At 39.6% G+C, this 461373-nt stretch carries 432 protein-coding genes, 17 tRNA genes, 2 rRNA genes, 1 other RNA gene, 5 pseudogenes, 2 riboswitches and 3 other annotated features (2 of these 462 cut by a window edge); of the genes and pseudogenes, 239 read left to right on the forward strand and 218 right to left on the reverse strand.

Annotated elements, in window-relative coordinates:
- The 19 genes from OZX68_02350 to OZX68_02440 form a co-directional block, all read left to right on the forward strand.
- Positions 1-2317, forward strand: a 23S ribosomal RNA gene (locus OZX68_02350); it begins 589 nt to the left of the window's first position.
- 101 nt (positions 2318-2418) lie between these two features.
- Positions 2419-2534: ribosomal RNA gene (gene rrf / locus OZX68_02355) — 5S ribosomal RNA — on the forward strand.
- Between the two features lie 96 nt (positions 2535-2630).
- Positions 2631-2703: transfer RNA gene (locus tag OZX68_02360), tRNA-Val, on the forward strand.
- A gap of 13 nt (positions 2704-2716) precedes the next feature.
- A tRNA-Asp gene (locus OZX68_02365) sits at positions 2717-2789 on the forward strand.
- A gap of 24 nt (positions 2790-2813) precedes the next feature.
- Positions 2814-2886 (forward strand) — tRNA-Lys (locus tag OZX68_02370).
- A 3-nt stretch (positions 2887-2889) separates the two neighbouring features.
- Positions 2890-2971, forward strand: a tRNA-Leu gene (locus OZX68_02375).
- A gap of 37 nt (positions 2972-3008) precedes the next feature.
- Positions 3009-3081, forward strand: a tRNA-Thr gene (locus OZX68_02380).
- 11 nt (positions 3082-3092) lie between these two features.
- A tRNA-Gly gene (locus OZX68_02385) sits at positions 3093-3164 on the forward strand.
- A gap of 17 nt (positions 3165-3181) precedes the next feature.
- Positions 3182-3267 (forward strand) — tRNA-Leu (locus OZX68_02390).
- 18 nt (positions 3268-3285) lie between these two features.
- Positions 3286-3359, forward strand: a tRNA-Arg gene (locus OZX68_02395).
- A gap of 27 nt (positions 3360-3386) precedes the next feature.
- Positions 3387-3460, forward strand: a tRNA-Pro gene (locus tag OZX68_02400).
- Between the two features lie 19 nt (positions 3461-3479).
- Positions 3480-3553, forward strand: a tRNA-Met gene (locus tag OZX68_02405).
- Between the two features lie 19 nt (positions 3554-3572).
- Positions 3573-3646, forward strand: a tRNA-Ile gene (locus OZX68_02410).
- An 11-nt stretch (positions 3647-3657) separates the two neighbouring features.
- Positions 3658-3730 (forward strand) — tRNA-Phe (locus OZX68_02415).
- Positions 3731-3741: 11 nt separating this feature from the next.
- A tRNA-Gly gene (locus tag OZX68_02420) sits at positions 3742-3812 on the forward strand.
- Positions 3813-3859: 47 nt separating this feature from the next.
- A tRNA-Ile gene (locus tag OZX68_02425) sits at positions 3860-3933 on the forward strand.
- A 52-nt stretch (positions 3934-3985) separates the two neighbouring features.
- Positions 3986-4073: transfer RNA gene (locus tag OZX68_02430), tRNA-Ser, on the forward strand.
- Positions 4074-4174: 101 nt separating this feature from the next.
- Positions 4175-6166 (forward strand): excinuclease ABC subunit UvrB, encoded by a 1992-nt coding sequence (uvrB, locus tag OZX68_02435; GenBank protein ID WEV61105.1) that lies wholly within the window; start codon positions 4175-4177, stop codon positions 6164-6166.
- Between the two features lie 96 nt (positions 6167-6262).
- Positions 6263-7087, forward strand: a complete 825-nt coding sequence (locus OZX68_02440) for a transporter substrate-binding domain-containing protein (GenBank protein WEV61106.1) — start codon at positions 6263-6265, stop codon at positions 7085-7087.
- 35 nt (positions 7088-7122) lie between these two features.
- On the opposite strand, the gene OZX68_02445 is transcribed toward OZX68_02440, so the two are convergent.
- Positions 7123-8019, reverse strand: coding sequence for a diacylglycerol kinase family lipid kinase (locus OZX68_02445; GenBank protein WEV61107.1), 897 nt, complete (start codon positions 8017-8019; stop codon positions 7123-7125).
- 81 nt (positions 8020-8100) lie between these two features.
- Here OZX68_02445 and OZX68_02450 point away from each other — a divergent pair, with 81 nt between their 5' ends.
- The 32 genes from OZX68_02450 to OZX68_02605 all read left to right on the forward strand — a co-directional run bounded on the left by OZX68_02450 (position 8101) and on the right by OZX68_02605 (position 42626).
- Positions 8101-8574: an ECF transporter S component gene (locus tag OZX68_02450; GenBank protein ID WEV61108.1), complete on the forward strand. Its 474-nt coding sequence runs from the start codon at positions 8101-8103 to the stop codon at positions 8572-8574.
- Positions 8571-8969: a DUF4430 domain-containing protein gene (locus tag OZX68_02455; protein ID WEV61109.1), complete on the forward strand. Its 399-nt coding sequence runs from the start codon at positions 8571-8573 to the stop codon at positions 8967-8969. Before OZX68_02450 ends, OZX68_02455 begins: the two co-directional genes overlap by 4 nt.
- A gap of 105 nt (positions 8970-9074) precedes the next feature.
- Positions 9075-9761 (forward strand): amino acid ABC transporter permease, encoded by a 687-nt coding sequence (locus OZX68_02460; protein WEV61110.1) that lies wholly within the window; start codon positions 9075-9077, stop codon positions 9759-9761.
- On the forward strand, positions 9758-10492 hold the full coding sequence (locus OZX68_02465; GenBank protein ID WEV61111.1) for an amino acid ABC transporter ATP-binding protein: 735 nt from the start codon (positions 9758-9760) through the stop codon (positions 10490-10492). The genes OZX68_02460 and OZX68_02465 overlap by 4 nt, the downstream gene beginning before the upstream one ends.
- A 152-nt stretch (positions 10493-10644) precedes the next feature.
- The gene (ispG, locus tag OZX68_02470) at positions 10645-11745 is read left to right on the forward strand and encodes a flavodoxin-dependent (E)-4-hydroxy-3-methylbut-2-enyl-diphosphate synthase (GenBank protein WEV61112.1); all 1101 of its coding nucleotides are present in this window, start codon (positions 10645-10647) and stop codon (positions 11743-11745) included.
- Positions 11732-12811: a YdcF family protein gene (locus tag OZX68_02475; GenBank protein WEV61113.1), complete on the forward strand. Its 1080-nt coding sequence runs from the start codon at positions 11732-11734 to the stop codon at positions 12809-12811. The genes ispG and OZX68_02475 overlap by 14 nt, the downstream gene beginning before the upstream one ends.
- Before the next feature lie 73 nt (positions 12812-12884).
- Positions 12885-13889, forward strand: a complete 1005-nt coding sequence (locus tag OZX68_02480; protein WEV61114.1) for a competence protein CoiA family protein — start codon at positions 12885-12887, stop codon at positions 13887-13889.
- A 30-nt stretch (positions 13890-13919) separates the two neighbouring features.
- Positions 13920-15722, forward strand: coding sequence for an oligoendopeptidase F (pepF, locus tag OZX68_02485; protein WEV61115.1), 1803 nt, complete (start codon positions 13920-13922; stop codon positions 15720-15722).
- Positions 15722-16432: an O-methyltransferase gene (locus OZX68_02490; protein ID WEV61116.1), complete on the forward strand. Its 711-nt coding sequence runs from the start codon at positions 15722-15724 to the stop codon at positions 16430-16432. The genes pepF and OZX68_02490 overlap by 1 nt, the downstream gene beginning before the upstream one ends.
- A 151-nt stretch (positions 16433-16583) precedes the next feature.
- Entirely contained in the window at positions 16584-17522 is a 939-nt protein-coding gene (locus OZX68_02495) for a peptidyl-prolyl cis-trans isomerase (GenBank protein WEV61117.1), read from the forward strand.
- Positions 17523-17799: 277 nt separating this feature from the next.
- Positions 17800-20418, forward strand: a complete 2619-nt coding sequence (alaS, locus tag OZX68_02500) for an alanine--tRNA ligase (protein WEV61118.1) — start codon at positions 17800-17802, stop codon at positions 20416-20418.
- Positions 20411-20782, forward strand: a complete 372-nt coding sequence (locus tag OZX68_02505; GenBank protein WEV61119.1) for a hypothetical protein — start codon at positions 20411-20413, stop codon at positions 20780-20782. Before alaS ends, OZX68_02505 begins: the two co-directional genes overlap by 8 nt.
- A 424-nt stretch (positions 20783-21206) precedes the next feature.
- Complete coding sequence (gene trpE / locus OZX68_02510; GenBank protein WEV61120.1) at positions 21207-22577, forward strand: anthranilate synthase component I; 1371 nt, start codon at positions 21207-21209, stop codon at positions 22575-22577.
- 1 nt (position 22578) lies between these two features.
- Complete coding sequence (locus OZX68_02515) at positions 22579-23154, forward strand: aminodeoxychorismate/anthranilate synthase component II (protein ID WEV61121.1); 576 nt, start codon at positions 22579-22581, stop codon at positions 23152-23154.
- Entirely contained in the window at positions 23147-24148 is a 1002-nt protein-coding gene (gene trpD, locus OZX68_02520) for an anthranilate phosphoribosyltransferase (protein WEV61122.1), read from the forward strand. The genes OZX68_02515 and trpD overlap by 8 nt, the downstream gene beginning before the upstream one ends.
- 8 nt (positions 24149-24156) lie before the next feature.
- Positions 24157-24918 carry an indole-3-glycerol phosphate synthase TrpC gene (gene trpC, locus OZX68_02525; GenBank protein ID WEV61123.1) on the forward strand — a complete coding sequence of 254 codons (762 nt, stop codon included), beginning with the start codon at positions 24157-24159 and terminating at the stop codon, positions 24916-24918.
- Positions 24915-25514: a phosphoribosylanthranilate isomerase gene (locus tag OZX68_02530; protein ID WEV61124.1), complete on the forward strand. Its 600-nt coding sequence runs from the start codon at positions 24915-24917 to the stop codon at positions 25512-25514. Before trpC ends, OZX68_02530 begins: the two co-directional genes overlap by 4 nt.
- Complete coding sequence (gene trpB / locus OZX68_02535) at positions 25511-26707, forward strand: tryptophan synthase subunit beta (protein WEV61125.1); 1197 nt, start codon at positions 25511-25513, stop codon at positions 26705-26707. The genes OZX68_02530 and trpB overlap by 4 nt, the downstream gene beginning before the upstream one ends.
- Position 26708: 1 nt before the next feature.
- Positions 26709-27485: a tryptophan synthase subunit alpha gene (trpA, locus tag OZX68_02540; protein ID WEV61126.1), complete on the forward strand. Its 777-nt coding sequence runs from the start codon at positions 26709-26711 to the stop codon at positions 27483-27485.
- A 131-nt stretch (positions 27486-27616) separates the two neighbouring features.
- The gene (gene rplS, locus OZX68_02545) at positions 27617-27964 is read left to right on the forward strand and encodes a 50S ribosomal protein L19 (protein WEV61127.1); all 348 of its coding nucleotides are present in this window, start codon (positions 27617-27619) and stop codon (positions 27962-27964) included.
- A gap of 152 nt (positions 27965-28116) precedes the next feature.
- Positions 28117-28737: an FMN-dependent NADH-azoreductase gene (locus OZX68_02550; protein WEV61128.1), complete on the forward strand. Its 621-nt coding sequence runs from the start codon at positions 28117-28119 to the stop codon at positions 28735-28737.
- Positions 28738-28866: 129 nt separating this feature from the next.
- The gene (locus OZX68_02555) at positions 28867-29538 is read left to right on the forward strand and encodes a uracil-DNA glycosylase (protein ID WEV61360.1); all 672 of its coding nucleotides are present in this window, start codon (positions 28867-28869) and stop codon (positions 29536-29538) included.
- Between the two features lie 73 nt (positions 29539-29611).
- On the forward strand, positions 29612-31327 hold the full coding sequence (locus OZX68_02560) for an ABC transporter ATP-binding protein (protein WEV61129.1): 1716 nt from the start codon (positions 29612-29614) through the stop codon (positions 31325-31327).
- Entirely contained in the window at positions 31317-33074 is a 1758-nt protein-coding gene (locus OZX68_02565; protein ID WEV61130.1) for an ABC transporter ATP-binding protein, read from the forward strand. The genes OZX68_02560 and OZX68_02565 overlap by 11 nt, the downstream gene beginning before the upstream one ends.
- Positions 33075-33234: 160 nt before the next feature.
- Positions 33235-34701 carry an alpha-amylase gene (locus OZX68_02570; GenBank protein WEV61131.1) on the forward strand — a complete coding sequence of 489 codons (1467 nt, stop codon included), beginning with the start codon at positions 33235-33237 and terminating at the stop codon, positions 34699-34701.
- 112 nt (positions 34702-34813) lie between these two features.
- Complete coding sequence (locus OZX68_02575; GenBank protein WEV61132.1) at positions 34814-35308, forward strand: GNAT family N-acetyltransferase; 495 nt, start codon at positions 34814-34816, stop codon at positions 35306-35308.
- 108 nt (positions 35309-35416) lie between these two features.
- Positions 35417-37252, forward strand: coding sequence for an endolytic transglycosylase MltG (gene mltG / locus OZX68_02580; GenBank protein WEV61133.1), 1836 nt, complete (start codon positions 35417-35419; stop codon positions 37250-37252).
- Between the two features lie 19 nt (positions 37253-37271).
- Positions 37272-37745, forward strand: a complete 474-nt coding sequence (gene greA / locus OZX68_02585; GenBank protein ID WEV61134.1) for a transcription elongation factor GreA — start codon at positions 37272-37274, stop codon at positions 37743-37745.
- A gap of 363 nt (positions 37746-38108) precedes the next feature.
- Positions 38109-40562 carry a DNA gyrase subunit A gene (gene gyrA, locus OZX68_02590; protein ID WEV61135.1) on the forward strand — a complete coding sequence of 818 codons (2454 nt, stop codon included), beginning with the start codon at positions 38109-38111 and terminating at the stop codon, positions 40560-40562.
- A 103-nt stretch (positions 40563-40665) separates the two neighbouring features.
- Entirely contained in the window at positions 40666-41496 is an 831-nt protein-coding gene (locus OZX68_02595) for a DegV family protein (protein WEV61136.1), read from the forward strand.
- Between the two features lie 65 nt (positions 41497-41561).
- Positions 41562-42233, forward strand: coding sequence for a YpmS family protein (locus tag OZX68_02600; GenBank protein WEV61137.1), 672 nt, complete (start codon positions 41562-41564; stop codon positions 42231-42233).
- A gap of 117 nt (positions 42234-42350) precedes the next feature.
- The gene (locus tag OZX68_02605; protein WEV61138.1) at positions 42351-42626 is read left to right on the forward strand and encodes an HU family DNA-binding protein; all 276 of its coding nucleotides are present in this window, start codon (positions 42351-42353) and stop codon (positions 42624-42626) included.
- Between the two features lie 209 nt (positions 42627-42835).
- Here OZX68_02605 and OZX68_02610 read toward each other — a convergent pair whose 3' ends face one another.
- Entirely contained in the window at positions 42836-42985 is a 150-nt protein-coding gene (locus tag OZX68_02610; protein ID WEV61139.1) for a hypothetical protein, read from the reverse strand.
- Positions 42986-43224: 239 nt separating this feature from the next.
- Here OZX68_02610 and proB point away from each other — a divergent pair.
- From proB to tuf, 5 genes and pseudogenes are all read left to right on the forward strand, one after another.
- Positions 43225-44007, forward strand: a pseudogene (gene proB, locus OZX68_02615) (glutamate 5-kinase).
- 42 nt (positions 44008-44049) lie between these two features.
- Positions 44050-45288, forward strand: a complete 1239-nt coding sequence (locus OZX68_02620; GenBank protein ID WEV61361.1) for a glutamate-5-semialdehyde dehydrogenase — start codon at positions 44050-44052, stop codon at positions 45286-45288.
- A gap of 168 nt (positions 45289-45456) precedes the next feature.
- Positions 45457-45978 carry an Rrf2 family transcriptional regulator gene (locus tag OZX68_02625; protein WEV61140.1) on the forward strand — a complete coding sequence of 174 codons (522 nt, stop codon included), beginning with the start codon at positions 45457-45459 and terminating at the stop codon, positions 45976-45978.
- Between the two features lie 3 nt (positions 45979-45981).
- Entirely contained in the window at positions 45982-48696 is a 2715-nt protein-coding gene (locus OZX68_02630; GenBank protein WEV61141.1) for a YhgE/Pip domain-containing protein, read from the forward strand.
- Between the two features lie 192 nt (positions 48697-48888).
- Positions 48889-50076, forward strand: a complete 1188-nt coding sequence (gene tuf, locus OZX68_02635; GenBank protein WEV61142.1) for an elongation factor Tu — start codon at positions 48889-48891, stop codon at positions 50074-50076.
- Between the two features lie 142 nt (positions 50077-50218).
- On the opposite strand, the gene OZX68_02640 is transcribed toward tuf, so the two are convergent.
- Genes OZX68_02640 through OZX68_02650 form a run of 3 tightly spaced genes read right to left on the reverse strand, consistent with a single transcriptional unit; the run spans position 50219 to position 52714 of the window.
- Complete coding sequence (locus tag OZX68_02640; GenBank protein ID WEV61143.1) at positions 50219-50566, reverse strand: DUF1831 domain-containing protein; 348 nt, start codon at positions 50564-50566, stop codon at positions 50219-50221.
- A gap of 1 nt (position 50567) precedes the next feature.
- Positions 50568-51686, reverse strand: coding sequence for a cysteine desulfurase family protein (locus OZX68_02645; GenBank protein ID WEV61144.1), 1119 nt, complete (start codon positions 51684-51686; stop codon positions 50568-50570).
- Between the two features lie 56 nt (positions 51687-51742).
- Positions 51743-52714 (reverse strand): ribose-phosphate diphosphokinase, encoded by a 972-nt coding sequence (locus OZX68_02650; protein WEV61145.1) that lies wholly within the window; start codon positions 52712-52714, stop codon positions 51743-51745.
- Positions 52715-52934: 220 nt separating this feature from the next.
- On the opposite strand from OZX68_02650, the gene OZX68_02655 reads away from it, so the two are divergent.
- The 14 genes from OZX68_02655 to OZX68_02720 all read left to right on the forward strand — a co-directional run bounded on the left by OZX68_02655 (position 52935) and on the right by OZX68_02720 (position 69615).
- A complete protein-coding gene (locus tag OZX68_02655) occupies positions 52935-54152 on the forward strand; it encodes a pyridoxal phosphate-dependent aminotransferase (protein ID WEV61362.1) in 1218 nt (405 codons plus the stop codon).
- Positions 54153-54387: 235 nt separating this feature from the next.
- The gene (gene codY / locus OZX68_02660) at positions 54388-55191 is read left to right on the forward strand and encodes a GTP-sensing pleiotropic transcriptional regulator CodY (GenBank protein ID WEV61146.1); all 804 of its coding nucleotides are present in this window, start codon (positions 54388-54390) and stop codon (positions 55189-55191) included.
- A gap of 240 nt (positions 55192-55431) precedes the next feature.
- Positions 55432-57171 (forward strand): aspartate--tRNA ligase, encoded by a 1740-nt coding sequence (gene aspS / locus OZX68_02665; protein WEV61147.1) that lies wholly within the window; start codon positions 55432-55434, stop codon positions 57169-57171.
- Between the two features lie 94 nt (positions 57172-57265).
- On the forward strand, positions 57266-57571 hold the full coding sequence (gene gatC / locus OZX68_02670) for an Asp-tRNA(Asn)/Glu-tRNA(Gln) amidotransferase subunit GatC (protein ID WEV61148.1): 306 nt from the start codon (positions 57266-57268) through the stop codon (positions 57569-57571).
- Positions 57571-59016, forward strand: coding sequence for an Asp-tRNA(Asn)/Glu-tRNA(Gln) amidotransferase subunit GatA (gatA, locus tag OZX68_02675; protein WEV61149.1), 1446 nt, complete (start codon positions 57571-57573; stop codon positions 59014-59016). Before gatC ends, gatA begins: the two co-directional genes overlap by 1 nt.
- A gap of 14 nt (positions 59017-59030) precedes the next feature.
- Positions 59031-60464: an Asp-tRNA(Asn)/Glu-tRNA(Gln) amidotransferase subunit GatB gene (gene gatB / locus OZX68_02680; GenBank protein ID WEV61150.1), complete on the forward strand. Its 1434-nt coding sequence runs from the start codon at positions 59031-59033 to the stop codon at positions 60462-60464.
- A 107-nt stretch (positions 60465-60571) separates the two neighbouring features.
- Positions 60572-60850: a helix-turn-helix transcriptional regulator gene (locus tag OZX68_02685; GenBank protein WEV61151.1), complete on the forward strand. Its 279-nt coding sequence runs from the start codon at positions 60572-60574 to the stop codon at positions 60848-60850.
- Between the two features lie 202 nt (positions 60851-61052).
- The gene (locus OZX68_02690) at positions 61053-61958 is read left to right on the forward strand and encodes a LysR family transcriptional regulator (GenBank protein WEV61152.1); all 906 of its coding nucleotides are present in this window, start codon (positions 61053-61055) and stop codon (positions 61956-61958) included.
- 70 nt (positions 61959-62028) lie between these two features.
- Positions 62029-62724 (forward strand): phosphoglycerate mutase, encoded by a 696-nt coding sequence (locus tag OZX68_02695; protein ID WEV61153.1) that lies wholly within the window; start codon positions 62029-62031, stop codon positions 62722-62724.
- A 151-nt stretch (positions 62725-62875) separates the two neighbouring features.
- Positions 62876-64978 carry a penicillin-binding transpeptidase domain-containing protein gene (locus tag OZX68_02700; protein WEV61154.1) on the forward strand — a complete coding sequence of 701 codons (2103 nt, stop codon included), beginning with the start codon at positions 62876-62878 and terminating at the stop codon, positions 64976-64978.
- Between the two features lie 11 nt (positions 64979-64989).
- Positions 64990-65586 (forward strand): recombination mediator RecR, encoded by a 597-nt coding sequence (gene recR, locus OZX68_02705; GenBank protein WEV61155.1) that lies wholly within the window; start codon positions 64990-64992, stop codon positions 65584-65586.
- Positions 65587-65589: 3 nt separating this feature from the next.
- Positions 65590-66633: a D-alanine--D-alanine ligase gene (locus tag OZX68_02710; protein WEV61156.1), complete on the forward strand. Its 1044-nt coding sequence runs from the start codon at positions 65590-65592 to the stop codon at positions 66631-66633.
- On the forward strand, positions 66630-68000 hold the full coding sequence (locus OZX68_02715) for a UDP-N-acetylmuramoyl-tripeptide--D-alanyl-D-alanine ligase (protein ID WEV61157.1): 1371 nt from the start codon (positions 66630-66632) through the stop codon (positions 67998-68000). Before OZX68_02710 ends, OZX68_02715 begins: the two co-directional genes overlap by 4 nt.
- A 46-nt stretch (positions 68001-68046) precedes the next feature.
- Complete coding sequence (locus OZX68_02720) at positions 68047-69615, forward strand: peptide chain release factor 3 (GenBank protein WEV61158.1); 1569 nt, start codon at positions 68047-68049, stop codon at positions 69613-69615.
- Between the two features lie 48 nt (positions 69616-69663).
- Here OZX68_02720 and OZX68_02725 read toward each other — a convergent pair whose 3' ends face one another.
- Positions 69664-70638 carry a class A sortase gene (locus tag OZX68_02725; GenBank protein WEV61159.1) on the reverse strand — a complete coding sequence of 325 codons (975 nt, stop codon included), beginning with the start codon at positions 70636-70638 and terminating at the stop codon, positions 69664-69666.
- A 184-nt stretch (positions 70639-70822) separates the two neighbouring features.
- A pseudogene (locus tag OZX68_02730) lies at positions 70823-71170 on the reverse strand (Cna B-type domain-containing protein).
- 185 nt (positions 71171-71355) lie between these two features.
- Between OZX68_02730 and OZX68_02735 the strand changes: the two are divergent.
- The 34 genes from OZX68_02735 (at position 71356) to OZX68_02900 (ending at position 110023) form a co-directional block, all read left to right on the forward strand.
- Positions 71356-71811, forward strand: a complete 456-nt coding sequence (locus tag OZX68_02735) for a LytTR family DNA-binding domain-containing protein (protein WEV61160.1) — start codon at positions 71356-71358, stop codon at positions 71809-71811.
- Entirely contained in the window at positions 71811-72191 is a 381-nt protein-coding gene (locus OZX68_02740; protein WEV61161.1) for a hypothetical protein, read from the forward strand. The genes OZX68_02735 and OZX68_02740 overlap by 1 nt, the downstream gene beginning before the upstream one ends.
- A 111-nt stretch (positions 72192-72302) precedes the next feature.
- A complete protein-coding gene (locus OZX68_02745) occupies positions 72303-73199 on the forward strand; it encodes an ABC transporter ATP-binding protein (GenBank protein WEV61162.1) in 897 nt (298 codons plus the stop codon).
- Positions 73199-74065, forward strand: a complete 867-nt coding sequence (locus tag OZX68_02750; protein ID WEV61163.1) for an ABC transporter permease — start codon at positions 73199-73201, stop codon at positions 74063-74065. Before OZX68_02745 ends, OZX68_02750 begins: the two co-directional genes overlap by 1 nt.
- A 355-nt stretch (positions 74066-74420) precedes the next feature.
- Entirely contained in the window at positions 74421-75989 is a 1569-nt protein-coding gene (locus tag OZX68_02755) for a DEAD/DEAH box helicase (GenBank protein WEV61164.1), read from the forward strand.
- A gap of 180 nt (positions 75990-76169) precedes the next feature.
- The gene (glmU, locus tag OZX68_02760) at positions 76170-77549 is read left to right on the forward strand and encodes a bifunctional UDP-N-acetylglucosamine diphosphorylase/glucosamine-1-phosphate N-acetyltransferase GlmU (protein ID WEV61165.1); all 1380 of its coding nucleotides are present in this window, start codon (positions 76170-76172) and stop codon (positions 77547-77549) included.
- A gap of 17 nt (positions 77550-77566) precedes the next feature.
- The gene (locus OZX68_02765; GenBank protein WEV61166.1) at positions 77567-78124 is read left to right on the forward strand and encodes an NUDIX hydrolase; all 558 of its coding nucleotides are present in this window, start codon (positions 77567-77569) and stop codon (positions 78122-78124) included.
- Positions 78125-78141: 17 nt separating this feature from the next.
- Positions 78142-78414 carry a cell wall synthase accessory phosphoprotein MacP gene (gene macP, locus OZX68_02770; GenBank protein WEV61167.1) on the forward strand — a complete coding sequence of 91 codons (273 nt, stop codon included), beginning with the start codon at positions 78142-78144 and terminating at the stop codon, positions 78412-78414.
- A 123-nt stretch (positions 78415-78537) separates the two neighbouring features.
- Positions 78538-79221 carry a 5'-methylthioadenosine/adenosylhomocysteine nucleosidase gene (locus tag OZX68_02775; GenBank protein ID WEV61168.1) on the forward strand — a complete coding sequence of 228 codons (684 nt, stop codon included), beginning with the start codon at positions 78538-78540 and terminating at the stop codon, positions 79219-79221.
- Positions 79222-79326: 105 nt separating this feature from the next.
- On the forward strand, positions 79327-80808 hold the full coding sequence (locus tag OZX68_02780; protein ID WEV61169.1) for a nicotinate phosphoribosyltransferase: 1482 nt from the start codon (positions 79327-79329) through the stop codon (positions 80806-80808).
- A 1-nt stretch (position 80809) separates the two neighbouring features.
- Positions 80810-81637 carry an ammonia-dependent NAD(+) synthetase gene (gene nadE, locus OZX68_02785; protein WEV61170.1) on the forward strand — a complete coding sequence of 276 codons (828 nt, stop codon included), beginning with the start codon at positions 80810-80812 and terminating at the stop codon, positions 81635-81637.
- Between the two features lies 1 nt (position 81638).
- Entirely contained in the window at positions 81639-82238 is a 600-nt protein-coding gene (locus OZX68_02790; protein ID WEV61171.1) for a nicotinate-nucleotide adenylyltransferase, read from the forward strand.
- 91 nt (positions 82239-82329) lie between these two features.
- Positions 82330-83652 carry an aminopeptidase C gene (locus OZX68_02795; GenBank protein ID WEV61172.1) on the forward strand — a complete coding sequence of 441 codons (1323 nt, stop codon included), beginning with the start codon at positions 82330-82332 and terminating at the stop codon, positions 83650-83652.
- A 74-nt stretch (positions 83653-83726) separates the two neighbouring features.
- On the forward strand, positions 83727-85043 hold the full coding sequence (locus tag OZX68_02800; protein ID WEV61173.1) for an MATE family efflux transporter: 1317 nt from the start codon (positions 83727-83729) through the stop codon (positions 85041-85043).
- 79 nt (positions 85044-85122) lie between these two features.
- Entirely contained in the window at positions 85123-87099 is a 1977-nt protein-coding gene (ligA, locus tag OZX68_02805) for an NAD-dependent DNA ligase LigA (GenBank protein ID WEV61363.1), read from the forward strand.
- 19 nt (positions 87100-87118) lie between these two features.
- On the forward strand, positions 87119-88120 hold the full coding sequence (locus OZX68_02810; GenBank protein WEV61174.1) for a diacylglycerol kinase: 1002 nt from the start codon (positions 87119-87121) through the stop codon (positions 88118-88120).
- Between the two features lie 156 nt (positions 88121-88276).
- The gene (locus OZX68_02815) at positions 88277-90256 is read left to right on the forward strand and encodes a peptide ABC transporter substrate-binding protein (protein ID WEV61175.1); all 1980 of its coding nucleotides are present in this window, start codon (positions 88277-88279) and stop codon (positions 90254-90256) included.
- 106 nt (positions 90257-90362) lie between these two features.
- Positions 90363-91862 (forward strand): ABC transporter permease, encoded by a 1500-nt coding sequence (locus tag OZX68_02820; GenBank protein ID WEV61176.1) that lies wholly within the window; start codon positions 90363-90365, stop codon positions 91860-91862.
- Positions 91862-92782 carry an ABC transporter permease gene (locus tag OZX68_02825; GenBank protein WEV61177.1) on the forward strand — a complete coding sequence of 307 codons (921 nt, stop codon included), beginning with the start codon at positions 91862-91864 and terminating at the stop codon, positions 92780-92782. Before OZX68_02820 ends, OZX68_02825 begins: the two co-directional genes overlap by 1 nt.
- Before the next feature lie 17 nt (positions 92783-92799).
- Complete coding sequence (locus OZX68_02830) at positions 92800-93852, forward strand: ABC transporter ATP-binding protein (protein WEV61178.1); 1053 nt, start codon at positions 92800-92802, stop codon at positions 93850-93852.
- Positions 93852-94772 carry an ATP-binding cassette domain-containing protein gene (locus OZX68_02835; GenBank protein ID WEV61179.1) on the forward strand — a complete coding sequence of 307 codons (921 nt, stop codon included), beginning with the start codon at positions 93852-93854 and terminating at the stop codon, positions 94770-94772. The genes OZX68_02830 and OZX68_02835 overlap by 1 nt, the downstream gene beginning before the upstream one ends.
- Positions 94773-94915: 143 nt before the next feature.
- Positions 94916-95095: a DUF3272 family protein gene (locus OZX68_02840; GenBank protein WEV61180.1), complete on the forward strand. Its 180-nt coding sequence runs from the start codon at positions 94916-94918 to the stop codon at positions 95093-95095.
- Positions 95096-95249: 154 nt separating this feature from the next.
- Positions 95250-97061 carry a glutamine--fructose-6-phosphate transaminase (isomerizing) gene (glmS, locus tag OZX68_02845; GenBank protein ID WEV61181.1) on the forward strand — a complete coding sequence of 604 codons (1812 nt, stop codon included), beginning with the start codon at positions 95250-95252 and terminating at the stop codon, positions 97059-97061.
- Between the two features lie 253 nt (positions 97062-97314).
- On the forward strand, positions 97315-97836 hold the full coding sequence (gene pyrR / locus OZX68_02850; GenBank protein ID WEV61182.1) for a bifunctional pyr operon transcriptional regulator/uracil phosphoribosyltransferase PyrR: 522 nt from the start codon (positions 97315-97317) through the stop codon (positions 97834-97836).
- A gap of 27 nt (positions 97837-97863) precedes the next feature.
- Entirely contained in the window at positions 97864-99132 is a 1269-nt protein-coding gene (locus OZX68_02855) for an NCS2 family nucleobase:cation symporter (protein WEV61183.1), read from the forward strand.
- Between the two features lie 109 nt (positions 99133-99241).
- Positions 99242-100237: an NAD(P)/FAD-dependent oxidoreductase gene (locus tag OZX68_02860; protein WEV61184.1), complete on the forward strand. Its 996-nt coding sequence runs from the start codon at positions 99242-99244 to the stop codon at positions 100235-100237.
- Positions 100238-100250: 13 nt separating this feature from the next.
- A complete protein-coding gene (locus tag OZX68_02865; GenBank protein WEV61185.1) occupies positions 100251-101189 on the forward strand; it encodes an aspartate carbamoyltransferase catalytic subunit in 939 nt (312 codons plus the stop codon).
- A gap of 14 nt (positions 101190-101203) precedes the next feature.
- The gene (locus tag OZX68_02870; GenBank protein ID WEV61186.1) at positions 101204-102295 is read left to right on the forward strand and encodes a carbamoyl phosphate synthase small subunit; all 1092 of its coding nucleotides are present in this window, start codon (positions 101204-101206) and stop codon (positions 102293-102295) included.
- 45 nt (positions 102296-102340) lie between these two features.
- Positions 102341-105520 (forward strand): carbamoyl-phosphate synthase large subunit, encoded by a 3180-nt coding sequence (gene carB / locus OZX68_02875; GenBank protein ID WEV61187.1) that lies wholly within the window; start codon positions 102341-102343, stop codon positions 105518-105520.
- 143 nt (positions 105521-105663) lie between these two features.
- Entirely contained in the window at positions 105664-106443 is a 780-nt protein-coding gene (locus tag OZX68_02880; protein ID WEV61188.1) for a dihydroorotate dehydrogenase electron transfer subunit, read from the forward strand.
- A complete protein-coding gene (locus OZX68_02885) occupies positions 106440-107387 on the forward strand; it encodes a dihydroorotate dehydrogenase (protein WEV61189.1) in 948 nt (315 codons plus the stop codon). Before OZX68_02880 ends, OZX68_02885 begins: the two co-directional genes overlap by 4 nt.
- Positions 107377-108060, forward strand: a complete 684-nt coding sequence (gene pyrF, locus OZX68_02890; GenBank protein WEV61190.1) for an orotidine-5'-phosphate decarboxylase — start codon at positions 107377-107379, stop codon at positions 108058-108060. Before OZX68_02885 ends, pyrF begins: the two co-directional genes overlap by 11 nt.
- Positions 108061-108109: 49 nt before the next feature.
- Positions 108110-108739 carry an orotate phosphoribosyltransferase gene (gene pyrE, locus OZX68_02895; protein WEV61191.1) on the forward strand — a complete coding sequence of 210 codons (630 nt, stop codon included), beginning with the start codon at positions 108110-108112 and terminating at the stop codon, positions 108737-108739.
- A 6-nt stretch (positions 108740-108745) separates the two neighbouring features.
- Positions 108746-110023: a dihydroorotase gene (locus OZX68_02900; protein ID WEV61192.1), complete on the forward strand. Its 1278-nt coding sequence runs from the start codon at positions 108746-108748 to the stop codon at positions 110021-110023.
- 318 nt (positions 110024-110341) lie between these two features.
- On the opposite strand, the gene OZX68_02905 is transcribed toward OZX68_02900, so the two are convergent.
- Positions 110342-110893, reverse strand: a complete 552-nt coding sequence (locus tag OZX68_02905; GenBank protein ID WEV61193.1) for an NAD(P)H-dependent oxidoreductase — start codon at positions 110891-110893, stop codon at positions 110342-110344.
- 180 nt (positions 110894-111073) lie between these two features.
- Here OZX68_02905 and OZX68_02910 point away from each other — a divergent pair, with 180 nt between their 5' ends.
- From OZX68_02910 to OZX68_02925, 4 genes are read left to right on the forward strand one after another with little or no spacing between them, the layout of a single operon-like run.
- Positions 111074-112372 carry a bifunctional folylpolyglutamate synthase/dihydrofolate synthase gene (locus OZX68_02910; protein ID WEV61194.1) on the forward strand — a complete coding sequence of 433 codons (1299 nt, stop codon included), beginning with the start codon at positions 111074-111076 and terminating at the stop codon, positions 112370-112372.
- A gap of 26 nt (positions 112373-112398) precedes the next feature.
- Positions 112399-113388 carry an alpha/beta hydrolase gene (locus OZX68_02915; protein ID WEV61195.1) on the forward strand — a complete coding sequence of 330 codons (990 nt, stop codon included), beginning with the start codon at positions 112399-112401 and terminating at the stop codon, positions 113386-113388.
- Positions 113389-113760 carry a hypothetical protein gene (locus tag OZX68_02920; GenBank protein WEV61196.1) on the forward strand — a complete coding sequence of 124 codons (372 nt, stop codon included), beginning with the start codon at positions 113389-113391 and terminating at the stop codon, positions 113758-113760.
- Between the two features lie 2 nt (positions 113761-113762).
- Positions 113763-114113, forward strand: coding sequence for an EamA family transporter (locus tag OZX68_02925; protein ID WEV61197.1), 351 nt, complete (start codon positions 113763-113765; stop codon positions 114111-114113).
- Between the two features lie 27 nt (positions 114114-114140).
- Here the strand turns inward: OZX68_02925 and OZX68_02930 are convergent, their stop codons facing one another.
- Positions 114141-115139, reverse strand: coding sequence for a putative sulfate exporter family transporter (locus OZX68_02930; protein ID WEV61198.1), 999 nt, complete (start codon positions 115137-115139; stop codon positions 114141-114143).
- 166 nt (positions 115140-115305) lie between these two features.
- Between OZX68_02930 and OZX68_02935 the strand changes: the two are divergent.
- Positions 115306-115464 (forward strand): annotated as a pseudogene (locus tag OZX68_02935) (CsbD family protein).
- Between the two features lie 520 nt (positions 115465-115984).
- Positions 115985-116152: riboswitch (M-box (ykoK) riboswitch) on the forward strand.
- A 144-nt stretch (positions 116153-116296) separates the two neighbouring features.
- On the forward strand, positions 116297-118900 hold the full coding sequence (mgtA, locus tag OZX68_02940) for a magnesium-translocating P-type ATPase (GenBank protein WEV61199.1): 2604 nt from the start codon (positions 116297-116299) through the stop codon (positions 118898-118900).
- A gap of 85 nt (positions 118901-118985) precedes the next feature.
- Here the strand turns inward: mgtA and OZX68_02945 are convergent, their stop codons facing one another.
- The 4 genes from OZX68_02945 to recU form a co-directional block, all read right to left on the reverse strand.
- Positions 118986-119726 carry an amino acid ABC transporter ATP-binding protein gene (locus tag OZX68_02945; GenBank protein ID WEV61200.1) on the reverse strand — a complete coding sequence of 247 codons (741 nt, stop codon included), beginning with the start codon at positions 119724-119726 and terminating at the stop codon, positions 118986-118988.
- Complete coding sequence (locus OZX68_02950) at positions 119726-121873, reverse strand: ABC transporter substrate-binding protein/permease (GenBank protein ID WEV61201.1); 2148 nt, start codon at positions 121871-121873, stop codon at positions 119726-119728. Before OZX68_02950 ends, OZX68_02945 begins: the two co-directional genes overlap by 1 nt.
- A 92-nt stretch (positions 121874-121965) precedes the next feature.
- Complete coding sequence (locus OZX68_02955) at positions 121966-124008, reverse strand: PBP1A family penicillin-binding protein (protein WEV61202.1); 2043 nt, start codon at positions 124006-124008, stop codon at positions 121966-121968.
- Positions 124009-124608 carry a Holliday junction resolvase RecU gene (gene recU, locus OZX68_02960; protein WEV61203.1) on the reverse strand — a complete coding sequence of 200 codons (600 nt, stop codon included), beginning with the start codon at positions 124606-124608 and terminating at the stop codon, positions 124009-124011. It abuts the gene before it with no gap.
- 101 nt (positions 124609-124709) lie between these two features.
- On the opposite strand from recU, the gene OZX68_02965 reads away from it, so the two are divergent.
- From OZX68_02965 to OZX68_03070, 22 genes are all read left to right on the forward strand, one after another.
- On the forward strand, positions 124710-125243 hold the full coding sequence (locus OZX68_02965) for an SLOG family protein (GenBank protein ID WEV61204.1): 534 nt from the start codon (positions 124710-124712) through the stop codon (positions 125241-125243).
- A gap of 63 nt (positions 125244-125306) precedes the next feature.
- On the forward strand, positions 125307-125693 hold the full coding sequence (locus OZX68_02970) for a DivIVA domain-containing protein (protein ID WEV61205.1): 387 nt from the start codon (positions 125307-125309) through the stop codon (positions 125691-125693).
- A gap of 62 nt (positions 125694-125755) precedes the next feature.
- Positions 125756-126107: RNase P RNA component class B (gene rnpB / locus OZX68_02975), an RNA gene on the forward strand.
- Between the two features lie 73 nt (positions 126108-126180).
- Complete coding sequence (locus tag OZX68_02980; protein ID WEV61206.1) at positions 126181-127326, forward strand: class I SAM-dependent RNA methyltransferase; 1146 nt, start codon at positions 126181-126183, stop codon at positions 127324-127326.
- The gene (locus OZX68_02985) at positions 127323-129050 is read left to right on the forward strand and encodes a cell division site-positioning protein MapZ family protein (protein WEV61207.1); all 1728 of its coding nucleotides are present in this window, start codon (positions 127323-127325) and stop codon (positions 129048-129050) included. Before OZX68_02980 ends, OZX68_02985 begins: the two co-directional genes overlap by 4 nt.
- 136 nt (positions 129051-129186) lie before the next feature.
- Positions 129187-130479: an adenylosuccinate lyase gene (gene purB, locus OZX68_02990; protein ID WEV61208.1), complete on the forward strand. Its 1293-nt coding sequence runs from the start codon at positions 129187-129189 to the stop codon at positions 130477-130479.
- A gap of 46 nt (positions 130480-130525) precedes the next feature.
- Positions 130526-131806, forward strand: coding sequence for a homoserine dehydrogenase (locus OZX68_02995; protein ID WEV61209.1), 1281 nt, complete (start codon positions 130526-130528; stop codon positions 131804-131806).
- 2 nt (positions 131807-131808) lie between these two features.
- On the forward strand, positions 131809-132675 hold the full coding sequence (gene thrB, locus OZX68_03000; GenBank protein WEV61210.1) for a homoserine kinase: 867 nt from the start codon (positions 131809-131811) through the stop codon (positions 132673-132675).
- A complete protein-coding gene (rarD, locus tag OZX68_03005; protein WEV61211.1) occupies positions 132665-133606 on the forward strand; it encodes an EamA family transporter RarD in 942 nt (313 codons plus the stop codon). The genes thrB and rarD overlap by 11 nt, the downstream gene beginning before the upstream one ends.
- Positions 133607-133738: 132 nt before the next feature.
- Positions 133739-134653, forward strand: a complete 915-nt coding sequence (gene murB / locus OZX68_03010) for a UDP-N-acetylmuramate dehydrogenase (GenBank protein WEV61212.1) — start codon at positions 133739-133741, stop codon at positions 134651-134653.
- 23 nt (positions 134654-134676) lie between these two features.
- Positions 134677-135840: an ABC transporter ATP-binding protein gene (locus OZX68_03015; GenBank protein WEV61213.1), complete on the forward strand. Its 1164-nt coding sequence runs from the start codon at positions 134677-134679 to the stop codon at positions 135838-135840.
- On the forward strand, positions 135824-136621 hold the full coding sequence (locus OZX68_03020; GenBank protein WEV61214.1) for an ABC transporter permease: 798 nt from the start codon (positions 135824-135826) through the stop codon (positions 136619-136621). Before OZX68_03015 ends, OZX68_03020 begins: the two co-directional genes overlap by 17 nt.
- A gap of 1 nt (position 136622) precedes the next feature.
- Positions 136623-137393, forward strand: a complete 771-nt coding sequence (locus OZX68_03025; GenBank protein WEV61215.1) for an ABC transporter permease — start codon at positions 136623-136625, stop codon at positions 137391-137393.
- Positions 137386-138249, forward strand: a complete 864-nt coding sequence (locus OZX68_03030; protein WEV61216.1) for a TPM domain-containing protein — start codon at positions 137386-137388, stop codon at positions 138247-138249. Before OZX68_03025 ends, OZX68_03030 begins: the two co-directional genes overlap by 8 nt.
- 35 nt (positions 138250-138284) lie before the next feature.
- Positions 138285-138878, forward strand: a complete 594-nt coding sequence (locus OZX68_03035) for a LemA family protein (protein WEV61217.1) — start codon at positions 138285-138287, stop codon at positions 138876-138878.
- A 2-nt stretch (positions 138879-138880) separates the two neighbouring features.
- A complete protein-coding gene (locus tag OZX68_03040; protein WEV61218.1) occupies positions 138881-139954 on the forward strand; it encodes an ABC transporter substrate-binding protein in 1074 nt (357 codons plus the stop codon).
- A 173-nt stretch (positions 139955-140127) separates the two neighbouring features.
- Entirely contained in the window at positions 140128-140652 is a 525-nt protein-coding gene (locus OZX68_03045) for a DUF308 domain-containing protein (protein WEV61219.1), read from the forward strand.
- A 124-nt stretch (positions 140653-140776) separates the two neighbouring features.
- A complete protein-coding gene (gene truA / locus OZX68_03050) occupies positions 140777-141529 on the forward strand; it encodes a tRNA pseudouridine(38-40) synthase TruA (GenBank protein WEV61220.1) in 753 nt (250 codons plus the stop codon).
- A gap of 13 nt (positions 141530-141542) precedes the next feature.
- Positions 141543-142316 carry a bifunctional hydroxymethylpyrimidine kinase/phosphomethylpyrimidine kinase gene (locus tag OZX68_03055; protein WEV61221.1) on the forward strand — a complete coding sequence of 258 codons (774 nt, stop codon included), beginning with the start codon at positions 141543-141545 and terminating at the stop codon, positions 142314-142316.
- On the forward strand, positions 142306-142773 hold the full coding sequence (locus tag OZX68_03060) for an ECF transporter S component (GenBank protein ID WEV61222.1): 468 nt from the start codon (positions 142306-142308) through the stop codon (positions 142771-142773). The genes OZX68_03055 and OZX68_03060 overlap by 11 nt, the downstream gene beginning before the upstream one ends.
- A complete protein-coding gene (locus OZX68_03065; protein WEV61223.1) occupies positions 142764-143309 on the forward strand; it encodes a TIGR01440 family protein in 546 nt (181 codons plus the stop codon). The genes OZX68_03060 and OZX68_03065 overlap by 10 nt, the downstream gene beginning before the upstream one ends.
- A gap of 161 nt (positions 143310-143470) precedes the next feature.
- Positions 143471-144184 carry a hypothetical protein gene (locus OZX68_03070; protein WEV61224.1) on the forward strand — a complete coding sequence of 238 codons (714 nt, stop codon included), beginning with the start codon at positions 143471-143473 and terminating at the stop codon, positions 144182-144184.
- 60 nt (positions 144185-144244) lie between these two features.
- Here OZX68_03070 and OZX68_03075 read toward each other — a convergent pair whose 3' ends face one another.
- Positions 144245-144484, reverse strand: a complete 240-nt coding sequence (locus OZX68_03075) for a GlsB/YeaQ/YmgE family stress response membrane protein (GenBank protein ID WEV61225.1) — start codon at positions 144482-144484, stop codon at positions 144245-144247.
- A 206-nt stretch (positions 144485-144690) separates the two neighbouring features.
- Here OZX68_03075 and OZX68_03080 point away from each other — a divergent pair, with 206 nt between their 5' ends.
- Complete coding sequence (locus OZX68_03080; GenBank protein ID WEV61226.1) at positions 144691-146301, forward strand: CTP synthase; 1611 nt, start codon at positions 144691-144693, stop codon at positions 146299-146301.
- A 34-nt stretch (positions 146302-146335) separates the two neighbouring features.
- Here OZX68_03080 and OZX68_03085 read toward each other — a convergent pair whose 3' ends face one another.
- Positions 146336-146512, reverse strand: coding sequence for a DUF2929 family protein (locus OZX68_03085; protein ID WEV61227.1), 177 nt, complete (start codon positions 146510-146512; stop codon positions 146336-146338).
- Positions 146513-146641: 129 nt separating this feature from the next.
- On the opposite strand from OZX68_03085, the gene OZX68_03090 reads away from it, so the two are divergent.
- The 4 genes from OZX68_03090 to OZX68_03105 all read left to right on the forward strand — a co-directional run bounded on the left by OZX68_03090 (position 146642) and on the right by OZX68_03105 (position 153754).
- Entirely contained in the window at positions 146642-149752 is a 3111-nt protein-coding gene (locus OZX68_03090) for a DNA polymerase III subunit alpha (protein ID WEV61228.1), read from the forward strand.
- 82 nt (positions 149753-149834) lie between these two features.
- Positions 149835-150797, forward strand: a complete 963-nt coding sequence (gene pfkA / locus OZX68_03095) for a 6-phosphofructokinase (protein ID WEV61229.1) — start codon at positions 149835-149837, stop codon at positions 150795-150797.
- Between the two features lie 66 nt (positions 150798-150863).
- Entirely contained in the window at positions 150864-152366 is a 1503-nt protein-coding gene (gene pyk / locus OZX68_03100; GenBank protein WEV61230.1) for a pyruvate kinase, read from the forward strand.
- A gap of 146 nt (positions 152367-152512) precedes the next feature.
- Positions 152513-153754: a TPM domain-containing protein gene (locus tag OZX68_03105; GenBank protein ID WEV61231.1), complete on the forward strand. Its 1242-nt coding sequence runs from the start codon at positions 152513-152515 to the stop codon at positions 153752-153754.
- A gap of 28 nt (positions 153755-153782) precedes the next feature.
- Here the strand turns inward: OZX68_03105 and OZX68_03110 are convergent, their stop codons facing one another.
- The 3 genes from OZX68_03110 to OZX68_03120 all read right to left on the reverse strand — a co-directional run bounded on the left by OZX68_03110 (position 153783) and on the right by OZX68_03120 (position 156487).
- Positions 153783-154562, reverse strand: coding sequence for a type 1 glutamine amidotransferase (locus OZX68_03110; protein WEV61364.1), 780 nt, complete (start codon positions 154560-154562; stop codon positions 153783-153785).
- A 5-nt stretch (positions 154563-154567) separates the two neighbouring features.
- Entirely contained in the window at positions 154568-155920 is a 1353-nt protein-coding gene (locus tag OZX68_03115) for a Mur ligase family protein (protein WEV61232.1), read from the reverse strand.
- A 108-nt stretch (positions 155921-156028) separates the two neighbouring features.
- Positions 156029-156487, reverse strand: a complete 459-nt coding sequence (locus tag OZX68_03120; protein WEV61233.1) for a hypothetical protein — start codon at positions 156485-156487, stop codon at positions 156029-156031.
- A 278-nt stretch (positions 156488-156765) separates the two neighbouring features.
- Between OZX68_03120 and metK the strand changes: the two genes are divergently transcribed.
- Complete coding sequence (gene metK / locus OZX68_03125) at positions 156766-157959, forward strand: methionine adenosyltransferase (protein ID WEV61234.1); 1194 nt, start codon at positions 156766-156768, stop codon at positions 157957-157959.
- 47 nt (positions 157960-158006) lie between these two features.
- Here the strand turns inward: metK and OZX68_03130 are convergent, their stop codons facing one another.
- The 3 genes from OZX68_03130 to OZX68_03140 form a co-directional block, all read right to left on the reverse strand.
- A complete protein-coding gene (locus tag OZX68_03130) occupies positions 158007-159230 on the reverse strand; it encodes an aminoacyltransferase (GenBank protein WEV61235.1) in 1224 nt (407 codons plus the stop codon).
- 159 nt (positions 159231-159389) lie between these two features.
- Complete coding sequence (gene yidA, locus OZX68_03135) at positions 159390-160205, reverse strand: sugar-phosphatase (GenBank protein ID WEV61236.1); 816 nt, start codon at positions 160203-160205, stop codon at positions 159390-159392.
- The gene (locus OZX68_03140) at positions 160202-161506 is read right to left on the reverse strand and encodes an HD domain-containing protein (protein WEV61237.1); all 1305 of its coding nucleotides are present in this window, start codon (positions 161504-161506) and stop codon (positions 160202-160204) included. The genes yidA and OZX68_03140 overlap by 4 nt, the downstream gene beginning before the upstream one ends.
- A 201-nt stretch (positions 161507-161707) precedes the next feature.
- Between OZX68_03140 and OZX68_03145 the strand changes: the two genes are divergently transcribed.
- The 10 genes from OZX68_03145 to guaC all read left to right on the forward strand — a co-directional run bounded on the left by OZX68_03145 (position 161708) and on the right by guaC (position 169336).
- Positions 161708-162667, forward strand: a complete 960-nt coding sequence (locus OZX68_03145) for a thiamine pyrophosphate-dependent dehydrogenase E1 component subunit alpha (protein WEV61238.1) — start codon at positions 161708-161710, stop codon at positions 162665-162667.
- Positions 162657-163622 (forward strand): alpha-ketoacid dehydrogenase subunit beta, encoded by a 966-nt coding sequence (locus tag OZX68_03150; protein WEV61239.1) that lies wholly within the window; start codon positions 162657-162659, stop codon positions 163620-163622. The genes OZX68_03145 and OZX68_03150 overlap by 11 nt, the downstream gene beginning before the upstream one ends.
- Positions 163612-163980 (forward strand): DUF1934 domain-containing protein, encoded by a 369-nt coding sequence (locus OZX68_03155; protein WEV61240.1) that lies wholly within the window; start codon positions 163612-163614, stop codon positions 163978-163980. Before OZX68_03150 ends, OZX68_03155 begins: the two co-directional genes overlap by 11 nt.
- A 54-nt stretch (positions 163981-164034) precedes the next feature.
- On the forward strand, positions 164035-164670 hold the full coding sequence (locus OZX68_03160; protein WEV61241.1) for a hypothetical protein: 636 nt from the start codon (positions 164035-164037) through the stop codon (positions 164668-164670).
- Between the two features lie 88 nt (positions 164671-164758).
- Positions 164759-164831: a sequence feature (ribosomal protein L21 leader region), on the forward strand.
- Between the two features lie 38 nt (positions 164832-164869).
- Entirely contained in the window at positions 164870-165181 is a 312-nt protein-coding gene (rplU, locus tag OZX68_03165; protein ID WEV61242.1) for a 50S ribosomal protein L21, read from the forward strand.
- Position 165182: 1 nt separating this feature from the next.
- Positions 165183-165509, forward strand: a complete 327-nt coding sequence (locus OZX68_03170; protein WEV61243.1) for a ribosomal-processing cysteine protease Prp — start codon at positions 165183-165185, stop codon at positions 165507-165509.
- 15 nt (positions 165510-165524) lie between these two features.
- Positions 165525-165815 carry a 50S ribosomal protein L27 gene (gene rpmA / locus OZX68_03175; GenBank protein WEV61244.1) on the forward strand — a complete coding sequence of 97 codons (291 nt, stop codon included), beginning with the start codon at positions 165525-165527 and terminating at the stop codon, positions 165813-165815.
- Between the two features lie 372 nt (positions 165816-166187).
- Positions 166188-167270, forward strand: a complete 1083-nt coding sequence (locus OZX68_03180; protein ID WEV61245.1) for an aspartate-semialdehyde dehydrogenase — start codon at positions 166188-166190, stop codon at positions 167268-167270.
- A gap of 8 nt (positions 167271-167278) precedes the next feature.
- Positions 167279-168163: a 4-hydroxy-tetrahydrodipicolinate synthase gene (gene dapA, locus OZX68_03185; protein WEV61246.1), complete on the forward strand. Its 885-nt coding sequence runs from the start codon at positions 167279-167281 to the stop codon at positions 168161-168163.
- A 186-nt stretch (positions 168164-168349) separates the two neighbouring features.
- Positions 168350-169336 carry a GMP reductase gene (guaC, locus tag OZX68_03190; GenBank protein WEV61247.1) on the forward strand — a complete coding sequence of 329 codons (987 nt, stop codon included), beginning with the start codon at positions 168350-168352 and terminating at the stop codon, positions 169334-169336.
- Positions 169337-169410: 74 nt separating this feature from the next.
- On the opposite strand, the gene OZX68_03195 is transcribed toward guaC, so the two are convergent.
- On the reverse strand, positions 169411-169557 hold the full coding sequence (locus tag OZX68_03195) for a hypothetical protein (protein WEV61248.1): 147 nt from the start codon (positions 169555-169557) through the stop codon (positions 169411-169413).
- A 161-nt stretch (positions 169558-169718) separates the two neighbouring features.
- On the opposite strand from OZX68_03195, the gene OZX68_03200 reads away from it, so the two are divergent.
- Both OZX68_03200 and OZX68_03205 read left to right on the forward strand, forming a co-directional pair.
- Positions 169719-170339 carry a DUF1054 family protein gene (locus tag OZX68_03200; protein ID WEV61249.1) on the forward strand — a complete coding sequence of 207 codons (621 nt, stop codon included), beginning with the start codon at positions 169719-169721 and terminating at the stop codon, positions 170337-170339.
- Between the two features lie 12 nt (positions 170340-170351).
- Complete coding sequence (locus OZX68_03205; protein ID WEV61250.1) at positions 170352-171527, forward strand: restriction endonuclease subunit S; 1176 nt, start codon at positions 170352-170354, stop codon at positions 171525-171527.
- 12 nt (positions 171528-171539) lie between these two features.
- On the opposite strand, the gene OZX68_03210 is transcribed toward OZX68_03205, so the two are convergent.
- On the reverse strand, positions 171540-171779 hold the full coding sequence (locus tag OZX68_03210; protein WEV61251.1) for a hypothetical protein: 240 nt from the start codon (positions 171777-171779) through the stop codon (positions 171540-171542).
- A 162-nt stretch (positions 171780-171941) separates the two neighbouring features.
- On the opposite strand from OZX68_03210, the gene OZX68_03215 reads away from it, so the two are divergent.
- Both OZX68_03215 and OZX68_03220 read left to right on the forward strand, forming a co-directional pair.
- Positions 171942-172916 (forward strand): linear amide C-N hydrolase, encoded by a 975-nt coding sequence (locus tag OZX68_03215; GenBank protein WEV61252.1) that lies wholly within the window; start codon positions 171942-171944, stop codon positions 172914-172916.
- Positions 172917-173051: 135 nt separating this feature from the next.
- Positions 173052-174020, forward strand: coding sequence for a ketopantoate reductase family protein (locus OZX68_03220; GenBank protein ID WEV61253.1), 969 nt, complete (start codon positions 173052-173054; stop codon positions 174018-174020).
- A gap of 51 nt (positions 174021-174071) precedes the next feature.
- Here the strand turns inward: OZX68_03220 and OZX68_03225 are convergent, their stop codons facing one another.
- Positions 174072-174338 carry a SemiSWEET family transporter gene (locus OZX68_03225; GenBank protein ID WEV61254.1) on the reverse strand — a complete coding sequence of 89 codons (267 nt, stop codon included), beginning with the start codon at positions 174336-174338 and terminating at the stop codon, positions 174072-174074.
- A gap of 410 nt (positions 174339-174748) precedes the next feature.
- On the opposite strand from OZX68_03225, the gene lspA reads away from it, so the two are divergent.
- From lspA to OZX68_03250, 5 genes are all read left to right on the forward strand, one after another.
- Positions 174749-175219: a signal peptidase II gene (gene lspA / locus OZX68_03230; protein ID WEV61255.1), complete on the forward strand. Its 471-nt coding sequence runs from the start codon at positions 174749-174751 to the stop codon at positions 175217-175219.
- Complete coding sequence (locus OZX68_03235) at positions 175216-176118, forward strand: RluA family pseudouridine synthase (protein ID WEV61256.1); 903 nt, start codon at positions 175216-175218, stop codon at positions 176116-176118. The genes lspA and OZX68_03235 overlap by 4 nt, the downstream gene beginning before the upstream one ends.
- 139 nt (positions 176119-176257) lie before the next feature.
- Positions 176258-177322 (forward strand): DNA-processing protein DprA, encoded by a 1065-nt coding sequence (locus OZX68_03240; protein WEV61257.1) that lies wholly within the window; start codon positions 176258-176260, stop codon positions 177320-177322.
- Between the two features lie 15 nt (positions 177323-177337).
- Entirely contained in the window at positions 177338-179062 is a 1725-nt protein-coding gene (locus OZX68_03245) for a hypothetical protein (protein WEV61258.1), read from the forward strand.
- Positions 179063-179125: 63 nt separating this feature from the next.
- Positions 179126-179557, forward strand: coding sequence for a hypothetical protein (locus tag OZX68_03250; protein ID WEV61259.1), 432 nt, complete (start codon positions 179126-179128; stop codon positions 179555-179557).
- A gap of 58 nt (positions 179558-179615) precedes the next feature.
- Here OZX68_03250 and birA read toward each other — a convergent pair whose 3' ends face one another.
- Entirely contained in the window at positions 179616-180542 is a 927-nt protein-coding gene (gene birA / locus OZX68_03255; GenBank protein WEV61260.1) for a bifunctional biotin--[acetyl-CoA-carboxylase] ligase/biotin operon repressor BirA, read from the reverse strand.
- A gap of 161 nt (positions 180543-180703) precedes the next feature.
- Here birA and lepA point away from each other — a divergent pair, with 161 nt between their 5' ends.
- The 6 genes from lepA to OZX68_03285 all read left to right on the forward strand — a co-directional run bounded on the left by lepA (position 180704) and on the right by OZX68_03285 (position 187142).
- Positions 180704-182527: a translation elongation factor 4 gene (gene lepA, locus OZX68_03260; GenBank protein ID WEV61365.1), complete on the forward strand. Its 1824-nt coding sequence runs from the start codon at positions 180704-180706 to the stop codon at positions 182525-182527.
- 101 nt (positions 182528-182628) lie between these two features.
- A complete protein-coding gene (locus tag OZX68_03265) occupies positions 182629-183291 on the forward strand; it encodes a glutamate racemase (GenBank protein WEV61261.1) in 663 nt (220 codons plus the stop codon).
- A gap of 211 nt (positions 183292-183502) precedes the next feature.
- Positions 183503-184453, forward strand: a complete 951-nt coding sequence (locus OZX68_03270) for an iron chelate uptake ABC transporter family permease subunit (GenBank protein WEV61262.1) — start codon at positions 183503-183505, stop codon at positions 184451-184453.
- Positions 184446-185408, forward strand: a complete 963-nt coding sequence (locus OZX68_03275) for an iron chelate uptake ABC transporter family permease subunit (protein ID WEV61263.1) — start codon at positions 184446-184448, stop codon at positions 185406-185408. Before OZX68_03270 ends, OZX68_03275 begins: the two co-directional genes overlap by 8 nt.
- Positions 185401-186159, forward strand: coding sequence for an ATP-binding cassette domain-containing protein (locus OZX68_03280; protein ID WEV61264.1), 759 nt, complete (start codon positions 185401-185403; stop codon positions 186157-186159). Before OZX68_03275 ends, OZX68_03280 begins: the two co-directional genes overlap by 8 nt.
- Before the next feature lie 23 nt (positions 186160-186182).
- Positions 186183-187142, forward strand: coding sequence for a siderophore ABC transporter substrate-binding protein (locus OZX68_03285; GenBank protein WEV61265.1), 960 nt, complete (start codon positions 186183-186185; stop codon positions 187140-187142).
- A 47-nt stretch (positions 187143-187189) separates the two neighbouring features.
- Here OZX68_03285 and OZX68_03290 read toward each other — a convergent pair whose 3' ends face one another.
- Entirely contained in the window at positions 187190-188515 is a 1326-nt protein-coding gene (locus tag OZX68_03290) for a serine hydrolase (protein ID WEV61266.1), read from the reverse strand.
- A gap of 167 nt (positions 188516-188682) precedes the next feature.
- Here OZX68_03290 and OZX68_03295 point away from each other — a divergent pair, with 167 nt between their 5' ends.
- Positions 188683-189402 (forward strand): pseudouridine synthase, encoded by a 720-nt coding sequence (locus tag OZX68_03295; GenBank protein ID WEV61267.1) that lies wholly within the window; start codon positions 188683-188685, stop codon positions 189400-189402.
- 30 nt (positions 189403-189432) lie between these two features.
- Here OZX68_03295 and OZX68_03300 read toward each other — a convergent pair whose 3' ends face one another.
- Complete coding sequence (locus OZX68_03300; GenBank protein WEV61268.1) at positions 189433-189819, reverse strand: hypothetical protein; 387 nt, start codon at positions 189817-189819, stop codon at positions 189433-189435.
- A 151-nt stretch (positions 189820-189970) separates the two neighbouring features.
- On the opposite strand from OZX68_03300, the gene OZX68_03305 reads away from it, so the two are divergent.
- From OZX68_03305 to OZX68_03320, 4 genes are all read left to right on the forward strand, one after another.
- Positions 189971-190474: a small multi-drug export protein gene (locus tag OZX68_03305; protein ID WEV61269.1), complete on the forward strand. Its 504-nt coding sequence runs from the start codon at positions 189971-189973 to the stop codon at positions 190472-190474.
- 152 nt (positions 190475-190626) lie between these two features.
- Complete coding sequence (locus tag OZX68_03310; protein ID WEV61270.1) at positions 190627-190902, forward strand: hypothetical protein; 276 nt, start codon at positions 190627-190629, stop codon at positions 190900-190902.
- A 170-nt stretch (positions 190903-191072) separates the two neighbouring features.
- Entirely contained in the window at positions 191073-193682 is a 2610-nt protein-coding gene (gene clpB, locus OZX68_03315) for an ATP-dependent chaperone ClpB (protein WEV61271.1), read from the forward strand.
- Positions 193683-193816: 134 nt separating this feature from the next.
- The gene (locus OZX68_03320; protein ID WEV61272.1) at positions 193817-194617 is read left to right on the forward strand and encodes a histidine phosphatase family protein; all 801 of its coding nucleotides are present in this window, start codon (positions 193817-193819) and stop codon (positions 194615-194617) included.
- 21 nt (positions 194618-194638) lie between these two features.
- Here the strand turns inward: OZX68_03320 and OZX68_03325 are convergent, their stop codons facing one another.
- Positions 194639-196057, reverse strand: coding sequence for an MFS transporter (locus OZX68_03325; GenBank protein ID WEV61273.1), 1419 nt, complete (start codon positions 196055-196057; stop codon positions 194639-194641).
- A 267-nt stretch (positions 196058-196324) separates the two neighbouring features.
- Between OZX68_03325 and OZX68_03330 the strand changes: the two genes are divergently transcribed.
- Positions 196325-198541 carry a glucosaminidase domain-containing protein gene (locus OZX68_03330; GenBank protein ID WEV61274.1) on the forward strand — a complete coding sequence of 739 codons (2217 nt, stop codon included), beginning with the start codon at positions 196325-196327 and terminating at the stop codon, positions 198539-198541.
- Between the two features lie 54 nt (positions 198542-198595).
- Here OZX68_03330 and OZX68_03335 read toward each other — a convergent pair whose 3' ends face one another.
- From OZX68_03335 to OZX68_03345, 3 genes are all read right to left on the reverse strand, one after another.
- On the reverse strand, positions 198596-199624 hold the full coding sequence (locus OZX68_03335) for a M42 family metallopeptidase (protein ID WEV61275.1): 1029 nt from the start codon (positions 199622-199624) through the stop codon (positions 198596-198598).
- A 306-nt stretch (positions 199625-199930) separates the two neighbouring features.
- Positions 199931-200317: a hypothetical protein gene (locus tag OZX68_03340; GenBank protein WEV61276.1), complete on the reverse strand. Its 387-nt coding sequence runs from the start codon at positions 200315-200317 to the stop codon at positions 199931-199933.
- 123 nt (positions 200318-200440) lie between these two features.
- Positions 200441-201409 carry an Abi family protein gene (locus OZX68_03345; GenBank protein ID WEV61277.1) on the reverse strand — a complete coding sequence of 323 codons (969 nt, stop codon included), beginning with the start codon at positions 201407-201409 and terminating at the stop codon, positions 200441-200443.
- 291 nt (positions 201410-201700) lie between these two features.
- Between OZX68_03345 and OZX68_03350 the strand changes: the two genes are divergently transcribed.
- From OZX68_03350 to guaA, 4 genes are all read left to right on the forward strand, one after another.
- On the forward strand, positions 201701-201982 hold the full coding sequence (locus tag OZX68_03350) for a hypothetical protein (GenBank protein WEV61278.1): 282 nt from the start codon (positions 201701-201703) through the stop codon (positions 201980-201982).
- 110 nt (positions 201983-202092) lie between these two features.
- Positions 202093-203592 carry a hypothetical protein gene (locus tag OZX68_03355; GenBank protein WEV61279.1) on the forward strand — a complete coding sequence of 500 codons (1500 nt, stop codon included), beginning with the start codon at positions 202093-202095 and terminating at the stop codon, positions 203590-203592.
- 196 nt (positions 203593-203788) lie between these two features.
- Positions 203789-204499 (forward strand): hypothetical protein, encoded by a 711-nt coding sequence (locus OZX68_03360; protein ID WEV61280.1) that lies wholly within the window; start codon positions 203789-203791, stop codon positions 204497-204499.
- Between the two features lie 174 nt (positions 204500-204673).
- The gene (gene guaA, locus OZX68_03365) at positions 204674-206200 is read left to right on the forward strand and encodes a glutamine-hydrolyzing GMP synthase (protein ID WEV61366.1); all 1527 of its coding nucleotides are present in this window, start codon (positions 204674-204676) and stop codon (positions 206198-206200) included.
- A 166-nt stretch (positions 206201-206366) separates the two neighbouring features.
- On the opposite strand, the gene OZX68_03370 is transcribed toward guaA, so the two are convergent.
- The 8 genes from OZX68_03370 to OZX68_03405 form a co-directional block, all read right to left on the reverse strand.
- Positions 206367-207548: a tyrosine-type recombinase/integrase gene (locus OZX68_03370; GenBank protein WEV61281.1), complete on the reverse strand. Its 1182-nt coding sequence runs from the start codon at positions 207546-207548 to the stop codon at positions 206367-206369.
- Entirely contained in the window at positions 207541-207744 is a 204-nt protein-coding gene (locus OZX68_03375) for a DUF3173 family protein (GenBank protein WEV61282.1), read from the reverse strand. Before OZX68_03375 ends, OZX68_03370 begins: the two co-directional genes overlap by 8 nt.
- A 1-nt stretch (position 207745) precedes the next feature.
- Positions 207746-208003, reverse strand: coding sequence for a hypothetical protein (locus tag OZX68_03380; protein WEV61283.1), 258 nt, complete (start codon positions 208001-208003; stop codon positions 207746-207748).
- 1 nt (position 208004) lies between these two features.
- Positions 208005-208493 (reverse strand): hypothetical protein, encoded by a 489-nt coding sequence (locus tag OZX68_03385; GenBank protein WEV61284.1) that lies wholly within the window; start codon positions 208491-208493, stop codon positions 208005-208007.
- Between the two features lie 105 nt (positions 208494-208598).
- Complete coding sequence (locus OZX68_03390; protein ID WEV61285.1) at positions 208599-209357, reverse strand: Rep family protein; 759 nt, start codon at positions 209355-209357, stop codon at positions 208599-208601.
- 375 nt (positions 209358-209732) lie between these two features.
- A complete protein-coding gene (locus OZX68_03395; GenBank protein WEV61286.1) occupies positions 209733-210179 on the reverse strand; it encodes a hypothetical protein in 447 nt (148 codons plus the stop codon).
- Positions 210180-210197: 18 nt separating this feature from the next.
- A complete protein-coding gene (locus OZX68_03400; protein WEV61287.1) occupies positions 210198-210650 on the reverse strand; it encodes a hypothetical protein in 453 nt (150 codons plus the stop codon).
- Positions 210640-210882: a hypothetical protein gene (locus OZX68_03405; protein WEV61288.1), complete on the reverse strand. Its 243-nt coding sequence runs from the start codon at positions 210880-210882 to the stop codon at positions 210640-210642. The genes OZX68_03400 and OZX68_03405 overlap by 11 nt, the downstream gene beginning before the upstream one ends.
- 227 nt (positions 210883-211109) lie before the next feature.
- On the opposite strand from OZX68_03405, the gene OZX68_03410 reads away from it, so the two are divergent.
- From OZX68_03410 to OZX68_03420, 3 genes are all read left to right on the forward strand, one after another.
- Positions 211110-211739: a helix-turn-helix transcriptional regulator gene (locus OZX68_03410; protein WEV61289.1), complete on the forward strand. Its 630-nt coding sequence runs from the start codon at positions 211110-211112 to the stop codon at positions 211737-211739.
- Between the two features lie 409 nt (positions 211740-212148).
- On the forward strand, positions 212149-212934 hold the full coding sequence (locus tag OZX68_03415; GenBank protein WEV61290.1) for an HAD-IIB family hydrolase: 786 nt from the start codon (positions 212149-212151) through the stop codon (positions 212932-212934).
- A 51-nt stretch (positions 212935-212985) separates the two neighbouring features.
- Entirely contained in the window at positions 212986-213447 is a 462-nt protein-coding gene (locus OZX68_03420) for a nucleoside deaminase (GenBank protein ID WEV61291.1), read from the forward strand.
- A gap of 131 nt (positions 213448-213578) precedes the next feature.
- Here the strand turns inward: OZX68_03420 and OZX68_03425 are convergent, their stop codons facing one another.
- The 4 genes from OZX68_03425 to OZX68_03440 all read right to left on the reverse strand — a co-directional run bounded on the left by OZX68_03425 (position 213579) and on the right by OZX68_03440 (position 215626).
- Positions 213579-214394, reverse strand: a complete 816-nt coding sequence (locus OZX68_03425; GenBank protein ID WEV61292.1) for a hypothetical protein — start codon at positions 214392-214394, stop codon at positions 213579-213581.
- A complete protein-coding gene (locus tag OZX68_03430) occupies positions 214387-214686 on the reverse strand; it encodes a hypothetical protein (GenBank protein WEV61293.1) in 300 nt (99 codons plus the stop codon). Before OZX68_03430 ends, OZX68_03425 begins: the two co-directional genes overlap by 8 nt.
- A gap of 34 nt (positions 214687-214720) precedes the next feature.
- Positions 214721-214921 carry a hypothetical protein gene (locus OZX68_03435; GenBank protein WEV61294.1) on the reverse strand — a complete coding sequence of 67 codons (201 nt, stop codon included), beginning with the start codon at positions 214919-214921 and terminating at the stop codon, positions 214721-214723.
- Between the two features lie 126 nt (positions 214922-215047).
- Positions 215048-215626 carry a hypothetical protein gene (locus OZX68_03440; GenBank protein ID WEV61295.1) on the reverse strand — a complete coding sequence of 193 codons (579 nt, stop codon included), beginning with the start codon at positions 215624-215626 and terminating at the stop codon, positions 215048-215050.
- A 128-nt stretch (positions 215627-215754) separates the two neighbouring features.
- Between OZX68_03440 and OZX68_03445 the strand changes: the two genes are divergently transcribed.
- Both OZX68_03445 and OZX68_03450 read left to right on the forward strand, forming a co-directional pair.
- Positions 215755-216141, forward strand: coding sequence for a type II toxin-antitoxin system HicB family antitoxin (locus OZX68_03445; GenBank protein ID WEV61296.1), 387 nt, complete (start codon positions 215755-215757; stop codon positions 216139-216141).
- A gap of 53 nt (positions 216142-216194) precedes the next feature.
- Entirely contained in the window at positions 216195-217046 is an 852-nt protein-coding gene (locus OZX68_03450) for an alpha/beta hydrolase (protein WEV61297.1), read from the forward strand.
- Positions 217047-217079: 33 nt separating this feature from the next.
- Here the strand turns inward: OZX68_03450 and OZX68_03455 are convergent, their stop codons facing one another.
- From OZX68_03455 to OZX68_03465, 3 genes are all read right to left on the reverse strand, one after another.
- Complete coding sequence (locus tag OZX68_03455; protein ID WEV61298.1) at positions 217080-218963, reverse strand: heavy metal translocating P-type ATPase; 1884 nt, start codon at positions 218961-218963, stop codon at positions 217080-217082.
- A 124-nt stretch (positions 218964-219087) separates the two neighbouring features.
- The gene (locus tag OZX68_03460) at positions 219088-219411 is read right to left on the reverse strand and encodes a CHY zinc finger protein (GenBank protein WEV61299.1); all 324 of its coding nucleotides are present in this window, start codon (positions 219409-219411) and stop codon (positions 219088-219090) included.
- The gene (locus OZX68_03465; GenBank protein WEV61300.1) at positions 219412-219957 is read right to left on the reverse strand and encodes a biotin transporter BioY; all 546 of its coding nucleotides are present in this window, start codon (positions 219955-219957) and stop codon (positions 219412-219414) included.
- 498 nt (positions 219958-220455) lie between these two features.
- Between OZX68_03465 and OZX68_03470 the strand changes: the two genes are divergently transcribed.
- Complete coding sequence (locus OZX68_03470) at positions 220456-221316, forward strand: NAD(P)-dependent oxidoreductase (protein ID WEV61301.1); 861 nt, start codon at positions 220456-220458, stop codon at positions 221314-221316.
- A gap of 23 nt (positions 221317-221339) precedes the next feature.
- Here the strand turns inward: OZX68_03470 and OZX68_03475 are convergent, their stop codons facing one another.
- A complete protein-coding gene (locus OZX68_03475) occupies positions 221340-222479 on the reverse strand; it encodes an FAD-dependent oxidoreductase (GenBank protein ID WEV61302.1) in 1140 nt (379 codons plus the stop codon).
- Positions 222480-222628: 149 nt separating this feature from the next.
- On the opposite strand from OZX68_03475, the gene OZX68_03480 reads away from it, so the two are divergent.
- From OZX68_03480 to OZX68_03540, 13 genes are all read left to right on the forward strand, one after another.
- The gene (locus OZX68_03480; GenBank protein WEV61303.1) at positions 222629-223894 is read left to right on the forward strand and encodes a hypothetical protein; all 1266 of its coding nucleotides are present in this window, start codon (positions 222629-222631) and stop codon (positions 223892-223894) included.
- Positions 223895-224064: 170 nt separating this feature from the next.
- A complete protein-coding gene (gene purE / locus OZX68_03485) occupies positions 224065-224529 on the forward strand; it encodes a 5-(carboxyamino)imidazole ribonucleotide mutase (protein ID WEV61367.1) in 465 nt (154 codons plus the stop codon).
- Entirely contained in the window at positions 224522-225637 is a 1116-nt protein-coding gene (gene purK, locus OZX68_03490; GenBank protein ID WEV61304.1) for a 5-(carboxyamino)imidazole ribonucleotide synthase, read from the forward strand. Before purE ends, purK begins: the two co-directional genes overlap by 8 nt.
- A 289-nt stretch (positions 225638-225926) precedes the next feature.
- On the forward strand, positions 225927-226640 hold the full coding sequence (locus OZX68_03495; protein WEV61305.1) for a phosphoribosylaminoimidazolesuccinocarboxamide synthase: 714 nt from the start codon (positions 225927-225929) through the stop codon (positions 226638-226640).
- A gap of 30 nt (positions 226641-226670) precedes the next feature.
- Positions 226671-226925, forward strand: a complete 255-nt coding sequence (gene purS, locus OZX68_03500) for a phosphoribosylformylglycinamidine synthase subunit PurS (GenBank protein WEV61306.1) — start codon at positions 226671-226673, stop codon at positions 226923-226925.
- Between the two features lie 2 nt (positions 226926-226927).
- The gene (gene purQ / locus OZX68_03505) at positions 226928-227602 is read left to right on the forward strand and encodes a phosphoribosylformylglycinamidine synthase subunit PurQ (protein WEV61307.1); all 675 of its coding nucleotides are present in this window, start codon (positions 226928-226930) and stop codon (positions 227600-227602) included.
- Positions 227603-227606: 4 nt separating this feature from the next.
- On the forward strand, positions 227607-229829 hold the full coding sequence (purL, locus tag OZX68_03510; GenBank protein WEV61308.1) for a phosphoribosylformylglycinamidine synthase subunit PurL: 2223 nt from the start codon (positions 227607-227609) through the stop codon (positions 229827-229829).
- Positions 229814-231253, forward strand: a complete 1440-nt coding sequence (gene purF, locus OZX68_03515) for an amidophosphoribosyltransferase (GenBank protein WEV61309.1) — start codon at positions 229814-229816, stop codon at positions 231251-231253. Before purL ends, purF begins: the two co-directional genes overlap by 16 nt.
- A 9-nt stretch (positions 231254-231262) precedes the next feature.
- Complete coding sequence (gene purM, locus OZX68_03520) at positions 231263-232309, forward strand: phosphoribosylformylglycinamidine cyclo-ligase (GenBank protein WEV61310.1); 1047 nt, start codon at positions 231263-231265, stop codon at positions 232307-232309.
- A complete protein-coding gene (gene purN / locus OZX68_03525; GenBank protein ID WEV61311.1) occupies positions 232306-232875 on the forward strand; it encodes a phosphoribosylglycinamide formyltransferase in 570 nt (189 codons plus the stop codon). The genes purM and purN overlap by 4 nt, the downstream gene beginning before the upstream one ends.
- Before the next feature lie 10 nt (positions 232876-232885).
- Entirely contained in the window at positions 232886-234430 is a 1545-nt protein-coding gene (purH, locus tag OZX68_03530) for a bifunctional phosphoribosylaminoimidazolecarboxamide formyltransferase/IMP cyclohydrolase (GenBank protein ID WEV61312.1), read from the forward strand.
- A gap of 13 nt (positions 234431-234443) precedes the next feature.
- Entirely contained in the window at positions 234444-235709 is a 1266-nt protein-coding gene (gene purD / locus OZX68_03535; GenBank protein WEV61313.1) for a phosphoribosylamine--glycine ligase, read from the forward strand.
- A gap of 153 nt (positions 235710-235862) precedes the next feature.
- Complete coding sequence (locus tag OZX68_03540) at positions 235863-236171, forward strand: metalloregulator ArsR/SmtB family transcription factor (protein WEV61314.1); 309 nt, start codon at positions 235863-235865, stop codon at positions 236169-236171.
- A 45-nt stretch (positions 236172-236216) separates the two neighbouring features.
- Here the strand turns inward: OZX68_03540 and coaA are convergent, their stop codons facing one another.
- Positions 236217-237140 (reverse strand): type I pantothenate kinase, encoded by a 924-nt coding sequence (coaA, locus tag OZX68_03545; protein WEV61315.1) that lies wholly within the window; start codon positions 237138-237140, stop codon positions 236217-236219.
- Between the two features lie 235 nt (positions 237141-237375).
- Between coaA and OZX68_03550 the strand changes: the two genes are divergently transcribed.
- The 11 genes from OZX68_03550 (at position 237376) to OZX68_03600 (ending at position 247791) form a co-directional block, all read left to right on the forward strand.
- Complete coding sequence (locus tag OZX68_03550) at positions 237376-237969, forward strand: class I SAM-dependent methyltransferase (protein ID WEV61316.1); 594 nt, start codon at positions 237376-237378, stop codon at positions 237967-237969.
- Positions 237966-239249, forward strand: a complete 1284-nt coding sequence (locus OZX68_03555; protein WEV61317.1) for a pyrimidine-nucleoside phosphorylase — start codon at positions 237966-237968, stop codon at positions 239247-239249. The genes OZX68_03550 and OZX68_03555 overlap by 4 nt, the downstream gene beginning before the upstream one ends.
- Positions 239249-239914: a deoxyribose-phosphate aldolase gene (gene deoC, locus OZX68_03560; protein ID WEV61318.1), complete on the forward strand. Its 666-nt coding sequence runs from the start codon at positions 239249-239251 to the stop codon at positions 239912-239914. Before OZX68_03555 ends, deoC begins: the two co-directional genes overlap by 1 nt.
- The gene (locus OZX68_03565; protein WEV61319.1) at positions 239904-240302 is read left to right on the forward strand and encodes a cytidine deaminase; all 399 of its coding nucleotides are present in this window, start codon (positions 239904-239906) and stop codon (positions 240300-240302) included. Before deoC ends, OZX68_03565 begins: the two co-directional genes overlap by 11 nt.
- A 103-nt stretch (positions 240303-240405) precedes the next feature.
- Entirely contained in the window at positions 240406-241455 is a 1050-nt protein-coding gene (locus OZX68_03570) for a BMP family protein (protein ID WEV61320.1), read from the forward strand.
- Between the two features lie 238 nt (positions 241456-241693).
- Complete coding sequence (locus tag OZX68_03575) at positions 241694-242752, forward strand: BMP family protein (GenBank protein WEV61321.1); 1059 nt, start codon at positions 241694-241696, stop codon at positions 242750-242752.
- A gap of 152 nt (positions 242753-242904) precedes the next feature.
- Positions 242905-244428: an ABC transporter ATP-binding protein gene (locus OZX68_03580; protein WEV61322.1), complete on the forward strand. Its 1524-nt coding sequence runs from the start codon at positions 242905-242907 to the stop codon at positions 244426-244428.
- Positions 244429-244458: 30 nt separating this feature from the next.
- Positions 244459-245523: an ABC transporter permease gene (locus OZX68_03585; protein ID WEV61323.1), complete on the forward strand. Its 1065-nt coding sequence runs from the start codon at positions 244459-244461 to the stop codon at positions 245521-245523.
- Complete coding sequence (locus tag OZX68_03590; GenBank protein ID WEV61324.1) at positions 245523-246479, forward strand: ABC transporter permease; 957 nt, start codon at positions 245523-245525, stop codon at positions 246477-246479. Before OZX68_03585 ends, OZX68_03590 begins: the two co-directional genes overlap by 1 nt.
- Before the next feature lie 98 nt (positions 246480-246577).
- Positions 246578-247522: a tyrosine-type recombinase/integrase gene (locus OZX68_03595; GenBank protein ID WEV61325.1), complete on the forward strand. Its 945-nt coding sequence runs from the start codon at positions 246578-246580 to the stop codon at positions 247520-247522.
- Positions 247523-247557: 35 nt separating this feature from the next.
- Complete coding sequence (locus OZX68_03600) at positions 247558-247791, forward strand: hypothetical protein (protein ID WEV61326.1); 234 nt, start codon at positions 247558-247560, stop codon at positions 247789-247791.
- A 640-nt stretch (positions 247792-248431) separates the two neighbouring features.
- On the opposite strand, the gene OZX68_03605 is transcribed toward OZX68_03600, so the two are convergent.
- The 3 genes from OZX68_03605 to OZX68_03615 all read right to left on the reverse strand — a co-directional run bounded on the left by OZX68_03605 (position 248432) and on the right by OZX68_03615 (position 251617).
- Positions 248432-249412 (reverse strand): L-lactate dehydrogenase, encoded by a 981-nt coding sequence (locus OZX68_03605; GenBank protein ID WEV61327.1) that lies wholly within the window; start codon positions 249410-249412, stop codon positions 248432-248434.
- Between the two features lie 203 nt (positions 249413-249615).
- Positions 249616-251265 carry an NFACT RNA binding domain-containing protein gene (locus OZX68_03610; protein ID WEV61328.1) on the reverse strand — a complete coding sequence of 550 codons (1650 nt, stop codon included), beginning with the start codon at positions 251263-251265 and terminating at the stop codon, positions 249616-249618.
- Position 251266: 1 nt separating this feature from the next.
- On the reverse strand, positions 251267-251617 hold the full coding sequence (locus OZX68_03615) for an iron-sulfur cluster biosynthesis family protein (protein ID WEV61329.1): 351 nt from the start codon (positions 251615-251617) through the stop codon (positions 251267-251269).
- A 124-nt stretch (positions 251618-251741) separates the two neighbouring features.
- Between OZX68_03615 and OZX68_03620 the strand changes: the two genes are divergently transcribed.
- The 17 genes from OZX68_03620 to xerS all read left to right on the forward strand — a co-directional run bounded on the left by OZX68_03620 (position 251742) and on the right by xerS (position 265874).
- Positions 251742-252227 (forward strand): hypothetical protein, encoded by a 486-nt coding sequence (locus tag OZX68_03620; protein WEV61330.1) that lies wholly within the window; start codon positions 251742-251744, stop codon positions 252225-252227.
- Between the two features lie 20 nt (positions 252228-252247).
- Positions 252248-253231: a tryptophan ABC transporter substrate-binding protein gene (trpX, locus tag OZX68_03625; GenBank protein ID WEV61331.1), complete on the forward strand. Its 984-nt coding sequence runs from the start codon at positions 252248-252250 to the stop codon at positions 253229-253231.
- Positions 253232-253300: 69 nt separating this feature from the next.
- Entirely contained in the window at positions 253301-254179 is an 879-nt protein-coding gene (locus OZX68_03630) for an ABC transporter permease (GenBank protein WEV61332.1), read from the forward strand.
- The gene (locus OZX68_03635) at positions 254163-254921 is read left to right on the forward strand and encodes an ABC transporter ATP-binding protein (protein WEV61333.1); all 759 of its coding nucleotides are present in this window, start codon (positions 254163-254165) and stop codon (positions 254919-254921) included. The genes OZX68_03630 and OZX68_03635 overlap by 17 nt, the downstream gene beginning before the upstream one ends.
- Before the next feature lie 573 nt (positions 254922-255494).
- Positions 255495-255959: a hypothetical protein gene (locus OZX68_03640; GenBank protein WEV61334.1), complete on the forward strand. Its 465-nt coding sequence runs from the start codon at positions 255495-255497 to the stop codon at positions 255957-255959.
- Entirely contained in the window at positions 255952-256203 is a 252-nt protein-coding gene (locus OZX68_03645) for a hypothetical protein (GenBank protein ID WEV61335.1), read from the forward strand. The genes OZX68_03640 and OZX68_03645 overlap by 8 nt, the downstream gene beginning before the upstream one ends.
- A 54-nt stretch (positions 256204-256257) precedes the next feature.
- The gene (locus tag OZX68_03650; GenBank protein ID WEV61336.1) at positions 256258-256413 is read left to right on the forward strand and encodes a DUF6275 family protein; all 156 of its coding nucleotides are present in this window, start codon (positions 256258-256260) and stop codon (positions 256411-256413) included.
- Complete coding sequence (locus OZX68_03655; GenBank protein ID WEV61337.1) at positions 256400-256834, forward strand: hypothetical protein; 435 nt, start codon at positions 256400-256402, stop codon at positions 256832-256834. Before OZX68_03650 ends, OZX68_03655 begins: the two co-directional genes overlap by 14 nt.
- Positions 256835-256867: 33 nt before the next feature.
- A complete protein-coding gene (locus OZX68_03660; protein ID WEV61338.1) occupies positions 256868-257110 on the forward strand; it encodes a CPCC family cysteine-rich protein in 243 nt (80 codons plus the stop codon).
- Positions 257111-257326: 216 nt separating this feature from the next.
- Positions 257327-257530: a hypothetical protein gene (locus OZX68_03665; protein WEV61339.1), complete on the forward strand. Its 204-nt coding sequence runs from the start codon at positions 257327-257329 to the stop codon at positions 257528-257530.
- Positions 257531-257718: 188 nt separating this feature from the next.
- Positions 257719-258804, forward strand: coding sequence for a 3-phosphoserine/phosphohydroxythreonine transaminase (gene serC, locus OZX68_03670; GenBank protein WEV61340.1), 1086 nt, complete (start codon positions 257719-257721; stop codon positions 258802-258804).
- On the forward strand, positions 258805-259983 hold the full coding sequence (locus tag OZX68_03675) for a 3-phosphoglycerate dehydrogenase family protein (GenBank protein ID WEV61341.1): 1179 nt from the start codon (positions 258805-258807) through the stop codon (positions 259981-259983).
- Between the two features lies 1 nt (position 259984).
- Positions 259985-261211, forward strand: coding sequence for a DUF1015 family protein (locus OZX68_03680; protein ID WEV60038.1), 1227 nt, complete (start codon positions 259985-259987; stop codon positions 261209-261211).
- Between the two features lie 97 nt (positions 261212-261308).
- Positions 261309-261443 (forward strand) — a sequence feature (ribosomal protein L10 leader region).
- Positions 261444-261467: 24 nt separating this feature from the next.
- Positions 261468-261968 (forward strand): 50S ribosomal protein L10, encoded by a 501-nt coding sequence (gene rplJ / locus OZX68_03685; GenBank protein ID WEV60039.1) that lies wholly within the window; start codon positions 261468-261470, stop codon positions 261966-261968.
- Positions 261969-262030: 62 nt separating this feature from the next.
- Complete coding sequence (rplL, locus tag OZX68_03690) at positions 262031-262393, forward strand: 50S ribosomal protein L7/L12 (protein WEV60040.1); 363 nt, start codon at positions 262031-262033, stop codon at positions 262391-262393.
- 230 nt (positions 262394-262623) lie between these two features.
- A complete protein-coding gene (locus OZX68_03695; protein WEV60041.1) occupies positions 262624-264429 on the forward strand; it encodes a heavy metal translocating P-type ATPase in 1806 nt (601 codons plus the stop codon).
- Between the two features lie 374 nt (positions 264430-264803).
- A complete protein-coding gene (gene xerS, locus OZX68_03700) occupies positions 264804-265874 on the forward strand; it encodes a tyrosine recombinase XerS (protein WEV60042.1) in 1071 nt (356 codons plus the stop codon).
- 38 nt (positions 265875-265912) lie between these two features.
- Here the strand turns inward: xerS and trmFO are convergent, their stop codons facing one another.
- The 14 genes and pseudogenes from trmFO to OZX68_03770 all read right to left on the reverse strand — a co-directional run bounded on the left by trmFO (position 265913) and on the right by OZX68_03770 (position 278314).
- Complete coding sequence (gene trmFO / locus OZX68_03705) at positions 265913-267241, reverse strand: methylenetetrahydrofolate--tRNA-(uracil(54)-C(5))-methyltransferase (FADH(2)-oxidizing) TrmFO (protein WEV60043.1); 1329 nt, start codon at positions 267239-267241, stop codon at positions 265913-265915.
- A gap of 70 nt (positions 267242-267311) precedes the next feature.
- On the reverse strand, positions 267312-269429 hold the full coding sequence (gene topA, locus OZX68_03710; protein WEV60044.1) for a type I DNA topoisomerase: 2118 nt from the start codon (positions 269427-269429) through the stop codon (positions 267312-267314).
- A gap of 196 nt (positions 269430-269625) precedes the next feature.
- Positions 269626-270465, reverse strand: coding sequence for a DNA-processing protein DprA (gene dprA, locus OZX68_03715; protein WEV60045.1), 840 nt, complete (start codon positions 270463-270465; stop codon positions 269626-269628).
- A gap of 76 nt (positions 270466-270541) precedes the next feature.
- The gene (locus tag OZX68_03720) at positions 270542-271288 is read right to left on the reverse strand and encodes a ribonuclease HII (GenBank protein WEV61368.1); all 747 of its coding nucleotides are present in this window, start codon (positions 271286-271288) and stop codon (positions 270542-270544) included.
- Between the two features lie 29 nt (positions 271289-271317).
- Positions 271318-272184: a ribosome biogenesis GTPase YlqF gene (gene ylqF / locus OZX68_03725; protein WEV60046.1), complete on the reverse strand. Its 867-nt coding sequence runs from the start codon at positions 272182-272184 to the stop codon at positions 271318-271320.
- A 189-nt stretch (positions 272185-272373) separates the two neighbouring features.
- A complete protein-coding gene (locus OZX68_03730) occupies positions 272374-272526 on the reverse strand; it encodes a hypothetical protein (protein ID WEV60047.1) in 153 nt (50 codons plus the stop codon).
- A 13-nt stretch (positions 272527-272539) separates the two neighbouring features.
- The gene (locus OZX68_03735) at positions 272540-272779 is read right to left on the reverse strand and encodes a phage scaffolding protein (protein ID WEV60048.1); all 240 of its coding nucleotides are present in this window, start codon (positions 272777-272779) and stop codon (positions 272540-272542) included.
- Positions 272780-272880: 101 nt separating this feature from the next.
- Positions 272881-273072 (reverse strand): hypothetical protein, encoded by a 192-nt coding sequence (locus tag OZX68_03740; GenBank protein WEV60049.1) that lies wholly within the window; start codon positions 273070-273072, stop codon positions 272881-272883.
- 59 nt (positions 273073-273131) lie between these two features.
- Entirely contained in the window at positions 273132-273332 is a 201-nt protein-coding gene (locus tag OZX68_03745) for a hypothetical protein (protein ID WEV60050.1), read from the reverse strand.
- Entirely contained in the window at positions 273329-273721 is a 393-nt protein-coding gene (locus OZX68_03750; protein WEV61369.1) for a polymorphic toxin type 50 domain-containing protein, read from the reverse strand. Before OZX68_03750 ends, OZX68_03745 begins: the two co-directional genes overlap by 4 nt.
- 183 nt (positions 273722-273904) lie before the next feature.
- Positions 273905-274447 (reverse strand): annotated as a pseudogene (locus tag OZX68_03755) (capsid protein).
- A 77-nt stretch (positions 274448-274524) separates the two neighbouring features.
- Positions 274525-274734, reverse strand: coding sequence for a hypothetical protein (locus tag OZX68_03760; protein ID WEV60051.1), 210 nt, complete (start codon positions 274732-274734; stop codon positions 274525-274527).
- Between the two features lie 442 nt (positions 274735-275176).
- Complete coding sequence (locus OZX68_03765) at positions 275177-276730, reverse strand: bifunctional metallophosphatase/5'-nucleotidase (protein ID WEV60052.1); 1554 nt, start codon at positions 276728-276730, stop codon at positions 275177-275179.
- 120 nt (positions 276731-276850) lie between these two features.
- Complete coding sequence (locus OZX68_03770; protein ID WEV60053.1) at positions 276851-278314, reverse strand: MDR family MFS transporter; 1464 nt, start codon at positions 278312-278314, stop codon at positions 276851-276853.
- Positions 278315-278602: 288 nt separating this feature from the next.
- Between OZX68_03770 and OZX68_03775 the strand changes: the two genes are divergently transcribed.
- Positions 278603-279217 (forward strand): thiamine diphosphokinase, encoded by a 615-nt coding sequence (locus tag OZX68_03775; GenBank protein WEV60054.1) that lies wholly within the window; start codon positions 278603-278605, stop codon positions 279215-279217.
- 19 nt (positions 279218-279236) lie between these two features.
- Here the strand turns inward: OZX68_03775 and ppk1 are convergent, their stop codons facing one another.
- The 11 genes from ppk1 to OZX68_03830 all read right to left on the reverse strand — a co-directional run bounded on the left by ppk1 (position 279237) and on the right by OZX68_03830 (position 293430).
- Entirely contained in the window at positions 279237-281474 is a 2238-nt protein-coding gene (ppk1, locus tag OZX68_03780; protein ID WEV60055.1) for a polyphosphate kinase 1, read from the reverse strand.
- Positions 281471-282835, reverse strand: a complete 1365-nt coding sequence (locus OZX68_03785) for a DUF2252 domain-containing protein (GenBank protein ID WEV60056.1) — start codon at positions 282833-282835, stop codon at positions 281471-281473. The genes ppk1 and OZX68_03785 overlap by 4 nt, the downstream gene beginning before the upstream one ends.
- 149 nt (positions 282836-282984) lie before the next feature.
- Positions 282985-283827, reverse strand: coding sequence for a YitT family protein (locus OZX68_03790; GenBank protein ID WEV60057.1), 843 nt, complete (start codon positions 283825-283827; stop codon positions 282985-282987).
- Positions 283828-284001: 174 nt separating this feature from the next.
- Complete coding sequence (locus OZX68_03795) at positions 284002-285273, reverse strand: hypothetical protein (protein ID WEV60058.1); 1272 nt, start codon at positions 285271-285273, stop codon at positions 284002-284004.
- 18 nt (positions 285274-285291) lie between these two features.
- Entirely contained in the window at positions 285292-286125 is an 834-nt protein-coding gene (locus OZX68_03800) for an ABC transporter ATP-binding protein (GenBank protein WEV60059.1), read from the reverse strand.
- Entirely contained in the window at positions 286109-286465 is a 357-nt protein-coding gene (locus tag OZX68_03805) for a GntR family transcriptional regulator (GenBank protein WEV60060.1), read from the reverse strand. Before OZX68_03805 ends, OZX68_03800 begins: the two co-directional genes overlap by 17 nt.
- Before the next feature lie 108 nt (positions 286466-286573).
- Positions 286574-287863 carry an amino acid permease gene (locus OZX68_03810; GenBank protein ID WEV61370.1) on the reverse strand — a complete coding sequence of 430 codons (1290 nt, stop codon included), beginning with the start codon at positions 287861-287863 and terminating at the stop codon, positions 286574-286576.
- 219 nt (positions 287864-288082) lie between these two features.
- The gene (alsS, locus tag OZX68_03815) at positions 288083-289741 is read right to left on the reverse strand and encodes an acetolactate synthase AlsS (protein WEV60061.1); all 1659 of its coding nucleotides are present in this window, start codon (positions 289739-289741) and stop codon (positions 288083-288085) included.
- 81 nt (positions 289742-289822) lie between these two features.
- The gene (locus OZX68_03820) at positions 289823-290848 is read right to left on the reverse strand and encodes an alpha/beta hydrolase (GenBank protein WEV60062.1); all 1026 of its coding nucleotides are present in this window, start codon (positions 290846-290848) and stop codon (positions 289823-289825) included.
- A gap of 129 nt (positions 290849-290977) precedes the next feature.
- On the reverse strand, positions 290978-292234 hold the full coding sequence (locus tag OZX68_03825) for a tetratricopeptide repeat protein (protein ID WEV60063.1): 1257 nt from the start codon (positions 292232-292234) through the stop codon (positions 290978-290980).
- 2 nt (positions 292235-292236) lie between these two features.
- Complete coding sequence (locus tag OZX68_03830; protein WEV60064.1) at positions 292237-293430, reverse strand: AI-2E family transporter; 1194 nt, start codon at positions 293428-293430, stop codon at positions 292237-292239.
- 574 nt (positions 293431-294004) lie between these two features.
- Between OZX68_03830 and OZX68_03835 the strand changes: the two genes are divergently transcribed.
- Positions 294005-295021, forward strand: coding sequence for a lactonase family protein (locus OZX68_03835; GenBank protein WEV60065.1), 1017 nt, complete (start codon positions 294005-294007; stop codon positions 295019-295021).
- 36 nt (positions 295022-295057) lie between these two features.
- Positions 295058-295366: a hypothetical protein gene (locus OZX68_03840; GenBank protein ID WEV60066.1), complete on the forward strand. Its 309-nt coding sequence runs from the start codon at positions 295058-295060 to the stop codon at positions 295364-295366.
- A 24-nt stretch (positions 295367-295390) separates the two neighbouring features.
- Here the strand turns inward: OZX68_03840 and OZX68_03845 are convergent, their stop codons facing one another.
- From OZX68_03845 to OZX68_04005, 33 genes are all read right to left on the reverse strand, one after another.
- Positions 295391-296800, reverse strand: coding sequence for a DUF2130 domain-containing protein (locus OZX68_03845; protein ID WEV60067.1), 1410 nt, complete (start codon positions 296798-296800; stop codon positions 295391-295393).
- Between the two features lie 22 nt (positions 296801-296822).
- Positions 296823-297572: a tyrosine-protein phosphatase gene (locus OZX68_03850; protein WEV60068.1), complete on the reverse strand. Its 750-nt coding sequence runs from the start codon at positions 297570-297572 to the stop codon at positions 296823-296825.
- Between the two features lie 162 nt (positions 297573-297734).
- Positions 297735-297923 (reverse strand): hypothetical protein, encoded by a 189-nt coding sequence (locus OZX68_03855; protein WEV60069.1) that lies wholly within the window; start codon positions 297921-297923, stop codon positions 297735-297737.
- A gap of 519 nt (positions 297924-298442) precedes the next feature.
- Positions 298443-298646, reverse strand: a complete 204-nt coding sequence (locus tag OZX68_03860) for an XRE family transcriptional regulator (GenBank protein WEV60070.1) — start codon at positions 298644-298646, stop codon at positions 298443-298445.
- Positions 298647-298749: 103 nt separating this feature from the next.
- Positions 298750-298944: a heavy metal-associated domain-containing protein gene (locus OZX68_03865; GenBank protein WEV60071.1), complete on the reverse strand. Its 195-nt coding sequence runs from the start codon at positions 298942-298944 to the stop codon at positions 298750-298752.
- A 49-nt stretch (positions 298945-298993) separates the two neighbouring features.
- Positions 298994-301444, reverse strand: coding sequence for a heavy metal translocating P-type ATPase (locus OZX68_03870; GenBank protein WEV60072.1), 2451 nt, complete (start codon positions 301442-301444; stop codon positions 298994-298996).
- 155 nt (positions 301445-301599) lie between these two features.
- Positions 301600-302892 carry an extracellular solute-binding protein gene (locus OZX68_03875; GenBank protein ID WEV60073.1) on the reverse strand — a complete coding sequence of 431 codons (1293 nt, stop codon included), beginning with the start codon at positions 302890-302892 and terminating at the stop codon, positions 301600-301602.
- 10 nt (positions 302893-302902) lie between these two features.
- Positions 302903-304204 (reverse strand): MBL fold metallo-hydrolase, encoded by a 1302-nt coding sequence (locus OZX68_03880; GenBank protein WEV60074.1) that lies wholly within the window; start codon positions 304202-304204, stop codon positions 302903-302905.
- A complete protein-coding gene (locus tag OZX68_03885) occupies positions 304188-305006 on the reverse strand; it encodes a carbohydrate ABC transporter permease (protein WEV60075.1) in 819 nt (272 codons plus the stop codon). The genes OZX68_03880 and OZX68_03885 overlap by 17 nt, the downstream gene beginning before the upstream one ends.
- A complete protein-coding gene (locus OZX68_03890) occupies positions 305007-305885 on the reverse strand; it encodes a sugar ABC transporter permease (protein WEV60076.1) in 879 nt (292 codons plus the stop codon). It abuts the gene before it with no gap.
- Entirely contained in the window at positions 305885-306955 is a 1071-nt protein-coding gene (locus OZX68_03895; GenBank protein ID WEV60077.1) for an ABC transporter ATP-binding protein, read from the reverse strand. Before OZX68_03895 ends, OZX68_03890 begins: the two co-directional genes overlap by 1 nt.
- Positions 306956-307208: 253 nt before the next feature.
- Entirely contained in the window at positions 307209-307781 is a 573-nt protein-coding gene (locus tag OZX68_03900; GenBank protein ID WEV60078.1) for an ECF transporter S component, read from the reverse strand.
- A 60-nt stretch (positions 307782-307841) separates the two neighbouring features.
- A riboswitch (FMN riboswitch) is annotated at positions 307842-307962 on the reverse strand.
- A 111-nt stretch (positions 307963-308073) separates the two neighbouring features.
- Positions 308074-308433, reverse strand: a complete 360-nt coding sequence (rplT, locus tag OZX68_03905) for a 50S ribosomal protein L20 (protein WEV60079.1) — start codon at positions 308431-308433, stop codon at positions 308074-308076.
- Positions 308434-308488: 55 nt separating this feature from the next.
- Positions 308489-308689, reverse strand: a complete 201-nt coding sequence (gene rpmI, locus OZX68_03910; GenBank protein WEV60080.1) for a 50S ribosomal protein L35 — start codon at positions 308687-308689, stop codon at positions 308489-308491.
- Between the two features lie 18 nt (positions 308690-308707).
- Complete coding sequence (gene infC / locus OZX68_03915) at positions 308708-309208, reverse strand: translation initiation factor IF-3 (protein WEV60081.1); 501 nt, start codon at positions 309206-309208, stop codon at positions 308708-308710.
- Positions 309209-309258: 50 nt separating this feature from the next.
- Positions 309259-309388 (reverse strand) — a sequence feature (ribosomal protein L20 leader region).
- Positions 309389-309443: 55 nt separating this feature from the next.
- Complete coding sequence (locus OZX68_03920; GenBank protein ID WEV60082.1) at positions 309444-310352, reverse strand: hypothetical protein; 909 nt, start codon at positions 310350-310352, stop codon at positions 309444-309446.
- A gap of 161 nt (positions 310353-310513) precedes the next feature.
- The gene (locus OZX68_03925; GenBank protein WEV60083.1) at positions 310514-311698 is read right to left on the reverse strand and encodes an SH3 domain-containing protein; all 1185 of its coding nucleotides are present in this window, start codon (positions 311696-311698) and stop codon (positions 310514-310516) included.
- 128 nt (positions 311699-311826) lie between these two features.
- Positions 311827-312468: a hypothetical protein gene (locus tag OZX68_03930; GenBank protein ID WEV60084.1), complete on the reverse strand. Its 642-nt coding sequence runs from the start codon at positions 312466-312468 to the stop codon at positions 311827-311829.
- A 49-nt stretch (positions 312469-312517) separates the two neighbouring features.
- Positions 312518-313108 (reverse strand): ribosome biogenesis GTP-binding protein YihA/YsxC, encoded by a 591-nt coding sequence (gene yihA, locus OZX68_03935; protein WEV60085.1) that lies wholly within the window; start codon positions 313106-313108, stop codon positions 312518-312520.
- A 58-nt stretch (positions 313109-313166) separates the two neighbouring features.
- Positions 313167-314402, reverse strand: coding sequence for an ATP-dependent Clp protease ATP-binding subunit ClpX (clpX, locus tag OZX68_03940; GenBank protein ID WEV60086.1), 1236 nt, complete (start codon positions 314400-314402; stop codon positions 313167-313169).
- Between the two features lie 33 nt (positions 314403-314435).
- Positions 314436-314939: a dihydrofolate reductase gene (locus tag OZX68_03945; GenBank protein WEV60087.1), complete on the reverse strand. Its 504-nt coding sequence runs from the start codon at positions 314937-314939 to the stop codon at positions 314436-314438.
- Positions 314940-315012: 73 nt separating this feature from the next.
- A complete protein-coding gene (locus tag OZX68_03950; GenBank protein WEV60088.1) occupies positions 315013-315321 on the reverse strand; it encodes a hypothetical protein in 309 nt (102 codons plus the stop codon).
- A gap of 44 nt (positions 315322-315365) precedes the next feature.
- On the reverse strand, positions 315366-316202 hold the full coding sequence (locus tag OZX68_03955; GenBank protein ID WEV60089.1) for a thymidylate synthase: 837 nt from the start codon (positions 316200-316202) through the stop codon (positions 315366-315368).
- A gap of 42 nt (positions 316203-316244) precedes the next feature.
- Entirely contained in the window at positions 316245-318119 is a 1875-nt protein-coding gene (locus tag OZX68_03960) for an ABC-F family ATP-binding cassette domain-containing protein (protein WEV60090.1), read from the reverse strand.
- Positions 318112-319335 carry a CCA tRNA nucleotidyltransferase gene (locus OZX68_03965; protein WEV60091.1) on the reverse strand — a complete coding sequence of 408 codons (1224 nt, stop codon included), beginning with the start codon at positions 319333-319335 and terminating at the stop codon, positions 318112-318114. The genes OZX68_03960 and OZX68_03965 overlap by 8 nt, the downstream gene beginning before the upstream one ends.
- Positions 319332-320096: a 4-hydroxy-tetrahydrodipicolinate reductase gene (gene dapB, locus OZX68_03970; protein ID WEV60092.1), complete on the reverse strand. Its 765-nt coding sequence runs from the start codon at positions 320094-320096 to the stop codon at positions 319332-319334. The genes OZX68_03965 and dapB overlap by 4 nt, the downstream gene beginning before the upstream one ends.
- Before the next feature lie 9 nt (positions 320097-320105).
- On the reverse strand, positions 320106-320954 hold the full coding sequence (locus OZX68_03975; protein WEV60093.1) for a DegV family protein: 849 nt from the start codon (positions 320952-320954) through the stop codon (positions 320106-320108).
- A gap of 33 nt (positions 320955-320987) precedes the next feature.
- Positions 320988-321368 (reverse strand): DUF1149 family protein, encoded by a 381-nt coding sequence (locus tag OZX68_03980; GenBank protein WEV60094.1) that lies wholly within the window; start codon positions 321366-321368, stop codon positions 320988-320990.
- A 93-nt stretch (positions 321369-321461) separates the two neighbouring features.
- A complete protein-coding gene (gene trmD / locus OZX68_03985) occupies positions 321462-322181 on the reverse strand; it encodes a tRNA (guanosine(37)-N1)-methyltransferase TrmD (protein WEV61371.1) in 720 nt (239 codons plus the stop codon).
- A 1-nt stretch (position 322182) separates the two neighbouring features.
- Positions 322183-322695, reverse strand: coding sequence for a ribosome maturation factor RimM (rimM, locus tag OZX68_03990; protein ID WEV60095.1), 513 nt, complete (start codon positions 322693-322695; stop codon positions 322183-322185).
- Between the two features lie 141 nt (positions 322696-322836).
- Positions 322837-323076 (reverse strand): KH domain-containing protein, encoded by a 240-nt coding sequence (locus OZX68_03995; protein WEV60096.1) that lies wholly within the window; start codon positions 323074-323076, stop codon positions 322837-322839.
- Positions 323077-323093: 17 nt separating this feature from the next.
- Entirely contained in the window at positions 323094-323366 is a 273-nt protein-coding gene (rpsP, locus tag OZX68_04000) for a 30S ribosomal protein S16 (GenBank protein ID WEV60097.1), read from the reverse strand.
- 164 nt (positions 323367-323530) lie between these two features.
- Entirely contained in the window at positions 323531-324232 is a 702-nt protein-coding gene (locus OZX68_04005) for a glucosamine-6-phosphate deaminase (GenBank protein ID WEV60098.1), read from the reverse strand.
- A 144-nt stretch (positions 324233-324376) separates the two neighbouring features.
- On the opposite strand from OZX68_04005, the gene queA reads away from it, so the two are divergent.
- A complete protein-coding gene (queA, locus tag OZX68_04010) occupies positions 324377-325405 on the forward strand; it encodes a tRNA preQ1(34) S-adenosylmethionine ribosyltransferase-isomerase QueA (GenBank protein WEV60099.1) in 1029 nt (342 codons plus the stop codon).
- 112 nt (positions 325406-325517) lie between these two features.
- Here queA and OZX68_04015 read toward each other — a convergent pair whose 3' ends face one another.
- The 11 genes from OZX68_04015 to parE all read right to left on the reverse strand — a co-directional run bounded on the left by OZX68_04015 (position 325518) and on the right by parE (position 349298).
- Complete coding sequence (locus tag OZX68_04015; protein WEV60100.1) at positions 325518-333434, reverse strand: DUF1542 domain-containing protein; 7917 nt, start codon at positions 333432-333434, stop codon at positions 325518-325520.
- Between the two features lie 623 nt (positions 333435-334057).
- Positions 334058-335467 (reverse strand): dipeptidase PepV, encoded by a 1410-nt coding sequence (pepV, locus tag OZX68_04020; GenBank protein ID WEV60101.1) that lies wholly within the window; start codon positions 335465-335467, stop codon positions 334058-334060.
- Entirely contained in the window at positions 335451-337268 is a 1818-nt protein-coding gene (gene uvrC, locus OZX68_04025; GenBank protein ID WEV60102.1) for an excinuclease ABC subunit UvrC, read from the reverse strand. The genes pepV and uvrC overlap by 17 nt, the downstream gene beginning before the upstream one ends.
- Positions 337269-337423: 155 nt before the next feature.
- A complete protein-coding gene (locus tag OZX68_04030) occupies positions 337424-338161 on the reverse strand; it encodes a MerR family transcriptional regulator (GenBank protein WEV60103.1) in 738 nt (245 codons plus the stop codon).
- Between the two features lie 194 nt (positions 338162-338355).
- On the reverse strand, positions 338356-339150 hold the full coding sequence (locus OZX68_04035) for a Cof-type HAD-IIB family hydrolase (GenBank protein ID WEV60104.1): 795 nt from the start codon (positions 339148-339150) through the stop codon (positions 338356-338358).
- A 103-nt stretch (positions 339151-339253) separates the two neighbouring features.
- A complete protein-coding gene (locus tag OZX68_04040) occupies positions 339254-341002 on the reverse strand; it encodes an ABC transporter ATP-binding protein (protein WEV60105.1) in 1749 nt (582 codons plus the stop codon).
- Positions 340999-342732: an ABC transporter ATP-binding protein gene (locus OZX68_04045; GenBank protein ID WEV60106.1), complete on the reverse strand. Its 1734-nt coding sequence runs from the start codon at positions 342730-342732 to the stop codon at positions 340999-341001. The genes OZX68_04040 and OZX68_04045 overlap by 4 nt, the downstream gene beginning before the upstream one ends.
- Positions 342733-342865: 133 nt before the next feature.
- Positions 342866-345280, reverse strand: a complete 2415-nt coding sequence (parC, locus tag OZX68_04050) for a DNA topoisomerase IV subunit A (protein WEV60107.1) — start codon at positions 345278-345280, stop codon at positions 342866-342868.
- An 11-nt stretch (positions 345281-345291) separates the two neighbouring features.
- Positions 345292-345945 (reverse strand): TrkA family potassium uptake protein, encoded by a 654-nt coding sequence (locus OZX68_04055; protein WEV60108.1) that lies wholly within the window; start codon positions 345943-345945, stop codon positions 345292-345294.
- An 8-nt stretch (positions 345946-345953) separates the two neighbouring features.
- Entirely contained in the window at positions 345954-347282 is a 1329-nt protein-coding gene (locus OZX68_04060) for a potassium transporter TrkH (GenBank protein ID WEV60109.1), read from the reverse strand.
- Positions 347283-347357: 75 nt separating this feature from the next.
- Positions 347358-349298, reverse strand: a complete 1941-nt coding sequence (gene parE / locus OZX68_04065; protein WEV60110.1) for a DNA topoisomerase IV subunit B — start codon at positions 349296-349298, stop codon at positions 347358-347360.
- A 300-nt stretch (positions 349299-349598) separates the two neighbouring features.
- Between parE and plsY the strand changes: the two genes are divergently transcribed.
- The 5 genes from plsY (at position 349599) to nrdF (ending at position 354152) form a co-directional block, all read left to right on the forward strand.
- Positions 349599-350240 carry a glycerol-3-phosphate 1-O-acyltransferase PlsY gene (gene plsY, locus OZX68_04070; protein WEV60111.1) on the forward strand — a complete coding sequence of 214 codons (642 nt, stop codon included), beginning with the start codon at positions 349599-349601 and terminating at the stop codon, positions 350238-350240.
- Positions 350241-350380: 140 nt separating this feature from the next.
- Positions 350381-350599 (forward strand): glutaredoxin-like protein NrdH, encoded by a 219-nt coding sequence (gene nrdH, locus OZX68_04075; protein ID WEV60112.1) that lies wholly within the window; start codon positions 350381-350383, stop codon positions 350597-350599.
- Complete coding sequence (gene nrdI / locus OZX68_04080) at positions 350600-350956, forward strand: class Ib ribonucleoside-diphosphate reductase assembly flavoprotein NrdI (GenBank protein ID WEV60113.1); 357 nt, start codon at positions 350600-350602, stop codon at positions 350954-350956.
- A gap of 72 nt (positions 350957-351028) precedes the next feature.
- Positions 351029-353185, forward strand: a complete 2157-nt coding sequence (gene nrdE, locus OZX68_04085; GenBank protein ID WEV60114.1) for a class 1b ribonucleoside-diphosphate reductase subunit alpha — start codon at positions 351029-351031, stop codon at positions 353183-353185.
- A 13-nt stretch (positions 353186-353198) separates the two neighbouring features.
- Positions 353199-354152 carry a class 1b ribonucleoside-diphosphate reductase subunit beta gene (gene nrdF / locus OZX68_04090; protein WEV60115.1) on the forward strand — a complete coding sequence of 318 codons (954 nt, stop codon included), beginning with the start codon at positions 353199-353201 and terminating at the stop codon, positions 354150-354152.
- 102 nt (positions 354153-354254) lie between these two features.
- Here the strand turns inward: nrdF and mraY are convergent, their stop codons facing one another.
- The 28 genes and pseudogenes from mraY to OZX68_04230 form a co-directional block, all read right to left on the reverse strand.
- Positions 354255-355247: a phospho-N-acetylmuramoyl-pentapeptide-transferase gene (mraY, locus tag OZX68_04095; GenBank protein WEV60116.1), complete on the reverse strand. Its 993-nt coding sequence runs from the start codon at positions 355245-355247 to the stop codon at positions 354255-354257.
- Between the two features lies 1 nt (position 355248).
- Entirely contained in the window at positions 355249-357486 is a 2238-nt protein-coding gene (locus tag OZX68_04100) for a penicillin-binding transpeptidase domain-containing protein (GenBank protein ID WEV60117.1), read from the reverse strand.
- Positions 357483-357860: a cell division protein FtsL gene (gene ftsL, locus OZX68_04105; GenBank protein ID WEV60118.1), complete on the reverse strand. Its 378-nt coding sequence runs from the start codon at positions 357858-357860 to the stop codon at positions 357483-357485. The genes OZX68_04100 and ftsL overlap by 4 nt, the downstream gene beginning before the upstream one ends.
- A gap of 3 nt (positions 357861-357863) precedes the next feature.
- Positions 357864-358820, reverse strand: a complete 957-nt coding sequence (gene rsmH, locus OZX68_04110) for a 16S rRNA (cytosine(1402)-N(4))-methyltransferase RsmH (protein WEV60119.1) — start codon at positions 358818-358820, stop codon at positions 357864-357866.
- Positions 358821-358854: 34 nt separating this feature from the next.
- A complete protein-coding gene (locus OZX68_04115) occupies positions 358855-360102 on the reverse strand; it encodes a peptidoglycan bridge formation glycyltransferase FemA/FemB family protein (protein ID WEV60120.1) in 1248 nt (415 codons plus the stop codon).
- 104 nt (positions 360103-360206) lie between these two features.
- On the reverse strand, positions 360207-361868 hold the full coding sequence (gene recN, locus OZX68_04120; protein ID WEV61372.1) for a DNA repair protein RecN: 1662 nt from the start codon (positions 361866-361868) through the stop codon (positions 360207-360209).
- Between the two features lies 1 nt (position 361869).
- Positions 361870-362295 carry an ArgR family transcriptional regulator gene (locus tag OZX68_04125; protein WEV60121.1) on the reverse strand — a complete coding sequence of 142 codons (426 nt, stop codon included), beginning with the start codon at positions 362293-362295 and terminating at the stop codon, positions 361870-361872.
- Between the two features lie 12 nt (positions 362296-362307).
- Positions 362308-363120, reverse strand: a complete 813-nt coding sequence (locus tag OZX68_04130; GenBank protein WEV60122.1) for a TlyA family RNA methyltransferase — start codon at positions 363118-363120, stop codon at positions 362308-362310.
- A gap of 23 nt (positions 363121-363143) precedes the next feature.
- Positions 363144-364013: a polyprenyl synthetase family protein gene (locus tag OZX68_04135; protein WEV60123.1), complete on the reverse strand. Its 870-nt coding sequence runs from the start codon at positions 364011-364013 to the stop codon at positions 363144-363146.
- Positions 364003-364224: an exodeoxyribonuclease VII small subunit gene (locus OZX68_04140; GenBank protein ID WEV60124.1), complete on the reverse strand. Its 222-nt coding sequence runs from the start codon at positions 364222-364224 to the stop codon at positions 364003-364005. Before OZX68_04140 ends, OZX68_04135 begins: the two co-directional genes overlap by 11 nt.
- On the reverse strand, positions 364214-365548 hold the full coding sequence (gene xseA, locus OZX68_04145) for an exodeoxyribonuclease VII large subunit (protein WEV60125.1): 1335 nt from the start codon (positions 365546-365548) through the stop codon (positions 364214-364216). Before xseA ends, OZX68_04140 begins: the two co-directional genes overlap by 11 nt.
- A complete protein-coding gene (locus OZX68_04150) occupies positions 365541-366389 on the reverse strand; it encodes a bifunctional methylenetetrahydrofolate dehydrogenase/methenyltetrahydrofolate cyclohydrolase (GenBank protein WEV60126.1) in 849 nt (282 codons plus the stop codon). Before OZX68_04150 ends, xseA begins: the two co-directional genes overlap by 8 nt.
- A gap of 186 nt (positions 366390-366575) precedes the next feature.
- A complete protein-coding gene (alr, locus tag OZX68_04155) occupies positions 366576-367694 on the reverse strand; it encodes an alanine racemase (GenBank protein WEV60127.1) in 1119 nt (372 codons plus the stop codon).
- Position 367695: 1 nt separating this feature from the next.
- Positions 367696-368055: a holo-ACP synthase gene (gene acpS / locus OZX68_04160; protein ID WEV60128.1), complete on the reverse strand. Its 360-nt coding sequence runs from the start codon at positions 368053-368055 to the stop codon at positions 367696-367698.
- Positions 368052-368771, reverse strand: coding sequence for a pseudouridine synthase (locus tag OZX68_04165; protein WEV61373.1), 720 nt, complete (start codon positions 368769-368771; stop codon positions 368052-368054). The genes acpS and OZX68_04165 overlap by 4 nt, the downstream gene beginning before the upstream one ends.
- A gap of 33 nt (positions 368772-368804) precedes the next feature.
- The gene (gene scpB / locus OZX68_04170) at positions 368805-369359 is read right to left on the reverse strand and encodes an SMC-Scp complex subunit ScpB (GenBank protein ID WEV60129.1); all 555 of its coding nucleotides are present in this window, start codon (positions 369357-369359) and stop codon (positions 368805-368807) included.
- 10 nt (positions 369360-369369) lie between these two features.
- The gene (locus OZX68_04175) at positions 369370-370089 is read right to left on the reverse strand and encodes a segregation/condensation protein A (GenBank protein ID WEV60130.1); all 720 of its coding nucleotides are present in this window, start codon (positions 370087-370089) and stop codon (positions 369370-369372) included.
- A gap of 20 nt (positions 370090-370109) precedes the next feature.
- The gene (locus tag OZX68_04180; protein ID WEV60131.1) at positions 370110-370625 is read right to left on the reverse strand and encodes a CBS domain-containing protein; all 516 of its coding nucleotides are present in this window, start codon (positions 370623-370625) and stop codon (positions 370110-370112) included.
- On the reverse strand, positions 370615-371130 hold the full coding sequence (locus tag OZX68_04185; protein WEV60132.1) for a metallophosphoesterase: 516 nt from the start codon (positions 371128-371130) through the stop codon (positions 370615-370617). The genes OZX68_04180 and OZX68_04185 overlap by 11 nt, the downstream gene beginning before the upstream one ends.
- Positions 371127-371720 (reverse strand): annotated as a pseudogene (locus tag OZX68_04190) (nucleoside-triphosphate diphosphatase). The gene OZX68_04185 and the pseudogene OZX68_04190 overlap by 4 nt, the downstream one beginning before the upstream one ends.
- A gap of 413 nt (positions 371721-372133) precedes the next feature.
- The gene (racE, locus tag OZX68_04195; protein ID WEV60133.1) at positions 372134-372925 is read right to left on the reverse strand and encodes a glutamate racemase; all 792 of its coding nucleotides are present in this window, start codon (positions 372923-372925) and stop codon (positions 372134-372136) included.
- A 57-nt stretch (positions 372926-372982) separates the two neighbouring features.
- On the reverse strand, positions 372983-373222 hold the full coding sequence (locus OZX68_04200; GenBank protein ID WEV60134.1) for a YneF family protein: 240 nt from the start codon (positions 373220-373222) through the stop codon (positions 372983-372985).
- Between the two features lie 101 nt (positions 373223-373323).
- Positions 373324-374580: a diaminopimelate decarboxylase gene (locus tag OZX68_04205; protein ID WEV60135.1), complete on the reverse strand. Its 1257-nt coding sequence runs from the start codon at positions 374578-374580 to the stop codon at positions 373324-373326.
- Positions 374581-374664: 84 nt separating this feature from the next.
- Entirely contained in the window at positions 374665-375279 is a 615-nt protein-coding gene (lepB, locus tag OZX68_04210) for a signal peptidase I (GenBank protein WEV60136.1), read from the reverse strand.
- Between the two features lie 69 nt (positions 375280-375348).
- Positions 375349-375420 (reverse strand) — tRNA-Gln (locus tag OZX68_04215).
- Positions 375421-375442: 22 nt separating this feature from the next.
- Positions 375443-375523: transfer RNA gene (locus OZX68_04220), tRNA-Tyr, on the reverse strand.
- 89 nt (positions 375524-375612) lie between these two features.
- Positions 375613-375816, reverse strand: a complete 204-nt coding sequence (locus OZX68_04225; protein WEV60137.1) for a DUF2969 family protein — start codon at positions 375814-375816, stop codon at positions 375613-375615.
- An 80-nt stretch (positions 375817-375896) separates the two neighbouring features.
- A complete protein-coding gene (locus tag OZX68_04230; protein ID WEV60138.1) occupies positions 375897-376919 on the reverse strand; it encodes a branched-chain amino acid aminotransferase in 1023 nt (340 codons plus the stop codon).
- A 114-nt stretch (positions 376920-377033) separates the two neighbouring features.
- On the opposite strand from OZX68_04230, the gene OZX68_04235 reads away from it, so the two are divergent.
- Complete coding sequence (locus tag OZX68_04235; GenBank protein WEV60139.1) at positions 377034-377861, forward strand: mechanosensitive ion channel; 828 nt, start codon at positions 377034-377036, stop codon at positions 377859-377861.
- Between the two features lie 14 nt (positions 377862-377875).
- Here the strand turns inward: OZX68_04235 and budA are convergent, their stop codons facing one another.
- The 15 genes from budA to OZX68_04310 form a co-directional block, all read right to left on the reverse strand.
- Positions 377876-378586: an acetolactate decarboxylase gene (gene budA, locus OZX68_04240; GenBank protein ID WEV60140.1), complete on the reverse strand. Its 711-nt coding sequence runs from the start codon at positions 378584-378586 to the stop codon at positions 377876-377878.
- 97 nt (positions 378587-378683) lie between these two features.
- A complete protein-coding gene (gene rny, locus OZX68_04245) occupies positions 378684-380273 on the reverse strand; it encodes a ribonuclease Y (protein ID WEV60141.1) in 1590 nt (529 codons plus the stop codon).
- A gap of 148 nt (positions 380274-380421) precedes the next feature.
- Positions 380422-380751 (reverse strand): putative quinol monooxygenase, encoded by a 330-nt coding sequence (locus OZX68_04250; GenBank protein ID WEV60142.1) that lies wholly within the window; start codon positions 380749-380751, stop codon positions 380422-380424.
- A gap of 120 nt (positions 380752-380871) precedes the next feature.
- Positions 380872-381630, reverse strand: a complete 759-nt coding sequence (locus OZX68_04255) for an acetyl-CoA carboxylase carboxyl transferase subunit alpha (GenBank protein ID WEV60143.1) — start codon at positions 381628-381630, stop codon at positions 380872-380874.
- 23 nt (positions 381631-381653) lie between these two features.
- Positions 381654-382508, reverse strand: coding sequence for an acetyl-CoA carboxylase, carboxyltransferase subunit beta (gene accD / locus OZX68_04260; protein WEV60144.1), 855 nt, complete (start codon positions 382506-382508; stop codon positions 381654-381656).
- A gap of 6 nt (positions 382509-382514) precedes the next feature.
- Positions 382515-383885, reverse strand: a complete 1371-nt coding sequence (accC, locus tag OZX68_04265; protein WEV60145.1) for an acetyl-CoA carboxylase biotin carboxylase subunit — start codon at positions 383883-383885, stop codon at positions 382515-382517.
- 11 nt (positions 383886-383896) lie between these two features.
- Complete coding sequence (fabZ, locus tag OZX68_04270) at positions 383897-384319, reverse strand: 3-hydroxyacyl-ACP dehydratase FabZ (GenBank protein WEV60146.1); 423 nt, start codon at positions 384317-384319, stop codon at positions 383897-383899.
- Positions 384316-384804, reverse strand: coding sequence for an acetyl-CoA carboxylase biotin carboxyl carrier protein (gene accB / locus OZX68_04275; GenBank protein ID WEV61374.1), 489 nt, complete (start codon positions 384802-384804; stop codon positions 384316-384318). The genes fabZ and accB overlap by 4 nt, the downstream gene beginning before the upstream one ends.
- A gap of 8 nt (positions 384805-384812) precedes the next feature.
- The gene (fabF, locus tag OZX68_04280) at positions 384813-386060 is read right to left on the reverse strand and encodes a beta-ketoacyl-ACP synthase II (protein WEV60147.1); all 1248 of its coding nucleotides are present in this window, start codon (positions 386058-386060) and stop codon (positions 384813-384815) included.
- A 112-nt stretch (positions 386061-386172) separates the two neighbouring features.
- Positions 386173-386907: a 3-oxoacyl-[acyl-carrier-protein] reductase gene (gene fabG / locus OZX68_04285; GenBank protein WEV60148.1), complete on the reverse strand. Its 735-nt coding sequence runs from the start codon at positions 386905-386907 to the stop codon at positions 386173-386175.
- 3 nt (positions 386908-386910) lie between these two features.
- Positions 386911-387831, reverse strand: coding sequence for an ACP S-malonyltransferase (fabD, locus tag OZX68_04290; protein WEV60149.1), 921 nt, complete (start codon positions 387829-387831; stop codon positions 386911-386913).
- 108 nt (positions 387832-387939) lie between these two features.
- Positions 387940-388896, reverse strand: coding sequence for an enoyl-[acyl-carrier-protein] reductase FabK (gene fabK / locus OZX68_04295; protein WEV60150.1), 957 nt, complete (start codon positions 388894-388896; stop codon positions 387940-387942).
- Positions 388897-389003: 107 nt separating this feature from the next.
- Entirely contained in the window at positions 389004-389231 is a 228-nt protein-coding gene (locus tag OZX68_04300; protein WEV60151.1) for an acyl carrier protein, read from the reverse strand.
- A gap of 103 nt (positions 389232-389334) precedes the next feature.
- A complete protein-coding gene (locus tag OZX68_04305) occupies positions 389335-390315 on the reverse strand; it encodes a ketoacyl-ACP synthase III (GenBank protein WEV60152.1) in 981 nt (326 codons plus the stop codon).
- A complete protein-coding gene (locus OZX68_04310) occupies positions 390312-390746 on the reverse strand; it encodes a MarR family transcriptional regulator (protein WEV61375.1) in 435 nt (144 codons plus the stop codon). The genes OZX68_04305 and OZX68_04310 overlap by 4 nt, the downstream gene beginning before the upstream one ends.
- A 238-nt stretch (positions 390747-390984) precedes the next feature.
- On the opposite strand from OZX68_04310, the gene OZX68_04315 reads away from it, so the two are divergent.
- Both OZX68_04315 and OZX68_04320 read left to right on the forward strand, forming a co-directional pair.
- Positions 390985-392082 (forward strand): nitronate monooxygenase, encoded by a 1098-nt coding sequence (locus OZX68_04315; protein WEV60153.1) that lies wholly within the window; start codon positions 390985-390987, stop codon positions 392080-392082.
- 96 nt (positions 392083-392178) lie between these two features.
- Positions 392179-393123: a dihydroorotate oxidase gene (locus OZX68_04320; GenBank protein WEV60154.1), complete on the forward strand. Its 945-nt coding sequence runs from the start codon at positions 392179-392181 to the stop codon at positions 393121-393123.
- Between the two features lie 38 nt (positions 393124-393161).
- On the opposite strand, the gene OZX68_04325 is transcribed toward OZX68_04320, so the two are convergent.
- Positions 393162-393317: a hypothetical protein gene (locus tag OZX68_04325; GenBank protein WEV60155.1), complete on the reverse strand. Its 156-nt coding sequence runs from the start codon at positions 393315-393317 to the stop codon at positions 393162-393164.
- A 207-nt stretch (positions 393318-393524) separates the two neighbouring features.
- Here OZX68_04325 and OZX68_04330 point away from each other — a divergent pair, with 207 nt between their 5' ends.
- Positions 393525-394415 carry a GIY-YIG nuclease family protein gene (locus OZX68_04330; GenBank protein WEV60156.1) on the forward strand — a complete coding sequence of 297 codons (891 nt, stop codon included), beginning with the start codon at positions 393525-393527 and terminating at the stop codon, positions 394413-394415.
- A 96-nt stretch (positions 394416-394511) separates the two neighbouring features.
- Here the strand turns inward: OZX68_04330 and OZX68_04335 are convergent, their stop codons facing one another.
- On the reverse strand, positions 394512-397622 hold the full coding sequence (locus tag OZX68_04335) for a type I restriction endonuclease subunit R (GenBank protein WEV60157.1): 3111 nt from the start codon (positions 397620-397622) through the stop codon (positions 394512-394514).
- A 182-nt stretch (positions 397623-397804) separates the two neighbouring features.
- Between OZX68_04335 and OZX68_04340 the strand changes: the two genes are divergently transcribed.
- Positions 397805-398395, forward strand: a complete 591-nt coding sequence (locus tag OZX68_04340) for a restriction endonuclease subunit S (GenBank protein WEV60158.1) — start codon at positions 397805-397807, stop codon at positions 398393-398395.
- Between the two features lies 1 nt (position 398396).
- On the opposite strand, the gene OZX68_04345 is transcribed toward OZX68_04340, so the two are convergent.
- The 16 genes from OZX68_04345 to OZX68_04420 form a co-directional block, all read right to left on the reverse strand.
- Complete coding sequence (locus OZX68_04345) at positions 398397-398951, reverse strand: restriction endonuclease subunit S (GenBank protein WEV60159.1); 555 nt, start codon at positions 398949-398951, stop codon at positions 398397-398399.
- A gap of 11 nt (positions 398952-398962) precedes the next feature.
- Positions 398963-399949: a site-specific integrase gene (locus OZX68_04350; GenBank protein WEV61376.1), complete on the reverse strand. Its 987-nt coding sequence runs from the start codon at positions 399947-399949 to the stop codon at positions 398963-398965.
- 78 nt (positions 399950-400027) lie between these two features.
- Entirely contained in the window at positions 400028-401191 is a 1164-nt protein-coding gene (locus OZX68_04355) for a restriction endonuclease subunit S (protein WEV60160.1), read from the reverse strand.
- Positions 401181-402689: a class I SAM-dependent DNA methyltransferase gene (locus OZX68_04360; protein ID WEV60161.1), complete on the reverse strand. Its 1509-nt coding sequence runs from the start codon at positions 402687-402689 to the stop codon at positions 401181-401183. The genes OZX68_04355 and OZX68_04360 overlap by 11 nt, the downstream gene beginning before the upstream one ends.
- Positions 402690-402868: 179 nt before the next feature.
- Complete coding sequence (locus OZX68_04365) at positions 402869-403249, reverse strand: DUF488 family protein (GenBank protein ID WEV60162.1); 381 nt, start codon at positions 403247-403249, stop codon at positions 402869-402871.
- Between the two features lie 21 nt (positions 403250-403270).
- Positions 403271-404911: an ABC transporter ATP-binding protein gene (locus OZX68_04370; protein ID WEV60163.1), complete on the reverse strand. Its 1641-nt coding sequence runs from the start codon at positions 404909-404911 to the stop codon at positions 403271-403273.
- Positions 404904-406127 (reverse strand): MFS transporter, encoded by a 1224-nt coding sequence (locus tag OZX68_04375; protein ID WEV60164.1) that lies wholly within the window; start codon positions 406125-406127, stop codon positions 404904-404906. The genes OZX68_04370 and OZX68_04375 overlap by 8 nt, the downstream gene beginning before the upstream one ends.
- Positions 406128-406147: 20 nt before the next feature.
- Positions 406148-409090: an AMP-binding protein gene (locus tag OZX68_04380; protein WEV60165.1), complete on the reverse strand. Its 2943-nt coding sequence runs from the start codon at positions 409088-409090 to the stop codon at positions 406148-406150.
- A 161-nt stretch (positions 409091-409251) separates the two neighbouring features.
- Positions 409252-409581, reverse strand: a complete 330-nt coding sequence (locus OZX68_04385; GenBank protein ID WEV60166.1) for a hypothetical protein — start codon at positions 409579-409581, stop codon at positions 409252-409254.
- 221 nt (positions 409582-409802) lie between these two features.
- Positions 409803-410180 carry a hypothetical protein gene (locus tag OZX68_04390; protein ID WEV60167.1) on the reverse strand — a complete coding sequence of 126 codons (378 nt, stop codon included), beginning with the start codon at positions 410178-410180 and terminating at the stop codon, positions 409803-409805.
- The gene (locus OZX68_04395; GenBank protein WEV60168.1) at positions 410170-410385 is read right to left on the reverse strand and encodes a helix-turn-helix transcriptional regulator; all 216 of its coding nucleotides are present in this window, start codon (positions 410383-410385) and stop codon (positions 410170-410172) included. The genes OZX68_04390 and OZX68_04395 overlap by 11 nt, the downstream gene beginning before the upstream one ends.
- Before the next feature lie 417 nt (positions 410386-410802).
- Positions 410803-411213: an HIT domain-containing protein gene (locus tag OZX68_04400; protein WEV60169.1), complete on the reverse strand. Its 411-nt coding sequence runs from the start codon at positions 411211-411213 to the stop codon at positions 410803-410805.
- A 100-nt stretch (positions 411214-411313) separates the two neighbouring features.
- Positions 411314-412678, reverse strand: a complete 1365-nt coding sequence (rlmD, locus tag OZX68_04405) for a 23S rRNA (uracil(1939)-C(5))-methyltransferase RlmD (GenBank protein ID WEV60170.1) — start codon at positions 412676-412678, stop codon at positions 411314-411316.
- Between the two features lie 99 nt (positions 412679-412777).
- Positions 412778-414091, reverse strand: coding sequence for an LCP family protein (locus OZX68_04410; protein ID WEV60171.1), 1314 nt, complete (start codon positions 414089-414091; stop codon positions 412778-412780).
- 29 nt (positions 414092-414120) lie between these two features.
- The gene (locus OZX68_04415) at positions 414121-414906 is read right to left on the reverse strand and encodes a hypothetical protein (protein ID WEV60172.1); all 786 of its coding nucleotides are present in this window, start codon (positions 414904-414906) and stop codon (positions 414121-414123) included.
- A gap of 122 nt (positions 414907-415028) precedes the next feature.
- Complete coding sequence (locus OZX68_04420; GenBank protein WEV60173.1) at positions 415029-416945, reverse strand: ABC-F family ATP-binding cassette domain-containing protein; 1917 nt, start codon at positions 416943-416945, stop codon at positions 415029-415031.
- Positions 416946-417478: 533 nt separating this feature from the next.
- Between OZX68_04420 and OZX68_04425 the strand changes: the two genes are divergently transcribed.
- Complete coding sequence (locus tag OZX68_04425) at positions 417479-418135, forward strand: redox-sensing transcriptional repressor Rex (protein WEV60174.1); 657 nt, start codon at positions 417479-417481, stop codon at positions 418133-418135.
- Between the two features lie 30 nt (positions 418136-418165).
- On the opposite strand, the gene radC is transcribed toward OZX68_04425, so the two are convergent.
- The 21 genes from radC to ccpA all read right to left on the reverse strand — a co-directional run bounded on the left by radC (position 418166) and on the right by ccpA (position 438705).
- On the reverse strand, positions 418166-418846 hold the full coding sequence (radC, locus tag OZX68_04430) for a DNA repair protein RadC (GenBank protein ID WEV60175.1): 681 nt from the start codon (positions 418844-418846) through the stop codon (positions 418166-418168).
- A gap of 89 nt (positions 418847-418935) precedes the next feature.
- Positions 418936-419562 (reverse strand): TIGR01906 family membrane protein, encoded by a 627-nt coding sequence (locus OZX68_04435; protein ID WEV60176.1) that lies wholly within the window; start codon positions 419560-419562, stop codon positions 418936-418938.
- 132 nt (positions 419563-419694) lie between these two features.
- Positions 419695-420459 carry a TIGR01457 family HAD-type hydrolase gene (locus OZX68_04440; protein ID WEV60177.1) on the reverse strand — a complete coding sequence of 255 codons (765 nt, stop codon included), beginning with the start codon at positions 420457-420459 and terminating at the stop codon, positions 419695-419697.
- Positions 420449-421198, reverse strand: coding sequence for a thioesterase (locus OZX68_04445; GenBank protein ID WEV60178.1), 750 nt, complete (start codon positions 421196-421198; stop codon positions 420449-420451). Before OZX68_04445 ends, OZX68_04440 begins: the two co-directional genes overlap by 11 nt.
- Before the next feature lie 139 nt (positions 421199-421337).
- Positions 421338-422138 (reverse strand): glycoside hydrolase family 25 protein, encoded by an 801-nt coding sequence (locus OZX68_04450; protein WEV60179.1) that lies wholly within the window; start codon positions 422136-422138, stop codon positions 421338-421340.
- Positions 422139-422247: 109 nt separating this feature from the next.
- Positions 422248-423366, reverse strand: coding sequence for a radical SAM family heme chaperone HemW (gene hemW / locus OZX68_04455; protein ID WEV60180.1), 1119 nt, complete (start codon positions 423364-423366; stop codon positions 422248-422250).
- Positions 423354-424301, reverse strand: coding sequence for a bifunctional riboflavin kinase/FAD synthetase (locus OZX68_04460; GenBank protein ID WEV60181.1), 948 nt, complete (start codon positions 424299-424301; stop codon positions 423354-423356). The genes hemW and OZX68_04460 overlap by 13 nt, the downstream gene beginning before the upstream one ends.
- A gap of 11 nt (positions 424302-424312) precedes the next feature.
- Entirely contained in the window at positions 424313-425230 is a 918-nt protein-coding gene (gene truB, locus OZX68_04465) for a tRNA pseudouridine(55) synthase TruB (GenBank protein ID WEV60182.1), read from the reverse strand.
- 69 nt (positions 425231-425299) lie between these two features.
- Positions 425300-427603 (reverse strand): DNA helicase PcrA, encoded by a 2304-nt coding sequence (gene pcrA, locus OZX68_04470; protein ID WEV60183.1) that lies wholly within the window; start codon positions 427601-427603, stop codon positions 425300-425302.
- Positions 427604-427695: 92 nt separating this feature from the next.
- Positions 427696-428607 (reverse strand): thioredoxin-disulfide reductase, encoded by a 912-nt coding sequence (trxB, locus tag OZX68_04475; GenBank protein WEV60184.1) that lies wholly within the window; start codon positions 428605-428607, stop codon positions 427696-427698.
- A 100-nt stretch (positions 428608-428707) separates the two neighbouring features.
- Positions 428708-428938, reverse strand: coding sequence for a DUF4059 family protein (locus OZX68_04480; GenBank protein ID WEV60185.1), 231 nt, complete (start codon positions 428936-428938; stop codon positions 428708-428710).
- 13 nt (positions 428939-428951) lie between these two features.
- Complete coding sequence (locus tag OZX68_04485; protein WEV60186.1) at positions 428952-429713, reverse strand: amino acid ABC transporter ATP-binding protein; 762 nt, start codon at positions 429711-429713, stop codon at positions 428952-428954.
- Positions 429714-430514, reverse strand: coding sequence for an amino acid ABC transporter permease (locus OZX68_04490; GenBank protein WEV60187.1), 801 nt, complete (start codon positions 430512-430514; stop codon positions 429714-429716).
- Between the two features lie 15 nt (positions 430515-430529).
- Entirely contained in the window at positions 430530-431384 is an 855-nt protein-coding gene (locus OZX68_04495) for a transporter substrate-binding domain-containing protein (protein WEV60188.1), read from the reverse strand.
- A gap of 38 nt (positions 431385-431422) precedes the next feature.
- A complete protein-coding gene (locus OZX68_04500; protein ID WEV60189.1) occupies positions 431423-432763 on the reverse strand; it encodes a DEAD/DEAH box helicase in 1341 nt (446 codons plus the stop codon).
- Between the two features lie 148 nt (positions 432764-432911).
- Positions 432912-433523 (reverse strand): superoxide dismutase, encoded by a 612-nt coding sequence (locus OZX68_04505; GenBank protein ID WEV60190.1) that lies wholly within the window; start codon positions 433521-433523, stop codon positions 432912-432914.
- 30 nt (positions 433524-433553) lie between these two features.
- Positions 433554-434396 (reverse strand): transporter substrate-binding domain-containing protein, encoded by an 843-nt coding sequence (locus OZX68_04510; GenBank protein ID WEV60191.1) that lies wholly within the window; start codon positions 434394-434396, stop codon positions 433554-433556.
- 252 nt (positions 434397-434648) lie between these two features.
- The gene (holA, locus tag OZX68_04515; protein ID WEV60192.1) at positions 434649-435665 is read right to left on the reverse strand and encodes a DNA polymerase III subunit delta; all 1017 of its coding nucleotides are present in this window, start codon (positions 435663-435665) and stop codon (positions 434649-434651) included.
- Between the two features lies 1 nt (position 435666).
- Positions 435667-436944 (reverse strand): HAMP domain-containing sensor histidine kinase, encoded by a 1278-nt coding sequence (locus tag OZX68_04520; protein ID WEV60193.1) that lies wholly within the window; start codon positions 436942-436944, stop codon positions 435667-435669.
- Positions 436931-437611: a response regulator transcription factor gene (locus OZX68_04525; protein ID WEV60194.1), complete on the reverse strand. Its 681-nt coding sequence runs from the start codon at positions 437609-437611 to the stop codon at positions 436931-436933. The genes OZX68_04520 and OZX68_04525 overlap by 14 nt, the downstream gene beginning before the upstream one ends.
- A gap of 98 nt (positions 437612-437709) precedes the next feature.
- A complete protein-coding gene (ccpA, locus tag OZX68_04530; GenBank protein WEV60195.1) occupies positions 437710-438705 on the reverse strand; it encodes a catabolite control protein A in 996 nt (331 codons plus the stop codon).
- 233 nt (positions 438706-438938) lie between these two features.
- Here ccpA and OZX68_04535 point away from each other — a divergent pair, with 233 nt between their 5' ends.
- Positions 438939-440027 carry a Xaa-Pro peptidase family protein gene (locus OZX68_04535; GenBank protein ID WEV60196.1) on the forward strand — a complete coding sequence of 363 codons (1089 nt, stop codon included), beginning with the start codon at positions 438939-438941 and terminating at the stop codon, positions 440025-440027.
- A 68-nt stretch (positions 440028-440095) separates the two neighbouring features.
- Here the strand turns inward: OZX68_04535 and glsA are convergent, their stop codons facing one another.
- The 5 genes from glsA to OZX68_04560 form a co-directional block, all read right to left on the reverse strand.
- Entirely contained in the window at positions 440096-441955 is a 1860-nt protein-coding gene (gene glsA, locus OZX68_04540) for a glutaminase A (protein ID WEV60197.1), read from the reverse strand.
- Positions 441956-442006: 51 nt separating this feature from the next.
- Positions 442007-442471 carry an SsrA-binding protein SmpB gene (smpB, locus tag OZX68_04545; protein WEV60198.1) on the reverse strand — a complete coding sequence of 155 codons (465 nt, stop codon included), beginning with the start codon at positions 442469-442471 and terminating at the stop codon, positions 442007-442009.
- On the reverse strand, positions 442434-444824 hold the full coding sequence (gene rnr, locus OZX68_04550; protein ID WEV60199.1) for a ribonuclease R: 2391 nt from the start codon (positions 444822-444824) through the stop codon (positions 442434-442436). Before rnr ends, smpB begins: the two co-directional genes overlap by 38 nt.
- Before the next feature lie 69 nt (positions 444825-444893).
- Entirely contained in the window at positions 444894-445130 is a 237-nt protein-coding gene (gene secG, locus OZX68_04555) for a preprotein translocase subunit SecG (protein ID WEV60200.1), read from the reverse strand.
- A gap of 77 nt (positions 445131-445207) precedes the next feature.
- A complete protein-coding gene (locus OZX68_04560; protein WEV60201.1) occupies positions 445208-446950 on the reverse strand; it encodes a ribonuclease J in 1743 nt (580 codons plus the stop codon).
- 178 nt (positions 446951-447128) lie between these two features.
- Here OZX68_04560 and OZX68_04565 point away from each other — a divergent pair, with 178 nt between their 5' ends.
- Positions 447129-447572 (forward strand): NUDIX domain-containing protein, encoded by a 444-nt coding sequence (locus OZX68_04565; protein ID WEV60202.1) that lies wholly within the window; start codon positions 447129-447131, stop codon positions 447570-447572.
- A 57-nt stretch (positions 447573-447629) separates the two neighbouring features.
- On the opposite strand, the gene OZX68_04570 is transcribed toward OZX68_04565, so the two are convergent.
- The 9 genes from OZX68_04570 to OZX68_04610 form a co-directional block, all read right to left on the reverse strand.
- Positions 447630-447821, reverse strand: coding sequence for a hypothetical protein (locus tag OZX68_04570; protein WEV60203.1), 192 nt, complete (start codon positions 447819-447821; stop codon positions 447630-447632).
- 33 nt (positions 447822-447854) lie between these two features.
- Entirely contained in the window at positions 447855-451280 is a 3426-nt protein-coding gene (locus OZX68_04575; GenBank protein WEV60204.1) for a pyruvate carboxylase, read from the reverse strand.
- Positions 451281-451468: 188 nt separating this feature from the next.
- Positions 451469-452122 carry a phosphate signaling complex protein PhoU gene (gene phoU / locus OZX68_04580; protein ID WEV60205.1) on the reverse strand — a complete coding sequence of 218 codons (654 nt, stop codon included), beginning with the start codon at positions 452120-452122 and terminating at the stop codon, positions 451469-451471.
- A 31-nt stretch (positions 452123-452153) separates the two neighbouring features.
- On the reverse strand, positions 452154-452912 hold the full coding sequence (pstB, locus tag OZX68_04585) for a phosphate ABC transporter ATP-binding protein PstB (protein WEV60206.1): 759 nt from the start codon (positions 452910-452912) through the stop codon (positions 452154-452156).
- Positions 452913-452921: 9 nt separating this feature from the next.
- Positions 452922-453725: a phosphate ABC transporter ATP-binding protein PstB gene (pstB, locus tag OZX68_04590; protein WEV60207.1), complete on the reverse strand. Its 804-nt coding sequence runs from the start codon at positions 453723-453725 to the stop codon at positions 452922-452924.
- A gap of 2 nt (positions 453726-453727) precedes the next feature.
- Entirely contained in the window at positions 453728-454618 is an 891-nt protein-coding gene (gene pstA / locus OZX68_04595; GenBank protein WEV60208.1) for a phosphate ABC transporter permease PstA, read from the reverse strand.
- A gap of 24 nt (positions 454619-454642) precedes the next feature.
- On the reverse strand, positions 454643-455566 hold the full coding sequence (gene pstC / locus OZX68_04600; protein WEV60209.1) for a phosphate ABC transporter permease subunit PstC: 924 nt from the start codon (positions 455564-455566) through the stop codon (positions 454643-454645).
- A gap of 30 nt (positions 455567-455596) precedes the next feature.
- Positions 455597-456457: a phosphate ABC transporter substrate-binding protein PstS family protein gene (locus tag OZX68_04605; protein WEV60210.1), complete on the reverse strand. Its 861-nt coding sequence runs from the start codon at positions 456455-456457 to the stop codon at positions 455597-455599.
- Positions 456458-456595: 138 nt separating this feature from the next.
- Positions 456596-457474: a phosphate ABC transporter substrate-binding protein gene (locus tag OZX68_04610; GenBank protein ID WEV60211.1), complete on the reverse strand. Its 879-nt coding sequence runs from the start codon at positions 457472-457474 to the stop codon at positions 456596-456598.
- 182 nt (positions 457475-457656) lie between these two features.
- On the opposite strand from OZX68_04610, the gene OZX68_04615 reads away from it, so the two are divergent.
- Positions 457657-458352: a response regulator transcription factor gene (locus OZX68_04615; protein WEV60212.1), complete on the forward strand. Its 696-nt coding sequence runs from the start codon at positions 457657-457659 to the stop codon at positions 458350-458352.
- Positions 458353-458355: 3 nt separating this feature from the next.
- Positions 458356-459945 (forward strand): HAMP domain-containing sensor histidine kinase, encoded by a 1590-nt coding sequence (locus OZX68_04620; protein WEV60213.1) that lies wholly within the window; start codon positions 458356-458358, stop codon positions 459943-459945.
- A 13-nt stretch (positions 459946-459958) separates the two neighbouring features.
- Here the strand turns inward: OZX68_04620 and OZX68_04625 are convergent, their stop codons facing one another.
- Both OZX68_04625 and atpD read right to left on the reverse strand, forming a co-directional pair.
- Positions 459959-460381, reverse strand: a complete 423-nt coding sequence (locus OZX68_04625; protein ID WEV60214.1) for a F0F1 ATP synthase subunit epsilon — start codon at positions 460379-460381, stop codon at positions 459959-459961.
- 32 nt (positions 460382-460413) lie between these two features.
- Positions 460414-461373 carry the 3' portion of a F0F1 ATP synthase subunit beta gene (gene atpD / locus OZX68_04630; protein ID WEV60215.1) on the reverse strand. The gene runs 447 nt beyond the window's last position, so the window shows 960 of its 1407 coding nt (coding positions 448-1407); its start codon lies beyond the right edge, outside the window — the gene reads right to left on this strand; its stop codon occupies positions 460414-460416.

The raw sequence follows: 461373 nt of genomic DNA on the forward strand, positions 1-461373 counted from the left end.
GAGCGTGCCTTTGTAGAATGAACCGGCGAGTTACGTTATGTTGCGAGGTTAAGATGAAGAGTCGGAGCCGTAGCGAAAGCGAGTCTTAATAGGGCGCTTTAGTAACATGATGTAGACCCGAAACCATGTGACCTATCCATGAGCAGGTTGAAGGTGAGGTAAAACTCACTGGAGGACCGAACCAGAGTACGTTGAAAAGTGCTTGGATGACTTGTGGATAGCGGAGAAATTCCAAACGAACTTGGAGATAGCTGGTTCTCTCCGAAATAGCTTTAGGGCTAGCGTCGTAATTTAAATGTCTTGGAGGTAGAGCACTGTTTGGGTGAGGGGTCCATCCCGGATTACCAATCTCAGATAAACTCCGAATGCCAATGACATATGTACGGCAGTCAGACTGCGAGTGCTAAGATCCGTAGTCGAAAGGGAAACAGCCCAGACCACCAGCTAAGGTCCCAAAATATATGTTAAGTGGAAAAGGATGTGGGGTTGCACAGACAACTAGGATGTTAGCTCAGAAGCAGCTACCATTCAAAGAGTGCGTAATAGCTCACTAGTCGAGTGACCCTGCGCCGAAAATGTACCGGGGCTAAACATATTACCGAAGCTGTGGAATTACTTTTTAAGTAATTGGTAGGAGAGCGTTCTATACAGCGCCGAAGGTATACCGTGAGGAGTGCTGGAGCGTATAGAAGTGAGAATGCCGGTATGAGTAGCGAAAGACAGGTGAGAATCCTGTCCACCGTAAGACTAAGGTTTCAGGGGGGAAGCTCGTCCGCCCTGGGTTAGTCGGGACCTAAGGAGAGGCCGAAAGGCGTATCCGATGGACAACAGGTTGATATTCCTGTACTAGATATTATAGTGATGGAGGGACGCAGTAGGCTAACATGTGCCAGTTAATGGATTCTGGTCTAAGCAGTGAGGTGTAGTATGAGTCAAATGCTTGTACTTCTAACATTGAGCTGTGATGGGGAAGCGACTAAGGTCGCGAAGTATGTGATGTCACACTGCCGAGAAAAGCTTCTAGCGTTTAAATAATATCTACCCGTACCGCAAACCGACACAGGTAGTCGAGGCGAGTAGCCTCAGGTGAGCGAGAGAACTCTCGTTAAGGAACTCGGCAAAATGGCCCCGTAACTTAGGGAGAAAGGGGCGCTGACTTTAAGTCAGCCGCAGTGAATAGGCCCAAGCGACTGTTTATCAAAAACACAGCTCTCTGCTAAATCGTAAGATGATGTATAGGGGGTGACGCCTGCCCGGTGCTGGAAGCGTTAAGAGGAGTGCTTAGCGTAAGCGAAGCGTATGAATTGAAGCCCCAGTAAACGGCGGCCGTAACTATAACGGTCCTAAGGTAGCGAAATTCCTTGTCGGGTAAGTTCCGACCCGCACGAAAGGCGTAACGATTTGGGCACTGTCTCAACGAGAGACTCGGTGAAATTTTAGTACCTGTGAAGATGCAGGTTACCCGCGACAGGACGGAAAGACCCCATGGAGCTTTACTGCAGTTTGATATTGAGTATCTGTACCACATGTACAGGATAGGTAGGAGCCTAAGATTCATGCACGCCAGTGTATGATGAGGCGTTGTTGGGATACTACCCTTGTGTTATGGCTACTCTAACCCGCACCATTAATCATGGTGGGAGACAGTGTCTGACGGGCAGTTTGACTGGGGCGGTCGCCTCCTAAAAGGTAACGGAGGCGCCCAAAGGTTCCCTCAGAATGGTTGGAAATCATTCATAGAGTGTAAAGGTATAAGGGAGCTTGACTGCGAGATCTACAAATCGAGCAGGGACGAAAGTCGGGCTTAGTGATCCGGTGGTTCCGCATGGAAGGGCCATCGCTCAACGGATAAAAGCTACCCTGGGGATAACAGGCTTATCTCCCCCAAGAGTTCACATCGACGGGGAGGTTTGGCACCTCGATGTCGGCTCGTCGCATCCTGGGGCTGTAGTCGGTCCCAAGGGTTGGGCTGTTCGCCCATTAAAGCGGCACGCGAGCTGGGTTCAGAACGTCGTGAGACAGTTCGGTCCCTATCCGTCGCGGGCGTAGGAAATTTGAGAGGATCTGTCCTTAGTACGAGAGGACCGGGATGGACTTACCGCTGGTGTACCAGTTGTTCTGCCAAGAGCATCGCTGGGTAGCTATGTAGGGAAGGGATAAGCGCTGAAAGCATCTAAGTGCGAAGCCCACCTCAAGATGAGATTTCCCACCAATTATTGGTTAAGAGCCCTGAAAGATGATCAGGTAGATAGGCTAGAAGTGGAAGTGTGGTGACACATGTAGCGGACTAGTACTAATCGCTCGAGGACTTATCCTAAAATAAGAGTCAAGCAACATTTGAAGTTGTTTCTAAGTTATATGAAATTATTCAATTTTGAGTGATCGAAGATGGCGTAAGCCGAAAAGATTACAAACAAGTTTGGTGCTTATTGCACGAGAGATACACCTGTTCCCATGTCGAACACAGAAGTTAAGTCTCGTTACGCCGGAAGTAGTTGGGGGTTGCCCCCTGTGAGATATGGTAGGCGCCAAGCGAATTGGGAGTTTAGCTTAGTTCGAAACGTGTTTCGAATCGAGGGATGAGGGAAAACTAAGTTTTCCACCTTTGGCTGAGTTAAACGACCACCCTTGGGAGTTTAGCTCAGCTGGGAGAGCATCTGCCTTACAAGCAGAGGGTCAGCGGTTCGATCCCGTTAACTCCCATAAACAATTTGTAGGTCCCGTAGTGTAGCGGTTATCACGTCGCCCTGTCACGGCGAAGATCGCGGGTTCGATTCCCGTCGGGACCGTTAAGCGAAAGCTTAAAGTATGAAGACTCGTTAGCTCAGTTGGTAGAGCAATTGACTTTTAATCAATGGGTCGCTGGTTCGAGCCCAGCACGGGTCATACGCGGATGTGGCGGAATTGGCAGACGCACTAGATTTAGGATCTAGCGCTTAACGGCGTGGGGGTTCAAGTCCCTTCATCCGCATAACTTTCAGATTCATGCCAATAAGAATCTGATATCAGCCGGCTTAGCTCAGTTGGTAGAGCATCTGATTTGTAATCAGAGGGTCGCGTGTTCAAGTCATGTAGCCGGCATTTAACAGATTGCGAACGTAGTTCAGTGGTAGAACATCACCTTGCCAAGGTGGGGGTCGCGAGTTCGAACCTCGTCGTTCGCTTTGCATTAGATACCCAAGCCGGGGTGGCGGAACTGGCAGACGCACGGGACTTAAAATCCCGCGGTGAGTGATCACCGTACCGGTTCGATTCCGGTCCTCGGCATAAAAAAATTAATAATAAGCACCCTTAGCTCAACTGGATAGAGTACCTGACTACGAATCAGGCGGTTAGAGGTTCGACTCCTCTAGGGTGCATTGGTAATAATATCTAAAAGATAAATACGGGAAGTAGCTCAGCTTGGTAGAGTACTTGGTTTGGGACCAAGGTGTCGCAGGTTCGAATCCTGTCTTCCCGATTGATATTATTATCATAATGGCGGCGTAGCTCAGCTGGCTAGAGCGTCCGGTTCATACCCGGGAGGTCGGGGGTTCGATCCCCTCTGCCGCTATATTTTTAAAAACTTTGTAGGACCTTTAGCTCAGCTGGTTAGAGCTCTCGGCTCATAACCGAGTGGTCGCAGGTTCGAGTCCTGCAAGGTCCATTAAAGTAATTGGCTCGGTAGCTCAGTTGGTAGAGCAATGGATTGAAGCTCCATGTGTCGGCGGTTCGATTCCGTCTCGCGCCATTAATTAATAAGCGGGTGTAGTTTAGTGGTAAAACTACAGCCTTCCAAGCTGTTGTCGCGAGTTCGATTCTCGTCACCCGCTTTGAACAAATAGTTTGTTCATACCACATTTAACAACTTGTTAAAGATGGGCGCGTAGCTCAGCTGGTTAGAGCGCACGCCTGATAAGCGTGAGGTCGGTGGTTCGAGTCCACTCGTGCCCATACTTCATTTTATTATTGAAGTTATTAGAGAAATTTATTATAATATTCTCATGGGGAAGTACTCAAGAGGCTGAAGAGGACGGTTTGCTAAATCGTTAGACCGAGAAATCGGTGCGGGGGTTCGAATCCCTTCTTCTCCGTATCTGCTATTGGATGATGTATCCAATGGCTTTTTTTGTGTAAAAATAGTAAAATTATCACTGTATGTATGTATCTTTTAGATGGATTTGTGAGGTGATTTATGATTGATAGAGTGGATACTAATAAATTTGTTCTCCATTCAAAATATGAACCAGCAGGCGATCAGCCAAAGGCAATAGAAGAGTTGGTTGAGGGTATTGAAAATGGGGAGAAGGCTCAGATTCTTCTTGGTGCTACTGGTACTGGTAAGACCTATACCATGAGTCAGGTGATTCAGAAGGTAAATAAACCAACCTTAGTTATTGCTCACAATAAGACGCTAGCCGGTCAGCTTTACGGAGAATTTAAGGAATTTTTCCCGGATAATGCGGTTGAATATTTTGTAAGCTACTATGACTATTATCAGCCTGAGGCTTATGTGCCCTCAAGTGATACTTATATTGAGAAGGATAGTTCTGTTAATGATGAGATTGATAAGCTGCGTCACAGTGCGACCTCATCGCTTTTGGAAAGAAATGATGTAATTGTAGTTGCCTCGGTTTCTTGTATTTATGGTTTGGGTAATCCCAAGGAATATCAGGATAGTGTGGTGAGTTTAAGGCCTGGTCAAGAGCTTTCAAGGGATATGCTTTTAAATAGCCTGGTTGACATTCAATTTGAGCGTAATGATATTGATTTTCAAAGGGGGCGTTTTAGGGTACGAGGTGATGTAGTTGAGATTTTCCCAGCCAGCCGTGATGAGCATGCCTTTAGGGTTGAGTTTTTCGGCGATGAAATTGATAGGATACGTGAGATAGATGCTTTGACAGGCCATGTCTTGGGTCAAGTTGATCACTTGGCAATTTTTCCTGCTACCCACTTTGTGACCAATGATGATCACATGGAAGAAGCAATTTCAAGGATTAATAATGAACTTACTGGGCAACTTGAAAACTTTGATAAAGAGGGTAAACTTTTGGAGGCTCAAAGGTTGAAACAAAGAACTGAGTATGACATTGAAATGCTTAGGGAGATGGGTTATACCAATGGGGTAGAAAATTACTCAAGGCACATGGAGGGTCGAGCAGAAGGGGAACCTCCCTATACCTTGCTTGATTTCTTTCCAGATGATTTTTTGATTATGGTTGATGAGTCCCATGTTTCTATGCCGCAAATTAGGGGGATGTATAATGGTGATAGGTCAAGAAAGCAAATGCTTGTTGATTATGGTTTTCGCCTTCCTAGTGCCCTTGATAATAGGCCCTTAAGGCTTGAAGAATTTGAGGAGCATGTGCACCAGGTTGTTTATGTATCAGCAACACCTGGCCCTTATGAGGCTGAGCAGACTGAGACAGTGGTAGAGCAGATTATTCGTCCAACTGGTCTTCTTGATCCAGTCGTTGAGGTTCGTCCAATTATGGGGCAAATTGATGACTTATTGGGGGAAATTAATGAGCGGGTTGAGAAAAATGAGCGGGTTTTCGTCACTACTCTGACTAAAAAAATGGCAGAAGATTTGACTGATTATTTCAAGGAGATGGGAATTAAGGTTAAATACCTCCACAGCGATATTAAGACCTTAGAAAGAACCGAAATTATTCGTGATTTAAGGCTGGGTGTTTTTGATGTTCTTATAGGAATCAACCTTCTAAGAGAAGGAATTGATGTCCCTGAAGTATCTCTAGTAGCAATTCTTGATGCTGACAAGGAAGGATTTTTAAGGGGCGAGCGGAGCTTGATTCAGACCATTGGTCGTGCAGCCCGTAATTCCAATGGTCTTGTTATCATGTATGCTGATAAGATGACTAAGAGCATGGAAATTGCCATTGATGAAACTGCAAGACGGAGGAATACTCAGATTGCTTACAATGAAGAGCATGGAATAATTCCTAAGACCATAATTAAGGAAATTCGTGATAATATTGTAATTACCAGAAAGGGTGAAGAGGGCCAGGAAGAAGAGCTTGTTGACTATTCTGAGATGAACAAAAAGGAACGAACTCTTGCTATAAAGGAACTTGAAGGTCAAATGAATCAGGCAGTTGAGCTTTTAGACTTTGAGCTGGCGGCTCAAATTAGGGATACAATCCTTGAAATTAAGGCTTTGGATTAATTATTGTATAAATATACATTAATGCTTGACTAATCCAAAAATAAATGTATAATTATAAGTATAGTAATGGAATAATATACAAGAAAGAGGATGTTTATGAAAAAAATTTTTGCAGGTCTGTTAGTGGCCTTATCAGTGGTTAGCTTAGCTGCTTGTGGTGGAAAAAGTAGCTCTAGTAAGGATGATTCTTTGCAGAAGGTAAAGGATAAGGGTGAGTTGGTTGTAGCTCTAAGTCCAGACTACGCTCCCTTTGAATTTCAGATGATTAAGGACGGGAAAAATGTTGTTGTTGGTAGCGACATTGACCTCGCCAATAAAATTGCTGAAAAAATTGGGGTTAAGGTTAAAATTTCAACCATGGACTTTAGTAATGTCCTAGCTAGTGTTGCAAATGGAAGTGCAGATCTTGCTATTTCAGGGCTTACTGCAACTGATGAGCGTAAGAAAACCTTTGATTTTTCTGATGAGTATTATCAGACTAAAAATGTTCTTGTTGTTAATAAGGATAAGGCTGGTAAATATAAGAGTATTTCTGATCTAAAGGGTGCAAAAATTGCTGCTCAAAAGGGAAGTATCCAGGAAGGAATTGTAACAGATACCTTTAAGGATTCTACTTTGATCTCTCTTCCAACAGCAACTAACATGATAAATGAGTTAAAAAATAATACAGTTGATGCAGTTGCTTTAGATGGTCTTGTGGCTGAAAGCTATGTTGAGTCAAATGATGACATCGAAATCGACAAGGATGTTACCTTCCCAGCTGACACTGAAGGAAGCAATGCAATTGCCATTAAAAAGGGTAATGAAAGCCTGAAGGCTGAAGTGAATGCTGTCATAGCAGAGCTTAAAAAAGAAGGTTTTATTACTAAGAGTGTTGAAGATAACTACAAGCTAGCTAAAGAAGCGAAGGTAGCTGAATAAGAAAAAATCCTACAAGTATTTCTTGTAGGATTTTTTTAAATGATAATTGTCCTTTTAACGGCTTTTAAATCGATTTCTTCATCTTTTTTTATTTGATAGCATTCACCATCAATTTGGATGATTTCATCTGATTTTAGCTTAATGGAAAAAGTTTTAGCACTTTCATGATAAATATTTTTGTTGGTCAAATGCTTAGCTTGAAGAAGCTGGAAGATAATTTTAATTAATTTATGAAGGCTAATTTTAGGCAGTTCAACCAAGGTTAATTGATCATCAAGGGATGATTCCTGAGGAGCAATCCTATAGCCACCACCAAAAAAGGCATGGCTTGTAATGGTTAAAAGAAAGACATTGCTAAAGCTTTGCCCATTAATTTGAGCTTCAAAGGCTTTTTTGGTGAGAATAACCTTAAGGCCATTTAGAAGATAAGCTAGACCGCCAGCTCCGTATCTTGCAAGGACTGCCTTAAGTTTACTTTCATTGGTAGCGTGAGCAATCTCAGCATCAAGACCAATACCTAAATTATTAAGGGCGTAGCCAGATAAATTTTTGCTTTTATACTTGATTAGGTAGAAATCAAGGGGCTTTCCATTAATAATGTTTTTTAAGGCCTTGATAGGATTTTTGGGTAAATTTAGGCTGTTGGCAAAATCATTGCCACTTCCTGCTCTAATATAGGAAAATTTTTGGTCGGAAGGCAGGTGATTGACCACATTTGAAAGGGTTCCATCTCCTCCAACGACAATTAATAAATCAGAAGCTCCGATAAGCTTTAATATTTCTTGGGTAAGCCTTGCCTCCTCTTTGGGTTTTTGAGTTAGATATTTTTGGTAGGCAATATTGTTTTCTTCAAGATAGTCACATAGGACTTTATCAATCTTTGCTCCCTTGCCACCACCCGATGTGGGATTAACTAGTAGGTAATATTTCATAGTAAAAATTATAGCATATTTATTTGTCTCCTTGTTATAATCTTCTTGCATCTTGGGGTTAAACTTGTGTATAATTACCAGATGAGTACAAAAAAAATAAGCCAGTTAGCCCTTTTGTCAGCCCTTGCTATCATCTCAAGATTTGCCCTGGTCCAGTTTCCCAATTTTAAAATGGTCAGTGCAATCTTTTTTGTTACGGTTGTTTTTTGGGGTCTAGCAGATGGAATTATAGTGATGATTTTAACCATGACTCTTTCAGGAATCTATCTGGGAATGAATGTAGTTGTTTTATTTCAAATTATAGCATTTGCCCTTATTTTGATTTTATGGAAGTTTCTTTATAAATTTTTACCTAATACTTTCCTTAAATTAATGGTGGTGGGGCTTTTAACCTTCCTTTATGGATTTATTATGTCTCTTTTTACAACAAGTATCTTTGCCATTAATTTTTGGGCTTATTATTTGAATGGTTTTTGGTTTGATGTAAATCATGCAATCAGTACGATTATTTTTTATCCCCTTATTTATAACATATTTGAAAGGTTGAAATTATGAAAAAAATATTAACGCTTGTATTACTTGGTCTGTCCTTTTTTAGTCTGGTGGGATGTTCTAGCAAGTCTTCTACCAATCAGGAGGCAAGTATAGCAAGCTCATCACAGGAGCAAATTGGAGATGTGACCTTAATTATTCGTTTTGATGACGGAGAGGAAAAGGAGTTTAAGAATCAACCCATAACAGCTGATACTACAGTCCTCGACCTTCTTAGATCTTGTGTGGAAGTCAAGGATGATAAGGGCTTTATCACCGAAATTGATAATGTCAAGCAGGATACTAGTGCTAAAAAGTACTGGATGTATGAAATTAATGACCAAATGGCGACTAAGGGAGCCGGTGAGCAGAAGCTTAAGGATAGGGACAAGATTATTTTTGAGTTGGGTGGCTTTTAGGCCATTAGGACTATAAATAGAATAAAATGCAAATTATTTGTATATTTATGCAAAACTTGTGGTATAATTAGATAAATCAATCAATTAATTAATGAGGAGTAGTATATGAATTTTTCCTTTCTACCAAAATTTTTACCGTATTTTACGGATGGTACTGTAATTACGATAAGTGTTTCAATCTTAGTGGTCTTCTTTGGAACGATCATCGGAATTTTACTGGCCCTAGCAAAACTTTCAAATTTTGCCCCTTTAAAGTGGCTGGCAAATATCTATATTGGACTTTTCCGTGGAACTCCAATGATTCTTCAAATCATGGTCTTCTTTGTTACTGTTAAGATGACCTTCTTGCCGACTTTTCCACTTGGCATTTTAAATGTTGATTTGGCACGTGTGGTTCCTGGGATTATTATCCTTTCAATGAATAGTGGAGCCTATGTTGCAGAGATTATCAGGGGTGGTATCCTGTCTGTTCCTAAGGGTCAGATTGAGGCAGCTCATTCTTTGGGTATTCGTCCAGGGCAAACCATGAGAAGTGTTGTTTTGCCTCAGGCTATCAGGAACTGTCTTCCGTCTCTTGGAAATGAATTTGTGACCATTATTAAAGACAGCTCACTTTTATCAACCATTGGTGTTATGGAGCTTTATAACGGCGGTCTTACAACTGCAAGTACAACCTACATTACCTTAGAACCTTTGTTATTTGCAGGACTTTTCTACCTGGTAATTACCCTACTTACAAGTCAGCTAATCAATCTACTTGAGAAAAAAATGTCGAAAGGATATGTTAAATGAGTAAAAGCATAATTGAGATTAAAAATCTTCATAAGTCTTTTGGGAAAAATGAAATCCTTAAGGGTTTAAATCTTGAGATTAGTGAGGGTGAGGTTGTTGTTATGATTGGTCCTTCAGGAAGTGGAAAGTCAACCTTCCTTAGAACCATGAACATGCTTGAAAGTCCAAGTGAGGGGCAAGTTATTTTTGAAGGAAGTGACATTTCTGGTAAGGACGTTGATATTTTCAAGCATAGGGAGCAGATGGGAATGGTTTTCCAATCCTTCAACCTCTTTTCTAATCTAAATATCTTAGATAATTTGACCCTTGCACCCATAAAAAATAAGAAGTTGACCAAGGATGAGGCTGAGAAAAAGGCCCTTAAACTTCTTGACCGAGTTGGTCTTGCTGACAAGGCCCAGGCCTTCCCACAAAGTCTATCTGGAGGCCAGCAGCAGAGGGTTGCTATCGCACGTGCCCTTGCCATGGATCCAGATGTTATGCTTTTTGATGAGCCGACCAGTGCCCTTGATCCAGAGATGGTGGGTGAGGTTTTGGCAGTTATTAAGGAGCTTGCTCGTGACGGGATGACCATGGTTATCGTAACGCATGAGATGGGGTTTGCAAAAGAGGTGGCTGACCGAGTTTTATTTATGGATGGAGGTCACATCATTGAAGAGGGAAGTCCAGCTGAAATCTTTGATAATCCCAAGGAAGCTAGAACTCAGGACTTTTTATCCAAGGTTTTATAAGCGACTAGTAAAAAGAGAAGGTGATTCTCTTTTTTTGTTGGTTTGAAAAGTTTTTATAGATGAGTTAGAATAGATGAGGGGTTCTAGGAGCATATTTTTTAGGGAAATTATGATAGAATGAACTTTGATTTAATAAAGAAAGAAGTGACGAAATGTCTTTAACATATAGAAAAAATACACGTCCTGTTTTAGTCGGTGATGTAATTGTCGGTGGACGGGAGAAGGTAATTATCCAATCAATGTGTACCACAAAAACGCAGGATGTTGAGGCCACGGTAGCTCAGATTCATGAACTTGAAGAGGCTGGTTGCCAGATTATCCGTGTGGCGGTACCTGACATGGAGGCTGCTCTTGCCCTAAGAGAAATCAAGGAACAAATTTCCATTCCTTTAGTGGCAGATATTCACTTTGACTATCGTCTAGCCCTTCAGGCCATTGAATCAGGGGTTGATAAGATTAGGATTAATCCTGGTAATATTGGACGAGCTGACCGGGTTCAAAAGGTTGTTGAGGCATGTAAGGCTAAAAATATTCCAATTAGGATTGGGGTTAATGCTGGATCTTTGGAAAAGAAATTCTTACAAAAATACGGCTATCCAACTCCCATGGGGATGCTTGAAAGTGCCCGTGAGCACGTTAAAATCTTAGAAGATTTGGATTTTCATGACATTATCATTTCCATGAAGGCCTCAAATGTTGAACTAGCCCTTGCAGCTTATGAGCTTGCGGCAGAAGAGTTTGACTATCCCTTACACCTTGGAATCACAGAATCTGGACCACTTTTTTCTGGCTCAATAAAATCAGCAGCTGGTATGGGTGCCCTTCTTTCAATGGGAATTGGTGACACCATGAGGATTTCTCTTTCAGCTGACCCAGTAGAGGAAATCAAGGTTGCCCGTGAGGTTTTAAAATCATTTAATCTGATTGACAATGCCGCAACTCTTGTATCTTGCCCAACCTGCGGGCGGATTGAGATTGATTTAATCCCAATTGCCCAAGAACTTGAAAACTATATCGCTTCAATCAAAGCTCCAATAACGGTAGCTATCTTAGGCTGTGGGGTAAACGGGCCAGGTGAAGCTCGTGAGGCTGACATTGGTCTTGCTGGCGGTAGCGGTAAGGGTATGCTCTTTAAAAAAGGAAAGATTATTAAGACTGTTCCAGAAGAAGTCATGCTTGAAGAATTCAAAAAAGAAATAGATGGAATGTATGAATTCTTCCAAAAAACAGGGAGGTTACATGGGGACGATTGATAATACAATAATTGAGCTGGCTATGATTGTGGGGATTCCTACAGTCATTAGCCTATCAATATTTGTTGGGGTTATTAAAAGAGATCCCAGGTCTTTAAGACTTGGACGATGGGGACTTTTATCAGCCTTCTTTGTTTTTCTTTGCGTCAATCTACTTTTGCTATATCTAGGTGGTCAAGGAACAATCCCCCTTGCCATTCCTATTTATGAGTTAGTTATTTTAGTAGTTGGCTTTTTAATCCTATCAGTCATCTTGTTTATCGGAATCATCATTGAGAGTGTAAAGATTTGGCGGCGGGAAAATCATTCACTGGCCAATCTGCTATTACCCATAACCTTTATCTTTTTACTAGTAGCAGGCCAGCTGGTAAGTAGAATCAACTCCTTACCTGAAAAATATGACTTTTTGAAGATTGCCACCTACATGTATCCCTTGTTTTTAATGTATATTGGCTGGCAGTTTATTGTTTTTCTTTCATCAAGCCTTATTTATAGCTGGTTGGTAAAAAGGGCTAGGGCTGATTATTTTGTCGTCTTAGGTGCTGGTCTAATAAACGGTGATAAGGTTGGTAAGCTACTAGCAGCAAGGATTGAAGCAGCAAATACTCAGGCCAAGCTTCAGAAGAATCTCCCCCAAATTATCTATTCAGGTGGTCAGGGACCAAATGAAGTAGTTAGTGAGGCCTCTGCCATGAGGGAGTACGCTGTAAAAGAGCTTGCCTATCCGTTTGACCATACTGTCCTTGAGGATAAAAGCCGAACCACCTATGAAAATTTAGTCTTTTCTTCAGCAATTATTGAAGAAGAAAGTAGAAAGCCAGACGAAAAATTTTTATTCTTTACCAGTGAATATCATGTTTTCAGGGCGGCTCTTCTTGCTAGGAAAATTGGCCTTAAGGCCAATGGACTGGGTGGAAAAACTGCCATGTACTACCGAATACCTGCCTTTATCAGAGAATTTATTGCGGTTTTAAACATGGATAAGAAGAAGCATATAATCAATCTGACTTTGATTTTCACCGTAAATATTCTCTTAATTTTACTTGCACGGATGAATTTTCAGTAAAAATAATCCCTCATGATTTGAGGGTATTTTTTTGCCCTTTTTTCGTATGTAAGATAAAGGGGTGCGTGGGCTTATGATTATTGGACAGGATGCTGGGGGGACAATCATTAATTTGGCTGACCTTAAGGAATTTTCAAGCTTAAAGGATAAGCCTTATTATTGTCCTTACTGCTACTGCAGATTGATTTTTAAAAATGGGCAATTAAAGGCAGCTCATTTTGCCCATGAAAGCTTAAGGGATTGTAGCCTGTATTGGGAAAATGAGAGCTTGGAGCATCTGAGCCTTAAAAAAATGCTTTATAGATGGTTTTGTAGGGATAATCAGGCCCAATTAGAGTTTTACCTGCCGCCAATTAAGCAGGTTGCAGATATTATGGTTGAGGACAAGCTTGCCATTGAAATCCAATGTAGTCCCTTATCTTTAAAGCGTTTGAGGGAGCGGACAAGCTCCTATCAAGAAATAGGAATTACGGTCATTTGGATTTTGGGTAAAAAACTTCATTTGACCAGCAAATTAACAGAACTTAAGGAAAATTTTCTTTATTTCTCCAGTAATATTGGTTTTTATTACTGGGAACTTGATTATGAGGCTCAAATTTTGACAATTAAGTACCTGATTCATGTAGATCTTAAGGGTAGGTTGATTTTTCGCTCACAAAATTTTGCCTTTAATCAGGGTAAGTTATTAGACATCCTACGTTTTCCCTATCAGGCAAGAAGGCTTGAGGTCATTAGGGCTGATGCTCCTTTTAATCAAAAATATCTGAAGTCCTATTTAAGGCGGCAGCTTATGGTAAAAAATTCCCGCTGGCTAAAGCTTCAAGAACTTTACTACCAGGAGGGGAAAAATATTTTGATTACTCCTTTGCCCCCAATTTTTTATTTTCCGCCAGCTTTTTCTTATTACCTTAGACTTTTAGGTAGGAAAGATTCCAATCAATTGATTCAGACCAGTAAATCTACTGCAAGCATTCAAAATTATTATGAAAATTATCTTAGCTATTATTTGAAGATTAAAAAATCAAGTTCCTTTCTACTGTATCCCCCTAAATTTTATGATAAAATGAATCCTAAATAGAAAAGCAAGCTTATTAACAGGAGGAAAGATATGGTAAAAAATAGAAATGAAGTGGCAGAAGCTAGAACTTGGGATTTGACTACAATTTATCCAAGTGATGAGGCCTGGGAGCGTGATTATGAAGAGATATCAAGGGTGCTTGATCAGGTTGTAGAACATCAGGGTCATCTGACTGATTCTGCTAAAAGTCTTCTTGATATTACAAAAGAAGAGCTTGGAATCTCCCAAGTGGTTGAAAGGCTTTATGTTTATGCGTCCATGAAAAATGACCAAGATACCAGGGTTGCAAGATACCAGGAGCTTCAAGCTAAGGCAACAGCTATCTTTGCAAAATTTGGTCAGGCCTTTGCCTTTTATGAGCCAGAATTCATGTCTTTAACTAAGGAAGAACTTGATAAATTCAAAGAGGAAGAACCTGAATTAAATGATTACAATCATTTCTTTGAAAAGATGTTGGTTAAAAAAGATCATATTTTATCGGCTGCAGAAGAAGCACTTTTAGCTGGAGCAAGTGAAATCTTTGGTGCATCAGCAGAAACTTTTGAAATTTTAGATAATGCTGATATATCTTTTCCTGAGGTTAAAGATTCTGACGGGGAGCTGGTAAGGCTTACCCACGGGAATTATATTACTTTAATGGAGTCTAAAGATCGCATAGTTAGGCAAGGGGCTTATAAGGCCATGTATAGTATTTACAAGCAGTTTGAAAATACTTATGCTAAAACCCTAAGTTCAACAGTCAAGGTTCATAATTTTGAGGCTAGGACAAGAAGGTATGAGTCAGCCAGACAGGCAGCTCTTTCACAAAATAATATACCTGAAAGTGTATTTGAGAGTTTGATTGCAAGTGTTAATAAGCACCTGCCCCTTCTTCATCGCTATATTAGCCTACGTAAGAAAATTCTTGGCCTTGAAGATCTTAAAATGTATGACATGTATGCTCCCCTATCAACCCTTGACTACAAGTTTACCTATGATGAGGCAGTTGAGAAAACGCTTGAGACCCTTGAAATATTTGGGACTGAGTACCTGTCTTATGTAAAAAGATCTTTTGATGAACGCTGGATTGATGTTGAAGAAAATGCAGGTAAAAGGAGTGGGGCTTACTCAGGTGGCTCTTACGATACCAATGCCTTTATGCTTTTAAACTGGCATGATACCTTGGATAATCTTTATACCTTAGTCCATGAAATGGGACACAGTATGCATTCAACCTTTACAAGGAAAAATCAACCTTATGTTTACGGGGACTACTCAATCTTTCTTGCTGAGATTGCCTCAACAACCAATGAAAATATCTTAACAGAGCTTCTTTTGGATCAAATAGAGGATGATAAGACTCGTTTTGCCATCTTAAATCATTATTTGGATGGTTTCAGAGGAACCGTCTTCCGTCAAACCCAGTTTGCAGAATTTGAGGATAAAATTCATGCAGCTGATGCTCAGGGGCAGGTTTTGACCAGTGAATTTATGAATGACTTATATGCCGATTTGAATGAAAAATACTATGGACTAGCCAAGGATGAAAACCCTGAAATTCAGTACGAGTGGGGCCGCATTCCTCATTTTTACTACAATTACTATGTCTTCCAATATGCTACAGGCTTTGCTGCCGCAAGCTATTTGGCAGAAAGGATTGTTCATGGGGATGAAAAAGACAAGGAAGCTTACCTTGACTACCTAAAAGCAGGAAACAGTGACTATCCTTTAGAGGTTATTGGTAGAGCTGGCCTTGATATGACAAAATCTGACTATCTGGATGAGGCCTTTAAGGTTTTTGAAAGCCGTCTTGGTGAGTTTGAAGATTTAGTTGAAAGAGGTGCTTACAAGTAATGGTTGAGTCTTATAATGAGCGTAGTAACAGAAATATGCGCCGACCGATTGTCAAGGAAGAGGTTGTTGATTTCATGAGGACTAGGCAAAAGCAGTTGACTGGTCATTTAGGAGAGCTTGCTGACTTTGCCAGGACTGAAAATATTCCCATTATTCCTCACGAAACAGTGGCTTATTTCAGGCTCTTGCTTCAAACCTTACAGCCAAAGAAGATTTTGGAAGTAGGAACAGCAATTGGTTTTTCAGCCCTACTAATGAAGGATTCATCTCCTCGGTCTCAGATAGTTACAATTGACAGAAATCCTGAGATGATTGCCCTAGCCAAAGAAAACTTCTCAAAATATGACCCAGAGGGCAGCATTAAACTTCTTGAAGGCGATGCCCAGGAGATACTACCAACCATTGAGGAAAAATTTGATCTGGTCTTTATGGATTCGGCTAAGTCAAAATACATAGAATTTTTACCCTATGTTTTGGAACGCTTAAATGTAGGCGGTTTGGTGATTATTGATGATATCTTCCAGGCAGGAGACGTTGTTCGTCCGATTGAAGATATTAGAAGGGGTCAAAGAACCATCCATCGGGGTCTTAATAAGCTTTTTGATGCAATCTTAGACCATGAACAGCTGACAGCAAGTCTTTTACCAATCAGTGACGGAATTCTTATGATTCGAAAAAATGATGAAGACATTGATTTAAAGGTTGATTAAGTTTGGTATAAGTTAGGTGGGATAAGATACTCCTAGATTGATTTTCAAATAATCATTTTTAAATGATTCTAGTTAAATGATGATAGCTTTTTTAGCAGTATTTTGGAAATTGTGATATAATATACTGGCTTAATATCAAAGGAGAAAGATAGTGAATTTTAAAAAAATTACCCTAACAACCGCAACAGGACTTGCCTTTTTATCACTTGCAGCCTGTGGTCAAAAGAGTTCTACCCCAGATACTGATATTGTTACCATGAAGGGGAACACCATCCGTGTGACTGATTTTTACAATGCAGCCAAGGATAATACTTCATCAACAAGCAACCAAGTCCTTCAGCAGTTAATCCTCGATGATGTCTTAAATGACAAATATAAGGACAAGGTTACTGACAAGGAAATTAATGAAGAATACAATAAGACCAAAGAGCAGTATGGCGACCAATTTGACGCAGCCCTTGCCCAAGCAGGTCTTACTGAAAAATCTTATAAGGCTTCAATAAAGACTAATTTACTAGTAAAATATGCTGTTGATCAAGCCATTGAAAAAGAATACACAGATGCTAACTTGAAAACTGCTTGGGAAAGCTTCCATCCAGAAGTTACAGCGCGTGTAATCCAAGTTTCTAAGGAAGACGATGCTAAAGCAATCCTTGAAGAGGTTAAAAAAGATGGAGCTGATTTTGCAGCCATCGCCAAGGAAAAATCTGAAAGATCTGCTAAAGACAATGGCGGTGAGATGACTTTTGATTCAAATTCAACTGACCTATCGACAGATGTAAAAAATGCTGCCTTCAAATTGGAAGATGGACAAATTTCTGATGTTATTTCTTATACCAATCCTTCAACTGGAACATCAAGCTACTATATTGTAAAAATGGAAAAAAATAGCAGCAAGGGTGATGACATGGATAAGTATAAGGATGATCTAAAGAAAGCCATCAAGGAAGAAAAAGAGGCTGATACAAGCTTTAGAACAACTGTTATCGGTGGTATTCTTAAGGAGTACAATGTGACAGTCAAGGAAAAAGAATTCAGTAATATTCTTTCTGACTTCATGGGTACAACAAGCTCTAGTAGCAGTAAATAATAATTAATTTTTTAGAGAGTCTTAGCTGGTGGAAATAGACAATTAATTTGGTGCGGCCTAATCAAGGCTATCATAGGTGAGAAAACACTTCTAGCAAACAAGTAAGATAATGAGACTTCATTGTAAAGGAGGGTGGTACCACGGCACTTCGTCCCTCCCTACGGTGGAGTCTTTCTTTTTTCTTTGATAAAAAAATCACTTTTTTACAAGGGGAAAGAAAATAAATACAAATAATGTGGTAAAATGCCATAGTAATAATAAAAATATTGGAGAAATCATGAAAAACATGTCATCAACTGAAGTCCGCAAGATGTATCTGGACTTCTTCGAAAGTAAAGGCCACACAGTTGAGCCATCAGTATCTTTGGTTCCAGTAAATGATCCAACTTTGCTTTGGATCAACTCTGGTGTTGCTACCCTTAAAAAATACTTTGACGGAAGTGTAACTCCTGAAAATCCAAGGATTACCAATGCCCAAAAAGCCATCCGTACAAATGACATTGAAAACGTTGGAAAAACTGCCCGCCACCACACCATGTTTGAAATGCTTGGTAACTTCTCAATTGGAGACTACTTCCGTGATGAGGCCATTGAATGGGCTTTTGAACTTCTTACAAGCCCTGAATGGTTTGCCCTTCCTAAAGATAAACTATATATGACTTACTATCCAGCAGACAAGGATTCATACAACCGCTGGATTGAGCTTGGGGTTGAAGCAGATCACTTAATTCCACTTGAAGACAATTTCTGGGAAATTGGTGCTGGGCCAAGTGGACCAGACACTGAGATTTTCTTTGACCGAGGTGAAAAATACGATCCAGAAAATATTGGTATCCGTCTCCTTGAAGAAGACCTTGAAAATGACCGTTACATCGAAATCTGGAATATCGTATTAAGTCAGTTTAACGCGGACCCTGCTGTGCCAAGAAGTGAGTACAAGGAACTTCCTCAGAAAAATATTGATACGGGGATGGGTCTAGAACGTATGGTTTCAATCGTTCAAGAGACTCCAACCAACTTTGAAACTGACCTCTTCATGCCAATCATCCGCGAGGTTGAAAAGCTTTCTGGCAAGACCTATGACCCATACGGGGATCCAATGAGCTTCAAGGTTATCGCTGACCATATCCGCTCACTATCCTTCGCCATTGGTGATGGTGCTCTTCCAGGAAACGAAGGTCGTGGATATGTATTGCGTCGTCTACTTCGCCGTGCTGTTATGCATGGTCGCAAGCTTGGAATCGATGATGCCTTCCTTTACAAACTTGTCCCAACTGTCGGACGCATCATGGAATCTTACTATCCAGAAGTTTCTGACAAGAAAGATTTCATTGAAAAAATCGTTAAACGTGAGGAAGAAACATTTGCCCGCACAATTGATGCAGGTTCAAGCCTACTTGAAGAGCTTCTAGGAAAACTTAAAGAGGCTGGTAAAGATACCTTATCAGGTGAGGATATCTTCAAACTTTACGATACCTATGGCTTCCCAGTGGAACTTACTGAAGAGCTTGCCTTTGATCAAGGCTTCAAGATTGACCATGAAGGATTTAAGGCAGCCATGAAGGAACAGCAAGACCGTGCTCGTGCAGCAGCCGTTAAGGGAGGCAGCATGGGAGCCCAAAGCGAGGTTCTGGCAAATCTTGTTGACGATTCAATCTTCAACTATGATCTTGATACATTAACAAGTGAGCTTGTTGCTATTGTTCAAGACGATACTCGTGTTGATTCAGCTACAGGAAGAGCTCAAGTAGTATTTGCGGAAACTCCCTTCTATGCTGAAATGGGTGGACAGGTTGCTGACTTCGGTCTTATCCGTGACGAACATGGAGATGTTGTCGCAAAAGTGGTTGACGTTCAACGTGCTCCAAACGGCCAACACCTCCACACTGTTGAGATTGAAGGAAATCTTGAAAGAGGTAAGGCCTATGAGCTTGCCATTGACACTAAACGCCGTAACGGTGTTACCCGCCATCACTCAGCAACTCACCTCCTTCATGCAGCCCTTCATGAAATTCTTGGGGAACACGCCAGCCAAGCAGGATCTCTAAATGAAGAAGAATTCCTTCGTTTTGACTTTACCCACTTCTCAGCGGTAACAGCTGAAGAGCTTGAAGCAATTGAGCGTCGTGTCAACGAAGAAATCTGGCATGCCATTCCAGTTGAAACTGTTGAAACTGACGTTGATACAGCAAAAGAAATGGGAGCTATGGCCCTCTTTGGTGAAAAATATGGTAAAGAAGTCCGCGTGGTTAAAATCGGAGACTTCTCAATTGAGCTTTGTGGGGGAACACATGTTTCAAACACAAGTGAAATCGGCCTCTTCAAGATTGTCAAAGAAGAAGGAATCGGTTCAGGGACTCGTCGTGTTCTAGCTGTTGTTGGTCAACAAGCTTATGAAGCATTCAAGGACCAAGAAAAAGTTCTTAAGGAAATCGCTGAAAAAGTTAAGGCACCACAAATGAACGTCCTAGTTGATAAGGTATCTGCCCTTCAATCTGACCTTCGTGATGCCCAAAAGGAAAATGAAAGCCTATCAGCTAAAATGGCCCAAGCCCAGTCTGAACAAGTCTTCAAAAATGTTAAGACTGCTGGAAGTGTGAGCTATATCGCAGAACAAGTTTCTGTAAAAGACGCTGGAGCCCTACGTAACCTAGCTGACGTTTGGAAACAAGGAGATGCAAGTGACATCCTAGTCCTTGTTGCTGCAATTGGCGACAAGGTAAACCTTCTTGTGGCTTCTAAGGACAAGGCTGTAAAAGCTGGCGACCTTGTAAAAGCTCTTGCTCCCTACATTGATGGCCGCGGTGGTGGAAAACCAGATATGGCTATGGCTGGTGGATCTAAGGCTGCTGGAATTCCTGAACTCCTAGAAAAAGTGGGAGAAAACATTGGATAAGAAAGCTGAAATCATGCTCTATGTTGAGGATGTGGCAGAAAATGCCAAATTCTGGCGGGCTATTGGCTTTTCAGTTGAAGAGGTGATTGATTTTACAGGGGCAAGCTCTGTTTCAATTAGGCCAACAGAAGATAGCTCTGCCATCTTCAACCTTTATGATATTAATCAGGTTCGCATGTATTCACCTGAGGTGGCTGAAAATAAACCAGCCATCCTCTTTCATGCCCCAAACCTTGATGAACTTAATGAAAAAATCCTTGCAGCTGGTGGAAAAACTAGTGATGTTATGACCTTTGAAAATGGGGTACGAGTGACTAATTTTGCTGACAATGAGGGAACCTTCTTCGCAGTAATCGAAGAATAAGTATGTAAAAGACCAATCCTTGGATTGGTCTTTTTATAGCTTCCGTTAAAGGTCTAAAATCAGATAATTTAGAAAATTCATAGATAATTCTTGACAGGCAAAAAAAATAAAGATAAGATATAGAACAATAACAGAGAAGAGTAGCAGGAATGAACCCTTTAGGGAGTTGGCGGTTAGTGCAAGCCAATGGTGGATTGCCTGTGAATGGACTTTGTTCTTTAATTGATTTGAAAAAATAAGAATCACGGTAGTCACCGATATCAGGCAGGTCCTTGTTAGAGGATTGAGATAAAATTTGTCAATCTAGGTTTTTTGGTTTACCCTAGTGGCAGTTTTAATTGTGGTGGTACCGCGGATATTTTCGCCCACAGGTAAATATTTACCTGTGGTTTTTTTGTTGATTTTTTTATTGGAGGGCTAATTGATGAGGATTGAGAAGATAGTTGATGGAGATTACTTGACTCCCATAAGCATTTACTTGCGTCTTAAGGGCGTTAACAAGGTTATTTTAGAAAGTATTCCAAGAAATAATGAGGATTCCAGGTATTCAATCATTGCCTGCAATCCAGTAAGTCATGTTAAATTCATGGATGGAAAATTAATGGTTGACCAAGAAATTATTGAGAGTTCTGACCCCTTGGCCTATCTTTCTCAACTAACCTTAAAAAAAGATTCGCTCGCATCAGCTAATGACTATCCCTTTCAGGCAGGAGCCATCGGCTATGTCGGCTATGACATGTATGCCTTTTATGAAAAAATAAAGCTTGATAATTATGATCAACTGAAAATACCAGATTTTTACTTCATGCTCTATGAATCATTCATAGTATTTGACCATAAAAAGGAAAAGGTCATCCTTGTGGAAGATAATCTTTACAGTAATCGTTCTAAAAAAGATATGGAAAAGTCCCTTGAAGATAGACTTACCAGCCTAAAGAAAATTTGCGAGGAGGAATATCAAGAAGGGGAGCTAAAAAAACTTTCCTTTGAGTCAAATGTTTCTTCAGATAACTTTAAAGACCAGGTGGCAAGGGCAAGGGAGCTGATTAGGCAGGGAGATATGTTTCAGATTGTTTTGAGTCAAAGGTTTGAGGCTGATATAAAAGGACATCCCTTTGACTACTACAGGAGACTGAGACTAGAAAATCCATCAAGCTACCTTTATTATCTTGACTTTACTGACTTTCAAATCTTAGGAAGTTCCCCTGAAAGCTTGGTTGCAACCAAGAATGGTGTGGTTACAACCAATCCCATAGCGGGAACTATTAGGCGGGGCAAGGATAGGTATGAGGATAAAGTCTTGGCTGAGGAGCTTAAAAATAATGAAAAGGAGCAGTCAGAGCACAAGATGTTGGTGGACTTAGGAAGAAATGACCTTGGCCGGATTTCTGAATACGGGACAGTTGAGGTGCCCCTTTTTATGGAAGTCGAATCTTACCGTTATGTCATGCATCTAGTCAGCCTAGTTAAGGGAAAATTAAAAAAAGGGCTTTCCAGTGCAGATGCCTTGATTTCAACCCTTCCAGCGGGAACCCTGTCAGGTGCCCCTAAAAATAGGGCCTTTAAAAGGATTTATGAATTTGAATCAGTCAAGCGAAACTTTTACGGTGGAGCCATTGGCTATATTTCAAGTAGTGACAACTGTGACTTTGCTATAGCCATCCGGACTATGCTAGTTAAAGATCATAAGGCTTATGTTCAGGCAGGAGCTGGAATTGTCTATGATAGTGACCCTCAAAAGGAGTATGAGGAATGTTTGAACAAGGCTCGCTTGTTTACCGACTTAGGAGATTAAGATGATACTACTAATTGATAATTATGACTCTTTTACTTATAATCTGGCCCAATATATTGGGATGAAATCAGACCTAGTTGTTGTAAGAAACGACCACAAGGATCTTGATACTTATCTGGAAAAGGCAAGTGGTTTAGTCTTTTCCCCAGGTCCTGGCTGGCCCAAGGATGCAGGTCGGATGGAAGAGATTATTGAGCAGATGGCAGGGCGTGTTCCCATTTTAGGAATTTGCCTGGGCTTTCAGGCCATTGTTGAAGTCTTTGGAGGGAAGTTACGTCTGGCAAAAAATGTTCGCCATGGTAAGGAAAGTTTAATTGAACAAGCTGGACAGGCAAGGATATTTAAGGGTCTGGATAATAAAATTCCTGTCATGCGTTATCATAGCCTCGCCATGGATCAAAGGCAGGATTTGAGGGGATTTGAGATTACTGCTAAATCGTGTGATGATCAGGAGGTTATGGCCATTGAAAATAATGATTTAAGGATTTATGGCTTGCAGTTTCATCCTGAAAGTATCGGAAGTCCTGATGGCATGAAGATGATTGAAAATTTTTTGGAGGTTGTGAAAAATGGATAAGCTAAGAAAAATAATAAACTTTGAAAATTTATCTGAATCTGAAATGATGGAAGTTGCTAGCAATATGTTTTCAGGAAATTATAATGAAGCCCAACTATCATCCCTATTAACGGCCTTGAAAATGAAGGGAGAAAGCGTTGATGAGCTGACAGGTCTTGCCAGGGTCATGAAAAGTCATGCCTTAAAAATTCCAACCTCCCTGACAGATGCCATGGATAACTGTGGAACTGGAGGTGACTATAGTGATAGCTTTAACATCTCAACAACTTCGGCCTTTGTCCTTGCAGCAGGTGGTATTAATATGGCCAAGCATGGTAATCGGAGTATTTCAAGTAAATCAGGTAGTGCTGATGTTTTAGAAGAGCTGGGTATCAATTTACAGCTGGCTCCCGAAAGACTAGCTCAGGTACTTGAAGAAATCGGTATTGTCTTTCTTTTTGCGACGAGTCTACATCCACACATGAAAAAAATCATGCCAGTAAGGAAGAATTTGGCCCTCCCAACCATTATGAACCTAACAGGCCCGCTAATTAATCCAGTTGATTTAGACTGCCAACTCCTTGGTACCAGTAGGCCTGATTTTATTGAAGAAACAGCCCAGGTTTTAGGTAATTTGGGTCGTAGGAGGGCCCTTGTAATTAGTGGGGCAAATGGCATGGATGAGGCCAATTTGAGTGGAGTTAATAATTACGCCCTCCTGGATCAAGGGAAGGTAAGTCTAGGTACTTTTTCAGCCCAGGATCTGGCCATGGAAGAGATTCCTCTTGCTGCTATAAGAGGGGGGGATGCCCGTGAAAATGCACGGATTTTAATGGATGTCTTAGAGGGCAAGCAGTCAGCTTATTTGGAAATAACAGCCTTAAATGCTGGCCTTGGTTTTTTCACAAATGGTAGGGTAGCAACTATCAAGGAAGGGGTTGACCTTGCTAAGGATTTAATTTTTAAGGGGCGGGCTATGGAAAAGCTTGAATTACTCAAACAATATCAAAGCTAGGAGATAAAATGGAGTTTTTAGAGGAAATTTTAGCCTATAAGAAGGCAGAAGTTGAGGCCATGGATGAGTTAGAAGCTCAAGGAGTTCGAAAGACTTATCGTTTGATTGACCACTTAAAGGAAAATCAAGGAAAGCTTGGGATTATTGCTGAGGTCAAAAAGGCTAGCCCAAGTCTTGGGGCCATCAATATGGACGTTGACATCTTAGAGCAGGCCAAAAGTTATGAAGGTGCAGGAGCCATGGCAATTTCAGTTTTAACGGATGAGCATTATTTTAAAGGAAAGCTTGACTATTTAAGGGAGATATCGGCTGCTGTAAATATTCCAACCCTTAATAAGGATTTTATAATTGACAAGCGTCAGATTAACCGGGCCGTAAATGCTGGAGCAACCATAATTTTATTAATAGTTGCAGCCCTCCCCAAAAATCGCCTAGAGGAGCTATTCACCTATGCTGAATCCTTAGGTCTAGAGGTTCTCCTTGAGGTGCACGATTTAGAAGAGCTTGAGATAGCCCACGACCTGGGAGCCCAGCTGATTGGTATTAACAACCGAAATCTTAAAACTTTTGAAGTCAGTCTAGCTACCAGCCATAATCTTGCCCCCTACTTCAAGGAAGACTGCTTTTACATCTCAGAAAGTGGGATTAGGACGGCAGCAGATAGCCATAGTTTGGCTAAAAATTTTAATGGCCTTCTTGTTGGTGAGACCCTGATGAGGGCGGAAAATCCAGCCATTAAATTGCAAGAGATTGGAGTAAGTCGCCTGTGATTATTAAAATATGTGGCCTTCAAAGGGAGGAAGAAGTCAAGCAGGCAGCCCAATCAGGAGCCAGCCACCTAGGTTTTGTTTTTTCTAGCTCTAAAAGGCAGGTTGACCATAAAAAAGTTGAGGAAATCACGAAAAATCTTCCGCAAGGGATTAAGAAGGTTGGTATTTTTGTTGATGAAGATTATAAGCTTGTGAATGAAATTAGTGATTTAGCGGGACTTGATGTGGTTCAGCTCCATGGCCAGGAGGACTTATCCTATATCGATAAGATAGACTTACCAGTCATTAAGGCTCTTGATGATTACAGGAAGCTTGGGGACTATCGGTCTACCAGTAAAGAAATTACCTTCCTGCTTGATGGCAGAAATCCTGGTAGTGGTCAGAGTTTTGACTGGGAGAATTTCCCTCTTGAGCAGCTAGAAGAGAAATTTATTCTAGCAGGGGGCTTAAATTTAGAAAATATTGACCAGGCCTTGGAACACTTTTCTGGTCATTTGATAGGGGTGGATGTTTCGAGTGGAGTTGAATCTAGCGGACAAAAGGATTTACAAAAAATAGATTTATTTATAAGAAAAGTAATGGAGAGAAAAATATGACTTATTCAATGCCAGATGAAAAAGGATTTTACGGAGATTTTGGAGGACAATTCATTCCAGAGTCTCTTATAACAGCTGTAAAGGAACTTCAAGAGGCCTATGAGGCCAGTCGGGATGACCAAGAATTTCAAGCGGAGTTTGAGGATCTTTTAAGAAATTATGTGGGGCGTGAGAACCCTTTGTATTTCGCTAAAAATTTGACTGAAAAACTTGGTGGGGCTAAGATCTATCTTAAGCGGGAGGACTTAAATCACACGGGCTCACATAAAATTAATAATGCTCTAGGTCAGGTTCTTTTAGCCAAAAAGCTAGGTAAAAATAAGATTATTGCTGAAACGGGAGCGGGCCAGCACGGGGTGGCAACAGCTACAGCAGCAGCACTTTTTGGCATGGAATGTACGATCTATATGGGCGAAGAAGATGTTAAAAGGCAGGCCCTAAATGTATTTAGGATTGAACTCTTGGGTGCTAAGGTCGTTCCTGTTACTGATGGCTCTAAGGTTTTAAAGGATGCGGTAAATGCAGCTTTAAGGGCTTGGGCAACTAATGTTAGTGATACCCATTATATTTTAGGAAGTGTCCTTGGGCCCCATCCTTACCCTCAGATTGTCAGAGACTACCAGTCGGTCATTGGTAGGGAAGCTCGGAGGCAGATTCTTCAAATCGAAGGACGACTGCCTGATGCCCTTGTGGCCTGTGTTGGTGGTGGAAGTAATGCCATGGGACTTTTTTATCCCTTCCTTGAGGATTCAGATGTCGATTTTTACGGGATCGAGGCTGCTGGAGAGGGGCTTGACAGCAAGCGTCATGCAGCAACCATCACCAAGGGTCGTCCAGGTGTCCTCCACGGAGCCTATATGGACCTTCTTCAAGATGAAAATGGTCAAATTGATGAGGCCTATTCTATCTCTGCAGGTCTTGACTATCCAGGTCTTGGGCCAGAACACTGTCATTTTAAACGAATTGGGCGTGCAAAATATGAGGCCGTAACGGATGAGGAAGCTCTTGAGGCCTTTAAGCTTTTAAGCCAAACAGAAGGAATCATTCCAGCCCTTGAGAGTTCCCATGCCATCTCCTATGCCGTAAAACTTGCCAAAAATTTAGACCAGGATCAGGTAATTATTGTTTGCCTGTCAGGTAGAGGAGACAAGGATGTGGAACAAGTTCGTGAAATTTTAGCAGGGAGAAAATAAGATGAAGACAAAGACTTTGACCAAAAAACTTAAGGGTGAGAAAAAAATTTTTATTCCCTATATTATGGCAGGAGATCATGAACGAGGCCTTGCTGGCTTACAGGAAACAATCGACTATCTTAATGATCACGGTGTTTCAGCAATCGAGCTAGGCATTCCCTTCTCTGATCCAGTAGCTGATGGGCCAGTTATTGAGCTTGCAGGACTTAGGAGTCTAAAAAGAGATACGACTTTAAGGAAGGTAATTAAAGAGCTTAGGGCAATTAAAAGTGACGCCCCTCTGATTTTAATGACCTATTTTAATCCAGTCCTTCAATATGGCCTGGAAAATTTACTTGATGATTTGGAGGCAACGGATGTAGCTGGTCTTATCATTCCAGATTTGCCCTATGAACATGAAGATTTGCTGGCTCCTTTAATAGCTCCAAGAGATCTTGCTCTTATTCGAATGGTTTCTATTACAACAGATACAAAAAGGCAAGAGCAGCTAGTTGATGGAGCCCAGGGATTTATTTATGCTGTAGCCTTGAATGGAGTTACAGGGACACAAAATGCCTATCAAGAAGAGCTAGATAATCATCTAGCAACCTTAAGGGACTTGTCTCCCATCCCAGTTGTTACGGGTTTTGGGATATCAAAGCTTGAGGATGTTGCAAGGTTCCATAGGGTTTCAGATGGAGTTGTAGTAGGTTCATACATTGTTGACAAACTTCATAATAATAAAAGTAGAGATTTAGATGCCTTTATTTCCCAGGCCATTGAACTAGGTAATCAATAAATAAAAATAAGCTCTTGACTGGGACTTAATTCATATGTTAGAATAAAAAAGTATGTGAATGGACATATAAAATTACAGGTAATCCGCTGGAGACAAGTACTGCAAGATTATCGAGAAGGAGAATAGAAAACATGAATCCATTAATCCAAAGCCTTACTGAAGGTCAATTACGTAGCGACATCCCATCATTCCGTCCTGGGGACACTGTACGTGTTCACGCGAAAGTTGTCGAAGGAACTCGCGAACGTATCCAGTTATTTGAAGGTGTTGTAATCAAACGCCGTGGTGCTGGAATCAGCGAAACTTACACAGTTCGTAAAATTTCAAACGGTGTTGGTGTTGAACGTACATTCCCACTACACACTCCACGTGTTGAAAAACTTGAAGTTATCCGTCACGGTAAAGTACGTCGTGCTAAACTTTACTACCTACGTGCATTACAAGGTAAAGCAGCCCGTATTAAAGAAATCCGTCGTTAAGATTTTAAAAACTCCCTTTGGGAGTTTTTTTATTTGCTCCATTTAAAAATTATAAGCAACTTGTTTTACATATATAATTTTTTTAAGTAGACTATGTAAATGTTGACAGGCAATTCATCAGAATATTGAAAAAATTATTGAGGAGATAAGATATGACACTAGTACTTGCAATTAAAGGACACCCACTTGACGGAGAAAAATCAAAATCAGTTAAGGTGTTTGAAGAATTTTTAAAGGCTTATAAGGAAGCTAATCCCAAGGACCAAGTTAAAGTAGTAGACTTATACGCGGAGGATTTTCCAGAGATTGATGAAGATATTTTATCAGGTTGGGGCCTTCTTCAAGGCGGAGCGGAATTTACTGACCTAACAGCTGACCAACAAGCTAAGATTGGACGCTTTGGTCAATCAACTGAAGACTTCCTAGCAGCTGATAAGGTTGTTGTCGCTAATGGTTTATGGAACCTCAACATCCCAACTCGTTTAAAGGCTTGGTTTGACACCATCAACGTGGCAGGTAAAACCTTTAGATATACAGCTGAAGGGCCAGAAGGTCTTGCAGGTGGTAAGAATGTACTCCACATTCAAGCAAGCGGTGGAGTTTATGGTGGTGAAGACCCAGCAGCCCAATACGTAAAAAATATCTTTAATTTTATTGGTATTGATGACATTGACACCATCTACATTGAAGGGGCAGACTACGATCCAACACGTACCGAGGAAATTGTTGGTCAAGCTATTAGTAAAGCTACTGATTTAGCACAAGAATTTTAATAATTTAAGCCAGTTGATAGCATCAGCTGGCTTTTACTTTGATATACTAAATAATTTATAAGAATGAATCAATCTGGTAAAATGATGGAAGAGGAAGTTAAGGAATAACTTGAATTAGGGAGATTTATGATGGAATATCCACAGGAAATGTTTGATGAGGTCAAAAGAGCTAGTGAGTCCTTCAAGCTGGAAGGCTTTTTGCCAGGTCAGGGTAACGATCAAGCCAGGCTCATGCTCGTAGGTGAAGCCCCAGGCAAGACTGAGATTGAAAATAAAATTGCCTTTAGTGGTGCTGCGGGCAAGTGGTTTGATTCCTGGTTTGAGCATGCAGGTTTTAAGCGTGCGGACCTTTATATAGCCAGTGCTGTCCGCAAGAGACCCTATAAGGTTAAAGTGAAGGCCAGGGGAGTAGATGAAGAGCCTCAATTTTCCTACCCCAATAGGACACCAAGTCCAAAGGAAGTATTCGCCCAGGCTCCCCTTCTCGACTATGAAATCAATGAAATAAAGCCTCTAATAATTGCTCCCATGGGAAATACTGCCCTTCATAGGCTACTAGGTAATGAATTAAAGGTGTCTGACTGCCACGGTCAAATTAGAAAATCTCCTATTTTAGAGGTTAATGCTCTAGGAGATGGCTACCAGTGGTCTAATCGAAGCTATTTGATTTATCCCCTCTATCATCCAGCTTCTGTTATCTATAACCGCAAGCTTGAGTTGGTCATAGAAGAAGATTGGCTGAGACTAAAGGACATTCTTAATAAGCTAGAAAATTCTTCCAAGGAGAAGACCTCTGAATAAGAGGTTTTTTTTATGGCTTCTAAAGTGATATAATGGCCGGTAAGGACTAATAAATAATAATAGGAGGTAGTAGGTGTCCATATTAAAATATACAAAAAAATATAAGAAACAGCTTATTTTGGGGCCAGTCTTCAAGTTTTTGGAGGCAGTTTTTGAATTGTTCTTACCCCTTTTGATGGCTGCAATGGTCGATCAGGGAATCCAAAAAAATAATTGGAATAAAGTTTTAGAGTTGACCTTGGGCATGTTTGTTTTGTCCCTTTTGGGCCTTATTGCGGCTGTCATCTGCCAGTATTATGCCTCACGGGCCTCGCAGGGCTTTGGGACTGAGGTTAGGAATGCTCTTATGGCAAAGATAAATAAATTGTCTTATAGGGAGCTTGATAAGTTTGGCTCAGATACCCTAATAACCAGGATGACCAATGATGTCAATCAGGTCCAGCTGGCCCTTGCTATGTTTATCAGGCTTCTGATTAGGGCCCCCTTTCTAAGTATCGGCTCAGTAATTATGGCCTTTTATATTGATTTTCAGATGGGCTTAATTTTCCTGGCCCTCTTGCCCATTTTTTGTCTGATTCTCTTTTTAATTACCCTTAAGTCAGTACCCCTTTATTCTAGGGTTCAAAAAAGGCTGGATGGTATTAATCGTTTGGTCAGCCAAAATCTGTCAGGAGTTAGGGTAATTAGAGCCTTTGCTCGAAGAGCAAGTGAGGAGGAAGAATTCGATCAAGCATCAGATAGTCTGGCTGATATATCCCTTAAGGTTTCCAATCTATCTGCCCTTTTAACTCCCATGACCACCCTAATCATGAACCTTGGAATTGTTGGGATTTTTTACCTGGGTGGCTTTAAGGTAAACCTAGGTCACTTGGAGCAGGGGCAAATACTTGCCCTGGTTAACTACATGAATCAGATGCTTTTGGCTCTTATTACGGTGTCCTATTTGGTGGTTATTTTTACCAGGGCCTATGCCTCAGCCAAAAGAATTGATCAAATCCTCTTGACTCCAGTAAGTATTGACCGGGAGCATGAAGGTGGACTTAGTAGGGACGGAGGAAGAATTGACTTTAAAAATGTCGATTTCAAGTTCTCAGATGACTCAGGACTTTCCCTAAGGGATATTAATTTTTCAATTGATTCAGGGAAGACCCTTGGGATTATTGGTCCTACAGGCTCTGGAAAAACAATCCTGTCTCAGCTGATCCCAAGATTTTATGATGCCTCAGCTGGAGTGGTTGAGGTTAATGGCCTTGATGTAAGGGAGTGGAACCTTAAAAAATTAAGAGGAATTATGGCCTTGGTACCACAAAAGTCCGTTCTTTTTTCAGGTACTGTTAAAGACAATCTGCTCTTAGGTAGGGAAGATGCCAGTGAAGCTGACTGCTGGGAGGCCTTAAGATTAGCCCAGGCTGATGACTTTATTAAAAATTTACCCCAAGGTTTGATGACTGAAATTTTTGAGGGCGGTAAGAATTTTTCAGGCGGTCAAAAGCAGAGGCTGACCATTGCACGGGCCTTGGTTAGAAAACCCAAGATTTTAATTCTTGATGACTCCCTAAGTGCCCTAGATTACCAGACAGATTATAATTTGAGGCAGGCACTTAAGGAAATTAACTGTACCATTATTATTATCTCCCAGCGGTTAAAATCAATTGAAGGAGCCCATGAAATTTTGGTTATGGATAGTGGGAAACTTGTTGGTCGTGGAGTCCATAAGGACCTGCTTAAAAACTGTGCCCTATATAAGGAAATTGTAAACTCTCAAGAGGAGGGTCAAGATGATGACTAATAAAAATCAAAAACATTATGGGGCCTTTAAAAAATTTTTCCCCTATATTTTAAAGTACAAGTGGGAAAATTCCCTGGCCGTTCTTTTGGGTCTCCTATCAGGTCTGACTTCTGTCTATCTAACCTATGAAATTGGTCATGTAATTGATCAGATGATTGGGAAAAACGAGGTTAATTTTACTAGCTTAGGCCAAATCATCCTTATTTTTATTGGACTGGTCCTTGTGACAAGTGTTAGCCAGTGGCTTATTCAAATTTTGGGGAACCGGGTGGCCTATCTATCGGTTGGTGATTTGAGACGAGATGCCTTTGGTAAATTAAATGATCTACCTCTTAGCTACTACGATAGCCATCCTCATGGTGATGTAAGCAGCAGATTTACAAATGATATGGATAATATTTCCCTGGCAGTCAGTTCAGTCTATAACCAGGTCTTCTCAGGCCTTGCCGTTATTGTCCTATCCTTAATTACCATGCTTGGAATGAATCTCATCCTAACTTTTGTTGTCCTTACAGCAACGCCTATAATCTTTCTTACCAATTGGCTGGTGGCCAGAGCCTCACAAAATGACTTTATAAACCAGCAAGCCTTGGTGGGTCAGGTTTCAGCCTTTGTCAGTGAGCGGGTGGGTAATCAGAAGCTGATTCAGGCCTTTCAGGCTGAAGACATGGATCAAAAAACATTTGAAAAAATTAATCAAAAGCTTTATGTTAAGGGACAAAAGGCACAATTTTCGTCTTCCTTGACCAACCCCCTATCACGCTTTGTTGACCATTTGGCCTATGTGGCAGTAGGTTTTATTGGAGCCTATCTAATCTTGATTGGCAAAAGTCATGTAAGCGTGGGTCTAATTTCAAGTTTTACCATCTACGCTTCCCAGTTTACCAAACCCTTTATTGAAATTTCTGCCCTCATAACTCCCATCCAAACAGGTCTTGTCGGCATAAACCGAGCCTTTGAAATCCTGGGGGAAAAATCTGAATCCAAGGATTCAAATCTGCTTGATTTACAGGATGTAAAAGGTGAAATTACCTTTGACAAGGTTGATTTTTCTTATCGTAAGGATAGGCCCTTGATTCAAGACTTTAACTTTAGGGCAAATCCAGGGGATAAAATTGCAATTGTCGGAAAAACTGGTGCTGGTAAGTCAACTCTTGTCAATCTCTTGATGCGATTTTATGATGTTGATGCTGGTGCCATAAGGGTTGACGGGCATGATATTAGGACGGTTACAAGAGATAGCCTCAGAAGGAATTTTGGAATGGTTCTCCAGGACACCTGGCTGATTGACGGAAGCATTAGAGATAATCTAGTCTATGGTAATCCTCAAGCAAGTGACCAAGAAATTGATGAGGTCCTAAAGGAAACCTACATGTATGATTTCGTAAAAAGGCTGCCTGAAGGACTAGATACCCTCCTTGGTGAAGAAGGAATGAAGATTTCTGAGGGGCAGGCCCAGTTGTTCACCATTGCACGGGTCATGCTTAGTCATCCCAGAATGCTAATTCTTGATGAGGCAACAAGTTCTGTCGACAGTTTGACGGAGGAAAAAATCTCAGAAGCCTTCCTTAAGATGATGGTTGGAAAAACAAGCTTTATCATTGCCCACAGACTTTCGACCATTAAGTCGGCCCACAAGATAATAGTCATGGACCAGGGGCAGATTGTCGAGCAGGGAAGTCATGCTGAGCTCTTAAAAAATAAGGGACAGTACTATCAAATCTATGAATCTCAGTTTAAAAATTAAAATTTTTAGTAAACTCCCTTGGGAGTTTATTTTTTTGTATTAAAAGGTTTGTGGTCTAGTATGACCCTTAAATGGCCTTGAAAGATAGGCTTTTATTTGCCTCCTTTTACGATTTTTAATAAAATGACAGGAATAGTAGGCTTAGGAAAGTGAGGAGAATATGAATAAAAGAAATATGGTAATTTTTCAGGCCTTTGAATGGTATCTGCCAAGTGATGGTAAGCATTGGACCAATCTAGCTGAAAAAGCTTATGAACTTAAGAAATTGGGCTTTTCGGCCGTTTGGTTTCCACCAGCCTCAAAGGCCTCAGGTGGAAAGGATGATGTCGGCTACGGAGTTTACGACCGCTATGATTTGGGTGAATTTGAGCAAAAGGGGACTGTCCTGACCAAATATGGCTCAAAGGAGGATTATCTAGCTGCCATAAGGGCCATCCATGACTTTGACATGGAAGTTTATGCTGACATTGTTTTCAATCAGATGCTTGGGGCTGATGAGACCGAGGTTGTTCCAGCAGCAATCTATGATTCTAACAATCGAAATCGTGAGCTTTCGCCCGATGAAAATATTGAAGCCTGGACCAAGTTTACCTTCCCAGGCCGTGCTGGAAAATACAATGACTACATTTGGACCTGGAAAAATTTTTCAGGAGTGGATTATGATGCAAGAACCAAGACCCATGCCATCTTTAATATTGACAATAAGGGTTGGAATTCAGAGGTTGATCGGGAGAATGGCAACTATGACTATCTGATGGGCTGTGACCTTGATATGTCCTATGATGAAACCATTGAGCAGCTTGACGAATGGGGCAGGTGGCACTTGGAGCTTACAGGTGTTGATGGCTACAGGCTTGATGCAGTCAAGCATATTGAATTTGACTACTATGTAGACTGGCTTTTAAAGAGAAGAAGCGAGAAGGGCATCCACATGTTTGTCGTGGGTGAGTACTGGTCAGCTGATTTGTCTAGGCTCACAGACTACCTAAATTCATCAGGCAATATTATCCGCCTTTTTGACGTACCCCTCCATTATAATCTCTATAATGCAGCCAATTCTAATGGCAGCTATGACATGAGAAACATCTTAAAGGGCACTTTGATTGAAAACCATGAGGATTTTTCCGTGACCTTTGTTGACAATCATGATACCCAGCCAGGGCAGAGTCTAGCTTCCTGGGTGGGCGGTTGGTTTAAGCTTCACGCCTATGCCCTCATCCTCCTTCGCAAACAAGGGGTACCTGTTGTCTTTTGGGGTGACTTGTATGGTATTCCCAGCCAGGGAATTAATCCTGTAGGTCCAGGTCTTGAGTCCTTATTGAAGCTTAGAAATAAGATTGACTTTGGTAATCAGGTTGATTATTTTGACGATCCTAATTGTATTAGCTGGGTTCTTACAGGAGATTTTAATGAGGATTATTCGGGAATTGTTGTTATTATGACTAATGGAGCTAGCAGTCAAAAAACGGTAACAGTTAGTGCCCTCCACCGAGATAAGGTATTTGTGGATATTCTAAAGAATAATGATAGTAGGGTTACCCTTGACCGGGACGGAAAGGGAACATTTCCTATCAATGGGGGTCAGGTATCCGTCTATGTACAAGAAGACCTAGCTAAAGAGTTATAAGATCTTATAAGATTTTATAACTCTCTAGCTAGATACCTTGTGGTATAATATTGACTATTGTATTAAAATGTATTTATTTTATATTTTAAAAGTTATATAATGAAGGAGTGTTATGATTGATTTTAGGCATGCTAAAAAAGAAGACTTAGAGCGTATTGTTGATATCTACAATCAAGCGGTTCCGACCCGACTTTCGACGGCTGACCTTGAGCCCGTTCATGTAAGTTCTCGCCTGGAGTGGTTCAAGGCCCACAATCCTAAAAGTCGTCCCCTGTGGTTAATTCTTTATCAGGGGGAGATAGCTGGCTGGATAAGCCTATCTGACTTTTACGGGCGACCAGCCTATCTAAGGACGGCTGAAATTTCGATTTACTTGGATGCTTCCTATAGGGGATTGGGGCTTGGTCAAGCTGCTTTAGATCATGTGGAGATGAAGCTTTCGTCACTAGAGATTGACACCCTTTTGGCCTTTGTTTTTGGTCATAATCAGGCCAGCCAAAGATTATTTTTGAAAAATGGCTTTATCCCTTGGGGGCACCTACCTAAGATTGCCCTCATGGATGATGATTTATTTGACCTAGATATTTTGGGAAAATCGTACATTTAAGCCTATTTTTTATTGAAGCTTAAGCTTATTTAGCAAGTCATATTTAAAAAATAGATATTTTAAGGTATAATTAAAAATGATTTGTGAAAAAGACATAAGGAGAAAGTTTTGGAAAAGAAAAAGGATACTAAGGAATTTTCAAATGAAAGTTTTAGGGAAAGAATTTTAGCCCAGCTTGAGGAAAATAGAAAAAAGGCATCACAGTTTGATGATGACCTATTTGAAGGGTCTCCAAAGGAGCCTCAAATTGTAGTGGAAGATTCATCTTTTAAAGGGCCTAAAGAAAATCAACCAGCAAAAGACGCAGATTTATCAGTACCAGTAAAGGAGGAGAAAAATCAGGAGGATTTACCTAATCCTGTCCCTGCTCCTAGTGAAGAGCTTGTCTCTAAGGAAGCTGTTATTCATAATGTAGAGCTGGTTGCGGCAAAGGTTGCAGTTGATAAAAAGCAAGAAGATGCTAAGGGTGATCTCGAGCCAAAGGCAGAAGAAAGCCACTTGGTTGTTGGTGAGATTGAGCCCCAGCTTGAGCTGGCAGTTGAGGAGACCGACCAGTCTTTCAATCAACCAAATCAATCAAATCAAGAGCCAGTGTTTGCTGTTATGGCTAGCCAAATAGAAGATGATGATAATTCAGCTACAAGTAAAGAATCAAGCCAGGTGCAAATAGAAAAGGATAGTCACATGGAAGATAATAATTTTGATTCAAAGGAATCACTCAAAGAAGAGGATTTTAGGCAGAATGAAGCTGATCTTGAACCATCAAATAGGTTTACTAATAGGACCGATAGGACTGAATACACCCGAGTTAACAAGAAGAAGCAAAAAAGTATCGCTAGAAAGATAATTACAGCCGTCTCTTTAATTCTTTTAGTCCTTCTAGCAGTAGCGGGGTTTATGGGTTACAGGTATATTGAAAGTTCTTTGGGAGCAATGGATAAGGCCAATGGAAACTATGTAACGATTGAAGTACCAAATGGATCAAGCAACAAGCAAATCGGAACTATTTTGGAAAAAAATGGAATCATTAAGAGTGCCACAGCCTTTCAATACTATACCAAGTTCAAAAGCCAAAGTAGCTTTAAAAGTGGTTACTATAACTTTAGTCCCAGCATGGATTTAGAGGCCATTACTGAAAAGCTATCTGAAGGCGGGACTGAACAACCACAAGTTCCAAGCCTTGGTAAGGTAACTATTCCAGAAGGTTATACCCTAGAGCAGATTGCTGAAGCTATCACTGTCAATGCAGGTTCAAAGGATAAGGCAGCCAGTCCCTTTACCAAAGAAGATTTCATGAAAGTTGTTTCAGATGATGCTTTTGTTAACCAAATGAAGGCTAAATATCCACAACTTACTGAGACCATGGGGCAAAAGGGAGAGGTTAAGTATCAGTTAGAAGGCTACCTTTTCCCAGCAACCTATGAGTATACTAAGGATTCGACAGTAGAAAGTTTGGCTGAGGAGATGGTTGCTGCCATGAATTCAGCTCTAACACCTTTTTATGAGCAAATAAAGGCTAAGAATTTGACTGTAAATGAGGTCCTAAGTCTTGCTGCCCTTGTTGAAAAAGAAGGTGCAAATGACGAAGACAGAAGAAATATTGCCCAAGTATTTTACAACCGTCTAACTTTAGGTATGCCCCTTCAAAGTAATATTACTATTCTTTATGCTGAAGGTAAGTCTGGTCAAAAAACAACCCTTAAAGAGGATGCAAGTATTGACACATACATTGATTCGCCTTATAATCTATATATTCATACAGGATTTGGGCCGGGACCAGTTGCCAATCCAGGACTTGCAGCTATCAAGGCTACAATTAGTCCTAAGGATAACAACTACCTATACTTCGTTGCCGATGTAACGACTGGTAAGGTTTATTTCTCAGAAACGCTTGAAGAGCATGATGAGTATGTTAAAAAATATGTAAACGACCAAATTCAATAGAAAAGTGAAGGAAGACAACATGGCTGAAAAAACATTTCCAATGACCCATGAGGGCAAGGAAAAACTTGAACAGGAACTAGAAAATCTAAAGTTAGTAAAACGTCCTGAAGTAGTAGAACGAATCAAGATTGCTCGTAGCTACGGGGATCTTTCAGAAAATAGTGAGTATGATGCAGCAAAAGATGAGCAGGCCTTTATTGAGGGACGTATTTCAATTGTTGAAAATCAACTCCGTAATGCAGTAATTATCGATAGCGACTCAGTTGATAAGAATGAAGTTGCCCTTGGAAAGACCGTAACCTTCCAAGAACTTCCGGCAGGAGCTAGTGAAACATACACAATTGTTGGAAGTGCTGAAGCTGATCCCTTCACAGGCATGATTTCAAATGAATCACCAATCGCTCAAGCCCTCGTTGGCCGCAAAATTGGTGACCTAGTAAAAATTTCCCTCCCATTTGGTGAAATTGAAGTTAAGGTAACTGAAGTAAAATAATAAGAGCCCACTTTTAGTGGGTCTTTTTGTTAGTGATAGAAGAATTTAGTAAGGAGTAGATGGAGAACAAAATGAGTACACTAGAAGGATTAACAAGAATAGCAAGTCATCTAATTTTTATATACCTATCTTTTAATATCTTATCCCAACTTGATTTTAATAAAATATTTAAGGGACATACTGACTATAGGATTATTCAACTTTTTGTTATATTTATGAGCATATCCATGGGTTTTTTAACCAGTAATTTTGTCTTAGAAGTCTTAGATTTATCAAGGACTATCTTCATGCACATCTAATGTAATTCTGCATAAAATATGGTATAATATGCTTAATTATATTACGAGAATGAGGCCGATAAATATGCAAGACAAGCACCTAAAAGATGTAAATTTAGCCCATGAGATGAAGACTAGTTTTATTGATTACGCAATGAGTGTAATTGTAGCTCGTGCTTTGCCTGATGTGCGTGATGGACTTAAGCCAGTTCACCGCCGTATTTTGTATGGGATGAATGAGCTAGGCGTAACTCCTGACAAACCGCACAAGAAATCTGCCCGTATTACCGGGGATGTAATGGGTAAATACCACCCACACGGGGACTCTGCCATCTATGAATCAATGGTAAGGATGGCCCAGTGGTGGAGCTACCGCAATATGCTTGTTGACGGCCACGGAAACTTTGGTTCCATGGACGGAGATGGGGCTGCTGCCATGCGTTATACCGAAGCTCGGATGAGTAAAATTGCTCTTGAGATGCTTCGTGATATCAACAAGAAGACAGTCGATTTTGCTGACAACTATGATGGGACTGAGCGTGAGCCAGTCGTTCTTCCAGCCCGCTTCCCTAACCTTCTTGTTAACGGAACAACAGGGATTGCAGTTGGGATGGCAACAAATATTCCACCCCACAATCTGGGTGAAACGATTGATGCTGTTAAGCTCATGCTTAAAAATCGAGATGTTACCACTAAAGATTTAATGGAGGCCCTCCCTGGACCTGACTTCCCAACTGGAGCCCTTGTTATGGGACGCTCTGGTATCCACAAGGCTTACGAAACTGGTAAGGGGTCAATTATTCTAAGGGCTAAAACCCACATTGAAACAACCAAAACTGGCCGTGAACGCATTGTCGTTACAGAAATCCCCTACATGGTCAATAAGGCAAAACTTGTGGAAAGAATTGGTGAATTAAGCCGCGACAAACGCATTGAAGGACTTACTGCCCTTCGTGATGAGTCAAACCGTAATGGTATCCGGATCATCATGGAGGTCAAAAGGGACGCAAGTGCAAGTGTTATTTTAAATAACCTTTTCAAGCTGACCAACCTGCAGACAAGCTTTGGTTTCAACATGCTTGCCATTGTAAACGGGGCACCAAAGATTCTTGGCCTAAAGGAAATCCTTAGCCACTATATTGACCACCAGGTTGAAGTAGTTGAACGCAGGACCCGCTTTGATAAGGCTCGAGCTGAGGCCCGTGCCCATATCCTTGAAGGATTAAGGATTGCCCTTGATAATATCGATGAGGTAATTACAGCTATCCGTGAAAGTGAAACAGACGGTCGTGCCCAGGAAGAGCTTATGAGTCGCTTTGGACTTTCTGAGCGTCAAAGCCAGGCCATCCTAGACATGCGTCTTCGTCGTTTGACCGGTCTTGAACGGGACAAGATTGAGCGTGAATACAATGAACTTCTAGTCTTAATCTCTGATTTATCTGATATCCTAGCTAAACCTGAGCGTGTTAAAACAATCATTGAAGGCGAGCTTGATGAAATTAAAAAACGCTATGCAGATGCTCGTAGGACTGAACTTTTAGTTGGTGAGGTAATTTCAATTGAGGATGAAGATTTAATTGAGAAGGAAGAAGTCCTAATCACCCTTTCAAAGGATGGTTATGTCAAGCGGTTAACCCAAGATGAGTTTCGTGCCCAAAAACGTGGTGGGCGTGGTGTTCAGGGAAGTAGCTTGAATAATGATGACTATATCAAGCATCTGGTTTCAACCAATACTCACGATAACCTCCTCTTTTTTACAAATTTAGGGCGAGTTTACCAGCTTAAGGGCTATGAAATTCCAGAATATGGAAGGACTGCTAAGGGGCTACCTCTTGTTAACCTCTTAAAACTGGATGAAAATGAGAAGGTTCAAACAGTGATTAATGTTGCAAAATCAGAAATCGAGAACTATCTCTTCTTTACCAGTAAAAAAGGAGTTGTTAAAAGGACGGAAGCAAGCCTTTATTCAAATATCAGGCAAAATGGTCTAAAGGCTATTGGTCTTAGGGAAGGTGATGAGCTGACAAGTGTTCTCTTGACTGATGGTAGCCAAGAAATTATCATCGGTACCCATGATGGTTACGCTATACGTTTCAAGGAAGAAGCCGTTAGGAAGATGGGCCGAAGTGCAAGTGGTGTCCGAGGAATCAACTTGCGTGAGGGTGACTACGTGGTTGGAACCAGCCTTATTTCTGATGAGCAGGATGTTCTGGTAATTTCAGAGAATGGCCTTGGTAAACGAACTAATGCCAAAGAATACCCAACCAAGGGTCGCGGCGGTAAGGGAATCCAGGCCATGAAGATTACCTCGAAAACTGGAAAACTTGCAGGACTTGCTACCATCAATGAGGGCGAGGATGTAATTGTTATTACCAATACCGGGGTAATTATTAGGACAAGTACAAGTGATATCTCACAAACTGGTCGCTCAACCCAAGGTGTTAAGATTATGAAATTGGATGCTCAGGCAAGGATTGTTGGTTTTACTTTGATTGAAGCTGAAGCTGAAGCAAATTTTGAAAATCACGATAACCTATAAAAATTGACTAATTAAGAAGGACCTCACAGATTATTCATAGGCGACAGCCTGTGAATTTTTTGCTATAATGGAGGGTGAATTAAAATAGGAATGTGGTGTAAAGATGGCAATAAAAATTGTAACAGACTCAACAATTTCAATTGAACCTAATTTGGTAGAGGAATTAGATATAACAATCGTTCCCCTAACGATTACCATTGATGGGGTTTCCTACCAAGATGGTAGCATGACCCAGAAGGAATTTATGGAAAAAATGGCTGCCAGCAAGAATTTGCCCATGACTAGTCAGCCACCGGTGGGCTTGTTTGCAGAGATTTATGATAATCTTGGAGCAGACGGAAGTGAAATTATCTCCATTCACTTGACCAAGGTTTTAAGTGGAACTATGGAATCAGCTAGACAGGCTTCTAACATCTCTAGTTCAAATGTTACAGTTGTTGATAGCAAATTTATTGACCAGGCCCTAAAATTCCAAGTCGTTGAAGCTGCAAGACTTGCTAAAGAAGGGGCAAGCAAGGAAGAAATCCTTGCTGCTATTGAAAACATCCGCAGTCATTCAGAACTCTTTATTGGTGTGGCTACCCTTGAAAATCTGATTAAAGGTGGAAGGGTCGGCCATGCCGCAGGTCTTGTTGGTAGCCTGTTAAATATCAAACTCATCCTAAGCTTAACCCCTGAAAAGCTTGAACAAGAGGTTAAGGGGCGTGGAAATAAGACCTTCCAAAAATGGGTCGACAGCTTTGCTGCAAGCCTTCAAGGTAAGAAAGTCAAGGAGATTGGGATATCGCATGCTGATAATTTGGCCTTTAGCCAGCACATAAAAGAACTCCTTCAACCTTATGTAGAAAAGCCAATTTCAATTTTGGAGACTAATTCAACCATCGTAACCCATGCAGGTCCTGGTGCCTGGGCTGTCATGGCTGAATATGAATAAAAAGCTATCTGAAGATAGCTTTTTCTATTAGAAATAAAAACAAAATAAGAGGAGTAAGCTGACAGATGAATCGCAAAAATATTTTAAAAAAGTTGCAGGAGGACTACCTTAAATTTAAGGGTAAGTTGGGTGATAAAAAAAAGAATCGTAAGCCTAGTGGCAAAAATATTTACAAGTACCTCTTTTTGACCTTGCTAGCCGTCAATCTTTTTGTGGGTGGATTTTTGGCCATAAAGGTATTTGCTCCTTGGTCTCAACCTACAATTAGTGATGAAAGTGGCGTTGACCATGAGCTTGAGGTGGCAACAAGAGTTGCACAGATTGGGATGACCAGCTCAGAGCTTAATCATGTCATCAACTATTATTTGCAAAAAAATTATAAGCCTTCAAATTACAAGCTGGCTGTGACAGATAAAATTACCCTTAGTGGTAGCTACCAATTTTTCTTTGCTAAATTTCCCTTGACCATGACCTTTGTGCCGCAAGTTTTAGATAATGGTAATATTGAGCTTGATGTAGATAGTCTTACGGCTGGAAGTCTTAATCTACCAAAGGATAAGGCCTTAAGCTATGTTAAGGAAAGTTACAAGTTCCCAAATTTTATTGTGGTCAGTCCCAGCAAGGAAAAAATTACAATTGATCTAGCCAGTCTAGCCCTTGATGATGATTTACTAGTCGAAGCAGATCAAATTGATTTAAAGAATGAAAAGATTATTTTTAATTTGCTTCAAAAATAATAAAAAGCCCAGTATATCAAGCTAAAGACCCTCTAATACTTGCCTTGTAGGATATTATTTGTTAGAATTAAGGTGCCTAAGGGTAAACAATAAAAACAATTTCGGAGGAAATTAATAATGGCTAACAAGCAGGATTTAGTAGCAAAAGTTGCAGAAAAAACTGAACTTACTAAAAAAGATGCAGAACTTGCAGTAAATGCAGTATTCTCATCAATTACAGACTTCCTTGCTGAAGGTGATAAAGTACAACTTATCGGTTTTGGTACTTTTGAAACTCGCGAACGTGCAGCACGTACAGGACGTAACCCACAAACTGGTAAAACTCTTGAAATCGCTGCAACTACTGTACCTGCCTTCAAAGCTGGTAAAGCTCTGAAAGATGCAGTAAAATAATAAAAATGAAAAGCTTCCAGGTCTAGCCTGGGCTTTTTTATTGCCTTTTTGGGGGCAATGACTGCATAACAAAAGCATTCACCTAAATTTATGGGCAAATGCTTTTTACTGCGAATAATAATCATCCATGATTAATCGCTCTCTCCTATACTATTCTTACTATTTTTACAATTTTTATTACACCATTAATAGACAGTTTTGATAGTGTTTTAGATTGTTTTTTCTAGCTCAGCTACGGCTTGCTCGATAGTTGTACCTGTCGCGAAATGATTAGAATTATTTCTATTGATAACAACAAACAGATTAAGGTCAGTATCAAGAGTTACACGGTAAGCTAAATTATTTTTGTAGAATGTCATACGCATTCTCCTTTCTTGTTATAGATTTTGAAAGGCGGTAGTTTCTACGAAATTCCTAGGCAAGTATAGCATGCAAAAAAATATTTTACAAATATTTAGGTCCTTTGATAGTTATTTTTTTGAAGTAGCTAATATTTATGGCAATAATTTATTTTTCCTAGATTGGCCACTAGAATATATGATAAAATCACAATAATTTGATATAATTGGGGAAATACATATGTTGGGGAAGTAAATTAATGAATAAATTATTAAAGGATTCAAAAAGAATAGTTGTAAAAATTGGAACAAGTTCCTTAATTCATGAAAATGGAAGCGTTAATCTCGAAAGCATCGATCAGCTTGCTTTTTCTTTGTCAGCCTTGCAAAAGAAGGGTAAGGAGCTAATCCTTGTAACTTCTGGAGCCATCGGGGTGGGACTTGATAAGTTAAATCTTCAAGAGCGACCAGGTTCAATTCCTGAGCAACAAGCCATTGCAGCCCTTGGTCAGGCGACACTTATGAGCATGTATGCCCACAGGTTTTCAACCTACAATCAGGAAACAGCACAAGTCCTTCTGACTCGTGACATCGTTGATTTTCCAGTAAGCAGGGAGAATGTTACCAATACCATTGAACAGCTAATTAAAATGGATATTATTCCTATTATTAACGAAAATGATACAGTGGCTGTTGAGGAAATGGATCATAAGACCAAATTTGGCGACAATGATAAGCTATCAGCCATCGTAACCTCACTTATCAATGCTGATTTATTGATTATGCTATCAGATGTTGATGGTTTTTACTCGGTAAATCCTTTGACCAATCCAGAAGCTAAGCTTTACTCAAGGATTTCTAAGATTGATTCAAAACTGATGGAGCAGGCTGGTGAAGCTGGTTCTCGTTTTGGTACTGGAGGAATGACCAGTAAGCTTAAGGCAGCAAGTGTTGTCCTAGAAAATGATAAGGCTATGGTTCTTGCCAATGGGCGTGATCCCAAGATTATTTTAGATATTCTTGCCGGTAAAAAGATTGGAACTCTCTTCTACAAGGGAACCCTTCATCCTGGACCTGAAGAGTACATTGAAGGTTTGGGTAAGAGGGCTCAAAAGGCTGCCCGTGAATTAAGCCTGCTTGATTCTGACCGGAAAAATCACCTGCTTGAAAGAATGGCAGATGCCCTAGAAATTACAGCTCCGCAAATTTTAGAGGAAAATAAAAAGGATTTGGCAAGGGCTAGGGAAAATCAAGTTTCAGAAAATATGCAAGACCGTTTGCTTTTAAGCGAAGAAAGAATCAAGGATATGGCTGAGGGCATCCGTAAGGTTGCAGCCCTTGATGACCCAATTGGAAGCGTTGATAAGATGTGGCGTAATGCCGACAACCTTCTTATCGGTAAGCAAAGGGTGCCTCTAGGTGTTATCGGTATCATCTATGAATCAAGACCAAATGTTACGACTGACGCAGCTTCTCTTTGTTTTAAAACGGGAAATGCTGTTATCTTAAGGGGTGGAAAAGAAGCCTTCTATACTAATAAGATGTTGGTTGATATCTTACAGACAGTTCTTACAGTTGAAGGATGTTCACCTTATGCCATTCAGTTTGTTGAAGATACCTCTCATGATGTAGCAGAAGCCATGATGAAGGCTAATGATTACCTTGACCTCTTGATTCCACGAGGGGGAGAAGGTCTTATCAAAAGGGTGAAAAATACAGCAAGAGTTCCTGTGATTGAGACAGGAACAGGGAATAACCATGTCTACATTGACAAGGATGCCCAGCTTGATATGGCTATCAAAATTGTTTTAAATGCCAAGGCTCAAAGACCTTCAGTATGTAATTCAATTGAAACTGTCCTTGTCCATGAAGATATTGCTGAGAAAATCCTCCCTCTCTTAGAGGCTGAATTAGTCAATAAAAAAGTTGAAATTCGTGCCGATGAAAGGGCTATGACCTACTTAACGACTGCTATACCAGCAGTTGATAAGGACTGGTCAACTGAATATCTGGACTACATTTTAGCTGTTAAGATTGTTGATTCAATTGAAGACGCCATTGCCCATATCAGCAAGTACAACACCAAGCATTCTGATGCCATCGTTACAGACGATTATTTTGCCTCACAAAAATTCTTGGAAGAAGTTGATGCAGCAGCTGTTTATACCAATGCTTCAACTAGATTCACAGATGGCTTCGTCTTTGGTTTTGGAGCTGAAATAGGTATTTCGACTCAAAAAATCCATGCAAGAGGTCCAATGGGACTTGATGAATTAACCTCGACTAAATATGTAATTTATGGAAACGGTCAGGTAAGAGAATAAAAAACTTGGAATTATTTCCAAGTTTTTTTCTTTTTTTTGAAAAAATATTTTATTTAATGGCTTGCTAAAGAAAAAAGGAAGTTGTATAATATCATTCGTGGATAAAATATATCTATAATAGACTAATGATATCTATAATTAAATTTATTTACCAAGAAAGGATTGACTATGCAACTTACTAAAGCTTTTGAACAAGGTGTCTGTGTCATGGCCATGTTGACCACCCAAGTTTCAGACATTCCCTTGGCCTCAAAAAGTATTCATAAGCATTTGGGAGTTTCCATGACCTACCTGCAAAAAATAGTGCGAAAACTTGTTGTCTCTGACCTGCTTGTTTCGGTATCAGGTAAGAATGGTGGCTTCCAGCTGGCAAGATCAGCAGGCGATATAAGTTATCTTGATGTGGTTGAAGCCATTGAAGGCCCAATTGACACTTTTCCCAATACCAATTTAATTGGTCGAGTTTTGGGTGATGTGGCTGATGATGAAAAAATAGTCAAGGCTGAAGAGGCCCTCCATGAGACCTTTAGGCAGGCAGATCAATTGTGGCGACAAAGCCTAGCTGCTAGAAGCATTGAAAGCCTGGTAAATGAATCTTTAAATGGACAGGAATTTCATCCCATTGATTGGAATCTTCTTACTCCCAAAAATGAGTTATTAGTTAAAAAAATTATTAAAAGGAGGCAGTAAATTTTGATTAAAGAAGAATTTAAAAGAATAAAATCAAATAAACTGCTATTGTCGACAGTTATTGTGGTATCTTTTCTGCCCATTATCTATGCTGGGGTCTTCCTAAAGTCCCTGTGGGACCCATATGGACACATGGATAATCTTCCCGTTGCAGTAGTTAATGAGGACAAGGCAGCAAACTTTGAGGGTCAAAAACTTGATGTGGGAGACCAGGTTGTTGCAAATCTTAAGCAAAATGAACTTCTTGATTGGAATTTTGTATCAGCCGATGAGGCTAAAGAAGGCCTAAAGGACAGGAAATACTACATGGTAGTTACCTTGCCTGAAGATTTTTCTAAAAATGCAGCGACTGTTCTTGACCCAGATCCTCAAAAGTTAAACCTAAAGTATGAAACTAATCCAGGAGTCAATTTTCTAGGAGAGGTTATCAGCGATACTGCCATGGAGAAGCTGAAAGCTCAGGTCAATGAAAGTGTTAGTACTTCCTATGTAAAGGCAATTTTTTCAACCATTAAGACCCTTGGCTCAAGCATGAACCAAGCAGCAGATGGAGCTCAAAAGCTTAATGGTGGAGCCGAGCAGCTTAATGCAGGCCTTGGTCAATTGAATGAAAAGGTACCAACCCTTGCTTCAGGGGTTGAGCAGCTAAATTCAGGTGCTTCTACCCTAAATTCAGGGGTTGATAAGTATACTGGTGGAGTTCATCAGCTCGCTTCAGGAATTAATCAACTGGGCAATCAGCTACCAACTCTTACATCTGGTGTTAATCAACTAGATCAAGGAGCTAACAGCCTTAGTTCAGCCATTGGTCAATATACCTCTGGGACAAGTACCCTTTCAAATGGCTTAAATACTTTAAATGCACAAGTACCAGCTCTTACATCGGCTATTCCAACTTTAAATAATGGAGCTCAAAGCCTAAGTCAAGGTCTAAATCAACTAAATTCAGCCGTATCTGGAGAAGGTGGTCTTGCAGCAGGAGTTGCGGAGCTTGCAGCAGGTGCAGATCAATTATCAAATGGTCTATCAGCTGATAAGGTTGTAGCATTAAACCAATATGCAGACGGGGTAATTAATCTTGCAAATGGTCTTGAATCAAGCGATTTAGCGGGAACAATGGCTCAAATCAAAGCAAGTCTAACTTCAATTGGGCAAAATCTTCAAGCAGCAGCTGGAAGCCTTCAAAATGCCAGCCAACCTGTTGATAAGTCAAATGAAGTAATTCAAGCCCTTGCTTCAACAAACGGTGGAAAAGGACTAACAGAAGAAGAGAAGGCAGCAGTTAGATCAACCCTTAAGGTCAATAGCTCAGACAGCCAAGTGACATCAGCTTTAGCCCAAATTTCACAAGCTTTGGCAAGCCTTCAACAACTGAGTGCAAGTCTTAATAGTAGCAGCGTAAGTGCTCCGTCACAGGCTCAACTTGATGCCCTTAAACAAGGTTCAGCAGGCCTTCAAGGTCTTTTAAGTCAAATGCCTGCAGGCCTCCAAAATTTATCTGGTGGATTAAATCAATTGAACACGAAAATAAGCTCAGATAAAGGCCTTGCAGCATCTATAAGTACCCTAAATAGTGGTAGTCAAACTCTTGCTGGTGGGACAAGTGCCCTTAGTGAAAAAGTACCAACCCTTGCTTCAGGTATTAACCAACTTGCAAGTGGAGCAAATCAATTAAATGATAATTCACAGGCCCTTAACTCAGGAGCAAATACTCTAGCAGGAGGTCTAGCAAGCCTTAATGGTAATATCCCAAGTCTTGCAGCAGGTGTTACAAGCCTATCTCAAGGGGCAACTACCCTTGACGGACAAGCAGCTACCCTAACAGGAGGTACTGCTAAACTTTCAGGTGGTCTGTCAGAACTTGCTGGAAACCTTCCAAGCTTAACAAGTGGAGTTAGCCAGCTTCTAGGTGGAACTAGCCAGCTAGTAGATGGTACTGATCAATTGGCAGAAAAACTTAAGGGCGGTTCTGAAAAAATTTCAGCAACCAACCTGAGTGATAAGAATGCTGCCATGGTCGCAGCCCCTGATGAGCTTGAGCATGATAAATACAGCCAGGTACCAAACTATGGACATGCCCTGGCCCCTTACTTTATGAGCGTATCCCTTTATGTGGGAGCTCTTGTCTTTAACTTCGCTTATCCAATTAGAAAGATTGCTAGACGAAAAGATGCAACAGCTTATGGCTGGTTCTCTAGTAAGCTAGTCTTAGGTGCTCTTGTATCAACAAGCATGGCCCTAATCATCGGTGTTATCATGCAAGTCTTGGGACTGACTGTCGAAAATCAGCTCCAATACTTCGGTATTCTTTTGGCCACATCTTGGGCTTATATGTTCCTTGTGATGTTCCTAGCTATGACATTTGACAATCCAGGACGCTTCCTAGCCATGTTACTTCTGGTTTTACAGCTAGGTTCAGCTGGAGGAATGTTCCCCATGCAAGTGGTTGGCAACTTCTATAATCTGGTTCATCCTGTAGTTCCTATGACCTATTCAATTTATGGCTTGCGTCAAGCAATCTCAGGTGGTCTAGGTAATGGTATGTTTGTAAGTTCTATCCTAGTTCTCCTAGCATTAGCTCTAATCCTTATCGGTCTTTTGTACCTATCGATGAAGAAGCTATTCAAGGAAGGACAAGCAGGATATTCACAACTTGATCAAAACCAAAAACTTTTGGATGATGATTATAGCTATGACGAAAAATATAGCCTTTGGTAAAAATAAGAAGTTGATTAGATTAAATTCTAATCAACTTTTTTTAGAAAAGTAGGTGAAATTTACCTACCTACAATCCTTACAAAAGACTTGCAATATCATGAAAATTAAGTATAATAGTAAAGTAATGGTAGGCTGATATGCCCAGGCTATCTGATTATATTTTATAAAAACCATAGGAGGCTTTTTTTAAAAATGGCAAAAGAAAAATATGACCGCAGCAAACCGCACGTTAACATCGGTACAATCGGACACGTTGACCACGGTAAAACTACACTTTCTGCGGCAATCTCTAAAGTATTAGCAGACAAACAAGGAATCGAAGCTACTGACTTCGCTTCAATCGATGCTGCTCCTGAAGAACGCGAACGCGGAATCACAATCAACACAGCTCACATCGAGTATGAAACTGACGCACGTCACTATGCTCACATCGACGCACCAGGACACGCGGACTACGTTAAAAACATGATCACTGGAGCTGCCCAAATGGACGGAGCTATCCTTGTAGTAGCTGCAACTGATGGACCAATGCCACAAACTCGTGAGCACATCCTTCTTTCACGTCAGGTTGGGGTACAATACCTAGTAGTATTCCTTAACAAAGTTGATTTAGTTGACGATGAAGAGCTTCTTGAACTTGTAGAAATGGAAGTTCGTGACCTTCTTTCTGAATACGATTTCCCAGGTGACGATACTCCAATCATCGCTGGTTCAGCTCTTGGAGCTCTTAACGGTGAACAACAATGGGTTGACAAAGTTGTTGAACTTATGGACACTGTTGATGAGTACATCCCAACTCCAGAACGTGATACTGACAAACCTCTTCTTCTTCCAGTCGAAGATGTATTCTCAATCACTGGACGTGGTACTGTAGCATCAGGACGTATCGACCGTGGAACAATCCACGTCAACGACGAAATCGAAATCGTTGGTATCAAACCAGAAACTTCTAAAGCAGTTGTAACTGGTGTTGAAATGTTCCGTAAAACTCTTGACGAAGGTTTCGCTGGAGACAACGTTGGGGTACTTCTACGTGGTGTACAACGTGATGAAATCGAACGTGGACAAGTTATTGCTAAACCAGGTTCAATCACTCCTCACACTAAATTCAAAGGTGAAGTATACGTTCTTTCTAAAGAAGAAGGTGGACGTCACACTCCATTCTTCGATAACTACCGTCCACAGTTCTACTTCCGTACAACTGACGTAACTGGTAGCATCAAACTTCCAGAAGGAATCGAAATGGTAATGCCAGGGGATAACGTAACTATCGACGTTGAGCTTATCCACCCAATCGCCGTTGAACAAGGAACTACATTCTCTATCCGTGAAGGTGGACGTACTGTAGGTTCAGGTATCGTTACTGAAATCGAAGCTTAATTAGATTAAGCTTTAGATATCAGATGATATAATGTCTGTTGGTCGGACAACAGATGTATACCTTCTGAAAAAGACTCGGATTTATCCGGGTCTTTTTGTCGTCTAAAATTCCAACAAAAAAGATGCCTGATTAGGCATCTTTTTAAATTTCTTTTTTGGTAAAAACATCTCTATCAATAAGGCTGTCCATCTGGAAGTAAAATTTGTCAGCCAAGGGTTTGTTGGCCTCCTTGCTGAAAATATTAATCTTTCTTAGGCCGCTTTTGTCAGTTATGACCATCTTAAAGCCAGTTAGATTTTTATTTACAGTGATTTTTAAGAGAAAACCATCAGCTGAGTTGGGAGTGAAATCAAGGTTTCTAGTCAGCTCAAAATTTCCTGTTTTTGTTTCCCTAAAAGTTGTATCCTTGAGGGTAAATTTTTTGATTCCGCTTGATAAGGTATACACATATTTACAGTCATCTAAGTGAATTTCTTTGTCAAAGGCCATCTTATTCTCCTAATATTTTCTTTAAATTGTAAGCAAGTTTGCTTAAGTCTTCAGGCTTATTAAATTCTGAAAAACTAATCCTTACATTTTCCTTTAGTTTGGGGTTGTTTTGCCCGTAAATTTCAGAAAGGACGTGGCTAGGCAGGGTTGCCCCAGCAGTACAAGCACTTCCTGTTGAGACAGCAATTCCAGCTAAATCAAGCTTCATTAAGAGGAGGTCATGATTTACCCCCATAAAGCCGATATTAAGTACATGAGGTAGGCTCGGTCCAAATTGATTGAGATAGAAGTCCAAATCATTAATTTGATCAAGAAGCTTATCCCTTAAATCTTTAACATAAGTAAGATTTTCTTCAATATTTTGGCTGGCTTCTTCAAGAGCTGTAGCCATCCCCGCAATAGCTGCTAGGTTTTCGGTCCCAGGACGGTGGCCACTTTCTTGGTCGCCGCCAAAGAGAAGTTTGTCAAATTTATTTGTATCTGCATATAAAAATCCAACCCCCTTAGGTCCATGAAACTTATGAGCAGAAGCAGATAGGAAGTCAATCCCCAAATCCTTGGGTGAAAGTGGTATTTTACCCATAGCTTGAACAGCGTCAACGTGAAAGGCCGCCTGGTGTTCCCTTAAAAGCTGCCCAATTTCTTTGATGGGAAGGATGCTCCCAGTTTCATTGTTGGCATACATGGTACTGACAAGGATAGTATCGGGACGAAGGGCTTTTTTAATGGCGTCAGCTGTAATTATTCCTTCCTCATTTGGTGAGACAAAACTTACCTCAAAACCGAGTTCATCCCTTAAATACTCAAAGGTATGAGTAACTGAATGGTGCTCGATAGAAGTTGTTATCAAATGCCTTCCTGATCCTTGGTTGGCTAAGGCATAGCCCCTGATGGCTGTGTTATTTGCTTCCGTCCCCCCAGAGGTAAATATAATATTATCTGCCTGTATGCCTAAAATATCTGCGATTTTTTGGCGGGAATTTCGCAGGATTTTTGCGGCTTCTCGTCCATAGCTATGAATGCTTGATGGATTGCCGAAATAATTTTTCATAATATTAAGCACAGCATCAATTGAAGCCTGAGACATTGGCGTGGTGGCTGCATTATCTAAGTAAACCATAAATCTCCTCAAGTATAAAGGTTTAAGGGACTCTGTCCCCTAAACCCTCAACCATATTATTTTTTCTTTTTCTTGTATTCAAACAATGGACTTACTGGCCTATTTTCGTGAATACGGATGATTGCATTTGCAATTAATTCTGAAGCTGTCAGGTACTTGACTTGATCAGGCTTCTTGGTATTTGTTTTGACAGAATCGGTAACAAGGATTTCCTTAATTGGAGCTTGGTTTAGTAGCTCATTTGATCCTGGTGTGAAAAGACCGTGGCTGGCTACAGCGTAGATATCACGTGCCCCAGCGTCTTTTACGATGCTTGCAGCACTGGCAAAAGTCTTCCCAGTCGTAAGGATGTCGTCAATGAGAATAACATTCTTGTCCTCAACGTCTCCAATGATATAACCATTCTCACGAGCCTTATCATCATCTTCATAGTCAACGATTGCAATCGGTGAATCTAAAAGCTCTGCCAGGCTACGAGCCCTTTTTACTCCACTATTTTTGGGAGCTACAACGACAACATCATCACCTTTGATATTGTTTTCAGTATAATATTGGGCGAAAAGTGGCGTTGTGAAGAGGTTATCAACTGGGATATCAAAGAATCCTTGAACCTGAACGGCGTGGAGGTCAAGAGTTACCACGCGGTCAGCTCCGGCCTTGACCAGCATGTTGGCAACAAGCTTAGCTGTAATTGGCTCGCGGGGAACTGCCGTTCTATCTTGGCGGGCATAGCCAAAGTAGGGCATGATAACATTGATTGAGTTAGCACTAGCACGTTTACAGGCGTCAATCATGATAAGTAATTCCATTAAGTGACTGTTTACTGGGTAACTAGTTGATTGGATGATGTAGATGTCATAACCACGGACACTTTCTTCAATATTGATTTGGATTTCTCCATCAGAAAATTGTCTTGAAAATAATTCACCTAGAGGAACATTAGCTGCCTCACTTATTTTTTTAGCTAAATCTTCATTTGAATTTAGGGTAAAAAGTTTAAGATGTGAATCTTGGTACCTATCTGTCAATGTTTTTCTCCTTTTGACTTACAATATACCCTAATTCTATCAAAAATATATTTTTTTTCCCAGTAGATTCTTTAATTTCTTCTTACTAATGCTAAAAATAGTTGGAAATTACTAAAATTTTTCACTTAAAAAAGGCCACCTAAGTTTTTTTTTAAAATTATTTGAAAAATTGGAATTTTAAGATTAGAATTAAAGAAATAAGTAACGAGGTAAGAAAATGATAGGTAATTTTAAGAAATCAGATAAATTAGAGCATGTAAGCTATGATATCAGGGGGCCTGTACTTGAAGAGGCCGACCGCATGAGGGCAAATGGTGAGAAGATTTTACGCCTAAATACAGGAAATCCTGCAGAATTTGGTTTTACGGCACCAGATGAGGTGATTAGGGATCTAATCATGCATACTAGGGATTCAGAAGGCTACAGCGATTCTAAAGGACTCTTTTCAGCTAGAAAGGCCATCATGCAGTACTGTCAGCTAAAGGGGTTTCCAAATGTTGACGTCAATGATATCTATACGGGTAATGGAGTGAGCGAGCTGATTGTTATGTGTATGCAGGGGCTCTTAAACAATGGAGATGAGGTCTTGGTGCCTATGCCGGACTATCCCTTGTGGACAGCTGCGGTCTCTTTAGCTGGAGGGAATGCTGTTCATTATGTTTGTGATGAGCAGGCTGAGTGGAATCCTGATATCGCAGACATTAGATCTAAGATAACATCAAACACCAAGGCCATTGTCCTTATTAATCCTAATAATCCAACAGGTGCCTTATATCCCAAGGAAATTTTGGAGGAAATTGTTGAGGTTGCCAGACAAAATAATCTGATTATCTTTTCTGATGAGATTTATGACCGCTTGGTCATGGATGGCCTTGAGCATATTCCAATTGCAACCCTTGCTCCTGACCTCTTTGTTGTTACCTTAAATGGTCTATCTAAATCACATAGGGTGGCTGGTTTCCGTGTTGGTTGGATGGTTCTTTCAGGGAATAAGAACCATGTCAAGGGATATATTGAAGGGCTAAACATGCTGGCTAGTATGAGGCTTTGTTCTAATGTTCTGGCCCAGCAGATTGTTCAAACCTCCCTTGGTGGAGTTCAGTCGATTGATAAGCTCCTCCTTCCTGGTGGTAGGATTTATGAGCAGAGGGAGTTTATCTATGACGCCATGACAAGTATTCCTGGAATTTCAGCGGTTAAGCCAAAGGCTGCCTTCTATATTTTCCCTAAGATTGATACGAACATGTATAATATCAAGGACGATGAAAAATTTGTGCTCGACTTTCTGAAAGAAAAGAAAATAATGCTTGTTCATGGTCGGGGATTCAATTGGGATAAGCCAGATCACTTTAGGATTGTCTACCTGCCACGAGTTGACGAACTCGACAAGGTGCAAGAGAAGATGACTGATTTTCTATCTACCTACAGGCAATATTAAAATAAAGGGGCTTGGCCCTTTTTTTGTCTTGTATTCTAGCCTCCGAACTGATATTATTTTAGATTGTGCGGTCTTAAAAAAACACAGGCTTTTAGAATGAAAAAATTATAAGAATATTTTACTTTTCTATAAAACTATTGAAAGAATGTTATCTAATATGAATATTCTGAAAATTTCTTGCATTTATAAATAATTGCTGATATAATAAATCGAAAATCAAGACTAAGGAGAAGTTATGCTTTCTTTACTAGAGAAAACAAGAAAATTAACAGCCATCCTTCAAGATGGTGAAATAACTGGTTTAAACGCTAACGAAAATGACGTTTTACCATATAAAGAAATGACTGCCCGGATTGCAGAAATCATTAACTGTAATGCTTGTGTCCTTGATATGGATGGAAATATTTTAGGTTATGCCCTACCATATAAGACCAACAATGATCGGGTTGAATCCTTCTTTGAAATGAGGAAATTTCCTAAGGAGTATGTTATTCAAACTAGCCGTGTCTATGAGGTTGAGGCTAATTTGGATGTCAATGCCAGATTATCAATTTTCCCGGATGAGGCTAGGGATCAATTTCCAAATGGGGTAACAACCATAGCTCCCATTTACGGGGGAGGAGATCGCCTTGGAACCTTTATTGTTTGGGAAAATAATGGTGGTTTTAACGAAGATGACCTTGTCTTAATTGAGATGGCAACAACAGTCATTGGTGTCCAACTTTCTTATATCAAGATGGAAACAATGGAAGATGATATTAGAAAGCAAACGGCAGTTGCCATGGCCGTTAATACCTTATCTTATTCAGAGATTAAGGCTGTTAATGCCATTCTTGAAGAGCTTGGAGGCCCTGAAGGGCGTCTGACAGCAAGTGTTGTGGCTGACAAGATTGGTATTACCAGAAGTGTAATTGTAAATGCCCTTAGAAAACTTGAAAGTGCAGGTATTATTGAAAGCCGTTCACTCGGGATGAAGGGTACCTACCTTAAGGTAGTAAATGAAGGTATTTATGATAAATTAAAGGATCGTAATTTTTAATATCTATGATAAGTAGGAGTAAGTAGATGATGCTTTCAGAGAGTGCATGGCTGCTGGAAAATGCATAGTTGATTTTACTGAAAAACATACTTTAGATTCATGCTAAAAACATGGACGTTGATTGCGTTAAAATTTTGAGAGGATGGGTTTGTAGCCTGTTCTAAATTTGGGTGGTACCACGTTTTTCGTCCTGACTCAGGGCGAAGCGTGGTCTTTTTTTATAGAAAAAGAGGGATAGATATGGGTAAGACTTATGTTGGAAACTATGGGCTAGACCAGGTTGGTCAAGAGGTTAAGGTTCAAGGATGGATTGCTAATATTCGTAATCACGGTAAATTGTCCTTTATTGAATTACGCGATAGGGCAGGTATTTTACAGGTCTTTATTGATAATTCCCTTGATAATTTTGAAGAAATTATCCGTCTAAAAAAAGAAAGTATCATTGAAATTTTTGGACAGGTGGTCAAACGTAAGGAGAGATTTGTTAATCCGAATATTGCTAGTGGCCAGGTTGAACTTAGGGCCCAAAAAATTAAGCTCCTCTCATCAAGTAAGGATCTACCCTTTGAGCTTGATGATTACACCCGCACAGGAGATGATCTAAGGCAGCGTTACCGCTATCTTGATCTAAGAAGAAGGAAGATGACTGAGAATATTTTACTGCGTCATCAGGTAACAAAAAGCATTCGTAATTTTTTAAATTCAGAATCCTTTATTGATATTGAGACTCCTTACTTGGGTAAATCAACCCCTGAGGGAGCCAGAGATTTTCTAGTTCCATCAAGGCTTCAAAAGGAACAATTCTATGCCCTCCCCCAAAGTCCCCAGATGCTCAAACAACTCCTAATGGGAGCAGGTTTTGACCGTTATTATCAGCTTGTCCGCTGCTTTAGAGATGAGGATTTAAGAGGAGACCGTCAGCCTGAATTTACCCAGGTTGACTTGGAAGTAAGTTTTGCTAGCCAAGAGGAGATTCAAAACCTAGTTGAAAGAATGCTTAAGGCCGTTGTTAAAGAGGTTAAGGGGGTTGAGCTGGCAAAAGCCTTCCCGCAAATTTCCTATGAAGAAGCCATGAGACGCTTTGGCTCAGACAAGCCAGATACAAGATTTGAGATGGAACTTAAGGATTTGACGGATTTTGAAAGAGATAATCCTTCCCTTTTCATCCAAAAGGCTTTAAAGTCTGATGATGGCATGTTGGGTGCCCTCGTTTTAAAAGAAGGAGCCAAGCGATATTCTAAGCGAGAAATTGAACAGCTTAAAAAATATCTTTTGGAGTTTGGTATTGATGGATTTGCTAGCAGTCAAATTGCAGATAAGTCCTTTGGTGGAAGTTTGAAGTCAATGTTTAAGGGTCATTCAGCTGAGTTGCTGAGCTACTTAGAGGCAGATGATGGGGACTTGGTTTTCCTCGCAAGTGGAGTAAAAGATAGGGTTCGTAAGGCTCTAGGAGCTTTAAGATTAAGGCTTGCCAAGGAAAATGACCTGATAGATGAGGAAGCCCTTAATTTCTTGTGGGTGGTGGACTGGCCCTTACTTGAATGGAATCCTGATGAAAAAAGGTATCAAGCCATGCACCATCCTTTTACCAAATCATGTGCCTCTAGCCCTGAGGAACTTAAACATGAGCCAGAAAATCAAAAAAGTTATGCCTATGATATCGTCTTAAATGGTTATGAAATCGGAGGTGGAAGCCTTAGAATTCATGAAAGAGAGATGCAGGAGGTCATGTTTGAACTCTTAGGAATGGAAAAAGCAGAATATGAAAGGGACTTTGCCTTCTTCTTAGAAGCTCTTGACTTTGCCTTTCCACCCCACGGAGGCCTTGCCCTGGGTCTTGATCGCTTGATCATGCTTCTTGCTAAGGAGGACAATATTCGTGAGGTGATGGCCTTTCCTAAGAACGGTATGGGTCGGGACTTGATGGTTGAGTCACCAGCCCTTGTCGCAGAAGACCAATTGAGGGAGCTTAGTCTCTAATAATTACAGATATTTTGTAGAATAAGTAATATTTATTATTCAATCTGCTAATATTTTTGGTAAAATAGGGAGATAATTAGTAAAAGGAGAAGAAATGAGTAAAATAACTGAAGAAGAAGTGCGTCATGTTGCCCACCTGTCTAAGTTGCAATTTGATGATGCTGATGTGGAAAAATTTACTGACCAATTAGGAAAAATTATTGAAATGGTTGAATTACTCAGCGAAGTTGATACAGAAGGGGTTGAATTTACAAGTAATGTTTCTGATAACCTTAACTTTATGAGAGAAGACGTTGCCCTTCCAGGTTGGAATCGTGATGAACTTATGAAAAATGTTCCAGAATCTGAGGATGGCTACATTAAGGTACCAGCAATTCTTGACGGTGGAGGAGATGCATAATGGCAACGATTAAAGAATTACATGAAAAGTTAGTTAAGAAGGAAATATCAGCCTTAGAATTAACCAAAAGTACCCTAGAAGGTATCAAAAAGCGTGAAGGAGCAGTTGACTCATTCATTACTATTACTGAAGAACATGCTCTTAAACAGGCAAGGGAGCTTGATGAGCGTGGAATTGATGCTAATAATCTTTTAGCGGGTATTCCAATTGCAGTTAAGGACAATATTGTAACCAAAGATATTCTAACAACTGCTGCCAGCAAAATGCTTTATAACTTTAATCCAATCTATGATGCAGGATCTGTTGAAAGACTTTATGACAATGACATGATTATTGTTGGTAAGACAAACATGGATGAGTTTGCCATGGGTGGTTCAACTGAAAACTCAGCCTTTAAGGCTACTAAAAATGCCTGGGATCATTCTAAGGTTCCTGGGGGTTCATCAGGTGGGTCAGCCACAGCTGTTGCATCAAACCAGGTTACCCTATCTCTTGGATCTGATACAGGAGGCTCAATCCGCCAACCAGCAGCCTTTAATGGTGTTGTAGGTCTTAAGCCTACTTACGGGCGAATTTCTCGTTATGGCTTGATTGCCTTTGGAAGCTCTTTGGACCAAATTGGGCCTTTCTCACAAAATGTTGAAGATAATGCCCACTTACTAAATGCAATCTCAGGACATGATGTGCGTGATTCAACATCATCAAAAGTTGCTATTCCTGACTTTGCAAGTAAGATTGGTAAAGATATCAAGGGAATGAAGATCGCTTTACCCAAGGAATACTTTGGTGAAGGAATTGATGAGGGTGTTAAGGAGCAAATTCTTGCCGCAGCTAAACATCTTGAATCTCTAGGTGCTATTGTTGAAGAGGTCAGCCTACCGCATTCAAAATACGGGGTTGCTATCTACTATATCATTGCGTCAAGTGAAGCATCATCTAACCTTCAACGTTTTGATGGTATCCGCTATGGCTTCCGAGCTGATGATATTGAAAATCTTGATGATGTCTACCTTAAATCACGTAGTGAAGGATTTGGTGAAGAGGTTAAACGCCGGATTATGCTTGGAACCTTCAGCCTTTCATCAGGCTACTATGATGCCTACTTCAAAAAAGCTGGTCAGGTTAGAACCCTTGTTATGGAAGATTTTGCCAAAGTCTTTAAGGACTACGATATTATCTTAGGCCCTACAGCTCCAACTGTAGCCTATGACCTTGGAAGTCAAAATCATGATCCTCTTGCCATGTATCTAGCTGACCTTCTTACAATTCCTGTAAACCTTGCTGGACTTCCAGGTATCTCAATTCCTGCAGGTCAAGTTGATGGTCTTCCAGTTGGAATGCAGTTAATCGGTAAGGCCTTTGATGAAGAGACTATTTACCAAGTAGCAGCAGCTTTTGAGGCTACAACTGACTTCCACAAGAATAAACCAATCATTTTTGAATAGAAAGGACTTCTAAAATGAACTTTGAAACTGTCATTGGACTTGAAGTCCACGTTGAGTTAAAAACAAACTCAAAAATCTTCTCTACTGCACCAGCTCATTTTGGGGCTGATCCAAATACCAACACAAATGTCGTTGACTGGGGTTATCCAGGGGTGCTTCCTGTTATGAATAAGGGAGCTATTGAATCAGGAATTAAAGCTTCTTTAGCCTTAAATATGGATATCCACCAAAGCATGCACTTTGACCGTAAAAACTATTTTTACCCAGATAATCCCAAAGCCTACCAAATTTCACAGTTTGATGAGCCAATTGGCTACAATGGATCAATTGAAATTGAACTTCCAGATGGCAGCAAGAAAAACATCCGTATTGAACGTGCCCATTTGGAAGAAGATGCTGGTAAAAATACCCACGGAGTTGATGGTTACTCATATGTTGATTTAAATCGTCAGGGAACACCTCTTATTGAGATTGTATCAGAAGCTGATATGAGAAGTCCTGAGGAAGCTTATGCCTATCTAACAGCTCTTAAGGAAATTATCCAATATACTGGTATTTCTGATGTTAAGATGGAAGAAGGATCAATGCGGGTTGACGCCAACATTTCCCTTCGCCCTTACGGTCAAGAAGAATTTGGTACCAAAACTGAGCTTAAAAACTTGAACTCTTTCAACTATGTTCGTAAGGGATTAGCCCATGAGGTAGAGCGTCAGGCTAAGGTCCTTCGTTCGGGTGGTTTAATCCAACAGGAAACACGCCGTTATGATGAAGCAACTGGGGAAACAATTCTCATGCGTGTTAAAGAAGGATCAAGTGACTACCGTTACTTCCCAGAACCAGATCTTCCTCGTTTCGAGATTGAGGACTCATGGATTGAAGAAGTTCGTACAACCCTTCCAGTATTTCCAAAAGAGCGCCGCCTGAAATATATTTCAGAACTTGGCTTATCTGATTATGATGCTATGCAAATTACTGCCAGCAAGGAAGTTTCTGACTTCTTTGACCAAGCTACTCAACTTGGTGGAGATGCAAAACTTGTTTCCAACTGGCTTCAAGGTGAGGTTGCCCAGTATTTAAATGCTGAAGGACTTGAACTAAAAGACATCAAGCTTAGCCCGGAAAATCTTGTTGAAATGATTTCTCTGATTGCAGATGGAACAATTTCAAGTAAGATTGCTAAAAAAGTCTTTATCCACCTAGCAAAAGAAGGTGGTAGTGCTGAAGAATTTGTTAAATCAGCAGGACTTATCCAAATCTCTGACCCAGCAGTTCTTATTCCAATTATTCAAGAAGTCTTTGAAAAGAATGAAAAAATTGTGAATGACTACAAGGGTGGAAATAAAAATGCAGCCAAGGCCTTCATTGGGCAATTGATGAAACAGACTAAGGGACAAGCCAACCCACAAGTCCTTCAACAATTACTTAATGCTGAACTTGAAAAATTATAAAATAAAAGCAGCCTAGTCTGCTTTTATTTTAGTTGCCAATCAATTGACTATATATGTAAAAAGTGTTTTACTTGTTGTAAGCTAAAGAAAACTATCGGAGGTAGAAAATGAAAAATCGAATTAAAGATTTCCGAAAAAGTATGAAATTTTCACAAGAAGACCTGGCAAAATTAACTCATGTGAGCCGTCAAACAATCAATGCCATTGAAAATGACAAGTACGATCCAGAACTTGCCTTAGCTTTTAAGTTGGCAAGGGCTCTTGACATTACCGTTGATGAACTTTTTGATTACCAAAATAGGAAGAAGGAGGATAATGTCCTCTGGTGCTCAAAATACCACTGTGAACTGTGGGAAAAACAGGACAATTCAAAGTCCCTGGCCTGATTTGATTATTTGAAAGCTTTACCATTATTACAGGCTTCCTAATGTCTACTTCAAGAAAGGCTTGTAAAGGAGATTTTTGAGTAATTGTCATAGACTTTACTTATTGGCTTTGTTAGAGTTAAGAACTGCCAAATAGCTTAAAATGGTGTATACTGGCTTCAGTACACCATTTTTTGTTGAAAAAATTTAGATAGGAAGTAATATGGATATCAAGCACCTACGTTATGTTGTAGCAATTGCCAATACAGGAACCTTTAGGGAGGCAAGCGAGCAACTCTTTGTTAGCCAACCTAATTTATCAATTTCCATTAAGGATCTTGAGGGCAAGCTTGGCTTCCAGGTCTTTGAAAGAACTAATAGTGGGGCTGTTTTGACACCCAAGGGGGAACGTTTTTATGAGCAGGCACAAATTATTCTTAGAAACTTTGAATCCTTTGAGTCAAGATATACCAAGAGCGAGGAAGTTTCCAAGAGCTTTTCAGTCGCTAGCCAGCATTATGATTTTTTAGGACCAGTGGGAGTTGACTTTGCTGAAAAAAATCCTGACCTGAAGAATTTTAGGATTTTTGAAAGTACGACCTTCAATATCTTAAGTGAGGTTGCTGATGGCCATAGTGAGGTTGGAATTGCCTATCTTAATAAGGATAACCGGGCTGGTATCATGAGGATGCTTGACAAGCTTGAGCTTGAAAAGATTGAGTTGATGACCTTTAAAACTCATATTTATGTCAAGAAAAACCATCCCTTGACCAAGAAGGACAGGATTTATACGGATGATTTAAAGTCTTTAAGTCGGGCAAGATTTACCCAGGAAAGTGACCAGTATCTTTACTATTCGGAAGACTTGGTTGAAACCTTTGAGGATACTTTGATCTATAATGTAACAGACAGGGCAACCCTTAATGGAATTCTTGAAAGAACGGATTCCTATGCTACTGGAAGTGGCTTTATTGACAGTGAAAGTGTCCATAATATTTCAGTCTTGTATTTGGAGGATGGGCTTGAAAATGACCTGATCTTATTTAAGCAAAAAGGGCATGACCTGAGTAAATTAGCTCAGTCTTTTAGAGCCAGTCTTGATAGTTATTTTGATAAAAATAAATTTTAGTAGCTAGATTTTTTAGAAAAAATACTGTAAAATAAGCTAGTCAAATAAATCACTAAAAGGAGATACCATCATGGTAAAATTAGTTTTTGCACGTCACGGACTTTCTGAGTGGAATGAAAAAAATCTTTTCACTGGTTGGGCTGATGTAGACCTAGCTGAGCAAGGAACACAAGAAGCAATTAAAGCAGGGAAACTTGTTAAGGAAGCTGGAATCAAATTTGATGTAGCTTACACTTCTGTTCTTAAACGTGCTATCAAAACTACAAACTATATTCTTGAATACTCAGATCAACTTTGGGTACCAACTCTTAAATCTTGGCGTCTAAACGAACGTCACTACGGTGGTCTTACTGGTCTTAACAAGGCTGAAGCTGCTGAAGAATTTGGAGATGATCAAGTTCTTATCTGGCGTCGTTCATACGATACACTACCACCAAACATGGACCGTGACAACGAATACTCTGCACACTCAGACCGTCGTTACGAAAGCCTTGATGACTCAGTTATTCCAGATGCTGAAAACCTTAAGGTAACTCTTGAACGTGCCCTTCCTTTCTGGGAAGATCACATTGCACCAGCACTTAAAGACGATAAAAACGTTCTTGTTGGAGCTCACGGAAACTCAATTCGTGCCCTTGTAAAACACATCAAAGGTCTTTCTGATGATGAAATCATGGGTGTTGAAATTCCAAACTTCCCACCACTAGTATTTGAATTCGATGAGAACTTAAACCTAGTTAAGGAATACTACCTAGAAGAAAAATAAGAAAATGGGTCCCATGACCCATTTTTTTGTGCCATTTTTGTATCTTTTTTTAGGCCTCTAAAGGAGCTGTTGGTAAAATTGAGCAATCTTTTCCTACTTTAAATATTGCTTAAAATAGTGTAGAATAGACAGGTATTTGAGGTGGATACATATGTCTAAATTTAACAATGAAAAAAATAAAAGTAAAAAATTAGGTGAGTCAGTAAGAGCCATTCCAACCAGGATAAATTTGCTGTTTTTTGTAATCTTTACCCTGTTTATTATCCTGATTGCCAAGCTCTATAATATGCAGATAATTCACTATGATTTTTATGTAAAAAAATTAAAGGAGTCAGGCTCTGTTGCCAAGGTCATCGAAGCAAGCCCCAGGGGGCAGATTTATGATGCAACAGGTACGCCCCTAGTAACCAATAAGGCAAAAACGGCCATAAAATTTACCAGATCAAATAATGTTACTGCTGGTCAAATGAGAGAGGTAGCAGAAAAACTTGTACCCATCCTTCCTAATGCCTTAGAAGATGAGTATTTATCTGAAAGAGATAAGAGGGATTTCTTCCTGGCTGATCCAGACAATCTTCGTAAGGTCCAAGAAAGGCTTACAACCGAGGATAAGTATGACCAAAAGACTGGTGATAGGCTTTCAGAGGGTGAGATATACACCAATATTATTTCAAAGGTAACTGAAGAGGAGGTTGCCTACAATGCTGATGAGCTTGAGGCCGCAAGAATTTATAAGAAAATGAATGCAACCTCAAATTTTAATACAAGTACACTTGTATCAGACAATCTATCAGATACCCAGGTCGCAAAGATTGCTGAAAATGAGAAAAATCTTCCTGGGATTAGCATTGGGACAGATTGGACTAGGTCATATGCTGATACAGCTTTAAGGCCAATCCTTGGGACAATCTCTTCTGAAAAATCAGGTATTCCAGCAGAAGACCTTGATGATTATCTAGCCAAGGGTTATTCAAGAAATGACCGAGTTGGAACAAGCTACATTGAAAAGAGCTATGAAGAATACTTACAAGGATCTAAGACAGTAAGTGAAGTTTATCTGGACAAGGACGGAAATGTAAGTAGCCAAAAGGTTCTTTCTGAAGGAAAAAGGGGTAACGATGTTAAGTTGACCGTTGACCTAAAATTCCAATCAGGTGTTCAAGATATCCTCCAAAGATACTTTGATGAGGCTAAATCTTTAGGGATTGCCAATGTCTCAGAAGGAGCCTACGCTGTGGTTATGAATCCTAATGACGGCTCTATTCTTGCCATGGCAGGACTAACGCAGGACATCCAAACGGGAGAAATTGCCAAAAATAGCCTGGGAACCTTTACCGGTGCCTATGTTCCAGGTTCTGTCGTCAAGGGAGCAACCATCACATCAGGCTGGCAAAATGGTGTTTTATCAGGTAATGAAGTTTTAATCGATCAGCCCATTCAAATCGCTGGAAGTGCGGTCAAACAATCATGGTTTACCTACGGTGGAAAACTTGCCATCAATGCAGTTCAAGCCCTTGAGTATTCATCTAATACCTACATGCTACAGATTGTCCTAAAAATGCTTGGCCAACCTTACAGCTATAATATGGGGATTGACTTGACCAATAAGGACAAGGTTTTTGATGAACTAAGGGCAACTTTTGGTGAATATGGTCTGGGAGTTAAGACAGGTTTTGACGTAAGTGGAGAAACCCGTGGTCTTATCCCAAGTGCTGACTCATCAAGTATTGGTGCCCTACTTGATTTAAGCTTTGGTCAGTACGACACTTATACTACCTTACAATTGGCTCAATATGCTTCAACTGTAGCCAACGGGGGAACCCGTTATGCACCACATATTGTCAAGGGAATTTATGAGAATCAAGAAGAAAATGTCCTTGGTAAGGAACTTAAACTAATTGATCCTCAAGTTGTCAATAAGGTTAATATCTCACAAGCTCAAATGGACATTATCAAGGAAGGTTTTTATGAGGTTGTTCACGGAAGCGGCTATGCGACTGGTACAGTTATCAGGCAGGGTGAAAGTGTTCCAATCTCTGCTAAAACAGGGACTGCTGAAACATTTGCTCGTGATGCTAGTGGAAACCTTGTTACAACGACAGCTAATAATGTTGTAGCCTATGCACCAAGTAATAATCCACAGATTGCCCTTGGTGTCATGATTCCCAACCTAACTGACGGTAATTCAGGGGTCAACCAAAAAATTGCCCGTGATATCGTAAACTTATACAATAGTATGTACGGATTTAAGTAAAGGAGGCCCAAGTGTATTATCCCCAACCAATAGCCAGGCTAATTGAGAGTTATAGTAAGCTTCCAGGTATCGGACAAAAGACTGCAACCAGGCTAGCCTTTTATACCATCGGGATGGAAGATGAGGATGTAAATGCCTTTGCTAAGAACCTTCTATCAGCCAAAAGGGATTTAAAATTTTGCACTATTTGTGGTAATTTAACGGATACAGATCCCTGTGGTATCTGTACAAGTGATAGTAGAGACAAGACGACCATTCTAGTTGTTGAAGATAGTAAGGATGTTTTAGCCATCGAAAAAATTAGAGAATATAATGGTCTTTATCATGTGCTTCAGGGAACCATATCACCCATGAACGGGATCTCCCCTGATGACATCAATGTAAAAAGTCTTATAACACGTCTTAGGGATACAAGCATCAATGAGGTTATCCTAGCAACTAATGCAACAAGTGAGGGTGAAGCTACATCAATCTATTTATCAAGGCTGATTAAGCCGGCTGGAATTAAAGTTACCCGCCTGGCACGTGGACTTGCGGTTGGTAGTGACATTGAATATGCTGATGAGGTTACCCTCCTTAAGGCTGTAGAAAATAGGAAGGAAATTTAATTCATGAAGGAAGTTTTAATTTTACTGTATGGTGGTCGTAGTGCTGAACGTGAGGTATCAGTCCTGTCAGCTGAAAGCGTGATGAGGTCAGTTGATTATTCAAAACATTTGGTAAAAACTTATTTTATAACCAAAGATGGTGATTTTATTAAAACTCAAGTTTTTAGTGAACAACCAGCAGCGGATGAAAAACTAATGACCAATGAGACAGTTAAGCTGGATCAAAAAATTAAAGCAAGTGATATCTTTGAAGAGGGAGCAGTAGTCTTTCCAGTCCTCCACGGTCCTATGGGAGAGGATGGCTCAATTCAAGGTTTCTTAGAAATTCTTAAAATGCCTTATGTTGGACCAAATATTACAGCAGCTAGCGTTACCATGGATAAGATTATGACCAAACATGTTCTTGAAACTGTTGGGGTTCCTCAAGTTCCTTATGTGGCAGTTATTGGTCGTGAAGCCATGAGTGAAAAAATGAAGGAAGTAAATGAAAAACTTACCTATCCTGTTTTCGTAAAACCTGCCAACATGGGTTCAAGTGTTGGAATTTCAAAGGTTGAATCAAATGATGACCTTGAAGCTGGTCTTAATGAAGCCTTTAAGTTTGATGGCCGTGTCCTGGTTGAGCAGGGAGTTGATGCCCGTGAGATTGAGGTTGCAGTCCTTGGAAACCTTGAGGTCAAGTCTACTTTAGCTGGTGAAGTTGTTAAGGACGTAGATTTTTATGACTACAATTCCAAGTATATTGACAACAGGATTACCATGGATATTCCAGCCCATATTGATGCACCCGTTATGGAAAAAATGCGTCATTATGCAGAGCTTGCCTATAAGACAGTTAGTGGAAGTGGCCTTAGCCGTTGTGACTTCTTTTTAACAAAAGATAATGAATTTTACTTGAATGAAATTAATGCCATTCCAGGATTCACCCAATTTTCAATGTATCCCCTTCTTTGGGAAAAAATGGGACTTAGCTACCCTGATTTAATCGAAGAGTTGATTAGACTAGCCAAGGAAGCCTTCAATGAGCGTGAGGAACATTTAAAATGAAGTTAAGTTTATATGAAATAGCAAAAGTAGTCGGGGCAAAAAACAAGGTTGAGGAATTTTCTGACCTTGAACTTACTGGTATTGAATTTGACAGTAGAAAAATTACAGCAGGAGACCTTTTCTTACCTTTAAAAGGTGAGCGTGATGGCCATGATTTTATTTCCAAGGCCTTTGAAAATGGGGCAGGAGCCACCTTGTCTGAAAAAGATCTTGAAGGTCATACCTATCTCTTGGTTGATGATGTCCTCAAGGCCTTTCAAGACTTGGCCCGATATTATTTGGATAAAACAGGGGCTGATGTTATTGCCGTAACTGGTAGTAACGGAAAAACGACCACCAAAGATATGATTGCTTCAGTCCTTGAAACTAGCTTTAAGACCTATAAGACTCAAGGGAATTATAACAATGAGATTGGCCTTCCTTATACAGTCCTTCATATGCCTGAAGCTACTGAAAAATTAGTCCTTGAAATGGGGCAGGATCATCTGGGGGATATCCATACTCTTAGTCAGATTGCAAGACCCAAGATTGCTGTTCTTACCATGATTGGTGAAAGCCATATTGAGTTCTTTGGCAGCCGCGAAAAAATTGCTGAGGGTAAGATGCAGATTACTGATGGGATGAAAGCTGGGACGCTTATTGCTCCTGCTGACAAAATTATCAATCAGTATTTGCCAGAAAACCAAAAAATTGTCCGTTTTGGACCGAATGAAGATATTTTTATTACAAACCTTTATTCCCACACGGACTATCAAACATTTGAATTAAACTTCATGGACCGCGAGCTGACAGTACCATTACCAGGGAAATTCAATGCCACCAATGCCATGCTTGCGGCCTACGTTGGCCATATTGAAGGCGTAAGTGACGAAAATATAAAACGCGGGCTCCAAGAGGACCTTAGAGTTACTGGAAACCGCACCGAGTGGCTTGTAGCCGCAAACGGGGCAGATATCCTATCAGATGTCTACAATGCCAATCCAACGGCCATGCGTCTAATGCTTGAAACCTTCCAGGAGCTTGCAAACAATCCTGGCGGCAAAAAAGCAGTCGTTCTAGCTGATATGAAGGAGCTTGGTGAAAGCTCAAACATGTATCATTCAATGATGATTACAGCACTTGACCCTGAAAAAATTGACCGTCTCTACCTTTACGGGGAAGAGATGGAAGCTTTGGTTGACTATGCCAAGGACATTTTTGAAAAGGGACATCTTAAGTTCTACCGCAAAGACGATGAGAAAGATGAGCTTGATGATTTAATCAAGGATGTAGCTGAAGATCTGGGTGAAAATGACCAAATCCTTCTTAAAGGAAGTAATAGCATGAATTTAGCTGAGGTTGTCAAGGGACTTTTACCCAAAGAATAATCACTAGAATACGCTGTTATAATATAACAACGGAGAAAGAATAATAATGAATCTACAAGAAGAAGTAAATAAGCGTCGCACCTTTGCGATTATTAGTCACCCGGATGCCGGGAAGACGACTATCACTGAGCAACTTTTGATGTTCGGTGGTGCCATCCGTGAAGCTGGAACGGTTAAGGCCAAAAAATCTGGAACCTTTGCCAAGTCTGACTGGATGGAAATTGAAAAACAACGTGGGATTTCTGTAACCAGCTCTGTCATGCAGTTTGACTATGCTGGTAAGAAGGTAAACATCCTTGATACCCCAGGGCATGAGGACTTTTCAGAAGATACCTACCGAACTTTGATGGCTGTGGATGCTGCTGTTATGGTAATTGACAGTGCAAAAGGTATTGAGGCCCAGACCAAGAAACTTTTCAAGGTTGTAAAAGACCGCGGAATCCCAGTCTTCACCTTCATCAACAAACTTGACCGGGACGGGCGTGAACCTCTTGAACTCTTAGAAGAGCTTGAGGAAACACTTGGTATTTTAAGTACACCGATGAACTGGCCAATTGGGATGGGTAAAGCCTTTGAAGGACTTTACGACATGCACAACCACCGTATTGAACTCTTCAAGGGAGATGAGCGTTTTGTTGAGCTAAATGAAGAAGGTGAAGTACCTGAAAATCATGAACTACGCAACAACCCATTTTACAAGCAGGCATTAGACGACATTGAGCTAATCCAAGAAGCCGGAAATCCCTTCTCTGAAGAAGAGGTAATCCTAGGTGAGTTAACACCTGTCTTCTTTGGGTCAGCCCTTACAAACTTTGGTGTCCAAACCTTCCTTGATACCTTCTTAGAATATGCACCAACGCCTCATGCCCACAAGACCACTGATGGTCATGAGATTAGCCCCTATTCTGAAGACTTCTCAGGATTTGTCTTCAAGATCCAAGCCAACATGAACCCAGCCCACCGTGACCGCATTGCCTTTGTCCGCATTAGTTCAGGAACCTTTACCCGCGGGATGGATATCCGTCTTCCCCGAGCTAAAAAGAAGATGAAGCTATCAAACGTGACTCAGTTTATGGCTGAAAGTCGTGAAAACATTGAGACAGCAGTAGCAGGAGACATCATCGGGGTCTATGATACTGGAACTTATCAGGTTGGAGATACTCTATTAACTGGTAAGCAAAACTTTGAGTATGAGCCTTTACCAACATTTACCCCTGAATTATTTATGCGTGTCAGTGCTAAAAATGTCATGAAGCAAAAGAGCTTCCACAAGGGAATTGAGCAGCTGGTACAAGAAGGTGCCATCCAGCTCTACCAAAACTATCAAACCAATGAATATATGCTGGGTGCTGTCGGACAACTTCAATTTGAAGTCTTCCAGCACAGGATGATTGGTGAATATAATGCAGAGGTTGTTATGACTCCAATGGGGAACAAGACAGTCCGCTGGATTAATCCCGAGCAGCTTGATGAAAAAATGAGCTCCAGCCGTAACATTTTAGCCCGTGACCGTTTTGGAAATCCCCTTTTCCTATTTGAAAATCAATTTGCAGAACGCTGGTTTGCCGACAAGTACCCAGATGTGGAGTTAAGCTCGACACCACCAACTGCGTAAGATAAATAAAAAAACATCCTAATGGATGTTTTTTTGTATGGCAAGAAATTAATTGCTTCCTCCTTTGTCTCCATTAGCACCTTCTTCAGTACCTGGATTCCACCAAGAGGCATGGGCATTTGTACTTTTGACTTTTAAATTAAATTCATTAACAAGTTCTTGGGGGGCATTATCCCAGCTATAGCTACTTGTTAGTTGGGCGTGGGTTATGATTCGAAAGTCGGTTGACGGAAAGAGGCAGCTGACTATTGTTAATTCAGGGTTTTCACTTGGATTCAAAACAGATGTAGTATTTTTTGTTACTAAAGTTTGGCCAGTTATTTGGTACTCATAGATGCCGCTTGCATTGGCAAGGAGGACAGTTTGGCCGTTCAGCCAATCAGATCCAGATAATTTTCCGTTGATGATATAGGGTGAATCATTATTTATTTCCTTCTGTAGGCCACTAAATCCAGTCTTGCCATCATTGAAGTTGTGGGCGGCTAGCCCATAATTTCCTTGTCCCATGACAGGGACAGTTGATCCAAGTGGGTCAAGCTGGGATTTATTAGCGTAGTTGGCTCCAGCGTTTAGTCCCGCATCACTATAAGCATCATTATAGATGGGAAGAAGGATATTTCTACTTGGAATAGATACAAACCCTTGTTTACTAAGACCTGGTACAGCCTGACGCATGACCATTTTTTCTATATCAAGGCGAGAGCTGTCATCATGAGCGGCCAGTTTATTTTCTTCATTCTGCCTGTAGGAGTTTACCACATCTAAAACTTTATTTTGGACGGCAAATGTGTTCTTTTGGTACAAAATTTGCATGCCTATGCCTAAAGAAGACAGGATGAAAGCCAGTAAAATTGTGTTTATGATTAATTTTTTATAGGTGGTGGGATTTTTCCTAAGCCTTGAAAAGATAAATTGGAGCAGGCAGGCTAGGGGCAAGGAGATAAGTAAAATGAATAATATTTCCGAAAGGCCATATTGATCGTTGGTAGCTTGATTGATTGCTAAAATTGGCAAGTTTAACATGGTTAGAATCCTTATTAATCTGTATTTGAGTAAGTATTTTACCGGCAGCTGATAAATTATAAGTGGTAAATTAAACTTATCTTTGATTTGCGTTATTATATCATAAAAAGTTTAGAATCCTTTTTAGGTGGGTCATAATGGATATGAAAATAGGATGATTTACTAGACCATCCTATTTTTCTATTTAATCTGCCCTTCTAAATTGTTTATAGGCTAGAATCATACTTGTTGTAGCGAGGAGGAGAAGGAGGCAGCTAAGTTTGAAGCTATCTTCCCTTTTAGTTCCTGTACTTGGTAATTCCGTCTTTACTGGAGTCTTTTGGTCAACTTGTGGATTTATTTGCTTGTGTTTGTCGTCGTTAGAAATAGTGTCTGCCTTTGTTGGGCTGGTGCTTGTTTCCTTTGGTGTGTGACTATTAACAAGATCATATCCCTTGATACTTGTAATATAGCCATCAACAGCATCTTCACTAATTGTATAATTTATTTTCTGCCCGTCTTTATACTCTGGCAAATCAGTAAATTCGTACTTCCAATTATGAACTGTTTGTAATAAAAGTTATATATTGCAAAAACAATACTCGTGCATTTTAACACTTTTTACTTAAAAATTGAATTCATCCCCCTTGTTAACCTATTATTGGCTCACTTATTGAAGATTCACTAACTCTTTGATAAGATTTAGAAAAGATGTCTAGGCTAACTAAAGGAGCTTTCATGGTAAAAATATATCTTGAAATTATTCCTCCAGGGGAAGAAGAGGAGATAAGCTGTCGTTTGCATGCTCTTAGTGACTTTCGAAAGGAGCTTTTGAGTAAGTTAGAAGTAGATGAGAACATCTATTTTTTAGGGAAAAAGGAAGGTAAACTTTATAAGCTATCAATAGACGAGATATTTTATGTTGAATCAGTTGATAAAAAAACCTTTGCCTACAGTGAAGGGGAGGAATTTGAGTTAGATGATAGACTTTATGTGATTGAAGATAAGTTGAAAAATTGTCAATTTATCCGTATCTCAAAATCCATGCTTGTAAATATTGAAAAAATTTCAATGATTCATCCCAGCCTAAGTGGCCGTTTTGAAGCCCAGCTTACAAATGGTGAGCGTGTAAAAATAACAAGAAAGTATGTTCCAGATTTAAAGCGGGCCTTTGGTCTAGGGGGAGATAAGTGATGATCAGGCAGATAATCAAAATCTTTAGTAATTTTTCAGTAGCAACCACCATAATACTTCTGGCAAGTATTCTTACAGGTACAAGCTTGGACAACAGTTTAGTTGGTCAAATAATGATCACAAGTCTTGTTAGTGCAATTTTTTGTATGACTTTTTTAAATCTATTTGATTTTGCCTTTAAAAGTATTTTAGCTCTTTTGGGCGTTCTTCTAATTGTTGGCAGTGCAAGCCTTCTTTTTGACTGGAAAACTCCACTCATCATGCTTGCTAGCTCTCTTGTAATGACCGCAGTCATTATCGCAGCCAATTACAGGATGGATAAAACAACAGCTGACGAACTAAATAGGCAGATAAAGACCAGAAAGAGTCACAAGAAGTAAATGTAAAAAGTCTCCAAGTGCATCTTGGGGGTCTTTTTTTGCAGGTCAGTTGATTTGAATGTTTTTTTGATAAAATTTTTGTTAGGATAAAAAAAGATTGGAGGATATTTTATGGCTCAAGATGAATATCTACTGGAAGCAAAAAATTTATCAAAAACCTATAAGGATAGGCAGGTGGTTAAAGATATCAATTTAACCATAAAAAAAGGAAGCTTTACAGCACTTTTAGGAACTAATGGGGCTGGAAAGTCAACAACCATTTCCATGCTGACCCTCTTAAGGAGACCAAGCTCTGGATCTATATCTTACGATGGTCTTTCCTCAGATAAGGACAGCAGTAAAATTAGGTCAAAGATTGGTCTTGTATCCCAAGGAAGTTACCTTGATGATGTTTTGACTGTTGAAGACAATCTTTATATGTGGGCTGGCTTATATAAGGGGATTAGCAGGGAGCGGATTAAGGAAGTAGTTGGTCTGACCCAGCTTGATGATATTCTTAAACATAAGGTCAAGGAGCTTTCAGGGGGGCAAAGAAGAAGGGCTGATATCGCCCTAGCCATCCTTCATCAGCCTGAAATTCTTTATCTGGATGAGCCAACGACAGGCCTAGATATCCAAACAAGGACGGCCGTTTGGGAGCTACTCCAGGAGATGAGAGTAAGTGAGGGACTAACAATCTTCTTGACCAGCCACTACCTGGACGAGGCAGAGTCAGCAGATAATGTCTACATCATTGATGGCGGGAAAATCATAGCCCATGGCTCGGCGGCTGACTTAATAAGGCAATATTCCAAGAAAAGATTATCCATCCTGGATGGGGATTTTGATCAAATCAAAAGAATCCTTAAACTTAGTCAGACAACATTTCCCATTTCACTTGATTTTGACGACTCTATTGCTGCAATAGCTACCCTTGAACAGTTGAAGGTCTATATTAAAGATTTTACCTACCAGGGAGGGAATATGAATGATGTCTTTTTAAGTCTAACAGGAAGGGAGATGCGTTAATGAAAGCACTAATGATGAGAAACTTAAAACTCTATTTTAAGGAACCTCTAGCAATTTTCTTTTCTCTTTTGAGCTCCCTGATTATTTTAATCCTCTATTTTGCCTTTTTAAGGGAGGGTTATTTGAGCAATTTGTCGGGACTTCCTGGGCGTGATAAGTTTTCAGACCTTTGGCTTTTGGCAGGCCTTCTTGCTGTAACAGGTATTACAGTTTGTTTTCAGTCTATGGCACAGCTTGTAATTGACCATTCAAGCGGCAAGCTGCAGTACTTTAGATTGACCGATACTAGGGCTTCAGCCATCTATCTAGGCTACTTTTTTTCAAGCTTTATCATCGGAAGCCTGATGCAAATTTTAATCTACCTTATATCAGCTGGCGTTTTTTACATCAAGGATGGCTTAATTCCAGGAGTTCATAACCTTCTTCCTTTGATTATAGCCATTTTGCTAAATAGCCTTTTATCAGCCAGCCTAGGTCTTGTAATCACAGGTCTTGTGAAAGCTAGGTCTAGCTTGAATTCGCTTGGAACAATCATCGGTACCCTGTCAGGTTTTTTGACTGGGGTCTATATTCCTATCGGAAGCCTTCCCAATTTGGGGCAAAATATCATCAAATTGTTCCCGGGAGCCTATAGTGCAGCCCTTTTTAGGGAAATTCTCTTAAAAGACCAACTTACAGACACTTTTAAGCAGCTACCAGCTGCTGCTCAAGATAGCTACCGTGAGATATTTGGCATTGGTTTAAAGCTTAACGGTCAATTGACCACACCCCTTGAAAATATTTTAATCATTCTCACATCATCCATAGTCCTTGCCCTCTTGTCAATTTTTATTATCAGGCGAACCCTCAAAAAGGGATTAGACTAGTCAGGTTTTTGAGGATAATTTTTCTTGGAAACGAATTCTTGGTTTTTCTTCTATTAATTAACTATTACTTGTGGTATACTTGTACAGTTGCCTGATTGAGGTAATTATAACTCGATGGAGTATTTGGATTTAGCGTTTTGGGCTTCGTTGCTTGAAATGCAACAAGTTTTTTGTAAGAGTAGAATTTACTCGGAAACGATTTTAAGAGAAACGATAATGATGCCTAACCTTTCGCGGGCTAGCCATCTAATTATAGGCAGGATATGAAGGGACTTCAGATTCCTAGCACTTTATGAAAAACTATTATAAAAAACTATAAATAACCGAAAACTCCACTTATTTGAATGGAGATTTAATGAAATTTAATGAATTAGGATTGTCAGAAGACATTCTTACAGCAGTTGAAAAAGCCGGTTTTGAAACACCGTCACCAATCCAAGAAGGAACTATCCCACTAGCAATCGCAGGACGCGATGTTATCGGACAAGCCCAAACTGGGACTGGTAAAACAGCTGCTTTTGGACTTCCAACACTTGACAGAATTGACGTCAACGGTGGAATCCAAGCCCTAGTAATTGCCCCAACTCGTGAACTTGCGGTTCAATCGCAAGAAGAACTTTTCCGTTTTGGTCGTGAAAAGGGAGTTAAGGTGCGTTCAGTTTACGGTGGATCAAGCATCGAAAAACAAATCAAGGGACTTAAGTCAGGAACTCACATCGTTGTGGGAACTCCAGGACGTCTTCTTGACCTTATCCGTCGTCGTGCCCTTAAACTTGACCAAGTAAAAGTACTTGTTCTTGATGAGGCAGACGAAATGCTTAACATGGGATTCCTTGAAGATATCGAAGACATTATCAAGGCAGTTCCAAATGAACGTCAAACCCTTCTTTTCTCAGCTACAATGCCTGATGCCATCAAACGTATCGGTGTTAAATTCATGAGCAATCCTGAACACATCAAGGTAGCTGCAAAAGAAATGACAGCTGATAACATCGAACAATTCTACATCCGTACAAAAGAATTCGAAAAATTCGATGTCCTAACACGCCTTCTTGACGTTGAACGTCCTGAGCTTGCAATCATCTTCGGTCGCACAAAACGCCGTGTTGATGAGCTTACTCGTGGACTTAAACTTCTCGGATACCGCGCTGAAGGAATTCACGGAGACCTTGCCCAACAAAAACGTATGAGCGTTCTTCGTGACTTCAAAAATGATAACCTTGATATCCTAGTTGCGACTGACGTTGCTGCCCGTGGACTTGATATCTCAGGTGTAACTCACGTTTACAACTACGATATCACTCAAGACCAAGAGTCATACGTTCACCGTATCGGACGTACTGGACGTGCTGGTAAATCAGGCCAGTCAATCACTTTCGTTACTAATAACGAAATGGGTTACCTTAAGGCCATTGAAAAACTTACCAAAAAAGAAATGACTGGTATGCGTCCACCAACAAAAGAGGAAGCATACAAGGCTAGTCTCTCAGTAGCATTTGATGAAATCAGACGCGACCTTGCGGACGAAAAAGTTGTTTCAGGACTTGGTAAATTCGACAAGGATGCTGAGCAACTTCTTAAGGAATACTCAGCTGAAGAGCTTGTAGCCCTTCTTCTTAAGGCTAAGGTTAAGGACCCTGACAACCAACCTAAGGTTGATATCGCAGCTGAAAAACCACTTCCATTTAACAATGGTTCTGGCAAAGGTGGTGGACGTGGTGGAAACCGCGGAAACAACCGTGGCGGTAACCGTCGTGGTGGTTATAAGGGACGTGGCGACCGCAATGATCGTGACCGTAACCGTAATGACCGCAATAGCGATAATAAGAAAAAAGGTTATTATCAAAACGACAAGAAAAAAGCTCATCCTAAGGGACAAGAGAAAAAAGCTGGTTTCGTAATGCGTAACCGTGGTGACAAATAAAAAAGAAGCTAGTACCTTAGGGTATTAGCTTTTTGCATGTTGACCTTACAAATCTGTAAGTTTATTTAATCTTTTAGCTGCTATAATAGTTGAGAAGTCTGCTCCTTGATTAGAGCCTTTGGCTAATCCCTGTAATTATGGTAAAATGTTCACAGAAAATAAATTCTAGGGAGACTATTAATGAAGAAATTTGCAATTATTTTAGCTGCAGGTAAGGGAACACGGATGAAGTCGGACCTTCCTAAGGTTCTTCACGAGGTTACAGGAAAGACCATGCTTGACCATGTTCGTGTAGCTGTTTCAAGTATAAATCCAGATGAGGAAGTTTTAGTTATTGGTCACAGGGCAAGTGATGTCCTTGATAGCTTGGATGACCAGCCAAAGAGCGTTCGCCAGGACGAACAACTTGGAACAGGTCATGCAGTCCAGATGGCTGCCCCTTTGTTAGGCCAAGAAGAAGGAGTGACTCTAGTAATTGCAGGAGATACTCCCTTGATTACTGGTCAGACCCTAGAAAAACTTTTTAACTACCACCAGGAAGAAGGAGCTACAGCTACTATTTTAACTGCCCTTGCTGATGATCCAACAGGCTACGGCCGTATCATTCGTGATAAGGGTCAGGTAGCTAAGATTGTTGAACAAAAAGACGCCAGTGCTGAAGAAAAACTAGTCCCTGAGATTAACACAGGAACATATCTCTTTGACAACAAGGCCCTCTTTGATGCCCTGACTAAAATTAATAGTGACAATGCTCAAGGTGAATACTATTTAACAGATGTCATTGAAATCTTTAAAAAGGCTGGTCAAAAGGTTGCAGCCTATACCTTAGAGGACTTTGATGAAAGCTTGGGTGTAAATGACCGTCCTGCCCTTGCCCAGGCAGAAAAAATCATGCGTGCACGAATCAACAACAAGCACATGATTAACGGTGTTTCCCTTATTTCACCTGAAACAACCTACATTGATTCAGATGTTACCATCAAAGCAGATACAGTAATTGAAGCAAATGTTGTTCTTAAGGGGAGGACTGAAATTGGCTCACATGTCTTAATCACTAATGGTAGCCGGGTTGAGGATTCAATTATCCGCAACCATGTTGAAATCCGTAATTCAACAGTTGAAGAAAGTGTCATGGAAGAAGGGTCAAATATTGGACCTTACGGCCACCTTCGTCCAGGTACCATCCTCCACGAAAATGTTCATATTGGAAACTTCGTTGAGGTTAAGGGTTCAACCCTAGGTGCTGGTACCAAGGCAGGACATTTGACCTACATTGGTAATGCCACTGTGGGCGAAAATGTAAACTTTGGTGCAGGAACAATCACGGTCAACTATGACGGAAAAAACAAGTACCGCACAGAAATTGAAAATAATGCCTTTATTGGAAGTAACTCAACTCTTGTTGCCCCAATCTACATTGGAAGTAACAGCCTGACAGCTGCAGGTTCAACCATAACCTCAGATGTACCCCAAGATACAGTAGCCATCGGACGTGCCCGTCAGGTTGACAAGCACGGGGCCGCTAAAAAATTACCTCATTATAAAAATTTAAAGGACTAGAAGGGTTAGGTAGAGGCATGGAGTTTAAAGATTTTGAAGAAAAAACCATCAAAAGAACCGATATTTTTAAAGGCCACATCATTGATGTTAAGGTGGATGAGGTAGAACTACCTCAAGGCCTTGGTACCTCTCGCCGCGAGCTTATCTTTCATCCTGGAGGGGTTGCTCTTTTACCCATCACAAAAGATGATAAGGTAATTCTCGTCCGTCAGTTTAGAAAGGCCCTTGAAGAGGTAATCTATGAGATTCCTGCGGGAAAGCTTGAAGCTGGTGAAAAGAAGGATCTAAAGGGTGCGGCCCTTCGTGAACTTGAAGAAGAGACAGGCTTTACCTGCCAGGACATCAAATTAATTTCAGCCTTTTATACGGCACCAGGATTTTGTAACGAAAAACTGTACCTTTATCTAGCAGATGATTTAATCAAGGTTGAAAATCCTCGTCCGCAAGATGATGACGAGGTATTAGAATTAGAATATTTCAGTTTGGATGAGTGTAAGGAGCTGATAGCTAGTGGGCAAATAGCTGATGCTAAGACAATCATCGCCATCCAGTACTGGGAGTTAAATAAAAAATAATAACAGGAGGGTATATCTTGCCTAAGCCCATTTTAACGGATGAGATTATACGAGAACACAAAAATAAGGAAAAACGCCTGGACCGTCAAATCAAGGAAGAGATGATGGATGACACCAAGCTTATCAGGAAGTATGATAAGCTTGAGCGTGACCTGCAAAAAAAACAGGTTCATAAGAGTCGCCGGATTGAAAATGCAAAAAGAAGCGAGCGAAATAAAAATATCAACAAGTGGATTTTCATCCTAATTATTTTAATCTCCCTTTTGACCTTTGCCGTCCTTAAGTTATAAGGATTCATCTTCAGCAAAAAAATTAATTTTTTGAGGTCGTGATATCTAAAGGTGTTGAAATTAATGTGGTGGGTAAATCTAATACACTACTCACATTTATGCACATTGTAGAAAGCAGTAAAAATGAAAATTGGAATAATCGCTGCCATGGACGAAGAACTTCGCCTGCTGACTGAGAATTTACAGTCCAGTCAAAAAGCCATGGTTCATGGAAATGTCTACTATGAAGGCCTTCTTGGTCGTCATGAGGTTGTCCTTGTAAAATCAGGGATTGGAAAGGTCATGAGTGCCCTTGCAGTTGGTATTTTGGTGGATCGATTTAAGGTTGATGCCATCATTAATACTGGTTCTGCTGGAGGGGTCGGTGCTAATCTTTCTGTGGGTGATTTGGTCATAGGAGACCGTCTTGCCTATAATGATGTTGATGTCACAGCATTTGGTTATGCTTACGGACAGATGGCTGGTCAAGAACTTTACTATGAATCAAGTAAATATTTCGTGTCTGAGCTAAAAAAAGTAACCGATGATCAGGCCAAGGTTGGTCTTATTACAAGTGGCGATAGCTTTATTTCTAGTCAGGAAAAAGTCAACCAAATTAAGGAACACTTTCCGCAGGTCTTGGCTGTTGAAATGGAAGGGGCAAGTATAGCCCAAGCAGCTCATAATCTGAACAAACCCTTTGTCATCTTAAGGGCCATCAGTGACAATGGTAATGAGGAAGCAAGCGTAAGTTTTGATGACTTTATCATTGAGGCAGGCAAAAAATCAGCCCAGGTTATTTTAGACCTATTAAAGGAGATGAAGTAGAGCTAGGTGCTCTACTTTTTTTACGTATAAAAGGTTATAATAGACAGGTGAAACTTTAGACATGAGGGCTTAAAAAAGCCTGGATAAAGAGAAAAGGAAAGAATTATGTATACAGCAAAAAATGATGATGGCCTTGCCCTTCATACAGACCTCTACCAAATTAATATGATGGAGACCTATTTTGAGATGGGTATTTCTGAAAAAAGAGCCGTTTTTGAGGTTTATTTTAGAAAATTACCCTTTGAAAATGGTTATGCCGTCTTTGCAGGCCTTGAAAGGATTGTCGATTACTTGAGCAATCTTAAATTTACAAAAAAAGATTTGGCCTATCTTGAAGATTTGGGCTATTCAAGAAAATTTTTGAACTACTTGAGATGTATGAAATTTACCTGTACGGTAAACAGTGCTCGTGAGGGAGATTTAGTTTTTCCAAATGAACCCATTCTTCAGGTTGAAGGTCCCATTGCCCAGTGCCAATTGATTGAGACCGCCATCCTAAATATCATCAACTTTCAAACCTTAATTGCAACCAAGGCTGCAAGAATTAGATCAGTTATTGATGATGACCTTCTTCTTGAATTTGGGACAAGAAGGGCCCAGGAGATGGATGCTGCCCTTTGGGGAGCACGGGCTGCAGTTATTGGTGGGGCTGATGCGACCAGCAATGTCCGTGCTGGAAAATTATTTGGCATTAAAACAAGTGGTACTCATGCCCATTCCCTGGTTCAAGCTTACGGTAGTGACTACGAGGCTTTTAAGGCCTATGCCAAAACCCACAAGGATTGTGTCTTTTTGGTTGATACCTTTGATACCTTATCAATCGGGGTACCAGCAGCCATCAGGGTGGCCCGTGAACTAGGTGATACCATTAATTTTCTTGGTGTAAGAATTGACTCTGGTGACATGGCCTACCTTTCCAAAGAAGTTAGAAAGCAACTTGATGCGGCAGGTTTTGAACAGGCAAAAATCTATGCTTCAAATGATTTGGATGAAAATACCATCTTAAATTTAAAGATGCAGAATGCAAAAATTGATGTCTGGGGAGTTGGAACCAAGCTAATAACGGCCTATGACCAGCCAGCCCTTGGAGCGGTCTACAAACTTGTGGCCTTTGAGGGAGAAGACGGTATCTTGGAGGATAGGATAAAACTTTCAAATAATGCAGAGAAGGTATCGACCCCTGGTAAAAAACAGGTTTGGCGGATTACCAGCAATAAAAGAGGCAAGTCAGAGGGTGATTATATAAGTGGTGCCTCTGAAAAAGTGGCAGAACTTGATGAAATCTTCATGTTCCATCCAACCTACACCTATATAAACAAAAAATTAACTGATTTTGAGGCGGTCCCCCTTTTAGTCCCAATATTCAAGGATGGCTACTTGGTTTATGAGCTTCCAAATCTTGAGGAAATAAAACTTTATGCCAAGGAAGAGTTGGGAAAACTATGGGATGAGTACAAGAGACTCTTAAATCCAGAGGATTATCCAGTTGATTTATCACAGGAAATTTGGGATAGGAAGATGAACTTGATTGAAGAAGTTAGAAGTCAGGTGCAAAAAAAGATAAAGAAAGATAAGGAAGATAAATAAGATGACTTTACAGGAAGAAATTATTGAAGAGTTAAAGGTTAAGCCAGTGATTGATCCAGCTGAAGAAGTTAGGATATCAGTTGATTTTTTAAAGGACTACTTAAGGGAGCAGCCCTTCTTAAAAAGCTTTGTCCTTGGAATTTCTGGTGGGCAGGATTCGACCCTTTGCGGCAGGCTTGCTCAGATGGCCATTGAAGAATTGAGGGCTGAAACAGATGATTCAAGCTATCAATTTATTGCCGTAAGACTTCCTTATGGGGTTCAAGCCGATGAAGCTGATGCCCAAAAATCACTTGATTTTATTAAGGCAGATGTCCTTTATACCATTAATATCAAGGAGGCAGTTGATGCCCAGGTCAAGGCCTTAAGTGATACAGGGATTGAGGTTTCTGACTTTGTTAAAGGAAATATTAAGGCCCGCCAAAGAATGATTAGCCAGTATGCAGTTGCCGGCCAAAAGGCAGGTGCTGTTCTTGGAACAGACCATGCTGCAGAAAATATTACAGGCTTTTTCACCAAGTATGGGGATGGTGGAGCTGACCTTCTCCCAATCTTTCGCCTTAACAAAAGACAAGGTAAGGCCCTCTTAAAATATTTGGGGGCAGACCCAAGCTTTTACGAAAAAGTTCCAACAGCCGACCTTGAAGACGATAAGCCAGGTCTAGCTGACGAGGTAGCTTTAGGTGTCAGCTATGATCAAATTGATGACTATACTGAAGGAAAAGAGGTATCTCCTGAGGCCCAAGAGATTATCGAATCTTGGTGGAAAAAAGGCCAGCACAAGCGTCATTTGCCAGTAACAATCTTTGACGATTTTTGGAAAAACTAGTATGAAGAAAAAAGTTGGAATCCTTGGGGGGAACTTTAATCCAGTTCATAATGCTCACTTATTTATGGCTGATCAGGTTAAGAATTCCCTTGGTCTGGCAGAGGTTTACCTAATGCCTGAAGCCAATCCTCCCCATATTGATAAAAAAGAAACCATTGAAGCAAATCATAGGGTCAAGATGCTAGAGCTTGCCCTTGAAGGCTACCCCCAGTTGGGACTTGAGTTGACAGAGGTTGAGCGGGGTGGTATTTCCTATAGCTATGAAACCATGAAGCACTTGATTAAACTTAACCCCCAGGTCGACTACTTCTTTATTATTGGTGAGGACATGGTCGATTATTTACCAAAATGGCATAAGATTGATGAACTTATTGAACTGGTTACTTTTGTTGCCGTAAGAAGAAGTTCCCCTAAAAATAATCAGATACCTTCCAAGGAAAATTCCTATCCAGTAGTTTGGGTTGACTTGCCCTACCTTGATATATCTTCTTCTTATATCAGGGAGAAGATAAGCCAGGGAATTAGACCTAATTTCATACTTCCTGAAAATGTTCTGAAATATATTGAAAAAAACGAACTTTATCTGAAAGAAAGTCAATAAATCTACAATTAAGTCTGTATTTTTTTATATAAAAGAGTATAATGGTAGCCATTAGGTGCTGTGAAAGCCCTACATTATAGAAGGAGAGTATATGACTGAATTAACAACAAATTTTACTGAAAAATTATATGAAAACTATCAGGCAAGTGTAAAGTATCAGGCCATGGAAAATGCCCTTACCAGTAATGGATTACTTAAATCCTTAGAGACTCGTAAGGCTCGAGTAGAAAATCTGCCAGTCTTTTCACTTGATCTTACATCAGACCCGATAACCAACCAAAAACAAAGTGGTCGTTGTTGGATGTTTGCGGCCCTAAATACTTTCCGCCACAAAATCTTAAGTGATTATAAACTTGATAATTTTGAGCTTTCACAGGCTCATACCTTCTTTTGGGACAAGTATGAAAAATCAAACTGGTTCTTTGATAACATTCTTGCCACAGCTTCTGAAGACTTAGAGGACCGTAATGTTCGCTTCCTACTTGACACCCCCCAACAAGACGGTGGGCAGTGGGATATGGTCGTTGCCATCTTCCAAAAATACGGAGTTGTTCCAAAGGACATCTACCCTGAATCAGTTTCTTCAAGTGCCTCTCGCGAGCTCAACCAATACTTGAATAAGCTTTTACGCCAAGATGCTGAAATCTTACGCCAAGTAGCACGTGATGGTGGTGATACTCTTGCTAAAAAAGAAGAGCTTTTAGAAGAAGTATTTACCCTTTTAGCTACAAGCTTAGGCTTACCTCCAAAAACTTTTGACTTTGAATACAGGGATAAAAATAATGATTTCCATAAGTTACAAGGAGTAAGTCCTAAGGAATTTTACGATAAATTTGTAGGTCTTAACCTTGATGACTATGTAAGTGTTATTAATGCCCCAACTGAAGACAAACCTTATAACAGAAGCTATACAGTTGAGTTTCTTGGAAATGTTGTTGGTTCCCGCGATGTCCGTCACTTAAATGTTGACATGAGTCGCTTCAAGGAACTTGCAATCAGCCAGATGCAAAATGGTGAGACAGTTTGGTTTGGTTGTGATGTAGGTCAGCTTTCAGACCGCAAGGCAGGAGTCATGGCTTTAGATACCTATGATTTCAAGGGAGCTCTTGATATTGACTTTACTCAAACAAAGGCAGGACGTTTGAATTATTCAGAATCCCTTATGACTCATGCCATGGTTATTACAGGTGTAGACTTGGATGAAAATGGTAATTCCCTTAAATGGAAGATTGAAAATTCTTGGGGAGACAAGGTTGGTGACAAGGGATACTTCGTTGCAAGTGATGCTTGGATGGATGAATATACCTACCAAATCGTTGTTCGAAAAGATCTTCTAACAGAAGAAGAATTAAAAGCCTATGAGGCAGAGCCTCTTGTCCTAAAAGCATGGGACCCAATGGGAGCTTTAGCATAAAAAAGAAGGCCTAGCCTTCTTTTTTTCTTGTCCTTTGCTGGCTTGATTTGGCAAAAATTTGTTATTATAGGACTATGAATGAAAATACAAAGAAACTTTTAAATTTTTCTCTACCTGCCATTTTTGAAAATATTTTGCAGACCAGCCTTGGTTTTGTCGATTCAATTTTGATTTCAAAAATATCTTTGGTAGCAGTTGGAGCGGTCAGTATTTCAAATGGCCTTATTGCTCTCTATCAGGCCATCTTTATTGCCCTTACAGTCGCTATTTCAACTAGCCTATCGACTGAACTTTCTGGATCTGGCCGGCAAAAAAAAGTAAGAGTTAGTCAAACAGTTGCCTCAAGTATGAAATTATCCCTTCTTTTTGGAATTTTTATGGGACTTATATCGATTGTTTTTGCCAAAAATTTCCTAACATTTTTGGGAGCTCGCAGAGAAATTCTTGATCAGGCCCTAGTCTTTTTTAGGATTGTCGGGGGAACAAGTCTAAGTATGGTCCTCCTAACGGTTATGGCCGGGATGATTAGATCTACTGGTGATAGTAAAAGTCCCCTTTATGTCAATCTAGTTGTCAATCTTTTAAATCTGATTTTCAACTATCTTTTCATCTTTGGTTTTATGGGTCTACCAGCCCTTGGAATAGTCGGTTCGGCTCTTGGTACCAGCCTGGCTCGCCTGATTGGAGTTGTCCTTTTATTTTTGAAAATTCAAAAGACCTCAGTTAGGATTGACCTCAAAAGCCTCTATGCAAGAATCTCCCTTAAACCAATTTTTTTAAAATCCCTGCCCATTATGGGAGAGAGACTAACCATGCGGCTTGGGGATTTGGTTATTTTTGCCATAGTCATCGCTTATGGTAATCAAGTCTTTGTCGGAAATTCCATCGGAGAAACCATAACAAGCTACAATTATCTTCCAGCCTTTGGAATGGCGACAGGTATTTCTATTCTGGTTGCTCATGAATACGGGGAGAAGAATGTTTGGCAGATCAAATCCTTAACCAACTCGGGCCTAATGGTTACGAGCCTAATTTCAACTTTGCTTGGGGGGATTATTTATTTTTCAGGTTCCTACCTGAATGGTCTGTTTACAAGTGACCCACAAGTTACCAAGGCTTCAATGATTGTCCTTTTTATTTCCTTTATTTCAGAGCCTGTTGTTAGTGCTGTTCTGATCTATACGGCAAGTCTTCAGGCCATGGGGGATGTAAAAACTCCCTTTTATGCAACAAGTATTGGCATGTGGGTGATTAGGATAGGACTTGCCTATCTTTTAGGTAGCATCTTTGGCCTTGAACTTCTTGGTGTTTGGCTTGCCACCTTGATTGATAACATCTTTAGGTACGGACTTTTAAAAAGAACCTATCGCAATAAAATAGCAAGTTTGTAATGATAAAAAAATTTTTCTAGGAAGGAATTTTGGCTAGTTTTTTTGTGAACTAGCAGTACATTTATGGTAGAATTGAATGATGAATAATAAAGTAGAAGAGAGAATGAAGGAGCTGGTTGAGCTCTTAAATAAATATGCCTATGACTACTATACCTTGGATAATCCAAGTGTAGAAGATAGTGAATATGACCGTCTTTACAGGGAGCTTGTTGACCTTGAAAGTAAACATAAGGATTTAATTCAAGACAACTCCCCCAGCCACCGAACTGGTGATTTAATCCTATCAAAATTTGAAAAATACCAGCATCATTATCAGCTCTATAGCCTCCAAGATGCCTTCTCCCTGGAAGAGATTGAAGACTTTGACAGAAGGGTTCGAAAGGTCGTTGAAAATCCCAATTACATCTGTGAATTAAAGATTGATGGCCTATCCCTATCCCTGGTCTATGAAAAAGGGGCTCTGGTTGTTGCTGCAACTAGAGGTGATGGGACTGTTGGTGAGAATATAACCGAGCAGGTAAAAAGGATTCACGATGTTCCCCTAGTGCTTAAAGAGCCTGTTGATATCACTGTTCGTGGTGAGGCTTATATGCCAAGAAAGTCCTTTAACAAGCTCAATGAAGAGCGTGCCCTTAAAGGGGAAGCGACCTTTGCCAATCCAAGGAATGCAGCAGCTGGTACCCTTAGGCAACTTGACACAAAAATTGTTGCCCAAAGAAAACTTGCTACCTTCCTATATCAGGAGGCAAGCCCAGCTACCCATCCTAGCCAGGAAAAGGTTTTGGAGTACTTAGAAGACTTGGGCTTTGTGGTCAACGAAGACCGCATCCATGCCCAGTCAATTGAAGAGGTCTGGGCCTTTATTGAAAAGGTGGCTGACCTGCGTGGAAAACTTGCCTACGATATTGACGGAGTGGTTATCAAAGTAGATGACCTAAGGGAGCAAGAAGCTCTAGGATTTACCGTCAAGGCACCAAAATGGGCCATTGCCTATAAGTTTCCAGCTGAGCTTGCTGAGACTGAAATCTTAAGTGTGGACTGGACTGTTGGTAGGACTGGAGTTGTAACTCCAACAGCCAATATGACTCCTGTTTTGCTTGCTCAGACAACGGTAAGTCGAGCCACCCTTCATAATGTTGACTATATCAAGGAAAAAGATATCCGCCTTAATGACCAGGTTATAATCTATAAGGCAGGAGATATTATTCCAGCCGTTTTGAGGGTTATTTTTGATGCCAGAAAAGATAGGGAGGTTCTGCCGATTGATATTCCAAGCCATTGCCCAGTATGCCAGTCCAAGCTTGTTCACTTGGAAGAAGAGGTAGCCCTTCGCTGTATCAATCCCATGTGTCCTGCCCAAATAAAGGAAGGGCTTGCCCACTTTGCCAGCCGAGCTGCCATGAATATTGTAGGTCTTGGTCCAGCTGTTATCAATCAGCTCTTTGAAAGAGGGCTTGTCGGAGATGTAGCAGACCTTTACAAGCTTATTCCAGCTGACTTGATGACCCTTGATAAGGTTAAGGAAAAATCAGCAGAGAAGATCTATGCGGCCATCCAGACTTCCAAGGCAAATTCCCTTGAAAAATTAATCTTTGGTCTAGGGATCCGCCATGTTGGAGCCAAGGCAGGTAAGATTTTGGCCCAGCATTTTTCAAGTCTTGAAGCTCTAGCCCAAGCTTCTGTAGATGAGATTTCTGAGATTGCGGGTATTGGTCATGTTATTGCTAGCTCCGTGGTTACTTATTTTACAAATGAGCAGGTTAAAAATTTGATTAAGGAATTAAGGGATGTAGATGTTAACCTCCTTTACCTGGGGGAGAAACCAGCAGAAAATGGTATTCTATCTGGAAAAACCTTAGTTTTGACTGGCAAACTCAAGGAGCTTACTAGAGCCAGTGCCAAGGAGAAAATCGAGTCCCTAGGTGGCAAGGTTACAAGTAGCGTATCTAAAAAAACAGATTATCTGGTGGCAGGAAGTGATGCTGGTAGCAAGCTTACTAAAGCCCAGGAACTCGGTCTTGAAATTTGGTCTGAAGAAGACCTCTTAAAATTATAATAAAACAGGAAGTATTGTTATGAAGAAAGCAAGATTAATCTATAACCCAACCAGCGGTAAAGAGATTATGAAAAGTAATGTGGCAGAGATTTTAGAAATCATTGAAGGCTTTGGTTATGAAACCAGTGCCTTTGCAACCAAAGCAAGTCCCAAATCAGCTCAAAAGGAAGCAAAAAGAGCAGCCCTTGCAGGCTTTGATTTAATTATTGCTGCTGGAGGAGATGGGACCATCAATGAGGTGGTAAATGGGATTTCTCCCCTGAAAAAAAGACCCAAGATGGCCATTATTCCAGCTGGGACAACCAATGATTTTGCTCGTGCCCTAAAGATTCCACGCAATAACCCCCTTGAGGCAGCTCGGGTAATCGGAAAGAAGCAGACCCTTAAGATGGACATAGGCTTAAAGGGTGAGAATACCTACTTTATGAATATCGCAGCTGGTGGAAACTTGACTGAATTGACCTACAGCGTTCCAAGTCAGCTTAAAACAATCTTTGGCTACCTGGCCTATTTGACCAAGGGAGTGGAGCTTTTACCCCAGATAAAGCTTGTACCAGTGAGGATGGAGCATGATGAGGGAGTCTTTGAGGGAGAGATTTCCATGTTTTTTGCTGCCCTTACCAACTCTGTTGGGGGCTTTGAGCAGATAGCCCCTGATGCCAAGCTTGATGATGGCCTTTTTACCCTCATCATAGTTAAAACAGCCAATCTCTTTGAGTTAATTCATTTGATTGGTCTGGTTATCAATGGAGGTAAGCACCTTGAAGATGACCGCATTGAGTATATCAAGACCAGCAAGCTTAAGGTTGACGTTTTAAGTCGCGACCGGATGATGATAAATCTTGATGGGGAGTACGGAGGTGACGCCCCAGTTGTCTTTACCAACTTAAAGAATCATATTGAGATGTATGCCAACCTTGATGAGATATCTGACGATAATTATTTGGGTGATGACATGGAGATTATCAGGGAAGTTGTTTCGGCCAAAATCATTGAAGCAACTGGAAATTTGGATAGTTAAAAAAATTTATAGTAATATAAATTTTTTTTTATAGCTAAAATACTTTACAAACTACACATAAAAATTGTATACTAAACAGGTAAATTAAATTGTCAGAAAGTTCAAAAACGACGGGAAATTCTGATTTAATTAATAACAATTAAAGGAGATTTATGAATGAAAAAAGCTAAGCTTTTAGGTTTCGGACTACTGTCTGTGGCTGCACTAGGGACTTTTGCAGCATGTGGGAACAAAGATAGTAAAAGTTCTTCATCGGACAAAAACCTTGCAAAAGAACTAAAAACTCTCTACACAAGTGATCCAAAAACCTTGGACTACACAGTTGCCATGCAAAGATATACGGCTGAGCATACTGCAAACTTTGTTGAAGGACTATTGTCTTACGACCAATACCGCCAGTTAGTTCCAGCTCTTGCTGAAAAATGGGAAGTTTCAGAAGATGGAAAAACTTATACTTACCACATTCGTAAAAATGTTAAGTGGGTTGATTCTGAAGGAAATGAATATGCAGAAGTTAAACCTTCTGACTGGGTTACAGGGCTAAAACACGCTGCTGACTCTGAATCAGAAGCTCTTTACATCGTTGCTGACTCAGTTAAAGGATTAGCTGATTATGCTGCAGGTAAAGAAACAGACTTCTCTAAAGTAGGTATCAAAGCAGATGATGATGCTATGACACTTACCTATGAACTTAATAATCCAGAAACATTTTGGAATTCAAAAACTACTTATGGTATCCTAAACCCAATCAATGAAGAGTTCTTGAAATCTAAAGGAGACAAGTTCGGTGGACTTTCTGCAGATTCACTTCTTTATAATGGACCATTTATCCTGTCAAGTATGACTGATAAATCAGAAATTACCTACAAGGCCAACCCAACTTACTGGGATAAGGACAATGTTCACGTTGATTCTGTAAAATGGACCTACTATGATGGATCAAAACCTGATTCACTATATGATGGCTTCAAAGATGGTAAATATGACTCAGCTCGCCTTTACCCAACAATGCCTTACTTTGCAAACATTGATAAAAAAGATGTTTTTTGGACAAACCAAGGTTCAGGAACTTACTACGGAGCTTTCAACTACAACCGTCAAAACTTCACCAACTCTAAGAAGACTGACCAACAAAAAGAAGAAACTAAGAAAGCCCTTCTTAATAAAGACTTCCGTAATGCTATCACCTTCTCAATTGATAAGACTAAGTACACTGCTCAGTACAATGGAGAAGAGGGAGCTAAGAAGATGATTAGGTCAAGTCTTGTTCCAAGCGACTTTGTAACAATTGCTGGTAAAGACTATGGTGATACAGTTCAAACAGATCTTGAAAAACGTTCAGACGTATGGAAGGGTCTATCAGTTATCCAACAAGAAAACGGAACTTTCAATGCTGAAAAAGCTGTAGCTTCATTTAACAAAGCTAAAGAAGCTCTTAAGGCTGAAGGTGTTGAGGTAAGTGCAGCTAACCCAATCATCATTGACGCTCCTGTTAATGAAACAAATGAGATTGGTAAGAAAGCTTATGCTTCACTTAAAAACTCAATTGAATCTACTTTGAATAATGAAGTAACATTCAATGTTATCCCACTTGCAAATGACCCATACACTCAAGCTACATTCTCATTCAAGACTGCAGCTGAAGCTGACTATGACTTTGCAGTTACTGGTTGGAGCCCTGACTTCGCTGACCCATCAACTTACCTAAATATCTTCTCACCTAAATCAGGAGATGTCTTCCGTAACCTAGGTCTTGATAGCGAAGTAACCCTTAAGGGTGAAGATAAAGGTGTTGCAGCTAAGAAAGCTCTTGATTTTGATAAGTACCAAGAACTTCTTGATACAGCAGCAGCTATCTACGACAGCACAGACAAGCGTTATGAAGCATATGCTGATGCAGAAGCATGGTTGCTTGATAACTCAATCATCGTTCCAATCATGTCAGATGGTGGATCAGCATCAATTAGCCGTATCGTACCATTCTCAGGTATTAACTCAAATGGTATCGGTTCAACTGCTTACTCATACAAATACCTAAAAGTTGGTAATGATACAGTGACTGCTGAAGAATATGACAAAGCAGCGAAAACTTGGAAAGAAGAAGTAGAAAAACGCTCTAAAGAAGCAGAAAAATAAGATATACTCTTATCCGCAGATTTTGGTTTTATCAATTTGATATAATCATGCCAGAGACTGGAATCTTCCAGTCTCAATTTGCGTTTTATAGAATGGTTAAAAAATTATGAAAAAATATATACTATCAAGATTACTTAGAGCAGTTTTTTCAATAGTTGTCGTTACAGCGATTGTTTATACGCTCATATTCTCATTAATTCCCCGTCGTCAAATTTTCACAAGTGACCCTAATATAACAAAGGTTGCTGGTGATCCAGATAAAAAAGCAAACTATGAAAATAGTGTTTACAGAAAACAAGGTTACATTGACTACTATAATTCGCAACAACTTGTCAATGAAATAAGCAAAAAAACACCTTCTTTTAGCTCAGAAGGCACTGCTGAAAACCTTAAGATAGCCGAAGATTGGGCCAAGGAAAAAGGTAAGGGCTGGGTAGTTAGCGAACTACCAAATAGTAAAAATTTATATGCGACCAGAGAAATTCCCATCTATGAACGCGTACTTAAATTTTATGCCAACCTAATCCAAATTGACCATCCTTGGAAGGTTAAGGATTCAACAAATCCTGATTTGAAGAGATATGTCAAATTTGAGTGGTCAAAAGGTAATGGACCTGCCCTTGTAGGTAGTGGTACCCAACATAAATACCTAATTTACTTTGATAAATCTTTCCCATTCATCCACCAAAATATTGTTAAGCTATACTTAGGTGAATCATACCCAACCTTTGGTGGTCGTGAGGTTATGGATGTCTTGACTAGCGGTCAGGGTCAAACCAAATCTCAAGAGATAACTCTTGAAGATGGAAGCAAGATGCGGGCATCATTTAATATTCATACTGCCCAGTATCAAAGTCCTGAAAATCAAGATGACAGATCTAAAAAAATCTTTAGTGATGATTACACTGACGTTAAGAGCAACTACCAAGATCCATCAATGATTAAAAACTCATTTGTAATTGGGGTAATTGCTGTTATCATAAGTTACTTGATTTCAATTCCAGTAGCTACTCAGCTTAGCCGCCATGCAAATTCAATTCTTGACCGTATGGGACTATTTTTCACAACGGCCTTCATCGCCCTTCCGTCTCTTGCTGTTATTTACTTCGATAGATTTGTAGGAAATAGCCTCTTTGGTCTACCAGATAGCTTTACTACTTATGGTGCAAGTGATATTCGCTCTTACATCCTTCCAGTTATTATCCTTGCCCTTCTACAAACGCCAGGAAATATCCTTTGGATTCGTCGTTATATGCTTGACCAAGCCTCAAGTGACTATGTAAAATTTGCCCGTGCTAAGGGTCTAAGTGAAAAAGAAATCTACGGAAAACATATCTTGAAGAATGCCATGATTCCAATCAGTAACGGAATTCCGTCATCAATTATCCTTGCAATTTCAGGGGCAACCATGACTGAAACAATCTTCTTAATTCCAGGTATGGGTAAAATGCTACCTGATGCCATTAAATCACACAACAATGCAATGGTAGTTGGTATTACCTTTATCTTTACCAGCCTATCAGTTATTTCCGTGTTATTAGGTGACCTACTAATGCAAAAAATTGATCCACGTATTAACCTAGCAGAAAAAGGAGGAAGAAAATAATGGATGAGAAACAATTATTTAGTTTTGTACCTCCAAGAAGTGATGAAAGTGAAAAAATTGAAGCCCCTATGTACTCTTATTGGAGGAGTGTGGGCCGTAAGTTTCTTTCTAATAAATTAGCACTTGTAATGCTAGCTCTCTTAGTAATGTTACTTTTGATGAGTTTTATCCAGCCCATGTTTTCTGGATATACAGTTATTGATGCAGGTAAAATTGATGATTTTGGTGCCCGCTACAATTATCCTAATGCCAAGTATTGGTTTGGAACAGACTCAAATGGACAAAGTCTCTTTGACGCCGTTTGGGCTGGTGCCCGAACATCTATTATGATTGGGGTTCTAGCTACAATCATAACAACTGTACTAGGTGTTATTGTCGGTGCTATTTGGGGTGTATCACCAAAGATTGACAAATTCATGCTTGAACTTTACAATATCGTTAATAACGTTCCAGCTCTTTTGATTATGATGGTTTTCTCTTATGCCTTCGGTCAAGGTTTCTGGAATCTACTTCTTGCCATGACTATAACAACCTGGGTTGGTTCAGCTTACTTTATCAGGGTTAACGTTATCGGTTTAAGGGACCGGGAGTATAATATTGCCAGCCGTACTTTAGGTACAAGGACTTGGACAACAATTACTAAGAATATCCTTCCGTACTTGGTATCAATCATTGTTACCTCAATGGCTAGTTACCTACCAAGTTTCATCTCTTATGAAGTATTCCTAAGCTTTTTGGGTGTAGGTCTATCAAGTGATACTCCGTCTCTAGGACGTTTAATCTCTGAATATACAAGTAATATAACAGATCATGCCTACCTATTTTGGGTACCTGTTACCATTCTTGGTTTAGTTACTATTTCATTATATATTGTTGGGCAAGCACTGGCTGACGCTAGTGACCCAAGAACACACATGTAGAAAGGAAGGTTTTAATTATGACTAAAGATGTAGTTCTTTCTGCAAAAAATATTAGTATTGAATTTAAGGTCCGTGACCGTACCCTTCGTGCCATCCGTGATATCTCTGTTGATCTTCTTGACGGGGAAACTTTGGCCCTTGTTGGTGAATCTGGTAGTGGGAAAAGTGTATTTACCAAGGCCTTTACTGGGATGCTTGAAAGTAATGGTGGAGTTAGTGAAGGCTCAATTATCTATAAGGGTCAGGATTTAACAGAGCTTAAGACAAATAAGGAATGGGAAAAAATTCGTGGTGGACAGATTTCAACTGTCTTCCAAGATCCCATGACAAGTCTTAATCCAATCAATACCATCGGAAGCCAGATTAGCGAAGTTATCGTAAAACACCAAAAGTTAAGTGCAGCTGAGGCTAAGAAAGTTGCCATTGATTTAATGGAAAAAGTTGGAATTCCAGAGGCTGAGAAGAGATATGATGAGTATCCCTTCCAGTATTCTGGTGGAATGCGTCAAAGGATTGTTATTGCTATAGCTCTTGCTAGTAAGCCAAATATTCTTATTTGTGATGAGCCAACAACGGCCCTTGACGTTACCATTCAAGCTCAGATTATCGATCTTTTGAAATCACTTAAGAAGGAATATGGCTTCTCAATGATTTTTATCACCCATGATTTGGGTGTGGTAGCAAGTGTTGCTGACAAGGTAGCGGTAATGTATTCAGGCGAAATTATTGAGTATGGAACTGTTGAGGATATCTTCTACGATAGCCGTCACCCTTATACCTGGGCCCTCCTATCAAGCTTGCCACAGCTAGCAACCTCAGATGAACTTTATTCAATCCAAGGAACACCACCATCTCTTTATAATGAAATTACAGGAGATGCTTTTGCCCCAAGGAATCCTGAACCTCTGGCCATTGATTTTGAGCAGATACCACCTAAGTTTAAGGTTAATGAAACTCACTGGGCTAAGACTTGGTTACTAGATGAGCGTGCACCAAAACTTGAAAAACCTAAAGGCATTCAAGACTTGCATGCCAAAATGAAGAAAATTTATAGCAAGGGAGAAGCTTAGTGGCTGAAAAATTATTAGAAATAAAAGACTTATCAATCTCCTTTGGTGAGGGTAAAAATAAAAATATTGCTGTTAAAAATGCAAACTTTGACATCTACAAGGGTGAGACTTTTGGGCTAGTTGGTGAATCAGGTAGTGGTAAAACCACTATCGGTCGGGCCATTATGGGTCTAAATAATGTTGAATCTGGTGATATTATCTTTGAAGGGGAAAAAATTAATAAAAAACTTTCAAAGAGTGAACAAGAGCACATTATTAGAAATATCCAAATGATCTTCCAAGATCCCGCAGCCAGTCTTAATGAGCGTGCAACAGTTGATTACATCATCTCAGAAGGTCTAAGGAATTTCCACCTCTTCAAGGATGACGCTGACCGCGAGGAGAAGGTTAAGACTATGATTAAAGAAGTTGGTCTTCTACCGGAACATCTATCAAGGTACCCGCATGAATTTTCAGGGGGACAAAGGCAGCGGATCGGGATTGCAAGGGCTCTGATTATGGAACCTAAGCTTGTTGTAGCAGATGAGCCAATTTCAGCTCTTGATGTATCCATTCGTGCCCAAGTTTTAAACCTTATGAAGAGAATTCAAGAGGAGAAAAAACTTACCTATCTGATGATTGCCCATGACCTGAGTGTGGTTCGCTTCATTGCAGATAGAGTTGCTGTTATCCACCATGGTGTCATTGTTGAGATGGCAGAGACGGAAGAATTATTCAATAATCCCTTCCATCCTTATACTAAGAGCTTGCTTTCTGCCGTTCCGATTCCAGATCCTGAGCTTGAAAAAGATAAGGTCTTGACTGTTTATGATGGAAATCATGATTACGAACTAGATAAACCAAGCTTTAGAGAGATTACACCTGGACACTTTGTTTGGGCCAATAATGCTGAAGAAGCTCAATATCGAAATGAAAAATAGGGGAAACCCTATTTTTCATTTCTCATCCTTTAGGATTATAGGAAAGCTGGCCTAATTTTGCTATACTGGTTAGGAGCAAGCTAGAGAGCTAAATTGAGAGTTATTTAGAGAACTAAATTTTAGAAGTAAAGGTTTATTGATATATGGTGAAAAAACAATTTATCCAATTTTTATTAATTACAATGTTTGAGGCATGGTTCTTTGCTGATGCCCTTTTGAATGGAAGAATCTTCTTTGCAGCAATCTGGTCCTTCCTCCTTTACGGAAGACTTAGGACTAGTTACCGCTTGGATAGGGCTGTAGAAAAGGCTGGCTTGGTATAGCCAGCCTTTTTACTTATCTAGTTATTAACTATACCAATTTAAGATAAAAATTAATCTTTTATTGTTGACAAGTTTAAGTTATTGGTTTATATTATCTTGGACGTCTGAAATAGACAGTGTACAAGTATATACCAATTTAAAAGGAGACAAGAAAATGTGTGGAATTGTTGGAGTTGTTGGAAATGACCAAGCAGTAGATATTTTAATTCAGGGGCTAGAAAAGCTTGAGTACCGTGGTTATGATTCAGCTGGTATTTTTGTAAATAATACAGATAGGGCAAGCTTGATTAAGGCAGTGGGACGAATTGCCAAGCTCCGCGAAGAAATCGGTGATGACACTCAAGGTACAGCAGGAATTGGCCACACACGCTGGGCAACTCACGGGAAACCTTGCTTGGAAAATTCTCATCCCCATACTGATCAAACTGGTCGTTATGTTTTAGTTCATAACGGGGTCATCGAAAACTACCAAGATATTAAAGAAAAGTATCTGGCAGGTTTTGATTTCAAGGGTCAAACAGATACAGAAGTAGCTGTTCAATTGATTGGTAAATTTGCCTATGAAGGTCTTTCCCTTCTTGAGGCCTTTAAAAAAGCTCTTTCAATCATTGAAGGAAGTTATGCTTTCGCCCTCATGGATGCGGAAAATCCTGATGTCGTTTATGTGGCTAAGAATAAGAGCCCACTTTTAATTGGTCTAGGTGACGGCTACAACATGGTATGTAGTGATGCCATGGCTATGATTCGTGAGACCAATGAATTTATGGAAATTCATGACAGGGAACTTGTTGTTTTGACAAAGGAAAGCGTGACTGTGACCGATTATGAAGGTCATGAACTTGAACGTGACTCATACATTGCAGAGCTTGACCTTTCAGATATTGGTAAGGGAACTTATCCCTTCTACATGCTTAAGGAAATTGATGAGCAACCAACAGTAATGCGTAAGCTTATCACTACCTATGCCCATGAAGATGGTTCAATGAATGTCGACCCTGAAATTATCAAGGCTGTGCAAGAAGCTGACCGTATCTACATTATCGCAGCTGGAACTAGCTACAATGCAGGTTTTGCTTCAAAGCGTACCCTTGAGGCTTTAACAGACACACCAGTTGAACTTGGAATTGCAAGCGAGTGGGGTTATAACATGCCTCTTCTTTCTAAAAAACCTTTATTTATTTACCTATCACAGTCTGGTGAAACAGCTGATTCACGTCAGGTGCTTGTTAAGACCAATGAAAGGAAGATTCCAAGCCTTACAGTAACAAACGTTCCTGGATCAACCCTTTCACGTGAGGCAAGTCACACAATGCTCCTTCATGCAGGCCCTGAGATTGCTGTAGCGTCAACCAAAGCTTATACAGCTCAAATTGCAGCCTTAACCTTCCTTGCTAAGGCAGTAGGAGAAGCCAATGGTAAGGTTGAAGCTTATGATTTTGACCTTGTTACTGAACTTAGTCTTGCTGCCCAAAGCATTGAAGCTACCCTGTCAGAAAGAGAAATAATTGAAGAGAAGGTTAAGGAAGTTATTGGTGATAGCCGTAATGCCTTCTATATTGGCCGTGGTGAGGACTACTATGTAGCCATGGAAGCAAGTCTTAAACTAAAAGAAATTTCATACATCCAGTGTGAAGGCTTTGCAGCTGGTGAGCTTAAGCACGGAACCATTGCCCTAATCGAAGAGGGTACTCCAGTTATGGCCTTAATCAATAGTGACAAAACTGTTGCAGCCCACACTCGTGGAAATGTGATGGAAGTTGCAGCTCGTGGAGCAAATGTCCTAACAATCGTTGAAGAAAGCATGGCAAGAGAAGATGATGATATTATCGTTGATGAGGTTCACCCTTACCTTTCACCAATTGCCATGGTTATTCCAACCCAGCTTATTGCTTACTACGGCTCACTAATGCGTGGACTTGATGTTGACAAGCCACGTAACTTAGCCAAGGCAGTTACAGTTGAATAAGATTAATCTTTATCAGCCAGTCGCATGACTGGTTGATTTTTTTAAAATATCCTTGTAATCCAAGAAAACTTTTAGTATAATGATAAAAACCTTTAAGAATAGTCCAGAGAGGCTGTAAAGGTGTGCAAGATTGATATTATTACCTACACTCTAAGTGTATGTTTTGTCATAGACACACCCTGCCTTCTGGCCGGGTGTTTTTTGTTAATTTAAAGTAGGTAACTACTTACAGTCATAGAAAAGAGGAAAGAAGATGTCAGTAAAAGAAATTATCGATGAAATCACTATGAAAAGGGCCATTACACGGATTACCTATGAAATCATTGAGCGAAATAAGGATTTAAATAAGCTTGTCTTAGTCGGAATTAAAACACGCGGTGTTTACATTGCTAAAAGGATTCAAGAACGCCTAAAACAATTAGAAAATATTGATATTCCTCTAGGTGAGCTTGATACAAATCCATTTAGGGATGACAAGAAGGCTGACCATGATACAACTGTTATGCCTGTAGATATTAAAGGAAAGGAAATTATCCTAGTTGATGATGTTCTTTATACAGGACGCACCATTCGTGCAGCAATTGATGCTCTTGTAAGCCTAGGACGTCCATCAAAGGTAAGTCTTGCCGTTTTAGTTGACCGCGGTCACAGGGAGCTTCCAATCAGAGCTGACTATGTCGGTAAAAATATCCCAACCAGTCGTGATGAGGAAATCATTGTTGAAGTTAGTGAAGTGGATGGAGCTGACAGCATTAAAATTAGACGCGAAGACTAAAATTAAAAATTTGAAGGATGGATGACGATGGAAAAACCTATTTACGATGTTCATGATATGCCAAAACCAGGCCTCTTATTTGGCCTAAGCTTCCAACATTTATTTGCCATGTTTGGAGCCACTGTTCTAGTTCCTATCTTGGTCGGAATTGACCCAAGTATCGCTCTTTTTTCAAGCGGTCTTGGTACTATGGCCCACCTATCTGTAACTAAATTTAAAATCCCAGCCTACATGGGATCAAGTTTTGCCTATATTGGAGCCATGCAGTACCTTCTAAAGCATGACGGTATCCCTGCTGTAGCTCAAGGAGCCATGGTCGGTGGACTTGTCTACCTCCTTGTGGCCCTTTTGGTCGGAAGGATTGGAAAGGCTTGGATTGACAAGGTTCTTCCAGCTATCGTTGTAGGTCCAGTTGTAATGGTTATCGGCTTATCCCTATCAGCCAACGCAGTTAACGATTCAATGAATAAGGATGGCCAGTATTTCCTTCCTTATCTTCTAATTTCCCTCTTTACCCTTTTTGCGGTAATCATCTTTAACATGTATGGTAAGGGATTCCTCTCAGTTATCCCCATCCTTCTTGGAATTTTTACAGGTTACCTCTTTGCCCTCTTGGTTGGGAAAATTATTGGTCAACCCCTTGTAGACTTTACAGGTGTTGTTGAAAGCCCTTGGTTTAAAGCACCGAACTTTGACATCCCCTTCCTTGACTACAAGCTTAAGTTTTATCCCAGTGCGATTTTAATGATGGCACCGATTGCCTTTGTAACAATGACTGAACACTTTGGGCACGTAATGGTATTAAATAGCCTGACTGGTCGTGACTACTTCAAAGACCCAGGGCTTGAGAGAACTTTAGCAGGAGACGGGCTTGCTCAGATTATTGCCGGATTCTTTGGGGCACCGCCTGTAACCAGCTACGGTGAAAACATTGGAGTTATGGCCATTTCAAAGGTTTACAGTGTCTTTGTTATTGCAGGAGCTGCCATTCTTGCAGTCCTCCTAAGTTTTGTCGGAAAAATCTCAGCCCTAATCTCAAGTATCCCAGCTCCAGTCCTTGGGGGAGTAAGTATTGCCCTCTTTGGGGTTATTGCAGCAAGTGGTCTTAAAATCTTGGTTGAGGCTAAAACAGACTTTAATGATAAAAGAAATCTTTTGATTGCAAGTGTTATTCTGGTGGCTGGAATTGGTAATTTAACCTTCCAAATGGGTAACTTTGCAATTACGGGAGTTGCCTTCTCAACAGTCCTTGGGATTGCCTTAAATTTACTTTTACCCAAGGAAGGTAAAAAATAATTTATAGCTTTGGCCGCCTATCTTAGGATATAAGCCCAGGATGTGATAAACTATATTTTGTAAAACATTTTTTACAAAATTATTTTAAAAATTACTGGTGGAGGTTAATATGCCAAAGGAAATATATGACATAAGTATCATTGGAGCAGGACCTGTTGGTTTGTATGCAGGATTTTACGCAGGGATGAGGAGTGTCAAGACACAGATAATTGAAAGCTTACCCCAGGTTGGTGGTCAACTTCAGGCCATCTATCCTGACAAGTACATCCATGACGTTGCAGGACACACCAAGGTCAAAGCAAGTGAGCTTGTAAGTCAACTAAGTGAGCAAGTTGAAAAGATGCCCCAGGTGAAAATCAGGGTTAATGAGTCAGTGGTTGACATCCAAAAAAATGAAGACCATTATCTGTTAGTTACTAGTGAAGGTAGCTACCATACTAAGGCCATCATTCTTGCCACAGGTAATGGAAGCTTTAATCCTAGAAAGCTTCCAGCAGATGTTGAAAAAAATCTTCAAAATGAAGATGAAAAGATTTTTTACCATGTAGACAAGCTTGAAAATTACCAGGATAAGCATGTGGCGGTAGCAGGTGGAGGAGATTCGGCCATTGATATTGCCATGATGCTTAATAAGGTAGCAAGTAAGGTTTATCTAATCCATAGGAGGGAAGAATTTAGGGCCTTGGAGGAAAGTGTAAGACAGCTTCATCTTTCTGACATTGAACTTTTGACCCCTTATAAATTTAAAAAAATTGAAGATGATAGTGATTCAATCAATATTCATTTAAGTAAAATCAAGGCTGATCAAGAAGATAAGATATCTGTTGACAGATTACTTGTTAACTACGGATTTTTATCTGAGACAGGTCTTGATAAAAATTGGCAGGTTGACATTGCAAAGGACCGAGGCTTGTACGAGGTTGACTCCCTCATGGAAACCAGTGCTCCTATGATTTACGCCATTGGTGATGGAGTTACCTATCCAGGAAAAATCAAATTGATTTCTCAAGGTTTTGGTGAGGGTCCAATGGCTGTTAATCAAATCGTTGGAAAACTTTATCCAAATAATAAAAGGAGTGCCCACAGTACATCCCTCTTTAAGTAAGAAAGGCAGGAAAATGATTAATCAAGATGGCAAACTTATGTTGGAACATTTAGTTACCATGGAAGCTCTCACAAATGAGGATTTGATGGCTCTTATTAAGGTAGGACAAGCTTTTAAGGAAAAAAATCCTTCAGCTGATAGTTTGAAGCCTGAAATTATGGTAAATATGTTTTTTGAATCAAGTACGAGGACTCACAAGAGTTTTGAGATTGCTGAGCGAAAACTTGGATATAAGGTTGTTGATTTTGATGCATCGACAAGTTCAGTTAATAAGGGGGAGACCCTTTATGATACTGTTCTTACCATGTCAGCTCTTGGAGCAGATATTTGCGTCATTCGCCATCCAGAAGAAAATTACTATGAAGATCTGATTGCTAGTAAGAGCATTAAATCATCAATTATCAATGGAGGAGATGGAAGTGGCCAACACCCATCTCAAAGCCTCCTTGATCTAATGACCATCTATGAAGAATTTGGCCACTTTGATGGACTAAAGATTGCAATTGCTGGTGACCTCAGCCATTCCCGTGTAGCCAAGTCAAACATGCACATGCTTAAGCGTCTCGGAGCAAAATTATATTTTGTCGCTCCAAAGGAGTGGTACTCAAATGAATTTGACCAGTACGGGGAGCATGTAGAACTTGAAGAAATTATTAGTGATTTAGATGTCCTCATGCTTTTACGGGTTCAACACGAAAGGCATGACGGTTTGAAGAAATTTTCTAAGGAAGACTATCACCAAAATTATGGTTTAACCCTTGAAGGTTATAAAAAATTAAAGGATCAAGCCATCATCATGCATCCAGCTCCTGTTAATAGGGGAGTTGAAATTGCAAGTGAATTGGTTGAAAGTCCTAAGAGTAGGATTGTTGAACAAATGACCAATGGTGTTTTTGCCAGGATGGCAATAATTGAAGCAATAATGAATTACAGAAAACAAGAGAAGCTTTAGGAGACTAAATTAGGATGAAAAGATTATTAATACTTGAAGATGGGACGATTTTTGAAGGAGAAGCCTTTGGGGCAGACCTTGATGTAACAGGAGAGCTTGTCTTTAATACAGGGATGACTGGTTACCAGGAGTCAATAACAGACCAATCATATAACGGACAAATCATAACTTTTACCTATCCTTTGGTTGGTAATTACGGCATCAACCGTGATGATTATGAATCAATTAGTCCAACCTGTAAGGGGGTTGTTGTTCGTGAGAATGCACGCCTTGCAAGTAATTTTAGAAATCAGATGAGCCTTGATGAGTTCCTTAAAAGAAAAAATATTCCAGGAATTTCAGGAATTGATACCCGTGCCCTTACTAGAATCATCCGTAAGCATGGTACCCTAAAGGCTACTCTTGCCAATGTTGGTGATGAAATTTCCCACCTGCAAGATCAGCTGAAAGCCACAGTACTACCTACTAATCAGGTATCTCAAGTATCAACCAAAACTCCCTACCCAGCACCAGGAACTGGACGCAATGTGGTGGTTGTAGACTTTGGTCTTAAACATTCTATCCTACGTGAGCTATCTAAAAGAAACTGCAATCTGACAGTTGTACCTTACACAACGACAGCAGAAGAAATCATTGAGATGAATCCTGATGGGGTTATGCTGACAAATGGTCCTGGAGACCCGCTTGATGTACCAGAAGCCCTTGAGATGATTCGAGGAATTCAAGGAATATATCCAATCTTTGGAATCTGTTTGGGTCACCAATTACTTGCCATGGCAAATGGAGCTAAGACCTATAAGATGAAATTTGGTCACCGCGGATTTAACCATGCCGTGCGTGAAGTTGCCACAGGACGAGTTGACTTTACCTCACAAAACCATGGTTATGCTGTGGATTCTGAAAATCTACCAAGTGATTTAATGGTGACTCATGTTGAAATTAATGACCAAAGTGTTGAAGGGGTTAGACATAAATATCATCCAGCCTTTTCAGTCCAGTTTCACCCGGATGCAGCACCTGGACCACATGATGCCAGTTACCTATTTGATGACTTCATGGAAATGATTGATAATTTTAAAAGTGAAGTAAGAATGGATTTGAATTAATAGTTCTTGATTAGAAGTCTTGATTAGTAAAAATAAGGAGAAGTAATGCCTAGACGTACAGATATAAATAAAATTATGGTAATCGGAAGTGGCCCAATCATCATTGGACAGGCTGCTGAATTTGATTATGCTGGAACCCAAGCCTGTTTGGCCCTTAAGGAAGAAGGATATGAGGTTGTCCTTGTAAACTCAAATCCAGCAACAATCATGACTGATAAGGAGATTGCTGATTCAGTCTATATCGAGCCTATAACTCTTGAATTTGTAAGTCGTATCCTTAGGAAGGAAAGACCTGACGCCATCCTACCAACCCTTGGTGGACAAACTGGTCTTAACATGGCCATGTCCCTTGCCGAAAGTGGTATTTTAGATGAGCTTAATATCGAACTTTTGGGAACCAAGCTATCAGCCATCGACCAGGCAGAAGACAGGGACTTATTTAAGCGACTAATGGAAGAACTTGATCAACCTATTCCTGAAAGTGAGATTGTAAATACAGTTGAAGAAGCCCTTGAGTTTGCAGCTACAATTGGTTATCCAGTTATCGTGCGTCCAGCCTTCACTCTAGGTGGAACTGGTGGTGGTATGTGTGACAATCCTGAAGAGTTGCGTGAAATTGCAGCCAACGGTCTAAAATTATCACCAGCTACCCAGTGTTTGATTGAACGCTCAATTGCAGGTTTTAAAGAGATTGAGTATGAAGTTATGCGGGACGCAGCTGACAATGCAATTGTTGTTTGTAACATGGAAAACTTTGATCCAGTTGGAGTTCATACGGGAGATTCAATCGTTTTTGCACCAAGTCAAACACTTTCTGACACCGAATATCAAATGCTCCGTGATGCCAGTCTTAAAATCATCCGTGCCCTAAAAATCGAGGGAGGCTGTAATGTCCAGCTAGCTCTTGATCCCCACTCATTTAAGTATTATGTAATCGAAGTTAACCCACGTGTTTCTAGGTCATCTGCTCTAGCATCTAAGGCAACAGGTTATCCGATTGCTAAACTTGCTGCCAAAATCGCTGTAGGTTTCACTCTTGATGAAATGATTAACCCAGTTACTGGTACCACTTATGCCATGTTTGAGCCAGCTCTTGACTATGTGGTTTCAAAAATTCCACGCTTCCCCTTTGATAAGTTTGAGCAAGGGGACCGCCACCTTGGTACGCAAATGAAAGCAACTGGTGAGGTCATGGCCTTAGGTCGTAACATTGAAGAAAGCCTTCTTAAGGCCATCAGAAGTCTTGAGATTGGTGCCTACCATAATGAAAGTGAAGAGGCAAGCCTTGCTAGTGAAGATGAACTTTACGAAAAGATTGTTAAGGTGCAAGATGACCGTATCTTCTTCCTGTCAGAAGCCATTCGTCGTGGTATCTCAATTGAAGAAATTGCAGAGCTTACAAAGATTGATATCTTCTTCCTTGACAAACTACTTCATATTATTGAGCTTGAAGGTGAGCTTAAAACTCATGTCTTCAATCCAGATCTTTTAAAAGAAGCTAAGAGGAATGGTTTTTCAGACCGTAAGATTGGTGATTTATGGTCAATGACGCCTGAAAAAGTTCGCGAAATGCGTACAAAAAATGGGATTCTACCAGTCTACAAGATGGTTGATACCTGTGCGGCTGAATTCGTTAGTCAAACACCATATTTTTATTCAAGTTATGAATTTGAGCAAGAGTCTCATAAGTCTGACAAGGAAAGTGTTCTTGTTCTTGGTAGTGGTCCAATCCGGATTGGTCAAGGGGTTGAGTTTGACTATGCAACAGTTCACTCAATTAAGGCCATTCAAAAATTAGGCTATGAAGCAATTGTTATGAACTCTAATCCTGAGACTGTCTCAACTGACTTTTCAGTATCTGATAAACTCTACTTTGAGCCCCTAACATTTGAAGATGTCATGAATGTTATCGACCTTGAACAACCTCTTGGAGTTGTGGTTCAGTTTGGTGGTCAAACAGCGATTAATCTAGCATCAAGCTTAGAAAAAGCAGGTGTCAAGATTCTTGGGACACAGGTTCGTGATTTAGACCGTGCTGAGGACCGTGATGAATTTGAGCGTGCCTTAAAAGATTTAGATATCCCGCAACCTCCTGGTGCTACAGCAACCAATGAGGAAGAGGCAGTTGCTACAGCCAATATGATTGGTTATCCAGTTCTTATTCGTCCTTCTTATGTTCTTGGTGGACGTGCCATGGAAATTGTAGCCAATGAAAATGACCTCAGGTCTTACATGAGAACAGCCGTTAAGGCAAGTCCTGATCACCCAGTCCTTGTAGACTCATATTTAGTGGGTCAAGAGTGTGAGGTTGATGCCATCTGTGACGGAGAAACAGTTCTAATTCCAGGAATTATGGAACACATTGAGCGTGCTGGGGTCCACTCAGGAGATTCAATGGCTGTTTATCCACCTCAAAGTTTCAGCCAGGAAATCATTGACACCATTGTTGACTATACCAAACGACTTGCAACAGGACTTAACTGTCTTGGAATGATGAACATCCAGTTTGTTATCCACCAGGATAAGGTTTATGTTATTGAGGTAAATCCAAGGGCAAGTAGGACAGTTCCCTTCCTAAGTAAGGTAACTGATATTCCGATGGCTCAAGTTGCAACCCAAGCCATTCTTGGTAAGAAAATCAAGGACATGGGCTACGGTGAAGGTCTAGCTCCTGTAAGTGAGCAGGTCCATGTTAAGGCTCCGGTCTTCTCTTTCACTAAACTTCAAAAGGTTGATACTCTTTTAGGACCTGAAATGAAGTCAACAGGTGAGGTCATGGGAAGTGATGATACCTTAGCTAAGGCCCTTTATAAGGCCTTTGAAGCCAGCCATATCCACCTACCAGAATTCGGTAGTGTCCTATTTACAGTTGCAGATAGCGATAAAAAAGAAGCCTTAGAGCTTGCTAGACGCTTTTCTGACATCGGCTACAGCATTCTTGCTACCAAGGGGACTGCTAGCTTCTTTGCTAAGGAAGGAATCAACGTTAAGGCTGTTAATAAGATTGGAGAGGCTGAAGATGACATTCTTTCACTAATTGCTGGAGGTCATCTGGCTGCAGTGGTCAATACAACAGGAACTGACCGTAATCTTGAAAACGATGATAGTCTCTTTATCCGCCGTGAGGCCGTTGAACGAGGAGTTCCCTTGTTTACAGCCCTTGATACAACGGACGCCATCTTAAAAGTTCTTGAAACAAGAGCCTTTAGCATTCATAAAATTTAAGACCAGGATGATACCATTTAATAGCTTGTTTCTAAGCATATTAAGTGGTATCACTTGCGATTGGCTTAAAAAGAAGTAGTTACAGCTAATAATTAATAACTAGCTGTAAGAGAAAAAGAGATGATAATTTGTTTGGGGGGCAAATGATACTTAAAGAAGATTTAACAATTGTAGACCAAAAGAAGCTTGCTCCAAGAATTTTTGAGATGAAATTAAGGGGGCAAATGGTTGAGGACATGAAGGTTCCTGGCCAATTTCTTAACATAAGAATTCCTGATGCCAGTAAGGTTTTAAGGAGGCCAATTTCCATTGCTGAGATTAATCAGGATGACAAGACCTGTTCAATTATTTACCGAACTGAAGGCGGGGGAACAGCTATTTTGTCGCAACTTCAAGAGGGTGACACGGTGGACGTGATGGGTCCCTTGGGTAATGGCTTTGATACCAGTTTTTTACAGCAGGGGGATCATGTTTTGGTTGTTGGTGGTGGAATCGGTGTTCCTCCCCTTTACCAGCTGGGGCGTGTTCTTAAGGATAAGGGTGTTGATATCACCTTCTTCTTTGGTTATGCCACTAAAGAAGTGATAATTCATGAGGATCTTTTTAGGGAATTGGGTCAACTTGTAATCTCTACAGATGATGGTTCCTATGGTCATCACGGGCATGTTGGTCACCTATTGGAGGGACTTGATTTTAACCCTCGGGCTGTTTATTCCTGCGGAGCTCCCGGGATGCTTAGGGCCGTAAATGAAAAATTTAAGGATCATCCCAATGCTTATATTTCCCTTGAAAGCCGTATGGCCTGTGGAATGGGTGCTTGTTATGCCTGTGTTGTCCACGAAGAGTACAAGAGTATGGAAGCAAGCCTTAAGGTTTGTGATGATGGACCAGTATTTAAAACCGGAAAGGTGGTCTTACAGTGAGCCAGGAAAATCGTTTAAAAATAAGCCTCCCAGGTCTTGACCTTAAAAATCCAATTATGCCAGCTTCAGGCTGCTTTGGTTTTGGTCAAGAATATGCCAAATATTACGATTTGGATCAGCTTGGATCAATTATGATTAAGGCTACTACCAAGGATGCCCGTTTTGGAAACCCTACTCCCCGTGTTGCCGAAAGTCCTAGTGGGATGCTAAATGCCATCGGTCTTCAAAATCCTGGGGTTGATGCCGTCCTTGCTGAAAAATTAACCTGGCTTTCTACCAATTATCCGGAACTTCCAATTATTGCCAATGTAGCAGGATTTTCAAATGAAGAGTACGGAATTGTAAGTGGTAAGGTTTCAAAGGCTCCGAATGTTCAGGCTATTGAGCTTAACATATCGTGTCCCAATGTTGACCATGGAGGCAACGGCCTCTTAATTGGTCAGGATCCAGAGCTTGCCTATAAGGCAACTAGGGCTGCGGTTGAGGCATCAAGTGTTCCTGTCTATGTTAAATTAACCCCAAGTGTTGCTGATATAACAGAGGTTTCAAGGGCGGTGGAAAGTGCTGGAGCATCAGGCTTTACCATGATTAATACCCTAGTTGGTACCAGGTATGACCTTAAGACCCATAAGCCCATTATCGCTAATGGTCAAGGTGGGATGAGTGGTCCTGCAATTTTCCCGGTTGCCCTTAAATTAATAAGGCAGGTAGCCATGTCATCAAGCCTTCCAATCATTGGAATGGGCGGGGTGACAAGTGCTTCTGATGTTCTTGAAATGATGATTGCAGGAGCAAGTGCCATAGGTGTCGGAACAGCAAACTTTACTGATCCCTATGCCTGCCCAAATATCATTAAAGATCTACCTGATCTTATGGACATGTACGGAATTGACAATCTACAAAACTTTGTAGATCAAATACAGGAGGAAATTCGTGGAAAATAGACCCGTAATTGCTTTAGATTTTTCAGATGCCAAGGAAGTTTTTAACTTTACCAACCAATTTGACCAGAGGTTATTTGTTAAGGTCGGAATGGAACTTTTCTATAAATACGGTCCACAAATTGTAAAAGATTTGAGCCAGGATCATGATGTTTTCCTAGACCTAAAACTTCATGATATTCCTAATACCGTTAAAAAAGCCATGGCAAATATTGCAGAACTTGATGTTGCCTTGACCAATGTTCATGCGGCAGGTGGCCACAAGATGATGGAAGAAGCCCTTGAAGGACTTAAGGGATCAAGAACCAAGCTTATCGCAGTGACTCAGTTAACATCAACCAGTCAAGAGGATATGCAGAAAGATCAAAATATCCAAACAAGTCTTCTTGAATCAGTTGTAAATTATGCCAAGGTTACTAACGAGGCAGGCCTTGCAGGAGTAGTATGTTCTGCCCAAGAAGCTTCTGCCATCAAGGAAGCTACAAGGCATGATTTCATCTGCCTAACACCAGGGATTAGACCTTTAGGGGCCGCAGTTGGGGATCAAAAAAGAATTGTAACACCTGCTGAGGCAAGGAAAATTGGTAGCGACTATATTGTAGTTGGAAGACCAATCACCCAGGCTGAAAATCCTGTTCAGGCCTACCAAGAAATCATGAAAGAGTGGAGCCTTTAAAAAAGGTAAATCACCAGTAAATTAAATTATTATAGATTAGGGAGAAACCATGACAAAATCACAAGACATCGCTAAAGACCTACTTGACATTAAAGCTGTATTTTTATCACCAAAGGCTCCATTTACCTGGGCAAGTGGTATCAAATCACCAATCTATACAGATAACAGGATTACTATTAGTTATCCTCCTGTTCGCCGTCAAATTGCTGAAGCCTTTGCTGAAGAAATTAAGGCTAATTTCCCAGATGTAGAGGTAATTGCTGGTGCTGCAACAGGTGGAGTACCTCACGCAGCATGGGTTGCTGAAATTCTTGATTTACCTATGGTTTACATTAGAAGTAAGGCTAAAGACCATGGTGCAGGAAATCAAATTGAAGGCCGTATTGAAAAAGGTCAAAAGATGGTCATCATTGAAGATTTAATCTCAACAGGTGGTTCAGTAATTGGTACAGCTGAGGCTGCCCGTCGTGAGGGAGCAGACGTTTTAGGAGTGGCTGCAATCTTTACCTATGAACTTCCAAGAGGGATTGAAAACTTTAAACAGGCTGATCTTCCTTTAATAACTCTTTCAAATTATACAGACCTAATTGAGATTGCTAAGGAAACTGGCTATGTAGACCAAGAGGAGCTTGATCTTCTTAAACGCTTCAAAGACAATCAAGAAGATTGGCAGGACTAGATTACTATGACAAAGACAAAATTATTAATAAAAAATGGTCGCCTAGTTGATCCAGCCAGTAAGTTTGATGGACTGGCAGATATCCTCATTGAAGATGGGAAGATTATCCAAATAGCTGAAAATATCACAGCGGAAGCAGACCTTATTGATGCTTCAGGCTATGTGGTAGCACCTGGTCTAATCGACGTTCATGTTCATTTTCGTGAGCCGGGACAAACCCACAAGGAAGATATCCATACGGGAGCTTTATCTGCGGCCCGCGGTGGTTTTACAACAGTCGTAATGATGGCCAATACCAATCCTACAATCTCAACTGTTGAGGTTTTATCTGAGGTTCTTGAGAGTGCCAACAAGGAAGCCATTAATATTGAATCAGTAGCGACAATCACCAAAAATTTTGACGGGGAAAACCTTGTTGACTTTAAGGGACTTCTAGCCGCAGGAGCAGTTGGTTTTTCAGATGATGGAATTCCCCTGGCTAATTCAGCCATGGTTAGACGTGCCATGCAGGAAGCCAAGAAGTTTGACACTTTGATTAGCCTTCATGAGGAAGATCCAGCTCTTACAGGTATTCTTGGAATCAATGACGGAGAAGTTAGCCATAAATGTGGCTTTACTGGAGCACCAACAGTTAGTGAATACAGCATGGTAGCCCGTGATGCCATGATTGCTTATGATACCAAGGCCCGTGTTCACTTCCAGCACATGTCAGCCAAGGAAAGTGTCGATGTAATCAGATTTGTCAAAGGACTTGGAGCAAATATCAGCTCAGAAGTTACCCCTCAACATTTTTCCATAACTGAGGAAGAAATATTTAGATCAGGGACTAATGCCAAGTTGAACCCTCCTCTAAGAAGGGAAGAGGACCGTCTAGCAGCCATTCGTGGTCTTCAAGATGGAACAATTGATGTTATTGCAACAGACCATGCCCCTCACACCCACGAGGAAAAAGATCAAGAATTAACCAAGGCACCAAGTGGAATGACCGGTCTTGAAACCTCCCTCCAACTTGGTTTGACCCATCTAGTAGATAAGGATTACTTAAGCCTTATGGAACTTCTTGAAAAAATGACAATCAATCCTGCCAAACTTTATGATTTTGACAAGGGTTATTTAAGCGTTGGTGGACCAGCAGACTTAGTCATTTTTGATGACCAGAAAAAAGTTCTTATTGAGCAAGATTTTGCTTCTAAGGCAAGCAATACTCCCTTTATCAATCAAGAGCTCACAGGTCAGATTGAATATACTATCTGTAATGGTAAAATTGTCTATAAAAAAAATTAAAAAGGTGTCCTTAAGGGCACCTTCTTTGATTCAGTCCGAGGGCTTATGGTAATAAAGAGTAAGCTATGATAAAATACACTAGCTAGTAGTTCCATCTAATCCTACTATGTTTTTGCAAATACACTTAAGGATGAGGAGATGAGTATGATAGGACTTGTAATGTTCATATTTATAATCATAATGCTACTAATGGCTAGTTTAGAACTTTTTTCAAGTTGCTTCATGGTATTAATCAAATGGATAGTAATTATCTTTATTATCTACTGCCTATATAAAGCAGTTAGTGGCTAAAAAAACCAACCCTTGGGTTGGTTTTTTTTATTTGGTAAGTTTGGTAAAGAATGAAACATAGGCATCAACAATCCCTTGAACATACTGTTCAGTAGCAGGGACAAATTTGTCATCCTCATCCAGTAGTTTGTCGATGTGACCAAGGTAGGCCTCAGGTGATTGTAAGATGGGCATATTTGGAAAGACTAAGCTCTGGCGAAGGGCGTGATTAGCCCCAAAACCACCAGTCGCACCAGGAGAAGAGCTTACTACAAGGGCGGGTTTTCCGTCCCAAACATTGAAGCCATAAGGACGGCTCCCCACGTCAATGGCATTTTTAATGGCCGCACTGACGCTCCTATTGTACTCGGGCGTTACAAAAACAATCCCGTCCACTTCTTTGACCTTATTTCTGAAGGTTGTCCAGCTTTCTGGAGCACGATTCTCATCGTCAAAGTCTTGGTTGTACATATCTAGGTCATTGATATCGATAATTTCAACATCAAATCCTTCTGGAAACATGCTTAAAAGATTTTTAGCAATCTTTTTACTGAAAGCAGCCTTTCTTAAGCTACCTACGATAATTCCAATTTTGCTCATAAGATTCCTCCTTAGGATATACAAACTTATATTTGTTTACGTTTACAAGGTAAAATATAGCACTATGAAAATGAAATTTCAATTATTTAGTATTTACTTGTTGATGGACTTTTGACTTGTCCTTTAAGTTTTCTTTGTCATTACTAAGGCTTTTAGCTATAATTGAGTTGAGGTGAAAAAGTGGTTAATAAAAAAGATATAGCAGCTGTGACTTGGATTCATGGCCGAAAAAAATTTGGTTCCAAGCCTGGAACCATTCGAATTGAACATTTGCTGAAGCTTTTGGGAAATCCTGAGCGTGATTTAAAGGTAATCCATATCGGTGGAACCAACGGTAAGGGTTCAACGGTAAGTAATCTGAAAAGCTTATTTATGGGGCAGGGTCTTAAGGTGGCAACCTTCACCTCGCCCTTCATCGAAGTTTTTAATGAACGAATTGCCATCAACGGTAATTTTATCTCTGATCAGGATTTGGACCGATTGACAGCCCAGGTAATTCCTTTAATTGAAGAGATGGATAAGGACGCAGAGGTTTCAGGTATTACGGAATTTGAAATCATTACAGCCCTAGCCTTCATGTACTTTAAGGAAAAAAAATGTGACCTAGTCTTACTTGAGGTGGGACTTGGTGGTCTCTATGATTCGACCAATGTCATCATTCCTGAAATTTCAGTGATTACAACCATCGGCCTAGATCACATGGACATTTTAGGGGACACTCTTGAGAAGATAGCCTGGGAAAAAGCTGGAATCATAAAGGATGAGGTAGCTTTAGTAACTGGGAATATTGGTCAAGAGGCTTTGGCTGTTATTGAAAAAATAGCAGAAAAGAAAAGAAGCCCCCATTACAAGCTAGGAAGAGATTATAAGCTTTCAGAAGGAGCAAAAGACCTTAGATGGGGTGAGAATTTTTACTTTAGCAATGAAGCCTTGCTTGATGAAGAATTTTATACTCCCCTTCAGGGACGCCATCAAATTGAAAATACGGGGCTTGCCCTTGAAGTCTTTTATCTTTACTGCAGGAAGGCCAATTTACCCTTTGAGCTTGAGGCTGTCAGGAAGTCCCTGTTGGAGGTTAAGTGGCCAGCCAGGATGGAGAAAGTCTCTGACAATCCCCTAATTATTTTAGACGGGGCCCATAATATCCATGCCATTGACCGGTTAGTCGATAATCTGTCTAAGGATTACGCTCATCTGCATAAAAAAATAATCTTCTCAGCCCTTGAAACAAAGGATATTGAGGGAATGCTTACTAGGCTTTCAAACCTAGAGCAAACAGACCTTTATCTGACAACTTTTGACTTTCCAAAGGCCCTTAATCTTTCAAGTGAAGCTTATAAGGCCTACAAGCAATTTCCCGATTGGAAGTTGGCCCTTGGGGGAGTGCAAACAGACCTCAAGGAGGATGATATGATTATCATTACAGGATCCCTTTATTTTATTTCACAAATTAGGGACGATTTTTTTAAGAAAAACTAGCAGCCTAGCTGTTAAAGGAGGTATTAATGGGAGTTATTTTCCTTTATCTATTACTTATTATTATTGCAATTTTACTTATAGCACTTGGATTTGTGGCTTGGTTTATTTCAGGAGCCATCGTCCAAAAGGATAACAAGTGGTACGCAAAAGTTGGTCATAGCCTAGCTAATCCAGATATTGACCAAGATCAGACTGATCCTTATGCCATTATTGAAAGGGAGCAAAATGAGCGTGCTCAAATGTTTTGGCAGGAAAAGTTAACTGAGAAAATAGTGATTTCAAGTTTTGATGGCCTAAAGCTTAAGGCCAACCTTTACAAGGTGAATCCTACTTCAAATAAATGGATTATTGGTGTCCACGGCTACCGCTCAAGTGGTCAAAGGGACATGCAGCTTGTAGTTGAGCAGCTGTCCAAAAATGGTTATAACTTTTTAATTCCTGATATGAGGGCCCACGGGGAAAGTGAAGGTAAAATCATCACCATGGGCCACAAGGAGTCAATGGATCTGCTTGAATGGATAAACCTTCTTCTTGAAAGAGAGCCTAAGGCTGAAATTATTCTCTTTGGTGGTTCAATGGGTGCAACTACAACCATGCTGATTACTAATAATAGGCTACCCATCCAGGTTAAAGGTGCTGTTGCAGACTGTGGTTATACTTCCCTTGACTTAGAGTTTGCAGATTTGTTTAGCCGTATCTTTAAGCTACCAAAATTTCCCATTGTCTATTTTATGGCCTTCTTTATTAAAAGAATGGCAGGCTTTTCAATCAGGGATGTTGACGTCAGGCCTTCTCTAAATAATAATGACCTGCCCATTTTATTCATCCATGGGACAGCAGATAAATTTGTACCTCATCAAATGGCCTACAAAAATAATGAGGCCACTAGAGGTCCCAAGGAAATTTTCATGGTTGAAAATGCTCCCCACCTATCCTCTTATGTTTATGAGGAAAAAAATTATTTTGAGACAGTTAATGAATTTTTAAACAAGTACATATGGAATAAGGAGAAGTAAATGCTTAATGAAAATAAAAGAATCCTGGGCTATCTGCTGGTTTTAGTAGCAGCCTTGGCCAGTAGTTTGGGCCAGCTGGCCTGGAAGTTTGGAGCAGAGACCAGTAGTAGTCTTGAGGCAACCCTTATGACCATTCTAGGCTTTGTTCTAGCAGGAGCTGGGATGATTGTTCTAATGGCATCATTTAGGTATGGTGAGGTTTCGATTTTACAACCCATGATGAGTATTGGCTTTGCCTTTTCGGTCTTCTTTGGCTACTTATTTTTAGGTGAAGGTATTAGTCTAAACAAAATTTTAGGGGTCTTATTTATAGTTGCTGGAGCCTTTACCCTAGCCTATATTCCTAAAAAAGAAAGGGAGGAAGGTAAATAATAATGACTTTTCTTAAAATCGCCTTCTGGCTTTTAACCACAACCTTTACAGGAAGTATCGGGGCTATTTACCTAAAAAAAGCCATGGATAAAATGCCAGTCCTATCAGTCCACAATATTCTTAGGTCAAAGGACTTTTATCTGGGGTCCTTCTATTACATAGTAAGTGCTGGGACTAATATTGTTTTATTTAAGTATCTTGATTATTCAATCGCCTTTCCATTGACCTCAATCAGCTACATCTGGACCATTATCATTTCCTACTTTATGTTTAGGGAAAAAATCAATGTTCAAAAACTTCTAGCAATCATTTTTATCATTGTAGGTGTCTTCTTCCTAGGAAGAGCTGGATAACAAAAGAGCCCTTGGGCTCTTTTATTTTTAGATATTTAAGAAAATGATTAGGACCATGGCATAAAGGGCTTGGATACTTCCAGCTAGAAGACCAAAAGTTAAAAAAGACCTGCCATTCTTAAGGAATTTTTTGAAATTTAGGCGAAGACCGATTGCAGCAAGGGCACTTACCTCAAGCCAACTACTAAGGGTTTGGGCAAAATAATGGGTTTCCGTGGGTAACTTAATAAGGCTATTAATTAGACAAACCAGGATAAAGGCAAAAACATACCAGGGAAGAAGCCTGGTCTTGTACTTCTTACTGGCCTTGGTCCCAGTCCTTTTATCTTTCAAGTAAATTTTCATACAAATGATGACTACAGGTAGCATGATAATCCTTAGTATCTTGTAAAGCATGGCAAGTTTTACCTGATTATCTCCTAAAAAAGCAGCACTGGCTACAACCTGGCCAACCGACTGCAAACTTCCACCAATCAAGGCTGCCTGCCTGATTGAACTTTGTGGAAATATCATGCTCGCAATAAAGGCTAGAGTAAACATCATAATCGTACCCAAGAGATTGACTAGGATGATTGCCTGTCCTTTATCTTCGTCTTTGGCTTCAATTGATGGTGTAATCGAGGCTATGGCAGAAGATCCGCAGACAGCCACTCCGCCAGCTACCAAGAGACTAAGCTTTTCCTTAATGGCAAATTTTTTTCCAAGCATGGTAACACTTACAAGGGTTAGGGTCATAAGGATAAGTATGTAGAAGAAGCTCTTAAATCCTAAGGTCAAGATACTTGTGATATTGACACTAAAGCCCAAAAGAAGGACTGAAATTTCAAGAAACTTACTTTCACAAAATTTTGTCCCCCTCTCCCACATTTTATCCTGAAAGATAGTATTGCCCAGTAGGATACCTATAAGTAAGGCAAGACTTGCACTTCCAATTTGCGGTAAAAAATTTGCTAGAAGCTTGCTAATAAAGGCTAGACAGAGGGATAAAAGAATACCAGCCAAGAGACCCTTGATTTTTACTTTCATTATTTGAACTTTCCTCCTTCTTGATTTTTACTAAATTCAGATAAAAAACGATTCCTCTACATTCTAACATTTTAAGGGTGTGAAAAGGCTTATTTCTTGAATATAAAATTTAATTTTGTTATATTTAAAACATATTAAAAGTATATATAAATTAAGGAGACTTATTATGGCAGACAATGGAAATGTAGATAAAGTAAAAGGAAAAGTAGAAACAGCAGCAGGTAATGTTACTGGTGATAACAAGAAGAAAGCTGAAGGTTTCTTTGATGAATTAGTTGGTAAAACTAAAGAAGTGGCTTCAAAAGTCGGTAAGGCAGCAGAAGATGTGGCTGAAAAAACTGGTGATCTTTTTGATGACGCTAAGAAAAAATTTGAAGAAGCAAAAGATAAGGCTCCTGAAAAAACAGAAGAGTTAAAAGAAGAAGCTGGTAAGGTAGCTGAAAAAGCTAAAGAAGTAGCTGGCAAGGTAGCTGAAAAAGCTGGTGAATTCAAAGATTCAGCCAAGGAAGCTGCTGATAAGGCTGCTGAAAAACTTGACCATGCTAAAGAAGCTGCCAAGGAAAAAGCTGAGGAAGCAAAAGATAAGGCTGCTGACGCTAAAGACGCAGCAGAAGAGAAAGCTTCTGATGTTAAGGATGCAGCTAGTGACAAGATTGATGAAGCAAAAGACAAGGTAGAAGAGGCTAAAAAATAAGCCTAATTTCCCTATCTATATTGGACGCAGGATGCTCATTTATTTAGAGCCAACAAATCCCCGAACGTTGACTTATTACATGAAATTTTGAAATAATTTTTCATTAAATTTGTTGACAGGGGATTTTTTTTAGTTTATATTAGGGTTAAAGTTAAATATTTGTTAGGTGAGGCTCCTATTTGGACATAAGCTACTGCCGCGAAAGAATCGAGAGACTCTTAGTTGGTAGAACAGGGATGATCGTGAAGGTTATCCATAATGTAGCTGATATTTTATATCTACGCCCTATAGTGCTAAAGCTCAACATAAGATCATGATGCTAAAAAGCATGCTCTTTGTTGAGTGTGCTTTTTTTCGGTGGTCTTGTTGAACTTAACTTGTATCTGGCTAAATAAGTAATCTTGATGATTGATTTTGCCTTGTAAATTTAGCATGAAATCAATTATGAGACTGGAGGATACGTATGAAAAAAATGGACACTAAAAAAAGTTCTGCTAAAGAAGTAGAACTTAAAAAATTTGCCTTTCTTTCAGAAGATGATTTGTATAAGGCCCTAGGTTCTTCAAATCAGGGAATTTCTGAAGAGGAAGCTGAAAAAAGATTGGAGAAATATGGTCCCAATAAGATTGATGCAGAAAAACCAACTCCTGCCTGGCTTCTATTTTTAGAGTCCTTTAAAGATCCTTTTGTCTTTGTGCTTGCAGGCTTGATGGTCGTATCAATGCTTACAGATGATTTTCAAGCAGCCTTCATCATGGCCGTTATGATTCTTGCCAGTTCAACCATATCTTTTGTTCAGGAATATCGCTCGCAAAAGGCGAGTCTCAAATTAAAAATTCTGATTGAAAATACCTGTGCTGTTACTCGTAACGGGGAAACCAAGGAAATTCCGATGGATAATGTTGTTCCAGGAGACATTGTGACTCTTGCTACTGGGGATATGATTCCTGCCGATGCTCGTCTTATCTGGGCCAAGGACCTCTTTATCAATCAATCATCTTTGACAGGTGAATCTCTGCCGGTTGAAAAATTTGTAAATCCAGGATTTAAATCTGAATCAGATGGTTCAGCAATTGATATGAAAGACTTGGTCTTTACTGGAACTGATATCCTAAGTGGACAAGGTAAGGCAATTATCTTAAAAACAGGTCAAAGTACTTTCTTTGGTGATATCGCCCTAAATGCTACTAAAAAACGTGGTAAAACATCATTTGACAGTGGCCTTTACCGAGTTAGCCAACTTCTTCTTAGGATGTCACTCATTCTTTTCCCAGTTGTTCTCTTAATCAATGGGGTGACAAAGGGTGATTGGTCAGAGGCCTTCTTCTTTGCTATCGCCGTAGCAGTGGGTCTAACACCTGAGATGCTTCCAATGATTGTAACAAGTAATCTGGCTAAGGGTGCAATGACACTTTCAAAGGAAAAGGTTATTGTTAAGGAACTTCCTTCTATCCAAAATCTCGGGAGTATGGACGTTCTTTGTACCGATAAGACAGGAACTATCACAGAAGACCGAGTGGTTTTGGTTCAACATTTGAATCCTCTTGGTGAAAACAATGATGATGTCCTAGACCTTGCCTTCCTAAACTCTTCTTATCAAACAGGTTGGAAGAATCTGATGGATGTAGCTGTAATCAACTATTATGATGAAACAGCCCGCAAGGAACCATTTACTAATGTTGAAAAAATAGATGAAATTCCCTTTGATTTCTCACGCCGCCGTTTGACTGTTGTTATCAAGGCTGATGGTCATCAGCTGATGATCACAAAAGGTGCTGTTGAAGAGATGGAAAGTATCTGTTCTCATGTAGAAATTAATGGAGAAACTGTTCCCCTAACTGATAAGCTCAAAAATCAAATGCGTAAGCTAAATACTGAGCTTAACGAAAAGGGTATGCGTGTCATTGCTGTAGCCATCAAAAAAGATGTCCATGATAATGCTGTTTATTCAGTAGCTGATGAAAAAGAGATGGTTCTTGTTGGATTTATGGGCTTCCTTGATCCAGTTAAAGAATCTGCAAAAACTGCTATTTCATCCCTTCATGATCACGGAGTTGCCGTTAAAGTTCTAACCGGTGACAATGAAATCGTTGCTAAGAAGGTCTGCCGTGATGTGGGTATTGCTGCTGATAACTACCTTCTTGGTTTAGACATTGATAGCATGAGCCAGGATGAACTTGCTGAAAAGGCAAGGACAGTCAACCTGTTTGCCAAACTTAATCCCATGCAAAAATCTCGGATTATCGAAGCCATTAAGGCAGATAATCACACAGTTGGATTTATGGGAGATGGGATTAATGATGCACCAGCCCTTAGGACAGCTGATGTCGGTATCTCAGTTGATACCGCAGCAGATATCACCAAAGATGCGTCTTCAATCATCCTTCTTGAAAAGAGCCTAAATGTTGTTGATACAGGTGTACTTGAAGGTCGCAAGGTCTTTAGTAACATGATGAAATACATCAAAAATACCCTAAGCTCAAACTTTGGTAATGTATTTTCAATTCTTGTTGCATCTGCCTTCCTTCCTTTCCTACCAATGCTTTCAATGCAGCTACTTATTCAAAACCTTGTTTATGATATGGCCCAACTTACTATCCCTTGGGATAATGTAGATGATGAAGAACTTGATACACCAGTTAAATGGCAAATTAAGGGGCTCCTTAAATTTACCATCTGTATTGGTCCTATCAGTAGTATCTTTGATATTATAACCTTCATCGTTTTATGGTTTGTCTTTGGTCTTAATACAGTTGCCCAACAAGGAAGCTTCCAAGCTGGATGGTTCATGGTTGGTCTAACTACTCAAACCTTGGTAATGCATGTTATTCGTACTAAAAAGATTCCATTTGTTCAAAGTATGGCATCTCTACCAGTATGTTTATCAAGTATTGCAGCCATTGGAGTAGGACTTGTAATTCTTCTTACACCAATCCATAAGGCCTTTGATTTTGGTGAACTACCTACTGGTTACTGGCCATGGTTCTTTGCCATTGTTATAGGATATGTCCTTGTAACCCAACTTGTTAAAAAACTTTATATTAAGCTTGGTAATGAGTGGTTATAAAAATAAAAAGAGCTAGCACAGGCTAGCTCTTTTTTATATGTAGATTAGATATATGTACAAAAAAATCAGCCGAAGCTGATTTTTTTTATGAATGTAGTACCTGTTGTAAGAAGGTTTGTAGCCTTGGATGTTTAGGATGGTCGAAAATCTCATCAGGTGTTCCATCTTCAAGGATAACACCACCATCAGTAAAGAGAACGCGATTGGCAACCTTACGGGCAAATCCCATTTCATGGGTAACAATCAACATGGTCATCCCTTGTTTAGCAAGATCTTGCATAACATCAAGTACATCTCCAACCATCTCTGGGTCAAGGGCACTAGTAGGCTCATCAAAGAGCATGATATCAGGATTCATAGCAAGAGCACGAGCAATAGCTACACGCTGTTTTTGCCCACCTGATAGTGATTCGGGCATATCATCTTTTTTATCAAGTAGACCAACTGTATCAAGAAGTTCATTTGCTTTTTTACGAGCATCTTCAAGACTCATCTTCTTAAGTTCCACAGGAGCATAAGTAATGTTATCAATAACAGTCATGTTAGGGAAAAGGTTGAAATGCTGGAATACCATACCAACATTTTGCCTTACCTGGTTGAAATCAGTTTGCTTGTCTGACAAGTCAAAATCATCAACAACGACAGAACCACTTGTTATTTTTTCAAGACCATTTAAGGTTCTTAAGAAGGTTGATTTTCCAGATCCAGAAGGGCCGATGATACAAACAACATCCCCTTCATAGAACTTAGCATCAATCCCTTTTAAGACTTCATTTTTACCATATTTTTTATGCAAGTCATTGACATCAATTTTTAATTTTGACATTATTTCATTTTCCTCTCTAATCTTCTTGCGAAGCGGATAAGGGCGTAGATTACAATTAGGTAGATGATTGCTATAATTCCATATACTTTAAATGATTGGAAGTTACGGGCAACAATGATTTTACCTGTTTGTAGAAGTTCAACCAGACCAATTGCACTAATGATAGTTGTATCTTTAAGGGTAATGATAAACTGGTTGACAAGACTTGGAATGGTAATTTTAACAGCTTGCGGAAGGATTACGCGACGCATGGTAGTTCCATAAGATACTCCAAGACTTCGGCTAGCTTCCATTTGACCATTTGGAACTGCCTGAACACCTGAACGGACAATCTCAGCAATGTAGGCTGAAGAGTTAAGGGTAAGGGCAATTGTACCTGCTAGGAAGTCATTTAAAGGACTTGCTTTTCCGGTAATTAACTCAAGTAGGTTAGGGATTCCGTAGAAGATGAAGATGGCAAGAACCATAAGTGGAATACCACGAATTAAGTCAACGTAGATTTCTGTAAAGGTTCTTAGGAATTTACTTGGGCTAACACTGAAGAGTCCAAGAATTATCCCAATGATTGAAGCAAGGATGAAGGATACAACTGCAAGTAGAAGGGTAAGTTCTAAACCTTTTAGAAGTTGTTCCCAGTTATTTTTAAGGATACCAACAACAGTTGATTCATCGACAGATGAGCTGTCTGTACTTGTTGATTCACCCACATAGGTATTAAGAATTTTGTCATATTCACCGCTTGCCTTAAGTTGAGCAAGTCCATTGTTGAACATTTCAATCAATTCAGGATTTTGTCCTTTTTTAACAGCAAATCCGTACTCACCAATTTTTTCTGGTTCAATTGGTGTAGCAAATTTCTTACCTTGCTTGATGGCATATTTAACAACAGGCTCATCATCCATGAAGGCGTCGATACTTGCAGTATTTAAGCTTTCATACATGGTATCGGCTGTGTCAAAGACCTTAATCTTGTAACCATATTTATCTTGATTTTTTTCCAAGAAGTCTTGTGAAGCAGTACCGTTTTTAACACCGATTGTCTTATCTTTTAGATCTTCATAAGACTTGATTGACTTGTTGCTGTCTTTAACAGCAACAGTTGCATTAGCTGTAAAATATGGATCTGAGAAATCAAATACCTTCTTACGTTCGTCAGTAATTGACATACCTGCAATCATACCATCAGCCTGGCTGGCAAGGGTTTGGTCAACAGCTGTCTGGAAACCAACGAAGTTCATTTTTAGGTTGAAACCTTGGTTCTCAGCAATAGCATTTAGTAGGTCAACGTCGATTCCGACATATTTTTTACTAGAGTCCTGGAACTCAAAGGGAGCAAAGAGGCTGTCACTTGAAATATTATAAAGGCTCTTTACAGGAGTAGCCTTTTTAGCTACCTCAGTATCCTCTTTGGCTACATATTTAGCAACAATTGCATCATAACCACCATTTGCCTTAAGTTCAGCAAGAGATGTGTTAAATTCTTTGATTAAATCAGGGTTAGTTCCTTTTTTAACGGCGAAACCATAATTTCCAACTTGTTCAGCTGGCATATTAATAGCAAGATCTTGTCCTTGTAGGGCAGTGTAAGCAAGAACTGGTTTTTCGTCCATGATGGCATCAACGTCACCAATTTTTAGGCTGTCAAGCATTTGTGAAGCTTCATTGAAGCTCTTGATCTTATAACCATACTCTTTTTCGTGCTTGGTAATAAATTCTTGAGCAACCGTGCTATTTTTAACACCGACTGTCTTACCTTTAAGTTGGCTGTAAGATGTGATTGGCTTTGCCTTGGTTGTTGCAATTACAATTTCAGATTTGTAGTAAGGATCTGAGAAGTCAAATGTTTTTTTACGTTCATCAGTAATTGACATGCCGGCTATAACACCGTCAACTTTTCCAGAAAGTAGGGAATTAAGGGCTGCATCGAAACCTGGGAAACTTAAGTCCATATCCCAATTGTTCATTTGAGCAATCTTATTAATTAAATCAACGTCAATACCCTCATATTTTTTATCTGAATTTTGAAACTCAAAGGGAGCATTGGTCGAGTCACTAGCAATTTTAACTTTTTTTTCATCAGCACTTGCTGTAAATGCTGAAAAAAATGAAATTAAAAGCGTTATAACAACTAAAAACTTTTTATTCATTTTGTCCTCCAAACTTTTATGTGCCTATTATATCAAAAAAAAAAGTATATGTCACAATTTCTGACATATACTAATGATATTTTACCAACTTTTTATTTGGTGATTGTTACTTCCTTACCACTTAGGCTAATTCCTTGAGGAACCTTCCAATCAACATTAGGTACATTGGCTGATAAGTCCTTCATCATCTCCCTGTAGACATCAAGAGCTACCTCTAATTTTTGCCCGTAGAGTGGAATCATTCTATTAGCATAACCGGTCCAGACGGCCATTGAATAATTGGTAGTGTAGCCGACAAAGTTTTCATCAGGGGCGACAGTTTCCCCGTAGCTGATATATTTGCCGTAATCAGCTAGGACTTGGTTGATTTGGCTGTCATTATAGTTACTTGTCCCGGTCTTACCTGCCTGGTAGAGGCCTGGGATATAACCATTGGTCATGGTACCACCAGTTATAACATCCTTTAAGATGCTGGTCATGGTATAGGCTGTAGTTTCCTTCATGGCCCTTGTCTGAACAGGACTTGTGACTTTTTCCTGACCATCATCAGTAACAATCTTAGTTACATAATAAGGCTTGGTATAGATACCACCACTTGCCATGGCAGCGTAAGCTGCGGCCATTTTTTCAGAACTTGCTCCGTATTCATTCCCTGCTTCTTGGGTGTTACTTGAGATACTGTTTGAGTAGACGATACTTGGAGAAAAGTGGATACCAAGGCCATTTACGAAGTCATTTGCCTTGGTTAGGCCAACGCTTTCAAGAGTTTTAATGGCAGGAATATTTCTTGACTGTACAAGAGCCTGTCTGACTGTCATTTGACCATAATACCTACGGTCCCAGTTGTAGACGGGATCATTTGTCCCAGGCCAATTATAAGGGGCATCATTGATTGTCTTTTTGGTCGTATTGTAAATACCGTATTCAAAGGCTGGTCCGTAATCGACAAGGGGTTTCATGGTTGATCCCCAATCTCGGTCGGTATTAACAGCCTGGTTGTTCCCAAAGACTGTACCTTCAGGAACTTTTCTTCCCCCGATTTGAGCAACTACAGCACCACTTTTAACGTCAGTAACGGTTGAGGCCACTTGCATGTCATCATCTGGGAAATTAACATAGTCATCACTATTCACAATGTCATAGAGACGTTGTTGGGCATTGCTGTCGACTGTTGTATAAACCTTAAGCCCATCTGTCATAACATCTTGCCCGGTTGTTTCTTGGACCTCTTCAATGGCCTGCTTGATGAAATTATCGAGATAACTTGGAACACTTACTGATGGTTTAAGCTGCTGCAAGCCATCGGTAATAGGAGTGTTAATGGCATTATCATAATCTTCTTGGGATATCTTCTTGTACTTGAGCATGGAAGCTAAAACCACATTCCTTCGGAGGGTAGCGTCCTCTGGATTGGTATAGGGATTGTATCCATTTGGTGACTGGGGCATACCGGCTAAAAGGGCTGTTTGAGCCAGGTTTAAATCTTTTAGTTCCTTACCATAGTAGGCAAGAGAAGCTGTCCGCATTCCGTAGTAACCATTGGCCATGAATACCTTGTTGATGTAGAGGGTTAGAATCTCTTCCTTAGATTCCTTTCTTTCCAGCTGAACGGCCAACCAGGCTTCTTGGGCCTTTCTCTTAATTGTCTGGTCAGTCTTATTGGTTGAAAAATAAGATAGTTTGATCAGCTGCTGGGTAAGGGTTGACCCCCCTTGGGTTGTTCCGCTTTTAGCATTGTGGAGAAAGCTTCCAAAAATCCTGACAGGGTCAACTCCCCGGTGGTTGAAGAAGCGGTGGTCCTCAATTGATGTAATAGCATTGACCAAGGTTATGGGAATATCCTTGGTGGTAATTAAATCCCTTTTTTCTGTTCCAAGATTTGCAATAACCTGTCCATCTTTATCGTATATAATAGAAGAGGAGTGGCTTTCTAATTTACTTATGTCAAGTTCAGGTGCCGTTCTTGCATAGTAGACAAAGAGAGAAGAAGCTGCTATAAAGCCTACGATGAAGAGGGATATTCCAGCTATTAAAATATATTTTAATGCCTTCCAGTACTTCTGATTTATTTGTTTCTTTGGTGTCTTCCCTCTCTTTAATCGGGTTTTAATAATTTTTTTTCCTTGATTAGCCATTTACTTTTCTCCTAAATAATACTTGTTTATAACTTCCAAGTAGGGAACTCTTGGGATGCCGCTCATTTCAATTTGATGCCCATGCCTTTTAATATATTTTATAGGTAGGGATTTATTAGTTCCATGTTCTTTATAATAGTCAATTAAAAATTTTGAATCAAGAAAATAGGTTTCGTAAAGAGCCGAAAAATGCAGCAAAACAAAGGATATTCCCCCCTGCCTTAAGACCTGATCCATATGTTCAAGTTGGTGGTCATGAAAATTTTTCATGGGGAACATGGTTTTTTGTTTGCTTTCCTTGGCCTCAAAGTCAAGATACTTGCCCTGATAAACACCTGAATAGTCGGTGGTAGAAGCTTGCCTGAAATAAGCTTCAGTTATCTTGGCCTTACTTCTTTTGGGGTAATCAACCTTGACAATCTGAATGGGGGTTGGCCTCTTGTGGACAACAGCAATCTTGCGGCTCAAGTAGTAGTCGTTACTTGCATTGATCTCAGTTTCAAAGTTCATTCCGCGGTTGGCAAAATTTACTTTTTTTTCTGCTGGTTTTTTATTTTCTAAAATTCTTTGCCTTCTAATTCCGTTTGGATAATTAATCATAGTCAATCCTTCAAGTCAGATGATATTAAATTTGCTAAAAGACATCTGACGCAGTTATAATATTATATCATAAGTAGAAATAATTTGGGATGATAAAATATATGAAGAGTATACTAGTGTGTGGCTACAAGGATTTTGAGCTGGGAATTTTTAAGGATAATGACCAGAAAGTTTCTTTGATTAAGGCAGTTATTAGGAAAAAGTTATTAAATTTAATTGACCAGGGTGTTGAATGGTTTATTTTTGGTGGTAATAAGGGCTTTGAATTTTGGGTTTTAGAGATTGTAAATGAGCTGAAGGAAGAATATGACCTAAAAACGGCCAGTATATTTGCCTTTGAGAATCACGGTGAATCATGGAATGAGGCAGCTAAGAGTAAACTTGCGTTGTTTAAGGGAGCTGACTATATTAGCTATGCCTATAATCACTATGAAAATCCTGGTCAATTCAAGGAGTATAATAAATTTCTTTTAAGTCATACGGATGGAATCTTTTGTTTTTATGATTCTGAAAATCCCAATAATTTAAAATATTTGTTTGCCTTGATTGAAGAAGCAGATGATTACTACCAATTGTCCTTAAGTTTTGATGACCTTAATGAGGCCTATGACGAAATCTTAGGTAATGATTATTAAGCTTGAAAGGACGTGTTCTTTTTGATAAAATCAAGAACAGAGAAATGATAGAGGAGAGTTAGCATGACCAAATATAAATTCACACCAAAAGATATTTTTGAGCAACATTTTGACCGTAAAATGAGGGGTTATGATCCAGATCAAGTTGATTTAATGCTTGATGATGTAATCCGCGATTACGAAAGCTTCCAGGATGAGATTTTAGCCCTTAGGGAAGAAAATGAATTCTTGCGTTCAAAACTTGCTAATGCCGAAAAGCAAGCAAGTCCTAACCCAGCTGATTTTGGGGATACAAAAAGGATTGAACCTGTCGAAGTTGTTAAAGCTACTCAAGAGGTCAAGGCTGCTCCTAAGGCTGAAAAATATCAAGAGGGTTCAAATTTTGATGTCTTAAAACGTTTGTCAAGGCTTGAACTTGCGGTCTTTGGACCTAAGACTGAGGAAAACTAACTCTGACAAGCACCAATAATTTACTTGAAGTATGTTACCTAATTTGCTATAATTAGGGGGCAATTTTCGGATAATCGCGCTGGTTTTAACCGGTGAGGAAAGTCCATGCTCGCACGGGCTGAGATGCCCGTAGTGTTTGTGCCAGGTGAAACAATAAGCCTGGGGACGAAAGTTACGGCTGGGAAATTGGCTAAGTTTTGATATGCCAAGATTACCTATAAAAGTGCCAAAGAGACGAGTTTAGCTGGAAACGGCTAAAGTGGAACGTGGTAAACCCCTCAAGCGAGCAACCCAAACTTTGGTAGGGGCACTTGTCAAGCGGAATTGAACGTACGACGAGGTCATTATGACAGACAGATGATTATCGAAGGTGTAAGTACCTGCTTACACTGGAACAAAACATGGCTTATAGAAAATTGTCTTCAGGGGGTGGCTGGGTTTTACTCAGCCGCCTTTTAAAATTAGAAGAGAGATAGATAGAGATAAAATGGAAAAATTTAATTTAGTGGCTACTTGTGCAGCTGGGATTGAGGCACTGGTATCAAGGGAGTTACGGGACCTTGGAATTGAAAATAAAATTGATGAAAATTCAAGGGTTTTATTTTCAGGGAGCAAGGAAACAATTGCCAAGGCCAACTTATGGCTTAGGACAGCTGATAGAGTAAAGATTATCGTTGGTGAATTTGAAGCTCATACCTTTGAAGAACTCTTTCAAGGAGTTTTGGCCCTCGATTGGGGTGCTTACCTGCCCTTAGGCTACGCCTTTCCCATTACCAAGGCCAAGGCTGTAAAATCGACCCTCCACAATGAGCCAAGTATTCAGGCCATTACTAAGAAGGCTGTTGTTAAGAAGTTACAGAAGATTTTTCACAGGCCTGATGGGGTTCCTTTGATTGAAAATGGACCAACTGTTCCAATTGAAGTGAGCCTACATAAGAACAAGGCCACTATCTTGATTGATACGAGTGGTGAAAGTCTCTTCAAACGTGGTTACAGGGTTGATAAGGGGGGAGCTCCCATTAAGGAAAATATGGCAGCTTCAATCATCATGCTGACCAACTGGCGGGCTAATATGAAGCGTCCCTTCGTTGATCCAACTTGTGGTAGTGGAACCTTTCCAATTGAGGCAGCCATGATTGCAAGGAATATTGCACCAGGCCTTAAGAGATCATTTATTAGTGAAGAGTGGGCTTGGTTTGGCCAAGATGTTTACAGTAAGGCTCGAATTGAAGCCCGTAAGGCAATCAATGATGAAATTGAACTTGATATTTCAGGCTTTGACATTGACTTTAGGATGGTTGAAATTGCTAAAGAAAATGCCAAGAAGGCAGGAGTTTATGCTGACATAAACTTTAAGCAGATGCGAGTCCAAGATTTCCGCACTGATAAGTTCGATGGGGTTATTGTTTCAAATCCACCATACGGAGAGCGTCTTTTAAAATTTGAAGATGTCAAGGTCTTATACAAGGAAATGGGAGAAGTTTTTAGACCCCTTGTTACCTGGAGTAAATACATCTTGACCAGTGATTTAATGTTTGAAGAAAAATACGGAGCAAAGGCAACTAAGAAGCGTAAACTTTACAATGGAACTTTGAGGGTTGACCTTTATCAATACTTTGGTAAGAGGATATGACGAAAAAGGATTTTAAGGAAGAAGAAGTTAAAAAAGCTGGATTTACTCCAGACCATGAAGCTCCACATGCTGACCTTGCTAGTAAGAGCCAGGATGATTCTAAGGCTAAACTAGATAAGAAGAAGGTCGAGCAGGTTCTTGATTTTGGTGAAATTTCAGACATGACCATTGAAGAGATTCAAGATAAGGTTAGGGCTGGTGAAGAAGCTCAGGCTAGAAATGAATCCCTCCTTGATGCCTACATTAGGGAAAATCGTTTTGAGATTGAAAAAAATAAAAAAATTCGCAAGGAAGAATTAATTCCCCAAGAACTTTTAAAGGCCCGTGAGGAACTTGTAGCAAAGGCAGTTCAATTGGCTGAAAATCTTGACCAATTAGATGCCAAAATTGAAGCTGAAGAGATTGAGCTGGCTAAAAAGGAAGAAGAAGTTTTAGAAAAGTCAGAGACCTTATCTGATTCTACAGAATCCGCTGAATCTAGTGAAAATGAAGCAGGAATTATCTCAGAACAATCCCCAGCGGCTAGTAAGGAAGAAGCTAGACAAGAGAAAATTGTACAAGAGGAAGCTCAAGAAAAGATTCAGAGCGATGAGCAAGTAGAAGACTCATCTCAGGCACATAAGCAGGACCAACAGGATCAGAAAGATGACTTTGACCAAATTATCCTTGATGATGGTGAAGCTACTTTAGCAGCTGATTCAAAGGCGGAAGTTGAACCTAATTTTACACCCAACAAGGAAACTCCTACCAAGTTAGCCCCCAAGCCATCAGCTACAAAGTTGGTTTACTTAAGCCTTTTGGCTGTCCTTGTTTTAGGCGGAGCCTTCCTGGCTAAAAATCAGTATGACCACCATCAAAAGCTTGTCCTTGAACAAAAGGAGCAGGCTGCAAAAGATGAGGATCTCAAAAAACGGGAAGCGTCATTTGATACCCTATTTGCTAGTTTTTATACTGATAAGAACAAGGATGCCCTTAAAAATTCTAGCCTGTCAAATTATGATAATCTAGTTAAGGATCTTGATTCAGTCAAAGATAGTAGCAAGTATGCTAGCTATCAAACAGAAGTGTCTGATTTAAAGGCTCAAATTACTTCACTAGATGAGATTAATTCTAAGTTTCAAACAGATGTCATCAGTGATGGGAAGGTCAATCAAGATGCTAAGGTTAAGGATGGAGCTGACTTTAATATTAATAAGTCAAATCTAGCTAGCTTAAATCAGGCCATCGACAGTGCTATAGCCCTTGGTAAAAATCAACAGGCAGAAGCTGCTCAAAAGGCTGAGGAAGCCCGCAAGGCAGAAGAGGCAAAACAAGCTGAAGAAGCTCGTAAGGCAGAAGAAGCAAAACAAGCAGCGGCAGCTCAAGCGGCAGAAGCTAGTAAGGCCCAGGCGAATGCTGGTGCAAATTCAGGCTCGTCAGAAGCTGCAACAAGCCCTAAGGTTGATCAAGATTCCCTCTCTCGTGTTCCTATAAACCAAGCAGCAATTGCTGATACAAGTAATCCTGCTTGGACTTGGAAGGCTGGTGTACTTGACAATGTTCTTAATATTTCAAGGCAAAGGGGATACTTTGAAGGTGATAACTACTACATCAAGCCAGTCAATATTATAAACGGTAATGGCTACTATAACCTGTACAAATCTGATGGAACCTACCTATTCTCGATTAACTGTAAAACTGGTTACTTCTTTGGTAATGCATCAGGTCATGCCCTTGACTATTAAATCTTTATAATAAACATGTAAATTAAATAGATGTTCGTAAACTACCAATATTCATTGGTAGTTTTTTGATTTACTCCTTGACTAACCAGGTCTTTTCCCTGATAATAGTAGTATCAAATTAATAGTAGGAGAAAAAATGTTAGAACGTTATACTCGCCCAGAGATGGGAGCAATTTGGACTGAGGAAAACAAGTACCGTGCGTGGCTTGAAGTTGAAATCTTAGCTGATGAAGCCTGGGCTGAACTTGGTGAAATTCCAGTGGAAGATGTGGTGAAAATTCGTGAAAATGCAGACTTTGATCTCAACCGAATCCTTGAAATTGAAAAAGAAACCCGCCATGACGTTGTAGCATTTACCCGTGCTGTTTCTGAAACCCTTGGTGAAGAAAGAAAGTGGGTTCACTATGGTTTAACTTCAACTGATGTAGTTGATACAGCCTATGGCTACCTTTATAAGCAAGCAAATGATATCATTAGACAAGACCTTGAAAACTTTCTGCAAATAATTGCAAACAAGGCTCGTGAGCACAAGCATACTGTCATGATGGGACGGACCCACGGGGTTCATGCTGAACCAACAACCTTTGGTTTGAAACTTGCTACCTGGTACTCTGAGATGAAACGTAATATTGTTCGCTTTGAGACAGCTGCCCGTGGTGTTGAAGCTGGAAAAATTTCAGGAGCCGTTGGAACCTTTGCCAATATTCCGCCATTTGTTGAAGCTTATGTCTGTGACAAATTAGGAATCCGTGCCCAAGAGATTTCAACTCAAGTTTTACCGCGTGATTTACATGCTGAATACTTTTCAACCCTTGCTATTATTGCAACAAGTATTGAGAGGATGGCAACTGAAATTCGTGGACTGCAAAAATCAGAACAACGTGAGGTTGAGGAATTCTTTGCTAAAGGGCAAAAGGGATCATCAGCCATGCCTCATAAGCGTAACCCAATCGGGTCTGAGAACATGACAGGTCTTGCCCGTGTCGTCCGTGGACATGCCGTGACTGCTTACGAGGATATTCCCCTTTGGCACGAACGTGACATCTCTCACTCATCAGCTGAGCGTATTATTGCACCAGACACAACCATCCTTGTTGATTACATGCTGACCCGTTTTTCAAATATTGTTAAAAACCTAACAGTATTCCCAGAAAATATGCGTCGTAATATGGATGCAACCTTTGGTCTAATCTATAGCCAGCATGTGATGCTCACCTTAATTGAAAAAGGAATGACCCGTGAAGAGGCTTATGACTTGGTTCAACCAATGACAGCAAGAAGTTGGGATGAGCAGATTATGTTTAGACCCCTTGTTGAAGGTAGCAAAAAGGTTCGTGAGTATCTGACTGATGAGGATATTGACGCAGCCTTTGATTACAACTATCACCTCAAACGTGTTGATGAAATTTTTGAAAGAGTTGGACTTTAAAAAATGCTTTTAAGCATTTTTTATTTCTATAGAATTAGGAGAATGTATGACATTAAAGATAGGATTATTAGGTTTTGGAACAGTGGCACAAGGCCTGCCCTACCTACTAGAAGAAAATAAGAGTAAGATCGAGCAAGCAATTGGTGACTCCCTTGAAATTAGTAAGATTTTTGTCAGAGAGGAGAAGAAAATTAGCCTGGAAAAAGACTTCCCCTTTAACTTTGTTACAGATATTGATCACATTATCCAAGATGATGACATTGATCTAGTAATTGAGCTTCTTGGCCGAATTGAGCCAGCTAAAACCTTTATCGAAAGGGCCCTTGAGGCTAAAAAGCATGTCGTTACAGCCAACAAGGATCTTTTGGCCCTCCATGGTCCAGAATTAACGGATTTAGCAGAGAAAAACGGTGTCTTCCTTTATTATGAGGCAGCTGTAGCAGGAGGAATTCCCATCCTAAGAAGCCTTGCTGATAGTTTTAATGGGGACAAGATTACAAGGCTTCATGGAATCATTAACGGAACCAGTAACTTTATGATGACCAAGATGGTTGATGAGGGATGGTCTTATGAGAAGGCTCTTGAAAGGGCTCAAGAACTTGGCTTTGCTGAAAGTGACCCAACAAATGATGTTGATGGAATTGATGCGGCCTATAAGCTTGTAATTTTAAGTCAATTTGCCTTTGGTATGACCATTGATATTAATCAGGTAAGTAAGGCTGGAATCAGAAATATCAGTCCTGATGATGTGGCAACTGCTAGCAAGCTTGGTTATGTGATTAAGCTTTTGGGTACCATTGAAGAGGTTGAAAGTGGTCTATTTGCAGAAGTTAGTCCCGTCTTTCTGCCCAAGAATCATGCCCTAGCAAGTGTAAACAATGAAATGAATGCTGTCTTTGTGGAAAGCATTGGTATTGGACAAAGCATGTTTTACGGGCCTGGTGCAGGTCAAAAGCCAACTGCAACAAGCGTTATGTCAGATGTGATTAATATTGGTCAAAGGCTTAATCAAAAGGCTGAAATCAGAGCCTTTAATAGCTTTAAACGCCAAACTGTTTTAGCCAATCAAGAGGATGTATCTGGTATGTACTATTTCGCCCTTGATGTGGCTGATAAAAAGGGACAAATGCTTAAGTTATCAGAGATTTTTAATGACCTTGACATCAGCTTTGACCAAGTTAGCCAGCAAAAATCTGATCACGACCGGGCACGAGTGGTAATCATCACCCATGAAATGACCAGAAAGCAACTTTTTGCAGTCGTTGATGAATTAAAGTCTGTCAAGGATTTTGAGCTTTTAAATACCTTTAGGGTCTTAGGAGAGTAAGAATGAAGATAATTGTACCAGCAAGTTCAGCAAATATTGGTCCAGGCTTTGACTCTGTCGGGCTGGCCCTTGATTTGTATCTGGAAATAGAAGTTTTAGAAAAAAGTGATCAATGGCTTGTCGAGCATGACTTGGGAGCTTTCATCCCCCAGGATGAAAACAACCTTCTTGTGGCATCAGCCCTTAAGGTCGCAGGTGATTTAAAGCCCCATCATCTTAGGATGACTAGTGCCATCCCTCTAGCCCGTGGACTTGGCTCAAGCTCTTCAGTTATTGTGGCAGGAATTGAGCTTGCTAATCAGCTGGCTAATTTAAGATTGAGCCCTGATGATAAGATAGATCTAGCCACAAAAATTGAAGGACATCCTGATAATGTGGCTCCAGCCATTTTAGGTAATTTGGTAGTGGCTTCGACTGTTGATAATAAAACAACTGTTGTAGCATCTGATTTCCCAGATGCAGCCTTTGTGGCCTTCATCCCAAATTATCAACTGCTAACAGCTGATAGCCGTGGTGTTCTACCTGAAGATTTATCTTATAAGGAGGCTGTAGCCGCAAGTTCGATTGCAAATGTTGCTATCGCAGCTCTTTTAAAGGGCGATTTGCTTAAGGCAGGAGCGATGATCGAGTCAGACCTTTTCCACGAAAAATACCGCAGACCCCTGGTCAAGGAATTTTCACAAATCAGGAAACTGGCCCACAAACATGAAGCCTATGCTAGCTACCTTAGCGGAGCAGGGCCAACAGTTATGGTTATTTGCCCGAGAGACAAGGAAGCTCTCCTGGTCGCAGACCTTGAAAAACTCAACTTAGATGGTGAAATCTTATCCCTCAATGTTGATTCTAAAGGAGTTCGCTGTGTCCTCTAATAAAGAACTTCAAGAGAAAAATGTAAATAAGGAAAATTACAGCAAGAAGGATTTGGGTATTCTTCTTGCTGTAATTTGTCATGTGTCATGGGGTTTGTTATCTCTTTTTTGGAAACTTCTTGGCAATATTAATTCCCTGGATGTTTTTAGTTACCGTATCATATCGACCCTGGTAAGCATGAGTCTTTATTTTTTTATAAGTGGTGGCCTTAAGCGGCTCAAGCATGAGCTTTGGACCCTTTTTGCTAATAAAAAACAGCTTGTGATTATGTTTTGTGCCAGTATTTTTATCGCCATTAATTGGCTGATTTATATTTATGCCGTAGCAAGTAATCAGGCATCAGCCGCAAGCCTTGGATATTATATCAATCCGCTCATCTCAGTCCTTTTGGCCCTTATTTTCTTTAAGGAGTCCCTGAGTCGTTATACCAAATTTTCAATCTTTCTAGCCCTAGGAGGAGTCTTACTTTTAACCATTCAAAATGGAAGCCTGCCCCTTATTTCAATTATTTTGCCCTTATCCTTTGCCTTTTATGGCCTTGCAAAAAAATTTACCAACCTTTCTAGTGATGTTTCCATGTTTGTTGAAAGTCTCTTCCTGTCACCTCTTGTAATTACCTACCTTTTATTTTTCAGTAAATCAAATCCCCTTAATTACACCAGCCTTGAAATTACCTGCCTGGCCTTATCTGGAGTGATAACAGCCATACCCCTTCTCCTATTTTCTCAGGCTGTAAAGCTTGCCCCCTTCAATATTATCGGATTTATCCAGTATTTAAGCCCGACCATCCAGCTTTTAATCGCCCTCTTTGTCTTCAAGGAGCCGCTTAAGCCTGGTGATTTACATGGATTCATTTTGATTTGGCTTTCGATTTTAATTTTTTCTTATGGTCAAGTTAGGGATATGAGGAAACTTAGGCTCAAGGATTAGGGAGAGCTACAGCAAATTTCTTCCGTAAATTCTTTCTAAGGACCTGCTAGTCCTTTAGGAAAGATGGGGTTTATGTTAAAATTAGTAGGATAGAGATATCTTTATTTATAATTTATAGAAGAGAGATGGATAATGATTGAAAAGAGTAAGGTTGTTGAAAATCTAGCTGGAATAGACATAAGAATTGATGAAAATTTAAGTAAGTATACCTTTACCAAGGTGGGCGGACCGGCAGACTTTCTTGTCTTCCCTAAAGATGAGGTTGAGCTTCAAAGAATCCTTGAATTTTCAGGAGAATATGAGCTTCCCTTCCTGGTTTTAGGTAATGCCAGTAATTTGATTGTCAGAGATGGCGGAATTAGAGGTTTTGTCATTCTACTCGAGAAGATGAATCAGGTTAAGATTGAAGGTTATGTCATTGAGGCTCAGGCTGGTGCCATTCTTACAGAAGTTACCAAGCTTGCCCTTGATCATTCCTTGACTGGTTTTGAGTTTGCCTGTGGTATTCCAGGAAGTATTGGCGGTGCGGTCTTTATGAATGCAGGTGCTTACGGGGGTGAGATTTCAAACATCCTAGCTTCATGTAAGGTCATGACAAAAGATGGTCAAATTATAACCATTGCAGGGGAAGATATGAACTTTGCCTACCGTCATACTATCTTACAGGATAAGGATTACATCTGCCTGTCAGCCAAATTTAGCCTGACTGCTGGAGATCATGAGATTATTAGAGAAGAGATGCTTAGGTTGAATGGTTTACGTGAGGCCAAGCAGCCCCTTGAATATCCAAGTTGTGGCTCAGTCTTCAAGAGGCCACCTGGCTATTTTGCGGGTCAGCTGATTCAGGAAGCAGGGGTTCAGGGTCACAGGATTGGTGGCATTGAGGTTAGCCGTAAGCATGCAGGTTTTATGGTCAATGTGGCTTCAGGAACAGCACGTGACTATGAGGAACTCATTAAATATGTCCAAGAAAAGGTATATGAGACAAGTGGAGTAAGGCTTGAAACAGAAGTTCGAATCTTGGGCCAAAAAGAGATTGGCCAGTAAAATTATAGATTAGGAAGAAAAAATTGACTAAAAATATTATTGAATTTAAAAATGTAAGTAAGGTTTTTGAGGATACAGGAACAGTCGTCTTAAAGGATATAAATTTTGAGCTTGAGGAAGGTAAATTCTACACCCTTCTTGGAGCTTCTGGAAGTGGTAAAACGACCATCTTGAATCTGATTGCAGGTTTTTTAGAGGCGACTAGTGGAGATATTCTTCTTGACGGTAAGAGAATTAATGATATTCCAACCAACAAGCGTGATGTCCATACAGTCTTTCAATCTTACGCTCTTTTCCCGGATAAAAATGTTTTTGATAATGTGGCCTTTCCTTTAAAAATCAGAAAAGTTGCCAAGGATGAGATTGAGCAAAGGGTTACCGAGGCCTTAAAAATGATGCGTCTGACTGGCTATGAAAAAAGAAGTATCCACAAGCTTTCTGGAGGACAAAAGCAGAGGGTAGCCATTGCCCGGGCCATTATTAATGAGCCGCGTGTTATCCTACTTGACGAGCCCCTATCTGCCCTTGACTTAAAACTTAGGACTGAGATGCAGTATGAGCTAAGAACCCTACAACAGCGTCTTGGTATCACCTTTATCTTTGTTACCCATGACCAGGAAGAGGCCCTTGCCATGAGTGATTGGATTTTCATCATGAATGAAGGGGAGATTGTCCAGTCAGGTAGTCCTGTTGATATTTATGATGAGCCCATCAACCACTTTGTTGCGGACTTTATTGGAGAAAGTAATATTGTTGAGGGTCGCATGCTTGAAGACTACCTGGTTGAGTTTAATGGGAAAAAATTCGAGGCAGTCGATGGTGGAATGAGGAAAAATGAGCCAGTTGAGATTGTTATCAGACCAGAAGACCTTCAGTTTACCCTACCTGATGAAGGTAAATTCAATGTCCGAGTTACAACTCAGGTCTTTATGGGTGTTCACTATAAGATTATTGCAGTTGATGATTTAGGCAATGAATGGATGATTCATTCGAGAAGGAAGGCTATTGTTGGAGAGATTATCGGACTTGACTTCGAGCCAGAAGACCTTCACATCATGAGATTTAATGAAAGTGAAGAAGAGTTTGACGCTCGGATTGAAGAGTATGTTGAGGAAGATGAGTTCGATGAGGGAATTGTTGTAGGCCTTGAGGAAGAAGAAGGAGGCGATGATGAAGAAAACGAATAGACTCTTTGCTATTCCTTATTTCATGTGGATTCTTCTCTTTGTAATAGCACCCTTAATTTTGCTAGTTTATCAATCATTTTTTGATATCTCAGGCAAGCTAAGTCTTGATAACTATCGGACTTACTTTACAAGTGCAACCTACTTGCAGATGACCCTAAACTCCGTACTTTATGCAGGGATTATAACCCTTGTAACCCTTGTAATCAGCTATCCGACAGCCTATATCCTAACAAGGCTTAAACACAAGCAACTTTGGCTTATGCTGATTATTTTACCCACCTGGATTAATCTCCTTTTGAAGGCTTATTCCTTCATTGGGATTTTTGGAAAATATGGCTCAGTAAACTCTTTTCTTGAGTTTATAGGCATTGGGTCTCAACAGATTCTATTTACTGACTTTAGCTTTATCTTTGTTGCAGCCTACATTGAAATACCTTTTATGATTCTTCCAATTTTCAATTCCTTGGAAGAAATCGACCATAATCTAATTGATGCAGCCTATGACCTTGGAGCAACAAGGTTTCAAACCTTTAAAAACGTTATCCTCCCCCTATCTGTTCCTGGAATTAAGGCAGGTTTTCAGGCGGTCTTCATTCCAAGCTTGAGTCTCTTCATGCTAACTCGTTTAATCGGAGGAAATAGGGTAATCACTCTGGGTACAGCCATTGAACAAAACTTCCTGGTTACGCAAAACTGGGGCATGGGGGCTACGATCGGAATGGTCTTGATTGTTGCCATGCTTGTTATTGTTTATCTAACACGCGACAAGGAGGTGCACTAGGATGAAGAAAATATCTAAGTTATATCTGGCCTTGGTCTATCTGATTCTCTACCTTCCAATCTTTTATTTGATTTTCTATTCATTTAATGAGGCTGGAAATATGAATGCTTTCACAGGTTTTACCTGGGACTACTACCAGCAACTTTTTAGTGATACAAGGCTGTTACTAATTGTCCTTCAAACCTTCTTCCTGGCCTTCTTATCAGCCAGTCTGGCTACCTTTATTGGTCTCTTTGGAGCCCTTTATATCTACAATGTCAAGAAGAAAAGACAAAATTCCTTCCTGGGCTTAAATAATATCCTTTTGGTATCGCCAGATGTTATGATTGGAGCAAGCTTTTTAATCCTCTTTACCATGATTGGCTTTAAATTAGGTTTTATTTCTGTCTTACTAAGTCATATCGCCTTCTCAATTCCGATTGTTGTTCTGATGATTTTACCAGGACTTAAGGATATGGATTATTCGACAGTTGATGCAGCTTTTGATCTGGGAGCAAGTCCGCTTCAGGCCTTGACTGAGGTAATTTTACCTTATTTGACGCCAAGTATTATTGCAGGCTTTTTCATGGCCTTTACCTACTCGCTTGATGACTTTGCTGTTACCTTCTTCATTACAGGAAATGGCTTCTCGACCCTTTCTGTTGAAATCTATTCAAGAGCCCGTAGGGGTATAAGCCTTGAAATCAATGCTTTGAGTACCCTAGTTTTCCTATTTTCAGTTGTACTTGTTATAGGTTACTATTTCATCAGCAAGGAGAAGAAAGATGCGTGATGTTACGCCCAGACGTTCATCCGCTTCAGGTAATAATCCCCATAAAAAAACTAGAACAATCCTTCTTTTGACCCTAGCCCTAATCGCTGTGACAGCTCTCTTTGGTTTATCTTACTTTAATTCCAAGGATTCTAGCAGTTCATCGATTGAAAAAATTGACTGGGTTGAAAATACCTATGTCTATGATCAGGCAGGTATATTTAAGGAACAGACCAAAAGCCAGGTCAACCTCCAGCTGAAAAATCTGGAAGAGACAACTGGTGATCAAATTGATGTTGTAACAGTTGATAGTCTCAAGGGTTACTCAATTGAGGACTATGCCAATGAGCTCTTCAATAAGTCAGGCTTTGGTCAAAAGGAAGATAGCAAGGCCCTTTTGCTTTTAATTGCAAAAGATGAAAATAGGGTTAGAATAGAAGTAGGTTACGGCCTAGAAGGTCAGATTAATGACGGAAAGGCCGGCCGCATTCTCGATCAATCCTTTGTCCCTTACAGGACTAAGGGAGACTATGATGGTGCCTTGGAAAATACCGTTCTTGCCCTAATTTCGGCCCTCAAAGGCCAGGATGATTCAGCCAGTCAAGCTGGAAATTCCAGCCAAGCTTCATCAACTGATGAAAGTGGGCCGAGTGGGAATAGGGGCTCTAATTTTTCAAGGGTATTTAAATTTTTATTCATAGTCCTGGTCATCATCTTGTTCCTTAAATTTGGTGGTGGCTCAGGCGGTGGTTTCCTCTACATCCTACTTTCCCTTTTAGGTGGCGGTGGCGGTAGAGGATCTGGTTCAGGCGGTGGTGGTTTTACCGGCGGCGGATTTGGTGGTGGTAGTTCAGGTGGAGGCGGAGCCTCACGTTAGGACTACCGAGTATTTAAAATAAAAAGGAGAATCTTATGAAATTTAAAGGACTTTTAGCTGGTCTTGGTGTTGTTTTACTTTTAGTTGTTGCCTTCTTTACCATGAGCAATTCAATGGTTCGTTCAGAAAATGAAGTTGAGGGTAAATACGCTGATATTGAAACCCAACTTCAAAGAAGGAATGATTTAATCCCTAACTTGGTTGAAGTGACAAAGGGTTATGCCAGCCATGAAGAAAAAATTTTTACAGATATTGCTAACGCTCGTTCAAAGATGATTCAAGCTGGAAATTCTGGTGATGTGAGCCAAATTTCAGATGCCAATGATCAACTTACAGGTGCCCTAAGTCGTCTTCTTGTCCTTCAAGAAAGTTACCCTGACCTAAAGGCCAGCCAACAATTTACCCAACTGGCAGATGAACTTGCTGGAACTGAAAATCGTATTGCTGTTGCCAGAAAGGACTATAATGACGCTGTTAAAAACTACAACAATGGGATTACAACCTTCCCACGAAGCATTGTAGCTAGCATGCGTGGTCTTCACAAGAAAGAATACTTCAAGGCAAGTGAGTCAGCTAAAGAGGTTCCAAGTGTTAGCTTTGGAAGTACAGGAAGTAGCAGCTCAAACTAAATATGAAAAAATTACTATCGTTTTTTGGCGGAATATTAGCCATCATAATTATTTTAGCAGTGGTTTCAGCTGGGATTGAAAAAAAATCTGGTAAGGCCACAGCAGAAAATACCATGACCATTTACAACTGGGGGGATTACATTGACCCAGACCTTTTAAAGAAATTTGAAGAAGAGACTGGCTACAAGGTAAACTATGAAACCTTCGACAGTAATGAGGCCATGTATACAAAGATTCAACAGGGGGGAACCTCTTATGATATCGCTATTCCCAGTGAATATATGATTGAAAAACTGATTGATGAAAGTCTGATTGAAAAACTTGATAAATCAAAGATCAAGGGACTGGCTAATATCGATCAAAAGTTTTTGAATCTACCATTTGATCCAGGAAATACCTACTCAATCCCCTACTTTTGGGGAACTGTCGGTATCGTCTATAATGACGCCTTGGTTAAGGAAGCACCAAGCAGTTGGAATGACCTTTGGTCAAGTGATTACAAGGACAATCTCATGCTTGTTGACGGGGCCCGTGAAATCATTGGAATGGCCTTAAATGCCCAAGGGGACAGCCTTAACTCGACAGACATGACCCAGATTGATCAAGCAACCAAGCACTTAGAAGAACTTACGCCAAACGTTAAGGCCATTGTTGCTGACGAGATTAAGCAATACATGATTGGCGAAGAAGCCATGGCTGCCGTGACCTTCAGTGGGGAAGCAGTCGAGATGATTGGTGAAAACGAAAACCTCCACTATGTGGTACCTCAGGAAGGAAGTAACCTGTGGTTTGACAACATGGTAATTCCTAAAACTTCGGCCAATAAAAAAGCAGCTTATGACTTCTTAAACTTTATGTTGCGTCCTGAAAATGCAGCTCAAAATGCTGAATATGTAGGGTATGCCACTCCAAATAGTCCAGCCAAGGACTTACTACCAGATGAGATTAAAAATGACAAGCAATTTTACCTTGATGACCAAACAATGAGTCATCTGGAAGTCTATAAGGATCTGGGTAAAAAATGGTTGGGAATTTATAATGATAAATTCCTCCAATTCAAGATGTATAGAAAGTAAGCCGTTAAAGCTTAAATCTAGCTTCTTCTTAAGACTGGATTTCCCTAAGGGAGATTCAGTTTTTTAATATCCTAAGATTAGGCTGACTTTAATTTTGACACTAATCTGTAATTAGTTTATTCTAAAGACATCAGATTGTTGAATATCTGAAAAATTATTAAAGGAGTTGTGCTATGTTTAAAAGTGAAAAAATTGGGCTTATCATTGCAGGTATTGTCTTTTTAATTTTAGGGTTCTTAACTCTTGGACATCCTGAGCATACATTTGTTGCAATTATTTTTCTAGTTGGTATCTTAAATGTTATCAATGCCTTGGTTTCAATTTATATCGCCTACAATACGGCCTCAAAAGAAGTGCGTGGCCGGGAAATCCTAAATGCCTTTTTAAGTGGTATTGTGGGGTTGATCTTCCTATTTTCTAAGGAAACAGGAGCTGATACCATTGCTATCATGTTTGCCTTCTGGATTATCTTTATTTCAATTTCAAATATGACCTTGGCCTTTTCAGGACTTGGTATTGGCGGTTTCACCCGCATTCTTTATGTCCTAATCGGAATCTTTGGTCTTTATGCTGGTGTGGGTCTCTTACTTAACTGGGGTGTTTCAGCAGTATCATTCATCTGGTTTGTTGGTTTCTTCCTGATTGCTCAAGGAGTTGCCTCAGTTGTTAGTGCCTTTTTACTTCCAAGTGACAACTAATAGATTTTTAACTAAATCAAAGATATGTAGTCCTGCTACATGTCTTTTTTGTATGGAGGCTTTTTCAAGGGCCAGTGATGTGACTTTTAAAGAGATTCTTCCTTTTTTTTGCTATAATAGAAAAATGACTAGATATAAGACGATAATTTCCTACGATGGAACAAATTTTTCAGGTTTTCAACTTCAAAGCAAGCAAGAAGTCAGAAGCATTCAGGGGGAGCTTGAAAGGGTACTTAAGAAAATAAATTCAGGGCACACGGTTACGGTCTATGGTAGTGGTCGGACTGATGCTGGAGTTCATGCCCTAGCTCAGGTTATTCACTTTGACCTACCTGGCAGACGTGACCCTGAAAAAATTCGCTTTGCCCTTGATACCCAAGGCCCAGACGATATTTCGGTGCTTTCAGTTGAGGAGGTCGATGAAGACTTTCATGCCAGATACAACAAGCACGAAAAGACCTATGAATACCTGGTCGATACGGCAAAAGCGAGAAATCCCTTCAAAAGGGACTTCATGGCTCATTTTCGCTACCCACTCGACCTTGAACGGATGGAGGAGGCTGCTTCTTACCTTGTGGGGGAACATGATTTTACAGGCTTTACGGCCAGTGGTAGCAGTGTGGAAGATAAGGTTAGGATTATTAGCCAGGCAGATGTTTCAAGGGTTGATTCGGAGACAATCAAGTTTACCTTTTCAGCCAATGGTTTTTTATACAAGCAAATAAGAAATATGGTCGGAACCTTACTTAAGATTGGTAATGGCCGCATGGATCCCTTGCAGGTTAAGAAAATTTTGCAGTCAAAGGATCGTAATCTGGCAGGACCTACAGCTGCTCCTGAAGGCTTATATTTAAAGGAAGTCAGGTACATTAAATAAAGAAGGAGGGTTTATGGAAAGTAGGAAGGTTTTAACCATAGCAGGTAGTGATATCCTAAGTGGGGGAGGCGTGCAGGTTGATCTTGCGACAATGAAGGACCACAAGGTATTTTCTTTTATGGCTCTAACAAGCCTTGTCACGCTTAATGATGGTAGTTTACAGATAGGAAGTGTGGATAAAAATCTATTTGCTAGCCAGCTAGAAAGCCTAAGACATGTCCAGCTTGATGCAATAAAGACAGGTCTTCTGCCTAACAGGGAGCTTCTTGATCTAACTGTTGACTTTTTGAACTTTAAGAGCCAAGAGGGGACTAAGATCGTTGTTGATCCAGTCCTAGTTTTTAAGGAAAATGATGACCAGGAGGTGGTTACCTTGGCTGAACAGATGGCTAAAAGACTCCTTCCCCTGGCTGACATTATAAGTCCAAATCTTTTGGAGGCAGAACTTTTAGCCCAGATGGAGATTAAGAGTCCAGCTCATATGGTTGAAGCTGCTAAGCGGCTTCATGCTCTCGGTGCTAAAAATGTGGTCATCAAGGGTGGGACTAGGCTTTTTGATAGGAGGGCCTGCGACCTCTTTTATGATGGTCAAAATTTTTTCTTCCTCGAAAAAGATATGGTCGAAGCTAATAATACGGGTGCAGGTTGTGCTTTATCGTCAAGTATAGCTGCAAATCTAGCCCTTGGAAAAAATAATCTTCTTGCTGTAAAAGATGCCAAGGATTATGTTTACCAGGCAATAAAAAATTCAAATGAATACGGGGTAATTGGAAATCATGAACATTAAAAAAATAACCTTTATGGCCATCTATATAGCCATACTAGTAGTAATATCACGCCTTTTACTAATTCCTTTACCAGCTTCAAGCGGTTTTATTACCCTCCTTGATGCAGGAATCTTCCTGGCAGCTCTAAGGATGTCCTCAAGGACTGATGTCTTTTTAATCGGAGGGCTTGCGGCCTTCTCCCTTGACCTTTTAGCGGGCTATCCCCAGTGGATGATTTTCTCCCTCTTAATTCACGGCTTTCAAGGGTTCATAGCCGCTTATAAACCCTACAAGATAAGCTTTGTTCTAGCGTCAGCCTTCATGGTTCTTGGCTACTTCTTGGCTACAACTTTTATTTATAATGTGCCTTCTGCCCTGGCTGGTATTCCAACTAATATCGTACAGAACCTAGCAGGAATTGTGGGGGCTCTTGCTCTAAATAAAGTAATCGACAAGGTAGGTATCAAATGGATTTAAATAAACTTGCAGCTGAAACCAGGCTAATAATTAAAGACGTAATTGAAAAATCGGCCATCAAGGAAGGACAACTGTTCATCCTTGGCCTTTCCTCAAGTGAGGTTAAGGGAGGCCAAATCGGCAAGGACTCAAGCCAGGAAATCGGCCAGGTCATTGTCTCAGTAATCTATGAAGAACTAAGCTTACGGGGGATTTTCTTGGGTGTTCAGGCCTGTGAGCACTTAAATAGGGCCATCCTCCTAGAGGAAGAAGTAGCCCTCAAAAATAATTTTGAAATTGTCTCAGTCCTTCCAAGTCTTCATGCAGGAGGTAGTGGTCAACTTGCGGCCTATGAGCTTTTTAGGCATCCTGTTGAAGTCGAGCACGTTCAGGCCTTTGCAGGCCTTGATATTGGTGATACAAGCATTGGCATGCACATAAGGCATGTGCAAATCCCCATCAGACCTCTTTTAAAGGAGCTTGGCTTTGCCCATGTTACAGCCCTTACCAGTAGACCTAAATTAATTGGTGGCCAAAGGGCCATTTACCCCCTATAAAGGTAAATAAGCCTCTTTTTCCTTGGACTAAGCTCATTTTTGTAATCGTTATCACAATTTGATAAACTTAAATCATTGATAGTTATTTATGAGGTTTTTTAAACAAATCGTAACTATAAAGATAAGCAGTAGGATAATGAGAAAGCTAGAGGAAGAAGAAAATGAAGAATAAGTATAAGTTTTTAAGCCTAACTTGTGTGGCAGCCTTACTTGTTGCAGGCCTTGCGGGATGTTCGAAAAAAGAGACCAGTAAGGGCGTGATTATTGAGGAAAGTACTGTATCTGCCTCATCAACTGAAGTTTCTGGCCTGACCTCTCAGGGTGAGTCTCTTTCAGAAGAAGAGATAAATGAAATTGAAGACTTCCAAACGGTGGGAGAATTCAAGGATTCTCTGACTGATGGTCAAAATCCTAAAATAACACATAACTATACCTTTGATACCAACTACACAGATACCAGCTGGGATAAGATAAGCTTCACAATTGATCAGGCCAAGCTTGTTGAAACAGATAAATTCAAGGAAGCAGATGATGAGGACGAATACTCAGGTGCCTTGGCCCTCCGTTATAAGATTGAAAATACAGGGGATGAAGAAATTAGCCTTCATCCAGACGATGCAAGTATCATCTTGACTGATGGAACTGAGATTAAGGCCAAAAGTTTCTCAACAAGCCTGATTAGTAAGTTTAAAAAGGGAAGTAAGGAAGGAAATATTCGCTTCAAATTCAATAAACCCTTGACCAGTGACTTGGTTGATATTGCAAGTATTAAGGTAAGCTTCAAGGGGAAAGTAGGTGACAAGGAAGAAGTTGTCCACCAATATGATGTTAATCTAGCAGGTAATGCTTCAGAGCTTGTAGAAAAGTCAAATTAATCAGATGACCTTATTTAGGGCAAAAAAAAAAAGACCATCTCTAGGGATGGTCTTTTACTGTTAATTTCTTCTGTCTGTAAAGTATGAGATGACAATTATTAGGATAACTGCCCCAATAATTGATGGGATGACTGCCATGCCAGCAAGTTTGAAGCCACCATCTCCGAATAATCTTTGGCCAATAAAAGACCCTGCGAGACCTGCGAAAATTTTATAGATGACTCCCATATTATCAGATTGGTTGGTAATCTTTCCTGCGATGAGACCAATTAAGGCTCCAACTATTAGTGACCAAATCATATATCTTTCCTCCGTTTTCTTTATTACATAATATTACAAATTCCGATAAATGACAAATTTTCAAGATTTATTTATTGACCCCTTGTCAAATTTAGGGTAGTATATAATTCGGGCACCTCTATTTGAGGTCAGACAGTAGCATCCCCCGGGGGTGCTAATTTTTTTATTTTACCCCCTTAATTGTAAAATATAAGAAAGAGGAAGTTATGACAAAATACATTTTCGTTACAGGTGGTGTGGTTTCATCAATTGGTAAAGGTATTGTAGCAGCAAGTTTAGGTAGACTTTTAAAGAATCGCGGCCTTAAGGTTACCATTCAGAAATTTGACCCATATATCAATATCGACCCAGGAACAATGAGCCCTTATCAGCATGGTGAGGTATATGTGACTGATGATGGAGCAGAAACAGACCTTGACCTTGGTCACTATGAGCGTTTCATTGACATTAACCTTAACAAGTATTCAAATGTTACAACTGGTAAAATCTATTCAGAGGTTTTACGCAAGGAACGTCGCGGTGAATACCTTGGGGCAACAGTTCAGGTAATTCCACACATTACAGACGCCCTTAAGGAAAAAATCAAACGTGCAGCAACTACAACTGACTCTGATGTGATTATCACAGAGGTTGGTGGAACAGTTGGTGATATCGAATCACTTCCCTTCCTTGAAGCCCTTCGCCAAATGAAGGCTGATGTTGGGCGTGACAATGTAATGTACGTTCATACAACCCTTCTTCCTTACCTTAAGGCAGCAGGAGAGATGAAAACTAAACCAACTCAACACTCTGTAAAAGAACTTCGTGGTCTTGGAATCCAACCTGACATGCTTGTTATCCGTACAGAAGAGCCTGTTGAACAAGGAATCAAAAATAAACTAGCTCAATTCTGTGACGTAGCACCAGAAGCAGTTATTGAGTCTATGGACGTTGAGCACCTTTACCAAATCCCGCTAAACCTTCAAGCTCAAGATATGGACCAAATCGTTTGTGACCACTTGAAACTTGATGTGCCAGCTGCTGATATGACTGATTGGACTAACATGGTCGATCACGTTATGAGCCTTAAGAAAACGACAAAAATTGCCCTTGTTGGTAAGTATGTAGAACTTCCTGATGCTTATCTTTCAGTTGTTGAAGCCCTTAAACATGGTGGTTACTCAAATGATACAGAGATTGATCTAAACTGGATTAATGCAGCAGAACTTACTCGTGAGAATGCTTCTACCCTTCTAGGAGATGCTGATGGGATTATCGTTCCTGGTGGATTTGGTCAACGTGGAACTGAAGGAAAAATTGCAGCCATTGAATATGCTCGTGTAAACGATGTTCCAATGCTTGGAATCTGCCTAGGAATGCAGTTAACCTGCGTTGAGTTTGCAAGAAATGTTTTAAATCTTGAAGGAGCTGATTCATCTGAATTAAATCCAGAAACAAACTACCCAGTTATTGACCTCATGCGTGATCAAGTGGACATCGAAGATATGGGTGGAACTCTAAGACTTGGACTTTATCCAGCTAAACTTAAGGCAAATAGTATGGCAGCACGTGCTTACAACAATCAAGAGGTTGTTCAACGCCGTCACCGTCATCGTTATGAATTCAACAACAAATTCCGTGAGCAGTTTGAAGAAGCAGGACTTGTCTTCTCAGGTGTATCTCCTGACAACCGCCTAGCTGAAATCGTTGAAATCACTGACAAGAAATTCTTCGTGGCCTGCCAGTACCACCCAGAATTATCAAGTCGTCCAAACCGTCCAGAAGAGCTTTTCAAAGCCTTCATTAAGGCTTCGGTTGAAGCGGCAGAAGAAAAATAAAAAAATAAGGACCTAGGTCCTTATTTTTTTGCATTTAAGCCTTTTTCATGGGTTTAACTAAGCTTCCGATGATGTAGACTACAACAGCAAAAACTACTGAAACGATGGCTACAAGTTTAAAGTCATCTGGAGCTCCTTGAAGGGCACTTAAGATATAACCCATAACTTGGCCTAGGATTAAAGCCCAAAAAAGCACTGTAAAAAATTTCATAATGTTCTCTTTTCTACAAATCATTTAAAAATACTGGAAAATACTTTCAGCATTTTCCCTTAAATTCCGCTATAATATTAACATAAAGATTTGTTTTGAGCAAGTAAATCAGTAGTAGAAAGGAAGACTATGTTTGCCCCCTTAAATGTTAAATCAGTCTATAGTTTCTTATCAAGTACGATTAATCCCAAGGCCTATATTGACCTAGCTTACGACATGAATTATGAGCATGTGGGGCTTATGGATCTTGGAAATCTCCACGGAGCATACTCTTTCATCAAGGAAGCCAAGAAAAAGGGCCTAAAGCCTGTGATTGGAATTGAGCTTGGTCTGCTAGTAGATGGCCTGCCCCTTGATATTTGCTTTATAGCAGAAAATACGACAGGCTACAAGAACCTATTAAAAATTTCAACCAAATACAACTACAAGAGAAGGGAATTTTCAGACTTTAGCAATCTTCTTGAAGGAGTGGCCTTAGTCTTACCCCAGGGATTTGAAGTTATGGCCCCCAAGGTCTATACAAGAGTTGATTTCGACAGTCCCAAGGATCTGACCTCTCCCTATCCGCTTTTACCCTTGCCTGAGATTAGCTACCTTCACAGGAGTGAGATTGAAACGATAAACCTTCTTTCAGCCATTAAGGAAGGCCAGCAGGTTGATGAAAGCATTGTCTACGAAAATACAAAATATCTTAGGGAAAAAGGAGCTTATTTTTCATATTTTTCAAGTAAATTTCCTGAAAGTATTAAAAATCTCGACCTCTTCCTTGACACCATTAACTATGATTTAGAGTCCAATCTTCCCCTGCCAAATTTTAATCCCCAAAGAGAGGCTAGGCTTGAGCTCAAGGAAGATGCTTATTTGGGACTTGAAGAACAGCTTGGAACAATCGGTCCAAGCTACAAGGAGCGGCTTGATTATGAACTATCTGTCATTCATAAGATGGGCTTTGATGATTATTTTTTGATTGTCGCAGACATTCTAAGCTATGCCCGTAGTCAGTCAATCTACACGGGGATGGGACGGGGCTCTGCTGCGGGTTCTCTTGTGGCCTATGCCCTTCAGATTACCCATATTGATCCGGTCAAAAATAACCTTCTTTTCGAGCGGTTTTTGAATCCTGAACGAAATAGTATGCCAGATATTGACCTTGATATCCCGCAAGATAAGAGGGAGGAGCTTCTAACCTATGTTGATAAAAGATACGGTAGGGGACACACGGCTCAAATTGTTACCTATTCAACCTTTGGGGCCAAACAAAGCCTAAGGGATACGGCCAAGGCCTACGGTCTAGCAGACCATGAAGCCACAAGCCTTACCAAGCTAATCACAGGGCGGGCTAGCTTGCAGGAAGAATATGCCAAAAATAATCGCCTAAGAGATGAAATCTTTAAAAATCCTAAGCTCAAAAGGGTTTATGATATGGCTCAAAAAATTGAGGGTTTTCCCAGGCAGACGTCCATTCATGCCTCAGGTGTTATTTTGTCTGAGAAAAATTTGACAGACTACATCCCCTTGGCTCCAGGTGATAACCTGGCTATCAGCCAGTATGATGCCCATGTAGTTGAAGAAATTGGCCTTTTGAAGATTGACTTTTTGGGCCTGCGTAATCTATCCCTGATTGAAAAAATGCGGGATTTAGTTTTTGAAAATTATCAGGAAAAGATTGACTTTACAAGGATTGACCTTGAAGACCAGAAGGTCTTATCCCTTTTTAGGGAAGGAAATACCATGGGTATCTTCCAATTTGAAAATCCCCAAATGCTTAAGATGCTTAGGAAGCTTCAACCAGATTCCTTTAGTGATATTGTAAGTGCAACTTCAATTTTTAGGCCCGGACCTTCACAAAATATTGACAGTTTTATCAGGAGAAAGCATGGTCTTGAACACATAAGCTATCCTGATCAGTCAATTGCTTCTATTCTTGAGCCAACCTACGGGATTATGATTTACCAGGAGCAAATTATTCAAATTGCAAATATCTATGCAGGCTTTTCTTTGGCCAAGGCTGATTTATTAAGACGTGCCATATCTAAGAAGAATCTAAGGGAGATTGAAGCCCTCAAGGAGGACTTTATCAGGGGGGCTGAAAGTCTTAATCATTCAAAAAATCAGGCCCTCTACATCTATGAGTTAATTGAAAAGTTTGCCAATTACGGTTTCAATAAATCCCATGCTTATGCCTATGCGGCCCTTGCAGTCCAACTGGCCTATTTTAAGACCTACTACAAGGATGTTTTTTACGAGGTCCTACTTGAGGATGGTAAAAGGGACTTGTACCTTAGAGATGCTAGGAAAAATCATCTTGACTTTGCCAGGCTATCGATTAATACCATGCCTTATTATGACAAGGTTAAGGATGGAAAAATTTACCTGGGCCTTAAAAATGTTAAGGGTCTCAGTCGGGACTTGGCCCTTTATATTATAAATAACAGACCCTACAAGGATTTTTATGATTTTGTCAAAAAACTCCCTGAAAATTTTCAGAAACCTGCCCAGCTAAATCCTCTCATTCAGATTGGAGCCTTTGATTTGTTTGATGAAAATAGGCAAAAACTTCTTGAAAATCTTCCTAGATTGATTGACTACAGTCAGACCATTCAGCTTGATTTATTTGCGACAACTGCCCTTAGTTTTTCCTACACCGACTATGCTGACTACAGCCAGTTGGAGCGTTATAAGCTTGAAGGGGAGCTTTTAGGAACTGCCTTAACACCGCATCCCTTAGAGGACATTAGGGCCTCTTATCAGGGTCAGGTAATTGATTTGGATAGTCTTTCTGAAGGACTTGAGGGCTCAATTTTGGTCCAGCTCTCAAGCCTTAGGGAGCATCAGACCAAGACGGGAGAGAAGATGGCCTTTTTAAAGGTCGAAGACCCAAGTGGTGATTTGGATGTCACCCTTTTTCCTGAAAACTACCGCCTTTATAGAAAAGTCCTTGAAGAAGGGGGAGTTTATCTGATAAGTGGTCGGGTAAACAACCGCAATGGCAACCTTCAGATGGTGGCTCAAAGGATAATCAAGGGCTTTAAGAGCGAAAAAACTTTATGGCTAAATGTTGAGGATGAAAGCCATAATAAGCAGCTGGCTAATATTTTAAGGGAATTTCCAGGCTTTGTACCAGTCATTATTCACTGGCAAAGCAGTGGGGTGACCAAAAAAATAGAAATCACTATAGAAGAAAACGCTTTACTTGATAAAAAACTTGCTCCTTATACCCTGAAAACGATTTACAAGTAATTTAATTAAGAAAAATTAGGACATCCTAGGGAAATAATGCTATAATACTAATGGTCAAAATATTGATGGAGGAATTTTATTAATGAAACGTATTGCTGTTTTAACCAGTGGTGGAGACGCACCTGGAATGAACGCAGCTGTCCGTGCTGTAGTTCGTAAGGGACTATTTGAGGGCATGGAAGTTTTCGGGATTAATTATGGTTACGCTGGAATGGTTGCTGGCGATATCTTCCCGTTAACAGCTAAAGATGTTGCTGATAAGTTATCTCAAGGGGGAACCTTCCTATATTCTGCTCGTTACCCTGAATTCAAGGAACCTGAAGGGCAACTTGCAGGTATTGAGCAGTTGAAAAAACACGGTATTGAAGGTGTTGTAGTTATCGGTGGTGACGGATCTTACCACGGAGCTATGCGTCTTACTGAACACGGCTTCCCAGCTGTGGGAGTTCCAGGAACTATCGACAACGATATTCCAGGTACTGACTTCACTATCGGATACGATACTGCAGTTAATACTGCCCTTGATGTTATCGATAAAATCCGCGATACATCTCGTAGCCACATCCGTACCTTCGTAATTGAAGTTATGGGACGTGGAGCTGGCGACATCGCTCTTAATGCTGGTATTGCAGGAGGAGCTGATGAGATTATTATCCCTGAGGTTGAATTTAGCTTTGAAGATATTGCTCGTCGTATCAAAGAAGGTTACAAACGTGGTAAGAAACACAATATCATTGTTGTAGCTGAAGGTGCTATGGGTGGTGAGGAATTCGCTGCTAAACTTAAAGAACAAGGTGATGTTGGAGACCTTCGTGTATCTGTCCTTGGACACATGCAACGTGGTGGAGCACCAACTGCACGTGACCGTGTTCTTGCAAGCCGTATGGGAGCATACGCTGTTGATCTTCTTAAAGAAGACAAGGGTGGACTTGCAATTGGTGTTGACGGGGATACCTTAGTAGCTCGTGATATCATTGATACACTTACTAACCACAAACACCAAGCTGACAAAGACTTATACAAGCTTAGTCAGGAAATTTCTTAAAATTGCTATATAAATAATATTTATATATAAACTTTAACTTTACAAGAAAAAGGAGCATTCAAAAACATGAATAAACGTGTTAAAATCGTTGCAACACTTGGACCAGCTGTTGAAATCCGTGGCGGAAAACGCTTTGGAGAAGATGGTTACTGGGGTGAATCACTAGACGTTGAAGCAAGTGCAAAAAACATTGCTAAACTAATCGAAGAAGGTGCTAACGTATTCCGTTTCAACTTCTCACACGGTGACCACGCTGAACAAGGTGAACGTATGAAAACTGTACGTCTTGCAGAAGATATTGCAGGACAAAAAGTTGGGTTCCTTCTTGATACTAAAGGACCTGAAATCCGTACAGAATTATTTGAAGGCGACGCTAAAGAATATTCATATAAAACAGGTAACAAACTACGTGTAGCTACTGAGCAAGGAATCAAATCAACTGATAAAACTATCGCTCTTAACGTAGCTGGTGGAATTGACATCTTTGACTACGTTGAAGTTGGACAAACTATCCTTGTTGACGATGGTAAACTAGGTCTTACTGTTGAAGCTAAAGACCCAGCAACTCGTGAATTTGACGTTCTTGTTCAAAACGACGGAATCATTGCTAAACAAAAAGGTGTTAACATCCCTAACACTAAAATTCCTTTCCCAGCACTTGCTGAACGTGATAACGCTGATATCCGTTTCGGTCTTGAGCAAGGAATCAACTTCATCGCGATCTCATTTGTACGTTCTGCAAAAGACGTTAACGAAGTTCGTGCTATCCTTGAAGAAACTGGAAACACAAACGTTAAACTTATTCCAAAAATCGAAAACCAACAAGGTATCGACAACCTAGACGAAATCCTTGAAGTTTCTGACGGTATCATGATCGCTCGTGGAGATATGGGTATCGAAGTACCATTTGAAATGGTTCCAGTTTACCAAAAAGAAATCATTACTAAAGCTAACGCTGCTGGACGTTTCGTAATCACAGCAACTAACATGCTTGAAACAATGACTGACAAACCACGTGCAACTCGTTCAGAAGTATCAGACGTATTCAACGCTGTTATTGACGGAACTGATGCTACAATGCTTTCAGGTGAGTCAGCTAACGGTAAATACCCAGTTGAGTCAGTTCGTGCTATGGCAACAATTGACAAAAATGCTCAAACTCTTCTTGGTCAATACGGACGTCTTAACCCTGAAGATTTCGACCGTTCAACTGTAACTGAAGTTGTTGCTTCTGCAGTTAAAGATGCTACAGCTAACATGGACATTAAACTTGTAGTTGCTATTACAGAATCTGGTAACACAGCTCGTTTAATCTCTAAATACCGTCCTGATGCTGACATCCTTGCTGTTACATTTGACGAAGAAATCCAAAAATCTCTAATGGTTAACTGGGGAGTATTCCCAATCGTAACTGATCGTCCAGCTTCAACTGATGACATGTACGATGTTGCTGAAGAAGCAGCTCGCAAGTCAGGTATGGTTGAATCAGGTGATAACATCGTTATCGTTGCAGGTGTTCCTGTGGGTGAAGGACGTACAAATACAATGCGTATCCGTACAGTTCGTTAATCATCAAAGATAAAAAAAGCATGACTTTCGGGTCATGTTTTTTTGTTTGAAAAATCAGGTAGTCTTTTTAATTTGTTTCCTAATATGATAAAATTGACCCAAGCTGACGCTAGGCTTTTTTATGAAGAAGTAATAAGGAGATTAATTTGAAAGATTTAAGTAAAAAACAAAAGAAAAAATTGGAACGGGCTCTTGATATCAATTATGCTAAGGATAGATATGACTATTATCTGGGTAAAATTAAGGGAATTAAGAAGGCTAGTCTTGTAGGGATGAGTATCCTCTTTATCATCTCTCTAATTTCCCTCATCTATCTAGTAATCACCCTCCCCCCACAGGCAAATAAAATAAATGACTCCATCAAGGTTCTTGAACAAGAGAAAAAGGCCCTGGTAGATAATCCACCCTATGAAAGCCAGGCAGCAAGCATGGGGGATTACACCCTTTCGGCCAAGGATGAGCATACCCTTGACATTGACAAGGGGGAGTCAATCAAGATTGATGCAAATAATATTTTTGTGTCAGACAATGCCTCAATAATTGATCAGCCAACCAGAGAGGAAATTTATAACCTAAATAAGGATTTAGCCAAATTTACAGATGGGGCCCAATTTATGGTTGTAACCATTGCAAGTCTTCCTAAAAATGAAAGCATTGAATCTTATGCCACTAAGATTTTCAGGAAGGTTGGAATTGGCAATAAAAATCTAAATAACGGGGTTCTTTATCTTATTAGCCTTAAGGACCGTAAATTTCGCCTGGAGGTCGGCTATGGTATGGAGGGTGTTTTAAATGATGCCAAGGCCGGCCGCATCATAAATGATGACTCGGTGGTTGATGATTTTAAGGATGAAAAATATAGTAGGGCCATTAAAAAGGTCTCTGAGCAGGTTGTAGCCATTATGAATATTAAGGTTAATGACTACAATGAAAAAATAGATAAGTTGAAGAAGGAGCTACTTGTTAAAAGAATTATTCCGTCAGTCTCGCTATTTTTAAGTCTTAGCCTCTTGCTTGCTATATTCTGTTATCTCAACTACTTGAAAAAGGTAAATGGGGAATTATCTAGCCTTTATGAGGACTATAGGGCGACTGATAACCCTGGAAAATCAGATTTCTACTATCTGCTTGTCGCAGGTCCTCTGGTTCTTTTAACCCTGAATGAGATTTATAAGAATATCAATTTTGGGAAATTTAAGGAGAAAAATCCTAATGCTTCCCTTGTTGCCAGCGGGATTCTAGTAGGGGATAAACTATATGATCCTAGTGGGATAATTCTTAGCAATAGCTACTCTAAGTCATCCTATAATCCAAGTAATCACTCATCAGGTGGTGATAGCTTTGGTGGTGGCTCATCAGGCGGAGGCGGAGCCTCTGGTGGCTGGTAAAAAATAATAAAGAAAAAAGGTTGAGTTTTTACTCAGCCTTTCTTTTTACATCTTTAACGGTTTGTCCGCCTGTTTCGTGTCCTAGGACTTCTGAAAATTCGGGTAAGGTAATGTCTTCCCCGTATTTTTTAATGAGGGCCGTTTTTATCAGACGGTAAGCCAAGTTGGCATTCCTTGAAAGAAGGGGACCGTGGAAGTAGCTACCAAAGACATTCTTATAGTTAAGCCCTTCAGTCAGGTCTTCCCCGTTATTTCCTTGCCCAAAAACAACCCTTCCAAGGGGTTTTTCATCCTCTGAAAGGAAGGTTCTTCCCTGGTGGTTTTCAAAGCCATAGTAGGTTTCACCAAATTCTTCATTGTAGATTTCGATATCTCCAATAAAGCGATTGTTTTTCTGGCTTAGGGTATGGTGCCCTAGGACACCTAGTCCCTTAATCTTTTGCCCCTGGGCATTTTCATAGTACTTTCCTAAAAATTGAAAGCCACCGCAAATGGCAAGCATGACACCATCATCTTCAATGTAGGCTTTAATTTCCTTACTTTGCCTTGAAAGATCATGGCTGATGATTTCTTGCTCATAGTCTTGCCCCCCGCCAAAAAAGGCTAAGTCAAAGTCTGAAGCCTTGAATTCATCACCTAAACTTACAATGTTAAAGGTCATGTGGGCTCCAAGTTTTTCACCTACATATTTAAGCATGAGGATATTTCCGTTATCCCCGTAGGTATTCATCAAATCCCCATAAAGGTGGGCACCGTTGAGGGAATATGTATAGTTGCCACCCTTTGATTCAATAGATTTGTACATAATTCCTCCTATTTCATCTCGCCTGAGATTACATTTTTGTTTCTTAAAAGTTCACGCATCTCAAGCATGGCAGTATAGGTCGCAAGGATGTAGACATGTTTTTGGTCCTGCCTTAAGATTTCCTCAAGAACATCATTGAGGTTTTCTTCCTCCTTAAGTTTATATTGGTCAAAACCAGCCACTCGAAGCCTTCTAGCCATCTCAGCATGTCTAACTCCACCAGTTATGGCGTCAGTCACATCCATGTCCATGATTTCCTCAAAATTAGCATCCCAAATCCAGCTGGTATCAATTCCATCAGCGTAGTTGGCATTAAGAAGGACAGCTAGGGCAAAAGGATATGGGGCCATCTTAATCATATCAAGCACCTGATTGGCTCCAACGGGATTTTTAATAAGCACCAGGGTACAGTTCTTATCCCCAAGTTTGAAGGTTTCTTGGCGGCCAAAGACAGCATGACTATTTTCAAAGCCTTTTTTAATAACTTTTTTATCTAGTCCCAGATACTCAGCTACAGCCACAGCAGCAAGGGCATTATAGATATTATACAGGCCTCCAACATTAATCTTATAGTCCTGCCCATCGATGATGAATTCGCTTGAAATGTTTTTAATATCAACCAGCTGACTTAGCTTATAGTCAAGTGGGGGACGTTTGAAGCCACACTTAGGACAGATATAATCGCCAAGATTGGCATAGGTGTTTAGCCTGTAATCAAGGATTGAATAACACTTAGGACAGAGGACACCTTCCGTATTGTAGTGGGCCCTTTTAGGCTCATGTTTTTCAGTATCAAAGCCATAGTAAAGAACCTTATTTTTGATGGCCTTTGAATTAAAGAGTGGACTGTCCCCGTTCATTAAAACAGTAGCCTCAGGGGCATTGGCTGCACCCTTTAGGATGAAGTCATAGGTTGTATAAATCTCTCCGTACCTATCCATTTGGTCCCTGAAAATATTTGTAAAAACAAAGAGGGTTGGTTTGATGTATTCAGTAATTTTTGGCAGGCTAGCCTCATCAATCTCAAGAACCGCAACCTTCTTGCCATTTTTTGACCCCTTAGGGGCTGTTAAAAAGGTTGAGACAATTCCAGTAATCATATTTGCCCCGCTTGTATTGGTCGTTACAAGCTCATAGGCTTCTTCTAAAATACCCACAGTTAAGGCAGTGGTCAGTGTTTTACCATTAGTTCCAGTGACAACAATAATTTCATCATAACCTGTCGCAAGTGAATCAAGAATATTTGGATCAAGTTTAAGGGCTAGTGAACCTGGGTAGGTAGACCCCCTTTTGAAGAAATTTTTTAAGATGAAATGGGCCGATTTACCCATTGAAGTCGCAAAAATTGATTGTATTTTCATACTGATATTCTAGCATAAATTTGCCCGTTAAAAAAGAAATGAATTTTCATTTGAAGCCGTAAGCCACAGGGCTTGCCCTGAAAATATGATAAGCCTCATTTTTACCAATCAAGGCCTTTGATAGGCTTCAAAGGTAATCTCATTTGTCTTAAGGGTATATTTATCTGTTAAAATCCACTCACCTGAGTTTGGCTCAACTTGGAAAACCAGGATAACGCTGTAGCCTGGTTCATTTGCTATCCAGCTAGCTTCAAGTGTCGTATCACCATCTTTTGCCCCAGTGGCATTAGTTGGTAGACCATAGTTTAAAATTATTTCCTTAAGGCTTGTTTGGCCGATTTTTAAGTCATTATACTTGTCTGAGTCAAAGATATCACTTCCAATTTTAGTATTTTCAGCTATTTTGTTAATAGTATAGAAGTCTTTTTCACTGTCAATATCTTTATTTACTGATGAAGAAATTGAGCTTGAAGATTCAGAAGTATCTTTTGAGGAGCAGGCAGACAGATTTCCCGCCATTAAAAATGTGCTGGTAAGTAGCAGTCCCTTGGTAATTAATTTATTCATGTTTCATCCTTTGTTTTGATAATAGATATATAATCACTGACCATTATATCATGGAATTTAAGTAAGTTATCCGACTAGGAAGCTAGTTCTTTTTTTATATAAAAAGGACTGGAGTCAAGTAAATTTTTTGCCCCTAGAAGAGCCGATACTTTTGTGTTATAATCGAGAGGTTAATGATTTGATAAAATATTAACTATTTAATAAGCAGGCTACAGTCCCGATGGTTGGATAATTGTGTCCACTACCTGTAACCGAAATACGAAAGTAGGGGGAATATAATGACCGAGAAGATTTTATTTACAAGTGAGAGTGTCTCAGAAGGGCACCCAGACAAGATTGCAGACCAGATTTCTGATGCCATCTTAGACGCAATTCTAGCCCAAGACCCATATGCACGAGTGGCGGCAGAAACTGCTGTTTATACAGGAAGCGTCCATGTCTTTGGTGAGGTAACAACCAATGCCTATGTTGATATCAACAGCGTGGTGCGAAATACCATCAAGGAAATCGGCTACACTGATGCAAACTTTGGCTTTGACTACAAGACTGTGGGGGTTCATCCAAGTCTAGTTGAGCAGTCGCCAGACATTGCCCAAGGGGTAAATGAAGCAATTGAAGTGCGTGGGGATCAGACAATCGATGAGCTCGATTTGACTGGTGCAGGAGACCAGGGTATCATGTTTGGCTATGCAAGCCGTGAAACAGAGGAATTTATGCCTCTTGCCATCTCACTTAGTCACAAGCTAGTCAAACGCCTGGCTGACCTTAGAAAAGAGGGCATTCTTGATTACCTAAGACCTGATGCCAAAAGTCAGGTAACTGTTGAATATAATGAGGACGGATCTGCTAAAAGGATTGATACTGTTGTTATTTCAACCCAGCATGCTCCCGAGGTTGACCTTGAGACCATCAAAAGTGATGTGATTGAGCAGGTGATTAAGCCAGTCATTCCAGCAGGGCTTCTGGATTCAGAAACCAAGTACTTCATTAATCCAACTGGCCGTTTTGTAGTTGGAGGTCCCCAAGGGGATTCAGGACTTACAGGGCGTAAGATTATTGTTGATACTTACGGAGGCTATGCCCACCACGGTGGAGGAGCCTTTTCTGGAAAGGATGCAACAAAGGTTGACCGCTCAGCCTCATACGCTGCCCGCTATATTGCTAAAAACCTTGTAGCAGCAGGACTTGCTGATACAGCTGAGATCCAGTTATCTTATGCCATTGGAGTGGCCCAACCAATCAGCATTCACATCGATACCTTTGGAACAGGAAAGGTTTCTGATGACAAATTGATTGAAGCCATCAGGGAAAACTTTGACCTAAGACCTGCAGGAATCATTCAAATGCTTGACTTACGTCGTCCGATTTACCGTCAAACAGCAGCCTATGGCCACTTTGGTCGGACTGACATTGACCTTCCTTGGGAACGTCTTGACAAAGTTGAAAATCTTAAAAAACTGCTTGATAAATAGTGGATTAGATAAACAAAAAAACGACCAGCTGGTCGTTTTCCTTTGCCTTATTTATGGCGGTTGCGTAATTTTTTACGGGCCTTGTAGGCCGCCTCACTTAAAGAGAAGAGGAATTTATTGACTGGAATGTCAAATTCGCCAATGTATTCTTCAATGATTGGATTGAAATTTTTCTTGAAATTCAAAAGTCCATCAGACTCTGATAGAGAATTTTCAAGCCCTCCCATATTTAGGCTAGAAGCCCCATTACTAAAGGCATTTTCAATGGACTGATACCAAGCCAAATACGATGGATAGTATTTTTGGAAGCTGGTATCCATGCCAGCATAGAGGTGTTCAGTATGACCACAAAAGTCAATGGTTAGACCACCTGCCACTGGCACCAACTCACCATTTTCCTTAATGATTGCCTTGATTCCTTCAATATCCTTAATAGCTTGACTTACGTCCTTTTCATATTGGGCGATTTTCTTACCATTAGTAACGCTACCAGAATCAAGCAGCTCTTGAGCCTTATCTTGACGTTTTTTAGCATCATCTAAAAGCTTTGAAAAATCATAGTAAAGCATGGTTATCCGAGCCCCTTCAGGGTAGGTGGCAAGTAGCTTGGTGTAGTAGTCGCTGCCACGCAGGCTAACTCCCTTTCTGTCCTCGGTCTTTTTCATTAAGATGGAGAAATCATCGACAAGCTCAGTCCCACCATACTTGATGATAGGGTAGCTGTTGCGAGCCTTCCTTAAAAATTGTTTGGTTTTTTTAGAAAAATCTTCTTCCTTGAAGTCTTCCTTGTAGATGAGGGCATTGTATCTTGGCTGAATGGTCGCTGCCATATCGGTCGTAAGGCCGCTCCAGCGAATCCCTGTTGCCCTTAAATTATCAAGAACAAGCCTTGCCCGTTTATTTTTGACCATCTCTTGCCCAAGGATACCGGATTGGTAAATAATCGGTGGGTCAATTTTGATGAAGAGAGCCCTCCTTTTTTTACCATATTTCTTAAGGGTTTTGATAACAAAGGCCACAAGATTTGTATTTTCATAGTCCATGATCGGCCCTCTAGGCACATAAATCATGGTCAGTCCAAGAGGTAGCTTTTTAATTAACAGGCTTGCACTGGCAACCATTTGACCATTATTATAAAAACCAATAAATTCGCTGTCCCAATTATCTTTGATTTTTGCCCAAGAACTTGATTGTAACAAGCTTACAAGGTTTGAACTTTTAATAAAGTCATCATGATCTTGCTTATTGATTCCAACTTTGTAGGTGTACATTTTTTCTCCAAATATTAATCTTTTTCTATTATTTTGACTAGCTTTGACCAGGAATGAATTTCATTTAACTTCCTAGGTCCTAAGACATGTAGAAGACCATCTTCAAAAGATGATCTTCTACTATTTTATAATAAATTCAGTGATTATCAAGGTAAAGGGTTAAACTTCCTTGTTTAGGACTAGTTTATTGATGGCATGAGCCACCCCATTTTCATTATTTGTTTTGGTAATGTACGATGCTAATTTTTTAATGTCAGGATTTCCGTTGCCCATAACGACTGGTAGGCCAACGAGTTCAAGCATTGAGCGGTCATTTTCCTCATCCCCAATAGCCATGGTCTCCTCAACCTTAATCCCAAGCTTTTCAGCCAGATGAAGGACGGCTTGTCCCTTACTTGCTTGCTTGTTTAGAAGCTCAAGGTAGACTGGGAAGCTTTTAACGATGTTGAATCTTTCATAAAATTCATTTGGTAGGGTCTCAATAGTCTGGTCAATAATCTCAGGCTCATCAACATACATAACTTTTACGATGTCAAGGTCACAAATCTCATCAGTTGTGCGGTAGTAAAGGGGCATGTTTACTAGCCAAGCCTCTCTGACAGTGTATCTACCGATATCACGGTTGGGTGTGTAGACCCCGTCAGATGTGATGGCGTGAAGGTGGATGCCCCTTTTTCTTCCTTCAAGTTCAATATCAAGGAAATCTTGGGCACTCATGGTTTCACGGACCAATTCTTCACCTGTATCTGTTGCTTGAACAAGGGCTCCGTTGTAGGTTATAGCATAATCACCAGCTTCTGTAAGGCCAAGCTCCTTTAAAATAGGCTCAACACCTGGTAGGGGACGACCTGAGGTGATTACAATCTTAACCCCTGCCTCCTTGGCTTCCTTGACTGCTTTTTTTATTTCATCTGAGATTTCATGGCGGTCATTTAAAAGGGTACCGTCCAGGTCAATTGCTACTAATTTTATCATGGTATAAAGGTCTCATTTCTAATATATTTTTCAAAAACATGCTTCTCCTGGGAGAAGAGGTGGTTATCGGCCGTAAGCTCCCTTGGGTAAAAGAAACGATTATCGCCGTGGACTGTTCCTGCAATGGATGCCACAATGGGAGATAGTTTTGATAACTCGACTAAACTTCCATCTTTTTGAATCATTTCTATTTGGGTTCTTGTTTTTTTAAGATTAGGCCTGTAAAAGTCATAGGGGAGGTCAAAGTTTGAATCAACTCCAGTATAATAGTTGGGATTAAAACCACAATCACCTACAAGCTTCCTTAAAATATCAAGCTTATCTCGGTCTTCTTCTTCAAACTTAATTGATTTTAAAACCTTACGATTGATAAAAGATTGGGCCAGATTAGCTAGAATGCTGTCGTCATAGTCCATCCAGTCTTGAAAGTAGGTATTCATGACACCATCATCAAGGGCTAGGTAATCTTTTAAATCATACTTACCTGTAAAGAAGGGGATGAGCTTTTTAGATGTTGCCTCAAAGTAGGCTGGATTCTCTAGGTAAAGCTCCTTGGCCCTTTTTAGCAGATTCTTTAAGAGAACCTCCATGGCTCTACTGGCTGGATGAAAGTAAACCTGCATGTACATTTGATAGCGGCTGACGATATAGTCTTCGACAGCATGCATCCCCTGGATTTTAAAGGCAATCCCATTTTCAATGGGCTCAATCACCCTTAGAATTCTCCTTAGGTCAAATTGACCATAGAGGGCTCCCGTGTAGTAGGCATCCCGCAAGAGGTAATCCATTCTATCAGCATCAATCTGGCTGGAAATAAGTTGGACAACCTGTTGGTTGGGATAAGTATGAGTTATGACACTTGCCACCTGGTCAGGAAAGTCTGGGGCCACCCGCCTAAGAATCTGATTGATTTCAGTTAGGGGATTTGTAATAATCTCAACTGTAATTAGCTCATGATCGGTATCAAAAAGATTTTCAAAGGTGTGTGAATAAGCTCCGTGCCCCAAATCATGAAGCAGGGCTGCACACCAGGTAACTAGATTCTCCCCTTGATCCCAAACATCTGGATACTTGTCAGTGAAAATTTCAGTAATTTCCTTGGCAATGTGATAGACACCCAAGCAGTGAGAAAAACGGCTGTGTTCAGCCCCGTGGAAGGTAAAACTATTGGTCCCAAGTTGCTTTATCCGCCTTAATCTCTGAAATTCAGAAGTATTTATGAGGTCATAAATGATTTGACTGTCGACATGGATATAGTTGTGAACTGGATCCCGGAATACTTTTTCGATTTTACTGGTCATAGAAACCTCCTTTCCCTATTATACGAAAAAAGTCCTTAAATTACATGAATCAACTATGAAATGAAAGGTAAATTAGTGATTGCTTGGAAAAATAAAAAAACCAAAGTAGTCCAAAGTAAAAAAGCGGAAAAGATTTTCTTAAGGGCTTATGCTTTGTGGTATAATTGACCCACACGCTTAAATTTAGTAGAAGGGAAAGTAATGAATAATAAATATGAAGTCAACCAGCTCCTTGCCTGGTATTCAACCATGCTTGAGATTAGACACTTTGAAAATATTTTAGATGATTATAATCGAGATGGAAAACTTTATGGGACGACCCACCTCTATAATGGTCAAGAAGCTGTAGCCACAGGAATTTGCCAGCAACTTGACAACAACGATTTGATACTTTCCACCCATAGAAATCACGGGCATGCCCTAGCCAAGGGAACTGATGGTTATCAGATGTATGCCGAAATTTTTGGAAAAAAAACTGGAACCAATGGTGGTAAGGTCGGCAGCATGCACATCAGCGACCCCAAGGTTGGAAATATGGGAGGAAATGGAATTGTTGGGGGAAACTTCCCGGTAGCTCTAGGCCTTGCGACTGCCCTTAAAATGGACAAAAAAGACGAAATTGTTGTCTGTTTTTCAGGTGATGGAGCCACCAATGAAGGAACCTTCCACGAATCCTTAAATCTTGCAAGTATTTGGAAGCTGCCCATTATCTTTGTAATTGAAAACAATCAATACGCCATGTCAAGTGATGCCAGCAAGATGATTGCAGGAAGTATAGCTGAGCGTGCTCATGCCTATAAGATGAAAAGTTTTAAGGTTGATGGCCAAGATATCTTTGAGGTAGCAACTACCTTTGAAGAGGCAAGAAGGGAGCTTAAAAATGGCCCTGTCCTCCTTGAGGCCATGACCTATCGTTTTCGTGGACATTCAAGAAGTGATGCTGAAAAATACCGCAGTAAGGATGAGTTTTTGAAGTATGAAGATCCAATCTTGAAGCTTAGAAATACCCTAATGAATGACTATCACTTGTCAGCAGATCAATTGGCCCTCCTTGACGAGAAGGCCTACAAAAAAATGGAAGCTGCTGCAGATAAGGCCTGGACAGATGAAGATGTGGAATTTGACTTTAACAAGCTAGAAGGAGAGGTCTATGCCGACTAGAAGACTAACTTACCTACAGGCGGTCAATGAAGGCCTCCATCAAATCCTTGACCTATTACCAGAAGCCTACCTTCTAGGGGAAGATGTGGGAGCTTACGGGGGAGGTTTTGGAGCTACCGCAGGCTTGATTGAAAAATATCCCGAGCGAGTACTTGAAACTCCCATCAGTGAAGCTGCCATTACAGGTATTGCTACAGGTTCAGCCATTATGGGTAAAAGGCCTATCCTTGAAATCCAGTTTTCGGACTTTTTGACCGTAGCCATCGATCAGCTGGTCAATGAAGCCGCAAAGATTCACTACCTAAGTAATGGCCAGGAAAAGGTTCCCATGGTTATCCGAACGGCTTCAGGCAGTGGTACAGGAGCAGGTCCCCAGCATTCCCAGTCCTTAGAAAATTGGCTGGCTCATATTCCAGGCCTAATCGTTGCCATGCCAAGTAATCCCTATGATGCCAAGGGAATCCTCCTTGCAGCCGTCAAAAATAATAACCCAGTCATTATCTTTGAACCCAAGTCCCTCTATAAAAAGCCTTCAGACATCGATGTCCCAGAAGAAGCTTATGAGGTCAAGCTAGGGCGTTCCAAACTTGTCAAAGAGGGCAGTGACCTGACAGTCATTGCCCTAGGTCGGATGGTTGATATTATTAAAAATATGGATCTAAATCCTAGCTTAAATATCGTTGATCCAGTCACCATAAGCCCTTTAGATATTTCAGGTCTTTTAAAAGAAGCCAATAAAACAGGCAAGGTTTTAATCCTTACAGAAAGCATTGCAAGGTCTGGAATTTCAGCTGAGATTTTTGCATCCCTCTGTGAAGCTGGCTTTAAGGGAGATATAAAGCGTCTTGGTGGGAAATTCTCACCCGTGTCAGCAGCTAAAACAATTGAGGAAAATTTTATCCCGACAGAAAAGGAAATTAGAGAAGCCATTGAGGAATTAATGCATGAAGATTAAGATTAAAAATGTTATTTTTATGGAAGGTCAAGAGGAGGTCATTGAGCAGCTTTATGAGGGTGAGCAGGTAGTCAAAAATGAGGCTACTTATCTAAGCTACAAGGACGAAGAAGGGATTAAGAATGTTATCAAGCTTACTCCTAAAGCTCTTGTATTGACCCGTTTTGGCCAGCAAAATACCCGCATGGAATTTAGATTAGGCCAAGCAAATGCTGCGATTATGACCCCAGCTGGCCTACAAAATCTGACAACTGAAAGCACATATTTTGAGCATACACAAGGGTCTGTAAAAATTGATTATATTTTGAGCCAACATAATTTAAAATTTGCTGAATATAAGCTTGAAATTAGGTACTAAATAGATTATCATCATACTAGCAAAATAAAATATAACTACTGGGAGATGAAGTATATGAAAATATGGACTATTCAAAAAAGAAAAGTGCTAAATGAAATATTAAAATATGGTAATTATGAAGCAAATTTCGAGGAAAGTTTAAAACTTGAACACAATAAATCCCAATTGCCATTGTATAATTTATTGCTTGATAGTTACAATAAAATAAATCAGAAACAAAGTAAGGGGCTCATTTTTGGTTTAGGCCTCTCAGATAATATGTCATTGAAAAATATTGATAATTTCAAAGAATTCAAGGAGGCCATGCTTGTTTTGGGAGATGCTATATTTTCATTATGGCAAAGATTTTTAAAAGAAGATTGTTTGATTTTGGAGTTGGATCTCGATGTACCTTCACCTCGCGAACCAGGAAATAATCTTATTCCTATAGATATAAATGATTATCAATATATTATGCCTCCATTTTGGCAAGTACCTCCTTATACTGAAGAAGATTTAGAGAGAATTATAAATAATATTATGGATGGTAGGATTGCAGCTTCTCCATTTCCGAGTTATATTATACAGTATCATTTTCCAAAAATTAGTAAAGAATCTTTATGTGGAGTATACGAGATGTTTGAGATAGATGGGACGCAAAGCGTTGAAAAGTATCAAAATAAAGTAGATTTTATTAATAGATTAAAATAATTAATATATAATTTAAAATTTGCTGAATATAAGCTTGAAATTGAATATGACCTGTGATATAATATAAACGTTGACTTTGTGAAACCTTCATGAAGTGCAACCGCTCGAAGAGATGTCAAAGTGGCCTAGGCCCACATCCTGAGGCGAGTCTGACTAAAGGTCTAAGGACCTAATAAAAATCTAATAAGGAGGAATCACAATGACTTATGCAATCGTAAAAACTGGTGGTAAGCAAGTAAAAGTAGAAGTTGGTCAAACTATCTACGTTGAAAAACTTGACGTTGAAGCTGGGAGCGAAGTAACTTTCACTGAAGTTGTTCTTGTTGGTGGTGAAAACACTACTGTTGGAACTCCATTTGTTTCAGGAGCTACTGTAGTTGGTGAAGTTGAAAAACATGGTAAACAAAAGAAAGTTGTAACTTTCAAATACAAACCTAAAAAACACTCTCACCGTAAACAAGGACACCGTCAACCTTACACTAAAGTTGTAATCAAAGCTATCAACGCTTAAGATGATTAAGGCTTTCATTAAGGAAAAAAACGGTAAGTTTGTTTCTTATGAGCTATCTGGCCATGCCCAAAGTGGTGAATTTGGCCATGATATCGTATGTTCTGCCGTATCAGTAATGGCAATCACAACTGCAAATAATATCGAACGCATGACAGGTGTTAAGTCACTGGTTGATGCGGGAGATGGTTATCTGTACTTTGAAATCGCCTCTGATATGACCCCAGAACAAAATCAAATCGCTCAGATTCTTCTTGAGAACTTTAAGCTCTCAATGGAAGATATTCAGTCTGAGTATGGTGACTTCCTTGAATTCACCCATAAAAACTAATAGGAGGAAATAAGAATGTTGAAATTAAATCTTCAATTATTTGCCCACAAAAAAGGTGGAGGTTCTACATCAAATGGACGTGATTCTCAATCAAAACGTCTTGGTGCTAAAGCCGCTGATGGACAAACTGTAACTGGTGGATCTATCCTTTACCGTCAACGTGGAACTCATATTCACCCAGGAGCTAACGTTGGTCGTGGTGGAGATGATACTTTATTCGCTAAAATCGAAGGTGTTGTTCGTTTCGAACGTAAAGGCCGCGATAAAAAACAAGTTTCTGTTTACCCAGTAGCTAAAAAAGCGTAATAAATGAAAGATACTGACTTCGGTCAGTGTCTTTTTATTTTACCTCTTGTAAATGTGTGTCAAATGGGATATAATTAAGCCATGCGATGAGTCGAGTCTTGGTACTTCGGTACCAGTTTCGAGCATGGATATCTGGGGCTTAGCCCGTCAAGGATTGATGAGATATTGACCAGCTTGTGTGAACCTTGTTGGACACAGGTTTTAATGCCTGCCATACCAAAAGACCTAGAAATAGGTCTTTTTTTGTAGCTATTTTCATTAAAATTTTGTAACTTTTTTGTAAGTTTATGAAAATATCATCTGATTGTTGAATGTGAAAAAATTTAATAGTATAATTAGAAAAAATTTAGAATTTTCAAAAAGGAGCTTAATATGTCAAAATCGTACACAGTAGCTGTTGTAGGTGCTACAGGAGCAGTAGGAACTCAGATGATTCGAATGCTTGAAGAGTCAACTCTCCCCATCAAAAAAATTAAATTGTTAGCCACAATCAATTCAGCTGGTAAGGTTTTGAAATATAAGGGTCAAGATATTGTTGTAGAAGAGACCATGGAAGATTCCTTTGAAGGGGTGGATATTGCCCTCTTTTCTGCAGGGGGTAGTGTTTCAGCTAAGTTTGCTCCTTATGCGGTTAAGGCAGGGGCTGTTGTGGTTGATAACACCAGCCACTTTAGAATGAACAAGGACACACCTCTTGTTGTACCCGAGGTTAACCCCCAAGCTCTTGATGACCACAAGGGAATTATTGCCTGTCCTAACTGTTCAACCATCCAAATGATGGTAGCTCTTGAGCCAGTCCGTCGTAATTTTGGCCTTAAAAGAATCATTGTTTCAACCTACCAGGCAGTATCAGGGGCAGGAGCTAAGGCCATTGAAGAGACCATCAATGAATTAAAAGATGTCGTTAATGACGGAGTTGATCCAAAGGACTTGAAGGCTCAAATCCTTCCATCGGCAGGGGATAAAAAACACTATCCAATTGCCTTCAATGCCCTACCACAAATTGATGTCTTCACAGATAATGACTACACCTATGAAGAGATGAAAATGACCAATGAGACCAAGAAAATCATGGAAGATGATAGCATCCAGGTTTCAGCTACCTGCGTTCGGATTCCAGTAATAACAGGTCATTCTGAGTCTATCTACATCGAGACCGAAAAGGCTGTAGATATTGCTCAAATTAAGGAAGTTATTGCCAACTTCCCTGGAGCTGTCCTTGAAGATGATGTTAAAAATCAAGTTTATCCACAAGCTATTACAGCTAGTGGTCAAAAGGAAACCTTTGTTGGACGTTTGAGAAAGGACTTAGACGTTGAAAATGGGGTTCACATGTGGGTGGTTTCAGATAACCTCCTTAAGGGGGCTGCCTGGAACTCAGTTCAGATTGCTGAAACCCTTCATGAAAGAGACCTTGTAAGACCAACTGAAGAAGTAGTTTTTGACCTATATTAAGGAGATAAATGATGGCTAACCCTTTGAAAGATTCACACATAATTACAGCACTTGTAACCCCCTTTACAGAAAACGGTGATATTAACTTTGAAGCTCTGCCAAAATTAATTGAACACCTTCTTGCCCACCACACTGATGGCCTAATCCTTGCAGGTACAACAGGGGAAAGTCCGACTCTGACCCACGATGAAGAACTTGAGCTCTTTGAGGCCGTCCAAAAGATTGTTGCAGGTCGTGTTCCCCTTATTGCAGGTGTTGGTACCAATGATACCAGGGACTCGGTCGACTTTGTTAAAGAAGTTGATACCTTTGGTGGCTTTGCTGCGGGTCTTGCAGTCGTGCCCTACTACAACAAGCCTAGTCAAGAAGGACTTTTCAGGCACTTTACAGCCATAGCTGACGCCAGTGACCTACCAATTATTCTTTATAATGTACCAGGACGTACTGTAGCAAGCCTTGAGGTAGCGACAACTCTAAAGCTGGCTGAGCATCCTAATATTATTGGGGTCAAGGAATGTACGGGTGTTGATAGCCTAAGTGAGCTGATTGAAGGAGCACCAGAAGATTTCTTGGTCTATACTGGGGAAGATGATTTGGCCTTTCATGCTAAGGCCTTAGGGGCTCAAGGGGTAATAAGCGTTAGCTCCCATGTTCTAGGTGATGACTTCCACCAGATTTTTGAAAATCTTGATCAAGGTCATGTCCGAGAAGCAGCTAAAATCCAAAGGAAGTTACTTCCCAAGGTCAAGGCCATCTTTTCTCTACCAAGTCCAGCTCCAATTAAGGCTGTCTTAAATAGTCAAGGCTTTGAGGTTGGACCCTTGCGTCTTCCTCTTGTTGCAGCCAGTAAAGATGAGGCAGCCCAGATTGTGGCCCTTGTTAGCGGCAAGTAAAAAACGAACATTTAACCGCAAACTCACTCTTTTGAGTGAGTTTTTCTTGTATAATTGCCCCTTATCTTATACAATATACAAGGAAGCTCTACTAAAACAGGGATTTTACATGGTGGAGTAGCGAAACCATTTTTTACCCAAAATGGTCGGGTCGGTCCCCTGAAACTAAGATTATCAGGAGATAAAATGAATAATTTACCAGTTTTTGATTATGAAGACATCCAGTTGATACCTAACAAATGTATCATCAAGAGCCGTTCTGAGGCTGATACAAGTGTGGTTTTAGGTAAGCATACCTTCAAGCTACCTGTTGTCCCTGCTAACATGCAGACAATCATTGACGAGCAAATTGCCGAAAAACTTGCCACAGATGGTTACTTCTATGTAATGCACCGTTTTGACGAGGCAGGTCGTAAACCTTTTGTTAAAAAAATGGCAGAAAAAAACCTTATCAGCTCAATTTCAGTGGGTGTTAAGGACTATGAATATGACTTTATTAATGAATTAGCTGAAGAAGGAGTAGTACCAGACTATATCACCATTGATATTGCCCATGGTCACTCTGATTCAGTAATCAATATGATTAAACACATCAAGGAAAAACTTCCTGAAACTTTTGTAATTGCAGGTAATGTGGGAACTCCTGAAGCTGTGCGTGAGCTTGAGAATGCTGGAGCTGACGCAACTAAGGTTGGGATTGGCCCTGGTAAGGTATGTATTACCAAGGTTAAGACTGGTTTTGGTACAGGTGGATGGCAGCTTGCTGCCCTTCGCTGGTGTGCTAAGGCTGCAAGTAAGCCAATCATTGCCGACGGTGGAATCCGTACTAATGGAGACATAGCAAAATCAATCCGCTTTGGTGCAACCATGGTCATGATTGGTTCCCTCTTTGCGGCTCACGAAGAATCACCAGGTGAAACTGTTGAAATCGATGGTAAACTTTACAAGGAATACTTCGGATCAGCAAGTGAATACCAAAAGGGTGAGCATAAAAATGTCGAAGGTAAGAAGATTATCATGGCTCACAAGGGTCATCTAAAAGATACCCTAACTGAGATGGAGCAAGACCTTCAGTCATCAATCTCATATGCAGGTGGGCGTGACCTTAAATCTCTTACTAAGGTAGATTATGTCATCGTTAAAAATTCCATCTGGAATGGGGATTCTATCTAAATCTTTAAAGATTTACTAAAATGAACAGGAAAAAAGGAGTAGCCCATATAGATAAGGGCTGCTCCTTTTTTATCTTATTTACGGTCACCTTGAGCTTTGTGCTCACGTTCTTCCTTAGAATCTAAATCAAATTTTGATTGTTTTTCTAGGCGTTCTTCCTTGCGTTTTGCTGTCTCAACTTCGCGTGCATCTGGTGCTTCAAATTCATGTTTCTTTTCCATGTTATCTTACCTCATTAATATTAATATAAAAACTTTATAGGGAAATTATAAGATTATATGACCCAATAGTCAAAGATAAAGTATAAAAATCTTTACCCTTGTCATTCCTGCTATCAGCGTCTATAATGGATAGGATGATTAACAATCAGTGAGGAGAGACTATGTTTACTAAAGATTCATTTAAAGTTTTCGCACCCCTTGATCTGGACGAGCGGATGGCAGAGATTAGGAGGGTTATCCAGCCAACCTTCCAGGAGATTTTAGAGGGTCTCGCACCACTTGTAAGCGACAAGGTGCGTGACACCACCCACATCCACATTGCCCAACATAGGAGGCGGACCAAAAACGCTCCAGATAGCACCTGGTCGGCTATTTCGACCAACAAGCGTGGCTACAAGTCAGAGCCCCACCTCCAGCTTGGTATCTGGAAAAATTATATCTTTATGTACTTGTCAATGATTGATAACCCCAAGGGTGAGAGGTCTATGGCCAACTTGCTTTTAGACAAGGTAGAAGCTCTTAACTCTTTGCCGGATGACTTTGTCTACTCAAAAGACCACACCAAAGATGACTACTATCCTATGAGCGAGGGTCTTGAAAAAGCCCTCATCCGTTTTAGGGATGTTAAGAAAGGCGAGTTTGAATTTGGCAGAATCGTTGATATCAACTCAGACCTGTGGGATAACCCCGCAGCCCTTGAAAGCTATATCAAAGAAACCTACAGCCACCTGCTTGACTTCTACAAGGATTTACTAGCTGTAAACAAAGCCCAAGACGCCTAGAAGGATAGAAGTATGGACGACAAAAAACAAGCACCAGGACTTAGATTTAGGGGATTTGAAGGGGAGTGGGAGGAGAAGAAGTTAGGGGATATTGTAAAACGTATAAGTACTGGAAGAAGTTCTTTCAGGAATGGAATTGAAAAATCAGAGGAAAATAGATATCCTGTTTTAGGTTCTACGTCAATTATTTCGTATGATAGAAATTATGATTATTCTGGAAAATTTATACTTATTGCTCGTGTAGGAGCAAATACAGGTTCATTGTACCGATACAGTGGTAATGTTAAAATAAGTGATAATACAATTTATATGGAATCGGATAACTTGGATTTTAGATACTATGGTCTTCAAAAATCTAAGTTGAAACAAAAATCTTTCGGGAGTGGTCAACCTCTAATAAAGGCTAGTGAATTAAAAAGTTTAAATATTTCAAATCCATCAAACTTTGAACAAGAAAAAATCGGTGCCTTCTTTGCTCAGCTTGATAAATTAATTGCCTTGCACGTTAAGAAGTTGGCTAACCTTAAAGAAATGAAAAAAGGCTACCTCCAACAAATGTTCCCAGCTCCAGGACAAAAAATCCCACAACTCAGGTTCCAAGGATTTGAAGGAGAGTGGGAGGAGAAGAGGTTGGGTGATTTAGTCTGTTTTTCAAAGGGCAAAGGTTATACCAAGAAGGATTTAAAAATTTCTGGAACTCCTATTATTTTGTATGGTAGATTATATACAGACTATACAACTACCATATTTTCTAACAAGCTTGAGACATATGTTGAGTTGAAGAAAGGTTCAATAATAAGTGAAGGTAGAGAGGTTGTTATACCATCATCAGGAGAAAGCTCTGAGGATATTGCTCGTGCATCTGAAGTTAGAGATAAAGGAATTATTTTAGGTGGTGATTTAAATATTTTGAAACCAAATAATTTATTGGATTCAACCTTTCTCGCCCTTAATCTTTCGAATGGTTCATCTCAAAAAGAACTTACTAAAAAGGCACAAGGTAAAACCGTTGTCCATTTACATAATTCTGATTTAAGTACATTAAATATTAGCTTTCCAAGTTATATTGAACAAGAAAAAATCGGAACTTTCTTTGCAGATTTTGATAAAAATATCAATCTAACAGAGAAAAAACTTGAACAGCTCAAAACCCTTAAAAAGGGATTTTTACAGCAGATGTTTATCTAATGAAAAAAGGACTTAAAGTCCTTTTTTGCTTGTGTCCCTAATAAAAATCGCAAGTCCTGCTAAGACTAAAATGTAGAAGGGCAGATTTAAGGCACTAAAATCAAGTGGTAGCCTTAAACTAAGGGCTAAGATAGGGATAAGCAAACTAAGGGCAAGTCCCCTGTATTTTAGGTATTTGGCTGGGATTTTTGGGATAAGATATTGCCTTAAAACTTGACTTAAAAACAGCATGCTTATTATAAAAATTATCATAAAAACTCCTCAACTTTCCTTGTTTGGTCTCATTATAAACTTAGATATTTAAAAGTCAATTCTTAACATCAAATAATCAAAGTAGATCTAAGCCAAAGTTCTTACTTTATGCTAAAATTAGTTAATTTATTAAAATTTATATAGTTTACTAATGGAGGATATATGTGTACAGGGATTGGGATTAAATCAGTGGAGGGGCAAGTCTTCTTTGGGCGAACCATGGACCTTAGCCTAGATATCTTTGAAGCTAGTCCTCAAAATCCCATTCCCTCTGGCATTATAAAGCTTCCAAGGGGAACAAGGATTAAAAGTCAGCTCAAGGACTGGACGGCCAAATACAGCATCATGGGGCTTGGAGCTCTTGACTCCTTTGACCTTTATGACGGTGTAAATGAATGCGGACTTGCTGGTAACAATCAAATCTTTGACGACGCCCTAAGAGGAGAGCGTGAAAGTATTGAAAACCAGGGGCTTACTCCCTTTATTGGTGAAGAATTTGTCACCTATATCCTTAGTAAATTCTCATCGGTAAAAGAAATCAGGCAAGTTTATCAAAATTATGCCCTCGTTAATATGCCCTTTGAACTTTGTGGTCAAAAGGTTATGTATCCCCTTCATTATAGCTTTATTGACCCAAGTGGTGACATGATTGTTCTTGAGCCGACAAAAGAGGGCAGGCTTAAGCTCTTTACAGGGCTTGGCGTTGTGACCAACAGTCCCAGCTATGATAAGCATGCCAGGCTGATTAAGCTTGTTAAGAAGGACGGGAAATTTAGCCATGATCGGCTTCTTCTTAAGACTGAGACTAGGAAAAAGGATATTTGTAGCTGTGAGGAGACCACATCTGTCGGGCGTTTTAAAAGGGCCTATGGGTTAGTGGCAGGCCTAGATGATTTTGAGGCCAAAGATGGGATTAGAAAGCTTAGTCGGCTCCTTCAATTCTTGCGGCTTCCGCTAAATCCTGACAAGGAGGAGGGGGTCTTTAAGGAGGCTAATACTGTCTACTGGGTGGCTTATGATTTGGCCAAGCGTACCCTCTATCTTAAGACCAATAAAAATTCGACCCTTAAAAAAAGGCAGCTTGATATTCATCAAAAGGAAATTTCCTATGAAAGTTGCTTGGAGGAAGAGAGTTAAGGAAGAAGACTAATGACAGGCAAAGAAGGTTCAAGCTCAACTTGAATCTTTTTGTTTGAGCAGATAAATGCTTGCAAGTTTTTTGGATTACTAGTATCCTGGATGAAAGTATTTACAAGATTAGGGGGATGGAAGATGAAATATGCAGTTGTTGGGGCTGGAGCCATGGGCTTACGTTACGGGCTTTTACTACAAGATGTAGGACTTGAAGTGGATTTTGTGGAGCCAACCAAGGAGTCGCTTGAGAGAATAAAAAAGCAGGGTAGTAAGGTCTATAGGTCTATTGACCATGAGGATAGAAGGCTTATTCCAGTTAATATCTACTCACCAGAGGATTATGAGGGAAATCCTGATATTTGGATTTTTTTCATGAAGCAGATGCAGCTTGAAGATACCCTAAAACGCCTGGCCCCAAAATTTAAGGAGAGTCAGACAGCTCTTGGTGCCATGAACGGTATGGGACATTTGGAGAAGCTTCAAAAGTATTTTTCAGATGATCGTATCATTGGAGGGACGGCCATGATTGCGACCATCCTGAATGATTTTGGTGATGTTGACTTTATCGGCTCTTGTGCCTCAGTCTATGCCAACCTTTGCGAGGAGCCAACAGCTACCTTGGATCAAGTCTTAAGGGACTTTAAAAAAGCTGGTTTAGAGCCCCAGTATTCTGATAATCTTATGGGGACTGTCTTGACCAAGCTTACCTTTAATTCAGTTGAAAATTCAATTGCGACCATGTTTCAGGCAAGGCTTGGCCAGCTGATTCAGTATGATGATTTTTTGGAAGATATTGCAAGGCCCTTGGTTGAGGAAGCTTATGCGGCAGCTCATGCAGCAGGAATTGAGCTCATTGAATCCCCTGCTCGGATGATTAAATCAATGGATTTAGTCTCAAGAGTAAAATCACCTGACCATTTTCCTTCCATGTACCAAGATTTTGTCAAAGGTCGGCCAACAGAAGTTGATTATATCAATGGCTACCTGGTCGATTTGGCCGAAAGTCACGGCCTAACGGCTCCCACCCATAAATTTGTTACCCACCTGGTTCATCTGTCAGAAAAACTTAGGGACTTTAACCCACCTGTAAATAAACTTGCTAGATAGGTAGCTAAAAAGGCTAGAAGGAAAATCCTTCTAGCCTTTTATTAATCATGCTTATAGGGCAGTAAAGAATGTCAGGAAACCAAAGATGATTCCAGGGGCATTAGCCACAAAGATTGGCCAGTCTTTCTTTTCACCAGATAGGGCATAGATTGACCAAAGTGTGCAGTTTAGTGCAGCAACAAATGGTTGAAGGGGGGCACCCTTGTGACCTGAAAGGTTCATCTGGATTTGTGGGATGTATGACACGTACATACCAACAGCAATGATTGATGCTACAATACCTAAATATTTAATAAATTTTTCTCTCTTCTGAGTCATTCTTACTTCTATCTCCTTGATAAGTTATAGACATTAGTATACGTTAAATTTGTTGGAAAATCAATCGCTTTCAAAATGAATATTTCGTTTTCATTTATTTTCTTATCCGCTTTCATAAATCTGATATTTTCCTGTAATATTAGAGTAAAATCCTTGTAATTTAAAGTATATAGGCACTTTAGGGAATTTGTAAAAAGATAATTTTTGTTTGTTTTTAAGGAAAGCTTCCACAAAGAAGGTCAGTAAATAATCTTCGGCTTTCACAATCTTTGATAAATTGGTATACCTGTTTTTCACATGTTTTACTTGTTTTGCATAAATGATGGAATTTTTACAGGCTAGGGTGAATCTTTAATGGAAGACTTGGAATAAGCTTATTAATCCGCAAATAAAATGGTATAATACGGGGTATGAAAAAAATATTAATCCCACTAATGATAGTAGGGGGAGTTGTTGCTGATCAGCTTGTTAAGCTTGAGACGGTAAAAAATATCCCTCTCGGAGAAAGTAAGTCTGTAATTAAGGGTGTTTTTAGTCTGACCCACCTGCAAAATACTGGTGCAGCCTGGTCACTGATGGAAGGTAAGCAGTGGTTTTTTACCCTCATAACCATCCTGGCCCTTACGGTTGGAAGTTATTTTTTATTAAAAAATATAAATAAAAGGAATGGAATTAGCTATACGGTGGCCTTGATTCTTACGGGGGCTTTGGGTAATTTCATTGACCGCATCCGCCTGGGTTATGTTGTTGATATGTTCCAAGTTGATTTTATTAATTTTCCGATTTTTAATCTGGCAGATATTTTCCTATGTATTGGTGTAGTATTACTTTATATAGCCATCTATTATGATGATAAGAAGAAGGAGAGTCAAAAGAATTGAAAATATTAGTAGAAACTGCGGGAGCTCGTTTAGACAAGGCCCTAGCCGATTTAACAGAGTTCTCAAGAACGGTCACAAATGATCTTGTCAAGGCGGGACTTGTAACTGTTAATGGGCAGGTAGCTAAGGCCAAATACAAGGTTCAAGCAGGGGATGTAATCGAGTTTGAGCCGCCTGTCGAGGAAGTTTTAGAATATCTGCCTGAAGATTTGAATCTTGATATTGTCTATGAAGATGATGATCTGGCAGTAGTCAACAAGCCCCAAGGAATGGTCGTTCACCCGTCAGCAGGACATTCATCAGGAACCATGGTCAATGGACTCATGCATCAGATTAAGAACCTGTCTTCAATCAATGGAGTCATCCGTCCAGGGATTGTCCACAGGATTGACAAGGACACATCTGGTCTTCTCATGGTCGCAAAAAATGATGCAGCCCATGAAAAGCTTGCGGCCCAGCTTAAGGACAAGTCAAGTAAGCGTCGCTATTTAGCTTTGGTTCACGGGGTTTTACCGCGTGACCGAGGCATGATTGAAGCTCCTATTGGTCGTAGTCCTAAAGACCGTAAGAAGCAGGCTGTTGTAGCTGGTGGAAAGGATGCCGTAACTCGCTTTGAAGTCCTTGAACGTTTTGATGACTACAGCTTGATTTCACTGGAGCTTGAAACTGGAAGGACCCATCAAATCAGGGTTCACATGGCCTATATTGGTCACCCTGTAGCAGGAGACCCTTTATATGGGCCTAAGAAGACCCTAACACCAAATGAAGGTCAATTCCTTCATGCCCAAGTGCTTGGTTTTGAACATCCAACAAGTGGCGAATGGCTTGAATTTGAAGCCCCACTACCTGAAGTTTTTGAAAAAGCCGTGGCAAAACTTAAAGCAAACCAAGACAAGTAAAAAACCAGCCTAGGCTGGTTTTTGTTTAAAATATTTGTTAATAACAAAAAATAAAAATATAACGAATCATTGATTTTTATAGAACTTTTTTGATAAAATTACCGATAGTAATTAAAATATTAATTTTAGGAGAATATAATTGAAATATGATGATGAACAAATTGCTCAATTGATTTTATCCCTTCAACTTTTAAAAGGTGTTGGGAATAAAACAATAGTTAAAATGCTTAAGGAAAAAAAACAAGAAATACTAGCTACCAAAAATTTTGATCAAAATTTTTTAGATTCATTAAAAATTAGGGCTATTACCTCAGGTTTGGAAAAAACGTTGAGATCATGGAGTAATCTAAAACTAGAGGCCGCTAATATCATTGAACTAGCATTTAAGGAAGGTATAGCAATCTTACATCCGTTTATGGCTGATTATCCACAGAGGTTGCTAACTAATGATAATTTTCCTCCAGTGTTATTTTGTAAAGGCGATGTCTCATTACTAAACTCCCAAAAGATGGTCGCGATTATTGGAACTCGTAAACCAACTGAATTAGGTGAAAAATTAGGATTTAGACTTTCAACTATCTTATCACAGGATGGTTATACAATAGTTAGTGGATTGGCTGTTGGATGTGATACCCTCGGTCATGAAGGGGCAGTTGTAAATAATGGAAAAACAATAGCTGTTCTTCCAACTCCTATTGATGCTCCCGTTTATCCCAAAGATAATCAAAAATTAGCAAATGAAATTCTTGATAAAGGTGGCCTACTTCTTTCAGAATATCCTCCTGGAAAAAAATTACAAGGAAGAGAACTAATATCTAATTTAGTTGCTAGAGATGAGTGGCAAGCTGGCTTAAGTGATGGAGTCATAGCTATAGAAACTAGTGTTAGTGGGGGAACGAATCATGCGATTAAGCATGCTATTTCTACAAAAACGCCATTAGCCGTATTTGATTATTCTCCAAAATTAAATCAGGAATTTTTTACTAATCCTCGATTTGGAGGAAATTTAAAGTATTTAACAGAAGGAACTGCCCAAGGAATCTTTTTCCCAGAATCAATTGAAGAATTTAAGGAATCAATGAATGAATATAACAAGTATGTTAATTTAAAAGGTAATGACTTTATCCATTTAAAAAAAGAAGAAAGTTTGCCCCCTAAAAATATTGAGTTCGATGTAACACAAATTGATTTATTTGATTGCTAGAAAATAGGAAAATATATGAATACTAATTATAAAATATTAAAACCATTACAATATGAAAACATACTGAACAATTATAATATATTTTTTGAAGGTGTGTCTCAACCAATTTTTTATAAAAAACATTATCCTAGCGGTGAAAATGAAAACAATTCTCATTGGGATTTATCCAAGTTTGTATGGGGGTTAAAATTCAAAGATGAATTAACAAATCTAGCAGAAATTGAAAAAAATAAAGGATATTTCGATAAATACAAAGAAGAATATTATGACATATTAAGAGAATTCATAAATACTGTTATTTCTGATAATAGTAACTATAATTTCGGAATAGTTGCAATACCTTCTAGTACTAAAAATTTTGATAATATGGTTACTCGTATAATTAGAAATACTGTGGATAATTCTCAAGTAGTAGATTTAACGTCTTCCCTTATCCGAACAAAAACTAAACTGGAAGCTAGTAAAGGAGGGGATAGAACACCTCAAGAAAATATTGAAACGCTACGTTTCGACAATAAAAGCAAATGGGAACATCTGAATTGTATTATCGTTGTTGATGATGTTGTTACTACTGGGAATTCATTTGAAGCGGCGGCAACTGTTTTGAAAAGGGCAGGATTTAAAGGAGAGGTTATTAATTTTTCCTTTACAAGAACATTAGCTGCTTCAGGTATTGATAATTATGATGATTGGCAAAAATATTCCAAAGAAGAATTTAAAAATAAATACTTTAAGAATAAAGAAAAATCTTTTAACCGTATTAAAGGAGTTATTTTTGATTTAGATCAAACTTTGTTAAATCCTAGACTGTACACTGGAACGGTAGATTCGGCTTATGATTTAGGAGCTATAAAAGAATTTACTGATATGAATATTCCATTTGCTATTTTAACTAATGCAAACGATAATCATGTTAAATATGTTAAAAATATAAAAAGGCTAGGAGAAAATTTTCCGTATAAAATTAATAACTTTGAAACTATCCATCAGGCTCCTCGTGAATATTTTGGAAATGGAGAAAAAGATTACTATTTTGAATATAAGCCCAGTATAAAGGGGATCAAGAAAGTATTAAAAGAATTATCAGAAGAAGCCGGTTTATTGGAAACTGATCGGATAGTTGGACTTGGAAATACTCCTGAAGACATGATTACTTATCGTGTTGCAGGTCTTGAATGTTGTTTGGCGCTTTGGGGAATTCCTAAGTCAATAAGAGAGTATGCCCGTACTAATTGGAAGGCAGATTACTATTTTGATAGTCTACGTGACTTTAACCGATGGGTTGAGGAAAGCGGCCGTATTACCTCTAATAATTATGATTCTCCATTTGGTATCGATAATCCATTTGGTCCCGATTTACCATCTGAAGATTTACCATTTGATTCATACACAGACTTACCAAATAAAGAGTTACTTAGTGTTTCTGACAATTATACCAATTCAGATATATATGATGATTTAAATAATCATGTTATTGAATTTGATGATTTAGATGTAGATGATGATGATGATGATTTAAATAATTATGTTATTGAATTTGATGATTTAGATGATGATGATGATTATGATTATGATTATGATTATGATTATGATTTAGATGATGATGATGATGATGATTTAGATGATGATGATGATGAGTATTATGTTTTAGATTATGTTTATGATGCTGATTATTATGTTTTAGATGATTATGATGATGATGATGATGATGATGATTATTATTATTTAAATTATGATTAATTTTTGATTTTGATATTGACTATGATTTAGATGATGATGAAGTAGAATGGTTGCAATATTGTTATGACAATTGTTCTGATTGTTATGAATATCCTTGCGATGAGAGATTGGTCTGTAGGTATTATTTCAGTAAAGGAGTATTATAAGGAAGTACACGTACAGTACATAGAATGTTGGTCAGATTTTTATGTTATTAATCCTAAAGCTAGAACTTTGACCCGAGAAGCAGCTGAGCTAAAATTTATAGAAGTATTAAAAAATCATGAATTTAAAAGTTGGTATAATAGTTCGGTCATACCAATCTTTGAATCAATTGGTAGTTTTTCTTGGTCTGAGGGATGGAAGACTCTAGATGAGCTTAGTAGGCGATACAATAAACCAATAGTTTTCAATAAGGATAACCTACCTGTGTCAAAAGAATTAGCGAAATTGTATAAAGAGGTTGTATATACTTGGGGTGAATTAGGCTGGCCTGGAATTTCTAAGAATACTTAAGTATTATGAAGTGAAAATAGACAAGTAAAAAACCAGCCTAGGCTGGTTTTTTTATCATTTACCATTTACTGAGGGAGATTTCCCCACTTGAAATGGTTTTAAGGCCGTCTTTGGTGTCAACGATTAATTCGCCGCGACTGTTAATATCGACAGCTCGTCCTGCGTATTCAATCTTACCCTGCTGGTAGGATACATCGCGTCCTAGGACAAGGGAGTGTTCCTTGTAGATGGCCAGATAGTCCTTGTCAAGGAGCTCAAAAAATTGATTCCAAATCTCTATAATTAGCTGATTTCTTGTGATAGGAGCGTCAGTCTTAAAGAGGCTTGTAACCTTGTCTTTGATTTCATCTGGAAAGTCCTGGATGGAGAAGTTAAGGCCAATTCCAATGATTAAATCAGTAACGGTTTTTGATTCAACGTCCGTCTGGGCTTCAGTCAAAATTCCTGCAAGTTTTTTGCCATTTAGGTAGATGTCATTGACCCACTTGATTTCAGTTTCAAGGCCTGTTAGTTTTTTGATGGCACAAACCACGGCCGCAGCTGTAAGGACTGTATATTGGGGCATGTCATCAAAGAGAAGCTGAGGCTTTATAACCAGGCTCATATAAATACCGCGTCCCTTTTCTGAATAAAAGGCCCGACCAAATCGCCCCCTGGCGTGCCCTTGCTCATTGGCCAGATAGAGGGTCAACTCTTCGAGATCTGTCTTGGCATCAGTCTGAGTGGACTGGCTGGACTTAATAATTTCAACGTTTTTTAGTTGAGGGCTTCCTGCAAGGATTTTTTTAGCGTCAAGAAGGTCACCTGCAATCAGGCGGTAACCCCTATTTTTGACAGAATCAATCAGGACACCGTCCTTTTCAAGGGCCTTGACCGCCTTCCAGACACTTGTTCTGCTGATGTCTAAATTAAGGGCAATCTCCTCACCATTAACATAGTCGCAAGCATCGAATAAAATTTTAAATACTTTTTCTTTAGTCGTCATGGCTTGATTATATCATTTTTATTTGATTTGATAAAAAGTTATCTGCTTAAGGGATTTCTTGAGCTTGAAGCTGGCCTAGGGTTAATGACTTTTGCCCAAAAAAATGGTAGAATTAAAGGAATTATCAAATTAACATGATGAGGGAAAAATAAATGTCAAATATAAATATGAATGAATTAAAGGAACGTCAGAAGAAGATTAGGAATTTCTCAATCATTGCCCACATTGACCACGGGAAATCGACTCTGGCTGACCGAATTCTTGAGCAGACGCAGACGGTTTCTAAGCGTGAGATGCAAGACCAGCTCCTTGACTCAATGGACCTTGAGCGTGAGCGTGGGATTACCATCAAGCTTAATGCTATTGAGCTTAATTATGTGGCCAAAGACGGGGAAACTTACATCTTCCATCTGATCGACACACCAGGGCACGTCGACTTTACCTATGAGGTATCAAGAAGTCTTGCGGCCTGTGAGGGTGCAATCCTTGTCGTTGACGCGGCCCAAGGGATTGAAGCCCAAACCATGGCCAATGTCTATCTAGCCCTTGATAATGACCTTGAGATTATTCCAGTTATCAACAAGATTGACCTACCAGCAGCTGATCCTGAGCGTGTTCGGACTGAGATTGAAGATGTTATCGGTCTTGATGCTAGTGATGCAGTCCTTGCTAGTGCTAAGGCTGGTATTGGGATTGAGGATATTCTTGAGCAGGTTGTTGAAAAGGTTCCAGCTCCAGCTGGTGATGTTGATGCCCCCCTTAAGGCCTTAGTTTTTGACTCAGTCTATGACGCCTACCGCGGGGTTATCCTAAACATCCGTGTGGTTGACGGGGTGGTCAAACCTGGTGACAAGATTCAGATGATGAGTAATGGTAAGACCTTTGATGTGACAGAGGTTGGAATCTTTACCCCTAAGGCTGTAGGGCGTGACTACCTGATGGCGGGTGATGTAGGTTACATCGCAGCAAGCATTAAGACTGTTGCTGACACCCGTGTTGGTGACACAGTAACCCTTGCAGAAAATCCAGCCAGCGAAGCTCTAGCAGGCTACAAGGAACTTAATCCTATGGTTTTCTGTGGTCTTTATCCTATTGACTCAAACAGATATAATGACCTGCGTGAAGCTCTTGAAAAACTGCAATTGAATGATGCCAGCCTTCGTTTTGAACCTGAAACATCTCAAGCCCTTGGTTTTGGTTTCCGCTGTGGCTTTTTGGGACTGCTTCATATGGATGTTATCCAGGAGCGTCTGGAGCGTGAGTTTAATCTTGATTTAATCATGACTGCACCAAGTGTTATCTACCAGGTAAATACAACATCTGGTGAGTCAATTACTGTCTCAAACCCAAGTGAATTCCCTGACCCAACCATGATTGAAAACATTGAAGAGCCTTTTGTTAAAGCTCAAATTATGGTTCCAAGTGAGTTTGTAGGGGCTGTGATGGATCTGGCCCAAAGGAAACGTGGTGAGTTTGTGACCATGGACTATATTGATGATAATAGGGTCAACATCATCTACCAAATTCCGCTGTCTGAAATTGTCTACGACTTCTTTGACAAGCTCAAGTCAAGCACCAAGGGTTATGCAAGCTTTGACTATGAAATCAGCGAATACCGCCCAGGTAACCTGGTTAAGATGGATATCCTCCTTAACGGCGAAAAGGTCGATGCCCTGTCATTTATCGTCCACAAGGACTTTGCCTATGAGCGTGGGAAACTTATTGTTGAAAAACTTAAGAAAATCATCCCTCGCCAGCAGTTTGAGGTGCCAATTCAGGCAGCCATCGGTCACAAGATTGTGGCTAGATCTGACATCAAGGCCCTTCGTAAAAACGTCCTTGCCAAGTGTTATGGTGGTGACGTATCCCGTAAGCGTAAGCTTCTTGAAAAACAAAAAGCCGGTAAAAAACGGATGAAATCAATCGGTTCAGTTGAGGTACCACAGGAAGCCTTCCTAAGTGTCCTTAGCATGGATGAAGAATAGAAGTAAAAAACCACCTTGTGAAGGGTGGTTTTTATTTTTACTTTTCCAAACTTCTGCTGTGTGCTATACTAGAGGGAATTTTAAGACTTAAGGAGACTAGTATGAAAAAAGTGCTTGTAATTGCTGGAACACCCGTTGATACCAAGGCTGGAGCGGAGCTTGTGACCAAGTCCAAGCTTTCTAATGAAATTCAGGTGCTTGAAAAATATATATCTGAGACCCCTAATGAGCAGACCTACTTTCAGACCATGGAGCAGGAGGAGAGGATGTTTAAGATGGAGGAGCTCTTTGAAAGCTACCTGGCCCAAGGAGTTGACATCTTCTTTGTCTACTGCAATTCCCTTTCGGCCTCTGTCGACTTTGACCTCTTAGCCAGCATGTATCAAAAAACAATCATAACCCCCTTCACCATTTATAAGGAGCTGGCTCAAAATCGCAACAAACTGGGCCTTCTAGCAGCCAATGCCCAAGGGGCTGCGGGAGTGGAGCGACTTATGACCCAGATTAATCCTCAAATCAGGATTTCTGCCATCTCAAATCTGGCCTGGGTCTATGCAGTCGAGGAGGAGGTGCCAGCAGCTCAACTTGTAAATGCCTATGGCCTTCCTGCCAGTATTGAGTTTTTCAAGGAAAATGCTGTGGAAGAGGTAATTTTTGCCTGTACCCATTTCCCTTATTTCTTTGAAGACTACCAGAAAAAGACCGATTTAAAATGTCTTAATGTGGGCACCCTCATGCTTGAAAAACTTGAACAAGAACTATAAAAAGAGAGCTAGTATTTAGCTCTTTTTTTATACCCTTAAAAAGTAAAATATATTTTACATTATTCTTGTAAAAAGTATTTGACAATGATATACTAGATAGGTCTTTGTTATATTATTTTTTTCACAAAAAATATGTTCGTGAAATTATAGGATATGTGAATAATTAAACAATGATATTTGGAAAGACAAATAAGATTTTAGGGGAGTTGGGGTGAAAAAGTATATACCTTTAGGGCTATTGATAATTTTTGGACTCTTATCGCTTTTTGTTGGGGTTCATAGTATCAACATGGAAGGGGTATTGTCTGGTGACAAAAATCAATTAATGGTTTTTTCTAAGGTTCGGGTACCACGAACCATTAGTTTAATCTTGGCTGGGGGGATGATTAGTCTTTCGGGGAAAATAATGCAGCATATGATGCAAAATAAGTTTGTATCAGCTGGAACCATTGGCATGATGGATAGTGCCCGTTTGGGTATTTTAATTGCCATGCTTATTTTTCCAAGCAGCACCATCCTTTTAAAGTCAAGTTTTGCCTTTGTTTTTGCCTTTCTTGGCTCCCTGGTCTTTCTGGCTCTAAGTCGGATGCTGCCCAAGGGAGATGAGATGATTCTTCCTCTGGCAGGTATTATGTTTGGTAATATCATTGGATCTGTTGCAACTTTTTTTGCCTATCAGTTTCAGATTGTCCAGAACCTATCGTCTTGGCTTCAGGGAAATTTTTCGGTCGTAATGAAGGGCCAGTATGAGTTAATCTACGTGACTGTGCCAGTCTTTATTGCCATCTATATCCTGGCCTATCAAATTACTGTTTTGGGCCTTGGTGAGGACATGGCAGGAAGTCTTGGGATTAATCACAAGCTTTTAACTCCCTTGGTTTTAGTCCTTGTCTCTCTTGGATCAACATCAGTTTTAATCATGGTTGGAAGCATTCCCTTTTTGGGCATTATCATCCCAAATTTGGTCTCCCTCATGTATGGTGACCACCTGAAAAACACCCTCAGTCAAACTTGGATGGCAGGAAGTATCTTCCTGCTTGTCTGTGACATCTTATCAAGGACAGTTATTGCACCTTATGAGATTCCAGTAAGTGTGATTGTTGGAAGTTTGGGTGGTGGGATCTTTTTATTCTTTTTATACAGGAGGATTAGGCATGCTTAGGGAAAAAAATTACTGGCTAAAGATTAGCTTTACAGCCATTCTAGCAGGAGGGCTAATCTTCCTTTATCTGACCTATAATACTTATGGGAATTGGGAGTTTGCTCTGGCCCTTAGAGGTAAGCGGTTAATAGCCTTTATTTTGGTAGCTCTTGCAAGCTCGGTTTCAACGGTAAGCTTTCAAACCCTTACAACCAATCGACTTTTGAGCCCTGGAATTTTAGGCCTTGATAACCTTTATGTCCTCATTCAGACCTTCCTCTTCTTTATTTTTGGAGGGGTCACCATGCTCTCTCAGGAGTCAACAGCCTTATTTCTAGGAACCATCTTCTTGATGACCCTTGTAAGTACACTGGCTATTGTTATTTTTACTAAAAAAGAGGCTGGTAACCTGTTTGAGGTGCTCATGATTGGGATTATCTCAGGTACCTTCTTCTCAAGTATCAGTAGCTTCCTCCAGGTTGTTATGAATCCCAATGAGTATGACATGCTTCAGGGCAAGCTCTTTGCCTCCTTTAGCAATGTCAATACCTACCACATGCTTTTAGCTAGCCTTTTAATTGCTCTAGGAGTTATTTATTTTTTTGCGATTGCAGGCAAGCTTGATGTCATGCAGCTGGGGCGGGATACTAGTATCAATCTGGGTCTTGATGTTTCAAGGATTCAAATGATTAGTCTGATTCTAATCTCAGTCCTTACAGCAACCTCAACGGCCCTGGTTGGACCGACTGTTTTTCTTGGCTTTATTTTATCAACAATAAGTCGGGCCATCTTTAAGAGTTTTGACCACCGCTATATCTTTCTAGCTTCTAGCCTGATTGGGATAGTAATGCTTGTTGGAGGGCAGTTTCTTGTCGAGCAGGTCTTTGGTTTTACAACGACCATAAGTGTCATCATCCAGTTCCTTGGTGGTCTTATCTTTATCGGAAAAATTATAGGAGAAAGAAAGTATGATTGAGCTTTGTGCGGTTGAAAAAAAGATTGGATCAAGGGATATTTTAAAGGACCTTAATCTTCAAATTCCTAAGGGTAAGCTTGTTGCCTTTATTGGACCAAATGGAGCTGGTAAGTCGACCATGCTGTCTTTGATTAGTCGCCTGCAAAATATAAGCCAGGGGAAAATTTACATTGATGACAAGGAGATTAAAAGCTGGTCATCAAGGGATTTATCAAGGAGGCTGGCCATTTTGAAGCAATCAAACAGCTATAATTTAAAAATAACTGTTAGGGACCTTGTATCCTTTGGTCGCTACCCCCATAGCAAGGGGAGATTGACTACAGAAGATAAAGAAGTTATTGATCAGGTTTTAAGGAAGATGAACCTTTGGGATTTGGCCCAAGATAAGATTGATCAGCTATCTGGGGGGCAGTTGCAGCGAGTTTATATCGCTATGATTTTGGCCCAAGATAGTGACTACATGCTCTTTGATGAACCCCTCAACAATCTGGACATGAATCACGCCCAGCAAATAATGAAGGAACTTAGGGGATTAGTCCAAAATGACGATAAGACAGTCTTTATTGTCCTTCACGACATAAATTTTGCGGCCTCATATGCTGATCATATTATCGCCATGAAGGGTGGGCAAATTTTCAAGGAAGGAAAAACTCCCGATATTATCAGGGAAGATATTTTAAGCGACCTCTATGATATGGACATTCAAGTCCATCAAATAATGGGCAAACCATTTTGCCTCTACTTTAATTAATAAATTTACGGAGAATAATAATTATGAAAAAAATGCTGTCAGCACTTGTTGTCCTAGTAGCTCTTACAGGACTTGTAGCTTGTGGAAGTAAGGATACAAGTAAGTCATCAGAAGCAAGCTCAAGTGCTCAATCAGAGGCAAGTAGCCAAAAAACCATCAAGATTAAAGATTCTAATGGCGAAAAAGAAGTTCCTTATAACCCTCAAAAAGTTGTTGTCTTTGATTTCAGCTCCCTTGATACCATGGACTCACTTGGCCTTAAGGACCGTGTAACAGGACTTCCAACAAGCTCTCTACCAAGCTATCTTGACCAGTACAAGGATATTACATCAGTTGGTGGGGTAAAAGAACCTGATTTAGAGAAGGTTAACCAGCTTAAACCTGATTTAATTATTATTGCAGGTCGTCAAAAGGACTATGAAGAGCAATTATCTAAAATTGCCCCAACTGTCTTCTTCGCACCAGACAGCAAAACTCCTTGGGAATCAACCCAAGAAAGCATCAAGGAGCTTGCTAAAATCTTTGGTAAGGAAAAAGAAGCTGACGAAAAGATTGCTAAAATCCAAAAATCAATGGACAGCATGAAGGCAGCCAATGAAAAATCAGATAAGAAAGCTATGATTATCATGGCAAGTGAAGGAAGTCTTTCAACCTACGGTAAGGGTTCACGTTTTGGAATCGTCTATGACTCATACGGCTTTAAACCAGCTGATGAAGATGTTAAGGCAAGCACCCACGGACAAAATGTCTCATATGAGTACATTGCTGAGAAAAATCCAGATATCATCTTTGTAATTGACCGTACCAAGGCTATTGGTGGTGATGATTCAAAAAATGATCTAGCTGCAAATGACCTAGTTAAGGAAACTAAGGCTGGTAAAAACAATCAAGTAATAAGCCTTGATCCACAAGTTTGGTATTTGGCAGGTTCAGGTCTTGAATCTCTTGATGTGATGACAAGTGACTTGCAAAAGGCAGAATAAATCCTATAAAAAATAAAAAATCTCCAATCATGGAGATTTTTTATTTTTTATAATTTGAATAGAAGGCAGGCCAGTAAGATTAAAAGGAGGCTAATTGCTAAAAGGCCAGCCAGTAAGTAAAGACTAAGGTTTGAAGTCTTGGCTACAGGCTCCTTTGCCGCCTGGTATGATTTTTTAGTCAAATTTGACTTGGGCTTAGAATAAGTGGTGGCGATGGGCGAAAAATTCTTACCAACAAGTGGTAAAGCATTACTTAGAATAAGTTGATTATTTTCTGTCTTAAAGCTTGGCTTAGCTTCCTTCTTGGTAACGGCTCTTAACTCCTGGTTAACTGTAATTTTTTGGTCGTTGATGATACTTTCCCCAGGGCTTAAAAGTGGGGTCATGGCATAATCGGCATAGATTTTATCAAGGAGGGCGTTACCAAAGAGGTGTCTGATGAACTCACTGGGCTCATCATCCCAATCTCCAACCCCCATGATGATTTCAATAACTCGCATGCCATCCTTATTACAGGTGGCAGTATAGTTGTAGGCTCCTTCAGGACTTGAGCCTGTCTTTAAGCCATCAACACCCACGTAACCATAGGCAGCACCAGTCTTGGTACCAGGAAGGGAGTAGTTGTAATTTTCAAAGCTATCCTCATAGGGGGTTCCCTTCATGGTTGTGGCTAGGGCCTGGCTTGTAAAGTCAAGAACCTGCGGGTATTCCTTTAAGATGTGGTAGGCTAGGATGGCAAAATCTCTGGCTGTGGTCGCATTTCCCTTGTAGGGGTCGTAGCCCTCTGGATTATAAAGGCCACTAAAGGCTATGGCCTCAGCTCCACCTGCATTATTGAAGTGGGTATTTGCCATTCCTATCTCCTCGGCCTTGGCATTCATCAGGTCAACGAATTTACCGCTATCTCCCTCGGCAACAAGATTTCCAAGCATAATGGTTGAGACATTCGATGAAGGAACCAGGGTCATGGTCGCAAGCTCTTTGACGGGATAGTCCACTCCAGCTACGATGCTAGCATTACTAACGGCATAAAGCTTACTGATATCTTGGTCGAGCTTACTTGCTGTAACCGTACTTTCCATGCTGAATTTACCCTGATTTATGGCCTCAAAAACCAGGTACATGGTCATAAGTTTGGACATGCTGGCTGGATTTCTAATCTCATCTGGATTATCCTGCCAAAGAATCTGACCATCCTTGGCATCAATTACAATTGATGACTTGGGCTTATAATGCTCCGTAACCTGATAGCCTAGGTCTTGAGCAATTTTTACAAGGTCACCTGTTGGTCCCAAGGTATCATCAGCGAGGATTTTAGTGGGCCAGCTTAAAAATAAACAGGTAAATAATAACAAATAGATAAATTTCTTCAAAACATCTCCTTTATAGTATTTTTGGGCATATAAGGCCATTCTAGCATAGTTTGACTCCTCTCCTCTAGTATTTTTGCCATATAAGTTGAAAATTTCTGAAAAAAGGAAAAAAGAGGCAATAAAATGATAAAATATGACTACAAACATTGAAGAAAGTGGAAATAGACATGCGTTTAGATAAATTTTTAGCCAATATGAATCTGGGATCTCGCTCCGAGGTCAAAAAGGATATAAAAAAAGGCCAGGTAAAGGTCAATGGCCAGGTGATAAAGTCAGACAAGTATCAAATTGATGAAAACCACGACCAGATTAGCTTTAAGGGTCAATTAATTACCTATCAAAAATATTTTTACTACCTCCTTAATAAGCCCAAAGGCTATCTTTCAGCCAAGACAGATAGCAGGGACAAGACTATTATGGATTTATTTAAGGCTTCTGATCGAAGGGAGGACCTTTTTCCTGTGGGAAGGCTTGATAAGGACACGGAAGGTCTTTTACTGGTCACCAATGATGGAGATATGGCCCACAGACTGCTTTCGCCTAAAAAACACGTGCCCAAGCTTTACCAGGCCAGGGTGGCAGGAATCATGACGCTTGATGATGTTAGGCTTTTTGCAGAAGGAATTACGATTGATGGAGGTGAGAGCTGCCTTCCTGCAGAGCTTGAGCTTGTAGCAGTCGATGAAGCCCAAGATACCACCCTTATCAGGCTGACCCTTCATGAGGGAAAATATCATCAGGTTAAGCGAATGGTCAAGGCCGTGGGTAAAGAAGTTCTGTACCTAGAGAGGCTTGGTATGGGGAAATTATTCCTTGATGACAAACTAGGGCGAGGAAGCTATAAGATTTTGTCAGAGCAGGAGCTTGAAAAAATTAATGCAAAATAAAAGCAAGCCCAGCTTGCTTTTTGATTATAACTAAATACTTCCAAGGTAGAGGCCACTCAGACACAGCTGCCACAAGTAGTAAGTAAGCAGGATAAAGAGGACTTCTACAAGAAAGATATAAATGCCTTTAATGGGGAATTTTTTTGACTGAAAGTAGGCATGAATTCCAATAAGATAGGGTAAAAAACTTAGAGGTATCATAATTTTTACCAGACCTACCAGTTGAAGGAGGTTGTCATTATTTAATTTCTTGTAAAATTTGAGATTATAGTAGGAAATAAAGGCTAAAAAAACAATTGAGGCAAGACCCATTAGGATTTTTCTGTACTTAAATGATTTACTGATAAAATAAAGGCCAAGAATATAGAGGATTAGGCAGATTATACTGACCAAAATTGACGATTGGGCAAGTGGCATAGGATTCTCCTTTTTACTTTTTGTTTATTTTATTATAACAAATTTTTATCCATCTTTTTCCTGGCTAGAAAATCAAGAAGGACTTGATTTCAGACCCTTAAAATGGTAACTTTAAGGGTAGCTTGTGAATAAAATATATAAAGGAAATAAAATGGTTGAAGTAGTAATCGAATTTTTTAAGCAGTATCTAGGCCCTAAGATGATGGTCTTTATAATTTCAGTCCTTCCTGTCTTAGAACTTAGGGGAGGGCTTGTGGCAGCAAGACTTTTAGACTTACCCTGGTATCAGGCTGGCCCAATTGCCATTTTAGGAACCATGTTGCCAGTACCCTTTATCATCTTCTTTATTGAGAAAATCCTTGATTTCTTAAGTAGCCACGGTCCCATTAAGGGACTGGCTAAAAAGATTGTTAAGGAGGGACGAGAAGGGGGAGAAAAACTTAAGCGTAAGTATCCAAACAGCCTAAATATCGGTCTCCTTCTGTTTGCGGCCATCCCCTTCCCTGGTTTTGGTGCCTGGACGGGAGCCTTGATTGCAGCCCTTTTAGGGATGTCCCCTAAGAAGTCTCTTCCCGCAATCTTTGCAGGAACAGTCATAGCAGCAGTCCTCATGCTTCTTTTGGCCTATCTCATGCCTGGCCTTCTGATAAAATAAGTATTAATTATAAAAATAAGTCCCTTATTTAAAGTGGGCTTATTTATTTTCTAAGAAGATGATATAAATTTTTGCAAAAAAATCTGAAAAGGGATACAATGACCTTGTTAAGCAATTGCTTATTCTTTATTAAAAATTTGGAGGGTCTCAAAATGGCAGATTATACTGAAAAACAAGAAAAAGTTTTAGAAAAAATTTCACATGTTCTAACAAAACTAGATGAAACTGTTGATAAATACAGTGAGTTAGAAGAAAGTGGAAAATCACACCGCATTAGGGAATGGATTGAAGAGAAAAAAGCTATCCATGAAATCAAAAAAATCTTAAAAGAAGTTGATAAATATTCTGACAATGCAGACCGTGAATATGATAAAGAACTTGCTCAGGTTCAAGAATACGTTGAATCTATTGAGGACCAAATCGGATAGATTTATTTAAAAACAAGCTTAAGTAAGGGGCAGGGATGGGTTAATCCTTGTCCCTTCTTTAAGATATTAGCTAGTTTCTATAAAATTTGCAGGCAGGGAAGATTATTCTTGCCTCGTATCTCACAGTAAGGAGGACTTATGGTTTTCTTTAAGTGAGTAGGAGAGTAGATATGAATATTGAAAAAATGACCACAACCGTGCAAGATGCTCTGGGTGAAGCCCAAGGAATTGCTGTAACCAGGCACAATCAAGCCATTGATACAGCCCATCTTTGGAAGATTTTTGTCCAACCCAACCATTTTGCAAGGAATTTTTATACTGATTTAGGTATTGACCTTGAAGGGTTTGAGGGACTGATTGACAAGCAGATAGATGCCCTGCCAAGTATTACGGGCTCAAATGTTGAATATGGTCAAAGTATCAGTCAGGATTTATTTAATATTTTTAATGAGGCTGATAAGCTAAGGGAAGAATTTAAGGATGACTATCTTTCAACTGAAATTGTTCTTTTAGCCCTCATGAAGGTAAAAAACAACAAGCTAACAAACTACCTTTTGAGCCAGGGGCTTACAGAAGGTGAGATGAAAAAAGCAATTGAAGAATTGAGAGGAGGAGAAAGAGTGACTTCACAAAATCAAGAGGAGCAATATGATGCCCTTGAGAAATATGCCACTGACCTGATTGAAGATGTCAAAAGTGGTAAGATGGACCCAGTGATTGGTCGAGATGAAGAAATTCGTGATGTAATCAGGATTTTATCTCGTAAAACTAAAAATAATCCTGTTTTAATCGGTGAGCCTGGTGTTGGTAAAACAGCTATTGTTGAAGGCTTGGCCCAAAGGATTGTCCGCAAGGATGTGCCTGAAAACTTAAAAAATAAGAGAATCTTCTCACTGGACATGGGTGCCTTGATTGCTGGTGCTAAGTTCCGCGGAGAGTTTGAAGAAAGACTTAAGGCCGTTCTTAAAGAAGTAGAAAAATCTGAAGGACAAATCATCCTTTTCATTGATGAAATCCATAATATTGTTGGAGCTGGTAAAACAGAAGGAAGCATGGATGCCGGAAACCTTTTAAAACCCATGCTTGCCCGGGGTGAGCTTAACGTAGTTGGGGCAACAACCCTTGATGAATACCGCCAGTACATGGAAAAGGATAAGGCTCTTGAGCGTCGTTTCCAAAAGGTTTTGGTTAAAGAACCAACAGTTGATGATGCCATTTCAATCCTTCGTGGTCTTAAAGAGCGTTTTGAAATCCACCACGGAGTTAACATCCATGACAATGCCCTTGTCGCGGCAACTCAACTGTCAGATCGCTATATTACAGACCGCTATCTACCAGACAAGGCCATTGACCTAGTCGATGAAGCCTGTGCAAGTATCCGTGTTGAGATGAACTCAATGCCGACTGAGCTTGACCAGGTTACCCGCCGCCTCCTTCAACTTGAGATTGAAGAGTCTGCCCTTAAAAAAGAAAGTGATGACGCTTCTAAGAAACGCCTAGATACTCTTCGTGGTGAGCTTGCTGACCTGCGTGAGGAAGCAAATACCCTTAAGATGAAGTGGGAGACTGAAAAAGAAGAGGTCAATGCCGTTTCAAATAAAAGGTCTGAAATTGATAAGGCCAAACATGAACTTGAAGATGCTGAAAACAATTATGACCTTGAGCGGGCAGCTGTCCTTCGCCATGGTACAATTCCAGAGCTTGAAAAAGAGCTTGCTAAACTAGAGCAAAAAGCTGCTGGTGACAATAGTGATAAGCTGGTTCAAGAGTCTGTGACTGAGGATTCAATTGCAGAAGTTGTCGGTCGTCTGACAGGTATCCCAGTCAAGAAACTTGTTGAAAGTGACCGCGAAAAACTAATGACCCTCAATCAAACCCTCCACAAACGTGTTATTGGGCAAGATGAAGCAGTGGACGCTGTATCTGATGCAGTAATTAGGTCGCGGGCAGGACTGCAAGACCCCAACCGTCCGATTGGATCATTCCTCTTCTTGGGGCCTACAGGGGTTGGTAAGACAGAGCTTGCCAAGGCCTTGGCTGAAAGCCTGTTTGATTCGGAAGATAACATGGTTCGGATTGACATGAGTGAGTACATGGAAAAACATGCTGTATCTCGTTTAGTTGGGGCCCCTCCAGGATACATTGGTTATGAAGAAGGTGGTCAGCTTACTGAAGCGGTGCGTCGCAATCCTTATACCATTGTCCTTCTTGATGAGATTGAAAAAGCCCATCCAGATGTCTTTAATATTCTCCTTCAAGTTCTTGATGATGGTCGTTTGACTGACTCTAAGGGGCGTGTGGTTGACTTCAAGAACACAGTCATGATTATGACAAGTAACATCGGCTCTCAACTCCTCCTTGAAGGAGTGAGCTCAGAAGGTGAGATTTCTGAAGAGACCAAGGAGCAGGTTCTTGATATCCTCCGTGGAAACTTCAAGCCAGAATTCCTCAACAGGATTGATGACACCATCCTCTTTACACCACTTAGCCTAAATGATGTTAAGGGAATTGTTGACAAGATGGTAGCTTCTGTTGCTAAACGCTTAGAACATCAAGACATTAGCCTTAAAATAAGTGATGAGGCTAAAACCTTTATTGCTGAAAGTGCTTATGAACCAGCTTATGGTGCTCGTCCACTTCGCCGTTATATTACCCGTGAAGTTGAAACTCCTCTTGCCAAAGAGATTGTTTCAGGTAGGGTCACTGGAAAATCTGATGTTGTAATCGATCTTCTAGCTGATAAACTTAACTTTAAAGCCAATAAAAAAGTAGAAGACTAATTAAATGAGTGAATCTTTTGGGATTCACTCATTTTTTAATATTATTTGCAGAAAAGTTAGTTAATTTTTGACAAAATGTATCCGTTTTCATAAGATAAATATAAGGGTTATCTTTAATTAAAAGGAGGATTTATATGAAGAAGAAGATTACACTTGGAATGCTTTTAGTTTTTTTACTGGTGCTTGTTGGCTGCGGTAAGGAAAGTAGTAGCAAGGCAAAAGAAAATAGTCAGGATCCAAAGGAGGTTGTTTTATATGTTACCCGTCACGGGAAGACCATGTTTAACAGCGTTCATAGGGCACAGGGATGGTCAGATACGCCCCTGACAGCACCTGGGGTTGAAGTGGCTGAGCAGTTGGGACGAGGTTTTAAAAAAGATAATATTGAATTTGTTTCTGCTTATTCAAGCGATTTAGGTCGTGCCCGTCAGACAGCCAACTATGCTTTAAGTAACAATGGTCAAAGCGACCTTGCCATCAAGGAAAGTGAAAAGCTAAGAGAAGTCTGCTTTGGTTCTTATGAGGGCGAAACAGATGAGGTTATGTGGGGTGATACAGGACGTGACCAGGGTTATGATACCTATGATGACTTCATGTCAGCAGTTATTGGTGGAGAATCTTCGATTGCAGCCATGCTAACTTCCCTTAAAAAACTTGACAGCTCAAATATGTCTGAAGACTGGGATAGTGTCGGCAACCGGATGCGAGAAGAACTTACAGAAATTGCTCAAAAAACCGAAGAAGCTGGTGGGGGAAATGTCCTTGTTGTAGCTCACGGAATGTCAATCCTTGCCATGATTTCTGAAATGACTGATCAAAAACCAGCAGGTGGTCAACTACCAAATGCAAGCGTTACAAAGATTGTCTACAAGGACGGCAAATTTGATGTAAAAGAACTTGGAAACCTTGAATATGTTGAAAAAGGTGCAGCCTAAGAATACCCTAAAAGAAAAAGACTAACTAAGTGTTAGTCTTTTTTTATTAAAGTGATTCATGCTATTAAAGAAGATGGCAATCAGACAGAAGAGGCTTGCAATTAAAAATGAGTCATGCATGGCTCTTACAAAGTAGGTCGGATTGCTGGCTATATCATTAACGTGATGACCTGCTTGATTTGCGACCAAAAGATTCATGCTAAGAGTTGAAACAGCCACACCAATAACCATTCCAAGGTTTCTAGCTAGAGCATTTAGGGCACCTGCGATTCCAAGGTCTTGAGCTTCGACTGAACTCATGACGATTGTATTATTAGGTGCTTGGAAGAGGGCATTACCAAGGGCTGTAACAGCAACGGAGATGACAATAATCATAAGGTCAGTGTCTCTTTTCCAGAAGCTGTAGGTAAAGATTCCAGCAGATAGAAGGATGAGTCCAATCAAGGTAAGTTTTTGACGGTCATACTTGTCAGCAAGAATTCCTGCTACCGGCGAAAAGACAATCTGAACTAGGGGCATAACCATCATAATCATCCCAGCCTGGCTAGGATTTAGTCCCTTAACTTCTTGAAGGTAAAAGGGCATAATCATGGTGTAGAAAAAGGCAGCAATAAAGATGAAAAGAGCACTTAATAAGCTTCCTGAAAAAAGTTTATTTTTAAATAATCTTAGATTAACCAAAGGACTTTCTATTCTTTTTTCAAGGCTGATAAAGATATAGAAGGTGGCAAGAGTTACTAGGAGAAAGGCAAGGGTTAGAAGATTGGCAAGACCCTTATCCTGTACAAGGGTAATGAAAGCGTAGAAGCTTAGGATTAAAACTGAAAGGATAAGACTTCCCTTGTAGTCGATTTTTGTGCTTGTGGCCTTCTTCTTATTTTTAAGAATCAACTGGCTGCTCAAAATTCCTACAAGACCAATGGGAATATTAATGAGGAAGATATAATGCCATGATAGGTGGTTCAAGATGAATCCACCAAGTCCTGGGCCTGCGATAGCTCCAATTGAGACAAAGGCTGCTACACTTCCAAGGGCCCGTCCCCTTGTTTTTTCAGAAAAGGTTTCAGTAATAATCCCGCTGTTGGTACTCATGGTCATTCCTGAACCAATGGCTTGAATGATTCGGGCAACAATCAGCATAAAGAGGCTGCTACTGATCCCGCAAAGGAGGGAACCTATAACAAAGACAATACCTCCCAGCTTGAAGACCCTTGATTTACCGTAAATGTCGCCAAGTTTACCAAAGGGCAACAGGCTACAGCAGATGACTAGTAAGTAGCTTGATACAATAAGGCTCCCCTTATCTTGGCCAATATTTAACTCCCTACAGATGGTCGGTAGGGCAATATTTACGATACTTGAGTCAAGCGTTGACATGAGGGTAAAGACACAGACGGTCACAAGAATTATAATTTCTTTTAAATTGGATTTTTCCTGCAATTTAAATCTCCTTAATTTATTTTATTTTATTCATCTATTTTCTTATGGAATCTACCTGGGTAAAATTCCAGCAAGAACAATCTTAACAGACCTAGGCACCAGATTCAAGGTAATTTTTGAAAAAGCTCTTCTTGCTTGTTATAAACTTAAAAAAAATTGTGATTTTTACCTAGTAAAAACGTATACAAATATATAGACAAAGTAATTGAACAAGTGTCCAATTTTTTATATAATAAAGTAGAGTATACACTAGGAGGGCGATAAACATTGGCTAATAATAAAAAAATAAAAAAATATATCTCATCAACGAGCTTAGCTTTGATTCTTTTCTCACAAGCTGCACCTGTTCTTGCAGCAGCTGACTCAGTTAATCAAAGTAAGCAGGAGGGTTCAAAAGTAAAGGAAGAAGTAACCCCCGCACCTGCACCGGTAGCTTCTTCAAATGTCCAGACATCTAGTGCTCAGGTACCTGTAAATGTTGAAGTGCCTGTCGTATCACAGGAGCAAACACCTGCCGTTAGTGAGCCAAAGCCTGTTGAATCGCAAGTCCCTACGTCTTCTGAGGCACCAGTAGCTTCTAGCGAAAGCCCAAGTAACGGGGCAACATCTGAATCCCCTGAGGCAAGTAGCACAAGTGGCGAGTCTTCAGCAGAAGCAAGCTCTGAGCAGGCTCCTTCATCATCTGGAGGATCAACTGACACCCAACCATCTGTCCCTTCTTCTAGTACGAGTGAGTCAACCTCGGTAGATACAAGTTCTAGCAGCGAAAAACCAAGTGATAACAATCATGGAGCTGAAGGCCAAACCCCTGCAGTCGAAAAACCATCAACTGGTTCAGACCAAATCATATCTAAACCTGCAAGTAGCAGTAAGTTTGAAACAGAGGTTACTCCTCATATTATCGGCCCTGTTAAGGACAGCACCATCTCCCAAGACCTTTTAGTTGATAGCATTACTAAATCAACTCTGAATGGATATGAGCTTCCCCTACTGACTAGCCTAGATAATAAGGAGCAGGCAGCCATCATTGTTGAAGCCCTTAAACAGCTAAATAAACCTTATGCATACGATGCTAAGGCTGATGAGAGCTTTAACAATCTACATTTGGTAAATTATGTTTATGAGCAGGTTTTTGCCAGCAAATTAGGTGATGATTTTGATCAAGTGACTAAATCAGGTGAGCAGGTAGAGGTATCAAAAGCTCAAGTTGGGGATATCCTGGTTTGGAAGGATAGCCAAAAATTTGCCATTTACCTGGGTAATAATAAATTTATCATGGCCGATAACTTCCCAGAAGAGCCAGCCAAGGAAGTAGCAAATACTGACGGGTCAGCTAAAACCGAAGAGCAAAAGGCTCAAGAAAGCAAGCCTTCGGCTGTTAAAATCTTTACCTTAAATACTAGAAAAACAGAATCAAAGGACAAGGATACAGACCTAAAATATGATAATCTGCCAACCGCTGATTATGCTATCAAGGCTTCGGCTGGTAAGACTTTGACCTCTTATGGTCAAGATTTGGTCAAGAATTATGCAGCTTCAATGGATGTAAAACCAGCCCAAGTTACCAAGGATTTCATTGAAAGTATCGGTGACAGTGCCCGTGATTTGGGGCAAAAATACAATGTTTTTGCTTCAGTTATGATTGCTCAAGCTATTTTGGAAAGTGGGTCAGGATCAAGTGGTCTAGCCCGTGCTCCTTATAATAACCTCTTTGGAATCAAGGGTAGTGCAGGTATCTCATCTGTTGTCTTTTCAACCCAAGAGGATGCAGGGAATGGACAGATGTACTCAATCCAGGCTCCATTTAGGGTTTATGGTAGTTCAGCCCAGTCGCTTGAGGACTATGTTGGTCTAATCCGCAACGGAATTAGTGGTAATAGCGAAATCTACAAGGGTGTTTGGAGGTCAGAAGCTAAGAATTACTTGCAGGCAACTGACTATCTAACAGGGCGCTATGCTACAGACACCCAGTACAGCAACAAGCTTAATTCCATTATCGCAGCCTACAATTTGACACGATTTGATGAGCCAAAGGCTGATCCTGGTGTCGTTATTCAAGATGTTAAAAATATTCCAAGTGAATACAAGGATGCCATGGAATTTACAAGCTACAATGGCTTTAACTACAACTTGAGTGGCTCATACCAGATTGGTCAATGTACTTGGTATACTTACAACCGTATCAAGCAACTTGGTGGAAATGTTGGTGATTATATGGGTAATGGGGGCGACTGGGGGATTAATGCCATGCGTCTTGGCTACAAAACTTCAACGACTCCACAAGCAGGATACGCTATAAGCTTTAAGCCAGGTGTGGCTGGAGCTGATGGTACCTATGGTCACGTAGCCTTTGTTGAGGCGGTTACTCCTGATGGAATCCTTGTATCTGAAAGCAATGTTGTTAACTTGCAGACAGTATCTTACAGGGTTATTCCAAATGAAGTGGCCCTATCTAGCGGGGTTATGTACATCGCACCAAAATAAAGGAAATATAAAAAAGTCGCATCCTAAAGTAGGACGCGACTTTTTTTGTTGGTTCTAGTTCATAATGTAAGCCATGACTAAATCATAGGTATTTTTTAGGGCATCAATATGAGTTCTTTCCATACCGTGGCTGCTTGCAACACCAGGACCGATTAGGGCTGCCCTGATATTTGCTCCCCCACTTAGGGCAGCAGAAGCGTCACTTCCGTACATTGGGTAGATATCAACAGCATAGCTGAGCTCCCCTTCTTGAGCCAGATTTATTAATCTACTTGTAAGCTCATAGTCATAAGGTCCTGATGAATCCTTGGCACAGATTGAAACATCATATTCAGTACAAGCCAGGTCAAGACCAATACATCCCATGTCAACAGCCAGAAGTTCTGTGATATCTTCTGGAATCCATGAAGCTCCGTGGCCAACTTCTTCATAGGTTGAAAAGATAAAGGTTAAGTTTGTTTTTGGCTTAAGATTATTTTCCTTAAGTTCTTTTAAGAGGCTAAAAAGAATGGCAACTGAAGCCTTATCGTCAAGGAAGCGTGACTTAACAAAACCAGATTCTGTAACTTGAACCTTGGTATCATAAGCCACAATATCACCGTTTTGGATGCCAAGTTTCTTAACTTCATCCTTTGATTTTACTCGCTCATCAATTTTTACTACCAGGCTATCAATATCACGTTCCTTGGTTGATGCATCAGGGAAAACGTGAATTGACGGAGTTTTTGAAAGAACTGTCCCTGTATAAACCTTACCTGAACGGGTAATGATATTACAGTATTCTCCGTCAAGGGTTGGAGTTAGTGGCCCCCCAAGTTTTGTAAGTGAGAGTGTTCCATCATCGTTGATTGATCTGACCATAAGACCCAAGGTGTCAACGTGGGCACTTAGACCGCGAGTTTGGCTGGTGTCTTCTCCCTCAAGGTGAACTAAAAGATTTCCCTTGGGAGTTATCATGGGCTCATAGCCTAAATCATTAAGGCTTTGGCCCAAAAAATCAATGGCATTTCTGGTATAACCGCTTGGGCTATCAATTGAGAGTAGGTCAACTAGGAAGGGAATGGTTTCATCTTTTTTAAACATAATACATCTTGTAAGTAAAATTCTTACAACCTTTCTAAATTATTCTTCTCTAAATTATAACATGAAAAAGCCCCATTTTTTTAATAGGACTTAGTTTTTTAATACTTAGTAGTTACTTTTGGTAATGAGACCATTGGTCACAATGGATATGGGGGCAAGACTATTATCGGGGTCGACAACAACGAAATAAAGGTCGACGCCTGCTGGCACGTAATTTTTCATGACCGTTTTTGAATAATCGCTAAGAAGCCCATTGACAGAGTCAAGAAGCTTTTTTCTTTCCTGGTCGGTGTGCTCCCTAGATGCCTAGCTTAAATAATCGTGCATCTTATTAACGGCAATAAGGTGATATTCATTGAAAGTATTATCATACTCCACCCTAAAATTATCCTTTAAGCCTTCAATGGTAGTCAGGCCACGGGCGATTTCTAGGGCATGTTCTTCCTTAATTTTTGTTTCAGTCATTTGATTTTGGTTGGTAGTTGCTGGAGGATTTACTGGTGCCAGTGAAGCTTCAACTTGCTTACCAGTAGGCTTAATAGTTGAGCTATCATGCTTTTGAATTTTAAAGGTCAGAAGAAGCAGTATAAGAGCTCCTATAGGCAGCATAGATAGCCAGAAGCCAATTTTTTTGTACCAAGGTCGATACAAAACATACAGTTTTCCGTCCCCTCCTCTAGTTTTTTGAACCATAGCTCAATCTCCTATTGTAATAATTTTTCAGACAACATCATAAACATTGTAAGGTTTTCTGAAAGATTTTGCAAAAAAAAGAACTGCCAGGCTTTTCCTTAAGGGGTATTTTTTGTGAAATTTTTATTTTTGAGCTATTTTAGCCGTTAGTCTATGCCAATTTTCAGGAAATCCTAGGCAGGCTAAAATTTTGTTGATGGAGATTGATTTTAAACGATTATCGAGGGTATTGATTCTTTTGTGGATAGTATTATGAAGGATGGCATACTGCGTTTGACTAAGAAAGCATTGGAGGATAATAAGGGCTGTATAGACACTATTTTGAGACTCGCCAACTGAAATGTCATATCGCTCATGTAATTCTGGGAAGTATTTAACGGAACCATGCCAGGAAAAACCAAGAAGCTGATTGTTATGGGCACAAACATTTCTAACCCTTCTTAGGTGTTCTAAAAAGGAAATCAATACATTTGGATAAAATGGATCTTTAAGGGGAGTCGGAGCATTGGCATTGATAAAACTTGTAAGGCTAAAGGCAATTTTATTTTGGAGATTTTCTGGTAGGTAAATAATAATTTTTGCGGTTTGGCCAAAAGTTAAGTAGTCTATCAAAACCCAAATGGGAACCTCTTGTCCATGTTCTTCTGAATAATCTTTAAGGGAATTATTTGCTTTTTCATTGTTGATATTTGATCTTAAAGTATCCTTTAGATTGTTAATTAAATACTTTAAATCAGAATCTGACTTACTATAAGAGCCTTCATCAAGATAGGCTGAAATATTTAGTGGGTGCTCTTCAGCAAAATTGTAAGCTAGAATGCTTTTTATGTGATGTTCTGTCTCAGCTAGGGCATTAAACAAGGCACTCTTGATTTCTTTTTCGAATATATAAAGGTGGGTAATCTCGTCAAAAGTGGCATGTTCAATGTATGTTTTTTCATCATCAAGCATGAAAAATTTGCTATAGCCATTGATAATAGTGTGATAATTATTGGTCAAAAGGTAATCACGAGCCCTATTATCATCATCTATTATGAGCCCTCGATTTCTAAGTATCGATAATTGATCATCCAAATTTCTAAAATTTTGCAAGAAAAAACCTCCATGTAAGTCCATGGAGGTTTCGCGGTGGTCCTCGTAAGGATTACACCACTATCTCTATGGAGCAATGATAGTAAAAATAAAATAATTTGTCAAATTTTTGATAGATTAAATATACAATTAATATCCGGTTATTGCAAAAAAAATATTTTTTTGTGATTTTTTATTTAAATATTAAAGTGAGTTTGAAAAATTAGTATTTATATATGTTATACTTTAATGGAATATTTATGGTTTTATTTTATTATAAATTGTATGCATGTATAGAATGGGGAAATATTAATGGATATTTATAATGATATTCTAGCCGAACATGAACGTGATTTACGTGAGTTTGAAATAGTTGAACATATTACCTTTATTAATTCAAGATTACCCGAAGGTGAAAAACTGACACGTCAGGAACTTAACGGTATTAGGGATTCTCTTGATGATTTTTTTGAAAGAATTAATTATAGACAAAATCCAATTCGTTATATTTTTAATAATATAGAAAAAATTAGACCTGATATTCGTGAGGTAGAAAAACTTAAGCTTTTAGCTATAAATATTGATTATTTATGAGTGACAATAAAGAGTTAAAAGCATAGGGTATTTCTAATCTACAGCGTCTTCATGATTCAGCTACAGCTGTTGCGGTTGCTGATCCTCGTCTTGATATTAATGAATGTGCTATGGATAAAGAAATGATGACAGCTTTAAATGTCAAAGAGGGTGATGTTGTTATGGCTTTCCGTGACCCAGTACTTCGGGATGGGGCTGTACGTGCTTATACTGTTAAATTTGATGATTCAGTACACGGTATAGCTGTTAACCCACTTGCTGATAAAAGTCATGATATGGACTTTGATGGTGACACAATGGGTATTAAAAAGTTAAACAGTAAGGCTGCTATTGAAGAACTTAAAGCTAAGTTCTCACATGTTAATAATATGGTTGATAAGGGTGCTGGTAAAGATGAAAATGGTCTATATCCACTTTATTTCCAAAGTGGTATGGATATATCAAGCGCTATAGCCTTCCAAAAAGAGAATAATGATGGTGTAAGTGAGATTGAAGAACTTCTTGAAACTATTAAAATTCAGGCTAATTCATCATCTGAAAAAATACGTTCAGCAGGACTTCGTAAATTTAATGAATTTAGTAAAAAAGTATTTCGTGAGGTTGGATTTGGTACTGAACATATCGACCTTACAAGTAATCAAACGGTAATGAATTCATATACAAGTATTGTTCGTAATAAAGCTAAGGGAAACCCCGCAAAACTTAAAGAAGTTGCTGACTATAATGGTTATAAACTAGATGTAGAAGGTGGTGATGATAAAGAAGTAATTCAAAGTATTGCTGATATGTTAAAAGAAGGTCGAGAAATTGTAATCAAGGAGGTATGTGAACACTCACTTATGGGTGAAAAAGAAGCTCGGGATATTCAGTTTGCGTCAGGTATTAAGAGTGATGATACAGGACTTGCTGGTTCTACGTCACAACGTGCTGTAGCCACATTTAGGAATCGTGGATTAACTGAAGTTCTTGAGATAACATATCCCATTACCCAAGGTACACTTCAAATTAAACATGATGCTGCAAAAGCCAATACAGTTAACGTTGCTTTGTCTATTAAACTTAAAAATTTATATGACGGTAAATCAGCTGATGGTGTGCAAAGTGATTTGTTAGTTGAAGATTGGAAGGGTGAGATGGCTAAGTTGTTTACAGATGAATTAGATGTTGATTATAATGAGGAATATTTAGACACATTAGCAAATATGCTTAGTGATGGTTATGGTCGTGTGATGTCACTTGCTAAAGCTACAGAACTATATGGTTCGCCATTTGATAGAATTGCCTATGGACAAAATGGTTACGAAATGCTTAATGAGTTTGCCTTGCAAAATCGTAATATTCTTGAGGGGGTACATATCGGAGAAATTGCACCAACTAAGATTCGTGAAGCTTATGATAATAGTAAATTTGCAATAGCAGAACGTATAGTAAATGAACCAACACCTGTAGTTAAAGATCCATATGATGATATTGACTATGATTATTTTGATCGTAATACTAAAGGTGGTAGTGATGAGCCTAAACCACGTGAGGAACCTAAGTTTAAAGACGCTGATTTAAAACCTAACATGAAAAAAGTAGATGATCATGATATTGAGATTGATTTCTAATAATGATAAAAGAGACCTTTAGGTCTCTTTATTTTGTTACATATATTAGGCACTCATATTGTCATATATGTTATAATAATAGTAATATAAGATAAACGGAGTTTATACGTGATAATGTAAATGATTTATTCAATATTTTTATAGGCACGTAGTGAGACGTTTATGATTAATGAAATTTAATTAAAAGGGGTTTAATATGGCAACCAAACGAAAAAAATACTTAAATGATGATGTACCAGCTAGTTATCAAATGTTTTTACGTGAAAATGAGTATGAACCTGATTATTACTCGCTTGAAGAATATGAAGACGCTTTAGATTATTTATTTAATAATAGTTATTCGCAATACGTACTTAATCAAGGTGTTACCTTTGACCGTAAGAGTCGATTGATACGAGGTATACACTATACGCTTGAATCACTTAATGATTTTTATAGACAGTCCGATGCTGAATATATTAAACATTCATTACCATCTCAATTAGATTTGAAAATGCGTGATTTAAACGGTATTAAAAGCCTTGATGATTCTAAATCAGGTGGTGTTGAAGCTGCTGTGATTAATGTTGTAAATAATCCACGAATAATGGGTAATTTTACTACAGCCTTAGGTATGCAACTTGATTTAACTAGTGAAGAATATGATTTTTATATAAAAAGTAAAGGTAAAGCCATTACTCAAGAAGCATTTGATTTTTATGAATATACTAATAATACGCAGACTAAACGAAAGACTAAATCTAATGATTTTGAAGATCTAGGACTTGATTATAGCGACCCTAATTTTGCATCTAACAATGGACTTTTTGTTGATAAAAATAAAAGCATATTTGATTACGAAAGCTTTCTTAAAGGAGACTTTGGGGATGGCTTTGAGAATATTTTTGGGTCATTTTTTACTGATTAAATTTAAAATAGTCTTTTTATTATTCCTATAGGCCTTAATCTATTACCTAAAACAGTGTTTTTCAATATTTTGGTTAAAGCTCTGTAAATTCCATCTATTCTGTGATAAGATTAGAATAGTTATTAAATATTAGGAGGACTAGACTTGACTACAAACTTGAGCATTGCTGATGCTATGCAAAAGATTATCGTATTAGATTACGGTAGCCAATATAACCAATTAATTACCCGCCGTATTCGTGAATTTGGTGTGTTTTCTGAGCTTTTAAGCCACAAGGTTACGGCTCGTGAAATTCGTGAAATTGACCCAATTGGTATCATCCTTTCAGGTGGGCCAAACTCTGTTTATGATGAGGGAGCTTTTGGGATTGACCAAGAGATTTTTGAGCTTGGGATTCCAATTCTTGGTATCTGTTACGGAATGCAGCTAATTACTGACCGCCTTGGTGGTAAGGTTGAGTCAGCCAACAACAGCGAGTACGGAAAAGCTATCCTTAAGCATGCTGATGAGGCTGTTCTCTTTTCAAGTACTCCAAGTGAGCAACAAGTTTGGATGAGTCACGGGGACTTGGTTACTAAGCTTCCAGAAGACTTTGAGACTGTAGCGACAAGTTCAGACTGTCCGATTGCTGCCATCCAAAATACTGTAACCAACATGTACGGTGTGCAGTTCCACCCAGAGGTTACCAACTCAATCTACGGAAATGACCTTCTTAAACACTTCGCCTTTGACGTATGTAAGGCGCGTGGTGACTGGTCAATGGATAACTTCATCGAGATGGAAGTTCAAAAAATCCGCGAAAAAGTTGGCGACAAGAAGGTTCTTCTTGGTCTTTCAGGTGGAGTTGACTCATCAGTTGTAGGTGTTCTTTTACAGCGTGCTATCGGTGATCAATTGACTTCAATCTTCGTTGACCACGGACTTCTTCGTAAGGGTGAAGCTGAGCAAGTTATGGATACTCTTGGTGGAAAATTCGGACTTAATATCATCAAGGTTGATGCAAAAGACCGTTTCATGGACAAGCTTGCTGGTGTTGATGACCCTGAGAAAAAACGTAAAATCATTGGTAATGAGTTTGTTTATGTTTTTGATGACGAAGCAACAAAACTTAAGGGTGTTGACTTCCTAGCTCAAGGAACTCTTTATACTGACGTAATTGAATCAGGTACTGATACAGCTCAAACAATCAAGAGCCACCACAATGTTGGCGGACTTCCTGAAGACATGCAGTTTGAGTTAATCGAGCCTTTAAATACTCTATTTAAAGATGAGGTGCGTGCTCTAGGTATCCAACTTGGTATGCCAGAGGAAATCGTTTGGCGTCAGCCTTTCCCAGGACCAGGTCTTGCTATCCGTGTTATGGGTGCCATCACTGAAGACAAGCTTGAGATCGTGCGTGAGTCAGACGCTATCCTTCGTGAGGAGATTGTAAAAGCAGGTCTTGACCGTGATATCTGGCAGTATTTCACAGTAAATACTGGTGTTAAATCAGTTGGTGTTATGGGTGACGGCCGTACCTATGACTACACAGTAGCCATTCGTGCCATTACCTCAATTGATGGAATGACAGCAGACTTTGCCCAAATTCCTTGGGACATCCTCCAAAAAATCTCAGTTCGTATCGTAAATGAAGTTGACCACGTCAACCGCATAGTCTACGACATTACGAGCAAACCACCAGCAACTGTTGAGTGGGAATAGAGTTTATAAAAGCAAAAAGCCAATAACCATAAGGTTACTGGCTTTTTTAGATACACTCTGACAACAGTATGACAACTAAATGTAAGAATAATACCTGCTCGTCAGCTCTTCGAGCTGACCACTGTCACGTGGGGTGAGCAAAGAAAAGAATGGTTAAATTGTAAATTTAACCATTCTTTTCTTTATTATTCTTAGTGTGTTGATTGCCATTAAATTTTGGCTTGTATACGCGATCACCACTTACAGAAATCTGACCAAAAAATTTATTTGCTACCTCTTTCATAGCATTCGGACGAAGATGAGAGTAGGTGCCTAATGTAGTCTTAATATCGGCATGCCCTAACCTATTTTGCATTTCTAGACTATTCATACCTAATTCAAGCATTAAACTAGCATGAGAATGTCTTAAATCATGTACCCTAATTTTTTTAACACCTGCAAATTCTGCATGAATAGATATAATTCTTGAGAGAGTAGATTTTACTAGGGGTAAGCCTGTTAAAGAAAATATGAAATCTATATTACCTACCTCCTTTTGTCTTTCTTTCCACTCCATCATATAATTTATAGTATCCTTATCTAAATACAATAATCTAGTGCTTGATAAAGTTTTAGTATCATTGATTGTGTACTCATCTTTATTTTTGTAATACATAGATTTATGAACATAAATTGTTTCATTTTTAAAATCTAAATCTGACCAAGTCAATGCTTGCAACTCACTAGTCCTAATACCTGTCATAAAGAAGAACCAGAAAATGATAAATTTCTGATACTCTAGCAAATCACTTTTATCAAAAGTATTAATAAATCGTTGAAATTCCTCTCTTGTCCAAAAATCTACTTTTGGTTTTTCTTTTTTTACATTACCAACTATTTTGGCAGCATTTTTATTTAAGTACCCTAATTTAATAGCTAAATCAAATACTTGTTGTAAAATTTGATGAACAGATCTAATATAATTATTTGAAAGTCCCTCTAAATACAAGTCATTCTGAAATTTTTTAACCAATGCAGGAGTTATTTCATCAAGCCTTTTTTTATCAAAGAATTTAAGACGTTTTAATTTAGATTTTGTCATATCATATGTCCTAGCTTGAACGCTTTGACGATAATCTGGAATAAAATATTCATTTAAAAAATATTTAAAATTAATATTACCTTGCCTACTAATATCCACGTGTTGTAATTTGTATTCATCATGCCACTTTTTAGCTTCCTTTTGAGTAGTAAAACCTCGCTTAGTCTTAGATATTCGCTTTCCTGTTAAATCATCAGTGCCTAAAGATACAATTGTATAATATGTTCCACGTTCCTTATCTTGATAAACATTTGAAATTTTAGGCATGTTCTTTTAGCTCTTCAACATTAATTTTTGTACCAAGTAATTCTTCGGCTATTTCTAGTGGAATATATCCAACTCCATTTGAGCGGTAAAGTAATACTCCTCTTTGAACCATTAAATGTTTACCTTGTCTAATTAAATCCTCAGACTGCCATTTTGTTAATCCTAGTTTCATTAATAAATCCTTTTTTATTAACATATCATACCTCGTCGTCAGTTTCTTTAAAAAATGTAATAGGTAAAGTATCATCTTTACCGTCCCAAGCATAAGCATGTGATGCCCAGCGATCAGTATCTTCTTGCATAGTTAGTTTCATAATTAATTCAAATACCTCTTTTTGATTTTCTTCTGAAAGCATTGCTAGAAATGATATAGCTTCAGCTTGTTCCCTTGTTTCAAAAGTTACTGGTACGTCAAATCCTCTTGTTTCGCTTGTTTCAAATTTAAATCCACGCATTTTAGTTCTCCATTTTCGTAATTTTATTTTTTAAGAAGTCAAAATCTTCTTTTGTTTTAGGGTATATTCTTGGGAATATACGTTCTTTAAGTGTTTTGTCAATAAATTTATTTCTATCATTATCTGAATACAATTCCTTAAAATCATATTTTAAAGTTATAAAATCGTCATCTGAAATCTGTTTTTCCCTCGGAGTTTCTAACTTGCAAGTTTTAGATAGGGTAAAAGTTTTTCCAAAAAGTTCCAAGCCTTTTTTCTCTTCTTCAATTTTAGTACCATAATTTACTCGACGTATAAATTGGTTTATATCTTCACCAATTAAATTCGCAAAGAAATTTTCTGCCTTTTGATAGTTTGACATTATTATTATTCTAGGAACAACTAATTTATTTTTATATCTAGCAGACATTTTTGCAGTGTTTAATGGATCAAATACTTTTAACCAGTCTGAAGGTGTTATTGAGTCAAAACGTAAATCGTCTAAAATCATAATATCCTCCCCATAATAATCATCAAAAGGATTAGTAGAACCTGCAGAAAATATATTACTATCAAACCCATTAGTAATCCCATATTCTTTAATTTTTTGTGCTATTTATCTAGCAAAATATGTTTTTCCAACTCCTGGACTACCTTCAATGTAAAGAACGGTTAAATCATATTTTTTATTTTTAAGTTCCTCTAATCTTAAAACAGCAGATACCTCACCATAAAAATTTAAAGCATCTCTAATTTGATTTTGATTATTTCTAAACATAAATCTTAAATTAGGATCTTTTATCAAATCTAAGTATTTTAATTTACCACTATCAATTTCTTCAAGTATGTAATCAAGGGATAGATTAGAATTTTTACGCTTAACAACAGCCTTTCGATTAATCCATTCTTGAGATTTTAAGTTATAATATTTGATATAATCAAAAGTGTCAAAAGTTTTAACCTCTTTAGGATCATACATATGTTTATCAGGATTTTTAGCATGAATAAGGTAGGCAAGTAAGTTGTCCTTATTATGAGGACCTCTACTAGGTTTCTTGATAAATTGAGGTTCAATTCCAAGTACATTCGATAGCTTAGATATACTGGTCTTACCTTTAAACTCAATGAAAACATGGACATGAGGATATACCGGTAAATCATTAATTCCACTCACATCTTTATCGTGTATAATCATACCTGTAGCAAAGTCTTCATACGAACTCGCCAGTCTGTTATAAATTTCTTCGAGTATAGAATCCTTGTTTAATTCAATATCCTCAAATAATTTAGTTTTATTAATATCCCAATCCCAATACTTAGCTTTTAATTGTTGTTCAAAACTTAATATTTTATATCTATCTGTTTTGGTAGCCATTAATAACTCCTTTAAGAAAATAAGTGTCTATTTAAGAGAATAAAGCGTCTATTTAGCTCACTTTTTTTCTAAATAGACACCTAAGTAGACGCCTACCAAGCCTTTATTTCACAAAGATACCCATTTTTAGGTTATACCCAAGGGTCCAATAACCATAGGGGTTTTGGTGGTCAACAAGCTCTCAAAACCCCGTGCGTTAGAATGGATTTGTGAAGCAAAGTGTCTATTTAGCACCTGTTTTCAAAAAACTCTTTGACTTAACTTCCAGTTGGTCGTGAGCAAACGATTAGCATAGCTTTTTGGTAGCATGAGCTTACTGCCTTTTTAGGGCAACGCTCACGCTACCAAAACCATGTTTGCTCTACTTGCTGGAAGTTAAGCTTTAGAGCTTTCAGAAGTAGTAGTAGTGATCTTAGAAACGCCATCAACAACAAGTTTTAGTTTCTTAAAAGAACCACTCTGTCCCATTGTTACCCACAAAGGCTTGACAACTGGATTAATAAATTTTACTAAACCTATATAGTTGGAATCAACCAAATCAGCTACAGTATCAAAATCTTTAACAACTTCAATAACAATACCATTTACTTGAGATATATCAGCTCCTACACTTTCTAAAGCTCTTACTACATTTACATCTATACCTTTTAAAACATATTTAGCAATTTCATCTGTTTTATTCCTATCTTTATAGATATAGGTTGGTTTCACATCAACAAAATCAATGTAAAGTTCAGTAGGAATATCAAATTGTTTTGAATCAAAAACTAATTCTCCTAATTTAATATCTCCTAGAAGTGATACTTTAGTATTTTCAGTCATGAAAAGTTCCTCTTTTTTTTATTTAAATATTCTGCTAAAGCCTTTTTTATTTTCTAAGACTTCTAATCTGTTTTGTAATTCATTAATTTTTTTTGATTGAACACTCACTTGTTTAGTCAGACTGGCGAGTTCAGTCTGAAGATTTTTACCATTATGGAAAAGTTTTCTTAAACTATCGTCAAGAAATCTTTCTGATTTTGCTTTTTTTGATTCTTCAATATTTCCAAATATTTCACTAATGGCTTGTTCTTTTGTTTTTCCAGAATCAATCATTTCTGCCATGTCTTTGAAACAATCAAGATCATCCTCTGTAAAGTAGTAGATAGTACGATTTTTTCTTCCTCTACCGTTTATGACCTTTGTACGCTTAAACTCATAGCCCGATATTCTAGTAATATCAGAACGCCATTTACGAATAGTATCGTATGAACGACCTAACTCTTTAGAAAGTGCAGCATAATTATAATTCATTAATCAAATCTATAACTTTAAGTTTTTGCCTTGACTGTTTTAATTCTAATTCTCCCCCTTTTTCAAGAAGCGTAGAAGCATACTGTTCAGTCATTTCTGCCAAGGAAACATATAAATCTATCGTATTAGCATATTTAATTTCTTCTACCGATTTTCCTATCAGTAAAACGTTAGCTATTACATTTATACCACCTAATAAATCATTCAAATCAAAATTTTCATTGCTAATCATTTATCTTCTTCTTTCTTTTTGTTACAATTGCAGTAGTTAATTTACAGAATCGTCTTTCTTGCAGGTTGGACGATTTATTTATATTATTCCCCCTTCACGTTTTTAATTCACTAAATTAGTTTTAACTTGTATTAATGAATCTAAATTTAATTTACAGCAAATTAATTATTTTGTCAAGGTATAAGTTGTAAAAATGAATTTAAACTTGGAAAAGGAAAGGTACAAGTATGGAAGAAAAGTATTTTATTCAAAATTTTGGTAGTAATCTAGCCAGACTGCGAAAAGAAAGAGATGTTAAACAAGAAGAGTTAGCTAATGCAATTGGTGTAAGTAAAAATTCTATATCCAATATTGAAAAAGGAAAGGCATATCCTACTTTTAATAATTTAGACAAGATTGCTAAGTTTTTTAGGGCTACCCCTACTCAACTTTTTGGTACCAATCAAGATATTGAATTAGAAATAAGTGCAGAAAACATTGATGAATACAATGAGAAAGCATTAAATATTTTGAAAGCAAATAAAATTGTCAATGATTATTATAAAGAAATGATTGATTTAGAAAACGGTAAGGGAGATCCAATTTTTGGCGAAACAGTTCATGCAATATTTTTAGCATCGTCACTTATGAGAAAAGACCAAGCTACTACTGACGATGGAACACTTATTTATAAAAATTCTGTCACAGGAAAAATGATGCCAGTTAGTGATTGGAGCGATGAGTATACAATTCCAGTTAAAGAGCCAAGCAAATTAGAACAATTATTAAGTAAAAAAGATGAATTGTTAGAAATTGCTAATCTAATTGACTACATAAAGGAAAATGAAGGAGTACTCAATCATGGAAAAGAAAACTAATCTAACACAAGAAGTAGCAAGTGAAATAAGGGTGAACAACATATACTAAGTGGGAAAAAGGTGATAGAGAACCAGAAAAAATAGATAAAGAAATAAAAAACATATCTGACAACAATTTGACAACAAAAGAACTAGAACAGAACAAATAAGCTATTATGTATTGTATTACTATCCACTAAAAATAAGAGTTTAAACCAACTCAAAAATATATATTAGTGAGTGGGAATAAAATAAAAAACCTCCTAGGAGGTTTTTTTGTTTGTTGGTACATACGAACATTAGCAGCAAATCAATACTTATTTACACAGATATGATTTACATCTCTTTTCTTATACTGGTATGCTAAAGTTGTGATATATAAAACAATTAGGAATTTACACTCTTAAGTTGTAGGGGAGATAATAAGCATATGATTCACGTTTTTGACCTTGATGGAACTTTGGTTTTTAATGGGGTAAGTTTTAGAGAAGACATAAAAGATGCCCTCAATCAGCTAATTGATGAGGGACAGGAGGTAATTTTTGCCTCAGCTCGTCCAATCAGGGACATGCTACCACTTTTGGAAGACTTTTCAAGTGCCCATTTTATTGGTGGCAATGGTTTAATTATTAAAGATAAAAAAGGAAATATTGAGGTTCTTGCGGCCATTAATGAGGAAGCAACTCAAAGGATAGAAGAGATTATTAGTAACTATCAAGTAAGTTATCTGATTGATGGAAGCTTTGACTATGCAGCAAGCATTCCTGATAGTCATCCTATAAAGAAGCAAGTTGATCCTGGGAATTTGGCTCAAAAGGTGGAGAGAAAAAAGATATCACCTGCAATTAAGATACTTTTACTTGATTTAAAAGATGATATTTATGAGGCAGTGTACCGGGAGCTTACGGATAATTTTGATGGGGAGCTTGAAATTTATAAGCACAGGGCTGAAGGAGGCATAGATATAAGTGCGGCAGGTGTTAATAAATATTCAAGTCTTAAAAGATACCTGCCAGAAGGTGCCGCATACACCGCTTGGGGAAATGATGCTAATGATATTAAGCTCATAAACAATGCCAGTAGGGCCTATTTGGTCAATCCCGCAGGGGAAGTGTTAAAAGAATGCCAGCACCATGAAAACTTAACCATTATTCCTGGACAAGATTATGTGGCTGGGAGTATTTTGGACAACCAAAGGAAATGTTATAATATCTGATATTAAGTATCGGATAGTGGGTGGGGTATATTAAATTTGGAGGAATTACAGATGAATGATGAATTTTATATGGAAAAGGCAATTGAACTTTCAAAACTTGCTGTTATCCACGGGAATGAACCGTTTGGAGCAGTATTAGTAAAGGACGGGGAGATTGTATATACAAATGAAAATCAGATACATACAATGCATGATCCGTCTTTTCACGGGGAAACTGGACTGATTAGGAGATTTTGTACAGAAACAGGCATCATGGACCTGTCTGATTACACCATGTATTCAAATTGTGAGCCTTGTTTTATGTGTAGTGGTGCTATGGTTTGGGCAAAACTTGGTAGGCTTGTTTATGCAGCCAGTAATATTGACCTTGAACATATTTTGGGAAGCCAAGGATGTAAATGCAGCGAGATTGTTTTTGAAAATTCATTCCACAAACCCCAAGTAACATCAAGTATCTTACGAGAAAAAAGCCTTGAAGTGCTAGATTCTTATTTTGGGAATGGAGTAAATTAATACCTACCGGATAAACAAATAAATAAAAACCTCCGTTGGAGGCTTTTTATTTTATAATAAGGTACTTTAGTCCCAAGAATTACAAAGTATTTTTTCCAAAATTATGAATATTTCAAGGCAGAGTTCTATTTTTAAAATTCAATTATCTCATGGAAACCATTCCTATTTTTACAAAGCTCTATTAATTTTGTTTTAGCTATTATAATATTGTAGGGCTGTTCTGCTAAAAAGTGCGAATAGTATAATTTAGGGAGTGAAATTTTGTTTTTTTCCCCATATTCTTTTGGGGAAGAGAGAGAAAGTTGAGCAGATATTAAATCTCCTTTAATATTTCTAGCGATTTTCATTTTATATTCATCCTTCCCTTCAGGAGAATTTATAATCCTGTTAAGATGACCGTTAAAGTTTTTAATTAATTTTTCAACTTTCTCAAAATTTTTAATATTAAATTCATCCCTTAAATAATCATGTATATCTTTTTTTCCAACTAGGAGGAGTTCTATTTGTGAAATATCTTTTTCTGATAATTGCACAGAATACTTCGTTTTTTCAGATGTTTTAACCCAAATCCAAGAAAGTAAATAATAATCCGGCAAATCATATTGTTCCCCGAAGAGCCATCCTGGCTTCATTTCTCTGTTTTTGTTTAAGAACGCCAGCTCAAAAGCGAAAGTAGGGAGTCCGGGTTCACCTTTTATTTTTCTATAATTAGCTGCAGTTTTCAAATCTATATGATGAAGAATATCATCTCCAAATAGTTCTTTTGAAACTAATTCAATATCTGATCCACGCAAATCATGAGCTTTGTTCGAAACTTCAAGATGTGAAATAAGTGGAGATTTTTTAAGATGTTCTACTACAATTTTTTTTATGACTTTTTCATTATCTAAATCGTAATTTATACGAGATTTTTGTTGCGTGTTCTTTAAATTTAATCTATTATTCATATCTATATTGAATTACCTTATTGTTGCCAAGAATTTTTTCATCTGCTAAACCATATACACGGATTGAGCAGCCTTCATAATCTGCAAGTTCATTCCACATAACTGCAAAATTGAACATGTCAAGTAAGCTTGGTTTTTCATTCAAAGTTAAAAATAGTGTTTCATATTTATTTTCTTGATGTGTGTAAAACTCCATTAATTGATGTGAAGCAGCGACAAACCATTTATCTATTTGCTCTTCAGTGAGATTTGCTTTTCCTTCTAAGCCATCGTCTTTTGTTAAATAAATCAAAGCCTTTCCATCTCTTTCAAAAACTCCCCTTGCTTTACAGGGTTGCCCCCCCTAAATTTAGCCATTGACCAAAACACATTAGGGATTCTAAGTATTGAATTCCGAAAGCCAAAACTCTATCTTCTCCTTCTCCAACGGTATAGGTCAATCCTACCTCACCAGATATTTTATCCAAAAGATATTCTAATTCCTTTTGTCTTTCTAAATTAAATCGTGAAGCGTATCTCCTAATCATATGTAATAATCTCCTCTTATATTTGGTATATAGCACTAAAGTTACATAAATATTGTAACATTATTTTCAATATTTAGTGATAAGATAATAGATAATTGAAAAAATTTTACTTTGTTCAAAAAAATATTACAAATGCACATACCTGTAAATTTGAAAAAGAATAAGGAGGATTAGAAGGATTAGAAAGAAGAGGTCGAGGGCGTAGTTCTTGAAAATCAGGAAGATGATGTCTGGTTTGTTCTTTAAGTGTCCTTTGAGAATCCTGTAGCGGTAATTCCTTAGGGGGATACCTATCTGCCTACAGTTTCTGTCATATCTGGTTGAAAATTGCTGGGAAAAATCAAGCCAGGCTGTTTGGTAGTTGCTAGCTGTAGCATCAATTAAGTTATGAGCATAGACCTTGATGAAGGGGTGGTAGTAGTTTTCGGCTTTTTCACAGATTTCAAGGATTTTTTGCCCAAGCTCCTGAACCTCCTCAAGGGTTAAATCCTCGTAAAAAAGGAGGTCTTCCACTAGGGTATAGATTTTTGAGTAGCAGGTGTCAAAAATCCTTCGCTCGGTTATTTGTTTTTGCGGCTTTCCCGTATAGTAGACGGCCGCAGTGGCTGATATGATGGCCACAAGGATTGTGATAATCGAGTCAATATAAGCCAGGATATCATCAAGAGATAGGCTTGAATTTGTAAGCAGGTAAAAAATATTCATGGGCGGCACCCTTTCTCTTTCTATTCTTATAAGTATTATAGCAGAAAGACCGTAGATTATAAGAAAGTTAGGGCTTGGGACTTAAAGATGGTAAAATAAAGGAAGACACAAAAGACAAGGAGAAAAGAATGGATAATTTTTTTGTTTGCCCAGTAATTATTAGCGAAGAAAAGGGAGAAATAAAGCCCTACCTAACATATATTCCTGCTATTGACATCTATATTCAAGCCAATTCAGTGGCTGAGTCAATGGAGCTTGCCAGAAATACCTTGGGCGAATACAGCCTAAAAAATGAATTACCAGCCTCAAGCTATGAACTCCCGCAAGCTTCTGGTGAGGACGACTTGGTGACCTTGATTGATGTTGATGTAAGAGCCTATAAGGCTAAGTATGACACAAGGCCAGTCAAGAAAACGGTCAATATTCCCAAATACCTGAATGATTTGGGAATGGAGAGGAAACTTAATTTTTCAGACCTATTAAAAAGGGCTCTGATTGATGAGTTAAGACTTTAGGGTTTTAATTTTAGGGTTATATTAGGGTTATATAAATAGAGAAGGGGTTTATCATGAAAAATATTAAAAAAATTGCTGTCTTCCTCACCATAAGTTCCATCCTTGTTCTAGTAGTTTACGGGGCTTTGTCTTATCTGAAAAAGCCATCCTATGCTTATAATCCCGTACCCACCTTTTACTTTCATGGCTACAGCGGGACTAAAAACTCAACTGCTTCGATGATTGCTTATGCCCAAAAGAACTACGGGGCTACCAAGGTGTTTACGGCTAGAGTGGGAAGTGATGGGGGTGTTACGCTTGATGGAGATTGGGGGGCTGATATTGATAAGCCTCTCATTCAGGTTGTTTTGGACGACAACACTAACGCTGACATGGATCTACTTGCGGTCTGGTATGCGAATGTTATTGACAAGGTGAGAAGGGAGCATGCCTTTGATAGCTATAATACGGTGGCCCATTCCATGGGGAATTCTGCCCTTCAGTACCTTCTTCTTAAGGAGGGAGCGAATGAAGATTTTCCCAAGCTTTCCAAGGAAGTTGCTCTTGCGGCTCCCATTAATGGGGTCATAGGACTTGATGACCAGCTGCACGAAAATTACCTTGAGGCAAATGGATATCCTAAGATTATTAGTGGTAATTATGCCTACTATCTTGATCAGATAAATAATTTTCCCAAAAATCAAATTGATATCTTAAATATTTACGGAAACTTGGATGATGGGACTGATTCCGATGGAAGTGTGACCACGGTTTCAGCAAAATCACTTAAGTACTTGGCCAGTAAATATGCCAAATCCTACCAAGAGGTGGAAATCAAGGGCGAAGACGGCCAGCACAGCAAGCTTCATGAAAACAGCCAGGTCGATAAGATGATTTGTTCTTTCTTGTGGCAGGAGAAGGAGTAAAATAAAAAAACCTGAATAAATCAGGTTTTTTTATTATTTTTGGTAGTCTCTTTTGAGAATGCGGATGGTGTTTAAAACGGCGATGACTGTGACTCCAACGTCTGCAAATACTGCCTCCCACATGCTTGCAATCCCAAAGGTACCAAGGATGATGAAGAGAAGTTTGACACCAAGGGCAAAGACAATATTTTGGATAACGATTTTACGGGTGAAACTTGCGATTTTGATGGTTGTAGGAATCTTTGATGGCTGGTCTTTCATGATAACAATATCAGAGGCTTCAACGGCCGCATCACTTCCGACACCACCCATTGAGATACCAATGTCCGCAAGGGTCAAGGCTGGGGCATCATTAATTCCGTCTCCTGTGAAGATAATTTTTTTATTTTTAACGTGAGATTTTTCCTTTAATTTTTCTAAAATCTCAACCTTATCTTCAGGCAGAAGTCCTGCATAAACCTGACTTAGACCAAGTTGGCTGGCAATATCTTTTGCGACCTTCTCATTATCACCTGTAAGCATGACAAGATTTGTAATGCCAAGTTTTTTAAGGTTGTCAATGGCAAGCTTAGCGTCATCCTTAATCTTGTCTGAGACGGTTATAATTCCTAGGAATTTGCCATCAAGGGCCACATAGATAAGGGTTCCGCTACTTGTACTAGCCGTAACCTTTAGACCAAGAGCTTCCATGGCCTTCATATTACCTACAACAAGCTCTTGTCCGTTGACAAGTCCCTTCATACCGTGACCTGCAACCTCTTCAATTCCTTCAGTCCTATAGTTACTTAAATCAATCTTATTATAGGCTAAGACTGACCTAGCAATAGGGTGATTAGATTCTTTTTCAAGGGCTGCCACAAGAGCCAGTAAATCCTGGTCAGATAGCTTGCTGTGGTTTTCAATCCTTGTTACTTCAAAGACTCCCTCGGTAAGGGTTCCTGTCTTGTCAAAAACAACTGTATCGACATCATTGAGGGCTTCAAGGAAGTTACTTCCCTTTACCAGGACACCGTGCTTAGATGAGGCACCAATCCCTGCAAAGAAGCTTAAAGGAACAGAGATGACAAGGGCACAAGGGCATGAGATAACCAGAAAGACTAGAGATCTTCTAAACCAAACCATCCAGTCGCCACCAGCTAAAAGGGGAGGAAGAATGGCAATTAGTACGGCCGCAAGAACTACCAAAGGAGTGTAGTAGCGGGCAAACTTACTGATGAATTTTTCAGTCGGAGCCTTAGAGTCGCTCGCATTTTCGACCAAATCAAGAATCTTGGCCACGGCTGAGTCCTCATAGACCTTGCTTGCCTTAAGAGTAATTAGTCCTTCTTGGTTGATGGAACCACTAAGGACTTGGTCTCCCTTGGCTACTGAGACTGGAAGAGATTCCCCGGTCAAAGCAGCGGTATTGACGCTTGATTTTCCATCAATAATGACTCCATCAACTGGCACCTTCTCTCCAGCCCTAACGACAAAGATATCACCGACCTTTAGAAGGCTTGGGTCTACTGTTTTAATTCCAGCGTCAGTCTTTAGATTGGCAAATTCTGGTTTGGCTTCAAGAAGGCCTGAAATAGAGCGTTTTGAGCGGTCAACTGCCATATCTTCAATGATATCACCAATTTCATAAAGAACCATTACGGCAACAGCCTCAGGATACTCTCCGATTAGGAGGGCTCCAATGGTAGCAATGGACATGAGCATGTTTTCGCTGAAAAAATCTCCTGTCATAATATTTTTAAAGGTCTTCCTTAGGACTCCTTGGGCCGCAATCAGATAAGAGAGCAGGAAGATTCCTGTACTTAGGGCCTGGTTGCTTGACTTAAAGAAGATGGCCAGGATACAAAAGGCAATACTTGTCAAGATAAGGCTTGCCTTTTGTTGGGCTTCCTTATCAAGCCTGAGATTGAAATTTTTCATAATATATTCTCCAAACATGATATTTAATTCATATGTAAATTTTATCATACGAGTTTTGAAAGTCAAATAATAAGTCAGATAATTGCAGGTAATCAAAAAAGACCTGGTAGCTACCAGATCTTTTTTAAGTTTCCTCATAGGAACAATAAATATCCTTATGGAGGCTACATTTGGGATTAAAGGGCGATTTGCAGTTCCTACAAGCTAAAAGTTTGCTGTATTCCTTGTAGCTATATTCACGCCCGCACAAGGAGCACATGGTAGATAGATCATGGCCCATATAGGGAAAACCGATAAATTTATGATTTTCCAAGGAATCATGACAGAGGTAGCAGGCAAAAAATTTTTGACAGAAGCTACATTTATTGGCGACGATATCTAAATGGCTACTGTAATGAATGCAGCTACCATTTGCTTCTACAGATAGGCCGTGGATGACTTGTTTCATCTACTGCCTACCAGTTAGCTTTTTGGGTAGGAAGACATAGACTAGGCTAGCAAGTAGGGCCTTAATTGTGTCACCTGGGATGAAGGTAATCTGCAAGTAGATGGCTTTTAAAAGGGGCATCTTGCTTGCTGGTGATAGATGAAGTCCAAGGGCACCTAGGAAGTCAAGTAAGAGAACTCCAAAGATAAAGGAGATGACAAAGGTCTTTAACAGGGTAATTGGCTGGGGAAGTTTTTCAATTGAATAAGAGATGAGAAAGGCACATAGGGGATAGGCAAAGAGATAGCCTGCAGTGGGACCTATAAATGATGCTGCATTTCCCTTGCCACCTGCTAGCAGGGGAAGTCCGATTGCTACCATCAGAAGAAAGACTGTAACAACGGTAAAAGATTCCTTCTTGTTAAGCAGAAGACCCGTAAGAATAATGGCTAGGTTTTGGATGATGAGAGGAGCCGGAATAAAGGCCAGGGGAACTGATGGGAAGAAGCCAAGAACGATAATCAGGGCAAGCATCATGGCAGAAATGGTCAATCTTTTTGTTTTCAAAATAAAATCTCCTATATTTGTTAACTAACTTCATTGATATAGGGTAACAAATATAAGAACATTTAGCAAGATAATTTTTTAATGGTATATCAGATGAAATAAAAAAATAGGAATGACCCACCTCCTACCGCAGTACAACTGTTTCAAGGGGAGTTAGACCATCCCTGCGGTACCCATTATACAAGATTTTAATTCTTAACACAAAAAATAGGTAGAAGCGTCCCACCTCCTCCACAGTCTGACTGCTTCATGGGAGTTAGAAGGCTTCTACCTACGAATTTGATTATATAGCATTTGAGTTTTTAATACAAATGGGAATTATCAATCAGCTAAGGAATATATACTTATTAGCACTTGAATCTTGATTACAACAAAGTAAAATCACAGAAGTTACTTTTTTGCTATAAATAGGACCCAGGCTACCTAATTTTGATTTACTTTACTAAAGCTTGGAAAGGTATTATAGTAAGGTAGATATTTACATAGAAGGAGGATGCAATGAAAATTGGATTTATTGGAATGGGTGTCATGGGACATGCCATTGTGAGACATTTTATGGCGGGAGGACATGAGGTTTTTATCTACAGTCGGACAAAGGCTAAGGCTTATGACCTGCTTGAAGAGGGAGCTAAGTGGGAAGATAATCCACTTGAGCTTACCAACCATTCAGATGTTGTCTTTACCATGGTCGGATACCCTCAAGACGTAGAGGAGATTTATTATGGGCCCAAGGGGATTTTTGAAGGGGATGTTAAGGGTAAGCTACTGGTCGACTTAACTACCAGTACGCCAAGCCTGGCTGAAAAAATCCATGAAAGAGCCCGCGACTTGGGGGCAGAGTCCCTTGATGCTCCGGTATCCGGTGGGGACTTAGGAGCCAAGAATGCCAGCCTGTCAATTATGGCCGGAGGGGATGAAGAATCTTTTGAAAGAGCCCTACCCTTATTTAAACTAATTGGGAAAACATTCAGTTATCAAGGGACTGCTGGTAAAGGGCAGCATACCAAGATGGCCAATCAAATCATGATTGCAGGGACAATGACTGGAATGACAGAACTTCTAGTTTATGCACAAGGAGCAGGTCTTGACCTTGAAAAAGTAATTGAAACAGTAGGTGGTGGTGCTGCTGGAAACTGGTCTCTAACAAACTACTCACCAAGGATTCTTAGAGGAGACTTTAGCCCAGGGTTTTTTGTAAAGCATTTTATTAAGGATCTGGGTATTGCCCTTGATGAGGCAGATAAAATGGGTCTTGATCTACCAGCGACAAGTCTTGCCAAAAAATTATATGATGACCTAGCTAATCAGGGCTTTGAAAACGATGGAACCCAGGCCTTGATTAAATTGTGGTGGAAGTAGGAAATGGAAGAAGAAAAGAGATATTAATCAATATCTCTTTTTATATATGTAGTTATGTCCTTCTGGTAGGAATTGTTTGCTTCATCCCACTGGCCACTATTACAGTAATCAGCTATTTTATAGCCCATGTATGGTCCTGTTGTAAGACCTGATGATCCAAGGCCACTTGCTGCAATGATATTAGGATTATCGGTTAGGGGAGAAAAGAAGGGGGCAAAATCACCAGTGTAAGCCCGAGTTCCCACCCTAAATTCATGGGGGGCATCAAATAATTCCTGGGCCAGATTTTGATCAAGAAATTGTTTGGCATAGGTGGTTAAATGAAGGTAGGCTTCTTCGGTTGGTGCAAGATCCCAGCCGCCATCATTTTCATGGGTGGCACCTAGAATTATCTTTCCGTGGGGGAAGGGGATTAAATCAGCCTCTCCGTCAAGAACAACCACCGGCCATTCATGATTATCTTTAAAGCCTGTCTGGTAGACAAGAAGTTGCCCCTTTTGGGGTCTGATATCCACCTGATAACCTAGAGGAGCTAATAAATCTTTAAGGTGGGGCCCAGGGCTTAGGATAACATAATCAAAGCCCTCCCTTTTAGTCTGACTTGTAACCATGATTTTTTCATCATCGTCATTTTCTTCATTTGTAAGAAGGCTGGCTCTTTCCTTGATTATTTGGGCTCCATTTTGCTTGATTATCTCTTGCATCCTATTCAAATAATTAAGCCCATCCAAACGGCCACCACCGGAAATCTTAAGGGAAGCCTGCTCCTTTAAAAGAGGGACTTCTTTTTTAGTTTCCTCAGGACTAAGAAGGCTAATTTGACCAATCTCTGGAGCCTGCTCCCTTTTTTCGCGGGCAAATTCTTCAAGCTTTTTAAGACTTTTCTCAGGACGGATAATCAGGGTTCCTGACTTTTGATAGATGGATGAGTCAAGGCCGAAGTCAGTGACTAATTTTTCATAAAAATGTGCCCCGTCCTTGGCCAGTTGATACCACTTTTTGTTCCGTCTTTTAGACAACCAAGGGGAGATGATTCCAGCACTTGCCTTGGTCGCTTGTCCCAATCCTTCATCAAAGACAGTTACTTGGAATTTTTCAGGGTCCAAGTAGGCAGCAGCAGTCATTCCGATAATTCCACCACCAATTATAGCTATTTTTTTCATAGGTCTCCTTTCAAGTTCAACACCCTTATTTTCTCACAAACTATAAGTAAACACCAGACATCAGAAGCCAAGCCTAGTAATTTTTGAGTCAGCTTTTATGTGCTATAATACTAGCAAGCTCAATAAACTGATGGACGAGAGGATTAACAATGAATGAAGTAGAGTTTAGCCTAATAGGTCTAATTATTTTTTTATTAATAATGGCCACAACCTTATTTACCCTTAAGAAATTCAAGGATATTGAGTCCATGGGACGGGCTGAAAAGGCCATGAAAGAACAACTTGAAGCAGATAAAGACTTGGAAGACTTCGAGGCCCATTTACTGGTCGAAGAACTTACAAAAGATGATTTTGAAGCTCTTGATCTGGTAGAAATTAAAGACCAGAGTGTGGTCATGACCATAACAGATTTGATGACAAACTTTTGGGCTGATTCCCTAGTCAAGGGAAAAATCGAGGGACAGGCAGATTTTTACAAAATAGTCCTACCTACCAGCTTGAATCAGGCTGGTGGCCAGGCAAGTACTACACCCGTCCAGGGTATCTATAAGGGTCTTGACGGAAAAAGTAATCAAGCTATTTTTCAAAAGGTTGATACAAAAGCCCTCAAGCCGTCTCTCATAAGTCTAAGCTCTCTTATGTCCCTATCGTCTTTGATTGTTGGCCAGTATTACATGGATGAGATAAACAAAAGATTAAATTCCATAAATGAGGCTGTTTCAAGGATTAATGATTTTCAGGAGAGGGAATTTAAAAGTCGCATTATGACCCTCTTACTTCGAATCGGAAAGATAAATCATTTCAGCTCTGAAATTATTAGTAATGAAAGTTTGAGGCAAAATAAAATTGTTAACTTGGAGGCTTTAGAAGGGGAAGGGGCCCAGTTGCTCCAGCAGGTAAATCTAACCATATCAGATTTAATAAAAAAGGGACTGGCTGAAAGCTTTAAGACCTATGAGAAGAAGACCCAAGAGCTTGCCCTCATGCTTGACTACCAGGAGATACTCCTAGCCATCTTGGGTGAAATTAGTAAGTTAACCCAGCTTTTGGGAAATGGCCAAATTTCTGATGAAATCAGCTTTGACCTTTATGAAAAGTATAAGGAGCAGTCAGCCAAGCTTGTGACCAGCCTTTCTGACTGGCAAAAGACCCAGCTTGACCTTTTAGAGATTGATCTTAATCAGGCCAAAAGGAAGAAGCAAGATCTGATAGGAATGACCCAGGGGGCGATTAAGGACAAGTGGAGATACAAGGAGGTTAGCAAGCAAACAGTTGAGCAGATAAGAAGGCAGCTCAACTATGAACTTTTAAGTATCGACCAGCCCAAGGAATTTGATGATGAGGATTTAGAAATTATCGTTGATAATGGCCACTATTATTACCTGGACCGTTTGGATGATTCAAGTAATAGTTAGATTAAACAGGGGAGAGTAGTTGTGGCTACTCTCTTTTATTTACGAACATTAATAGTATTAATTTATATATAATTCGTAAATACTTTTGACATTGATTTTTTTCCTTGTTAAAATAAGGGAAAATATTAGGAGGTTTGATTTTGACTAAGAATCCACTTGTTGCTGTAATTATGGGGAGTACATCGGATTGGGAAACCATGAAGCTTGCTTGTAATATTCTTGATGAGCTAGAAATTCCTTATGAGAAGAAGGTTGTCTCAGCTCATAGGACACCAGATTACATGTTTGAATTTGCGGAAGAGGCACGCGGGCGTGGTCTTAAGGTAATTATTGCTGGTGCTGGAGGGGCAGCCCATTTGCCAGGAATGGTTGCTGCTAAGACGACACTACCAGTTATAGGGGTTCCTGTTAAAAGCCGAACATTAAACGGCCTTGACTCTCTTTTATCAATCGTTCAAATGCCTGGGGGAATTCCAGTAGCAACAACAGCCATTGGACAGGCAGGAGCGACCAATGCAGGCCTTTTAGCTGCTCAAATTCTTTCAATAAATGACCTTGACCTAGCTCAAAAACTTGACCAAAGACGTGACAGCTTAAGGGAGCTTGTTTTAGAAAGTAGTGACCAACTTGACTAAGATGATACTACCAAGAGCAAAAATTGGGATTATAGGCGGCGGCCAATTGGGTCAAATGATGATTTTTTCGGCCAAGGAAATGGGCTATCAAACAATCGTCTTAGACCCTGATGAGACCTGTCCAGCTGGTCAGGTTGCTGATGAACAGATTGTGGCTTCTTATGACGACTTTACAGGCCTAAAGGACTTGGCCAAAAAATCAGACCTTCTGACCTATGAATTTGAAAATGTCTCAGTTGAGGCCTTGGAAAAATTAGGGCAGGACATCAACCTCCCCCAGGGAGTCAATCTTTTAGCCAAAACACAGGACAGGCTGGCTGAGAAGGATTTCTTAGAGAGCTGTCAGATTAAGATTGCCCCCTATAGGAGGATTGAAACGGAAGCTGACCTTAGAAAAGCTCTAAATGATTTGGGCTATCCTTCTGTCTTAAAGACTAGCCGCGGTGGTTATGACGGGAAGGGACAGCTTGTTTTAAGGGAAAAAGAAGATTTTGAAGAAGCCAAAAGCCTGCTTAAGCTTGGAACTTGCGTGCTTGAGGCTTGGATTCCCTTTGAAAGGGAAATCTCGGTCATCGTTGCAGGAAATGGCTATGACTATAAAACCTTTCCTGTAGCTGAAAACATCCATGTTAACAACATCCTTCATGAAAGCCTAGTTCCAGCAAGGATAAGTGGTCAGCTGGAAGATAATGCCAAGAAAATGGCCCTAATCATTGCAAATAAACTTAAACTAAGGGGCGTTTTGGCCATTGAGATGTTTGTCGGCCGTAAGGGTGAGCTTTATGTTAATGAACTTGCTCCAAGACCTCATAATTCTGGCCATTATACAATCGAAGCCTGCGATTTTAGTCAATTTGATGCCCACATAAGAGGGGTTCTAGGCCTTCCTCTAGCTGATATTAAGCTCTTATCAAGGGCAATCATGATTAATGTTTTGGGTGAGAAGTTATCAGCCTCCTATGAGCTTATGAAAGAAAAGGATGATTGGCATTTTCACTATTACGGTAAAAAAGAAGCGAAAGTCGGTAGAAAAATGGGGCACATTACTATTTTGACTGATGACCTTTCGACTAGCATGGATGAGATAGACAGAACTAATATCTGGTAAATCTTAATATTTGAAAAAGCACCTAGTTTAAACTGGGTGCTCTTTTTGATAGCAGTCATTTTCAAAAAATTCGATAAAGAAAACATATAAAAAATAAGCTTAAATATATGATTTTAGAAAGTTTTTTATTATATATGAGCTTTAAGGATAATTACGAACGTTAAGATAAAAAACTTAGATAATATTCAATAATTAATTGACGGAGATATTTTTCTGGTGTTATACTTTACCCATAGAAAACGAATATTACCTGAAATACTTTATTTAAAATTAAGATTATGGAGAAAAAATGAAAAAAGGTGAATTACTCTATCAAGGAAAAGCTAAAGAACTTTATTCTACAGACCAAGATAATACCTTGTGGGTAGAATATCTGGATCAGGCAACTGCCCTTAACGGTGTAAAAAAAGACCAGATTATTGGTAAGGGACAGATGAATAATCAAATAACAAGTCTAATATTTGATGTTCTTACTGATAGAGGTATCGAAAGTCATTTTATTGAAAAAATTTCAAAAACCGAACAATTAATCAAAGAAGTTCAAATCATTCCTTTAGAGGTTGTTGTCAGAAATTTTGCTGCTGGAAGTTTTTCACGAAGATTAAATGTTGAAGAGGGCACTGAATTAGCCTTTCCAATTGTTGAATTTTACTATAAGGATGACGCCCTTGATGATCCATTCATCAACGATGAGCACGTTAAAATTTTAGATATTGCAAATGCTGGTGAGATTGCTGAAATCAAGGAACTTGCCTTAAGAGTCAATGAAGAGCTTAAAAAACTTTTTGCAGGCATCAATATTAAATTAATTGATTTTAAAATTGAAGTGGGACGCGACATTAACGGAGAAATCCTTCTAGCTGACGAAATTTCACCTGACACTTGTCGCCTATGGGACATGGATACAAATGACCACCTAGATAAGGATATCTACCGCCGTGACTTAGGTGATTTAATTCCAGTTTACCAAGAAGTACTTGATCGTTTAGAGCAGTTGAAGTAAAAGTTTATTAATAAAGGGAGAAAAAAGAAAATGTATTTTGTAAAAGTTTATGTAACCTATAAGGAATCAGTTTTAGACCCTCAAGGAGAGGCTGTTAAAGGAGCCATCCACCGCTTGGGTTATGATGAGATTGAAGAAGTTAGGATTGGTAAATACTTCGAGCTTAAGGTTGCTAAATCAGACCGCGATATTGAGCCTGTAATTGAAGAAATCTGTGACAAGCTTCTTGCCAATGTCAACATGGAAACCTACCGTTATGAAGTTGAACTAGTGGAGGAAGCCTAGGAATGAAATTCGCTGTTATTGTTTTTCCAGGCTCAAACTGTGATATGGACCTTTTATGGGCTGTAAAGGACATCATGGGAGCTGAAGCTGAGTATGTTCGCCACGATGCAACAAGCCTTGAAGGTTTTGACGGAGTCTTACTACCCGGTGGTTTCTCTTACGGCGACTACCTACGTTGCGGGTCCATTGCTCGCTTTTCATCAATCATGGATGAGGTTATCCGCTTTGCCGAAGAAGGAAAACCCGTCTTTGGTACCTGTAATGGATTTCAAGTTCTTACAGAAGCAGGCCTTCTACCAGGAGTGCTTCTAAGAAACGAGTCCCTTCATTTCATCTGTAAACCAACCCCATTAAAGGTTGCAAATAACAAGAGTAAATTCACCAGCGAATATGAGGAAAATGAGATTATCAATATTCCCGTTGCTCACGGTGAAGGAAACTACTACTGTGATGATGAGACCCTTGAAGAACTTAAGAAAAATAATCAAATTATTTTTACTTATGAGGGTGAAAACATCAACGGAAGCCGCGAAAATATTGCGGGAATTACAAATAAGGCCGGAAATGTTCTTGGGATGATGCCTCACCCAGAACGTGCCATGGAAGAATTACTTGGGTCAGTTGACGGTAAGAATTTTTTCAAATCAATTTTGAAGAACTTTGGAAAGGTGCAATAAACTAATGGTAAAAATGATCGAACCAACAGCAGAAGAAATCAGAGACAAGAAAATTTATGCTGAATGGGGTCTGACTGATGAAGAATATCGCATGATTTCTGAGGATATCCTAAAACGTCTGCCAAATTACACAGAAACAGGTCTATTCTCTGTTATGTGGAGTGAGCACTGCTCTTATAAAAATTCTAAGCCAGTCCTAAGAAAATTCCCAACCTCAGGCCCTCAAGTACTTCAAGGTCCTGGTGAGGGAGCTGGGATTGTTGATATTGGTGATGGACAAGCTGTCGTTTTCAAGGCTGAAAGCCACAACCACCCATCAGCTGTTGAACCTTATGAGGGAGCAGCAACAGGTGTTGGTGGAATTATCCGCGACATCTTCTCAATGGGTGCTCGTCCTTTAGCCATCCTTGATTCCCTAAGATTTGGCGAACTTAACAATCCACGCACCAAGTATCTACTTGAAGAAGTAGTTGCAGGGATTTCAGGCTACGGAAACTGTATCGGAATTCCAACAGTTGGTGGGGAAGTAGCCTTTGATGAATGTTATGAAGGAAATCCTCTAGTTAATGCCATGTGTGTGGGCTTAATCGACCACAAGGACATCCAAAAAGGTCAAGCCAAGGGTGTTGGAAATTCAATCATGTATGTTGGAGCAAAAACGGGACGTGATGGCATTCACGGGGCAACATTTGCCTCTGAAGAATTTGTAGAAGGTGAAGAACAACAAAGGTCTGCTGTTCAAGTAGGTGACCCTTTTATGGAAAAACTTCTTCTTGAAGCCTGTCTTGAACTTATTTTAAATCATTCAGACATCCTAGTTGGTATCCAGGATATGGGAGCAGCTGGTCTTGTCTCATCAAGTTCTGAGATGGCCTCAAAAGCTGGAAGCGGTCTAAAACTTTACCTGGATGATGTTCCCCAACGTGAAACAAACATGACTCCTTACGAGATGATGCTTTCAGAATCACAAGAAAGAATGCTTATCTGTGTTAAAAAAGGCCATGAAGCAGAAGTCGTTGAGCTCTTTAAATTATATGATTTAGATGCTGTAACCATTGGTCATGTAACAGACGACGGTCAATATCGCCTCTTCCACCAAGGAGTTGAAGTGGCAAACCTTCCAGTTGATGCCCTTGCAGAAGATGCACCAGAATACATGAAAGACAAGGTTGAGCCAGCCCGTATTAAGGAATTTGCTGGGCTTGAAAACTTCCTTCCTAAAGTTGAGGATGCTACAGCAACCCTAATTGAACTCCTCCAACAACCAACCATCGCCTCTAAAAAATCAATTTATGAGACATATGACTCACAAGTTTTAACCAACACAGTTGTTAGACCTGGAAGTGATGCCGCAGTCATTCGTGTCCGTGGTACCCGTAAGGCTCTTGCTATGACAACCGATTGTAATGCCCGTTACCTCTATCTCAATCCAGAGGTTGGCGGACAGATGGCAGTGGCCGAAGCAGCAAGGAATATCGTAGCCTCAGGCGGACAACCCCTTGCCATTACAGATTGTTTGAACTACGGATCTCCTGATAAGCCAGAGGGGTTCTGGGAGCTTTGGACATCTGCAGATGGAATCTCTGAAGCATGTAGGGTTCTTAACACACCAGTAATCTCAGGGAATGTTTCCATGTATAACGAAACAAATGGCCGTGCCATTTACCCAACTCCTGTAATCGGAATGGTTGGACTAATTGAAGATGTGGACCATATCACAACTCAAGACTTTAAAGAAGCAGGTGACTTAATCTACCTACTTGGTCAAACTCAAGCTGACTTCAATGGATCTGAAATCCAAAAAATGCAGTTGGGCCGCATTGAAGGTAAATTAATGGACTTTGACCTGGCTCATGAAAAAGCCATGCAAGATTTAGTTCTTTCAGCCATCAAAGAGGGGCTTCTTGCCAGTGCCCATGACCTATCAGAAGGTGGACTTGCTGTTGGTCTGGTTGAATCAGCCTTTAAAAATGGTCTTGGTTTAGATGTTGAAGTTAATATGCCAGCAAGGGATCTCTTCTCTGAAAGCCAGTCCCGCTTTGTTCTTTCAATCAAAGAAGAAAACAAGGCTAGGTTTGAAGCTCTAGTAGGAGATAAGGCAAGCTACCTTGGTCGTGTAACAGATAGTGGACAAATTAACATCAAGGCCTGTGATGACACAGTAGCACTAGCAAGTAAGACTGCTAAAAACCTATGGGAGGAAGCAATTCCATGTCTTATGAAGTAAAAAGTTTAAATGAAGAATGTGGAGTCTTCGGAGTATGGGGGCATGATGACGCAAGTCGCATCACCTACTTTGGCCTTCATAGCCTTCAACACAGGGGACAAGAAGGAGCAGGAATTGTCTCAAATGACCAAGGAAAATTACTTGGTTATAGAAATCTTGGCCTCCTGTCAGAAGTTTTTTCTGATGATAATACAATTGACCAACTAAGCGGTCAAAGTGCCATTGGTCATGTTCGCTATGCGACAGCTGGTAATGGGAGTGTCGACAACATCCAACCCTTCCTCTTTAATTTTTATGATGGACAAGTAGCTCTTGCCCACAACGGAAACCTGACAAATGCCAAAAGTCTTCGCCGTAAACTTGAAGAGGTAGGAGCAATCTTTCACTCAAATTCTGATACAGAGATTTTAATGCATCTAATCAGACTGTCTCAAGCAGAAAGCTTCCTGGGTAAACTTAAGGAGTCATTAAATACAGTTAAGGGAGGCTTTGCCTATGTTCTTCTGACTGATGACGCCCTTTATGCAGCCCTAGATCCAAATGGTTTTAGACCCCTATCAATTGGTCAAATGAAGAGTGGTGCCTATGTGGTAGCCTCTGAAACTTGTGCCCTTGATTCAGTTGGTGCTGACTTTGTAAGGCATGTCAATCCAGGTGAGGTTATCATCATTAATGACCAAGGAATCACCATCGACAGCTTCACAGATGAGGTAAATCCATCAATCTGCTCGATGGAGTATATCTACTTTGCACGGCCTGACTCAAATATTGCAGGTGTCAATGTCCACACTGCCCGTAAAAATATGGGACGGGCCTTGGCTCGTGAGGCTTATGTCGATGCAGACATGGTTATCGGTGTTCCAAACTCTTCTCTTTCTGCGGCTAGTGGATATGCTGAGGAATCTGGTATTTCCTACGAGCTTGGTCTGGTTAAAAATCAATATGTAGCCAGAACCTTTATTCAACCGACTCAGGAATTACGCGAGCAGGGTGTTCGTATGAAACTTTCTGCTGTGCGTGGAGTTGTTGAAGGTAAGAGGGTCATCATGGTTGATGACTCAATTGTCCGCGGGACTACATCAGGTAGGATTGTAAAACTTCTTAAAGAAGCTGGAGCCAAAGAGGTTCACGTGAGGATTGCTTCTCCCCCTCTTAAATACCCATGCTTCTACGGAATCGACATTCAGTCTCGTCATGAATTAATTGCAGCCAATCACAGCATTGAAGAAATTCGTGAGTATATTGGGGCAGATTCACTTAGCTTTTTAAGTGTTGACGGTGTAGTCGAATCAGTAGGACTTGACTATGATGCTCCTTACGGGGGATTATGTATGGCTTACTTTAATGGTGATTTCCCAACTCCCTTGTATGATTACGAGGAAGAATATGAAAAGTCACTTGAAGAAACAACGAAATTTTTCTAGGAGGAAATCATGGCAAATGAATATGCAAAAGCTGGCGTCGATGTCGAAGCTGGTTATGAGGTAGTTGAGCGTATTAAAAAACACGCAAAACGTACAGAACGTAAGGGTGTTATGGGAGCTCTTGGTGGTTTTGGTGGCTGCTTTGACTTAAGCCAGTACGAGCTTAAGGAACCTGTCCTTGTTTCAGGTACAGACGGAGTTGGTACCAAGTTAATGCTTGCCATTAAAGAAGATAGGCATGACACTATTGGTATCGACTGTGTTGCCATGTGTGTTAATGACATCGTAGCCCAGGGGGCAGAACCCCTTTACTTCCTCGACTATATTGCTACAGGAAAAAATGTTCCTGAACGCTTAGAGCAGGTTGTTGCTGGAGTAAGCCAAGGTTGTCTTCAAGCTGGTGCTGCCTTAATTGGTGGGGAAACAGCTGAAATGCCTGGTATGTATGATGTAGACGACTATGATCTAGCAGGTTTTGCGGTCGGTATTGCTGAGAAGAGCCAACTAGTAACTGGTGAAAAAATCAAGGAAGGACATGTCCTTTTAGGTCTTCCTTCAAGCGGAATCCATTCAAATGGTTATTCCCTAGTTCGTAAGGTTTTCTTCCAGTCTAACAATTTTTCAGGCACTAGCCTTCTACCTGAACTTGATGGTCAAAAGCTGGCTGATGCCCTACTTGAACCAACAAAAATCTATGTGGAAGAGCTACTACCTCTTGTAAAAAATAATCTGGTTGATGGAATCTCTCACATCACAGGTGGTGGTTTCCTTGAAAACATTCCGCGGATGCTACCTGACAATCTAGCTGCTCAAATTGAACTTGGTTCATGGCCAGTCCTTAATATTTTCAAAGCCCTTGAAAAATATGGTCAAATTCCACCAATGGAAATGTATGAAATCTTTAATATGGGACTTGGAATGGTCCTTGCAGTTGATCCGTCAAAACTTGAAGCAGTTAAGGAACAACTAGCTATGATTAATGCACCCTTCTATCAAATTGGATCAGTTACTGAAAAAGTTGACCAGGCAGTTGTTTTCTTAGGAGATGAGGCATGAGGGTTGCTGTATTAGCTTCTGGAAGCGGAAGTAATTTTGAAGCTATTGCCCAGGCTGTAGAGGCAGGAAGGCTTGACTGCAATCTTGCCCTTGTCTTCTCAGATAAAAAAGATGCCTATGTCCATGAAAGAGCCAAAAAGTTTGGGATTGAATCCCTTAGTTTTTCGCCCAAAGACTTTGCCTCAAAAGCCGATTACGAAGCAGAACTTTTGACCCTTTTAAAAAACAAGGAAATTGATCTATTAATTTTAGCAGGTTACATGCGTCTGATTGGAAGGGACATTTTAGAAGCCTTCCCTAATAAAATAATCAACATCCATCCATCACTTCTACCAGCCTTCCCTGGCCTTCATGGTATCCGTGATGCCTATGACTACGGAGTTAAATATACTGGTGTTACAGTTCATTATATTGACGCTGGAATTGACACAGGGGCCATCATTGATCAGGCTGTTGTTGAAATTAAAGAAGATGATACCCTAGAGAGTTTGGAAAACCGCATTCATCAAATTGAACATATTTTATATCCCCAAACCCTCGAAAAATTAATCAATAACAACAAATAAGGAGAATATTTTGTCTAAAAGAGCACTAATTAGCGTATCTGATAAAGCTGGTATTGTAGAATTTGCCAAGAAACTTGCAAGCCTTGATTTTGAAATCATCTCAACTGGTGGAACAAAAAAAGCACTCGATGAGGCTGGTCTAGCAACTATTGCCATCGATACGGTGACAGAATTTCCAGAAATGATGGATGGTCGTGTAAAAACCCTTCACCCTAAAATTCATGGGGGTCTTCTTGCAAGAAGAGATGATGAAAACCACCTCAAGGCCATGGAAGAAAATGATATCCAGGCCATTGACCTGGTTGTTGTTAATCTTTATCCTTTCAAGGAAACCATCCTCAAAGAGGGAGTTACAGAGGCAGAAGCCATTGAAAACATTGATATCGGTGGGCCAAGCATGATCCGCTCAGCTGCTAAAAATAGCCAGGACGTAACTGTCTTAGTCGATCCTGTTGATTATGAAAAAGTTTTAGAAGAACTTGCAAAAGAAGGTGCAACAAGCCTTTCAACTAGGAAGAAGCTAGCAGCCAAGGCATTTAGACATACTGCGGCATACGACGCTTTAATTGCAGGTTATTTGACTGAAAAAGTTGGTCTTGAAAGACCTGAAAAATTAACTTTGACCTATGATTTAAAAGAATCATTAAGGTACGGGGAAAACAGCCACCAAAGGGCAGCCTTTTATGAAAATCCCCTTCCGGTAGCCTACTCAATTGCCCAAGCTAAACAACTCCACGGAAAAAAACTTTCATATAATAATATCAAGGATGCGGATGCTGCCATCAAAATTTCTCGTGAATATACAAAACCTACAGTCGTAGCCTTAAAACACATGAACCCTTGCGGAATTGGAACAGCCTGTGACATTGATACTGCCTTTGATCTAGCCTATGATGCAGACCCACTTTCAATCTTCGGCGGAATCATTGTCTTAAACCGTGAGGTTGATAGTGTAACAGCTGAAAAAATGAGCAAAATCTTCCTTGAGATTATCATTGCACCAAGCTTTAGCCAAGCAGCCCTTGAGATTTTAAGTCGTAAGAAGAATATCCGCCTGTTAACCCTTGATTTTTCAAGCACTAAAACAAGTGATAGGGAGACCGTCTCTGTCTTAGGTGGCCTTTTGATTCAGGACCAAGACTTGCCAGAAAGTGACCTCGTTCAAAATTGGCATGTCGTTACTGACCGTAAACCAACCAATGAAGAGCTTGAAGCCCTTGAATTTGCTTGGAATGCTGTTAAGCATGTTAAATCAAATGCCATTTTACTTGCTAGTAAGGAGCAAACAGTAGGTATCGGTGCAGGTCAAATGAACCGTGTTGGTTCAGTTAAAATCGCTGTTGAACAAGCCCAAGAAAGCGGTAAGCTTGAAGGAGCAGTTCTTGCAAGTGATGCCTTCTTCCCCATGGATGACTCAGTTGAATTTGCCGGTGAAAATGGCATTAAAGCCATTATTCAACCAGGAGGATCAATTAAGGACCAGGATTCCATTGATATGGCTAACAAATACGGCATTGCCATGATCTTTACTGACGTTCGTCATTTTAGACATTAAGAAGGAGTTAGCTTTGAAGTTACTAGTAATTGGAAGCGGTGGTCGTGAACACGCCCTTGCTAAAAAATTTTTAGAAGATGATAAGGTCACTCAGGTTTTTTGTGCCAAGGGTAACCCCGGTATGAAAAAAGACGGAATTACTCTTGTTGATATTCCAGAAGATGACCACTCAAGCTTAATCGCCTTTGCTCAAAAAAATGATGTAGCATGGACCTTTGTAGGGCCAGAAATCCCGCTTGCAAATGGAATTGTTGATGATTTTCAGCAGGCAGGACTTAAGATTTTTGGGCCAGATAAGGCGGCAGCTCAGATTGAAGGGTCTAAGGACTTTGCCAAGAAACTCATGGACAACTACAAGATTCCAACAGCAGCCTATGCGACCTTTACAGACCTTGATCAGGCCAAGAAATACGTCGAGGAAAAGGGTGCCCCAATTGTAATTAAGGCAGATGGGCTTGCAGCTGGTAAAGGTGTTGTTGTTGCCTTGGATATGGCAACGGCCCTAGAGGCTCTTGAAGACATGCTTGAAGGTAATAAATTTGGGCAATCAGGATCTAAGGTTGTCGTTGAAGACTTCCTTGAAGGAGAAGAGTTCTCCCTACTAGCCTTTGTCAGAAATGAGAAGGTTTATCCCATGGTTATCTCTCAAGACCACAAAAGAGCCTATGATGGTGATCTAGGACCTAATACTGGCGGGATGGGAGCCTACTCACCAGTGCCCCAGATTTCTAAGGAGACTGTTGATCTTGCCATTAAAGAAGTCCTTCTTCCTGCCGCCTCTGGCATGGTGGCTAATGGCACGCCCTTTACTGGTATCTTGTATGCAGGACTTATTGCAAGCCAAGACGGCCCTAAGGTCATTGAATTTAATGCCCGCTTTGGTGACCCCGAAACCCAAGTAGTCCTTCCAAGGCTTGAAAGTAGCCTGGTTGATATTATCACTAATCTTTTGGCCGACAAGGAACCTCTTTTGGCTTGGAATAATCAAGTGACCCTGGGTGTAGTTCTTGCAGCCGAAGGATATCCTGGGACTCACAAGAAAGGAATGATTCTTCCTGACTTTAAGTCTGATTCTGTTAATGTTTATTATGCAGGTGTTGCTGAGAATCAGGCAGGGAAACTTACTGCAAATGGTGGACGAATTCTTCTCTTACAAGCCTCAGGAGAAAGTCTTGAAGAAGCTCAGGCTGAGATTTATGGCCTACTAGCAGAAACTCCACTAGAGCACATGTTTTACCGTAAGGATATTGGCTTTAAGGCACAAGCCAAGAATTTATAAGCTTAAAAGCCATAAGGGAGTAGTTAGTATCCCTTGTGGCTTTTATTATGGTCTTTATTAATTCCAAGGCTAGATTTCCCAGGTTTTACATTGGACACCAAAGGTGTATAATATAACTACTATATTAGAGAACTTTTAAGAATGGAGGTTCGTATGTCTGAGGCAAAAAAAATTAATGCAAAAACGCTTGAAGAGGCCAATAAAATATTTAAGTTGATGGGTAATCCCATTCGTTTGCAGATTCTTCACCTTCTTTCCCAGCAGGAACTTAATGTTGGAAAGATTGGTTCAATCCTAGGCCTTGAACAGTCGGCTGTGTCCCATCAATTGTCGCTTCTTAAGGAGGAGCAATTGGTCAGCTCAAAGAGAGAGGGAAAATCAGTCTACTATCAACTAGATGATAAGCATGTAGCCCATGTTATTAATGATACCATTGAACACGTTGAGCATATGTCCAAATAAAAGAACCCATCCTTTCTTTAAAAAGGGGATGGGTTTTATAATTGTCTAGTATTTTTTAAGGTAGATGGTGTCAATGAAGTGGTTAGATGACTTATGAAGGATCACATCAGCTCGATTTCTTGTGGGTCTAATATAATTCCTCAAGTTGACGAGATTTACTTCCTGCCAGGTGCTTTTGGCCAAGTCTTCTGCTTTTTCTCTGGGCCACTTGGCAAACTGGTGGTAGTAGTTCTTGGAATCGTTTTTGGCAAGCTCTAGGAGGCTGTTGAAACGTTCCAAATACCAATCTTCAATATCTTCTTCATCAGCGTCAACATAGATTGAAAAATCAAAGAAGTCAGACATGTAGAGGAGATCATTTTGCTGATTCTGAAAGACATTAATCCCCTCTAAAATCAAGATATCAGGTTTTTCAAGGACAAGCCTTTGATCAGGGATAATATCATAAATTTCATGCGAATAAAGGGGGACTGAAACTGATTTTTTCCCACTTTTTATGTCATATAAAAAATTAAGGATGGCTTCCATATCGTAAGATTCTGGAAATCCCTTGCGGTGCATGAGCTTGTTTTCCTTGAGGTAGGCATTGGGGTACAAAAAACCATCAGTTGTCACAAGGTCAACCTTGGTGTTTTTAAAAACCCGGGCCAAGAGAGTCTGCATTAGCCTTGCTGTGGTGCTCTTACCGACAGCAACACTTCCTGATATTCCAATAATCAGGGTGGGAGTTTCATTTATCTTTTGGAGGAAGAGCCCTTTTGAGAAGGTCATATCATCCAGGTTCTTTCGGTAGATACGTAAAAGATGAACCAGGGGATGGTAGACATCAACTACATCCTGCATATTTATGCGGTCATTTAGGGAGCGAATGCTTTCAAGTTCTGCCTCAGTTAGTTTAGGAATGCTCTTCTTATACAAGTCTTGCCAGTCTTTACGGTCAATTCGGTCAAAATTAATAAATTCTCTCATATCTTTCCAATAATACCACAAAAAACGGTTACATGTTAAATAATATGTTAGAAATGTGTTAGAATAGATGAGTGTTATTTGCTTTAGGATATGGCTAGATTAGTGGATTTTTTGGTGGTTTTTTATAAATTGTGAACCTGCTAAACTTATCTTAACTACTAGCTAGATTTATAATGGGCAAATGCAGGTAGCTAGATTTAAGCCTAGCTAAAAAAAGAGAAAGAGGTTGAAGTAGTTGGCTAAAATGTACTTTGATGAAAATCCAGATGCCAAGCATGACATTCATGAGTTGAAGGTAACTTTACTAGATGTACCCATGTCATTTTTGACTGATAGTGGTGTTTTTAGTAAGACACAGATTGACTTTGGTAGTCGTGTCCTCCTTGACAATGTTTCCATGGAGGAGGGAAGTAGCCTGCTTGATGTAGGTTGTGGTTACGGGCCAATTGGCCTGACCCTTGCAAAAAAATACGGGGTAAATCCAACTTTAATTGATGTTAATGAGCGTGCCTTGGGTCTTGCCCAAAAAAATGCTGCAAGTAATCAAATCAAGGCTCAAATCCTTAAGTCTGATGTCTACCAAGGAGTTTTGGGAGAAAAATTTAATCACATCGTTAGTAATCCACCCATTCGGGCAGGAAAAGCGGTGGTTCATTCAGTCCTAACAGGAGCCTATGACCATCTGAACCCTGGTGGTGATCTTGTAATTGTCATCCAGAAAAAACAAGGAGCTCCGTCAGCTCAGAAGAAAATGGAGGAAACCTTTGGTAATGTTGAGGTTGTTGCCAAGGAAAAAGGATACTTTATCTTAAGGAGTGTAAAAGAATGACTTATAGGATGATTGATCTTATTCAGAAAAAAAGGGATGGATATGCTCTTGATCAAGCTGAAATCTACTGGTTGGTAGATAATTACGCCAAGGGTGTTGTTCCTGACTATCAAATGTCGGCTCTTGCCATGGCTATTTATTTTCAGGGTATGACTACAGATGAAACCCATCATTTAACCATGGCCATGGTTGATAGCGGTAAGCAGATTGACCTTTCTTCCATTGAGGGAGTCAAGGTTGACAAGCACTCAACAGGTGGAGTTGGGGACAAGGTGAGTATCATCTTAGGCCCTCTTGTGGCAAGTTTTGACGTTCCTGTTGCTAAGATGAGCGGGCGTGGTCTTGGTCATACTGGTGGTACCATTGATAAGCTTGAGTCAATTACAGGCTTTGAGACTGAACTTCCTGAGGAGCGTTTTATTAGCCAGGTTCAAGATATCAATCTTGCCATTATTTCCCAGTCAGATGAATTGGTTAAGGCTGATAAATTACTTTATGCCCTGCGAGATGTGACGGCAACGGTTGATATTATACCCTTGATTGCAAGTTCTATCATGAGTAAGAAGATTGCGGCAGGAGCTGATGCCATCCTACTTGATGTGACAGTTGGAGATGGAGCCTTCATGAAGAATCTTTCTGATGCTGAAACTCTTGCAAGAACCATGGTTGATCTTGGTAAGGCTGTTGGGCGTGATACAGTAGCTGTCTTGACTGATATGAGGGAGCCTTTGGGTTATACGATTGGTAATAAGCTTGAGATACTTGAAGCTATTGAGGTCATGGAAGGGCGTGGTAGTAAGGAATTAACTGACTTTATCTGCCAACTGGCTAAGATTATGCTTGCCCTTTCAGGACTTGAGAAGACTGAGCAAGAAATTCATGACCATCTGGTTAATGGAGCTGCCCTTAAAAAATTCGATGAATTTATAAGAGCCCAAGCTGGTGACCTTATAGACAGTAGAAAGCTTAATAAAACGAAGTATTCTTACGACTTTAAGGCGGATCATGCAGGATTCATTGAAGAACTTCCAGCAGATATTTTAGGTCGTTTGGCCATGAAGGCTGGAGCAGGGCGTGCGACAAAGGCTGATAAGATTGACATGGATGCAGGAATTGTCCTTAAAAAGAAAATTGGCCATGCAGTAGAGGTGGGTGACATAGTCTTCACTATCTACTATAATAATAATCTGGCCCAATCTGATATTGAAGCCGTTCGTCCATCAATTAAGATTGGCCCTAATAAAAAAGAAATAAAAGAAATTTTGGAGATTATCAAGTAATGACTAAGTTAAACAAATACATTGACCATACGGTTTTAAAGGCTGATTCAGCCAAGGAAAAAGTAAGCCAAATCATTGAAGAGGCTAAAAAATATGACTTTAAGAGTGTCTGTATCAATCCTACATGGGTAGAATTTGCAGCCCAAGAGCTAAAAGACTCTGATGTTTTAGTATGTACAGTTATTGGCTTCCCTCTAGGGGCAAATACTCCTCAAACCAAGGCCTTTGAAACTTCAAATGCTGTAGCTAACGGTGCTAATGAGGTTGACATGGTAATCAATATTGGTGCCCTTAAGTCAGGTGACCTTGATTTAGTTGAAGCTGACATCAAGGCTGTAGTTGATGCAAGTGGTGACGCCCTCACTAAGGTAATCATCGAAACTTCCCTTCTTACTGACCAAGAAAAAGTTACAGCTTGTAAGATTGCCAAAAAAGTAGGAGCTGATTTTGTTAAGACTTCAACTGGTTTTTCTACAGGTGGTGCAACAGTAGAAGATATCCGCCTCATGCGTGATACAGTAGGGCCTGACATGGGTGTTAAGGCAAGTGGTGGAATCTACAGTGCTGCTGACGCTGAAGCGATGATTGAAGCTGGAGCAACAAGAATTGGGACAAGTGCCGGAGTTGCCATTATGGAGGGTGAAAAAGCAAACGATGGATATTAAAAAGTTACAAGCTGCTGCTATTAATGCCAGTAAAAATGCCTATGTTCCTTACTCAGATTTTCCAGTAGGGGCTGCCCTTCTTACCATTGATGGGAAAATTTACGAGGGCTGTAATATTGAGAACGCATCATTTGGCCTTACAAACTGTGCTGAAAGAACGGCTATTTTTAAGGCCATCAGTGAGGGACAGGAGAAGGGCGAATTTGTTGCTCTTGCTGTTTACGGCGACAAGGCTGCAAAACCAATCTCACCTTGCGGAGCTTGCAGGCAGGTAATGGTTGAATTCTTTGACCGTGATTTTCCAGTTTATTTAATTTCTAATACTAACCAAGTTAAAAAAATTATGATAACCGACCTTTTACCCTATCAATTTGATGAATTAAGTTGATATGTTACAAAATTACTCTTGTAATTGTTAAATAAATGTAATATAATTATTACCTGTAGGCATTTTTATGCCATATAGAAATGGAAAAGGTGGAGTCAATTTCATGAACAAAAAAATCTTAGCAGCAAGTCTTGCAACTGGTGCAGTTTTAACCTTAACAGCATGTGGGTCTCGTGATGGTGGAGCTTCAAAATCAGGTGATACCGATGTAAAAGTCGCTATGGTAGCCGATACTGGAGGTATTGATGACCGTTCCTTTAACCAATCAGCTTGGGAAGGTCTTCAAGCTTGGGGTAAGGATCACAAACTTTCAAAAGATAAGGGCTTTACCTATTATAACTCAGGATCTGAAGCTGACTTTGCCAACAACTTCAGCCAGGCAGTAGCAAGTGGCTACAACCTAATCTATGGTATCGGCTTTAAGTTGACTAAGGATTTAGAAGATGCTGCTAAAAATAATACAGATACTAAATTTGTTATTATTGATAATGAAATTGACGGCCTAGACAACGTAGCAAGTGCAACATTTGCCGACCAAGAGGGGGCATATCTTGCAGGAGTAGCTGCCGCTAAAACTACTAAGACAAACAAGGTAGGATTTATCGGTGGTGTGGAAAACGTTGTAATCAAACGTTTTGAAGCAGGTTTTGTGGCAGGTGTTAAATCAGTTAACCCTAATATTGATGTAAAAGTTGACTATGCCGCAAGCTTCTCAGACGCTGCCAAAGGAAAATCAATTGCCTCAGCCCAATATGCAACTGGTGCAGATGTAATCTACCAGGCTGCAGGTGGGGTAGGAAACGGAGTTTTCTCTGCTGCTAAAGATGAAAATGAGAGAAAAGACGAAGCTGACAAGGTTTGGGTAATCGGAGTTGACCGCGACCAAAAAGATGAAGGTTCATACAAGTCTAAGGACGGTAAGGAATCTAACTTTGTTCTTGGTTCAACAATCAAGGAAGTTGGAAAAGTTATCCAAATCATTAGTGATGAGACAGTTAAAGGCAGCTTCCCTGGTGGAAAACACATCGCCTATGGTATCAAGGATGGATCAGTTGACTTTGCTCAAACAAACCTTTCAAATGATGCTAAAAAAGCTGTAGAAGATGCTCGTACTGAAATTAAAGATGGAAAAATTACAGTTCCAGAAAAATAAAAAAAGAGATTAGGAAAATTCCTAATCTCTTTTTAATTTGTTAAATGGTAAACATTTGGGGCTCTTGGAAACTTTTTATGAAAAACGTTCGTTTTTTGCCCTTTTAGAAAACGTTTTCTATATATTAATCTTAAGATTATCTTGTAAAAATAAAAATAATGTACTATAATTTACTTGAAAGTGATTGATAGCAATCATTAGCTAGGAAAGAATAAATTTTTGGAGGATTAACTTTATTATGAACAAACGTGTTTTAGGTGCTGGTCTTGCAGCTACAGCCCTCTTATCGCTTACTGCTTGTGGTTCACGTGATGGAAAAGACTCATCAGCTAAGTCTGAGGGGAAAACAGACCTTAAAATTGCCATGATTACTGATACAGGTGGTGTTGATGATAAGTCATTCAACCAATCAGCCTGGGAAGGAATGCAAGCTTGGGGTAAAGATCACGGTCTTTCAAAAGATAAGGGATATACTTACTTTGTTTCAACAAATGAATCAGACTTTGCCAACAACTTTGACACAGCAGTTGCTGACGGTTATGGCCTAATCTTCGGTGTAGGTTTCAAACTTCAAAAGGCTGTTGAAGAGGCTGCTGCTAAGAATACAAGCACTAAGTTTGTAATCATTGATGATGAAGTTACTGGTAAAGACAATGTAGCAAGTGCAACATTTGCCGATCAAGAAGCTGCATACCTTGCAGGAGTTGCTGCTGCTAAAACTACTAAGACAAACAAGGTAGGATTTATCGGTGGTGTTGAAGGTACAGTAATCACTCGTTTTGAAAAAGGTTTTGTGGCTGGTGTTAAATCAGTAGACAAAAACATTGACGTAAAAGTTGACTACGCTGCTGACTTTGCTGATGCTTCAAAAGGTAGAACAATCGCTGCTGCTCAATACGCAAGTGGAGTTGATGTAATCTATCAAGCTGCTGGTGGAACTGGTGCTGGTGTCTTCTCTGCTGCTAAATCAGAAAATGAAAGAAAAGACGAAGCTGACAAGGTTTGGGTAATCGGAGTTGACCGTGACCAAGCTGATGAAGGTTCATACAAGTCTAAAGATGGTAAAGAATCTAACTTCGTTCTAGGTTCATCTATCAAGGGTGTAGGTGCTGTTGTTAAGGCTCTTGCCAACGAAACAGTTGACGGAAAATTCCCTGGTGGAAAACACGAAGTATTTGGTATCAAAGACGGATCAGTTGACTTCGTTGAAACAAATCTTTCAGCTGACGCTAAAAAAGCTGTTGACGCTGCTCGTACTGAAATCAAAGATGGTAAAGTAGAAGTTCCAGAAAAATAATGAAAATACCATGAAAACGAGAATTATTCTCGTTTTTGTGTGCCTAAACTACTTACAAATAACCAGGGATTTTGATATAATTATAATCATCTATGCAAATGGAAAAGCAGATATCACTTCCATGGTAGGAATAAAAAGACGAGGAAAAATTAATGGCTGAAAATGTTATTGAAATGCGTAATGTCAGAAAAGTCTTTGGTAATTTTGTTGCTAATGATAATATCAATCTGACCCTTCGCAAGGGAGAAATCCACGCCTTACTTGGTGAAAATGGAGCCGGAAAGTCAACCCTTATGAACATGCTTGCAGGACTTTTAGAGCCTACAAGTGGGGAGATTTTAATAAATGGTCAGGTTGAGAAGATTGACTCTCCGTCCAAGGCTACAAAACTGGGTATCGGAATGGTCCACCAGCACTTTATGCTGATTGATGCCTTTACGGTAACTGAGAATATCATCCTAGGTGATGAAAAGACATCAGGCCTAAAGCTCAATACTAAGGATGCGGCTAAAGAGATTGAAGCCCTGTCTAAAAGATATGGTCTTGAGGTGACACCTGATGCTTATGTCAGAGATATTGGTGTCGGCCAGCAACAAAGGGTTGAAATTATTAAAACTCTTTACCGTAAGGCTGATATCATCATCTTTGATGAGCCAACAGCAGTTTTAACGCCTGCTGAAATTGGTGAGTTAATGCAAATCATGAAGGAGCTTGCTAAGGAAGGGAAATCAATCATTTTGATTACCCACAAATTAGATGAAATTCGTGAGGTTGCTGATCGTGTGACTGTCATTAGACGTGGTCAAATGATTGATACAGTTAGCGTTGAAGGCCGTTCTAACCAAGAACTGGCTGAAATGATGGTTGGACACAGCGTATCATTTAAGACTGATAAGATTGAGTCGACTCCAGGGGATGTTGTCCTTGAGATTGATTCTCTTGTGGTTAATGAGGGACGCGGAGTGCCTGCTGTAAATAACCTAAGTCTTTCAGTAAGAGCTGGTGAGATTGTTGGGATTGCAGGTATTGACGGCAACGGTCAAAGTGAGTTAATTCAGGCTATTACAGGTCTTCGTAAGGTTGAAAGTGGCCTTATTAAGATTAAAGGGCATGAGGCAACTAACCTTACGCCACGTAAGATTACAGAAATGGCTGTTGGTCACGTTCCTGAAGACCGTCACCGTGACGGTTTAGTTCTTGACATGACACTAGCTGAAAACATTGCCCTTCAAACTTACTATAAGTCACCTTTAAGCAAGCACGGCTTCCTAAATTACAAGGAAATCAATGCCCATGCAAGGGAGTTGATTGAAGAGTTTGACGTAAGGACAGCTAGTGAGCTTGTAGCAGCAAGGTCTTTATCTGGTGGTAACCAGCAAAAGGCAATTATTGCTAGGGAGATTGACTTAAATCCTGACTTACTTATCGTCAGCCAGCCAACTCGTGGTCTTGACGTTGGTGCCATCGAATATATCCACAAACGTCTGATTCAGGCACGTGATGAAGGAAAGGCTGTACTTGTAGTAAGTTTTGAGCTAGATGAGATTTTAAATGTTTCAGATAGAATAGCTGTTATCCATAGTGGTAAGATACAAGGAATCGTTACTCCAAAAGATACCAACAAGCAAGAGCTTGGTATCCTGATGGTTGGCGGGAAAGGAGGAGAGACTAAGTAAGATCTCTTCTTCCGCTTAGTCTTAATTATTATGAAAACATTTGACTTGAAGAAATTCTTAGTCCCAGTGGTGGCCGTGTTATTTGGTTTCCTATTTGGGGCCATCATCATGCTAATCTTTGGCTATAATCCTCTTTGGGGTTATGAAGATCTTTTAACTTCAGCCTTTGGGACAACAAGAAGTATCGGTGAAATCTTTAGAAGTATGGGGCCTCTAATTCTTACGGCCTTGAGTTTTGCGGTCGCAAGTCAAGCTGGACTCTTCAATATCGGAATGAGTGGACAGGCCTTGTGCGGCTGGATGGCAAGCGTTTGGTTTGCCCTAAGCTTCCCAGATATTCCAAGACTTGTTATGATTCCTCTTTTAATCATCATTGGTATGCTTGCAGGTGCTCTAGCCGCAGCTATTCCAGGGATTTTAAGGGCCTATCTTGGAACCAGCGAAGTTATTGTAACAATCATGCTTAACTACGTTGTTCTCTTTGTTTCTACTTATTTAATTCACTATAAATTTAGTAAAAATATTCTAGCTGAGAAGGATTCAACCCTCCAGGTTGGAGCTAATGCTACCTTTAGGACAGAGTGGCTATCATCAATTACCAATAATTCACGTTTGAACATTGGGATTTTCATCGCCCTCATTGTTTTAATCCTTGTCTACATTATGATGACTAAAACAACTCTTGGTTTTGAAATTCGCTCAGTTGGGCTAAATCCTTTTGCCAGCGAATATGCTGGTATGTCAAGTAAACGTATTGTTGTAAGCTCGATGCTTATCGCAGGAGCTCTTGCAGGACTTGGAGGTACAATCGAAGGACTTGGAACCTTCCAAAACTTCTTCGTTCAACCATCTAGTCCATCCATTGGTTTTGACGGGATGGCTGTAGCCCTTCTGGGACAAAATAGCCCCCTTGGAATCCTCTTCTCATCATTCCTCTTCTCTATCCTAAAGGTTGGGGCACCAGGAATGAACAAGACAGGAATTCCACCAGAAATCGTAAGTATTGTTATTGCAAGTATTATCTTCTTTGTGGGGATTAAATATGTAATTGAAAAAATAATCCCAAATTTCAAGGAAAAAGGAGGTAAGGCATAATGGATTTAATAACTATCTTTCAATTATTGATTTCATCAATGCTCATCTATGCAACTCCCTTGATTCTAACAAGTCTTGGAGGAACCTTCTCTGAGCGTTCAGGAGTTGTTAATGTGGGTCTTGAAGGTATCATGGTCATGGGAGCTTTCTCAGCCATCGTCTTCAACCTAACTTTTACAAACCAGCTTGGTGCAGCTACTCCTTGGATTGCCTGCCTGGCTGGAGGAGTGGTGGGTCTTCTTTTCTCACTAATCCATGCCCTAGCATCAGTATCTCTTCGTGCCAACCAAATTATCAGCGGTACAGTAATTAATCTGATGGCACCAGCATTAGCCGTTTTCCTAACAAAAATCCTTTACGGGAAGGGACAAACTGATAACATTAGAGAGAGTTTTGGTTACTATGACTTCCCAGTCCTTGCAAAAATTCCTGTTATTGGTCCAATTTTCTTTGAAAAAACATCCCTTGTGGGTTATGTGGCCATCCTGATTTCCTTTGTTGCCTGGTATGTTCTCTTTAAAACACGCTTTGGCCTTCGTCTAAGAAGTGTGGGAGAAAACCCTCAAGCGGCTGATACTCTTGGAATTAACGTTTATAAAATGCGTTACCTAGGAGTTATGATTTCAGGTTTTCTTGGAGGAATTGGGGGAGCAATCTTTGCTCAGTCAATCTCGGTTAACTTCAGCGGGACAACAATCGCAGGTCAAGGTTTCATCGCCATGGCAGCTATGATCTTTGGTAAGTGGAATCCAATCGGAGCCATGCTTGCCAGTCTCTTCTTTGGATTATCTCAAAGCTTGTCAGTAATCGGTGGTCAGCTTCCACTATTTGCTAATGTTCCTATTGTTTACTTGCAAATTGCACCTTACGTTCTTACAATTGTCGTTCTTGCAGTTTTCCTTGGTAAGTCAACAGGACCAAAAGCTAACGGTGTTAACTACATCAAATCAAAATAAAAGTAGAACCAACAAATCTTCAAAAATTTGTTGGTTTTTATTTATCTTTATGGATTGAATGGTTATAATAGACTTAAAATAGCAGAGGAGGTAGTCACGTGGAAGTTCAAAAAATAGAAAGTCATCAAGGAAGAGAGCTCCTGCTTTCAAATGAAATCACTGCCAATGTCCTTGAGAGCTTCATAAGCTACCTGGATACAAGTCCCAAAACAATTGAAACTTACACCAAGGCTCTTAGGCAGATGTTCAAATATTTTGCCTTAAATAATATAAAAAATCCGCAAAGAGTTGATATTTTGGCCTACCGAGAGGGACTTAAGGATAGTGGACTTAAGCCTACAACTGTTCAAAACTATATTATGGCAGCAAGGATTTTCTTCCAGTGGACGGCTCAAGAGGGGATTTATCCCAATATTGCTGACAGGATTAAGGGAGCAAAGCTTGATAAAAACCACAAAAAGGACTATCTCACAGCTGAGCAGGTTAAGCACATCATTGGAAGTATCAAGCAAGATACAGAAGAGGGTCTTAGGAATTATGCCATCTTTTCTTTGATGATTACAGGTGGTTTGAGGACTGTTGAAGTTTCAAGGGCCGATGTTAAGGATTTAAGAATTTTGGGTCGTAATACTGTTCTTTATGTCCAAGGTAAGGGGCGGGAGGAGAAGACCGAATACATCAAGGTTTCTCTTCCTGTCGAAAAGGCCATTAGGGATTACTTGGCCAAGCGTGAGGATTTAGGCGAAGACAGCCCACTTTTTGCTTCCACCAGTAATAACAGTCGTGGTAAGCGACTTACTACTAGGTCAATCTCAACTATTGCTAAAAAAATTATGAAAGAAGCAGGCTATAATAGCGAACGACTAACAGCCCACAGCCTCAGACATACTGCCGTAACCCTAGCCCTCCTTGCAGGACATGATATAACAGAAGTACAGCAGTTTGCCAGACACTCAAGTCTCAACACAACCATGATTTACAACCATGCCCTTGACCGCGATAAAAATGGTTGCAGTGACGGAATATCGAACTCTATTTTTTGATGGATCTGTACAATTTTGAAGGATTGGTGATGTAGATGGAAGAACTTTTTAAAGAAGTTGAAGAAATAAAACATAAATATAAGAGCCATTTTAAAAGGGACATGCCTGATAAAATCATAGGTTGGTGGGATCCTGTTAATATTGCAAGTTATCCGAATGAGTTGAAAGATGGAGTTAGGAGAATGAATGAGGATGTTGAAAATGCTATAGCAACCAATACTCCCTTTCAATCAATACCAGATGATTTATGGGATGAAATTATTTTTTAAGCATTAGTATAAGCTAGTGCTTTTTTTGATCTTTATTTACCTTTCAGCCATTTTTTCTTAAATTTTTTGATTTTGCTAAAAAATGCAGAGGGAAATGATGGAAGTTTTATTTTTGGGCCAAAACAATTGATCTTTGTCATCTAGCCCAATTTTTTAAGAAAATATTTTTTTGCCTTCAACATTTACAAAAATTATAAAATATTTTCTTAAAATATAAATATTATTAATATACTTAAATATATAAAATATATTAATTAAAATAATAAAAAAATTAACTATATTAAATATATTTAAAAATAAATATTATAATTAACATCTACTTCCGCAAATAAGCATTAGCGGAAGTAGAAAAGAAAACCAAAATTAAGATATGTAATATATATTATTTTACAAAATCAATTAGTAAAAAACTTAAATATATAAAATAAATTAAATATTTAAATTAAATGCACAAAATAATAAATACTTATATTAAAATGTAAACTTTCAACTTTTTTCTTCTTTTCTTAAATAAAGTTGATAATACAAAAAAATCAATCTGTAAAATGCAGAAGAGAGATAAATGAAGTAGATTCTAAAAAATACAATAAAAAACCTCCCTACACAAGTAGAGAGGTTAATGTTAGTTATCGAATGACGATTAGTTTTTAGCTGCAGAAGCGAATTCTTCTTTGCTGAAAGCTTCGTTGATGATGTCTTTAAGTTGTTTAGCTGAAGCTTGCATTTTTTGAGTTTCAGCGTCGTTAAGTGGGATGTTAACTGGACGAACGATACCGTGAGCACCAACAACAGCTGGTTGACCGATAAATACGTCATCAATTCCGTATTGACCTTCTTGGAATACAGAAAGTGGAAGTACTGAATTTTCGTCGTTAAGGATTGCTTGAGTGATACGAGCAAGAGCTACAGCGATACCGTAGAAAGTAGCACCTTTTTTCTCGATGATTGAGTAAGCAGCATCACGTACTGATACGAATAGGTCAACAAGACCTTGCTCATCGATTCCTTCAACATCTTGTAGGAATTGTTCAAGTTTAACACCAGCAACGTTAGCATGTGACCAAACTGCGAATTCTGAATCTCCGTGTTCACCCATGATGTATGCGTGGACGCTACGTGCATCAACTCCAACTTTTTCAGCAAGAGCTTGACGGAAACGAGCTGAGTCAAGAGAAGTTCCTGATCCGATAACGCGTTCTTTAGGGAATCCTGAGAATTTCCAAGTTGAGTAAGTAAGAACGTCAACTGGGTTAGCAGCAACTAGGAAGATTCCGTTGAATCCACTTTCAACGATTTTAGTAACAACTTCTTTGTTGATACGTAGGTTTTTCTCAACTAGGTCAAGACGAGTTTCACCTGGTTTTTGAGGAGCACCAGCTGTAAGAACTACAAGGTCAGCATCGTGTGCGTCTGAGTAGTCAGCAGCGTAGATTTTTTTAGGTGAAGTGAAAGCAAGAGCATGGCTAAGGTCTTCAGCATCCCCTACAGTTTTTTCTTTAAAGATATCAACAATTCCAAGTTCTTGGGCGATACCTTGGTTAACAAGTGCGAAAGCGTAAGATGAACCTACAGCTCCATCACCAACAAGAATTACTTTTTTGTGTTGTTTAACATCAGTCATTTTTAAATCTCCTCTATTAAATTTAGATTAATTTGGATGGTTCTTGGAGAAAAACCATCAGACAGGTCAATTATACCACTTCGTTTATGCTTTGTCATTCGATTAACAAAGATTTTAAGTAGATTTTAAAGACAGCCTCAAAAAATTGTTATAAACAATTCACTTTATAATGCAACACCATACATAATGCTAGGATGATAGGTTTAGCTTTCATCCTTCATTTCCTTGATTCTCTCAAGGTCAGGTGTAACCCGAAGGGTCTTTTGGCCAGTATAGGTGACAAAACCTGGAGCAGAGCCAGCAGGCTTATTTAATTTTTTAATCTCAATCATATCAACTTGGACCAGGTTTGACATTCTTGCCTTAGAGAAATAGGCAGCAAGCATGGCAGCTTCTGTAACGACCTCATCACTTGGACTAGGGTTATCTCTTAGGACAACATGACTTCCTGCAAGATCCTTGGCATGGAACCAAAGGTCATTTTTCCGGGCAATCTTATGGGTCAACTGCTCATTTTGCAGGTTGTTTTTCCCAACTAAGATTAGACTTCCATCACTTGCGATATATCGCTCAGGATCCTTAAGTTTCTGGCGTTTATTATCCCTTTTTCTAAGTTTAATATAGCCTGTTTGGATTAACTCTTCCTTGATTTCAGCGATTTCGGATAAGTCAGCCTGGGCCAGGGAATTTTCAACACTTTCCAGGTATAAAATAGCCCGTTTGGTCTGTTCAATTTGACTGTTGAGATATTTAACTGCCTGCTTTAGCTTTTGATACTTGTGGAAGTATTTTTGAGCATTTTGGTTGGGCGTTAAGGCCTTATTTAGAGCTATTTCAATCTTTTGGCCGTCATAGTAGTTATCAAGGATGACAGAATCCTTGTTGTTTGGTACCTGATGGAGGAAGGTTGTAAGAAGCTCTCCCTTTTGCCTGAAGCTTTCAGCCTTGTCGGTTGCCTTAAGTTCACGCTCTTGTTTCTTGAGTTTTTGGCGGTTCTTTTTAAGCTCATTGTCAACCTTACGGATAACCTCGCTTGCTACCTGGCGAACCCGGTCACGCTCAGCCTTATCTGAATAATAGGCATCTAAAAGCTCAGATAGATTATCATAAGCTAGATAATCATCGGCTAATTTGAGGGCCGAAAAATTGTCACTTGAGGGATAAAGAGATGGGCATAGATTGTTGATAAAATCATGGAAGGACTTTATCTTCTCATTGGGAAGAAGCCTTTTTTCAAGGGCTATTGCCGTATCTCGTCCTAGACCTTGAAAGGCCTTCTGCAAATTATCCTCAGTATTTAAGATATCAAATAATTTATCATCACTTACAGTAAAAGGATTAATCTTACTGTCACTAGGTGGTGCCAAATAGGTACTTCCTGGAAGAATGGTCCGGTAGGCATTTTGCGAGAATCCCACATGCTTGATTGATTCAAGAATCTTGTTTGATTTTCGATCAACCAAAAGAATATTTGAATGTTTACCCATAATTTCACAGATTAGGGCAATCTCCATGGCATCTCCGATTTCATTCTTGCTGGAAATTTCAAAGATAATCTGCCTATCGTTTTCAACCTGCTCGATACTGTTAATGAGAGCACCATTTAGGTACTTTCTCAAAATCATTACAAAGGTTGTAGGAGTCTTTGGGTTCTCAAAAATGGTCTTGGTCAGCTGAATACGACCAAAACTTGGGTGGGCAGACAAAAGAAGCTTGTGGGTCTTACCATTCCCCCTAATTGTTAAAACCAGCTCCTTATCAAAGGGTTGGTTTATTTTTTGAATTCGTCCACCAGTCAGACTACTCCTGAGTTCAGAGGTCATATAGTGGAGAAAAATACCATCAAAAGCCATGTTATTTATTCCTAAAATCTATTATTTCGAAATTACGATCAAGACTTTCATAGTCACATGTTAAGAAAAGCCTGTAATTTTCGAGTGATAGCTTCATTTTATCAGATAGATAATTCTTTGAATAGCCTTTAAAGGCCATAGACCCTAAATCACTATCCATCTCTTCATCATAAACAGGGTCTACAAAGTCAGGATCTACAATCAAGATTCTAAAGTGATTAAAGAGCGAACATGAACCCTTTCTGGAATGAATTCCATTTCCATCATCCATGTCAAAGATTAGTTTTGCAGGCTGGTCACCAATCATTTTATTAATTTTTTCTTGTACATTTTCAGTCATTTTTAAATACATAAATACCTCCCTTACCCCCTCATTCTATCACTTTAGGCACGAATTTTCTTGCGTGAGGACTTGCTTTTAGGTATAATTAGGAAATTAGTAATTTTCTAGTTATTTTAGGAGGGAGAAGGATGATTTGAGAACCGATGCGAGGAAACTTTCAAGAGATTTGAAGCTTGTTTTAGGAATTTTGATACTTATTTTTCTATTTTTGATTCCAAGTTTCAGAAAAAATATCAGGGCCGAGCAACTTGATGCCATATTAAATGTTGCGACCAATGATAAGATTGAAGACATTTCCACCCAAGACATCAGCCAGCTTTTAGATAATAATCTAGCTACAACAGTTATTTTTATAAACCCCAAGAATGAGGCTTTAAATCAAAAATTTTATGATTATGTCAGCCAAAGCAAGGGGAATACTAAATTAAACCGTAAGATCTATATTTACGAGGAAATTTACCCCAATAAGCTAGTTGAAGATTTAAAGGTTGATATGGATAATAAAATCCCTGTTGTTTTCTTTGAGGGAGACAAGAAAACAAAGGTAATTTACTTTGACCTTTCAAGCAACCTTGATCAGGATTTTGCTGACAAGCTTAATAAAATGTCATTACAATAGGAAGAATTTAGGAGAAAACTATGAAAAACAAGAAACTAGTCTTTACCGTCCTTGGTCTGGTAATCCTTACCTTGGGTGCCCTTATCCTGCCCCAGCTTAATAAGAAGAAGGAAGCAAAAGATGATAAGCAGCAAATCGGTGTTTTACAGTTTGTAACCCATCCAGCTCTTGATGAAATATATAAGGGAGTCAAAGATGGTCTGGCTGAATCAGGTTTTAAGGATATTAAGATTAACTTTTTAAACGGTGAAGGAGACCAAAGCAAACTCCAAACCATGAGTAAGGAGCTTGTAGCCCAGAAAAATGATGCCTTAATTGGGATTGCAACCCCAGCTGCCCAAAGCCTTGCTAACGCAACAACAAGTATTCCAATCATTATGGGTGCTGTAAGTGACCCTGTGGGAGCTAAACTTATCAGTAATCTTGAAAAACCTGATAAGAATATTACAGGTGTATCAGACAAGTTCCCTGTGGACAAGCAGCTTGACCTTATGAAGGAGGTCCTACCAGATCTTAAGACTGTGGGTGTCCTTTACTCAAGTAGCGAGGATAATTCTAAGTCACAGGTGGCTGAATTTAAAAAAGCAGCAGAAGCTTCTGGTATTGAGGTCATTGAGTATGCGGTACCTTCAACAAATGAAATCTCAGCAACCATGGAGGTCGCAAGCTCTAAGGTTGATGCCTTCTACACACCGATGGATAACACTGTAGCTAGTGCCTTTCCAACAGTTATTAACATTGCCAACAAGGCCAAGAAACCTGTCTTCCCAAGTGTTGATACCATGGTTGAACAAGGTGGTCTAGCAGCTGTAGCCATTAACCAATACGATCTTGGTAAGGCTACTGGAAAAATGGCTGCCAAGGTTCTTAAGGGAGAAAAAATTTCAAGTCTTCCAGTTGAAGAATTTAGCGAAGTTAAGCCAGTTGTCAATGAAGATGCAGCACAAAAACTTGGCATTACCCTACCAGAAAAATTACTGGCTGAGGCTGACAAGGTAAAATAAAAGATAAAACTCGTGACCTTAATCGCGAGTTTTTCCTAATAAATCAAGTAAGAACACAGAGGATAATTTATGATTTTATCAACCATCAATCAAGGTTTATTGTGGGCCATCTTAGGGCTTGGAATATACCTGACCTTCAGGATTTTAAACTTTCCTGATATGACCGCAGAAGGTTCTTTTCCCCTCGGAGGGGCTGTCGCTGTAACCATGATTAGCCATGGTTTTAACCCAGTCATCTCAACTCTTGCGGCCTTTTTAGCAGGAGCTCTTGCAGGACTTACTACAGGCCTTTTATATACCAAAGGGCGGGTTCCAACCCTTCTAGCAGGTATTCTTGTTATGACTTCTTGTAATTCCATCATGCTTATGATTATGGGACGGGCTAATTTGGGCCTTTTAGACAATAAACGCCTGCAGGACTACCTACCCTTTGAAAACCCAGACCTTGCAATCTTGGTTCTTGGACTTTTGGCTGCAACTTTTGTCATTGGCCTTATGATTTTCTTCCTAAATACCAATTTAGGCCAGGCCTTTGTAGCCACTGGAGACAATTCAGACATGGCCCAATCTTTAGGGATTAATACAGGTAAGATGGAGCTTTTAGGCCTTGTTTTGTCAAATGGTATCATAGGTCTTGCTGGTGGCCTTATAAGCCAAAGTGACGGCTATGCTGACATTAACAAGGGAATTGGAGTCATTGTAATCGGTCTTGCAAGTATTATCATTGGAGAGGTCTTCTTTGCCAATGTAAGCTTACTTGAGCGTTTAATGGCCATTGTGATTGGAAGTATTTTCTACCAAATCATTATCATGCTGATTATTCGCTTAGGCTTCAATACCAACTACCTAAAATTATTCAGTGCAATCATCCTTGCCATCTGTCTAATTATCCCAACATTAAAGGACAAATTTTTCAAGGGGGTCAAGATAAATGCAGGCAATAATTGAGTTAAAAAACGCGACCAAGATAGTTGATAATGGTAGCGATGAACAAAAGGTAATCCTAGATCAAGTAAACTTGACCATTAACCAGGGTGACTTCATTACAGTCCTTGGGGGAAATGGTGCTGGTAAGTCTACTCTCTTTAATACCATTGCTGGAAATCTGACTCTTACAAGCGGCCAGGTCTTCATCATGGGTGAGGATATGACCAAAAAAACACCTGAAGTTCGGGCCAAATACATTTCAAGGGTCTTTCAAGATCCTAAGATGGGAACAGCTCCCCGAATGACATTGGCTGAAAATCTAGCTGTGGCAAGACTTCGAGGTGAAAAAAGACGACTTGTGCCCAGACGACTTGCAAGCTATAAAAAAGAGTTTACTGAATTGGCCTCAAAAATCGGCAATGGCCTTGAAAAACACATTGATACGCCAGCAGGAAATCTTTCAGGCGGTCAAAGGCAGGCCCTAAGTCTTCTTATGGCAACCATTAAAAAACCAGATCTTCTACTCTTGGATGAACATACAGCAGCCCTTGATCCGAAAACAAGTAAGTCCTTAATGAAGCTTACTGATGAACTGGTCAAAAAAGACCAACTAACAGCCCTTATGATTACCCATCATATGGAAGATGCCCTAAAATACGGCAATCGCCTCCTAGTCATGCAGGACGGAAAAATCGCCCAGGACTTGAACAGTCAGGAAAAAGCTAAGCTAAGCATTCAGGACTTTTATCAGATATTTGAGTAAAAAAACGTTCGCAAAGCGAACGTTTTTAGTTTTCTATCCAAATCCTAAATTGTAAGTTTTTTTCTTTGGACTAGCTTAAATATTACTAGGCACAGCAAGTAGATTAGCAATTGACCCAAACCTATATATCTAATCAGGTATAAGTTTACAGGCTCAAAATCCTGAATTTAATGCTGAAAGGGCCAAGGGAATTGTAGATAAACTAACTACAGGCGACACTTTTTCAGATGTTTCGTGGATGTTAGGAGAACCTATTGTAAATTTCAGCCAATCTGTTGTAGATGATACTATTGAGGCCAACGCTCGTTTTCATTCAAAGGTTGGTTTAAGACCGCTTATTGTTAGGAGGACATCAGGACATGCTTGCGATTGGTGTGCTAACCTTGCTGGCAGCTATGATTATCCTTACGGTATGCCTAAAGATGTGTTTAGGAGACATGAACGTTGTAGGTGCGTGACTGAATATAAACCAGATAAAAATAGAAAGCAAAATATTTGGTCAAAGGAATGGCAAGATAATAGAAAAAATGATAGAGTTGAGACAAAAAAGAGCAGGTTCCTGAAGCTTTTAAAATGCCGAAAATTAAGGCAAGTGGAGCTCTTAATAGGTATGGCAAAGAATTTGATGCTTTTGAGTCAATTGGTCATAAAGAAGCATTGGGAAAGAAGATGTATATCCAGTTTGCTCAAAGAAAGGACATGGATGCGGCGGGGCTTATCTCAAAGAATGGAGGTGTTCCGCTGAAGGATGCCCTCCAAGTTTACCAACATGTTTTTAGGGATGACCATCTTCTTGAAGTGGGAAAAATTGGGATGTTTGATCCTGACTATGATATAGCCCAGTCCTTTTCAAGGATTTTTGCAGGAAAGCCCGAATCTCACGACTTAACTATGATTAAGCATGAATTGTTAGAGTCAAAAATTATGAGAGCGAATCCGAATATGATTTACAATGATGCTCATAGGTTAACAAATAAGACCTATAATTATTTGGAAGAATTAGACGAATGGAAAGACAGGAGGAGTGGCGGTGATTGATTTAAAAAAGAATAAAGTAACAGATAAAGAAATTATTTATGACTACTATCTTTCTGATCTTGGTGATTTTTCTGATGAGGGGATTCATGGTATAATTTCGGTTAAAAAATCCGACCTTAGTTATAAGGTTATTAAAAACGATGAACATCCCTGGTTTAAGTCAACGCATTCTAAAGTAAGGCGTGCAATCCATGGTTTTATAAAAAAGGATTCGTATCCTGAAACATGGTTCACTCCAGACTAACAAGCACTAGCATGAGCTAAGTGCTTTTTTTGTGCAGTCAGGAGGACGAATGCAATGAACACAGAAGAATTTATTGAAAAAGTAAAGAAAGAAATCAGTAACTATGTAAGAGTAACTGAACGAGAAGACCTAGTAACGCCTGAAGACATTTACACAGTTTGGTACTGCAAGACTATTCAGAATCACAAAGGCCTATTTGGTACTCCTTAGAGAGAAGTACAATAAAAACCCCGATGTCAGGGAAAAGAATAAAACTCAATATTATAGCGATCTTGAGCGTGACCGTACGAAGTACCGAGAAGTCAAGAATATTTTAGGTAAATCAGCACCCAAAACATTGGAGGAATACCGAAATATTAGGTATAATGGTGATAGTAAGTACAAGGAATTAATGCAGAATTACCGTGATTTCATAAAATGGAGTAATTCTAATTTCCCTAGTGAAAAATCGCTTAATGGACATTACAAAACCCATGGAAAAGAGTTCGGGAATATTTCTAAAGAAGAGTATATAAATAAAGCTGTTAATCTACTAGCTGAACCTATTTCAGATAAAATATTGGGTTATGAGTATAACGGAAGACGTGTACGCTACGATAAAGAAAAAATATATTTAGTCTGGGTAATTTAATTAAAGGAAGTATTACTACGTTATTTAAACCAGATGAGGGAGTTGATTATTTTGAAAAGAATAAAGAGCGAGACACCAGAAATTCAAAAAGTAAAATGGATTGACGGAGAAGAGTATGTAAATTGTCCGGTGTGTGGTACTATGACGGCTGTATATGATATTTGTGACAATTGCGGGTGGCAAAATACTGGTGAAACAAATATCGACGGTGGCCCCAACAAAATGAAATTAGTTGAAGCACAGGAAGCTTACAAGCAAGGTTTACCAATTAGATAACAAAATAGGTTAGCACTGGCATAAGCCGAGTGCTTTTTTTATGCCTTGAACAAAGTACAAAAAGAATCATCGTGTGTACACGTTTTTAAAAGATTGCCAAAGATGGTATAATAGACGTGGTGGGAAATAACATATATACAATTTTGATAAGTGATCTTTTGGTTGTTTTTATAATTCAAATTATTAAGTTAACCTTAGAAAAAGAAAGGATTGAAAATGAGAAAAAATGAGATTGCGGATATCCAACTTATTAAGTGGCTTTTGGAAAATCAAACAGCTTATAGGATAGGTAAGGCTACTGGAATAGGAGATACAACTATTAGCCGCTGGAATACTGGGAAAACAGAACTCAAAAAGATGTCTTTTGACAATGCCATCAAGTTAACCGATTATGCAAGAGAGCTGAAGGAAGAACTTTAGTTTTTGGATATTTTACTTTAACCACCCTTTGGGCGTGGTTTTTTATTTACCTTGCTAATGTTTCAAATCTTTCAGTAAAATTTTCTATAAATTTAGAATAATGTAAATTCTTTGAAAATATGTGATTACATGATATGATATTTTAAATGAATATTAAGTTCATTAATAAACAAGAAGAGGAAATTACTATGACGACTTATAATTTTTCAGCCGGTCCAGCAGTTTTACCAGAAGATGTTTTAAAAAAAGCTCAAGAGGAGCTTCTTAACTATAAAGCTAGCCAAATGTCCGTGATGGAATTAAGTCACCGCTCCAAACTCTTTGAAGACATTATCAAGGGTGCGGAAGATTTACTCAGAAAATTAATGAATATTCCAGATAACTATAAGGTTCTTTTCCTCCAGGGGGGAGCAAGCCTTCAGTTCACAATGATTCCTCTTAATCTTGCCCAAAATGGCAAGGCCCTTTATGTCAATACGGGAGCTTGGGCTAAAAAAGCCATCGCAGCAGCCAAGGAATTAGATAATGTCCAGGTGGAGGTCATCGCAACGAGTGAGGATAAGAATTTTACTTACGTGCCGCAGATTGACCCTCAAAAGATTGACCAGGATGCTCGCTACCTTCATATCACGACCAATGAAACCATTGGAGGGATTGCCTACAAGGAGATTCCAGACACTGGTAGGGTGCCTCTAGTGGCTGACATGTCATCAAATATCTTAGCCAATGACTATCAGGTGGAAGATTTTGGACTAATCTATGCAGGAGCTCAAAAAAATATTGGTCCTGCAGGGCTGACACTTGTCATTATTAGAGAAGATTTAATAAAAGATGATTTGAATCTACCACCCATGCTTGACTACAGCGTATTAGCCGAAAATGACTCTATGTACAACACACCTCCGACATATGCTATCTATGTGGCAGGACTTGTCTTTGAGTGGCTAGACGGCTTAGGGGGACTTGAAAATATCCTTAAAAAGGACCAAGAAAAGGCCAAAATCCTCTATGACTACATTGATTCAAGTGACTTTTACCAAAGTCCCGTTGATGTACGCTTTCGCTCAATAACCAATATTCCCTTTATTACAGGGGATGCTGAGCTTGATAAAAAATTCAATGAGGAAGCTAAAAAAAGAGGTTTTGAAAACCTAAAGGGGCACAGATCAGTCGGTGGGATGAGGGCCAGCCTTTACAACGCCTTTCCTTATGAGGGTGTTCTTGCTCTAGTTGATTTTATGAAAGAATTTGAAGAAGAAAATAGGGAGAAATAGATGTACAATTTAAAAACCTTTAATGCCATTGCCCAGGAGGGACTGGATAAATTTGATAAAAGACGCTATCAAATTAATAAAAGTGACCAGCCAGATGGAATCATCCTTAGAAGTCAAAATCTAAAGGACTATGACTTTCCAAAGTCTACTCTTGCTGTGGCAAGGGCAGGTGCTGGGACTAATAATATCCCTGTTGACCTTTGTAGCGATAAGGGAATTGTTGTCTTTAATACACCAGGAGCCAATGCTAATGCCGTTAAGGAGCTGGTCCTTGCCAGTCTTCTTTTGAGTGTTCGCCCCATCCTCCAGGGGGCCAACTGGGTTAAAACCCTTAAGGGCGAGGACACTGAAAAGCAGGTTGAAGACAATAAGAAGCAATTTGCAGGACATGAGCTTTTAGGTAAAAAGCTAGGCGTTATCGGCCTTGGGTCAATCGGGGCCATGGTCGCAAATGATGCCTACAGGCTTGGGATGGACGTAACAGGATATGATCCTCATGTATCAGTAGATGTTGCCTGGTCTATCTCAAGGCGGGTCAAAAGGGCTAAAAGTATGGCCGAGGTCTTAAAAAATAGCGATTTCGTTACCATTCACGTCCCTCTTTTAGACTCAACCAGAGATTTAATTGGTCTAGAGGAGCTTTCTATGATGAAAGAATCAGCAAGCCTTCTTAATTTTTCTCGTGGCGAGATTGTAAATGTTGAAGAAGTCATTGAAGCCTTGGAAGCTAACATGATTTCAGAATATATCTCAGACTTTGCTGACCCAAGGCTAATCCAAGCAGATAAGGTCTTGGTCCTCCCACATCTAGGTGCATCGACTGAAGAAGCTGAGGTCAACTGTGCCAAAATGGCTGCCTCAACCCTCAAAAAATTCCTCGAAACTGGTAACATCAAGAACTCTGTCAATTTTCCTAATGTCGAGATGGACTTCCAATCACCCTACCGTTTAACCATTATTAACAAAAACATTCCCAACATGCTTGGGGTCATCTCTTCTTTAATTGCCCAGGAAGAGATTAATATCGACAACATGGTTAATAGGGGTAAGGGAGAATATGCCTATACTCTAGTTGATATAGCCAACAGTTCTGATGATAAGATTGAAAAAATAATTGAAAAATTAGGCCAAGATGAGAATATTATCAGAGTCCGTGCCATTAAAAATAAGGAGGTTTAAGGTGGTTCAAGTAAAAGCATTTAAAGCAATTAGACCAAATGAGGAGCTGGCTTCTAAGGTCGCAAGCCTTCCCTATGACGTTGTATCTTCTTTGGAGGCTAAAGAGCTTGCTGAAGGTAATCCCTATTCATTCTTCCATATAGATAAGGCTGAGATTGACCTGCCAGAAGATTTGTCACCCTATGATGACAAGGTCTATAAAGAAGCTGATGACAAGCTTACTTCCTTCAAGGACAAGGGCTGGTTTATTCAAGACGAAAGTAACAAATACTATATCTATCAGCTAACCATGAACGGAAGGGCTCAGACGGGACTAGTTGCCACAACCTCAATTGATGACTATATTGATGGGAAAATCAAGAAGCATGAATATACCCGCCATGAAAAAGAAATTGACCGGATTAATCACATTAAGGCAACTGATGCCAATACAAGTCCCATCTTTTTAACCTATAGGGGGCTGCCTACTATAAGTACAATCATCAATGACTGGAAGAAAGCTCATGCTCCCATCTATGATTTTTCAAGTTACTATGATGTCAACCACCAGGTTTGGCTCCTAGATGACCCCCAAATTATTACTGACTTAGAAGAAGCCTTTAGTCAGGTCGCAAGCCTTTATATAGCGGACGGTCACCACAGGACAGAGTCAGCAGTCAAGGTTGGGATTGAAAAAAGGGAAGCAGGACAAGGAAGCCCTGAAAGTGATTACTTCCTTTCCATTCTTTTCCCAGATCAGGAGCTTGAAATCTTAGAATACAACCGTGTTTTAAAGGTTGATTTACCAGTTGACTTCATGGAGCAGCTGGCTCAATCCTTTGATATAAAAGAAACTGAATCAACTAAACCTGAAGAAGCAGGAGTTATAAACATGTACCTGGCTGGTAAATGGTATCAATTGACCATTAAAAAAGAGCTTCTAGCAGATGATCCAGTTGATGGACTAGATGTTTCCTACTTACAGGCCAAAGTCTTTCATGATATATTTGGTATTGAGGATATTAGAAGTGATAAGAGGATTGACTTTGTTGGAGGAATCAGAGGAAGTGCGGAACTTGTTAAATTAGTTGATTCAGGTGAGTGGGATTTAGCCTTTGCCATGTATCCAACACAGATGAAGGACCTATTAGAGGTAGCTGACGCAGGACTCATCATGCCACCTAAGTCAACCTGGTTTGAACCCAAGCTTTTATCAGGCCTTTTCCTACATGATTTGGAAACCAGATAGCTTACCAGTAATAAAAAATTAGCCTTTTTGGTTAATTTTTTTATTTTTTTGCAAAAAAAGACTTGCCAAATGCGTTTTTCCATGTTAATATAACAAAGGTTTAATAACAACCGTACCAAAGACAGTAGGGGGAGCAATCCGTAATTCCTACCGAGGACGAAGATTATCGATGAAATAAATGATATTTTTTGTACTCTCTATGTCTTGGGCAAGAGGGTTTTATTTTGCCCACAGAAATAATAATGGAGGTAAAAAAATGAGTGAAGCAACAATTGCTAAAAAAGCAGAACTAGTTGAAGTTTATGCACAAAAATTTGCTGACGCTACAAGTGTTGTAGTTGCAGATTCACGTGGACTTACTGTTGAGCAAGATACTGTATTACGTAAACAATTACGTGAAGCTGGTGTTGAATTCAAAGTAGTTAAAAACTCAATTCTACGTCGTGCAGCTGAGAAAGCTGGACTTAACGAACTTGCTGAATCTTTCGTAGGACCAAGTGCTGTAGCATTCTCAAATGAAGATGCAATCGCACCTGCTAAAATCCTTAGCGAATTCGCAAAAACTGCTGACGCACTAGAAATTAAAGCTGGTGTAATCGACGGACAAATCTCTTCAAAAGAAGAAATTGCTGCAATCGCATCTCTACCAGGACGCGAAGGATTACTATCTATGCTACTTTCAGTACTTCAAGCTCCTGTCCGCAACGTGGCATACGCTATCAACGCCGTGGCAGAATCAAAAGAAGACGTGGCATAATTTTAGACTTTTGGTTTAAAAATAACTACGCATATTAAAATTTAAAAAATAGGAGAATAACAATGGCATTAAACATTGAAAACATTATTGCTGAAATTAAAGAAGCAACAATCTTAGAACTTAACGATCTTGTAAAAGCAATCGAAGAAGAATTTGGTGTATCAGCTGCTGCGCCTGTAGCTGCTGCTGGACCTGCTGCTGCCGCTGAAGAAAAAACTGACTTCGACGTTGAACTTATCTCTGCTGGAGATAAAAAAGTTGCAGTTATCAAAGCTGTACGTGAAATCACAGGTCTTGGACTTAAAGAAGCTAAAGAACTTGTTGATGGAGCTCCTGCAATGCTTAAAGAAGGTGCATCTAAAGACGAAGCTGAAGAAATCAAAGAAAAAATCGAAGCTGCTGGTGGAGCAGTTACACTTAAATAATCTTTTCTTAGATTTTGAAAAAGAAGAACCTCGTGTTCTTCTTTTTTTGTACCAAAAAATCCCATTAAGACTCATTGGTGTTCTTTTTGTGTTTTTTGTAAAAACTCCTTGACAAAGCTGTAAAAGACCCTAGACACTGGCCTTATCTCATTCTTGACTTTAAATGGGCACTTAATTTACTATAGATAAATAGGATATATGTTAAAAAAATCATATGAAAAGGAGAAAAAATGAAAAATTGGCAAAAACTTATTCTAGTATTTGTAGTAGCAATTATTGCCCTCTTTAGCAGGTTTGTCCTCCATAATAATGGTCTGGCTGAGCTCATAGTCACAGTCGTTGGACTTTTGTTGGCTGGATCGATGTTTATTGGGATGATAAAAACCATTAAATCAGGTTCTTACGGGGTCGATATCTTAGCCATTACGGCAATATTGTCAACCTTGGCCATTGGGGAGTACTGGGCAAGTCTTATCATTATTGTAATGCTTGTTGGCGGAGATTCTTTGGAGGACTATGCAGCTCACAGGGCCAGCCGTGAGCTTGACTTACTGATTTCAAAGAGTCCTGTCAGGGCTCACCTGCAAACTAGTGATGGTCAAATTAAAGATATTGATGTCACAGAAATCAAGGTTGGCGACACCCTTCTTGTTAAGCCTCTTGAACTGGTTCCAGTTGACGGGAAGCTTCTATCAGCTGAAGGAGAATTTGACCAATCATCTCTTACGGGAGAGAGTAAGCCCGTTAAGATTGGGAAAAATCAAGAAGTCCTCTCAGGGTCGATTAATGGTGACGCTAAAGTCTTAATTCAGGCAAGCAAGCTTGCTAAGGATTCAAAATATCAGCAAATTGTTTCCCTTGTTCAAGACATTAAGGATAAACCAGCCCACTTTGTAAGAATGGCTGACCAATATGCTGTTCCCTTTACCATTATTTCCTATACAATTGCCGGACTAGCTTGGATTTTTACTAAAGATGTCCACCGCTTTGTTGAAGTTTTGGTGGTAGCAAGTCCCTGTCCTTTGATTTTAGCAGCTCCCATAGCCTTTATTGCAGGAATGAGCCGGCTTTCAAGGAACAATGTTCTGGTCAAAAATGGTACCGTTATTGAAAAACTTGCAGCCATCAAAACTGCCTATTTTGATAAAACAGGAACTCTTACCAAGGGAGATATGGCCATTGATCAAATAATCCCTGCAGCTGATAATTACAGCCAAGATGACCTTTTAAAGGTGGCTGCAAGCCTTGAAGAGGCTAGTAACCATATTCTTTCTCAGTCGATTATTAAAGGAGCCAGGGATAGGAATTTAGAGCTTCCTCAGGCCGATAACCTTAAGGAGATTGCAGGAGAAGGGCTTACAGGTCAAGTACAAGGAAAAAGCTATAAGATTGGCCGCGATAGCTTTATTGGTCTTAAAACAGCCCCAGATGCCTCAACAAGCGTTTATCTTTCAGAAGATGGCAGATACATTGGAAAAATTATCTTCACAGATGAGTTAAGGCCCGATGCCAAGGAAGTTATCAGTGACATGACAGGCCAACTTGACATCAAAAATGTCATCATGCTTACAGGTGATGACAAAACTGTTGCCTCAAAAGTTGCTGGAGAGCTTGGTATCCCCAAATTTTACGGGGAGCTTATGCCCGAAGAGAAGCTTGATATCATTAAGAAGACACCTGCTGATCAAAAACCAACTATGATGGTCGGAGACGGAATAAATGATGCCCCATCCCTTGCCTTTGCAGACGTTGGTGTGGCCATTGGTAGCAAGGGAGATTCAACCATAGCCAGCGAAAGTGCTGACCTTGTCATCCTTAAAAATGACCTATCTAGTTTAGTTAAATCAATCACAATCAGCCGTGACACCATGAATATCGCTAGACAAAGTGTTTGGATTGGGATTTCAATCTGTATAATCCTGATGCTTGTCGCAAGTACAGGACTAATTCCAGCCATTGTTGGAGCCTGCCTGCAGGAAGTTGTTGACACCATAACCATCCTCCATGCCTTAACAGCCTTGAAAGACAGGAAATAAGGAAATATTTTAATTGATATGGCAAAAAATACCTTATAAAAGAATTAAGTAAAAATACCTAAGATAGATAAGAAAACCCAGCAGATAAATTCCTTACTGGGTTTTCTTTTTTCTTAGATGACATTTTAATTTCTAGCTTATTAGTAGTTGGGATTAGGAAAAGCAGGTAAAAAATTTTAAAATAAAGAAAAAATTATTATAAAAAAATAAAAGTTGCGACCTTGAAGAAATGCCTATAAATAAGGGTCTTAGTTATTAGCTTATAACATCTTTCCGAAAAACTATAATTTTCTTGAAAGATGTTTAGGTCTATGATAGACTACTATTAGAATTGTTTACTCAAAATTTTAATTAAATTAGAAAGAAATTATTTTATGAAACGTGAACGTCTGCTTGAAAATATTGAAGATTTGAAAAAGATCATGCCCACCTATGTCCTCGAATACTACCAATCAAAATTAACAGTTCCCTATAGCCTGACCACCTTATATGAATATCTCAAGGAATATAATCGATTTTTTACCTGGATGATTGAATCTGGTGTCTCTAAGGCACTTAAAATCTCAGATATTCCCCTTGATGAGCTGGAACATCTGGCTAAAAAGGACCTAGAGGCCTATATTAACTATCTAAGGGAACGTCCTAGACTTAATACCCACTCAACCCAGTACGGGGTCTCTCAGACGACCATTAATCGTACCTTGACCTCTTTGTCCTCTCTTTTTAATTACCTGACTGAGGAGGTTGAGGATGAGTTTGGTGAGCCCTACTTCCACCGTAATGTCATGAAGAAGGTTGCTACCAAGAAAAAAAGGGAAACTTTGGCTGCAAGGGCTGCAAACATTAAAAACAAGCTCTTTTTGGGTGATGAAAGCCAAGAATTTTTGGATTTTATAGCTGATACTTATGAGGAAGGCTTAAGTCCCAGGGCTCGGTCATCCTTTAGAAAAAATATGGAGCGAGATTTGGCCATTATTGCCCTCATGCTGGCTTCTGGAATCAGGCTATCTGAAGCCGTTAATATGGATATTCGGGATATTAATCTAAATATTATGACCGCTGAAATAACTAGAAAGGGAGGAAAACGTGATGCTGTAGCTATTGCTCCTTTTGCAGGCCCCTACTTGGAAGAATATCTAACCATTAGGGAAAATCGCTACAAGCCTGAAAAAAGGAATACGGCTTTTTTCCTAACGACTTACAAGGGAGTTGCTAATAGAATGGATGCTTCTTCTATTGAAAAAATGGTAGCCAAATACTCTCAGGCCTTTAAGGTTCGAATTACCCCCCATAAACTCCGCCATACGCTAGCAACTAGACTCTATGCTGAGACCAACTCCCAGGTACTTGTTAGCCATCAACTGGGTCATTCTAGCACCCAAGTAACTGACCTTTATACCCACATTATCGATGAGGAGCAAAAAAATGCCCTGGATAAATTGTAAATAAAAAACGAAGGACTAATCCTTCGTTTTTTTCTTTTTTATAGAACTTTATAGTCCTCTAAGGCGTCAAGGGCACGATTGGCAATATTTGTATAACGTTCTTTCTTATCACGAATGCGTTCTGGCCACTCCTCAATAATACCAAAGTTTACATTCATTGGCTGGAAGTTTTTGCTGTTGGCATGGGTGACATAGTAAGGAAGGGCTCCAAGTGCTGTAGTACGTGGTAAAACAACCTCATCTTCTCCTTTAAAGAGACGGGCTGCATTAATTCCAGCTACAAGTCCACTCGCTGCCGATTCAACATACCCTTCAACTCCCGTCATTTGACCCGCAAAGTAAAGGTTGTCTTGTTTTTTCGAACGGAAGGTTTGCGTAAGCAGATTTGGCGAATCCATGTATGAATTACGGTGCATTACCCCGTAACGGACAAATTCAGCATTTTCAAGGCCTGGAATCATTCGGAAGACCCGTTTTTGCTCACCCCATTTTAAGTGGGTTTGGAATCCTACAATGTTATAAAGGCTTGCTGCTGCATCATCCTGACGGAGTTGAACCACTGCATAAGGAGTTTTAAAATCACCATCACGTTTTCCTGTGTACTCATCTGGATACTCAAGCCCAACAGGTTTCATGGGCCCGTAAAGCATGGTTTTAAAGCCACGGGCTGCCATAACTTCAATAGGCATACATCCTTCAAAGTATTTTTCCTTTTCAAACTCAGAAAGTTTGGCAACCTCAGCTTCAATTAGGGCCTCCTGGAAGGCCACAAATTCTTCCTTGGTCATGGGACAGTTTAAGTAGGCTGCTTCACCCTTGTCGTAGCGGCTCTTCAAATAAACCTTGTCCATATCAACTGTTGCAATATCGACAATTGGAGCTGCTGCATCGTAAAAATAAAAACCATCACCATCATTAAGGGCATGAATCTTTTCAGCAAGGGTATCGCTAGTTAGAGGACCTGTTGCAACGATTGTAATTGCATCTGTTGGCAGTTCTGTAATTTCATCACGAATAACCTCGATTAATGGGTTATTGTAGATCTTATCTGTTACAAGTTGTGAAAATCCTTCACGATCAACAGCTAAAGCTCCGCCAGCAGGAACACGAGTTTCATCAGCTGAATTAATAATAAGACTATCCATCTGACGCATTTCTTCCTTCAAAAGACCTACGGCATTAGTGATTGAGTCCCCACGAAGGGAATTTGAACAAACAAGCTCAGCGAAATTATCTGTCTTATGTTGAGGAGTTGGCTTAACCCCACGCATTTCATATAGTTTTACCGGAATGCCACGTTTAGCAATCTGATAGGCTGCCTCAGAACCAGCAAGACCAGCCCCTATAACATTAATATAATCTTTCATTTTAAATCCTATACTTATTTATTTTGGAATAGAAAAAACATGAATGATCATGCTTTTTCATCCGTAATTTCTATTTTACCACATTTTCCTCATAGTCTCCCTGGCTACAAACAACTTGTTTGCCTCCACCGCGAACTTTTTTCTCTACTAGATAGTGACCACATTTAGGACAATCGCGGCCAATTGGCTTATCCCAGCTGGTGAATTCGCAGTCAGGATACCTATTACATCCATAGAAAAGACGATTCTTCTTGGTCTTACGTTCAATAACTTGCCCTTCCTTACATAGGGGACAGGTCACGCCAATCTCCTTGACGATTGCTTTGGTATTATGGCAGTCAGGAAAATTGCTACAAGCATAAAATTTACCGTATTTACCAAGTTTTATGACCATGGGATGACCACAGACATCACAGTCAAAACCTGCTGGCTCATCCTTGATTTGGATTTTTTCCATCTGGTCTTCAGCAGTCTCAAGCTCCCTTGAAAAGGGCTTATAAAATTGATCTACTACTTCAACCCATTTCCTTTGGCCTTCTTCAATCTTATCAAGATTATCTTCCATCTCAGCTGTAAATTTAGCATTTACAATATTAGGGAAGAAATCAACGATTAGGGTATTAACAATCTCACCCAACTCAGTTGGTTCAAAACGTTTGGCATTGAGTTTTACATAATAACGCCTTTGAATGGTTTCAAGGGTTGGTGCGTAGGTTGATGGACGACCGATACCATTTTCTTCCATGGTTTTAATCAGGGTTGCTTCGCTATAACGAGCCTGCGGTTGAGTAAAGTGCTGCTCAGGTTTTAGGCTGTCTTTTACTACAGTATCACCTTCAACCATGTCAGGAAGCATCTTATTCTTGTCAGCGTCATTATAAACAGCCATATAACCATTAAATTTGACCTGACTACCGTTAGCCACAAACATAACCCCATTTTGCGACAAATTAACCTTCATGGTATCAAAAACTGCAGGTGTCATCTGGCTGGCTACAAAACGATTCCAAATCAAGGTATAAAGCTTGAGTTGATCCTTATCCAAATACTTGGCAATAGCCTCAGGAGTATTTTGAACATTAGAAGGACGGACAGCTTCATGGGCATCTTGGGCTCCACTGGCATTTTTGACCTTACTTCCGTGCTTACTGTATTCAGGCCCAAAATTATCTGTAATATAGGCTGCAGCTGCGTTTTGTGCTAGGGGGCTTATCCTGGTTGAGTCAGTACGCATGTAGGTGATGAGACCCTGCTGGCCTTGAGTCCCTAGAGTAATCCCCTCATAAAGCTGCTGGGCAATCATCATGGTCTTACGGGTTCTAAAATTGATTTTATTGGCCGCATCCTGCTGGAGACTACTGGTTGTATAAGGTAGAGGGGCATTACGCTTACGCTCCCTTTTTTCAACCTTATCAACCCTGAAATCTTTGCCGTCCAAACGATCCATAACTTCCAAAACATCTTCATTATTATGAAGTTTTTTCTTTTTCCCGTCTACTCCGTAGAAGGCAGCTGGAAATTTCTTGGCACCTTTTTTAAAGTTACCATCAATTGTCCAGTACTCTTCGGGGACAAAGGCATTAATTTCCTGCTCGCGGTCAATGATAAGCTTTAAGGCAATGGACTGTACACGTCCAGCAGAAAGTCCCTTTTTGACCTTCTTCCAAAGGATGGGGCTGATTGAATAACCAACCAGGCGGTCAAGAATCCTCCGAGCCTGCTGGGCATCAACTAGGTCTACATCGATTTTTCTGGGATGATTGAAGGCTTCCTTAACAGCATCCTTTGTAATTTCATTGAAGACCACCCTGTTGTCATCTTCAAGATCAAGTCCTAGAATGTGAGCCAGATGCCAGGCAATAGCTTCTCCTTCTCTATCCGGGTCACTTGCCAGATAGACTTTTTTAGCATTTTTAGCTTCTTTTTTAAGCTCTTTAATAAGGGGACCTTTCCCTCTTATATTTATATATTCAGGTTCATAATTATTTTCAATATCGACTGACATGGCAGATTTTTTTAAATCTCGCACATGACCAACACTTGCTACCACCCTATAGTTGCGGCCTAGGTACTTCTCAATTGTCTTAGCCTTTGCTGGTGACTCAACAATGACAAGGTTCTTCTTAACCTTACCTCTTTTTTTCGCCACCTTTTTCTTAGGTGTTTTACTTGTAGTTTTAGTTACCATTATTCTTCTTTCTTTAGTAAAAAGTATTCTCTAAAAGATTCCAACTAATGATAATAGCTTTTTTGTCACTTGTCAATAATATTATTTGACTTCATGTTTTTCTTATAGGAGAAAGTGATTTTTATTTTTTCAGAAAAAACTATGAAAAACCTTTATTTATAGGAACCCAGACCAGTTTACAAGCATTTTTTAATAATTAAATTGAATACTCTTCTAAAATATCTTGGCCGCCTGCTATGAGCTTGGCTCCATCTTGAATTAATTTATTACAACCACTAAAATAACCCTCGATAATAGATCCTGGGACGGCAAAAACATCCCGTCCTTCTTCCATGGCCCGCATAGAGGTTATAAGGCTACCGCTTCTAATTTTGGCTTCGACTACTACTACACCTAGGGCTAAGCCTGCTAAAATCCTATTACGCTCTGGAAAATGAAACTTTTTAGCATCCTCATCCGGAAGATATTCACTTATTAATAGATGCTTCGTGGCAATAAAATCTTGAAGCTTTTTATTTTCCTTGGGATAATATCTATTGAGGCCTGTAGCAATGACGGCTATGGTTTGACCGCCATTTTTAAGAGTCGACATGTGGCTGGCTGTATCGATTCCTCGGGCGAGTCCTGACGCGATTACAAATCTATTTCCAAGTTCTCGAATTAGCTTGTAGCTTGCCTTAAGTCCCAACTCACTAGCCTGCCTGCTTCCCACAAAGGATAAAATTGGCCTTTCAAGAAGGTCTATATCACCCGAGTAAAAAATTAAGGCAGGCGGATTGTAAATCTCCCTAAGTCTTGAGGGATACTTGTCATCAAAGATTGAAAGGGATGAGTATTGTAAGTATTTTTTCCTCTCTTCCTTGATGTCTAATGATTTATAGTTGTCCAAAAATATTTCAGGATTTTTCACTCCTGCAATTCTAGCTGCCTGTCTCAAGGAAATATTATAGTCTATTGAAGTAAGTTTTAAAATTCCTAGATTGGTCATCCCAGCTCTTTTTAGCTTATAGATGTCAAAGCCATTTGTTAGTCGCATAGCATTCTAGCCTCCTTTATGATACATACGAAATTTAAAGAAAATTCTACCAAAAAAAGCACCTATAAGTGCTTTTTTATTCGACCATACTTTTGATGGGCTCAAATGATTTACGGTGAATGGGAGTAAGCCCTAATTTTTCAAGGCCTTCCAGATGATTTTTCGTACCATAGCCTGCATTGTGGATAAAATCATACCCAGGGTAGATTTTATCATAGTCAGCCATCATTTTATCCCTGGTAACCTTGGCCACAATACTTGCAGCAGCAATCGACATGCTCCTTGAGTCACCCTTGATAATACTTGTCTGAGGAATTGGCAGGTCAAGTTTCATGGCATCAATCAAAAGATGCTCAGGTAGGAACTTCAGCTTTTTTATGGCTTCAAGCATGGCAAGCTTGGTTGCTTCATAAATATTAACCTGATCAATGATTTGACTGTCAATAATACCTATTCCGATGCCTAAAGCCCTATCAAGCACCCTCTGATAGACCTCTTCATGTTTTGATTTAGGAATTTGCTTGCTGTCATTTAGGCCCTTAATTTTTATATTCTTGGGCAAAATAACGGCGGCTGCGACAACAGGACCTGCTAGAGGGCCGCGACCTACCTCATCAATCCCAGCTATTAAATCAAAGCCTTCTTGATAGAGAATCCTTTCAAATTCAAGTAGGCCGTCCAAACGGGCTGCTTCAGCTTTTACAGCCTCAAGTTCCCTTCTCCTTTTTTTCAAGGCAGCTTGAACGCCAGCCCTTGGATCTTGCTCATACTCTTTGAGGGTCAAATCATCCAAACAAGTTATTAAGGCTAGCTCTTCCTTGATGTCTTTAATTGTCTTTTTCTTGGTCACTTCTAATCTTCTTCGCCTTCTAGGACAAAATCACTAACCAGATCCAGTGTGAACCTACCCAGTTTTCCATCCCTTATATCCTTGATAAAAAGATCATAAAAACGGTCATAATCCTCTTTAAAGCCAAGCTTTTTAGTCAGATGGATAATTAAATCAACTGGACTTAGCTCTAAATCCTGGGCATTTAGTTTATATCTTTTAACCAAATCAGCCTGATAATTTTCAAGGAAATACTCCATTCCAAAGATTGTAATCTCATCCTTTGGAATCAAGTCATCCTTGATTGCTCCCGTAAGAGCAAGCTTAAGTCCTACTAGTTGGTCCTCAAACTTTGGCCATAAAATCCCTGGTGTGTCCAAGATTTCAAGATCCTTATTGCTGCGGATCCACTGTTGACCTTTAGTAACTCCTGGACGATTTCCGACCTGGGCAGCTTTTTTCCCAGCCAGACGGTTGAGGATTGTTGATTTACCAACATTTGGAATCCCTATAACCATAACCCTAATGGCACGCTCCTTTATACCACGCGCCTTGTCACGGGCAATCTTTTCAGCCAGAACATTCTTGGCAGCAGCCGTTACCTTTTTAACTGTAGCCTGCTCCTTTGAATCAATTAAAAGGCTATTTAATCCTTCTTTTCTAAAGTAGTTCTGCCATTCAATAGACACTTTTTCATCAGCCAAGTCTTTTTTATTTAAAATTAACAGACGGGGTTTATCACCAATAATTTTCCCCAGCATGGGATTTCTTGACGACATGGGAAGTCTTGCGTCAACAAGCTCAAAGACAATATCTACATATTTTAAGTTCTCCTGCACCTGACGGCGAGCCTTGGACATGTGCCCTGGGAACCACTGGATTGTTGCCATATTTATAACTCCTTGTTTCTTAATAATTTATTAATTTTTTGCGTGATACCAAATCCCCCTTATTATACCAAAATTTAAGTAGCTTTTCAGGTGGATTGTAGGGTTATGAAATTAAAAAACTTTTTAGGCATTCTTTTATTCCATGATTATATATTTAATGTATTATTAATACGATTAATATAAATTTTTTTACTGGTCTTGATTAACTACAAAATTACTGATATTAGAAACCCCTTGGTTATTGGTATCTGCTGTAATTTGTTTGACAATTACTGGATCATTACCATCTTCTTTTACCAAAAGGGTAATCGTTGTACGTCTTGACCTATCTACTCTAATCATATTTTCATTCTTTCTATATCACCCAATGTAGGTCTTGAAGTTTTGCTGTTAATTCTTCGTTGTCACGAGCTCCTTCTTTCAGGGCCGTAAGTTCTTCTTGGTACTTATTGATATTGCTTGTCGCTACATCGCGCTCATTGGTTAATTCCTCAATTTGACCTTTTAGATCAGTTACGGTCTTACCGTGCATGGTCATGATTGCTTGAACAGCCTCGTCACTTAACCCAAGTTCTCTAAGTTCTTCTCGTTTCATAGTGTTTTCCTTTCGTTTTTTAACGTGGCAACAACCACGATTGGATTGAATAGTTTTACGCCGTGTTCAGGGCACAAAAAAAGCCCGTGTGGGCTGGTTGGTTAATCGGTTGAATAACCTAAGATATTATCTAAATTGAACAGTGCTTCCATCCTCTTATCTTCATCCTCATCGTAGTAAGAGAACTTTATAAATCTTGAATATTCCGTAAAAAGTGAATCAAACTCTTGTACTTGTTTAAACTCCGTACCGCTTCCGTTAGGGTTCCAAATAATTACAATATTTTCTTCCATCAAATCCTCCTGATTGTACAAAAAAAGCACTCGGCCTGTGCCAGTGCTTAGCGGTTATTCTATTTGATTACTTCAATTGATTTGATTTCTGATTCGTCAAATCCAATGTATTTATGTTTATCTGTTTCAATGGTTATTTCATCATACAATTCTTTTTCTGTATCTTCTTTCGGGGTATACCCATTACAGTACCCTTGTAACACCTGATTATCAGTAAAGGTAACCCTGATATGTTTACCTAAGCATTCTATAAGTTTCACTCTGGCCTCCTTAAATATGGGACAATATGCGTTCTTTTCTTCGAATGATGAATTTTAAAAGAATTGGTTTTTGCGGAGCCGTTAAGACTCACTGCTATACCATAAAAATCTTCAACCGTGATAATCTCTGTATTCTTGCGCCGTCCATTTTTATCTAATTCCATGGAACCAGTACCTGCATACTTATCAAACAAAGCCTGAACATCGACGTCATCATTAAAATAACTTCCGCCAGGTTTTACCGTTGATTTCATGTGAGGTGCCTGTTTCTCAGGATTTATAGTATCCCCATAAATCCCTTCTTGAATCCTCTTGCGGACAAAAACATTATCTCTAAGTCTACTATATGCCTCACTGTCATTATACCTAATATTTCGGTATTCCTCCAATGTTTTGGGTGCTGATTTACCTAAAATATTCTTGACTTCTCGGTACTTCGTACGGTCATGCTCAAGATCGCTATAATATTGAGTTTTATTCTTTTCCTTGACATCGAAGTTCTTATAATACTTCTCCCTCGCATAGTCACGGTGCAGGAAGCTGTTATCTCTAACAATCCCCCTTAGTTTCGCCTGGAATAGCTTAACTTTATTGCCATATTTGCTTACTAATTCATCATCACCTAGTTCGCGAGCCAAATTTAACTTACCTTTATAATCTCTTACTGTACGCTCTAGGGCTCGTTGTTTGGCTTGAACATTCGCATTCTTAATGGCGTCTTCTTCTGATATGTTCTTGATGTCGTCGCCTTGGTCAGATAGTTCATTCACACCCACAATAAAAGGGGTCATGATGTGACCACAGTTAATACCACGTCAGCCGTCAGGGGTCCCATAACCGTAATCATTCAAAGATAAAACCTTGACACCTTCAATCGTCCTAGCCTCGCCAGTCGTTACGATTTTACCCTGTAATGGTGCACACATTGGGCGTGCTGTTGCTTTCTTAGAGTAGTAATAGGTATCTATCCCCAACTCTTCAGCTGGTCTCATCCGCATTTCATTGTAAACACGGTAGGTCGTTGACTTAATGATGGTACGAGCATACACATCAGCCTTCCAGCGTTTGCCTGCCTTATCAGTAAAGCCGTAAAAGCCTTTGTCAAACCAACGCATGATAGTATGATATCGTTTTGTGCTCTCTTTAGGGCACAAAAAAAGCACTCGGCCTATACCTGTGCTTAGTAGTTATTCTATTTGATTACTTCGATTGAATTGATTTCTGATTCTCCAATTGTTAGTTCGGTGAACTTTTTCGAATATGGATAATCGATATATATTGTAACCATATCTTCATCTCCAACATCTTCTTCATCTATGTAATCTACTACAGTTCCAGTAAATTCAAATCCATCAGTTAAAGTCAGCTTAACCCTACCACCTAAAAAAGTCCACAATTTCATTTTGTGCTATCCTTTCTTCTCTTAAGAAGAATACCCTAAGCTATCAAGCTTCTTATTATCCTAGTATCCCAACAAGCTTGCTAATTTTAATAGTATAGAAATAGATAATACTATTATCAATACTATGAGTAGTAAATTTATTTTTTTCATTTTTTCCATAACTATTTAATGAAAAAGTGATAAAATAACAGCAGGTGTCGAGGCCTTTAGCCCACATCTTACTTACTGAACAATTTTAGAAGAAGGTCGACTACTTTATCAAGTATCTCTAGTACGAGCAATATTATAGTTAACCTAAGAGCTAGCTCCTTTCTCTTCTTTGGTTGTTCTTTTTTATTCTATCTTTTTTTCCTGCCTTCCTCCTTTCTTCATGAGATATAAATATTTACTAACCAAACAAACTAACAAAAAAGAGGAATTTCCTCTTTTTCTTTTTAAACATCTATTTGATAATCTTAAAATTGTCGTTACTTGTAGCTTGGATGAGTGGATTGGCTCTTAGGTAGTCGGCAATAAGCTCCATCATATCAATTTGAACTTCTTTGATTATTTTGTCAGCTGTAAACATGCTGTAATCGCCCCCACCTACTGCACGGTACTGGTTGACGGCAACATCAAGAATGTCCGTATCTTCTAGGTCACGCCCATTTAAGCTGAGGCTTACAAGACGCTCTCCTTCAGGTCTTGAAAGGTCAATAGTGTAGTCAACCCCCTCATACATATCATAGTTATAGTACTGGGGTTTTGGATCAACAAAGCGTGGATTAAAGATTACTTGGCCTTCCTCATCAAGGGTAAGGAAGATGGCTGTTCTTTCAAGGGCACGGCGAAGGTCAAGCCCACTTACACGTAGGACAGCAAGAGTATTGGGGTAGATATAGTTTGTAATAATATCACGCATGGTGATGACCGGTTCAAAGCCACGCCCGTCATTGTTGAAAAGGGAAGTCCCAGATATTTGAGCACCTGTAGCATCCATCTGCACACGGTTGATAAACTCAATGTAAGGATGCTCCTTGAGACGTGCTGCCATGGGATCAGTAATGGTCATATCCCCATCAACCTTACCCATAGGCTGATCAAGCCATTCTTCTACCTGCTTGTTTAAATCATCGATTAAGGACACAATCTCCTGATCAGGCTCCATATCAGCCACTGATTCAAGGCTTGCTGAAGAATTTACCACCTTATAACCACTAGCTGTTTTTTCAAGGTCAAGAACGATATGGCCGATATTTGCTCCGCGGTATCCCGGCTGGACAAGGGGAACCCCGTTGACCTCGGCTGCGAGTTCACGGTGCTGGTGGCCTGTTAGGAAGGCATCAATTCCTGGAACTTCTTGGATGATTGCATAACCCTCATTTTCCCCAGTCAGGCTTTCAGTAGGCTCACCCGTAACAAGATCACGCTCAAATCCCCCGTGATATGAGACAAGGACAACATCAGCCTCCTTACGAATGATTGGGACATATTTTTTGGCAGTCTCAAGAGCTGAAATAAAGTGCATGCCTTCTATATGAGAAGGACGCTCCCAGTGAGGTATATACTGAGTTGTAAGACCAAGTACCCCAATTTTTAGGCCGTCTTTTTCGATAATATCATAGGCCCGACCATAGTAAAGTTCCCCTTCATCGTCCAAAATATTTGCTGCAAGAATAGGATAATTGTAAGAATCAATGGCCCCCTTTAAGTACTCAGGACCATAGTTGAACTCATGATTTCCAAGAATTCCGTAATCATAATCCATGGCATTTGTAATATCAGCCAAAGGACTTGCTCCCTCAGCTTGTTTTGAGATGAAATAGCTAAGAGGTGAGCCTTGAATATAATCCCCATTTTCAATCTGGATGACAGGGCCGTCTGCTTGGGCCCGTAATTCACGCATCTTACTTGCTACCTTGGCCGTTCCAAGGGGCATGTTCATGTCTTTTTCAGTGAAATTAGTCGGCATAATGTAGCCGTGCATGTCACTAGTTTCTAAAATCGTTAAACGCATTTAGATCTCCTTATAAATAATCATATATGGCTATTATAGCACTAAGCTTGGGCTAAAACAGTGAAAACTTGCAAAAAATAAGAATTTATTTCATGAAAAAAAGAAGCTAGATTAGCTTCTTTACTTGTCATCTTTTTTAATGGTTTGGGTAATAATTAAAGATAGAACAACCAGGATAACCCCCGTTGTAAATACCCCGTGAATTCCCTGGAAAAGAATCCCCTTAAGTGGCTTGAGTAAGTCTTTTGGTATATTTTGAGCTGTATGGGGGTTTACTAGCTGATTGAGGATGCTACGATCAATATCTAACTTTTCATTAGTAAGGGCACTATTCATTCTTGTATTACTTACAATCCCATAAACAGAAATCATGATGGTTTGACCAATGACCCTTGATAGAGTATTAAATGATGTAGCCACTCCCAGCTGGTTTTGAGGTACTACATTTTGAGCCACGATGGTTGTCGCAACAATTACCACTCCAAGACTAACCCCTAGTACAGCAGATATAACCACGAAAACTAGGTAAGGAGTGTCAGCTGGCATGATGATTAGAGGAAGAGATGCTAGAAGGGTGATGAAAAGACTCATAAACATTACCCACTTGATAGAATGTTTATCAAGCCAGTCACCTGCAAGATTTGACCCGTAAATCCACAAGATGGACATGGGAGCAAGAACCAGCCCCCCAATTCCTGCCTGATAACCTAGGACTCCTTGCATCCACATGGGAATGTAGACGTCAAAACACATGAGAAAGCCACTAATTAGAGCAGCAATCAAGTTTACAACGATAAAAATCTTACTGCTAAACAGGTCTAAGGAAATAACAGGATCTTCCGCTCTTTTTTCAGCCCTAATGAAAAAGAGCAGGAAGAGAATACTTGCTATGAATAAGAGGATGACAGCAAGGTTTATACCCTCATCTCCTAGAATTTGAAAGGCCGCAAGTAGGGAGGTTAAAATAAGCATTAAGCTAAGACTTCCACTTATATCCATCTTCTTAGGCTCAAGATCAGGCTTCTCCTCATTGAGGAAGTACCAAATCATCGCAATAAGTAAAATTCCGATAGGGACATTAAGGAAGAAAACCCAGTGCCAGCCGATGGTGTCAACAATGATACCACCTGCTAAAGGACCTGCAACACTTGCAATCCCCCAAGCTGTACTGGTTAGACCGATGACCTTGGCTCTTTTTTCGGGTGAATAAAGATCAGCAATGATGGTCAAAGACACAGGTGTCATGGAAGCTGCCCCAAATCCTTGAATGGCACGTGCCACAATCAAGGTCATCATTGAGTTTGAAAAGCCACACAGGGCTGAGCCGATTACAAAAAGAATTATTCCAAAAATAAAGACAGGTTTTCGCCCAATCTTATCAGCCAATTTACCATAAATGGGCGTAAGCATGGCACTGGTCAGAAGATATATTGAAAATACCCAGTTCATAATCTCAATACCTTGCAGGCTACCAACGATTGTAGGCATGGCTGTTGTAACGATTGTTCCTTCGATTGCGGTCATAAAGGTTGCCACAAAAACCGCTATGGTAACCATTAGGACATTTGTTTTCCTTTTTTGCATTACATCTCCTTATGAATTATATTTTAACCACAAAAATAACCCCCACCTTAAATAAAAAATTGTAGGTAGGAATCATTTGTAGGTATTTTAGTAAATTATTTGGCAGCCTGACTTTAGTTTATCTGCCGGCAACCAAGATTTTATTATAGCACAGTCTTATCACAAAATATATAGGTGGTCATGACTTTTAATTTCATACCTTGGCTCGATCGGCTTAATGGTCAGATTAATTTTGCCTAATTTTGCTATAATAGGATTAAACAAACTAAGAAGGGATTGGGTGAAAAAATGAAGGAAAATAAGGTGTTGGTTGTCTGTAGCTCAACAGAAATCAATCTTGTGCGTGATTATAAGGATTATTACACGATTGGGGTTGAAAGAGGCTGCCTTGATTTAATCAAGGCAGGTCTTCCCATCAACTATGCCATAGGAGATTTTGACTCAGTAAGTCAAGAGGAATTTAAGCTCATTAAGTCCTACGTCCGTGATTTAATCAAACTTCCAGCTGAAAAAGATCTCCTTGACGGAGAGGAAGCTCTCATCTATGCCCAAACTCTTAGGCCAGACCAGCTTACCCTAATAAGCCAGGGGCCAAGGTTTGACATGACCTTAGCCAGTCTTGCCTTCATAAGAGATTACAAGCTTACCCTAAGAAATGACCACAACTATTGTTTTCTCCTCAAAAAGGGGATGAATGTTTTACACCCCCTAGATGGATTTAAGTACCTATCCTTTATTGCCCTAAAAGAAAGTAGCCTTAGTATAAAAGATTTAGCCTACACCGCTCAAGACCTCAAACTTCAGCCCCTGTCAGCAAGTGCCATCAGCAATGAATTTGTCCCAGGGCAAGCTGGACTTGTAAGTCTTCTTGAGGGTCAAGTTATAGCCATCTATACCCGCTAAATGGATTCATGTAAATAATCTATAAGTTTACAAACCAGCTAACCACAAGGAATAAAATAACCATAACCAGTAAAATCATTACCACATTGTAGAAACGATGAAACCTAAAATTCTTATCATAATCCCTAGTCAAGGTCTCCCTGCCTTTAGCTTTTTCTGAAGATTTGGGACCCTTTATTTTTTTAATATTTACTGACTCAAGTTTTTTACCCTCTTCAGCAAGCTGCATAAAGGTTTCCTGGGCACTGGCACCACCTGGTAAACTAAGCTTATTGTAACTACCTTTTCGGTCCAAATAAGAAGCATCCTTAAAGTCATTTTCATAGATTCTAATTATCTTTGCAAGCTTCTCCTTTAGCCTTAAATCAATGAGAGGAGCCGCAACTTCAATCCTATCATCCATGTTTCTGGTCATCAAATCAGCCGATGAGATCCACATGTCAGCTTGATTAATATCGCTATCTTCCCTCCAGTAAAAGGCATAGATTCGACTATGTTCCAAAAAGCGTCCGACAATGCTTGAAATAACAACATTTTCCTTGGGACCACATAGGCCAAGCTTCATACAATTTGCCCCCCTTACGACCATCCTAATGGGTAGGCCTGTTTTGGCAGCACTGTAGAGGGCATCAATAATCTCCCTATCAGTTAGGGCATTGCTTTTGAAGAAGATTTTACCCTGACCTGTCTTCAAATAATGAAGCTTCATGGCCTTTATCTTCTCAATCAAATTATTTTTTAATAGATTGGGTGAGGTTGAAAGTAAATCATATTCGGGCCTTTCAATGTCATTAACAATATAGTTGAAAAACTTTTCAACATCATTTACATATCTTGTGTCAGATGTAAGTAAAGAAAGGTCAATATAAGCCTTAGAAGTGTCCTCATTGTAGTTACCACTAGCAATGTGAACATAGGATTTGGTGGTATTTTTTTCCCTTTTAACAATCAAAAGTAATTTACCGTGCGTTTTATAGCCTTCTTTACCAAAACTTACATAGCAGCCTGCTTCAAGCAAGCGATCAACCAAGGCCAGATTCATCTCCTCATTAAACCGAGCCTTTAACTCAATCACCACTGTGACCTGAATGCCATTTTTAGCGGCCTCAATTAGGCCTTCGATAATTTTTGAATTCTCAGCCACCCTGTAAATGGTCTGCTTAATGGCCAGGGTATTTTTGTCATTTGCTGCCTGGTGTAAAAGCTTAACTACATAGTCAAAAGACTCAAAGGGATGTTCCAAAAGGAGGGATTTTTGGTCAATCTTTTGGAAGATATCCTCATCCTTGAGGGGTTCGATGGGACTAAACTTTTTATAAACCAAGTCCTTATGGCTTGAAGCATATCTTTTAACCAAGCCAAAAAGGAAGGTCAAATCAAGGGGGCCAGGTATGTGATAGCTTGATTTTTTATCCAAATTTAAACTATCAGACAAAAGGTCAGTATCAGCAGAATGTTTGTTCACACTAGATCCTGTATACTCAATCCTTGAAGGTCGTCCCTTCTCCCTTTCTTCCAGGTATTTTTCAACCGACTCAAAAATGCTTGCATCTATCTCTGAATCAATCTCTATATCCTTGTCCCTTGTTACCCTAAAGACAAACTTACTTAATATTTCATGATTAATCAGTATTTTTGAAAGATTATTTACCAGCAAGTCTTCCAGAAAAATATAGCGGTCTCTAGTTGAGAGAGGAATCAGGCGGTCAAGCTTGTCTGACAGGGGAATAATAGTTATAAACTGGCTACCTTCATAAATCGATTTTACAAAAATATTTAACTCCCCATCAACATAGTGAGATCTTGCATGGTAGTGGTCAAATTGAATGGTTGTCAGACAGGGAAAGACATTACTCTTAAAGTATTCATCCAGCTGTTCTTTTTCCCTTGCTTCTAAACTATCATAGCTTTCCAGGGAAAAAATTCCCTTCCTTTGAGCCTTCTTGGTTAAATAATCATAATTTCCATATTGAAGTTTGATATTTTTCCGGTTACGCTCACAAATCTTCTTGCGAACATCCCTTTGGAGGAGGCCCGTTTTTTTGTCCCTGGCCTGGGGGTCGATGGCTAAAACCTCCTGGATACCAGGAACACGAACACTATAAAACTCATCTAGGTTGTTGGATGCTATGGCTAAAAATTTCAGCCGCTCAAGCAAGGGAACGGAAGAATTATGGGATTGCTTGATGACCCTTCGGTTGAAAAGAAGCCAGCTCAAGTCACGATTATAATATTTTGAAAAAATTTTATCAGTCATTTATTCAACCTGTGTAAAAAGTCCTTATAGTCACTAAGCACTTGCTTTCTATAATTTTTTGCATAGGCCACAAGAGCCTTTACCATCCAGTCCTGGCCTTCTAGGTAGCCAATAATCATGGGAAATGAGGGAGATTTACTATGGGCCCTTGCCAGTAGAATAATACAAATATCGACATAGCCCCTAAAGGAATCCCAATCCAATTTTTCAAGCTTAATTGACCCCTTCATATCCCTAAATTGACGAACATAAAAATATTTTCCAGCACTCTTAAAGTTGCCTAAAAAGGGATCAGAAGCTGTTTGGAGGATTCTTTGGCTGTTCACGATATTTAGCCCCTGCTCATCCTTGTTGGCGTAAACCTCGTGACCATCAGTAATGGGAAGAGCCTCTTTGACCTGAAGGATCAAAAAACTTCCATCATTGTTTTGCAGAAGAATCAGATAGCACAAGGTACCCACACTTCCAACACCCACACTATGGCGAACAATATCAACAATCTTACACTGAGACAGGTAAAGCTTGATATTACTTCTCATACTGTCCTTATAAATCTCAAAACCTGCCACAATTTTTTGGTAGTCATCTGGATCAATATGCTTGGTTACAGGCGGATTTTCAATAAAAAGTCGCTTATTTTGCTCATTGACCTGGGTGAATTTTAGAAGGGCCGAGTTAGAATCCCTTTGGACTGCCTTTTTGACCGCCTTTTTGACTACCTTTTGTGTACTTTCATCGTTGACTCTAGTAAAAGGTCCCAGGATATTTTCGACCGTATTGGGGAAGATGATTCTTTCGATTGAAGGCAGGCTGGCCATATTTTTGAGGCTTTCCTTGTAGACTAAAAGAGCCTTTTCAAGAAATTTTTCAGTCTTGTCCTCAGGTAAATTTTGACTGCTACTAACTAAGAGGGCACTAACTAAAAATCGCTTCAAATCGTACTCCCAAATACTAACGCGGGACTCATCAAAGTCATTGACGTCAAATAAAAGTTGCCGCTCAGGCGATGAATAAAAACCAAAATTAGCCAGATGGGCATCCCCACAAATGATGGCTTCAATGCCTGATGAGTAGCCACTTATTAAATCATAATTCATCAAGTCAGCTGTTCCCCTGAAAAAGGAGAAGGCATTAGTCGACATTCTTTGATACTTAAGGGGTAAAAGTTCCTTGACCAGAAGCTTCTCCCTTAAGTCTAAAATTTCAAATATATTTCTCTTTTGAAGGACAAATTGGCTGACCTCTTCATAGGTAGTCAGTTTACCTATTCTTTGACCCTCCTTGATTAAAAAATCATGACTTTCATAAAAATCGGTTGATTCAAAATCATAGGGTGATATTTTCTTTAACTTATTTTCCACAGGAGCCTCCAAAGTTATCAGGATATAAACTTAGGCTTATTATAAATAAAATGTCCATCTAATTCAAATATCTTACCACCGAGCTGTAAAATATAGGGATTGTAAATAAAAAAAGAATCCGAAGATTCTTTAGATTCTATTTGATAATCTTACTCAACATGACTGTAGGTAAAACCACGGCCAAGGACTTCTGACACATTATTTACGATTACAAAGGCTTTAGGGTCAACTTCTGAAATAATTTTTTTGATGGTATTAAATTCCTGGTCATCAACCACAATCATCAGGATTTCCTTACTTTCATCCTTGTAACCACCTCGGGCATCAAAGAAGGTCGATCCTCGGTCAATCTCATTTTTAAGACGATTTTGGATTTCTTTCAAGTGGTGTTCGCTCATAATCCACAAGGTCTTCTTACGGTTAAGACCTGTCTCAATGTAGGACATGACGAGGGAGGTTATGACAATCGACAAGATGGCGTACAAGAATTCCTCAAAGCCAAAAACAACCAGGTTTAGGGATACAACGATGGCATCTGTTAAAAGGAGGCCAACTGAGGTATCAACGCCAAAGTATTTTTGAAGAATTAGTGGTGGAATGGTGGTTCCACCTGCTGAGGAGTTGTTATTGTATAAAATGGTAACTCCAAAGGCAAAGATTGCACTCCCGAAAATAACTGATAAAAGGCGGTCAGATGTTAGGGCAACTTCTGGTAAGATGGCTAGGCTTACAGGGAAGGCCAGGCTTCCAAATAACACCTTCATGAATGATTCTTTACCAAGAAAAATAAGAGCAAGAACTAACATAAGAATATTCATGACAAGGACAACCAAGGCCTTATTTACACCCAGGGCATATTCCATAATAACCCCAAGTCCACTAACTCCCCCTGCTGCTATATGATGTGGGGCCAAAAACATATTTATGGCAAATGACAAAAGCATTAGGCCAGCGATAATTTTTACATAAGATATAATTTTACTATTTTTCACATATCCACCTCTTCCTATTACCTCCTAATCATACCATCACTTTTAATTAAAGCGCAACCAATTTTTGGAAAATTCATACTAAGGTATGATTTAAAACTTGTAAAATCCTATTTTTTCCTTTTTATCAGCTCTTATGGCTCAACCACAAAAATAAAGAGCTGACGCGTCAGCTCCTTATTTTCTTAACAATTTACCAGCTTCAAATTTTGGTCTGAAAATCAGAAAGCCAAAGACAAGTAATATTCCGACAGCCAGAACAATTACTAGTAGGCCAAGCTCATTTGAAAGTTTATTAGAGTGAGTTGGGTAGATCAAATCGACAATCACTAAAATAAAAATTAACAGGTAGAAAGGAATTTTTAGGAAGTTAAGTCTGATATAATTTTTGTCCTGTTCCAGGGAATAACTCTTATTCATGAGATAAATTAAAGGAGCAAAAATCAGAGTAAGAATCAGAAAGGCCAGTCCAAGGGCGATTACACCATCTGAAAGCTTGGCATCTAAAATATGCCTGGTCAAAAAGAATCTCGGCTCATCGAAATTTTGAAGAATTAGAGATAGGGCTGGAACTCCCATAATAGCTGTTAAAAATTTATAAATAGGGCGGCCAACCAAAGCATCTATAAAGAGGACATAGACCGCTGAAATTAAAGCTATAAATATATAGGCAATATTTATCAAAAGTAGGGGTTCGAAGGGAACATTAGCAAACTCCTTAGGGATTACAAGCCCTCTGCTTAGATGGGTAATGAGGGAGAGAAGGCTTATCAAAAATAGGGGTAGGCCTACAAAGAAGACCAGTTGACCAAAGACAAGCTTATTGCGATTGCGTCCCCTTTGAACAAAGAAGAGTCCAAGATTTTTTGCTTGGTCAAAGCTTACAAGAAGTAAGAGGATGGGTGCTACTAGTAGACTATATGAGAGGATAGCTATATTGTTTAGGCTGGTATAGCCAAAGTACAAACTCTTACTATTTCTAGTCAGGTTAAGCTCATCCTTGTCCAGGTAAAAATTATATAAAACCTTCTTATAGGCCTCATAGCTCTCAGGCAGGAAGTTGATAACATAGCTGGCCTTACTTTCATCGTCCACATTCCGCCGTGCCCTAGCAGTCCAAAGGGAAACAGATATAGGATCAAGGTAGTTGGGTCTTACATCAGCCTTAGTGGTAGTTCCTGCTGTCAAATTATCAAACCTTGCCAGAGTTTCAATACTAGCATCACCCTTACCGTTCTTGATTAAATCTTCAATTTCTGCCCTAAAATTTTGATAGTCCTCCTTGGAATAATTATTGTTAATAAGGAACTCATCAATGGCTTCCTTATCGTTGTGCCACTTCATCTGGTCTCCAATAATGCCAAATAAACCTAGGGCAACAATTATCAGACTAAGACCGATAATTAAATTTTTTCTTAGTCTCCAGTATGCAATTACAGATTTTTTCACCTGATTCTCCTATCTATCTTACTTGCCTTGTCCCAATTCAACCCTAAAGACATCTTCTGTCGTTAGCTGTAAAACTTCAACAAACTTATAATTACTTGTATTTGAAAACATTTCATCAATCCTGTCTTCTGGAATAATAATCAGCCAAACACTTCCCCTATTATCAATTACCTGGGCAACCTCAAGAAGTTCACTTGGAAGGTTTTCCCCTTCGTAGACAAATTGGACCTTAACATTTTCAAGTCTTTCTGGGTCATAAATTTCAATCTTTTGGTCCTTGATTAAAATAATACTGTCAGCAAGACCATCAAGCTCGCTCAAATTGTGGGTCGCGATAATGAATGTTGATGAGCCTTGATCAATGCTTGCAATCAAAAGTTCCTTAACTCGGTCCTTAATAAAAAGATCAAGACCATCAAGGGGTTCATCCAAAAGAACATACCTTGCCTTACTTGCAATCCCGCAAGCAATGTAGATAAGAGCTTCTTGTCCCTTCGAAAAGCTAGCCACGCTCTTTTTAAGGTCTAACTTAGACTCTTCAAGAAGTCTAAAGAAAAGTTCCCTATCAAAATCAGGCAGATAAACCTGCATAACCTTGGCTATTTCCTGAGCACAATAAGACTTCATGAAATTTTGGCTGGGGTTAACATAGAAAACATCGTCTACAGGAACTTCGATTTTCCCACTAGTCGGAGTCATTTCACTAGAAATCAACCTCATAAGGGTCGTCTTCCCTGAGCCATTTCGTCCAACCAGGCCAATAATTTTGGCCTTAGGGATATCAAGACTAATGTCATCTAAAATCAGCCTTCCATCTATTTTTTTACTTACCTTTTCAAGCCTCAAAGTCATTTTGTACCTTCCTAACTAAATCATGCAGTGTATCTTCATCTATCCCAAGCTTCAAAGCCTCCAAAAGTGAATCTGAGAGACTACGAAGCTTATCCTCTTTCTCAACTTCCTTAAGTTTTAAAACATCTTCGCTGATAAATGATCCCTTGTGGGGAATGGAGATGATCACTCCCTCCCTTTCTAAAACCTGGTAACTTTTTACAATTGTGTTAGGATTGACCCGCTCCTTAATGGCCATGGCCCTAACTGAAAGAATTTGGTCACCAGGTTGAAGTATTCCCTTGGTCACGTCAGCCTTAATTTTTTCGGCGACCTGTTCATAAATGGGTAACTTATTCATCTGCTCTCCTTTACCTATAATATGTGTATTATTATAAGTAATACACTAATCATTGTCAAGAAAAACCCACCAATTTATATTTTGGCAGGTTTTTTTACTTTTTAAGACCTAGTCTTTTTTAATTTTTCTGCTAAGAACAAACATCAGACTGTACCAGAAGATGGCTAGAAGGGCCGCAAATCTTGTCTCCTTCATGCTTAATAAAATAATGAAAATTCCAGCTAGAAAGGCCAAGGTTAGATAATTGGTATAAGGGGCACCAGGCATCTTGAATTTTTGTGGCCCTCTTTTAAAGTCCTCTGACTTACGATACTTAAGGTGGGTGTAAACCAGGGTCATGTAAATCCCGATAAATCCAGCTGAGGCAATTGACGTGATAATTTCAAAGGCTCCTTCAGGCAAGATGACATTTACAACCGCAGCAGACCCAATCAAAAGGGTTGAAAATAAAATGGCATTTAGGGGCAAATTATTTCGGCTAAGTTTGGCAAAGGGACTATTTGCTTTTTTATGGGTTAGGGAATAAAGCATGCGACCTGTGGCAAAGATTCCGCTATTTAAAGATGAAGCTGCAGCAGTTAAGACAACAAAGTTAATAACTCCTGCTGCTACTGTAATCCCAATACCTGCAAAGACCTGAACAAAGGGTGATTCATTGGCACTATAGTTGGTCCAAGGTTGGATGGACATAATGGCTACCAAAGCTCCCACATAAAAAATAAGGATTCGAATGATAATCGAGTTGATGGCCTTAGGAATTACCTGATCTGGATCCTTAGCTTCAGCGGCCGTCGTTCCGACAAATTCAATACCCAAGAAGGCAAAGAAAACCATTTTAAAGGCCAAAAGAAGGTTGCTACCGCCGTCTGCGACAAAACCATACTTCCAAAGATTGGTAAGACTTGCGTAACCAGCTGAAGTCTTTGTGTGGGCAACCACCATGACCGCACCGGTCACTATCATGGCCACAATGGCTACAACCTTAATCATGGAAAACCAGAACTCTGCTTCCCCAAAAGCTCCTACGGCAATAACATTTATACCCAAGAGGACAATCAGGAAGGCAATTTCCCAAATCCAAATGGGAACACTTGGAAACCAATATTTCATGTAGATTCCAATAGCCGTAAGCTCTGCCATGGCAATAACAATCCAGCCAATCCAGTAGGTCCAACCCATGATAAATTGTGCCCTCTTACCCAGATATTTTTCAATAAAGGCTATAAAAGTTGGTTGGTTGGTATCCGTTAAAAGAAGCTCTCCAAGGGCCCGCATCATCCAGAACATAAAAAGTCCCGTAATCATATAAATTATGATGATTGCAGGTCCTGCTGTTTGGATAGAACCTCCTGCACCCAAGAATAAACCAGTTCCTATGGTCCCACCAAGGGCAATCATCTCGACATGGCGGCCACTAAGTCCCCTTTCTAAGCTGGCCTTACCATCCTTATTACTAGTGTCTTCCAATATTTTTTCCTCACTTTCAACACTCTTTTGCAGTCAAATAATTTCGACTCTTAGGCTATTATTATAAGGCAAGATTGGACAAATTACAAATCGCTTTCAAAAAAAAACAACCCCACTAAGTGGAGTTATTTAAGCAATCTTTTTAAGGATTTAGTAAAATTCATCTGGAAGAATGGTCTTTCCAAGGTTGATATTGTCTGAATAGTCGATAGGAATATCAATTACTACAGGGCCTGTTGATGCATCAATTGATTCTAAGACCTGGTCGAGTTCTGACTTAGATTTAACCCTAATTCCTCGGGCTCCAAATGCCTCAGCATACTTAACAAAATCAACTGGACCAAGATCAACCCCACTAGAGCGACCGTACTTCATAATCTCTTGAAATTCAACCATGTTATAGCGGCCATCATTCCAAATCAAGTGAATGATTGGAAGTTTTAGTCTAACAGCTGTTTCAAGCTCTTGGGCAGAAAAGAGGAAGCCTCCATCTCCTGACACAGAGTAAACCTTTTGACCTGGACGGACAAGGCTTGCTGAAATGGCCCAAGGAAGGGCAACACCTAAGGTCTGCATTCCATTTGAGAAGAGCAGGTGGCGAGGACTATAGGAGCGAAACTTACGAGCCATCCAAATGTAGTGGCTACCTACGTCAACTGTGACTGTTTCCTGATCACTTACGTGTTTTTGAAGGACTGCGACCACATCTTGGGGATGAAGAATCCCTTCTTTTTCAGTAACTGATAAATCAGGAAAGTTCAAAATCTCCCTTAAATCAATCAGATAGTTTTTAGATTCTTGGGGCAAGTCATAGCCATAAATTTTTGGTGCCAACAGGTCAAGGGTACTTGCAATATCTCCAATCAACTCCCTTTCAGGTTGGAAGTAGGTATCAATCTCAGCCAAGGTGGAATCAATGGCAATCACCCTGCTGTCAATTTCAGCATTCCAGTTGCGGGCCTCATATTCAATGGGGTCATAGCCCACAGCTATAACTAGATCAGATTTTTTAAGGAGCATGTCTCCTGGCTGATTTCTAAAGAGACCAACCCGACCAAAGAAATTTTCCTCCAAGTCTCTTGAAATAATACCAGCCCCTTGGAAGGTTTCAACAACGGGTAGGGCTACCTTAGAAAGAAGATTTCTGACTGCTTGGGTAACTCGCTCATTTGAAGCCCCACTACCAAGTAAGAAGACTGGAAGCTTGGCTTCTTTTATCTGCTCACTTAGGTAGTCAATAAATTCTTCTGTCGCTGAACCTAAAATTGGGTCTTTAAGGGCTTTAACCGCGTCAACAGTAACTCTAGCATCAACCACATCTTGGGGAATGGATACAAAACTTGCTCCAGCCTTACCAAACTTAGCCTGACGGTAGGCATTTGCAATGGTCTCTGATAGATTTTCAGGGTCCTGCACCTCTGCTGAATATTTGGTAATTGGCTCAAATAGGGCAGCATTATCCATACTTTGATGGGTTCGCTTTAAAAGGTCAGACCTCTTAACCTGACCACCAATGGCAAGGACTGGGTCTCCTTCGGCTGTTGCCGTAACAAGTCCTGTAGCAAGATTACTAGCTCCAGGTCCACTCGTCGCAATAACAAGACCAGGTTCCCCTGTAATTCGGCCAATGGCTTGGGCCATGAAGGCAGCATTTTGCTCGTGGCGGGCAACAATCAGCTGAGGCCCCTTATCTTCTAGGGTGTCAAAAACCTTGTCAATCTTTGCTCCCGGGATACCAAAAACGTATTTCACATGATGATTAATGAGACTATCGACGACTAGGTCAGCTCCAAATTTTTCTTCTAGCATTTTCTCCTCCTGACTTTTAGTGCCAGTATAGCACTAATAAAAAAATAAAACTAACATTCTAACTTGTTATAAAAATACCATTTAAGAATGATTCATCTCTGATTGACTTATTCGCTCCTTAAGGAAGGCTACCATGGCTTCAAAATTGGCCAAACCACTTTGATCAAGAACGAATTGATTTTCATGCTTTTGCACAGGCTCATAGTCATGGGGGTAAAATAGCTCCCTTACTTCAACCCCTAAATCCTTTAATTTTTCTGAAAAAGGAAGGGACTGGGTCTTGGTTAGGCCATCCCCATTTCCCCCACTGATAAATGTTTGAGGGAAGTCTTTATTTACATATTGATCGGGCGAACTTTCCAGGTAGAGGGGATTATTTATGTCCTTACTTCCTAGATAGGCCCAGGTAGCTGTCTTAAAGCCCCAGGAGATGATGGCTGATGAGCTTGCATCCCCCTGGGCTAAAGTCTTCATGTCATAAATCCCGCAGTAAAGAACCGTTGCCAGGAGATTTTCCCGGGCTAGGTTAGCTTTAATTCCAAGTTTGCTGGCATAGGTTTCATTGGTGATAAGGGTTGCCATCTGGGCAGAAAGTTGTGCACCAGCTGAGTCTCCTGCAAGAATAATTTTACTGCTATCAAAATGATAGCTGCTTGCTTGATCATTGATAAATTTATAGGCCGCGTTCAATTGATTGAGGGCTGTTGGATACTTCTTTTGGGGGGCTAAATCATAATTCAGGGCCACGACAGCAAATCCACTAGCTGCAAGCATCTTAAAATAGGGACTCGTATCACTTTTATCGCCTGATATCCAGGCTCCTCCGTGGGTCCAAACAATTACTGGAAGCTTCCCTTCAAATTTAGTTGGCAGGTAAATATCCAAAAGAGACTTGGAATTTGCTGACTGATAATTTATATTTTCCTTAAGCTCTACATCAAAAGAGGGCAAGACTTGCTCCATCTCCTCCTTCTTTTTTCTGGCATCAAGGTCAAAAACTTGTCGAATGATGAAGGCCCCAGGTCTTGGTGATTGATAAAACCAGACAAAAAGTCCTAGGACAGTCAAAATAATAACCAGTAAAATTTTAAGTAATATCTTTTTCATTTAATCTCCTTGAAAGCACTTTCTCTTTTTTATGATATCATTTTCACAGCTTGATTCCTATTTTTAACTAATGGCTAGTAATTTTTAAATAAAAAAACCTCCCCAGGGAGGTTTTTATGCTTACGACTATTAATACCAATCTTGATCAAAATCAGCCAAAAGGGCCTGCATTTTTTCATCATCTGGTACAAGTTTAAGGTAGGCTTCAAGTTGATTTTTAAAGTCATTATGACGACCCACCCTCTTTAAGAGCTCCATATAGTCGAGTAGGAAATCAGGATTGTTTGAGAGGTATTGCTTGAGATTATCAAATATCTCCTCAGCCTCATCCTCCTCATCAAGCTCCAAGTGTGCCTTAGCGAAATTCCATGAGCTTAAAAGGTGTTCTTCATCCAACAAACTCTTTAGATTTAAAACAGCCTGATAGTCTTCTTGGTCAAGGTAGAGATTACTTAAAAGAAAGACTGTTTCATCATGCATGTCCGCAAAATCAAGGGCTTGAATCAGATATTTTTCGGCATCATTAAAATCATGGAGCTGGAAGGAAAGTTTTGACAAAAGATGAAGGAGGGGGACATCTTGATTGTTCTTTTTAAGGCCTTCAAGGGCAATCGACTTGGCTTCCTTATAATCACCTTCTTTGTCCAAAACTTGAGCATAAAGGTAATTATAGCCATGAAAATCAGGATTTAAAAGATCAAGTTGCTTAAAGTAGGCAATTGATCTTTTATTTTCTCCAAGTTCCATGTTGATATTTGCCAGCTCAAAAAGAACATTGTCATCATGGAAGAGGTCAAGAGACTTTTCAAGGTATTCTAGGGATAACTCAAACTTGCCAAGGCTTGCATAGGCTGTTCCTATCCTTTGATAGATGGAAATTTTAGTGGCCTGGTAGATTTCTTCCACATCAAGTTTTACATAAGTATCAATGGCAGCCTTAAAGTTTCCTTGGCTATATAAAAGCTCAGCCAGGGCAAAATTGACAAGAGGCGTGTCTGAAAGCCTCTGTGCCTCCTTAAGTTTTTCAAGGGCTGCCTCGTAAAAACCTTCCATTTGGTAAAGGTCAGCAGTCTCAACCAAGGCTGCCAGATAATTCTCATCATCTTCTGGAATTTCTGCCAAATACTCATAAGCCTTATCAAAATCCCCATCATCTGCTGCCATGCTGGCCAGATTGATGTAAATTCCTGTATCATCTGAGCTGCTACTTATAAGCTTGTCGTAAACCCTGCGACTTTCCTCCTGAAAACCCATATATTCAAGGTACTCAGCCAAATCAACCAGGATTTCTCGGTCGTCAAATTTTAAGGCCTGACTTAAAAGCTCACTAGCTAAATCAAGGTCTTGGCCGTGCAAGGCCTCAATCATTTGTTCTGCATAAGACATTCTTACTTGTCCTCCTTACTTTTTAAATCCTTTATTTCAACCTCAACAGTAAGCTCCAAGGGCTTACTATAAAGGCCTGAAACCCTACGATACCAGGTATAAAAATAAGATATAATAACCTTGATTGATGCGTAAACAGGTATCCCTAAAAGCACCCCCCAAAGGCCCAATAATTTTCCTGATGTCAAGAGAACAATCAGAACAGTTACCGGATGAATCTTAAGCTTGTTACCGAGGACTAAAGGTGATATTAAATGCCCCTCGATAAATTGTTCAAGGGCAAAGCAGACTAAAACCTTGACAATCATAATGGGACCCGTTGCTGAAGCGACTAAAAGTGCTGTCAAAAGGGCTACAAATGACCCCAAGTAAGGAATTAGATTTAAAAATCCAGCCACTACACCGATGGTTATCCCGTACCTAAGCCCAATAATTGAGAATAAGATACTCAAGGTTACAGCTACAGAAAAGGCTACAATGACCTGTCCCCTGACATAGTTAGAGAGGGTATTGTTGACATCAACCAAGATTTCAGCTGTCTGATGGCGGATTTTGTCAGGTAAAAATTTGGTAACATAGCCCTTTAATTTTCGACCATCACGTAGGAGGTAAAATAGGATAAAAGGCATGATGGCTATTGAGACAAAGACGCTGGTTGCCGTTGAAACAAAGCCTGTAACGCTACTTACAGCAGTTCGTGAGATATCTCTTGAAGCCTCAATTAATTTACTGGCTGTATTATTTATGAATTCTTCAATCTGCGGCCGGTACTGCTCAAAAAGAGGTTGCTTGATAAGCTCACTAATCCTTTTTTGACCGCTACTTACATAATTAGGAATATTAACTAAAAAACTCTGAACATGGTCAATAAGGCTTGGGATAAAGACAGCCAAAGAAAAAATGATAAGACCAATCAAGAAGAGGAAGAGAAAAATAATTGAAATGGATCTTGAGATTCCTTTTTTCTCCAGCCAGTCAACGACTGGATTTAAAATATAGTAAAATATCGAGGCTAGGACGATTGGAAGCAAGATAACTCCCAAAAATTCTAGGATGGGCTCGAAGATAAAACCAAGCTTACTGATTAAGAAAAGATTAATTAGCAGTAAAAGCGAGACTACAAGGGTTGTTGTAACCCGGTTATTGATGAAAAGTTTATAGAACCAGGAAGTTCTAAAGGACCTGTTTTGATTCATTCATGTACCTACAATTCTTTTGATTTGTCCTTAAATTATACCACATTCTGGAGGTAAAGCTAAAATGTCAGAATCTTTTAAACAAAAAAAGACCTAAGGTCTTTATTAATTGATCTTTATTAATTTTTTTACAAGAAGATCAAAGCGGGGATTGGGTGAAAAAAGGCTGGGTAGGAATAAAAGATTATAAAATAGACCAAGCTTAAAGTTTGTTAGATAGGCACAAATAAATACTAATAAACAAGTAACCCAAAAGAATATCACCTTAAAAATATCAGCCTTAATCCTTATTTTAGGCAGGTAAAAAAGATTTGCTACCAGTAAAATTATCAAAAAATACCAGTAGGGAATAAGGTCTGAAAACTCCAAAAGACCAATAAAAAATATGAAATTTAACCACAGGTACTTACTTAAAAAACTCATCTACTCCTCCTTGAAAAAACAACCTATGCTACCAGTCTACTCTTTTTGGGCAATCTTTCAAGCTTGAACTAAGGGTCATATAGTTTGAAATCATAAATTTTTTTAAAATATGCTATGATAAAGATAAATAAATCACAGAAGGGGTAATTTTATGGAAGAGAAAATTTATTTTGGATGCTACACTCGCCGCGAGGCCAAGGGGATTTATAGGGCAGATCTTGATACTGAAAGTGGGCTTTTGAGCAATTTAGAGGCCTATATTGAAGAGCCAAGTCCCACTTATCTGGCTATTGACCAAGAAAGGCACCTTTATAGCGTTGGTGCTGTCGAACAAGAAGGTGGGGTTGCAGCCTTTGATAAGAATGGGAAGCTCATCAATCATGTGGTTGAAGCTGGTGCTCCCCTTTGCTACCTGTCTGTCGATGAAAAAAGGGACTTAGTCTACGGGGCTAACTACCACAAGGGGCAACTCTTGGCCTATAAACGCCTAGAAAACGGTGCTCTAGTTCTAAGGGACAAGGTTGAACACCTGGGTTCTGGTCCCCATGAAAATCAAGCAAGTTCTCACATTCACTTTGCTGACTTGACTCCTGATGGCTATCTAGTAACTTGTGATTTAGGAATTGATCAGGTGGTGACCTATGACCCTAGTGAAAAATTAACTGAGATCAACCGCTACACAACAAGTCCTGGTGCTGGTCCTCGTCATATAGTTTTCAAGAAAAACGATAATATTGCCTACCTCATTTGTGAGCTTGATTCAACAATTGAAGTGCTGTCTTATGAGGGAATGGGTGCTTTTACCTTCATTCAAAAGGTAAGTCTACTGCCAGCTGACCACCAAGGATTTAACGGGGCAGCAGCAATCAGAATTTCAGCTGATGACCGCTTTGTTTACGCAAGTAATCGGGGACATGACAGTATCGCTGCCTTTAAAACTCTGGCTGATGGAAGTCTTGAGCACCTACAGACAATCTCAACCTTTGGTAATACTCCAAGGGACATTAACCTTTCATCTGATGGCAAAATCTTGATTGCAGCCAACCAGGATAGTGATAATGTTACTAGCTACGCAGTCGATGGAAAAACAGGGCTTTTGACTGAAATTCAACATGACTTTAAAGTTCCTGAAGCCGTTTGTGTGTACATTGAAGGGCAAAAGAGTTAAAATACCCCTAGATTGACGAGAAAAGAGGTTATTCATATGGATTTTAAGGAATATACTAATCAAACAATTGATTTTTATAGGGATAAGGGTTGGTATGAGTACGATCCTGATGTTAGAATCAACTTCCTCAGGCAGGGAGTTGACCAACTGATTAGGTCAGTGGATGAGACAGAGAAAGTCTTGGCTGAGCCGCTTGAAAATAAGCAGAAAATTGCTGAAACAAAGGAGCTTTTGTCTGACGATTTGGGTAAACTTTTGGACAATCTGATTATTTTGGCCGACAAGTACGACCTAAATCTTGAAAAATTGATGGATGACCACCAAAATAAGCGTGGAATCAATTAAAAAAACGACCTCAAGGTCGTTTTTTTAATGATTTAAGGCATCAAACTTTTCCTGCATGGTAGGGTTATTGCGGGTTAGTTTTTTGATGGTTAGGTTATCAAGTTTATTTTCAGCTGTTCCTAGATTATTGCGGGCCTTCCTCAGCTCATCACGGGCTGTGGTCAGACTTTTAATGCTCTTCTCAAGTTCCTTGTCAAGTTTTTCTAAATTTCCATTGAAGTTTTTGGCTGTTATGCCAAAGCTTTTTTTGAATTCACCAAGTTCCCTTTCAAAATTTGTCACATCCTCATTTTGCTTTCGCATCTGAGCTAGTTCCTGGCGGTACTTCATTGAATTTAGGGCTGCATTCCGCAAAAGGGTAATCATGGGGATAAAGAACTGAGGTCTTATAACATACATTTTTTCATACTTGTAGGAAACATCCACAATTCCCGTATTATAAAGGTCATCATCTGCCTCCAAAAGACTAACTAAAATGGCATACTCGCAATCTTTCTGCCTGCGGTCCTTATCAAGCTCCTTAAAGAAGTGCTCATTTTTCTTTTTGCTGGCTGTCTGGTCACTTTCATTTTTCATCTCAAACATAATAGAGATTATTTCTTGGTCGTAATCATCGACCTCCCGGTAGATATAATCTCCCTTGCTGCCACTTTTAGCGTCGTTATCTTTTGCAAAATAAGCATTCTTAAAGGCTGTCATCCGAAGCTTATTGAATTCAAGCTCACAGTGCTGCTCCAAGCTTTCTCCAACCATTTTAGTAGATTGTTTGGCCTTTAGATCCTTATAAAAGTCAATCTCTGTATCCTTTTGCTTGAGTTCATGCTCATGTTCCAGCATAAGATTATTTTTTTCCAGCTCAAATGCACTTTTTTGAAATTGGAGTTCATTAGTAAGACTTGCAAGATTTTTTTCCTGCTCAAGTTTTACTTCCTTAATCATGGAATTTTTTTCAGCTTCAATCTGCTTAATCTGATGGTCAAGGTTTAAAATTTCCTGGTTCTTTGAAGTCAATTCTTCTTTCAACTCACTTTTAGCACGCTCAACCGCAAGTTCTAAGTTTGTTTTTCCGTTGTCTACAAGGTTTTTTAAACTCTCAATTTCAGCTTGTTTTTTAGCCAAATCCCTTTCAAGCTGACCTTTAAAGTCACTTTCTTCCTTCTCAAGCCTTTGTTTTTCCTCAAAATGCTTGTGCTCCATCTTAAGGATTTCTTCAGCCTTTTTCTGCTGCATCTTTGAAATTTGATTTTCAAACTCCGCCCTTAACTCTGCCTCTTCAAGTTTTTTGTCTTTCAAGAAGTTTTCTTTTTGATTTTTTAGCTTCTCCTCAACTTCACGCTTAAACTCCTTGGTGTGAACCTGTCTTAGGATGTCAGCATAGCTGTTTTCATCAATTGTAATTTGTTCACCGCAGTGGGGGCAGACTATATTTTCCATTTTGTTTCCTCAATTATTTTTCCTAAAGGAGATACATCTCCTTAAAGGTAGCTTCATAAGTTGCTGGTAGGTCAAGACCTTCCAAGAGATAGTTTTCAAAGCTTCCGTACTTGTCATTAATAGTTTTAATGGCGTGATTTAGGTACTCCTCCTTAACGGTCAGGGCAGATTCTAAGGCAGCAACTTCCTCATCAGTTATTTGATCCCTGTACTGGTTGATAATGAAATCATTTGCTTCCTTTCTGGCTTGATTGGTCTTCAAGTAGTCTTCAAGGATATCCTCTTCTGACACACCGGCTATTTTTAAAATCAAGTAGGCTCCCCAACCTGTCCTATCCTTGCCTGCAAAACAGTGGAAGATTCGACTTTCTTTTTTATCAATCAAATCCAACAAAAATTTATGGTAGGAGCTTCTAGCCGATTTGCTTAAAACAATCTCTTCATAGGTTCTAAGCATGGCTTCTTCAATATCGCCGAGTTCAGCAAACATATCCTCAAGGGAAGCTGAACTTCCATCATTTAAGTCAGCCAAGACATCAAGGTGGACATAGTCAACTGACGGTAAAGATGTATCAGGGTCCTTTTTGACCTCATCTTGATTCCTAAAATCATAAATTTTATCAAGCTTACAGGTATCTTCCAAGAATTGCTCCTGAACCTCATTAAGGTCAACGAGCTGCCCACTCCTGAAAAAAATACCCTTTTCCAAGCGACCACCCTGACCTTCGTAGCCCCCAATATCCCTAAAATTTGTAATCATAGCCTCTCTCATTTCAACTTTCCTTTCTTTCTAAACATATTCTTACTTAATCTTAGGGTAAAGGAGTTTTTTTGTCAATTATCTAAAGAGAAGTTAGGTGTTACCAGCTTTTTTAAGCCAACTTATGGTAAAAGCCATGACTTTTGCATGGCTAAATAATGATATTTACTTGTTTCAAGAATCTTTTTGAATATTCTCCTCGGCAAGCCTTTCGTCTATAAGTTTCTTAAGCTCAAGTAGGTCTTCCTGAGTCGCCTTATTTTTAATGAAACTGCGTGACCTTGAACGCTCATTTAAATAGCGAGTTCGCTCCTTATTCTTTTCCTGCCAACGTTTATTGGCTTCGGTCTGTGATGTTGCCATTAGTTGAAGTACCTCCATAATATGATTAGGATAGCAATTATCACTAACCCTATCAAAAAATCGATTTTTTCTTTTCTGGTTGTCTTTCTTATTATAAAAGTAGATTCAACTTTTCCGATTCTCTTTTTAAATTTTTTTGCCATTGTATTTTTTATAGTCTAGTGTATAATTATATAAAATGTAGAAGGGGATTAACCCCCCCGCTACTAAAATTTTATTTTCCATTCAAACGAGATAATGAAAAGTTGCACCTTTATCGTAATCTTATGTTTGAATGGTTTTTTATTACCTTTATTCACGCGACTATTTCCTTTGTTTTTATTTAGGACCAATTCCTTAACTGTTTTTTCTTACATCTTTATCTACACATGGTATAATGAACGAAATAGTAAGAAGAGGCTGAGTCTCTTTGCTTACTTGTCTAAAAGTTTAGCAATCAATTGGTTTAATCGTAATCATATTAGTACAGCGATTACGATTAAACCTTTTGTTTCAATGCTAAACTTTTTTTGTTTTTTCTTAAACTTGCTCATCCTTCAATTTTTTTGCGTAATTGGTCAACTTGACGGCATTCGCAAGTGTCATCTTCTCAAGCAAGGTTTTCCCTTTTTTCCAGTCACTAATAGTAGATTGGGCGATACCTGTCCCCTTAAAAATCTTATAGCCTGTTTGGGTTTCCAGTACCCACTCTATTAGGTCTAAATCTGCTATCTTTTGGCTCATATTGTCCTCCATTCCTATCCTACAGTTTAGTCATACTTCATTATAGCAGATATACAAACACTTTTTTCCAAAAAAAGACCCTCAAAATTGAGGGTCTTTTCTTTTAAATAAGGGAATAGTTTGTTCCTGCAAGAGCTTGGGCTAAATCTTGAGGCGATACCTGTCCCTCTACTTGGACACTTTTATCAGCCAGATTAATTTTAAGGTCTTCTACTCCAGCAACTTTTTGGAATCTCTCTTTGACTGTCTTGGCACAGCCTTCACACTTCATGCCAGAGATTTCATATGTTTTAATCATTTATCATTCTCCTCCCATTTATTAAATTTTATACTTCTATTCTTATGTCTTATGGTTTAAATCTTTTTAGACGTAAGGCATTGAGGAGGACCGAAATTGAGCTAAAGCTCATAGCAGCTCCTGCAAGCATTGGATTTAAGAGGGGACCACCAAAGAAGTGAAGAACCCCCATGGCCACTGGAATCCCTAAAAGGTTGTAACCAAAGGCCCAGACAAGATTTTCCTTAATGTTCTTAATGGTCGCCCGACTTAGCTCAATAGCAATAGGTACCTCAAGCAGGTCACTTCTCATCAACACGATGTCAGCAGATTCAATGGCCACATCAGTCCCTGAACCTATGGCTAGCCCAATATCTGCTTGGGCAAGGGCTGGAGCGTCATTAATTCCGTCCCCGACCATGGCAACTGTATAGCCTTGAGCCTGAAGTTTTTTGACCTCGTCAACCTTGCCTTCAGGTAGTACGCCACTTATAACTTGATCAATTCCCACCTGACTAGCTATTGCTTGGGCCGTTTTAGCGTTATCTCCAGTCACCATGGCAACCTTAATTCCCATCTTATGAAGCCTTGCGACAGCTTCCTTGCTGTCATGTTTAAGGGCATCAGCCACAGCTATTATACCAATTAATTTACCATTATAGGCAATGAAAATTGGTGTTTTAGCTTGACTAGATAATTTTTCTGCATCATTTAAAGCCTGGCTATCAACTGCGATTTTATTATCCGCCATCAAGCTAGGATTTCCAATGAAGATTTCTTGGCCATCAATTTGACCCTTAATTCCATGGCCTGTGACTGCTTCAAAGTTTGTCAGGTCTGAAAAGTTAACATTTTGAGCCTTGGCCCTGTCAGTTATAGCTTGAGCAAGAGGGTGCTCTGATGATTTTTCAGCAGATCCAGCAAGGCGTAAGAGATCGTCTTGACTTGCTCCACCGTAAACTAATAAATCTGTAACCTGAGGTTTACCTTGAGTAATGGTCCCAGTCTTATCAAGCATAACGGCTGTGATTTTACCAGCTCCTTCAAGGGCTGGCCCACTCTTAATTAGGACACCGTTTTCAGCTCCCTTACCAGTTCCTACCATAATTGATGTAGGGGTTGCAAGTCCCAAGGCACAAGGACAGGCAATTACAAGAACAGAGATTGTAATGGTTAGGGCAAAAATCCATGACTCATGACCCAGGAAGTACCAAAAGAGACCTGATATAAGGGCTAAGACCATTACGATTGGTACAAAAACACCAGAAACCTGGTCAGCAAGTTTGGCAATTGGGGCCTTAGAAGCCTGAGCATCTTCGACTAATTTAATAATTTGGGCAAGGGCTGTGTCCTGGCCGACTTTTTCAACCTTGAAGTCAAAGCTTCCATTCTTGTTGATGCTTGCCCCAATAACTTGGCTTCCCACCTTCTTTTCAACCGGAGTACTTTCCCCACTTATCATTGATTCATCAACATAAGAAGATCCCTTGGTTACGACACCATCGACGGGGATTTTTTCTCCTGGATGGACCAAAATCAAGTCTCCAACTTGCACCTGGCTGACTGGAACTTCAACTTCTTGGCCATCCTTAAGAACAGTTGCTTTTTTAGGGGCCAAATTAACCAGTTTACTAATGGCTTCTGAGGTTTTGCCGGTCGATACGGCCTCAAAGTATTTTCCAAGGGTAATCAGGGTAAGAACGACAGCTGCTGACTCATAGTAAAGACTCATGGTAAACTCATGGTTTCCAAGGAAGGTCTCCACACTGCCGTAAAAACTGTATAAAAAGGCGGCACTGGTCCCTAGAACCACTAGAGAATCCATATTAGGATGTCCCCTGAAAAGAGACTTCATCCCTCCTACCAACATAGGACGTCCAAGAACCATCACTGGCAAAGTCAAAAGAAACTGGATGGTCACAAATCCCTTGGGGTGAGTCATGGGATTAATAAAATCAGGCAGGGGCAAACCTATCATGTGGCCCATTGACACATATAAAAGAGGGACGGTGAAAATAGCTGAATAAACAAACCTCTTCCAGAGATTCTTCATCCGCTCGTCCTTATTGTTACCAAGCCCCATGTCTCCCATATCGTCCATGTCCATCCCTGCCATGTCCATATCATCCATGTTCATATTAGACATGTTAGAATGATCCATCTTCATACCAGGCATATCCATATTAGACATGTTAGAATGATCCATCTTCATGCCAGACATGTTCATATCTTGATGATCCATCTTCATATCAGACATATCACCTTGGTGCATGTCCATCCCTTTCATGGGAGCACTTGCTCCTTTAGGCTTCTGACTAAAAGCCTTATAGCCTGCCTTATCAACAGCCTTTATAATATCAGCATCAGTCACCAAATCTGGATTGATTTCAACTGTCAATCGCTCAGTAATCAGATTAACACTTGCACTATCAACTCCCTTTAATTTACCGACAACTTTTTCAATTGTTTGAGCACAAGAGGCACATGACATACCTTCTAAATTAAAAACTTCCTTAGCCAAAATAACACCTCCATCTTACTTGGAAAAGTTCAATATAATTGTTTACATATGTAAACTTCATCATATCTGCATGATATACCAATAAGCCTAGTAAGTCAAATTATTCGAATATAAATTCAAGAAAAAAACAAGGCCCAAGGCCTTGTTTTTTTATCTTATTGGTTCCAAACGTCATCTAGTTGTTTTGCACCATCTTTATACATTTTTTCACGGTCTCCCTTAGGATTTGTAAGAATGTTTTCGATGATTGAACGAACTTCTGTGTTTAGGGCTGCGTTAGCATTTGTTGTAACTGGGAATGAGATAAGGTGTTCAGTATCTTTTTCTAGGATAGCTGGAACCTTAGTATTTGCAGATTCTTGGTATTCTTTGCTCTTGATTACAGAGTCAAGGATAGGCATGTAACCTGTTTTTTGTGCCCAGTAAAGTTGAACATCTGGAGATGAAAGGTATTTCATGAATTCAAAGGCAGCTGTTTTTTGCTCATCGCTTGCACTTGAGAACATGTAAACATCTGTACCTTGTTGGAGGTCGTATTTAGCAGGACGTACTGCTACACCGTATTTGAAGCCAGCACTTGCTGCATCTTTAGCTACATAAGTTTCACCAGCAATACTTCCGATGAACATTGCAACTTTTTGGCTAGCAAATGGAACAGACATGTATTTGTCAGAACCTGGTGTACGGAAGTATCCTTCTTGAACACCGTCAGCATAGTAGTTTACAACCTTTTGAGATTCCTTGCTGTCGAATTTAGTATCTTTACTTACGTCAATTCCTTCGTTTTTCATACCAAGTAGGTAGTAGTTAGATAGGGAATCAAATCCAGCACCAACAACTTTTCCACCAGATTTTTCGTAGATTGTTTTAGATGCTTGTTTAAGTTCTTCCATGGTTGTTGGAACTTTTACACCGTATTCATTTAGAAGGTCTTCATTGTAAAAAAGAGCTTCTGTTGACTTGTTGAAAGGAATACCGTATTGAACATCATTGATTTTTGCCCCATCAAGAAGGCTATCTTTGATTTTTTCTTGTTTACCCCATCCAATTGTCTCATTTTCAATATAAGGAGTTAGGTCAACTAATTTTTCATTTTCAGAAGCGTCATACAACCAACCTGGGTAGGCTTGTGAAATTGTTGGAAGATCTTTTGGCGACTGTAGGGTTGAGTTGATTTTTGCTTGAAGGTCTGGGTAAGCTTGTTGGTTTTGTAGGGTAACTTTAATCTTTGGATTAGCTTTTTCAAAATCTTCAGTGATTTTTGTAAGAGCTTTTTCCTGTTCACCGTTCATGGCATGCCAGAAAGTGATTGTTGTGTCGTCCTTGATTTCAGTAACGATACTTGCATCACTTTTGCTGGCCTTAGAATCACTTTTCCCACCACAGGCTGCTAAGCTTGTAATGCTTGCTGCTGTAAGTGCAAGAGTTGCCAATTTTTTGAGTTTCATTCTACTCTCCTTATAAGATAATTTTTTGCCCACGTTGGGGTAATATTCTTTCACCGTACGGGTTGTCCAGATTTTCTGGTTTCAGCGTATGGATTGGAACCAATAGTTTGGGTTGAATCATAGAAATAATTTTATCTAAATCGCGTGGTCTAGCATGCCCTGAGCAGGCCAGACGGACGAATTCGATTTTTTTACTAGCTAGAAGATCTAAAAACTTAGCATAGGCTGGATCAAAGTCCCCCAAGGGTTCAGCATCACTATGGATGTAGAGGGATCCGTCCTGTAAGTTTTCATGCTGGTCAACTACCTGCCAGAGGTAGTCACCCTTATCTTCCAATAGGATGTCATAAGGAACTTCCAGACTTTCGTCTAAAATTGAAAGTTTTTCCCCCTCACTTTTAGTAAAGGAATAGTAGTAAGGTACATTTAAGCCAAAAATATCTAAAAGTAAGGCTGCCATTTGGGCCTCAAGAACTACCGTTCGAGGGGACTTTTCAATAATTTTTTCAAAACGCTTAAGATTGGCTGGATACCCATTAAAGGTAATCTGACGATTTGGATTTTCAAGCTCTAGTTCTACCAAAGTTTCAATTAAATCATCCTCAGTAAAGGTCTTAACATCAAGCTCACGGGCATTGTCAGAAAAACTAATGCTTACACCTTCCATCATAAGTAGGTCACAACCCTTGGCCTCAGCACAAAAGTTGATGGTGTCCTTAGCATCATGACCATGAAGACGCAAGTCGCCAGTATAGACGATAAATTTGTCAGGTGTGCGAATAAGAAAGGCACTTGCCCCGTAAGCATCATGGTCAACTGGGGTCATCTCAACAGTGATTTGACCAATTTGGACCTTTTCACCCTTAACAACCTTGGTAACAGGTCTTACAAAATTCTTTTCCTCAAAGGGTGAAGGAATTAAGAAGCTGCCCTTACGGTTTAAGGACTTTAAAAGTTTTTCTGTTTCCTCGTAAGCATAAAGGGGAATACTTGGGTCCAAATAGTTAATCATCTTCGAGTGATCCAAATGAACATGGGACATGAAGACTGCTGTGTCTTCAAAATCATCTGCTACCACTGGTAAATTTTCTGATAGTCTTGAATCATAGACATTTGACAGCTCTGGGATTAATCTGTTTTCAAGCAGGGTATCAAGTTTTTCATCTTTTAGGTCAAGCTCTGGACGGAATTCTGTTCCAAAGTCAAAGAAGATTCTTGATTTATTATAAGAAACCTCGATTACTGTCCCACCGATAGTCATTATTCCGCTATGAAAGCGGACGATTGTTTTGTTTTTATCCTTTAATTCCATTTTTGGTTACCCCTCTAATAATTTCTTTCCTAAAGATGAAGTAGATAATCAAAATTGGAATGACTGTTAGGGTAGCAGCCGCCATTTGAAGGTGAACATCATTCCCACTTTCACTTGTAAAGGCTGATAGTCCATTATTTAGTAGACGGTAGGTCTTATCATTGGTCACAAGAAGCGGCCACAAGAATGAATTCCAACTTGAAATGAAGGTCAAGATTCCAACTGTTACTAAAGCTGGCTTAATCATAGGAATTAAAATTCGCCAGATGTACTCAAGATCACTTGCTCCGTCAATTTTTGCTGCCTTATAAAAGGTTATTGGAATGGCTTTTAAGTACCCGTTCAGATAGTAGATGTAGAATATACTGGTCAAGAAAGGAATGATTAAGGCCGTGTAGGTATTTAGTAGACCCATGCGAGCAATTGTGTTGTAGTTGGTAAAAATAATTGATTCATAGGGTACCATCAGAAGGGCTACCATGATAAATAAGACAATCTTTTTACCCTTGAACTGAAGACTTGTTAAAGCAAATGATGCTAGAACTGAGGTTACAAGAGTGGCAACTGTTATGGCTAAAGATACAAAGACTGTATTAAAGAAATAACGAATGAAGGGTGCCTTTTCAAAAACCTGAGCATAGTTGGTAAACTGGAAGGTTTTTGGAATAAAGGTAGGTGGCATACTTGTTGCTTCACTATAGGTCATAAGACCTGCTAAAATCATATAAATGAAGGGGAACAAGGTCATAAGGGCCAGAGCTATAATAAAGGTATAAGATAGGATGGTTGATACTTTCTTCATCTATTTATTCACCTTTTCTAGTAGTTTGTTTTGGATAAAGGTTACAAGCAGGATAATTCCAAAGAGGATAACTGTTGCAGCCATAGCAATACCAGGACGTCCTACCACATGGAATTTATCATAGATGTAGTAAACGGCGGTTGTGGCACTATTGGCAACACCTGCTTGACCATTAAAGAGGGCATAAACCTGGGTATAAACCTTAAATGATCCAATTAAGTTGACTGTAATTAAGAAGGCAATGGTTGGAATAAGTTGTGGGAAGGTGATTCTTCTGAAAATCTCCCAGTCAGTTGCCCCAAACATTTTAGCAATTTTATAATGCTCTTCATCAATATTTCTAAAACCTGATAAAAGGATGATGATATTGAAGGCAAGACTGCCCCAAATCCCAAAAATTATCAGGGTCGGAATACTCATCCCGGTACTGTTAAGCCAGTTGATTGGTTTAACACCGAAAAAGCCAAGAAAATAGTTGATAATCCCGTAGTTTTCATTGAAAAAGTATCTGAAGACAATCCCTACTGCAATTGTTGATGTTACATAGGGCATGAAGAAGATTGTTTCAAAGAGACTTTTATTCTTAACCTTTTCAAAAATTATCCAAGCAATAACAAGGGAGAGGATAAGGGCTATTGGCACCACGGAAAAGGCATAAATGGCCGTGTTTTTTAAGGCCTTATGAAAAACTGGATCCTGGATGACCTTCTTGTAGTTATCAACCCCTGCATAGCTATGATTTAAGAGGTTTCCCTTTTGAAAACTAAGCATGAAAGATTTATAGAGCGAATAAATATTAAAAATAAAGATTACAGCCAAAGATGGTAGTAAGAATAACCAAGCCTTGAGCTGATTTTCTGGCTTATATTTTTTAAACATTAATAAACCCTTTCACCATCTTCTTTGAAAATAAAGGCCTTATTGTAAGCAAAGTCAAAAGATAGGTTTTGTCCTACTTCAATTGCTTGTTCTATACTTACGATTGATTTCAGGCGGTCATTATTTAAGAAGAAGTTAAGAATACGCTCACGACCGATTAACTCAACCTGGCTTATTTCAGCAGTGAAAATTCCATTTTCAACTGGGATTACATCCTCAGGACGAATACCTAAAACATATTTTCCGTCAGTAAGTTGAGTCTTAAATCTTGAATTTTCAAACTTTGTTAGCGGAAGTGAGTAACCATCAAAGCTAAGAAGGCCATCTTTTACCTCAACATCAAAGGTATTAATGATTGGATTACCAATGAACTTAGCCACAAAAAGGTTATTTGGTTCCAAATAAAGATTTTGCGGATCATCATTTTGTTGGACAATTCCCTGATCCAAAAGAATAATCTTATCACTGATTGAAAGGGCTTCTTCCTGGTCATGGGTTACAAAAATTGTTGTAATCCCAACTTCCTTAACCAGGCGGCGAATTTCTTCACGAATTTTAAGGCGAAGCCTTGCATCAAGGTTACTTAGGGGCTCATCCAATAAGAGAACCTCTGGCTGTTGGACAAGGGCACGAGTGATGGCTACCCGCTGCTGCTGTCCGCCTGACAAAGTACCAGGTTTTTTATCAGCCAACTCTTCAATGTTGGTAAGAGCCATGTACTCTTCAGCAATGGCACGGGCCTCAGCCTTATCTTTTTTCTTAGCTCCCACAGTTAGGGGAAACATGATGTTTTCAAGAACGGTCATGTGGGGATAAAGGGCATAGTTTTGGAAGACAAAGCCGATATTCCTATCCTTAGGCTCAACTTCAACCACAGACCTTTCATCAAATTTTATATCACCATTACTTGGGCTCAAAAGACCAGCTATAATATTTAGGATGGTTGATTTACCACAACCACTTGGACCCAATAAACAAACCAAATCCCCAGTTTCAATCTTAAAATTAATTGATTTTAGGGCTTCAAATCCATTATCGAATGTCTTATTGATATCGATAACTTCTAGCATAAAACTTCCTCCGCTCTTTTTAGTACATATTCTTAACAATAAGTACACGTTTTTCATAAAATATAAGTATTTACTCGACAATTATATCACTATCCTTTTAAATATTCAGTTATTTTTCCTAAAAAAACACAAAAAAACTTTCAAGAATAAGTAAATGTTAAGTAAATTTTAAGTAAACTTATAACTCAATATAAAATCTATGTAAAATCATTACAATAAAAAGCTAGAATTGACAAAAATTCTAGCTTTTTATTTATTTGAGACCCTTCTCCATCATTGGAAGCTGTTTGGCAACACCCAAAATAAGAGCAAGACTCCCTGTATATATAAGACCTTGGACAAGGTTAAAAGGTGCAACCATGGCAAGTAAATACTTACCTACACCGATAAATTGTTTGATATCAAAACCTGCAAACTTGGCATACAAGGGAATGGCATAAAAATAGTTCATGAGAACCATGGCAAGGGTCATTACAAGACTTGCACCAATCCCACCCAGAATGAATTTACGTCCACCAAAAGACTTACCAGCTATAAGGGCAAAAATTGTTACAAAAACTCCTACAGCAAGCATGTTCATGGGAAGTCCAATCATGGTATTTACACCTTCATTATTAATGAGCAGCTTGAGCAGTGACCGTAAAAGAATAATCACATAGGCTGTCTTTAAATCGAAGATAAAATAACCAATCATAATCGGAATGATTGAAAACTCAACCTTTAAGAAATCAGCTCCTGGAATAATCGGAAACTGTGGGAAAATCATAAGAACTGTGGAAACAGCACTTAAAATGGCGATATACGCCAGACGTTTGGTATCTTTCATGGGTTCCTCCTAAATTTTATTTAGAAGACTTGCAAAAAAATAAAGTGATATTAAATTTTTCCTTGTCTCCTCTTCATCCTGACTTTAACAGTTGGTACTGGAATTTTACCAGTTCGGCCGAAAATTTCGGTTCATGGACTTTACCACCAGTGGGGAAACGACCCCCGCCCTGAAGACATGTCTAAACATTTAGACAAAGTAATTCTACCACAAAAGAGATTGATAACAAAATAGAAACTATTAGTATGCAAAAAAACCTGCCCTAGGCAGGTTTTTGTTGACCTAATAATGCTTAAGCTGCAAGAGCTTTTTTAGCTGCTTCTGCAAGAGAAGTGAAAGCTGCTGCATCGTTAACAGCTAGGTCAGCAAGCATTTTACGGTTAACTTCGATTTCAGCAAGTTTTAAACCGTGCATCATCTTAGAGTAGCTAAGTCCGTTCATACGGGCTGCTGCATTGATACGAGCGATCCAAAGTTTACGGAAATCGCGTTTCTTTTGACGACGATCGCGGTATGCATAGTTGTATGAGTTCATTACTTGCTCTTTAGCAGTACGGAACAATGTGTGTTTTGATCCATAGTAACCTTTTGCAAGTTTTAGAGTACGTTTACGACGTTTGCGGCTTACAACGCCACCTTTAACACGTGCCATTTATATATATCCTCCGAGTATTTCTTTAATTAAGTTTCTTACAAATGAATTCTGATTAACGCATTTGTGTAAGCATTGCTTTGATACGTTTGAAGTCACCAGAACTTACCATTGATGGTTTACGAAGGTGACGACGTTGTTTTTTAGTTTTTCCGTGGAAACGGTGAGAAGTGTAAGCACTGAAACGTTTTAGTCCTCCACTACCAGTACGTTTAAAACGTTTTGCGCTTCCGCGGTGAGTTTTTTGTTTAGGCATTTTTATGATTCCTCCGAATTATTTTTTGTCTGCTGATGGAGCTAGTTGCATAAACATTGAGCGTCCATCCATTTTTGCACGTTGCTCAACGACTGCAATTTCTTTAGTCGCTTGGGCAAAGTCATCAAGAACTTTCTGTCCAACTTCTTTGTGGGTAATCATACGACCCTTGAAGCGGATTGAAACCTTAACCTTATTTCCTTTTGCAAGGAATTTTTCAGCTTGACGTAATTTAGTATCAAAGTCATTTTTGTCAATTACTGGACTTAAACGAACTTCTTTGACAGTAACTACTGTTTGATTTTTCTTCTGTTCTTTTAATTTTTTCTTTTGCTCAAATTTGAACTTACTGAAGTCCATGATTTTCGCTACAGGCGGTTTAGCTTGTGGTGAAATTAATACCAAGTCCAAATCTAAATCTCCAGCTTGACGCAAGGCGTCTGAAGTTTGAACAATACCAAGTTGTTCACCATCTGCACTAATTAAACGAACTTCGCGAGCACGAATCTGTCCGTTCATAAACAAATCTTTTGCTATGATATCTCTCCTTACCAATTAAATATTTAGTTTCAAGCAAGAAAAAGCGAGCCTTCAATTGAAAGCTCGCTTTTATTCTTTACCTAACGGGTAAAGATAATCCTGATCTCAGCCCAGCATTATCCACACTTAGGCGAGAAGCTTCTGCTTCTGCTTTCAACTTTTTAAGTATAGCAAATTATAGCAATTTGTCAACTACTTTTTAAAATTAACTTGGTTATAAGTGAATATTTTCAAGCTCCATATTTAAGATAGTCCTTTTCTGGCTAACATTTTGGAAGAAAATATTTACTGATGCTGGAATCAATGGGTCCTTATCATAATTACAAACAACCATATAACAAAAAACATGTCGGCCCTTGGATTTTTTAATATATTCGCTGGCAAAGGCTTCAATATCAGCCAAGGAATACCTTAAATTTCCCTCAAAAGTAGCATCTAAAGTTGGACGATTAACCAAAAGCTTCTGCTCCCTGTTGTTTATCCTAATACTTTCAGCACGCCTATGAATGGAATGACGCTCCCTCTTATCGTGACTGGTAACAATATCAAGACTTAGGAGGTCACCATGATTCAAATAAGAGCTGCCCGTTATCAGTAAAAAAGGCATGTCAAGTCCTTCGCTCTGACTAAAAATAAAGGGAAGTAAGTGGGTTCTGTGATAGGGATAAACCTGCCCAACTCGGCTATTATCTATTTTTTCCCAGCCTGGTGGATTAGGAAGCCTTGTAAATTTCCTTTGACTTGCATGACTAGCCAGCTTCTTCTTGGTCAAATAAATTAAAGCTCCCTGACTACCACTTTTATCAACAATATAAGGATGATCTAAAATATAATCATAGGGACTATAGAATTGCTGGACAAGTTCCCTTTGAGACCTCAAGGATATATAAGTCCCCTTAAATTTCCGGCTCCTAGTAAGGGACTTCTGCCCTTCCAAATACTGGTAAACTGTCTGAATAAATGCCTGATTTAAAAATTTAAGGAGTAGTAAAATAAGATAGACTACTAGAAAACTTACTAAGATACTTATGAATGTAGGTATTTCAGCCAAGTTACTGGCTAGGCTGGCTGGTAAAGGAAGCAATAAGCTTACTAATAAGGATATTAGAAGCCTGATTTTCATAATATAAGCTCTCCCTTTTCTAAGAATTTTTTACTAATTTTACCCTCATAATCTTACTAGTAACATACTAGGATAGACGGATTATAGGTAAAGAATCCTCAGCTAGCTTACACCAGTAAGCCCTATAAGTCAATCTAAATAAATTAATTAAGCCTTGTAGGCTACTTTTTGATTAAACGGGCCTGAAAATTATAAATAGGTCGGGACTGGCCTACTGTTCCTGACAGACCACCATTACTTGTCCACTCCTGCCAACCAGAGTCCTTGAGAAAACTTCGGTACATGACATGATAATTTTTGGCTAAATCTCCTGTAAGTCTGATTTCAACTGCCTCCATGGCCTTTGATTGACCCGTAGTTCCAGCCATTTGGCCATCTTTTACAAATCCCTGCCAGCCAACATTTGCTACGTGGGCTCGATATTCAATTGAATCTGACAGACCAAAATTTTCAACCCTAAGGGCCAAGGCTTCCATATTTCTGAAGTCGTCTGTTCCAGAGAATCCTCCGTCTGACACCCAGTCCTTCCAGCCAACATTTGATATGTGGGAGACATAATTTAGGCCTTGAACTGGATGGGAATTTGCTGGAACCTGGGACTGTGAATCCACTTGTTCGACAGCAATATACCTCCTTTTGCCGCTGCCTGCAATGTAGGAAATCCACAAGTAGCCATCTGCCTGAGTAAGTTGGTCGTAGATAACTGTATCACCTGGGTAATAGCTGGCAAGAGAGGGGCTTGAAAGCCTTGGCTCAGCCCTAACGTGAGAGCTTGTTTTAAAGCGATAAAGACCGCTCGGAGCAAGCTTATGAGAGTTATCAGGACTAGGACTTGGATTGGTTGGGCCAATGGCATTTGTGAGGTCCTTGAAGTGGATAAAACCCGAGACATCATGCTTACTAATCCAGCGGGACTTGTAGTTCCCCGTGTAGCCGTAGTTATACTCCTCTATCAAAACCCTATCCCCGCTTACCTCAGCCACCCAGGCCACATGCATGGATGACCACCAGGCAACAGAACCCACAGCCGGCTTGTTATCAACCACAAAACCCTGGCTACGAGCCGTATTGCCCCAGGTGTTGGCATTGCCATAACCCCTTGGAAGCATAAAACCATTAATCTTATCCAGGCGATGGGCAACAAATGATGTACACTGACGAACGTACATGCCATAAGTATCTGCAACTAGTGAACCAACGGGATAAGACTTCCAGTAGGAGGGGTAATCATCCCCAACAGGAGCTGCCTCAACCTCTCCTACACAAAGGCTTGAAAAGCCTAAAACAAGGCAGCCAGTTAATAGGACTGAACCCTTAAATCTAAATTTCTTCTTAAGTATCTGCAAATAGTATCCTCCATAAATTTTTACCAATTTTTAAGTCTATCCTAAAAATGGCCTATCTACATATACGAAAACAAAGTAAGAAGCTAACAAAAAACCTCCTTTATTTTTAAAAGAGGTTTAAAGAAATCTTATTTTTCAAGGGCTCCCCTGAGTCCGTATGACCAAGACATGATATGGGAGAAAAGGAAGAGGGAGATGATTGTCCCCTCCCTAATATAAATGGGAAGGCTGAAGGCAAAAGATAGGATTAAAGACCCACTCACTCCTATCACATCAATTCCATACCTGTAAAATTTCATTGAATGCTTACTTCTTCTTTCTAAAAGCGTACAAAAATTCTCAATGGGAAACTGGAGCGCCTTATAATAGAGAACCCGTCCCACGCCAAAGCAAGTAACGAAAAGACCCACGAAGAAGAGAGCAAGTTTTAAGAAATAATTGGTCAAAACAAAGCCACCCAGAAGATTGTAGAGGAAAAAATTAACAACTGATCCAAAACAAAGCTGGGCTATGAGCATGAGCAAGTACTGATAGATATTTTTCTTTCGGTCAAGTAAAAAGCACATGATTAAAAAACTGATATTTGCAAGCATGGACATACTTCCAACCTTCATGGAAAAAATATCAGAAAGAGACAAAATCAAGGCATTAAAGCAGGTGACTCCAATATCTGCCTTGATGGACATGGACATACCTAGACCACTAATCGTGTAGTACATAAATGAAATAAGTAAGACCTTATAAGAATAATTAAATCTTTTACCTGCCATCAACTCTTCCTCCTGATCCCTTAGGATATTAAATAATTAATTTTAGGGCCTATTTTGAATCTACAAAGGATTCAATCGCAGCCCAAGCTTCATCATAACCTGTTTTATCGACTGACGAGAAGATGATAAAATCATCAGTTGAGTCAAATTGAAGGGCCTTTTTAATGACAGCTTCATGCTTGTTCCATTTACCACGAGGGATTTTATCTGCCTTGGTTGCAACCAAGATTACTGGAATTCCGTAGTATTTTAGGAATTCATACATCTGTACATCATCAACAGATGGCTCATGACGCAAATCAACTAGACTTACAACAGCCCTTAAATTATCACGGGTGGTTAAGTACTCTTCAATCATCTTGCCCCATTTAGCACGCTCAGACTTACTAACCTTAGCATAGCCGTAACCTGGCACGTCAACAAAATGAATGGTATCATCGATATTATAAAAATTTAGAAGTTGAGTTTTTCCAGGTTTTCCTGAAGTACGGGCTAAATTTTTACGGTTAAGTAAGGTATTAATAAAGCTTGATTTTCCGACATTTGAGCGACCAGCAAGGGCAATCTCAGGCATATCCGTTTCAGGATATTGCTTGCTTGAAGCAGCACTAATTACAATTTCTGCATTATGTTTATTCATTTTTTTATTTTCTCTCTAATTATATAAAAAGACGGAAAGGGCACACAAGTGCCCTAGCTTATTCAGAAGCTTCGTCTTCTTTTACTAAAATTGGCTCGTCTTCACCGTCAACTGTATCTTTGGTAATGATAACCTCGCGAACTCCTTCCATGCTTGGAAGTTCATACATAAGGTCCATCATCACTTCTTCAATAATTGAGCGAAGGCCACGGGCTCCAGTCTTTCTTTCAATGGCTTTTTTGGCAATGGCATCAAGGGCACCATCTTCAAAGTCAAGCTCAATTCCATCAAATTCCATCAGCTTCTTATACTGTCTAACCAAGGCATTCTTAGGCTTGGTTAAAATATGAATTAAATCTTCTTCTGTCAACTTATCAAGGGCTGCGACTACAGGAAGGCGTCCGATAAATTCGGGGATAAGCCCAAATTTTTGGATGTCTTCAGAGATAATCTCCTGCATGTAGCTTGCACCGTCATCAAGCTTTTTATTGTTAGAACCAAATCCAATAATCTTTTCACCCAGACGAGATTTAACAATATCTTCAATCCCGTCAAAGGCACCACCCACGATAAAGAGAATGTTCTTGGTATCAATCTGAATCATCTCCTGATTAGGATGCTTGCGCCCTCCTTGCGGGGGAACACTTGCAACTGTACCCTCAATTATCTTAAGAAGGGCTTGTTGGACCCCTTCACCTGATACATCACGTGTGATTGAAACATTTTCTGACTTTTTAGCAATCTTATCTATCTCATCGACATAAATAATCCCATGTTCTGCACGCTCAACATTAAAGTCACTGGCCTGAAGGAGCTTTAAGAGGATATTTTCAACATCCTCTCCCACATAACCTGCCTCAGTAAGACTTGTCGCATCAGCAATGGCAAAGGGAACATTTAAGGTCCTTGCCAAAGTTTGGGCTAGGAAGGTCTTTCCTGACCCTGTTGGCCCAATCAAGAGGATGTTTGATTTTTGCAGCTCCACTGAGTTATCAAGTGAACTTTGACTAAAGTTGATTCGTTTAAAATGGTTGTAAACAGCAACTGCAAGGGCTCTTTTGGCACGTTCCTGACCGATTACATACTCATTTAAGTCTTCCATGATTTCACGAGGTTTTTTGCTGACATCAATATCAGCCATGGCCTCGTCGTGAATCTCTTCCTGAAGAATCTCCATTGACAAATCAACACATTCATTACAGATGTAGACGCCACTTCCTGCTATAATTTTTTTAACTTCATCTTGATTTTTTCCGCAAAAAGAGCAATTTATACTGCTTTTATCACTTGTCATATAGACCTCTTTCTATTACTTGCTTGCTATTAATTATTTTTTTCTATCTAAAACTTGAATGACAAAATCATACATATTTTTGTCATCCCGCCTGTAAGCTTCCTCACTCACAAGCTCAAACTGCGTCCAATCAAAGTTTTTAGGAAAATAAGTATCTCCTTCAAGCTCTGCGTCAATAATGGTCCTGTAAAAGCGGTCAATATCACCTTCAAACAGCTGAATAACCTGAGCTCCTCCGATTACATGGAGGGTCTTATCTTGATTTTTGTACCAATCAAGTACCTGACTTTTACTGTTCATAACAAGAATCTCATCTGACCCTGGATCATAATTTGAATCACTGGTAAGGACCAAGGTTGTTCTCCTTGGTAAAGTCCGCTTATTCATCCCCTCAAATGTTGTCCGTCCCATTAAGATGGCATCATCAAGAGTTGTTTTTTTAAAGTGGGCCAACTCAGCTGGTAGATGCCAGGGTAGGCTTCCATCCTTTCCGATTAGACCAGTCTTGTCCTCAGCTAAAATTCCTATAATCATCATATCTCCTTTGCCATCTCATTTATCAAGTAAGTCTATTATATGATTAATTAAGGCCATAAAACAATAGCAAGACTTATTTTTTTCTCCTAAAATAATAGGAAAAGGCAAAAAGGCTGGCTATAACTGCTAGTATTATAAGATTTGCCTTAGGAAATCTTATAAGGCTTCCAATAAACAAAAATGATGTAAAGATGCTTATGTAGACAACTACAAAGGCCACAAGAAGGGCCACAACTACTATGCATAGACCTATTAGGACCTTGAAAATATTTGGTAAACCTATCAGCCAAAGGAGGATTTTTCTGACCCAAAGAGGTGTCTCCTGTGATTGTGCACTGCTAGAAATTTTACTTAAAAATTTCCTATATGAATTTGCAAACATGGTTTATCTCCTTTAAGTAAGTAAACAGAGCTTACAAGAATAACTTAGATGGCTAAATCGAATTTTAATTGTGGTTTAACCGGCTCATAATCAACTAGTTCAAAATCTTCTGGTTTAATGTCAAAGAAGTTGGTTCCAGGAGCTGCATGAAGGATTAAACGGGGGCTACAGTCAGTTTCCTTACGATTTAAGAGGGTATCAGCCTGCTCAAATTGATTGTTGTAGATGTGTAAATTATTAACAAAATAGCAGAACTTTCCAAGCTTCCAACCAAAGTGGCAGGCAATCATCATTTGAAGGGCCACATACTGCATGGCGTTAATGTGATGGGACACTAGCATGTCGCTTGACCTTTGGATTAAACTTGCATCTAAATAAATGTCATCTCCAAGCTTACGAACATCATACATGGACTGAAAGGCACAAGGATTTAGACCTGGGCTGGCCTCAAAGTCATCATACTGCCACATGTTAATAATGTTACGGCGATTCCAAGGATTTTTTTCCAAACCTTCTAAGAGCTTGGTGATAATCCCGTGTCTTTTAACGGTCTCCCCGTAGCGAACTCCAATGGTTCCATCCCCAATATCCCACTCATCCCAGTAGTGAACATTGTACTTGTCCCTCAAGAGGTCAAGGTCATTTGATTGATCCTGGTAGATCCAAAAAATCTCCTTGATGGCTGTTTTAATGGGAATGGGACGGAGGGTTGTGATTGGAAATTCGCCCTTTGATAGGTCATATTCAGCAAATTGGTTGGTTACATACTTGCTGTTGGCTGTCTCCCCATTTTTATAGCGGGGACGAGCCTGCTCGCTCCAAACCCCATTATCAAGGATATTTTTAATATTTTCCTTAAAAATTTTATCCGCCTTGGTCATGCTTCCTCCTTATGTCATGTCTTGTCTTATATCTAATTTATTTTAAGCTTTGCCACTTAGGTACTCATAGCGGTCATACTTTTCAAGCAGGGTATCATTGGCCTCATCTAGTTCCTTTTGCAGGATTGAGAGTTTACCAAAGTCACTACCATTTTCATTCATCTCAGTTTCAATCTCAGAAATTCGTTCTTCAAGGGTCATAATCTCATCTTCAATGGTGGCCCATTCTTTTTGCTCAAAGTAGGAAAGACGCTCCTTTTTCTCCTTGACCTTGGCTGTTTTTTCAAGAGGAGCCTCTTCAATTTTTTCAAGAGGTTTGTCGACCTTGCTCAAAAGGTAAGTCGAATAATTGCCGTGGTACTTGTTAATAGTTCCCGAATCAAAAATTAATAGCTGTGAGGCCACCTTATCAAGGAAGTAACGGTCATGGCTAACTGTAATAACGGCTCCTGGAAAGCTTGCTAAAAAGTCTTCAAGGACGGTTAAGGTTGCGATATCTAAATCATTTGTCGGCTCATCCAAAAGAAGAACATTAGGCTGCTCCAAAAGAATTTTTAAAAGATACAGGCGTTTTTTCTCCCCACCTGAAAGTTTTGAGATAAGGGTTCCGTGGGTTGAACGAGGAAAGAGGAACTGCTCAAGGAGGTTGACAACAGACGTCATCTCACCAGTCTTATTGGTTGAGGCCGCTGCTACTTCTTCTAGGAAGTTGATTACCCGTTTTGACTCATCAAGTCCCCTGATATTTTGGGAGAAATAGCCAATTTTTACAGTTTCACCAATGTCTAAAAGCCCTGAATCAAGCTCTAAATCGCCGTTAATAATATTTAAAAGGGTTGATTTTCCTGACCCATTGTCACCAATGATTCCAATCCGGCTGTCTGCCTGTAAGAGAAGATCAAAATCAGAAAAAATCTTCTTGTCAGGGTAAGAAAAATTAGCATCTTCAAGCTTAACCACCTTCTTACCCAGGCGACTTGTAGCAAGATTTATTTCCAGGTTTTCTGAATTATCAGAGGTCATGCTGTCCTTTAGGCTTTCAAAGCGGTCAATCCTAGCCTGTTGCTTGGTGGCTCGGGCTTGAGGACTCTTTCTAATCCAGCTTAATTCCTGCTTGAAAAGCTGACGCTTCTTGTGCTGCTGGCTGGCCTCTGCTTCTTCTCGTTCTGCCCTTTGAGTTAAGTAATCCTGGTAGTTTCCTTGATACTCAATGACACCACCTTGGTCCAATTCAAAAATACGGTTGGCCACATTATCTAGGAAATAACGATCATGGGTGATGAAAAGAACTGCCCTTTTAAGACTAGTCAGGTAATTTTGCAGCCAGGCAATGGTTTCCACATCCAGGTGGTTGGTCGGCTCATCTAGCAATAATAAATCACTTGGGTTGACCAAAGCCTGAGCCAATTGAACCCTTCTTTTTTGTCCCCCTGAAAGGCTTGAAATTTTCTTAGAGGTATCTGTTATGTCTAACTTTGAAAGGACGGTTTTGACCTCCTGCTCAATGCTCCAAGCATTGTTTGAAGAGACCTCTTCCTCCCTTTTAGATAGCTGACCTTGCAGGTCCTCATTCATGGGATCTTCTGTCAGACGCTCGAGGGCCTTTTCATAGCCCTTGATAATAGCCATCTGGGGAAGCGTCTCATCAAGGATTGCATCAAGAATGGTATCATCTTCCTTGAAATCAGGCTCCTGGGTCAGGTAGGTTATCTTGTAATCATGGGGATGGAGAAAAGGATTTTTATCCCCATCAAATCCCGAATGACCTGAAATCACATTTAAGAGGGTTGTTTTACCGGTCCCATTGACTCCGATAAGTCCAATTTTATCATCATCATGGATGATAAAAGAGAGGTCTGAAAAGACCGTCTTATCACCGACTGATTTGGTCAGGGCTTCAACACGAAAGTCACTCATATATATCTTCTTTCATTTCTTCTTTGAGGTAGGCTAAAATAATGGCTTGCTTATTTTCTAAATTGCCATCCACCACAAGCTCCTCAATCTTACTAATTAATTGACCAATCCAAACTCCAGGTTTGCGGTCAAAATTCTTCATCAAAATCTGGCCATTAATATCAAGCTCGGCCTTTGACTTTATTGGAAGACCCTCAGCCAGATCATTTAAGAGGGTCTGATTGACCTGCTCTCCTTCTGCCAAAAAGAGGTCTTCTGCTAATTTTAGGGAATCATATCCCAGCTGGTAAAGGTCTCGCCTAGTCCAAGGCCTTAATTTACCAACTTTATAGGCCTTACAAATATCAGTAACTCTTTTGATAAAGTCATTTGACACATTCCACTTCTTCAGGAAACATTTGCAGTCATCTACTTGAAGGTTTAAAAGCAGGTAAGCCCAGACTTGTTCAGATTCTGAGAAAAGAAAGGCTTCATCAGTAATTCGCACAAGAATCTGTTCCAAATCTCTTTGGCTGTTAGCTAGTCCTGGCAGGTAGTTAATCACTCCTGATTCAAGGAAGTTGGTTAGTCCCTTCCGCCAGAAATTGGCCATTAAAAGCTTATCAAGCTCAATAAAACTTCTTTCAATTGATATTTTCTCAAGAAGGGGTGCATGGGTCTTCATGGCTGAAAAAGTCTGCTCTTCAATGTCAAAATCAAGACTTGCCGTAAAACGCAGGGCCCTCATAATTCTTAGGGCATCCTCATTAAAACGCTCATCAGCTACACCGACTGCTCTGATTAACTTATTTTCAAGGTCCATAAGGCCTGAAAAACGGTCAATAATCACCCCGTCCTCAGCCAGGGCAAAGGCATTGATTGTAAAATCCCGCCTCAAAAGGTCCTCATCCAAATTACGGACAAAGGTCACCCCACTTGGACGCCTGTAGTCGACATAGACATCTTCTGTCCTAAAGGTCGTAATCTCATACTGGCCTTCTTCAGCCAAGACAAGAACGGTCCCATGCTCAATCCCAATATCGACCGTTTTTTCAAAAATCTGCTTAACTTCTTCTGGATAGGCACTAGTCGCTATGTCAACATCATGAATGGCTCTCTTAAGGAGGACATCACGCACACTTCCACCTACAAAATAGGCCTCATAGCCTGAAGATTTTAGCCTATCAATTATAGGTAAAGCCTGCTGAAATTCAACAGGCATATTTTCTAATCTCATAATAAATGTTCCAACCCATATACTAACTGATCTAATTCTGTTACTTTTTTAATCCCAAGCTTGACTCCACCCATAAATGACTGGCGGTCGTAAGAGTCATGGCGAATAGTCAAGCCCTCACCAGGGGCACCAAAAATTACCTCCTGATGGGCAATAAGACCTGGAAGTCGCACGCTGTGAATCCTAAAGCCTGAATATTCAGCCCCGCGGGCACCAGGCAAGCTTTCTTCTTCTCCAACTGCTCCCTGTTTTTTAAACTTACGATTTTCTTCAATCAATTCAGCTGTTTTAATGGCTGTACCACTTGGAGCATCCATTTTTTTATCATGGTGGAGTTCAATTATCTCAAGATCTGGGAAGTATTTTGAAGCCTTGGCAGCAAATTCCATCATTAGAATGGCCCCAACCGCAAAGTTAGGTGCAATTAAACCACCAACTTTTTTCTCAAGGGATAAATCCTTTAAGAATTTAATGTCTTCCTCAGAAAATCCAGTGGTTCCAACAACCGGTGAAAAACCTTGTTCAATGGCAAATTTTGTATTGTCAAAAACAACCTTTGGCGTTGTAAAATCAACCCAAACATCTGCGTCAAAGCCAATCAAATCTTCCTTCTTGGTAAAAACGGGCACACCATCTACATCACTTTCTTCCGCAAAGGGATCAACGAAGGCAGCCAGCTCAAGTTCTGGATCAGCCTTAACCATGTTAACAGCAGTTGATCCCATTTTTCCCTTGTAACCTGCGATAATTACTTTAATCATAAAAACTCCTTATTTTATAACTGGTGAAATAGCAAGAACAATAGCATTCTCTCCAAGGTGGGTACCGATTATGGCACCGACAGTTGCAATCGAAATATTTTCAAGCCCATCTTCTTCCAAGGTTTGGGCAACATCTTCTGCTAGTTTGCGAGCATTTGAATGAATGACAAAAACCTGATAATCGTCTTCTTGACTTGCTTCTTTTACGATTGAAATCAATTTCTTTAGGGCCTTCTTGCTGGAACGAACCTTATCATAGACGACGATTTGGCCCTCTCGGTTAAATTCAAGAATGGGCTTAATTGAAAGCAAGTTTCCAACAATAGCTGCTCCATTTGAAAGGCGACCACCCTTAACCAGGTGCTTTAGGTCATCAACAAGGATATAAGCCCTTGTCTTTTCGATGACATAATCTAGTTTTTGGCTAATCTCTTCAAAGCTATCTCCAGCTGCTATTGAATTTAGGGCGATTTCAACCATGTAACCTAATGGGGCACTGGTAATTAGGGTATCAAAAAATTTGACCACTAAATTTGGAAACTCATTTTGCAGGTAGAAGGAATTTTGATAAAAACCTGAAATACCCCTCGATAGGAAGAGTCCAATCACATGAGTATAATCTTCTTTTTCAAGATTAGCCAAAAGCTCCTCAAGTTCAGCTACGCTAGGCTGAGATGTTTTAGGCAACTCAGCTGTTTCAGACATTTTTTTATAAAAGTCTTCGTTAGATAAATTTTTTCCCTCAAAATATGTTTCACCATCGATAACAATTGGAATATCTAGGGTGAAAAGATTTTCTTTATTCTTATATTCATCTTCCAAAAAGGCCGATGAATCTGTGATTACTGCAATCTTCATATATCCTCTGTTTTTCTATAGGCCACAATTAACTTAAAATTGCAGGTTCACTCCAGGTTGATCGAGGGCTACCTCGCTTACCTCCATCGTAAGTCGTCTTACCATGTCCAAAAGGGGGTGGGCAATTTCTTGCATGTCTTCTTGTGATAGTTCACTTTGCTCAACAACTTTTTTATTTTTTAAAATATTGTTTTGCATAATGTAGCCACTTACAATAAAGCTTTCAAGAACCACAACGAATTCTACACTTGCATTTAAAACAGTATCAGCATCACTTTGATCTGGCACATCTTCTATCAGTTGAATCTGAATGTGAACTCGAGTTTCAGGAGTCCCATTTTCCTCCTCATAGGCAAAATTCCTTGCATTATAGTTAAAGGTCTGTACAAATTCCTTATCACGAATTATTTCCATTTCATTTTCTCCTAATATCACTAGCTTATAAGCTACAGTAGGCTATAAGCCTACCTAAGTTTTTAACTTTTTTGAATTTACCGTACTATTTTATCATAATCCTGATTTTATTTCAGCGAGCATCTTCTTTTCTTCATCAGATGGCTCGTAGTCTTCTAGTAAATCGGGTCGTCTTTCAAGGGTTTTCTTAAGACTTTCCTTAAGACGCCACTTGCGGATATTTTCATGGTGACCACTCATGAGAACCTGGGGCACTTTCATTCCGCGAAAATCTTCAGGTCGGGTATACTGGGGGTATTCCAGGAGACCACTTGAAAAACTATCGTCTTCATGGCTTGCCACCTTGCCCAAAACATCAGGAATCAGACGAACTGTGGCATCAATAATGACACTTGTCGCCATCTCCCCACCTGTAAGGACATAGTCACCAAGACTTACCTCATCAGTAACTAAAGTCTTGATTCTTTCGTCATAACCCTCATAATGGCCACAGATAAAGACTAGATGATCTTCTTCAGAAAGCTCCTCAGCAAACTTCTGGTCAAACTTCCGTCCTGCTGGATCAAGAAGGATTACCCGAGCATTTTTATGGGGAATTTTATCCATGGTGTCAAAGATGGGCTGGGGCATTAGAAGCATTCCCTGACCACCACCATAGGGATAATCATCAACATGCCTTTGAGTGTTTGTCGCCTGGTCGCGGAAGTTATGGAAGTTAATTTCAACCTTGCCTGACTTTTGAGCCCGACCCACGATTGAATGTTCAAGGTTTGAAAACATTTCAGGAAAAAGGGTTAAAATATCAATCTTCATCTTAATCATCTAATCCTTCTGGAATTTCAACCTCCACTCGGTTGTTTTTGACATCAACAGCTAAAACAACTGGTGGAATGTAGGGAATGAGTAGGTCCTTTTTCTTGGGACGCTTGATAACCCAGACATCATTTGCTCCAGGTGAAAGGATCTCAGAAACTGTTCCAATTAGTGTTTCACCCTCATAGACATTAAGGCCGATAATTTCATGGTAGTAAAATTCTCCCTCTTCAAGGTCAGATAAATCTTCTTCTGAAACCTTTAAGACGAAGCCTTTGTATTTTTCAACATCATTGATATGATAAAGTCCTTCAAATTTTACAATGTCAAAGTTCTTTTGCTTGCGGTGTGTTTTAACGGTAAGATTTTTGATAAAATTCCCTTTGTCATCAAAAAGTGCCAGCTCATTTCCCTTAGCAAAACGCTCCTCTGGGAAGTCTGTAACACTTAAAATCCTCACCTCTCCTTGTAAACCTTGCGTGTTTACAATTGTTCCAACCTTATAATAATTCATTTTTTCTCCAAGTCTTTTATTCAATAGATTTTAAAAATCATCTCAAATCTTCTATAGTAGTTTAACACAAAATTTAATTGCATGAGTAATGGCAGTACTTAGCTTAAAAAGAAAAACACCTGTAATTTACAGGTGCCCTTCTTACTGGTTAACCAGAAGTCGAATTTTTTTCCCACTCACGGGAACTGAATAAACAATTGTTCGGATTGCTTGGATAATCCTACCCTGCTTTCCGATAATTCGCCCCATGTCAGCTTCAGCAATATGTAGATGATATTCAAGAAATTCATCTGCATCCACTAATTCCAACCTGATTTCTTCTGGTTTAGAAAGAAGAGGTGTAACAATCCTCAAGACAAGATTTTGTATATCAGATTCCATACCCTTCCCCTTTTTTATTATTTAGCTTGTTTAGACTCGTGGAATTTTTTCATAACACCAGCTTTTGAAAGGATGTTACGAACTGTATCAGATGGTTGAGCACCATTTCCAAGCCATTCAAGAATGCGTTCTTCTTTAAGAGTCACATTGTTTTCTGTAAGAAGTGGGTTGTAAGTTCCAACTGTTTCGATGAAACGTCCGTCACGTGGTGAACGTGAATCTGCTACGTTAATACGGTAATAAGGTTTTTTCTTTGAACCCATACGAGTTAAACGGATTTTTACTGCCATTTTATATATTTCTCCTAATTAAATTATTTTACAAGGACTAGTATATCATATTTTAGGTACTTGTCAAGGACTGTCAAGAAAAAAACTTGACAGATATTTTTTTGGTCATTAATCTTACTCCATCAGCTTAAAAACCCAGCCTCCAAGGGACTGGGTTTTTAAAATTATAATTTTGAAGCAGCTTCTTCATCGACAATTACATAAAGCTCTGGATGATTTTGTAAAACACTTGCCGGAAGATTTTCTGTTAGCGGACCATGAACCATTGCAGCTACAGCATCAGCCTTATTCTTGCCGTAAGCCATAAGGATAATGGCCTTTGATCTCATAATGCTTGCAATTCCCATTGACAAGGCCTGTCTTGGAACCTCATTCTCATGGACAAAGAAGCGGGCATTGTCAGCAATGGTCTGGCTTGTTAGGTCAACTACACTTGTTGTCCCCTCAAAAGATGCTCCAGGTTCGTTAAAACCAATATGGCCATTTGAGCCGATGCCAAGAATTTGAAGGTCAATTGGATTTTGATTGATAATTTGATCATAATTACGGGCTTCAGCTTCAAGGTCATGAGCCATCCCATCCGGTAGGTAATTTTTCTTAAAGGGTTTCTGGTTAAAAAGGTGCTTTTTCATGAAATAATCATAACTTTGGTCACTTGATTTAGGAAGACCCACGTATTCATCAAGATTGATTGAGGTCATATTCGTAAAATCAAGGTCACTGTCTACAAGGGCCTTATAAAAATCAATTGGGGTGCTCCCTGTTGCAAGACCAAGAACCTTAATTCCCTCATCCATCTTTTTTGCAAGAATTTCATAAGCTTTTTGTCCACCTTCTGCTGCATCTTTAACTTTAATAATTTTCATTTTGCCATCCTATCTAACATTTATTGGTATATACCAATTATAGAATTTAATTTAATTTTAGTCAATTATTTTTTTAAATTTGTTATAATGTCCTTTAGACGAAATTGAAACGGAGGATGCGGACTAAAGTCCGCTCGTAAATTTATGAATACTAATGATTTTGACTTTAACCTACCAGAGGAGCTAATCGCTCAAGTCCCGCTTGAACAAAGGAGTGAATCCCGTCTTCTTGTTGTAGACCGCAAAAAACAAAGCTTGGAAGACAAACATTTTTATGACATTGTCGACGAACTTGAGCCGGGTGACGCCCTGGTTATGAACAATACTCGGGTTCTTCCAGCCCGCCTCTTTGGGGTAAAACCAGACACAGGAGGACACGCCGAACTCCTCCTTCTTAAGAATATCGAAGGTGACCGCTGGGAAACTTTAGCCAAGCCCGCCAAGAGACTTAAAAAAGGAACTCAAATCTCCTTTGGAGAAGGTCGTTTAATTGCCACTATCGTTAGCGAACTTGACCACGGAGGTCGGATTGTTGAATTTTCTTATGATGGAATCTTCTTAGAAGTCCTTGAAAGTCTAGGTGAGATGCCACTTCCCCCATACATTCATGAAAAACTTGAGGATAAAGACCGCTATCAGACAGTCTATGCCAAGGAAAATGGTAGTGCAGCAGCACCTACCGCAGGTCTTCATTTTACCCCCGAGCTCCTTGAAAAAATTGAAGCCAAGGGGGTTAAGCTGGTTGAAGTGACCCTACATGTAGGACTTGGTACCTTTAGACCAGTAAGTGTTGACTCAGTTGATGACCATGAGATGCATTCTGAATTTTACTCCCTCAATGCTCAAGCTGCAAAAACCCTTAATGAGGTTAAGGCTTCTGGTGGCCGTGTTGTAGCCGTCGGAACAACTAGTATTAGAACCCTTGAAACAATCGGATCTAAGTTTGATGGTCAAATCAAGGCCGACTCGGGTTGGACCAATATTTTCATCAAACCTGGTTATGAATTCAAGGTTGTTGATGCCTTTTCGACCAACTTCCACCTGCCTAAATCAACTCTAGTCATGCTTGTATCAGCCTTTGCTGGCCGTGATTTGGTAATGAAGGCCTATGAGCATGCCGTTGATGAAAAGTACCGCTTCTTCAGCTTTGGCGATGCCATGTTTGTCAAATAGATTTGAATAAAATATAAAAAAGACCGATCCTCGGTCTTTTTTATTTCGACTTTATATAAAACAAAAGAAACCCTCATTGAGAGGGTTTCAAAGTTGCTTCTAAGTTAAAGATTTAGTCTTCACGGCGTTTTTTCTTAAAGCCTAGGAAGGCAAATAGTCCAAGTACCAATCCAACTAATCCAGCTAGTCCAGTTTCTTGACCTTGTTCAAGAAGACCTGTACTTGGTAGGGCAACAGATTTTTTATCAATTTTTGTTTCAAAACCTTTTTGTGTGTCTGTATCCGCAACACTAATCGCTGTTTGAATTTGGTCGGCAGAATTTGCACTATCGACTTTGCTTAAAGCTTCTTGTTCAGCTTTTTCAATAGCCGATAATTTCGCATCTTTTTCTGCTTGTGACAAGCTTGTATCAGCATTGACCTTGTTCCTCAAGTCATTAGCCAGGGCTTTAATCTTATCCTTTGCTTCTGCCTTTTGAACATCCAAGCTTTTACCTTCAGTATGTGCAAGCTTGAAGGAATCTAATGCCTTATTGATAACATCAAGACGAGCTTGATAGTTATTTAATCCAGCAATCTGATTTTTAACATCAGCTACTAGTTTATCAACCGCTTGTTTTTGTTTTGCTTTTTCATCAGCAGTCAATGTGTTATCGGCATCAATTTGAGCCTTCAATTTAGCAGCCTTGTCAGCAATTTGCTTGTTGAGGGTATCTGCTTGTTCAGTAGGTGTTGATGTAGGTGCAATATGCCCCTTATCGATTGCTTTAACAACTGTAGGTGCTTGTGGAATACCTTGTACAGTTGGTACGTCAACCCCATTATCAACAGCTTTTTGAGCATCTTGAAGGGCAGTATCAATGGCATCTTTTTGGGCTTGTTTTTCAGCATCTGACAGACCGTTATCAGCATCAATTGCTTTCTTGCTAGCATCAGCACTTGCTTCTAATTTATTGCGGGCATCAGTTTTAGCCTGATTTAGTTTATCAAAGGCTGGTACCACACCAGGTACAAAGTCAACAATACCTTGTGCTGTAGTCTGACCATCTAACTTCTGAAGAGCTTCCTTAGCCTGTCCATTTAAGATAGTAATTTGACGATCTTTAGCATCCTTATCCAATTTTGAATCAGCATTGACTGAATCGATGGCTTTTTGTAAGGCATCATTAATTTGAGAAGCAGCTGTTGCTTTCTGTTCAGTCAATGTTTTAACTGTTGAGAAGTCTGTATTAGTCTTAACTGTATTTTGGAAGTTACTTGTATCATCATTGGTAGATACTTGTCCAGCATCAGTTGCTGTATTATTCGCATTCTCTGCCTTATTGAAAGCGTCCGTCATTTGATTAATACGATCTTGCTTTTCAGCATCTGTCAATGCATTATTATTTGAGACAGCAGCTTTCGCATCATCAAAGGCCTTTTCTAGAGCATCTTGTGCTGCATCCTTGGCCTTATTCAAGTTTTCAAAAACTGGAAGTCCTTGGGTTTTTGCAACATCAACAGCTGTTGCATTCTTTTCTTGATCAATCCCTGCTGTCATTTTATCAGCTACAGCTTCTAAGGCTTGTTTTTGAGCTGTTTTTGCAGCGTCTGACAAATCAGTATCTTTATTAACCGCGTCTTGTGCCGCAGCAAGTGCTGTCATAATATCAGCTTTTGCTGCAGTTTTACGATCAGCTAAACTTTGAACTCCAGTATTGTTCTGAGCTGCCTGTAAAGCATCTTTAAAGGCCTGAGCGTTCTTAGCATCCGCTATAGTTGGTAAATCAGTTGCCTGATTGATAACACTACTTGTTTCATCCAATGCTTTTTGAACAGCATCCTTACGATTTTGTTTTTCAGTATCTGTCAATGAATCATTGGCATCAATAGAATTTTGGACATCAGCTGCTTGTTTTGCCAAATCAGCGTTTGCATCATTCTTAGCTCCAGTCAATTGATTTAGTGCAGTACTTGTAGCAGAAACAATGTTATTAACAGTATCAGCGTTTGGTGCTACCTGAATTGCTTGACTAGCTTGTGCCAATAATTTGTCAATTGCAGCTTGCTGAATAGTATTAGTTGTTTCTCCCTTAACTTTATCAGCCAGATTATTTAGTGAAGTAATTGCACTTTGTTCTTGATCTGATAAGCTCGGTACTGTTTCCAATTGTTTTTGGACATCATTAATTGATTGGTGGAAGTCATTTTGATTTGCAGGATCTTCAACCGCTACCTTATCCGTTTGGCTGCTTAATGACAATCTTGCCTTGTCTAGAGCATTTTGAATATCTTGATTAGCCTGCGCCTTTTGATCACTTGTCAATGCGTTATTTGCCTCAACTGCGTCACGTGCTTTTGAAGCATCAGCTGCTAATTGACCAAAAGCATTTAGTTTTTGACTTAGCAAATCATTTAATGCTTGCGCTTGGTCATTTGTAACCTTTTGAATGTCATCAGCGTTAGTCTGTGCTGCAATTTGATTTTGTGCATCGGCTGCTGCCTTATCAAGGGCTTGCTTTTGAGCATCTTTTTCAGCACTTGATAGAGACGCTTCATTATCAATGGCATCTTTTGCCTTAGCTGTAGCAGCATCAATCTGTGATTTAGCTGTACTTTGTTGGTCTGTGATTGATGGGACATCTGATGTAGATGTAGCCTTATTTAAGGCATCCTTCAAGTCACTTGCTTGAGCTACACTTGTAACTCCATCAGTACTTGTAGCTGAGTTGATTTTGTCACTTGCTTGATTAGACGCATTATTGACATCGTTAATACGGTCAGTCTTTTGTGAAGCTGACAACACTGGGCTAGCCTTGATGGCATCAATGGCATCTTGGGTTTCTTTTGCTAAAGCTTTGTGTGCATCTTGCTTAGCACTACCCAATCCATTCAATGTATTAACTGCACTAGTTTTAGCAGATGTCATTTGGTCAGCGTTGGCTGCCTTTTGGATATTATCTTTAGCTGTGGTAGCTACTGTATCAATAGCTTGTTTTTGAGCTGCCTTGTCAGAAGCTGATAAATCTGAATTTTGATCAACTGCATTCTTGGCTGCTTGTGCTGCTTGGTCAATATCACTAGAAGCTGATGTTTTTTGATTGTCCAATGTTGGAACATTAGATACATCTTGAGCTGTTTCTAGGGCCTTACTAAAGTCAGATGAGCCGCTTGTAGCTGCTTGAATGGCATCTGCACTTGTGGCTTGGTTAATCGAGGCTTGAGCTGTAGCTTTGGCTTGATCAAGAGACTGACTGCGGGCATCTTTCTCAGCTTGAGTCAAGTTATTATTGTTGTTAATAACATTGTGAGCTGCTTGAACCTTATCTGCTAAATCCTTATCGGCTGAAGTCTTGTCAAGGGAATTAATGGTGTTAACTCCAGTATTGACTGCAGTCTGAATGCCATCCGCTGTACTTGCCTGATTAATACCATCTAATGAGCTTTTAGCTTGGTTATCAATAACTTGTTTTTGAGCTACCTTATCAGAGTCTGATAGATTTGAATCCGCATCAATCTTAGCTTTAGCCGCAGTCACTGCATTTTCAATCTGTGATTTAGCTGCACTTTGTTGGTCTGTGATTGATGGGACATCTGATGTAGATGTAGCCTTATTTAAGGCATCCTTCAAGTCATTTGCTTGAGCTGCACTTGTAACTCCATCAGTACTTGTAGCTGAGTTAATGTTGTCACTTGCTTGATTAGACGCATTATTGACATCGTTAATACGGTCAGTCTTTTGTGAAGCTGACAACAATGGGCTAGCCTTGATGGCATCAATGGCATCTTGGGTTTCTTTTGCTAAAGCTTTGTATGCATCTTCTTTGGCACCGGTTAATGTGCTTAGTGTATTAACTGCGTTAGTTTTAGCAGATGTCATTTGGTCAGCGTTGGTTGCCTTTTGGATGTTTTCCTTGGCAGTGTCAGCTACTGTATCAATAGCTTGCTTTTGAGCTGCCTTGTCAGAAGCTGATAAATCTAAATTTTGATCAACTGCATTCTTGGCTGCTTGTGCTGCTTGGTCAATATCACTAGAAGCTGATGTTTTTTGATTATCCAATGTTGGCACATTAGATACATCTTGAGCTGTTTCTAAAGCCTTATTGAAGTCAGATGAGCCGCTTGTAGCTGCTTGAATTCCATCTGGTGTACTTGCTTGGTTAATCGAAGCTTGAGCTGTAGCTTTTGCTTGGTCGATTGCCTGATTACGACTATCTTTCTCAGCTTGAGTCAAGTTATTATTGTTGTTAATAGCATTCTTGGCTGCTTGAACCTTATCTGCTAGGCTCTTATCAGCTGAAGTCTTGTCAAGGGCATTGATGGTGTTAACTCCAGTATTGACTGCAGTCTGGATGCCATCTGCTGTACTTGCCTGATTAATACCATCCAAAGCAGTGTTAGCTTGGTTATCAATAACTTGTTTTTGAGCTGCCTTATCAGAGTCTGATAGGTTTGAATCCGCATCAATCTTAGCCTTAGCCGCAGTCACTGCATTTTCAAGCTGTGATTTAGCTGCACTTTGTTGGTCTGTGATTGATGGGACATCTGATGTAGATGTAGCCTTATTTAAGGCATCCTTCAAGTCACTTGCTTGAGCTGCACTTGTAACTCCATCAGTACTTGTAGCTGAGTTGATTTTGTCACTTGTTTTACTAGAAGCATTATTGACATCGTTAATACGGTCAGTCTTTTGTGAAGCTGACAATACTGGGCTAGCCTTGATGGCATCAATGGCATCTTGGGTTTCTTTTGCTAAAGCTTTGTGTGCATCTTCTTTGGCACCAGTTAATGTGCTTAGTGTATTAACTGCGTTAGTTTTAGCAGATGTCATTTGATCAGCATTAGCCGCATTTTGGATATTATCTTTAGCTGTGGTAGCTACTGTATCAATGGCTTGTTTTTGAGCTGTCTTGTCAGAAGCTGATAGATCTGAATTTTGATCAACTGCATTCTTGGCTGCTTGTGCTGCTTGGTCAATGTCACTAGAAGCTGATGTTTTTTGATTATCCAATGTTGGAACATTTGATACATCCTGAGCTGTTTCTAGGGCCTTACTAAAGTCAGATGAATTATTTGTTGCCGCATTAATAGCATCTGGTGTACTTGCTTGGTTAATCGAAGCTTGAGCTGTAGCTTTTGCTTGGTCGATTGCCTGATTACGACTATCTTTCTCAGCTTGAGTCAAGTTATTATTGTTATTAATAGCATTCTTGGCTGCTTGAACCTTATCTGCCAGGCTCTTATCAGCTGAGGTCTTGTCAAGACTGTTGACTGTATTAATTCCACCGCTAACAGCTGCTTGAATTCCATCCGCTGTACTTGCCTGATTAATACCATCCAAAGCAGTGTTAGCTTGGTTATCAATAACTTGTTTTTGAGCTGCCTTATCAGAATCTGATAGATTTGAATCCGCATCAATCTTAGCCTTAGCCGCAGTCACTGCATTTTCAAGCTGCGATTTAGCTGCACTTTGTTGGTCTGCAATTGATGGATTTGAGTTAGTGTACTGCAAGTCCGAAGTAAATTTTGCAGAAGCATCATCACTTGGCTTACCTGTGTCCGTATCTTTATCAATAGCTTCAACATAGCTAGCGTAAGCCTTTTTAAATGAATCAATGATTGGTGCCTTTTGACTGGTAGTCATGGTTGGGTCTTGGGTAACCTTATCGATAGCTGCTTGAGCTTGTTTGGCAGCAGTTACACGGCTATCTTCCTTGGCTTCAGTGATAGCCTGAAGCTTACCAGCAGCCTCTTCTTTTATGCTGTTGACAGTATCGGCATCAGCTGCACTAGCAATCTTTGTCTGATAGTCTTGAGCAATTTTATCCAGGGCAGCCTCTTGCAGCTTTTTAGCAGAAGCAGTTAGATGTCCATTTTGATCGATAGCATCATCAGCTGTCGTTGGAGCACTAGCGATGGTATTCTTCTCACTTGTGACTGCATCATTGATAGCTTGTTCAGCATCCTTTTTACGATCAGGAAGTTGCTTACCTGCAACATAGGAATTTGAAATTGTACTGCTTGCTTTTGTTACAGTATCTTCAATCTCTTGAGCTGTTCCATTACTGATATCAGTTTTAGCTTGTGTAAGAGCATTATCAATTTTTTGCTTTTGGCTTACTTTTTCAGTATCGGTCAGATTGGCATCATTATCAACTTTAACTTTCGCATCACTTGCTAGCTGCTCAAGACGTGCATTTGCATTTGCCCTGCGTTCACTGATTGTTTCAGAACCTGCTTGGTGGGCATTGTTGATTTGATTAATTAGTTCAGTATTATCAGCAATACTTTGGATTTCATCCGCTGATTTAGCAGTACTTAAGTTATTTGTTAGTGTAGCAATAGCATCATCAATCTTTTGCTTTTGAGCTGTTTTTTCAGCCGTAGTTAAAGCTGGGTCAGCATCGATAGCATTCTTCTTGGCATCAGTCTGCTGATTATTCTTGAAATCTGTGATAGCTTTTGCTTTCTGTGTAGCTAAATCAGCTCCAGGTGTAGTTCCTACAGTAATAGCATTAGTAATTGCTGCCTGCTTATCAGCAATGCTTTGTGCATCGGTAGCAGAATCATTATTTAGGTCAGCAAGAGCTTGATCAATGGCTTGTTTACGGCTTGCCTTTTCAGCTGATGTTAGGGTTGAATCACTGTCAATAGTGGTTTTGGCATTGGCTGCATCAGTTGTTGCCTGATTGATGGCATTAGCTTTTTGCTGCTCTAGTGGAACGCTAGACGGTACGTATACATTTTTGATGGTATCCCCTGCATTTGTGACATCATTTTGAATATCGTCTGCATTATCGTCACTTGAAATCTTCTCACTTGCCTGATTTACAGCCTTATCAACAGCCTGCTTTTGAGCTGTTTTTTCAGCTGTTGTTAAGGTTTTATCAGCATCAATTTGCTCCTTAACACTATTTGCTGTTTCAATTAAGCTTTGTTTAGCGTCACTTTGTTGTTCTGGGACAGTTCTAGCTGGTGTGGCTGCTGCTTGAATAGCTTGCTCAGCACTAGCCGCATCGTTATCAACGTCTGTTGCACTATAACGGGTATCCATTGTGCTTTCTGCGTTCTTTAAAGCGTCAGTAACTGCTTGTTTGGCTGCTGCCTTTTGGGCACTTGTAAAGGCCTTATTATTGTCAATAGATGATGAAGCCTTTGTGGCTGCATTAGTAATTGCTGCCTTTTGAGCTGTTTTGGCAGCTTTTGAGGCATTGGCTTGTTGAACAGCAGCATTCACTTCTTCAGTAATCTGGCTTGTTGTCCGAACTTGAACCTTTGGTGTAGCATAGTACTGGTCGGTTCCTGTAGCAGAATTGACATTTTTGTTAGACTGGTAGGAAACTAAGATGGTGTCTGCACCTGCTGGAGCATTCTTTAACATGTCATCAGTCAAGACGAAGGAGTTATCCTGGTCTTGAGTTTTTCTATTGGGTGCTGTTACGACAACGGCTTCGATATCGGCCTGTGTTTTCCCCCAAGGGACCTCATTACCATTACCAGTCCATGAGCTAACATTTGAAAATGGCGTTGTACCTACATAGAACTCGCGGATTCGGCGGTAGGGGCTAGTTGCCGTCTTGAAATCATAATTTGTTCCTGATCCCATGAAAAGTGAAACCGAGTTATTTGCCCCGTGGGCGATAATATGGACTTCGGTTTTTCCGGCGATATAAGCTTGAACCAACTTACCTGTTGATTGGTCAATACGAACATAAACATTCTTAACGTAGTAATCAATATTTTGCTTGGGATCTTTTGGATCTTTGGCAACACCATTAACACGCTCCAAGTCAACATACTTACCAACCAAAGCTTCCTCGGGGCTTGCAAATGTTGTTCCTGAAATGGTTCCATCACCTGAAATGGTCACAACCTGATTAGCTGTATCAGCACTAGCCTTGATACTTTGACCAAAATACAAAGGTGTGTGACCACTAGCCGCTTGAGCAGCGTCCATTAATACGAATGATGCAAGGCCGATAAAGACCCACTTCCTCCCATCTTTGTATATTTTGTAGTGTTCTTTTCTTGTGATTCTATTTATTTTCATTGATTTTTCTTTATTCCTCTTCATTAGTTTGGTCTTAACAGGGGCCAAATTTAGTGTTTTGGATGCTCTGCGTTAGGATTTTCTCTTCTAAGTTTTTATGGATTCAGGTAGCATTTAATCGAAGCTAACGATTACTGGCTTAATAATTAATAATAAAATATCCATTGACTCAACCTCAAATAATTTTGGGAAGTTGCAATCGTCAAATATAAGCTTGCAAAAGCTCCTGTAAAACTCCTATATCGCATAGAAAAGACGTCTATATCACTTACTTACATATGCTTTCCACCTTTCATTTAACACTTTAATCAAAAATAAATAATGACTAATTTTTTTAGTATATCATAGATTATTTAATATTTATTCATTTTCGGCTTGAAATTTACTAAACATTTAATAGGAGGAAATTGTTAAATATGCTCTTTTTAGACTTAACAAACTCGTGTTTCTATGAAAAAAATAAAAAAAAGATCATAAAATCCGATCTTTTAATTTTGTATAAATTTCCAGCTCTAAACTATAAAAACAAAAAAAAGAGAGCCAGGCTCTCTTTTATATTTTTATCTGCTTAAATCATAAGCCAAACAAGGTTTTTTTACAAGGCTTTATCTGCCTCAATGCCTTTATTTGATTAATTCGTAGATTGCTTCAGCGTAGATTGCTGCTGCACGCTCAATGTAGTCAACTGGCATGAATTCGTTGGCTTGGTGCATTGTATCAGTGTAGCCTGGGAATTGTGCTCCGAAGGCTACTCCGCGGTCCAGAAGACGACCGAATGTTCCACCACCGATGATTTGTTCATATCCTTTTTCACCAGTGTGTTTTTCGTAGACATCAAGAAGGGTCTTAACTAATGGATCATCCATTGGCACATAGTGAGGTGTGTGTCCGTGAGCTGATTTAGTTACGTTTGCAATTCCTTCAAGCTTCTCAAGCTGAGCCTTGATTGTGTCTTCATCAGTTCCTTTAGGGTAACGGAAGTTAAGGGCAATTGTGTTATCAGAAGCACCATCTTCAAACTTGAAGACACCAGCGTTCATTGATAGAGCACCCATCTTCTCATCAACATGGTTAACACCTAGTTTGTGACCAGCGTGGTCATCAAATAGGATTTCCCCAGCAGTAAGAAGGTAGGCTTTTGCTGCTCCGCCGAAGTCGTAGTTCATAAGGAAGTTTGCAAGATAGGTTGCACCATTGACACCCGTCTCAGGGCTTGCACCGTGGGCTGATTTACCGATAACAGTGATTTGGTATTCGTTGTCGCCAAGGTCAGTGATTTCACCACTTACACCCTTGTCTGCCTTGAAGGTGTCGAAATCTGAAGTCATCTTGTCGATTGATGTGTCACCAGAGAAGACTGCAGTTGCACTTTCTGGAACCATGTTTTCACGAAGTCCACCCTTGAATGAACGAAGTGTAAAGCTTCCACCTTGTGTTCCATTAAAATGAAGGTACTCAGTGATGTTACCTTTTTCTCCATTGATGATTGGGAACTCAGCGTCTGGTGAGAAACCAAAGTCAGGTTTTGGAAGGCCTACGTGTTTGAAGTAGTAGTCCATGTCTCCCCATCCTGATTCTTCGTCAGTTCCAATTACGAAACGAACTTTTTTAGAAACAGGAAGTCCAAGTTCCTTGATTGTTTTAAGGGCGTAGTAACATGCAACTGTTGGGCCCTTGTCGTCACTTGATCCACGGGCATAGATTTTTCCGTCGCGGATTTCTGGCTCATATGGGTTTGAGTCCCATCCAGATCCTGCAGGAACTACGTCCATGTGGGCGAAGATTCCAAGGACTTCGTCCCCTTCACCAAATTCAAAGTGACCTGCGTAGTTGTCAACGTTTTTTGTTGGGAATCCGTCGCGTTCAGCCAGTTCAAGCATTTTTTCAAGGGCTTCAACCGGTCCAGGACCAAATGGTGCCTCTTTAGTCACCTTTGAATCATCACGTTCAGAATTGATACGTAGAAGGGTAAATAGGTCTTCAAGCATGTCATCTTTACGTTTTGCAATTTCTTCATTAAAGTTGATTGTCATCTTTTTTCTCCTTTATATTGTCAATTTTTTTATTATTTAAAACATTCGATACTTCTTCAGCCACTTTCATGGGAATCCCTATCTCATGAATTTCATAAACACTAGCATTTTGGACATTTTTTAGACTCTTAAACTCCTTCAAAAGAAGACTCTTACGCTTGGGTCCAAGGCCTTGAATGCCGTCAAGCTTTGAAGCAAAACTATTTTTACTGCGAAGCTTACGGTGAAAGCTTATGGCAAAGCGGTGAACCTCATCTTGAATCCGCTGGAGGAGGAAGAATTCTTCGCTCTGACGACTTAAGGGGATAACCTCTAGCGGGTCACCAAAGAGGATGTCATGGGTCTGGTGGCGGTCATTTTTAGCAAGGCCTGCAATCGGAATGTCAAGACCTAGTTTGTCATAAAGAATACTTCTTGCCGCATTGACCTGACCTTCTCCCCCGTCCATTACGATAAGATCAGGCAAAGGCAGATTATCTCGAATTACCCGTGAATAACGCCTTTCAATAACCTCTCTCATGCTGGCATAGTCATCAGGCCCTATGACCGTCTTAATCTTATACTTGCGGTACTCCTTTTTGTTAGGCTTCCCGTTTTCAAAGACCACCATGGCAGAGACAGGACTTGTCCCCATAATATTTGAGTTGTCAAAGGCCTCAATCCTTACAGGAGTTGGAATTTCCAGGAGATTTCCTAGATTTTCAATGGCCCCTTGTGTTTTCTCGACATGCCTTTCTAAAAGATCAAACTTTTGCTTGAGACTGACCTCAGCATTTTTGATGGCCAGACTAACAAGCCGCTTCTTCTCCCCCCTTTGGGGCTTAACAACCGAAGTTTGAGTTAAAATTTTAACACTTTCCAGGTCAATATCATGCGGGATAAAAATTTCCTTGGGCACAAAATGTTCTTCCTCCTGGTAAAATTGACCGATATAGGTCAAAAAATCCTCATCTGGGTCATTGTAGTAGGGGAACATATTAACATTTCGCTCGATAAGCTTACCCTGTCTGATAAAGAAAACCTGGACGCACATCCAACCATTTAAAACAGCGTAGCCAAAAACATCTCGGTCCTTAAGATCATGGTTAATAACCCGCTGCTTGGTCCTCAAAATCCCAATTGATTTAATCAAGTCCCTATACTCAGCAGCCTTCTCAAATTCCATCTTACTGGCAAAAGTATTCATCTTATTTTGCAGGTCATCGACTATCTTATTGTCATCACCCTTTAAAAATTGGCTGATTTCCTCTGACATATCCTTATATACCTGAGGGTCAATATCAAAAACACAGGGTGCTAGACATTGATTTATATGATAGTAGAGACAAACTTTATTTGGTAGGGTGTTACACTTTCTTAGGGGGAAGATACGGTCTAAAAGTCCCTTGATTTCATTTGCTGCCTTAACATCTGGATAGGGGCCAAAATACTTGGCATTATCCTTTTTTACCTGCCTGGTAATTAAAAGCCTGGGATATTTTTCATTGGTTATCTTGATAAAGGGATAACTCTTGTCATCCTTAAGCATGATATTATACTTGGGCTTATTTTCCTGGATTAGGTTAATCTCAAGGAGCAGGGCTTCAATGTTACTTCCAGTTACGATAAACTCAAAGTCCTCAATCTCAGCAACCAAGCGTTCGGTCTTGGTGTCATGACTTCCCCTGAAGTAAGAACGAACACGATTTCTTAAATTTTTGGCCTTACCGACATAAATTATCTGCCCATTCTTGTCCTTATGGATGTAACACCCTGGACTACCGGGTAGTAAGTCGAGTTTTGCCCTTATAGTTGAATTCATAAAAGTCCACCTCTGAGGTTAAATAGCTTTAATTTATTTGACATTTCTACCAGCCTAGTTTGGCCATAACCCTAAGGCTATGTCGTCTATTTTACCACAAAAGACACGAGCATAACACAATAAAAGGGTTGAACTTAATCAACCCAATCTACCATCTACTTGACATGACTTCTTATGGCCTTAATGAGATGGTTTGCACCCCCTGCCACAAGATTTTCATAGTAATTAAAGAAACGCTCATCACTTTCATACATGTCTGCCATGGCCAAGTGGTAATTACTATCATATGCTGGATAAAAAAGATTCAGCCATTCCTTGTGGAGCCTGAAAACTTTCTCCTCTACTACCTCATTAGTCTCGTCTCCCTCGTTTTCCACAAGAAGTTTTAAATTTTTGACTAACTCTCCTTCAATGTCCCTTGCTTGAGCTAAATCTAGCGATTCTCTCAGGTAGGCATTTGCCCTGTCTATTGATTCATCCCCGTATTTAGCCCTAATTTCTTGACCATAACGGTCTTCGTTTTCTTTGATTAATTTATTTACTAGATTAAAATTTTCTTCATTCACTTCCCTATCTCCTATAATTTGTTCTTTCAAGCTTGCAATAACCTGATCTAAATTTTGCCTCTGCTTCAAAAGTTCCTCATACTGGTCCAAAAATATTTGCTTTCGCCCGTAGGCTTCTTTCCCGTCAATAAGCTCTTTTATTTGAGCCAGACTAAAGTGCATGGCCCGGTAAAGGGCTATTTGATAAATTCGGTCGAGGTCACTTTTATCATACTCCCTGTAGTCATTTTCTTCATTTCGCCTGGGATTTAAAAGGCCCAATTTTTCATAGTAACGCAGGCCACGCTCACTGACCTGGGTCATCTTAGAAACTTCTTTAATGTTCATAAAACTTGTCCCCTCCTTTCTATATGGCAAGTATAAACCCTAACCTAGTGTCAATGTCAACAAAAAAAGATTGAATTTAATCAATCTTTTTTTCAGCAAGTTTTTCTTGAAATTCATCAATCAAAAGACTTAAGTTTCTCCGTCCCTTAAAGATGCCATAACCAAAGAGGATCATGCCCTTCAAGCTACCTTTCTTAAAACAAACGATCTAAAACTTGAGCGATTCCGTCGTGATTATTGTCTGCTGTCACATGACCGATTTCTTCTTTAATCTTCTCAGGTGCATTACCCATAACAAAGCCCTGACCCACGACCTTAAGCATGTCAAGGTCATTATAATTATCTCCAAAGGCAATTGTATCCTTAAGATCAACATCCTTGTAGGCTGAATAGTATTCTACGGCTCCACCCTTAGAGGTTGCTCCACCCATGACCTCAATTAAATAAGGGGCTGATGGATAGATAAGAAGGTCAGGAAACTGATTTTTTAAGACAGGTAAGATGTGGTCCATGACCTTGGGTTCTCCCATCAAAAGTAGCTTATGGACAGAAGGAAGGTCTGAAACGTCTTGAATGTCCCCTTCTTTTGAGGTAAGTGAGACTGAGGCTTCTTCTTTTTTAATCCAGTAGTCTTCCTTATTTTGCACCAACCAGGTAGAGTAGCTGTAGGCATTCCAAACCACGCCCACTAAATTTCTTGCGACAAAGTCACAAATCCCTGCTGCTTCTTTAGCATCCATGGTCTTTGAAAAAACTATCTCCCCATTTTCATCCTGAATTAAGGCCCCGTTATAGGAAATGATAGGTGTTGTAACCCCGATTGATTCCATAATTGGTGCAATGGCCTCAGGCATTCTAGCAGACACTGGGATAAAGTCTGACCCTTCTAAAATCACCCTTTTAATAGCCTCAGCTGTTTTTTTACTAACCGTATTTTCCCCGTTAAGGAGGGTACCATCAAGGTCACTGAATATTAATTTCTTTTTCATTATCTGTCCTTTCAAAACTTTTCTTGCCTTAATTCTAGCACATAGTATAAACCGTTTACAAATATTTAATGAAATAAAAAAATAGACCCTGGGGTCTATTTTCTCACTCAGTAAACTGACTATTATAAAGGTCACTATAGAGGCCATCTGCTTGTAAAAGTTCCTCGTGATTTCCCTGCTCAACAATTGATCCATCCTTCATAACAAGGATTAAATCAGCATCCCTAATTGTTGAAAGCCTGTGGGCAATAACAAAGCTGGTCCGACCTTCCATGACCTTGTCCATAGCCTTTTGAATCAAGCTTTCAAGCCTTGTATCAACAGAACTTGTCGCCTCATCAAGAATTAAAATCTCAGGATCTGATATAACAGCCCGTGCAATGGTTAAAAGCTGCTTTTGCCCCTGGGAGATATTGTCTCCTTCGGCATTAATCAGCATGTCATAACCTTCTGGCATGGTACGGATAAAGTGGTCAACATTAGCTGTCTTAGCTGCATCAACAACTTCGTAATCAGTAGCATCAAGCTTCCCAAAACGAATGTTATCAGCAATTGTTCCCTCATACAGCCAAGCATCTTGTAAAACCATCCCAAACATCGAACGAACATCACTTCGCTCCATGGACTTAGTATCAATACCATCAATTTTAATGGAACCTTGTGTCACATCATAAAAACGCATTAAAAGATTAATTAGGGTTGTTTTACCAGCCCCTGTAGGACCTACAATGGCCACAGTCTGTCCTGCCTTAACCTTAAAGTTTAAGTTTTCAATCAAGGCTTTTTCAGGACTGTAAGAAAAGCTTACCCCTTCAAAGCTTACATCCCCATGGATTTTCTTGGGCAAAATCACAGGATTTTCAGTTTTTACCTCCTCAGGCTCATCCAAGATAGCAAAAACTCGACTTGAAGCTGCACTAGCACTTTGAAGGACTGATGAAAGCTGGGTAACATTACCCATGGGTTGACTAACCTGCCAGATATACTGGATAAAGGCCTGGAGCTGGCCGACCAGGATAACACCACTGATGGCATAGACACTTCCCACTACTGCAATCACAGCAAATGTTAGGTAGGCTGTCATCTGAACAAGAGGCATCATAAGACCTGAGATGAAGGCTGCCTTAAATCCATTGTCCCTTAGCTGGCCATTTACCTGTTTGAAGTTTTTAAGGGCACTTTCCTCCTGACCAAAAACTTTGATTACATTAAAACCTGTCATCGACTCTTGAACATAACCATTCATTTCACCAAGGGAATTTTGCATGGCTTGGAAGTAATTTTGAGAGTGTTTAACAACAAATTTTGAAATCAAAATTGATAAGGGAATCATGATAATTGCAATAAGGGCCATCACACTATTGATATAAAACATCATGGCAACTGCCATAACAATGCTTAAGATGGCATTGATAATACCTACAAAGGCTTGCTGGAAGGCGTTACTTACTGCATCCACATCATTTGTCATCCGCGATAAAATGTCACCCTGCTGGTTACTATCAAAGTAGGAAACAGGTAGGCGATTAATTTTTTCATCAATATCAGACCTTAGATCCTTCATGGAAGTTTGAACAACCCGGGTAACTAGAAGCCCTGCAATAAGCTGGAAGGCTCCGTATAAGAACCCGAGGATTATAATCAAAATCAGGGTCTGCTTGATATAGGCAAAGTTAATGGCTTCCTTTTGGGCCAGATTTTTGGCAATTTCTGATGTTGGAAGACCTACGGCATAGGGAACTGCAACGCTAAAGGCTACAGTTAGGACGGTAAAGACGATTACCAGGTAAAAAGATATTTTATATGGCTTGATATAGTGCCATATCCTCATTAAAGAAGAAAAAGTTTTCATTTTTTCAATTCCTCCTCTGAAAGTTGTGAGCTTGCAATGTCATAGTAAATTGGGCAGCTTTCAAGAAGTTCCCTGTGACTACCAATTCCTACTACATCTCCTTCGTTAAGAACAACAATCTTGTCAGCATCCATAATGGTTCCCACCCTTTGAGCAACAATTAAAAGGGCTGAATGTTTGGTCACTTCCTTAAGACTGGCTCTTAACTTCTTGTCAGTTGCATAGTCAAGGGCTGAAAAGCTGTCATCAAAGACAAAGATTTCAGGCCTTCTGATAATCGCCCTTGCAATGGCAAGCCTTTGACGCTGACCACCAGATAAGTTTGAACCACCTTCTGAAATTTTTGAGTCAAAACCATCAGGTAATTTAGAAATAAACTCAGAGGCCTGGGCAATCCGACAGGCAAACTCCATGTCCTCAATACTTGCATCTTCCTTACCAAAGCGAAGGTTGTCAGCGATTGTCCCCTTGAAAAGCAAGGCCTTTTGGGGAATGAAGCCAATCCTACTTCTTAGGGCATGGGGATTAAAGTCACGAACGTCAACTCCGTCAACTAATACCCTTCCCTGACTGACGTCAAAGAATCTTGGAATCAGCTGAACAAGGGTTGATTTCCCGCTTCCTGTACTTCCAATAAAGGCTACAGTCTCACCAGCCTTGGCCTCAAAACTTACATTACGGATAACGGGTGTCTCAGAAGGTCCAGGATAGGCAAAGGTCACATTATCAAAAACTAGATGACCATGTTCCTTGGTTTCCTTGATTCCATCTTCTTTTATCTCAACTAAAGGCATGGTATCAAAAGCTTCCTGGATACGACTAGCTGATACAGAAGCCCGTGGATACATCATAAAGACTGTCGCAAAAAGCATGAATGAGAAGAGGGCATGGAAGATATATTCGATGAAGGCTACTAGATCTCCTAGCTTCAAACTCCCGGCATCAATTTGGATACTTCCCTGCCAGATTATAAGCACCATAACGACATTAAAGAGAACAAAGAATCCTGGCTGAGCTGACGCCATCAGGCTAAAAAGTTTGGTTGATGTACTTGCGTAAGCATCATTTACCTTCTTAAAACGCTTGTTTTCAAACTTTTCATTAACAAAGGCTCTGATAACTCTTAGTCCCGACAGATTTTCCCTCAAAATGGCATTTATTTTATCCAGATTGTGTTGCTGCTTGCTAGAAATGGGCTCAGAAACTAGAGCAATCAGGACAACTCCAACCAGCAAGAAGGGGAGGGCTGCTAGAACATACCAGCCAAGAGTCATATTTGCTCCCATGACCAAATATAAGCTGATTGAAAACATGAGAGGTGCGGTAAAGCCGATTCGCAGCACATTTTGCATGAATAGCATAATTTGATAGGCATCATTTGTAACCCTTGTTATAAGGGATGAAACACCTAGGGCTTCATATTCATTATGAGAGTAGGTCTGGATCTTTTCATAAAGATCATCTCTAATGTCAGCTGTAATATTTGCCGTAATCCTTGAGGTTACATAACCTAGAGCAATATTCAGGCTAACTCCTACAACAATAATTCCAAGCATCAGCCAGCCCATCTTATAGATATAGGGCTTGTCCTGGCCGGGAATTCCGCTATCAATCATCCAGGCCAAAATTGTTGGTAATCCTAGTTCGATTAAAATAAACCCCAGTACACAAATTAAATTCATAAATAAAAGTTTTTTATTTTTTATGGTGTACTTCCACATTAATTTCAATGAATTTGCCTCCTTTTTATTATTCTACCTTAATAGTATAGTAGTATGTCATAGTTAGTGTATCATAATTTTTTAATAAATGCCCTTTATCTGAAAATCATTGCAAATAATAGAAAAAAAGATTCAGCCTAAGCTAAATCTTTCCCTCTATTACCTCTTTGACACCTTTTTCCAGGGCTTCATCAAAGATGAAAGAACCATTACTTGTCCTTTCACTTAGACCAAGATCTGATAAGTTAATATCAAATTTTTTAAGGATTAAAGAGGTTACTTGAAGGGCTGTTGAAGGGCTAGCATTTCCAGCTGCAAATACTTGATGGGGTGCTTTTTTAAGCTCCCTTAAGGTTAAGAGTCCTCTTTTAGCCCTACTTGTAGGCTGAATATCATCAACCTTCATCTTCTTAAGTGCCCCCCTCTGACTTAAGAGATAAAATTCCTGACTCCTGATAATAAAGGCTGCTGCGAGTTCATCATCATCCTTAAGGTTAATAGCCTTAACTCCTGCTGCCTTGGCACCAAGGACTGGAACTTCAGACATGCTAAAGCGAAGGGCGTAACCAAATCTTGTAAGAAGCATGATTTGGTCAGCCTCCTGACATACTTCGACCTTTAAAACACGGTCATCAGTTGATTTAAGCTTAGCAAACTTGGTTGATTTTGACTTATAAGTCCGCCAAGGTTTAAGGTCTTCTAGGGATAGACGCTTAATCTGACCTGCCTTTGTTACTGAACTAAAGAAGAGTTCTGCTTCAAAGTCTGTAATAATTTGAGCATGAACCACCCTTTCATCAGCCTCAAAATTACTTACCGTCTGAGAAAGATGCTCTCCAATATCCTTCCATCTGATGTCAGAAAGTTCATGAACGGGCCTATAAATAAGATTGGCAAGGTTTGTAAAGACTAACAGATGAGCTGTTGTCTTAGTGTTCTCTAAAAGAACAAGCTCGTCTTCATCTTTTTTACCCAGCTCCTCAGGCTTACTAGCAGCGTAACTTCTTGGCGTCGTTCTTTTAATATATCCGTCACGGGTAATTGACACGTAGGTCTCTTCCTCACTAATCAGACTTTCAGCCTTAATCTCAACCAGCTCCACCTGATCAACCAAGCTACTTCTTCTTGGGCGTGAAAATTTCTTTTTGACCTCACGCAATTCACGCTTCATGACATTAAAGAGGGTTCTTTCATCACCAATAATAGCTTTAAGGGTCGAAATTTTTAGCTTAAGCTCTTCTTCCTCTTTTTCAAGGGCCACAATATCTGTATTAGTCAGACGGTAAAGCTGGAGGACAACAATGGCTTCTGCCTGGTCATCAGAAAAACCATAGGATATCTTAAGATTCTCCTTGGCGTCAGCCTTATTTTCACTGGCCCGAATTAGGGCTACAACCTCATCAAGAATACTTAAAACCTTAATCAGACCCTCAACAATATGAAGCCGCTTTTCAGCCTTCTTCAAATCAAAACGGCTGCGAGCCAAGATAATTTCACGGCGGTGGCTAATATAGCTCCTTAGGATTTCAATAATACCCACCTGCCTTGGTGTCATCTTATCAATGGCTACCATATTAAAATTGTAGTTGGTTTGAAGGTCTGTATACTTGTATAGATAGTTTAAGATAAGCTTTTCATCCGCATCCTTCTTAAGCTCAATGGCAATCCTTAAACCATCTCGGTCAGATTCATCACGCACTTCAGCAATTCCTGTAAGCTTTTGATTGAGCCTGATGTCATCGATTTTTTTAACCAAACTCGCCTTGTTGACCTCATAAGGAATCTCAGTAACGATAATCTGCTTTTTACCAGCCTTTAAATTCTCGGTAGTGGTCTTACTTCTAAGAACAATACGACCTCGCCCGCTTTCATAGGCTTTTTTTATCTCATCCTTGCCTTGAATTATGGCACCTGTTGGAAAATCTGGCCCCGGAATAATCTCCATTAATTTTTCAACCTGGACATTAGGACGGTCAATCATATAAATGGCCGCATCAATCACCTCATTTAGATTGTGGGGTGGAATTTCGGTCGCATAACCTGCTGAAATACCTGTTGATCCATTGACCAAAAGATTAGGATAGCTTGCTGGAAGAACGGTCGGTTCTTTTTCTGTATCATCAAAGTTCCAGGCAAAAGGTACTGTCTCTTTTTCGATGTCCGCTAAAAGGTAGGCTGAAATCTCACTAAGCCTAGCCTCAGTATAACGCATGGCAGCAGGCGGGTCCCCGTCCATACTTCCGTTATTTCCGTGCATCTCAATTAGGGGCTCCCCCATCTTCCAGTCCTGACTCATCCGAATCATGGCGTCATAGATGGAGCTATCTCCGTGGGGGTGAAAATTCCCCATGACATTACCAACCGACTTGGCACTCTTCCGATAAGCCTTATCAAAGGTATTGCCATCCTTATTCATGGAATAAAGAATTCGCCTTTGAACAGGTTTTAAGCCATCACGAATATCAGGAAGGGCCCGCTCCTGAATAATATATTTTGAATAACGTCCAAAACGTTCCCCCATAATATCCTCAAGGGATAAATTTTGTATATTTGACATTTTTTCTCCTACTAAATCATGTTGCTTAGGCTTGAGACAGTACCTTTTTCACCGAGGACGTAGATAAAGTCACCCAAGTGGATGACAGCATCCCCCCGGCCAATCTCAGTACTGCCGTCTTTATGCCTTATCATGGCAACATTTATTTCATGTTTTTCATAGAAACCTATCTCTGAAATTTTCTTTCCCTCAAACTTGGGATTATTGACCTTCATTTCCGCAAACATCATGTCATGTGATATTTCAAAATACTCAAAGATATTGCGGTTGACTAACTTTTCAGCCAAATTCCTGCCAGCATCATCTTCTGGCTGGATAATGACATCTGCTCCAACCTTGGCTAAAACCTTGGCCTGAATGGGTGTTGCAGCCTTTGCAATCACCGTCTTTACCCCAAGCTCCTTGGTCAAAAGGGTGGTCAAGGTGCTGGCCTGCTCGTTTTCCCCGATGGCCACAACCACATAGTCAAAGTCCCCAATGGCAAGACTTTTAAGCATTCTTTCATCCTGGGCGTCACCTATGACAGCCTGGGTTGCTATATCCATATAATCATTAACCAGATTCTCATTTTGATCGATGGCAAGAACTTCCTGGCCCCTTTCAATAAGGCCCTTAACTACACTTCCACCAAAACGTCCCAGACCAATAACTGCATATGATTTCATATTTTCTCCTAACCAACAATAACCTGTTCCTTGGGATATTTAAAGTAAGTATCTTTTTTATCCCTATGGTTGATTGTATAAATTGTTGTAAAAAGACCAATTCGTCCGACAAACATAAGAACGATTATTAATAGCTTGCCAATAACTGATAAGTCTGGTGTCATTCCCATGGAAAATCCTGCCGTTGAGATTGCGGCTATCACCTCAAAGATAATATACTCAATTCCATTATGCTCAGGCACCTTTTCAGTCAGTAAAAGGATAAAGAGACTAATAAAGGTCACTGACATGTAAAGGAAGATAACCTCATAGACCTGCATGATCGTAGACAAAGGAATAGTCCTGTAGTGATAGGTCGTCTCCTCCTCCCGCCTTAAAATAGCCCGAATATTTAATAGTAATACTCCAAAGGTGGTCGTTTTTATCCCACCAGAGGTCGACCCACTGGTCCCCCCGATAAACATTAAAACCATGGTCAAAAAGACACCCGCATAGGCCATATTATTATAATCATAGATGGTAAAACCTGCCGTCCTTGGACTCACTGCCAAGAAGAAGTTTTGACTCAAGTAATTGAGAATGTTCCCGTCAAAATCCTTAAAATTAATAATCATAAAAAGTAAGGTTCCCCCTACAACCAATAGGACTGCCATAACAAGGGCAATCCGGGTATGAAGGCTTAGCTTGGGATTATTTTTATAATTAAGTAAGTCCATCCAAATGATAAAGCCAAAGCCCCCTGATAAAATTAAAAGTGACATGACAGTTAACACATAGGGATTATCAGTGAAATCCATGAGTGAATTACCAAAAAGGTCAAAACCTGCATTGGAAACAGCTGACACCGAGTGAAAGATACTGTACCATAAGCCCTTGGTCAAACCAAATAAAGGCACAAAGGACACAGCCAAAAGGAGAGCTCCCCCAACCTGAATCAGGGCCATCATCTTGATAATATACTTAATCAAATAAAAGGCTCGTCCAGAACTTGCAAAGCTATAAGACTCTTTGATGACCATTGAATATTTGAGGCTGGGATTTTGCCCTGTCAAAGTAAGAAGCATGACAACCACCGTCATAAAACCAAGGCCGCCTACCTCATTCATAACAAGGATGGCAAGCTGGCCCCAAAAGGACCAATGATAGGCTGTTGGAAGAGTGGTAAGGCCTGTAACGCAGGTCGCACTTGTAGCTGTAAAAAAGGCATCTAACAGGTGGGTAACCTGACCTGTCTTACTGGAAAAAGGCATCATCAGAACAAGGGTTCCTAACAAAATAATCAAAAGAAAGCCAAGGCTTATAATTTGAGCTGGTTTTAGTTTACTAAAAAACTTCATATATCCCCACAATCTAGCAAGTCATCTTCTAAATCTCTTAAGCTGACCAATCTAGTTAATTATAGCCAGTCTGACTTAAAAAATTACCTGCCCGTCTTCTTCAAGGGTAAATTTAACATTATCTTCAATCCACTTCCTTCGTGGTTCAACCTTGTCTCCCATAAGGACTGACACCCTACGCTCAGCCTGGGCTACATCATCCAAGGTAACTCGGATTAAGGTTCTTGTAGTAGGGTCCATGGTTGTCTCCCAAAGTTGATCAGCATTCATCTCACCTAGCCCCTTGTAGCGTTGTAGGCTTGAATTCTTACCAAATTCTTTTCGCAAGTCATCAAGCTCACTGTCTGTCCAAGCATAGGCCGTCTTCTCTTTTTTACCCTTACCCTGGCTCATCTTATAAAGAGGGGGTAGAGCAATATAAACCTTACCTGCCTCAACTAGGGGTTTCATATACCTGTAAAAGAAGGTTAAGAGAAGGATTTGAATGTGGGCCCCGTCCGTATCCGCATCGGTCATGATAATGACCTTGTCGTAATTGACATCAGCGATATTAAAGTCAGCACCCACTCCTGCTCCAATGGTATAAATCATGGTATTGATTTCTTCATTTTTCATGATATCAGAAATCTTTGCCTTCTCAGTGTTGATTACCTTACCACGCAAGGGTAAAATGGCCTGAAATTTACGGTCTCGTCCTTGCTTGGCAGAGCCTCCAGCAGAGTCTCCTTCAACCAAATAAAGTTCATTTTTCTGGGGATTTTTTGACTGGGCTGGCGTTAATTTCCCTGACAAAAGACCCTTGTCTTTTTTAGTCTTCTTACCAGTCCTTGAATCTTCTCGGGCACGCCTTGCAGCTTCACGGGCCTCACGAGCCTTAATGGCCTTACGAATCAGACCTTGGGCAATCTCTCCGTTCTCCATGAGAAAATAAGATAGCTGGGTGCCAACAAGACCCTCAACTACTGGTCGAGCTAGGGGACTGCCTAGCTTATCCTTGGTTTGACCCTCAAATTGCAGGTGCTCTTCAGGGACAAGAATGGAAAGGACAGCTGAAAGTCCCTCACGGTAGTCACTACCATCAAGATTCTTATCCTTGTCCTTTAAGAGGCCAATTTTTCTGGCATAGTCATTCATGGCCTTGGTTAAAGCTGTCTTGAATCCTGTTTCATGGGTCCCGCCGTCTCTAGTTCTAACATTATTTACAAAACTTAAGATGTTGTCTGAGTAGCCATCATTATATTGAAGGGCCACTTCCACCTGAAAGTCTGCCTCATCACCTGCAAAATACATGACAGGAGTTAGGGTGTCCTTGTCCTCATTAAGGTAGGATACAAAATCCTTAACCCCATTTTCATAGTGGAAAGAATCCTTCTTATCATCTCTTTCATCCGTAAGGGTTAAAGTCACATCTTTAAGCAGGAAGGCCGTCTCATTTAAGCGATCAAAGATGGTATTATACTTGTAATTTACAGTTGAGAAAATCTTAGAATCAGGCATAAAGCTAACTTTTGTCCCGCTAGCCTTTTTGGGAGCCGTACCAATCTTTTCAAGACCTGTTACTGGCTTTCCACCATCTTCAAAACGCTGTTTATAGATGTGTCCGTCTCTTGTAATCTCAACTTCAAGCCAAGATGATAGGGCATTAACAACACTTGACCCCACTCCGTGGAGTCCCCCCGAGGTTTTATAACCCCCTTGACCAAATTTTCCTCCAGCATGAAGGACGGTGAAAATAACCTCAACTGTGGGTATTCCCATCTTATGCATTCCTGTAGGCATACCTCGCCCGTGGTCTGCTACACTTATGGAATTATCAGCATGAATTACAACATCAATTTGATCTCCAAAGCCACTTAAGGCCTCATCAACTGCATTGTCAACAATCTCATAGACCAGATGGTGGAGTCCTGCTGAATCCGTGGAACCAATATACATTCCAGGCCTTTTTCTTACCGCATCAAGTCCTTCTAAAACCTGAATGGCATCATCATTATAATGATTAATATCAATCGTCATTTTTAACCTCTAAACTAGTTGAACCCTTACCTAGTAAAAGCCTCTAAAGGCCTTATCTAAAGGCGTAAGGGTCCTAATACTTGGTGCCTCGCACCTTTCATCCCCATATTATACGGGAAAAAAACTATTTTTACCAATAAATTTGAGAAGCTTTAACAGGCTGAGTAAAAACAGGTAAGAAAGTTCAAGCCTTAAATCAGTCTGTATCATAAGCTTTCTGTCCTGGGTCACAATCTATTATTTTTTTAAAATTGTAATTTTCTTTCATTTCTGGGCATCTTTTTTTGCTATAATAGGCCTATGAAAGTTATAATTTTATTAATTACTGCCTACCTTTTAGGTTCCATCCCTTCTGGGCTTTGGATTGGCAAGATATTTTTTGGAAAAAATTTACATGATTATGGCAGTGGAAATACTGGAACTACCAACACTTTTAGGATTCTTGGAAAAAAAGCCGGCATCGTGGTTTTTGTTTGTGATGTTTTAAAGGGAGTTTTAGCCACTGCCCTGCCCATGATTTTTCACATTAACGGCATCTCACCTGCTATCTTTGGTTTGATTGCAATTTTTGGTCATACTTGTTCAATTTTTGATGGCTTCAAGGGAGGAAAGGCCGTTGCCACCAGTGCGGGAATGATTTTGACCTACAACCCCCTCTTTTGCCTCTTTCTCTTCATCATCTTTATGATTTCCCTTTATTTGACAAGCATGGTTAGCTTTTCAAGTATCACCATTTGTTTGGCGGCAGTTCTTGCGGTTACGATTTTTCCAGCCTTCCACTTTATATTCAATTCCTATGATCCAGTCTTTTTAATTTTAATTCTTATCCTTGCGATTTTCATCATCTACAAGCATCGGGACAATATTAAAAGAATCAAAAATCATGAGGAAAATTTGGTCACTTTTGGATTAAATTTAACCAAGCAAAAGCCCCAAAAATAAGAGTTTAGCACCTATAAAAACACTAAATATAGTAGTTGAGTCTTTCTAAGACACTAGATATAGTGTTTTTTTTACTTGCCAAAATAGAAATTTTATTTTAGAATTATTGAATAAGAAAAGCAAGATAAGGAGTTAATATTATGGTAACAGTGTTCTCAAAAAACAACTGCATGCAGTGTAATATGGTCAAAAAATGGCTCAATGACAAGGGAGCTCAGTTCAAGGAAATCAACCTTGATGAACAACCAGAATACATAAGCCAGGTCAAGGAGATGGGCTTTATGGCAGCACCTGTTGTCTCAAATGGTGAGATTGCCTTCTCAGGTTTTCGCCCTGGGGAACTTGCTAAGTTAGTCTAAATGAAAATAGCCTACTTTTCAGTTACAGGTCAAGTTAAGCGTTTTGTAGGAAAGCTTGGCCTGGAAAATTTTGATATTACTGATTTTTCGGAAGATGATGCAAGTAACGACTACATCCTCATCGTCCCGACCTATGAGGAGATGATTACCGAGCCAGCCACTGATTTTTTGGAGGACCATCTGGATGGATGTGTTGGAATCATGGGGTCTGGCAACCGGAATTTTGGTGATGATTTTGTTTTTACCGCAAAAAACTTGGCAAAAGCATACGACAAACCCATGCTTTATGCCTTTGAGTTTAATGGAACCCAAGAGGATGTCGAAAATGTCCTCAATATAATAGAAGAAATTAAATGATTTATCCCTAAAATTTGCGACAATTTGGACTATCCTATTGTGGCAAATTTTTATTTATGAATTGGAGAATTTATGTCCTTAAAAAACCTTGGCGACGTTAGCTACTTTCGTCTAAATAATGAAATCAACATCCCAGTAAATGGTCAAATCCCCCTTCACAAGGATCAGGAGGCCCTAGAAGCCTTTTTTGCTGAAAATGTGAGGCCAAATCTCAAGACTTTTTCAAGCCTTCGTGAACGTTTTGACTACCTCCTTGAAAATGACTACATTGAACACGATTTTTTAAAACTTTATGATTTTACTTTCGTTGAGGAATTAAATGACTGGCTTTATGCCCAAGATTTCCACTTTAAGTCATTCATGGCGGCCTACAAATTTTACCAACAGTATTCAATGAAAACCAATGATGGAGCCTACTATCTTGAAAATATTGAAGATCGTATTCTCTTAAATGCCCTTTATTTTGCTGATGGAGATGAAGAACTTGCTCGCAGCATTGCTGATGAAATCATCAATCAACGCTATCAGCCGGCAACTCCAAGCTTTTTGAATGCTGGACGTAGCCGCCGCGGGGAGCTTGTATCTTGCTTTTTAATCCAGCCGACAGATGATATGAACTCAATCGGACGCTCAGTAAATAGTGCCCTTCAACTTTCTCGTATCGGTGGTGGGGTTGGAATCAACCTTTCAAACCTTCGTGAGGCAGGAGCTCCCATCAAGGAGATTCAAAATGCTGCAAGTGGTGTTGTTCCTGTTATGAAGCTTTATGAAGATTCATTTTCTTATTCCAACCAACTGGGTCAAAGGCAGGGAGCTGGTGTTGTTTACTTAAATGTTTTCCACCCAGACATTATTGCCTTTCTTTCGACCAAGAAGGAAAATGCTGATGAAAAAGTACGGGTCAAGACCCTGTCTCTTGGGATAACCATTCCTGATAAGTACTATGAACTTGTCAAAAACAATGAAGACATGTATCTCTTTAGCCCCTATGATGTTGAGCGAATCTACGGGGAGCCCTTCTCTTATGTGGATATCACCTCTGAATACGAGGCCATGGTCGCAAATCCCCATATTGCCAAGAAAAAAATCCGTGCCCGTGACCTGGAGCAGGAGATTTCAAAACTCCAACAGGAATCAGGCTACCCTTACATCATAAATATCGATACAGCCAACAAGACTAACCCAATCGACGGAACAATCGTCATGAGTAACCTTTGTTCGGAAATTCTTCAGGTGCAAAAACCAAGCATTATTAGAGATGATCAGACCTATGAAGAACTTGGAACAGATATCTCATGTAACCTTGGTTCAACTAATGTTGTCAATCTAATGCAAACAAGTGACTTTGAAAAATCAATTGATGCTATGGTTAAGGCTTTGACTTACATCACAGATAAGTCATCAATTAATGCTGTTCCTTCAATCAGATATGGTAATGAGCAGGCCCACACAATTGGCCTTGGTGCCATGGGACTTCACTCCTACTTTGCCCAAAACCATATCGAATATGGAAGCCCTGAATCAATTGAATTTACAGACATCTACTTTATGCTTTTAAACTACTACTCACTTCTTTCAAGCATGAAGATTGCTCGTGATCGTGGTGTAAAATTCAATAATTTTGATCAATCAAAATATGCAGATGGCAGCTACTTCGACTCTTATTTAGAAGACGAAATCATTCTCACACCTAAAATGTCAGAACTTTTTGCAGGCATCCACATTCCTTCAAAGGCAGATTGGACAAGACTGCGTGATAATGTGCAAAAATATGGTCTTTATCACCAAAATAGACTGGCTGTAGCTCCAAATGGTTCTATCAGCTACATTAATGATGTTTCAGCAAGTATCCATCCTATTACCCAAAGGATTGAGGAACGTCAGGAGAAGAAAACAGGTAAGATTTACTACCCAGCCCGTGGTCTTGCAACAGATACCATTCCCTACTATACAAGTGCCTATGACATGGACATGCGTCGTGTGATTGATGTCTATGCAGCTGCTACTAAGCATGTTGACCAAGGACTTAGTCTTACTCTTTTCATCCGTTCAGAGATGCCAGAAGGTCTATACGAATGGAAAACAACACCTAAACAAACCACCCGTGACTTAAATATCCTGCGTAACTATGCTTGGAAACAGGGAGTTAAGAGCATCTACTACATCAGAACCTTTACTGACAATGGAGATGAGGTTGGTGCCAACCAATGTGAAAGCTGTGTAATTTAATATGGAGAATCAAATGAACAACTACTACAAGGCCATTAACTGGAACGCAATCGAGGATATGATTGATAAATCAACCTGGGAAAAGCTGACTGAGCAATTCTGGCTGGATACCCGTATTCCCCTTTCAAATGACCTAGATGACTGGCGTCATTTGTCAGAAGCTGAAAAAGACCTAGTTGGTAAGGTTTTTGGGGGACTTACCCTACTTGATACCGTTCAATCAGAAACTGGTATGGATAGCCTTCGTGCTGACGCACGAACTCAACATGAGGAAGCAGTCCTAAATAACATCCAGTTCATGGAAAGTGTCCACGCCAAAAGCTATTCAAGTATCTTTTCAACCCTTAATACCAAAAGTGAAATTGACGACATCTTCAACTGGGTGGCTGAGAATGAGGCCCTTCAATATAAGGCTCAAAGGGTTAATGGAATTTATAAGGACGGGACTCCTTTGGAGAAAAAAGTAGCAAGTGTCTTTTTAGAAACCTTCCTCTTCTACTCAGGATTCTTTACCCCCCTTTACTATCTTGGAAACAACAAATTATCAAATGTAGCTGAAATCATCAAACTTATTATTCGTGATGAATCTGTCCACGGGACCTACATCGGCTACAAGTTCCAACTGGGCTATAATGAACTAAGTCCTGAGGAGCAAGAGTCAATCAAGATGTGGGCCTATGACCTTCTTTATGAGCTTTACGAAAATGAAGAACGCTATACTGATGAGCTTTACAAGGATCTTGGCTGGAATGAAGAGGTTAAGACCTTCCTCCGTTATAATGCCAATAAGGCTTTGATGAACCTTGGATTTGAACCTCTTTTCCCTGATAATGCCAGTGATGTTAATCCAATCGTTATGAATGGTCTTTCAACAGGAACAAGTAACCACGACTTCTTCTCTCAAGTTGGTAATGGCTACCTCCTTGGTCAGGTCGAAAGCATGCTTGACTCAGATTATGACTATTAATTATTACATATAAAAAAAGCAGACTGGGTCTGCTTTTTTTCTTATCTTTTTTACTCATTTTATATGGATTAAAAAAATCTCGGAATTTATCCGAGATTTACTTTAATTAATATGAAAGTAGATGAGAAGGGCTAGAATGCTTCCAAGAAGGCCAATGCCCCAGAAGAAGAAGTCAACCTTCCATTCACTCCAAGCTTTTCCGTGACCACTAAGTCCACCAAGTTCAAAATGATGATGGACGGGAGTCATCCGGAAGATTCTTTTACCGCCTGTAGCCTTAAAATAGCTAACCTGCATCATAACAGACAAGGTCTCAAAGACATAGACAATCCCAATCAAAAGTAGGGTCCACTCCACATGCAAAAGAATTGAAATCACAGCTAGAAAACCGCCTAAGGCAAGGCTTCCCACATCTCCCATGAAAATTTTTGCAGGCTTATGATTGTAGCTAAAGAAGGCTAAAAGTCCACCAATTGTCGTCATGATAATCAAAAGAATATCATACTGTCCTTGATGAATTGCGATAACTGCATAAGCGATCAGAGAAATGACAACTGAAATACTTGCCAGACCATCAATTCCATCAGTCAGGTTAACAGCATTTGAAAAGCCGACCAGCCAGAAGATTAGGAAAAAGGCAAAGAAGATTCCAACATTCCACTTGAAGCCAAAGATATTAATGAAGTTTGCTCCCTCCTCGTGCATGTAAAGGAGGTAGGCAAAGATTCCTGTTAATATTTGGGCAAGAAGTTTTTGAATGCTGGTCAGTCCTTGATTTATCTGCTTGAAAACCTTGAGAAAATCATCAGCAAAGCCAACTCCTGCATAGGCTGCAAAGACCAGCCAGGCAATCCAGAAGGCTGGGCTCAAAAGATTAAAAACTACAGCAAAGATTAGGGAGGTCACAAGTGAGCTGATGATGAAGACTATCCCTCCCATGGTTGGAGTCCCAGCTTTTTTTGCATGCTGGTGGACATCCTCATGCATCTGCTGGCCACCAATCTTCTTCTTGTGGAAGAATTTGATAAATTGCGGGATACCAAAGAAGCAAGCAATAAAGCTTACAAGCCCTGCAATTATTATTTGTAAAGTCATTTTAAGCTCCTAAATCTACAGTTAATTTTTGATTTTTCGATAACTGGGTGTTCATGGCAATACTTTGCCCGATAACCTTGTTACCAGTCCCTGAGAATTCCAGATCAAGATCCATCCACTCAGCAAATTTTTCAATGTCATACTTGGTCCAAGCAAAGACATCAGGCATTTCAATCTCCCCATCCGTTAAGAGAAGAACCCTACGGTTTGGATCAACACTTGTTCCCTCACTTAGGGACTGTTTAACGACCTTATCGCCTGTACCAATTACCACTGGGGCAAGAATTTGCCTTCTGAGGCCTTCTGCCACAGTTCCAGGATTTTTATCAAGATAGTTTTCAATCTTAATCTTTTCATTAGGAAGACCCATGCTATTTGTTGATAGGGTATCCTTCATTTCCATGGCCCTTGTTAAAATTGGATTGGCTACATCTGAAATGTAAGACAAACTCCAAGTCTTAGGAATTTTTACAGTCATATACATGATAAATTCTGGATTATCAGTCGGTGTTATGGCTACAGCAGAGAAGATATAGTTGTTATCTCCAGTCATATAGCTACCATTTTGGGCAATCTGTGCGGTACCTGTTTTGACTGATACCTTCTGTCCTTCAACTTGGAAGTAAGGCTCCTTGGTTAGCCCATTATAGGCTGTACCAAAGTGAGGGTCAGTCCCAACATTTACCATGTACTGGAGGGTTTGGTTGGCTGAAGAAGCATCAACTGGCTTTCCAATAATCTCTGGCAGTACCTGCTTGACCTTGTTATCTGTAACAATCTTACTAATATAGTGAGGTTCTAGCATGACTCCACCATTAGTAATGGATAAAAAGCCTCGCAACATCTGAACTTCTGTTACGTCAATCCCTTGACCAAAGGCACTCATGGCTGTTGTTACCACATTGGCGTCTGGGAATTGTCCAGAACTTTCATGGCCCACACCCATATAGGTTGAGGTACCAAACTTAAAGCGTTTGAGGTAATCCCGCCAAGCACTTTCACCTAATTTTTGCTCCAAAAGGGTCATCCCAATATTACTTGAATATGAGAAACCTTGAGCAAAGGTCATGGTCTTACCCTTAGGATTATTTGCGAAATCCCAGTCATGAATTGATGTATCAGCAATTTTAAGGGTACCACTTGTGTAAGTATCATCAGGGTTAAAGATACCCTGATTGATGGCAGAAGCTAGGGTAAAGACCTTCATGGTTGATCCAGGCTCATAGTTGGCCTGGTAAAGAAGGTTGTTCCAGGTAAAGTTTTCTGAATCATAGCCCGTCTTTGTATCAGGGTTGAAGGTCGGCCTTTGACTGGTTGCAAGAATCTCACCAGTATCCGCCTTAACTAGGGTAGCTACCACTTCTTGAGCCCCTGAGTCAGCATAGGATTTATCAAGTAAAGTTTCAAGATAAGTTTGAAGGGACACATCAAGAGTTGTATAGACATCACTACCATTAACAGCCTCCTTGGTTGACTCGGTTGTTCCTGGAAGGGGCACGCCCATAGTATTTTTTTGGAAGGTTTGAAGACCATTAGTCCCGCTTAAAATTGAATTAAGACTTGCTTCAAGACCATTTTGTCCAGCCAGACCCTGAGTTTCATCATCAGCATCCCGAAGGCCTGCTACTCCAATAAAGTGTGAGGCAAATTTTCCATTAGGATAACTTCTTGATAGGTGGGGCTCAAAACTTATCCCCTTAATGCCCTCTTCCTTGGCCCGGGCTTCAATGGTACTACGGGTATTGTAGTCAATATTTGAACCCTTATTTCCAAAGTAGACATAATTGATGTTTTTATTATTCAACTGTTTTTTAACATAGTCAGAATCCATCCCTAAAACATCCTTAAATAGACTTTCAATTTTACTAAAATCATCGCTATCTGCATAAAGGCGTGCATTGCCGACACCGACATAACGCTCATCCTTAATAACAGACACTGTATAAGAGCTTGAATCAATAGCTATGGGAACTCCGTGTCGGTCAAAAATAGTTCCCCTCTTGGCCTGAATAACTTGGGTTTCCTGAAAGTTCTTTTTGGCCTTTGAGCTAAGCTCTTCTCCTGCCACCTTGTCTGTTGCTACAATCCAAATCAATCTTCCAGAGAAGACGACAAAGATTAAAAAGGTAACAATGAAGAAATTTTGACCCATGGCCTTTCTATTTTTACCTGGCGTTCTCCTAACTCGCATGATGTAGTCCATCATTTTCTTAAAAGGAGCTAGTAATTTTTCTTTCATTTGCTTGCTTTCCTAATATTTTTATCATTTAGCTTTAAATTTTCCTTCTCAGCGATTTTCAAGACCCTATCAGACCTTGATAACTCTTGAATCTGCTGATTAAGCTCCTCTTGTCTGGTCTTTTGTTGGGAAATGTTATACTGGATACCACCAAGTTTTTCCTCTGTTTGAAAGATTCTAGTCTTTACAAAGATGATTGCGACTGCCATTATTATGATGGTTGCAACCAATGAAAAATAGAATATTTTTTCGATGGTCGAGTACTTCCTAAATTTTTTCGCAAGAAGGCTTGAAGAAAGGGACTCAGCCCGGATATTATAGCTATCCTTGTGGGCTGCGTCACTTATATTAACTGGTTTTTTTGATCTGGCCATGACTTACCTCTTCACTTCCCCTTCTCGTAACTTAAGGGCCACTCTTAGCTTAGCACTGTGGGCTCGGTTATTATGCTCAAGTTCTTCAGGACTTGCAAGAATAGGCTTTCTATTAACCAGCTTAAGTGTCGGAAGCATATCATCAGGAATCATGGGAAGGCCACGAGGCACGTCAACCGTGCTGTATTCCTTAAAGATGGTCTTGGTCAAACGGTCTTCCAAAGAATGGAAGGTGATGACTGAAATCCTACCATCAATGTCTAAAATATCGATGGCCTGCTCAATTGAATCTTCTGCAGCACCCAGCTCATCGTTTACTTCAATCCGAATGGCCTGAAAGACCCTCTTAGCAGGATGGCCCTTTTTCTTAAGCTCCTTTTGAGGAAGAGCCGACTTGATTAAGTCAGCCAGCTCAGTTGTGGTCTCAATTGGAGCAATCTTTCTTTGGGCTTCAATTTTTCTAGCAATCTGCTTTGAGTACTTTTCTTCCCCGTAGCGGAAAAAGATGCGGACTAAGTCATTGTAGCTGTAGTCGTTCACCACTTCATAGGCCGAAAGCTTCGAGCTTTGATCCATTCTCATATCAAGCCTTGCCTCATTACGGTAGGAAAAGCCACGCTCAGCGTCATCAAATTGGGGACTTGAAACGCCCAAGTCATAGATAATTCCATCAATTTTATCAACCCCAAGCTCAGCCAGGGCTACCTTTAGATTTCTAAAGTTATCTTTTACAAGGACCACACGGCCTGCCTCAATGTGTTCAGCTAATTTTTTTTGGGCATTATCATGGGCCACCTGATCTTGGTCAAAGGCATAGAGGCGACCACTTGTAAGCTTACTTAAAAGGTAGCTTGTGTGACCGGCCCCACCCATGGTTGCATCAACGTAAATTCCATCAGCCTTTACGTCAAGCATATCCACAGTTTCATGTAGTAAAACTGTCTCGTGTTTAAAATCCATACTTACTCTCTTTCAACTACCGCTAAGCATTAACCTAGCCCCTACCTAGAAGGGATTTTAAGGTAGTTATTACTTTATATTTTAATTTATTAGGATAGTAGGTGAAATCTCCTATCTTCTCTTCGATGTAGCCTTTAAAATTCTGCTTAAAGCCAAGGACTCCGTCACTACCATCAAATATTCCTGAAATTCCATAAAAATTATAGCGAGAAATTTTTTGATCCATGGCCTTTTTCATTACAAATTCCTGGATGGCAAAAGGTGCATAGAACTTCTTATATTTATCATAACTTCCACTAAAGAGGTAGACAAGCTCTGATTTTGAGTAGATAAAAAGTCCAACTGAAGCGATAATGTCCTCTTGACCAAATTCACGAATTAAGTCATCTGCTTCTTCAATCCTCTTGGTATAGGTTGAAATCTCTGCCACTTGTTCTCTTTTTTGGTTGTTCTTCTTCCGTGAATTTGGATTTAAGGCTAAAAATTCCTCAATGGCTAGAAGATTTTTTTCAAGCTCTTCCTTGCGTTCTAAAAGACTTGCCTTATATTCCTTAAAATTTATTTGGGCCACTAAAAAGTCAGCCAAATCTTCAAAATTTTTGTAAACATCTTGGTAATAAGTCAGGCTCTTATCCTCATAGCCCCGTCTCTTGGCCGTATGAAGGGTAACCTCCTTAAATTTTGCTAGCTCATCATAGGACATCTTTCTGACCTTAATGCCAAACTGCCTGGTTTTTTTAATGCTGTACTGGCCGTCCTTGGTAAAGGACTTGAAAAGGGCCTTGTAATCCACATAGGGCTGTAAATCCTTGGCATACTGCCAGCCTAAAATCTCACCTGTCTTACTTCTTTCAAAGGACAAAGCTTCCATCTTAGCCCTAAGATTAGAGTGAACGTCCTGCTTGTCACTACCATCGCTGGCATATGTTGCAGCATCAATATTTGGCCTAACAACAAGCTCCAAGACATTTTTCTTCTTGGCATAATTCTTTAACTCTTCTAGGAAGAACAGGTAGGCGTCCTCATTATATTCCTTGTAGATGGGCCCGTAGTTAAGTTCCATATGAAAGCCACCCATCATTTTTTTACTGATAACAAGGGCTGTTAGAAGGGGTAGGGTGTCCTGGCTAGCAAAGACCGCTAAAAATTCACAGGTCCAGCCTTGATCAGTCAAGGTTTTTGCCATACCTTCAGTCTGCTGAAAACTTGAAGATTCTAATTTTTCTTTTGAATATTTGTCAAATTCATTTACAGATATTTCCTTAAAGTAATAATTTTTCAAAATAAATCTCCAAATTCTTTCATAATTCTTTCATTTACAATCTATATCTATCTAAAAAAGGCTTAAAAAGCCTTTAATATTATACCATATTTTCAGTATTTTTTTTAGTTAATATTTAGAAGCCGCTCAGCCTGAGCGAGGGCCTCCTTGGTAATGTCATCACCAGCAAGCATCTTAGCCACTTCTTCAATCCGCTCAGCCTTAGAAAGTCTTCTAACAGTTGATTTTGTTACATTGTCACTGCTTTCCTTTTCAATGTAAAACTGCGTATCAGCAATGGCGACAACCTGGGGCAGATGGGAGATGCAAAGAACCTGGCCAGCGGTCGAAATCTTGTAGATTTTATTGGCTATGGCCTGAGCCACCCGACCAGAAACTCCCGTATCAACCTCATCAAAAACAATACTTGTCTTATTTTCCTTCCTTGAAAATGATGATTTTATGGCAAGCATGAGCCTGCTTAATTCACCACCTGAGGCTGTTTTAGCAAGGGGTTTAAAACCTTCTCCTGGATTGGTCTGAATGAAAAATTCAACATGTTCATTACCCTGCCTGCTAAATTTTGACTTCTTGAAGTCAACCTTAAAGTCGGCCTTCTCCATGTAGAGGTCTTGAAGTTCCCGCTTGATATCAGCTTCAAGACTTGCTGCTAACTTTCTTCTAGCCTGATTTAACTTGTCACTGGTAAGAACAAGCTTGCGTTCAGCCTCCTTAACAAGGGATTCCAAACTCTCATCAGCACTGTCATCTCCTGTAAGACCTGTTAACTCCTGCTTGATATTTTCAAGATAGGTCAAAACATCATGCAGCTCAGGCCCATATTTTTTCTTAAGGGTGGCCAGATGAGAAATCCTGTCCTCAAGAAAAATTAATTCATGGGGATTAAAGTCAAGGTCATTCAAGGCCTTTGAGATACTTGCTGTTAGGTCTTCTAAGACATAATAGCTTTCAGTCAATTTGCCCGCTATCTCCTTGTAGGTGGGAGAAAAATCCTCAATGGCTTCCATCTCATTCATGGCCTGCCTAATGTTTGAAAGGCTCGAATAATCTTCGTCATCAAGAGAGGTATAGGCTGAACTTAGGGAATCAATAATATTTTTACTGTTTGCTAGAAGGGCCCTTTGGCCTTCAAGAAGGCTATCTGCTTCAAGGTCAATCTGAGCCCCTTCGATTTCATCCACCTGAAAGAGGAGAATATCAATTCTTTGGGCGAATTCCTGCTCATTTCTTTTACGGTCAATGAGCTTTTTTCTAAGTTTTTTATACCTTTCAAAATTTTCCTGGTAGACTTCCTTGAGCTCTAAGAAATCCTGGTCACCAAATTCATCAAGCATAAGCTGATGCATCTTAACATCCATCAGCTCCTGGTGATCATGTTGGCCATGGATATCTACCAGCTGTTCACCAATTTCCTTGAGGGTACTTAGGTTGACCATGTGGCCATTTATCCGGCAAACACTGCGTCCGCTTGAAAAAATTTCCCGCCTTAAAATCAGCTCTCCCTGGTCTTCAATTCCAAGAGAATTAAGCTTATCCTTTAAAAAAGCACTTGATTCATAGAAAAAAAGGCCCTCAATCTGCGACTTATCAGCACCCTTGCGTACAAAGGCTGAGCTGGCACGACTTCCCAGTAAAAGATTCATAGCATCAATGATTATTGACTTACCAGCACCCGTCTCACCTGTTAGTATTGTCATTCCATTATCAAATTGCAGGTGAATATCTTCAATAATGGCAAAATTTTTAATGGAAATATCTTGTAAAATTTTACTCACCTCCTAGAAAGCGATAGGTAATCCTTGCATCCTCGTCTGAATTTGCTACCAATAAGATGCTGTCATCATCTGATATCAAAGAAAAAATTCGCTCTTCACAGAGGGAGTTAATTTTCCTCTTTAGTAGCATGGCGTGCCCTGGGCTTGTTTTTATAGCCACCATCTTATCCATCAATTTAATGTCCCTGACTAAGGCAGTAAGGGTTTGATTGCCACTGAGATTGGGAAGATTATAGCGGTAACCACCTGACTTAGCTGGTACCTTTACAAGCCCCATCTCCTTAATGTCTCTCGAAACCGTGGCCTGGGTTACATCAATCTTTTTGTCTTCAAGGGCTTGAACCAACTCCTCCTGGGTTTTAATATCCTGATCAGAAAGGAGTTCTTCAATCATTTTAATTCGGTCTAATTTTTTCATCCCTACTATTACCTATCCCTTTAAGTCCTCATGTGCTAAGGCTACAACCCTACTTATCTCCTCTTGGCTAACGGCCTTATTCCCACCGTCTTTTTTAAGGTGCACCAAAAATTCGACATTTCCGTGACCTCCCTTAATGGGCGAGTAGGTCAGATTTAAGCTTGAAAAGCCAACCTTTTGGGCTGTATTTATAACCCTGTTAATGGTTTCCTTATGAACCTTGGCATCTTTTATGATTCCATTTTTTCCGACCTGCTCCCGGCCCGCTTCAAACTGTGGCTTAATCAGGGCCACAACTTGACCCTCATCTTCTAAAATCTCAAAAAGAGGGGGAAGGATTAGATCAAGGGAGATGAAGCTTACATCAATACTTGAAAAACTTGGCAGGCCACTTGTAAAGTCACTAGCTTTAGCATAACGGAAGTTAAATTGCTCCATGACCACCACCCGCTCGTCACTTCTTATCTTCCAAGCCAGCTGGTTGGTTCCAACGTCTAGGGCATAGCTTAGGGCAGCTCCTGATTGGAGCATAACGTCTGTAAATCCTCCGGTTGAAGCCCCAATATCAAGCACCCGCCGTCCCTCAACAGATATATCAAAATAAGCTAGGGCTCGCTCAAGCTTAAGGCCTCCTCGTGACACATACTTTAGTTTTTCACCCTTAATATGAAGCTCACTTGAAGCGTCTATCTTCTCACCTGGCTTATCAAAACGCAGGTTATCTGCGTTGTAGACAAGACCTGCCATAATTCCTCTTTTGGCCTTCTCCCTTGTATCAAAAAGCCCCTGTTCATAGGCTAGAACATCAACACGTTCCTTTACCATTTTACCTCCAATTAAATCTCCTTTTAAACCTCTAGTTGGTCTATTAATTCTAATAAGTTTACTGGGTCTAAATCAACACTTTCAGTCAAATTAGCCACAATAAGTCTTGCCTGATTAAGTTCCTCACTCAAAGCCTTTTTGGCACCATCAAGGCCATAAAATTTTATGTAAGTAGCCTTGTCGTGGACCATATCCTTCCCTGGGGTCTTACCAATCTCTGAAAAATCGGCCGTAACGTCCTTGATGTCATCTCGAATTTGAAAGGCTAGGCCAACATGTTCACCAAGACTTCTTAGCTGCTCTAAAACTTCCTTTGAAACGCCCGCTACAATGCCTCCTGCCACAAAGGGAAATGTCAGCATTTTGCCAGTCTTAAGGGCATGAATGGCCTTTAAATCCGCAAGATTTAATTCTCTTTTCTCCCCGTCCATATCAAGCACCTGACCTGCAACCATGCCAAATGAACCACTAGCTAAGGAAAGCTCAAGCACCAGGCTTACAATCTGCTGGCTGGGAATCTTGGTTCTGGCTAAAATATTATAGGGGTCAAGTAGGAGGACATCTCCTGCCAAAATGGCCTGGGCCTCCCCGTAAACCTTATGATTGGTCAGTCTCCCTCGCCTGTAATCATCATCGTCCATGGCCGGAAGGTCATCGTGGATAAGGCTTGAGGTATGAATGAGCTCAACGGTTGAAGCCACCTTATAGTGTTCTTCCGTCAAGGTTAAGCCAAAGGCTTGTACGGTTCTTAAAAAGAAAAGGGGCCTGATTCTTTTGCCACCAGCATCAACAGAGTAGAGGATGGACTCCCTCAGATGATTAACTGGATTGGTGCTAGCATAAAAATCCTTAATGGCCTGGTCAATTCCAGCTAGTAACTCCTTATTGTCCATCAAATTCTCCCAGGGAACCATCCTTTTGGACAATCTTGACCAAGGTATTTTCAGCATCAGCTAGGGTTTTCTTTAATTTTTCGCTTAAAATCATTCCCCTTTGAAATTCAGATATGGCATCTTCTAGGGCTACATCCCCGCCTTCAAGCCTCCTGACAATAGCTTCAAGTTCCAGTAAATTTTCTTCAAATTTTTTTTCTTTATCTACCATTATTTTTTACCTCAACATCTATTTTCCCATCAGACAGTTGGAGCTCTAATTTGTCTCCATCTGCCGTACCAGCTACTGACTTTACTAATTTTCCATTTTTATCCTTAACCAAGGCATAACCCCTCGATAAAATCCTTTCAGGACTGATTAAGGTCAGAGCCTCCCACAATTTTTCGGCCTGATTCTTTTTACTAGTGACAATTTTTTGAGTGGCTCCTTGTAGACGCTCGCAATTTCGCTCTAGCCCCTCTACATAAGCTTGAATTTGACCTTCAAGTTTAATTGATTTAAGCCTTTGGTCTAAAAGCCTATAGGAATGTTCCTCTTCTTTAAGCTTTTTGGTCAAAGTCTCTTCAAGCTTAACCGTTAAATGGTCAAGTTTTTGCAGGTAGGCATCATATAGTCTTTCAGGTTGGCGAAAAACAACCGAATTAGTCAAGTGATTGATTCTCTCCTCAGCATACTTAATGTTTTTAGCTAAAATTCCAGCCATTCGTTTTTCCCAGTCAGAAAAAGTGGCCATTAAATCCATTTGACTAACTGGAGTTGCAAATTCTGCTGCTGCTGTGGGGGTTGCAGCCCTTTTATCGGCCACATAATCTGCAAGGGTCGTATCAGTCTCATGTCCCACACTTGAAATTATGGGGATTCTTGACTCAAAAATTGCCCGAACCACCTCTTCTTCATTGAAGGGCCAAAGGTCTTCAATCGAGCCTCCCCCACGACCAACAATTAAAACATCAATGTCAGCTATATCCTGGGCCCTTCTGATATTGTGAGCAATTTCAGAAGCTGCTCCCTCCCCTTGAACCTTGGTTGGCAAGAGGATAATCTCACTCATGGGAAATCTTCTTTGGACGGTGGTTATAATATCTCTAATTACGGCTCCTGAAGGGCTTGTAACCACTCCAATCTTACGCGAAAATTGGGGAATGGCCTGTTTCCATTCAGGATTAAAGATTCCCTCCTGGGTTAAGGATTTTTTCAGCTGTTCAAATTTTACCGCAAGGGCTCCAATCCCATCTGGAATCATCTGGCTGACATTTATTTGATATTGTCCGCTTTTCTCATAAAGGCTAATCCGACCAACGAGCATTACCTTCATGCCGTTTTCAGGAAGAAAGTCAAGCTTGTTGAAGGCACCAGCAAACATGGTCACATTAATAACTGCCTGCTCATCCTTAAGGGAAAAGTACTGGTGGGTTGGCCTTTTTCTAAAATTCGAGATCTCACCCGTCAAATAAACACGCTCCAGGTAAGGGTCTTTGTCAAACTTAGCCTTGAGGTATTTAGTAAGGGTTGAGACTGTCAAATATTCAGTCATCAAGCCTCCTCCTTGCAGCCTCATAGGTCTGCTCCATAAGCATGGTAATGGTCATGGGACCAACTCCTCCTGGAACTGGTGTAATAAGTGAAGCTCGTGGTGCTACCTCATCAAATTTAACGTCACCAATTAATTTACCCTGGTCATTGCGGTTCATACCGACATCGATGACAACCGCCCCTTCCTTGACAAATTCCTTGGTAATAAAGTGTCCCACCCCAATTGCTACGACTAAAATGTCAGCCTGACGGGTTATATCCTGTAGGTTTTTAGTCCTTGAGTGGGTAATGGTAACTGTAGCATTTTCAGCAAGAAGAAGGGCTGCCATGGGCTTACCTACAATATTTGAGCGGCCGACAATTACGGCATTTTTACCTTCAAGGCAAACCCCGTAATCCTTAAACATCTCCATGATTCCAGCAGGAGTACTAGGAATCATGAGGGGATTTCCCTCCCATAGTTTACCCATATTTAGCGGGTGGAAGCCATCAACATCCTTACTTGGATCAATGGCCATCAGGATTTCTTCATCGCTAATATGCTTAGGTAGGGGCAGTTGAACTAAAATTCCGTGGATACTTGAATCTTGGTTGTACTCGTCTATTATCTTAAGGAGCTCATCTTGGCTAATCCCTTCATCTAGGCGTCTAACCACAGAGTTAAAGCCTAAATTTGTCGCCTGCCTCTCCTTATTACGCACGTAGACCTGGCTGGCTGGATTTTCACCCACTAAAATTACAACAAGTCCAGGCCTAATACCTACTTCAATCAGTCGATCAGTCTTAGTCTTCAAATCAGCCTGTAGCTTAGCAGCTAATGCCTTACCATCAATAATTTTCATACCCACTCCTTTGTAATCTATCTTTTATTTAAATCTTGGTTAATTATAACAAAATTTAAGGGGCTTTGCGTATATGGAGCAAATTTTCTAAATTTAAGGGACTTTAGCTGGGATCTATAGTACATACGACTTTTCATCAGCTTTTACCAGCAGAAAAAGGAATCTATTAACTAGATTCCTTAACTTTTAATACATATCATAGGTCCGAAAGATACGGTCACTTAGAAGGCAAACCACTTCATAGTTGATGGTTCCTCTTTTGTCAGCAATATCATCGACTGTTATTTCTTGGCCAGAATCTTTACCAATCAGGGTAACCTTAGTACCCAGGGGATATTCTTGATCAAGTTTAATGGTTGTTTGATCCATGGACACACGTCCGATAATTGGCATTCTTTTGCCGTCAACGAGAACATCAAAGCCCTGCATGTCACGCGTCCATCCGTCTGCGTAACCAATGGGTAAGGTTCCTACAAAGATATCCTCATCAGAAATATAGCTTGCCCCGTAGCCAACACTTTGACCGGCCGGCAAGTGTTTAACGTGAGTGAGCTCACTTTCAAGGCTTAGGGCAGGCTTCAGGTCAAAGGGCAGATTGAGGGCCCTTCCAGATGGATTTAAGCCGTACATGGCATCACCAAATCTTACAATATCCCTAACTGTGTCCTCATGCCAGATACTTGCTGCCGAATTACTTGAGTGAATAAAATTTGGCCTCGCCTTTAGACCAGCAAGGATTTCATCAAATTTGGCCTCCTGCTGGTCAAATTTTTCATGAGATGCCTCATCAGCTGTTGCAAAATGGGTGAAAATACCTTCAAAAATAATTTGATGGTCATTCATAATGTCAATCACCTCATTGATCTCGTCAAGGTCTCTAATGCCAATCCTTCCCATGCCACTATCAACTTTTAAATGAACCTTAAGGGCTGATAAATCTCCCCTACCGTTGTACTCATCTATAAGATGGTGGAGCCAATCAAGGCTTGGTATTGTTAGGGAAATATTATGTTCCAGGGCCAGGTTGACATCACCTGGATTTATCCCACTTAGGACCAAAATATCTTTTGAAATACCACTTTCTCTTAATTCAAGGGCTTCATCAAGGTTTGAAACGGCAAATCCTGCCACCAAACTTTCTACAGCTTGAGCCACCTGAACGGCCCCGTGGCCATAAGAATTAGCTTTGACAACGGCATAAATCATGGTTCCATCAGGCAAATGATTTTTTATCTGGTGGATGTTTTCCCTAATATTTTCTAAATTGACGATAATCCTTGTCGGACGATGCACACTAGTTTTCATTTCAACCCTCTTCTAAAATAACAAATGCAATAGCTTCAAGATTTGAGTGACTGATACTTACAAGGACTTTTCCACAATCATTGAAGGGAGACTTACTAAAGTAAGGAGCTCCCTGATTGTTGTTTAAGACTTCTAAATCTTGAAAACTTACCTGTCCAATCCCAGTCCCCCAGGCCTTTGAAAAGGCTTCTTTGGCCGACCAACGGCCAGCCAGATACTCAATTTGCCTTTGGCCAGAATATCCATTATACACTACAAGCTCTCTTTCAGTAAGTACCCTCTTTGCAAAATTTGAATTTTTTTCTTGAGCTTTTTTGATACGGCTAAGTTCGATATTATCAATACCTATGTTTTTAATCATTTTTTAGCTGCATTAACAAGTTGACTAACTTCTTTTCTACTTAACTTACGGTACTCACCAGGTGCCACACCTGAAAGGTCAAGGGGTCCATATTGAACCCGACTAAGTTTTTGGACTGGAAGGCCTACTGCATCAAGCATTTTTTTAACCTGGTGGTTGCGACCTTCATGGATGGAAAGACTTAGCACGCTGGTCTTTTTAATACCATCAGTCTTAAGAATGGTGTAGCTAGCTGGTTTGGTCTTACGACCATCAATTCTAACCCCTTGAGTTAGGGGGCGAAGATTTTCCTTGTTGGCTTGCCCCTTAACTTTTGCCACATAGATTTTTTCAACCTCATGCTTGGGGTGGGTCATAAGATTTGCGAACTCACCGTCATTGGTCATAAGAATTAGACCACTTGTATCCCAGTCAAGACGGCCAACTGGATAGATTCGCTCCTTTACACCACCAAAGAAGTCCATAACAGTCTTTCTCCCCTTTTCGTCACTAACGCTTGATATAACACCGCGCGGTTTGTTTAGCAAAAAGTAAACTGGCTCTTCATTGTAGACTGAAACACCCTCAACCTCAACCCGGTCTCCTGATTTAACCTGATAAGAAAGGTCGGTCATCATCTTACCATTGATTGAGACAAGACCTGACTTGATTAGCTCTTCTGCCTTACGGCGGCTGGCAATTCCTGCGTGAGCTAAGTATTTATTGATTCTCATTATTGATTCCTATTTTCTATTTTTTATCTATTAAACTTAAATTTCTTCCTTGAAGAGGGAAATTTTTTCATCCTCTAGCATGCTCTCATCAACCTGGGGTAAATCTTCCAGGGAATTAATGCCTATGAAGTCGAGGAAAAAGTCAGTTGTTGCGTAAATATTTGGACTACCAATGACTTCCTTCTTTCCTACAACCTTAATTAAATCAAAGCTTAAGAGGGTTGTTATGGCTCCTTGGGAGTTAACTCCCCTGACATTATCAACCTCAATCCGAGTCAAAGGACCCTTGTAGGCGATGATTGATAAGACTTCCATTGAAGCCTTTGAAAGGGACTGATTTATGGGCATTTTAGCATACTGTTTAAGGAAATCTCTAAAACTAGCCTTTGTTGTCAGACGAAATCTGCCTGCTGTCTCAATTATTGCAAGGCCACTTTTGTCGTTAAGCTCATAATTTTCCCTAAGCTTATCAATCTGCTGGCTGACAGCCTGGTGGTCTACGGCCATAAGAGAAGCCAAGTCCCTTAGACTCAAACCCTCTTCACCAGCAACAAACAATAAGACCTCAAGTTCTGCTATTTTATTCCTCATATTTTCCATATCATCTCACCGCTTCCTCTAAAATAATCGCTCCAAAGGTTTCTTCCTGGCTACAAATTATTAGTTGATTCTTAATAAGCTCAAGGGTAGCCAAGAAGATTGTTATCACCTCATCCTTACTGGTGGACTGAGTAAATAAATCAGTAAAGTTAAGTCTACCCTGCTTTTTAATAATTCGGCTTACCTCCTGGATTTTTTCCTCAATGGAGAAAGATTCCTTAAGGACAACATTATTTTCATCCTTAAAATCAGCTCTTTTTTGCTCAATAATTTTACTAAAGGCCAGAAAAATATCAAGGCTTGTCTTATCGTGGACCAAAATGCCATCATCGCTTGGAATTTCAATTTTTTCCTTGGAATAAAAGGCAGCCCGCACCTCATGCAGGTCGCGAAGCTCCTCTGATAAAAGCTTAAACTTGCGGTACTCGTCAATCTGGCTTAAAAGTTCCTGCTCCAAATCAAGACCACCCTCTTCGATTTCATCGGCTATGGTTGGTAGAAGCCGCCTTGATTTGATTAAAATCAGCTGGCTGGCCATAACCAAATACTCACTTGCAAGCTCAAGCTCCAGTATCTTCATGGAATTAACATAAGTTAAGTACTGCTCGATGACTGAGACCAAAGGGACTTCATAGATATCCATTTTATATTGATTTACCAGATGAAGGAGGAGATCAAGAGGCCCTTCAAAGTCCTTAATTTTGATTTTAATATTATTCATTTCACTAGTACATTTCTAACTTATTTTTTATGACAGCTAATCTGCTCACTTTCAGAAGTATCATGTTTGTCAAATTTTTCTTCAATCTTATAGTACTTGGTAAAGTCATGGACAAAGGCACTAAAGGCCTTTAAAATCTCCTGTCTAGGGATTATGCCAATAAAATCCTTTCCGTCTAAAACTGGTAAAAAAGATTGCCTGGTCAACTTACGTAATACATCTTCAAAGCTATAGTTGATCTGGACTGTTTCTATGTCCTTATTTACAATTTGTCCTATTTGAGTTTGATCACTTTCGTTTTCCTGATCTTGAAGACCTGTATGGTTTTCAAAGTCAACAATTTCAGTCAGACCAAGAATCCCCACATATTCCCAATCCTTATTGATGACGGGAACATTGGCATACTTATACTGGCTTAGTAAAAGCTTGGCATGGGTTATATGATGCTCGTCCAAAAGGACTGCAACATCTGCTGCTGGCTTTAAAAAAGTTGCTGATTGAGCCAGGAGAAAATTTTCAATTTTCTTATCGATCATAGGTCAAGTAAAACTCCAATCCTTTAATAGGTTTATGGTCGCGGGTAAGATACTGAATGTGGTAACCTTCCTTGGTTAATTCAAGCTTACAATACATTCTTTCAGCATACTCACCACGTGGTTGACTAATACTTCCTGGATTTAGGTAGAGGGTTTGTCCTTCAATTTGGGCTACAGGCCTGTGGATATGGCCAAAAAAGACCATATCAGCCAGATTTTTTTCAGCCAGATTTTCTAAACCTTCTAGGCCAAAGTTAACCCCGTAAAGATGTCCGTGGGTAACAAGAATTTTTTTACCCTCATCCTCCAAGGCAATAAGTTCCTTGTAGCCTGAGTCAAGATCACAATTACCTCGAACAACCGTAATCCCATCCCAAACCTTGTCACCACTTGAAAGCTCAGAATCCCCGCAATGGATGATAGCTGAGGCCTCATTGAGGTATTTCTTTTTAATGTCTTCAACAATTTCCCGGTCACCGTGGGAATCACTCATAATTATTATCATTTGGACCAGGCCTCCCATTCATCAAGAAGTTTAGCTAGAGCCTGGGCCCTGTGAGAAATTTTATTTTTTTCCTCCATCGGTAGTTGGGCTGCAGTCTTACCACTTTCACCAACCTCAAAGAGGGGATCGTAGCCAAAACCATTATCGCCCTTAGGAATGGTTGCAATATAGCCATCCCAGTCAGCTTCGACAACTAAAGATTCCTTGTTTGGTGCTGCAACTACCAAGGCTGTGTGGAAGTTTGCCTTGCGACGATCTGGTGTCAAGGCAGTACTTGCTAACTCATGGAGTAACTTGGCATTATTTGCAGCGTCCGTTGCATGTTCACCAGCAAAGCGTGCACTCCAAATTCCTGGAAGACCTCCAAGAACATCTACCATCAGACCTGAATCATCTGCCAAAACCATTTTTCCAGTCAAATCAGAGATGGTTTCAGCCTTAAGTCTTGCATTTTCTTCAAAGCTTGACCCAGTCTCTTCAACCTCTGGCAGATCTGGAAAATCATTTAGATTTTTGACCGTATAACCAAGCTCTGCAAACATTTGACGAAATTCCTTGGTCTTACCCTCATTGTGGGTTGCAATCAAGATTTCCCGGTCAGCACTGATTTCATATCTTTTTTCATCACTAGAGATGGTTGTAGGACGAGCTTTAATTACTTGCTCAAAGGCTGCCTGATCAAAGTCACCAATAGTTTCCACATGAATTAATTCATCATCTAGGTAGGCAGTAAATAGCCCCTTATCAAGCTCAAAACTATAATTATCACCACTTACAAGTCTTAGCATCTCAAAGAAAATTTCAAAGCTTGCCATCTTATTGCCATCAACTGAAAAGATTTCAAAACCAAATTCATGGCCTGTTAGCTCAAGTACTCGCTCAAAGAAATGTTCTAGGCCCGCAACTTCTTTCGAAAAATCATCAACAAAACTTCTAACAGTAAATGATTTTCCATCTGTAATCCTTCCAAAAACGCTATTTTCAAGATCCTTAACTACCTTATTCATAGGTTTACATGCTCCACTTCTATATCTTTGTCCAGCCAGGTACCTGCTATATCCTTAAAGCTTTCAACACCTGCTGTTGTGTAAAATTTATGATTAATTTGCCGTCTACTTTGCCCGTTGATTAAGAAATAATCAAGCAACATGGAGATATCACTCACCGTCTCTGCCCCACTGTCAATCAACTTAACCTTAGGCCCCATAACATTTTGAATGATGGGCCTTAAAAGGGGATAGTGGGTGCAAGCTAGAACCAGGGTATCTACCTTCCCAACTAAGGGTTGTAGGCTATCATAAACAACTTTTTTAGTTATAGGCGAATTTATCTCGTTACTTTCAACCAGGGGAACAAATTTGGGACAGGCTAAGCTGTAGACCTCTATTTGAGGGGCCTTGCCCTCGATAATTTTTTTATAAGATTCACTTTTAATGGTCATTTCTGTTCCAATGATCCCAATCTGACCCTTCTTACTGGTCTTAATAGCAGCCCTACTTCCTGGCAGAATGACTCCAAGAATGGGGATATCAATTTCTTGCCTAATTTCATCTAAAGCTAAGGCTGTTGCCGTGTTACAGGCAATAACAATCATCTTAACATCCTTGGCCCTTAAAAAATCAACCAGCTGCCAAGTGTAAGAAATAATTTGCTCAGCTGGTCTCGGCCCGTAAGGGGCCCGCCTTGAATCACCTATATAAATAATCTCTTCCTGGGGTAGTTGACGCATCAATTCCTTAACCACAGTCAAGCCACCAACCCCTGAATCTAAAAATCCTATTGGTCTATTATCCATAACATCACCTGAATCCTCAAAAAATAAATAAAGGGGTAGAGCATCGTGCTCTAGCCCTTATTTCTTTTTATTTGCCTCTTGTTTAGCAGAATTTTTAATCTGACGGAAAACTTGCTGAACTTGAGTTTCACTTGGTTTACGTCCCATAGAACTCATCATCATACGGACAGCATCTTCATTAAGGGGAGGATTATCCATCATCATTTTCTTAACTTGAGAACGACTTAGGAAAATTCCACCTGCAAAACCTGCAACTGCCGCAATAAGAATTAGCAAAATAGCAATTCCAATATTCATTTTCTTTTATCTCCTTATCCTAATTCACTTATAAAGTATATCAAAAATAAGACTGACATTCAATAAACATATCACTAAGCCACTTTTACCGCCCCAAGATTCTAGTCCTGGTCGAAATCAAAACCATATAAAGTCGCAAAATAATCCTCAGGCACCTCTGCCCTTCTTATCATTTGACTGGTCCCATCTTCCTTAAGAAGAATCTCTGCACTCCTAAGTTTGGCATTGTACTGGTAACCCATAGAAAAACCATGAGCTCCCGTATCATGAATGACTAGAATATCTCCCACTTCAGTTGGAGCAAGCATTCTTTCAACAGCAAACTTGTCATTATTCTCACACAAAGAACCAACAACATCAACCTTCTCAGAAGCCACTTCATCTTCCTTACCACTGACACTTATATGGTGGTAAGCTCCGTAAAAAGCTGGACGCATGAGGTTAACGGCACTGGCATCGACTCCCACATAGTCCCTATATGTTTTTTTCTTATGAAGGACCTTGGTTATCAAATGACCATGAGGAGCTAGCATGAAGCGACCCAGTTCTGTAAAAATCTTAACTGTAGAAAGACCGACTGGTGTTAGTACCTTTTCATAGGCTTTTCTCACCCCTTCACCAATTTTAAAGATATCATTTTCTTCCTGCTCAGGTAGATAGTTGACCCCAATTCCTCCTGACAGATTAATAAAATCAAGGTCGACACCAGTCTCCTCAACCACAAAAACTGCAAGCTCAAATAATTCCTCAGCAAGGGCTGGATAGTAGTCATTAGTTACGGTATTACTTGCTAAGAAGGAATGGATTCCAAATTTTTCAACACCTAGGTCGCGAAGCTCCTTAAAGGCTTGAACAAGCTGATCCTTGGTCATCCCAAATTTCGACTCCTCCGGACTATCCATAATATCAGTCCCAAGGGCAAACACACCGCCTGGATTATAACGACAGCTGATGGTCTTTGGAATGGCAATTGTTTCCTTTAATAGGGCAATGTGCTCGTAGGCATCAAGATTAATAATGGCTCCAATCTCTTCAGCATAGGAAAATTCACTAGCAGGAGTATTGTTTGATGAAAACATAATGTCATGGCCCTTAAAACCAAGCTTATGGCTCATAAGAAGCTCAACATAGCTAGCACAGTCAACACCGCATCCTTCCTCCTGTAAAATTTTTAAAATAGCTGGCGTTGGAGTTGCCTTAACGGCGAAGTATTCCTTAAAGCCCGCATTCCATGCAAATGCCTGCTGAAGGTCCCGTGCCTTCTTTCTAATTCCAGCTTCATCATAAAGATGAAAAGGTGTTGGATATTTTTCGGTAATTTCCTGTAATTTTTCACTAGCCACAAATGCTTTCTTCATCAATCTATCCTCCATATTTTTACAATATTCTAACATAAAAAAGGCCGGATAAAAACTTATCCTGCCTTTTTCTTTAATTACAGATTAATTGGAAGAAGAATTATCTAGGCCTGTATCGACCTTAAAGCCATTCTCAAATTTTGCTTCATCATTTTGGACAAAGCCAAAATCCTTCAAAGGATAGTATCTAAAGCTAATTCGTCCGTAAATATCTGACTTATCAATCAGACCAAACTTCCTGCTGTCATCTTCGACCTTACGATTATCATTTAAAATCAGGTAACTATCTTTGGGAAGTTTCTTGATATCCTCACCTGAAATACTTGCTACAGTAAAATCTGTATTATATTCTTCCCCTGGATTTTCAAGGAGATAGGCTGTTTCCCTATCTTTAATGTAAGGCTCCTTGATAACACGCCCATCAATATAAAGAATATCATCTAGCATAACGGCCTCTTGACCAGGGATGGCTATCACCCTACCGATATATTTTTTGCCATCATGCCTGTAGGCAACCAGATCAAGATTTTCAATTTTTGCTTCCTTGAGTGCTATCACCTGCTCTGACTTGGCCAAAACTGGTGCCATATTGTCATTATGAATCCTTATCGGCTCAATAACGAAGATGCGTAGAAAGCCTAAAAAAATAATAATTAAGGCGGTGATTATAAGTTTAGCATATAAATCTCTCTTTACCATATCCCACTCCCAGAACTCCTAGATACAAGAAAGGGCGGTTTATGTCCCACCCTTTTTTTAAATATATTACTGGGGTAGCTGGATTCGAACCAACGCATGAGGGAGTCAAAGTCCCTTGCCTTACCGCTTGGCTATACCCCAAAAGTATTAGCTAAAAACTAAATGGAAGGGGAGGGATTCGAACCCCCGAACCCGAAGGAGCGGATTTACAGTCCGCTGCGTTTAGCCACTTCGCTACCCTTCCATGTTAAAAGTATATCAAAATCAACAAAGATAATTCTATCAAACATTCATTGATTTTTCAATACTTAAATTAAAATTTTTACAATTTATTTACTGGGCTAAATTGTAACTTCTGATAGCCTCTTCAAGGGCTGTCGAATAATTTTTATATTGAGCAACTTCTTTACCGTTTTCCCTCAATACAAATTTCCCATCATTTTCAATAATTTGTGCTACGAGTTTTTTGCCTATAATTAGGTCAACACCATCAGTTATATCAACTATTTGGATTTCAATATCTTTCTTTTTTCTCATGGCTTAATTCTACAGGAAATCTAATAAATTTTCAAGCTTGGAAAAATAAAAGAGGGGCATCTGTCCCTCTTTTTAATCTTTTATTTAACCTTGTAAATCCAGCCTTCAGGAGCTTCTACATCTCCAAATTGAATGCCAGTAAGTTCCTCATAAAGCTTCTTGGTTATGGGTCCTACCTCTTCTGTACTATGGAAGACATGGAAGTCATCCTTATTTTGTATTCCCCCAATTGGAGCAATAATGGCAGCAGTCCCACAGGCACCTGCTTCCTTAAAATCATCTAAATTATCAACAAAAACGTCACCTTCAAGAGCCTTAAGTCCCAAGCGATTTTCTGCTAGATAAAGAAGGGAGTACTTGGTGATACTTGGTAGAATTGAAGGACTCAAAGGAGTTATAAACTCATTGTTCTTGGTAATCCCAAAGAAATTGGCACTTCCCACCTCTTCGATTTTTGTGTGGGTGGCAGGATCCAGATAGATTACATCACTAAAGCCCATATCCTTTGCAACAGCTCCAGGAACTAGGCTTGCAGCATAGTTTCCACCAACCTTGGCTGAACCCGTCCCGTAAGGAGCTGCCCTATCATAGTCATAAGACACAAGAAAGTTATTAGGCTGAAGTCCACTCTTGAAATAATTCCCAACAGGCATGGCAAAAACTGTAAAGATATACTCAGGTGCTGGATGGATTCCAATGGCATTTCCTACCCCAATCAAGAGAGGACGAAGATAAAGGGTTCCGCCTGTCCCATAAGGGGGGATAAAGTCTTCATTTGCCCTTACAACCTGCATGACAGCGTCGATGAATTTTTCCGTTGGAACTTCTGCCATCATCAGGCGTCTTGCAGTCTGCTGAAGCCTTTCAGCATTCTTGTCAGGCCTAAATAGATTGATTGAACCATCCTTTGTCCGGTAAGCCTTTAAGCCCTCAAAACCTTGCTGGCCGTAGTGGATGGCTGTACTTGACTCATCTATGTGTAGGACAGCATCCTCCGTTAGATGACCCGCATCCCAAGCTCCGTCCTTAAATCTTGAAATATAACGAAAGGGAAGTTCCCTATATTCAAACCCTAGATTATCCCAATCAATATTTGCTGTCATTTCATATCCTCCTACTTTTTTGATATAATCGTTTTGATAATTCTAAAACAAATTTTACTATATTACAAGAATTTATGAAAAAATTCAGAATATTTAGGAGAAAATAGAGAAAGCATGGACTTATTTAAACATACTGATTGGAAAAAATTAATCGAATTTCTAGGCTTAAAGGCATTTCACCTAATCATTACTACCCTTTTATTTTACATTCTCTACAAGCTCTGCCGTAAAATAATCGAGCAATTTTTCAAAAACTATGCCAAAAAATCTTGGTCAGATACTGCTTGGACCATGACCTTTTCAAGGATTTCCTTAAGTGCCCTCCAATATGTAACCCTCTTTTTATATGTCTACACCATTCTTGATATTGTAGGAATTCCAACAAGTAAGCTGTTAGCTGGAGCTGGTTTTTTTGGGGTTGTCCTATCTTTGATCGGTCACGACCTACTCTCAGATATTATCACTGGCTTCTTTATCATCTTTGAAAATCAGGCCAATGTTGGGGATTATATATCCATTGTCAACATGCCACCAGCCATAGGGTACGTTGAATCTGTAGGGATTAGAAGCCTTACCATTATCGACTGTAATGGGGCAACCATCTATGTTCCCAACCATAATATCCAAAGCATCAGGAATTTTTCCAAACAAGACTACAAGGTATTTGTCGATTTACCAACACCTAATATCAATAATCCCGACTACATTAAAAATCAAGTCTTAGCCATTAATGAAAAAATCTACGAGGAAAATAAGGATATCTTCCTGGAAAAACCCATTTACTTGGGTATTCAAGACCTAGCAGCCTCAGGCCTTTACCTTAGAACCGTAGCCTTTGTCAAATATGAGCAAAATGTAGTTGCCCAAAACCTTCTCCTCGAACAGTACATTAAGATGAGTCTAATTGAGCCAACTCCACAAAAAGAGAGCCCAGACCAGTAGTCTGAGGCTCTTTTTTATTCACTCATATTAATATCTTCCTTGAGTCTTTCAACATCTAAGTCAGCCAAAAGGAAGTTCTTATCATTGGTTGGAAAGTTCTGCTCAAGAACATGGACAGGCCCCAATTCAAAGCGACCTTCCTCCAAAATATAGCTCATGACATGGCCACCAAAAGTACGGTCATCTGAGATAAAATGAAGGTGGAAACCTGCAAGACTTACCCCGTGGAACATTTCAGGTGTCCAAATTCCTACGATGGTACCGCGAACATTTTCTTCAGTGTATTCAGGTTGATTTTTGGCAACACTGGCAAAACGCCTCCCACTCTCTGAGCGAGTTATCATCCTGACCTTCATCTCCTTAAAAAGTCCTTCAACCTTAATCGACCTAAAGAGATTAAAACCTTCAAAGTAGCTTTCCATTTTTTGGGCCAAATTAGTGCTTGTTATCTCACTTCTTTCAATTCCAATGACCTCAGGGGTGTGGAAAATAACGGCAGCATAAGGCACCAAGGAGTCATCAGAAAGCTCTGTAATTGTCTTATCTCCCTTGGCCTGAAAGGCCTTACCATCTAAAACAATCAGCTCACCATCGATTGAATCAATCGTTCCAATCCCAAAATCCCCATGCGTTAATAGTTCACCAATTGTCAAATTTCCCGCATAAAGACCAGACATTAGGGCACTTAAGGTATTATGTTGAAAAAGTTTTATTCTATCAGTCATCTCTTGTATCCTCCTCACCCATTATAAACTAGTAGCTTAGAAAAACATATTAAAAAGTCTGTTAAATTAAAAAAATAGAAGCTCTTAGCTTCTATTTTTATTTTGCATAGTCAATGGCCCTAGTTTCTCTAATAACCGTAACCTTAATGTTCCCTGGATAGTCCATGTCTTCTTCAATTTTTTGCTTAATCTTATGAGACAAAATAACTGCCTGGTCATCATTAATTTTACCTGGATTGACTAGGACACGAATTTCTCGTCCAGCCTGGATGGCAAAACTTGAATCAACTCCGTCAAAATCATTTGAAATTTCTTCAAGCTTTTGAAGCCTTTTAATGTAATTTTCAATCGACTCACGGCGGGCTCCCGGACGGGCCGCACTCAAGGCATCGGCTGCAGCTACTAAAAGGGCAATCACACTGGTAGGCTCTGTGTCCCCGTGGTGACTGGCAATGGTATTAATAACAACCGGATTTTCCTTGTATTTTTTAGCAAGTTCCACCCCAATTTCAACGTGACTTCCCTCAATCTCATGATCAAGAGCCTTTCCGATGTCATGGAGGAAACCTGCTCGCTTGGCAAGGGCAATATTCTCACCCATCTCACCAGCTAGAGCTCCTGAAAGATTTGCGACTTCAATTGAATGGTTAAGAACATTCTGTCCATAACTTGTCCTAAAGTGCAGGCGACCCATAATTTTAATAATATCAGGATGAAGGGTGTGGGCACCTACTTCAAAAGCTGCCTGCTCCCCGTACTCGACAATTTTTTTATCGATTTCTTTACGGTTTTTCTCAACCAGCTCTTCAATTCGAGCTGGATGGATTCGGCCGTCCTGGACAAGTTGTTCCAAGGTCAGACGGGCAATTTCCCGTCTGATGGGATCAAAACCTGACAGGACAACAGCCTCAGGTGTGTCATCAATAATTACATCAATCCCTGTCAAGGATTCAAAGGCACGAATATTACGGCCCTCTCGTCCGATAATTCGACCCTTCATCTCATCATTTGGAAGAGTGACCACTGAAACTGTCTGCTCGCTTACAAAGTCTCCACTAACCCTTTGCATGGCAAGGGCTAAAATATCCTTTGCTCGCTTATCAGCTTCAGCCGTAGCCTTCACTTCGCTAGCACGAACCATTTGAGCTAGATCTCTTGTCAATAAACCTTCAGTCTCTTTAAGAACAATATCCCGAGCTTCCTCAGTCGAAAGCTTGGCCACCTGCTCCAGAGTCTCCTGTTTTATTTCATCTAACTTCTCTACTTCTCTTTCGCGCTGTTTAATTTGTTGCGTCTTGTGCTTAAGATTATCTTCTTTTGAATCAAGGTTCAATTCCTTTTGAGTCAAAGCATCGTCCTTGCGGTCTAGTAAAGCTTCCCGCTGTTTTAGACGATCCTCTTGTTTTTTAAGTTCTTGTCTATTTTCTTCAAATTCTTTTTCAATTCTTAAGCGATAATTTTGACCCTCTTCAGTAATTACCAAGCGGGCTTCATTTTTTGTATTTTCAGCATCACGCTTAGCGGCAAGGATTAAATCATTAGCTTTACTCTCAGCACTCTCTATCAATGTTTCAGCAGTAAGCTGATCTTTATTCAGATGAATGTTGCGCAAGATAAAACCTGCAATCAAACCAATTACAGCGCAAAGGATAGCAGCAATAACACCAACCATCTTATTACACCTCATTGTTAAATTCTATATGGAAAAGTATCCTTAACCACACCTTAACATTTTAACATAATTAAATGGTGTGGTCAAAAGATTGTGAATGTAAGTCACATGAAAAACACTAGGAATAAAATGAAAATTTCAAGGAATTATCCGCTTGATTCCATTATTTGATAAATTGTTGATCAAATAATGGAATCCCCTCCTCATCAGCAACATATCTTTCAACTTCCATGCTAAGCCCGTACTTGTCCCTTAAGGATATTATTTGATCCATGAGGGAACTTTTGTGGTGTAAATCAAGGGCCTCTTGATTGGTCCACTGGTCAATCAAAAGAATGCTGTCTTCTTCTTCAAAGGGAATGAAATACTCATACCGTAAGTTCCCCTCCTTACTTCTAATTAAATCAACCAGACCCCTATCAATCATTTCCTGGGCAAATTTTTTAGGAGTCCCATTTGCCCCCTTGTAGTAAATATTTACTGTAATCGGCATCTTTTCCCTCCCGGTAAGTAATCTCTTCAAGAAAAAGCTTATAGGATTTTATGAAAATTGTCAGCTAAAAGCTCAAGCTCAAACAAAAAAATAGACGGATAATCATCCATCTATCTTCTTTTAGTATTTTCTAAATCTTTGATAACGTTTTTCAACAAGCTCTTCAGGACTTAAGGCAGAAAGAAGCTCAAGTTCAGAAATTAATGCTTCTTTAAGGGTATAAATCGTTCTTTCTTCCGGAATAATCTTATCCACTACTCCATTAGCCAAAAGGTCACTAGAAGTTATCTTAAGGAGCTTGGCAGCTTCAGGGGCACGGCTTACGTCCTTCCAAAGGATGGTCGCAAATCCTTCTGGTGAGAGAATGCTATAGACAGCATTTTCAAGCATCCAGACCCTATCTGCTACAGCAAGGGCTAGGGCTCCACCAGATCCTCCTTCACCAGTTATTATAGCAATAACTGGAACCTTTAGATCACTCATTTCTAAAAGGTTTCTTGCAATGGCCTCACCCTGACCACGCTCCTCGGCACCAAGTCCAGGGAAGGCTCCTGCCGTATTAATAAAGGTAATAACAGGACGGTTGAATTTTTCAGCCTGCTTCATCAAACGTAGGGCCTTACGGTAACCTTCTGGATGAGGTTGGCCAAAATTACAGTTTAAATTATCCTGTAGGCTCTTTCCCTTTTGGATTCCAATAATGGTTACTGGACGACCAGAAAGGCTTGCAATCCCACCAACAATGGCACCATCATCCCTAAAATTACGGTCCCCGTGGAATTCGATAAAGTCATCAAAAAGCTGTTCAGCATAGTCAAGCATGGTCAGTCTATCTTGACTTCTTGCCAGCTGAACAATTTTATTAGCATTTTCGGGCATTTTTCTCTCCTCTAAACTTAGCTTTAGGAATGTAGGTGCAGGATTTTTCCGATAGTACTAGCTAGATCTTTCCTTCTAACAATCTTATCAACGAAACCTTTTTCCTGTAAAAATTCCGCCTTCTGGAAATCTTCAGGTAAATTTTCACGTACAGTCTGTTCAATAACCCTCCGACCTGCAAAACCAACAAGACTTTGCGGCTCAGCCAAGATTATGTCTCCAAGCATGGCAAAAGACGCTGTAACTCCCCCAGTTGTTGGGTCGGTTAGAACAGTTAAATAAAGTAAACCTGCATTTGAATGTCTTTTAACCGCAGCCGATATTTTAGCCATTTGCATCAGGCTCATAATCCCTTCCTGCATCCTAGCTCCACCTGATGCTGTAAAGATGACAACCGGTAGACCCTGAGCCTTAGCATGCTCAAAAAGCCTAGTAATCTTCTCACCAACAACCATTCCCATTGAGGCCATAATGAAATTTGGGTCCATGATGGCTAAGGCTGTCTTTTGTCCCTTAATTTTTGCAAGGCCAGTTAGAACAGCTTCATCAAGACCTGTCTTTTCTTTAGTGAAGGCAAGTTTTTCAGGATAGCCCGGAAAATCAAGGGGGTCAGTTGTTTCAATTCCTGTAAATAGCTCTTCAAAAGATCCCTTATCAACGATAAGCTTAAGACGCTCCTTAGCAGAAATCCTAAAATTATAACCACAGAAGGGACAAACCTTCTCCTTACCTAAATCCTTAGTGTAGATGGTATGTTTACAAACAGGACATTTGGCAAAAAGTTCATCAGGAATTTCAGGCTTACTTACCTTTTCATCTATTGTTGAACGGTTAGGATTTATCCGAATATACTTATTTTTTTTGCTAAATAAAGCCATGATTTCTTAAATCTCTCCCTCTAAATAGTCAGGTAGGAAAACTTCTCCAAGAAAGGAAGTATCATAATCTCCTGCGATAATTTGATCATTTGAGATCAAGTCTAGTTGGAAGTCTGCATTAGTTTGAACGCCTTCAACTTCAAGCTCAAAAAGAGCCCTTTGCATTTTCATTAATGCCTCAAAACGATTTTCCCCGTGGACGATTATTTTAGCAATCATACTGTCATAGTAAGGAGGGATGGTATAACCCTGGTACATGGCAGAATCAACTCGCAAGCCAACCCCACCTGACGGAAGGTACAAACCACTTATATTACCAGGACTTGGGGCAAAGTTGAATTTAGGATTTTCAGCATTTATACGGCATTCAATAGCGTGACCCGTGAACTCAATATCCTCCTGCTGAATATCAAGGCTTTCACCAGCAGCAATTTTGATTTGAGACTTAACGATATCAACTCCAGTTATAAATTCTGTTACGGGATGCTCTACCTGAATTCTTGTATTCATTTCCATGAAATAGAAGTCACCAGATTCTTCATCCAGTAAAAATTCAATGGTTCCGGCATTTTCATAACCAACATATGAGGCAGCAGCTACTGCCGCTTGACCTATTTTATTTCTTAGGCTGTGTCCGATGGCAACTGACGGAGCTTCTTCTAGCACCTTTTGGTTGTTACGCTGGAGGGAGCAATCACGCTCACCCAGATGGATAACTCGACCAAATTCATCTGCTAGAATCTGCACCTCAATGTGTCTTGCTGGATAGATAACACGTTCTAAATACATGGCTCCGTTGCCAAAGGCTGCCTGAGCTTCAGCTTGGGCAGAAGCAAAATTAGGAACGAGTTCTTCCTTAGAATTCACCTTCCTAATTCCCTTTCCACCGCCACCAGCAGAAGCTTTAAGCATGACTGGGTAGCCAATTTTTTCAGCAATTTCAAGGGCCTCTTGGGCTGAGTAAACCTCCCCATCAGAACCTGGAATAACAGGGACTTTGGCCGCAATCATTTGCTTACGAGCATTAATCTTATCTCCCATCATGTCCATAATTTTGGCTGATGGCCCAATAAATTTGATTCCCACTTCTTCACAGAGGTTAGCAAATTTTGAATTCTCACTTAAAAATCCAAAACCTGGATGGATAGCTTCAGCTTTTAAAGTAACTGCAGCTGAAATTATTTGGTGCATGTTTAGGTAAGATTCGCTTGCCTTAGCTGGACCTATACAAACTGCTTCATCAGCTAATAAAGTATGAAGGGCATAGCGGTCTGCTTCCGAGTAGACGGCAACTGTTTGAATTCCAAGTTCGCGTGCAGCACGGATAATCCTTACTGCAATCTCCCCTCGATTTGCAATTAATATTTTCTTAAACATGATTCACCAACCTATTCACCAATGGCAAAGGTTAAAGTACCCTTTGCGGCTAATTTACCATCAACTGAGGCTTGGGCTTCAACAACGGCAATCGGACCACGGCGTTTAATGAATTTAGCCTTGAGGATTAGTTGATCACCGGGAACAACTTGCTTTTTAAATTTAACATTATCCATGCCAGCATAAAAAACTAATTTCCCCTTGTTTTCGTCCTTTGATAATTCAAGAACACCGGCTGCTTGGGCAAGAGCTTCCATGATTAAAACACCTGGCATAACTGGATATTCAGGAAAATGCCCATTAAAGAAAGGTTCATTAATAGTAACATTTTTTAAGGCTGTAATCTCATCTTCACTGACCTCAAGGACACGGTCAACTAAAAGCATGGGATAGCGGTGAGGAAGGGCTTCTTTGATTTTATTTATATCAATCATTTGATTCGCACCAAGTCCTCTCCAAACTCAACCATCTCCTCTGATGCTACAAGAATTTCAGTTACAACACCGTCACACGGAGCTGGAATTTCATTCATGACCTTCATCGCTTCAATAATTAAAAGAGTTTGTCCTTTTTTAACCTTATCGCCAACTGAAATAAAGTCATCCTTATCTGGGGCTGGTTTTAGGTAGGCAACACCAACAAGGGGACTTTTAACAGCTTCTCCTTCAAGAGCTTCTTCAACCACTACAAGCTCTGGACTTGCAGGAGCATCGCTAGCTACAGGACTAACTGAGCTAGCAGGAGCTAGAGGAACCTCAACAAATTCTCTTTCACTTACTGTAGTTGAAGACTTTGATGGGCTAAGCTGGCCCGAATTTTTAGAAAAGGCAAGATTGAATTCATTAGTTGAATAAGAGAATTCACGAAGGGAAGATTTGTCAAACTGGTTAAGTAAATCCTTAACCTCATTTATATGCATAGGCATGATTATTCTCCCTCCCACTTCTTAAGAGCGATTACGGCATTGTGTCCACCGAATCCTAATGAGTTTGAGATGGCATACTTGATATGGTGATTCTGGCCTTGACCAAGAACAACATTAATCATTGATGTATTTTCATCTAACTCTTTTGTTCCAGCATTAACTGGAGCGTATTGGTTTAAGATTGCCTGTAGGGTTGCAACAGCTTCAATCCCACCAGCACCACCTAGGGCATGACCTGTTAAAGCTTTAGTAGAAGATACTAAAACATTTTCATCATCGCCAAAGACCGTATGAATAGCAAGGGCTTCTCCGCGTTCATTAGCTTGAGTCGAAGTACCGTGAGCATTGATGTACCCTACTTCAGACGGTTCAATACCACCCTCATCAAGGGCAAGTTTCATAGCCTTAGCAGCTCCTGAACCATCAGTTAATGGTGTTGTCATATGGTAGGCATCATTAGTTGATCCGTAACCTACAATCTCTGCAAGAATATTTGCACCGCGGTTTTTAGCATGTTCAAGGCTTTCAAGAACAAGGACACCAGCTCCTTCACCCAGAACAAAACCAGATCTATCCTTGTCAAAAGGAATTGATGCTCTCTTAGGATCTGTTTCACTTGTTAGGGCTGTTAGGTTGGCAAACCCTGCCACTCCGAATTCACAGATGGCAGCTTCTGTTCCACCTGCTAACATGATATCTGCATATCCATTTTTGATTTCATGGAAGGCTGATCCGATGGCATTGGTACCAGCAGCACATGCAGTAACTTCAGCACGGCTTACCCCGTTAGCTTTAACACGAATGGCAACATTACCTGTAGCCATGTTAGCAATTGATAGGGGAACGAAAAGAGGAGCAACCCTTTTTGGACCACGAGTTGCAAGTCTTGCACCCTGTTCTTCAATAACCGGTAGCCCTCCGATTCCTGAACCAATAATGGCACCGAAACGGTCATGGTTAAGGTCGTTGTCATCTGGATCAATACCAGCCATCTTTAAAGCTTCAAGAGCTGCATAGACTGCGTAAAGGCTGTAAGTATCCATCCTTTTTTTATCCTTGTGGACAAAATATTTATCAAAGGGAAAATCTTTAATTTCACCTGCAACTGTGATACCAGTCGCACTAGCATCAAATTTTTTAATTACATCAATCCCACTGTTACCAGCAGAAAGGTTCTCCCAAAATTCTTCCGGGCTATTACCTATAGGTGACGTTATACCATAACCGGTAATAACTACGCGATTTGTCATCTTCATACTCCTCAATTAATAAACTACTTCAGGACCGTTTGTTTAAACTCTTCTATTTATACCAATAGAATCTATTAATATGAATAGAAGACAAGGGTCTCCTACTTATTTTCTACTGCATGGTTAAACCACCGTCGATTGCGATGGTTTGACCTGTAAGGTACTCTTGACCTGCTAAGAATAAGGCAACTTCTGCAACTTCAGAAGGGTTTCCGAAACGTTTCATTGGAATTTGAGCCTTCATGCTATCCTTAACCTTGTCAGATAAAACGTCGGTCATATCACTTTCAATAAATCCAGGAGCAATAGCATTTACCCTGATATTTCGCCCAGCAACCTCACGGGCCACTGATTTTGTAAGTCCGATAAGACCTGCCTTAGAAGCAGCATAGTTGGCCTGGCCAATATTTCCCATTAGACCTACGACAGAAGTCATGTTAATAACGGCACCTTGACGAGCCTTGGTCATTGGTTTTAAAACTGCTTGAGTCATGTTAAAGGCACCTGACAGGTTGATGTTTAAAACTTGCTCAAAGTCAGCCAGGGTCATCTTAAGCATGAGTTTATCATTAGTGATTCCTGCATTGTTGATTAGAATATCAACACTTCCTAGGACTTCAGTTGCTTCTTCAATCATTCTTTTGGCATCAGCTGCATCACTAACATCCCCAGAAATAGCTACAGCACGACCTTCATAGTCCTTAAATTCATTCAAAAGCTCCTCTGAAATTTGAGAGCGCCCGTTTAAAACAACGTTGGCACCAGCTTTTGCAAACTTGTGGGCAATGGATAAACCAATCCCACGACTTGAACCAGTGATAAAGACGTTTTTATTTAAAATTTCCACTTTTTATTTCTCCAAAAATGCTTGTAAGCTTGCTAAATCCTCAACTTGATCAACTTCAACTGTCTTGTCAATCTTTTTAAGGAAACCTGATAATACCTTGCCTGGACCAATTTCTAGGAAGTGATTAACTCCAAGATCAATCATCTCTTCTACCGATTCGTAAAATTTAACCGGCTCCATAACCTGACGGGTTAAAAGATTTTTAATATCATCAAAGGCCATGGCCTGGGCAGTAGTGTTTGATATTAAAGGTAAATCAAATTGATTAAACTCAACTGCTTCAAGAACCTGACCTAATTTTTCAGAGGCAGGTTTTAGGATTGCTGTGTGGAAGGGACCTGAAACCTTTAGAGGAATCATTCTCTTAACACCTTCAGCAGAAAGAAGGTCTAAAGCCTTATCAACTGCTTGAGCTTCCCCGCCGATTACAATCTGCGCCCTTGTATTATAGTTTGCAGGACTTACAATTCCTTGTTCAGAAGCCTTCAAGCAGATTTCTTCAATCAATTCAGGATCTGTATTCATAATGGCAACCATTTTACCAGAACCAGCTGGAGCTGCTTCAGTCATAAATCGGCCTCTTTTGGCAACAAGCTCTAAGGCACTCTTAAAATCTAAGGCACCACTTGCAACTAAGGCAGAATACTCACCTAGAGAAAGACCAGCTACCATCTGATAATCAAGTCCCTTTTCCTTAAGCAGGCGCAAAATTGCAACTGAAGTCGTAAGAATTGCAGGCTGTGTATAGGTCGTATCTCCTAATTTTTCAGGATCTTCATCAATCAAGTCTCTTAAATCATAGCCAAGAATATCAGAAGCCTCAGCATAGGTGTCTCTTACAAGATCAAAATTATCATAGAGATCACGAGCCATTCCCACCTTTTGAGCTCCTTGACCTGCAAATAAAAGTCCAGTTTTTTTCATGTCTTATCTTTTCCTCAATATCAATAGGGTCATTTAAAAGACTTGTCTTTAAAAGGACCTTAATTTTGTTACTTTATTTGTTGCTTATTTGTTACTTTACTTGTTGACTTAGTCAATCCACTTAGCAGCTGCTTTTATTTCAGCTTGGAAACCTTGATATAAATCTAAAATGATTTCCTCAACACTTTCTTCCTTACGAACAAGACCAGCTATTTGTCCAGCCATAACTGAACCATTATCAACATCCCCGTGAATTACAGAAGCAGGAAGTTTTCCAGCTCCCATTTCTTCAAAGACTGATAAATCAGGATTTTCTTGTTTGAAGGCTGCAAGCTCAGCTACCTCAAAGTCCTTAGTTAATTGGTTTTTGATGGCACGAACAGCATGACCAAAATGACTTGCTGAAATAACAGTTGAAATGTCTTTGGCCTTCAAAACTTTATCTTTATAGTTTTGGTGGGCATTTGACTCCTTGGCAACAATAAAACGAGTACCAAGTTGAACAGCTTCAGCTCCTAACATGAAGGCTGCTGCCATTCCTTTACCGTCAGCAATCCCTCCTGCTGCAATAACAGGCAAATCAACTGCGTCAGCAACCTGACGAACCAAGGTCATGGTTGTCAGCTGGCCAATGTGACCTCCAGCTTCCATCCCTTCAGCAACAATGGCATCAACGCCAATTCTTGCCATTGATTTTGCCTGGGCAACACTTGCAACTACCGGAATAACAACCATTCCAGCTTCTTTGAAGCGTTCCATATATTTTTTAGGGGAGCCTGCTCCAGTTGTTACAACCTTTACACCTTCTTCAATCACAAGGTCGACAATCTCATCGACAAAGGGCGAATGAAGCATGATATTAACTCCAAATGGTTTGTCTGTAATCTCGCGGATGCGTCTAATGTGTCCTTTGATAATATCCTTTGGTGCATTACCACCGCCAATAATACCAAAGCCCCCAGCCTTAGATACAGCACCAGCCAAATCTCCATCAGCAACCCAGGCCATACCACCTTGAAAGATTGGATATTCAATGTTTAATAATTCAGTAATTTTAGTTTCCATAATTTATTATATTTTTTTATTTTTATTACCTTTGATTAAATAGTTTGATTATCAAACTATAGCTATAAAAAATTTTGAGAACGCTCGCACGTCCTCAGAATTTTTTATTATTCAGCAATTTTTTCATTTACGAAGGCTACTAAGTCACCAACTGTATTTAAACCATCTTCAGTTTCAATAGCGATATCGTATTCGTCTTCAATTTCGTTAATAATTTGGAAGATATCAAGTGAGTCAGCGTCAAGTGAATCAAATGTTGTTTCTAATGTGATTTCGCTTGCGTCTTTACCTAATTCTTCAACGATAATTTCTTGAACTTTTTCAAATACTGCCATGATTAATTCTCCATTTTTCTTTTTCTTATTTATATACTCTTAAAACATCAACTATTTTTTAAATAATAAATTCGTTTTTTATTTGTGTTTTAAGTAATATAGGCTAAATTCTAACAACAAGTGTTCCCCATGTCAAGCCTCCACCAAATCCGGTCATAACAATCCTTTGACTGCCATCTAATTTGATGATTCCTTCTTCTACTGCTTCTGACAGAAGAATGGGAATGCTTGCGGCACTTGTATTACCATATTCTTGCATGTTTTGTAGGAATTTTTGGCGATCAACACCCACCTTGCGGGCAAGCTTATCTAAAATCCTTGCATTGGCCTGATGCATTAAAAAATAATCAACATCAGCTGCATCAAGTCCTGCTGCCTCTAAACTAGTACAAATATTTTTGGGTACATCCCTAACAGCAAAGTCAAAGATTGCCCGACCATCCATCCTTAAAAATAAATCGTCAGTGTCATTTTCAGATGAAAATGGGGAGCTTGGAGCCGTTAAATTACTAGTAAGGCTCATGGCCCGGCTACCATCAGATTTTAAGGATTCAGCCATGATTAAGGGGCTTTCAGAATTTGCTTCAAGCAAGACTCCCCCCGCCCCGTCACCAAAGAGAACACTAGTTGTCCTGTCTGACCAGTCAACAACCTTTGAAAGAACCTCTGCTCCAATAACAACTCCCTTTTGATAGCAGCCACTTACTAAGAGCTTATCAGCGAGGGATAAGGCATAGACAAAGCCACTACAGGCTGCTGTAAGGTCAAAGGCAAAGGCATTCACTGCTCCAATTTTGGCCTGGACAAGTGAGGCCGTACTTGGCATGTTCCCATCTGGTGAGATGGTCGCAACGATAATGAAATCAAGCTCCGAAGCCTGGATGGAAGATTTTTCAAGCAGGTCTTTTGCAACCTTAGCTGCTAGATCAGACGTATTTTCATCCCTTGAAATATGACGCCTTCTAATTCCTGTTCTGCTGGCAATCCACTCATCTGATGTCTCCATGATTTTTCCCAAATCATCATTACTAACAAGCTGATCTGGTGCGTAGTGGGCTGCACTTACTATTCTTGCAAAGGTCATTTTATCTCCTCTAAAAAGGTATTGAGGTTTTCCAAGCCAGTTTGGAGGATTTTTACAGAATCATCCGGTAAACCGGCAACCAAACGTTTGACCATCTCCCGGTGAAACTTCTTATGCAGGCGGTAAAGTAGTCTACCTCGGCTGGTCAAGGATACATTGACCACTCGTCTGTCGCTTTCACTTCGGTAACGCTCAATATAACCTTTTTTCTCCAATCGATTTAAGGATACGGTTATGGTTCCTACCGTTACCATCAAATCCTTAGCTATGTCACTTGGCGTTGTAACTTTTGCCTCACCAATGCTATCGATAGTGTGCATTTCCTTTATTGAAACATCTGAGAATTGTGACGATTGCAGGCTTGCTTCTTCAATAATTAAAACATTATTGAAGATATGCGTAAGATATCCATTGATTTTTGTGTAATCTATAGCCAAACACAATCTCCTTTATTTATTATAATTTTGATTATCAAACTATTTGACCATCAAATTATATCAAGATGTATGAAGGCTGTCAATATATCTTTAAAAATTACTTTGATTATCAAATGATTTGATAATCAAACTTTGACATTCAAATAAAGTTTGCTAAAATAGATTGTGTGGTTTATTTCATTCACATGATAAAACCATCAAATAATTTTACAAATTTGAATAAGGAAGAAAAATGAAACTACCAGAATTAAAAATAGGTGATTTAACTGCCAAAATCCCAATTATACAAGGGGGAATGGGGATTGGAATTTCCCTCAATCGTCTTGCAGGATCTGTTGCTGCCCAGGGTGGAATTGGGATTCTCTCAACTGCACAAATTGGTTATCAGGAGGAGGGTTTTAAACGTTCTTCGGTCAGAACCAACTTAAAAGCCATTAAAACTCAGCTTGATAAGGCACGTAGTTTTGCCCAGGGTGGAATTCTTGGGTTTAATGTAATGGTAGCAAGTTTTCGCTATGATGATGTGGTCAAGGCAACCGTTGAGGCTGGGGCTGATGTCATTATTTCAGGGGCTGGTCTACCCATGAACCTGCCTGAACTTGTTGGAAATGCGAAAACCAGGATTGCTCCAATCGTCTCATCTGTTAAGGCGGCTAAGATTATCCTCCGTAACTGGGCTAAAAAATATAATAGGACAGCTGATTTTGTCGTGATTGAAGGACCTAAGGCAGGGGGCCACCTTGGTTTTAAGGCTGACCAAATCGAAGAGGCCATCCTTACCATGGATGAGGAGGTTGTAAAAATCATTGAGCATGTCAGGGAGTATGAGGAAAAATTCAACCAATCAATTCCTGTTATCTTTGCTGGTGGTGTTTGGAACCGAAGTGATATCGACCACTATCTAAGCCTTGGATGCTCTGGAGTCCAGATGGCTACACGTTTTATCGGAACTGAGGAATGTGATGCCCCAGATGACTTCAAAGACCGCTTTCTTAAGGCAACAGAAGATGATATCCACCTAACGACATCACCTGTTGGCCTTCCGGGGCGTGCCATTGATAATAAATTTACTGAAATAATTACCAAGGGAGCTCCTGCCTACAAGGCCCAAGAAGACCCTAAAACTCCGATTATCCCCATTGCTGGCTGCCTCAACTGCCTGCAAAAGAAATTGTGTGACAGAAAAACCATTCCCTACTGCATCAGTGAGGCCCTCCTCAACTCTGTTGAACATAATACAGATATGGGACTTATCTTCTCAGGGTCAAATGGTTACCGAATCAATGAAATCACAACGGTTAAGGCAATTTTTGACGAACTCAAAGGATAAAAAAGATAGGTTTTCCTATCTTTTTTAGTTTTCAGCTTTTTTATTCCTAGCTATTTTGCTAAAATTAGCCTTGTAAATAATTAAATGGAGAAGATAATGGCAAATTTAAGAGCAAGTTTTATTGGACACACCTATGACAATCCTTTTATGAACGCATCAGGTGTTCACTGTATGGATTCCTTAGAACTAGACCAGCTGGCAGAATCACAGGCTGGATCATTTGTTACCAAATCAGCGACCCAAGAAGCCCGTCTTGGAAATCCAGAACCTCGTTATGTTAATCTGGACCTTGGAAGCATTAACTCCATGGGTCTTCCCAACAAGGGACTTGATTATTACCTTGATTATGCCATTAAAAGGCAAGAAGCTTATCCAAATTCACCTTTTGTCATGAGTGTTGCTTCATACAAGGGCTTTGATGAGTATGTCGAAAACATGAGAACAATTCAAGATAGCGACTATACAGGGCTTGTTGAGCTTAATCTTTCTTGTCCAAATGTTCCTGGAAAACCTCAAATGGCCTATGATTTTGAGGATACTGAAAAACTTCTCAAGGAGATTTTCGCCTTCTATACCAAGCCTTTTGGAGTTAAACTTCCACCTTACTTTGACATCATGCACTTTGATAAGATTGCTAGCGTCCTTAATCAATTTGACTTAAAATTTGTTAACTGCGTTAATTCAATCGGTAACGGCCTTTATATTGATGAGGCTACAGACACTGTTGTCATCAAGCCAAAGGGTGGTTTTGGAGGAATCGGGGGCGAATATATTAAACCTACAGCTCTTGCCAATGTCCGTGCCCTTAAAGAACGTCTGAATCCAAGTATCGAAATCATTGGAACTGGTGGAATTATAAATGGGCGTGATGCTTATGAACACCTACTTTGCGGGGCTTCCATGCTACAAGTTGGAACCCAGCTTCAAAAAGAAGGACTCGGTGTGTTTGACCGCCTGAACCAAGAACTTCTTGAAATCCTTGAAGCCAAAGGATTTGATTCAATTGATGACTTCAAAGGAAAACTCAAGACCATTGACTAATATAAAATAAAAAAAGTACCTGAATATCAGGTACTTTTTTATTTATTGAAAATCTTTGGACCCTTTCTCATATTGGTCCTGGCATTTTTAGGAGCTGGCATGGTTTTTGAACGACCACCACCCTGCTTATTTTTAATGATTTCAGCCATTTTTTCCTTGGTTGTTAACTCTTTTTTGCTTGTAACTTGTGACATACCTTACCTCTATTATTCGACTCCCCCAAATTTAAACTTTATTCAAAGAAGCCCTCTTCTATATTTCATCCTATTCTATCACTTTTACAAGCATTCGTCTGTAAAATTAGAGGACTTTCTTGAAATAAATTCTGGTCTTACCTAAAGTTCTTCTAAAAGTCTAAATATTGATATAATAAGTATCACAAACTTACAAAGGAGATATTAATGGCGCGTGGGAAAAATATCCAACTTTTTTTAATGGATGGAACACCTAAGGGAAGAATAAAGTGCACTCTAGCAAACTGGACAGGGCTTGCCTATAAGATTCCAAGGACTGAACTTGACCGAGCAAAAGACATCGACTTTCTCAATCAAAGCGGAATCTATTTTCTATTTGGTAAGTCTGATGAAGACAATCAAGGAATTATCTATGTCGGCCAAGCTGGTCTTCGGAAAAACGGAAATGGAATTTTAAATCGCCTTTTTGAACACCGAAGAAATCTAGACAAGGATTATTGGACTGAGGCACTGGTACTCACGACCTCAAATGATACCTTTGGTCCTACTGAAATAAGTTACCTGGAAAATCAATTTACTAAACTTGCTCGCGATAATAATCGTTATCTTGTTAAAAACGGGATAGAGCCAAGCCTAGGGCATGTAACCGAAGAAAAAGAATCAGAACTTGAGGAATACATTGACTATGCTAAGATTATAACAGGTGTACTGGGCTATAGGGTATTTGAACCCCTAATAGAATCGGATTTTCAAGAAATTAAGACAGAAGCAATTGATGATGGCCCCCTTTTAAAATTAAAATTCAAACCACGTAATGAAAAACAAATAGAGGCTTGTGGTAAACAAACCAGCGAGGGATTTGTTGTCCTTAAAGGAAGTAAACTGCGTGCAAAAACAGCTCCTTCAATGGTTAAAGGAGCCCTCCTTATGCGAAAAAAAGTTAAAATCAATAATCAAAAATTTATTCTCTTAGAAGACGTCCTATTTACAAGCCCTTCAACTGCTGCATCATTTATTACAGGCAGTTCTGTTAATGGACGAGATGTTTGGAAAGATGAGCAAGATAGATCAATAAATGACCTTGAGCAAGATCAATAAAAACACCCCGACAAATAATTTATTGGGGTATCAATGATAATTTTTCAGTAACTTTTAATTCTTTAAAACTATAAGCGGATATTTTTTAAATGGCTATTATTCTACTGTAGAGTAATAGCCATTTTCTTCAGCCGCAAATAAATAATTATTACTTATTTCCTCATCACTATAACTTCCTTCGCCTGCATCAGCCCACATCTCTGCTTGACGCAGAACTGTTTTAAGAGCCTCCACTTGCTCTTCTGGCGGATACTTATACTTACGGAGAAGACGTTTAATCATCCTGCGCATTCCCGCACGTGTAGATTCCTTCAACTGCCAGTCAATGGTTCTGTTTTTCCTAAGCATGTCAGTCAATTCATGTACCATATTCAACAATTGGTCATTATTATAAAAATCTTTTACGGCTTTAGGTTGGGTTAAAGCATCGTAGAAAGCCTGTTCTTCAGGAGTTAAATTTAACTCATTTGCCTCCCTACTAAGTTTAACCATATCTTTTGCCATGTCCATAAGCTCTTTAATAACCTCTTCATTAGTCAAAAGACCATTTATGTAAGTATTCATAGCACGGCTAAGTTTGTCAGAAAATTTTTCTGACTGAACCAGGTTAATTCGCTGATAGATTCTTATTTGCTCAACCAAGAGTTTTTTCAGGATCTCCACAGCAATATTTTTCTCCTTCATCTTAGAAACTTCTTCTAGAAATTTGGAATCAAAAAGAGAAAAATCACTGTCCGCTGTAGAAAAAAGATTAATGACACCCTTGGTGTGGATACTGGCCTCAATCAGATTATTAATTCTTTCATTAATTTCCCTGAAAGAAAGAGGCTTATCTGCTCCCGTAATTCGAGTGAGGAGAGTTCGGACCGCTTCAAAATAAGCAAGTTCATAGCGCTCTTCAGGCCTTAAAAGCGAGCTACATAGGGAAGCTGCTTGACGAAGTAGAGTAGCCTCCCGAATAAATCTCTCTTTTTCATCCTGCCTTTGTGGGGCCAGAAGAAAATTTGTCCCTCCACTGATAAGTCGACTACGAGCCAAATCAGTAGTACTAGCAGCGAACATACCTGAGTAATCATACCCACAGAGAAGCTCCCGACAACATTCAAGTTTTTCCTTAAATCTTGGAAGAGCTGTTTTTGCGATATCCGGATCACCAAAGTTCCCCTTGTCTCGTTTGGTATAGTCATTCATAGCCTCTTTAAGTGCCCCTGCTATACCAATATAGTCAACAACTAGACCCCCTACCTTTTCTCCATAAACCCGGTTTACACGAGCAATAGCCTGCATCAAATTATGACCCTTCATCGGCTTATAGACATACATGGTCGCAAGACTCGGGACATCAAAACCAGTCAGCCACATGTCAACGACAATGGCAATCTTAAAGGGATCTTCATTGTCCTTAAATTTCCTGGCCATCTCATTTTTATGGTGCTTATTTCCAACTATTTCATGCCAATTTTCCGGGTCATTATTGTTTGAAGTCATTACAACTCCAATCTTTTCTTTCCAAGAAGGTCTGAGTTCTAACATTCTCTTATAAATCTTCATGGCAATTGGCCGAGAATAGGCAACAACCATGGCCTTACCAGTAAGCTCATTTTCCCGGAAGTTCTCATAATGATCTATAATATCTTTAACCAAGGCGTCAACCGTCTGATCAGCGCCTAAAATAGACTCCAAACGACCCAACTCACGCTTACTTCTCTCAATAGCGTATTCTTCAGCCTCATCTGCCATCAGGGCGTATTCATCATCAATTTTTCTGAGAATATTATCATCCAGGTTGAGATGGATAACCCGACTTTCATAAAAGACTGGACGAGTAGCCCGGTCTTCCACAGCCTGGGTCATATCATAGATATCAATATAGTCTCCAAAAACTTCAGTTGTAGACTTGTCCTTAGCAGAAATTGGTGTTCCTGTAAAACCAATATATGTCGCATTTGGCAGCTGGTCACGAATGATACGGGCTGTTCCAACTGTGATTTTACCAGTCTTTGCATCTACTTTTTCTCTGAGTCCATATTGTCCCCTATGGGCTTCATCAGCCATAACGACTATATTTCTTCTTTCTGAGAGAGGTTCATCAAGCTCCTCAAACTTTTGCATGGTGGTAAAGATAATACCATTGGCCTTACGGTCGGAAAGGAGGTTTTTTAGATGTTCTCGGCTTCCAGCTTGAATTGGTTCCTGCCGTAAGAAATCTTTACATTTTGAAAACTGACTGAAGAGCTGGTTGTCCAAATCATTCCGATCAGTTATAACAACAACCGTTGGTGACCCCATAACTTCTTGAAGTTCATGGGTATAAAAGACCATGGAAAGAGATTTTCCGCTTCCTTGAGTATGCCAGAAGACCCCTCCTTTTCCACGATCTTTCCCCTCGGTTTCTGCTGCATGTTCTGTAGACACCACAGCCTTATTAACTGCATAATACTGATGATAAGCCGCAAGAATTTTGGTATCGCCAGAAAAACAGATGAAATTCTTTAAAATATTTAAGAAACGTTTTTTATCGAATATCCCTTCAACTAGTGTATCCCATTGGGCATGCTGAGTATTTTCATAACTCCCGTCAATAGTTTTCCATTCCATATAACGATCTTCATTTGCAGTAATAGTACCAGCCTTAGATGTTGCAAGGTCTGTCGTTACTGAAAAAGCATTATAGGAAAAAAGACCTGGAATTTCTTTTTGATAGGTCTTAAGCTGAAGGTAGGCATCATAAAAATCTGTACTTGTTCTAGATGGACTTTTTAATTCAAATACAACAAGTGGTAGTCCATTTAAAAATACAATTATATCTGGCCTTTTTTCACTATTTTCTATTACTGTCCATTGATTAATGACTTTGAATGAGTTTAGGTCAATATTTTCATAGTCGACAAGCTTAACAAGCGAATATCTTTCCTCATTCCCATCGAAATAAGAAACTTCAACTCCATTTTGGATCCAATCCGTAACTAACTTATTTTTCTCAATTAAACTTCCAAGTCCCAATCGTGTTATTTTGCTAAGAGCTTCATTAATTGCATCTTGAGGAAGAGATGCATTTATTCTTTCAAGTGATGAAATAAGATCAGCAAGATAATAAGGTTCACGGTAATCCCTTTCAATATCAGGGCCATGTAAATAATCATAGCCTAGATGTTGTTCAAACAACTCAATCATAGCATTTTCATACTTATCTTCAGTAAAATACATCCCATCTCCTCCTTCGCTCTTTAATTAATTAGCTTATAACCCTTCTTCCCACGACAAAAAGACCATACGCATATACTTTTTTTCCTTTATTATAGCAGGAATTATAGCTTATGGCCTAAAAAAGCTTTGAAACGGTAAATCATCATTTAGAAGAAATTCTCAGAATTCATTTTAGAAATTTGTTGAAAACAGAGCCATTAGAAACACACTCACTAAAAGATCTAGCAACTATTATAGATAACAGAGGAAAAACACCTCCTTTATGTCCCTATAGTTCATTCCCACTGATAGATGTTCGAACTTTAAGTGGGGACACAAGGATTATTGATTATAAAAATGCTCAAAAGTTTATAGACGAAGAAACTTTTAATAATTGGTTCCGAAGCGGTCATCCCCATCGTTATGACACTTTGATATCGACAGTTGGAAGTATTGGCTTGTTAAAAATGTTTTTGGAGGAGAAGGGGACAATTGCTCAAAATATTGTTGCGCTGCGTCCTAAATATGGCAATGGCATATTCCTTTATCAACTGTTAAAAAATTTACAGAAAAAGATACAAGCATATGACATTGGGTCAGTTCAACCAAGTATAAAAGTGACTCAATTCATGAGAGAAACAGTAGAAATTCCAATCATTGAGTATGTAACCTCCTGGGAAAATGAAGTCGAAGCTCTGGTTTTGCAGATCGAAAACAATTCTAAGGAAATAGGATTTTTGGAAGACCTTCGTGATACATTGCTTCCAAAACTTATCTCCGGCAGAATTTTTTAAACTAAGCCACTAAATGATGATTTATCTTCCTGTTCTTCTCAATTTTATCATCAAGTATAGATAACGTATCTCCGATAGATTTCTGAATTGCTAGTGATGGAAGAGGTATTTCCAACTCCTCAATCATTTTTTTAGTTAAGGCTTTACGAGTTGCACCAGCTGAGGAAAGCTGCAACATCAAGCTTTTGACGTACTGGAGAAAATAAAAAATATACCTATTATCTGCTACAGAATCATCGGGCCGTATAATCATAACATGTTGGTTAACTCTAGCAGGAAGATATTCATTAGGAACTATGCAACATCTTGCCACGGAATCCCCAGTAATATTCAATAATATATCTCCCGAACACACTTCTACATTATTTAACTTATTAGCTTGAATATCATCAATAAATGCCAATCCACTTTTATCAAAAGCAAAATCTAAAATATTTTGACTGCGAATCAATGCTATTCCAGAAGGTTTATAAGCACTTTTACCCCCAGTTGGAGTTGCGCCACTACTAATCTTTGTACAAATCGTGCCTAGCTTTACGATTTTCCACTTGGTCATTGAATATTTTCCTATCCTATAAATTTACGATGTGAATTTTTCACATTTGACTGATTTACCATTGCATAATGCATGGTTGTTTCTATTTTTACATGTCCTAAAAGATGTTGGACCTGTTCTATGGGCATTCCCTTGTCTATTGCTCTAGTCGCAAGAGTTCTTCTAAACTTGTGCGGATGTATCTTTTGAAGCTGAGCTTTTTCACCGATTGCTTTTAGTCGAGCTTCTACTCCCCCAATTGATAGCCTAGCATAAGGCTTATTTAATGAAATGAAAAGAGCTGGGTTACTGTCACTTCTGCTTTCCAGATAATTTAACAGGTGAATTTTAGTTCGAGCATCAAAATATACCAGTCTCTCACTGTTCCCTTTCCCAAAAACTAGACATTCTCGCTCATGAAAGTTTATATCTTCTCGATTAAGTTTTTCAAGTTCCCCAACCCGCATACCTGTTGAAGCCAGAAGGTCAATCATAGCCAAATCTCTAACTTCAGTGCAAGCGTCTCTCAAAAGTTCCAACCCCTCATCACTTAAGGTTTCCTTGATGATTTTATCCGTCTTAATTTTTCTAATCCTACGGACGGGACTTTTCAAAATATAATCCTCATCCTCCAGCCAGCTAAAAAAACTGCTGAAAATCCGTCTCATATTATCAATTGTAACCTTGCTCGAATTCCTACTTGACTGATAATTAGCCAGGTAACAACGCAAATCTTCTGTTAAAACATTTCTAACCTCTTTATTTACATCAACAAGCATTTTTAAAATTGTAGTCTGATAATACTTCAAAGACTTCTCACTACAACCTTCAATTCTTTTGGCTGCAATGAACTTGGCTAGTAAAGATTCATTGGAATCAGCTTTAAATTCACTAGTTTTCTCCACAATCTCATAATTTGTTAAAACAGACATAAGCACAAGTCCTAAATCATTTAGCTGTTCAACAGTAAGCTTCTTCTTCATCCCATTTTGAACTTCCGAAATCAACATATCTTTCATCATATACCCTACCCTTTCTGCTCAAATTTTATCATTATTTGTAAAAAGAGATGGAATGGTAAATCATCATTTAGTGGCTTAGTTTAGGGGAGACATAAGTTGTGGAAGTAGACTGTCCCTTAAATTACTAAGGTTCGAATTTTCAAGTTTCAGATTATCAATGTAGTTTAAAATAGGACTAATTTTACTCTGGACAGTTTCCAGCGTCGGAGAAGGAATCATAAGATTCCTAAAGTCGGTTTTATTAAATTTTTGCTGGGCAGATCCCGATGTTATTGAATCCAATTCATGCTGTCCTTCACGGGAATTAAAATATACATATAGAAAATCGGTAAGTTCTGGATTTTTAGATTGCATGAAAATTACATTGTTTCCCGCAACCATAGGAATTTTAAGCTTAGGTACCCGATGAACTGAACCTACGTCGCCCACATTCGATATAATAACTTCTCCACCATAAAGACGTGATTTTTTTAGAAATCCATAAGAATCTTTCGTAACGTATCGTCGTTCCCCATCCAAATTATTTTTTAAATCAGTATTTCGGAGAAAAAGGGCATAATCGAGGCGTTCCACTATTTGAACGTTATCACGCAATGATTTAAAACTACCGTTTGCCACATGATCTGAAACTACCATATCCATCTCCTTTATTTTGCACTTAGGAGAATTATCAATTATCTCTCGTATAATTATTTGAATTAACTTATCTAAATGATGATTTATCTTTTTGTTGTTTTTGATTTTGTCATCAATTACGGACAATGTATCAACTATAAGATCTTGCTGATGACGAGGAATATCTGGAACAGGCATACTTCCGTAGGTTTTCGCATTGATATTCCCTCGGGTACTTCCTGTGTTAACAGATTGCACCCATTCCTTATATTCTCTTGACTGACAATAATACTTAATAAATTTAGGGTTACATTTTTCAGGATCTAAACTGAATTTTATTAAAAATCCTGCATATACAAATTCTCCATCACTGCCGTCATAGAAATAATTTCGACCTGTACTTCCACCTGTTCTTGCAAAGACAATATCATTAGGTTTTAAAAAGTAATTGGTTGCTTTTTCATTGCTTACGGATTTTAGTCCTTCAGTATTCAAGGTTCCATCATCATCAATATCTGTTATCCTCAAATAAGTGAGGAGCGAATCATCTTTTTCCACAGCAGATGCTGCAATCCCGTATTTACCGCCATCTAAAGACAATTCGTCCAAAGTCTTATATTTCAAACCCAATCACCCCCAATCTTTCTCTGATTTCGTCTTCTAGTTTATGCGATTCCGCAAACATTTCTGAAAGCTCAGAAGTTAGTCGTTTCATTTTTTCCTCAAATGGTTCACCGTCATCTTCTTGTTCTTTAATTCCAACATAACGTCCTGGTGTGAGGATGTAGTCTTGTTTGGCGATATCTTCTGTGTCAACTACTGCACAGTAACCTTTTTCATTTTCAAGAGTTCCATTTTGAAAATCTTCGAAGGTCTTGCCAAGCTTATGGATGTCTTCTTCACTGAAATCACGGTGGGTTCTATCAACCATTTCACCCATCTCACGGGCATCAATGAAAACTGTTTTTCCCTTTTGCTTTTTGTTTCTTGAGATAAACCAGATGCATGATGGAATAGTTACACTGTAGAAGAGGTTAGCTGGTAAAGCAACAATTCCCTCGACCAGGTCAGCCTCAATGATATTCTTTCTAATTTCACCTTCCCCACCCTGCATGCTTGAAAGGGAACCATTGGCAAGAACCATACCCATCTTTCCATCTGGTGCCAGGTGAGAAATCATGTGTTGAATCCAGGCATAGTTAGCATTTGAGTTTGGTGGAGTTCCGTACTTCCAGCGGGGATCATCTTGAAGCTTATCGGCACCCCAGTTTTTAATGTTAAATGGAGGATTGGCCATAATGTAGTCAAATTTCATTCCCTTATGAAGGTCATTAAAGAAGGTATCGGCATTGTGCGGGCCAAAATTTGCTGAGAGTCCCCTAATGGCCATATTCATAACAGCCATCTTCCAAGTATCGGCATTTGATTCCTGCCCATAGATAGAGATATTTCTTAGATTCCCATGATGACTTTGAATAAATTTTGCTGACTGAACGAACATTCCCCCTGAACCACAGGCTGGATCATAGATGCGTCCCTTATAAGGTTTTAGAATTTCAACAATCGTCTTAACGATTGCCGTTGGAGTGTAAAATTCTCCTCCCTTTTTCCCTTCAGATTCAGCGAATTGCTCGATAAAGTACTCGTAAGTGCGCCCTAAAAGATCTTTTTCCTCATTTTCATCGTGCAAATGAATATTGGTGAAGACATCTACTACCTCTCCAAGAACGCGTTTGTCCAGATCAGGTGTCGCATAATTTATGGGAAGAACGTTTTTAAGCGAAGGATTTTCCTTTTCAATAGCCCTCATGGCATCATCAATCACAATCCCAATCTCCGGAGTATGGGCATGATTTGCAATGTTTTTCCAGCGAGCGCATTCAGGAACAAAGAAGACATTTTTTTCAGCATAGGCATCACGGTCTTCTTCATCTCCCTCCCAGTAATCATCTTCATTAATAATTTCTTTATATCTAAAATCAAAAGCATCTGAAACATATTTTAAGAATATAAGGCCAACTGCCACCTTCCGGTAGTCTGAAGCCGAAATATGTCCACGTAATTTATCAGCTGATGCCCAAAGCTCTTTTTCAAACCCTAAATTTGCATTTGTTTTTTTCATTTCTATCCTCTTTATTTATATATTATAACAATAATTTAATATTTACGTATTTTCATCTGTTTGTTATTATATCATTTACTTTAAAATTAAAAAATCGCACTTTTGAAAAAGTACGATTTTTCTTAAATTATATTTTAGAAAAGTTCTGTAATTTTACTATTCTATAAACTTCCAAATCCCTACATCTCCCCCAACTTCCCCACCACATAATCCTTCAAGACCACTGCTTCGTTGTGTTCTCTGTCACGCGCCCCGTATAGAAACACCACATTGCCTTCCTTGAGTTTTTCGTCAATCAAACTTAAGAGTTCTGGGGTTTTGGGATTTGCATCAAGCTCCTTTTGGTAGCGACTTTTAAAGTCAGGATAGCGGTCGGCTATGTGATTAAACCACTTTCTTAGGTCATTTGTTGGGGCAAAGTCCTTGGCCCACAGATCAAGATCTGCCCGCTCCTTGGAAACTCCCCTGGGCCACAAGCGGTCAACAAGTATCCGAAAACCGTCTTTTACTTCCTGACTCTCATCCTTATCGTAAATTCTTTCTAAAATAATTTTTCCCATAATAACTTCCAACCTTTCTTTTTAACCAACATATAAGATATTAGCAGCATTATCTGTTAACTTATCGTGAGAAATAATAAGTATAATCTTATCTTTGGCACATTCTTTAATGATTTTTAATAGATCTGGATATAATTTATTTGATATGTTTGAAAATGGTTCATCCAGGATAATCAACTGAGCTTGAGGCTTGGTCAAGGTAGCTAGTAAATTAATAAGCTGCCTTTCACCTCCTGACAGATTTTCAAATTTTTTATGACGGTAGGAGTCAAAGTCTTGCTTTAAATCCATCAGACTGGGTAAAAAATTGATAAACTTGTCAAATGGGCTGGTCCTCAAAATTTTCTTCAAGTCATCTTCTGGCAAGTAGGTCTCAAGGACATCGGCCACTGAAATAGTCTGGCAAACATTATTTTGAACCATAAAGGAAATTGATTTTTTCCTAAGAGATCTAAGATCTAAGGAGTTGATATCTTGATTGTTAATCTTAATTGAGCCCTCGTAGTTATTTTTAAGAAGTCCGACCAGAGTTTTCATGAGGCTAGTTTTTCCACTACCATTTTTCCCTTTAATGAAATAGATTTGACCTCTTTTAAAGTTTGCGGTCAAGCTGCTTGTATAAAGATGGTCCTCTATATCTCCAGCTGGCCTAGAAAGATTAAGGTCTGTCACTGAAAGATTATTAATCTCTTGGGGGCATAGGTCTCCTTCTATGTCTTGGGGCAGGTCTAGTAGTTCATTTAACCTAGCTACAGCACCCCTGTACTCTTCCAGGTCAACAGCCAGGTAAAAGAAATTATCAACTGATGAAATAAAGGTGCTAAAATACTGAATAACTGCGGTAAAACTACCAATTGTCATCTTCTTTTGAACAACTGACACACCACCCACCCAGAAGAAAAGAGCCTGGGCTAGGAAGGTTGTGACAATTTGGATGGTTGAAATCGTATATCTTAGGCCAAAATTTGCCTTGACGGATTCCATAAAGGGAGTCCATTTTTTGTTAAGCCTTGCTCCTTCAAACTCCTCCGTCCTTTGAATAAAAATCTCAGATAATCTTTGAAAAATACTGCTTTTACCGGCCGCAAAATGATTGTCTCTTTCCCTGATTATATTGAATGACGAATACATTTTTTGGCGGAAATACAGGTAAATTCCAATATAGACTAGAACAATCAGATAAAAGTAGAGGAAGACTTGCCTCTCTAAATAAAAGAGGATAAGGGAGATTACTACAAGGGTCAAAACATCCTTGATAAATTTAGGTAGCCTGACAAAGAGGAAATGGACAACAATTTCAAGGTCAGAGTTTATTCTTGAATTTAAGTACTGCCCTTCATAGTTTTCAAGGCTAGAATAATCCTTTTGAAAAATCTTATTCACCAAAAACTGATACAATTTGTAGTTTACGTCAACAAGACTCACATATTCAATCCGGCTTGAGAAATAAGAAACCATAAGTCTGGCCACAAAGATGGCTACTCCTCCCAGGCAAAGATAGATATATGTTTTAGAAAGAGTCTCCGCAACCAGATTATTAATCAACATCCCTTCCAAAAGAGGGGTTGAAATCTCAATAGCTGTAAGAATAAGAACCAAGATAACCTGAAAAATACCGTAGCTTGTAAATTTACCAAGCTCCTTTTTTAATAAGCTATTCATTTTCCCTTCCCCCTAGGCAAATCGAAATTACAGCCAGTAAGAAAATAGCAAGCCCCACTAAAATAAAGGTCAGGCTATGTACAGCTTGGGGAATTAGGGTAATCAGGGCTGTTCCAAATGGCATAAAAAGAATGGCAATGGTAAAGACTGTCGAAAAAACACGTCCTAAATAATCATCAGCTACCTTAGACTGAATGCTACTTACAAAATGAATATTATAGATGGTCAAAAAGAACATAAAAATCAGATTACCTAAATAAGAAATTAAAGAGCCAAAAGAAAGAAAACTTGGAGCTGCAATAATGGCAATCCCTAGGCCACTAAGTCCTAGAGAGCTCAAAAGGGCAAACCTTGTATTGGGCAAGAATTTAGCACAAATGGCCCCTAAAATTGAACCTATGGCCCCAAAGGTTAAAAGTTTAGAATAAAATTCCTGGTCACCAAAAATTTGATTGGAAAAAGGCATCAAATAATTATAAAAAGAGATAAAAAAGTTAACAAAGGCTGAGGTCACAAGAAGCTCAAAGAGCCTTTTATCCGATTTAATATATTTTAGACCGTCTTTTATATCCTCTAAAAGCTCTGCAAAATTCCTTTTAACGCTTGCCTTTTGCCTGTTTTTTACTGCCTTCTCTTTTTCAACTTCCTCACCACTTCCTCTCTCAAAAACCGTCAGCATTACCAAGTAGCAGGCTAGAAAACTTAAAGCAGTCACAAGTAGGGTCGCCCGAATTCCAAAGCTATTATAAATATAAAAGGACATGAGAGGGGACAGGACGCTAAAAACTTGCATAATTGTCTCTAAAACTGAATTAAAAGAAAGAATTTTACTTTTTTCAATGGCATTAGGAATTAGGGACTTGAAGGCAGTACTGGCAAAGGAGTACATGATGGCAAGGATAATGTTTGCGACCACTATCCCGTAAAGCATCAATTTGTCATCCCCGATTAAAGAAATTAAGAGGCAGGCCAAAAAACTTACAAGGTCCGTAAATAGGATTATCTTCTTTCTCTTAAAGCGGTCCGCCACAGCTCCTGCAATGGGATTAAAAAAGATGGAAATCAGAGTTTCCGACATCTGATAGATTCCCAGGTACTTTTGGCCCAGGGCACCCATGGAGGCAATCCAAACACTGTTGGCATAATCATAGGTAACACTTCCTACCTGGTATAAAATTCGGTTAACTAATAGCTTAAAATAATTGTCCTTCTTCAAATTCTGCTCCTTGACTCCTCTTAAATGTTAATAAGCCCTTGGGTGATTGGTAGGAAAATTAAATCCTCACCACAAGAAAAGTAGCTTATGTAAAGTTTGGCCCTTGAAAAATTCTCAAGTGAGTACTGCTGCTTACTTAGCTCTTCAATGGTCTCTTCCAAGTCTTTTTCTCTAATGGCTCCTAAAAAATTGCTGCTAAATTTTAAATTATCATCCAAGTAAAATTCATACTTTTTCAGATCTTCTGGAATATAAGGGTAGGCCTTATAAATGCTATTGTTTAAGTTGTCTCCCCTTAAAAAGTAAGAGTAAATAAGGTCATAAGACTTCCTAAAGCTCTCCTCACTGTCTTCTTTGTGGTAAACAAAGGGCAGGGTAGTGTGGACGTCACCAAAGACCTGGCTAAAGTCGTACCCATCAAATTGACGCAGGTTAATGATGGTTGAACCTGCGACAATATTTTGATCCTGGGACTGGCACAAGAGGCTTGCCAGAATAAAGTTTCCGTAAAAAATGTTGTCGTAGTGATTCTTGTAGGGTGTTTTCACCCTCAGATAGTTCTTAGCTTCCTCGTAAGATTTGCTATAAAAATCAGCTCCTGCTACCAGCTCAAAGCCTTGACTACAAACAGCTTCAAGACTTTCTGGCCTAGAATTTTCATTGATAAAACGAATAAAATCACTGTAAGTTGGGTTACTTTCTAAGGTTCCCCCTTCAAGGACGGTCAAAACATCTCTTTCAAGGATGCTTAAAGACGACTTGTCAGTAATCAAATGATTGATGAAAAAGTGGAGTTCTGAGGTATCCTCTACAAAGTAAACCTCCCACAAAAGACGATCAATGACCACATCCTCCAGGTCTTTAATGATTAAGTCCCTAAGGTTTTCCAGGGTATTTCGAGAAATAACTGGAATTTTATGCCTGTAAGGTTCATATACTGCTAGCTTTTGCCCTTCATCTTGTCTGATGAAAGAACGCAAGAGTTCTGATTTTTCAATGACCTTGTCCACAAGCCCCTCAATTTGCCCAATTTCTCTAACTTCCTCAGGTAGTACAAGCTTTAGTTCTAAAACTTGACAAAAATCGTCGGCCAAATAAGCCTTCTGCAGGTAGTATGAATTTTTAAGCTCGCACGCACCACGCTTAAGGACAAGTTTATTTAACTCTCTAATATTTTTGAGATTGGCAAAGTAGTTAGCCTTCTGGAAATCCGTTAGCTGATCCTTGTCATGGCTTTTAGTTCTATAATTGCCCGTAAGATGCGATTTTATGTCCTTTATGGTCTGATTTTGCTTTAAGAAATCCTCAGATAAATTAAGACCATAGTAGTCTTCAAGGGCCACAATTACCTCAATTTCCCTTAGGGAATCCATCTGGGATAAAAGCCTCAAATTCTTATCATCGTCTATTGAAGGAAGATTCAAAATGCCTGCAATAAGAGAGTTTAAACTTTCAGTCCGTGGCCTCTTCTCTTCTAGCTTATCTGGTTCTTGCCAATCTGCCTGGTATTTCTGCTTGAATTCTTCCTCCAGGAAGGCAAGGTCAAGCTTATTACTGGCCGTTAATTTAAATTCCTTGACTAAAACATGATAAGAGGGAATCATATAGCTAGGCAAATGATCTTCTAGGCAGTTTTTTAGGTAAGAAAAATCAAGCCATCTATCAGAAAAAAGCACTAAATTATTATCAATTTTTAAGACATTGAAACTAGTAAAATCATCAATGTAAGAATGAATGGCCTGCTCAATTTCTGCCAGTTCAATCCTAATTCCATTTATCTTGACCTGCTTGTCCTCCCGGCCCTGGTAGTAAATCAGGCCATCTTCCTTATAGCCCAAATCTCCAGTTCGGTAGTAGGTTTTCCCATCAAGATTTATAAAACGCTCCGCAGTAAGTTCAGGATTACCAAAATAGCCACGACTTACCCCGCAACCTCCAATCAAAATCTCGCCCTGATTTGGGTTTATCAACTGATCTTGATAAAATTTAATATCTGCTCCCTTTAAGGGTTGACCGATTGGAACACTTGAACCTTCAATTGGCCTTTTAATCTGATAGTAGCTAGCATAAATGGTTGTTTCTGTTGGACCATAGCAGTTAAAAAGATTAAGCTCAGGCATTAAGGTTAAGAGCTGGTTGGCCAGATTAACAGGCAGGGCTTCACCTGCTAGGATAATGTTTTTAAGTCCTGTATCCTTAAAGTCGCTTCGGGTCATAGCAAGGAGAGTTTTTAAGGAAGTGGGAGAAAGGGCAATGTGACTGATAGAGCCCTCCAATAGGATTTTTTTAAGGTTTTTAAACTGCTGAATGGGGGTACCTGGCTCCATAAACTGCAAGCTACCTGTACCGAAAATAAAGGACAGACTTTCATGGAAGGAAACATCAAACTGAGGCGGAGTTGAGATGATAAAGGTGTCACCTTCTGTAAAGGGCACAAGTTCATTCATTTGATCTAAGAGCCAGTAAAGGTTGTCAAAAGTCACCGCAACCATCTTAGGATTTCCTGTAGTTCCTGAGGTTGATAGGATATAGGCAGTATCACTCCCGCTTTGGCTGGCTACCCGACTAATACCTAAAGCGTATTTACTTGTCTGTGAAGACTCAAAGGAAAGCTCTTTTATATGGTCTAAACTTCCTTCATAATTTCTCGTCAAAATTAATTTACTGTTAATGGCTACAAGCATGTTCTCTACCTTTTTTGGCGGAGTATTGCTGTTGATGGGCATATAAATCTTTCCCGCCTTCCAAGCCGCAAGCATGGCCGTCAAATAGTCTAAGTTATCATTTGAAAGAATAGGCACAATGTCCAGACCCTCAAACTCTTTTTCTATAAATGCTGCTAGTTGATTTACCCTTTGGTCAAAATCCTTGTAGGTCAAAGATTTGCCATTAGACATTTTCAAGATAATCTTTCTAGCTCTTTTTTCAACTACTTTTTCATATTTTTTCAATAATCTATTCATTTTCATCCCCTATACAAAACCCAATATTATCCTCTATTAAAGCATAATTTTTTATTTATCAATAATAATATATGGACGGATGTGAATTTTTAGGTAAGAAAAAAGACTTGTAGAAGTCTTTTTGTCTAAGTTATTAAAAAATCAAAAAACCACAGGAATCCTCAGCCACATGCCCAGAAAAAATCCTTTTGACCTTTTTTAAAGGCTAAAACAGCGGCAAATGTGCGATATGACTCTAGTACATAGGTTGAGCGATACTCCTCGCCTTCAATGGTTGGAAACCTTAAGACTTGAAATCTTGGCTTCACTTCTTCATCTGATGGCTCCGTATTTAAATGTATGAAACTAGGATTTTTTACTTTCCAAGTCAAATCAACTGCCGCTACACCCCAGTTTGAATAATCATCTTTCTTAATTTCAGGGTCCATAGGAGCCCAATAAAACTTGAATTTATTACCTTTTTGCACAATTAAGTGATACTTTCCGTTCATAAGCTGCTCCCTTCAACTATCTGAATTATTAACTAGAATAGTTATATCTGCACTGTATTAATCATATATTATTTTAACATAAAATTAAAAATAAATATTTAAATAAGCAAAAATAGTCTTGTGATAAACTGATATATCTAATTTTCATCAAAAAACAACCCAAAAATCTCTTGGATTGCCTTGCATTAAGTGTTAGATATACGATTAAGGGTGTCATCAACTTAATAATTTTTATGATAATAAGAAAACATCAAAAGATTAGCCATTTTTAAAATTAAATAAGCTGTTAAGGTTAGGACCAAAATAAGAAAGTCGACCTGCATGATACTAAAAGTAAGTAGTAGCAAACCAAAAACGCCATCAAGCATGTCAAAGGCAAATGCCTTGGCCTTAATATCAATTTGATAATTTCTTTCGTCTCGGTCGATAACTTTCTTCCTTGTTATAGGAAGAATGATCATCGAGATACTAACTGCTATTAGAATACCGTACCTAAGATTACTTGGAAGCACCTTTAGTAAGACCAATACAATAGCTACTAGTAGCAGGGTAAAAATAGCGATTTCCTTGTAATTAACTTGAGTTTTTTTAGTTTCCATGATTTTCATCCTCCTCGGTGTAAATAAAAATTTCCTCAACATTTTTTCCAAAGTACCTTGCAATCTTCATTGCTAGTAGAATGGATGGGTTATAACGACCATTTTCAAGCGAGCTGATTGTCTGCCTGGTAACCCCTAGATACTTTGCAAAGTCTTGCTGGCTGACCTTTTTTTCCTTCCGCAAACTTTCTAAATTATTTAGCAAAATTAATCTCCTTTCTACCTGTAGTCACAAAATCTTCTATAAATAAAATTAATTTTCCATAAATGTAGCTTTAAGCCATTTTATGTAAAGTTAACTTTCCATAAGTCTACCACTAAATTTAATATATGTAAAGCTAACTTTCCAATAATTATAAATAAGTAAAAATAATCACCCCTCAATCATAAAAAAACAACCCAAGAAAATCTTGGATTGTTTTTTACTATCATATATTACACCCGTGTAAGCAGCCCTACTACTTCCACATGCCTTGACATGACGAGATTGATGTCTTGGGCTTTTTTATAAATCTCATTTATTTCTTAGTAACATTCTGAGGGTCTTTTTGAAATAATAATCTTACCAATACTAAGTAAGACTACTAGAATAAATAATTTATCTAATAAATTATTTATTCTGTCAAAATGTAATTTTTAATGTTTGAAAAAGCTCCTCGGAAGTTTCGTACTTCTTGTTAGATAAAATTGGCCATGCATTAATACCATCATCAATACTCCTTGGGATGAGATGGTAGTGGATATGTTCAACAGATTGCCCTGCACTTTTTCCACTAGCCATTAAGATATTAACTCCAGTATAGCCACAATTATTTATTAAGTGGTCATTTATCATAAATAATGTTTTTTGAAGCTCAATATATTTTTCAACACTAACATCATTTAAATTAGCAAAGTGATCTTTTGTAATAACTAATATATGTGCACTCACATCTGGCTTATTTGACAAAAAAGCCATTGTTGTATCATTTTCAAAAATTATTCTTCCAGATTTTTTTCGTGAGACAATATCACAAAAAACACAAGAATCCATAAATTTTTCCCTCTCTAAGTTAAATGAACTACCAATTTTTCCACACATTCAATATTAGATTTTATCAGCAATTGCTCATACGTTTTAAATACAGTGGGCTTTAATCCACTCTCACCAGTAGCCCTACTACTTCAACATGGTGGGTTTGTGGGAAGAGGTCAACTGGGGTAACTTCTTGAAGCTTGTAACCGCGAGTAGCGAAGCGTTCTACGTCACGGGCAAATGTTGCGGGATTACATGAAATGTAGACTATAGCACGGGCTCCTGTTTGGCTGGCACTTTCGATAAATGACTCATCCAGTCCCTTACGCGGTGGGTCAACAAAGATAAGGTCAGGCTTGATGCCTTCTTCCACCCATTCACCCATAACACGCTCAGCCTTGCCAAGCTTGTACTCAACATTATAAAGGTCGTTAATCTGAGCATTAATCTGTGCATTGGCCACAGCTGATGGGACAGATTCCACCCCGTAAACTTTTTTCACACGGTCAGCTAGTGATAGGCCGATGGTACCAATACCTGAATAAGCATCAATGACTACATCATCTTCTGATAAGTCTGCCATGCGGATAGCTTCTTGATAAAGTTTTTCAGCCATTTGAGTATTAACTTGGTAGAAGGATGCGGCTGAAATTTGATATTTATTGCCTAACATGGTGTCTTCAATGTGGTCACGCCCATAAAGAACATAATAATCAGGGCCAAAAAGACCATTGCCACTGCTTTCATTGACATTTTGCATGATTGAAACAATGTTTGGGAACTTCTCAACCAGTTTTTCAACAATTTGATCAACCCTAAAAATTTTCTTCTTGGTAGTGATTAAAGTAACCATAATCTCACCTGTATTGTAGGCACGGCGAACCATAATATTACGAATCAGACCAGTCTTGTTAATCTCATTATAAGGTTTGAGGTCAAAACGACGCAACAAGTCCCTGACAAAGATTACAATCTCATCAATTTCACCATCTTGGATGAAAAAGTCTTCCACTGGAATTAAATCATGGCTTCCTTTTTTAAAGAAACCTGTTTCAGTTTGACCCTTGACCCGTCTTACAGGAATCTGAGCCTTATTACGGTATTTGGTAGCATTTTCTGCTGCCAGAGCCTGGTTGAGCTCAAAATCTGTAAGGCCTGCTGTTTTTTTAAGAATTTCCTTGACCTGCTTAACCTTAAAGTCAACCTGTTTATCATATTTTAGGTGGCCGAGGTCTGCAATACCTGTACGCAGATAGTCAATATTTAAGTCTTCAACACGGTCAGCTGATTTTGTAAGATACTCCTCAACTCGGCCAAAACCAAATTTTTTACCAACCTTTAAGACACGCATCCTAATTTTTTCACCTGGAAGGGTATTTTCTACAAAGAAAGGATAACCATCTATTTTCACAACACCACTACCTTCGTGGGTTAAATCAATTACTTGTGCTTCAATTATATCGTTTTTTACTAAATTCATCATGTCCTTATTATAGCACGATTTTACAAAGATTTATTGCGACTTTCCTACAAATAATTAAAGCAAGGTCATTATCATGTTTGACCTTGCTTTAATTATTTTTTAATTGCCTAGGGTATTATCAAGCTTAAGCTTGTACTTGTCAAAATCAACCTCAATGGCTGCACCACCGTACTTGTCCATGACATCAACCCAGTCGCCAAGTTCAGGTACTGTAAAGCTTTCAATCCCATTTTTTGCGTGTAGGAGGGTCGGAAGGGCCTTGGTCACAATCAAGGAATCAGGAACATCTGTCGATGTTAGAGCCTTAATGGTTCCAATGGCACTTGCTCCTGTGAAGAGGGTCATCGGATTTTTAGCCTGTGACAAGATAGCTGAAAGAACCTGCTGCTGGCGTTTGGTACGACCGTAATCGCCCTCGTCGTCCTTCCTAAACCTTGCATAGTTAAGGAGGGTTCGCCCGTCCATTTTCTGGTTACCCACCTTGATAATCTGGACAGGATCTTGGTGTTCAGGAGTCCAGTTTAAATCATCTGGAACGCTAACCTCGCTGACCTGTTCTCCACCAACGGTTGAAAACTGAGCATCAATCTTAACTCCACCAGGGAAGAGGGAGTCAATAACTTCAGCAAAGCTTGTAAAGTTAACCATGGCATAGTACTGAATATCTAGGCCGTAATTTTCCTTAAGGGTTGCCCTGACTAACTCTGCCCCCTTATTGCCTTCCTGCTCGCCCAGATTAAAGGCCAAATTAAGCTTACTATCTTCCCAACCTTCAGGGCTATAACCTGGAATATTGACTAAGGTATCCCGCATAAAGCTCACTAATTTTACCTTCTTATCAGGAGCACCGATTTGTAGGACCATCATACTATCACTTCGGGCATCCCCCATTGACTGGTAGTCCCTTTGGTCGGTCCCCAAGATTAAAATATTTATAGCCCCATTTTGGGTTTTGGTCCCGTTAAATTCCTCCACTGTAAAATTCCCAGCAGGGGTACTTTTTACCTTGAAGTAACCATAGGCAAAGAAGGCTATCATTAGAAGAATAATTATAAGGAGTAGATTACGAATGGTCTTACCTAAAGATCGTTTTCTTTTGACTTTAACCTTCTTCTTAGCTTGCTTGACCTTTTTTACCGGCCTAAAGTCAGAATTATCATCTTCTTGATCTTCATCATAATCATCCTGGTAGAAGGCTTGTGGCCTGTCTTTTCTGAAAATTTTCTGAGAGGTATCCTCCAGATTTTCTTCTTCACTAAAAGATGCTCCATCAAAAGAATTCCCATCAAAGGAAACTTCTTCCAGTCCTTCGATTCGCTTCAGTCGTTCTAATTCAATTTTTTCATTTTGATTCAAGTACTTGTAATTTCGCTCCAAGTACTCTCTTCTTCTCTTAAATTTTTTATCCATCATTAAAACCTTACTAAAAGAGGAAAATTAGCTTATTCCTCTTTATTGGTTAGCACACCATTAACAAAATTTCCCTTTAAAACTTGTCCGTCAATCGCCTTATATTGCCCTTGGCCATTAGGTATCCCCAAAGAAAATTCACCTTCGTATTCAGCCTGGTTGGCAAATTTGATATTACCCTTGTAGACCAGACCATGCGTGTCCCAAGAACCTACATAAGAAAATTCATTGCTGGTCTCCTCATAGGTTCCCTTAGAATAATCAAGCTTATTACCATTAGCTAGGACAATGTTAGCTGATATTTGACTGCCTACGCTACCCTGTACCAGGTTTTTATCAGCATCCGTATACTCAAATTTCCCCACAAGCTTACCAGCCTTGAAGGTTCCCTTTAAAAGGCTCCCATTTGAAAAACTGAGGCTTGCAGGGCCTTCGTAGCTTCCCCTTTTAACCTTGCCCTCATAGGTATAATCATCCGTTTTAATTGTCTGATTCTTACCCGACCAGGAAAAAAGATCCAAGGAAAGACTGGCAAAAATAACCATCATTACAAGACTTAGGCCAATAAATAAATCCATGAAGGATTTACTTGTCTTTACCCTTGAAGACTTTTTACTGTCATTTAGCTCAAAGGCATCTAATTTTTGTCCGCTAGCTTCCTCAGCTAAATCAGCTTGGGCCAATTCATAATCAATCTCCTTGAGCTCATCTTGGACAAGCTCCTTTACAGCTTCATCCTCGTTAGTTATTTGAGCTGCACGCTTACTTTGGGCAGCCTCCCTTGCCTGGGCAAGTTTTTTTCTGATATCTTCTGTCATTTTTTATCTCATGTATTTATTTTTGCTTTACTAGCTAGTATTTTATATAACAAGCACAATTATATCATAGTATTCCTCAAAAGCGAAAAGACTTTGGAAAATGATTACCTGACTCTAATTTCTTAACCAAGTTCATCAAGTTTTTCCATCAAATCAGTCCAAGCTTCCAGTAAATCCTCTTGTTCAAGGGCTAATTTGTCAAGAGATGCTTGAAGGTCAATAAGAATCAAATGGTCCTTTTCGACTAGCATGGACTGATTAATGGCTTCACTTTCAGAATCATTTGCAGCCATTTTTTCTTCACAGCTTGCTATATCACGCTCAAGCTTTCTTCTGTACCTTTGGGCTTCCTTTTGAAGCTTATAATCATCCTCTTCAAGAAGCTGACTTTTAACTGGAGCATTCTCCTGGTCATAAATCTCCTTAAGGGCAGCTTCTTCAGCTTTTTTCTCCAGGTAATAATCATAGTCTCCCAAATAAAGCTTGCTTCCCTCAGCCGTCAGCTCAAGAACCTTACTGGCTAGTTTATTGATGAAATACCTGTCATGACTGACAAAAAGAAGGGTACCGTCAAAATCAACAAGGGCACTTTCCAAAACCTCCCGGCTATCGATATCTAGGTGGTTGGTCGGCTCATCAAGGACTAAAAAGTTATCATTTTTCATGGATAATTTTGCCAGCAGTAACCGAGCCTTCTCACCACCAGACAGCATACCGACTGTTTTTTCAACGTCATTACCCGTAAAGAGGAAGGAACCAAGTCTAGTCCTGATATCAGCCTCTGGCACCAGGCGATTTTCATTCCACAATTCTTCAAGAACGGTATTGCTTTTGGTCAAATCTTTTTGTTCCTGGTCATAGTAACCAAGCATAACATTGGCTCCAAGGCTTGCTTGACCCTTGACAAAGGGAACCTGACCGATTATCGACCTGATCAGAGTTGTTTTCCCGACTCCGTTTTCTCCCACAATGGCAATTGAGTCATACTTTCTTTCCTCAAAATTCACAGGCTCACTCATGATGTCTCCATCATAGCCAATGGCCGCATCCTCCACCTTCAAGACCACATTTCCGCTTTCCTTTTCAGGAATAAAGGCAAAGTTCACTGCCTTGTCTTGGCTTACAGGCTTGTCAAGGACTGACATCTTCTCAAGCTGCTTTCTCCTTGACTGAGCCCTTTTAGTGGTGCTAGCCCTTGCAATATTTCTATTTACAAAGTCTTCAAGATTTGCAATTTCCTTTTGCTGCTTCTCAAATTCCTTGAGTTCCCTGGCTAGTTTTTCAGCCCTTAATTCAACATACTTGGAATAATTACCAGCGTATCTAGTCAACTCACCCCTTGATAATTCAAAGGTTTCATTGACTACCTTATCAAGGAAATAACGGTCATGGCTGACAATTAAGAGGGCACCTCGGTAATTTTTCAGGTAGTTTTCAAGCCAAGAAAGGGTATCAATATCCAGGTGGTTGGTCGGCTCATCAAGAATTAGAAGGTCAGGATATTCAACCAGCATCTTAGCCAGAGCCAGCCTGGTTTTTTGGCCCCCTGAAAGACTGGTTATCTTCATCTCCCACATGTCCTCAGGAAATTTAAAACCATTTAAAACACTCTTGATCTCAGAATCATAGGAAAAGCCATTTTTAGCCCGAAATTCCTCAGTCAGACTATCATACCTGCTCATTAAAGCTTCAAGCTCACTTCCAAGCAAGTCAGACATCTGAAGCTCCATTCTGCGGAGTTCTTTTTCCATACCGATAACCTGGCTAAAAGAAGTAAGCATCTCCTCATAGATGGTCTTGTCCGACGAAAAATTACTATCTTGGGCTAGATAGCTCATTGACAGATTCTTAATTTTTGAAATCTCTCCCCTGTTGGGACTTTCAACCCCTGCAATTATTTTTAAAAGAGTTGATTTTCCAGCCCCATTTTTTCCGACAAGGGCAATTTTACTGGTATCACTAATTGAAAAACTAATATTTTCAAAAAGGACATCTCCACCAAAATTTCGTTCCAACTTATTTCCCTGTAGTAAGATCAATCTATACCTCCCACATCTGACCTAAAAAGCCGATGTTCACCTTTAATTTTCTAAGATTCATTAATATTCCATAATTATATAAAAAGACGAACGAAAAGACAAATGGAGCCTACCTAAGCTTGAATTTAGACCATAATTCCATAACTTTTCCCTAATTCTTTGCCTATAGTAAAAGTATATTGCTTTTTAATTGTAAATGAGTTATAGTAGACAACGTATTAATTTTAATAGATTGTTTAATTAACTATCTTATAATTGATATTGTGAATTATTTTAAATATTATAAACTTATTTTAACAATTACCTAATATTTTTTGTCTTATGAAATGTAAGAAAGCCCTTATTTTATAAGGGTTTCAGAAATTTTCTTGAAAGATTTCATGAAAACAAATTTGGTGAATTTAGAACACCTTTTAAACCCACAATTTCTTGCATTCACTTTTTTTTTAGGATATAATTGAAAGTCTGGTTTTAACATTTGTATAATACACAAACTTTTGTTATTATGGTTAGGAGAATCACAGGAGGATATTATGCAAACAAAAACTAAAAACAATGAAGTCTTACCAAAAGCAACTGCTAAACGTTTGCCTGCTTATTACCGTCTTTTCAAAAAATTATATAATGGTAATATTGAGCGAACAAACTCGCGTCAAATTGCAGACAGTCTAGGAGTTGACTCAGCAACCGTCCGTAGGGACTTTTCTTATTTTGGTGAGCTAGGACGCCGTGGTTACGGTTATGAAACAAAGGTCCTACGCGATTTTTTTGCTGAGCTTTTAAATGATGGCCAGGAAACGAACATTGCCCTTGTCGGTGTGGGAAATCTTGGACGTGCCCTCATCCACTACCGCTTCCACGATCGTAACAAGATGAGAATTACCCAAGCCTACGACATCGCTGGAAATCCTCTTGTTGGAACAACAACAGATGATGGTATTCCCATCTACAATATTTCAGACATTAAAAAGAACCTTGAAAAAGATGGGATTGAAACCGCCATCTTATCAGTTCAAAGCGAAAAGGCCCAAGAAGCTGCCAACCTTTTAATCGACGCTGGTATCAAAGGAATTTTAAACTTTGCCCCAAGACGCTTGGAAGTGCCAGACGATGTTATCGTGCAGTCAGTTGATTTAACTAGTGAATTACAAACCCTGCTTTTCTTCATGAGAAATAAGGATGTCCAATAAGATTTAAAGATCATCATAAGATGGTCTTTTTTATGGAAGTCTCTTGTTCTCCCTGTAGCTATAATATCCTGTACTTCCAACTACAATATGATCCAAAAGATTAATCCCAACCAGGTCACAGGCCTGGCTTATTTTTTCTGTAAAGGCATGGTCTTGACTGCTGGGAGTTGAGTCGCCTGAGGGATGGTTGTGGGAGATTATGATACTTGTGGCCATATACTTACAGGCATAGTAAAGAATCTCCCTTGGATTGGCTGTTGAGGAGTTGACTGTCCCAATAAAGATGACCTTCTTACGAATAATATTATTTTTAGTATCCAAATAAAGGGTTATCAAATGCTCCTGCTCCAGGTCACTAAGCTCTTCGACCAAAAGATTGCCAAGGCTGTGACTATTAAGGATAGAGCCGTATTTTTTCACCTCAGACAGCTGAATTCTCTTACCAAGCTCAACCATAGCCTGAATCTCAATGGCCTTGGCTGGGCCAATTCCCTTAATCTTTTGGAGTTCCTCAACTGTGGCCTTCTTAAGGGCAAAAAGACTTTCAAAATGCTTGAGAATTTGATCAGCAAGCTGGGTGGCTGACAGCTCCTTGGTGCCCGTCCTTAAGATGATTGCTAGTAACTCCTGTTCACTAAGTTTTTCAGCCCCCTTAGCGGCTAATCTTTCCCTGGGTCTTAAGAGTTTTAGACTTTTCCTTACCTTATACATAAAAATTATTCCTTTCAAGTAAAGCGTATATATCTATCCATACGAAATTAATTCCCTAAAATACCCAAAAACAATAAAAAACTAGCCTGCTAGCTAGTTTTTTTTATTGTTCTCATTCTTCTTTCTGCTGACTTATAAAGGCCGTAAAAAATGAGCAAGTAAATTAAGACAAAAATGATGAAACAATGCATGAAATATGTCTCTGGAAGGATGGTAATCACAGGATCAGTATAGGGATTAAACATCCAGGTATCATCAGAAAAGGCAAGTTTATGGAAGCCAATAAAGATTGAATCAAATCCATTAAAAAGGGCAAAAACTCCCAAAAATAAGGGAAGGTAGAGGAATAATTTCAAGATACCGCGGTAGCTCAAACTAAGCCTAAACCTAATAAATGATAGGAAGAAGGGAAAACTTACCAGCATAATGATGAAGGTCAGCTGGAAAAGGTTCTTCACATCCTTAAAGTGCTTAAGACCCTCTTTTGAACTCTTAAAATCTGGCATGTTAAGCTTGTTAACAGTGGGATTTAAGAGATATTTCATAAGTACTGTAAAATTATCCATTAGGGTCTTCTTGGTTTGATAGGCATACTCGGTTATTTTCAGATGATTGATATCAAACCTATAAAGGGGAATGGCTAGAATAATTGTCAGGCAAACGGAAAATGAAATTACGAATAATATGGTAAAAATCAATTTAATGCTATTTTTCAAGGAACATTTCCCCCTTCCCAGTCCAATAACTCAATCTATCTATATCCTCGTCATCGTCATCTGCCTTGGGAATAGGTTTTTGATAAACTCTCATAAACTCCTCCTAAATCTTTTAAATCTTAAAAATAAATCCTAAAAACTCCACTCATCCAAACTGTTTAAAACATGGCTAGGGGTTACAGGTAAGTCGCCCAGATCCTCCCTTTTGGTAAAGCCAGTCAAAACAAGCATGGTATCCATTTGGGCATTGATCCCTGCCCTAATATCAGTCAGATAATTATCTCCTACCATAATTAAATCTTCCTTGGGCAGACCAATTCTTTCAATGGCCTTATCCATAATAATTGCTTGAGGTTTTCCAATAATTGTTGGCTCAACGCGGGTTGCTGCTTCAAGTAGTTTAAGTAGGCTTCCTGCACCAGGCAAAAGTCCCCTTTCAGTCGGGATATTAAGATCTGGATTTGTCCCGATAAAGATTGCACCATTTTCAATGGCAAGGGTGGCAAGGGTTAGTTTTTCGTAGGTAATCTCTGTATCAAGTCCCACCACAACATAGGCTGGATTTTCTGTGTCTTCTACATAACCCCTACTATAGATAGCCTCCTTAAGCCCTTTTTCACCAATCACATAGACAGTCTTTGCAAGATCTAACTCATCCATATAGTCAACAGTCGCAAGACTTGCTGTATAAATGGTCTCAAGGTCTGTTTTTATATCAAATAATTGATCCAGGCGACTTTTAACCTCTTCAGGCGTCTTGGTTGTATTATTAGTTACAAAAAGGTGGGGGATATTGTTTTCTTGCAAGCTGTGAACAAAGGCTGTTCCAGCTTCAATTTTTTCATTTCCTAGGTAAATAGTCCCGTCTAAATCCAGGAGGTAACCTTTATACTTCATTATTTCTTCTTCTCCAAATTATTTCTGCCTGGGCATTTTTTTCATCATTTGAACCAATTTCATGGTAGCTTACTAAATCATCCTCTTCAAACAGCACCTGACTCTTAACCCTGCTACCATAATGAATCTCCTTGAGATACTTAAAATGAAGTAGCTTGGGCTCATAATTTGTTAAAAAGTCACGATCCAGTACATCAAGCATCCAATCAAAGTAGATGGTGTTGTTAACATGACCATTAATATCAAGGTCATAAAAGCGGACATTATACTCTTGTTCTAGGCTAATCTCAGAAATCTTCCTGTACTTGTTGCCGCGAATAATCGTATTTATCTTCTCAGCCTGATAAGGCTCAACAATCTCATCAGTAATATTAACAATTTTTCTACTTGCAAGGTCCATTAGCGACCAGGTCGAATGAATTTTGACCAATTCCTGACCATCTGCATCATAATAGGTAAATTCCCTGTAGGTAAAAAATTTGTTAAATTTTGTTGCTTCAGTTTCAATTTTTACAATTTCATCATGCTGGGGCATACGGCTAATCTCAAAACGATATTCAAGGACAATCCAACCACAGCCATACTCTTCAAGCATATAGCTATCACTTCTACCCAACATTCTACCATGCTCCCCTGATACTTCAAGGGCTACACTCATGATATGAGGCAATTTCATATTGCCATTAACATCTGTATCAAAATAAGAAACTTGGTAATCTTTAGAATACTTTAATCCCATTTAACCTCTCACTTTCTAGCCTTAATTCTAACATAAATCATACAAACTGTCTTAGGCTGATAAATTAGCCTTAAAATCCTAGCTTCTACAAGTCATTAAAGCTTATTATTATATAGAAAAAGATGGATAAATCCATCCCTTAATTATTTAAAAATATTTGCTGGTAGGCTTCCATGCTACTGGCTTGATTTAGGTCTAAATCATGGTCAAAGCCAAGAAGACGTCCCTTAGATGTATACTGATGAAGGGCATAATCCTTAAAGGTATCGGGTCTTGAATCAAGACTTCCCGTATCAGCTCCGTAGTGGGCAAACCAAAGGGCCTTAAATCCAGCTAGCTCAATATCCTGGTTTTCTAAAAACCAGTCCTGGCTGTAGATACCAATATTTGTGACCCCAAGACTTGCAAGCTCTGACCTGAAGGCCTCAATACCTGCATTCATGTCATCCATGGTCTCCTCTTCAACATCTAGCCACCAAAAGCTCGGTGAAAAATCAGCGGCTCTTTCATAAAAATCACGGGCCTCCTGCCTCATGTCTTCAAGGCTCGTCCCACTTACATAGGCATAAACGGCGACAGGAACATTCCGCCTTTGAAGCTCTGTAATATGGGTCTGGTAGGATTTATCTTCCCCATTGGTGTAAGCTGCCGCATTGACCTGCTGGTTTTCCCCGCCGTGTTGGACACGCACAATGGCACCAGATATCTGCTGGCTCAACAGGTCATAATCAATCTGACTTGGAAGCTGCCAACCTGATAAATCAAGTATTGGCCTTGTAGGGGCAGGATTTTTAGGCTGATTCTCACCTGCAAGAGCAGGTAAAAAATTACCACCTCCTGATAGATTAAATTTTGGCCTGATAAATTTATTAAAGGCAAAAATTAATAAAAGACCAATAACAAATATTTTTAAAATTTTATCGAAAAAAGTTTTGAACATACTTAAACAACCAATCTTGAATTTACATACCAGCATTAAGTCTACCATAAAATAAGGTAGGCTTTTTATCAAAACAATTGATTACATGTATCAAAATATTACAAGTTGATTAATCAAGTAAAAAACTCTCAAAGACTTCATTTCCAAGAAGAAATCCCTTCTTGGTCATGAAAATCCTATCATCGTCTAAATCAAGAAGTTCTTCCCTCCTAAGCCTTGCAACCTCTTGACCAAAAAGTTGATCAAAATTTGTCTCAAACTTACTTTCAAAGTTTTTAATGCTGACCCCTGATTTCTTTCTTAGGCCAAGGAACATCTCCTCTTCCATCTGAGCCTTCTTATCAAGGGGCTCTTCTGTAACAACCTTCCTATCATGGGCCAGATAATGATGGACTGGGCCATAGTTTTTATACCGAACATTAGCTAAAAAGCCACTAGCACCAGCCCCAATCCCGTAATATTCTTCATTATTCCAGTAAACCAAATTGTGCTTACTTTCAAAGCCTGGCCTAGAAAAGTTAGATACCTCATAGTGGTCGTAACCCGCAAGCTCAAGCTGGTCAATAATATACTGGTACATCTCAGCATCAGTATCCTCACTAGGAAGGTTAAGCTTCCCCCTTCTCATCCTATTCATAAAAATAGTATGATTTTCAAGGATTAGGCTATAAAGAGCCACATGGGGCAGATTAAGCTCAAGAAGCTTGTCCAAATCATCCTTAACCTGATCAAAGCTTTGACCAGGTAGGGCATAAATAAGGTCAATTGAGATATTTTCAAAGCCATTTTCCCTAAGGAGGGCAATATTTTCATAAACATCACGGGCCGTATGACTGCGGCCAATTTTTTTAAGGAGCTTATCATTAAAGGTTTGAACCCCAAGGGAAATCCTATTTACGGGGCTCTGAGCCAAGACAGCTATCCTTTCATCATCAAGGTCTCCAGGATTGGCTTCAACCGTAAATTCTTCAAGCTTACTTAAATCAAGATTTTTAGTAAGACCCTTAATTAGCCTATCAAGCTGGACTGCATTCAAGGCCGTTGGGGTACCTCCTCCAATATAAAGGGTTCTAAGCTCCCTAATTTGATAGGAGTCAAATTCTTCAATCAAGGAATCTAGGTACTGGTCAACCGGCTGATTTTTAATAAAAACCTTTGAAAAATCACAGTAGTAGCAAATCTGCGTACAAAAGGGAATGTGAACATAGGCACTCTTTACTTGTCCCATAGGCGAGCTCGCTTTTCATCATCTTCTAATTGGGCAACTAGGGAGTCAATCCCATCAAATTTAACCATATCACGGATTCTATCCAGCCAGATAATCTCAATTCTTTCCCCGTACAAGTCCCCTGAAAAATCAAAGATATTGACCTCAAGCCTAAGTTCCTGGCCATCAAAGGTTGAATTTTTCCCAACACTTGTCATGGAACGAAAAATTTGACCCTTGTAGATTACATCAGTAATGTAAACCCCGTCAGCTGGAAGCCTTATGGCTTCTGTCAGGGCGATATTGGCTGTTGGATAACCCAGCATGCGTCCCCTGGCGTCTCCGTGGACGACCAGACCCTCATTCTTAAAATGATAGCCTAAGAGCTTGTTGGCAAGTCTTATATTGCCACAGTCTAAGGCATCCCTAATCCTTGATGAGGATATTTTAGTGGTCAAAGCCTTATTTTCGCAGGCTTCAAGCTCCTCAGTAACTGGTGAAATGTTATAGGTTTTTCCCTTAAACATTTTAGCCAGATCATCAATCCCCAATTTTTCATGACCAAAACTATAATCAAAACCTGCAACGAGAACCTTGGCTCCCAGTCCTTCAAGGTAGTCTTTTACAAAGTCCTCTCCCTTGATACTGGCAAAATTTGAGGTGAAATCAGTCAGATAAAGGTAATCAACCCCCAAATCCGCAAATTTTTCCAAGCGGTCCTTGCGGCTTGAAAGGTGAAATAAAAGGTCTGGACTAAAGCGACTAAAGGCTAATTTGGGACTTTCTGGAAAGGTCAAAACAGCGATTTTTAAATTTAAAATCTGGGCTAGTTTTTTAGCCTCATCAAAGAGTTTTTTATGCCCCCTATGTAGGCCGTCAAAATATCCCAAAACCAGGATAAGACCATCCTTATTTTTTTTAATGTCATAGACTGACTCTAATTTTATTACTTCCATTACTTTTATACCTAATTTTCTATAAGAACCTTCTTGGGCTTATAAAATTCCTTCTTATTGGGGTGGGGCATGTAGATAGCTACCAGCTGACCTTGATAGAAGACAGCTAAAAGATTACCATTTTGCCCAACTTCCGCTGGAACTTCCTCAAGGTCTAAAAATTTTCCAACCCTAACCTTCTGGTACTGGTCATCATTGATTTCAAGGACAGCTAAATCACTAACCCCATCTTCCATGGGCATTAGTAGGCTTGTGATTGTTCCATTGTTCATAAATTCTTCGATTTCATGAAGTTTATGGGCATTTTCAAGCTCAAGTCCTGCACTTTTCGTCCTAACTAGACGTGACATGTGACCTGGATAGCCAAGTTTTTGAGCCAGATCAACTGCAAGAGTTCTAACATAAGTCCCCTTACTGCAAGCTACCCTGAAGCTAAAGCGTGCCAGACCATTTTCATAGGTAACTGGGCTGGTTCTTTTAAAGTCATAAATAGTAGCCTGCCTGATAGGACGCTCCACCTCTTGTCCTGCACGAGCATATTCATACAGCCTTTTACCATTTACCTTTACGGCAGAATACATAGGGGGAATTTGCTTGATTTCACCGACAAACTCTTCCATGGCTTGGTCAATTAAGGCTTCATCAAGTGGAGTATCGAGGAGTTTTTCCTCAACAAGAGCTCCTGAGGCATCCTCCGTTTCTGTTGAAAAGCCTAGGGTAACCTCACCTTCATAGACCTTACCTGACTCGGTCATAAATTCAAGCACCTTGGTCGCCTTACCGACAGCAATGGGTAAAACTCCCGCAACATCAGGATCAAGTGTCCCTCCGTGGCCAATTTTTTTTGTAGCTAAAATCCTTCTTAGTTTAAAGACGCAATCATGAGAAGTCATTCCTGCTTCCTTATAAAGGTTGATTATTCCATTCATTACTTCTTCCTTTATAGCGAGAAGATATTAGAAGCCTGTTTAAAACAAACTTCTATTATCCAGCTAGTTTTATTTTTGTTTTTCAATCGGAGCCATCTGGGCTAAAAGTCTCTTAAGACCAACTTCTGGGAATGCTATTTTAAGCTCCATACTTCTTCCCTCACCTTTTACATCAAGAACAGTCCCTACACCCCATTTTTTGTGAACGGCCTTATCGCCAATAGACCAGCTTGTAGGATTTTCTGCCGAACTTCCACTAGGACTAGGAGCTGGTCTTGAACTAAGTGGCCTGCTTGCACCTGGCCTTTTTGAAGTAGATTTCCCTGCCATCATTTGTGAAAGACTTACCCCGCGACCATTTACGAATTGATCTTTGGACCTATTTTGATAGCTGGCATTAAAGGAATTACTTCCATTGCTTGCCCTAGCCTGACCGACATAGCTAAGTAGGTCTGGGTCAATCTCATCCAAAAAGCGGCTGGGTCTATTATAGCTTGAACGACCGTACATAAGCCTGCTAGAAGCATTGGTCAAATAAAGGAGCTCTTCGGCCCTAGTAATTCCAACATAGGCAAGACGTCTCTCCTCCTCAAGCTCATCAGGATCTTCACTTGCCCTACTTAGGGGGAAGATTCCCTCTTCCATACCAATAATGAAGACCACTGGGAATTCAAGTCCCTTGGCAGCATGGAGGGTCATAAGGGTAACCTGGCTTTGTTCTTCCTCATAGCTATCTGTATCAGCAATCAAGGATAAATCATTTAGGAAGCGGCTGAGGCGTTCTAAGCCACTTTCATCTTCTATACCTTCTGTCTTATCATCAAAACTTTGGGTAACTGTGAAGAATTCTTCCAGGTTTTCAATCCTTGCCTGACTTTCTAGGTTATTTTGATTGACCAAATAGGCCATATAGCCTGTCTTGTTCAAAATTTCTTCAGTTAATTGACTGATTGAGTAGCCATCCATCTTCTCCCTCAAGCCTGTTATTAATTCGGAAAAATCATAGATTCCCTGGGCTGCTTTCCCCTTAAGACCACTTAAGGTAACATTTAAGCCTGCTTCAAGAAGAGAGTAGTCATAGGCTCTTGCAAAATCTCGTAATTTTTCGATACTTCCAGGGCCAATTCCTCTTTTGGGCTCATTGATTACTCGCTCAAAACTCATGTCATCGCGGTCATTGGCAACAATGTTAAGGTAGGCAATTAAATCCCTAATTTCCTTTCGGCTGTAGAACTTGGTTCCACCCACCATGGTATAGGGGATATTTGACTTAAGAAAGGCTTCCTCAATGGTTCTACTTTGAGCATTGGTCCTATAAAGAACTGCGAAATCACTATAATCTCGGTCCTCTTTTGCCCTCAACTCCCGTGTAATCATGTCGGCCACAAAATTTGACTCATCCCGCTCATTACTAGCCCGATTGTAGATAATTTTTTCTCCCTCGTCCCTACTGGTCCAAAGCTTCTTATCCCTACGGTTGCTGTTATTTTTGATGACACCATTAGCTGCCTCAAGAATAGTTTTTGATGACCTGTAATTCTCCTCAAGTAGGACGACCTTGGCATCTGGATAGTCTTTTTCGAAATCCAAAATATTCTGCATATCAGCTCCCCGCCAACCATAAATCGACTGGTCAGCATCCCCCACTACACAAATATTCCTAAAACGCTCAGACAAGACCTTGACCAGCTGATACTGGGCATGGTTGGTATCCTGGTATTCATCAACATGGATATACTGATAGCGACCTTGATAGTAGGCTAGGACTTCCTTATTGTCAAACAGTCTCAAGGTGTTCATAATCAGGTCATCAAAATCCATGGTTTCACTTCGTTTAAGCTCGCGGTCATATTCCAAATAACATTTGGCTACAATCTCTTGATACAGATTATTAGCCCCGTCTCTATAAGCTTCTGCCGTTAGTAAATCATTTTTAGCATTTGAAATTGTTGCAAGAATGTTCTTAGGTTCCCATTTTTTAGAGTCCAAATTAAGATTTTTCAAAATACGCTTCATCAGGGTTTTCTGCTCGCCCGGGTCAATGATTGTAAAATTCCTACTATAGCCAATGTGGTCTGCGTCTCGCCTTAAAATTCTCACACACATGCTGTGGAAGGTGGCAATCAGTGATTCTTCGGCTTGCGGTGTAAGAGCTACTGTCCGCTCCTTCATCTCACGGGCCGCCTTGTTGGTAAAGGTTATGGCTAAAATATTCCAGGGATTTACCAGTTTTTCCTCAATCAGATAAGCAATCCTGTGCGTTAGAACACGGGTCTTTCCAGATCCAGCTCCAGCCATTATTAAAAGGGGACCTTCAGTTGTCCTAACTGCCTCAGCCTGTCTATCATTCATATTCTTAAGTAAGGGATTCATTTTTTTCTCCTTGTCAAAAAATCTTTCTCCATTATATCAAAAGATACCCAACATTCCCATTGAGTATCTTTGTCTAAACTTATTTTTAAGGCTTAAAAGCTACTGGTAAAATGATAAGCTTGTTGGCCAGCAATGGCACCATCACCTACTGCTGTTGTAATCTGGCGAAGATCCTTGGCACGAACATCCCCAATGGCATAAATTCCAGGAATGGCTGTCTCCATCTTGTCATTAGTGATAATCCAGCCAGCTTCATCAGTTATGCCTAGATTTTCGACTGCCTTGGTCATTGGATCAAGACCTACATAGATAAAGAGGCCGCCCACATCCTTTTGACTAATTTCACCTGTTTTAAGGTTTTTAAGGTCAACATGGGTAATTTTAATTTCATTACCTTCAATTTTTTCAATGGCAGTATCCCAAATAAATGATATTTTTTCATTGGCAAAAGCACGCTCTTGAATAATTTTTTGGGCACGAAGTTCATCACGGCGGTGAACAATGGTTACTGATTTACCAAAACGAGTTAGAAAAATCGCTTCTTCAATGGCAGAATCTCCTCCACCGACAACCATAATGTCTTGATTCCTAAAGAAGGCACCATCACAAACAGCACAGTAGGATACCCCGCGAGCACCGTATTCTTCCTCACCAGGAACATTCAAATGCCTATGGTTGGCACCAGTTGCGATGATTACTGTACGACCTTCATACTCACGGTCTTCAGTTACAACCTTCTTGTGGTCACCCAAGTCTTCTACTGCCTTTACAATACCGTAAGCATTTTCGACACCCAATCCTGCCAGAGGTTCATGCATCTTCATTGATAGCTCAGGACCCATAATGTTATCAAATCCTGGATAGTTCTCAATCTCAGCTGTATTATTCATCTGTCCACCAGGAGCTCCTTGTTCTAATAAAAGAACGCTCATATTACTTCTTGCTGCATAAAGAGCTGCGGTCATTCCAGCGGGGCCAGCCCCGATTACAATTGTATCGTACATTTTTTCTCCTTCTTTTCGTTTAATACTTCCTAACTTACCTATATTCTAATATGTCTCGGCCCAAAAACCAAAGAAAAAGCTCAAAATGAGCTTTTTCTTACTAACGTGCTTTAAGGACAACTATTATCGCTAAAATGGCAAAGGATAGGACAGGTATTGTCAAAACATCCACCATTAGAACGTCTAGTATCTTATTTTGCCTTTGAATAATTGTTTTCTTTTGACCACCCCGTGCCATATACCCTAGTAGGTAGATAAGACTTATAACTAGGGTCAGGACTAGAGTTATTAAAAAGGCCTGTACATATAATGTTAGGGTTGTATAAAACATTTAAAATCCTTTATTATTCTTCGATAACATCCAGTATACCACTATTTATATTTTTATTCAAAAACTCTTTGGTTCTTGGGTTTTTAGGATGATTGAAGACGTCCTCAGGACTTCCCTCTTCAATAATTTTACCATGTTCTAAAAAGAGAACTCTGGTTGCCACATTGTAAACAAAATCCATCTCATGGCTGACAAGAATCATGGTTTGACCCTCCTCAGCTGCCCTTAAAATGGAAGCCTGAACTTCACCCACAAGCTCTGGATCGAGGGCACTTGTCGGCTCGTCCAGCAGTAAGAGTTTAGGTTTCATGGCAAGTGCTCGGGCAATTCCTACCCTTTGCTTTTGGCCACCTGATAAAAATTGGGGATAAGAATCCTTCTTTTCAATCATACTGACCTTTACAAGCTCCTCTTCTGCAAGTTTTTGAGCCTCTGCCTTGGCCATTTTTTTTACAACAACCAAACCCTCCATAACATTTTCAAGGGCTGTCCTTCTTTTAAAAAGATTGAATTGTTGGAAGACCATGGCTGTTTTTCTTCTTAAGGTAAGAATATCTTCCTTGCTAATTTTTTTAAAATCCACCTTGAAATCATCAATCTCAACCTGACCAGAATCTGGTTTTTCCAGGTAATTAATGCTTCTTAAGAAGGTTGATTTACCGGCACCACTGGCACCAATGATTGCAATGACATCCCCTTGATTTACATCGAGGGAAATATCATCTAAAACCTTAACATTAGAAAATTTCTTACTCAAATTTTTTATCTTAATCATTTACTTACCTCCATGATCAAAGGGATTAGCAAAGAGTCCCTTCTTTCTTGGAACTTCCGGATCAGAAATCTCAAGCCTTCTTTCAATGAAAGAAATAATCTTTTCAAAAACAATGTTAATGACCCAGTAGACTAAGGCTAGGGCAAAGTAGGTTTCAAAAATCCGGTAGTTACTACCTCCTAAAATCTTTGCCTCAGCAGTCATTTCAATAACCCCTGCAACAAAGGCTAAAGAGGTTCCCTTAAACAGACCAATTAGGGAATTTCCAAGGGGAGCTAGAGCTACAGTAGCAGCTTCCGGCAAGGTTACCCGCTTGAAAACTTGAAAATTAGTCATCCCAAGCGATTTAGCAGCTTCAATTTGCCCGCTATCCACTGATTGGATGGCTGAACGAATGGTTTCGCTATTAAAAGCTGCTTCATTGAGGGTAAAGGTTAAAATAACGAAAAGAAGGGGACTGATATTGTTTATATTGTAGGCCGTCCCGTAGTTCATGTTAATGGCCCTTAAAATCAGAGGAATCCCATTATAGGTCAAAAGTAGTTGAACATAGATGGGAGTTCCCCTCATAAAGCTTACAAAGAGTCCCCGCAATTGATTTAAAACAGGTATTTTATTAATACTTACAAGAGCCAGAGCTAGGGCAAGTATTAGACCAAAAAACATAGATATTAAGGTTATTTCCAAGGATACTGGTATGCGGCTGATAACATTTGGAAAAGCTTCAACAAAGGAATCCCAGTTGAATATCTTATCAAAAAACATGGTCCAAAATTCTTGGAAGGTATACTTACCTTGCATAAATTATCTCCTTAATTACTTAAACTCACTTGCATCTGGCACAAAATCACCTGCAAAGAATTCTTCAGATAGCTTTTTAAGGGTACCATCTGCTTCAAATTCAGCTAAAATCTTGTTAACTTTCTCTTGGAGGACACGTCCTTCATCTGTCTTGGCAAAGAGGAAATACTCCCTACCAGAATGAACACCCAAGTCTTCCTTCAAATCAATAGAGTTAACTTGGAGTTTGAATCCTTGCTCCTTAATAACGGTATTTAAGGAGATGGCATCATAAAGAAGAAAGTCAATTTTCTTACTTTCAATATTACCCAAGCGAGTAGCTAGTGGGATATTGTCAACATAGTTAAGCTTGATTTCCTTATCAGGATGTTCCTTATTCCAAGCTAGGAGGATGTCAGTATAGTTAACCCCCGTTGAAACTTCTGTAGACTTATTAGCCAAGTCATCGATGGTTGATACATTATCACCAACCCGCGTTGCTACAGCATTATTAGTCTTAGATACAGGATATGAAAAATAGTACTTCTCATCCCTTTTTTCATTCCAAGCAAAGTTATTTGCCCCCATCTGGTAGCGGCCAGAGTCAATTCCTACAGAGATGGCATCAAAATCTGTAACATCAACCTTTAAATCGTATTCAGGTAATTTTTCAAAAACCTTACGAGCAAGCTCAACATCATAACCAGTTGCCTTACCGTCGACTGTGTAGGTAAAGGGTTTGGTATTACCGTCTGTTGCTACAACAATCTGGGTCTTTTTATCACTTGTCTGGTTTTGGTCCTTGCTGGTATTTTTACCGCAAGCAGTCAAGGTGAGTCCTAAAGCAAGAAATGCAATACCAAGACCTAGGCCTCTAAACTTTTTAACCATAAAATTTCCCCTATTCTTATCTGGCTGAGGGCAGGATATTAGAAGCTTTGCTTCTTAGCCTTACGCTCAGCTCGTCCACGGGCCCTTTGTTCTTGACGACGTTGTTTCTTGTTACGCTCGTCAATGGCCCAGCCAATTTTTTTCTTATAACCTGGTTTAACTTTTTTCTTTTTCTTTTTGACAAGACCAATCATTGTAATATCAAGATCTTGTTTTGATTTTTCACGTTTTTCACGACGGTCACGGTCGTAAGTGTCGACAATTTCGCCGTTTTTAATAACCTTAGGTTGGAACTTAATGCCCATTTTTTCAAGGTCACGGATGGCAGAATCATCAGTCGGTGAATAAAGGGTGATTGCTGTACCTGAAAGACCATTACGGCCAGTACGCCCCACCCGGTGGATGAAGAATTCAAGATCACGAGGGATGGCATCATTAATAACATGACTAACCCCTTCAATATCAATCCCGCGGGCTGCAAGGTCTGTTGCTACCACATACTGATAGTCAAGATTTTGGACTGACTTCATAATACGCTTACGTTCACGCGGTGGAATCCCCCCATGAATTTTTGCAACCTTGAGACCGTTATTCACCAGGAAGGCATGAATCTCATCAGCACGCTCCTTGGTGTTGGCAAAAATCATTGCCAGGTATGGATTGATGGTCTTAACAACTTCAAGGAGTTGACTGTTGTTATTTTTCCCCTTGGTTGAAATCATCCAATTGTCAATAGTATCACTGATAATGGTCTTACTAGCAATTTTCTCAACCACTGGATTGTTCAAGTATTTTTTCAAAAATGGTTGTAATTTTTGCGGGATGGTTGCTGAAAAGACAAGCATCTGAACCTTCTTATCAAAGGTACTTGCAATCTTATCAACGTCTGTTAAAAATCCCATGTCAAGAGTCATATCAGCCTCATCAACAACATAAGTACTTGCTGTATAAGTTTTTAGGGCCTGAGAATTTACTAGGTCAAGTACACGACCAGGTGTCCCAATAACTAAGTGAGGCTGGTTGTTGGTCAATTTTTCAATCTGACGATTCTTATCAGTTCCACCAACATAGTTAACCACCCTAATGCGTTCATCATTTTCAACGAATTTCATGGCTGCATTATAAATTTGAGTGGCTAATTCACGGCTTGGAGCGGTAATTACTGCTTGAACTGTATCAGATTCTGGATTAATCTTTTGGAAGATTGGAATTAAGAAGGTGTGGGTCTTACCACTTCCTGTCTTTGATTCTCCAATGACATCTCGCCCCTGTAAAATCAAGGGAATAATTTTTTCTTGAACGGCCGTTGCATCCTTAAAGTTTATATCCTCTAAGGTTTTGTTAATAAATGGTTTTAGTTTAAAATCTGTAAATTTCATAGTATCCTCTCTCATTTTCCGATTAATAAACACTTATAGTGAATTGTGGAAATAATCAAGCTAATTTACAGATGTTCGTGTCTGAAAATTGCTCATTAGAACATTATATCAAAAAAACACGCCTCAAGACGTGCTTTTACAGAAAATACTATTTTGCTGCTGCGTAAAGCTCGTTAACTTTATTCCAATTTACTAGATCAAAGAAGGCTGCAATATAGTCTGGGCGTACATTATGATATTTTAAGTAGTAAGCATGTTCCCAAACATCAAGACCTAAAACTGGTGTAAGTCCGTCTGTAATTGGTGAATCTTGGTTGGCAGTAGACGTAATTTTTAAGTTACCATCTTCATCAACTACAAGCCAAGCCCAACCAGAACCAAAGCGGCCAACTGCTGCTTGCTTGAATGCTTCCTTAAAATCTTCAAATGATCCAAATGTTTCAGCAATGGCATCACCGATTTCACCATCAGCAGGTCCACCAGCATTTGGAGCCAAAATTTCCCAGAAGAATGAGTGATTTAGATGACCACCACCATTATTACGAACAGCACCACGGATATCCTCAGGTACCATGTCAAGGTCTTCAATTAATGCTTCTAGGCTTTCAACCTTTAAGTCTTGGTGTTTTTCCAAGGCTGCATTTAAGTTTGTGACATAGGTTTGATGATGTCTGTCATGGTGAAGTCTCATTGTAGCTTCATCAAAGTAAGGCTCTAAAGCATCGTATGCGTATGGTAATTCTGGTAGTGTAAATGCCATAATAAATATCCTCTTTTCTTTTATTTCCTATTATTTATATTGATCAGCAGCTGGAACATAGTCGCCCCCGTAAAACTCTTCAGAAAGTTTTTTAAGGGTTCCGTCTTCAGCAAGCTTTTTGACCTCTGTATTGACTGCCTTTTGCAGGTCAGATTCGTCTTGACCTAAAATAAAGTACTCATAGGTAGCGAAAACTGGATAGTCTTCAAGCTCAGGTACGTTACTTGCTAGGTCAAGGCCATTATTTTTAAGGAGAAGGTCTCCGTTAGACTTACTTGCGAACATGAAGTCAATCTTTCCAGACTCAACAGCTTCCATCCTAACCTTAAGTGGGTCTTCTGAGTAAGAAAAGTCAATCTTCTTGTCAGGATTTTCCTTGTTCCATTGTTCATAGATAGCCCCGTAGTTTGAGCCTGGTGGAACCAAGGTTTTTTTACCGACTAAATCTGCAATGCTTGTGAAATTTTCATCCTTCCTTGAAAAGATAGCGTTCACATTCTGCGAGATTGGATAAGAGAATAAGTATTTTTTCTCACGTTCCGCGGTCTTACCAAAGTTATTGGCACCAATCTGGGCACGTCCTGTATCAATATCAGTCAGAATAGTCTCATCTGGGACTTTTTTATAGTCAAACTCATATTGAGGTAGGGCATCATCTACGGCCTTTAAGACTTCAATATCAAAACCTGTAAGCTTGTCACCATCCATGTATGAATAAGGTCTTGAATCAGCTGTTTGTGCAATTGTTACCTTAGTTACCTTGTCACTTGAACTGCTGCTTTCAGTCTTAGAGCTTTTTGTTGAACATGCAGTAAGTAAGACTGTACTTGTTAAAAGGATTGCTCCTACTCCTAAAATATTCTTAAATTTCACTAAAACCTCCTAGTAATTCCTAACTATTAAAAGTTAAACTGTTGTATTCGTGGTTCAAAGAAGCCACTGCGACAGTAAACAAGGGCTAAGGATAAGCAACAAATCCTAAAATGCTACAAACGTTTACTTGTTTATTGTCTAATAATTCAGTCACATCGTCAAATAATAAGCTCACAAAATAATTTTTAACAAGATTCAACTTTTTTTGATTAATTATAATACAAAAAAAGGGATGAAATCATCATCCCTGGCCTAGATTTTTAAGGTCATTTTTATAATCAGGCTATCAAATAAGAAGACCTTATCCCCTCCTCCACTTTTTATCTGGTAGTCAAGGTCAATCAAATCCTTTAGGCTCTCAGCCAAAAATTTGTAAGAGAGGTTCTTAACTGCTTTTATGGCTAGCTTAATCCTATAGGGGTGGATTTTCATAACCTCCCTCATCTCCTCCTGTCCGTAACCCTTGGCTACAAGAAGCTTGACCTGATAAAATAAGCGGAAATTACCGGTTAAAATAGCCAAAAGCTTAATTATATCCTCTCCCTGAAGGGTCAAATCGCTAATAAGGCTTCTAGCAGCCTGGACGTGGCCACTTAGAATCATATCAGTCAAGCTAAAAATATTATCTTGCAGGGTCTTTGGTAAAAGTAAATCAAGGTCACCTCTTGTAACCTGCATGTCTTCCTTGTAGATTTTGACCAAATCCAAATTTCTTTTAATTAAAGAAAAATTATAAGAGGATTTTTCAAAGAGATAGACTAGGTTTGATCCATCAATTTTCAGCCCTAGCTGGTTGATGTAGGCCATAAAATAGGCTTTCAGCTCATACTCACTAAGGGCCTTGGCCTCAAGTAAAACAGCCTTTTGCTTTAACTTCTTTACGATTCTTCTTTTACTGTCTAATTTACCATGAACAAAGATTACTAAAACGGTAGTCTCAACAGGATGGTCAATATAAGACTCAAGCTGTAAAAGTTCAGCTTCCTTAAAGACAGACTTCTTGGCAGTCGAAATATCCCATAGATTTTCATAGATTACCAACCTCTGGTCTTCAAAAAAAGGCAGGCTTTCTAATTCTTCTAGGGCAAAACCTGTGTCTGCTTCAACCAAGTCCAAGTAAATCTGACTTAGGTTACTGACCTGGTAATCAACCTTGTCAAGAAGCTCTTCCTTGGCTTCTGACATAATGCTTTCATCTTCACCAAAAACCAGGTAGATTGGGGAAGGATTTTTCATATCAATGTTTTTTATTTGATCAAAAATAGTCATTTTATACCTTTAACTTAACTGTAAATTTTGAGCCCTTGGGCGTATTTTCAGAAACTTGAATTTTTCCATGCAGGCGGTCAACTATTTGTTTGGCTAGAGATAAACCTAAGCCAAAGCCACCAGTAGCACGAGTCCGTGCCTTGTCAACCCTGTAGAAGCGATCAAAAATCTTCTCCCTATTTTCAGGACTTATACCCTCACCATTGTCAGTCATGGTCATGACTAGGTAGTTGTTTTTTTCAGTAACTTTGGCAGTAATATGACCATCTGACCCAGTATATTTAAGGGCATTATCAAATAAAATCGTAAGTACCTGCTTGATTAAGCTCTCATCAATCTTGACTGAATTTGCGAGGGAAACAGTACTTGCAAAGGTCTTGCCCCTATCTTCAGCAAGCATCTCATAGCCTGAAAAAATATTTTCAAAAAAGTCTCCGTTGACACTCGTTAGATGGACTTCAAGAGCCTCATCACCCTTGGCTAGATTGAGGAGGTTGCTGGTTAAAATCCGCATATTTCTTACCTCATTTAAGCTTTCAGAGATATTCTCTGACTCCTCAATGATGGTAGCCTGGGGATGTTGAAACAAGAGCTCCAAGCGGTTTTGCAAGATGGCAAGCGGGGTCCGTAGTTCATGACTAGCATTTTCAACAAAACTCTTTTGTCTTTCATAGGCATCAACCAAAATCCGGTTACTCCACTTGGACAGGTAGACCGAAGCCACTAAAGATACAAACCAAAAGGCAATCATAACCCAGATAATAATCATCCTGCTCCTACTTAAACTTTCTGTCAACTGGTTGGTTGATGAAAGAATCTGGATATAGGAGATATTTTTAAAGCCCATGACTGAGATTGTCTTGGTTCTAAACTGCATCTCAGGCCCATAAGGATTGGGCAGGGAAATTGATCTAATGGTATTCAGGCTTGATTTCTCAAAGGTTATGGAATCAAAAATTACGGTATCAGTCAGACTAGCCCTTGAAGGATTTAAGATATTGCCCTTAGAATCATAAACGATAATCGTTTCATTGGTCCCAAAATTCCCTGTAGGCTTCAAGTCACTTGAACGACCATCTGAACCCTCACTGCCACTATTAGCCTGGAGGGCGATGGACACCAAAAGTGATGGGTTTGAGGATAATTTTTCAATATTAGCATCTGTTGAATCATAGAGGCCGCTGAACAGAACCTGGATAATTATTGCCCCTAAAAAGACAAAGATTACAGTGAAGGCGACAAAGAAATTGAGGAAGGATCTAAAATCATTTTTTTTCATATTCTCTTAAAATATAACCAACATTACGCAGGGTATTTAGATTTTTAGCAAAGGTGCTATCCTTGAGCTTTTTACGGAGCTTACTGATGTAGACCTCAACCACGGTAATTGTTGTATCACTGTCAAAGCCCCAAATTCGGTCAAAAATTTGCTCCTTGGGAAGAATTACATTTTGATTTTGCAAGAGATAAAGAAGCAAATCAAATTCTTTTCCCAGTACTTCAACAGGCTGGTCATCAAGTTTTACTGTATTGTTGCTTGGATTGACATAAAGGTTTCCATAGGTCAGGCTAGTATTTTCTAATTTTCCAGCCCTCTTTAAAAGAGCCTGAATCCGAGCCTTTAATTCTTCTAGGTAGAAGGGTTTTGTCAGATAATCATCTGCTCCAATTTCAAAGCCGTGCATCTTGTCATCAAGGCTTTCCTTGGCTGTCATGATGAGCACGGGGGTATCTACTCCCTTCTCTCTTAATTCCTTTAGGACATCAAATCCTTCTTTTTCAGGTAGCATTAAATCAAGCAAAATCAAGTCATAAATCTTTGACTCCGCCTCATAAAGGCCTTCTTCGCCATCAAATACTTGAGTAACTTCAACAAAGTTATCTAAATAATCAAATACTGAGTTAGATAAACTTAAATCATCTTCAACTAATAATACTTTAAACATTTTCATGCTCCCATTCTATCATATTTTTGCCCTGGTCCCTTTAAATTTGCCCCTAAAAAAGCTAAAAGAAGGCTCAACCTTCCTCTTAGCTTTTATCATTATTTTGTTGTTTTCTTGTTGGCAATTCCGTGCGGTAAGACTACTGTTTTTTCATCAATCTCTTCCTTGCCCATTAATTTGGTCAAAAGACGCATGGAAACAGCTCCGATGTCATAAAGGGGTTGCTCGATACTAGAGATGGCTGGACGGGTATAGTTGGTTACAGGTGAATTATTACTTGTAATAATCTCAAAATCATCTGGAATGCTTACACCAAGGTCCAGTAAGGCATCTAAAAGCCCCACAGCAAGCTCATCATTGGCTAGATAAGCTGCACTAGCTCCACTGGCTACAATTCTCTTAGCAATGTCAATTCCTGCATCATAGCTATAATTGCTTTCAAAGACCAGACCTTCAGTAAATTTAAGGTCATTTGCGGCTAGGGCATCCTTATAACCACGAAGGCGACCGTTATTGATTTCATCACGGAGGGAACCTGTGATGAAGGCAATCTTCTTATTGGCAACAGCCAGTTTGTTTACTGCATCAAAGGCTGCCTTTTCATAATCGATATTAACAGAAGCAAATTGGGCTTCCCCGTCAACCGTTCCAGCAAGAACAACAGGTGTTCTACTACGAGAAAATTCAGCCCTAACGCGATCAGAAATATGGTTACCCATAAAAATTATCCCGTCAACTTGCTTGGCCAAAAGGGTATTAACAACATAAACTTCCTTATTATCTTCCCCGTCACTATTAACGATAATGGCGTTATAGTTGTACATAGTCGCAATGTCGTCGATACCACGAGCTAGGGTGGCAAAATATGTATCTGCAATATTTGGAATAACCACCCCAACAGTAGTTGTCTTCTTGCTCGCTAGACCCCGGGCTACAGCATTAGGCCTGTAGTCCAGGCGGTCAATTACCTCCAAAACCTTCTTACGGGTAGTTTCCCTAACATTTGGATTACCATTGACAACCCGACTAACAGTTGCCATCGAAACATTTGCCTCACGAGCAACGTCATAAATAGTAATTGCTGTATCTTCCATTTTTCTTTTCCTTCCTTCAGATGAATGTCTACTCGTTTACTGAAAATACAATGAAAACGATTCGTATACCACAGTATAACAATTTATGTAAGCATTTTCAAGCCTATTGGTCTTGTAATTTTTTTAACTTGTTTTTCGCCTTCTTTCATGGAAAATAAAATAATTTTTAAATGTTATCTTTTACATGTTATAATGGTAGCTAATTAAAAATAATATTTAAAGGAGACTTATTTATGAAGGAAAAATTTGCAAAAATCCAAGACTTTCTTGCAGCAAATAACAGTGACATGACATTCTTGACCAATCCTACAACCATTAATTATCTGACAGGATTTGAATCAGACCCTCATGAGCGTATTATGGGCCTTATGATTTTTAAGGATAAAAATCCCATTCTCTTCACCCCAGCCCTTGAGGTTGAGCCTGCTAAAAAGGCTGTTGACTTTGAGGTCTTTGGCTATACAGATAATGAAAATCCTTGGCAGGTAATCAAGGAGCATCTGGCTGATTTTGACATTAAAAGCATTGCTGTTGAATATGATGACATCATCCTTAAAAAATCTGAAGGGCTACAATCAGTTTTCAACAACAGCTTCATCAATATTACCCCACTCATTCAAAAACTCCGCCTGATTAAATCCCCTGAAGAGATTGCAATCATGAAGGAATCTGGAGCCTTTGCTGACAAGGCCTTTGAAATTGGTTTCAACTTTGTGGCTGAAAATCCAGAGGCCACTGAAATGGATGTTATTGCAAAGATTGAATATGAGTTAAAACGTTTAGGAATTTCAAAAATGAGCTTTGATACTATGGTTTTAACGGGAGATAATGCAGCAAACCCACACGGTGAGCCTGGTGTTAACAAAATTGAACGTGACCGCCTCCTTCTTTTTGACCTAGGTACCATGTACAAAGGCTATGCAAGTGATGCGACTAGAACCATCGCTGTCGGGACTCCTTCTGACTTTGACCAAGAAATCTACAACATCGTTCTTGAAGCCCAACTGGCTGCCATGGACTTTGTAAAACCAGGTGTTACAGCTAATCAAATCGACAAGGTAGCCCGTGATGTGATTACAAAAGCTGGCTACGGGGAATATTTCAATCATAGGACTGGACATGGAATTGGAATGGATGTCCATGAGTTCCCATCAATTGGGGGAGTTGACGATATCACCATTGAAGAGGGTATGTGTTTTTCAATCGAACCTGGTATCTATATTCCAGGAAAAGTTGGTGTCCGCATCGAGGACTGTGTTTATGTTACCAAAGACGGCTGCCAGTCTCTTACAAACACCAGCAAAAAACTACTTAAATACTAAGCAAGCCAAAATTCATTACTATGTAAAAATGAAAAAATGAAAAAACCAAAGATTTCTTTGGTTTTTTTTCATTCCTTATCCTTTAATTCCTGATCGATCCGAGCTGACAGCTGATACATGGTACGATCAAAGAGCTCATAGCCACTTCGAGCCACAGTTTTCCACAAGGCTATCGAAAGGGGGATATCTTCCTGACTTATTCTCTTAATTGCTTCATTTGAAAGGTAGAAGAGATTGCTGTCAGTTTGGCTTTTAACACTAAAATCTCCACTGTCCTCATGAATTAAGGTATATTCACCAATGGTCATTCCGGCCATCAATACAGCAATTATCCTTTTTTCAAGTCCCTCACGGTCCCCGTAGAGTTCCACTGAAATTCGCCCCTTCATTATAAAATAAATACCTGATTTTGCCGTATGAGGTTCAAAGATTGGTGTTTTGGCTGGATAAAAAATTGGTTCTAAGTAGCCTATAAAGCGGTCTCTTTCCTGCTCGGAAAAAGCATCAAAGAACTCAAAGTCCTTTAAGGGAGTCATCTCTTCATCATCACTAGTTGATTCCTTGGCATACTTATCAAGAATTTGATTTTCTGCCCATTGGAGGGCCGATTCACTAAGCTTAAAGAGTTTCAATCCAGAAGGAATGTCCTGCAAATTTTCTGATTTAAACTTGGGATCAATAATGGCAATTGATTTTCCATCCTCAATCTGATCGCGGGCAATCTTATAAAGCATGGACCTTACAATGTCACTACTGTCTCCATCAGCTACAGAATCAACAAAGGTTATATCATAAATAAAGGTATCGACCCCTTCAGACTCCTCAAGGGACTCCCTAATCAGTTTTTCAGCCCCTGAAAAGAGAATATCCCCTTGGGCTTCAATTACCTTGGCCCTTGGTCCATACTCGATTAAAATATCTTCCTCTTCCTTGGTTCGCCTAAGGATTGATGGTCTTTCATCAATGGTATAGATTGCCCTTATAGCTGAAGATGCTGCCCTAGCAATATTCATAATATGGAGGTGAAGCTCCCGGCTCATGGCTTCAAAGGCTTTAACTCCTCTAATAGAGTTTCCGTGGTTGTCAAGTCTTGGTGAAAATACTGCTATGGCTAATTGGCCTGGGAGAACTCCGATAATGCCACCTCCAACACCTGATTTTGCAGGAAGACCAACTGAGGTCATCCAGTCACCAGCCCCATCATACATCCCAGCTGTCATCATGACTGATAAAACACGCTCAACAATTTCAGGGCTGACAATTTTTTTCTTGGTCAGAGGATGGATGCCGTCATTAGCAAGGGTAGCTGCCATGAGAGCTAAATCCTCAGTGTTTACTAAGGTTGAACATTGCTCAAAATAAGCAGCCAGTACTTCTTCTGGATTACCTTCAATAATGCCAAAATTTTTGAGCATCCAGGCAATGGCCCGATTTCTGTGGCCTGTTTCAGACTCTGATTGGAAGACACCAAAATCAGGATGAAGTTCCCGGCCTGCAAAGTCTGAATAAAATTTTCTAATCCTCTCATAACGTTCTTCAGAGGAGCGTCCCTTGACCAGGGATGTACTTGTTATGGCACCTGAATTAATCATCCCATTTTTGGGCCGATTGGACCTTGCATCTAAGGATATTTCATTAAAGGCATCCCCTGATGGTTCTACATCAATTTTTTTATCAACTAGGGCAAAGCCGTTATCCGAGATAGCCAGAGCATAGGTGAAGGGTTTTGAGATTGATTGAATGGTAAAAAGTTGGTCGGTATCACCGTACTTATAGACCTGTCCATCGGCTGTGGCTAAGACAATCGCAAATTTATCAGGATTGACCTTGGCGAGTTCAGGAATATAGTCTGCGACCTCGCCTCTTTTATCCATTATAAAACGCGTGTAAATATCCTTTAAATATTTTTCAATTGGTGATTTTATCATCTGCCTGCCCCCTTTTCCCTAAAATGATTAAAAATAACTCTCCTAGGAAAGTTATCTGTTATAGTTTTTTAATTGTCGGGCAATTTCCCTGTTCTGTTCCTTACGTTTGATAGTTTCTCGCTTGTCATAGTTTTTCTTACCTCGGGCAAGACCCATGAGCACTTTTGCATAGCCATCTTTTAAATAAACCTTTAAGGGAACAAAGGTCATCCCATTTGTTGAAAGTTCAGCTGCAATCTTTGCAATCTGCTTTTTATGAAGCAAAAGCTTCCTAGCTCTGACTGGATCAACATTTGTAATATTACCCTGCTCATAGGGTGAAATATGGACATTAGACAGCCATATCTCACCATTTTTTACACGGGCAAAACCATCCTTGAGGGTAATCCTTGCAGCACGGACACTTTTTATCTCAGTCCCGGTCAAAACAATTCCTGCTTCAAAGCTTTCAACGATTTCATAGTCATGACTGGCCTTCTTATTTTGTGCGACTACGTTTCCCTGACCTTTTGGCATTATTATTCCTCCCTTTTTTAGATTTTGCTACTTGCTTGTAAAAAGGTTTTTTATCCTTATTACCAGAAGATTTTTTCTTGTTTCTTGAATCTCTCCTAGGCTGATCTGACTTATCTCGGTCATCTCGCCTTGCTTTATCCCTTGATCTACCAGATTTACCAGCCTTCTTGCTTCTTTTTTCATGAACATCTAACTCACTTGGGATGTGTTCAAAGTCGATATCCCCAGTATTTCGGTCGGCCTTGGTTAGTCCAACTTTAACCTCTTGTCCTACCTTGAAAACAAGGCCTGATTTTTCCCCTTCAAGGGTCATGGTACGCTCTTGGTAGCGGAAATACTCCTTACCTAGGGACTTGATGTGAACCAGGCCTTCGATGGTATTTGGTAGTTCGACAAAGAAGCCAAAGGTCGTAACAGATGAAATAACACCTGTAAATTCTTGGCCAACATATTGCTCCATGTATTCGGCCTTCTTCATCTTCTCAACTTCACGCTCAGCATCAACAGCCCTACGCTCCATCTGGCTCGAATGTTTGGCAATTTCAGGAATCTTCTCAAGCCAGTAGTCAATTACCTGACTACTTGGACTTGCCATCTCCCTAATCATACGGTGAACAATTAAGTCTGGATACCTTCTGATTGGACTTGTAAAATGGGTATAATTTTCTGCTGCAAGACCATAGTGACCTTCATTATTTTCATCATATCTGGCCTGCTGCATTGATCTTAACAGCATGGTTGCAAGGACTTCCTCACCTGGTTTACCCTTGATTTTCTCCATAAATTGCTGTAAATCTTTTTGTCCCATCTTTTGAGCCGTTCCCTTAATTGGAACTCCAAAGGCTGAGGCAAAGTCAATAAATCTGGTAAGTTTGTCGGCCTTAGGATGTTCATGGATACGGTAGATAAATGGAAGATTAAGGCTTGAAAAATGACCAGCTACAGTTTCGTTAGCAACCAACATGAAGCTTTCAATTAATCTTTCAGCAACTCCCCTATTACGTTTAATGATATCAATAGGATTTCCAGCCTCATCGACAATGATTTTAGCTTCTTCGGTATCAAAGTCAATTGCTCCGCGTCTTTTACGCATGGCTTCTAAAATTTTATGTAAGTCAGCCATGAGTTTGATGCTTTCAAGAAGGACTTCATATCTCTCTGTCAGCTCAATATCGCCTGCAATTATCTTATTAACATCACTATAGGTCATGCGTTCAGTTGTCTTAATGATTGATTGGGAAATCTGATAGTCAACAACGCGGCCCTCATGATTAATCTCCATAACACATGACTGGGTCAGACGGTTGACCTTAGGATTTAGGGAACAAATCCCATTTGACAAGCGTTCTGGAAGCATAGGAACCACACGGTCTGTAACATAAACACTGGTTCCACGCTCATAGGCTTCCTTGTCTAGTGGTGACTCATTGGTCACATAGTGGGATACATCAGCAATATGGACACCCAGCTCATAATTTCCATTTGGTAAAAGGTTAATGTGAACGGCGTCGTCAAGGTCCTTGGCATCAGCACCATCTATGGTAAAGATAATCTGATCCCTGTAGTCAACACGACCCATGAGGTCAGCTTCAGAAACTATTTCATGAACCGCATTCGCCTGATCAATAACCTCTTCAGGAAATTCACTTCTAATATCCATTCCTTCAAGAACTTCAAGAACATCAATCCCCTTGTCTGTTGGGTTCCCGATAATTTCTGTTACCAGTCCCTGCATGGAAGTTGGAAATTCTTCATCAAGATAGTGGGTGATTTCAACTTTAACAATCTGTCCATCTGCAGGTCTTAGGCCTTTGGGACTTAAGTAAGTATTAAAGGGTACCTTCTTATTTTTACTTTTGATGTAGCCAATCAAATCACTTTCTGCTTCCTCATCCTTTGAGAAGGCAAAAAATTGACCTACCATTTGCTTGAGGTCATGGCTAACAATTCCTACAACCTTACCTTCAGCTGATGTTCCTTCAAGAACATTAGCAGGCTTTGTAATTTCAATTTGAACAGTATCTCGGTCAAGGGCAAGAAGGGTTTTTCCCCGCGGAATAAAGACATCTGGCTCATCTGAGGCAATAGTTACAAAACCAAATCCATTGGCATTGGCATGAAAAATTCCTTCAATGCCGATAGGAGCTTGTTTTGCTGCCTTATCAATCCCGTAAATCTCGCCTAAATCAGTAAAGGCTAAATCGCCTTCTGCTTCCATCTGTGCAATAACTTTTAAGTACTGTTTGAAGTCATGCGCCTGATCAAGCCCCAAACTTCCTGCTAATTCTTGAATGTTCACTGGATTTCCATCAGCCAAACATTCTTTAATTTTATCTTTTATTTTTATATTCATTTTCTTCTCTTATTTCTTTTAAAATTAATTTGAAAAAAAGTTGGGAATCCCCCAACTTAGCTTCTTTATTTACTTACTTGATAATATTACTAACACAAAACCAATAATCAACCAAACAGTAACCATAAGGGCAGTAAATCGCTGCATTACAGCTTCAAATCCACGTGCCTTTCGTCTTTCAAACAACTGCTCACCGCCGCCTGATAAAGCACTGGCTGCTGAATCTTGTTTAGATGGTTGCATGATAATTGAAATGATGATAATCACTGATAAAATAAGTAAAATTGTTACAAGTGCGTTATACATAGCTTCTCCTGAGTTTTTCAATATGCATATTATAGCATAAATTTATTTTTTTATCAGCACTAAGTCTAAACTTATGCCTAATCCTGCTTGTCCTCTGACTTAGCCTTGGCTGGCTTTTTCTTCTTAGCCTTCTTGCGGGTGCTCTTATTAAGATTTTCTTCAGATCTAACTTCCATCACCACCGGTAAAATAACAGGACGGCGTTTGGTTTGGTCGTATAGGTATTTACCAAGGGCATCACGAATATCTTGCTTGATTTCAGTCCAATCAAAGTCCCCTTTTTCAAGGTAGTTGGTAACAGTTTGATTGACTAAGTCTGAGCTATCTTTGATTAGGTCACGACTTTGTTTAACATAGACAAATCCTCTGGTATGAACCTTGGCACGGCTGATGATTTTCTTCTCCTTCTTGCTAATAGTAATTACAGCAATGAAGATACCATCTTCTGACAAAATTTTACGGTCACGAAGGACAATACTTCCGATATCACCAACACCACTTCCATCAATCATGATGTTTTCAGCAGTCACAACACCAGCTGGTACAAAGACCCCATCTTCATAGGAAATAACATCTCCACGTTTGAGGATAAAGATGTCCTCAGGCTTAATCCCAATTTCCATGGCATGTTCGGCATGGGCTTCAAGCTCCCTGTACTCTCCTTGGACTGGAATAAGGTTTTGGGGCTTCATGATGTCGATCATGGTTTGAAGATCACGCGAATTTGCATGTCCTGAAACATTTATCTCACTAGCAAGAAGCTTCATCACGCCGCCAGCCCGGTAAACAATGTTTTCTGTTTTAGCAACAAAGGTCTCCATTGAAACAGTTGGACTTGTAACAGCAAAGACTAAGTCGCCCTCTTTGATTTTGACCTGCTTGTTGCGTCCTGTAGCCATGTCAGCAACTGACCTGATAGGCTCACCCATACGACCAGCTTCAAGGATAAGAACCTCTTCATCTGGATATTTTTTAAGCTCTTTTAGGGGAACAATCATAGCGTCGTCAACATTTAATTTACCCAGACGACGGGCAGTTTTTACAATCTGATCCATGTCATGACCTGTTAGAGCAACAACCCTTCCAGCCCTTGCTGCAGCGTCAATTGTTTGTTGGATGCGGGCCAAATTTCCTGCAACACTGGCTACAATTACACGCCCCTCCCAGTCTGAGATTACGTCAAATATTTTTTCAGCAACTTCATTTTCACCAGATGATTGGGCACTTGCTAGGGCATTGGCTGAATCACTTAAAAGAGCCAATACTCCCTGGTTACCAATCTCAGCCAGTCGACCTAGATTGGTCTTGTAACCAGCTGGAACGGCTGGGTCAAATTTAAAATCACCCGTGTAGACAATGTTTCCTTTATCGGTTCCAATCACAATACCCAGGCTATCTGGGATAGTGTGGGTTGTACTAAAGAAAGAAATATTAGCTGTTCCAAAGTCAATTTCAGTCTTTTCATTGACGACATGAAAATCATTGAATTTTTTAGTTAAGTCATAAGCCTTGACGTTAATTTTAGCAAGTTCAATGGTAAGTTCACTTGCAAAAACTGGTGCTTCTACCTGAGCTAGGAGGTAAGGTAAGCCTCCAATAGCATCTGGGTGACCATGGGTTAAAAAGATACCTGCAACTCGGTCAGCATTTTCTTCAAGAAAACTTGTATCAGGAATAACAAAGTCAACTCCAAGCATCTCGCTTTCAGGATACTTCAAACCAGCATCAAGGACGAAGATTGATTCATCTACCTCAACAGCATACATGTTTTTTCCGAATTCACGAACCCCACCCAAGGGAATTATTTTTATATCACTCATTTATTTTTCTCCAATATATTTTAAAATCTTTTTTTTCAAGCAACTACTATTAGTTACTACTGTCTAATACACTTTTTCAAGTATAGCATTTTTTGAAAAAATTTTCAATTTTGATAGATTTACTAGTCCCATATAATAGATTATAATTAATAAATCAAAATAATATAAGGAGAATCAAGTGACTGAAGATCTAACCCTTAATACTAGTAGCGGTAAAGTCAATCTTCGTGTAGCTGCCTGGATTGAAACCCGTGGTAAATTTTTAGTAGCCGAATTTCCAAATGGCAACATGTCCCTCATGGGTGGTCGAATCAAATTTGGTGAATCTAGCCAGGAGGCCTTAGAAAGAGAGGTCTTAGAAGAAAGTGGACAGGTGCTTAAGGACTCAAAGTTTATGGCCCTTGTGGAAAACTTTTATCAAAACGCCAGTTCCTACCATGAACTCTTGTTTATTTACAGCTGTCAAATTGAAATCTTAGACAAGTATGAATCTGAAGAAGAATTCGTCAATCTCAAATGGATAATCAAGGAAGAATTGGGGCAAGTAAGGCCTAAAATTATGGCCAATTTGGCTAGTGTAAATCCACAAGATTATCCCCTCCATTTGGTCAATCGGGATTAAATTTTACTTATCCAGCAAAAAAAACCTCAAGTCTTTTAACTGGAGGTTTTTTTATTCTTATTTTTGTGAATCCTTGGAATCTTCCTGCTGGTTTACATAGTTGGCCTTAATATAAAGACCATATGCCTTAAAGGCCAGCCAAAACAAAATAAAGAAGAGAACAAAGAAAATGTTTTTAGTAAAATAACTTAGGCCAAAGAAAACAACCACTAAAAGACCTAAAAGTAAAGTATAGTTAATTTTTTTCATAGACACTTATTCTCCTTGTTCTATCATTTTTTCTTAATTTTTTTCGAGTTCAACCAAGAGGTCGCCCGTTTCAATCCTATCACCATCTTCAACAAGAACTTTTTTAATCCTTCCTGCAAAAGGTGCCTGAATAGAGGTCTCCATCTTCATGGCCTCAGTAATAAAGAGGCTATCTCCTTTTTGGACCTCATCACCTGATTTAACAAGGACCTTAAGGACAGAACCAGTCATGGTAGCACCGATTTCCTCTTCCTTACTTGAATCGGCCTTAGGATTTTGCTTGCTTGCTGTCTTGGCTGAAGCGTCTCTCACGACAATCTCCCTCCTTTGACCATTTAAGTTGAAGAAGAGGGTTCTATCACCATGCTCGTCAATATCCCCTATCTGATCAAGACGGATTAAAAGACTCTTACCCTTCTCAAGCTCAAAAGTAATTGACTCTCCCACTTCCATTCCCTGGAAGAAGGTTGGTGTATCAAGAAGGTTAACATCAGCATACTGGTCATAGGCTTTTCTGTAATCAAGGAAGACCTTAGGATACATAATATAGCTTAAAAGCTCCTCTTGCTTAGGTTTGTAGCCGATTAGTCCTTCAAGCTCCTTACTTAAAAGCTTAAAATCAACTTCCTTGGCTAAACTTCCTGGTCTTACGGTATAAGCTTCTTGACCCTTAAGAACTAGCTTTTGAAGCTCCTTAGGAAAACCAAAGGCCGGTTGACCTAAATCCCCCCTAAAGAAGGAGATTACAGAGTCTGGGAAGCTTAAATCACGCCCTTTTTCGTAGATATTTTCCTCATTTAGTCCATTTTCGACCATAAATAGGGCCATGTCACCTACAACCTTTGATGAAGGGGTAACTTTTACGATGTCACCAAAGAGCATGTTGACCGTTTGGTACATCTTAGTGACCTCGTCCCAGCGGTCTAAAAGGCCGACACCCTTGGCCTGCTGCTGGAGGTTAGAATACTGTCCTCCTGGCATTTCATGCATGTAGACGGACGGATTAGGACCTGTTAGTCCATTTTCAAAGGCCTTATAGTCGGCCCGAACTCCCTGCCAGTACTGGTTGATTTTATCAGCATTTTCCACATCAAAGTCTGGTTTTCGGTCAGACCCTTCAAGGGCATAATAAAGACTGGTCATACTTGGCTGACTGGTAGCACTACTCATGGCTGGGATGGCAAGGTCAACGATATCAACGCCCGCCCGAACAGCCTCTGCATAGGTAAAGATTCCATTACCACTTGTATCATGAGTGTGAAGGTGGATTGGAAGGCTGGTTACATCCTTAAGTTCAGAAATAAGCTCATAGGCAGCTTGCGGTTTCAAAAGACCAGCCATGTCCTTGATGGCAATAATATGAGCTCCTAGGGCTTCAAGCTCACGGGCCAATTCCTTATAGTATTTAAGGGAATATTTTTGCCTGTTAGGATTATTAATGTCTCCAGTATAACAAATTGTTGCCTCAGCAATCTTACCAGCATCTCGAACGGCCTGGATTGATTTATCCATCTGCTCGACCCAGTTTAGGCTGTCAAAAATTCTAAAGACGTCAATCCCCTGACTGGCTGCTTCCTTAATGAATTCAACCAGGACATTATCAGGATAGTTTGAATAACCCACAGCATTTGACCCCCTAAAGAGCATTTGCATGAGGGTATTAGGCATGGCAGCCCTGAATTTTCTAAGTCTTTCCCAGGGATTTTCTGTTAGGAAACGGTAGCTGACATCAAAGGTTGCTCCCCCCCACATCTCAGCTGAAAAGAGATTAGGAAAGGCCTTTTCTGTTAAAGCTGCCACTTCAAGTAAATCCTTGGTCCTTAGGCGGGTTGCTAGAAGACTTTGGTGGGCATCACGGAAGGTTGTGTCCGTTAAAAGGACTTTCTTCTCCTCTTTGACCCAGTTAGATACAGCATCAGCCCCTTCAAGATCTAAGACATTTTTGGCTGTGATAATTTTTTTGTCAGGCAGGTTTAGCTCCTTTGGTAGGTATCTGTCTGAGATAAATTTTTTCGATTTTTCAACCCCTGGAAAACCATTAACGGTGATTTGACTAATGTATTTCAAAGTCTTATTCCCACGGTCACGGGTGGCTGAAAACTTAAATAAATCAGGCTCATTGTCAATAAATGTTGTAAGAGCAGTCCCTGATCTAAAGGCTTCATGATTGATTACATTTTGCATGAAGGGAATATTGGTCTTAACCCCGCGAATCCTAAATTCCCTTAGGCAACGCTCCATTTTTTGGATGGCCTGCTCAAGGCTACTTGCATGGGTACAAACCTTTACCAAAAGGGAGTCAAAGTAAGGTGTTACTACTGCTCCTGCATAGGCATTACCAACATCAAGACGGACCCCGAAACCACCTGGAGAGCGGTAGGTATCAATTTTACCAGTATCTGGCATAAAGTCATTGAGGGGATCTTCTGTGGTAATCCTACATTGAATAGCAACTCCCTTGTGGGTTATCTTATCTTGACTTGGAATACCACACTCTTCAAGGGTTAGGCCTTGGGCAATTAGGATTTGACTTTGGACAATATCGATGTCTGTAATCATCTCAGTTATGGTATGCTCCACTTGGACACGAGGATTTACCTCGATAAAGTAAAAGTCATCACCTTCAACCAGAAATTCAACCGTTCCTGCATTAATATAGCCTACATGCTCCATAATTTGGACGGCTGCCTGGCAGATTTTTGCTCGCATGTCATCTGTTAGAGAAATACAAGGGGCAACTTCTACAACCTTCTGGTGTCTTCTTTGAACAGAACAGTCCCTTTCAAAAAGATGAACCACATTACCGTGCTCGTCCCCTAAAATTTGGACCTCAATATGTTTGGGTTGGCCAATGTATCTCTCAGCATAGACCTCGTCACTTCCAAAGGCAGATTTGGCTTCACTTCTTGCCCTCTCATAACCTTCTTTGGCCTCCTTTTCATTGCGGGCGATACGCATACCGCGTCCTCCCCCACCAAGGGCTGCTTTAATCATGATTGGATAGCCGTACTTGTCTGCAAATTCAAGGATGTCCTCAACTCCTGCAACAGAGCCTTTGGTTCCAGGGATGGGGCTAATTCCTGCATCCATAGCTGCTTGTTTGGCCTTAATCTTGTCACCAAAAATATCCAGGTGGTGAATACTTGGACCAATGAAGATTATTCCTTCTTCCTCACATCTTTTGGCAAGGTCAATATTTTCAGAAAGAAAACCATAACCTGGGTGAATGGCACTGGCATTAGTATCTTTTGCAATCCTTATGATATCTTCAATATCCAAGTAGGCTTCAATTGGCTTTTTACCAGCCCCAACCAAATAAGCCTCATCAGCTTTAAAACGGTGAACTGAGTACTCATCTTCGGCTGCATAAATGGCAACTGTTGAGATACCTAATTCTGTACAGGCCCTAAATACTCGTGTGGCAATCTCTCCCCTATTGGCGACTAAAACTTTCTGCATGTATTGTCCTCTCCTTAATTCGATTATTATGTATGTTCTCTAACAAAATAACTACTTCACCAGTATAGCACGATTCTTGTGCATTGTTTTGTTTAATTTAAAGAAAGTACCTTGGGTATGTGAAAATATGCTGGTCTAGTCATTTTTTGACCAGCAAAAAAGGAAGGATTAATCCTTCCTTTAGTCTTTTAAAGTTCGACAATCTTACCTGTCTTAAGGTAGACAATCCACTCACATAGGTTTTTAGCATAATCCCCAATACGTTCAAGATACATGAGGGTCATGATATATTCCTTACCAGTGTGGATGGTTTCAGTATTACTCTTCATGCCTTCTAGTACCTTATTTTGAATCTCTGAAAACATTTCATCAACATCATTGTCCCAGGTAGCAATATCACGGGCACGCTCTTCATCCCCTTGCATGTAAGCATTAAGAGCTGCATCAACGATATTTTTTACCTTCTCACCCATGATGGTAATGTCTTCTTCAACTGACTCAATTCGCTCTTCCCCATCAAGGTTGATGATAGAACGTGCGATTGAGGTTACATGGTCTCCCATTCTTTCAAGGTCACTACTTGCCTTTAGAACAGTAATGATTGTTCTTAGGTCATTTGAAACTGGTTGCTGGAGGGCTATCATTTCAAGAGATTTTTTCTCAAGTTTTGTTTCAAGGTAGTTTATAGCCTCATCATCAAGGATAACCTCATCAGCCAGTTCTTGATCATGACTTACAAAGGCCCGAACAGCCTTATTAAGCTGGGCACTAACCTGCGTTCCCATTGAGTAAAATTGATTGTGGAGTTTGTTTAGCTCTCCCTCAAATTGCGTTCTTAACATATATACCCTCTTTCTACTAATTTAGCCAGACCTATCCAAATTTTCCACTAACGTAATCTTCAGTTCTTTGATCCTTTGGATTTAGGAAAATTTCCTTGGTTCTGTCGTACTCGATTAAGTCACCATCCAAGAAGAAGGCTGTCTTATCTGAGATTCGACTTGCCTGTTGCATACTGTGTGTAACAATTAATATTGTATACTTTTCTTTAAGTTCAAGCAACATTGACTCAATTTTATCAGCTGAGATTGGGTCAAGGGCACTTGTTGGCTCATCTAAAAGCAAGATGGCTGGGTCAACAGCAAGGACACGGGCGATACAAACCCTCTGCTGCTGACCACCTGAAAGTCCAAGAGCTGACTTGTGGAGCTTATCTTTGACCTCATCCCAGATATTTGCAGCCTTAAGACTATTCTCAACAGCCTCATCCAAAACAGCCTTGTCCTTAACCCCCTTTAGGCGGAGACCATAGATTACATTTTCATAGATTGAAAAAGGGAAGGGATTTGGTTGTTGGAAAACCATACCGATACTTTTTCTAAGCTCGACTGTATCCATTCTTGGCCCATAAATATTATGGTCATCATAAGTAATTGTTCCAGTTGTTGTAACACTTGGAACCAGGTCATTCATCCTATTAATCGATCTTAAAAGGGTTGATTTACCTGATCCTGATGGTCCGATTAGGGAGGTTATTTCATTAGGATAAAAATCCATTGTAATTTCTTTAAGGGTTTTCTTTTTACCATAGTAAAGGGAAAAATCCTTTACATTTAAAATTGGCTCACTCATTGCTCTCTCCTATCCAAAGTGTCCTGATACATAGTCAGCTGTTGAGTTTAATTTAGGATTTGTAAAGATTTTACTTGTCTTGTCATACTCAATCAAATCACCTGAATACATGAATCCTGTATAATCGCTGGCACGAGCTGCTTGTTGCATGTTGTGGGTTACGATGATAATTGTATAATCCTTTTTAAGGTCAGCCATGGTCTCTTCAATCTGCATGGTTGAAATGGGATCAAGGGCACTGGCTGGCTCATCCATAAGAAGGATATCAGGTTTTACAGCAATGGCCCGGGCGATACATAGACGCTGCTGTTGACCACCTGAAAGGGCTAGGGCTGATTTATTAAGGTCATCTTTAACCTGCTCCCAAAGGGCTGCCTGTTTAAGTGATGTTTCAACAACCTCATCAAGAATTTTTTTATCCTTAATTCCCTGACGTTCTAGGGCAAAGGTTATGTTTTGATAGATTGATTTTGAAAAGGGATTAGGTCTTTGGAAAACCATGCCGATGCATTTTCTAGCCTCATAAACATTAACATTTTTATCATTAATGTTTACACCCTCATAGTTGATTTCCCCAGTAACACGGGCAATATCGATTGTATCATTCATACGATTTAGGCTTCTTAGGTAGGTTGACTTACCTGATCCTGATGGCCCGATTAATGATGTTATCTTATTTTTTTCAAACTGCATATCAATTCCGTGGATTGATTCAAAGTCTCCATAAAAGACTCTCAAATCCTTGGTTGATAAGGCTATATTTTTTTCGTCAAAGGTTATGATGTGACGATCATCCCAATTATATTTAGACATGTTTACCCCGCAGATGTAAGTTTACTGTGTAATTTCTTACCGATGAAACGAGCTGAGAAATTAAATAGTAGAACAAATAATACTAAGACAGCACTTGCTCCAGCTGAAACTGCTGCTCCGTCTGGAACTGTTCCCTCGCTATTGACCTTCCAGATGTGAACGGCAAGAGTTTCTGCCTGGCGGAAGATACTGATTGGACTTGCTACTGAAAGTGGATTCCAATTTGACCAGTCAAGGGCTGGTGCAGATTGACCTGCTGTATAGATAAGGGCCGCTGCCTCACCAAAGATACGACCACTTGCTAGAACCACCCCTGTAATAATTCCTGGAAGAGCTTCCGGTACAATTACGTGGATGACTGTTTCCCAGCGTGATAGGCCAAGGGCAAGACCTGCTTCCCTTTGAGTATGGTGGATGGCCTTTAGACTTTCCTCGACATTTCTTGTCATAAGAGGAAGGTTGAAGACGGTAAGAGCCAAGGCTCCTGAAATGATTGAAAAGCCGTAACCAAATTGAACAACAAAGATTAGAAATCCAAATAGTCCGACTACAACTGATGGAAGTGAGCTTAAGATTTCAATTGATGTTCTAACAAGACCTGTTAGTTTGCTCTTTTGATTGGCATACTCAGACAGGTAAATTCCTGCTCCAAGAGATAGGGGAAAACTTATTAACATGGTGATGATCAGAAGGAAGACACTATTGAAGAGTTGAATTCCAATACCTCCTCCAACCTCATAGGCCTTGGCAGGACTTGTTAAGAATTTCCAGCTAATATGAGGTAACCCTCTTACTAAGATATATAGTAATAGGGCTGATAAAATCAAGACAATTATTCCTGAGATTGCATACAATACACGTGTTGCAATCTTATCTGCTTTTTTAGGACTCACTTTTTAATCTCCTACTAATTCCTTCTAAAATTTACCACGGTTGGCAATCAGTCTCATAATGATATTAAAGACTAGTGACATGGCAAGTAATATGAGTGCAAGTGACCAGAGGACATTATTTTGAACCGTACCCATGATGGTATTTCCAATTCCTTGGGTAAGGACACTTGTTAGGGTACTTGCTGGCTTAATCAGGCTGGTTGGCATGATAGCAGCATTTCCCACGACCATTTGAATGGCTAGGGCTTCACCAAAGGCACGAGCCATCCCAAAGACCACGGCTGTTAAAATCCCTGGACTTGCAGCCCTTAAAAGAACCTTAGAGATGGTTTGCCATCTAGTAGCTCCAAGACCCAAAGACGCCTCCTTGTAGTGTCTAGGCACTGCCTTCATGGCGTCAACAGTCATACTTGTTACTGTTGGTAGAATCATAACAAAGAGGACAAAGACTCCTGCTAGGATACCAAAACCTGTCCCTCCAAAAGTATTACGAACGGCAGGTACAACAACAGCAAGACCCACAAATCCATACACTACTGATGGAATCCCGACTAGAAGCTCAATTACTGGCTGTAAAATTTTAGCTCCTCTTTTTGGCGAAATCTCTGTCATAAAGATAGCTGCACCAACGGCAAAGGGGGTTGCTAGAAGGGCTGATAAAATAGTTACAATCAAGCTTCCCATAATCATTGGAAGGGCTCCGACCATTGGTTTTCCGTCAGGGCCTAACTCACTTGGATTCCAAGTGGTTCCAAAGAGGAAGTTAAAGGGGTTAATTTTATCAACAAAGAAGGTTGAAAGTCCTTTTTGAGCAACAAATAAGAAAATCATTGCAACAACAAAGACGATTAAGGCCATGCAGATAAAAGTAATACTTTTACCAAATTTTTCCAGCCTTGAATTTTTTGACTTTGATAGTAATTTTTCTTTAATTTTTACGTTTTCCATATTATTCCTTAATACTTAAAAAATTAAGTCCTACTTTTTAGTTATATTTCCATCAACATCACGCTCAACGGTCATGGCTGTAATTGGGATGTAGCCCATTTTTTTAACAACTGAACCTTGAATCTCATCACTTAAAATATAATCTAAAAACTCCTTGGTAAGACTTTCAGGCTCACCTTTGGTATACATGTGTTCATAAGCCCAGATTGGCCACTTGTTAATCGTTATATTTTCATCAGTTGCCTGAGCCCCATTAAGGCTGATTTTTTTGACTGAATCATCGATGTTTGAAAAGGCAAGATAGCTGATAGCTCCAGGCGTTTGGGCAACAATCTGCTTGGTCATCCCAGATGAATCCTGCTCCTGGCTAGCTTTAGCAGCCTTACCGTCCATAACCCATTTTTCAAAGGTTGCACGGGTTCCACTTCCTGCTGCACGGTTGATTAGAACAATTTTTTCATCCTGGCCGCCGACTTCCTTCCAGTTGGTGTATTCACCAGTAAAGATTTTGCGGAGCTGTTCAACACTTAGATTGTCAACCTGGATGTCCTTGTTAAGAATTGGGACAATTCCTACAACGGCTACACGATGGTCAACAAGTTTTGAAGCGTCTACTCCTTTTTTCTCTTCCGCAAACAGGTCTGAATTTCCGATTTCGACAGCACCTGCTTGGACCTGTGAAAGACCAGTACCTGACCCACCACCTTGAACATTAATAAAACGTCCTGGATTTTTTTGCGAGTAAGATTCAGCTGCTGTTTCGACTAAAGGTTGAAGGGCACTTGATCCAACTGCGGTAATCGACTCACCCTTATCAATCCACTTGGCACAACCAGTCATTAGGAATAAGGCACCTAACAGACTAACTAAACTTATAATTTTTTTATCCATATTATCTCCATATTTTAGACTTCACTTCTATTTTACCAAAAAATACTAAATATCATATAATTTTTATGGAAAAAAGGACAATAAATGTCCTTACTAGTCTAATGTCTAAGATAATATTTCCTCTAGTCAAAGCAGATATTACTTGTTGACTACCTTACCTTCTGCGTCACGGACAACCTTCATACCATCAATTGGTAGGTAACCCAATTTCTTAATGGCATCATGACTGTCAGCTACATACTGGATGAATTTCTTTTGGCCATCAGTTTCTTTAGCCTTCAAGGTATACATGTGCTCATAGGCCCAGATTTTCCATTCATTTTTCTCAATATTTTCTTCACTTGCTTGAACCTTATCAATTGAAAGGGCAGTGACACTTGAGTTTTTAATGTTTGAAAGAGCCACATAGCTGATTGCTCCTGGGATTTGTTCGACCATCTTAACAGTAGCACCTGATGAATCTTGCTCCTGCGATTTGATAACTTTAACCCCTTCACCAAGGCCATATTTTTCAAAGTTAAAACGAGTTCCTGATCCTTCAGCACGATTGATAACAGTGATTGCCTGATCAACTCCGCCAACTTCCTTCCAGTTGGTAATCTTACCTGTGAAAATATCCTTAAGTTGGGCACTTGTTAGGTTTTGAACTCCACTATCCTTGTGGGCAATCGGAACAATTCCTACAACGGCAACCTTGTAATCAACTAGGGCAGACGCATCAATTCCATCCTTTTCTTCAGCAAAAAGGTCTGAATTCCCGATTTGAACAGCTCCATTTTGGACATTAGAAAGACCAAAACCTGATCCACCACCTTGAACAGTGATTTGTGAGCCTGTATTTTTTTCCATAAATCCTTCGCTGGCACTTTCAACCAAAGGTTGAAGGGCTGTTGATCCAGCAGCGGTAATTTTTATGGGCTCATCTTTTGCTGCCTGCCCACCAGTTTTTGCTCCACATGCAGCAAGACCTAGTAGTGAGATTGTAAGCAGACCAGCAAGTTTTATACTCTTTTTCATTTCTTCCCCCGAAAGTTATGTTTTTAATTTTTACTACCCTTATATTCTAACCCATCAGCCATCTTTCGTGTGTAAAGTCTATATAAAGTAAATGTAAATTTTATGTAAATGTAAATGAAAGACATCAAATAAATTTTCCCAATCGAATTTATTTTTAAGGGCATATTTGCTAGAATAAAAATATGAAAAAAATATTAATTGCTGATGATGATAAATCAATCCGTTTTCTTCTTGAATTTACCTTTAACCAAGAAGACTACGAGGTTATAACGGTTGAAGATGGCCTCATGGCCTACGAACTCGCTCAAACTGGTCTTTTTGACGCCTTGATTCTTGATCTCATGATGCCTGGACTTTCAGGAATTGAGGTCAGCCAAAGGTTGCGAAAAAATCAAATCTACACGCCCATTCTGATTTTGACTGCCAAGGATGATTCAAAGACCATGCTCCAGGGCTTTGACCTAGGAGTTGACGATTACATGTACAAGCCATTTTCAACGCCTGAACTTGTGGCCCGAACCAAGTCCTTGATTCGAAGAAGTCACAACTACCAGAAAAAAGAGGATAAAATTATCCAGATTGACGACCTCAGAGTCGATTTAGTAAAAAAAGAGGTCTACCTAGCCAATGAAGAAATTAATTTGACCAAAAGGGAATTTGATCTTCTTTCCTATTTGATTGAAAATCAAAATACCCCCCTATCAAGGGCTGAAATCCTAAATCGTTTTTGGGGCCAGGCAAATGATTTGGCCTACACCCGAATTGTTGAGGTTCATATTTCAAAATTAAGGGAAAAAATTGAAAAGGATCCAAAAAATCCCCAGTATATTAAAACAAAAAGGGGATTTGGCTATATTTTCAAGGAAGCTGACAAATAAAGTATGAAAGCTAAAAGTAAATTTATTATCTTATCTCTCATCTACCTATTAACTTCCTTGTTCTTGGTCTACACAAGCTACCAGGGATTTTTAACTTCCCAATTGAAGGAGCTTGAAGGTGAGTTAACGCAGGTAAGTTCTAACATTAATGACAGCAGTGATTTTATCCTGCCTGCTAATGTTAAAATCTACACTTCAACTGAAAATTTGCCAGCGGATGTCGAAAATGTCTTTAAAGGCAGCAAGCAGGCAAACCTCCTTGTAGACGGTAACCTTTACCTGTCCATCCCCTTAAAAGCTAGCCAAAATCAGCTTGAGGTTATAAGGATTGGCCAAAAATTTAATTCTCATAGGGGATTTTTGATCATCTTGACATCCTATTTACTAGCCCTTTACCTGCTTTTTTTAGGCTATTATCTAAAAGAGCAAGCTAAGCAGCGAAGGGAGATTGACCAAAGCCAAAAATTAATTGATAATTTCAGGCTGAATCCCTACCAGGAGCATACTATTATCAACAGTGGCAATCAGATTTTGGAGCAATTCAATAGCTACTCCGACCAGGTTCATAAGACCTTGACCAGTAAAAATTGGGAGAATAAGAATCTTTGCAGGCTAATCGATACATTTGAATTCCCAGTCTTTGTCTATGGATCTAGCGGACGGCTCTTGGGGAAAAACGAGGCCTTTTCAAGGAACTTCCCCCAGATTGAGAAAATCAACTCCTTCACTTCTGACAGTGAGTTTTTAAGCTTTCTTCTAGCCAATCTGATTGATAAAACTGAGGGCCAGGGCCAGTTTTACTTTAAGAATTTGGACAAGTATTTCCAGGTTAAGCTTGCACAAATTAATCCTACAGGGGCAAAACAAACACCAAGTTACTTGGCCAGCATGCAAGAGGTAACCGAGCTTGTCAAGGCAAAGATAAGCCAGGATAACTTTGTTGCTAATGTCTCCCATGAATTAAAAACCCCTCTAACTTCAATTATTGGTTTCTCTAATTTGATAGCCAATCAGGACTTAAGCCCAGATCAAATCAAAGAATTTGGACAAATCATTGAAAAAGAAGCCAAGAGACTAGAAAACCTAGTCCAGGATACCCTTAAATTGACTAAAAATACCAAAGAAATTACCAAAGAAAAAATAAGAATTGATCTTTTAGTCCAAGATGTACTGGATAATTTATCCATTCAAATCAAAGACAAACAGATGATAATTATTAAAAATTTATCTTCCCTAGAATACCCAACAAATTATGAGCTTTTTTACGGGATTGCTAAAAATTTGATTGAAAATGCAATTTTTTATAGTCCTCCAGCCAAGCAAGTAATTATTAGCTTAAGGGAAGCAGAAAACAAACTTTATTTTGAGGTTAAGGACCAGGGCCCTGGTATTTCACTCATTGATCAAAAGAAGATATTTGAAAGATTTTACCGAATCGACAGTGCTAGGAAAAATATTACTGATGGGACAGGGCTTGGTTTGCCAATCGTTCAGCATAATACTTCCCTTCTTAAGGGCCAGGTAAGGCTTATCAGTAAATTAAGGGAGGGTAGTTCTTTTACAATCATTCTTCCAAACAAAAAAGAGTCCTAGGACTCTTTTTCTTTTATTCTAAATGTTTTGATACATTAATACGGTTAAGGGCACGGTGAAGGGCGACTTCTGCACGCCTAACTTCATTAATATCTTCTTTGGCCTTGGCCTCTTCGATAATTCTTTCGGCCCTTTGTCTTGCCCTTTCGGCACGACTTGTATCAATGTCTCTTTCACGTTCAGCAGAATCGGCGACAATTGTTATTAGATTATCATTAACCTCAACAATTCCTCCATTTACGGCTACCCAGTCAACGTGAGAGTCATCATCAATCCTCTTGATTTTAACTTCTTCAATTTTTAGGGGAGCAATAAGCGGAACGTGCTTAGGATAAATACCAAGTTCTCCTGATTCAGTACTTACAAGTACAAACTGAGCGTGGTGATCGTAGATAACCCCAGCTGGAGTTATTACCTGCACTGTCATGTAGTCCATAATTCACCTCTTATTTACTTTTCTTTAGAAATTTAAACTTGAAGTGTTTTCGCTTTTTCAAGTACATCTTCAATTGGACCTACACTACGGAAGGCTTCTTCTGGAACATCATCGTATTTACCATCAAGGATTTCACGGAATCCTTTAACTGTCTCCTTAACTGGAACATATGAACCTGGTTGACCAGTAAACTGTTCAGCCACGTTGAAGTTTTGGCTAAGGAAGAATTGCATACGACGGGCACGACCAACAAGGATTTTTTCCTCATCAGAAAGCTCATCCATACCAAGGATGGCGATGATATCTTGAAGCTCGCGGTAGCGTTGAAGGACACGTTGAACTTCAGTAGCAACTTCATAGTGTTCTTTCCCGACGATTTCAGGAGCAAGGGCACGTGATGTTGAAGCTAGTGGGTCAACGGCTGGGTAGATACCCATCTGAGTAAGACGACGCTCAAGGTTGGTAGTTGAATCCAGGTGGGCGAAGGCTGTAGCTGGAGCCGGGTCAGTGTAGTCATCGGCTGGCACATAGATCGCTTGGATTGAAGTTACAGATCCCTTCTTAGTTGAAGTGATACGCTCTTGAAGTTGTCCCATCTCAGTAGCAAGTGTTGGTTGGTAACCTACGGCTGATGGCATACGTCCTAGAAGGGCTGATACCTCAGAACCTGCTTGAGTGAAACGGAAGATGTTATCGATGAAGAGAAGTACATCTTGTCCTTCTACATCACGGAAGTATTCCGCAATTGTAAGACCTGTTAGGGCTACACGCATACGGGCACCAGGCGGCTCATTCATCTGACCAAATACCATGGCCGTTTTCTCGATAACTCCTGATTCCTTCATTTCGTTGTAAAGGTCGTTACCTTCACGTGTTCTTTCCCCAACCCCTGTAAATACAGAGATACCACCATGCTCTTGAGCAATATTGTGGATAAGCTCCTGGATTAGAACGGTTTTACCAACTCCGGCACCACCGAATAGTCCAACCTT

This window comes from Streptococcaceae bacterium ESL0729 (assembly GCA_029391995.1).
In the GTDB taxonomy this organism is placed as follows: Bacteria; Bacillota; Bacilli; order Lactobacillales; family Streptococcaceae; genus Floricoccus.

Excerpts from the sequence above, each read along its gene's own strand:
- OZX68_02825 (WEV61177.1), top strand. The coding sequence starts at position 91,862 with ATGGATGAGAAACAATTATTTAGTTTTGTACCTCCAAGAAGTGATGAA.
- OZX68_03220 (WEV61253.1), top strand. The coding sequence starts at position 173,052 with ATGAAATATGCAGTTGTTGGGGCTGGAGCCATGGGCTTACGTTACGGG.
- OZX68_03635 (WEV61333.1), top strand. The coding sequence starts at position 254,163 with ATGCAGGCAATAATTGAGTTAAAAAACGCGACCAAGATAGTTGATAAT.
- OZX68_03390 (WEV61285.1), bottom strand. The coding sequence starts at position 209,357 with ATGGCTACCAAAACAGATAGATATAAAATATTAAGTTTTGAACAACAA.
- OZX68_04500 (WEV60189.1), bottom strand. The coding sequence starts at position 432,763 with ATGAAATTTACAGATTTTAAACTAAAACCATTTATTAACAAAACCTTA.
- OZX68_03435 (WEV61294.1), bottom strand. The coding sequence starts at position 214,921 with ATGATTAGGAGATACGCTTCACGATTTAATTTAGAAAGACAAAAGGAA.
- OZX68_04365 (WEV60162.1), bottom strand. The coding sequence starts at position 403,249 with ATGGGAAAAATTATTTTAGAAAGAATTTACGATAAGGATGAGAGTCAG.
- smpB (WEV60198.1), bottom strand. The coding sequence starts at position 442,471 with ATGCCAAAAGGTCAGGGAAACGTAGTCGCACAAAATAAGAAGGCCAGT.
- purM (WEV61310.1), top strand. The coding sequence starts at position 231,263 with ATGGCAAATGAATATGCAAAAGCTGGCGTCGATGTCGAAGCTGGTTAT.
- parC (WEV60107.1), bottom strand. The coding sequence starts at position 345,280 with ATGTCAAATATACAAAATTTATCCCTTGAGGATATTATGGGGGAACGT.
- yidA (WEV61236.1), bottom strand. The coding sequence starts at position 160,205 with ATGATAAAATTAGTAGCAATTGACCTGGACGGTACCCTTTTAAATGAC.
- birA (WEV61260.1), bottom strand. The coding sequence starts at position 180,542 with ATGACGACTAAAGAAAAAGTATTTAAAATTTTATTCGATGCTTGCGAC.
- rsmH (WEV60119.1), bottom strand. The coding sequence starts at position 358,820 with ATGGATTTTAAACACGAGACAGTTTTACTACATGAAACTGTGGATATG.
- OZX68_03860 (WEV60070.1), bottom strand. The coding sequence starts at position 298,646 with ATGAGCCAAAAGATAGCAGATTTAGACCTAATAGAGTGGGTACTGGAA.
- ligA (WEV61363.1), top strand. The coding sequence starts at position 85,123 with ATGAATAATAAAGTAGAAGAGAGAATGAAGGAGCTGGTTGAGCTCTTA.
- OZX68_03820 (WEV60062.1), bottom strand. The coding sequence starts at position 290,848 with ATGAAAAAGATATTACTTAAAATTTTACTGGTTATTATTTTGACTGTC.
- alsS (WEV60061.1), bottom strand. The coding sequence starts at position 289,741 with ATGCTAGAAGAAAAATTTGGAGCTGACCTAGTCGTCGATAGTCTCATT.
- OZX68_03405 (WEV61288.1), bottom strand. The coding sequence starts at position 210,882 with ATGATTAGCAATGAAAATTTTGATTTGAATGATTTATTAGGTGGTATA.
- OZX68_03205 (WEV61250.1), top strand. The coding sequence starts at position 170,352 with ATGGACGACAAAAAACAAGCACCAGGACTTAGATTTAGGGGATTTGAA.
- OZX68_02710 (WEV61156.1), top strand. The coding sequence starts at position 65,590 with ATGAAGGAAGTTTTAATTTTACTGTATGGTGGTCGTAGTGCTGAACGT.
- purS (WEV61306.1), top strand. The coding sequence starts at position 226,671 with ATGTATTTTGTAAAAGTTTATGTAACCTATAAGGAATCAGTTTTAGAC.
- OZX68_02720 (WEV61158.1), top strand. The coding sequence starts at position 68,047 with ATGAATCTACAAGAAGAAGTAAATAAGCGTCGCACCTTTGCGATTATT.
- OZX68_03080 (WEV61226.1), top strand. The coding sequence starts at position 144,691 with ATGACAAAATACATTTTCGTTACAGGTGGTGTGGTTTCATCAATTGGT.
- rplJ (WEV60039.1), top strand. The coding sequence starts at position 261,468 with ATGAGTGAAGCAACAATTGCTAAAAAAGCAGAACTAGTTGAAGTTTAT.
- OZX68_03975 (WEV60093.1), bottom strand. The coding sequence starts at position 320,954 with ATGAAGATTGCAGTAATCACAGATTCATCGGCCTTTTTGGAAGATGAA.
- pyrE (WEV61191.1), top strand. The coding sequence starts at position 108,110 with ATGACAAAATCACAAGACATCGCTAAAGACCTACTTGACATTAAAGCT.
- OZX68_04175 (WEV60130.1), bottom strand. The coding sequence starts at position 370,089 with ATGAATAATATTAAAATCAAAATTAAGGACTTTGAAGGGCCTCTTGAT.
- OZX68_03895 (WEV60077.1), bottom strand. The coding sequence starts at position 306,955 with ATGCTAGAAGTTATCGATATCAATAAGACATTCGATAATGGATTTGAA.
- gyrA (WEV61135.1), top strand. The coding sequence starts at position 38,109 with ATGCAAGACAAGCACCTAAAAGATGTAAATTTAGCCCATGAGATGAAG.
- OZX68_03555 (WEV61317.1), top strand. The coding sequence starts at position 237,966 with ATGACTTATAGGATGATTGATCTTATTCAGAAAAAAAGGGATGGATAT.
- OZX68_04460 (WEV60181.1), bottom strand. The coding sequence starts at position 424,301 with ATGGAAGTAATAAAATTAGAGTCAGTCTATGACATTAAAAAAAATAAG.
- OZX68_03385 (WEV61284.1), bottom strand. The coding sequence starts at position 208,493 with ATGATTTTAGACGATTTACGTTTTGACTCAATAACACCTTCAGACTGG.
- OZX68_03950 (WEV60088.1), bottom strand. The coding sequence starts at position 315,321 with ATGTTTGCAAATTCATATAGGAAATTTTTAAGTAAAATTTCTAGCAGT.
- coaA (WEV61315.1), bottom strand. The coding sequence starts at position 237,140 with ATGAGAGAATTTATTAATTTTGACCGAATTGACCGTAAAGACTGGCAA.
- fabK (WEV60150.1), bottom strand. The coding sequence starts at position 388,896 with ATGGAAACTAAAATTACTGAATTATTAAACATTGAATATCCAATCTTT.
- OZX68_03195 (WEV61248.1), bottom strand. The coding sequence starts at position 169,557 with ATGGAAAAGAAACATGAATTTGAAGCACCAGATGCACGCGAAGTTGAG.
- OZX68_02855 (WEV61183.1), top strand. The coding sequence starts at position 97,864 with ATGGAAAAACCTATTTACGATGTTCATGATATGCCAAAACCAGGCCTC.
- OZX68_02765 (WEV61166.1), top strand. The coding sequence starts at position 77,567 with ATGGAGTTTAAAGATTTTGAAGAAAAAACCATCAAAAGAACCGATATT.
- OZX68_03350 (WEV61278.1), top strand. The coding sequence starts at position 201,701 with ATGGATATTTATAATGATATTCTAGCCGAACATGAACGTGATTTACGT.
- OZX68_02900 (WEV61192.1), top strand. The coding sequence starts at position 108,746 with ATGACAAAGACAAAATTATTAATAAAAAATGGTCGCCTAGTTGATCCA.
- OZX68_02815 (WEV61175.1), top strand. The coding sequence starts at position 88,277 with ATGAAAAAAGCTAAGCTTTTAGGTTTCGGACTACTGTCTGTGGCTGCA.
- OZX68_02690 (WEV61152.1), top strand. The coding sequence starts at position 61,053 with ATGGATATCAAGCACCTACGTTATGTTGTAGCAATTGCCAATACAGGA.
- OZX68_03170 (WEV61243.1), top strand. The coding sequence starts at position 165,183 with ATGATTAAGGCTTTCATTAAGGAAAAAAACGGTAAGTTTGTTTCTTAT.
- ispG (WEV61112.1), top strand. The coding sequence starts at position 10,645 with ATGTCTTTAACATATAGAAAAAATACACGTCCTGTTTTAGTCGGTGAT.
- murB (WEV61212.1), top strand. The coding sequence starts at position 133,739 with ATGATTGAAAAGAGTAAGGTTGTTGAAAATCTAGCTGGAATAGACATA.
- OZX68_03215 (WEV61252.1), top strand. The coding sequence starts at position 171,942 with ATGTGTACAGGGATTGGGATTAAATCAGTGGAGGGGCAAGTCTTCTTT.
- OZX68_03395 (WEV61286.1), bottom strand. The coding sequence starts at position 210,179 with ATGACTGAAAATACTAAAGTATCACTTCTAGGAGATATTAAATTAGGA.
- OZX68_03600 (WEV61326.1), top strand. The coding sequence starts at position 247,558 with ATGGAAGAACTTTTTAAAGAAGTTGAAGAAATAAAACATAAATATAAG.
- OZX68_03440 (WEV61295.1), bottom strand. The coding sequence starts at position 215,626 with ATGAATATTTTTTACCTGCTTACAAATTCAAGCCTATCTCTTGATGAT.
- OZX68_04495 (WEV60188.1), bottom strand. The coding sequence starts at position 431,384 with ATGGTTAAAAAGTTTAGAGGCCTAGGTCTTGGTATTGCATTTCTTGCT.
- rplT (WEV60079.1), bottom strand. The coding sequence starts at position 308,433 with ATGGCACGTGTTAAAGGTGGCGTTGTAAGCCGCAAACGTCGTAAACGT.
- pepV (WEV60101.1), bottom strand. The coding sequence starts at position 335,467 with ATGACAATCAACTTTAATGAAGAAATTGCAAAACGTAAAGATGACATG.
- OZX68_03885 (WEV60075.1), bottom strand. The coding sequence starts at position 305,006 with ATGAAGAAAGTATCAACCATCCTATCTTATACCTTTATTATAGCTCTG.
- OZX68_03965 (WEV60091.1), bottom strand. The coding sequence starts at position 319,335 with ATGAGATTAGAAAATATGCCTGTTGAATTTCAGCAGGCTTTACCTATA.
- rnr (WEV60199.1), bottom strand. The coding sequence starts at position 444,824 with ATGAATATAAAAATAAAAGATAAAATTAAAGAATGTTTGGCTGATGGA.
- OZX68_04360 (WEV60161.1), bottom strand. The coding sequence starts at position 402,689 with ATGAAAAAAACAAATGCAAATTTAGGGTTTGAAAAAGAGCTTTGGGCA.
- OZX68_02575 (WEV61132.1), top strand. The coding sequence starts at position 34,814 with ATGATTGATTTTAGGCATGCTAAAAAAGAAGACTTAGAGCGTATTGTT.
- OZX68_03575 (WEV61321.1), top strand. The coding sequence starts at position 241,694 with ATGAACAAACGTGTTTTAGGTGCTGGTCTTGCAGCTACAGCCCTCTTA.
- OZX68_03415 (WEV61290.1), top strand. The coding sequence starts at position 212,149 with ATGATTCACGTTTTTGACCTTGATGGAACTTTGGTTTTTAATGGGGTA.
- OZX68_03250 (WEV61259.1), top strand. The coding sequence starts at position 179,126 with ATGACAATTGTTCTGATTGTTATGAATATCCTTGCGATGAGAGATTGG.
- OZX68_03470 (WEV61301.1), top strand. The coding sequence starts at position 220,456 with ATGAAAATTGGATTTATTGGAATGGGTGTCATGGGACATGCCATTGTG.
- lspA (WEV61255.1), top strand. The coding sequence starts at position 174,749 with ATGAAAAAAATATTAATCCCACTAATGATAGTAGGGGGAGTTGTTGCT.
- dapA (WEV61246.1), top strand. The coding sequence starts at position 167,279 with ATGATGGCTAACCCTTTGAAAGATTCACACATAATTACAGCACTTGTA.
- OZX68_04615 (WEV60212.1), top strand. The coding sequence starts at position 457,657 with ATGAAAAAAATATTAATTGCTGATGATGATAAATCAATCCGTTTTCTT.
- queA (WEV60099.1), top strand. The coding sequence starts at position 324,377 with ATGAATACTAATGATTTTGACTTTAACCTACCAGAGGAGCTAATCGCT.
- purE (WEV61367.1), top strand. The coding sequence starts at position 224,065 with ATGGGGAGTACATCGGATTGGGAAACCATGAAGCTTGCTTGTAATATT.
- OZX68_03045 (WEV61219.1), top strand. The coding sequence starts at position 140,128 with ATGTTTAAAAGTGAAAAAATTGGGCTTATCATTGCAGGTATTGTCTTT.
- OZX68_03090 (WEV61228.1), top strand. The coding sequence starts at position 146,642 with ATGTTTGCCCCCTTAAATGTTAAATCAGTCTATAGTTTCTTATCAAGT.
- OZX68_03360 (WEV61280.1), top strand. The coding sequence starts at position 203,789 with ATGGCAACCAAACGAAAAAAATACTTAAATGATGATGTACCAGCTAGT.
- OZX68_03480 (WEV61303.1), top strand. The coding sequence starts at position 222,629 with ATGAATGAAGTAGAGTTTAGCCTAATAGGTCTAATTATTTTTTTATTA.
- OZX68_03475 (WEV61302.1), bottom strand. The coding sequence starts at position 222,479 with ATGAAAAAAATAGCTATAATTGGTGGTGGAATTATCGGAATGACTGCT.
- OZX68_02965 (WEV61204.1), top strand. The coding sequence starts at position 124,710 with ATGAAGAGTATACTAGTGTGTGGCTACAAGGATTTTGAGCTGGGAATT.
- rplU (WEV61242.1), top strand. The coding sequence starts at position 164,870 with ATGACTTATGCAATCGTAAAAACTGGTGGTAAGCAAGTAAAAGTAGAA.
- OZX68_04535 (WEV60196.1), top strand. The coding sequence starts at position 438,939 with ATGAAGGAAAAATTTGCAAAAATCCAAGACTTTCTTGCAGCAAATAAC.
- aspS (WEV61147.1), top strand. The coding sequence starts at position 55,432 with ATGGGTAAGACTTATGTTGGAAACTATGGGCTAGACCAGGTTGGTCAA.
- OZX68_03640 (WEV61334.1), top strand. The coding sequence starts at position 255,495 with ATGCCGAAAATTAAGGCAAGTGGAGCTCTTAATAGGTATGGCAAAGAA.
- OZX68_04150 (WEV60126.1), bottom strand. The coding sequence starts at position 366,389 with ATGAAAATTATTGATGGTAAGGCATTAGCTGCTAAGCTACAGGCTGAT.
- carB (WEV61187.1), top strand. The coding sequence starts at position 102,341 with ATGCCTAGACGTACAGATATAAATAAAATTATGGTAATCGGAAGTGGC.
- trxB (WEV60184.1), bottom strand. The coding sequence starts at position 428,607 with ATGTACGATACAATTGTAATCGGGGCTGGCCCCGCTGGAATGACCGCA.
- OZX68_03380 (WEV61283.1), bottom strand. The coding sequence starts at position 208,003 with ATGCGTGGATTTAAATTTGAAACAAGCGAAACAAGAGGATTTGACGTA.
- accB (WEV61374.1), bottom strand. The coding sequence starts at position 384,804 with ATGCATATAAATGAGGTTAAGGATTTACTTAACCAGTTTGACAAATCT.
- OZX68_04345 (WEV60159.1), bottom strand. The coding sequence starts at position 398,951 with ATGACCAAGTGGAAAATCGTAAAGCTAGGCACGATTTGTACAAAGATT.
- OZX68_03200 (WEV61249.1), top strand. The coding sequence starts at position 169,719 with ATGTTTACTAAAGATTCATTTAAAGTTTTCGCACCCCTTGATCTGGAC.
- OZX68_04520 (WEV60193.1), bottom strand. The coding sequence starts at position 436,944 with ATGAAAAAAAATGATTTTAGATCCTTCCTCAATTTCTTTGTCGCCTTC.
- rplS (WEV61127.1), top strand. The coding sequence starts at position 27,617 with ATGAATCCATTAATCCAAAGCCTTACTGAAGGTCAATTACGTAGCGAC.
- OZX68_02945 (WEV61200.1), bottom strand. The coding sequence starts at position 119,726 with ATGTCAAAATTAAAAATTGATGTCAATGACTTGCATAAAAAATATGGT.
- OZX68_03800 (WEV60059.1), bottom strand. The coding sequence starts at position 286,125 with ATGACTTTGAGGCTTGAAAAGGTAAGTAAAAAAATAGATGGAAGGCTG.
- accC (WEV60145.1), bottom strand. The coding sequence starts at position 383,885 with ATGTTTAAGAAAATATTAATTGCAAATCGAGGGGAGATTGCAGTAAGG.
- metK (WEV61234.1), top strand. The coding sequence starts at position 156,766 with ATGACCGAGAAGATTTTATTTACAAGTGAGAGTGTCTCAGAAGGGCAC.
- OZX68_04130 (WEV60122.1), bottom strand. The coding sequence starts at position 363,120 with ATGGTAAAGGAACGTGTTGATGTTCTAGCCTATGAACAGGGGCTTTTT.
- OZX68_03695 (WEV60041.1), top strand. The coding sequence starts at position 262,624 with ATGAAAAATTGGCAAAAACTTATTCTAGTATTTGTAGTAGCAATTATT.
- OZX68_02745 (WEV61162.1), top strand. The coding sequence starts at position 72,303 with ATGGCTCAAGATGAATATCTACTGGAAGCAAAAAATTTATCAAAAACC.
- scpB (WEV60129.1), bottom strand. The coding sequence starts at position 369,359 with ATGAGGAATAAAATAGCAGAACTTGAGGTCTTATTGTTTGTTGCTGGT.
- OZX68_04325 (WEV60155.1), bottom strand. The coding sequence starts at position 393,317 with ATGTCACAAGTTACAAGCAAAAAAGAGTTAACAACCAAGGAAAAAATG.
- dprA (WEV60045.1), bottom strand. The coding sequence starts at position 270,465 with ATGCGACTAACAAATGGCTTTGACATCTATAAGCTAAAAAGAGCTGGG.
- OZX68_02625 (WEV61140.1), top strand. The coding sequence starts at position 45,457 with ATGCAACTTACTAAAGCTTTTGAACAAGGTGTCTGTGTCATGGCCATG.
- gatA (WEV61149.1), top strand. The coding sequence starts at position 57,571 with ATGGCAACGATTAAAGAATTACATGAAAAGTTAGTTAAGAAGGAAATA.
- OZX68_03540 (WEV61314.1), top strand. The coding sequence starts at position 235,863 with ATGTCTGAGGCAAAAAAAATTAATGCAAAAACGCTTGAAGAGGCCAAT.
- OZX68_03150 (WEV61239.1), top strand. The coding sequence starts at position 162,657 with ATGCCGACTAGAAGACTAACTTACCTACAGGCGGTCAATGAAGGCCTC.
- OZX68_02700 (WEV61154.1), top strand. The coding sequence starts at position 62,876 with ATGTCTAAATTTAACAATGAAAAAAATAAAAGTAAAAAATTAGGTGAG.
- codY (WEV61146.1), top strand. The coding sequence starts at position 54,388 with ATGCTTTCTTTACTAGAGAAAACAAGAAAATTAACAGCCATCCTTCAA.
- OZX68_04235 (WEV60139.1), top strand. The coding sequence starts at position 377,034 with ATGGACTTATTTAAACATACTGATTGGAAAAAATTAATCGAATTTCTA.
- OZX68_03460 (WEV61299.1), bottom strand. The coding sequence starts at position 219,411 with ATGAAACAAGTCATCCACGGCCTATCTGTAGAAGCAAATGGTAGCTGC.
- rplL (WEV60040.1), top strand. The coding sequence starts at position 262,031 with ATGGCATTAAACATTGAAAACATTATTGCTGAAATTAAAGAAGCAACA.
- racE (WEV60133.1), bottom strand. The coding sequence starts at position 372,925 with ATGGATAATAGACCAATAGGATTTTTAGATTCAGGGGTTGGTGGCTTG.
- OZX68_03145 (WEV61238.1), top strand. The coding sequence starts at position 161,708 with ATGAATAATAAATATGAAGTCAACCAGCTCCTTGCCTGGTATTCAACC.
- OZX68_03085 (WEV61227.1), bottom strand. The coding sequence starts at position 146,512 with ATGAAATTTTTTACAGTGCTTTTTTGGGCTTTAATCCTAGGCCAAGTT.
- OZX68_03675 (WEV61341.1), top strand. The coding sequence starts at position 258,805 with ATGTACAATTTAAAAACCTTTAATGCCATTGCCCAGGAGGGACTGGAT.
- secG (WEV60200.1), bottom strand. The coding sequence starts at position 445,130 with ATGTATAACGCACTTGTAACAATTTTACTTATTTTATCAGTGATTATC.
- OZX68_03810 (WEV61370.1), bottom strand. The coding sequence starts at position 287,863 with ATGATTGCCCTTGGTGGGACCATAGGAACTGGTTTATTCTTGGGTGCA.
- pepF (WEV61115.1), top strand. The coding sequence starts at position 13,920 with ATGGTAAAAAATAGAAATGAAGTGGCAGAAGCTAGAACTTGGGATTTG.
- deoC (WEV61318.1), top strand. The coding sequence starts at position 239,249 with ATGACTAAGTTAAACAAATACATTGACCATACGGTTTTAAAGGCTGAT.
- OZX68_04335 (WEV60157.1), bottom strand. The coding sequence starts at position 397,622 with ATGTATTTTACTGAAGATAAGTATGAAAATGCTATGATTGAGTTGTTT.
- OZX68_03730 (WEV60047.1), bottom strand. The coding sequence starts at position 272,526 with ATGATTAGAGTAGATAGGTCAAGACGTACAACGATTACCCTTTTGGTA.
- OZX68_04040 (WEV60105.1), bottom strand. The coding sequence starts at position 341,002 with ATGAAAACTTTTTCTTCTTTAATGAGGATATGGCACTATATCAAGCCA.
- plsY (WEV60111.1), top strand. The coding sequence starts at position 349,599 with ATGAAAGTTATAATTTTATTAATTACTGCCTACCTTTTAGGTTCCATC.
- OZX68_03040 (WEV61218.1), top strand. The coding sequence starts at position 138,881 with ATGAAAAAATTACTATCGTTTTTTGGCGGAATATTAGCCATCATAATT.
- OZX68_03340 (WEV61276.1), bottom strand. The coding sequence starts at position 200,317 with ATGGTTCAAAAAACTAGAGGAGGGGACGGAAAACTGTATGTTTTGTAT.
- OZX68_04125 (WEV60121.1), bottom strand. The coding sequence starts at position 362,295 with ATGAAAAAATTAGACCGAATTAAAATGATTGAAGAACTCCTTTCTGAT.
- OZX68_03615 (WEV61329.1), bottom strand. The coding sequence starts at position 251,617 with ATGTATTTAAAAATGACTGAAAATGTACAAGAAAAAATTAATAAAATG.
- OZX68_03740 (WEV60049.1), bottom strand. The coding sequence starts at position 273,072 with ATGGAAGAAAATATTGTAATTATTTGGAACCCTAACGGAAGCGGTACG.
- OZX68_03265 (WEV61261.1), top strand. The coding sequence starts at position 182,629 with ATGAAAAAAGTGCTTGTAATTGCTGGAACACCCGTTGATACCAAGGCT.
- OZX68_02645 (WEV61144.1), bottom strand. The coding sequence starts at position 51,686 with ATGGTTTACTTAGATAATGCAGCCACCACGCCAATGTCTCAGGCTTCA.
- OZX68_02950 (WEV61201.1), bottom strand. The coding sequence starts at position 121,873 with ATGAATAAAAAGTTTTTAGTTGTTATAACGCTTTTAATTTCATTTTTT.
- OZX68_04100 (WEV60117.1), bottom strand. The coding sequence starts at position 357,486 with ATGAAAGAAAAATTACTAGCTCCTTTTAAGAAAATGATGGACTACATC.
- OZX68_04620 (WEV60213.1), top strand. The coding sequence starts at position 458,356 with ATGAAAGCTAAAAGTAAATTTATTATCTTATCTCTCATCTACCTATTA.
- OZX68_04415 (WEV60172.1), bottom strand. The coding sequence starts at position 414,906 with ATGACAGAAGATATCAGAAAAAAACTTGCCCAGGCAAGGGAGGCTGCC.
- pyrR (WEV61182.1), top strand. The coding sequence starts at position 97,315 with ATGTCAGTAAAAGAAATTATCGATGAAATCACTATGAAAAGGGCCATT.
- OZX68_04015 (WEV60100.1), bottom strand. The coding sequence starts at position 333,434 with ATGAAAATAAATAGAATCACAAGAAAAGAACACTACAAAATATACAAA.
- ftsL (WEV60118.1), bottom strand. The coding sequence starts at position 357,860 with ATGGCCAGATCAAAAAAACCAGTTAATATAAGTGACGCAGCCCACAAG.
- radC (WEV60175.1), bottom strand. The coding sequence starts at position 418,846 with ATGTATAAGGTAAGGAAAAGTCTAAAACTCTTAAGACCCAGGGAAAGA.
- glsA (WEV60197.1), bottom strand. The coding sequence starts at position 441,955 with ATGATAAAATCACCAATTGAAAAATATTTAAAGGATATTTACACGCGT.
- OZX68_04060 (WEV60109.1), bottom strand. The coding sequence starts at position 347,282 with ATGAAGTTTTTTAGTAAACTAAAACCAGCTCAAATTATAAGCCTTGGC.
- OZX68_02490 (WEV61116.1), top strand. The coding sequence starts at position 15,722 with ATGGTTGAGTCTTATAATGAGCGTAGTAACAGAAATATGCGCCGACCG.
- OZX68_03060 (WEV61222.1), top strand. The coding sequence starts at position 142,306 with ATGAACATTAAAAAAATAACCTTTATGGCCATCTATATAGCCATACTA.
- OZX68_02555 (WEV61360.1), top strand. The coding sequence starts at position 28,867 with ATGGAATATCCACAGGAAATGTTTGATGAGGTCAAAAGAGCTAGTGAG.
- serC (WEV61340.1), top strand. The coding sequence starts at position 257,719 with ATGACGACTTATAATTTTTCAGCCGGTCCAGCAGTTTTACCAGAAGAT.
- OZX68_03070 (WEV61224.1), top strand. The coding sequence starts at position 143,471 with ATGAAGAATAAGTATAAGTTTTTAAGCCTAACTTGTGTGGCAGCCTTA.
- OZX68_04305 (WEV60152.1), bottom strand. The coding sequence starts at position 390,315 with ATGACCTTTGCAAGAATAGTAAGTGCAGCCCACTACGCACCAGATCAG.
- tuf (WEV61142.1), top strand. The coding sequence starts at position 48,889 with ATGGCAAAAGAAAAATATGACCGCAGCAAACCGCACGTTAACATCGGT.
- trpE (WEV61120.1), top strand. The coding sequence starts at position 21,207 with ATGAGGATTGAGAAGATAGTTGATGGAGATTACTTGACTCCCATAAGC.
- OZX68_03875 (WEV60073.1), bottom strand. The coding sequence starts at position 302,892 with ATGAAACTCAAAAAATTGGCAACTCTTGCACTTACAGCAGCAAGCATT.
- gatB (WEV61150.1), top strand. The coding sequence starts at position 59,031 with ATGAACTTTGAAACTGTCATTGGACTTGAAGTCCACGTTGAGTTAAAA.
- OZX68_03565 (WEV61319.1), top strand. The coding sequence starts at position 239,904 with ATGGATATTAAAAAGTTACAAGCTGCTGCTATTAATGCCAGTAAAAAT.
- accD (WEV60144.1), bottom strand. The coding sequence starts at position 382,508 with ATGGCTTTATTTAGCAAAAAAAATAAGTATATTCGGATAAATCCTAAC.
- pcrA (WEV60183.1), bottom strand. The coding sequence starts at position 427,603 with ATGAATCCCTTACTTAAGAATATGAATGATAGACAGGCTGAGGCAGTT.
- OZX68_04140 (WEV60124.1), bottom strand. The coding sequence starts at position 364,224 with ATGGTAGATAAAGAAAAAAAATTTGAAGAAAATTTACTGGAACTTGAA.
- OZX68_03930 (WEV60084.1), bottom strand. The coding sequence starts at position 312,468 with ATGGCAGGTAAAAGATTTAATTATTCTTATAAGGTCTTACTTATTTCA.
- purF (WEV61309.1), top strand. The coding sequence starts at position 229,814 with ATGTCTTATGAAGTAAAAAGTTTAAATGAAGAATGTGGAGTCTTCGGA.
- uvrC (WEV60102.1), bottom strand. The coding sequence starts at position 337,268 with ATGAATTCAACTATAAGGGCAAAACTCGACTTACTACCCGGTAGTCCA.
- clpX (WEV60086.1), bottom strand. The coding sequence starts at position 314,402 with ATGACAAGTGATAAAAGCAGTATAAATTGCTCTTTTTGCGGAAAAAAT.
- rimM (WEV60095.1), bottom strand. The coding sequence starts at position 322,695 with ATGAATTATTATAAGGTTGGAACAATTGTAAACACGCAAGGTTTACAA.
- OZX68_03960 (WEV60090.1), bottom strand. The coding sequence starts at position 318,119 with ATGAGTGACTTTCGTGTTGAAGCCCTGACCAAATCAGTCGGTGATAAG.
- OZX68_02685 (WEV61151.1), top strand. The coding sequence starts at position 60,572 with ATGAAAAATCGAATTAAAGATTTCCGAAAAAGTATGAAATTTTCACAA.
- truA (WEV61220.1), top strand. The coding sequence starts at position 140,777 with ATGACTAGATATAAGACGATAATTTCCTACGATGGAACAAATTTTTCA.
- OZX68_02800 (WEV61173.1), top strand. The coding sequence starts at position 83,727 with ATGAATGAAAATACAAAGAAACTTTTAAATTTTTCTCTACCTGCCATT.
- OZX68_03140 (WEV61237.1), bottom strand. The coding sequence starts at position 161,506 with ATGACCAGTAAAATCGAAAAAGTATTCCGGGATCCAGTTCACAACTAT.
- OZX68_04320 (WEV60154.1), top strand. The coding sequence starts at position 392,179 with ATGGCAAATTTAAGAGCAAGTTTTATTGGACACACCTATGACAATCCT.
- OZX68_02930 (WEV61198.1), bottom strand. The coding sequence starts at position 115,139 with ATGAAAGTAAAAATCAAGGGTCTCTTGGCTGGTATTCTTTTATCCCTC.
- OZX68_03130 (WEV61235.1), bottom strand. The coding sequence starts at position 159,230 with ATGTACACCTACAAAGTTGGAATCAATAAGCAAGATCATGATGACTTT.
- OZX68_02605 (WEV61138.1), top strand. The coding sequence starts at position 42,351 with ATGGCTAACAAGCAGGATTTAGTAGCAAAAGTTGCAGAAAAAACTGAA.
- nrdF (WEV60115.1), top strand. The coding sequence starts at position 353,199 with ATGAACAACTACTACAAGGCCATTAACTGGAACGCAATCGAGGATATG.
- OZX68_04185 (WEV60132.1), bottom strand. The coding sequence starts at position 371,130 with ATGATAATAATTATGAGTGATTCCCACGGTGACCGGGAAATTGTTGAA.
- rpsP (WEV60097.1), bottom strand. The coding sequence starts at position 323,366 with ATGGCAGTAAAAATCCGTTTAACTCGTATGGGTTCAAAGAAAAAACCT.
- infC (WEV60081.1), bottom strand. The coding sequence starts at position 309,208 with ATGAACGGACAGATTCGTGCTCGCGAAGTTCGTTTAATTAGTGCAGAT.
- OZX68_04330 (WEV60156.1), top strand. The coding sequence starts at position 393,525 with ATGGCGCGTGGGAAAAATATCCAACTTTTTTTAATGGATGGAACACCT.
- OZX68_04570 (WEV60203.1), bottom strand. The coding sequence starts at position 447,821 with ATGAAAAAAATTAACTATACTTTACTTTTAGGTCTTTTAGTGGTTGTT.
- OZX68_03845 (WEV60067.1), bottom strand. The coding sequence starts at position 296,800 with ATGGAAAATATAGTCTGCCCCCACTGCGGTGAACAAATTACAATTGAT.
- OZX68_04450 (WEV60179.1), bottom strand. The coding sequence starts at position 422,138 with ATGTTCAAAACTTTTTTCGATAAAATTTTAAAAATATTTGTTATTGGT.
- OZX68_04445 (WEV60178.1), bottom strand. The coding sequence starts at position 421,198 with ATGGGATTAAAGTATTCTAAAGATTACCAAGTTTCTTATTTTGATACA.
- OZX68_04055 (WEV60108.1), bottom strand. The coding sequence starts at position 345,945 with ATGAAATCATATGCAGTTATTGGTCTGGGACGTTTTGGTGGAAGTGTA.
- OZX68_02865 (WEV61185.1), top strand. The coding sequence starts at position 100,251 with ATGATTAATCAAGATGGCAAACTTATGTTGGAACATTTAGTTACCATG.
- fabZ (WEV60146.1), bottom strand. The coding sequence starts at position 384,319 with ATGATTGATATAAATAAAATCAAAGAAGCCCTTCCTCACCGCTATCCC.
- OZX68_04250 (WEV60142.1), bottom strand. The coding sequence starts at position 380,751 with ATGCCGATTACAGTAAATATTTACTACAAGGGGGCAAATGGGACTCCT.
- trmFO (WEV60043.1), bottom strand. The coding sequence starts at position 267,241 with ATGAAAGATTATATTAATGTTATAGGGGCTGGTCTTGCTGGTTCTGAG.
- OZX68_02565 (WEV61130.1), top strand. The coding sequence starts at position 31,317 with ATGATGACTAATAAAAATCAAAAACATTATGGGGCCTTTAAAAAATTT.
- OZX68_04560 (WEV60201.1), bottom strand. The coding sequence starts at position 446,950 with ATGAGTGATATAAAAATAATTCCCTTGGGTGGGGTTCGTGAATTCGGA.
- trmD (WEV61371.1), bottom strand. The coding sequence starts at position 322,181 with ATGAAGATTGATATTTTAACCCTTTTTCCTGAAATGTTTTCAAACCTT.
- OZX68_04400 (WEV60169.1), bottom strand. The coding sequence starts at position 411,213 with ATGGATTCTTGTGTTTTTTGTGATATTGTCTCACGAAAAAAATCTGGA.
- OZX68_04390 (WEV60167.1), bottom strand. The coding sequence starts at position 410,180 with ATGGAAACTAAAAAAACTCAAGTTAATTACAAGGAAATCGCTATTTTT.
- guaA (WEV61366.1), top strand. The coding sequence starts at position 204,674 with ATGCAAAAGATTATCGTATTAGATTACGGTAGCCAATATAACCAATTA.
- OZX68_02840 (WEV61180.1), top strand. The coding sequence starts at position 94,916 with ATGGTGAAAAAACAATTTATCCAATTTTTATTAATTACAATGTTTGAG.
- rny (WEV60141.1), bottom strand. The coding sequence starts at position 380,273 with ATGAGGTGTAATAAGATGGTTGGTGTTATTGCTGCTATCCTTTGCGCT.
- OZX68_04410 (WEV60171.1), bottom strand. The coding sequence starts at position 414,091 with ATGATGGATAAAAAATTTAAGAGAAGAAGAGAGTACTTGGAGCGAAAT.
- OZX68_02610 (WEV61139.1), bottom strand. The coding sequence starts at position 42,985 with ATGACATTCTACAAAAATAATTTAGCTTACCGTGTAACTCTTGATACT.
- trpB (WEV61125.1), top strand. The coding sequence starts at position 25,511 with ATGACTTATTCAATGCCAGATGAAAAAGGATTTTACGGAGATTTTGGA.
- nrdH (WEV60112.1), top strand. The coding sequence starts at position 350,381 with ATGGTAACAGTGTTCTCAAAAAACAACTGCATGCAGTGTAATATGGTC.
- guaC (WEV61247.1), top strand. The coding sequence starts at position 168,350 with ATGAATAATTTACCAGTTTTTGATTATGAAGACATCCAGTTGATACCT.
- OZX68_03155 (WEV61240.1), top strand. The coding sequence starts at position 163,612 with ATGAAGATTAAGATTAAAAATGTTATTTTTATGGAAGGTCAAGAGGAG.
- OZX68_03855 (WEV60069.1), bottom strand. The coding sequence starts at position 297,923 with ATGGCAACATCACAGACCGAAGCCAATAAACGTTGGCAGGAAAAGAAT.
- OZX68_04300 (WEV60151.1), bottom strand. The coding sequence starts at position 389,231 with ATGGCAGTATTTGAAAAAGTTCAAGAAATTATCGTTGAAGAATTAGGT.
- OZX68_04575 (WEV60204.1), bottom strand. The coding sequence starts at position 451,280 with ATGCAGAAAGTTTTAGTCGCCAATAGGGGAGAGATTGCCACACGAGTA.
- OZX68_03850 (WEV60068.1), bottom strand. The coding sequence starts at position 297,572 with ATGAGAGAGGCTATGATTACAAATTTTAGGGATATTGGGGGCTACGAA.
- OZX68_04005 (WEV60098.1), bottom strand. The coding sequence starts at position 324,232 with ATGAAAATTATTAAAGTTAAAGATGCAGCAGAAGGTGGACAAAAAGCT.
- OZX68_02995 (WEV61209.1), top strand. The coding sequence starts at position 130,526 with ATGACATTAAAGATAGGATTATTAGGTTTTGGAACAGTGGCACAAGGC.
- OZX68_03495 (WEV61305.1), top strand. The coding sequence starts at position 225,927 with ATGAAAAAAGGTGAATTACTCTATCAAGGAAAAGCTAAAGAACTTTAT.
- OZX68_04200 (WEV60134.1), bottom strand. The coding sequence starts at position 373,222 with ATGAATATTGGAATTGCTATTTTGCTAATTCTTATTGCGGCAGTTGCA.
- OZX68_03180 (WEV61245.1), top strand. The coding sequence starts at position 166,188 with ATGTCAAAATCGTACACAGTAGCTGTTGTAGGTGCTACAGGAGCAGTA.
- OZX68_02860 (WEV61184.1), top strand. The coding sequence starts at position 99,242 with ATGCCAAAGGAAATATATGACATAAGTATCATTGGAGCAGGACCTGTT.
- greA (WEV61134.1), top strand. The coding sequence starts at position 37,272 with ATGGCTGAAAAAACATTTCCAATGACCCATGAGGGCAAGGAAAAACTT.
- OZX68_03310 (WEV61270.1), top strand. The coding sequence starts at position 190,627 with ATGGCAGATTATACTGAAAAACAAGAAAAAGTTTTAGAAAAAATTTCA.
- purL (WEV61308.1), top strand. The coding sequence starts at position 227,607 with ATGGTAAAAATGATCGAACCAACAGCAGAAGAAATCAGAGACAAGAAA.
- OZX68_04485 (WEV60186.1), bottom strand. The coding sequence starts at position 429,713 with ATGATTAAGATAAAAAATTTGAGTAAGAAATTTTCTAATGTTAAGGTT.
- OZX68_03210 (WEV61251.1), bottom strand. The coding sequence starts at position 171,779 with ATGATAATTTTTATAATAAGCATGCTGTTTTTAAGTCAAGTTTTAAGG.
- OZX68_03830 (WEV60064.1), bottom strand. The coding sequence starts at position 293,430 with ATGAATCAAAACAGGTCCTTTAGAACTTCCTGGTTCTATAAACTTTTC.
- OZX68_03585 (WEV61323.1), top strand. The coding sequence starts at position 244,459 with ATGAAAACATTTGACTTGAAGAAATTCTTAGTCCCAGTGGTGGCCGTG.
- OZX68_02810 (WEV61174.1), top strand. The coding sequence starts at position 87,119 with ATGAAGAAAGCAAGATTAATCTATAACCCAACCAGCGGTAAAGAGATT.
- purQ (WEV61307.1), top strand. The coding sequence starts at position 226,928 with ATGAAATTCGCTGTTATTGTTTTTCCAGGCTCAAACTGTGATATGGAC.
- ccpA (WEV60195.1), bottom strand. The coding sequence starts at position 438,705 with ATGGAAGATACAGCAATTACTATTTATGACGTTGCTCGTGAGGCAAAT.
- clpB (WEV61271.1), top strand. The coding sequence starts at position 191,073 with ATGAATATTGAAAAAATGACCACAACCGTGCAAGATGCTCTGGGTGAA.
- OZX68_03450 (WEV61297.1), top strand. The coding sequence starts at position 216,195 with ATGAAAAATATTAAAAAAATTGCTGTCTTCCTCACCATAAGTTCCATC.
- OZX68_03775 (WEV60054.1), top strand. The coding sequence starts at position 278,603 with ATGAAGGAAAATAAGGTGTTGGTTGTCTGTAGCTCAACAGAAATCAAT.
- OZX68_03425 (WEV61292.1), bottom strand. The coding sequence starts at position 214,394 with ATGAATAATAGATTAAATTTAAAGAACACGCAACAAAAATCTCGTATA.
- OZX68_04440 (WEV60177.1), bottom strand. The coding sequence starts at position 420,459 with ATGAAGTATAAAGGTTACCTCCTGGATTTAGACGGGACTATTTACCTA.
- pyk (WEV61230.1), top strand. The coding sequence starts at position 150,864 with ATGAATAAACGTGTTAAAATCGTTGCAACACTTGGACCAGCTGTTGAA.
- OZX68_03650 (WEV61336.1), top strand. The coding sequence starts at position 256,258 with ATGAACACAGAAGAATTTATTGAAAAAGTAAAGAAAGAAATCAGTAAC.
- OZX68_03030 (WEV61216.1), top strand. The coding sequence starts at position 137,386 with ATGCGTGATGTTACGCCCAGACGTTCATCCGCTTCAGGTAATAATCCC.
- OZX68_02970 (WEV61205.1), top strand. The coding sequence starts at position 125,307 with ATGACCAAATATAAATTCACACCAAAAGATATTTTTGAGCAACATTTT.
- OZX68_02820 (WEV61176.1), top strand. The coding sequence starts at position 90,363 with ATGAAAAAATATATACTATCAAGATTACTTAGAGCAGTTTTTTCAATA.
- OZX68_02830 (WEV61178.1), top strand. The coding sequence starts at position 92,800 with ATGACTAAAGATGTAGTTCTTTCTGCAAAAAATATTAGTATTGAATTT.
- OZX68_03735 (WEV60048.1), bottom strand. The coding sequence starts at position 272,779 with ATGAAACGAGAAGAACTTAGAGAACTTGGGTTAAGTGACGAGGCTGTT.
- acpS (WEV60128.1), bottom strand. The coding sequence starts at position 368,055 with ATGATTAAAAACATAGGTATTGATAATATCGAACTTAGCCGTATCAAA.
- fabF (WEV60147.1), bottom strand. The coding sequence starts at position 386,060 with ATGACAAATCGCGTAGTTATTACCGGTTATGGTATAACGTCACCTATA.
- trpX (WEV61331.1), top strand. The coding sequence starts at position 252,248 with ATGAAAAACAAGAAACTAGTCTTTACCGTCCTTGGTCTGGTAATCCTT.
- OZX68_02725 (WEV61159.1), bottom strand. The coding sequence starts at position 70,638 with ATGTTAAACTTGCCAATTTTAGCAATCAATCAAGCTACCAACGATCAA.
- thrB (WEV61210.1), top strand. The coding sequence starts at position 131,809 with ATGAAGATAATTGTACCAGCAAGTTCAGCAAATATTGGTCCAGGCTTT.
- OZX68_03320 (WEV61272.1), top strand. The coding sequence starts at position 193,817 with ATGAAGAAGAAGATTACACTTGGAATGCTTTTAGTTTTTTTACTGGTG.
- OZX68_03295 (WEV61267.1), top strand. The coding sequence starts at position 188,683 with ATGCGTTTAGATAAATTTTTAGCCAATATGAATCTGGGATCTCGCTCC.
- rlmD (WEV60170.1), bottom strand. The coding sequence starts at position 412,678 with ATGATGAATTTAGTAAAAAACGATATAATTGAAGCACAAGTAATTGAT.
- OZX68_03980 (WEV60094.1), bottom strand. The coding sequence starts at position 321,368 with ATGGAAATAATTCGTGATAAGGAATTTGTACAGACCTTTAACTATAAT.
- OZX68_02450 (WEV61108.1), top strand. The coding sequence starts at position 8,101 with ATGAGTACAAAAAAAATAAGCCAGTTAGCCCTTTTGTCAGCCCTTGCT.
- OZX68_02795 (WEV61172.1), top strand. The coding sequence starts at position 82,330 with ATGACTGAATTAACAACAAATTTTACTGAAAAATTATATGAAAACTAT.
- OZX68_02920 (WEV61196.1), top strand. The coding sequence starts at position 113,389 with ATGCTTAATGAAAATAAAAGAATCCTGGGCTATCTGCTGGTTTTAGTA.
- fabD (WEV60149.1), bottom strand. The coding sequence starts at position 387,831 with ATGAAAAAAACTGGACTTTTATTTGCAGGTCAAGGAGCTCAAAAGGTG.
- pfkA (WEV61229.1), top strand. The coding sequence starts at position 149,835 with ATGAAACGTATTGCTGTTTTAACCAGTGGTGGAGACGCACCTGGAATG.
- trpA (WEV61126.1), top strand. The coding sequence starts at position 26,709 with ATGAAGACAAAGACTTTGACCAAAAAACTTAAGGGTGAGAAAAAAATT.
- OZX68_04180 (WEV60131.1), bottom strand. The coding sequence starts at position 370,625 with ATGATCGATAAGAAAATTGAAAATTTTCTCCTGGCTCAATCAGCAACT.
- rpmI (WEV60080.1), bottom strand. The coding sequence starts at position 308,689 with ATGCCTAAACAAAAAACTCACCGCGGAAGCGCAAAACGTTTTAAACGT.
- OZX68_02465 (WEV61111.1), top strand. The coding sequence starts at position 9,758 with ATGAGTAAAAGCATAATTGAGATTAAAAATCTTCATAAGTCTTTTGGG.
- OZX68_03280 (WEV61264.1), top strand. The coding sequence starts at position 185,401 with ATGATTGAGCTTTGTGCGGTTGAAAAAAAGATTGGATCAAGGGATATT.
- OZX68_02595 (WEV61136.1), top strand. The coding sequence starts at position 40,666 with ATGGCAATAAAAATTGTAACAGACTCAACAATTTCAATTGAACCTAAT.
- OZX68_04480 (WEV60185.1), bottom strand. The coding sequence starts at position 428,938 with ATGTTTTATACAACCCTAACATTATATGTACAGGCCTTTTTAATAACT.
- pstC (WEV60209.1), bottom strand. The coding sequence starts at position 455,566 with ATGGAAAACGTAAAAATTAAAGAAAAATTACTATCAAAGTCAAAAAAT.
- holA (WEV60192.1), bottom strand. The coding sequence starts at position 435,665 with ATGACTATTTTTGATCAAATAAAAAACATTGATATGAAAAATCCTTCC.
- OZX68_03945 (WEV60087.1), bottom strand. The coding sequence starts at position 314,939 with ATGATGATTATAGGAATTTTAGCTGAGGACAAGACTGGTCTAATCGGA.
- OZX68_02740 (WEV61161.1), top strand. The coding sequence starts at position 71,811 with ATGATCAGGCAGATAATCAAAATCTTTAGTAATTTTTCAGTAGCAACC.
- OZX68_03665 (WEV61339.1), top strand. The coding sequence starts at position 257,327 with ATGAGAAAAAATGAGATTGCGGATATCCAACTTATTAAGTGGCTTTTG.
- OZX68_04350 (WEV61376.1), bottom strand. The coding sequence starts at position 399,949 with ATGAAAGATATGTTGATTTCGGAAGTTCAAAATGGGATGAAGAAGAAG.
- OZX68_03160 (WEV61241.1), top strand. The coding sequence starts at position 164,035 with ATGAAAATATGGACTATTCAAAAAAGAAAAGTGCTAAATGAAATATTA.
- OZX68_02915 (WEV61195.1), top strand. The coding sequence starts at position 112,399 with ATGGGAGTTATTTTCCTTTATCTATTACTTATTATTATTGCAATTTTA.
- OZX68_02445 (WEV61107.1), bottom strand. The coding sequence starts at position 8,019 with ATGAAATATTACCTACTAGTTAATCCCACATCGGGTGGTGGCAAGGGA.
- ylqF (WEV60046.1), bottom strand. The coding sequence starts at position 272,184 with ATGGCAACAATCCAGTGGTTCCCAGGGCACATGTCCAAGGCTCGCCGT.
- recU (WEV61203.1), bottom strand. The coding sequence starts at position 124,608 with ATGATTAATTATCCAAACGGAATTAGAAGGCAAAGAATTTTAGAAAAT.
- nrdI (WEV60113.1), top strand. The coding sequence starts at position 350,600 with ATGAAAATAGCCTACTTTTCAGTTACAGGTCAAGTTAAGCGTTTTGTA.
- pstB (WEV60207.1), bottom strand. The coding sequence starts at position 453,725 with ATGTCTAAATATAATTGGGATGATCGTCACATCATAACCTTTGACGAA.
- xerS (WEV60042.1), top strand. The coding sequence starts at position 264,804 with ATGAAACGTGAACGTCTGCTTGAAAATATTGAAGATTTGAAAAAGATC.
- OZX68_03760 (WEV60051.1), bottom strand. The coding sequence starts at position 274,734 with ATGAAATTGTGGACTTTTTTAGGTGGTAGGGTTAAGCTGACTTTAACT.
- mgtA (WEV61199.1), top strand. The coding sequence starts at position 116,297 with ATGAAAAAAATGGACACTAAAAAAAGTTCTGCTAAAGAAGTAGAACTT.
- OZX68_04490 (WEV60187.1), bottom strand. The coding sequence starts at position 430,514 with ATGCAAGGTAAGTATACCTTCCAAGAATTTTGGACCATGTTTTTTGAT.
- OZX68_04030 (WEV60103.1), bottom strand. The coding sequence starts at position 338,161 with ATGAACATTAAAGAAGTTTCTAAGATGACCCAGGTCAGTGAGCGTGGC.
- trpD (WEV61122.1), top strand. The coding sequence starts at position 23,147 with ATGGATAAGCTAAGAAAAATAATAAACTTTGAAAATTTATCTGAATCT.
- topA (WEV60044.1), bottom strand. The coding sequence starts at position 269,429 with ATGGTAACTAAAACTACAAGTAAAACACCTAAGAAAAAGGTGGCGAAA.
- OZX68_02985 (WEV61207.1), top strand. The coding sequence starts at position 127,323 with ATGACGAAAAAGGATTTTAAGGAAGAAGAAGTTAAAAAAGCTGGATTT.
- OZX68_03245 (WEV61258.1), top strand. The coding sequence starts at position 177,338 with ATGAATACTAATTATAAAATATTAAAACCATTACAATATGAAAACATA.
- OZX68_03370 (WEV61281.1), bottom strand. The coding sequence starts at position 207,548 with ATGCCTAAAATTTCAAATGTTTATCAAGATAAGGAACGTGGAACATAT.
- OZX68_02755 (WEV61164.1), top strand. The coding sequence starts at position 74,421 with ATGAAATTTAATGAATTAGGATTGTCAGAAGACATTCTTACAGCAGTT.
- OZX68_03275 (WEV61263.1), top strand. The coding sequence starts at position 184,446 with ATGCTTAGGGAAAAAAATTACTGGCTAAAGATTAGCTTTACAGCCATT.
- OZX68_04525 (WEV60194.1), bottom strand. The coding sequence starts at position 437,611 with ATGTTTAAAGTATTATTAGTTGAAGATGATTTAAGTTTATCTAACTCA.
- OZX68_03865 (WEV60071.1), bottom strand. The coding sequence starts at position 298,944 with ATGATTAAAACATATGAAATCTCTGGCATGAAGTGTGAAGGCTGTGCC.
- OZX68_03630 (WEV61332.1), top strand. The coding sequence starts at position 253,301 with ATGATTTTATCAACCATCAATCAAGGTTTATTGTGGGCCATCTTAGGG.
- OZX68_03025 (WEV61215.1), top strand. The coding sequence starts at position 136,623 with ATGAAGAAAATATCTAAGTTATATCTGGCCTTGGTCTATCTGATTCTC.
- lepB (WEV60136.1), bottom strand. The coding sequence starts at position 375,279 with ATGGTAAAGAGAGATTTATATGCTAAACTTATAATCACCGCCTTAATT.
- parE (WEV60110.1), bottom strand. The coding sequence starts at position 349,298 with ATGACGATTGATATTAATCATTATAATGATGATGCCATTCAGGTTTTA.
- OZX68_04135 (WEV60123.1), bottom strand. The coding sequence starts at position 364,013 with ATGGACAATAAGGAGTTACTAGCTGGAATTGACCAGGCCATTAAGGAT.
- OZX68_04255 (WEV60143.1), bottom strand. The coding sequence starts at position 381,630 with ATGCCCGAAAATGCTAATAAAATTGTTCAGCTGGCAAGAAGTCAAGAT.
- OZX68_04205 (WEV60135.1), bottom strand. The coding sequence starts at position 374,580 with ATGAAGAAAGCATTTGTGGCTAGTGAAAAATTACAGGAAATTACCGAA.
- OZX68_03765 (WEV60052.1), bottom strand. The coding sequence starts at position 276,730 with ATGCGTTTAACGATTTTAGAAACTAGTGACATGCACGGCTACATTATG.
- OZX68_03285 (WEV61265.1), top strand. The coding sequence starts at position 186,183 with ATGAAAAAAATGCTGTCAGCACTTGTTGTCCTAGTAGCTCTTACAGGA.
- nadE (WEV61170.1), top strand. The coding sequence starts at position 80,810 with ATGACTTTACAGGAAGAAATTATTGAAGAGTTAAAGGTTAAGCCAGTG.
- OZX68_02775 (WEV61168.1), top strand. The coding sequence starts at position 78,538 with ATGAAAATTGGAATAATCGCTGCCATGGACGAAGAACTTCGCCTGCTG.
- OZX68_02905 (WEV61193.1), bottom strand. The coding sequence starts at position 110,893 with ATGAGCAAAATTGGAATTATCGTAGGTAGCTTAAGAAAGGCTGCTTTC.
- dapB (WEV60092.1), bottom strand. The coding sequence starts at position 320,096 with ATGATTAAAGTAATTATCGCAGGTTACAAGGGAAAAATGGGATCAACT.
- purN (WEV61311.1), top strand. The coding sequence starts at position 232,306 with ATGAGGGTTGCTGTATTAGCTTCTGGAAGCGGAAGTAATTTTGAAGCT.
- OZX68_03570 (WEV61320.1), top strand. The coding sequence starts at position 240,406 with ATGAACAAAAAAATCTTAGCAGCAAGTCTTGCAACTGGTGCAGTTTTA.
- OZX68_03445 (WEV61296.1), top strand. The coding sequence starts at position 215,755 with ATGGATAATTTTTTTGTTTGCCCAGTAATTATTAGCGAAGAAAAGGGA.
- OZX68_04230 (WEV60138.1), bottom strand. The coding sequence starts at position 376,919 with ATGACAGCAAATATTGATTGGGATAATCTAGGGTTTGAATATAGGGAA.
- mraY (WEV60116.1), bottom strand. The coding sequence starts at position 355,247 with ATGACTTTACAAATAATAATTGCAGGGCTTGTAAGCTTTATTGCTTGC.
- uvrB (WEV61105.1), top strand. The coding sequence starts at position 4,175 with ATGATTGATAGAGTGGATACTAATAAATTTGTTCTCCATTCAAAATAT.
- OZX68_04225 (WEV60137.1), bottom strand. The coding sequence starts at position 375,816 with ATGAGAAAAAAGAAAGATATTGAAATCCAAATAGTTGATATAACTGAT.
- OZX68_04605 (WEV60210.1), bottom strand. The coding sequence starts at position 456,457 with ATGGATAAAAAAATTATAAGTTTAGTTAGTCTGTTAGGTGCCTTATTC.
- OZX68_02515 (WEV61121.1), top strand. The coding sequence starts at position 22,579 with ATGATACTACTAATTGATAATTATGACTCTTTTACTTATAATCTGGCC.
- OZX68_02440 (WEV61106.1), top strand. The coding sequence starts at position 6,263 with ATGAAAAAAATTTTTGCAGGTCTGTTAGTGGCCTTATCAGTGGTTAGC.
- OZX68_03115 (WEV61232.1), bottom strand. The coding sequence starts at position 155,920 with ATGAAAATACAATCAATTTTTGCGACTTCAATGGGTAAATCGGCCCAT.
- OZX68_04385 (WEV60166.1), bottom strand. The coding sequence starts at position 409,581 with ATGAACGGAAAGTATCACTTAATTGTGCAAAAAGGTAATAAATTCAAG.
- OZX68_03660 (WEV61338.1), top strand. The coding sequence starts at position 256,868 with ATGAGGGAGTTGATTATTTTGAAAAGAATAAAGAGCGAGACACCAGAA.
- OZX68_02570 (WEV61131.1), top strand. The coding sequence starts at position 33,235 with ATGAATAAAAGAAATATGGTAATTTTTCAGGCCTTTGAATGGTATCTG.
- OZX68_03805 (WEV60060.1), bottom strand. The coding sequence starts at position 286,465 with ATGAATAAGTTACCCATTTATGAACAGGTCGCCGAAAAAATTAAGGCT.
- nrdE (WEV60114.1), top strand. The coding sequence starts at position 351,029 with ATGTCCTTAAAAAACCTTGGCGACGTTAGCTACTTTCGTCTAAATAAT.
- OZX68_03035 (WEV61217.1), top strand. The coding sequence starts at position 138,285 with ATGAAATTTAAAGGACTTTTAGCTGGTCTTGGTGTTGTTTTACTTTTA.
- OZX68_04505 (WEV60190.1), bottom strand. The coding sequence starts at position 433,523 with ATGGCATTTACACTACCAGAATTACCATACGCATACGATGCTTTAGAG.
- OZX68_02715 (WEV61157.1), top strand. The coding sequence starts at position 66,630 with ATGAAGTTAAGTTTATATGAAATAGCAAAAGTAGTCGGGGCAAAAAAC.
- OZX68_03305 (WEV61269.1), top strand. The coding sequence starts at position 189,971 with ATGGTTGAAGTAGTAATCGAATTTTTTAAGCAGTATCTAGGCCCTAAG.
- rpmA (WEV61244.1), top strand. The coding sequence starts at position 165,525 with ATGTTGAAATTAAATCTTCAATTATTTGCCCACAAAAAAGGTGGAGGT.
- OZX68_03770 (WEV60053.1), bottom strand. The coding sequence starts at position 278,314 with ATGCAAAAAAGGAAAACAAATGTCCTAATGGTTACCATAGCGGTTTTT.
- OZX68_02455 (WEV61109.1), top strand. The coding sequence starts at position 8,571 with ATGAAAAAAATATTAACGCTTGTATTACTTGGTCTGTCCTTTTTTAGT.
- OZX68_03055 (WEV61221.1), top strand. The coding sequence starts at position 141,543 with ATGGAAAGTAGGAAGGTTTTAACCATAGCAGGTAGTGATATCCTAAGT.
- xseA (WEV60125.1), bottom strand. The coding sequence starts at position 365,548 with ATGACTGAATATTTGACAGTCTCAACCCTTACTAAATACCTCAAGGCT.
- OZX68_03955 (WEV60089.1), bottom strand. The coding sequence starts at position 316,202 with ATGACCAAGGCGGATAAAATTTTTAAGGAAAATATTAAAAATATCCTT.
- OZX68_04315 (WEV60153.1), top strand. The coding sequence starts at position 390,985 with ATGAAACTACCAGAATTAAAAATAGGTGATTTAACTGCCAAAATCCCA.
- OZX68_03065 (WEV61223.1), top strand. The coding sequence starts at position 142,764 with ATGGATTTAAATAAACTTGCAGCTGAAACCAGGCTAATAATTAAAGAC.
- OZX68_03900 (WEV60078.1), bottom strand. The coding sequence starts at position 307,781 with ATGAAAGATACCAAACGTCTGGCGTATATCGCCATTTTAAGTGCTGTT.
- OZX68_03120 (WEV61233.1), bottom strand. The coding sequence starts at position 156,487 with ATGAATAAATTAATTACCAAGGGACTGCTACTTACCAGCACATTTTTA.
- OZX68_04610 (WEV60211.1), bottom strand. The coding sequence starts at position 457,474 with ATGAAAAAGAGTATAAAACTTGCTGGTCTGCTTACAATCTCACTACTA.
- gatC (WEV61148.1), top strand. The coding sequence starts at position 57,266 with ATGAGTAAAATAACTGAAGAAGAAGTGCGTCATGTTGCCCACCTGTCT.
- alr (WEV60127.1), bottom strand. The coding sequence starts at position 367,694 with ATGAAAACTAGTGTGCATCGTCCGACAAGGATTATCGTCAATTTAGAA.
- OZX68_02460 (WEV61110.1), top strand. The coding sequence starts at position 9,075 with ATGAATTTTTCCTTTCTACCAAAATTTTTACCGTATTTTACGGATGGT.
- OZX68_03225 (WEV61254.1), bottom strand. The coding sequence starts at position 174,338 with ATGACTCAGAAGAGAGAAAAATTTATTAAATATTTAGGTATTGTAGCA.
- OZX68_03890 (WEV60076.1), bottom strand. The coding sequence starts at position 305,885 with ATGTTTAAAAAATATAAGCCAGAAAATCAGCTCAAGGCTTGGTTATTC.
- OZX68_02955 (WEV61202.1), bottom strand. The coding sequence starts at position 124,008 with ATGGCTAATCAAGGAAAAAAAATTATTAAAACCCGATTAAAGAGAGGG.
- OZX68_02475 (WEV61113.1), top strand. The coding sequence starts at position 11,732 with ATGGGGACGATTGATAATACAATAATTGAGCTGGCTATGATTGTGGGG.
- OZX68_03300 (WEV61268.1), bottom strand. The coding sequence starts at position 189,819 with ATGCCACTTGCCCAATCGTCAATTTTGGTCAGTATAATCTGCCTAATC.
- OZX68_02980 (WEV61206.1), top strand. The coding sequence starts at position 126,181 with ATGGAAAAATTTAATTTAGTGGCTACTTGTGCAGCTGGGATTGAGGCA.
- hemW (WEV60180.1), bottom strand. The coding sequence starts at position 423,366 with ATGGGACAAGTAAAGAGTGCCTATGTTCACATTCCCTTTTGTACGCAG.
- purB (WEV61208.1), top strand. The coding sequence starts at position 129,187 with ATGTTAGAACGTTATACTCGCCCAGAGATGGGAGCAATTTGGACTGAG.
- OZX68_02735 (WEV61160.1), top strand. The coding sequence starts at position 71,356 with ATGGTAAAAATATATCTTGAAATTATTCCTCCAGGGGAAGAAGAGGAG.
- OZX68_04425 (WEV60174.1), top strand. The coding sequence starts at position 417,479 with ATGCAAACAAAAACTAAAAACAATGAAGTCTTACCAAAAGCAACTGCT.
- OZX68_03355 (WEV61279.1), top strand. The coding sequence starts at position 202,093 with ATGGATAAAGAAATGATGACAGCTTTAAATGTCAAAGAGGGTGATGTT.
- OZX68_04035 (WEV60104.1), bottom strand. The coding sequence starts at position 339,150 with ATGAAAAAGAAATTAATATTCAGTGACCTTGATGGTACCCTCCTTAAC.
- trpC (WEV61123.1), top strand. The coding sequence starts at position 24,157 with ATGGAGTTTTTAGAGGAAATTTTAGCCTATAAGAAGGCAGAAGTTGAG.
- OZX68_02750 (WEV61163.1), top strand. The coding sequence starts at position 73,199 with ATGAAAGCACTAATGATGAGAAACTTAAAACTCTATTTTAAGGAACCT.
- OZX68_03920 (WEV60082.1), bottom strand. The coding sequence starts at position 310,352 with ATGAAAATCAGGCTTCTAATATCCTTATTAGTAAGCTTATTGCTTCCT.
- OZX68_02550 (WEV61128.1), top strand. The coding sequence starts at position 28,117 with ATGACACTAGTACTTGCAATTAAAGGACACCCACTTGACGGAGAAAAA.
- OZX68_03455 (WEV61298.1), bottom strand. The coding sequence starts at position 218,963 with ATGAAAAATTTCAATCTCAGGCTTGATAAGGAAGCCCAACAAAAGGCA.
- phoU (WEV60205.1), bottom strand. The coding sequence starts at position 452,122 with ATGTTAAGAACGCAATTTGAGGGAGAGCTAAACAAACTCCACAATCAA.
- OZX68_03075 (WEV61225.1), bottom strand. The coding sequence starts at position 144,484 with ATGATTTGGTCACTAATAGTTGGAGCCTTAATTGGTCTCATCGCAGGA.
- OZX68_02695 (WEV61153.1), top strand. The coding sequence starts at position 62,029 with ATGGTAAAATTAGTTTTTGCACGTCACGGACTTTCTGAGTGGAATGAA.
- OZX68_04380 (WEV60165.1), bottom strand. The coding sequence starts at position 409,090 with ATGAATAGATTATTGAAAAAATATGAAAAAGTAGTTGAAAAAAGAGCT.
- yihA (WEV60085.1), bottom strand. The coding sequence starts at position 313,108 with ATGAATAAACATAATGCAGAAATTGTAATTAGTGCTGCTTCAAGCAAG.
- OZX68_03400 (WEV61287.1), bottom strand. The coding sequence starts at position 210,650 with ATGAATTATAATTATGCTGCACTTTCTAAAGAGTTAGGTCGTTCATAC.
- OZX68_02780 (WEV61169.1), top strand. The coding sequence starts at position 79,327 with ATGTATACAGCAAAAAATGATGATGGCCTTGCCCTTCATACAGACCTC.
- OZX68_03375 (WEV61282.1), bottom strand. The coding sequence starts at position 207,744 with ATGTTAATAAAAAAGGATTTATTAATGAAACTAGGATTAACAAAATGG.
- glmS (WEV61181.1), top strand. The coding sequence starts at position 95,250 with ATGTGTGGAATTGTTGGAGTTGTTGGAAATGACCAAGCAGTAGATATT.
- glmU (WEV61165.1), top strand. The coding sequence starts at position 76,170 with ATGAAGAAATTTGCAATTATTTTAGCTGCAGGTAAGGGAACACGGATG.
- OZX68_02640 (WEV61143.1), bottom strand. The coding sequence starts at position 50,566 with ATGGCCTTTGACAAAGAAATTCACTTAGATGACTGTAAATATGTGTAT.
- OZX68_03825 (WEV60063.1), bottom strand. The coding sequence starts at position 292,234 with ATGTCTTATGCAGAACAAATGATTGAGGCCTTGCACGGCCAAGACCTT.
- OZX68_02790 (WEV61171.1), top strand. The coding sequence starts at position 81,639 with ATGAAGAAAAAAGTTGGAATCCTTGGGGGGAACTTTAATCCAGTTCAT.
- budA (WEV60140.1), bottom strand. The coding sequence starts at position 378,586 with ATGACTGATAGAATAAAACTTTTTCAACATAATACCTTAAGTGCCCTA.
- OZX68_03020 (WEV61214.1), top strand. The coding sequence starts at position 135,824 with ATGAAGAAAACGAATAGACTCTTTGCTATTCCTTATTTCATGTGGATT.
- OZX68_02925 (WEV61197.1), top strand. The coding sequence starts at position 113,763 with ATGACTTTTCTTAAAATCGCCTTCTGGCTTTTAACCACAACCTTTACA.
- OZX68_02880 (WEV61188.1), top strand. The coding sequence starts at position 105,664 with ATGATACTTAAAGAAGATTTAACAATTGTAGACCAAAAGAAGCTTGCT.
- OZX68_02600 (WEV61137.1), top strand. The coding sequence starts at position 41,562 with ATGAATCGCAAAAATATTTTAAAAAAGTTGCAGGAGGACTACCTTAAA.
- OZX68_03610 (WEV61328.1), bottom strand. The coding sequence starts at position 251,265 with ATGGCTTTTGATGGTATTTTTCTCCACTATATGACCTCTGAACTCAGG.
- OZX68_02480 (WEV61114.1), top strand. The coding sequence starts at position 12,885 with ATGATTATTGGACAGGATGCTGGGGGGACAATCATTAATTTGGCTGAC.
- pstB (WEV60206.1), bottom strand. The coding sequence starts at position 452,912 with ATGAGTGAGCCAATTTTAAATGTAAAGGATTTTTCCCTTTACTATGGT.
- alaS (WEV61118.1), top strand. The coding sequence starts at position 17,800 with ATGAAAAACATGTCATCAACTGAAGTCCGCAAGATGTATCTGGACTTC.
- OZX68_04370 (WEV60163.1), bottom strand. The coding sequence starts at position 404,911 with ATGAATAGCTTATTAAAAAAGGAGCTTGGTAAATTTACAAGCTACGGT.
- OZX68_03335 (WEV61275.1), bottom strand. The coding sequence starts at position 199,624 with ATGTTTAAAAAAGATGAAACCATTCCCTTCCTAGTTGACCTACTCTCA.
- OZX68_03580 (WEV61322.1), top strand. The coding sequence starts at position 242,905 with ATGGCTGAAAATGTTATTGAAATGCGTAATGTCAGAAAAGTCTTTGGT.
- OZX68_02870 (WEV61186.1), top strand. The coding sequence starts at position 101,204 with ATGAAAAGATTATTAATACTTGAAGATGGGACGATTTTTGAAGGAGAA.
- OZX68_04625 (WEV60214.1), bottom strand. The coding sequence starts at position 460,381 with ATGGACTACATGACAGTGCAGGTAATAACTCCAGCTGGGGTTATCTAC.
- OZX68_03410 (WEV61289.1), top strand. The coding sequence starts at position 211,110 with ATGGAAGAAAAGTATTTTATTCAAAATTTTGGTAGTAATCTAGCCAGA.
- ppk1 (WEV60055.1), bottom strand. The coding sequence starts at position 281,474 with ATGACTGATAAAATTTTTTCAAAATATTATAATCGTGACTTGAGCTGG.
- OZX68_03590 (WEV61324.1), top strand. The coding sequence starts at position 245,523 with ATGGATTTAATAACTATCTTTCAATTATTGATTTCATCAATGCTCATC.
- OZX68_03840 (WEV60066.1), top strand. The coding sequence starts at position 295,058 with ATGGATTTTAAGGAATATACTAATCAAACAATTGATTTTTATAGGGAT.
- OZX68_03835 (WEV60065.1), top strand. The coding sequence starts at position 294,005 with ATGGAAGAGAAAATTTATTTTGGATGCTACACTCGCCGCGAGGCCAAG.
- OZX68_03995 (WEV60096.1), bottom strand. The coding sequence starts at position 323,076 with ATGGAATCTGATATACAAAATCTTGTCTTGAGGATTGTTACACCTCTT.
- OZX68_03420 (WEV61291.1), top strand. The coding sequence starts at position 212,986 with ATGAATGATGAATTTTATATGGAAAAGGCAATTGAACTTTCAAAACTT.
- truB (WEV60182.1), bottom strand. The coding sequence starts at position 425,230 with ATGAATGGAATAATCAACCTTTATAAGGAAGCAGGAATGACTTCTCAT.
- OZX68_03880 (WEV60074.1), bottom strand. The coding sequence starts at position 304,204 with ATGGAATTAAAGGATAAAAACAAAACAATCGTCCGCTTTCATAGCGGA.
- OZX68_03605 (WEV61327.1), bottom strand. The coding sequence starts at position 249,412 with ATGACTGATGTTAAACAACACAAAAAAGTAATTCTTGTTGGTGATGGA.